Below are 454,427 nucleotides of genomic sequence, written 5' to 3' on the forward strand. Positions count from 1 at the left end.
GCCTTCAGCTTTTCAGCTTCAGCCTGCACGTCTCCGGTCAGAGAGGTCCGCACCTGCTCGACTTCGGCGCGCGCCGCATCGCGGTCGGCCTCCAGAGCGGCGAGACGCTGAGCCGCCTCGTCCTGAGCCGCCTTCAGAGCGGCTTCGGCTTCGGCGCGCGTCTGGGTCAAAGCGGCCTCGGAGGCGGTCGCTTCTCCTTCGACGCGGGCGATCAGCTCGGAGAGCTGGCGGCGCATGTCGGCCTCGGAGGCCTTGAGCTCGTTGAAGCTCTGCAGCACGTCCCGATCTTCGCCGACCTCCGCCTTCAGCGCGGCGTAGCTTTGGGCGACGTCGGTGAGGGCGGCGGCTTGTTCGGCGGCTTCGGCGGCTGCGGCGTCGGCCTGTTCGGCGCGGCCTTCGGCGGCGCGGAGCGCCTCCTGAGCCCCGGCGATCTCATCCTCTTTGGCGGCGAGTTCGGCGGCGCGGGCCTGAGCCTCCTCCGCGGCGCGGGAGGTCAGATCGGCGGCTTCGGCCTGAGCGGCCTGAAGCTGGGCGCTCAGTTCGTCGACCCGGCCCTGAAAGGTGGTCTGGATCGTGGTCTTGTCCTGCTGCGCCTCTTCGCGGATCTGCGCGAGGGTGGCGGCGGCTTCCTCGGCTTTGGCTTCGGCGGCCAGCCGCGCCTGCTCGGCGGCGGCGAGGGCGTCGGCGGTCTTCCGGCGCTCTTCTTCGGCCAGAGCCTCCGCCTGAGCGGCGGCCTGAGCGCGCTGAGCTTCAAGCTCGGCGGCCGCGGCGGCCGCAGCTTCTTGGGCCGCGGTCGCGTCGGCGGCGATCTGCGCGCGGGCCGCTTCGAGATCCTTCGCGAGGGTCTCGGCGGTGGCGGCGCTGGCGGCGGCCTCGGCGCGGAGTCCTTCGGTTTGGGTTTCGAGCGCCTTCAGCCGCGCCCCGACGTCTTCGCCTCCGGCGAGGGCGCTGAGATCGGCGAATTTCTGCGTTTCGGCGGAGAGGGTCTGATTCTCGCCGCGCAGCTGGGTCAGATCGGCGGCGAGGGCCTCCAGCCGGGGCGCGACGGCGCCATGTCCGCCGAAGAGGTCGTTGAACTGCAGCTGCAGCGCGCGGGCCTGCTCGACGTCGGTTTTTTGAGCCTCGGCCTCGGCGAGCAGCCGCTCGACTTCGGCGGCGGCGGCTTGTTGGGCGGCGGCGGCTTCGTCGCGCGCCTGAGAGAGGCTCTGAAGCTGGGTCTGAAGCTCCGCCTGAGCGGCCTCCAGATCGGCGGCCTTTTTGGTCTGCTCGTCCAGAGCCGCGCCACGCTCTTGGGCGGCGGCGAGCTGGGCGTTGAGCGCCTCGAACTGGGCTTGCAGCTCGTCGCGGTTCTCGCTCAGAGCCTGCAGCTCAAGCTTCTGAGCCTCGGAATCGCCCTGAGCGGCGACCCGGGCGGCCTCGACGTCCTGTCCGGCCTGAGCGACCTGAGCTTCAAGCTCGGCGATGCGGGCCTGAGCGGCTTCGGCGGCCTGCTGAGCGGCCTCGGCGGCTTCAGCCTGCCGGGTCTGCGCGGCGGTCGCGGCGGCCTCGAATTCGGCGATGCGCGCCCGCAGGGCGTCGATCTCCGCATTGGCCCCGACTTCGGTCTGAGAGGCGGCTTCGCCGGCTTGGGCGAGCTGGCCCTCCAGCTCGACGATGCGGGCTTGGGCGGCTTCGGCGGCGGTCGCGGCTTCGGCCTTCAGCGGCTCGATCTGTCCGGCGAGGGGCTCGAGTTCGGCGACGCGGGCCTGCAGCGCCTCCAGATTCGCGGCGGTTTCGGCTTCGGTCCGCGCGGCGGCCTCGCCGGCTTGGGCGAGCTGGCCCTCCAGCTCGACGATGCGGGCTTGGGCGGCTTCGGCGGCCGAGGCGGCTTGGGCTTTCAGCGGCTCGACCTGTCCGGCGAGGGGCTCAAGCTGGGCGAGCCGCGCCTGAGCGGCCTCGGCGAGCTCCGTGGCGGCGCGCTTTTGCTCTTCGTTCTCCTGACCGGCGGCGACCAGCTCGGCGATTCGCGCCCTCAGGGCCTCGAATTGCGCTTCGGTTCCGGTGGCGGCTGCGACGGCTTGTCCGGCCTGTCCTTCGAGCTCGGCGATGCGGGCCTGAGCGGCTTCGAAGACCTGCAGATTCGTTCCGGAGCGGTCTTCGGCCTCGGCGAGCGCGGCCTCCAGCTCTCCGATTCGGGCGGCGGCCTGCGCCGCGGCTTCGCCGGTCGAGGCTTCGGCCTCGGCGAATTTGACGCGCAGGCCCTCAAGCTCGGCCTGAGCGGCGGCGTCGGCGGCGAGTCTCGCCTCCAGTTCGGCGCGTTGGGCTTCGCTGGCGCTGAGCAGGGCGCGGGCTTCTCCGGCCTCGGTTTCGATCCTCTGGAGATCGGCGAGCCGGGTCTGCAGCAGCTGGAGGGATTGGCTGGGATCGGCGCCTTCGGTCTGGAAGGATCCGAGCAGCCCCCGGACCTGCTGCAGATCGACTCCCTGCAGCTCGCCGGTTTCGGCGTCGAGGGCGGCGATTCGGGTCTGCGCCTGCTCCAGATCCGCGGTCAGCTGAGCGTTGACCGTCTGGAGCTGGCCGACCCGGCCTTCAAGCTCGCCCTGAGCCATCCGCACGGCGTCGCCTTCGCGCTGCCCGCAGCTGGAGAGTCCGGCGGCGCCCACTCCGATAAGGAGCACTCCGAGAAGGGCCCCAAGCAACGGCCGACATAAAAACAATTGCCTCATCCCGATCTCCCGCTTGCGCGACAACGCCGAGCGCATGAAAACTGCGCGAACCCTACGGACCCCCGCTGAACGCCACCGACCATAAAACGGCCAGATGTTTTGCACAAGAAAACGACTGTGCCATAACGGTTCGAAATTCCTTCTTCATGGTTTTCGCACCATGTTTACGCCTCTCGGGCGCAGTCCCGATCCTCCGAACGCGCATGACGGGCGTTCTCCGCCGAATCGTTTTCCTCTGCGCGCCTCGCTGGGACTCGCGGGGCTTCTCGTCGCGAGCTTTTTTCTGAGCCTGATTCTGGCTCCCGGCTTCGAGCGGGCTTTGTCCTTTCTGCCGCGCCGGATTTTGAATCCGGGCGACTTCTGGGACTTCGCCTTAGGCGGCCTGACCTTGGTCAGCCATGCGCTGGTTCATGCGGATTCGTCTCATTTGATTTTGAATCTCTGCATGGTCCTGCCTTTCGCGGCGGTTCTGGAGACGCGCTTCGGCCCGGCCGCGACTCTGCGGATTTTCTGGGGTTCGGTCGCGGCGGGCGTTTTGACGCATCTGGCGGTTTACGGCGGCTCGCATGGCCTGATGGGGGCCTCCGCGGGCGCCTCCGGTCTTTTGGGCGCTTGGATGCGCGGCAAGGTGCGCAACGGCTGGGCCTTCTTCGCTTTGGCGGCTTTATGGATCGCGGCGAATCATCCGCGCGGACTCGGCGTGGCGGAGAGCGTTTCCTGGCAGGCGCATTTAGGCGGCTTTCTCGCGGGCATGGCCCTGCTTCCGGCGTCTCCCGCGCCCGAGCCCTCGCGGCCTTCCGAGGCTTCCGGCTCTCAGAAGGATTCGTCCTCCGGCAGATGATATTTACGGAAGACTCCGTCCTTCGCGCGTTTTTTCCGCCATCTTCGGGTCATGGCGAGGGCCGTCCAGAACAGCAGCCCCAGCCCGACGACTCCGCTGGCGAACCAGATCTCCAGATTTTGCAGTTCGGCCACGCGCGGCAGAGGCGGGGTTTCCAGCAGGTGTGGGAAACTCATGCGGGTCTCCGACGGAAGATTAGGACGGTTTTTGAAGTCTTCCTCGCTTTTCAAGATGAAGGTCTTGTTGACGCGAGGGCCGGACGCCTTGCGGAAATCGCCTCGTCGCGCCTCGGCCTTCCGCCGTCTCCGCGCTTCATGGACTGGTCGGCGCGCGCTGCTTTCGTCATAAAGCGCAGACTGGCCTCTTCAGGGATTCTTCAGTCTGCGGGCGATCTGCGGGCGGCCCGCGGTCTTTCCGCGCCGCGCCGGAGGCCCTCCGCTCCCTTGTTTTCGTGGAATGGCCCCCGGACGCTCTTATCGTCATAAAGCGCAGACTGGCCGATTTGGGCGCTTCCGCCCGCTTCTCCGCCTTCCTTCGCCGAGCCTCCTCCGCGTCCCCGCTTTTCCGAGCGGCGGGCGCGTTTTTCGGATCTTCGAGACCTTCAGACCTATGCCCTCATCCTTCGATCTTCCGACGCGCTGGCGCGCCGGGGAGCCCGTGGCCGTTCTGGCGCGTTTGGCGGGAGTCCATCCCGACACGCTGCGCCGCCGCGCCCGACGGGAAGGGTGGGGGGCGCGTCCCGCCTTCTCCTCCCCAGAGGCGCCGCGCCCCCCCTCCGATCCGGCTCCCGTCCTTCTGACCCGCCTCGCCTCCGCGCTGAGCGCCGCCGCCGATTCCCTTGAATCCGGCGCGCCCCAGAGCTCCGCCGACCTTCGCGCCTTGACGGATCTGATCCGCGCCCATCGCCGGGCGGCTTTGACGGCCCTTGAATCGTCCCGCCGCCTGACGCCCCTTTCGGGAGCCGCCTCCGCCCATGGACCTCCTCTCGACCTCTCCGCCGCCCGGAGCGACGTCCTGGGCCGATTGGCTCGCCTCGCTGCCTCCCGAGGCACAGGCGCGCTTTCTGGACTCTCTCCCGCCTGAGAGCCTTTCGGCTCTGCCTTGGCTCTTCGAGCTTTGGCGCCGCCCTTCGCAAAGCCCCCCGCCGGGATCTTGGCGGACCTGGGTTTTTCTGGGCGGACGCGGCGCCGGCAAGACCCGCGCCGGCGCCGAATGGGTGCGCGGCCTCGTCGAGGGTCCGACTCCTTTATCCTCCGGCGCGCGCCGCCGCGTGGCCTTGATGGCCGAAACGGCGGATCAGGCCCGCGAGGTGATGGTGCAGGGCGAATCCGGCCTGATGTCCGCGACTCCCCCCGACCGCCGCCCGACTTATCTGGCGGCCCGTCGCGCTCTGATCTGGCCCAACGGCGCCGAGGCGCGTCTCTTCTCCGCCGCCGATCCTGAATCCCTGCGGGGCCCTCAATTCGACGCCGCTTGGTGCGACGAGTTGGGCAAATGGCGCCGCGCCGAAGCCGCTTGGGACATGCTGCAATTCGGCTTGCGTCTGGGGGACGCCCCTCAGGCTCTGGTGACGACGACCCCGCGCCGCAATCCTGTCCTTGAAACCCTTTTGGCCGATTCCTCCACCGCCGTGACCCGCGCCCCGACCTCCGAGAACGCGGCCCATCTCGCCCCCGCCTTTTTGAGCTACGTCCGCCGCCGTTACGGCGGCACGTCGTTAGGGCGTCAGGAACTCGAAGGCGAACTCCTGACCGAAGCCCCCGGCGCCCTCTGGAGCGCCGCGCTTTTGGACGCCTCCCGCGCCGCCGAGGCTCCTCCTTTAGATCGTGTGGTGGTGGCCGTGGATCCTCCGATTCTCGGCGGCCCCCAATCCGACGCCTGCGGCATCGTGGTGGCGGGCGCCGTGATGGAGGGCGAGCCCTCCGACTGGACGGCTTATGTGCTGGCGGATTGGTCCGCGCGGGGCAAGAGTCCGGCCGTTTGGGCCGAACGCGCCGCGACGGCCTTCGCGCAGTTCCGCGCGGATCGCCTTGTGGCCGAGATCAATCAGGGCGGCGACATGGTGGAGACGATCCTCCGCCAGAGCGCCCCGAACATTCCTTTTCGCGGCGTCTACGCGACTCGCGGCAAGCGCCTGCGGGCCGAGCCTGTGGCGGCTTTGTATGAGCAGGGCCGCATCCGCCATGTCGGGCTTTTCCCGGAGCTTGAAGACCAGATGCGGAGCTTCGGCGCTTCGGGCTTAGGCCCCGGCATGGGCCGCAGCCCCGACCGCCTCGACGCCCTCGTCTGGGCGATCACCGATCTTCTCCTGAGCGCCCCGCCGCCCGCTCCTCGGGTGCGCGGCCTCTGACGCCTACTCCCTTAGCAGGGGAGCCCCTTCCGCCGCCAAGGTTCGAATCCCTTTGGGTGCGCCATTTCTCAATCCCGCCTCCTTCTCCCATAGGAGTCCCCTTGTCCTTCTCCTCTTTCCTCTCCCGCGCCTTTCGGGGCGCTCCGCCGCAAGCCAAGGCGAGCGCCGCCGGACCTCTGGTCGCCTTTCAGACTTCCGGCCGCGCCGTCTGGACTCCCCGCGATCACGGCTCCTTGACCCGCCGGGCTTATGTGGAGAACGCGGTGGCGCATCGATGCTTGCGCCTGATCGCGGAATCCGCGGCTTCGGTTCCCTGGCTCCTGACGCGCGGCGCGCGCCCGATGGAGCGCCATCCGCTTCTGGATCTTCTCCTTCGCCCGAATCCCTCCCAGAGCGGCCCTGAGTTTCTGGAGCATCTGTACGGGCATCTCGTGGGGGCCGGAAACGCCTATGTCGAGGCCGCAGGCCCGCCCGAGGCTCCTCCGCGCGAACTCTATATTCTGCGCCCCGACCGGATGCGCCTGATCCCCGGCCCGGACGGCTGGCCGGAGTCCTATGAATATCGCGTGGAGGGCCGTTTCCACCGCTTTCCAATGCGGGGCCTCGATCCTCCGATCCTGCATCTGAAGACCTTCCATCCTCTGGACGACCATTACGGCCTTTCCGCTCTGGAGGCGGCTGCGGTGGCGGTGGATCTCCACGGGGCTGCGGCGGTCTGGAACAAGGCTCTTCTGGACAACGCCGCCCGCCCTTCCGGCGCCATCGTCTATAGCGGCGCGGACGGCGCCGGCCGCCTGACCGATCCGCAATACGACCGCCTCAAGGAGGAGCTGGAGAGCCACCACCAAGGCCCCCGCAACGCCGGCCGCCCGATGCTCCTTGAGGGCGGCCTCGACTGGAAGCCGATGGGCTTCAGCCCCGCCGACATGGAGTTTCTGCGCTCCAAGGAGAACGCCGCCCGCGAGATCGCTTTGGCTTTGGGCGTGCCGCCGATGCTGCTCGGCCTTCCGGGCGACAACACCTATGCGAATTATCAGGAGGCCAACCGCGCCTTTCACCGCCAGACGATTTTGCCGCTTCTGCACAAATCCGCTTCGGCCCTGACGAGCTGGCTCGCCCCGCGCTTCGGCCCGGATCTGACCCTGACCCCCGATCTTGACGAGGTTCCCGCCCTGTCTCTGGAGCGCGACGCCTATTGGGCGCGCGTGGCGGGTGCGGATTTTCTGAGCCTTGCGGAGAAACGGAGCCTTCTCGGCTTCGGCCCGCCTCCTCCTGATCTTGACCCGCCTTCCGACCCCTGACCGCGAGTCCCCATGTTTCACACGCCTGTTCACGCTCCCCTTCTTGAGACGAAATTCTGCGCGGCCCCGCCTTTGCGCGAGAGCGCTTCGGCCTCCTCCGGAGTCTTCTCCGGCTATGCGGCCCTCTTCGACGATCCCGACCAGAGCGGCGACCGGATCGCTCCGGGCGCCTTCGCCGCGAGCCTCGCGCGCCGTTCGGCCTTCGGCCCTTCGGTGAAATTGCTCTGGCAGCATGACCCTTCGACGCCCATCGGCGTCTGGGACGAGATCCGCGAGGATTCCCGGGGCCTTTACGTCTCGGGCCGCCTCGCTCTGGAGACGCAGGCGGGCCGCGAGGCTGCGGCTCTTCTGAGCTTGGGCGCTCTGGACGGCCTCTCCATCGGCTATCGCGCCACCAGCGCCGAGAGCCTTGCGGACGGCGGCCGCCGCCTCTCCGAGATCGACCTTTGGGAGATCTCCCTCGTGACTTTCCCGATGGCTCCCGGCGCCCGCGCTGCGCCCGTCGGCCCCGCGCCTGACCCTGACGAGCAGGCCGTGGCCGCCGCCTTGGCCGAGGCCGCCCGCGCTTTGGCGCTCTGACCTCCTCTTTTTCAAGGATATGCGATGACTCCCGATCTGAAGACCGCCGCCCTCGCCCTCGCCGCCGAGGCCAAATCCCTGCGCCGCGCTCTGGACCGCCGCGCCTCCGAAAGCTCCCGCCCCTCCCTCGCGACCAGCGCCGAGGCCCGCCCTCAGGCGAAGGCTTTCGCGGCCTATGTGCGTCAGGGCGACGAGAGCCAGCTCCGCGCCTTGGGCTATCAGGAGAAGGGCATGACGACCGCCGTGGCCGCCGACGGCGGCGTCTTGGTGGATTCCCAGACCTCCGCCCGCATCGAGACGGTGCTGCGCGGCGCTTCCCCGATGCGCGTTCTGGCGAACGTGGTTCAGGTGGAATCCGGAACCTACGACGCCCTGATCGACCACAGCGAGATGACCGCGAGCTGGATCGCCGAGAGCGGAGCCGTGACCGAGACCACGGCTCCGGCTCTGGCGCGGATTTCGATCCGCCTCCACGACCTGACCGCCAATCCGAAGGCTTCGCAGCGCCTCCTCGACGATTCCGCCTTCGACGTCGAAAGCTGGCTGGCCGAGCGCATCGCGGCCCGCTTCGCCCGCGCCGAGACCGCCGCCGCCGTGACGGGCGACGGCGCGGATAAGCCGCGCGGCTTCCTGAACCACACGGCGGTTGCGAACGCCTCCTGGGCCTGGGGTTCTCTGGGCTATGTGGCGACGGGCGCGGCGGGCGCCTTCGCGGCGAGCCATCCCGGCGACGCCCTGTCGGATCTGGTCTACGCCCTGCCCGCGGGCTACCGCTCGAACGCCTCCTTCGTGATGAACTCGAAGACGGCGGGCCTGATCCGCAAGATGAAGGATGTGGACGGCCGCTATCTCTGGAGCGACGGGCTCGCGGCCGGGCAACCCGCCACCCTCTTGGGCCATGCGGTGGCCATCGTGGAGGAGATGCCGGACGTGGCGGCCAACGCCTATGCGGTGGCCTTCGGCGATTTCCGCGCCGGCTACACCCTCGCCGAGCGCCCCGAGCTGCGCATTCTGCGCGACCCCTATAGCGCCAAGCCTCACGTCCTCTTCTACGCGACCAAACGCGTGGGCGGCGACGTGACGGATTTCGCGGCGATCAAGCTGCTGAAATTCGCGGCTTCCTGATCCGGGCGGGGCGGGGGGCGGCTCAGCCGCCCTTCGCCTTCAGCGCGCGGAAATGGGCGTAGTTCTGATTGATGCGCATTCTGTCGGCGAAGGGCATGTTGAGGATCTGCGCCAATTCATGGGCTTCGCGGAAGAGGTTCTCCGCCTTGACGCAATCGCCTGTGTGAAACAGCGCGACGGCGAGATTATTGGCGCTATAGGCCGCCGCCCGCGAGCGGGCTCCGAATTGGTCGATCATGGTCGGCCGATCGGTGGTTTCATAATAGCTCCGCGCTTCGGCGGCGCGGCTGTTGTCGAATTCGGCCCAGAACATTTCAGGCGCCGCGCCTGCGGCTCCCGCGACGGCCTCCGAGCGGATGAAGAAGCGGGCCGCCCCGACAGGCAGGGGCTTTCCGCCGCAGCTTGGCGCTGCGGCCTCTCCGGCGAAGACCTTCCGGACTTTCGGCGGGAGCGTCGCCGCCTGCTCCGGAGGGCTGGTTTCGATCACCCGATGCGAGGCGGGCTGGATGGGCCTCGGCTTCTCCCATGGCTGCTCCATCCAGAGGGTCTGCGCGGCGGGCGGCGCATAGGGCGCCGCATAGACGGAATCCGCATAGACGGGGCCCGCATAGACCGGTCCGGGATCGTAATAAGCGGCTTTGGAGGGGCCTCCGAACTGCCGATGCGCCAGCACGCCCATCAGCGCGACGACCCCCGCCAGCAGGAAGAGATTCCTCCAGAGCGGCCTGTCGCTTCCATGCCTCGGATCGGGCAGGGAGTTGTCTCCGAGCGGCGCGAGCTTCAGTCCGTTTCTTTCGGCGGCCTGCGCCCTCACCTGATGGGCGCGCCGCTCCATATCGAGCACCTTCGCGCGATGGGAGAGCACGACCACCCAGAACAGCAGGAAGCCGATCAGCGCGAGCACGGCGATCTTGAAAGAGGCCGGGGCGTTTCCGCCGATTTTGTCGAAGGCGTTCAGAGCAGCCGTTTTGACTGCGAACCAGAGGTTCTGCAGCGCGCCCCAGACCGTTCCCTGCGATTGCGTCATATCCGATCCCGTCCATCCATCGCGCGATGTTCTCACGTCGCGCGACGTCCATCAACCCGCCCTCCGGCTCCTGCCCTTAAGGTTGGGCCTCAGCTTTCCGAGGTTAACATATGGCGACGCTTGACGTCTCGCCTCTCACGTCCTCTCCGGTCCCCCGGAGCGCCTTCGCGCGCCGTCTCGGCCTCGCGGAGGGTTTCGGCGCGGGAGCTTCCCCTTCTGAGGATTCCGCCCTTGAGTCCTGGCTTTTCTCCGCTGCGGCCCATCTGGAGCGCCGCCTCGGGCTTCTCCTGACTCCCCGCGCCTGCCTGTGGACTCTCGATTCCTGGCCCCTCGATTCCTCCGGCGCCCTTCGCCTGCCGAGAGGGCCTTTGTCCGGCCTCCCGGAGATCCGCCTGATCTCCCCGGCGGGCGACGAGAGCCTCTGGACGGATTGGTGCCTGGATTCCGCCGCTTCGTCTCCCCGTCTGCGTCCTCTCCCCGGCGCCTCATGGCCGAGGATCCTCCCGGGCGGGGCGGCTCAGGCGAGCTTCACGGCCGGCCTCGACCCTCTCCCTCCGGATTTGTCAGAGGCTCTGCTGATGCTGGCGGCCCATTGGTTCGAGAATCGCGAGGCTTCGGCTTCGGGGCTTTCCGAAACGCCTTTCGGGTTGGCCTCCCTGCTCGCGCCTTACGCCGAGATTCGTCTTTGAAGAAAGGAGGCTCCTCATGCCTCGCGCCTCCGTTCCCCGCTGGCGCCTCGCTCTGGAGGCCCGCGCCGATCTCCCCGACGAGGGCGGCGGCTATCTGCCCGGCTGGGTGAAGATCGGCGAGGTCTTCGCCTCCATCGAGGCGGCCAGCGGGCTCGAAAGCCTGCTGGAGAGCCGTCAGGCCCAGCGCGTGACTCACCGCGTGACTTTGCGTTCATCGGCTCCGGGCGCTTCGGCCCGTCCTCGCGCGGATCAGCGTTTCCGGGCGGGCGAAGCGATCCTCGACATCCGCGCCGTCTTCGACATGGACGGCCGGGGCCGCCGCCTCGTCTGCCTCTGCGAGGAGGGTTCGCCTTCATGACCGCCGCTTTGAGCTGGCCGCTTCACCGGGCGATCTTCGCGCGGCTTTCGAGCTTTCCGGCCCTGACCTCCGCCTTAGGCGGCCCGGGCCGCATCTTCGACGCGCCGCCTCACGCCGACCGCCCCGGCGCTCCTCGCCCCCCTTATCTGGTGATGGGCGACGAAACGACCGAGGTCTGGGACGCTCAGGGCCATTCCGGGGCCCTCCACCGCCTGAGCTTCGAGATCTGGTCTCGCGGACGCGGCTTTTCGGAGGCCAAGTCCATTCTCTCCGCCCTCTGCGACGCCCTCGACGATCCGCCCCTGATTCTCGCACGCGGCCGCCTGATTCATCTGCGCTTTGAGAGCTCCGAAACCCAGCGCGAGGAGCAGGGCGAGACCCGCCGCATCCGCGCGGTCTTTTCGGCCCGCGTCGAAGATGACGAATCTTGATTTGGCCGCGCGATGTCATCCGAAAACCGGTTCCCGCTTTTCGGATCGCGCTCCCGCCCCTCCCGCAATCTCTTGAGATGAAGGCGTTTCCTCATGGCCGCCCAAAAAGGCAAAGACCTTCTGTTGAAACTCGACGCCTCCGGCTCCGGCTCCTTCACGAGCGTCGCGGGCCTTCGCTCCGCCCGCCTGAGCTTCAACGCCCAGACCGTCGACTCCACCCATTCCGAGAGCGCGGGCCGCTGGCGCGAGCTTCTGGCCGGAGCCGGGGCTCGATCCGCTTTGGTCTCCGGTTCGGGGATCTTCAAGGACGCCGCCTCCGACGCCTCCGTCCGCAGCCTGTTCTTCGCGGATTCCATCGCCTCATGGCGGATCGTGATCCCGGATTTCGGAACCGTGGAGGGCCCTTTTCAGATCACCGCTCTGGAATATCGCGGCGAGCATGACGACGCCGCGAGCTACGACCTCGCCCTCGCTTCGGCTGGCGCTTTGTCCTTCACCCCGCTCTGAGGCCCCTATGCCCTTCAATCCCCATCGCGGCGAGATCGAGGCCCTCCTCGACGGTTCTCCCCGCCGCCTTCGCCTGACTCTGGGCGCCTTGGCCGAGCTTGAGCAAACCCTCGGCGCCGAGGATTTGCCCGCCCTTGCGGCCCGCTTCGAATCCGGGAGCCTCCGGGCTGCCGATCTGACGGCGGTGATCGGCGCGGGCCTGCGCGGCGCGGGCGCCGAAACCACCGACGCCGAGGTCTCCCGCATGGAGATCCCCGGCGGCGCTTCGGGCGCCGCCCGTCTGGCGGCGGATCTCCTCAAAGCGGCCTTTGGAGCCTGAGATGGATTGGCCTCGCCTGACCGCTTTAGGCTTAGGCGTGCTGCGCCTTTCCCCTGAAAGCTTCTGGAGTTTGAGCCCCCGCGAATTCGCGGCGGCTTTACGCGGCGCCTTCGGCCTGACCGAAACCCCCGACCCGATGAGCCGCGCCGATCTTGAATCCTTGCTCTCCCGCCATCCTGACGAAGGCCCTTCATGACCAGTTCCGAGGATTTCCGCGCTTTAAGCTCCGCCGCTTCCGACTGGCGCGCCACGAGCGCCCGAACCTCCGCCGCCGTGACGAGCGACCTGCGCGACGTGGGCGCCCAATTACGGGCGGTCTCCGAGGAATCGCGCCAACTCTCGCGCAGCTTCGCGGGCGATCTTGGCCGCGCCTTCGATTCCATGCTCTTCAAGGGAACGAAGCTCTCCGACGCCCTGCGCGGCCTCGCTCTGGACGTCTCCCGGACCGCCCTTTCCGCCGCCCTGAAGCCCGTTCAGAGCGCCTTCGCCTCCATCCTGAGCAACGCGATTCCCGGCTTCGCCCAAGGCGCGGCCTTCGAGGGCGGCCGCATCCGCGCCTTCGCTTCGGGGGGAGTTCTGGGGGGCGGCGTGGTCGGCTCCCCGACGCTTTTCCCGATGCGGAGCGGCCTCGGCCTGATGGGCGAGGCCGGTCCTGAAGCGATCATGCCCTTGCAGCGCGGCGCGGACGGCCGCCTCGGCGTGGCTGCGGATGGAGGAGGCCGCGCCCGCTCCCCGAACGTGACGATCAACATCAGCACGCCGGACGTGGAGGGCTTTCGGCGTTCTGAAACCCAGATCGCCGCGGCGATGCGCCGTCTGGCGGCGCGCGGCGGCCGCAACCTTTAACCCTTTCTGCGCGAGCGCTTCATGACCGCCTTTCACGAAATCCGCTTCCCGACCGATTTATCCTTCGGCTCCGTCGGCGGTCCCGAGCGGCGCACCCGCGTCGTGACTCTGGCGAGCGGCCGCGAGGAGCGCCAGACTCCTTGGCGTCATTCGCGCCGCCGCTATGATGCGGGCCTCGGCCTGCGCCGCCTCGACGATCTTCACGAGCTGGTGGCTTTTTTCGAGGCCCGCCGAGGCCGCCTGCACGGCTTCCGCTGGAAAGACTGGCTGGACTTCAAATCCTGCCCGCCTTCGCAAAACCCAAGCCCGACGGATCAGCTTCTGGGCTTCGGCGACGGCTCCCGCCGCGAATTCCAGCTTCAGAAGGCCTATCTCTCGGGCGGGGCTTCTTACGAGCGCCCCATCTTCAAACCCGTGGAGGACAGCCTCCTCGCCGCCGTGGAGGGCGCGCCCGCCTCGCCTTCCCTCGACCCGACCACCGGCCTCCTGACCTTCCCGAGCCCTCCGCCCGCGGGCGCCCGCGTGACGGCCGGCTTTCTCTTCGACACCCCCGTCCGCTTCGACACGGACCGCTTGGAGATCGACCTTGCGGGCTTCGAAGCCGGGGCCGCGCCCTCCATTCCGATCATCGAGATCCGCCCATGAGCCGCCTTCTTCCGCCCGCCCTGCAAGCCGCTCTGGATTCGGGGGCGGCCTCCCTCTGCCGCTGCTGGCGTCTGGACCGCCGCGACGGCTCCGCTCTGGGCCTGACCGATCATGACGAGCCCCTGATCTTCGACGGCCTGACCTTCCAGCCCGCCGCCCTGAACGAGGCCGGCGCTCTGGACATGGGCCTCGGCCTCGCCCCGACCTCGACCGAGCTTCAGGGCGCGCTGTCTTCGGAGAGCCTGACCGAATCCGACCTCAGCGCGGGGCTTTACGACGAATCCGAGGTCCGCTTATGGCTGGTGGACTGGTCCAACCCCGAGGAGGCGCGGGCTTTGATCTTCCGGGGCTCTCTGGGCGAGGTCTCGCGCGGCTCTCTGGGCTTTCAGGCCGAGCTGCGCGGCCTGAGCCATAAGCTCAACCAGCCTTTCGGGCGGGCCTATCTCCTGCAATGCGACGCCGAATTCTGCGATTCCCGCTGCGGCCTGAATCCGGCGAGCCATCGCCGCGCCGCCGTCCTCGCCAAACTGGAGTCCGACGGCTCCTTCCGCGCCGAGGCTCTGGATTCCGAAGCTGCGGGCCTTTTCGCGGGCGGCCTTCTGGAATGGACCTCCGGAGCCAATGCGGGCCGCCTTCAGCGTTTGCGGGCCCATAGCCGCGATTCCCTCGGCGCCCGTCTGGAGTTCTGGACCGAGCCGCCCGCCGCGCCTTCTCCCGGCGATTCCTTCACGATCCTCCCCGGCTGCGACAAGGCCTTTTCGACCTGTCGCGACCGCTTCGCCAATCAGAAGAATTTCCGGGGCTTTCCGCATATGCCCGGCGACGACTGGCTGACCTCCTATCCCCGCTCCGGCGAGCCCCATGACGGCGGCTCGCGCCTCAACTCCTAAGAGGCTCGCCGCTTCACGGCTCCTTGCGCCATTCGAGGATATGGAACCAGGGCGCCCGGGCGTAGCGCGCGCCGATCTCCGGATCTCCGCCATAGGGCTTCGGCTCGGCGAAATGGGTCAGCTTCAGCCCAAGGTCGAGGAAGACCCGCATGTAACTCTCCAAGGGCCTATGCCAGTTGAGGATGCGGATTCCCTTCCACTCGACCCATTCGGCCCGCTCTTCGAGATAATGATCCATGAGGAATCCCTTGAGCGCCCCGTCCCGATCCCGGAGCCATCTTCCGGCGATGGTCCCCGCCGAGGAGAAGGAGGTGAGATTCGCGACGAGCAGCCTTCCGCCGGGCTCCAGCGCCTCGACCATTTTGGCTGCGGCCTGCTCCAGCCCCGGAATGTCGATGAGCGAGAGATAGGAGACCACGAGATCGAATCCGCCCGCCTCGACCCGCATGTCTTCGGCCTTGGCGATGAGATATCCGCCCTGCGGATCGCGCTCCTTCGCCTTGCGGATGAGCGTCTCCGTCGGATCGACGCCGAGCGTCCTCGTTCCCTGAGCCTGCATCATGCGGCAGAAACGACCCTCTCCGCATCCGACGTCCAACGCCCGCCTCGCGCCTTGAGCGCGTTCGAGCATGGGCTTGTCGAGCACCCATTTTCGCCCGAAATCTCCCTCTTCTCCGAGGGAATCGATCCAGGCCTGCGCGGAATCGCGCCATCCGTCGGTCGCGCTCATCTGATCCTCCCCAGATTTTCCGGTTCTCCGGCGAGTTCTCACCCCTTGCGCGGCTCCGTCAAGCGGAGCCTCCGCGCCATGGCCTCCCCGACGGCTCTGGCGAGGAGCGGCGGCGTGGCGTTGCCGATTCCGGTGCGGATCGTTCCGAGCTTGCCGAAGAACCGGAAGGAATCCGGGAAGCTTTGCAATCTGGCGGCCTCGCGGATGGTGAGCGCCCTTGTGGCGATGGGATGGACGTTCCGCGATCCTGAGATCATGCCGAAGGTGGTCTGCACCGTGGCGGCGGGCTGGTCCCAGACTTGGCGCTTATAGGTGGTGTTGTATCCCGAGGGCGGCCTTTGCGCCGGATCGGCGTTGTCATGGGCGCTCGCGCCTTCCGGAACCTCCCAGAGCCAACCCAGCACATGATCCGGGTGGTCCACGGCGACGTGCAGCGGATCCGCGCCGCGCTCTCCCGCCTCCAGATAATCGAGATCCGAGCAGGCGTCTCCAAAACTCCGCCTCGCCGCGAGTCCTGCGCCATGACTGGGCTCGGGCGGCTCCGGCGCCCGCCCGAGCCTCCTGTCGACGGCGAGGAAGAAGACCCTCTCCCGATGCTGCGGAACGCCGAAATCCTGCGCGTCGAGCAGAGCGGTCCGCAGGTCGTATCCCGCTTCCCGAAACCCTTGGGCGATCTCCCGCCCGACCATCCCGCCCGAGGCCCCGCGCATGGAGGTGAGCTTCGCGACGTTCTCCATCACCGCGATTTTAGGCCGGACCCGCCTGAGGATTCGCAGATATTCCCGAAAGAGCGCGTTGCGCGGATCGTCGCTTCTGCGTTTTCCGGTGAGGCTGAAGCCTTGGCAGGGCGGCCCTCCGATCAGCGCGTCGAGAGGCCCATGGGCCTCCAGAAACCCCGCCAGCTCTTTTTCCCCGAGGCTCCGCACGTCCCCCCCGAGGCGGGCCGCTTCGGGAAAATTCGCGGCGTAGAGGGCGGCGAGGCCGTCGTCCTTCTCGACGAAGCCTGCGACGCGGAATCCGGCGCCGCGGAATCCAAGGCTCATGCCCCCGCATCCGGCGAAGAGGCTGAGCGCGGAGAACTCCGCCGGGGCTCCGGCCTCCAGCCGCGCCAATTCCTGCAGATAGGCGGAGTTTCCCGGCGTCGGCTTCTGCCGCGCCTCGCGTCGGGGATCATGGCCGCGGGCCGAGCGCAGATGAATCCGATAACGCTTCGGCCTTGGGCGCGCGGCTTCGGGGTCTTGCAGAGCCTTGGCGAGGCTTGCGGCTTCTTCGGGGCGCAAGAGTTTCGCGCCGCGCTCATATCCTGAGAGCCGATGCTGCGCGACCCCGCTGACGTCGGCGAGCCGCGCCTGAGAGAGTCCCGCTGCGATCCGGATCGCCTTGAGCTTCGCGCCTTCCGTCACGCGCCGCCCCCAATCTGCGGAGGGCTTGGCGGAAGAGGTGGGATTCGAACCCACGAACGGGTTTCCCCGTCGCTGGTTTTCAAGACCAGTGCCATCAACCGCTCGGCCACTCTTCCCCTGCGGCCTCGCCGCATGAGGGGCGTTTATAGGGGCGGAGCCTCGGCGGCGCAACGCCGCCCTTTCAGGTTTTGGCGCAACGCCGCCCTTCATCCTTCCCGGAGACCCTGCATGAGAACCTCCGACCTCGTTTTATCCGAGGCCCGGCTTTGGCTGGGCACGCCCTATCTGCATCAGCAATCGACTCGCGGCGCGGGCGTGGATTGCCTTGGTCTGGTGCGCGGAGTCTGGCGCGCGCTTTACGGCGAGGAGCCCGAGCCCACGCCCCCTTACGCGCCGGATTGGGGCGAGTCCGACGGCGCCGAGCCTTTGCAGGCGGCTGCGCGCCGCTGGCTTGACGAGCTTCCGCTCTCCGCGCGCCTTCCCGGCGACGTCCTGCTTTTCCGGATGCGCCGCAGCGGCCCCGCGAAGCATGTCGGGATCCTCAGCGCCCCCGACCGCATGATTCACGCCTGGAGCGGCCACGCCGTGGCGGAGACCCTCCTGGACCATCCATGGCGCCGACGCCTCGTCGGCGCCTTTCGCTTTCCCGCTCATCCTCCGGAGTTCTGACTTATGGCGACTCTCGCCCTCATGGCGGCCGGCTCGGCCATCGGCTCGGCGCTTTTGCCCTCCGGCGTGGGCCTTTTGGGCGCGGCTTTGACGGGCGCTCAGATCGGTTCGGCCCTCGGCGGCGCTTTGGGCGGGATGCTGGATCAGCGCCTTCTCGGCTCCGGCTCGACGGCCGTTCAGGGGCCCCGCCTTCAGGATCTGCGCCTGACCGCCTCGACCGAGGGGGCTTCCGTTCCGCGTCTTTTCGGAACTCTGCGCCTTGGCGGCCAAGTCCTCTGGGCCTCCCGCTTTTCAGAGCGTCGGACGACCCGCAAGGCGGGAGGCGGCAAGGGCGCGCCGAGCGCCCGCGTGACGGAATACAGCTATGCGATCAGTCTGGCGGTGGGGCTCTGCGAGGGGCCGATCTCCAGCGTGGGGCGCATCTGGGCCGACGGCCAGCCTATGGACCTGAGCGGCGTGACTTGGCGCCTCCATCGCGGGACGGAGGATCAGGAGCCCGATCCCCTGATCCTCGCTTTGGAGGGCGCTTCGAACGCGCCCGCCTATCGGGGGCTGGCCTATCTGGTCTTCGAGGATCTCCCTCTGGCGGCCTTCGGCGACCGCGTCCCGCAGATTTCCGTCGAGACCCGCCGCGCCCCCGAGGAGGCGGAATCCCCGACCAGCCTGATTCGCGGCGTGACCCTGATTCCCGGCGCGGGCGAATGGGTTCTGAACGCCGATCCGGTGATTCTGGAGGGCGCGGCTCCGGGCGCCTCGGCGGCTGAGCAAGCCGCCTCCGAGGGCCTCTCCTGGACGCCCAACCTCAACGCCTCCGCCGAGGTCTCGGATCTGGTCCTGTCTCTGGACCAGCTTCAGGATCAGGCCCCGAATCTGGAGAGCGCGGCTTTGGTCGTCTCTTGGTTCGGCGACGATCTGCGCTGCGGCTCCTGCCAGATCCGCCCCGGCGTGGAGCATGCTTCCGCCGCGGAGACCCGCGCGCCCTGGATGTCCGGCGGCGTGGGGCGTCTGGGCGGACGGCTTTTAGCTCAGGACGGCTCCGGCCATGCGGTTTACGGCGGCACGCCCGCCGACGCCGGAGTCGTCTCGGCCATCCGCGACTTGCGCCGCCGAGGTCTGCGGGTGGTCTTTTATCCCTTCCTGATGATGGAGGTTCTCCCGACCAACGCGCTTCCCGACCCGTGGACCGGCGCTTCCGCGCAACCCGCCTTTCCGTGGCGCGGGCGGATCACCCTTTCGAAGGCTCCGAGCCGCCCCGGCTCGCCGGATCAGACCCCCGCCGCCGCCGCCGAAGTCGCGAGCTTCTTCGGCTCCGCCGCTCCGGGAGACTTCGGCCCCTGGAACGGCCTGAGCATCCCTTATTACGGCCCGGCGGAATGGTCCTTCCGCCGCCAGATCCTCCATTACGCCCATCTCTGCAAGGCGGCGGGCGGCGTGGAGGCTTTCCTCATCGGCTCCGAGATGCGCGGCCTGACTCAGATCCGCTCCGGCCCCGCGAACTATCCCGCCGTGGCGGCCTTCAAAGCCTTGGCGGCGGATGTGCGGGCCATCCTCGGCCCTGCGACGCAGATCAGCTATGCGGCGGATTGGTCGGAATATTTCGGCCATCACCCGCAGGACGGCTCCGGCGACGTCTTCTTTCATCTGGATCCGTTGTGGTCGGATCCGAATATCGATTTCGTGGGGATCGACAATTACCTCCCCCTCTCCGACTGGCGCGAGGGCTCGACCCATCTCGACGCTGCTGCGGGCTCCATCCAGAACCTCGACTACCTGCGCGCCAACGTCGAAGGCGGCGAGGGCTATGATTGGTTCTACGCCTCCGCCTCCGACCGCTCCGCCCAGATCCGCACGCCGATCACGGACGGCGCCCATGGCGAGCCTTGGGTCTTCCGCCCGAAGGACATCCGCAATTGGTGGAGCCGCCCCCATCACGACCGCCCCGGCGGCATCCGCAGCCCCGCGCCGACGGCTTGGACTCCCGGCTCCAAGCCCATCTGGTTCACGGAATGCGGCTGTCCTGCGGTGGACAAGGGCGCGAACCAGCCCAACGTCTTCCACGACCCCAAAAGCTCGGAGAGCGCCCTCCCTTATTTCTCGACCGGCGCGCGCGACGACGCCATGCAGAGCGCCTATCTTCAGGCTTTGCTCGGCTATTGGTCCGATCCGTCGAGGAACCCGCCCGGCTTCCTCGACGCCTCCAACATCCACGTCTGGACTTGGGACGCCCGCCCCTATCCGCAATTCCCCCTGCGGACGGATCTCTGGTCCGACGGCCCGAACTGGGCTTTAGGCCATTGGCTGACGGGCCGGCTGGGCTCGGCTTCTCTGGCTGCGGCGGTCCGCGAGATCTGCGCGGCGGCGGGCGAGCCCGAGGCCGACGCCTCCCGCCTTGAAGGCTCCGTGGCGGGCTATGCTCTGGACCGCTCCATGTCCGCCCGCGAGGCTCTGACGCCCTTGTCTCTGGTCCATGGCTTCGACGCCGTGGAGAGCGCGGGCCGCCTGATCTTCGTTCCGCGCGGGGCGCCGCCTGCGGCCGAATTGACGGAGGATGATCTCGTCCTTGCGGAGGCCCCGGATTCCGAAGTCTGGAGCCTGACCCGCGCGCAGGAGTCGGATCTTCCCGCCGTGGTGCGGGTGGTCCACCTCCGCCCCGAATCCGAGGACCGGCGCGGCGCCGCCGAGGCCGCCGCTCCGGGCGCTTCGGGCCGCCGCGTGGAGATTCTGGAGGCCCCCATGGCTCTGGATTCCGCCGCCGCCCGCTTCGTGGCGGAGCGCTGGCTCGCCGAAGCTTGGGCGGGCCGCGAGAAGGCGCGCTTCGCTTTGCCGCCTTCGCGTTCGGGGCTTCAGCCCGGCGACGTGATCCGCTTCGCGCCGGAGGGCGCGGTCCCGGCCTTCCATCGCATCGACCGTCTGGAGGATTCCCTCGCCCTGACGGTGGAGGCGACCCGCGTCGAGCCGCCTTTGCATCGCCCCGCCTCCCTGAGCGCCCCGCTTCCCTCCTCGCCGAGAAGCGTCGTCCCCGGGCCTCTGATCGGCGAATTGGCGGATCTTCCCATGGGGCCCTCTCAGGACGCGGGCGGCGGCGAGGCCCCGCTTTGGGCCGCCGCCTTCGCCTCGCCTTGGACCGGTCCGGCCCTGCTCTGGCGCGAGGCTGCGCCGGACGAATGGGTCTTGGCCGCCCGTCTGGAGACTCCCGCCGTCATGGGCCGCCTTCTGGAGCCCTTGCCGCCGTCTTCGCCGCATCTCTGGACGCGCGGAGCGGGCCTTTTGGCGGGTCTGGCGGGCGGGGGCTCCGCGCCGCCGCTTTTGGGCCGACCTCCGGGCGCGGTCTATAACGGCGCCAATGCGGCGGCGATCCGGACTCCTTCGGGCGCCTGGGAGATCGTCCAATTCTCCGCCGCGCGTCTGGAGGCCCCCGGCGTCTGGCGTCTCGGTCCCTTGCTGCGGGGCAGGGCGGGGACCGAGCATCTTTGCGCGGAGGCTCTCCCCGCCGGTTCGCGCTTTCTCTTGCTGGACGAAGCCGTGGTTCCGGTCCCCGAGGCTCCTTTAGGTCTGACGCGGCGCTGGCGCTTCGCCCCGGCCTCCCTGAGCTGGGCCGATTCCCGCGCTTCGGCTCAAGAGGCCGCTTCCGGAGGAGCCGCCTTCCGCCCCTATTCCCCGGCGCGGCTCCGCGCCGATCTGGAGCCCTCCGGCGATCTCTCCCTGAGCTGGTCCCGCCGCTCCCGGGGCTCCGCCGACGGCTGGTCCGAACCGGAGGACCCGCCTTTGAACGAAACCCGCGAGGCTTATCGCCTTGAGATCCGTTCGGGCGGCCTTTTGCGCCGCGCCGAGACTCTGACGGCGCCGTCCTTCCTTTATTCCGCCGCCGCCCGCGCCTCCGACGGCGCGAGCCTCCCGCTTGACGTCTCCGTGGCCCAGCTCTCCGCGAGCTTCGGCCCCGGCGTCTTCACGAGGACCATCGTCGACGCCCCTTCCTGATCTTCCCTTCTGAAAGCCCCTCCATGCCTTTGAAGACCGATCTTCCCGCCGAGGCTCTGGCGCCTTTGACCGAGGCGGCGGCCGCGCTCGGCTGCGAGACCGCGATCCTCGCGGCGCTCCTCCACCGCGAGAGCGGTCATTTGCGCGGCTCCGCGCGTCTGGCCGCCCGCCGTTTCGAACCTCACGTTTTCCGCCGTCTGGGCGGCGGCCTCGCCGCCTCCCACGCCGGAGCCGCTCGGCTCGACCCCGAACGCGCCGAACAGGCCAGCAGCCACGGCGCGCCTCAGATCATGGGCCATCACGCGCGGATGCTGGGCTACGCCTCGGCTTCGGCGATGCGGGCGGCCTTTTTGGAAGGCGGCTGGCCCGAGCAGATCCGCGCCTTGCGCCTTTACGCCGAGCGGACGGGCCTCGCCTCTCCGCTCCGGGCTCTGAACATGGCCGAGATCGCCCGGATCTATAACGGCCCCGCCTACGCCCGCGCCGGCTACGACCTGAAGCTCGCCGCCGATCACGCGCGGATTTCGGGCGCCTCCCCGCCGCGCGCTCTGAGGCTCGGCGATCAGGGCGAGGCGGTGGCCCGGCTTCAGCGCGCTTTGAGCGCGGCGGGCCGTCCGGTCGGGCAAGACGGCGTCTTCGGCCCCCAAACGGAGGCGGCCTTGCGCGCCTTCCAGCAGGCGCGCGGCCTGACTCCCGATGGTCTGGCCGGAGCCCTGACGCAAGCCGCTCTGGAATCCTCCGGCCTCCTTGAGCCCTCCGGAGATCCCGCGCCCTCCCGCCTCGACGTGGAGGCCGACCGCCTCGTCCGCCATCGCGGCAAGCTCGTCGGGCTTTTGGGAGCGCTCTTCGCCCTCCGCGAGGATCTCGCCTTTTGGCTCGACCGCTTCGGCTTCGATCCCGGAGTTCTGTCCGAGCTTTGGGCGCGTCTGGCGGCGGCGCCTCTGGAGCGCTGGGCTTTGGCGGCTCTGGCTGCGGCCGTCCTTTGGCCGCGCCTCGCGCCTTTCGCGCGCCGCCTTGCGGAGCGCGCCTGATGACCCCCCAATTCGGAGTCCGGATGGATTGGCTTGAACGTTTCAGCTCCGCCCTGACGACCAAGAGTCTGGCGACGACCTCCGCCCTTTCGGCTGCGGGGGGCGTGGCGGCGGAGCAGGCGCCGCGCCTTTCCGAGGCGGTTCTGTTCCATGCGGGCGGCTATGGCGTGACCCTCCCCGCGCTCTCTCTTCTCGTCGCGATCGCGGCGGGGACGCTGAGCATCTTCAAACCCTTGATCGCGGCCTGCCTGCGCGGCCGCTCCCGCTGATCCTCCCCCGGAGATGTCATGAAGCTTCCTTCGCTCCTCCTCGCGGTTCTGGCCGCGAGCCTTCTGGCTGTGGGCGTCGCCGCCCCGCGGCTGAATTTTTCGCCCTCCGCGCCCTCCTCCTCCTCCTCCTCCGATCTGCGCCTTTCCCAGCGCCTGGAGGACGCGGGCTGGCGCCTCGTCGAGGGACTTGATCCAGGCCCCGCCCGCCGCCTTTCTCCGCCTGCGAGTCTGATCGGCGGGGGCGCGGCCCTTCCCGAATCCCCGAGCTGGTTCGCGCTGATCCGCGCGATTCATCCGCCTTCCGCCCGTTTGCCGATGGAGTCCCGCAGCGAATGCGGCGGGACGCTCTATCGCGGCGGGATCGTCGTGACGGCGGCCCATTGTCTGGCGGAGGACTGGACCCGCGTCGAGGTTCTGATCCAGCCTGAGGGCCGCGAGCATGGCCGCGCGCTCTGGAGTCTGGGCCTCGCCGCCCTCGACGCCGAATTTGAACCCGACGGCGCGGGCCTCCACCGCCATGACCGGGCGGTCCTCCAGCTTCCCGAGGATCCCGGCGGCGGCCTTGAGCTTCCTCAGAGCGCCCGCGCCCAGATCTCCGTCGGCGAGACCCTGACGATCTTCGGCATGGGTCTGGATGAGGAGGGCCGGCTCGCGGAGAGCGTCCGGACCTGCCGTCAGCGGGTGACGGACGTCCGCCTCGGCGTCTTCGAGGCTTTGGGCGATCTTTGCCGCTTCCGCGACGCCGACAGCGGCGGCCTCGCCGCGCGGCTTCTCCCGCAAGGCGAGGCGGTTCCCGTCGGAATCGTCTCGCATCGCCTTCAGGGGGCCGAGGAGCGGCAATTCTACGCCCCTCTGCATCCGACGCGGATTCGCGCGGCCTCGGCGGCCTTCGCCGACCCCCCTCCTCCGGAGCCCCTTGCGGATTTCCGGCGGCGGCCCTAAACCCCCGCGGCCATTCGCCCGAGGGTTCCCCCATGACGCTCTCTTCGCCCTATGTTCTGCCGATTCTGCTGCTGATCTGCTCGAACGTCTTCATGACCATCGCCTGGTACGGCCACCTGAAATTCCCTCAGGCCTCCCTGACGACGGCGGTCATGGCCTCATGGGGGGTGGCCTTCGTGGAATATTGGCTTGCGGTGCCCGCCAACCGCATCGGCTATGCGGTTTATTCCGGCGCCGAGCTGAAGACGATGCAGGAAGTGATCTCCCTGACGGTCTTCGTGGGCTTCGCCGTAACGGTCCTCGGCGAGCGCCTGACGTGGAATCACGCCTTCGGCTTCGCCTTCATCGCCTTAGGGGCCTTCTTCATCTTCAAAGGCCCCTTTTCCTGAGCTTTTTCAGGAATGGTCCCGCAGCACCACGCCCGCCAGATGCAGCGAGCCGCAGATGAGCACCCGCCCGGCGGGCGAGGCCTCCCGCCCGATTGCGCGCATGGCCTCCTCCAGCGAGGGCGCGGGCTCGGCGTCGAGTCCGGCGCGCCGCGCGGCCTCGGCGAGATTCTCGGCTGAGACGGCGCGGGCTTCGTCGGGAATGGCCACCGTCCAGATTTTGCGCAGCCTGCGGCGGAGCGGCCGGAAGAATCCTTCCGCGTCCTTGGTGTCGAGCATGCCGCAGATGGCGTCCACCGGCAGAGGCCAGCCCCGGAGCGCCTCCTCGTCGAGATGATCGGCGAGGGCCTGCCCTGCGGCGGGATTATGCCCGCCGTCGAGCCAGACGGCGGCGTCGCGCGGCGCGAGCCCCAGCAGCGGCCCGAAGCGCAGCTTTTGCAGCCGCCCCGGCCATTCGACTTCGGTCATGGCTTGGGCGAGATGTTCGGGATCGGTCACGCCCATCGCCTGCAGCGCGATGACCGCGCCTCCGGCGTTGGCGATCTGATGCGGCCCCTTCAGCGCCGGAAGCGGCAGATCGAAGAGGCCGAAGCGATGCTCGACGATCAGCCTTCCGGCTTCGGCTTTGGCCTCCCAGTCGCGTTCATAGAGCCTGAGCGGCGCCCCGACCCTCATGGCCTGCGCCTCTATGGCGCGGAGCGCTTCGGATTCCTGCGGCCCGACGATTCCGGGGGCCCCTTTTTTGAGGATGCCCGCCTTTTCATGGGCGATGGCCCCGAGCGTCTCGCCCAAGTAAGCCTGATGATCCAGCGAGACCGGGGTGACGATGGTCAGCGCGGGGCGCTCGACCACATTGGTGGCGTCGAGCCTTCCGCCGAGCCCGACCTCCAGAATCACCTGATCCGCCGGTTCTCTGGAGAAGGCGAGGAAGGCGGCGGCGGTGGTGATTTCGAAGAAGGTGATGGGTTCGCCGCCATTGGCGCGCTCGCATTCTTCGAGCAGCGCGGCGAGCTTCTCTTCTTCGATCAGCTCGCCCGCCAGCCGGATGCGCTCATGAAAGCGCGTCAGATGCGGCGAGATATAGACATGGACTCTCCGCCCTGCGGCCTCCAGCCCGGCGCGCAGATAAGCGCAGGTGGAGCCCTTGCCGTTGGTCCCCGCCACATGAATGACGGGCGGGAGCTTCCTCTCCGGATTCCCGAGCTTCGCGAGCAGCCTTTCGATTCGCCCCAGCGAGAGGTCGATGGATTTCGGATGCAGCGCGAGCAGCCGCTCCAGAATGGCGTCGCTGGGCGCCTTATGAGCGGAGGGCTCGCTCACGCCTGAGGCGCCTGAGGTTGCGAAGGCGCAGCCTGCTGCGCTCCGCCGGAAGCCTCGGGGAGAGGCTCGGCCGGGATGTCGTCGACCGGAGGCGCGGCTTCGAGCAGAGGCGGCTTCTCCTTCGGCGCTTCTTCTTCTTTCGGCGCTTCGGGCGGCTGATCCATGAGCAGCCTCAGCAGCCGCGCGAGGGTGGGGCGATGCTCGCGGCGATCCGTCACCATGTCGAGCATGCCGTGGTCGAGCAGATATTCCGAGCGCTGGAATCCTTCCGGCAGCTTTTCCCGGATGGTCTGCTCGATGACGCGCGGCCCCGCGAAGCAGATAAGCGCCTTCGGCTCGGCGATCTGCACGTCTCCGAGCATGGCGTAGCTGGCGGTGACGCCTCCGGTGGTGGGATGGGTCAGCACGACGACATAGGGGAGTCCGGCCTCCTTGACCATCTGCACGGCGATGGTGGCGCGGGGCATCTGCATGAGCGAGAGGATGCCTTCCTGCATGCGGGCTCCGCCTGCGGCTGAAAACAGCACGAAGGGCGCTTGTTCGGCGACGGCGGTTCTCGCGGCGGTGAGGATGGCGTCTCCGACGGCCATGCCCATGGATCCGGCCATGAAGGCGAAGTTCTGCGCGGCGACGACGGTTTTGACTCCGCCTATGGCGCCTTTGGCGGCGGCCATGGCGTCTTGCCGGTTCAGCTTTTTGCGGGCTTCGCGGAGCCGGTCGACATAGCGCTTTTCATCGCGGAACTTCAGCGGATCCAGCAGCGGATCGGGCAGGGGGATGAGGTCCCATCTCCCTTCGTCGAAGAGCGCGTCGAATCGCGCGTCCGGCGAGATGGGCATGTGATGGCCGCAATGAGGGCAGACCTGAAGGCTTTCGGCCAGCGCGCGATGAAAGATCATCTCGCCGCATTCCGGGCATTTGATCCAGAGATTATCCGGCGACTCGCGGCGGTTGAGCAGCGTGTCGAGCTTGGGGCGGACGAAAGAGGTGATCCAGTTCATGCGGGTGCGGGCTCGCTACAGGGCGGCTGATCGGGGGAGCTTCGAAGAGGCGGCGGTCCTGCGCCGCGCGGCCGCCTCTTCGCTATGTAGCCATCCCCTCCGCGCGGCGCAATCTCCGCGCCCGGGGCAGGCGGAGAGGGGCGGGCGCGGCTTTAGTCCTTCTTCGGCTCTTCCTTGGGGGTCTCGCCGGTCTCGATCTTCCCTTCCGGGGCGGGGCGCTGGACGATGGGCGAGGCGAGGGTGACCAGTTTGACCTGAGGCTTGTCCTTGTCTCCGCCGAGTCCGCCGTCATGGAGATTGGCGACGAGCAGCGTGTTGAGCGCCAGCACGGCCACGCCTTCGATTCGCGGCGGCAGCTTTCCGGGCGCCCACGCCGAATCGAAGACGAGCGTCTTCTTGAGCGGCGCGAGCCGGGCTTTGCGCAGGCCCGCCTCGTCGAGGTTCTCATAGGCCGCGTTCCCGGAGGCCGAGGCCACGGCGTCGGAGAGCTTGGCCCCTTCCTCGAAGGTGACGGCGAAGACGAGCAGCCTGCGCCCGTCGCTTTCGGCCATAAGCGTGAGGGTTTCGCCCGCGAGCGCGTCCATATCGACGAGCCGGACCTGATCCTGCGTGGTCGCGGCGCCGAAGGCGATGGCGGGCTCGAGCTGATAGGCCCAGACCCCTTCCGGCTGCCGGTCGGGCAGATTGAAGCGATAGATCCGAAGGGCGCGGGCGTCGGCTTTCCCGCCGAGCGGCGCGGCGGCGGCGAAATAGGCGTATCCTCCGTCCGGCGAGGCGCCGACGGCGGTGATTCCGCCGTCCGCTCCGGCCCGGGCGAGTTCGGCGGGCAGCACGGCGCGCACGGGATAATCGGCCCCTTTGAAGCGGGCTGCGGATCCGCGCGGGGCGTAGCGGTCGATGATTTCGCCGTCTATGGCGACATGCAGCAGCGAGGGCCCGTTGGAATCGCCGATGAGGAAGCTCTGATCCGGCAGCCGCGCGATGGAGGCGGGCGCGATCCCCGAGGGACCGGGCGCGAGCTTCTCCCCGAGCGTGTCATAGGGCGTTTCGGAGGCGAATCCGGTCAGGGGCAGATTGGGCAGGGCGTCCACCGGCCCCGAGGCCCCGCGCAGCGGCAGCGAGAACTCATATTTGAAGCCGCCCGCATTGGTCAGCGAAAATTCGTGGATCATGGGCGTGAAGCCGGGCAGAGCATAGGCCCGCCCCGTCTTATCGCCGGCGCAAAGGGCGTCGACGTCGGCCTCGAAGGCCTCCGCTTCGGCGCAGGGAATGGTCGGCCCGCGCCCCGAGAGCAGGAACAGCCGCCTTTCGCGGAAGGAGAAATGCGCCCCCGCTCCGACAGGCGAGGTCAGGCTCCGCACCTTCCCGTTGAAGACGGCGTCCTCCAGAGAAATGGCGGGGATCTTCACGTCGGAGACTTCAGCCAGAGCTTCGGGCAGGAATTCGGCTTCCTCCTCCGCTGCGGCTTTCGGCTTGGCCTCTTCGGCCCATGCGTTCGGCGCAGTCGCCGCGCCCGCCAAAGCCGCGAGGGCCAAGCCCGTCGCCGCGCCCATCGCCCAAGCCCGAATCATATCGCCTCTCCTCAGGATCTCTAACGGATCTCTCATGATGCTTTCGTTTCCGCTCGCAGCCTCCGGCGGCCCTTTGCGTGGGGCCGCGACGCGTCAGTCTTCTGCGGGCCTCAGCAACAAACGGTTAAAGAAGCTCAATACGGCCTCCAGATCCCGTCCGCGTTTGAGGATGCGCCCATCCGCGCCCAGCAGGGCGTAGGCCCCTTGCTTTTGGGCGTCGGCGGGGGTTTTCCTGACGGCGTAGAGCGGACGCTCCGACGTGCGGCGGAAGATGGAGAAGAAGGCGGCGTCCTGCAAGCTGTCGATGGCGTAATCGCGCCATTCTCCCTCCGCGACCATCCTTCCGTAGATCCTCAGGATGAGCCCCAGCTCATGGCGGTTGAAATGCACCTGCGGAGGGCGCGCTCCACGCTGCGGAAAAGGGATGACGTTGTCGGCCTCGCTCATGGCCTCACCATGCCCCTCCCATCCGCGAAGCGCAAGACCTGCGGGCTTCCGGCGGATGGGACAGCGGCTCCGGGAGCGGCTATGCTCAAGGCGAGGCCGACGAATCGGAACGCCGCCGCCTTTCCCCCATCCCCCTGAAACGCCGCCCTTTTCGGAGCGGCGCTGATCTCTGGCCGAGGAGTTGCGGATTTGGTCCTGCGCTTGGACGACGGAGCCGCTCTTGAGGATTTCGTGCGGCGCAACGCCGCCGTGACGAGCCCCGCGCTTTTGCCCGAGCTGCGCCATTACGCGGCCACGGAGATCACGCCTCTCTGGGAGATGGCGGAGGCCGAGCTTGAGCGCGAGGGCCTGCCGCCGCCTTTCTGGGCTTTCGCCTGGGCGGGCGGTCAGGCTTTGGCGCGCTACGCTCTGGATCATCCCGAGATCGTGAAGGGCAAGCGCGTGCTGTCCTTCGCTTCGGGCGCCGGTCTGGAGGCCATAGCCGCGGCTTTGTCGGGAGCTTCGCGGGTCTGGGCGAACGACGTGGATCCTCTGGCCTTGGCGGCCTCCCGGCTCAACGCGGCTTTGAACGGCGCGTCTTTGGAGACCATCGGCGCGAATTTGCTGGAGCCGGGCGCCGAGGCCCCTGACGCCGAGGTGATCTTCGCGGGCGATATTTGTTATGAGAAGCCTCTGGCCGCGCAGGTCGAGGCGCGTCTGCGGGGCTGGAGCGCCGAGGGGCGCCTCGTGTTGCTCGGCGATCCGGGCCGAACCTACCTCCCGCGCTCCGGTCTGGAGAGGGTGGCGGGCTATGCGGTGAAGACCACCAAGGCCATCGAGGATTCGGATCTGCGCAATGCTGTGGTCTGGCGCCTGCCCGGCCCCGCCTGAGCGGCCCCCGCCTGAGCGGCCCCCGCCTGAGCGGCCCCCGCCTGAGCGGCCATCGACGTTCAGGCGAGTTTGGACGCAAGATTCCGTCATGATCTCGTCTTGATTTTTGAGATCGCGCCGTCTTCCTCCCTTGCGCGCGACTTTTCCGAAACATCGCCGCCTTGCGCGGCTTCGATCCAGATGCGCGCCGAAGTCAAGCGGGATATTTCCCGCATTGATCTTCAGAACTAGAACAAATTTCGAACAATGCCCCTTGCATCCTCAAAAAAGGACGCTATCTTCGAAATCAGGTGTGATCGAGCGTCGAAACGGCCTCCTACGGGCGGGCCGTTTGCTTTTTTTGAAACTTTCTGAAACGCCGGGCGCTGATAGTCCGGTCGTCGGGAGGCGAAGCCATGGAAAAGATCCCCATGACGGCGGTGGGCTATGCGCGGCTGGAGGAAGAGCTGAAACAGCTCAAATCCACCGACCGTCCCGGCGTCATCAAGGCGATCGCCGAGGCGCGCGAGCATGGCGATTTGTCGGAGAACGCCGAATATCACGCCGCGCGCGAGCGTCAAAGCTTCATCGAGGGGCGCATCCTCGAACTTGAGGCCACGATTTCGCGCGCCGAGATCATCGACCCGGCCAAGCTTGGCGGCTCGACGGTGAAGTTCGGCGCCACGGTCCGCCTCGTGGACGAGGACACCGAGGAGGAGAAGACCTATCAGATCGTCGGCGAGGTCGAGGCCGACATCGCTTTGGGGAAGCTGAACGTCAACTCGCCTTTGGCGCGAGCCCTCATCGGCAAGGAGAGCGGCGACAGCGTCGAGGTGATGACCCCGAACGGCGGTCGCGGCTACGAAATCCTCGAAGTATCTTATCAGTAAAAACAACGGCTCAGAGGCATAAGGCGTAAATTTGGGTTTTCTCGGGCGGGCGGTTCGGCCTATGCTGCGGCGAAGTCGATGGACCACACCCCCGCGCGTCTCCGAGAGACGGCCAACGAGAAGCCGAAGCCCACGCCATGAGCGACATCGCCACCTCCGACTCCATCACCGGCGCCGCGCGGAATTCGCGCGGCGTTCCCGTCGAATCGCGCGACGCCGCGACGCCTCCGGCCTCCGAGGGAGGCGGGTTCTGGTGGCGGGTGGCGGGGGTCGCTTGGGTCGGCGCCGTTCTGGCTTACGTCTGGGGGCGCTACGACCTGCCTTTTTCGCAAGAGGCTTGGACGGTCGCGCGGGAGCGCATTTCGCAAGCCGACTGGATGCTGATCCTCGCGGCTGTCCTTGGGCCTTTGGTTCTGCTCTGGGTTTTAGCTTCGGCTCTGCGGGGCTCCCGCCGCCTGAGCGACGAATCGCGCTCCATGGCCGAGGCGGCCCGCCGCATGGCCGACGAGGCCGCCCGCTCGCCCTCCGCGCATCAGGTTCAGCCTGACGAGTGGCGCGCCGCGGCTTTGATGGGCGACGTTCAGGGCGCGAGCCCGGCCCATATCCGCCGCGAGGTGGAGCGGGCGACTCACGCCATCGGCGCCCTGCATCAGCAGATGAAGGGCATCGAGGAGGCTCTGGCCTCGCAATCCGCCGCTTTGGACGACGCCGCCGAGCGCGCCGAGGCCCGGGCCAAGACCATCGCCGAATCCCTGCGCGTCGAGCGCGAGGCGCTTCAGGAACTGGTCTCGGTGATCGAGGCGGACGGCGGCCGGGCGATGAATCTGGTCTCCATGCGCCCCGGCGACATGGAGAAGACCCAGCGCACCCTCGACGCTCTGAAATCGCAATCCGACGCCATCGAGCGGACCGTGGAGGCGGCGGGACAACGCCTGAACGCCATCGCCGCCGAGATTCAACAGGCTTTGCGCAAGGCCGGCCCCGCCGACGCCCGCAGCCTCGCCGACGACGCCCGCGCCTCGGTGCGCGAGGCGGCTCACGACGCCATCGGCGCCATCGGCGACACCGAAGCCGCGACCCGCGCCCGTCTCTTCGACGGCGACGCGGCGAAGAACGCGGAATTCGGCGAGCATCCCGCCCAGTCTCTGGCCGACGACGAGGCCGCCGAACTGCGCCGCCGCAATCTTGCGGATCTGCGTCGCCAGATGGACCGTCTGCGCAAGGGCGAGGAGGAGTCCGCTCCCGCCGAGGCCGTCGCTTCTCCGGATCGGCCTCAGCCCTCGCCGCAGCCGGGCCAAGGTCTCGCCGCTCGTTTGGCGGGCGCGGGCGCCGTCGCGCTGACGTCGAAGGGGGCCGCCCAGACGGAGGCCGCCGCCGAATCCCTGAGCGAATCCTTGGGCGCGCGCGTCGCGGAGGCCGGGGAGGCTTCCGCCGAAACCATTTCCGGGGCGGCTTCCGCCGTCAAAGGCTCCGCCTCCGACACGCTGAGCCGCGTCGCTCAGGCCTTCCGGGAGACGGAGGCCGATCTTCCGCGCACCGAGCCCATCGCGCCGCCGCTCGCCTCTGCGGCCTCTCCTTCGGCCGAGGCTCCTTTCGAATCGGCCTTTTCGGGTCTGACCCGCCCCCCCGAGGGCGCCGAACAGCCCGCCGCGCCTTGGGACATGATCGGCGATTTCGACGCCTCCATGGTGGAGAGCGAGCCTTTGGACCGCGACGCCGCCGCGCTGGCCGCTCAGGCCGCCCGGAGCGCGGCGTCCGCGCCTGAGGCCGTCGTCGCTCCTTCCTCCCTCGCCGGCTTCGCGCCGGAAGCGCCGCCGGTCGTCTCGGAGCCTGCTCCGCTGTTCCGCGATCCGACTCCGCCCCGCGCCATGAGCTTCGATCTGGAGCGCCTCGCGCCTTTGGCGGATCTGAACATCCCTTCGCCTCTTTCAGCCTCCGGCTCCGCGCCCGCCGAGACTCCGGCGCCCGCCTCGCCTCCGCGCGAGATTCCAACCGAGACCCTGGTCGCCGAATCTGCGCCTGCTGCGCCGCTTTTTCAGCCCGTCAGCTCCTTGAGCGAGGGCGGTTCTCCGGGCGAGGGCGGCGGCGAACCCGCCGCGCGCGGCTGGCTGGGCGCCGCCGCGATCCCGGTCGAGCTTCCGGCGGGCGGTCTCGATTCCTTCGGCGAGCGTCGCGAGATCGAGGCGGCTCCGGCCCCCGCGGCTCCGCCGCGTCCCGCCATCGTCTGGCGTCAGCCGGAGGCCCCGATGTTCGGCGCGCGCGGCATGCCGCGCCCCAAGCCTCTGGATTGGGAGAAGGTGGCGCTCGGCCTGAACTTCCCGGTCAGCGAGGAGGACGCCGAGGCCGAGGAGGCGCTTTACGAGGTCTCCATCGACCATCAGATCGGCGCCCTGATTCAGGCGAGCGAGGACATGCTGGCGGCTCTGGTGGATCTGCGCCTCTATATGGAGGACCACGCGCCGCGCATCGCGCCGCCCGAGGTCTGGCGCGCTTGGCTGGACGGCCGGGTGAGCGTCGACGCTCCTCCGGTGATCGAGATCGGTCCTGAGGAGGCCCTGAGCCGCGTCCGCGGCCTGATCGACCGCGACCCCGCCGTCGAGCGTCTGGCGGTCTCCTTCGCGGGCCGCTTCGAGGATCTGGTGCGCCGCGCTCTGGACGAATCTCCGGATTCCGACATCGTGACCCGCCTTGCGGACACGCGCACGGGCCGCGCCTATGCGATGGTGGCCTGCGCCGGCGGACGGGTGGACTGAGAGCATGGCCGACATCCTCGACCGCATCCGCGATTATAAGCTGGAGGAGATCCGCCAGCGCAAGGCGGCGCGCTCCTTGAGCGATATGGAGGCTGCGGCCCGCGCGGCCTCTCCTTTGCGCGATTTCGCGGCGGCTCTGACGGCCAAGGCCGTGACGGGCTGGGCGCTCATCGCCGAGATCAAGAAGGCGAGCCCTTCGAAGGGCCTGATCCGCGCGGATTTCGATCCTCCCGCTTTGGCCAAGGCTTATGAGGCGGGCGGGGCGGCCTGCCTCTCGGTGCTGACCGACGGCCCCAGCTTTCAGGGCGAGGATTCCTTTCTCGCCGCCGCCCGTGGCGCCTGCTCGCTTCCGGCCCTGCGCAAGGAGTTCCTTTACGACCCTTGGCAGGTGGTCGAGGCGCGGGCCTTGGGTGCGGATTGCATCCTGATCATCATGGCCGCCGTCTCCGACGCTCAGGCTCAGGAGCTGGAATCCGCCGCCGAGGCTTGGGGCATGTCCGTGCTTCTGGAGACCCATGACGAGGCCGAGATGGAGCGCGCCTTGCGCCTGCGCTCGCCTCTGGTGGGGGTGAACAACCGCAATCTCCAGACCTTCGAGGTCTCTCTGACCGTCACCGAGCGCCTCGCGCCGATGGTTCCCCCGGATCGGGTTCTGGTGGCGGAGAGCGGCCTTTTCGTTCCGGCGGATCTGGCGCGGATGGAGAAGACCGGCGCCCGCCGCTTCCTCGTCGGCGAGAGCCTCATGCGTCAGCCCGACGTCGCCGCCGCCACCCGCGCCCTTTTGACGGCCTGATCCTCATGAGCGAGCTCACTCATTTCGACCAAGGCGGCGCGGCCCGCATGGTGGACGTCTCCGCCAAGCCCGAGACTTCGCGCTTAGCCGTGGCGCGCGGCGCGGTGGAGGCTTCTCCTGAGACGATCCGCCTGATCGAATCGGGCGGCGCGGCCAAGGGCGACGTTCTGGGCGTGGCGCGTCTGGCGGGGATCATGGCGGCGAAGAAGACCGCCGACCTGATTCCGCTTTGCCATCCTCTGCCGCTTTCGGAGGCTTCGGTGAGCTTCACGCTGGACGCCGCCCGCGGCCGCGTGGAGATCGAAGCCCGCGTGAAGACCGCCGGACGCACCGGCGTCGAGATGGAGGCCCTGACGGCGGTTTCGGTCGCGGCCCTGACCATTTACGACATGGTGAAGGCGGCGGATAAGGGCATGAGGATCACGGAGATCCGCCTGATCGCCAAGGAGGGCGGCCGCAGCGGCTCTTGGCGTCGCCCGGACGAGCCGGAATCCGCATCGCCCGTCTGAGCCCTTCCCCCCGTCTCGGGCGGCGGCTATCCTGCGCCGATGACGATCGCGACTCCCCATCCAGAAGATCCCCCTTACCTCAATGTGAGCGGCTCCGTCTTGGGGCGGCGCTGGCTCGGCCCGACTCCGGACGTGGAGCGGCGCGGCCTAGGGCTGGCGCAGCGCTGCGGCCTGCCCGAGCTTCTGGGGCGTCTTCTGGCGGCGCGCGGCGTCTCGGTGGAGGAGGCGCCGCTTTGGCTGGAGCCGACTCTCAAGCATTACATGCCCGATCCTTCGAGCCTGCGGGATATGGAGGCGGCTTCCGCGCGTTTGGCCGAGGCGGCTTTGCGCGGCGAGCGGGTGGCGCTCTTCGGCGATTACGACGTGGACGGCGCCTGCTCGACGGCCCTGATGTCGCGTTGGCTGGCGCATTTCGGGGTTTCGGCGACGGTCTACATCCCCGACCGCCTGCGGGAGGGCTACGGCCCGAACGTCCCGGCCATGACGCGGCTCGGCGCGACGCATGATCTGGTGATCACGCTGGATTGCGGAACCTTGGCTTTCGAGCCCATCGCGGCGGCCCGCGAGGCGGGGGCCGAGGTGATGATCGTGGATCATCATCTGGCTTTGGAGACTCTGCCGGATTGCGTGGCGGTGGTGAATCCGAATCGTCAGGACGACGATTCGGAGCAAGGCCATCTCTGCGCGGCGGGGGTGGCCTTCCTGCTTCTGGCGGCGACGAATCGCCGTCTGCGCGCTCAGGGCGCCTTCGCCTCCCGCCCGGAGCCCAATCTCTTGGAGGAGCTGGACCTCGTGGCCCTCGCCACCGTGGCCGACGTGGCGCAATTGAGGGGCGTGAACCGGGCCTTCGTGCGCCAAGGGCTGAAGGTTCTGGGGCGTCGCGGGAATCTCGGACTTGCGGCCCTCTCCGACGCCTCGCGCCTGAGCGGCGCGCCGAGCGCCTATCATCTGGGTTATCTTTTAGGGCCTCGGGTGAACGCGGGCGGGCGCGTCGGCGATTCCGGGGCGGGGGCGCGGCTGATGACCTGCGCGGATCCCGCGCTTGCGGCGAAGCTCGCCGCCGACCTCGACCGCTGGAACCGCGAGCGTCAGGCCATCGAGGCGGACGTCCTGTCTCAGGCCATGGCTCAGGCCGAGGCGCGTTGGGAGCGCGAGGGCCCGGGCGGCCTCGTCTGGGCGGCGGGCGAGGGCTGGCACCCCGGCGTGATCGGCGTGGTGGCCGGGCGGCTGAAGGAGAAATTCGACCGCCCTTCTCTGGTGGTGGCTCTGGAGGGAGCCTTAGGCAAGGGCTCGGCGCGTTCGGTCCATGGGGTGGATTTAGGAAGCGCGGTCCACGCGGCGGCGGAGAAGGGGCTTTTGGTTCAGGGCGGCGGCCACGCCATGGCGGCGGGCCTGACCGTCGCGGCGGAGCGCCTCGCGGAGGCGACGAGCTGGATGGAGGCGGAGTTGAGCCGTCAGGGCGCGAACCGCCTCGGCCCGCGCGAATTGCGGATCGACGGCGCCGTGACGCCTTCGGGCGCGACTCTGGAGCTGTGCGAATCTCTGGAGAGGGCCGGACCTTTCGGCGCGGGGGCTCCGTCTCCGCGTCTGGCGGTGACGGCGGCGCGGGTGAGCTGGCCGAAGCCTGTGGGCGAGACCCATATGCGCTGCGTCCTGACCGATTCGCGCGGCGGGCGTCTGGAGGCGGTGGCCTTCCGGGCTCAGGAGACGGCTTTAGGCGGCTTCATGGCGGCCCGGAGCGACGGGGCCTTAGTCCACGCCGTGGGCCGTTTATCGGCGGATGAATGGAACGGTCGGCGTCGGGTTCAGCTTCAGATCGAGGACATGGCGCCTCTGGCGTGACCCCCGTTCATCCCCCCGGAGCCCTCCTTGCGTTTTTCCTGACGGATCAGGGCGCGGAAGGCGGAAAAGCCGCTTGAAACCTGCTTCCGACCCCCGTATAAGGCCCCCCGAAGCGCCCTTCGTCTAGTGGACTAGGACACCACCCTTTCACGGTGGGTACACGGGTTCGAATCCCGTAGGGCGCGCCATTCCCCCCCATCGAGGTTCGGATTTCGTCGCCGCGTTTTTCAGCGTCGGCGTCCTGCGCTTATCCGGGGCGAACGGCCCGGGGCGATCTTCGGCGGAGCATGATGACCCGACTGGATTCTCTCGCCGCGCGTCTGCGCGCCGCCGATCTTGAACGCTGGCGCGCCGTCATGATCGCTCCCGCCGAGGCGCAGGAGGCTTTGGCGGCGCTGCATCTCTGGACGCTGGACGTGGCGCAGATCCCCTGGAGCCTCTCGGAGCCCGCTCTTGCGGCCATGCGGCTGCAATGGCACCGGGACCGCCTCTCGGAGCTGGCCGCCGGAGAGCCCCCGCCGCGCCATGAGCTGTTCGAGCCTCTGGCCCCTCGGCTGAAGGATAAAAGCGCGCCTCTGGAGCTTTTCCTGAACCACCTCGCCGCGCGGGAGCGCGACCTCGACCCGACGCCGCCGAAGGATCTCGACGAATTGCGGCTCTATCTGGAGGATTCGGGCGGGGCGCCTTTTCGTCTGGCGGCGCGGATGCTCGCGCCGGGGCTTTCCCCTGAGGTCGAGGCGGCGGCGGGCGAGGCGGGCTTCGCCAAAGGCGCGGCGCGCTGGATCTCGGCTTTGCCCAATCTGTCGGCGCGCGGCAGAGTGGCGGCCCCCAACGCGGGCGAGGCGGCGCGGATTCTGCGCGGCGAGACGACGCCCGAACTCAGCCTGACCTTGAAAGCCGTGGCGGAGGAGGCTCTGGCGCGTCTGGAGGCGGCGCGTCGCGTGAAGCCGGGGGCGGCCTTGCCCGCCTTTCTCCCGGCCGTGACGGCTCAGGACGCTTTGCGGGCGGCGGCGCGTCCGGGCTTCGACCCTTTCAGGGAGGCCCTCGGCCCGAGCGAATTCCGCAGCCGCCTTTTAAATCTCAAGGCGGTTCTGCTCGGGCGCTGGTGAGATCGGGGAGGCTTCAGCCCTTCGCGGCGCGGGCGGCTTTGCGCCGCTCCAGAATGCTGGCGACGCCCGGCGCGCGCTCCTCCATCTGATAGGCGGCGGAGATGCTCCGCGCGGCCGTCAGCCAGTCTTCGAGGGGCTGGCGCGCGAAGAGGTCTTCCGGGATGCGGGCGCTGTCGAAGCCGACCGCCCGCAGATAGGCGAGCTGATCCGCGATGACGCGCCCGTCCGCCCAAAGCTCGCCGCGCCATCCGAGGCTCCGCAGCCTTTTGGCGATGGAGAAGCCGCGTCCGTCGCCGAAGCCGGGGAACTCCACCGTGATCAGCGAGAGGCGGTTGAACAAAGGCTGCAACGCCTCCGCCTCGATGGTGTTGGGCAGAGCCACGCCGGTGCGCCCCGTGCGCGGAGCGGCCAGAGCCTCCTCCAGCCGGGCTTGCGGCACGATCACGTCGCCTTCGAGGGGGATGGGCTCGTGATCCTCCAGCTCGCGCCAGATCTCTTCCTGAAGGCCCTTCTCGTTCAGCAGCGGCATGGCGTCCTCCTCAACCGGCTTCGGCGTAAAGCGCGTCCTTAAAGGACTCGGCGCCCGTCCGGCGATAGGTCTGGAGGAAGGTCTCGCTCGGCTCGCGGATCTCCAGATAGCGATCCACCAGCCGCTCGATGGCGTCCACCACGCCCTCCGCCGAGAATCCCGCGCCCGCGCGCTCGCCGATGGCGGCGGTTTCGGTGGGATCTCCGCCCAGAGTGAGCTGGTAGAATTCGGCGCCGGCCTTGTCGAGCCCCAGAATGCCGATATGGCCGATATGGTGATGTCCGCAGGCGTTGATGCAGCCCGAGATCTTGATCGACAAAGGCCCGATGTCGCGCTGACGCTTCGGATCGGCGAAACGCTCGGTCAGGCGCTGGGCGATGGGGATGCTGCGCGCCGTCGCGAGAGCGCAATAATCGAGGCCGGGGCAGGCGATGATGTCCGTCACGAGGCCCCGATTAGCCGAATCCAGCCCCGCCCCCGCCAGCTTGCGATAGAGCGGATAGAGATCGTCCTTCTTCACATGAGCGAGGACGAGATTCTGCTCATGGGTCACGCGGAGTTCGCCGAAAGCCCAGAGATCGGCGGCTTCGGCGGCGACGCGCATTTGCTCGGCGGTGGCGTCTCCCGGCGCGCCGCCCACCGGCTTGAGCGAGATCACGACCGACGTGTAACCCGGCGCCCGATGCGGATGCAGATTGGTCTCGGCCCAGATTCTGAAATCCGGATCGGCGGTCTTAGCGCGCTCGAAAGCCTTCGACTCCTCCGGCAGATTCTCCAGAGCGGGCGGCGCGAAATAGGCTTGGATGCGCTCGACCTCTTCGGCGGGGGCGGCGAGGCTCTCGACGTCGAGCCGGGCGTATTCGCGCTCGACCTCTTTGCGGAAGGGCTCCTCGCCCATCTCATGCACGAGGATCTTGATGCGGGCTTTATATTTATTATCGCGGCGGCCATGCAGGTTATAGACCCGCATGACGGCCTCCAGATAAGGCAGCAGCTCGGCCTTGGGCAGGAAGTCGCGGATCACCTTGCCGATCATCGGCGTGCGGCCCAGCCCGCCGCCCACGATCACCTCATAGCCGAGATCCCCGGCCTCGTTCTTGATCATCCGCAAGCCGATGTCATGGGCCTTCACGGCGGCGCGGTCGTTGGGCGAGCCCGTGACCGCGATCTTGAACTTGCGGGGCAGGAAGCTGAATTCCGGATGCAGGCTCGACCATTGGCGGATGAGCTCGCCGGTGGGGCGCGGATCTTCGAATTCATCGGCGGCGGCGCCCGCGAAGGGATCCGAGGTGACGTTGCGGATGCAATTGCCGCTGGTCTGGATGGCGTGCATCTGCACGCTGGCCAAATCCGCGAGGATGTCTGCGGTCTCCTCCAGCTTGATCCAGTTATACTGGATGTTCTGGCGGGTGGTGAAATGCCCATATCCGCGATCATAGCGCTCGGAGATGTCGGCCAGCTTGCGCATCTGGTCGGAGGAGAGCGTGCCATAGGGGATGGCCACGCGCAGCATATAGGCATGCAGCTGAAGATAGAGGCCGTTCATCAGCCGCAGCGGCCGGAACTCTTCTTCGGTCAGCGCGCCCGAGAGCCTGCGGCGGGCCTGATCCCGGAATTGCGCGACGCGCTCCTCGACGAAGCGTTGATCGAATTCGTCATAGCGATACATGGCTGGTCCCTTGGGGCGCGTGAGCCCTCGGCGTCCGGCTGGCGAGAGGCTTCAGGCCGCTTCGGAAAGAGCGTCGGCGCGACGCAGATCGGCGCGATGGGTCGGCCCTTCGGCGCGGATGCGCTCGCGGCGGAGCTTGGCGCGGCCTTCGGCGTCGATTTCGACGAGATAGGCCCCGACCACGCGGCGGGCGGCTTCTTCGGCGGCTCCGAGAGCGGAGAGTTCGGCGCCTTCTTCGGCGCTGGCGGCCACGCGGAGATCCGCCCAGTCGCGCGACCATCGACCGTCGCGGGTGAGGAAGACGGACCAGCCCTCCCGCAGATCATTGGCGGTGAGGATGGACGAAACGAAGGCTTTGGCCATGAAGCGCCTCTCCCGAATTGCGCGTCCCGAGGATTCTGGAGATTTTAGGTGCGGCGCAAAATCCGCGCCAATGCGCATCCTCGATAAACCCATGCGCATTTCGGATAAGCCCTCCGCGCCGCAAGCGGACGCGGCGTCAATCTTTACAGCGCCCTGAGACAAGCGGAGGATGTCCGGAGAATAAAAACTTCGGGAGGATTCGCGATGAAATCGCGTCTTTCGGCCGCTTTCGCGGCTGTCTTGGGGCTTTCCGCGCCCGCCGCGGCTCTGGCTCAGAACGCCGAGGCCGCTTTCGGCACCTGGCTGGTCGAGAACCGCAACGCCATCGTGCGGATTTCGCCCTGCGGCGACAAGGCTTGCGGCAACATCGTCTGGCTGGCCGAGCCGCGCGACGCCTCGGGCGCCGCGAAGCTCGACTTCCGCAATGAGGATCCCGCGCTTCAATCGCGCCCGATCTGCGGCATGGCGATGATCGGCGACTTCACCCGCGGCTCGGACGGGCGCTGGAGCGACGGGTTCATCTATAATCCGGAGGAAGGCAAGACCTATAAGTCCAACATGCATGTCCGCGAGGACGGCGCGCTTTACGTGCGCGGCTATGTCGGGGTCTCGCTCTTCGGCAAATCCCAGACTTGGACCCGCGTCCCCGACGATCAGGGCGGCTGCTGAGTTTCAGATCCAGCGGATCGGCGCCGCCCCCTGAGCCTTCAGGAAGGCGTCGATCTGCGAGAAGGGCTTCGAGCCGAAAAATCCCGTCCGCGCCGAAAGCGGCGAGGGATGGGCCGATTCGATCACGAGATTGCCTTGGCGGCTGATCTTCGCGCCGAGGTTTTGGGCGTGTTTGCCCCAAAGCAGGAAGGCGCGGCCCGAATCCGGACGACCAAGATGCGCGAGGATCTGATCGACCAGCGCCCCCCAGCCATATTTGGCGTGAGCGCCCGCCTCGCCCGCGCGCACGGTCAGGGCGGAGTTCAGCAGCAGCGCGCCGGATTCAGCCCAATGGGTGAGGTCTCCGTTCTGCGGCGCCCGGACGCCGAGGTCGGCTTCGATCTCTTTGAAGATGTTGCTCAGCGAGCGCGGCGTCTTCACGCCCGGCGCGACCGAGAAGGCCAGCCCCATGGCGTCGCCGGGGGTGGGATAGGGATCCTGCCCGAGAATCACGACCCGCGCTTTGTCGGGCGGCGTCAGGCGCAGCGCCTTGAAGAGATCCTGCGGCGCAGGCAGCACCTGCGCGCCGCTTTCGGCCTCCGCCTCGATCCGCGCGAGCAACTCGCCGCAGGGCGATCTTCCGGAGGCGTCCTTGCGGAAGAAGGGCAGGATCGCGCCCCATGCTCCCGGACCGCTCTGCGGATTCGTCTCCTGATCGCGCCAGCTTCCCATCACGTCATCCTTGTCTGAGGCCGCCCGCCTCAGAGGTCGAGCAGCAGGGCCGCCAAAGCGAGGCTCGCCGGCGCCGTTTGAATATAGAGGATCTTCGTCTTGCGCGTGGTGGCCGCGCCATAGAGCCCCGCCACGATCACGCAGAGCAGAAAGAAGACCTTGAATTCGAAGCTCGGGGCGAAGAGCCCCCACAGCAGCCCCGCCGCGAGGAAGCCGTTATAAAGGCCCTGATTGGCCGCCAGACTCTTGGTGGCGCGGGCGAAGTCCGGCGTCAGGCCGAAGGCCTTATGACCTTGGGGCGTGTCCCAGGCGGCCGTCTCCAGATAGAGGATATAGAGATGGATCAGCGCGACCAGCGCGATCAGGACGTTCGCCAGCATCGGATCCTCCGCTTCGTCTGAACGGCTCCAGCTTTAAAACGACAAGGCGCCCCCGATCAAGGGAGCGCCTCAAAACCCGCCGCCGGAGGGATCAATCTTCAGGCGGGCGCCAGAAGGGATCGTTCTCGATATGCGTGATCTCCAGATCGCGGGCGTCTTCGTCGCGTTTGGCGCGCCCCAGACGTCCGATCATGGCGGGCGGCGTGGCGGCGCTGGCCTCCTCCGGCGCGACATAGGTGAAGAGCCTCGGATCTTCGCCGCCGACCAGCCAGCCCCCGCCATTGGGCAGAGCGGTGACTTCGGGCTCCGGCGCGAGGCCGGGGCGGGGGGCGATCTGGGCCTTGAGCAGCGTCTTGGCTTCGGCTTCGGCGTTGCGGGGCTTGACCTCGAAGAGCACGACGGTGCCGTGTTTGAACAGCGCCCAAGCGCCTTCAGGCCCCTGCATCCGCGAGAGCGCCGCCCGCCAGCGCGCCACGAGCATGTCGAGCGGCGGCGCGGCGAGGAGCGGTCTGGACCGGGTGAGCGTGCGGGCGTCGAGCGCCTCCATATCCTCGTCGACGAGGGAGAGATCGACGAGATCCTCCTGATCCTCCTCGAAATCGAGGGGGAGGGCGGAGGGGACGTAAGGCGCGACGCCGGGGGCGAGATCCATCTTCATCATGCCTTCAGGTTGCGCCTCGCCTCCTAACTGATCGTTAAGGGCGAGCCTATCCTGAGGGTCAGGCGCAGGGGAGGGGGTTCGCGGTTCGGCGGGCGGCGGCGCCAGCAGCGAGATCGGCGGCAGAATGGGCGGCGGCGCGGGCGCCGCAGGCTCCGCGGCCGCGCCCATGGCGGCGGGGGAGGCGGGCGCGGGCGGCGCGGCGGCGGGAGGCTCCGCAGGGGAGGAGGCCGCAGGCTCGGGAATGTCGAGCGCGGCGGCCTCGGCCTTCACGAAGCGCCTCGCCTCGTCGATCTTCAGAGAGGCGGGCCGTTCGGGCTTCTCCGGGGTTTCGACGGGCTCCGGAGCGGAAGGCGGCTCTATAGAGGGCTCGGAGGGGGGCGCAGGAACGGGGGCGGGAGGAGACGCCTCCTTTTGAGGGGCGGGCGTCGGGATCGGCGCAGGCGGCGCAGGGACGCCTCCGCGCGGATAGGGGGTCGGCTCCGTCTTGAGCGACGGAGCGGCGGTCTTCGGCCCGGCGCCGGTCGGGCGATGGCGGGCGAGCTCTTCGCGCAGCGCTTGAGTGGGATCGGGGCGACGGCCGAAGAGGCGGCCCACCCAACTCCAGAGATTTGAGAAGAAGCTCATTCGGATCGGGAACCCTGCGGCGGAGGATGCGTCAAGTCGATGAGCGGCCTTGTCGCAAAAACCGCGCCGCCGGGCCAGTGAAAATCACGCCGAAGGGAGGGGGAGGGCGATTCGCGGCGCCCTCCCGCCTCCGGTTCACTCCACGCCGAGCTTGCGCTTGACCAATTCGTTCAGCGCCTGAGGATTGGCTTTTCCGCCCATGGCCTTCATGGCCTGTCCGACGAACCATCCGGCGAGGCTGGGCTTGGCCTTGGCCTGCTCGACCTTTTCGGGATTGGCGGCGATCACGGCGTCGACGGCGGCCTCGATGGCGCCTTCGTCGGTCACCTGACGCATGCCGCGCGCCTCGACCAGAGCGGCGGGGTCTCCGCCTTCGGTCCAGAGGATTTCAAAGAGATCCTTGGCGATCTTGCCCGAGATGTCGCCTTTGGCGACCAGATCGACCACGCCGCCGATCTGCGCCGTCGAAATCGGCGAGGCGGCGAGATCCAGCCCTTCTTTGTTCAGGCGGCCGAAGAGCTCGTTGATGATCCAGTTCGCGACGGATTTGCCGTCGCGGCCTTGGGCGGCCTCCTCGAAGAAATCGGCGGAGGCGCGTTCGGCGGCCAGCACGGAGGCGTCGTAATCGGTCACGCCATATTGCGCGACGAGCCGGGCGGTCTTGGCGTCCGGCAGCTCGGGCAGCCCGGCGCGGATTCCCTCGACGAAGGCCTCGGTCAGCACGAGCGGCGGCAGATCGGGATCCGGGAAATAGCGGTAATCCTGCGCTTCTTCCTTCGAGCGCATGGCGCGGGTCTCAAGCTTGCGGGGATCGAAGAGCCGGGTCTCCTGATCGATCTCGCCGCCGTCTTCGAGGATGGCGATCTGACGCCGGGCCTCGGTCTCCACCGCCTGCATGACGAAGCGGATGGAGTTGACGTTTTTGATCTCGCAGCGCGTGCCGAGCGGCCCGCCGGGGCGGCGCACCGAGACGTTGACGTCGGCGCGGAGATTGCCTTTCTCCATATCGCCGTCGGAAGTCCCGAGATAGCGCAGGATGGTCCGCAGCTTGCGCAGATAGGCGCCCGCCTCCTCGGCGGAGCGCATGTCCGGCTTGGACACGATCTCCATCAGCGCCACGCCCGAGCGGTTCAGATCCACGAAGGAGGACTCCGGATCGAGGTCGTGGATGGATTTTCCGGCGTCCTGCTCCAGATGGATGCGCTCGACGCCCACCTTGCGCGCGACGCCCGGCTCAAGCTCCACCAGCACCTCGCCCTCGCCGACGACCGGCGTCTTGAACTGGCTGATCTGATAGCCCTGCGGCAGATCGGGATAGAAATAGTTTTTGCGGTCGAAGCCCGAGCGCAGATTGATCCGCGCGGCGATTCCAAGCCCCGTCCGCACCGCCTGCTCGACGCAGAAGGCGTTGACCACCGGCAGCATGCCGGGCATGGCGGCGTCCACGAGGCTGACGTTGGCGTTGGGCTCGGCGCCGAAGCTGGTCGAGGCGCCGGAGAAGAGCTTCGCTTCGGAGGCCACTTGCGCATGGACCTCCATGCCGATCACGACCTCCCATTCGCCCTCGGCGCCGGAGATGTATTTAGGTTCGGGTTCGCGAAGGGCGGCGGACATGCTGAAGGACTCCTCGAAGACTGCGCCTCCCTCCCTAGCGCTTTTCGCGGCGCGGCGGAAGCTCTTGCGCGTCAGGCGTCCGCAGGCTCCGTCTTTCGGCTTCTCTCCCTCCGCGCGGCCTCGGACCGCGATTCCGCCTTGACGGACAAGGGCTTTCCATGGCGTCTCCTGACCCTTCGGCGGGATCGGCGGAGCGCGGCGGGACGGGCGGGAGATCATGAGGATTATGAGAAAAGCGAGGATGGGCGCGGAGTCTTTCCGCGTCGCGGTCATGCTGGCGGCCTGTTGGGCGGCCGGAGGCGCCGCCGCTCAGGAGGCCGCCCCGCTTTCGGAGCCTGCGCCCGCTCTCTCCGCCGCCGATCCGCAATTGGCCGCCGAGGCCCGCCTCGGCGCCGAGATCGATCTGGAGGCCGCCCTGCGCGCTCTGGAGGCCGGACGCCGCCTTGAGGCGGTCGGCTTTTACGACATGGCGCTCGCCAAGCTTGAGGGGCGGGGCTCCGCCCATGACGTCGCTTTGCGCGACCGGGCCGTCTTCGGGCGGGCTCTGACTCAGGCGGCCCTCGACCGCGCGGCGGGGCGCTCCCCCGCCGAGAGCCGCGCCCTCGCGCAATTGCCGCCGCGCAACCGACAAATGGAGGAGACCGCCGAGACGGCTCTGGCGCGGGCGGCGGTCCATCTCGCGCTCGGCTCTTCGCCGGAGGAGGCGCAGATGGCCCTCGACGCCGCCGCCTCCCGGGGCCTGCGCGCCGACGGCTGGCGTCTGGAGATGCTGCGCGGCGAGACGGCTTATCGTCTGGCGGGCTATGAGGCGGCGCTGACTCATTTCAAGGCGGCCGGACAAATGGGCGCGCCTTCGGGCGCGGCGGAGCAGGCGGTGGGCGATTCGCTCATGGCCCTGCGCCGCTGGCCGGAGGCCGAGGAGTCTTATCGTCTGGCCGCCGAGGCGCGGCCCAACGATCCTGAGGCCTTGCTCCGCCGCATCCGCGCCCGCGAGGCGCAGCGCCGTCCGCCGGGCGGCGATTTCGATCCTCTGGCGGCCATGGAGCTCGCCGGAGCGCGGGGCGCTTCGGGCTACGCCTTTCTGGCCGAGCGCGGAGCCCTGCGCCGCTCGGCGGGGCTGACGAAGGAGGCTCTGGAGGATCTGCGCGAGGCCGTGGAGCTGGCGCCGCAGGAGCGCAAGGCCATGGCCCGCTACGCCTATGGCGCGGCCCTCGGCGACGCCCGGCGCTGGCAGGAGGCGGATCTGGTCTTCCAGAGCATCGAGAATCAGCCGGAGATGCGGGCGCTGCTGGATTTCCAGCGCGGACGCATGATGCTGGACGCGGGCGAGCCGGCGCGGGCTCTGACTCTCTTCGAGCGCGTGCTGGAGCTGCGTCCGGGGGATCCTTCGGCGCTGTATAACCGGGGCGTGACGCGTCTGCGGCTTGGCCAGACCTCCGCCGCCGAGGCGGATTTCGCCGCCGCCGCCGCCCGGGATCCGACCGCCTCCGATCTGCGCGACGCGCTGGGGCGGATCAAATTCCAGTCCAGCGTGATGCAGGGCGCGGCCTTCTACGACGCGGCGGTTCTGGCCCATCCCAACGATCCGGAGAGTTGGACTCAGCGCGCCGGGCTTTTGCTGGCGATGGGCCAGCCCGCCGCCGCCGTTCAGGACGCCGCCGCCGCTCTGCGCCTTTCGGACCGCCATCCTCAGGCGACGCTCTATATGGCCGAGGCGCAATTGGCTCTCGGCGACGTGGCGGCGGCTTACGATTACGCCGAGCGTCTGCGGCGGTCTCCGACTCAGGCGGGGCCTGCGGCTCTGGTGCGGGCGCGGGCGCGTCTGGCGCAGGATCAGGCCAACGCCGCCATGCGCGAGCTGGACGCCGCCGAGGTGGCGGGCGCGCCTCTGGATCAGGTGGCTCTGGCGCGCGGAGAGGCGGCCATGGCCCTGAACCTCTCCGATCATGAGATCGGCGGCTATTACGATCTGGCGGTGGAGCTTTCAGGAGGTTCGGCGGCGGCTTTGTCGGGTCGGGCGCGCTTTCTCGCCGCGCGGGGCATGACCAACGGCGCCCTCGCCGATCTGACTCAGGCTTTGAGCCTTTCGCCGGGCGATCCGGTTCTGCTGGCGCGGCGCGGCGAGCTGCTGCGGCTGCTCGGCGAATGCGCGCGGGCTCAGGAGGATCTGGACCGGGCTTTTGAAATGGGCCTGAAAGATTCGGAGGCGCGTCGCGCCCGCGCGGCCTGTCGCGCCAAAGACGGACGGATTTTCGGCGCTATCGGCGATTTTTTCCGCGCAATGTTCTGATGTGGGGCGATATGCGTCGTTTCGACGGTTGTCCCTGAAGGGTTTTATGTCCATTTTGGGGCCGCGCCGGATTTATCTCCGGCGGGGATCCTGAGCGGGCGGGCAGGGGGCCGGCTCCGGGGCAAGGCGAGTTCGAACCGTGAGGCGTTTTTTCGGCTTTTTCTTTCTGATCCTCGGGATCGCGGCGGCTTTTTTCGACTACGCCGCCACCGAGGGGCCGCCGACGGCGGTGGATCTGCGGCCTTTCGGCCAATATTGGGAGCGGCTGCATCCGGCGAGTCTGCGAGGCTTCGCGGGCTTCGCGGCCGAAGAATTCTCGCAGGGCTTCTGGAATTCGGCGGTGCGTCCTCTGCTGGAGGCGCCGGGCGCTCTGATCGCGACGGGCTTGGGCCTCTTTCTGTTGCTGTGGTCCTGGTTCTCCGAGCGGCCGCGGCGGCGTTTCGGCTAGATCGCCTCCTCCCTTCGGGGGTCGGCGCCTGGATTGACGCCGCCTGCGCCGCATCGCAATATGCGGCGCGCGACAAGCGCGGGCGAAGGGGGATTCCATGACGAACGCCGCCGACAAAGGCAAGAAGGCCGCGGCCGAGCAGGCTGTGGCTCTGGTGGAGCCGGGGATGCGTCTGGGCTTGGGCACCGGCTCGACCGCCGAGATCTTCGTGAAGCTGCTGGGCGCGCGCGCCAAGCGCGAGAAGCTGGAGCTGGTCTGCGCGCCGACCTCGATCCGCACGGGCGAGCTGGCGGAATCCGTCGGGCTGAAGCTGGCGACGCTCAACGAACTGGGCTGGCTGGATCTCACGGTGGACGGCGCCGACGAGATCGACCCTGAGCTTCGCCTGATCAAAGGCGGCGGCGGCGCGCTTCTGGTGGAGAAGATCGTGGCGGCGGCCTCCAACGAGATGGTGGTGATCGCCGATTCCTCCAAGAAGGTGGAGCGCCTCGGCGCCTTTCCGCTGCCCATCGAGGTGGTGAAGTTCGGATGGCGCAACACCGCCGCCCTGATCGAGCAAACCTTCGAAGAATTCGGTTGCCGTCCCGTCGAGGGCCAGCTGCGCATGGCGCGCGGCGCGCCCTTCCTGACCGACGAAGGCCATTACATCCTCGATTATCCGCTTGAATCCATTCCGGATCCGGATGAGCTGGCCATTTTCCTGCCGACCATTCCCGGCGTGGTGGATTCCGGCCTCTTCATCGATTACGCCACCCGCGCCCTGATCGGCGCGCCGGACGGCTCGGTGGAGCTTCTCGTCCTCGACGAGGAAGACGAGGACTGACCCTCCCCCTTTGAGGAAGGCGGGACGTCTTCCGGCGCGCTTTTGGCGCATGTCGTCTTCAGAGCCGGCGGGATAGCTTCCCGCAGCCGGAGGATTCGCGCGGACGCGTCCTCCCGCCAGACGCCTTCGCAGGAGATTCCCATGACCCAGAGCCCTTACGACCTCGTGGTGATCGGCGGAGGCTCCGGCGGCGTGCGGGCGGCGCGCATGGCCGCTCAGACGGGCGCGAAGGTGGCTCTGGCCGAGGAAAGCCGCGTCGGCGGCACCTGCGTGATTCGCGGCTGCGTGCCGAAAAAGCTCTATGTCTACGCCTCCGGCTTCTCCGAGAGCTTCCACGACGCCGAGGGCTTCGGCTGGAGCCTGCCCGCCGCGCCGGTCTTCGACTGGGGCAAGCTGGTGGCGGCGAAGAACCGCGAGATCGACCGTCTGGAGGGGATTTACGGCGCGAATCTCAAGGCGGCGGGCGTGGAGACGATTCCTCAGCGCGCCACGGTCGCCGATCCGCATCGGGTGCGCCTCGCCGACGGGAGCCTGCTGGAGACCCGCCACATCCTGATCGCCACGGGCGCCCGCCCGAGCCTGCCCCCGGTTCCGGGCGCGGAGCATTGCCTGATCAGCGACGACGTCTTCGATCTGTCGGAGTTTCCGAAACGTTTGCTGATTTTGGGCGCGGGCTATATCGCGGTGGAGTTCGCGGGAGTCTTCAACGGGCTCGGCGCGGAGGTGGCTTTAGCCCATCGCGGACCGAATCTGCTGCGCACCTTCGACTCGGATCTTCAGACCCATCTCGCCGAGGAGATGACCAAGAAAGGCGTGGATCTGCGCCTGAACGCCGCCCTTGAGCGCATCGAGAAGACGTCCTCCGGCCTGCGGGCGCATTTCGCGGGCGGAGAGGTTCTTGAGGTCGACGCGATCCTTGCGGCCATCGGGCGCGCGCCGAACACGGCGGGGCTTGGGCTGGAGGCGGCGGGCGTCGAGCTGAACGCCAAGGGGGCCGTGCAGACGGATGAATATTTCCAGACCCGCATTCCCTCCATCTTCGCGGTGGGCGACGTGATCGGCGGCGTGGCTCTGACGCCTCTGGCGATTCGTCAGGGCGCGGCCTTCGCGCGGACGGTCTTCGAGGGGGTGCGGACCAAAGTCGAGCTTTCCGCTCTGCCGACCGCGGTTTTCTCTCAGCCTGAGATTGGAACCGTCGGCCTGACCGAGGCGCAGGCCCGCGCCCTGGGGGAGACGGAGATTTATCGGGCGAAGTTCCGCGCGATGTTTCATACGCTCGGCGGCCGCGACGAGCGGACCCTGATGAAGCTGGTGGTCTCCAAGTCGGATCAGAAGGTTCTGGGCGCGCATCTCTGCGGCCATGGCGCCGCCGAGATGATCCAGACTCTGGCCGTGGCGGTGGGAATGGGCGCGCGCAAGGAGGATCTCGACCGGGTTCTGGCCGTGCATCCCTCCTCCGCCGAGGAGCTTGTGCTGATGAGCAAGCCCGTCTGACGCGCAGGCCGAAAAAAAGGGCGCGTCCCCGTCAGGGAGACGCGCCCGCCTTCAGGCGAGGATCATCCGCTTAGGGCAGGATGATCACTTCATTCGTCTTGAGATAGCCGAGCGTGGCGCGCAGCCGCTCCTCCAGCAGGTCGGGGTCGAGGTCGTCTTCTCCGAGCCCCTTCACCCGTCCCTCCAGCGCCGCGATCTCCCGATCCAGCTCGGTGCGCTGGGCGTCGAGCCGCTCGATCAGAGCCAGCTGCTCGTCGCGCGCGACGAGGCCGTATTTGCCCTGAAAGGCGTGGAAGGTGAAATAGGCCACCCCCGCCAGCAGAGCCGCAGGCAGCAGCCATAATCCGATCCGATCCGCCCAAAACCCGGCGCGCTCCATAAGATCAGCCTTTCAGCACGTCGCGTCCGGCGTAGATCGCCGCCGCGCCCAGCTCCTGCTCGATGCGCAGGAGCTGATTATATTTCGCCACCCGGTCGGAGCGGGCGAGCGATCCGGTCTTGATCTGCCCGCAATTCGTGGCCACGGCAAGATCTGCAATAGTGGAGTCTTCGGTCTCGCCGGAGCGATGGGACATCACCGCGCGATAACCCGCCTTATGCGCCATCTCGACGGCTTCGAGGGTCTCGGTGAGGGTGCCGATCTGGTTGACCTTCACGAGGATGGCGTTGCCGACGCCCGATTTGATCCCCTGCGCGAGGCGCTTCGGATTGGTCACGAAGAGATCGTCGCCGACGAGCTGGACCTTGCCGCCGATCTGGTCGGTGAGGATCTTCCAGCCTTCCCAATCGTCTTCGGACATGCCGTCCTCGATGGAGAGGATGGGATAATCCCCGGCGAGCTTCGCCCAGTAAGCGGCCATTTCGGCGGGCTTGAGCTTCAGGCCCTCGCCGTCGAGGTGGTAAAGGCCGTCCTTGAAGAATTCGGTGGCGGCGGCGTCCAGCGCCAGCATGACGTCTTCGCCGGGCTTGAAGCCGGCGGTCTGGATGGCCTTGACCACGAAATCCAGCGCGGCGCGGGTCGAGGCGAGATTCGGCGCGAAGCCGCCTTCGTCGCCGACGTTGGTGTTATGTCCGGCGGCCTTCAGCTCTTTCTTGAGCGTATGGAAGATCTCGGCGCCCCAGCGCAGGCCCTCGGAGAAGCTCGCGGCCCCGACCGGCATGATCATGAATTCCTGCACGTCGATGGGATTGTCGGCGTGGGCGCCGCCATTGACGATGTTCATCATGGGGGTGGGCAGACGGCGCGCCGAGACTCCGCCGACATAGCGGTAAAGCGGCAGTCCGACGCTTTCGGCGGCGGCGCGGGCCACGGCCAGCGAAGCGCCGAGAATGGCGTTGGCGCCGATGCGGCCTTTGTTTTCGGTGCCGTCGAGATCGAGCAAAGCCTGATCGACCTCGATCTGATCCGTGGCGCGCAGCCCGACGAGGGCGCTGAAGATTTCGCCGTTCACGGCCTCGACGGCCTGAGTCACGCCCTTGCCGAGATAGCGGTTCTTGTCGCCGTCGCGCAGTTCGACGGCCTCATGCGCGCCCGTCGAGGCGCCCGAGGGCACGGCGGCCCTTCCGAAAGACCCATCCTCCAGAGCCACGTCCACCTCGACGGTGGGGTTTCCTCGGCTGTCGAGAATTTCGCGGCCAGTCACGTCGATGATGGCGACCATGGAATGCGCTCCCTGATGCTCCGATGGGCGATTGAAGGCTCGTCGGCTGTCTAACGCAGCGCAGCAGGAAAAGAAAGCGGCGGAGCATGGGGCGCAGAGACCGGGGATATGTCTCTGGAGTTCTCTTCCTCAAAAGAGCATATTCATGCTCGCGCATCTTTTAGGAGGGGGAGAGGCCGATGGAATTGATCCTGTTCCTTGGGATTTGCCTGCTGATCATCTGGCGGACGACCCTGTTTTTCGAGCGGAACGCGGAGGAGCGCAAGCGGCGCGGCGAAGGCTCCGGGGCCGAGGGCGGCGGGATAGGGGAGTATGACGGGGGCTTCGGAGACGGCGGCGGAGGAGACGGCGGCGGGGAATGAAATTTTCAGAACGGAGGAGAAAACGACGTTTTTCCGCCTCTGGGCTCTTGCCAAGCCTGAAACCGGAGATTATAAGCCCCCTATTCGCCGCCGAGCCAAGCTGTTCGAAGGGCGTAAGGGTGTGTAGCTCAGTTGGTAGAGCAGCTGACTCTTAATCAGCGGGCCCACGGTTCGAGTCCGTGCACACCCACCAAACTCTCTCAAAAATCTAAAGCGAAAAGCGCCCCGAAGGGCGCGAAAACGCTTGTCAGCGTTTCGTCGCATGAAATTCATATTGTGAATCAAGTGATCAAGCGGGTTTCGCCCGCTTTTTTCGTGCAAGCCGCATAGGTCCTCCGCTCCGCGCTCCCTTTCCGCCGGGCGGCGAGGCTTCCCGCCGAACGCCGGAGGCGCCTCTTCGCGATCCTTCGGGCTCGGCGCCTGAGGCCATGCGGCCCTGATTGGAGGAGGCGCGCCATGTTCAACCGGCGGGATCTTGTCGTCACGGCTCTTGGTTATGGCGGCGCGGGGGCGGCCTTCTCTTCCTCCCACGCTCAAACGCAAGTCTCCGTCCCGCTTTTGCCGGTCGGCGAGAGCGCGCAGTTGAACGCGGTGGTTCTGGCTCATGGTCTGGCCGTGGCCGACGAGCGCGGGCGTCTGCGCGTCGGCGACGGCGCGACGCGCGGCGGCGTCCTCATGGCGCTGGCGGGGGATCTGGAGCCCTTGGCGGCGCATCGCCTCATCGCGGCCGACGCGCCCGACGACGGCGCAGCCCTCGCCTCCGCCGCCTCCGCCGCTCTTGCGGCCGGGGCGCCGCTGCGGCTGGAGGGCGGGCGCTTGCGGACGACCTCGGTTTGGTCTCCGGCGGCGGCGGCCCGGCGCGTGGGCGGCGGCTCCATTCTACTGAAGGACGGGCGCGAAATCCCTTGGGAGCCTCCGGCGCGCGTGGCGGATTGGCGCGCGGCGGAAGCCGTCGGCGGAGGATTCTCCTCCGTCGTCTCCGCTGCGGGAGGGAAATACGAAGCCTTCCCTGTCGGGCGCCGTCTGCCCAACGGACGCCTCGTGGCGCTCTGGTGGTCCGGCTACGGCCATAGCCCCAGCCAAGCCGCCGCGACCTTCTCGGACGTCATGTCCTCCGTCAGCGACGACGGCGGCGCGAGCTGGAGCCCGCCCCGGACGATCTACGGCACCGATCCCGTCACCGGGACCAATCCCGGCGAAGCGGCCTGGGGCTATTACGTCTCCTGCGGCGTGGATCGTCATGGGCGGGCGGTGGCGCTCTATCTGCGCCCTGTGAAGACGGGGGGGCATGAGCTGGTCATGCAGCTCTCGGCGGAGGGCGAGTTGTGGTCTCCGCCGCAGGTCGTGACGGGTTGGCGGGATTCGGCTCCGCGTCCGCTTCCCTTCGGCAACGGCGTGCTGACGCCGAGCGGAAGGCTGCTCTTCTGCGGCTATCGCGGCGACAGGAATTACGCGCTGGAGATCGACACGGAGACGGCGACGGAGACGGCCCGCCTCGTCGTCGCGAGCGCCCGTCCGAATTATTCGGAGGCGGCGCTGTGCGTGGTCACGGAACGCCGTTGGCTCATGGCGCTGCGGCGGGACGGAGAAATCGGCGCGCCCGAAATCTACGAGACGCGGGACGGCGGCGCGGTCTGGGCCTCTCTGGGCGCGATGGACGTTCCCGCCAGCGGGGGCTACGCGCCGCAGGATCTGTTCCTCGCCGAGAGCGGCGGGCGGACCTGGATCTGCGCGTTGATCGGCATCCGCGCCAGCGCCTCCGCGCCGCCCTATGGAGCGCCCGGCCTTGCTCTCTTCGCCGCGCCGCTGGAGGGCGTGCTGAAGGGCTCCGGCGGCTGGCGCAGAATCCATGTCTGGCCGTTGCCCGACGACGGCGCCGACCGCGACGGCTACGGCTTCGCGAGCTATGACCAAGCCTCCGGCACGCTGGCGGTGGCGGCGCATGAGGAGACGGGCGTCGCGACCTCTCTGATTCGCGCCGGAGGGCTGCGCCTGCATGACGCCTTGCGGAGCGCCCGTCCTCCGCCGGGCCTCGTCACCCTCTACGTCAAATGGGCGGGGGGCGACGACGATAATCCGGGAACGCTGGAGCAGCCTCTCAAGACCCTTGAAGCCGCCGCCGCCAAAGCGCCGCCCTCCGGCGTGCTGAGGATCCGGCTGCTGGACAACGCCGCCATGCGGGCGCAGACGCCTTGGCGCTGGTCCTCGGCGCTCATCCTCGAGGGCTGGGACGCGGCGTCGAACGCGCCCGCGGAGAGGCAATTGCGCTCTCTCGATCTCGCGACGGAGGGAGGCCGCCGCTATAGCGGCTTCTGGTTCGCCGGGCCGAGCCCATGGACGACGGTCGTCCTCAACAACGTCGTGCTTTACGTCGAAGACCCCTCCGGCGCCGAACCGCGCGCCGCGCCGAACCTCGACGCCGTTTTCGCGGCCCCCGTCGGGGCGCAGATCGGCGGCTTCACGCTTCAGCTCAATCTTTCGCGGATCGTCCTGCAGAGCGCGGCGGCCCCCTGCCATGTGATCGGCGCGATGGCCTGCGCCGTCTCGCTTTGTCTTTACTCCAGCAGCTACAGCGCGGCGCTTCCCGGCAAATGGATCGCCGGAATCCCGGCGGGCTCTCCTCCTCCGCCCCGCGTCATGACGACTCTCGCCGCATTATGAGGCCCCCGATGATCGAATATGACGGAATGATCCACACCGACGCCGAAGCCGCCCGCCGCGCCGGGGTTCCTGAGGCGGTCGTCGCGTCCGGGGATCTGGGCGCGGCCAAAGCCGCCGCCCGGGCGCGCCTGATCGCGCATGTCGCCGCCGCGCGCGCCGCCCTGATCACGAATCTGCCCGGTCAGGAGATGGTGTATCTCGCCAAGGAAGCCGAGGCGGAGGCTTGGCTCGCCGCGCGCGATCCGGATGCGGCCGATTATCCGCTGCTCGCCGCCGAGGTCGGGACGACCGCCGAGACTCCCGATCAACTGGCGCAGATTTGGCTGAACAAAGGGGCTTTATGGCGCGAGGCCGTCGCGCGGCTGGAGGCGCTGCGCCTGAGGCGCGGCGCGGCCCTCGACGCGGCGCGGACGCCCAAGGACGTGGAGGCCGCGATGGAGGGGCTGGCGTGAGGCCCATGGCCCTCCTCCTCTTCGCCGCCTCCGGCTGAGATCCGGAATCAAACTTGCGGTTGGCCGCAACGCCGCGCTTCACCCAGCCGCGCGAAAGCGTTAACCTTTCCGAAAAATTCGGAAAGGGGCCGTCATGCAGGCTTGGTGGGAGAGTTTCTGGACGTGGTTCGGGGCCTTGGAGCCGCCCGCGCAGATCGCCGCCGTGGTCGCCGCCGTGGCCACGCTGGGCGGCGCGTTGAAGTGGCTCAAGGATAATTTCGGGAGCAAGCCCGCCAAGCCGCCGCCTGCTCTGCCGATCTCCTCCAGAATCATCGACGAATCCCCCGGCGCCGTCATGGTGGGCGGAGACGTCTCGGGCGGCTCCATCCACGTCCATCCGCCGGCGGTTCCGCCGCCCGCCACGGCGGGGGCGGTGATCGGCCGCTACGTCGATCTCGCGCCCGACGAGCGCGCTTTGGTCGAGCAGGCCGTGGACGCCTTCCGCCGCCGGGTCGGGCGCGGAGAGCCGGGACTCGCCGCCGCCGTGGCCGCCGCCGAAGAGGGGAACGGCGCGAAGCTGATCGCCAAAGCCGAATCGGAATATGCTCAGGCCAGAGGCCCGCAGGCGCGCGCCGAAGCGGCGTGGCGTCTGGCCGGCCTCGTCTATCCCGAGGATAAGCGGCGCGCTCTCGCCCTTTATCGCGAGGCGACTCAGGCGGCGCCGCATCAGGCGGCGGCCTGGCTGGGGCTCTCGCGGGCTCTGGCGGAGACCGGCGCGCAGGATCAGGCCGCCGAGGCCCTGTCCTGGGCCGAAGCGCGGGCGCGCGAGCCCAAGCTGAAGGCGGCGGTCCTCGCCGAGCGCGCCCGGCGGGCTCTGACGGCGGGCGAAGCCTCCGTCGCGCTCAAGGCCGCCGGGGAGAGCGTGGCGCTCTGGCGGCCCTTCTCCGTGGAGCCCGGCCCCTCCGGCGAAGAGGCTCAGGCGGCTTTGGCTTCGGCGCTCGGGACTCAGGGGCGGGCGGCGACGGATCTGGGCGATCTGGCTCAGGCGCGCGCCCGGCTTGAGGAGGCGGTCAGCCTCACGACCTATCTCGCGACGCGTCGTCCGAGCGACGCCGAGCGGGCTTGGGCGGCGGGCGCGGCGGCGGATCTGCTCGCCGATCTGGAGGAGGCGGAGGGCGCCGCCTCCGCGGAGGCCGAAGCGCGCGAGGCGGCCTTGCTCAGGCTGAAGGCGGAGGCCTCCGCCGCATCCGCCGCGCGGCGCGAGACGGCGGTGACGGCGGTGAAGATCGGCGATTCCCTGCGGGGGCGGGGCGACGCGGAGGGCGCGCGCGGCCAATACGCCGAGGCTCTGGAGATCTTCGACGAGATCGCGCTGAAGGATCCCGCCAGCGCCACCGCAAAGCGAGATCGCGCCGTGGCTCTGGAGCGTCTGGGCGACGCGGCTTTCGCCTTGGGCGACTGGGGCGAGGCGCGGGCGCGCTATGAGGCGAATCTCCAGATCCGCGAGGCGCGCGCCGCCGCCGACCCCTCCGACGCCGAAGCGCGGCGGGATCTCGCCCTCTCGCTGATCAAACTGGCGGATCTCGGGCGGGCGCAGGGCGAGCCGGGCGCCGAACGCCGTTATGCGCGGGCGCTGGATCTGGCGCGCGGACTCTCGGCGCTCGATCCGCGCAACGTCTCGGCGGCGCATGTGCTGGTTCTGGCGCTGGACCGGGCCGCCACCGTCGCCCCGGAGCCGGAGGCGAAGGCGCTTTACGCGGAGATTCTGACCATCCTGCGCCCGCTCGCCGAAGCGGATCGCCTCTCCGCCGACCAGAAGGCGGCGCTGAACGCCGTGGAGGCCCATGTGGCGGGTCTGAACGCCGCGTGATGAAGAGAGGGGCCTTGCGGCCCCTCTCCGGTCGTTCTTTTGACGATGAGAGAAAGGCTTCAGGCCTTGTCGCGGGATTTCTGCATCCCCACCGGGCCGAGGTTCCCCCCGCCGAGAATATGCATATGGAGATGCGGAACCTCCTGATGCGCGGCGGGTCCGGCGTTGGCGATGAGGCGGAAGCCTTGGCCGCCCTCGGCCTGAGTCAGCCCGGCCTTCTTCGCGGTCTCGGCGATGGCGCGCACGAATCCGACGATCTCCGCCTCGCTGGCCTTGGCGGCGAAATCCTCGAAGGAGACGTATTTCCCTTTGGGGATCACGAGGATATGCGTCGGGCCGAGCGGATTGATGTCCGGGAAGGCGAGCGCATGCTCGTCCTCATGGACGGGCTTGGACGGAATCTCGCCGCGCAGGATCTTGGCGAAGACGTTGGACTCGTCATAGGCGGTCATGCCGTTCTCCCAAAAAGCTTAGAGCGCTTTCCAGCGAAGCTGACCAAGCTTCGCGTCGCGAAAGCGCGACAGAATAAAACTTAGAGCGTTTGAGCGACCCAACTGGGTCGGAAAACGCTCTAATGAGCGCGCGAAGCCTTCTCGACGAGGCCCGAAACGCCTTCGCGCCGATCCAGCTCGGCGTAGACTTCGGCAGGCGTCACGCCTTTGGCGGCGAGCAGCACCATCCAGTGATAGAGCAGATCCGCCGATTCCGAGACCAAGGCTTTCGGATCCTCCTGCAAAGCGGCGATGACGGTCTCCACCGCCTCCTCGCCGAGCTTTTGCGCGCAGGCGGCGGGGCCTTTGGCGAGCAGGCTGGCGGTGTAGGATTTTTCAGCCTCGCCCGCCGCCGCGCGCGCGCGAATCCGCGCCTCCAGACGATCCAGCGCAGATTCGCTCACTTTTTCTGTCTCCCGCGAAAGCCTTAAATTTCGCCCGTTTCTTTCACATGCCGATGAAGCTCGTCCAGAGTCTTGAGCGCCTTGGCGGCCATTTCGTCGATCTCGGCTTTCGTGATGCTGAGCGGCGGCGAGATGATCATGGAATCGCGCACCGCCCGCATGACCAGACCATTGGCGATGGAGCGATTGCGCGTCCAGCCGCCGATGCGGCCCGGCTTGGCGAAACGGGCGCGGGTCTTCTTGTTCGGCGTCAGCTCCAGCTTGCCGAGCATGCCGAAGGTCGAGGCGTCGCCGACCAGAGGATGATCCGCGAGGGCGCCCCATTTCTCCTTGAGGTAAGGCGCGAGATCGCGCTTGGCTTTGCCCACGAGATCCTCGCCTTCGAGAATCGCGATATTCGCCAGAGCCGCCGCGCAGGCCGCCGGATGGCCCGAATAGGTGTAGCCGTGGGTGAACTCCCCGGCCTTTTCATACATGACTTCCGAGACGCGATCCGCCACGGCCACCGCGCCCATCGGCAGATAGCCGGAGGTCAGGCCCTTGGCCATGCAGAGGACGTCCGGCTGAAGGTCGAAGCTGGTCGAGCCCCACCATTCGCCCGTCCGCCCGAAGCCGCAGATGACTTCATCGGCGATGAAGAGGATCTCGCGCTCCTTGAGGATGCGCTTGACCTCCGGCCAATAGGTCGAGGGCGGGATGATGACGCCGCCCGCGCCCTGAATGGGCTCGGCGATGAAGGCGGCCACGCGATTCTCGCCCACGCGGTCGATTTCGGCTTCGAGCGCCCGCGCGGCCTTGAGGCCGAATTCCTCCGGCGAGAGATCGCCGCCTTCGTCATACCAATAAGGCTGGTCGATATGGGTGATGTCGGGCACGAGCGGCCCGCCTTGCTCATGCATGGCCTTCATGCCGCCGAGGGTCACGCCCGCCAGAGTCGAGCCGTGATAGCCGTTGCGGCGGCCGATGACGATGGTCTTCTCCGGTTTGCCCTGCACGGCCCAATAGGTGCGCACGAGGCGCAGCGCCGTATCATTCGACTCGGAGCCGGAGCCGGTGAAGAAGATCTTGTTCATCCCCGGCGGCGTCAGGCTGGCGATCTTCTCGGCGAGCTGAGTGGCGGGCGGATGGGAGCATTGGAAGAAGAGATTGTAATAGGGCAGTTCGTCCATTTGCCGGGCGACGGCCGCGCCGATCTCCTTGCGGCCGTAGCCGACCATCACGCACCAGAGCCCCGCCATGCCGTCGAGGATCTTATTCCCGTCGGAATCATGGATATAGACGCCTTCCGCCCGCGTGATGATCCGCGAGCCATGGGCGTTCACCTCCTTCATGTCGCTTTGCGGATGCCAGTGATGGGCGGCGTCGCGCTCGCGCCATTGGGCGGTCGTTTGATTGGTGAGCATTGAGCTTCCTCCCGAGGCTCGAAACGACCCTTGGGCCACGGCCCGAAGGCCGCGGCGAAGGCCGGATCTCTCCAGCGCAAGGTCGATTGGTTAGGCGGCGCGGCCTGTAGGATTCACAGGCGGCGCGCGTCGAAAAAAGCAGGTTTCAGAGCCGCCCCACAGGACGGGGCTTCGCGCCCTTGGCCAGAGCCTGAAGGCAAAGCCATTCATAGGCCATATGCGCCCCCGCCAGAGCGGTGATTTCGGCGTGGTCGTAAGGCGGCGAAACCTCCACCAGATCCATGCCGATCAAATTCAATCCGCGCAAGCCCCGCATCAGCTCTAAAGCCTGCCAGCTCGCGAGGCCGCCGGGCACGGGCGTGCCGGTGCCGGGCGCGAAGGCGGGATCCAGCACGTCGATGTCGAAGGAGACGTAGACGGGTTTCTCGCCCACCCGGGCGCGGACGGCCTCGATGGTCTTGGCGACGCCCTCGCGGTGGATCCAAGGGCTGCTCAGGATCTCAAAGCCGAAATCGGACTCGTTATAGGTCCGCAAGCCCACCTGAACCGAATGGGCGGCGTCCACGATTCCCTCGCGCACCGCCCGCAGGAACATGGTCCCGTGATCGAGGCGGCCCGGATCATCGGCCCAAGTGTCGCAATGGGCGTCGAATTGGATCAAAGCCACCGGGCCGTATTTTTCGGCGTGGGCCTTGATCAGCGGATAGGCCACGAAGTGATCCCCGCCGAAGGTCAGCATCTTCGCGCCTGAAGCCAGAATCTCCGCCGCATGGGCTTCGATGCGGGCGGGAACCTCGGTCGGGTGATGCGGATCGACGAAATGATCGCCCCAATCCGCCACGGCCAAGGTCTCGAAGGGATCGAAGCCGTAGGGAAAGGATTTCAGCTCCGCCAATTGCGTCGAGGCTTCGCGGATCGCGCGCGGCCCGAAACGGCAGCCCGGACGATTCGTCACCGAGGAATCGAAGGGAACGCCGCTGACCGCCACGTCGGCGCCGGTCAGGTCGCGCGTATAGCGGCGGCGCAGAAAGGACAGCGCGCCGCCATAAGTCATTTCGGGGACCGAGCCGAGCAGCGGCCCGGCTCGGAAGGCGCGGTCGCCAGAGCTTTCGGAAGTCACGACGCCGCTCCTGATGCGAAAGACATGAAGGCTCCTGAGTTATTTGCCCGTGAGGGCTTTTTGTTCGTCGCGCCGCCTCTGACGCTCGGCGCGGATCATCATCAGGCTGGCGATGAGGAAGCCCGCCGCCACCACCACGATGATCAAGGTGGCCAGAGCGTTGATCACCGGACTCACGCCGCGCCGCACGCGGGACAGGATCTCGACAGGCAGAGTGGTCGAGCCGGGGCCGGAGACGAAGCTCGCGATCACCGCGTCGTCGAGCGACAGGGTGAAGGCCAGCAGCCAGCCCGAGATCAGCGCCGGAGCGATGATCGGCAAAGTCACCGAGAAGAAGACCTTCAGCGGCCGCGCCCCGAGATCCATCGCCGCCTCTTCGAGCGAGCGGTCGAAGCCCGCCAGCCGCGACTGCACCACCACCGCCACATAAGCGAGGCAGAAGGTGGTGTGGGCGATGACGATGGTGGTGGCGCTGCGGCCCGCGGGCCAGCCGGTCGCCTGCTCCAGCCCCACGAAGAGCAGCAGCAGCGAGAGTCCGGTGATGACCTCGGGCATGACGAGCGGCGCCGTGACCATGCCCGTGAAGAGCAGCCGTCCTCTGAAGCGCCCGAAGCGCGAGAGCACGAAGCCCGCGATGGTGCCGAGGATGGTCGCCAGAGTGGCGGCGATCAGCGCGACCCTCAGGCTCACGAGGGCGGCGTTGACCAGAGCCGTGTCCTTGAAGACCTCGCCGTACCATTTGGTGGTGAAGCCGCCCCAGACCGTCACCAGCCTCGAATCGTTGAAGCTGTAGACCACCAGCGAGAGAATGGGCGCGTAAAGGAATAAAAAGCCCAGACTTGCGGCGATGAGCAGGAAACTTCCGCTTCGCATCAGCGTCCCTCCTCGGTTTGGCCCTGCGCGTTGCGGAACAACATGATGGGCGCCACCAGAAACAGCAGCATGGCGATGGCGACCGCCGAAGCGATGGGCCAGGCGCGCCCGGTGAAGAATTCGTCCCAGAGCACGCGGCCGATCATGAGCGTGTCGCTCGGGCCGAGCAGAGCCGGGATGACGTATTCGCCCACCGCCGGAATGAAGACCAGCAGACAGCCCGCCAGAATCCCCGGCAGCGAAAGCGGCAGGGTGATGCTCAGGAAGCTGCGGATGGGCCCCGCGCCGAGATCAGCGGAAGCCTCGAGCAAGGTGCCGTCGAGCTTCTCCAGCGTGGTGTAGAGCGGCAGGATCATCAGCGGCAGATAGGAATAGACGATGCCCACATAGACCGCGAAATTGGTCTGCATCATCACGATGGGCTGGTCGATCACGCCGAGCCACATCAGGAAGTTATTGATCACGCCGTTATTGCTCAGGATGCCGATCCAAGCGTAGACGCGCAGCAGAAAGCTCGTCCAGAAAGGCAGAATCACCAGCATCAATAAGGTGTTGCGCCAGGCGGGCGAAGAACGCGCGATGGCGTAGGCCATGGGATAGGCCACGAGCAGACACAGAAAGGTCGAGATCGCCGCGATCTTGATCGAGGTCCAATAGGCGTCGATGTAGAAGCGGTCTTCGAGGAGGAACTGGTAATTCTCCAGATGGGCCGTGATCTGAAGCTTGCCCTCCGCCCAAGTGAAGAGCGGCGAATAAGGCGGCTGAGCGATGAGCTGCTCCGCCACCGAGACCTTGAACACCACCAGAAAGGGCGCGAGGAAGAACAGCAGCAGCCAGATCATCGGCAGAGCGATGACGAAGCGCCGCCCGTCGGTGAGGACGCGCAGCATCCAGAGCGCCAGCCCCAGACCGAAAAGGGCGTAGATGATGGTGCCGAAACCCACGCCCTTATTTGAAAACAGCATGACGGCGAAGACCAGCCAAGCCAGACTCAGGCCGATCAGAGAGATCCCGCCGCGCGTTTCGGCGCCCTTCGAGACGCCCAGCCGATGCAAAGTCGGCGCGAGGCGCTGGACCCAAGGATCGAGAGCCGCCGCTCCCGCTCCGGGCCCCGTGAGATCCCCCGCGCTCATGACGACAACGCGACGCCGCTCGGCGTCTCCCAAGAGAGGAACACGGATTCCTCCCAAGTGATGGGGTCTTCATGGCGGTCGCGATTGGTCTGGGTGATGCGCACCCGCTTTCCGCTGGCGAGCTTGATCCGGTAATGCGAGACGCCGCCCAGATAAGAGATGTCTTCGACCACCCCGGAGAGCACGTTCTCCGCTTCGGCGGGCGGCTGACGCCCCATCGTGATCTTCTCGGGACGGACGGCCACCGCGATGGGATCCCCCTCGCGACCGGGCACGGCGTAGCCGATGCGGATCTGGGCGCCCGCCTCCTCGGAGGCGATCACCGCGTGATCCACGCCGTCCACGAGGATGCGGCCCTCGAACATGTTCACGTCGCCGATGAAATTCGCGACGAAGCGGCTGCGCGGATATTCATAGATCTCGCGCGGCTCGCCGACCTGCGTGATCTGGCCCTGATTCATGACGCCGATGCGCGTCGCGAGGGTCATGGCCTCTTCCTGATCATGGGTGACCACCATGAAGGTGGTGCCGAGCTTCTCCTGAATCCCGACCAATTCGAATTGGGTCTCTTCGCGGAGCTTCTTATCCAAAGCGCCCAGCGGCTCGTCGAGGAGCAGCAGCTTGGGCCTTTTGGCGAGGGCGCGGGCCAGCGCCACGCGCTGCCTCTGGCCGCCGGAGAGCTGATGCGGCTTGCGTTTGCCGTAGGGCTCCAGCTTGACCATGCGCAGCATCTCGGCGACGCGCTCGTCGCGTTCGGCGCGCGCGACGCCGTCCTGTTTGAGGCCATAGGCGACGTTCTCGGCCACGGTCATATGCGGAAACAGGGCGTAGGACTGGAACATCATGTTCACGGGGCGGTCGTAGGGCGGCGCCCCCGCCATGTCCTGCCCCTCGATCTCGATGGCGCCGGAGGTGGGCTGTTCGAAGCCCGCCAGCATGCGCAGCAAGGTGGATTTGCCCGAACCCGAACCACCGAGCAGACAAAAAAGCTCCGAACGATAAATATCCAGAGACACGTCGTTCACCGCGACGAAATCGCCGAATTTCTTCGTGACGTTTCGGATGCGGATGAAGGGTTTGGCGTCAGGATCGGTCCATGGCGCGCGCGCGGCGGCCCCCGGAACCTTAGGTTTCTGGGCGAGGCTCATGCTCCGCGTTCTCCCCTCTGTGGCGCTCTGGGCCGGAGCGCCGCCCCGCCTGCGGAGCGGGGAGGCGCGAGGCCCCGCCCGGTCCCTCGGCCGGGCGGAGCGAAGTTTGAAGGATCGGCGGCTCCAAAAGCCCCGATCTCAGCGGCCCGCGCTCAACGGCCCGTGCGGATCTCGGTCCACAGGCGATTGAGGATCCGGTCCACGTTCGGCGGATAGATCGGCGAGCTGAAGGTCTTCTCCATCACCTCTTGCGGCGGATAGACGCCTTGATCCGCGCGGACGCTCTCGTCGATCAGCTCTTCGGAGGCCGGGACGGCGTTGGCGTAATGCACGTAATTGGAGATTTCGGCGATGACGTCGGGCCGCAGGATGAAGTCGATGAACTTCTGAGCGTTCTGCGGATGGGCGGCGTCCTTGGTGATCGTCATCAGATCGAACCAGAGGATCGAGCCCTCCTTCGGGATCACATAGCCGATCTCCACGCCGCGTCCGGCTTCTTCGGCGCGGTCGCGGGCCTGAAGGATGTCGCCCGACCAGCCGTAGGCCACGCAGATCTCGCCGTTGGCCAGATCGTTGATGTATTGCGAGCTGTGGAAATATTTAATATGCGGCTGGACGCTCTTGAGCAGAGCGGCGGCCTTGTCGAGGTCGGCGCGCTCGAAGCTGTCATGAGGCAGGCCCAGATAATTCAGCGCCACCGGGAAGGTGTCCGGCGCGGCGTCGAGCAGGGTCACGCCGCAGGCGGAGAGCTTGCTCACCACCTCGGGATTGAACAAAAGGTCGAAGGTGTTCAGCTCGTAATCCTCGCCGAGGATCTCCTTGACCTTCTGGACGTTGTAGCCGATGCCGTTGGTGCCCCAGAGATAGATCGCGGAATATTTATTGTCCGGATCATATTTGGCCACGCGCGCCGCGAGGGTCGGATCGACGCCTGCGAGGCTCGGCATTTTGTCTTTTTCGAATTCGCGGAAGACGCCGGCCTGAATCTGGCGCGCGAGGAAGTTGCCCGTCGGCACGACGATGTCGTAGCCGGAGGAGCCGGCGAGGAGCTTGGCCTCCAGAACGTCGTTCGAGTCGAAGACGTCGTAGGTGACTTCGATCCCGGTCTCGTCGGTGAATTTCTTGATCGTGTCCTCGGCGATGTAGTCGGACCAGTTATAGACGTTGAGACGCTTCGGCTCTTCCTGGGCGGCGGCCGGAAAGGCGACCAAAGCCGTCAGGGCGGCGACGCTGAGCGAAGAAAGACGCATATGCGGGCATCTCCTCAAAGAGAACCATGGTCCCGACCCGGAGGCCGGAGGGCGCTGCGGCGAGCCTCGCCGCGACGTTCAGGGAACGCGCAAATCGCGCCGCACGCAAGAGCCAACTGCGAAAATCTCACAAGGTCATGAGCGGCCGCGCTTTCGAAGGGCGCTCCTCTGACGAAAATGTGAACATGAGCGCGCAGCCGCGTCAAGCCTCGCCGGGGGGAGGGGGCGGGGAGGCGGCCGGGGAGGGGAGGGCGCCCGGAAGAACCTGTTTGAGAACCTCCGCAGGCGACAGGCGCCCGGATTGACAGCCTGCGAAAACTCCCGCTAGGCTTGCTCTTGGAGAAGATCATGACCAAAACGCAGAAAGACGACCGCGCCGCATGGGCGGCGCGAGCCGAGGCTTTGCGGCCTCAGGGACAGGCTTTGATCGGCGGCCGCTTCGTGGAGGCGGCTTCCGGACGCAGCTTCGCCGCCCTGAGCCCCATCGACGGAAGAGTTCTGACGCAAGTCGCCGCAGGCGACGCCGAGGACGCCGACCGGGCCGTGAAATCCGCCCGCGCCGCCTTTGAATCGGGGGTCTGGGCGAAGCGCCCGCCCCGCGCCCGCAAGCGGACCCTCATCCGCTTCGCCGAGCTGATCCGCGCCCATCGCGAGGAGCTGGCGCTGCTGGAGACGCTCGACATGGGCAAGCCCATCGCCATGAGTCTGGCGGTGGACGTGCGGGCGGCCGCCGACGCGATCCAATGGTCCGCCGAGGCTATAGACAAGCTTTACGACGAAATCGCGCCCACCGAGCCCAATGTGCTGGCTCTGATCCGGCGCGAGCCTCTGGGGGTGGTCGCGGCGGTGACGCCGTGGAATTTCCCCATGATCATGGCCGCTTGGAAGATCGGCCCCGCTCTGGCGCTGGGCAACAGCGTGATCCTCAAGCCCGCCGAACAATCCTCCCTGACGGCGATCCGTCTGGGCGGGCTGGCTCTGGAGGCGGGGATTCCCGAAGGCGTCTTCAACGTGCTGCCGGGCTTCGGCCATGAGGCGGGCAAGGCGCTCGGGCTGCATATGGATGTGGACGGCGCCTTCTTCACCGGCTCCACCGAGGTCGGGCGCATGTTCGCGCGCTATTCGGCGGATTCGAACCTCAAGAAGATCGGACTCGAATTAGGCGGCAAATCGCCTTTCGTGGTTCTGGCGAGCAGCCGCCATCTCGACGCGGCGGCGCAAAGCGTCGTGGACGGGATCTTCTTCAATCAGGGCGAAATGTGCACGGCCTCTTCGCGGCTGATCGCCGAGGACTCCATCCGCGAGGAGCTGATGGAGAAGGTTCTGGAGAAGGCCCGCGCCTATAAGCCGGGCGATCCGCTGGATCCGGAGACCAATCTCGGAACTCTGGTGGACGCCGCCCATACGCGCCGCGTTCTCGACTACATCGCCTCCGGCGAGGCGGAGGGCGCGCGTCTGGCGCTCGGCGGCGGACGCCCCGCCGGGCTCTCCGGCGAATGCTACGTCGAGCCGACGGTCTTCGATCAGGCCCGGCCCGAGATGAAGATCGCCCGCGAGGAGATCTTCGGCCCCGTGCTGACCGTCCTTGCGGCGAAGGATCCGGAAGAGGCGCTTCGCCTCGCCAATGATTCCAGCTATGGGCTGGGGGCGGCGGTCTGGTCGGACGATCTGACGACGGCGCATCGCTTCGCGGCGGGGCTGAGGGCGGGGGTCGTCTCGGTCAACGCCTATGACGAAGACGACATGACCACGCCCTTCGGCGGCTACAAACAATCGGGCTGGGGCCGGGACAAATCCCTGCACGCCTTTGAAAAATACGCCGAACTCAAGACCATCTGGATGCGGCTGCGCTGAAGCCCGGCTCCCGGAAGACATCGAAAAGGAGAAAGACATGAGCTTCGCCGATGAGGTGGAGGCCTTCGCTGCGGCGAATCCCGGGGTCGACGTGGTGGAGGTGCTGTTCTCCGACATCGGCGGCGTTTGGCGGGGCAAGCAATATCCCTTCAAATCGCTCGCGAAGATGGGCGAATCGGGCGCGAATTTCCCGCTCTCGGCCCTGCTGCTCAACGCCCATGGCGAGACTCCGCGCGAGGTGCTGGAGGATCCGCTCGGGGGCGATCCGGACGGCGTCTTCTTTCCGGTGCCGGGCAGTCTGCGCATCATCCCTTGGGAGAAGCGTCCGACGGCTCAGGTGATCGTGCGCGCCCATGGTCCCGACGGCAAGCCCTGGCTCGGAGATCCGGCGCGGGTGCTGCATCAGGCGCTGGAGCCCTTCCGGCTGATGGAGCTGAAGCCCGTCGTGGCGCTGGAATATGAATTCTACCTCGTGGACGCCAGCCAAGACCCGCCGCGCCCTCTGACTCCGCCGCGCGGCGGCGTGCCCTTCGAGGGCGCGCAATGCTATAATATGGACGTGCTTTACGACGCCGCCGACTTCCTCGACGAGCTGGAGGACGTCTGCGAGATCCAGAACATCCCCATCACCACCATCCTCTGCGAATATGGCGACGGCCAGTTCGAGGCCAATCTCCAGCATGTCGACGATCCGGTGAAGGCCTGCGACGACGCCATGTATCTGAAGCGGGCGGTGAAGGCTCTGGCGCGCAAGCGCGGGCTCGTGGCCAGCTATATGGCCAAGCCCTTCTCGGAGGGCACCGGCTCGGGCATGCACATCCATATGAGCGTGCTCGACCGCAAAGGCCGCAACATCTTCTCGGGCATCGAGGGCGAGGTGGCGCTCAAACACGCCATCGGCGGCATGCTGGAGACCATGTCCGAGGCCATGGCCTTCTTCGCGCCCAACGCCAACAGCTACCGCCGCCTTCAGCCGGGCGCCTTCGCGCCTTGGGGGCCGAACTGGGGCGTGAATCATCGTTCGGTGGCGGTGCGCGTGCCTTTGTCCGGAGATTCCGACGCCCGCTTCGAGCATCGCGTCTCCGGCGCCGACGCCTGCCCCTATCTGGCTCTGGCGGCGGTTCTGGCGGGGGCGCATCATGGCTTGTCGCAGCGCCTCGACCCCGGCCCGGCCATCGCGACGGGACGCCGGGGCGGGGCTCCGCCGCCCATGCCGCTGCGCTGGCGCGAGGCGCTCAACGCCCTCGACGACGCGCAGATCATCCCCGATTATCTCGGCGAGGACTTCATCAACCTCTATCTGCGGGCCAAGCGCATCGAGGAGCAATTATTCCACGCCGAGGTCTCAGACCGGGATCTCGGATGGTATCTGCGCGTGATTTGATCGTCGCGTCTCCTCGTTTATGTGAAGAAGACCCGTCCTGAGCAGTCCGGACGGGCTGAGGAATTCGAAGGAGGCCCTATGTCCGAGCCGCACGCCCCGTCCTTTTACGCCGCCACGGTCGCGCCGGTTCCGGAGCGCCCCGTCTTCTCCGGCGAGGCCGCGGCCGACGTCTGCGTGATCGGCGCGGGCTTCTCGGGCCTGAACGTCGCGATTGAAATGGCCGAACGCGGCCGCAGCGTGATCCTGCTGGAGGCGCAGCGCGTCGGCTGGGGCGCCTCGGGGCGCAACGGCGGACAGGTGCAGGGCGGCTTCCTCAAAGAGCCGGGCATGGCGAAGATCCTCGGCCAAGAGACCCTCGACGCCCTGCGCTATCGCGGTCAGGAGATCATCGCCGCCCGCCGCGCCAAATACGCCATCGACTGCGATTGGCGCGACGGCCATATCGAATGCGCCGCCAAGCCCGCCCATGCGCGGAGCATGGAGCGCGACGCCGAATCCTCCGGCCTGCGCTTCGTGGCGAAAAAGGACATGCCCGCCGAAATCGGCTCCGAGCGCTTCCATGGCGGCGTCGTGGACATGCGCAACGGCTATCTGAATCCGCTGAAGCTGGCACTCGGCGAGGCGGCGGCGGCGGAATCCCTCGGCGTGAAGATCTATGAAGGCTCCGAGGCGCTGGACATCCTCCCCGGCGACGCCAAAGCCGGACGCAAGCCCGTCGTGGTCACGGCTGAAGGCCGCGTGACGGCGGGCGCCGTGGTTCTGGCGGGCGACGCCCTGCATCATCTGCTGCCGCGCAAGCTGGACGGCGCGATCATTCCGGCGGGCAGCTACATCATCGCCACCGAGCCGCTGGATCCCGAGGTGCTCGCCTGGACCGCCCCCCAAGGGCTCTCGGCCCATGACACCCTGACCATCCTCGATTACTGGCGGCCCTCGGCGGATGGGCGGATGCTCTACGGCGGGCGCTGCGATTACGCCAACATGCCGCTGAAGAACGTGGCGGAGAAGATCCGTCCGCGCATGATCGCGACCTATCCCCAATTGGCGGCGCTGAAGATCGACTATGCTTGGGGCGGGGCCATCGGAGTCACCTTCACCCGCGCGCCGCAATTCGGGCGGGTCGAGGGCGAGGTCTATTATCTGCAGGGCTATTCGGGCCATGGGCTGAACGTCAGCCATATCGGCGCCGAGATCGTGGCTCAGGCCATCGCCGGATCAGGCGAGCGGCTGGATCTCTTTGAGAAGCTGCCGCTGTGGCGTCTGCCGGGCGGATCGCGATTCGCGAATCCGGCTTTGGCGCTCGGGATGCTCTGGCATCGGCTGTTGGACGCGTTTTAGGCTTGGCGGCCGGGCGGCGGAAGACGGCTTAATCGTCTCCGTCCCCCCAATCGCCGCCGTCTCCGCCGCCGCCGAACAGCGCCGCGCAGAGGAGCATGAAGCCCGCCACATACAGCTTCTCCAGAATCGAGGCGCCCGCGCTCTCCGTCTCGGCGGCGCCGGAGAGCAGCATCCAGCCTCCCGAGAGCAAGGCGGCGCGCAGAATGAGCATGATCCCTCCCGCCTGACGATCAGACCTAAGCCGGCCCGAGGACAGGAGGAGGCTGGAGGGCGATCATGAGGATTTCGCTAATCCCGCGGCCTTCCCGGTCAGAGAAACTCCGGAAGGGGCCGGAGCGCGCTCCGGCCCCCCGGAATCTCTTCGGCGGCTTGCGTCAGAAATCCGGGCGCTGCTCGATCAGGCTGAGATGGCGCGGCTCCAGACGCAGGTCGTATTTCGTGCCGTCGTCCATATAGGCGTCGTCCACGGTCCATTCGGAGCCGTCGGCCTTGAGCACGATGTCGCGCCAGGAGACGAAGGCCAGCTCGCGCAGACGGCCCTCGATCTTGTCGCGCTCGGCGCCGTCGGGGAAGCGCTGGGCGGCGGCGGGCGCAGAGAGGAAAGCCGGAGCCGCGACGCCGAGCGCGGCGGCGAAGAGGACCGGAAGGCGGAGACGGGCGGTCATGGGGTCGTCCTTTCGTCGGAGGGCGGGGCTAGAGCATTTTCCAGCGCAGCCGAACGGCTTCGCGTCGTGAAAACGCGACCACAAAAGAAGTCAGAGCGTTTGAACGATCCCATGGGATCGGAAGGCGCTCTCAGCGACGCAAAAAGGGCGCCGCCGCCGCGCATTTAGCCGCGAAGGCCGAAGCTCTTCAAGCTTTTGAGCCGGTTGAACGCGAAAGCGGTTTTCGCGCTCCGGCGCTTGCAGAGACCCCTTCCCTAAACGTCAGGATTGCATGTCCTGAAGATATGTGCCTGAATGGGGATCGTATTCACAGGTCATTTCTCCACAAGAGCCTTTTCAGAGACCAAGGAGGCGCGCCGTCCCACGACGACGCGCCTCTATTCATGCGGAGGACGGGCGCGGGATCAGTCGCGCAGCAGGTCGTTCACGGCGGTTTTGGCGCGGGTCTGGGCGTCCACGCGCTTGACGATCACCGCGCAGGAGAGGCTCGGGCCGGGCGAGCCGTCCGGCAGGGGCTTGCCGGGCAGAGCGCCGGGCACCACCACCGAATAAGCCGGAACCTCGCCGATGAAGATTTCGCCCGTCGCCCGGTCGACGATCTTCGTCGAGGCGCTGATGAAGACGCCCATCGACAACACCGAGCCCTTGCGCACCACCACGCCCTCGACCACCTCGGAGCGGGCGCCGATGAAGCAATCGTCCTCGATCACCACGGGCGCGGCCTGAAGCGGCTCCAGCACGCCGCCGATTCCGACGCCGCCCGAGAGATGCACGTTGGCGCCGATCTGCGCGCAGGAGCCCACCGTGGCCCAAGTGTCGACCATGGTGTTTTCGCCGACCCGCGCGCCGACGTTCACGAAGCTCGGCATGAGCACCGCCCCCGGCGCGATATAGGCCGAGCGCCGCACCACCGCGCCCGGAACCGCGCGGAAGCCCGCCGCGCGGAAGCGGTTCTCGCTCCATCCGGCGAATTTCGAGGGCACCTTATCCCACCAGACCGCGCCGCCGGGGCCGCCGGGGATCAGCTCCATGTCGTTGAGGCGGAAGGAGAGCAGAACCGCCTTCTTCACCCATTCGTTGGCGTTCCATTTTCCCGCCGCGTCCTGTTCGGCGGCGCGGAGGCTTCCCGCGTCGAGGGCTTCGAGGGTCTCCTCGACGGCGGCGCGGAGCTCGGCCTCCGGCGCCGAGATTTGAATCTCCGCGCGGCGCTCCCAAGCGGCTTCGATCAGGCTGCGCAGGGTCTGAAGGCGGTCGGCCATGGGGTGTCTTCCTCAGGAATCGGGAATCAGCGACGCGCCAGCAGCGCGGCCAATTCGGGTTCTGGATAGGCGTCGCGGGCGAGGGCGGCGTCGATGACCTCCCGCGCCTCGCCGAGATTCACGCTGCGGATGGCCCGCTTGATCGGCGCGATGGAGGCGGGGCGCATGGATAAGGTCTCCACGCCCAGCGCCGCAAGCGCCACGGCGGCGACCGGCTTGGCGGCGGCCTCGCCGCAAAAGGACAAAGGCAGGTCGAAAGCGGAGCATCTGCCGCAGATCTCGCGGATGAAGCGCAGGAAGCTCGGTTTGAGCGCGCCGTAGCGCCAGGCCACGCGGTCGTTGCCCCGGTCGGCGGCGAAGAAGAACTGCGCCAGATCATTGCCGCCGATGGAGAGGAAATCCGCCTCGCGGAGGAAATCGTCATGGGCGTAGGCGAGGGAAGGCGTCTCCAGCATGGCGCCGACCTCCAGCTTCGAGGGACGAGGCGTCCCGCTTTCGGCCAGCCGTTCGATCTCGCGCATCAGAAGGGCCTTGGCGCGCTGAAACTCCTCGCGCTCGGCGACCATGGGGAACATCACCGTGAGCGGCCCGCCCTCGGCGGCGCGCACCAGAGACTGAAGCTGCATCTTCAGCAGGGCGGGGCGGTCCAGCCCCACCCGCAGCGCCCGCCAGCCCAGCGCCGGATTCTCCTCGCGGCGGGTCTGGAGGTTCAGATAGGGCAGGACCTTGTCCGAGCCCACGTCCAGCGTGCGGAAGACGACGCGCTTGCCCGCCGAGGATTTCAGAATGGCGCGGTAAAAGGCCTCCTGATCGGAGCGGCGGGGCAGACGGGCGCGGATGAAGAATTGCAGCTCGGTGCGCAGAAGCCCGACGCCCTCGGCGCCGGAATCGCGCAGGCTCGGCAGATCCGCGAGGATGCCCGCGTTCATGAAGAGCCGGATCCGCCGCCCGTCGAGGCTGACGGCGGGCAGCCGCCGCCAAGGCGCGAAGGCGGCGCGCTCCTGCTCCTTGAGGGCGATCTTGTCGCGGAAGGCGGCGAGCACGTCGGGATGCGGCCGCAGATGGACTTGTCCCTGATCGCCGCTGATGATGATCGGATCGCCCTGTTCGACGCTCTCCAGAGCGCCCCGCGCCTGCACGACCATCGGAATCCCGAGGGATTTCGCCACGATGGCCGCATGGGCGCCGGAAGAACCCTCCTCCAGCACCACGCCTTTCAGCCGCTCGCGGCCGTAATCGAGCAATTCCCCCGGCCCGAGCGCCCGGGCGATGAGGATGGCGTTCTCCGGCAGATCCTCGGGGTCGATCTCGCGCACGCCCAGCAGCTTGCGGATGAGGCGCTCCGCCAGATCGTCGAGATCGTCGAAGCGCGCCCGGATATAGGGATCCGAGACCCGCGCCAGCTTGGCCCGGGTGTCGGCGCGGGCCTGATCCACGGCGGCCTCGGCGGTGAGGCCGGAGGAGACGCCCTGCTCGATGCGGCGCATCCAGCTTTTATCCTGCGCGAAAAGCCGGAAGGCCTCCAGCACGTCGCGGGGGGCGTCGTGGGATTGGGCGGCCTCGCTCTCCAGCAGGCGGTCGAGATCGCCGCGCAGCGACTCCATGGCCTCGCGCAGACGGGATTGCTCGGCTTCGGCGTCCTGAGCCACCGGATTGGGCAGGCTGTAAGGCGGCTCGCGCAGAGCGGCGACCCCGATGGCCACGCCCTCGGCGGCGGCGGTTCCATGCAGATGGGCCGGCGCCCTCTGGCCGCCGCGCGGCAGAAGCCCCGCCGGTCCGGCGGTTTCGGCCAGAACGGCGGCGAAGGTCTCCAGAGCGGCGATCTCATCCTCGGTGTAGCGCCGCGCCACGCGGTTCTGCACCACCAGAACGCCCCTGAGGCGCGTGCCGCTTTTGACCGGCACGCCGAGAAAGGAGCTGAATTCCTCCTCGCGGGTTTCGGGCAGATAGCGGAAGGCGGGATGCTCGCGGGCTTCGGGGGCGTTGACGATCACCCGGTCGCGGGCGATCAGCCCCACCAGCCCCTCGCCGACGCGCAATTGCGCCCGACGCACCGAATCGGCGTTCAGCCCCTGCGAGGCGTAAAGCTCCAGAATCTCCGAGCCGCGCAGGGCGTAGAAAGAACAGACCTCGGCCACGAAATGCCCGGCGATCCGCGCGACGAAGGCGTCCAGACGCTCCTGCGCCGGAGCGCCGGAGGTCAGAGCCTCGCGCAACTGGCGCAGAAACAGGAAGGCCGCCCCCTCGCGGCGGAGGGACTCGCCGCCCGCCGCCCCGCTCCCGGCCGTATCCGCCGCCTCGCCCGCCGTCTTGGGGGAGCCGCGGCTCTCCGGTTCGCGGGCTGGGTCCGGGCCCGTCATGCGCCTGTCCTTTCGTGAGCGCCCTCAGGCGGATTCGAGGTTGAAGGCCTTGTGGAGCGTCCGCACGGCCAGCTCCAGATATTTGCGGTCGATCAGCACGGAGATCTTGATCTCCGAGGTGGTGACCACCTGAATGTTGACGCCCTCTTTCGCCAGAGCGGCGAACATGGTCTTGGCGACTCCGGCGTGGCTGCGCATGCCCACGCCCACGATGGAGACCTTGGCCACCTCGCGGTCGGTGAGGATCTCCTGATAATCGATCAGGGGGCGGGCCTTCTGCAAGGCGGCCAGAGCGCGGTCCACCTCGACGAGGCCGACGGTGAAGGTCATGTCCGTGCGGCCCTGGGCCGAAACGTCCTGAACGATCATGTCGACGTTGACGCCCGCGTCGGCGATGGCGGCGAAGATCGCGGCGGCGACCCCCGGCTTGTCAGGGATGCCGTGCAGCGTGAGCTTGGCTTCGTCGCGCGAGAAGGCGACGCCGGTGACCGGTTTATTCTCCATGACTTCCTCCTCGGCGCAGACGAGCGTGCCCGGAGTGGCCGCGTCGGCGGGTTCGAAGGTCGAGCGCACATGCAGCCGGACCTTGTTGCGCATGGCCAGTTCGACCGAGCGCGTTTGAAGCACTTTGGCGCCGAGCGAAGCCATCTCCAGCATCTCCTCGAAGGAGATGCGTTCGATCTTGCGGGCGGCGGGCTCGATGCGGGGATCGGTGGTGTAGACGCCGTCCACGTCGGTGTAGATGTCGCAGCGCTCGGCGCCGATGGCCGCGGCCACGGCCACGGCGCTGGTGTCGGAGCCGCCGCGCCCGAGGGTCGAGATGCGGTTGTCGGGGCCGATTCCCTGAAAGCCCGAAACCACGGCGTGCAGGCCCTCGTCGAATTTCTTGAGGAGATTCGCCGAGTCGATGGATTCGATGCGCGCCACGCCATGGGCGCCGGTGGTGCGGATGGGGATCTGCCAGCCCTGCCAGCTGCGGGCGGGCACGCCCAGCTCCTGAAGGGTCAGAGCCATGAGGCCGGAGGTGACCTGCTCGCCCGCCGCGACCACGGCGTCATATTCGCGGGCGTCGTAGAGCGGCGAGATCCCGCGCACGTAATCGACCAGCTTATTCGTCTCGCCCGCCATGGCCGAGACCACCACCGCCACCTGATGTCCGGCGTCCACTTCGCGTTTCACATGGAGCGCGGCCTGACGGATGCGGTCGGGGGTGGCGACGGAGGTGCCGCCGAACTTCAGCACGAGCCGGGACATAAGGGCCTCTCGATCTTCAGACGATCTTTTGCACGGATTTCAGTGAGCGGGCCGCCTTGCGGCGGCGGCGCTCTTGTAGACTCGGGCGCGAGGCGGCGCAAGCGGCCCCTCGCCTTTCGGGGAGGGCGTTTCGTCTCGGTTCTCGACGGGAGAGGGCGGGGGGATTATCCTTGCGCCATGACCCAAGCCCGCCCCCTCTCCCGCGAAGCTCTGAAGGCCGCCCTCGCATGGATGGTTGAGCTGGGCGCGGACGAGATTCTGGCCGAGGCGCCGCAGGACCGCTACGCCGAGGCTCTGCGGGCTCCGCCGCGCCTGAAGACCGGCGCTCCTCCTCCGGCGGCGCAGCCTCCGGCCCGCCCCATGGCGAGGCCCGCCCCGGCGCCCGCTCCGGCCGCGCCCGTTCAGCCGGATCCTCAGGCGGTCGCGGCGGCCTCCTTGGCCGCGGCGGCCCGCGCGGCCCCGGATCTCGACGCGCTCAAGGCTTTGCTCGAAGATTTTCAGCATCCCCTGCGCGCCAACGCCCGCCGCTCGGTCTTCGAGGACGGCCTGCGCGGCGCGCGGCTGATGGTGGTCGGCGAGGCCCCCGGCGCCGATGAAGACCGCCTCGGCAAGCCTTTCGTCGGGCGCTCAGGGCAATTGCTGGACAAGATGCTGGCCGCCATCGGGCTGGACCGGAGCAAAAGCGACCCCAAGGAGGCCTTTTATCTCGGCAACATCCTGCCTTTCCGGCCTCCGGGGAACCGCACGCCGAGTCTGGCGGAAGTCGAGGTCTTTCGTCCGGCGCTTGAGCGTCAGATCGCGCTGGCCAAGCCGGAGATCCTGCTTTTAGCGGGGGGCACCCCGACCAAGGCTTTGCTCCGCACCGAGACGGGAATCATGCGTCTGCGCGGGACATGGAGCCTCGTGCGGGTCGAGGGCCGCGAGATTCCGGCTTTGCCTTTGTTCCATCCGGCCTTTCTGCTGCGGGCTCCGGCGATGAAGGCTTTGGCTTGGCGCGACCTCCTCAGCCTGAGGCGGCGTCTGGACGGAGGCTGAGCCGCGTTCCTCGGCCTCCGCCCCGAAAGCCTCTTGGCGGAGGGGCGGCCTCGGCTATGCTTTCCCCAAGCATAAACTCAGGGGAGGAAGCCATGGCCGTTCTGGCGGTGGATCAGGGCACCACGTCGAGCCGCGCGATTCTCTTCGACGAGAAGCTGCGTCCCGTCAAAACGGGCCAATATGAATTCGCGCAGCATTTCCCGCGCTCCGGCTGGGTGGAGCATGACGCCGAAGAAATCTGGACCACCACGCTTCAGGCGATCCGCGACGCTCTGAAGGATTCTCCCGCTCCCGCCGCCCTCGGCGTGACCAATCAGCGCGAGACGGTCGTGATCTGGGAGCGCGCCACGGGAAAGCCCATCCATCGGGCGCTCGTCTGGCAGGATCGCCGCGTGGCCGAGCGTTGCGCCGCTCTGCGGGCCGAAGGCGCCGAAGACATGATCTCCGCCCGGACGGGGCTTGTGCTCGATCCCTATTTCTCGGCGCTCAAGGCGGCTTGGATTCTCGATCACGTCGAGGGCGCCCGCACGCGGGCCGAAAAGGGCGAATTGCTCTTCGGCACGGTGGATAGCTGGATCATCTGGAAGCTGACCGGCGGGCGGGCCCACGCCACCGACGCGACCAACGCCTCAAGAACCATGCTTTACGACATCCGCCGCAATCTCTGGGACGAAGATCTCTGTAGCCTGCTCGGGGTTCCCATAGGGATGCTGCCCGAGGTCAAGGATTGCGCCGATGATTACGGCTCTGCGGATCCGGCCTTGTTCGGCTCGGCGATTCCGATCCTCGGCGCGGCGGGAGACCAGCAGGCCGCCGCCATAGGCCAAGCCTGTTTTCAACCGGGGATGATGAAATCCACCTATGGCACCGGCTGCTTCGCGCTGCTGAACACCGGCGAGACTCCCGTAATCTCGCGCAATCGGCTGCTGACCGCCATCGCCTCGCGCCTGGAGGGCCGCACGACTTATGCGCTGGAGGGCTCGATCTTCGTGGCGGGCGCCGTGGCGCAATGGCTGCGCGACGGGCTGAAGATCATCCGCTCCGCCTCCGAGACCCAGAGCCTCGCCGAAGCCGCCGATCCGGAGCAACGCCTTTACCTCGTGCCCGCCTTCACGGGGCTCGGGGCGCCTTGGTGGGACGCCGAAGCGCGCGGCGCGGTCTTCGGCCTGACCCGCAATTCCGGCCCGGCCGAGTTCGCCCGCGCGGCTTTGGAATCGGTGGGCTATCAGACGCGCGACCTCTGGGAGGCCATGCGCGCCGATTGGCCCGAAGCCCCCGAATCTGAGACCAAGTCCGTCCTGCGGGTGGACGGCGGCATGGCGGCCAACGACTGGGCGATGCAGTTTCTCTCCGATATTCTCGACGCCCCCGTCGACCGCCCCCATGTGCTGGAGACCACGGCGCTCGGGGCGGCTTGGCTGGCGGGCCATAAGGCGGGAGTCGCGCCGGATCAGGAGTCCTTCGCGCGGGAATGGGCTCTGGAGCGCCGCTTCGAGCCGCGCATGGAGGCCCCGACCCGAGACCGCGCATACGCCGGATGGCGCGACGCCGTCCGGCGCACCCTCACGAAGCCTGAGCGTTAAGCGCCTGCGCGGCCTTCGCGCGCCCAAAGCAGCCCCGCGACGGCCAATCCCGCGAAGCCTAGCCCCATGCTCGTCAGATAGCTTTCGGCTCCGAAGCGCGGATAAAGCCAGGCGGCGGCGAAGCTCGCGGCGCCCATGCAGGCGGCGATGAAGAAAGCCGCGTAAAAGCCTTGCAGCGTCCCGGCCATCCGCACCGGGGCGTGTCCGGCGATGAAGCGCATCACCGCGATATGGACCGCGCCGAAGCTGAAGCCGTGCAGCATCTGCAAAGGCGCGAGCACGGCGAAGGGCGGATTCGACGCCGTGAGCCCCCAGCGCAAAGCCGCCGCCGCGCCCGCCAGAGCCAGAAGCGCCGTCGGGGAGCTGCGCGGCGAAAAGCGGTCGATCAGCAGGAAGAACAGGATCTCTCCGGCCACGCCCAAGGCCCAGAGCGTTCCAATCACGCCCTCGCTATAGCCGATGGAGCGCCAATGGATCGAGCCATAGGCGTAATAAAGCGCGTGGCTGGACTGCACCAGCGCCGCGCCTAAGGCGAAGAGCGGGAAGGGCGGGCGCCTCAGCAGCGCGAAGGCCTCTTTGAGGAAGCCCTTGGGCTTCTCCGGAGCGGGGGGCGGCTTGGGAAAAGCCGTGATCGCCGCCGCCGAAGCCAGCCCTAACAGCGTGAGGCTCCAGACATAGAGCGCCCAAGGCCCCCAAGCCTCCATCATGAAGCCGCACAGCAGATTGGCGAGGAGGAAGGCCGCCGAGCCGACGCTCCGCGCCGCGCCGTAGGGGAAGCCCTCGCGCCGGGCCGCCGCATGAGCCAGAGACTCGCAGAGCGGATAAATCCCCGCCAGCATGCCCGCCGCGATCACGTAAGCCGTCATGAGGGCGCCGCCGCTCAAAAGCCCCTGCGCGAAAATCGCGAGGGCCAGACAGAAGATCGCGAAGCTCAGCGTGCGGCGCGGCGCGTCGAAGCGGTCGGCGAGCATGGGCGTCCCCAGAGCGAAGACCGGGCGCGCGAAGAAGCTCACCGCGATCAGCGCGCCGACGGCGGCTTCGCTCAGCCCCCGCGACTGAAGCCAGAGCGGCCAAAAGGCCGTCTGGGCCGAAACGCCCATGAAGAGGACGGCGTAAAAACCCGACACGCGATGAAAAGGCGTCAGCATGGTTCGGCCTCGGAGGCCCGGAGACCGGGGCGGAAGCGGGGGAGGAGCGCGCGCGGCCTCCGCCGCGCGCCTTCGAGCTATAGGACCGAAGCGCATAAGGCGGCAATCTCGCCTCCGGAGAGGAGCGCGCCCTTGATCCGCGGCGCGGCTTCGGGCGAGGATCGGGCCATGGAGCTCGCGGATTTGGGAAAATTGATTCCGGTTCTGGCCGCCCTGGCGATCCTCGCCGGGGGAATCCGGCGCTGGATCGCGCAGACGCGCCTCCCGCCGGAGGCGCGTCCGGCGCGCGGGCCCTTTCCCTGGGGCGCCTTCCTGCGGGCGACGCTCCGCCATATCCTGCTCGGCGTGGGGCTGGCTCTGGCGGCGCTTCTCCTCTTCGCGCTCCTGGGCGCAGAGGGAGGCTGACGCCGACTCGCGGAGAGATGCGCAATCGCCTCTTTGCCTGACGAGGCGAAACCCCTAAATAAGGACATCAAGGGAGTTTCTGGGGGAGTTCTGGGAGCCTCCGGGCCGAACCTCCAAAGGAGCAAGATATGAACGCCGTCCTTCTGGCCAATTTCAGCGTCTGGCAGCTGCTGATCGTGGCCATTCTCGTGGTCGTGCTTTTCGGGCGCGGCAAGATCTCGGATGTCATGTCGGAGTTCGGCAAGGGCATCAAAGGCTTCAAAAAGGGCCTGAACGAAGGCGAGGAGAGCGCCGACGTCGCCGCCCGCAAGATCGACCCCGTCGACGCGTCGGCCTCCGGCGCGAACGCCACCATCATCGAGGGCGAGCGTTCCAAGGATCGCGCCTGACGCCGAAGGCGCGGCCGCCCTCGCGCGGCCTCCGCGCGGTCGCGGCCTGAGAGGAGCCCGGGATGTTCGAAATCGGCTGGAGCGAGATGCTTCTCTGCGCCATCGTCGCCTTGGTGGTGGTGGGGCCGAAGGATCTGCCGCATATGATGCGCGCCTTCGGGCGATGGGTGGCGCAATTGCGGGCTCTGGCCGCGCAGTTCCAGCGCTCCATGGAGGAGGCCGCCCGCGAGATGGACAGCGAGGATCTGCGCGACGCTCAAAAGAGCTTTCGCGATCTGAAGTCCATCCGCAATCCCTTCGAGGCGGCCATGCGCGGCGTGACCGACGCGATGAACGCGCCGGCGAAAAAGCCGCCGGCCGCCGGCTCCGCCGCCGAGGGGGCGGCTGCTGCGGGCGTCCCGCCGCCCGCGACGCCTTCGCTTCCCGCTCAGGCCGCTCCTGCGCCGCTTCCGAGCGGCGAGGGCGACGCCGCGCCTCCGCCTGCGGCCGCCGCGCCTCTCCCGACTTCTCCGGCCTCCGCCGTTTCCGACTCCTCCCGCTGAGGCCCGATCTCCAATGAGAGACGAAGACGACATCGAAGCTTCGCGCGCGCCGTTGATCGAGCATCTGGCCGAATTGCGCAAAAGGCTGATCTGGGCGCTGCTGGCGCTGATCGCCGGCTCCATCCTCTGCTACATCTTCAACCGCGAGCTCTATAATCTTCTCGCGCAGCCTTTGCTGAACGTGAATCCCAAGGCCGAGATGATCGCCACCTCGCCGCAGGAGGCCTTCTTCGCCAAACTGAACCTCTCGATCTGGGGCGGCTTCTTCCTCTCCTTTCCGGTGATGGCGGCGCAGATCTGGGGCTTCGTGGCGCCGGGGCTTTATCGCGAGGAGAAAGGCGCCTTCGGGCCTTTCCTCATCGCGACGCCCTTCCTCTTCGCGCTGGGCGCGCTGCTGGCTTATTTCGTGGTCGTGCCCATGGCGCTGGACTTCCTGATCGGCTTCGCCGAGCAGGAGGGGGAGGACGGCTGGATTCCCATCCGCAACGTCAACCGGGTGAGCGAATATCTCGGCTTCATCAAGGCGATGCTCTTCGCCTTCGGCATCTGCTTCCAGCTGCCGGTGATCCTGCTGCTGCTGGGGCGGATCGGGGTGATTTCGGCGGATCAGCTGGCGAGCGGACGCCGCTACGCCGTGGTCGGCATCTTCTTCATGGCCATGATGCTGACGCCGCCCGATCCGATGAGCCAGACCATCCTCGCGATTCCGGTTTATCTGCTGTACGAATTGTCGATCCGTCTGCTGCGGATCTTCGAGCGCAGGCGCGCCGAGGAGGAGGCCCGCGAGGCCGCCGAGGCCGCCGAAGAAGAAAAGACCCCATCATGACGACCGACTTCGATCAGGGCGAGTCTCTGCGGCGCATCGCGGAGGCTCTGGAGCGCATCAGTCCGCCGCCCGCCCAAGCGCCGGATTTCGCTCAGGCGACGGTCTGGGTCTGGCGCGGCGCGGGCGAAAGGCTCGACCCGGTGACGCGCGTCAGCCGGGTTCCTCTGGCGCGTCTGGTGGGGATCGACCGCGCCCGCGACACGCTGCTGGCCAACACCCGGCGCTTCGCCGAGGGGCTGCCCGCCAACAACGCCCTGCTCTGGGGCGCGCGGGGCATGGGCAAGAGCGCCCTCGTCAAGGCGATTCAGGCCGAGATCGAGGGCGAAAAGCCCGGAAGCCTGCATCTCATCGAGATTCTGCGCGAGGATCTGCCGACGCTCGGGCGTCTGCTCTCCATTCTGCGCGAGGCGCCGGAGCGCCGCTTCGTGATGTTCTGCGACGATCTCTCCTTCGATAAGGACGACGCCCATTATAAGGCGCTGAAGGCGGCGCTCGACGGCGGCGTGGAGGGGCGTCCGCCCAACGCCCTGCTCTATGCGACCTCGAACCGCCGCCATCTCATGCCGCGCGACATGATCGACAACGAGCGTCAGACCGCCATCCATCCCGGCGAGGCGGTGGAGGAGAAGGTTTCGCTGTCGGACCGCTTCGGGCTCTGGCTGGGCTTCCATCCCTGCGGCCAAGACGAATATTTCGCCATGATCGAGGGCTATGTCGCGGCCTATGGCGTTCCGGTCTCGCCCGAAGAGCTGCGCGCCGAGGCCGTGGAATGGCGCCAGACCCGAGGCTCGATGTCGGGCCGCGTGGCCTGGCAGTTCATTCAGGATCTGGCCGGGCGCAAGGGCGTGCGCATCGAGTCCTCCGCGCCGGTCGCGCCGCCTCTCGCTTCGGCGGCCTCATGATGAGCGCCCCGCCGGTCTTCGTCATCAACCTCGACCGCGCCGAAGGGCGCTGGTCGCGGATCTCCGGGCAGGCGGAGGCTCTGGGCGTGGAGCTGCGCCGCGTGTCGGCGGTGGACGGGCGGGAGATTCCGCCTGAGGACTGGATCGACGTGGATTTCGCGGCTTTCCGCTCCCGTCATGGCCGCGGACGCATCCTGCCGGGCGAATACGGCTGTCACCGCAGCCACCTCATGGCGCTGGAGGCGATGGAGGACTCCGGCGCGCCCTATGGCCTGATCCTCGAAGACGATCTGATTCTCAGCGCCGAAGGTCTGGCCGAGACCCGCGCCATAGCCGAAGCGGGCGCGGCCTTCGACGCGGTGAAGCTCATGAATCATCGCGTGCGGGGCTTTCTGCCGAAATTCAGCACGCCCTCCGGGCTGGAGGTCGGCCTTGCGATGCATGGGCCTTTGGGCTCTTCGGCGGCCTATCTCGTCTCGCGGGAGGGCGCGCGGAATTTGCGTCGCCGCCTCGCGCGGATGACGCTGCCGGTCGACGTGGAGCTGGAGCGCTATTGGAGCGGCGGCGGCGTGGTCTATACGACCCGGCGCAATCTCTTCGCCTTCTCCGACCCCGCCCAAGAGGGGGGAATCGGAGGCAGCGACGTCTATAAGACTACGAAGCTCCCCGCTTGGCGGCGTTTGCCGACCTTGGGCTTTCGCGCGCGGGATTATCTGAAGCGCGTCGCGGGCGCCGTGCGCGGCGGCTGACCGGGGGCTTCTAAGCCCCGGACGCCGCGAGCCTGCGCTCCAGATCCTCCAGAGAGGCGAGGAACCAGACGCTTTCTCCGGCGTTGGATTCGCGGATGAAGTCGCGCAGGGCGCGGCTGCGCGCGCTCTGCTCGGCGAGATCGCCCAGAATGACGATCCGCATGTGGTAGTTCGCGAATTTTTGCAGGATCGCCCCGGCGAGCCCGGTCTCCAACTGGAAGAAGGCGGCGCTCAGCCTCTCGGCCGGAATGAGCGTCAGATCCGCGTCGCGGCCCCAAGCCTCGCTGAGGATCTCGTCGGCCTCCGCCTCGCGGAGGATGGGCGGCCCCTCTGAGGGCAGCGCCAGAAGGCGCAGGCCATGCGCCTCTCGAATCTCGCAGGTCGGTCGAGTCACGCCGCGCCCTCCCTCGCTCAAGCTTCGCTTCGAAGATGGAGGGCGGAAGGCCCGCGCGCAAGACGGCGATTGCGCGCGGCGGGCGAAAGATCTGCGCCATCCGCGTCTAAAATTTTTGTGGGGGGGCGGAATTGAACCGCCCTAGCGGCACTCTCGGCTGAACGCTGATCTCCGCCCTTTTCGCGTCGATGGGGTGTCTGCTCTCCCTACCAAGGCCCCACATAGCGCCGCTAGAGCATTCAAACCAGTTTTGAGTGTGGCTTTCATGTTGACCTCCTTAACAGCGTCACGGTTGCATAACCAATCAGCGCAGAGCCAGAGGGCGAACAGACACACCCCGACACCCCCAAGAGGGATACCCAGAGTAACAAAAGCCGAAACCTTTAAGCGATTATTAGCATTTTATAGGAACGAAAACAACCCCCTATGCGTGTACAAGATAAGATGGACTGATTTGACGATGACCTTGCCACAGATCAATTATCGAGGAAGCTGCGCAGCTTGCGCGAGCGGCTCGGATGCTTGAGCTTGCGCAGGGCCTTGGCTTCGATCTGACGAATGCGCTCGCGGGTGACGCTGAACTGCTGGCCGACCTCTTCAAGGGTGTGGTCGGTGTTCATGCCGATGCCGAAGCGCATGCGCAGCACGCGCTCTTCGCGGGGCGTCAGAGAGGCCAGAACGCGGGTGGTGGTCTCGCGGAGATTCTGCTGAATGGCCGAATCCAGCGGCAGCACCGCGTTCTTATCCTCGATGAAGTCGCCGAGCTGGGTGTCCTCTTCGTCGCCCACCGGGGTTTCGAGGCTGATCGGCTCCTTGGCGATCTTCATCACCTTGCGCACCTTCTCCAGAGGCATCTGGAGACGGCCCGCCAATTCCTCCGGAGTGGCCTCGCGGCCGATCTCATGGAGGATCTGGCGCCCCGTGCGCACGAGCTTGTTGATGGTCTCGATCATATGCACCGGAATGCGGATGGTGCGGGCCTGATCGGCGATGCTGCGGGTGATCGCCTGACGAATCCACCACGTGGCGTAGGTGCTGAACTTATAGCCGCGGCGATATTCGAATTTATCCACCGCCTTCATCAGGCCGATGTTGCCTTCCTGAATCAGGTCGAGGAACTGAAGGCCGCGGTTGGTGTATTTCTTCGCGATGGAGATCACGAGCCGAAGGTTGGCCTCAACCATCTCCTTCTTGGCGATGCGGGCTTCGCGTTCGCCCTTCTGCACGCTCTGCACGAGGCGGCGGAATTCGGCGATGTCCACGCCCACGGCGTGGCTGATCTCGGCGACGTCGTCGCGCAGCTTCTCGACGCGGGCGCCGTCGCGCTCGATGAACCTCGTCCAGGTCTTGCCGAGCTTGCCGACGCGGCCGGTCCAGCCGGGCTCCAGCTCATGGCCGTAATATTCGCGCAGGAAGTCCTCGCGCTTGACCTTATGGCCGTCGGCGAGCCGCGCGATCTGGCTCTCCAGCGAGATCAGCCGCTTATTATAGCCGTAAAGCTGGCTCATCAGCGTTTCGATGCGGTGCGGATTGAGATGAAGCTGATTCACCAGCTCGACCATCTCGGCGCGCACGCGCTGATAAGCCCGCTCCTGATCCTGCGTCAGGCGGTCTCCGGCGGCGAGGGCCGCCTGAATGCGCGAATGCTGCATGGCGCGCAGCTCTTCGTAAAGCTCCGCGACGCGCCCGAGCGCCTCCAGAGCCTGAGGCCGCAATTGGGCCTCCATGACCGAAAGCGAAACGCTGGCCTCGTCTTCGTCTTCGGGATCGGCCTCGCCTTCGCCCTCGGCGGAGGCCTCTTCCTCCTCCTCTTCCTCCTCGGGCAGCTCCTCCTCCTCCTCGTCCTCCTCCTCGTCGTCGTCCTTGCGGGCTTTGACGGGTTTGGCGGGCTTTTCGGGCTTGGCCGGCTTTTCGGGTTTTTCGGCCTTCTCCGCCTTCACGGCCTCAGGCTGAGCCTTGAGCGGGGCCGCCGCGGGCTGAGCCGCCTTAGGCGGCGCGGCGGGACGAGGCGGAGCCTCCGGAGCTTCTCCGGCTTTGCCCTCGGCTTCGGCCTCGGCGAAGTCCGGACCTTCCTCGCCTTCGAATTCGCGGCCGCCGAAGGTGGCGTCGAGGTCGATCACGTCGCGCAGGAGGATTTGCTCTTCGAGCAGCTCCTTGCGCCAGATGGTGAGGGCCTGAAAGGTCAGCGGGCTCTCGCAGAGCCCGGCGATCATGGCGTTGCGGCCCGCCTCGATGCGCTTGGCGATGGCGATTTCGCCCTCGCGGGACAGCAGCTCGACCGAACCCATCTCGCGCAGATACATGCGCACCGGATCGTCGGTGCGGTCCATTTCGCCGGCGTTGCCCGTGGCGGCGGCGGGGAGGCGGGCTTCGTCGGCCTCGGGGGCTTCGGCCTCTTCTTCGGCTTCCTCGGCGGCGGCGGCGCGGGCCTCGGTGGCCTCGGCCTCCTCCTCCTCGATGACGTTCACGCCCATGTCGTTGAGCATGGACATGATGTCTTCGATCTGGTCCGGCGAGACCCGGTCCGAGGGCAAAGCCCGGTTCAATTCGTCATAGGTGATCCAGCCGCGCGCCTTGGATTGGGCGATCAGCTTCTTCAGCTCCGCCTGAGTGGCTTCGCCGACGGGCGTCGTCGTCTCCGTCGCGCCGTCCATGTCTTTGTCCGCCATCGCCGTCCCCTATGGTCCCGAACCTCCCGCCGCCGTCGCGGGAGTTCTGTAGAAATTTCAGCCGACGCGCCGTCACCGGCGCCGTTTCGCCGCCTTCGCCGCGCGAGCGCTGGCGATGGCCGCATCAAGATCCGCGCAGGCGCGGTCGGTCTCCGAGCCGTCCGCCCGCCCGCCGACGGCCGCCAGAGCGGCGGCGTGTCCGCGGGCTATGCGCGCTTCGAAATCAGGATCCTCCTGAGGCGGCGCCGAAGGCGCCCGCGCCTGCAAGAAGGAAGCCAGAGCGGAGAAGGCCTTCTCCATCTCCGCCTCCGCCTCCGCCTCCGGGGCTTCGGCGCGCAAAGCGCCGCTCGGCGCCTGCGCGGTCAGGCGCGCGCCGAGCAGAGGCTCCGGGTCTTCTCCGAATCGATGCCGCAGATCCGCGCGCAGATCGCCCTCCGTCGGCGTTTCGCCACGGGCGATTCGCGCGGCGGCGGACGATAGGAGCGCGTCGCGAATCAAGTCAAGCCGCTCCGAATCGAAAGCCCAGTTCCAGAGATCCGATTCGAATCGCTCGATCAGCGCCGGACGACGCAGGCAGCACAACAGGATGAAGGCTTCGAGCGCGCCGCGCGCGAAGGAGCCGACGTCTTGCTGCAGGCGCGATTCGCGCGTTGAATTCACTGTCTGAATCGGCGCCTCCCATCCTCCGCCCCGCTTGAAGCCTCCGAAGCCCCCGGCGCCGGAAGCCGCCCGGCGTCCGCCGAAATCCGTCCTTCGGGCGCCGCCCGCGAAGCCGCCGCCCTGAGTCTCGGCGCGGCCCGCCGGAGCGAAGAGCGCGGCCCGGCGCTCGCGAATCGCCGCCGTGTAATGGGCCCGCACGTCTGATTCGCGAATCAGTCCCAAAAGCTCCCGCAGCCGCGAATCGAAGGCCGCGCGCCGCTCCGGCGTGTCGAGCGGACGCGCCTCGGTCTCGCGCCGCCAGAGCCGCGAGATCAGAGGCTCCGCCGTCCTCAGCACGGCCTGAACCGCCGCCGCTCCGCCTTCGCGGGCGAGGTCGTCGGGGTCGCGGCCCGCCGGAGGCGAGGCGAAGCGCAGGGATTTCCCCGCCGTCAGCAGAGGCAAAGCCAGATCCGCCGCGCGGTCGGCGGCGCGCTGGCCCGCCGCGTCGCCGTCGAGCAGGAGAATCGGCTCGTCGGCGATTCGCCAGAGGGTCTTCAGATGGGATTCGGTCAGGGCCGTGCCAAGGGGGGCCACGATTTTCGGCAAACCCGCCTGATGCAGGCTGATGGCGTCCATATAGCCCTCGACCACCACCAGATCCGCCTCGCGCGGGGCGGCGCGGGCGCGGGCGAGGTTGAATAAAACCTCGCCTTTATGGAAAAGCGGCGTCTCCGGCGAATTGAGGTATTTCGCCTTGGCCTCCGCCGAGAGCGCCCGCCCCCCGAAGGCGATGGCGCGGCCCCGGGCGTCGCGGATGGGGAAGATCACCCGGTCGCGCATCCGGTCGTAGAGCGATCCGTCCTCGCGCGCCGCGCAGAGGCCCGCCGTCTCCAGATCCTTCGCCGAGGCTCCGCCTTGCCGCAGATGCTGCGCCAGAGCCGAGCCCGCCGCCGGGGCGTAGCCGAGTTCGAAGGTCTCGATGGTCTGGGGCGTCAGCCCGCGCCGCCGGAGATAATCCAGAGCCGCGCGGCCCGCCGCGCCATGGAGCTGGCTGCGGTGGAAGCGGATCGCCGCCTCGTTCAGCTCGACCAGCCCGCTTTGCGCCTCGCGCTGAGCCTCGGCGCGCGGATCGCGGGCGGGCAGGGGCATGCCCGCATGAGTCGCCAGACGCTCCACCGCTTCGGGAAAGCTGAGATTCTCCGTCTTCATGACGAACTCCAGCGCCCCGCCCTTGGCCTGACAGCCGAAGCAATAAAAGATCCCCTTGCCCTCAAGCACATGAAAGCTCGAAGATTTCTCCTGATGAAAGGGGCAGCGCGCCCAGAAGTCGCCTCGGGCGGGCTGGGATTTCTTCCGGTCCCACAGGAGCTTCGCCCCGACGATCTCGGAGATCGAGATTCGGGCGCGCAGCTCGTCGAGAAAGGCGTTGGAGAATCGCATAGGCAGGATATTGGCCGGGAGAGCCCCGAACGCAAGCGGGGGCGCCTCTGCTCTTAAGGATCGCCCGCAGGCGCGGCTCCTTCGACACGCCGGGCGCCGCGCTGGGCGTCTTTCCCTCGTCGCCGCGAGCGGCTAGACAGGGCGCCGACCTCACCAAAAGGAGACGGATATGGGACTCCGCTATCTGCATACGATGGTGCGCGTGCGCGACATCGAGGACTCCAAACGCTTCTATTGCGATCTGCTGGGGCTGACGGAGATCCGCCGCGTCGAGAATGAGAAGGGGAAGTTCACGCTGGTCTTCCTCGCGCCGCCCGATCAGCCGGAGGCGCAGGTGGAGCTGACCTATAACTGGGGCTCCGAGGAGGAATATCAGGGCGGCCGCAATTTCGGCCATCTCGCCTATGAGGTGGACGACATCTACGCCGCCTGCGCCAAGCTTCAGGCGGGGGGCGTGACCGTCAATCGTCCGCCGCGCGACGGGAACATGGCTTTCGTGCGCTCGCCGGAAGGGATCTCCGTGGAGCTTCTCCAGCGCGGCGCGCCTTTGCCCCCGCAGGAGCCTTGGGCCTCCATGCCGAACAGCGGCGAATGGTGACCTGAAAACCCCCGGCGTCGGATCCCTCCGGCGCCGGGAGCCTGAACGCAGGGCCTCAGCCCTGAGCGCGGGCGGCCTTGGTCGCGGCGCCCCACCACGCGAGTTCGTCGAGCATGGATTTGGCCGAAGCGCCGACGCCGCCTTCGATCTCGCTCATCTCCTTGCCGCCCTGCCAGACGGCGAAGAAATCGCCGCCCGCGATATGCACCGCCGAGCGCACCGGGACCATGTGAAGCTCCACGGCGATGTTGCGGGCGTGCTCGATGGCGCGAGCCGCGCCCACGCCGCCATAGCCCACGAAGCCGATGGGCTTGCGCGCCCATTCGACGTAAGCCTGATCGAAGGCGTTCTTCAGAGAGCCGGTGATCGAGTGGTTATATTCGGCGGTCGAGACGACATAGGCGTCGAATTCGCCGATCTTCTTCTGCCAGGCCACGGCGCGGGGGTCTTTGCTCGGCGCCCAGGCGTTGGAGGCCGCTTCATTGAACAGCGGCAGATCGAAATCCTTGAGATCCACGATCTCGACGTCGAACTCGGGGCGCTGCGCCGCGAGATCGGCGATCCATTTCGCGGGCTTGGGGCCGAAGCGCGCATCGCGGGTGCTGCCGACGATCACGGCGAGTTTCAACTTGCTCATGCTTGAAAGAACCTCATGAATCCGAGCCCGAACCGGGGGGCGGATCGGAGCTTCACGCCGCAATCTAACCCAATTTCGCGCCGCGCAAAGACGAAAGCCGGAAACAGACCGTTTCGCTCAGGAAACAAGGGGCGCGGATTCCTTGCGCTTTATGGCGGCCAAAAGGCTCTTCGCCGCCCGCAGGGAAGGCGGCTCCTCGCCCGGCCCGCCGCCTAAAGCTTTGAGGGCCGCCTCCGCCGCCCGCTCCTGACGCGCCCTTTCGGGACCGGAGCGCAACAGCGGCTCCAAAGCGGCCGCGAGGGGCTCGGGGGCGCAATCCTCCTGAAAATATTCCGGGATCGCCTTTTCGCCGCTGAGCAGGTTGGGCAAGGTGGCCGTGTCGATCTTCAGCAGCCGCCGGGCTATGGCCGCGCTGAGCGGATGGGCCTTATAGCCGACGACCATCGGCGTTCCGCAGGCGGCCAGCTCCAGCGAGACCGAGCCGGAAGCCGCCAGAGCCGCGCCGCCTCTTCCCGCCTCCTCCCGCGCCGCCAGCCGGAAAGCCGCGAATTTCCGCGCCTCGGCTTCGGCGAAGGGCTTTCCGCGCGGATCGAGCAGATGCGCCTGCGCGGGCCAGCGCGCGGCGGCCTCGGCGGCGAGGGCGGCGGAGCCCTCCGCCATGGGCAGCAGAATCTGAAGATCCGGATGGCGGGCCTTCAGCAATCCCAGAGCCGCGCCGAAAGGCTCGGCCAGACGCGAAATCTCGCCGCGACGGCTTCCCGGCAGAGCGACCAGAACCGGCGCCTGCGGCGAGAGCCCCAATTCCCGCGCCAGAGCCTCCGCCGCCTGAGGATCCGCCGCGCGGACGCGCTCGGCCGCCGGATGCCCGACGAAATCGCAGCTCAGGCCGTGGACCGTGAAATAAGGCGGCTCGAAGGGGAAAAGCGCCATGAGATGGTCGATCAGCCCGGCGAGCTTCTGCGCCCGCCCCGGCTTCCAGGCCCAGACCGTCGGCGCGACGTAATGGACGCGGGCCGTCTGCGGGGAAACCTCGCGGGTCCGAACCTGAAGCCGCTTTGAAAATCCTTGGGCGTCGATGGTGACCAGCGCGGCGGGCTTGAGCCTGTCGATCTCCGCCGTCGCCTGCTTCAGCCGCCGCAGAATGCGGGGCAGACTCGGCAGAACCTCGGCGAAGCCCATCACCGCCAGATCCTGCATGGGAAAGAGGCTGCGCAGCCCCTCGGCCTCCATGGCCTCCCCCCCGACGCCGTAAAGCGGACGCTCCGGGGCGATCTCGCGCAGACGCCGCATCAGAGCGCCGCCGAGCCGGTCGCCGGAGGCCTCGCCCGCCAGCAGGAAGATTCCGCCCTCCGTCACAGCAAAGCCCCCAGACCCCAAAAGACCGCCGCGCCCACGCCGATGGTCGCCAGCATGCTGCGCGTCAGAGCCCCCGCCGCCAAAGCCGCCAAAGCCGCGACGATCCGCAAAGGATCGACCTCGCCGCCGCCCGAAGTCGGAAAGACCACCATAGGCGCCAGAATCGCCGGGAGAATCGTGAAGGGCGCGAAGCGCAAAGCTCGGATCAGCCCCGGAGGCGGCGCGTGTCGGCGCATCAGGGCCATGAAGGAGATCCGCATGGCGTAGGTGATCGCGCCCAAGCCCAGAGCCAGAAGCCAGAAGCGGGTCGGGTCGATGGCGGCCATAGGGGCGGCGCTCATGAACGGGACTCCTTCCCAGAGAGACGGTTTTCGCTCCAGATCCCCGCCGCCACGCCGACGCCCGCCGCGACGAGAGGCCCCAGCCCATAGGGCAGGCCCCGCAGCAGCAGCGCCGCGCCCGACGCCACGATTAAAGCGAACCAGCTCGGCTTATCCCGCAGCGCCGGAGCGAAGATCGCGAGGAAGCTCAGCGGCACGATGAAGTCCACGCCCCAATCCATCGGGATGCGCGCCCCGACCGCCCAGCCCAAAGCAGAAGCGACATGCCAGACCAGCGTGAAGGCCGCGCCCGTTCCGAGGAAATAGGACAGCCGCTCGACGGGCGTCTCCTGCGGCTGGCGCGGATAGCGCACGGCGCAAAGCCCGTAAGGCTGATCGAAGAGCATATAGGCCGCCGTCGCCTGAAGCCCGAAGGGCGCGCCGCGCCAAGAGGGCGCCATGGAGGCCGAATAGAGCAAAAACCGCAGATTCACCGCCGCCCCCGCGATGATCGCCACGAGAATCGGCGCGTCGGATTTCAGAATCTCCACCGAGGCCAATTGCGAGGCCCCCGCCAGCACCGTCACGGACATCATGACCGTCTGGAGGAGATTCAGCCCCGCCGCCGCCGCCACCGCGCCCCAGATGATCCCGAAAGGGATGATGGCGAACATCAGCGGCAGGCTGTCGAAGGCGCCGAGACGAAACAACGCCGGTGAAATCCGCGACGCGCGCAAGATGCCTCTCCCCGCCTGAAGATTGCGATGCGACGCCCTCAGGAGGGCCGACCGGGGAGGATCTAGCGCCTCAACGGCCCCTTTGTCACCTGCTGCGGCGGGAGGAGGAGCCGAAAGCGCGAGAAAGCCGGAACGCGGCGCGTCCCGGCTTCCAGAAGCTTCAGACGAAGCGCCTTATTGCGGCTGAGTCGCGGCCGGAGCCTCTTCCCCGACCGGGGCGACGTCCTCGATGATGATCTCTTCTTCGAGGAGGACGGGCGCGGGCGCCTCTTCCGAAGCGGGCGCGGCCGGCTCGGGGGTCGCCGGAGCGGGCTCGGCGGGGGCGGCGGCGGGCGCCGGAGCGACCTGAACCGGCGCCGGAGCGGGCTCGGGCGTGGGCGCGACGTCCACAGGGGCGGGCGCGGCGGGGGCCGCAGCCGGGGCGGAGGCCGCCGGAGCCGGAGCGGGGGCCGCAGGGGCCGGGGTCGCGGGCGCGCTCGCTGCGGGAGTCTCAGGGGCCGAGGTGGTGGTCGTCGTGGTCCCCGAGTCGCAGCCCGCGAGGGCCACGCCAGCCAGAAGGACGGCGGCGATGCTGATCTTCATGAACGCTCACTCCAAGGGCGCGTCGGTCGGCGGTTCGGCCGGGATCTGCGGCGCGCCGTTGCTCGATTCGTGCCTACGCCTTAAGACGTAGTGCCTCCGCGCGCGGAAGCCAGAGATTTCACGCATGATGAACAAGGTTTAACGCAATCGGCTTCTCCGACCCTCTGCGGAGCCGAAACGGGGCGCCGAAAGGGGCGCGAAATTCAGGGGGCGGGGTTTCCTCGCCGCACGAAAGGCCTCAGGATAGGGCGGCCCGGCGGGATTTTCCGCGAACTTCGCCTCAAAACGGCGATCTGAAAAGGCGAAAGGAGATTCTCCATGTCCTCCCCGCAGCCCGCTTTGTTCATTCCCGGCCTGCTCTGCGATTCGGAGCTTTACGCGGCTCAGATCCGCGATCTCTCCGATCTGCTGGAGATTCAGGTGGCCGATCAGGGCGCCGGAGAAAGCGTCTCGGAGACCGCCGCCGCGATCCTTGCGAAGGCGCCGCCGAGCTTCGTTCTGGCGGGGCTGTCGATGGGCGGCTATCTCGCCTTCGAGATCCTGCGCCAAGCTCCGGAGCGCGTGACGCGCCTCGCGATTCTCGACAGCGCCGCCCGCGCCGATTCGCCCGAGCGGCGCGCGGATCGCGAGCGTCAGATCGAACTGGCGGCTTCGGGCGGCTTCGGCAAGCTGGTCGCGGCCATGGCGCCCAAGCTCATCGCGCCGGAGAACCGCGCCGAGGTCGAGCCCGTCTTTCGGAGCATGGCCGGGCGCGTCGGGCCGGAGGGCTTCATCCGCCAGACCCGGACCATCCTCAGCCGCCCCGACAGCCGCCCGAATCTCGCGGAGATCAGGGTTCCGGCCCTCGTGCTCGTCGGGACCGAGGACGAGCTGACGCCCCCCGACCTCGCGCGGGAGATGGCCTTCGCCATTCCCGGCGCCCGCCTCGCGCTGATCGAGGGAGCGGGGCATCTCGCGACTCTGGAGCGTCCGGCGGCGGTTTCGGCGGCGCTCCGCGACTGGCTGGCCGTCTGAGCGCGGAGGCTCTTGACGCTCCGGGCTCCCGGCCTTTAGCATAAGGCGCGCGCCGCCCCCCGAGGGGGCGGCTTTTTGCTTTGGAGTTCGGCCATGATCTCGCCCGTTCTGCCCACCTACGCCCGCGCCCCTCTGGCTTTCGAGCGCGGCGAAGGCTCCTGGCTCATCGAGCGTTCCGGCGAGCGATATTTGGATCTGGCGGCGGGAATCGCGGTCTGCGCGCTGGGGCACGCCCATCCGAAGCTGGTCAAGGCGCTGAGCGATCAGGCGGCGAAGCTGTGGCATGTGTCGAATCTCTATGAGATTCCCGGTCAGGAGGCTCTGGCGCGGCGGCTGGTCGAGACGACCTTCGCCGACACCGTCTTCTTCACCAATTCCGGCACCGAAGCCATCGAATGCGCGGTGAAGATGGTCCGGCGCTATTTTTATAGCCTCGGCCAGCCGGAGAAGAGCGGGATCATCGCCTTTCAGGGCTCCTTCCACGGACGCAGCAGCGCGGGAATCGCGGCGGCGGGCAGCGAGAAGCTCGCCAAGGGCTTCGGGCCTCTGCTGCCGGGCTTCACGCAAGTCCCCTTCGGCGATCTGGAGGCCGTGAGGGCCGCCGTCACGCCCGAGACCGCCGCCGTGATCCTCGAACCCGTGCAGGGCGAAGGCGGCATCAAGCCCTTCGGCGTGGAGAAGTTGAAAGAACTGCGCCGCATCTGCGACGAGAACGGCCTGTTGCTGATCCTCGACGAGATCCAATGCGGCATGGGCCGCACCGGCAAGCTCTTCGCCTATGAATGGGCCGGGATCGAGCCCGACGTCATGGCCGTGGCCAAGGGCATCGGCGGGGGCTTTCCGCTCGGCGCCTGCCTCGCCACCGAGAAGGCGGCCTCCGGCATGGTGGTCGGGACGCATGGCAGCACCTATGGCGGCAATCCTCTGGCCATGGCCGTCGGTCTGGCGATCATGGAGGAATTGGCGGCGCCGGAGTTCCTCGCGCAGGTTTCGCGCGCGGGCGGGCGTCTGCGGCAGGGCCTCGAAGGGCTGATCGCCAGCCATCCCGAGGTCTTCGTCGAGGTGCGCGGCGAGGGGCTGATGCTCGGCCTCGTCTGCCGCAAATCCAACGCCGAATATGTGACGGCGGGCCGCGCGGCGGGCGTTCTGCTCGCGCCGGGCGCCGAGAACGTGGCGCGCGTGCTGCCGCCGCTCAACATCTCCGACGCGGAGATCGACGAGGCGCTCCGGCGGCTCGACAAGGCGGCGCTAGCCGTCAGCGCCGCTCCGGCGGCGTGATCTAGAGCGCTTTTCAGCGAAGCCGATCAGGCTTCGCGTCGCGAAAGCGCGACCACCCAAGAAGGGGGAGCGTTCGAACGACCCGGTTTGGTCGGAGAACGCTCCGACGACCAGCAGAGGGAGAGCGGGATGAACGCTCAGGAGGACGCCGCGGGTTTGGCGGCGGGACGTCGGCATTTTCTGGATCTCAACGAGGCTTCAAGCGCCGATCTGCGCGCGATCCTCACCGATTCCGCCCGACGCAAGGCCGCCCGAGCCGGATGGGGCGCCGCCGCGGCCCCCGACGAAGACGCCCCGCTCAAGGGCAAGATGCTGGCGATGATCTTCGAGAAATCATCCACGCGCACCCGCGTCTCCTTCGACCTCGCCATGCGTCAGCTCGGCGGGGCGACCATGGTGCTCAACGGGGCTGAAATGCAGTTCGGCCGCGGCGAGACCATCGCCGACACGGCCCGCGTGCTCTCGCGCTACGTCGACGCGATCATGATCCGCACCTTCGAGCACGACAAGCTTCTGGAGCTGGCCGAGGCGGCGACGGTTCCGGTCATCAACGGCCTGACCGACAAGACCCATCCCTGCCAGATCCTCGCCGACGTGCTGACCTTCGAGGAGAAGCGCGGTCCGATCCGGGGCAAGAAGGTGGCTTGGCTCGGCGACGGCAACAACGTCTGCGCGAGCTTCATCCATGCGGCGGGCCAGCTCGATTTCGAGCTGGCGGTGGCTTGCCCCGCCTCGCTCTCGCCGGAGCGCGACGTGCTGGACTGGGCCGAGAAGACTCAAGCCCGCGTGAGCGTCACCCGCGATCCGGCCGAGGCTCTGATGGGGGCGGATCTCGTGGTCACCGACAGCTGGATGTCGATGCATGATCCCGAGCATACGCGCATCCGCCGCCATAACCTGCTCTCGCCCTATCAGGTGGACGAGAAGGCGATGCAGGTGGCCAATCCCGACGCGCTCTTCATGCATTGCCTGCCCGCCCATCGCGGCGAGGAGGTCGTCAACGCCGTCATGGACGGGCCGAACTCCGCGGTCTTCGACGAGGCGGAGAATCGGCTCCACGCGCAAAAGGGCGTGCTGACCTGGTGCCTCGGGGCCATCTGAGGCTCAGGCGAATCCTGCGGACGGGGGCGATTTGCGAAGCCGTCCCCGTCTTTTCGTCTGAAGCGCAATCATCTTTCGTCGCGCTGCGAAAGAAGCTAATCCTCTTGCGTTGCAAAACTCCTGAGGATTCGCTGAAAGATCTCGCCATGGCTCAAGCTTCCCTTCGCCCCCGTCGCTCCGTCCTCTATATGCCCGGTTCGCGCGAGCGGGCTTTGGAGAAGGCCCGGAGCCTCAAGGCCGATTCGCTGATTCTCGATCTGGAGGACGCCGTGGCGCCCTCGGAGAAGATCGTGGCCCGCGAGCTGGTCGCCGGAGCGGTGAAGGCGGGCGGATTCGGCGGCCGCGAGATCCTCGTGCGCATCAACGGCTTCGACACCGAATGGGGCGAGGAGGATCTCGTCTCCGCCGCCAAGGCCGGGCCGGACGCCGTGCTTTTGCCTAAAGTCGAGACGCCCGAACTCGTCCGCGAGGTGGCCGCGAAGCTCGACCAGCTCGGCGCGCCCGAGAAGACCAAGATCTGGATCATGATGGAGACGCCGCTGGGCGCGCTGAACATCGCCGCGATTTCGGCCTCTTCGCCGCGTCTGGCGGGGATCGTGGTGGGCTCCAACGACCTCGTGAAGGATCTCCACGCCGAACATACGCCTCTGCGCGAACCCATCGTCACGGCGCTGGGCCTGACCATGCTGGCCGCCCGCGCCTATGGGCTGGCGGTGGTGGACGGCGTGTACAACGCCTTCAAGGACGTCGAGGGCTTTCGCGACTCCTGCCGTCAGGGGCGGGCCTTCGGCTTCGACGGCAAGACCTTGATCCACCCCGATCAGATCGCGACGGCCAACGAGGTCTTCGCCCCCGCCGAGGCGGATCTTGAGCTGGCGCGGCGTCAGGTGGCGGCCTATGAGGAGGCGACCGCGCGCGGCGAAGGCGTGGCGGTGGTGGACGGCAGGATCGTCGAGAATCTGCATGTCGTCACGGCGCGGCGGCTTCTGGCCCTCGGCGAGGAGATCGCCCGGCTGGAGAGCGCGGCCTGATGCGCGGGCGCGGCGGCTTTCTCGCGCGGATGGGGGCCGTGGCGGCCGGAGCCTTCGGGCTGCTCGGGGGCTGCGACGCCTATACGGTCACCCGCGTGGAGTCTCTGCCGCTGATGAGCAAGGGGACGCTCTATACGATCGCGGCCCGGGGCGGAATCCCGACCGAGATCCATGGCGCGCCCTTTCCCGGCGCGACGCCCGACGAGGTCGCGGCCCATCTGAGGCTTCCGGCGGGTCTGCCCGCCGGGATCCGCTTTCGGCCCGTCGCGCCGGGCGGCTTCGAGGACGAACATGAAAAGGCGCGGCTGGTGCTGATCTTCAACGGCGCCTCGCCGCCGGGCTCGGGTCCGGCTTGTCGGCTGCGGGAGATCGCCCCGGCGAATCCGCCTCAGGCGGGCGGCTTCACGCTCTACGCCGTCTTTTGCGACGGGCGGAGCTGGTTCGGACAGGGCTTCCTCGAAGCCCGCAAGACCGAGCCTGGCGACTGGACGCGCTTCGGGCGTCTGACGGCCAATCTCTTTCAAGAGATCCTCGTCCACGCCGAGGGCGCGCGGCGCTAAATCAGGGGATCAGGAGAGATGCGGGCGGTCAGCACATGGTCCCGCCAGCGGCCCGCGATCTTCAGATAATCCCGCGCGTAGCCCTCCCGCTCGAAGCCGAGCCGCGTCAGCAATTTGGCGCTGCGGTGGTTTTCCGGGAGATGGCTCGCCATGATCCGGTGCAGGCCGTAATTCTGAAAGACATGGGGAATCAAGGCGGAGAGGATTTCGAACATCAGGCCGCGTCCCTGATGGGCGCCGTCGAGGGAATAACCAAGATGGCAGGCGAGGAAGGCCCCGCGCACCACGTTGCTGAAATTGCAGATCGCTAGAATCTCCTCGCGCCCGTGAAGGCCGGCGAGGAAGTGATAGGCGAGGCCCCGACGGATGCTTTCGGCTTGCAGCGCGGCGCGCGCGCGCCACGCCTCCGGATCATGAAAGCCTGCGGGACGCTCCGGCTCCCAAGGCGCCAGATGCGCCTGATTGGCCAGATGATAGGCCCGCAGCCTCTGCGCGTCCGCCTCGGAGACGAGGCGGATCCATGTGCGTTCGGCGGCGAGCATCAGGCTTCGGCTTGCGTCTTGGCGGCGTCCCATTCGGGCGCCGGGAAGATCCGGTCATAGGCCCAGTTGAAGACGAAGGCGTAGACCACGTAGAAAATCGCCATGCCGACGTCCATAAGCAGCGCCTCCCAGAGGCTGATCCCCAGCCACCAGGCGATGAAAGGCAGCAACAGCAGCAAAATCCCGACTTCGAAGAGAATCGCATGGCCGACGCGGATCAGCGGCGTCTTCCGCGTGGTTCCGCGCCAGCGCGCCATGAGATGGTCGAAGCCCCAGTTATAGACGTAATTCCAGAGCGTCGCGATGGTCGCGCCGCCCACGGCGATCACGCCCATGTCCTTCATCTCCAGCCCGAAGAGCAGCATGCCGCCGGGCACGGCGATGAGCAGCGCGAAAATCTCGAAGAGCAGGGCGTGGCGGATGCGGTCGGCGGGGCTGCGCATGGAGGTTCGATCCTGACAAATCTCCGGGTCGTCCCGGGAGAATCGCCGCTCAAGCGCGGCCCATGATGGGGAGGTCGTCCTCGGCGAGCCATATGGGGCCCCGGCGCGCGGAAGGCAAGGGCTCGCGGAGCTGCGGGCTGGGAGGATTCTCCCGGGAATTCCCGAAAGGGCGGGGCTTCATTGGAGGCGCAGGCGGAGAGGCGGGTTGACAGATCTCCGAAACCTCGCCCATCTTCGCGCCGCGTATAGCAGGAGATGCAAGGCTTATGGCCGTCGTCGTCGTGGAATCCCCCGCCAAAGCCAAAACCATCGAGAAATATCTCGGGAGCGGCTTCAAGGTTCTGGCCTCATACGGCCATGTTCGCGATCTGCCAGCGAAGGACGGCTCGGTGCGCCCGGCCGAGGATTTCGCTATGGATTGGGAGGTGGACTCCAAATCCTCCAAGCGGCTCTCGGAGATCGCGCAGGCGGTCAAGGACGACGGAACGCTCATCCTCGCCACCGACCCCGACCGCGAAGGCGAAGCCATCTCCTGGCATCTCGTGGAGGCCCTGCGCGCCCGACGGGCCTTGAAGAAGGACTCGAAGATCTCGCGGGTGGTCTTCAACGCCATCACCAAACCGGCGGTTCTGGCGGCCATGCAGGCCCCGCGTCAGATCGACATGGCGCTGGTCGAAGCCTATCTGGCGCGGCGGGCTCTGGATTATCTGGTGGGCTTCACGCTCTCGCCGGTGCTTTGGCGCAAGCTGCCCGGCGCGAAATCCGCCGGACGCGTGCAGTCGGTGGCTTTGCGGCTCCTCGTCGAGCGCGAAATGGAGATCGAGGCTTTCAAAAGCCGCGAATACTGGACCATCTCCGGCGCCTTCGGGGCGGCGAAGGGCGGATTCGAGGCCCGGCTCGTCAAGAGCGAGGGGAAGAAGCTCGAAAAATTCGATCTGGCGACCGAAGAAGACGCCAAACGCGCCGTGGCTTTCGCCGCCGCGCGGGACTATCGCGTCGAGGCGGTGGAGCAAAAGCCCGCTCAGCGCCATCCGGCGCCGCCCTTCATGACCTCGACCCTCCAGCAGGAGGCCAGCCGCAAGCTCGGATTCGGCGCGCAAAACACCATGCGCGTGGCCCAGAAGCTCTATGAAGCGGGCTGGATCACCTATATGCGCACCGACGGCGTGGATCTCGCGCCGGAGGCGGTGCAGGCTCTGCGGTCGGAGATCTCTTCGCGCTATGGGGCGCAATATCTGCCCGCCGCGCCGAGGGTCTATAAGACCAAGGCCAAGAACGCCCAAGAAGCCCATGAGGCCATCCGCCCCACCGAGGCCTCGCGCCATCCGGATAAGGCCGATCTCTCGGGCGAGGAGGCGAAGCTCTATGATCTGATCTGGCGGCGCGCCGTGGCCTCGCAGATGGAATCCGCCCGCTTCGAGCGCACCGTGGCCGAGATCCTCAGCGCCGATTCTCAGGCGGCCTTCCGCGCCACGGGGCAGGTTCTGCTCTTCGACGGCTTCCTGACGCTCTATCAGGAGGGTCAGGACGACGCCGAGGACGAGGATTCCCGCCGTCTGCCCGCTCTGACCCAAGGCGAGGCGCTCAAACGCGGCGCGATCACGCCCGAGCAGCATTTCACTCAGCCCCCGCCGCGCTTCACTGAGGCCAGCCTCGTGCGGCGCATGGAGGAATTGGGCATCGGGCGCCCCTCGACCTACGCCTCGATCATCACGGTGGTGCAGGATCGCGGCTACGCCCGCAAAGACAAGGGCCGTCTGATCCCTGAAGACAAGGGCCGCCTCGTCACGGCTTTTCTGGAGAATTACTTCGCCCGCCTCGTGCAATACGACTTCACGGCGGGACTTGAGGAAAAACTCGACGACGTGACCTCCGGCCAAGCCGACTGGAAAAGGCTCCTCGCGGATTTCTGGACCGACTTCAACGGCGAAGTCGAAGCCACCAAGGAATTGCGCGTCGGCGACGTGCTGGAGCGCATCAACGAAGCCCTTGAACCCCATGTCTTCCCGCCGAAGGAGGATGGTTCGGATCCGCGCCTCTGCCCGACCTGCGGCAAGGGGCGGCTGTCGATCCGCACCGGCAAATTCGGCGCCTTCATCGGCTGCTCGAATTATCCGGAATGCCGCTATACGCGCCCCTTCGGCGTCGAGGAGGGCGAGAACGGCGAAAGCTCCGAGGCTCTGCCGCCGGAGGGCAAGCTCCTCGGCCAAGCGCCCGACGGCGAAGCCGTGACGCTCCGCGTGGGCCGCTTCGGGCCTTACGTCCAGAAAGGCGAGGGCGAGAAGCCGCCGCGGGCCTCTCCGCCGCGCGGCGTCTCCATCGACGAGGTGGATCTGGACTTCGCCTTGCAGCTTCTTTCGCTGCCGCGTCTGGTCGGCGAGCATCCCGAAGGCGGCGAGATCCGCGCCAGCCTCGGGCGCTTCGGACCTTATGTGCAGCATGAAAAGACCTACGCCAATCTCCCCGACTGGCGCGAGGTCTTCAGCATCGGGCTGAACCGGGCGGTGGATCTTCTGGCGCAAAAGCGCGCCAAAGGCCCCGGACGAGGCGCCGCCGTCGCTCCGCTCAAGGAATTGGGGCCTCACCCCGAGGACGGCGCGCCGGTCAACGTCATGGCCGGGCGTTATGGGCCTTATGTGAAATGGGGCGCCGTCAACGCGACCCTCCCTAAAGAGGTCAAGCCCGAAGACCTGACCATGGAGCAGGCTCTGCCCTTGCTGGCGGCGCGCGCCGCCGCCTCGCCGAAGAAGAAGCCCGCCGCGAAGAAGGCCCCCGCCAAGGCGCAGGCCGCGGAGGGGGGCGAGGCCCCGAAGACGAAAGCCGCCGCCAAGCCTAAAGCGGCCAAAGCCAAAACCACGAAGTCCAAAGCGGTCGTGAAAACCCAGACGGCGGAATCCTGATCATGGCCCAGCCTGCCGAAGCCGCCCCGACGCGGCTCTATCTCGTCGCGCCCGCCGAGGTCTCCGACGCCGGAGCTTTCGCCGCCCAATGCGCCGAGGTCTTCGCGGCGGCGGACGTCGCCTGTCTGAGGGTTCCTTTGGCGGAAGGAGTCTCCGACCGCGCGGCGGCGGCTCTGCTCGACGCGCTGAAGGCGCCTTGCCACGCCCATGACGTGGCGCTGCTGATCGAGGACCGCTTCGAATTGGTCCGCCCCTATGGGCTGGACGGCGTCCACCTCAGCGGCCCCCATGCGCTGAAGGCCATGGTCGAGGCGCGGGCCGCCATCGGGCGCAACGCCATTCTCGGCGTGGATTGCGGCGATTCGCGCCATAAGGGCCTCACCGCCGGCGAGCGCGAGGCCGATTATGTCGCTTTCGGCCCGCTGGAAACTCTTGACGCGGACCCGGATTTGCGCGAACTCATCTTCTGGTGGCAGGCGATGATCGAGATTCCCTGCGTGGCTGAAATCGCGCCGGATCCGGCTCTGGCGGCGGCGCTTTGGGGGAAAGCGGATTTCCTCGCGCCCTCCGCGACGCTCTGGACGGCCCCGGAAGGCGCGGCTGCGATTGTGAAGAGCCTCGCCTCCGGCGCGGGAGGCTGAGGGAATCAGGCCGCCTCTTCGGGCGGGCGGTAAGGATCGGAGGACGGCGCGGTAAGGGTTTTTTCAGCATGAACGGCGCGTTATTGAAATAATTTTATGAATTCCTTTGATTCTTTTCTCAGGGGGTTTGAGTTTTTATTACGTAATACAAACCGTAATTTAAAATAAAACTATCTATTTCTGGCGATCATCAATCCTGCTTCAGTGGAGGAGCGATGATGCGCAACAAGAAGATCTCAAGCTTTCTGAAGAGCCGGCGCGGATCGATCGCGACCGCCGGCGGCTTGTCGGTTGGCGTCGCGGTCGCGGCGGTCGCTCTCTCGGCGACGGTGGCCCACACCTACGAAACTCGCGCCGACGTCCAGCGCGCGCTGGACGCCGCTCTGCTGAGCGCCGCGAGATCCGACGATTTCACCGAACCTCAGGCCATCGTCGAGGCTTACGTCCGCTCTTATGTCCGGGATGCGGGCATCTCGGCCAAAAACATGATCGTGGAGGCCTCCTACGACGAGCTGGAGGGCGTGCTGAGGGGCAATGTGAAGTTCCGGGTGGACGCGATCTTCCCGGTGCCCTCCTCCGTCAAGGATCATATGCGTCCGCGCGTGGAGGCTCAGGTGACGCCGCCGGGCGCCCATCGCATGGAGATCGCCCTCGCCTTGGACATGAGCGGCTCCATGTCGATGGATCTGGCCGGCAACGAGGGCCGCGCCGCGCCGGGCCAGTCGCGTCTGGACGCCCTGCGCACCGCGCTGAACGGCATGTTCGATCAGATCGAGGCTCAGGGGACCGAGCACGGCAGCAACATCTACGTGTCCATCGTCCCCTATGCGGGCAGCGTCAACATCGGCAATCTGTATAAAGGCGTGAGCCCCGCGCGCTCGGTCCAGAACAAAACGCCCCAGAACGGCGGGCCGGAGCCGCATAACTTCTTCAGCAATCTCGGCGACAGCGAGCAGCGCCTGCTGCGTTATTACGATCTCGGAAGCTGGACTTACGAGAATTATTGCGTCTCCTATAATCGCTGGGGCTCCTGCACCCGCTGGGAGAGGTATGAGTTCTGGAGCAAGGCCGATGATCAGAGCGCGGCCTATCTCAAGCGCGGAGCCTGGGCGACCGAGCGCTTCGGCGCGAATCTCGCGAAGGATCAGGCGCCCGACGTGGTGAAGAATCCCTTCGCCACCTTCGAGGACCTGCGGGACTTCCAGCGGATCCGGCGCGATAATTCGACGGCTTTCGATAAAAGCTGGGCGACGCCCGCCATGCATGTTCTGCCTTTGACGAACAACGTGGCGGAGATGCGCGCCTACGCCGACAACCTCGTCGCTTACGGCGGCACGGCGGGACATTTGGGCATGGAATGGGCTTGGCGCTCGATCTCGCCCAACTGGGGCGGCGCCTGGGCCTTCAAGCCGACGGATTCCGCAGGGCGCTTCACCGCGGTGACGACGGTTCTGCCGCTGTCTCAGGTTCAGGGTCTTCTGGATGGCCTGCTGACCGGCGTCGGAGATTTGCTGAACGAGACCGTCGGCGGTCTGCTGGGCATTCTGGGCCTCGGCGGCGGGGGCGGCGGAGGGGGCGGCGGCGGCGGCAACTACGTCACGGCCGACCGCCTGCCCACCACCTACGACGCCCGCAACGTCAGCAAGGCCATCGTCATGATGACCGACGGCGTCTTCTCGCCGGCGGTCGACAACGCCGCGGCCAACGACGCCACGCTGAGAAGCGCCTCCATCAATTCGACGGTCATTGAGGAATGCCTCAAAGCCGGCAACCTGCAGAATCTGACCGGCACGCTGCGCAGCAACGCTCAGGCGGCCTGCAAAGCCTCCTTCGCCTATTTCGAGCAGATCTGCACGGCGGCGAAGCAGCAGGGCGTGAAGGTCTACACCATCGCCTTCACGGAAGGCGCGGACGGATCTCTGGATTCGCTGCGTCGCTGCGCCTCCGATCCGGGCAAGATCTTCGCGGTGAACACGGGCGTCCAGCTCAACACCGCCTTCACGAAGATCTTCCACGACACGGGCGAGCTGCGCGTGAGCCGCTGATCCTTCTCTCTCTCCGCCACGGAAGGGAAAGCTCCGGAGCCGAAAGGCCTCCGGAGCTTTTCGCGCCTCAGGGCGGGCGGGCGCGGGCGGGGGGCGCCCTTGACTTTTCGGCGCAAGCCGGAGTAAGTCCCGCATCCGCCGTCCGTTAGGGCGGCGTTTTTTCGCGTCCGCGAGGCCCTCCGGGGCTTCTGTCGTCTTCCGGAAGGAAGAGCCGAGGAGGGCGCGCTCATATTCGACGAATTGGACCCGACATGACCAAACGCGCCAACGCGAAATACAAGATCGACCGCCGTCTCGGCGAAAACCTCTGGGGCCGCGGCAAGTCGCCGGTGAACCGCCGCGAATACGGCCCCGGCCAGCACGGCCAGCGCCGCAAGGGCAAGATGTCCGACTTCGGCCAGCAGCTCCGCGCCAAGCAGAAGCTCAAGGGCTATTACGGCGACATCTCCGAGCGTCAGTTCCGCCGGATCTACGCCGAGGCCGACCGTCGCCGCGGCGACACCTCGGAGCATCTGATCGGCCTGCTTGAGAGCCGTCTGGACGCCATCGTCTACCGCTCGAAATTCGTGCCGACCGTCTTCGCCGCCCGCCAGTTCGTGAACCACGGCCATGTGACCGTGAACGGCAAGCGCGTCAACATCGGCTCCTACGTCTGCCGCGTCGGCGACGTGATCGCCATCAAGGAAAAGTCGCGTCAGCTGGCGCTGGTGCTGGAGGCGGCCCAGTCGGGCGAGCGCTCCATTCCGGATTATCTCTCGGTCGACTCCGCCAAAGGCGTTGCGACTTATGTCCGGATGCCCACCATCACCGACGTGCCTTATCCTGTGCAGATGGAGCCTAATCTCGTCATCGAGTATTACGCGAAGAACTGACGTTTTTCCCGATTCAGACTTCAGGGCCGCGCTTCGCAAGGAGCGCGGTCTTTTTCATCGGGAAGCCTGAAGCCAAGGCCCGAAAAGAGGCCGAAAGCTTCATGGATTCGGCTTATGCTGTCCGAGATACGCCCACCCGACCGCGCCCCCCGACTGCGACCGGAGAGAGTCATGAGCCGCTGGCTGGCCCCCCTCGATAATTACTGCGAACGCACCGGACCGGAGTTTTGGTCGGAGCCGATCAACGCCGCGACGAACGCCGCCTTCGTGATCGCGGCTTGGCTGGCCTGGCGCGAGGCGCGGCGACTGGGGAAGGACGATCCGCTGATTCTCGGCCTCTGCGCCTTGGTGGCGGCGATCGGCGTGGGCTCCTTCCTCTTTCATAGCGTCGCGCAATTCTGGTCGATGCTGGCCGACGTCATCCCCATCCAGATCTTCATTCTGGCGGCTCTGGCGGCCACGCTGAACCGCGTCTTCGGGCTGAGCTGGCTCGTCGCGGGGGCGGCGACCGCCGCTTTCGCGGTCTTCGTCGTGCTGGCGGGGGGCTTCATGCGCCGTCTGACGGGCGGGGCGCTCAATGGTTCGGAGGGCTATTTGCCGCCGCTGATCGCGCTGATCGTCACTTCGGCGATCCTCGTCGCCAAGGGGAATCCGGCGGGGCGGCTGCTGGGCGCGGCGGCTCTGGTCTTCACGGCCTCGCTGACCTTCCGCACGCTGGACCGCTCGATCTGCGAGGCCCTGCCGCTCGGGACGCATTGGCTCTGGCATTCGCTGAACGCCGTGACGCTCTGGCTGGTGCTCGTCACCATCATCCGCTATGGCCGGAGGCCCGCCGCGTTATGACCGGATTGATCAGCGGCGCCGACCTCATGGCGGCGCTCTGGACCGTGGCTTGCTGGCTCGGGGTGGGCTGGTGGATCGAGCGCGGCCCTTATTCCGAAAGCACCATGGCCGCCCTCATGACGCGGCGGCGCTATGAATGGGCGCTGCGCATCGCCGAGCGCGAACAGCGCATCGTGGACGCCGCCCTGCTCAACAGCCTGCAGAGCGGCGCGGCCTTCTTCGCCTCGGCCTGCATGTTCGCCATCGGCGGCGCGGCGGCTCTGCTCGGACAGGCGGAGGCTCTGGCGGCGCTCTCCAATGATCTGCCCTTCGCCGATCATGTGGCCGCGGGCGACTGGCGGCGGCGTCTGCTGGCGCCGCTCGGGCTGCTGGTCTACGCCTTCTTCAAATTCGCCTGGTCGCATCGGCTCTTCAACTACAACGCCATCATGCTCGGCTCGATTCCGATGCCGCATCCCGGCCAGACGGAGATCCCGCCGGAGGCCGAAGACGCCGCCTTGCGCGCCGCGCGGCTCAACGAGCAGGCCGCGCTGAACTTCAATCGCGGCCTGAGGGGGCTTTACTTCGCGCTCGGGACGCTCGGCTGGCTGCTGGGGCCTTGGGGCGCCGTGGCGGGGGCGGCTTTAGTGGCTTGGGCCATGTGGCGGCGCGAATTCATCTCGCATTCCCGCGCCGCCCTGACCTCGGAGAAGCCGCCCGAGCCTAAAATCTGAGCCTGAAATCTGAGCCTCATTCGGGGCGCGGCGGATAGGTCGTGAATTCGGGCAAAGCCTCGAAGCCGCGCGTCCAGCTGACGCGCTGCGAGGCCATGACGTGGATTTGAGGCGGCGCCGCCTCCGGATCGTCCAGCGTGCCGCTCTGCACGTCGATCAGACCGGGCAGAGTCTCGGCGTTGGCGTAGAAGAGGCTCGCGCCGCAGGTTCCGCAAAAGGAGCGCCGCCCATGCGCCGAAGAGGCGTAGACCTTGGGCTCTCCCGTGATGGTCAAGGCCGCGCGCGGGAGCATCAGCCAGCCCGTCAGAGGCGCGCCGGTGGATTTCCGGCAGTCTCTGCAATGGCAAATCGCCGAGGCGACCGCCTCGCCGTCGATCTCATAGCGCAGCGCGCCGCAATGGCATCCGCCTGAAAGCTTCATCCCGGCCTCCCTGAATCGAGATTGCGTCGGGAGAGCCTAAGCTTTTCTCAGAAAAACCACCAACGAAATAGGATCAAAAAGCGATCTTTCAGGCTACGAGCGCCGTTTCAGCGCCTCGCCCTGCGCGTCGAAGACATGGCAGAGCGCCGGATCCAAAGCCAGAGCCAGCCGCTCGCCGGGCTGGATCGGGGCGTCGCCGGAGGTCTGAAGGCGGAGCTGCTCGCCATGGGCGGCGAGGCCGTAGGCGACGCTCGCCGCGCCGAGGCGCTCCACGACTTCGGCCTGCATCGTCAGGCTTCCCGCCGGATCGATCCGCAGATGCTCGGGGCGGACGCCGAGAATCAGCGGCGAACCCGCCGCCGCCTCGCCTTCGACGGGGACCACAAGCTCGGCGCCGTCGAAGAGCCGGACCCGCAGGCCGCCTTCCGCGCGGCCCAGAGATTCGGCGGGCAGGAAATTCATTTTCGGATTGCCGATGAAGCCCGCCACGAAGAGATTGCGCGGATGGTGGTAAAGCTCCAGAGGCCCGCCCACCTGCTCGACGCGTCCGGCGTTGAGCACCACGATGCGGTCGGCCATGGTCATGGCCTCGACCTGATCATGGGTGACGTAGATCATGGTGGCGCCGAGCTCTTTATGCAGCCGCGTCAGCTCCAGCCGCATTTCGCCGCGCAGGGCGGCGTCGAGATTGGACAAGGGCTCGTCGAAGAGGAAGACCTGAGGCTGGCGCACGATGGCCCGGCCTATCGCCACGCGCTGGCGCTGTCCGCCCGACAAAGCCGCCGGACGATGCCCGAGCCGCGCCGTCAATTGCAGCGTCTCGGCGGCGGATTTCACGCGGCGGTCGATTTCGGCCTCCGCCATGCGGGCCACCCGCAGCGGAAAGGCGATGTTTTCATAGACGCTCATATGCGGATAAAGCGCGTAGCTCTGAAAGACCATGGCCACGCCGCGCTCCACGGGGGGCAGGTCGTCGACCTTCCTGCCGCCGATCTCGATCCGCCCGGAGCTTGCGCTCTCCAGCCCGGCGATCATGCGCAGCAGAGTCGATTTTCCGCAGCCCGAAGGACCGACGAAAACCGCGAAATCTCCGTCGGGGATCTCCAGATCCACGCCCTTGACGACATGGGCGCTCCCAAAGCTCTTCGCGACTTCGACGAGACGAACCTCTCCCAAGGGGGGCCTCCGGATGTTCACAGGCGCGGCCCCGGGGCTCCGGCGGGGCCGGGGCGAGGCGCGGGAAAGAAAAGACGGAGCGCCGCCGACGCAGCAGGGTCGAGACGCCGCAGGCGGCGGCGCTCCGCAAGGTGGAGAGCGCGCCTGAGAATCAGGGTTGGGCGCGCTCTCAAGGCGACGTCAGTCGGCGATCTCTTCAAGGCGGCTCTGAGCCTCGGCCACGGCCTCGGCGGGCTCGACCTCGCCCATGACCACGCCCTGAATGGCTTCGATGAGAATATCCTGCATGGCGCGATAATCGGTCATGACAGGCTCCGGGCCGCCGATGGCGATGCCGTCAAGGAAGACCTTCCAATTGGGGTCGTCGGCGAGGAGCGTCTCTTCGGCGCCCTCGACGAGGCGCACGGGGGTCCAGCCGCCTTGTTTGTCCACCTCGAACTGGCGCTCGGGGGCGGTGAGGTATTTCACCAGATTCAGCGCGGGCTCTTCGACGCCCGTGCCTTTGAAGACCACGAGGCTGTCGGTGATGAGCAGCGTGGATTGCGCGCCATGGGGGCCGGCCGGGATCAGCTCAAGGCCGTAATCCACGTTGGAGAAGCCTTTGCGGCCGAATCCGCCATGGACGATCATGCCGATGCGGCCCTCGTTGAAGAGGGGCTCCAGCTTGCCGCGGTCATAGGCGAGGGGGCCGGGCTCGGCGTATTGCGCCAGCTCCTTATAGAACTCCATGGTCTCGACGTTCTGGGGCGAATTGAAGACCACCTTCCCCTCGGCGTCGACCACCTGGCCGCCGTTCGAATACATCCATTTCAGGAATTGATGCATCGTGTTGTCGAAGGAGGCGGCGGGAATGCCGATGCCGTCGGCGGAGGTCTTTTCGTCGATGGCCTTGGCGGCGGCCAGAGTCTCGGCCCAAGTCTGGGGGCCTTTGTCGGTGGGCAGGCCCGCCTCGGCGAAGAGGGTCTTGTTCCAGAAGAGGCCCTTGGTCGAGAAGGCGCGCGGCAGGCCCCAGACCTGACCGTCGAACTGCACGGTGGCGAGGACGCTCGGCTCATAGCCGGCCTTCTCCTCGTCGCTCAGCGCGATGGGCTGGATGAGGTCGTTGTCGGCGAGCATCTTCAGCGTGCGCGAGCCCATATAGGCCGAAGCCGGAGCGTCGCCCGCGCGGGCGAGGCTGATGGCCTTCTCCTCGCACTGGCCCCAGGGCACATATTCGAGATTGACCTTATAGGCGGGATTCTCGGCCTCCCAGGCGGCGATATGCTCGTTCTGCACGGGCAGGTCGCCGTCGGCGCCGCAGTTGATCACATGCAGCGTGGTGACGTTCTGCGCCTGAGCGGCCGAGGCCAGCAGGCCCAAGGCCGCCGCGCTCATCAGAAGTCGTTTCATCGCGTCTCTCCCTGACATCGTTTTGTCATTCCTTCACCGCGCCGGAGGTCAGCCCGGCGACGATATGCTTTTGCATGAAGGCGTAGACCAGCAGCACGGGGGCCACGCCCACCAGACTGGCCGCCATCAATTCGTTCCAGAGCACGCGCTCATGGCCGAAGAACTGGTAAAGCCCCATGGGAAGGGGGTTGTAGGCGTCGCGCGAATTGAAGGTCAGCGCGAAGAGGAATTGCTGGGCGTAGGCCGCGATGAAGGTCGCGATGGCCACCACCACGATTCCCGGCGTCGCCACCGGCAGGATCACCCGCCGCAACGTGTAGAGCCGCGAGGCGCCGTCCATCAGCGCGGCCTCCTCCAGCTCGCGGGGGATGCGCAGGAAATAGCTGCGCATGAGGAAGATCCCGGCGGGCGTGGCGAAGGCCGCGCCCGGAACGATCATCGCGCCGTAGCTGTTGAGCAGCCCGAAGCTCTGCATGATGCGGTAAAGCGGGATGATCAGCACCGCCGCCCCCACCATGTTCACCACGAGGAAGACGCCGAGCAGCGCGTCCCGGCCCCGATAGCTGAAGCGGGCGAAGGAATAGGCCGCCGGAACGATGCAGATCAGCGCGAGGATCGTCGCGCCCGAGGCGATCAGGAAGCTGTTGAGCATATAGCGCCAGAGCATGGGCACGCTGCTCCACATGTCCTTATAGGCCTGAAAGCTCATATCCTCGGTGAAGAAGCGGTAGGGCGCGCGGAAGACCTGAGTCAGCGGACGAAGGCTGACCATGAAGGCCTCGACGAAAGGCGACAGCAGAAAGAGCAGGAAGACCGCGATCCCCGCGTAAATCAGAACCAGCTCCCACCAGCGATAGCGGTCGATCATGCCGAAGCCTCCTCAAGACGCCGCGCGCGTCGCGCCATGCGGTTCAGAAGCAGCAGATAGATTCCGGTCAGGAGCATCAGCAGGATCAGCAGAGTCGCCGAGCGCGCCGCGCCCGCGCCATACTGAAAGCGGCTGATGGCGGTCTTATAGGTGTCGATGATCATGGTGGTGGTGGCGTTGCGCGGGCCGCCCTCGGTGAGGATCCAGATGATCTCGAAGCTGTTGAAGGTCCAGATCGCCGAGAGCAGCGCCATGGTCGCCAGAGAAGGCGCGATCAGAGGCAGAGTCACGCGGCGGAAGCGGTAGAAGCGGCTGGCGCCGTCCACCCATGCGGCTTCATGCAGCTCGCGCGGCACGGTCTGCATGGCCGCCAGCAGATAGAGCGTCACCAGAGGCGTGCCGATCCAGACGTCGGTGACCACCGTGGCGAGGAAGGCCGAGTTCCGGTAGCCGAGGAATTCGAAAGGCCCCGCGAGGAAGCCCCAGCGCTGGAGCAGCCCCGAGATCATCCCGAACTGGCCGTTGTACATCCAGCTCCACATGAAGACGCCGATGGCGATGGGCACGATCCAAGGCGGCATGACCAGCACCCGGAAGATCGTCCGTCCCGGCACCGCCGCGTTGAGCAGCACCGCCCCGAAGAGCCCCATCGCCAGCTTCAGCACGACCGAAAGCGTCACCCAGAGCAGAGTCCGCCAGATGATCGCGACGAAGCCGCCCGAAAACAGGCGCTCGTAATTCTGAAAGCCGACGTAATCCTCGGTCGCGCGGATCGAGGCGTTGGTGAAGGAGAGCCGGAAGGTCTCCATCACCGGCCAGGCCACGATGGCCAGAGTCAGCAAAGCCGCAGGCAGCAGAAGCAGATAGGGAAAGGCGTCGAAACGGCGCGTCATCCGGCGTCTCCGACGGCTGGAGGGGAGCGGCCGAGCGCCGCGTCGAATTCGGCCCAGAAAGGCCCGAGATCGACCACGCGGCCCTCATGGCGGGCTTCGTCCATGGCGAGGGCGGTCGCGCCCGCCTCCAGAGCGTCGATCACGGAGACGGGCAGAGCCTCGAGCTCGCCGCGCAGATGGGCGAGCAGATCGCGGATCATGGCTTCGTCGGCGCCGTAATGCTGACCAAGCTCGCCGGGCGGCTGGACTTCGCGCGTCTCGGAAAGGCGCGCGCCGGTTTCGGCGTCGGTGGTCTGGAAGTAATTGCGGATGAAGTCGCCTTCCGCCATGCCCTTGCGCCCGATCACGCAGAAGCGGCGGAATTCGTCGGGCGCGTTGAGGTTCGTGTGAAAGGCCAGAGTCGCGCCGGAGCCGTATTCCACCAGCGCCGTCTGATAATCCACGAGGTCGCCCTCGCCGCTGAAGGCGTCCTCCGAGCCGTTCCAGCGCGGCGACATCCGCGCGAGATAGGCGGGCTTTCCGGCGGGGGCGTGTTCGGGCAGATAGCGCTTGCGTCCGCCGAAGCTCGCCACGCGCCGCGCCCGAGATCCCGCGACGCTCTGATAAAGATCGAGGTCGTGGCAGCATTTCTCCAGCATGAAGCCGCCGGAGAGGCTCGCGAAGCGCCGCCAGTCGCGCATGAAGAAAGAGCCGTGATAAGGCGCGATCTGCTCGCTGGCCTCGATGGACATCACCTCGCCGATCCAGCCCTTGGCCTGAGCCTCGCGCAAAAGCCGGTAAAGCGGCGAATAGCGCAGGACCAGCCCCGCCAGCAGGCGGCTTTCGCCTTGGGTCCGGGCCATGAGCCGGGCCAGCGCCAGAGTCTCCTCGCGCGAGACCGCCACGGGCTTTTCAATGAAGATCTTCGGCGCGCCGCTTTCGAGCGCGGCCTCGACATGGCGCAGATGCAGATGATTGGGCGAGCAGATCAGCAGAAGATCCGGCTTCTCCGCCTTCACGAGATCCGGGATGGAGTCGTAAGGCTCGGGCGCGAAGCCGAGGCGCTCCAGAGCCTCCAGCCGCGCGGGAAAGGGATCGACGTAGCCCGCGACCTGAAGGCCCGGCTCTAGCTTGCGGAGCTGCCGGACCAAAACCGCGGAGCGGGCGCCGAGCCCCACGATCCCGATCTTCATGCGGAAGCCTCCTCGGCCGCCCGGCGGCGCAGAGCCGCGAGCATGCGGTCGAGGATCTGCGGCGAGGTCACGCGCAGGCCGGGCTCGCCGAGCACGCCCTTGCGCGGCGGCGCGGAGAAGGAGCCGTGCAGCGCCCGCGCGCCGGTCTTGAAGAGCAGGGTCCGCGCGGTTTCAGGCGTCACGCCGCCGCCGGGCATGATCTGGATGCGCTCGCCCGCCGCCCGCACCAGCCGCGCGAGGAGATCGGCGCCCTGAAGGGCCGTCGCCGCGCCGCCGGAGGTGAGGATGCGCGCGAAGCCGAGATCCGCGGCCTGCTCCAGAGCGGCCAGAGGATCGGGCGTCAGATCGAAGGCGCGATGCAATGTCAGCTCCAGAGGGCCCGCCGCGCGCTTCAGCCGCGCCAAAGCCGCGAGGTCGAGGCTTCCGTCCGGCCGCGAGGCCCCGAGGACCGCGCCCTCGGCGCCCGCCTCCCATGCGGCGGCGAGATCCGCCTCCGCCGCGGCGAGATCCGCCTCGCTGTAAACGAAGTCGCCCGGCCGCGGGCGGATCATCACGAAGACGCGGGGCCGGTCGGAAAGAGAAAAAAAGGAGGCGGCCGTTTTCAGCAGGCCGGGGGAGGGGGTGACGCCCCCCAGCCCGAGGGCCGAACAAAGTTCGATCCTGTCGACCCCCGGTCGTCGCGCCGCCGCGAAGCCCTCCGCCGAATCGACGCAAACCTCGAGTTCGATGCGGTCAGGGGGTGCGGTCATCGGCGTCCCGTCGGGGATCATGCGGCGTCGCCTCCAGAGTGATTTAGGTCGTTCGCGTTTCCTCGAATTAAGCTTTGACTTTAGGAATAGTCAAGCGGATTTCAGCATTGCTAAAATTTTTGCGGCGGATATGCTCGTCTCCGAATGGAAAGGCGCCTGAGCCTGCGCGAAGGCGAAATCAGGAAGACCGGGAGATCGGGAGATCGGGGGGGCGAAGGCGTCATGATCGGAAAAACGGACATGGCGGCGCGGCGAAATCCTTCCGAAGGAGGCGGCGGCCTGCGCGGACGCATCCTCGCCGCGCTGGAGACCATGACGCCCAAGCTGCGCGGCATCGGCGAATTGGCGCTGCGCGATCCCGAAGCCTTCATCCGCAAGACCTCGCGCGAGCTTTGCCTTGAGCTCGGGGCCAGCGAGCCGACTCTGATTCGCTTCTGCAAGGAGATGGGCTACGCCGGACTGGCCGCCTTCCGCATCGATCTGGCTCTGGAGGGCTCGGGGCCTTTGTCGGCGCTGGTCGAGCCCGCCGTGCATGAGCGCCGCAGCATGAACCGCGCCGCCAAAAGGCGCATCGCCGCGCGGGCCGCGCCGCTGGTCGCGGGGGATTCGGCGATTCTGCTCGACAATGGTTCGAGCGTCGAGTCCTTCGCCGAGCATCTGCGCGACGCCGCGCCGCTGACCGTCATGACCACCAGCCTGCCCATCGCCTCCATGCTGATGATGCAGGGCCGCCATGAGGTCATGCTGACCGGCGGCCGGGTGCGGCCCGATTCCCTCGCTTTGGTGGGGGGGCTGGCGGAGCAGGCGCTCAAGGGGCTGCGCTTCGACAGCTTCGTGATGGGCGTCTACGGGATCGGCAAGGGCAGGATCGGCGGCTCGCGCGAGGACGAGGCCCGGCAGACCCGCGCCATGGCTGAGGCCGCCGACCGCGTGATCCTGCTGGCCGACGCCTCGAAATTCTCACAGCCGGCGCTCTATAAGGTCTGCGACCTCGGGCGGGCGGCCATTCTCGTGACCGATCTCGCGCCCGACCATCCTGCGGCCCTTGAGGCCGTTCAGGCGGGGGTCGAGGTGATTTCGGTCCATGGACAATATGAAGACGAACAGGAGACGACGTGACGGACAGCAGCAATCTGGAGCGCTGGGCCACTTGGCGCGAGATCCACAGACAGCCGGAGCTTTGGCGGTCCTGGGCCGTCGATCTGGCCCGCGAGGCCTCCGCGCTGCGCCGCTGGATCGCCGAGCGCGGCGTGGAGGAGGTCTGGCTTTGCGGCGCGGGCAGCAGCGGCTTCATCGGCGAAATCCTTTCGACGGGCGCCGGGCGTTCGGGTCCGCGTCTGCGGGCCGTGCCGACCACCGACTACGTCGCCGCGCCGCAGGACTTCCCGGCGCCGAAGGGGCGGCTTCTGGTCGTGCAGTTCAGCCGCAGCGGCGACAGCTCCGAATCCGTCGGGATGCTGGATCTGCTGGACCAGCTTCTGCCCGAAGCCGACCGGCTGCACGTCACCTGCAATCCTGAGGGGACTCTGGCGACGCGCGCCCATCCGGGGCCGGGCGAATTGCGGCTGCTTCTGCCGCCCGAGGCCGCCCATGACCAAGGCTTCGCCATGACCTCGAGCGTCAGCTGCATGCTGCTGGGGGCTCTGGCGGTCTTCGATCCCGAGACCGATCCGGCGCGCGCCTTGCCGCTGCTGGCCGCGGGCGCCGAGGATCTTCTGGAGCGGCTGCGGAGCTGGGCGCCGCCGCGCGCCGGACGCGCCTTTTTCCTCGGCTCGGGGGCGCTGAAGTTCGCGGCGCGGGAATCCGCGCTGAAGGTGTTGGAATTGACCTCCGGCCGCGCCAACGCCGCTTGGGATAGCCCGCTCGGCTTCCGCCATGGTCCGAAATCCGCCGTGGAGGCCGATGCTCAGATCTATGTGATGCTCCATCCCGACCATCGCACCGCCCGTTACGACGCCGATCTCGCCGAGGAGGTGGCCCGCCAATATCCCGACGCCGAGGTCAGGACCATCGGCCCCGGCGGCGATCTTCCGTTGCAGGGAATCGGCAAGGCCCGCTGGGACGCGCCGCTTTACGTCATCCCGGCGCAGATTCTCTCCGCGCGCTGGTCCGACGGGCTGGGGCTGAACGTGGACGACCCCTTCAAGGGCCAAGGCTCGCTGACGCGGGTGGTGGCGGGGGTGAAGCTCTACCGCTTCGAACCATGACGGGGGCCATGACGGGGGCCATGACGGGGGCCATGACGGGGGCCATGACGGGGGCCATGACGGGGGCCTTGATCAAATCGGGCGGCGCCCTCTGCGGCGGAATCGACGTCGGCGGCACCAAGATCGAGGCTCAGCTCTTCGGAGCGGGCTTCGCGCCGCTGACGCAAAGGCGGCTGCCGACCTCGCGGGGGGATTTCCGCGACTTCATGACGGTCCTCGCCGAACAGGTCGAATGGATTCTGGAGGCCACGGGGAGGAGCGCCCCCGTCGGGGTGGCTTTGCCGGGGATCGTCGATCCGCAGACGGGGGCCTCGACGGCGGCGAATCTGCCCATCGGCGGGCGCGACGTGGCGGCGGCTCTGCGGGCGCGCTTCGGGCGGGATTTCGTCTTCCTCAACGATTGCTCGGCCTTCGCGCTCTCCGAGGCGCGGGGCGGGGCGGGCGAGGGCTTCGAGACGGTGCTGGGCCTGATCCTCGGAACGGGCGTCGCGGCGGGATTTTGTCAGCAGGGGGCGGAGGCTCCGGGCCGGCTGAACCGCCTCGCGGTGGAGATCGGCCATGTGGGGATCTCCGCCCGCGCTCTGGCGGGCCTGAATCTGCCGCTGATCCGCTGCGGCTGCGGGCGGATCGGCTGTTACGAGACCTATGTGGCGGGGCCGGGGCTGGCGCGTCTGGCCGAGGCCAAGTTAGGGCGGCGCGTCTCGGCGGAGGAGTTGTCCGCCCATGCCGAAGGCGAGGCCGTGCTCGATCTTTGGGCGCATCTGGCCGCCGAAGCTCTGGATCAGGCGCGGCTGCTGCTCGATCCGCAATGCGTGGCGCTGGGCGGCGGCTTGTCGCGTCTGCCGGGCGTGGCGGAGCGTCTGACGGCGGCTTTGGCGCGGCGGCCTCTGGGAGATCTGCGGCCTCCGGCTCTGCGGGTCGCGAAATTCGGCGACGCCTCCGGCGGACGCGGCGCCGCCATTCAGGCATGGAGCCTCTCAACATGAGTCGGGATGTTTTCACCGAGGTCGTCCGCGCCAATCGCGCCGGACGCGCCGTCGCTTTGGCTTCGGTCTGCACCGCCCATCCGGACGCTCTGGCGGCTTCGCTGCGTCTGGCCGAAGCGCGGGACAAGACCTTGCTCATCGAAGCGACGAGCAATCAGGTGGATCAGTTCGGCGGCTACACCGGAATGCGTCCGCCGGATTTCATCGCCATGGTTCAGGCGATCTGCGCCCGCGAGGGCGTGGACCCTGCGCGCGCAGTCTTCGGCGGCGATCATCTGGGGCCGCAGGGCTGGCGCTCGGAGCCCGCCGAATCGGCCATGGCCAAGGCGGCGGATCTCATGCGCGCCTATCTGCGGGCGGGATTCGCCAAGATCCACCTCGATTGCTCCGAGGGCTGCGCGGGCGAACCCGCTCAAGTCGGCGACGCCTTGGCGGCGAGCCGGGCGGCGGCTCTGGCGGCGGTCTGCGAGGACGAAGCCCCCGGACGCGCGCTTTACGTCGTCGGCACCGAGGTTCCGCCTCCGGGCGGCGCCCGCAAGGACGAGGCGGGCGTCGCCCCGACGCCGCCGGAGCGCGCCCTCGCCACGCTGGAGGCTCATCGGGCGGCCTTCGCGGCGGCGGGCGCCTCGGCGGCTTTCGAACGGGTGCGGGGGCTGGTGGTTCAGCCCGGCGTGGAGTTCGCGCCGGATCATGTGGATCGCCTCGACCTGAACGCCCCTGATCGGCTCTCGGCGGCGCTGAAGGATCATCCGGATCTCGCCTTCGAAGCCCATTCCACCGATTACCAATATCCCGAGGTCTATCCGGCTTTGGCGCGGCGCGGCTTCGTGGTGCTGAAGGTCGGCCCGGCGCTGACCTTCGCATGGCGTCAGGCGCTTTACGGCCTGAGCCATGTTCAGGGCTGGCTCGACGGCCGCGCCCATGTCTCCGAGGTCATGGAGCGGCTGATGCTGGCCGAGCCGAAATTCTGGCGCGGCCATTACCCGGATGATCGGGTCTTGCGGCATTTCGGCTATGCGGACCGCATCCGCTATTACTGGGCCAAACCCGAGGCTCAGGCCGCCGTGAGCGCCCTTGAAGCCGCTTTCGACGCCGCTCGTCCGCCCGCGCCGCTCATGGAGCAATATTTTTCGCAGGAGATCCTGACCCGCGCCGAGGCTCTGCGCGGCGAGGGCGTGACGCCTGCGAAATCCCTGCTTTACGCGCAGGTTCAGGCGGCGCTGGATCCCTATCTCTTCCCGGAGGGCGCCGCATGACGCGCCTGATCGCGCCGGAATGGGTTTGGTCCGAGGGCGTCTTGCGCAGGGGCCTCGCTCTGGAGATCGGGGGCGGAGCGCTGAAGCGCCTCCGGCCGCTCGGCCCGGAGGAGCGCCCCGACGCCGCGCCCTATCTCGTCTCCCCCGGCTTCATCGACCTTCAGGTCAATGGCGGCGGGGGCGTGATGGTCAATTCCGAGCCCACCGAAGGGGGGATTCTCGCCGTGGCGGCGGCGCATCGGGCGGTGGGGACGGCGGGGATTCTGCCCACCCTCATCACCGACGCGCCGGAGCGCCTCGACCAGACCGTCGAGGCCATGCTGGGCCTCTGGGGCGAGCGCGGCGTCTTGGGGCTGCATGTCGAGGGGCCGCATATCTCGCCGGAGCGGCGCGGGACGCATGATCCGCGCTTCATCCGGCCTCTGGACGCGCGGACGCTGTCGGCTTTGCGGCGGCTGAGGGCGGCGGGGATTCCCGTGCTGCTGACCCTCGCGCCGGAGCAGGCCCAGCCCGATCAGATCCGCGAGGCGCGCGAGATGGGCGTGGTCCTCTCCATGGGCCACACCGCCGCGACGAAGGATCAGGCGCTGGCGGCGCTGGAGGCGGGCTTCTCCATGGGGACGCATCTCTATAACGCGATGACGCCCATGTCCTCGCGGGATCCCGGCGTGGTCGGGACGCTCATCGATTCGGGGGCCTATTGCGGCCTGATCTGCGACGGAATCCATGTGAGCTGGCCCATGGCGCGCATCGCTGTCCGCGGGCGTCCGCGCAAGGGCCGGAGCTTCATCGTCTCGGACGCCATGGCCACGGTGAACGGGCCGGATCATTTCGAGCTTTACGGCCAGAAGATCTTCGTCCGCGACGGGGCTTTGGTGAATGCGGCGGGCTCTCTGGCGGGGGCGCATATCGACATGGCCCAGAGCTTCGCCCATGCGGTTCGGCGTCTCGGGCTTCCGTTGGGGGAGGCTCTGAGCATGTGCTTAGAGACGCCCTTGGAGGCCATGGACCTGCCCGCGCGGGGCCTCGCCGAAGGGACGCCCCTCGACGAGATCCTCGTTTTCGACCGCGATTTGAAGCGGATCGAGGTTTGAACGGACCCCGATCCGCGCCGCGCAGGCTGACGGGAGCTTAGCTTCTCAGCCATTTATAGAGGCCATAGGCGGCGGCGGCGCCAGCCAGAGGCGCCGCGGCGGTCACGAGGATCCCCGCCGCCATGCCTCCGCCGACCACGCCCCCGACGGTGGCCAGACCCGCCGTCATTCCGGCGGCGGAGGAGCCGGCCGCCGCCGCTCCGATGGCGGCCGTCGTGGCGCCGGCGCCGATCACGCCCGCCACTTTCGCATCAGAATCATCGCTCATGTCATACCTCAAGTTGATGTCTCCGGGAACTTCACCTGAGAATTCATGCCGAATGATGAATCCGGACGGCGCTCCCGTGTCTTTATGCGGCGATTTTTAGGCGATTCAGCATTGATGAAGGCGATGAAGTCCGATAGCGGGATTCATCGAATCAAGATCGGAAACCCCGCGCTTTGCTGGCGCGAGCGGCTCCAAGCCTTCAGCTCGGATCGCGGAAGCGGTTGACGATGGGATAGCGCCGATCCAGCCAGAGCGCCTTGCGGGTGAGCTTGGCGCCGGGCGCGGCCTGAAAGCGCTTATATTCCGCCAGATAGATCAGCCGCTCCACCTTGCGGACGGTCTCGCGCTCGAAGCCCGCCGCGACCAGCTCCGCGACGCTCTGATCGCCCTCGATCAGGCCCTCAAGGATGGCGTCGAGGACCGGATATTCCGGCAGGCTGTCGCTGTCCTTCTGGTTTTCGCGGAGTTCGGCGGTCGGCGGCTTGGAGATCACCCGCTCCGGGATCACCAGACCCGCCGCGCCCTTCATCCATGGGCGGTGATTGGCGTTGCGCCAGCGGCAGATCTCGAAGACCCGCGTCTTATAGAGGTCGATCAGCGGATTATAGCCGCCCGCCATATCGCCGTAGAGGGTCGAATAGCCCACCGAGACCTCGGATTTATTCCCGGTGGTCAGCAGCAGATGGCCGAATTTATTCGACAAGGCCATGAGATAGAGCGCCCGCAGACGCGGCTGCACGTTTTCTTCTGTCAGGCCCGCTTCGATTCCGGCGAAGAAAGGCGCCAATTCATCGCCCACGGCGGAGACCGCTCCGGCGATGGAGATGGAATCCAGCTTCGCCCCGATCAGCCGCGCGATTTCGGCGGCGTCTTCGAGGCTGGTCTTGCTGGTGAAGCGCGAGGGCAGCATCACGCACCAGACGTTTTCCGGCCCGAGGACGTCGGCGGCGACGGCCGCCACGATGGCCGAATCGATTCCGCCCGAGAGCCCTAAAACCGCCTGTTTGAAGCCGGTCTTGCGCATGTAGTCGCCCAGACCGAGGCAGATCGCCTGATAATCGGCTTCATAATCGGAGGGCGTCGACGCCATGGGGCCGGGCGCGCAACGCCAGCCGCTCCCCTCGCGGGTCCAGAGCGTGAGCAGATCGCAGCTCTCGAAGAAAGGCGCCTGAACCGCCCGCTCGCCATCGGCGCCGGGATCCGCGTTGAGGACGAAGCTTCCGCCGTCGAAGATCTGGTCGTCCTGACCCCCGACCATGTTCACATAGAGGAGAGGGAGCCCCGTCTCCGCGACCCGCGCCCGCATGTCGGCCATGCGCGCGCCCTCATGTTTGCCGCGCTCGTAAGGCGATCCGTTGGCGACGATCAGGATCTCCGCGCCCGCCGCCGCCAGAGCCTTGGCCGCGGGCTCCTCCCATGCGTCTTCGCAGATCAGCAGCCCGAGCCGGACGCCGCGAAACAGGACAGGTTCCGGGAGAGGCCCTTGATCCAGCGTGCGTTTCTCATCGAAGACGCCGTAATTGGGGCGCTCGTATTTGCGCGAGACGGCCTGAACCGCCCCATCCGCGCAAAGGAACAGAGCGTTATGCACCCGCCCCTCCTCATGCAGCGGCCCGCCGATCAGCAAACCGGGGCCTCCGGGGCGGGTCTCGGCGGCGATCTCCGCCAGAGCCTCGGCGCAGGCCCGTCCGAAAGCGGGCTTGCGCACGAGATCCTGAAGCTGATAACCGCTCAGGAACATCTCGGGCAGCGCGACGAGATCGGCGCCTTGGGTCTCGGCGGCGGCGAGCGCCGCCTTGGCTTCGCCCAGATTTCCGCGCAGATCTCCGGTCGTGGGGTCGCGTTGGGCGATGAGGATCTGAAGACGGTCGGCCATGGCTCGGCTCCTGTGCTTGGGCGGCCAAGTCCTAGCCCGCTCCCCTCCGAGGCGCAAGAAGGCCCTCCGGAGAGGCGCGGAGGGGGAGAGAGGGCCTTCGCGGCGGGTTGCGCGCGACGGGCGCCCTTGGCTATGGTCGCCCGCAAGGGGACGGCGTGGGAGAAGGCCGGCGTTCGTCGCGTCCGGACATGCGGATAAGGCGTGGATGATGATGTTGTTTCCGAGAATTCTTCTGGCGCTCGGCGTCGCGGCTTCGGCCGGATCGGCGGCGGTCTCGACCGCGGGGGCCGAGCCCTCCGGCGTGGCGGCCCCTGAGCGTCTGGCTCAGGCCGAGCAGGCCCCGGCTCCGACGCCGCGTCCGGCGCGCGGCGCGGCCGAGGAGGCGCCTTTGTCGCAGCCTCTGGCGCCGGTGCGGCCCTCCGAGGGCGGCGTGGTCAGCGAGCGGCGCGGCGCGGGCGGCGGCACGGTGGTGACCTATCCCGACGGCGGCGAATACGTCGGCGATTTCGAGGGCGGCCGCCAGCACGGCAAAGGCACCTTCCGTCTGCCCGACGGCTATGAATACGTCGGCGAATGGCGGGAGGGCCGGATCGAAGGCGAAGGGATCGCGAAATATCCCAACGGCTCGACCTACGTCGGCCAGTTCCGCGACGGCGCGCCGCATGGTCAGGGCCGCATCACCTTCGAGGACGGCGGCGAATATGAAGGCGCCTGGAAGGACGGGCGCATCGACGGTCAGGGAATCGCCAAATATCCCAACGGCGTGATCTACGAAGGCCAGTTCCGCGACGCCGCCCATCACGGGCGCGGCAAGATGACCATCCCCGATTCCGGCTATGAATATGACGGCGATTGGGTCGAGGGGCTTCAGGACGGGCAGGGCGTGGCGCGCTACTCCAACGGCACCGTCTACGAGGGCGGCTTCTCCAAGGGGCAGCGCAGCGGGCGCGGCAAGATCCTCATCGAGAACGAGGGCTTCGAATTCGAAGGCGACTGGAGCGCCGGACAAATGAACGGCCGCGGCGTCGCGCGTTATCGCAGCGGCGAGGCCTTCAACGTCTATGAGGGCGAATTCCGCGCCGGGCGCCGCCATGGCCATGGCGTCATGACCTACGCCACCGGCGAGGTCTATGACGGCTATTGGGCGCGGGGCAGCCGCTCGACGCAGGAAGAAGCCGAGCAGCAGAACCAGTAAGGCGCGGATGGAATCACCCGGCTCCCGGGTGATTCCCGAGCCTTCAGGACCGGCGGGCGCGGCGGCGCGTCACCATGAGCAGTCCTTCAGGCATTGTTCCCGCGCCTTGGCGTAGCTCAGGGCGCAGCCCGACGGAAGTTTGCTCTGTCGGCACAGCCTGAGCTCCTCCAGCGCCTTCTCCTCGCAATCCAGAATCAGACAGGATTTCTCCTGCTCCTCGTCCTCTTCGGAGTCGGGCGTCTGCGCGAGGCCTGCGCCTGTCAAGGCGAGCAGCATGAGGGCTGAAGCGAGGGCGGCGGAAATCCGGCTCATGATCTTCCTCCATGGAAAGTTGTCTTTCCTGAGGATTTATCCTTTTAGTATTTTGTTCAATGAAAAACGCATCGGAGGAGGTCGCGGCGCCGGAGCGGCGAAAGAAGCGCGCGGGATTCGCCGGGGCGGGGATCACGGGAGACTGGGAGCGGATCATGTTCTCGGCGCGGGAGATGAGCATAAGAATCTATGATAGGTTGACTGGAGGCAGGTGGAGCGCGATTTAGGGAGTCTCGCCGATCCATGCTTCTGAGTGCGGGAGGGAGACGGAATATGCAAAAGACATTGATCGCTCTGAGCGCCTTTGCGGTCGTCCTGTCGTCGGGTCCGCCGGGACAGGCTCAGGACGGGCTCCTCGCGCGCCAACTGGAGCTCGAAAGGAAGCTGGAAAGCCTTCAGCAGGAGGTTGGAGAACTCCAGCAAGGGCTTAAGCCGATCATTTTATATCAATGCCCTTCTAATCTTCACACGCTTGAAGGTCATGATAGCGGCGATGTTTGGTTGTCGGTCGGTTGTTTGGGGCAGATCTCCTCAATCAGCACCTGTGCGATTTATTGGCGGGACGCCGCCGCTGTCCGTACGCGTGTTGCTGAATGCGCGCCCGTGACCTTCTACCAAAAGCCCTGAAATCGTCCTTCGCGCCTGCGAAACCGCAGGACGCCCCGGCTTTCCTCGCCTTTCGCCTTGCGGGCGGGCGGGGCTTCTGCTACCAGAATCCCATGTTCGCCAGCAGCGCCATTTTTGAGGATGCGAAGACGGTCGGCCCGATGGGGCTTGCGGCCGCGCTTCTTCTTATGCGCCCCTGAGCGCGGCCGCGGCCAGCGGCGCGCCCGCTCAGGGGATGTCGACTCCTTCGCGCCGCGCCCGACCTTCATTTCCAGACGAAAACTCAGGTTCCTCAGATCATGACCGATTCCGCCTCCTCCCATGATTCCATGGGCGTCGCTTCCGCGATTCCCGCCGGCCGCGTTTTGATTTTCGACACCACCCTGCGCGACGGCGAGCAGTCGCCCGGCGCCTCCATGACCCATGAGGATAAATGCGAGATCGCCGCGCTCCTCGACGAAATGGGCGTGGACGTCATCGAGGCGGGCTTCCCCATCGCCTCCGAAGGCGATTTCGAGGCGGTGAAGGCCATCGCCGGATTGGTCAAGCGGGCTTCGGTCTGCGGTCTGGCGCGGGCCTCGAAGAAAGACATCCTGCGGGCCTGGGAGGCTCTGGAGGGCGCGCGGAACCCGCGCATCCACACCTTCCTCAGCACCTCGCCGCTGCATATGAAGCATAAGCTGAATCTGGAGCCCGAACAGGTTCTGGCCAAGATCCACGAGAGCGTCAGCTACGCCCGCAGCCTCTGCGACAACGTGCAATGGTCGCCCGAGGACGGCACCCGCACCGAGCGCGAATTCCTCGCCAAGGCCGTGCGGACCGCTCTGGAGGCGGGCGCCAACACCATCAACATCCCCGACACCGTCGGCTACACCATCCCCAACGAATCGGCGCAGATCATCCGCCAGCTCCGCGAGGACGTGCCCGAGATCGACGAAAAGGCGATCATCGCCACTCATTGCCATAACGACCTCGGCATGGCGGTGGCCAATTCTCTGGCGGCGGTCTCGGCGGGCGCGCGTCAGATCGAATGCACCATCAACGGCTTGGGCGAGCGCGCGGGCAACGCCGCCCTCGAAGAGGCGGTCATGGCCTTGCGCGTGCGCCGCGACGTGCTGCCCTACGAATCCGGGGTGGATCCGGTCTATCTGGCCCGCGCCTCGCGGATGGTGGCCAACGCCACCGGATTTCCGGTGCAATATAACAAGGCCATCGTCGGCAAGAACGCCTTCGCCCATGAATCGGGCATCCATCAGGACGGCATGCTCAAACACGCCGGAACCTATGAGATCATGACTCCCGAGACGGTGGGCGTCAGCAAGACGAACCTCGTGCTGGGCAAGCATTCGGGCCGTCATGCGCTGAAGGAGCGCCTGAAGGAATTGGGCTATGATCTCGGCGACAACGCCCTGCAGGACGCCTTCGTGCGCTTCAAGGCTCTGGGCGACGCCAAGCGCGAGATCTTCGACGAAGACCTGATCGCTCTGGTGGACGACGCCGCCTCCGAGGTCGAGGGCGGCGAGGGCCGGGTGAAGCTGATCGATCTTCAGGTCGAGAGCCGCATGGGCCAGAGGGCGAAATCCCGCGTCGTGCTGGAGATCGACGGCCAGCGTCAGGAGGCCGAAGGCGAAGGCGACGGCCCGGTGGACGCCGCTTATAAGGCCGTGAAGGCTCTGGTGAAGCATCAGGGCAAGCTGCAGCTCTTTCAGGTGACCTCCGTCACCGGCGGCACCGACGCCCAGGCCGAGGTCTCGGTGCGGCTGGAGGAGGGCGGATATATCGCCGCTTCTCAGGCCGCCGACACCGACACCGTGGTCGCCGCGGCCAAGGCCTACGTCAACGCGCTGAACAAGCTCTTCCTGCGCCGCCAGAAGACCGCGCCGGAAAGCTCTGCTTTGGCGGGCTGATTCGAAAAGCCGCGTCGCGGCGTCATTCTCCGCATGCGCCGCCGAATCTCTCGGATTCGGCGGCGTTTTCGCGCCTGAAAGCCCTTTGCGCCCCTTTCTTCGGACGATATAAGGAAGCCCGACGGGATGCGGCGCCGCCGCAAGCAAGACGGATTCAAGGACGGGGCGATGCTGGGATTTTTCAACTTGTTCTCCTCGGACATCGCCATAGATCTCGGCACGGCCAATACGCTGATCTACATCAAGGGCCGGGGCATCGTCCTCAACGAGCCCTCGGTGGTGGCGATTTCGCGCAAGGGGGAGCGCAAGGAGATCCTCGCCATCGGCCATGAGGCCAAGGCCATGATCGGCCGCACGCCGGGCCGCATCGAGGCCATCCGCCCCCTCCGCGACGGCGTGATCGCCGATTTCGACGTGGCCAAAGCCATGATCAAGGAGATGATTCGCAAGGTGCAGCGGCGCGGCTTCTTTTCGCGGCCCTTCATCCTCGTCTGCGTGCCCTCGGGCGCGACGCCCGTCGAGCAGCGCGCCATCCGCGATTCGGCTCTTGAGGCGGGCGCCCGCGCCGTGCGGCTGATTCCCGAGCCCATCGCCGCCGCCATCGGCGCCGGAATTCAGGTGACGGAGCCGGTCGGCTCCATGGTGGTCGACATCGGCGGCGGCACGACGGAGGTCGCGATCATCTCCATGGCCGACATCGTTTACGCGCGCTCGGTGCGGGTGGGCGGCGATAAGATGGACGAGGCGATCATCGCCTATCTGCGCCGCAACCACAGCCTGCTCGTCGGCGAGACCACCGCCGAGCGCATCAAAATGCAGATCGGCGCCGCCTGCCTGCCCGAAACGGGCGTCGGCCAGATCATCCAAGTGCGCGGCCGCGACCTCATGAACGGCGTGCCCAAGGAGATCTCGGTCAATCAGGCCCAGATCGCCGAGGCCCTCGCCGAGCCCACCGCTCAGATCGTCGAGGCGGTGAAGGTGGCTCTGGAGCAGATGCCCGCCGAGCTTTCCGCCGACATCGTGGATCGGGGAATCATGCTCACCGGAGGCGGGGCGCTCTTGGGCGATCTCGACCGGGTGCTGCGCGACGAGACGGGCCTTCCGGTCACCATCGCGGACGAGCCGCTGAACTGCGTGGCCCTCGGAACGGGACGGGCGCTTGAACATATGGCCGCCCTGAGCCATGTGTTGATCGAAGAGGTCTGATCCTCCTGCGCTTTGATTCCCTTACGCGACGCGCCTTGGCCGCCGCCATTCCCGGAGGATGACCCGCCATGGCCGCCGGCCGCGAGAAAAGCCTGAGAAGGACGCTCGCTCAGCTCGGCCTCGGCGCCTTGGTCGTCGGGGGGGCGGCGATGATGCTGCTCGACGCCTCGGGGGATCCCCGCGTGGAGCGCGCCAAGCAGGCCGCCGCCGAAAAAGCCGCGCCCGCTCTGGAGGTCGCCGCGGGACCGGTGCGCTTCTTCAGCGGGCTCTTCGCCCGCTCGCGCACCGCCTTCAGCATCACCGCCGAGAACGCCCGTCTGCGCGCCGAGGTCGAGACTCTGCGCAGCTGGCGCGATTACGCCATGCGGGTTCAGCAGGAGAACGAGCGTCTGCGCGGGCTGAACAACGTGCGTCCGCCTTTGCGAGTGCTGAGCGTGGTGGGGCAGGTCATCGCCGATTCGGCGGATCAGGCCACCCAGACGGCCCTCGTCAGCGTGGGCTCCGCCGACGGCGTGCATGAGGGCTCGGCGGCGCTCAGCGGAGACGGCCTGATCGGGCGGGTGCTGGCCGTGGGCGAACGCTCCTCGCGGCTGCTGCTGCTCACCGACACGCGCAGCCGCATTCCGGTGCGCGTCGAGCCCGCCGGACATCGCGCCCTCCTCGCCGGAGACGGCGGCGATCAGCCCAAACTCGTCTTCATGCAGCAGAACGTCCGTCTGAATCACGGCGACCGCGTGGTGACCTCCGGAGACGGCGGCGTCTTGCCGCGCGGCGTGGAGGTGGGCGTCGTGGCGGCGGGCGCGGGCGGAGAGCCCCGCGTGCAGCTCAAGGCCGCCACCAGCGGCATGGAGTTCGTGCGCATTCTGCGTCAGCACGCCGATCTGGAGATCAATCCCACGGCGGGCGTCATCTTCGGCGCGCCGGGCGGCGGCGGCCTGAGCTTCGGCGGGCGCCGGGAGCAGGATTCCGACGCGCCCGTGGCGCCGCCTCTGCCTCAGGCCGCCGCGCCCGCGCCGGCTCCGCCCGCCGCGAATCGTCCGCCGCAATCGGCGGCCGCCGCGTCGCCGCGCCCGCCCGCCCCGGCCTCCTCCCCGACGGGCGCCGTCCCCGCGCCGATCCTCCAGCAGGCGCCTTTGATTCAGCAGGCCCCGGTTCCGGCTCAGCCGACTTCGCCGCCGCCCGTCTATTCCGTGGCGCAGCCGCCCGCCGTTCCGCCGCCTGCGGCTCCGCCGCCCGCCCCGCCGCCGATCTACGCCCCGGCGCTCCCGGCGAGGAGCGGCCCCCCGATCTACGATCCCGGCGGGCCTCTGATCTTTCCGCCGCCTGCGGCGGGCGAGCCCACGCCGGGCGTCCGGCTCGATCCCCCGACGGTCTGGCCGTGAGGCTCGGCGGCGCCCGCTCCGGCGCGCCCCGGACGACGCTCGGCGCGGCGGCGGGGCTGCTCGTCACGATGCTTCTGGCCGTGCTGCTCGACGCGGCGCCGGGCTCGGGGCCGATGGTCGCGCCGCTGCCGGCGGTGGTCTTGTTCTTCTGGATCACCCATCGCCCGGAGGCGACGCCGCTCTGGATCTCCTTTTTATTCGGCGCCTTGCTCGACGTGCTGACGGGCGGCGTCCTCGGGGTGAACGCTCTGGCGCTGATGGGGGCGCATTTTCTGGCGGGGCGTCTGGTCTCGGGCTATGCGCTGTTTTGGATGCGCTGGGCGATCTGCGCGCTTTATCTGGCGGTTTATCTGGGGCTCGGCTGGCTTTTGGCCTCCATGGCGCAATTCGGCGCCGCGCCTTTGGGGAACGCGCCGCAGCGCTGGATCTTCGGCGTTTTATGGCATCCTCTGCTGGAGGCTCCCTTGCGCCGTCTTTTCGGGGGCCGCATGGCGGCGACGGAGCGGCGCTGAAGCCGCGTTGACGGGGATATGATCTTCGGGAGCGTTGCAAGCGGCGGGTTTTCGGGCGATCTGAAGAACTTGGGACATCCCACGGGAGGCGCGCCATGAGAGACGAGGAACTGCGCGGGCAGGAGATGGGGCGCAAGCGCTTCACCCGTCGGGTTTTGCTGCTGGGCGGCGTTCAGGGCCTCGTCGGGGCGGGGCTGGCGGCGCGGATGTATCACCTTCAGGTGGTCGAATCGCCGCAGCACCGGGCCGCCGCCGACCGCAACCGCTTCGACGACAGCATGATCGCGCCGCCGCGCGGCCAGATCGTCGACCGCTTCGGGCGCCCTCTGGCGGTGAATAAGCAGAATTACCGCCTCTTCGTCTCGCGCGACGGCTCGCCGGACGTGGAGGAGACCCTCGCGCAATTGGCGCGGCTCATCGATCTGCCGGAGCATCGCCGTCAAAAGGCTCTGCGCGAATTGCGCACCGGCAGCCGCTTCGCGCCGGTGATGGTCGCCGAGAATCTCACTTGGGACGAATTCGCCCTCGTCAACGCCAACGCCCCCGCCTTGCCGGGCGTCACGCCGGACGTGGGCTGGATGCGCGATTATCCGCAGAAGGATTCCTGCGCCCATGTGGTGGGCTACGTCGCCACGCCCTCGCAGCAGGATCAGGAGGCCGATCCCGAGAACCGCCGCCTGCTGCTGCTGCCGAGCATGAAGATCGGCAAGAACGGCGTCGAGCGCACCGAAGACCCCATTCTGCGCGGCAAGGCGGGCGCCCGCCGCGCCGAGGTCAACGTGCGCGGACAGGTCATCCGCGAGATCAGCCGCGACGACGGCGAACGCGGCGCCGAGCTCACTTTGACCCTCGACGCCGATCTGCAGAAATACGCCATGGAGCGCATGGGCGACTATAGCGGCTCGGTGGTGGTGATGGACGTGCGCACGGGCGATCTGATCGTGCTGGCCTCCATGCCGGGCTACGACCCCAATCCCTTCGTGGGCGGCATCAGCCACGCCGCATGGCGCGCGCTCAACGAGGATCCTCTGCGCCCGCTCAACAACAAGGCCGTGGCGGGCTCTTACGCGCCGGGCTCGACCTTCAAGATGATCGTGGCTCTGGCGGGTCTCGATTCGGGGATGATCTCGCCGCAGCATACGGTCTTCTGCAATGGGCGAATGCCTTTGGGCGACCATATCTTCCATTGCTGGAAGCGCGGCGGCCACGGGGCGGTCGACATGAACCGCGCCATCAAGGAATCCTGCGACGTCTATTTCTACGACGTCGCCCGCCGCATGGGCGTCGACCGCATCGCCGAGGTCGGGCGCAAATTCGGCGTGGGCGAGGCGCCGGACGTCGCCTTGCCCTATGTGCGGCCGGGCGTCATGCCGGACCGCGCCTGGCATCTGGCGAAATACGGCTACGGCTGGCCGCAGGGCCAGACGCTCAACGTGAGCATCGGGCAGGGCTACGTCGAGATGACGCCGCTGCAATTGGCGCTGATGACCGCCTCTTTCGCCAATGGCGGCTATGGCGTGACGCCGCGTCTGGTCAAGGCGATCAACGGCGAGGAGGTCAAGCTGGAGCCTCTGGTGGATCTCGGCTTCCGCCGCGCCCATATCGAGGCCATGCAGCGCTCCATGGACGCCGTCTGCAACGAGCAGCGCGGCACCGGCTATAACGCCCGCATCAAGCTGGCGGGCTATGAGATGGCGGGCAAGACCGGCACGGCTCAGGTGCGGCGCATCACCGCCGCCGAGCGCGCCCGGCGCGTGCGGGCCAATGAGGAGCTTCCGCGCCATCTGCGCGACCACGCCTTGTTCGTGGCCTACGCGCCGCGCCATGATCCGCGCTACGCCTGCTCGATCATCGTGGAGCATGGCGGCGGCGGTTCGGCGGTGGCGGCGCCCATGGTCCGCGACATTCTGACCCGGCTGATGACGCGTCCGCCGCCCTCCGAGGCCGCCGGAGCCTCCGAGGAAGTCGGCCAAGGGAGAGCCGGATGAGCTTTTTCGACGAAGCCCCCCGCCAGAGGCTGAGCCTGCCCGCGCGGTTCCTCAGGCTGCACTGGCCCTTGATCGCGCTGATCGCCGCCGTGGCGACGGTGGGATTCTTCATGATGCATTCCGTGGGGCGCGGACAAGCGCCTTGGGCGCAGCAGCAGATGACGCGCTTCATCGTCGGCGGGGGGCTGATGGTGGCCATCGCCCTCGTGGACGTGCGCTTCTGGCGCAAGATCGCTTATCTGGCCTATGCGGCGGGAGTCGCGGGGCTGGTGGCGGTGGACGTCATGGGCGTGGTGGGCATGGGCGCCCAGCGCTGGATCGACTTCGGATTCGTCCGCTTCCAGCCTTCCGAGCTGATGAAGGTGGCTTTGGTTCTGGCTCTGGCGCGCTATTACCACGACATCGGCCCTGTGCGGGCGGGCAAGCTGCTCTGGCTGATCCCGGCTCTGCTGATGATCGCGGCGCCCTGCGCTCTGGTGCTGATTCAGCCGGATCTCGGCACGGCGGTGCTGCTGGGCTTAGGCGGATTCTCGGCCATGTTCCTCGCCGGGGCGAGCTGGTGGTTCTTCATCCTGATGGCTTTAGGGCTGGGCGGCGCGATCTGGGCGGTCTTCGCCTCTCAGGGGACCGACTGGCAATTGCTGCGCGATTACCAATATCGCCGCATCGAGGTCTTCCTCGATCCCACGCAGGATCCTCAGGGCGCGGGCTACCACATCAATCAGTCGATGATCGCCTTCGGCTCGGGGGGCGTGGAGGGCAAGGGCTATATGGCGGGTTCTCAGACGCAGCTCGATTTTCTGCCCGAAAAGCGCACGGACTTCATCTTCACCACCTTCGCCGAGGAATTCGGCATGATCGGCGCGGTGAGCCTTCTGGCGCTCTATACGCTGCTGGTCTGGATGTGCCTCGCGAGCGCCCTGCGCATCCGCCATAGCTTCGGGCGGATTCTGGCGGGCTCTCTGGCCATGGCCTTCTTCTGCTATTACGGAATCAACATGGCCATGGTGATGGGGCTGGCGCCGGTGGTGGGCGTGCCTTTGCCGCTGATCTCCTATGGCGGCACCTCGATGATCGCGCTGATGTGCGCCTTCGGGCTGATGCTCAGCGCCTTCGTCTATCGCGACGCGCCTTTCGACACGCGCAGGGGATAGAGGGGGGAGCCGAAGCGTCTCCCGCCCATGTTTGGCCGTTCGGACGCTTCAAGTTTTTGTTCGGCCGCGTTTTCGCGACGCGAAGCCGTTTCGGCCTCGCTGGAAAACGCTCAGGCCCCCTTCAGCCGCGCCTCTAAAGCCTGAAGCGCCGTGGCCGCCCGCACGCCGATGGGGCGGGTCGTGGCGTAGAGACAGGCCTCGCTGGCCAGCATCGGCGGATGGGTGACGATCTTCAGATGATTGTCGCGCAGGGTCTCGCCGGTGGAGGTGATGTCCACGATCACATCCGCCGAGCCCGCCCCCGGAGCCGCCTCCGTCGCGCCGAGGCTCTCCACGATGACGTAGTTCACCACGCCGCGCTCCTCGAAGAATTCGCGCGTGAGGTTGACGTATTTCGTCGCCACCCGCAGAGGCGCGCCCGTCGCGGCGAAGAGATGCGAAGCCACGTCGTCGAGGTCGCTCATATCCGAGACGTCGGCCCAGCATTGCGGCGCCGCCGCCACCAGATCCGCCCGTCCGAAGCCGAGCGCCGCCGCCTTGCGCAGCCGCGAACGCCAGTCCGCCACCTCCTCATTGACGAGATCCTCGCCGGTGACGCCCGCGTCGATCTCTCCGGCGGCGAGCCGATGGGCGATCTCGCCCGCCGACATCAGCCGCAGCTCGATTCCCTTCATGCCTTCGAGCCGCGCGGCGTATTCGCGGGCGCGGCCCACGTCGGTCACGGTCAGCCCGACCTTGGCGAAACGCTCCTGAAGCTGCTCGCGCAGCCGCCCCTTCGAGGGCAGCCCGAGCCGCAAAGGCGCATGATCGTCCGGCGCTTCGGCCAAGGGCGCGGCGGAGACGCTCGGGCGCGGATCGGGCGGCGCGATGAGATTGGCGAAGATGGTCGCGCCGATGGCGGGGATCCGCTGGGGGGCGCCCATGGCCTGAAGCAGCTCGCCGTAGCGCCCGCCGGAAGCGAGGATCTTCTCGCCGCTCCGCATGCGGATGCGGAAGAGGAAGCCGGAGTAATATTCCATCTTGGAGCGGAAGATCCCCCGGAAGCGCAGCTTATCCGCCGCGCCGATCAGGCGGTTCATGGCCTGGGCGCGCTTGCGCAGGGTCTCGACGGCGGCTTCCGCCTTGACGCCGGTCTCTTTGGCGAGGGCCTCCAGCCGGTCGGGGGCCTCCACGGCGGGACAATCGATGTCGAGCAGCCCCTCCATGAAGGCGAGCGAGGCCTGCGACAGCGCCGGAGCGAAGGCGTCCTCCGCCTCCTCGCGCAGCCGCCCGACGATTTCGTCTAAGGGCCGCTGTCCGATGAGCGGCCCGCCCGCCTCCTCGATGACGTCGGCGAGCACGGCGCGGGCTTCGGCGTCGGGCTCGCGGCCGGAAAGGGCGGTCAGAGCCGCGAAGCGCGCCACGCGGGGCAGGGAATCGATGAAGGCGAGGCGGCCCTCGCCGGGCCGGGAATAGCCCTCCATCAGGGCGCGGAACTGCGCGGGGCGCCAGTAATGCCGCCGCAGGCGCTGACGCCGGGCGCGGGGCAGGGCGGCGCCGTCGGTCAGGCGCAGGGCGTCGAGGGCGGCGTCGATGAGGGCGGTGTCGCCCATCTCCACCAGAGGCGCCGCCACGCCCGCCATGCGCAAAGCCTGAAGCGTGAGGGTCAGAGCCTCGACGTCGCCCTCGATTCCCTCGCTTCCGCCGAAGATCTCGAAGCCGACCTGACGCACCTCGCCGCGCTCGCGGCTCCAGGCGGGGCCGGAATAGGAATAGCGCCCCGCCGGAGCGGCGCCCCGCGCCATGCGCTCCAGATGATGCGTGGCGATGGGCACGGTGAAGTCCGGGCGCATGCAAAGCTCGCCCCCTTGCCCGTCGGCGAAGATATAGGCGTCGCCCCGGGTGCGCTCGCCATAGAGCCGCAGCATGGCCGAGGCGTCGAGCAGCGCCGGAGGGGCCACCACCGGGCAGCCCTGAGTCTGGAGCCAGTCGCGCATGGCCTTCTCGACGGCGTTCAGCCTTCCGAGCGCCGCGCCCGCGTAGAAATCGGCGGGGGCGGCGAGGGAGGGCGCGAGGGCGCGGGGGCTCATTTCGCGTCTCCCTTCACGCGGGCGATGATCTCGCGCACCGTGGCGACCACCTCGCTGAAAGGAACCTCGCGCTGGGCGGGCTGAGCCTTCCATTCGTCGTTGGACGTGATCTGCGCCGCGAGCTGCGTCCCGAGCGCCAGATCCTTGATCTGCGCCACGCCGCGCGCCCGCTCGTCGGAGCCGACGATCACCGCCGCCGGAGCCGCGCGCTTATCGGCGTATTTGAGCTGCTTGCCCATATTGGTCCCGGAGCCGAGGAAGGTCTCGGCCCGGATTCCCGCCGCCCGGAGTTCGCCGCAAAGGGCCATGGTCTCGGCGATATGGGCGGGATCGAGGTTCAGCACCACCACCGGGCCGATGGTCTCCGCCCCGAGGGCGCCTTTGGCCTCCAGAGCCGCGAGCAGGCGATCCACGCCGATGGAGGCGCCCGTGGCCGGAGTCTTCTGCCCCGTGAAGCGCATGACGAGATCGTCGTAGCGTCCGCCGCCCGCCACCGAGCCGAAGCGCCGGAGCGCGCCTTTCTCGTCGCGGATTTCAAAGGTGAGTTCGGCCTCATAGACGGGTCCGGTGTAATAGCCGAGGCCGCGCACCACCGAGGGGTCGATCTTCAGCCGCTCCGGCCCATAGCCGAGCTTATCGAGGATCTCGGCGATGGTCTCCAGCTCCTGAACGCCTTCGAGCCCCGTCGCCGAGCCGCCCACCAATTCGCGCAAGCGCGCGCAGGTGGCGGCTCCGGTTTCGCGCTCCGCCGAAACGAAGCCGAGGATCAGATCCGCCTGTTCCTTCGCCAGCTTGGCGCCGGGGGTGAAATCGCCGGATTCGTCCTTGCGGCCCTCGCCGAGGAGCGCCCGCACGCCCTCTTCGCCGAGGCGGTCCATCTTGTCGACGGCGCGCAAGGTGATTCCGCGGCGGTTCTCTTGGGCCGCGTCCTCGCCCGCGAGCCCCGCCGCCTCCATCACGCCGGACAGCACTTTGCGGTTATTCACCCGCAGAACGTAATCCCCGCGCGAGACTCCCGCCGCCTCCAACGCGTCGGCGAGCATGGCGCAGATCTCGGCGTCCGCCGCGACGCTCGGGGCGCCCACGCTGTCGGCGTCGCATTGCCAGAATTCGCGGAAGCGCCCCGGCCCCGGCTTCTCATTGCGCCAGACCGGACCCATGGCGTAGCGCCGGTAGGGCGTCGGCAATTCGAGGCGATGCTGAGCCGCCACGCGCGCCAGAGGCGCCGTCATGTCGTAGCGCAGCGCCAGCCATTGGTCGTCCTCGTCGCGGAAGGCGAAGACGCCGCCTTCGGGACGATCCACGTCGGGCAGGAACTTGCCGAGGCTCTCGACGAATTCGAAGGCGGGGGTCTCCAGAGGATCGAAGCCGTAGCGATGATAGACCTCCGCGATGCGCCCGAGCATCGCCCGGCGCGCCGAAGCCAAAGGTCCGAAGGAATCGCGCAAGCCTCGCGGCGCCTGCGCCTTCGGGCGCGGCGCGGGTTTCTGGGAAGCCGTCATTGGTTGATCCGCCCTCTTGTGGTTCGGCGGCGCTTATAGCGCATAGGCCCCGCTCCGCCAAGGCGGGCGGGCCTCGGAAGGGCCGGGAAAGCCGCCCGCCTTGCTCCGAATCGGGAAAGGCGCCAGAATCCTTAACGATCCTTTTCCTCACTCCGGAGCCCCGCCATGAAGCTGAGCCGGTCGCAAATGGTCCTCTACGGGCTTTGGGGGCTTCTGGGAGTCTCGGCGCTGCTGGCGATCTATGAGCGGACATGGAGTCTGCTCTTCATCTCGGTGGTCACTTTTCTGCTAACCCTCGGGCCGCGCGTGGTGGAGACTTGGGCGGACATCCGCATTCCGCCGAGCTTCGTGGCGGCCATCGCGCTGTTCGTGCTGGGGACGATCTTCCTCGGCGAGGTCTTCGACTTCTACAACCGCTTCTGGTGGTGGGACGTCGTGATGCATTTCGGTTCGGCCATCGGCTTCGGCCTGATCGGCTTCGTGATCGTGCTGATGATGTTCAAGGGCGACGTCTACGCCGCGCCGCCTTCGCTGATCGCCATGTTCGCCTTCACCTTCGCGGTGAGCATCGGCGCCATCTGGGAGATCTTCGAATATTTCATGGATCAGACCTTCGGCACGAATATGCAGAAATCCGGTCTGGTGGACACCATGAACGACCTCATCGTGGATTGCTGCGGCGCTTTTCTGGGAGCTTTGTCGGGCTATCTCTATCTGCGTCAGGAGCGCGCGGGCGGCTTCGCCTGGGTGATCCATGAATTCATCGAGGATAATCCGAAATTCTTCCCCAAGCGCGTGAAGCGCATCGCCGAGGAAAAGGCCGCCAAAGCTCAGAGCCTGCGCGGCGGGGCGCCTGCGAAAGATGCGGAGGGCGCGTAAGGCGGCTCTGGCGCGCGTTCCATCTTCGTGCTAGTCCGGGGCATGGATAAGATCATTCGCGTCATGGGCGTAGATCCGGGCCTTCGCCGCACGGGCTGGGGCGTGGTGGAGGCGCGGGGCGTGCGTCTGCGCCACTTAGGCAACGGCTTTTGCGCCGCCGAGGGCGAGACTCTGGCCGAGCGTCTGGCCGATCTGCATCGCCGCCTCACCGAAGTCATGGAGCTTTGGAGGCCCGAAGAGGCCGCCGTGGAGCAGATCTTCGTCAGCGTGGATGCGGTGGGCAGCCTGAAGCTGGCCCATGCGCGGGCGGTGGCTCTGCTGGTTCCGGCTCAGGCGGGAATTCCGGTGGCCGAATACGCCCCGAACCAGATCAAGAAGACCGTGGTGGGCGTGGGCAAGGCCGATAAGATTCAGGTGCAGCATATGGTCAGGGCGCTGCTGCCGGGGGTGCAGCTGGCGAGTCCGGACGCCGCCGACGCTCTGGCCATCGCCATTTGCCACGTCTATCAGGGCGGCGGCGCCGCGAGATACGAAGACCTCGCCGCGCGGGAGATCCGGCGATGATTGGAAGACTGACGGGCGTGGTGGGCTATCTGGCCGAGGATCATGCGCTGATCGACGTGGGGGGCGTGGGCTATCTGGTTCATTGCTCGAACCGGACTTTAAGCGCCCTTCCGGCGGCGGGCGGCCGCGTCAGCCTCTACACCGAGCTTGAAGTCCGCGAGGACGGTTGGAAGCTCATGGGCTTTCCCAGCCTGTTGGAGCGCGAATGGCATAAACTGCTCACCAGCGTTCAGGGCGTGGGGGCGAAGGTTTCGCTGGGGATTTTGGGCGCGCTCGGGCCGGAGGGCGTGGCTCACGCCATCGCCTTGCAGGATCCCGCGCCGCTGCGCCGGGCGCCGGGAGTCGGGCCGAAGCTGGCGCAAAGGCTTTTGTTGGACCTCAAGGGCAAATCTCCGGGCGTGGTCTCTCTCGGCGCCCCCGTGGAGGCCGAATCCCCCGAGCCCGTGACGGACGCCGCTCCGCCTGAAGCGGCCGCCCGCAAGAAATCCGCGAAATCCGCCAAGCCCGACGAGGAGGCCGAGGCTCGCCGCCGCGCCGAAACCGAGGCGCTTTCGGCTTTGTCCAATCTCGGCTACGCCCCCGCCGAGGCCGCCGCCGCCATCCGCAAGGCCTCGGCCGAAGGCGTGGCGGGGACTTCCGATCTGATCCGCGCGGCGCTCAAGGCGCTGGCGCCGCAAAATTAGCAGGTAAGCCATGGCCGCCCCGCCGCGTCTGCTCGATTCCAACCCCCGCGAGGAGGATCATGATCCGGCCCTCCGGCCTCAGCGGCTGGAGGAGTTCGTGGGTCAGGAGGCCGCGCGGGCGAATCTGCGGGTCTTCATCGAATCGGCGCGCTCGCGGAGCGCGGCGATGGATCATGTGCTGTTTCATGGGCCTCCGGGTTTGGGCAAGACGACCCTCGCGCAGATCATGTCCCGCGAATTGGGCGTGAACTTCCGCATGACCTCTGGCCCGGTGATCGCCAAGGCCGGAGACCTCGCGGCGATTCTGACCAATCTCGAAGCCCGCGACGTGCTCTTCATCGACGAGATCCACCGCATGAATCCGGCGGTCGAGGAGATCCTTTATCCAGCCATGGAGGATTTCGAGCTTGACCTCATGATCGGCGAAGGCCCCGCCGCGCGCAGCGTGCGGATCGGCTTGCAGCCCTTCACCTTGGTCGGCGCGACGACCCGGCTCGGCCTGCTGACGACGCCTCTGCGCGACCGCTTCGGCATTCCCGTCCGGCTGAATTTCTACACCGTGCCGGAGCTTGAGATCATCGTGACTCGCGGCGCGCGCATGCTGGGGGCGCAGATCGACCCCGAGGGCGCCCTTGAGATCGCCCGGCGCTCGCGCGGCACGCCCCGCATCGCCGGACGCCTGCTGCGCCGGGTCCGCGACTTCGCCCATGTCGAGAACGACGGCAAGATCACCCGGGAGCTTGCGGATCGGGCGCTTTTGCGTCTGGAGGTGGATCAGCGGGGCCTCGATCTTCTCGACCGGCGTTATCTCTCCTGCCTCGCCGAGCATTACGGCGGCGGCCCGGCGGGCGTGGAGACCCTCGCCGCCGCGCTCTCCGAGGCCCGCGACGCCCTGGAGGAGGTCATCGAGCCTTACCTGATGCAACAGGGCTTCATCGCCCGCACGCCTCGGGGTAGGGTGCTCACGGGAACCGCCTGGGAGCATCTGGGCCTTCCGAAGCCCCGCGCCGCCGCCCAGAGCGGCCTTTTCGATCAGGACGCCCCATGAGCCGCCGCCCAGAATTCGAGAACGACCGCCCCGACCGCCGCCATGGCCCTTACCGCCACGCCGAATCTTACGAAGAGGAGGGCGGCGCTGAGCATGAAGGCTCCGATGGGCCTTCCGAAGGCGGTTATTGGCTCTTCGGCATCCATTCGGTGCGCGACGCGCTGCTGAATCCGGCGCGGGTCAAGCGGCGTCTGATTCTCACCCGCAACGCGGCCATGCGCCTCGAAGACGCGCTTGAGGTCGCGAAGATCGAGCCGGAGATTTCGGATCCTCGCCGCTTCCGGGCGCCTCTGGATCCGCAGTCGGTGCATCAGGGCGCGGCTTTGCTGACCGATCCTCTGGACTGGGGCGGGCTGAAGGTCTGCGCGCCGCGCGGGCCGAACGACAATCCGCGCGTGCTGGTGCTGGACCGCGTGACCGATCCGCATAACGTGGGCGCGATCCTGCGCTCTTCGGAGGTCTTCGGCGCGCGGGCGGTGATCGCCCCTTGGCGCCATAGCGCCACCGAGGGCGGCGCCTTGGCCAAGGCGGCTTCGGGCGCTCTGGAGCGCCAGCCCTATGTGCGGATCGGCAATCTCGCCCGCGCCATGGAGGACCTGCGCAAGATGGGCTATGCGCTGGTGGGCCTCGACGGCGAGGCCGAGAAGCCGCTTTCGGAGGCCCTCGCGCCTTTCAAGGATCGGCCTCTGGCGCTGGTTCTGGGCGCCGAAGGTCCGGGTCTGCGGCATCTGACCAAAGAGACCTGCGATTCTCTGGCGCGGATCTCGGCGGCGGCGGATTTCGCCTCGCTCAACGTCTCCAACGCGGCGGCGGTGGCGCTTTACGCGGCCACGGCCTGAGCCGGTCGGCGGGTTCGGCTTCGCCGCGGAGGCGGCGAAGCGAGATCCGAGCGAGTCGAGACGGAGGAGGTTTCCATGCAGACGTCCGGGATGTTCGAACAGATCAAACGCGCCCTCGAGACCGCCCCGCCGAACGGATATGTCGCCGAACTCCATCTTCAGATCCTCAAGCACGCCGACTTGCTGGAGGGGATGTCCGGCCGGGAGTTTTGCGAAAAGCTCGATCTGAACCGGTCATGGGGAGCGGAGTTCGCCAAGATGAAGAAGATCTCCCGGCGCCTGCGGGATGCGGGACTGCGGCCGGAGCTGATCTGAGGAGGGCCTGATCTGAGGAGGGCCTGATCTGAGGAGGGCCTGATCGCTGCGCCGATCGTCTTGCGGGCGCCGTCCGGGTCGATTCCGGGCCCTTCTGCGTCTCTGAAGCCCCCGCGGCGTGAAAAAACGCGGGCTGCGGCCTCTTCGCGGGTGCGAAATCGCGAAAAACCCGATAGAAGCCGCTCCGAAACAGACACCGTATCGGGATCTTCATGGATATCCGCAATATCGCCATCATCGCGCACGTCGATCATGGCAAGACCACGCTGGTCGATCAGCTTCTGAAGCAGTCCGGCTCCTTCCGCGAACATCAGGCCGTCGCCGAGCGGGTGATGGACAGCAACGACATCGAACGCGAACGCGGCATCACCATCCTCGCCAAGGCGACCTCGGTCGAGTGGAAGGGCGTGCGCGTCAACATCGTCGACACCCCCGGCCACGCCGATTTCGGCGGCGAAGTCGAGCGCATCCTCGGCATGGTGGACAGCGTGGTCCTTCTGGTCGACGCCGCCGAAGGGCCGATGCCTCAGACGAAATTCGTCACCGCCAAGGCTCTGCGCCTCGGGCTGCGGCCCATGGTGGTGCTGAACAAGGTCGATAAGCCCGAAGCCGAGCCCGACCGCGTCCATAATGAGATCTTCGACATGTTCGCGGCCCTCGACGCCACCGAGGAGCAGCTTGATTTCCCGATGCTTTACGCTTCGGGCCGCGCGGGCTGGGCCGCCGAGAGCCTCGACGCCCCGCGCAAGGATCTCACGCCGCTCTTCGACCTCATCGTCAAGCACACGCCCGCCCCCAAGCAGGCCGCCCATAAGGACGAACCCTTCTCCATGCTGGCGACCACGCTGGAGTCGGATCCCTATCTGGGCCGCATCCTGACCGGGCGCATCGAGACCGGCGTGATCGAGCCGAACCGCTTCCTCAAGGCGATGAACGCCGTGGACGGCGAATTCGAGCGCTTCCGCGTCTCGAAGATTCTGGCTTTCCGCGGCGTGCAGCGTCAGCCGGTCGAGCGCGCCGAGGCGGGCGACATCGTCGCCATCGCGGGCATGGCCGAGGCCACCGTGGCCGACACCCTCGCGGATCTCTCCATCGAGCAGCCGCTTCCGGCGCAGCCCATCGATCCGCCGACCATCTCCGTGACCTTCGGCGTGAATGATTCGCCTCTGGCGGGCCGCGACGGCGACAAGGTGCAGTCCCGCGTGATCCGCGACCGCCTCATGCGCGAGGTGGAGAGCAACGTGGCCATCCGCGTGACCGATTCCCCGGACGACGGCTCTTATGAAGTCGCCGGGCGCGGCGAGCTTCAGATGGGCGTGCTCATCGAGAACATGCGCCGCGAGGGCTTCGAGCTCTCGATCTCGCGCCCGCGCGTGATCTATCGCGAGATCGACGGCGTGCGGCACGAGCCCATCGAAGAAGCCACCATCGACGTCGACGAGGCTTATTCGGGCGTGGTCGTGGACAAGCTCAGCCAGCGCAAGGGCGATCTCGTCGAGATGCGGCCTTCAGGCGGCGGCAAGACGCGCATCGTGGCCCATGTGCCTTCGCGCGGCCTGATCGGCTATCACGGCGAATTCCTGACCGACACGCGCGGCACGGGCGTTCTGAACCGCGTCTTCCACAGCTGGGCGCCGCATAAGGGGCCGATTCAGGGGCGCCGCGTGGGCGTGCTGCTCTCCATGGAGGACGGCGAGGCCGTGGCCTACGCGCTCTGGAATCTGGAGGATCGCGGCAAGCTCTTCACCATCCCCGGAGAACCGGTCTACGTCGGCCTGATCATCGGCGAGAACAGCCGCGACAACGACCTTGAGGTCAATCCGATCAAGGGCAAGAAGCTCACCAACATCCGCGCCGCCGGCAAGGACGACGCGGTGACCCTCACGCCCCCGATCCGCATGAGCCTTGAGCAGGCCATCGCCTATATCGCCGACGACGAGCTGGTGGAGGTGACTCCCAAGGCGGTGCGTCTGCGCAAGCGCTGGCTGGATCCCCATGAGCGCAAGCGCCGCGCGCGCTCCGAAAAGGACTAAGCGCAAGCGCCGTGCGCGCTCCGAAAGGACGAAGCGCAAGCGCCGTGCGCGCTCCGAAAGGACGAAGCGCAAGCGCCGTGCGCGCTCCGAAAGGACGAAGCGCAAGCGCCGCGCGCACTGAGAAAGAGGCGGCGCAAGCGCCGCGCTTTGGGAGACCGATATGCGGACGCCTTCCGATCCGGCCGGATCGGAAGGCGTTTCTTCTTTTCTGAAGCGCTCCCCCATCGCCTTTTGAGGGAGGGGCAGGCGCGAATATCGCGCGCAGACCGGCGGGAAATCGAAACCCCTCCTCTCTGCCGGAGAAAGCCCGGAGAGCTTTCCCTTTCAAGGCGAGTCGCAGATTGCGACTCGAAATCGCTTAACTGCGATCCTCATGCGCGTTTTTGCGGCGGCTGATCCCGCTTTTCAACTAAAGAATACGTTGTAAATTGGACGTTCATGGGCGAATTGTCCGGATTTTCCCTGAGACGACCGCATCTTAACTTTTGGCGCCCCTTTTGCTTAACCTCTTTTCAACCGGGCCCTTTCGCGGCCTGCGATCAAATCATATGAGGACGTCACCGCTATGAAGCACCCTATCGATGTCCATGTCGGCAAGCGGCTGCGTCATCGTCGCTGGATGGCGGGGATGACCCAGCAGCAGCTCGGCGACGCCGTCGGAATCAAGTTCCAGCAGATCCAGAAATACGAGACCGGCATGAACCGCATTTCGGCCAGCCGTCTCTGGGAGCTGGCCGGAGCCTTGGGCGTGCCCGTCTCCTTCTTCTTCGACGGCATGGACGAAGCCGTCGGCGCGGAGGGCGCCGCCCTTGACGCGATCAAGGCTCCCGAGGCGCCCAACGGCGCCCCCTCGGCGGATTTCTTCGCCGATAAGGAGGCTCTGGATCTCGTGCGCGCCTATTACGCCATCCCCGAGAATCAGCGCCGCCGCATCTTCGACCTGACGCGCGCGCTCGGCGTGGCCGCCTGAGCCCGGCTTCCTGAGCCCGGCTTCTCGAAATTCGACCGATCCCCGACGGGCCTCCCGACCGAGGCCCGTCGTGATTTTCTCCGGCGCGGGAAAGCGGCTGAGCGAATAAGCCTCCCCGTTTTCCGCATAAGCTCTGGAGCTTGCGGCGTCTTGCTCCTCGCGGTTCCGGCGTCTAGCTTGAGCGCGGCTTTCCGCCGCCCTCCTCCCTGACGCCCCCTAACCGCCGAGGTCCCTCCATGCGCGTCTCCGCCGATCTTCCGCATATGATCGGGCGCACGCCCTTGATCCTTTTGCGCAAAGTCTCCGAGGCCACCGGCTGCGAGATCTACGGCAAGGCCGAATTCCTCAATCCGGGCGGCTCGGTGAAGGATCGCGCGGCGCTCTACATCATCCGCGACGCCGAGCGTCGGGGGCTGCTCAAGCCGGGCGGCGTGATCGTCGAGGGCACGGCGGGCAACACGGGCATAGGTCTGGCTCTGGTGGGCGCCTCGCTCGGCTATCGCACGGTGATCGTCATTCCCGAGACTCAATCTCAGGAGAAGAAGGACATGCTGCGCCTCGCCGGGGCGCGTCTGGTCGAGGTGCCCGCGGCGCCCTATAAGAATCCGAACAACTACGTGCGCTATTCGGGCCGCCTCGCCGAGGCGTTGGCGAAAACCGAGCCCAAAGGCGCGATCTGGGCCAATCAATTCGACAATGTGGCCAATCGTCAGGCCCATCTGGAGACCACCGGCCCCGAGATCTGGGAGCAGCTCGACGGCCGCGTCGACGGCTTCGTCTGCGCGGTGGGCTCGGGCGGCAGTCTGGCGGGCGTGGCCATGGCGCTTCAGCCGAAGGGGGTCAAGATCGGCCTCGCGGATCCCGAGGGCGCGGCGCTCCACAGCTATTACACGACCGGCGAGCTGAAATCCGAAGGCTCCTCCGTCACCGAGGGGATCGGACAGGGCCGGATCACGAAGAATTTGGAGGGCGTGAGGCCGGATCTCTCCTGGCTCATTCCCGATTCCGAATCCTTGCCTTATGTCTTCGACCTTCTGGCGGAGGAGGGGCTTTGCCTCGGCGGCTCCTCCGGGGTGAACGTGGCGGGAGCGGCGCGCATGGCGCGCGAACTCGGGCCGGGCAAGCGCATCGTGACGCTGCTCTGCGATTCGGGGACGCGCTATCAGTCCAAGCTCTTCAATCCCGCCTTCCTGCGCGGCAAGGGCCTGCCCGCTCCGGAATGGCTGGAGGCTCGGCCGGAGGCCTCCCCCTTGCCCGATGTGGCGCAGAGCGTCTAGACCGGGCGCTCTCTGATGCAGCCGCGCGCTCCGAAGGGTCCGAACCCTCCGGAGTCCGCGCGTTTTGGCGGAGGCTCCATGCGCGGCCTGATTCTTCGGCTTCTTCTCCTGACGGCTCTGATCTTCGGCGCGGGTCTGACGGCGCAGCTCTGGCGGGCGCCCGCCACGGCGGCGCAGACCGAGATGGTCGGCCCCCCCGCCCCCGACCCGCCCGAGGTGCGGCTGCAAAGATGGGAGGACGCCGACCGGACCCGTCGCGAGGAGATCGCCGGCAGCGAATCGGTGTCCTCCGAACAGGCGCTGGACTGGCGTCAGAAGCTGGATCAGCAGCGCGCCGAGGCCCGCGCGCTCGCCGACCGGGCGCGGGCGGCTCTGACTCCGCTTCAGGCGCAGCTCGACGCCCTCGGCCCCGCCCCGGACGAAGCCGCCGGACAAACCGAAGACGCCGCCGTGGCGGCGCGGCGTCTGGAGCTGCGCGAGCAGGCGACGGCTCAAGAGGCTTTGCTGCGGCGGGCGGAGCTGGCGGTCACGCGGGCGGATTCCCTCATCGCGCAGATCTCCGAGCGCCAGCGCGAGCAATTCAACAATCGGGTTCTGACGCGGGGCTCTTCGCCGACCAATCCGGAGGTCTGGCTCTCCGGGGGGCGCGAAATCGTCTCCACGCTGCACGGCTACGCCGCCGACGTGATGGCGGCGGCGCTCTCCGCCGAGACGCGGGAGCGTCTGGCGGCGGCGGCGCCTTTGCTGCTGGCGGCGCTGGTGGGCGGGATCTTCTTCGGCGTGAGCTTCAAGCGCCGGGCTCTGCGGGGGCTGCACCGGCTGATGGCCGAGAGCGGGCGCAGCCGCTTCATGCGTCTGATTTTGGCTCTGGCGGCGGCTTTGGTGCGTCTGGCGGCGCCGATCTTCGCGGCGGTTCTGGCCTTCTGGGCGCTGATGGAGAGCCGGATCCTCGGCGAGGCGGGCGTGGCCGTCGCGGCCGCCGCGACGGCCGCCGTGATGATTCTGGCGGGCGCGCACGCTTTGTCCAAGGCGGTCTTCGCGCCGACGAATTCGGCGGCGCGGCTGATGGAGATGACCGACGCCTCGGCCCGCGCGGCGACGGCGGCGAGCATCGGGCTCGGGCTTGCGGCGGCTCTGGATCTGGTGGCGCAGGGCGTGGCGGAGGCGGGGGGCTTGGGCGTGAACGCCCGGGCGATCTGGGATCTGTTCTACGTCTTCTTCGCCTCGGCCTTCTTCGCGCGTCTGGCCAAGGCGACGGCGGCGCCTCCGACGGCCGCGCCGGCGCCCGACCCCAACGCGCCGCCTCCCGAACCCGGCTCCGAGGAGGAGGAGGCTCAGCAGGCGGCTTCCGGCTTCGGCCTGCGCGACGCCTTGCGCATCGCCTGTTATCTGGCGGCGGTGGCGGCGCCGATTCTGGCTCTGGCGGGCTATTACGTGCTGGCGCGCTACGTGCTGACGCGCATGGCGGGCAGCGCGGCGCTGATCGCGGTGGGGATGCTGATCTACCACATCGCTCTGGAGGGCGCGGCGCGTCTGACCTCTTCAGGGACTTCGGGGGGCTCGGCCGCCGAGGAGCGCGCGCCCTGGTGGGCGAGCCTGAGCGTGGGCCTGATCCTGTTTTTGGGGCTCGGCTCTTTGCTGGCTTTGATCTGGGGCGCTTCGGCGCAGGATCTCTGGGATTGGGTCAAGCGCCTGCGGGACGGCTTCTCCATCGGCGAGACGCGGATTTCTCTGGGAGATCTGTTGTCGGGCGTGCTGGTCTTCGCGGTGGTGCTGGGGATCAGCCGCTTCCTTCAGCGGCAATTGCGCAACCGCATCCTCGTCCGCGCCAAGGTGGATCCGGGTCTGAGGGATTCCGTCACGGCGGGCGTGGGCTATCTCGGCGTGCTGATCGCGCTTTTGGTGGCGGTGGGCGCGGCGGGTCTGGATCTCTCGAAGCTGGCCATCGTGGCGGGCGCCTTGTCGGTGGGCGTGGGCTTCGGCCTTCAGAACGTGGTGAACAACTTCGTTTCGGGCATCATCCTGCTCATCGAGCGCCCGGTGCGGGCGGGCGACGTGGTGGAGGTCGAGAACCGCCTCGGCGCGGTGAAGCGGATCAACGTGCGCTCGACCGAGATCGAACTTTTCGACCGCACCATTCTGATCGTGCCGAACTCGACGCTGATCTCGAACAGCGTGCTGAACTGGACGCGCCAGAACACGATTCTGCGTCTGTCGGTTCCGGTGGGGGTGGTGGCGGGCTCCGACACGGAGCGCGTCCGCGACGTGTTGTTGTCGGCGGCGCGGTCTCATGCGCGGGTGATGCGCTATCCGGCGCCTCAGGCGATCTTCATGGGCTTCAGCCCGCTGTCGCTGGATTTCGAGCTGCGCGTCTTCCTCTACCACATCGACGACATGATGAACGTGCGCTCGGATCTCTGCTTCGCCATCGACAAGCGATTCCGGGAGCTGGGGATTCAGCTGCCCTCCGGCCGCGAGGAGCGCAAGATGGTCCAGATGGATTCGCTGGTGCGCGGCGTGGAGGCGATGGGGCGCCCTCCGGCGCCCCCCGAGCCGCCGCCCGCCGCCGCGCCCGCCGCTTCAGCCTCCTGAGGCGGCCAGCCGCTCCAGCTCCGCGAGGGCGCCGCGCCGGGCCTCTTCGCCGCCGCGATATTCGGCCTCGGCGGGCGTCAGCTTGCCGAGGGCGGCCTTCAGCGCGGTGGCGGTCTCCGGGCTGAGGCTGGCGAAGGGCCGCCTGTGGATCCGGATGCCGAAGACCACCGCCCGCGTCTGCGGCAGGCGCCGCAGGGTCTGACGCTCCACCCTCAGCCAGAAGGGGCCTTGCGCGGCCTCCTTGCGCCTCAGGACGGGATCCGGGAGCAGCCGCAGAGCCCCCGTCGGCGCCGCCGACCAATTCGCCCGCCAGACGGGCCGCTCGACGGGCAGGGCGGCGAAGACCCGGTTCACCCGCCGCGCGAGATCCGCGTCGTAATCGGGGACGGGCGCGTGGATCGGGGTGAGCGGACGCCCGATCTTCTCGCTCAGCAGCCAGCGCGAGGGAAAGCAGAGGCTGGCGGCGCTCAGGAGATATTCCGCTTCAGGCGCCGGATCGGGCGGAAGCTGCAACAGACAAAGATCCTCCTGAACCAGCCTGCCCGCCACGGCGAGAGGCCGGTCCGCATCGAGATCGAGCGTCAGGCCGTCCGGGCGGGTCATCCTCCGCCCCTCCCGCGCGAAGCCGGGCCGCCCGGCCAGATGCCCGGCGAGATTCTCCAGAAGCTCGGCCTGCGCGGCCTCCGAACCGGGGGTCTCGGCGAAGACCGCCGCGCGCTCTTCGGCGAGCAGCCGATCCCTCTGCGCGACTTCTTCGGCGTAAAGCCCGTCGATCTGCATCCATTCGGCGGGGTCCAGCGGAAACAACCCCGGATGGCGCGAAGCGCGCGGGTCGGCGAAAGGCGCGAGATCCGAAGAGTGCATAACCGGAGATTCCTAAGCTTGGGAAAGACTTGCCGCGATAATTTGTCTTTATTCAAGAATATCGGATGACATTGCCTTCTGAATATCCCATTTTGATACAAGTTAGGGTCGGGCCGCAAGACGCTCCGACGTTTGCAGCTTAAAGGGGAATTCACATGGCGATCAATGGCGTGGGCGGCGGTCAGGCGGGCCCCGCAGGTCAGGCTGGAGGCGCTCAGGGCGGCGGCTTCGCTCAGGCCGCCCAAAACGCGCAAGGCGGCGCGCAAGGCGCTCAGGGCGGCGCCCGGGGCGGCGCTCCTCAGCAGGGCGGCGCGCAGGGGCTGCAGCCCGAGCGTCGGGGCGGCGGCGATCTTCTGGGCTCCGAAGGCGGCTGGGGCGATCTTGAGGGCGACCTCGAAGGCGGCTGGGGCGGCGATTCCGGCCTCGGAGACGATCTGTTCGGGGACGACCTCGGGGATGATCTCGGCGGGGATCTGGACGACGGCTTCGCGGCTCTGGTCCGCGGCGGCGAGGGCGGCGGCGACCTCGGCGGCGATCTGGGCGACGATCTCGGGGATGATCTGGACGGCGGCTTCGAGGCTCTGGTCCGCGGCGGCGAGGGCGACGACCTCGGCGGCGATCTGGGCGACGATCTCGGCGGGGATCTGGACGGCGGCTTCGAGGCTCTGGTCCGCGGCGGCGAGGGCGGGGACGACCTCGGCGGCGATCTGGGCGACGACCTCGGCGATGATTTGGGCGGGGATCTCGGCGGCGACGACTTGGGCGGCGGCGACCTGCGCTGATCTGCGCGGATGCGTTTTCGGGGCGGCGCGGGGGAAGATCTCCGCGTCGCCCTTTTCTTTTGGGCCCGGATGGGTTATGAGGCGTTTCTGAAAACATTCCAAGAACGAATTTAAAGGATTCAGGGCGCGCATGGCTGAGAATCTCTTCGCCGATTCCGCCTCCGGGAGCTATTCGGCTCAGGACATCGAGGTGCTGGAGGGTCTGGAGCCTGTCCGCAAACGCCCGGGCATGTATGTCGGCGGCACGGACGAGCGGGCTCTGCATCATCTGGCCGCCGAGGTGCTGGACAACGCCATGGACGAAGCCGTGGCGGGCCACGCCTCGCGGATCGAGGTGTCGCTCCGCGCCGACGGCTTTCTGACCATCCGCGACAACGGACGCGGCATTCCCGTCGATCCGCACCCGAAATTCCCCGATAAATCCGCGCTGGAGGTGATCCTCACCACGCTGCATTCGGGCGGCAAATTCTCGAATAAAGCCTATCAGACGGCGGGCGGCCTGCATGGCGTGGGCAGCTCGGTGGTCAACGCCCTTTCGGAGCGGCTGGAGGTCGAGGTGGCCCGCGACCGCAAGCTCTATGGTCAGGATTTCGCGCGGGGCCTGCCGCTCGGGCCTCTGGTCGAGAAGGGCGCGGCGCCCAATCGCCGGGGCACGACGGTGACCTTCCGCCCCGATCCCGAGATCTTCGGCGCGCGGGCGGGGTTCAAGCCGGCGCGGCTCTTCAAGATGGCGCGGGCCAAGGCTTACCTTCATCGGGGCGTCGAAATCCGCTGGGCCTGCGCCCCGGAGCTGCTCAACGAAGGCGACGCCACGCCGCCGGAGGCGGTGCTGCATTTCCCCGGCGGCCTTGAGGAGTTCCTGCGCGCCGAATTAGGCGATCAGCAGCCGGTGGAAAGCGCGATCTTCTGCGGCAAGGCGGCCTTCAGCGAGAAATTCGGCGCGGAGGCGGTGGGCTCGGTGGAATGGGCGCTCGCCTGGACGGAGGACGGCGAAGGCTTCGTGCAGAGCTTCTGCAACGCCATTCCGACGCCGCTCGGCGGCACCCATGAGGCGGGCTTCCGCGCGGCGATTCTGAAGGGCCTGCGGGCCTATGGCGATCTGACCAGCAACCGCAAGGCCGCCCAGATCACGCCGGAGGACGTCTTCGTGGGGGCGGGGGCGGTGATGTCGGCCTTCATCCGCGATCCGGAGTTTCAGGGCCAGACCAAGGAGAAGCTGTCCAGCTCCGAGGCGACGCGCTTCGTCGAGGGCGCCTTGCGCGATCCCTTCGACCACTGGCTCGCCGCCGATCCGCGTCGGGCGGGCGCTCTGCTGGAGCTGTTCATCGCGCGCGCCGAGGATCGTCTGAAGCGCCGCGCCGAGAAGGACGTGGCGCGCAAAAGCGCCACCAAGCGTCTGCGTCTGCCGGGCAAGCTGGCCGATTGCGCCGACGCCTCCAAGGCGGGCTCGGAGCTCTTCATCGTGGAGGGCGATTCCGCGGGCGGCTCGGCCAAGCAGGCCCGCGACCGCAAGACTCAGGCGATTCTGCCGCTCAAGGGCAAGATCCTGAACGTGGCCAGCGCCAGCCTTGAGAAGCTCGCGCAGAATCAGGAGCTTCAGGATCTGATGCAGGCTCTGGGCGTGGGCCTCGGCAAGAATTACCGCGACGAGGAATTGCGCTACGAGCGCGTCATCATCATGACCGACGCCGACGTCGACGGCGCCCATATCGCTTCGCTGCTGCTGACCTTCTTCTTCACCCAGACGCCGAAGATGATCGAGGCCGGAAAGCTTTATCTGGCGGCGCCGCCGCTTTACCGCCTGACTCAGGGCGGCAAATCGGTCTACGCCCGCGACGACGTCCATCGCGAGAAGCTCATGGCGAGCGTCTTCCGCAATAAGGGCAAGGTGGAGGTGAGCCGCTTCAAGGGCCTCGGCGAGATGACCCCGCGCCAGCTCAAGGAGACCACCATGGATCCCGAGCTGCGTCAGCTGATCCGGGTGCGCCTCGCCGACGAGGAGCCGGGCGAGACCTCGGATCTGGTCGAGCGGCTGATGGGCAAGCGCCCCGAGATGCGCTTCGAATTCCTGCGCGAGAACGCCGCCTTCGCCGAAGCCGACATCTGAACGACGCGGAGGAGCGGCTTACAAAAGCCGCTCCAGATAGCGCACCGTCTTGCCGCGATCCTCCAGCCGGGCGCTTCCGACTTCGCGGAAGCCGAGCGCCGCATGAAAGGCGTCCGAGGCGGGGTTGGGCGGATCGGAGTTCACTTCGCAGACGACGCGCTTCAGCCCCGTTTCCTTCGCAACTGCGAAAAGATCGGCGTAAAGCCGCCGCGCCAGCCCCGCGCCGCGCGCCTTGGCGGAGACGATCACCCGATCCACATAGGCGAAATCCGCGCCGCGCGCCCGGAACCAGAGGAAATTCGGACTATCGTAATCCGCCGTGGCGTCCAGCGCGACGAGCAGCGCCTCAGGCGCCCCCTCCGGACCCGCCGCGCGGGCGAGGAGGGCCTCGCCAAGCAGCTTGGCGAAGGCTTCAGGGCTCATCGAGGAGGTTTCGCGGGCGTGGGCCTCGTTCAAAGCATGAAGCCCCGCCAGATCCTGAGGCAGGATCGGACGGGGCTGATGGTTTTCAAAGACTTCCGTCACTTCAGACGGCGCGCGTTGGCGCTGGCCTTGCGGGCGATGGGCTTCAGCGCCGCGCTGGCGATCTGGGGGGCGCCCTTGCCGTTCACCGCCGCGAGGGCGGCGCTTTGCGCGGCGTGGGCGAAGGCCACGGGCTTCTCCATGGTCATGCGCACGGCTTCGGTGGGGCGCATTTTGCCCTCGGCCATCATCATGGTGCGGCGCCAGATGACGAATCCCGCGTTCTGGGCCATGGCCTGCGCGGCGGCCGCGAAGGTCCACCAGGCCTGAAAGGCGCGGAACTGGGCCGAAGGGTCGAAAAACCAGTCTTGGCGACTCATGACGTCCACTCCGGATACATGGGTTATGTTGCAGTGCAATATAAATGGGGAAGGGGGCGAAAACAAGGCCGTCTCCGCGGAGTTCTGCGCGCGACGCGGGAATTTCAGGAAAAAAGGGGGGGAAACGACAGGGCCGCCGGGAGGATTTCCCGACGGCCCGTCGTTCAAGGCGATCTCCGGCAAGGCGATCTCAGGAGGGCGTCGCGCCTTTGGGGGGCGCGGCGCGGTTCGCGATCAGACCGAGTAGGAGGTCGCGAATTCGATGGGGTGCGGGGTGGTCTCATAGGCCAGAACCTCGTCCCACTTGATTTCGGCGTAGGATTCGATCTGGTCCTTGGTGAAGACGTTGCCCTTGAGGAGGAATTCGTGATCCGCCTCGACCGCCAGCAGAGCCTCGCGCAGCGAGCCGCAGACGGTCGGGATCTCTTTGAGCTCCTCCGGCGGCAGGTCGTAGAGGTTCTTGTCCATCGCCTCGCCGGGATTGATCTTGTTCATGATGCCGTCCATGCCGGCCATGAAGATCGCGGTGTAGGCGAGGTAGGGGTTGGCGGTCGGGTCCGGGAAGCGGATCTCGACGCGCTTGGCCTTGGGGTTGGAGGTGTAGGGAATGCGGCAGCTGGCCGAGCGGTTGCGGGCCGAATAGGCCAGCAGCACCGGCGCCTCATAGCCCGGCACAAGGCGCTTATAGCTGTTGGTCGAGGGATTGGTGAAGGCGTTCAGAGCCTTGGCGTGCTTGAGGATGCCGCCGATGAAGTGAAGGCAGGTGTCGGAGAGATCGGCGTAGCGGTTGCCCGCGAAGACCGGCTTGCCCGCCTTCCAGATCGACTGATGGACGTGCATGCCCGAACCATTGTCGCCCTTGATGGGCTTGGGCATGAAGGTCGCCGAGAGGCCGTAGGCCTGAGCGACGTTGTGGATCACGTATTTATAGGTCTGCATCAGATCGCCGCACTGCGAGAGCGGCGAATATTTGAAGCCCAGCTCATGCTGGTTGGTGGCGACCTCATGGTGGTGCTTCTCGACCGGCACGCCCATCTTCTTCATGGTCGAGAGCATTTCGCTGCGGAAATCCTGCCCGGAATCGAGCGGGTTGACCGGGAAATAGCCGCCCTTGGGGCCGGGACGATGGGCGAGGTTGCCGCCTTCGATCTCTTTCCAGGTGTTGGCGGGCGACTCGGGGCCCGAGATCTCATAGGCGACGCGATGCGAGGAGACGTCGTAACGCACGTCGTCGAAGATGAAGAATTCGGCTTCGGGGCCGCAATAGATGGTGTCGCCGATTCCGGTCTGCTTCAGATAGGCCTCGGCCTTTTTGGCGGTGCCGCGCGGATCGCGGGAATAGGGCTCGCCGGTGCCGGGCTCGAGGATGTCGCAGATGATGTTGACGGTCTTCTGCGCGTAGAAGGGATCGATGGCGGCGGTGGAGGCGTCCGGCGCCATGATCATGTCGGATTCGTTGATGGCCTTCCAACCCGCGATCGAGGAGCCGTCGAACATGATGCCTTCGGTGAGCAGCTCTTCAGTGACCTCGGAGATGTCATAGGTGATGTGCTGCCATTTTCCGCGCGGATCGGTGAAGCGGAAATCGACATATTCCGCGTTCTCCGCGGCGATGAGGTCGAGAACGGATTTGGCGTCGCTCATGACTCGTCCTTATGGGATTTGAAAGGCTCGAAACGAAAACGGAGGAGGTTTCGGAAGGGGGAGGGGTCAGACGGCGTCCGGGCCGTCTTCGCCGGTGCGGATGCGGATGACCTGCTCCACGGGGGTGACGAAGATTTTTCCGTCGCCGATCTTGCCGGTCTTGGCGGCCTTGACGACGGCCTCCACCGCCTGATCCAGCAGATCGTCGTTGACGACCACCTCGATCTTGATCTTGGGCAGAAAGTCCACGACGTATTCGGCCCCGCGATAGAGTTCGGTGTGGCCTCTCTGGCGTCCGAATCCCTTGGCCTCCAGCACCGTCAAGCCTTGCACGCCGATCTCCTGAAGGGCCTCCTTCACGTCGTCGAGCTTGAAGGGTTTGATGACGGCTTCGATCTTCTTCATGTTCAAGGGTCCTCGGCTTTCGTCTCGGGCCGCCGCGCCGGAAGGGCGCGCGCCGCATAAGCTTAGCAAATGCGGCGCCATCTCGGATTTTCACGGAATATCAAAGAGAAATGAGATTAATCTCCGCAGAGGGCCGCATTTCCGGGCTTTCAAACGCCTAAAAATTAGGCGATGAGCCCAAATTTTAAGCTTTTGTGAAGATTCCGCCGCCCGCGCCGAGGGCGCCGCAGCGAAGGCGGATCCGCCGCCTTCCGCCGGAGCCCTCCTGAAGGCAGGGGGCGCGAGCAAGGGGCGAAGGAGCGCGAGAAAGGCGCTTTTTTGTGATGCGCGCCCTTGAGCCTGTGCTATAGAGGCCCCGGTCCCGCCGGGCTTCCCGGCTGGGGTCGCATGGTTTTGCGGGCGTGGTGAAACTGGCAGACACGCAGGATTTAGGTTCCTGTGCTGAAAGGCGTGTGGGTTCAAGTCCCTCCGTCCGCACCAAATCTCGATCGCCGCGCGACGAAAGACACGCATCCGGCGCGCCTCCGGCCGCCCACGACAGGACGACGACGAACATGCAGGTGACGGAGACCAAATCCGAAGGTCTGAGGCGCGAATACGCCGTGGTGATCGGCGCGGCGGAGATCGACGCGAAGGTCGTCGACAAGCTCCAGAACAACCGCGAGACCTTCGCCATGAAGGGATTCCGCAAGGGCAAAGCGCCCCTCGCGGTGATGCGCAAGATGTTCGGCAAATCGCTGCTCGGCGAGACCGTGCAGGAGCTGGTGGACGGCGCCGTCAAGGATCTGGTCGCGCGCCATGAGATGCGCCCGGCCATGCAGCCGGACGTGCGCATCACCACCGCCAACTTCCAGGAAGGCGACGACCTGACGCTGGAGGTGGCCATGGAGCTGCTGCCCGAGATCCCCGAGGTCGATTACGCCGACGTGGCGCTGGAGCGCCTCGTGGTGGAGGCGCCGGAATCCGAAGTGGAGGAGGCGCTGAACAAGATCGCCGAATCCAGCGCGACCTACGCGCCCCGCGAGGAAGGCGCCGTCTCCGAAACGAAGGATCAGCTCTCCATCGACTTCGCCGGCAAGATCGACGGCGTGGCCTTCGAGGGCGGAACCGCCGAGGACTTCCCGCTGGTTCTGGGCTCCGGCCAGTTCATCCCCGGCTTCGAGGATCAGCTCCTCGGCAAGAAGGCCGGCGAGGAAGTCGCGGTGAAGGTGACCTTCCCCGAGAATTACGGCGCGCAGAACCTCGCGGGCAAAGAAGCCGTCTTCGACGTGGTCGTCAAAGAGGTCCGGGCTCCGGCCAAGGCCGAGCTGAACGACGAGCTCGCCAAGAAGTTCGGCGCCGCCGACCTCGCCGAGCTGCGCGCCCGCGTGGCCGAGCGCGTCAAGGCGGAATACGACTCCGCTTCGCGCGCCCATGTGAAGCGCCGCCTGCTCGACGCTCTGGACGAGAAGGTGTCCTTCGAGCTGCCGCCGACCATGGTGCGCGTCGAAGCCGACTCCATCGCCCATCAGCTCTGGCACGAAGAGCACCCCGAGGAGCACGGCCATAACCACGGCTCCATCGAGCCGACCGACGAGCATAAGAAGATCGCCGAGCGCCGCGTGCGCCTCGGGCTGCTTCTGGCGCAGATCGGCACCGTGAACCAGATCGCCGTGAGCGAGCAGGAGCTGAATCAGGCCATCTTCCAGCAGGCCCGCCAGTATCCCGGCCAAGAGCGCGAGTTCTTCCAGTGGGTGCGCGGCAATCAGAACGCTCTGAATCAGGTTCAGGCGCCGATCTTCGAGGATAAGGTCGTCGACTTCATCCTCGGCAAGGCGAAGATCACGGATAAGACGGTCTCCAAGGAAGAGCTGGAGAAGGCCCTCGCCGAACTTGAGGAAGCCGAACTCTGACCCTATGCGCCGGGCGGGGCCCTTGGCCTCGCCCGGAATTTACGCGTAAGCTCCGCATGTTTGATCCGCGAAGCTTGGGAGCCCCCTGCCAAAAGCGGATTCGGCGCCTATATTCAAGACGGGATCGCGACGCCTTCCCCAACGCCCCTAATCGCGAGCGAACATGAGAGATCCGATCGACACCTTCACGAACACCCTCGTCCCCATGGTGGTCGAGCAGACCAGCCGCGGCGAACGGGCTTTCGACATCTACTCCCGTCTTCTGAAAGAGCGCATCATCTTCCTCGCCGGCCCGGTGCATGACGGCATGGCCACTCTGGCCGTGGCGCAGCTCATGTTTCTGGAGTCCGAGAATCCGAAGAAGGAGATCTCGCTCTACATCAACAGCCCCGGCGGAATCGTGACCTCGGGCCTGTCCATCTACGACACGATGCAATATATCCGCTGCCCCGTGGCGACGCTCTGCGTCGGACAGGCGGCCTCGATGGGATCGCTCCTGCTGACGGCGGGCGAGAAGGGCATGCGCTATTCTCTGCCGAACAGCCGGATCATGATCCATCAGCCCTCGGGCGGCTTCAGCGGACAGGTCAGCGACATTCAGATCCACGCCCGCGAGGCCCTTGAACTGCGCGAGCGCCTGAACAAGATCTATGTGAAGCATACGGGCCAGAATCTCGAGGCCGTCGAGGCCGCCATGGAGCGCGACAACTTCATGACGCCGGAGCAGGCCAAGGACTGGGGTCTGATCGACCAGATCTTCGAGAAGCGCCCGGAGGCTCCGGCCGCCTGATTTCAGGATTGAATCGCGCGGCGGCGAGGCTTACCGTCGTCGCGCGCTTGGTCTTGGCGCGGGAATTGCTCTGAAAAGCCTGAAGTCAGGCTGTGCGACAGGCTTCGGAGCGCCGCCCCCCGACCCGCGGACGGCGCGCGAGCGAGGCGATGAGGCGAGTTTCCGCCGGGAGGATGCGATGACCACGAAACCGACGGGCGACTCCAAGGGCGCGCTCTACTGCTCCTTCTGCGGAAAGAGCCAGCATGAGGTGCGCAAGCTCATCGCGGGCCCCACGGTCTTCATCTGCGACGAATGCGTCGAGCTCTGCATGGACATCATCCGCGAGGAGAATAAAACCTCGCTGGTGAAGCAGCGCGAGGGCGTGCCCACGCCTCAGGACATCGCGCAGGTGCTCGATGATTACGTCATCGGCCAGCGCCGCGCCAAGCGCGTGCTCGCGGTGGCGGTGCATAATCATTACAAGCGCCTCGCCAACGCCGCCAAGGCGGGCGACGTCGAGCTGGCGAAGTCCAACATCCTGCTGATCGGCCCGACCGGCAGCGGCAAGACCCTGCTCGCGCAGACTCTCGCCCGCATTCTGGACGTGCCCTTCACCATGGCCGACGCCACCACCCTCACCGAGGCGGGTTATGTCGGCGAGGACGTCGAGAACATCATTCTGAAGCTGCTCCAAGCCGCCGACTACAACGTCGAGAAGGCCCAGCGCGGCATCGTCTACATCGACGAAATCGACAAGATCAGCCGCAAGTCGGATAATCCCTCGATCACCCGCGACGTCTCGGGCGAGGGCGTCCAGCAGGCGCTGCTCAAGATCATGGAGGGCACGGTGGCCAGCGTTCCGCCTCAGGGCGGCCGCAAGCATCCGCAGCAGGAGTTCCTGCAGGTGGACACCACCAACATCCTCTTCATCTGCGGCGGCGCCTTCGCGGGGCTGGAGCGGATCATCGCGCAGCGTCAGAAGGGCGCGGCCATCGGCTTCGGCGCCGACGTCCGGCCGCCGGACGACCGCCGCGCGGGCGCCATCCTTCAGGATCTCGAATCCGAGGATCTTCTGAAATTCGGTCTCATTCCGGAATTCATCGGCCGTCTGCCGGTCACGGCGACGCTGGAGGATCTGGACGAAGACGCGCTGATCAAGATCCTCGCCGAGCCGAAGAACGCTCTGGTGAAGCAATATCAGCGGCTCTTCGACATGGAGGGCGTGAAGCTCAACTTCACCGAGGAGGCTCTGCGCGCCATCGCCCGCAAAGCCATCGAGCGCAAGACCGGCGCGCGCGGCCTGCGCTCCATCCTTGAGGACGTGCTGCTCGACACCATGTACGACGTGCCCGCCGCCCGCGGCCTTGAGAGCGTCACCGTCGGCGCCGAGGCCATCGAGGGCAAGGGCCAGCCGCTCATGAGCTACGCCAAGGATAAGGACGCCGCCTCCGCCTCCTGAGGCTGAAGGTCGGTGTCGGAAATTCGGAAGGCCGGGCCGCAAAGCCCGGCCTTTTTCTTGCGCGGCTTTGGGGTTTCTTCAGGCTCGCGCGCTAGGAAGGGAGTCCGGCGGGGCGCGGGGGCGTTCCGCGCCTTCCGAAGGAGGCCCGCATGGCCTATGGCAGCGGCCTGCCGCGCATCATGCCCAATCTCACGCGCCATTGCCGCCCCGGCCTCGCCGAGGCCGTCGTGGCGCGGCATCCGGCTCCGGCCGTGGTTCTCGACATGGGCGCGGGCGGACGCAAGATCGCGCCGCATGTGACGGCGGTGGATTTCGTCGCCTTGCCCGGCACCGACGTCGTTTCCGACGTCTGCGCCACGCCCTTTCCAGACGATCACGCCGATTGCATCATCGCCACGGGGCTGATCGAGCATCTGGAGGACGACCTCGCCTTCCTGCGCGAGGCGCGGCGCATCCTCAAGCCGGGCGGCGAGATCCATGTGGAGATCCCCTTCCTCCAGCAATATCACGACGATCCCATCGACGTGCGCCGCTACACCGTCGACGGCCTCGCGCGGGTGATGCGCGCCCAAGGCTTCGAGCCTGTCGACAGCGGCTTTCATATCGGGCCGGGCGTGGCCATCGCCACGCTCAACGCCTATTACTGGGGGACGGTCTTCGAGGGGGAGAGCCGCGCCGCGAAGATCCTCTCCAACGGGGCGTTTTTTCTGGCTTCCGTCGTGGGCTGGCCGCTGACGCGGCTCGACCGCTGGCTGATGCGCAAACGCTCGGCGCATCGTCTGGCCTTCGGAGTCTATTGCGTGGCCCGCAAGCCGCCGGCCTGAACGAAGAAAGGGCGCCGGAGAGAACCCCCGACGCCCTGAGAGCGTTTTCCGACCAAGTTGGGGCGTTCAAACGCTCTAAATTTTTGTTCTGTCGCGCTTTCACGACGCGAAACCTGATCGGTTTCGCCGGAAAGCGCTCTAAAGCCTACAGCGTCACGACCGCATGACGCTTCTTGCCCGCCGAGAGCTTCAACGGGCCCGCAGCGAGATCCGCCGCGCCGATCAGACGGGCCGGATCGCTGGCGGGCTCGTCGTTCACGCGGGCGCCGCCCTCGGAGAAGAGCCGCCGCGCCTCCTTGCCGGAGGAGGCCAGCCCCGCCCGCTGGAAGAGCTGCCCCAGAGAAACCCCCGCCGCCGCCTCTTCGGCGCTGAGCGCCACGCTGGGCAGATCGGCGCCCAGAGCCCCCGCCTCGAAGGTCGCCTGAGCGGTGGCTCTGGCGGCTTCGGCGGCCGCGCGGCCATGGGCGAGGGCGGTCACCTCATCGGCGAGGATCTTCTTGACCTCGTTGATCTCCGAGCCGCCCAAAGCCCCAAGCCGCGCGATCTCGTCCAGCGGAAGCTCGGTGTAGAGCTTGAGGAAGCGCTCGACGTCGGCGTCGGGGATGTTGCGCCAGAACTGCCAGAAATCATAAGGCGAGAGCATGTCCGCATTGATCCAGACCGCCCCGCCGAGGCTTTTGCCCATCTTGCGGCCGTCCGACATGGTGAGCAGCGGCGAGATCAGCGCGAAGAGATCCGGCGTCCCCATGCGCCGCCCGAGATCCACGCCCGTGACGATGTTGCCCCATTGATCCGAGCCGCCCATCTGGAGCCGCGCGCCATAGCGCCGGTTGATCTCCACGAAGTCGTAGGACTGGAGCAGCATGTAGTTGAATTCAAGGAAGCTGAAGGCCTGCTCGCGCTCCAGACGCAGTTTCACGCTCTCCATCGACAACATGCGGTTGATGGAGAAATGGCGTCCGTAATCGCGCAGGAAGTCGAGGTAGTTGATCTTGTCGAGCCATTCGGCGTTGTCGATCATGATCGCGTCGGTCGGGGCCTCGCCGAAGGTCAGGTAGTTCACGAAGACCTTGCGGATGCCCGCCTTGTTCTCCTCGATCTTCTCGGGGGTGAGCAAGGGGCGGGCTTCGTCGCGGCCCGTGGGGTCGCCGACGCGCGTGGTGCCGCCGCCCATCAGCACGATGGGCTTATGGCCGGTCTTCTGAAGCCAGCGCAGCATCATGATCTGCATCAGGCCGCCGACGTGAAGGCTGGTCGCCGTCGCGTCGAAGCCGATATAGCCCGGAACGATCTGAGACTTCAGCAGCGCGTCGAGACCCTCGTAATCGCTGCAATCCTGAATGAAGCCGCGGGCTGAAAGCTCCGCCAGAAACTCGCTCTTGAACCGGGACATGATGAAAGTCCTTAGGGATGGTCGGGAACAGCGGCTTATAGCCCCCGCCTTCCGCCCCTTACAAGCTTCACGCGTAGCCGAGCCGCCGCAGGATCTCCCGAAGGCTCGCCTCGGGGCTGGTGAGGACATGCGAAAGCCCCTCAGCCGCCGGGGCCATGGAGGCTTGCGCCAGAGCGACGCTTGCGAAGCCCTCGGCGAAACCGGCCTTGACCGCCGCGCGGATCGCCGCCCGATAGGTCTCGGCCTCGCCCGCGAGGAAGCGGTCCCATGCGCCTTCGACGAGGCGCAAAGGCGGCGCCTCGACGCCTTTCGCCCCGGCCAGAGCGCGCAGACGCGCCCCCGTCGGCTCCAGCGTGGTCGGGGCGGCGCAGAGGATCAGGACCGGGCCGGGCCCGTCCAGAGCCTCGCGGAGCAAGGCCGCCTCGGCGCCGACCACCGGAATCCCGAAGGGCCCTTCGGCCTTTTCGGCGGCCTCGCCGAGCGTGGAGCAGGTGAGCGCCAGCCCGTCGCAGCCATGGGCGAGGGCCTCCAGAGCCCGCCGCGTCTCCAGCAGAATCGCCTGAGTCGCGCCGCCCGCCGCCTGAGCCGCCGCCAGAAGATCGGGGCGGACTTCATGACGGAGGATTCCCTCCGGCGCGCCGAGATTCCGCAAAGCCGCCTCGAAGAGGGGCGCGTTGCTCGCCGCCGTATGCAGCAGGCCGATCTTCATCGCGCGCCCCGGTCGACGAGTTCGCCCTCGATGATCACCGAGCCGGGGCCGAAAAGCCGGATCTGCTCGACCGCCCGCGCGGCGGCGTAACATTCCTCGACGTGCTTGTTCAGAATCCAGGTCATGACGCGATAGCTGATCGCGGCGGCGGCGGCCTGCCCGAGGATGGGGGCGAATCGCGCCGCCTGCCGGATCCCGAGCGCCCGCGTCAAAGTAAGCGCGATCATCTTGCGCGTGACCGCCCGCGCGATGAAGCTGTTGGAGAATCCCTTGATCGTGCCGTAAAGCGCGACGCGCTCGGCTTCTTCGAGCTTCTCGATCTGCTCGGGCGCGAGGCCGAAGTCGCGCGAGATCTGCGGCAGGGCGTTCATGAGCATGGCCATGTCGGCGGCGACGTCCACGCCGGGCAGAGGCGCGGCGGCCAAAACCGCCGAAGTCGCCGCGCGCCGCCGGATCATGGCGCGGCATTCATGGCGAATCGCTTCGATTTCTTCCACTCTGGGCATGGACGACGCTCCCTCTCAGGGCGTTCCGCGGCGCGGAGGCTCGCCCGCGGATGGAGTTCGGCTGAGCCTCGGATATGGCCTTCCGGCGGCGCCCTCGCAAGAGCGGACGGGTCTTTCTGGATATTTCGTAAATAATCCTCGCTTGGATTTCCGCTTCGCGCGATCCTGCGTATAAGGCTCTTGGCGAAAGCGGCGGGAGGATTTACTCTCGCTTGCGAGAAACATCAGAAACTTCGCAGGGATTGTTGAAGCGATCCCGCAGAAATCGAGCCATCAAGCGAGGAGGGCGACTCAATGGGAAGGTTCCTCAAAGTCCTTGGCGTATGCCTGATGGCGGGAGCCTCCGCAGGCTGCGCCGCAGGGGTCAACGCCGATTGGGGCGGAAGGCTGGCGGGCGGCGGTCCCGGCGTCAGCGCGGGGCTGGGCGGCCATATCAAGGTCGTCGACGTTCCTTATCACGGGCCGCATCGCGGAGGCGGGAGCTATGCGGGCGCCCCCGTCTATAATCCGGGCCCGATCTACTCGACCCCGACTTATTCGGGGCCGACTTATTCGGGGCCGAGCGTCAGCCTCGGCCCGGTCTACGCGCCGAGCGCGTCGAGCTATCTGCCGTCGAGCTATCCGACCACGAGCTATGCGCCGCCCATCGTGGCGCCGCCGTCTTTCACGCAGGTGGTCAGGCCGCCGCCGGAGGTGCGTTACGAGCCCCCTGAGATTCAGGTGATCAAGCCGCCGCCCATCGTGAAATACGCGCCGCCCGACGTGCAGGTGGTGAAGCCGCCCCCGGTGGTGCAATATGCGCCGCCTGAGGTGCAGGTGATCAAGCCGCCGCCCATCGTGAAGCATGAGCCGCCCGACGTTCAGGTGGTCAAGCCGCCTCCGGTGGTGCGCTATGAGCGGCCCGAGGTGCAGGTGGTGAAGTCGCCGCCCATCGTGAAATACGCGCCGCCCGAGGTGAAGATCGTTCAGCCGCCCCCGGTGGTGCAATACGCCCCGCCCGCCTATCAGGCGGCGAGCGCGCGCTGCTGCGCGCCTCCGCCTCCGCCGCCCGCCCCCGTCTGCTGCGACCGGCCCGCTTGGGGCGGAGGGGCTTGGGGCGGCGGACATCAGCCTTGGGCGCCGCGCCGCTACACCGAGTGGCTCGACTGACGAAACGCGCGGAGGGACCCGCGAAGAAACGCCGCCGGAGGGCTCCCTCCGGCGGCGTTTTCATCTGCGGGAGGAGCCTGCGCTCATTCGCCTTCGGCGGAGAGGAAGCGTTCGGCCTCCAGAGCGGCCATGCAGCCCATGCCCGCCGAAGTCACCGCCTGACGATAAATATGATCCGTCACGTCGCCCGCCGCGAAGACGCCCGGAACCGAGGTTTCGGTGGAGAAGGGCTTCACCACCACATAGCCGCCGAGATGGGTCTCCAGCTGCCCCTCGACGAGCTGCGAGGCGGGGGCGTGGCCGATGGCCACGAAAGCGCCCTGCACGGCGAGATCGCGCGTCTCTCCGGTCTTGACCTGACGGAGCTTCAGGCCGGTCACGCCCTGCTCGCCGGGCTCGCCGAGGATCTCGACGGCCTCATGATCCCAGATCACCTCGACGTTGGGATGTTTGAAGAGGCGGTCCTGCATGATCTTTTCGGCGCGCAGGGAATCGCGGCGATGGATGAGCGTCACTTTCTTAGCGAAGCGCGTCAGAAACAGCGCCTCCTCGACGGCGGTGTTGCCGCCGCCGATCACCGCCACCTCCTTGTCGCGGAAGAAGAAGCCGTCGCAGGTGGCGCAGGCCGAGACGCCGAAGCCCTTCAGCTTCTCCTCAGAAGGGAGGCCCAGCCAGCGCGCCTGAGCGCCCGTCGCGAGGATCACCGTCTCGGCGTGGTAAACCGCGCCGGAATCGCAGACCGCCGTGAAGGGGCGCTTGGAGAGATCCAGCGAAGTCGCCACGTCATATTCGATCTTGGCGCCCATGGCGGCGGCGTGTTCGCTCATGCGCTCCATGAGGGCGGGGCCTTCGACCTTCGAATCTCCCGGCCAGTTCTCGACGTCGCTGGTGATGGTGAGCTGTCCGCCCGGCTGCATCCCGGCGAGTAGCACCGGCTCCAGCATGGCGCGGGCGGCGTAGACGGCGGCGGTGTAGCCGGCCGGGCCCGACCCGACGATCAGGGTTTTCACGGCGATGGGCGAGGACATGGAGATTTCCCGATCAAGGCGCGCTCCGGGCTTGCGGCTCCGGGAGGGCGCGGGACGTAGGACGCTCTGAGGCGAGGATGTTCCGCGAAAACATATAGGGGAGCCCGCGAAAGGCTCAAGCGGGAAGCGCGCGGCGGCGGGGATTTCGGCCGCAGGGCCTCTCCGGCGCGCAGGGCGTGGTGGGCGGTGAGGGGATCGAACCCCCGACCCTCTCGGTGTAAACGAGACGCTCTTCCGCTGAGCTAACCGCCCCTCCAGATCGGCGCATCCGCCGAAGCTCGGCCGGATCTAGAGCGCCGCCCGGAGGCTTTGCAAGATGTTTCCGCGCCCGCCTTCCGTAAGGGCCTCCGCCGCCGGACATGCGAAAGCCGCCGCGAAGACCTCCGCGACGGCGTTGCTTGCGCTTCGGAGGCGCGGCCCGCGGAGCTTCGCCGCGATCCTCTGCGGATCCGCGGCGGCCTCGGGCGCGGCCCTGAGACTCAGGCGTTGAGCGTGTCTTTGAGGCTCTTGCCGGGTTTGAAGCGGGCCTGTTTGGAGGCCTTGATCTCGATGGTTTCGCCGGTGGAGGGGTTGCGGCCCGAGCTGGCGGCCCGCTCGGCCACCACGAAGGAGCCGAAGCCCAGCAGCCGGACCTCCTCTCCTTTCTGGAGCGCCTCGGAGATGAGGGCGAGGGTCGCGTCCAGGACCTCGGCGGCTTGCGCGTTCGTGACGCCGGCGCGCTCGGCGACTCCGGCGACGAGTTCTTTCTTATTCACGCTTTCAGGCCTCTTGCTGATGCAAACGACGAATATGGTAACGAATCGAGCTTGAAGGTCAAAGCAAAAGCGGCCCTTTCGGGCCGCCTCCACGTCTTTTGAACGAGCTTTAGGCGTTGAAATTGCGCGGAGCGCCGCCTTCCTCGCCTCCGGAGCGACCATAGGCGGCGCGCTCGGCGGCCTCCTGATCGGCTTCGCTCCATTCGATGGGCTCCGGGCGACGGGTGAGCGCCGCGTCCAGAACCTCCGTCATGGTGGAGACCGGGATGATGGTCATCCCTTCCTTCACATTGGCGGGGATCTCGATGAGATCCTTTTCGTTCTCCTTGGGGATGAGGACGGTTTTGATTCCGCCCCGCAAAGCCGCGAGGAGCTTCTCCTTGAGTCCGCCGATGGCCAGCACGTTGCCGCGCAGAGTCACCTCGCCGGTCATGGCCACGTCCTTGCGGACGGGCACGCCGCTCAGCACCGAGACGATGGCCGTGGTCATGCCGACGCCCGCCGAAGGGCCGTCCTTGGGGGTCGCGCCCTCAGGAACATGGACGTGGATGTCCACCTTCTCGAAGAGCGGCGGCCGGATGCCGTATTTCGGCGCCTGAGCCCGCACGTAGCTGGCGGCGGCCTCGATGGATTCCTTCATGACCTCGCCGAGCTTGCCGGTGGTCTTCATGCGGCCCCGGCCCGGCAGGCGCAGCGCCTCGATGGAGAGCAATTCGCCGCCCACCTCGGTCCAGGCCAGACCCGTGACCACGCCCACCTGATCCTCCTGCTCGGCGACGCCGTAGCGGAAGCGCGCCGGGCCGAGCAGCCCTTCGAGATCCTTGGGCTCGACCTTCACCTCTTTGATCTTCTCGCGGAGGATGCGGGTCACGGCCTTGCGGCAGAGCCGCGCCATCTCGCGCTCGAGGTTGCGCACGCCGGATTCCCGGGTGTAGAGCCGGATCACGTCGCGCAGGGCTTCGTCCGAAAGATGGAACTCCTTCGGCTTCAGGCCATTGGCCTCGACCTGCTTGGGCAGCAGATGCTTGCGGGCGATCTCGACCTTTTCGTCCTCGGTGTAGCCCGAGAGCGAAATCACCTCCATGCGGTCCAGCAGAGGCCGGGGCATGTTATAGGTGTTGGCCGTGGTCACGAACATCACGTTCGACAGGTCGTAATCGACTTCGAGGTAGTGGTCGTTGAAGGTCGAATTCTGCTCAGGATCCAGCACCTCGAGCATGGCCGAGGCGGGGTCTCCGCGGAAGTCCTGACCCATCTTGTCGATCTCGTCGAGCAGGATGAGCGGATTGCTGGTCTTGGCCTTGCGCAGGGCTTGGATGATCTTGCCCGGCATGGAGCCGATATAGGTGCGTCGATGGCCGCGGATTTCGGCCTCGTCGCGCACGCCGCCCAGCGAGATGCGGATGAACTCGCGGTTGGTCGCCTTGGCCAGCGACTTGCCCAGCGAGGTCTTGCCCACGCCCGGAGGGCCGACGAGGCAGAGGATCGGCCCCTTCAGCTTGGTCTTGCGCTGCTGCACGGCCAGATATTCGAGGATGCGCTCCTTGACCTTCTCAAGCCCATGGTGGTCGGCGTCGAGGATCTTCTCGGCGGCTCCGAGGTCTTTCTTGACCTTGGAGTTCTTGCTCCACGGAATCCCGAGCAGCCAGTCGAGATAGTTGCGCACCACGGTCGCCTCGGCGGCCATGGGGGGCATCTGACGGAGCTTCTTGACCTCGGCGAGCGCCTTTTCGCGGGCCTCTTTGGAGAGGGCCGTGGCTTCGATGCGCTTTTCGAATTCGCCCGCTTCGTCGCGGCCGTCCTCGCCCTCGCCGAGCTCGCGCTGAATCGCCTTCATCTGCTCGTTGAGGTAATATTCGCGCTGGGTCTTCTCCATCTGCCGCTTCACGCGCGACTTGATCTTTTTGTCCATCTGAAGGACGCCGATCTCATTGGCCATGAGGCCGTAGATGCGCTCCATGCGCTCCGAGACCACGAGGGTCTCCAGCAGGGACTGCTTTTCCGAGATCTTGACCACGAGATGGGCCGCCACCGCGTCGGAGAGCCGGCCCGGATCCTCGATCTGAAGGATTCCGGCCGCCGCCTCCTGAGGGATGTTGCGGTTCAGCTTGGCGTATTTGTCGAATTCCTCGGCGAGGGTGCGCGTGAAGGCCGAAGCGATCTGAGGATCGCCCACGCTTTCCTCCAGCGCCTCGATCTCGGCCTCGTAAAAGGCTTCGTTCTCGACGAAGCGGCGGATGCGCGCGCGGCTCTTGCCCTCGACCAGCACCTTCACGGTGCCGTCGGGCAGCTTCAGCAGCTGAAGCACCGAGGCGATCACGCCGGTTTGATAAATATCCTCAGGCGCAGGATCGTCCTCGCCCGCTTCGCGCTGGGTGGCGAGCAGGATCTGGCGATTGTCGCGCATGACGCTTTCGAGCGCCCGCACCGATTTCTCGCGGCCCACATAAAGCGGCGCCGCCATATGCGGGAAGACCACGATGTCGCGCAGAGGCAGGACGGGATGACGGGAGACCGTCGGAGAGGTGCTGTCGGTCATGTCTTTTCCTGATGGGCGAACCGGCGAGGCCCCGAAATCGGCGGCCGCGGCGGCTCCCGCGATGCGATAAGTCATAAATGGCTTGGGCGGAGGGGATTTTCAAGCCGGGAGGAGGCCGGGAGAGGAAGGGGGGAGCGGAAGAAGGATCCGGGGGTCGTGACCGGGGAATCTGGGCGGAGGCGGGGGATGTTTCAACCTTTCCGGCTTAGAAAGCTCAGGATCTCGGGCGAATCAGGCTTGATAAATAATGAACGAAGTTCATGATTATTGAGTTTCAGCCGGAGATCGCTTATATCCCGATATGGGGCGCCGAAGTTCGGCGAGGATGCGCCCTGTCTGCGAAGCCGTGGAGTTGAGGAGCCTCATAGATGAAACGCTCGAAGGCCGTCCATCTTCTGTATTTAGGGATCGCCGCCACGGCGCTTCAAGGCTGCGGCGAGGACGAACGGCCCCGGGGCTACGTCGAGCCGCCGACGATTCAAAGCGTGGCGACGGGCGAGGGCGCTTATTTCTCCATGCAGGAATGTCAGAGCCGCTTCGATCAGGCCCTCTGCGACCAGTCCGCCGCCGAGGCCCGCGCCGAGCATGCGGAGAACGCGCCGAAATTCGCCAGTCAGGAATCCTGCGAAGACTTCTCCGGCCCCGGCATGTGCGAGCCCGCGCCTCAGACGGCGGGCGCCTCTTCGGGCGGCTCCTCCTTCATGCCGATGATGATGGGCTTCATGGTGGGCCGCGCCATCGGCAATATGAGCGGCGCGGGACGCGGCTATTACGCCGGACCTCCGCAGGGCTGCGACCGCTACGGCGCCGCGCCGACCACGCCCGGCGCGAATTGCGCGCGTCCGGCGCGCGGCGGGGCGGGCGTCGCCGCCGGAATCTTCTCGACCAGCCGTGCGGGCCGCGACGCCCCCTTCAGCGGCTCTTCGGCGATGACGGCGGCGCGGGCGCCGGTGGGCGCCGTCGCGGATTCCCGCGTGATGGGCGCGAATCCGGCGGCGGTGCGTTCTCCGACGATCGCGCGCGTCGCCGCGCCGGCCGCCAGCCGCCCCGGCGCGACCGTCGGCGGCGGAACCACCACGCGCGGCGGATTCGGCTCGACCGGTCAGAGCCGGGGATGGTTCTCCGGCTCCTGAGCGCCCGCCTCCTCTCCAAGACCGCCCCCCAGAAAGCTAAGGAGCGCGCCCATGCGCCGCGTCCGTCTCCCCGCCCGTCCCGACTGGATGGAGAAGGCCGAAGCCGTCGGCTTCACCTATCACACCGAGGGTCTGCCGCCTGAATTGCGCAATCCCAACGGCTCCTATTGGTTCGAGGACGCCGCATGGGAGTTCACGGCCGATGAGATCGACGTTCTGGAGGAGGCCGCCGAGGAGCTGCACCGGCTTTGTCTCTCGGCGGTCTCGCGGGTGGTGCATGACGACGAGCTTATGGCCCGCTTCGCCATTCCCGAGCCCTTCCGGCCTTGGATCCGGCGCTCATGGGAGCGCGACGATCCTTATCTGATCGGGCGGATGGACCTCGCCTTCGCGCCGGGCGCTCCCGGCCTCGACGCGCCGAAGCTCATCGAATATAACGCCGACACCCCCACCACCACCATCGAGACCGCCGTGATCCAATGGCGGTGGCTTCAGGACATGAAGCCCGAGATGGATCAGTTCAATTCGCTGCATGAGAAGATCATCGAGCGCTTCGAATGGATCTCCGGCTTCATGAGCCGCGGAGAGATCATGTATTTCTCCGGCATGCTCGAAGAGGAGGAGGAGGCGCGCCACATCATGTATTACATGGATCTCGCCGAACAGGCCGGGATCAAGACGCGCAACGCCTCGATCACCTCCATCGGCTGGGATTCCGCCCGCAAACGCTTCACGGATCTCAACGACGAACCCATCTGGCGCTGGTTCAAGCTCTATCCTTGGGAATGGCTCATGGAGGAGGATTTCGGCGCGCATCTCCTTGAGGATAAGCTCCGGGCCATAGAGCCGCCCTGGAAGGCGATCTTATCCAATAAGAATCTGCTGCCGCTGCTCTGGGACACATTCCCGGACCACCCGAACCTTTTGCCCTCCTTCTGGACGCAGGATCCGCGGCTCGGCCAGTCCTACGTCAAGAAGCCGGTCTTCGCCCGCGAAGGCGCGAACGTCCGCATCATCCGCGACGGCCGCGTGCTGGAGGAGACGGCGGGGCTTTACGGCGACGGCGCTTATATCTGGCAGGCTCTGGCCGACATCCCCGAATTCGACGGCGTGCGGCCGATCCTCGGGGCTTGGCTGGTGGGCGACAAGGCGGCGGGCATGATCGTCCGCGAGACGGACCGGCGCATCGTCAAGGGCGGCGACCGCGTGGCGCCCCATTGGTTCGCGCCTCGCCCGGAAGATCAGGACGGCGTCGCCTGAACGGTCAATGATGCGCGGCGGGGGCCGCGCCGCGGCCGCGCATCTCGCGCGGCGAGAGGATCGGCGCCTCCGCCTCCAGCCTCGCGCCGGATTCGAAGATCAGCGTGAAGCGGGCGGTCTCGCCCGCCTCCAGAGGCCCCGTCAGATCGAAGAGCATCAGATGCGCGCCGCCCGGCGCGAGGATCGCCGCCTCGCCCGCCGGGAGCGGCAGCCCTCCCGCCAATTCGCGCATGCTCAGGATTCCGGCGGCGTCCTCGCGGGTTTCATGGATCTCGACGCGGCCCGCCTGAGGGCTGGAGACGGAGATCAGACGATCGTCCTCGGCGCCGCCCTGAAGCGTCAGGAAGGCCGCCGCCGTGCGGGCGCCGGGCGGCGTGGAGCGGGCGTAGGCGTCATGGGCGGAGACGCCTTCGGCCAGAGCGGGCCCGCCGCCGATGAGGGCGAGGATGAGGGCGAGAATCTTGCGGATCATGCGGAGACGCTCCTGAAAAGCCCGTCAGGGCCGCGCGGCGGGAAGGGGGCCGGGGTCCGGATGGGGATCCATATGCAGGATCACATCCGCGTCGGGCCAGAGGCCGAGCATTCCGGCGCGCAGCCTGCGGGCGCGTTCATGGGCCTCGAAAAGGCTCTGGGCGCCGTCCAGCTCGATATGAAGCTGGATGAAGCGCCGCCCGCCGGAACGCCGCGTCTTGAGGTCGTGCCAGCCGAGCAATTCGGGATCGGAGTCGCAAAGCGCCCGGATGCGGACGAGCTCCTCTTCAGGCAATTCGCGGTCCATCAGCCCGCTGAGCGCCTCGCCGCCCACGCCCCAGACGCTGCGCAGCAGAATCCCCGCCGCCAGCAGCCCCACCGCCGGATCCGCCCAGCCCGGCCCGCCGAGCCCGATGATCCCCAAAGCGAGGATCGCGCCGAGGGCGGGCAGCAGATCCGAGACGTAATGCAGCGAATCCGCCGCCACCACCAGCGAGCCGGTCTTCTTCACCACGTGGCGCTGAAACAGCACCAGCGCGCCGGTGACCGCGATGGCGAGGATCATGGCCGCCAGCCCCTCGGGGGCGGCCTGCAAAGGCGCGGGCTCCAGCAGGCGCTGAAGAGAGCGTCCGCCGATCAGCACCGCCGAGATCAAAATCAGCGCCGATTGCGCCAGAGCCGCCAGATCCTCCGCCGAGGCGTGGCCGAAGCGGTGATCCTCGTCGGGGGGGCGCTGGGCGTAGAGGATGGCGGCGAAATTCGCGCCCGAACTCACCACGTCGAGGGCCGAATCCGCCAGCGAAGCGGCCACCCCGAGCGAATCGGTTTTGACCCAGGCCCAGGCCTTCAGAGCCGTCAGGCCCAGCGCCACCGCCACCGAGACCGCCCCCGCGATCCGAACGAGTCGCCCATGCCGAACATCGGTCGGGGAGGGATTCGGAGAATTTACGCGCTCTGACATTCGCGGGCTCCAGCGGGACGGAAAGGCTTCTTCGGAAGGTTAGCTATATGTTTGCAGGGCTCCCGCGCAAGGAAGTCGAAAGGAAACTTGCCGCAAGATGATCCGAAATTCCTGCTGAGACCGACGGGCGCCGACGGGCGTTTATCTGGTTGGGAGGCCGCCCCATGACCCTTGCGACGACTCATTCCTTCGCTGCTTTCGCGCTGCTCGACGCGCCGAAGCCGCTCGATCTCGCCGCTCTGGCCGAGGCTCTGAAGCTGCGTCGGCCCGCGCTGGCCGAAGGGATCTCCGCGCAGCCGGATCCCGCCTGGCATCTGCGCCTCGGAGGCGGCTCGGTGGCCGTCACGCCGGTGTCGGCGCCGGTCGCGGGGCTGAAGCTCGGGAAGGGCGCTCCGGCGAAGCTCATCCGTCATCAGGCCCATGTGGTCGCCGCCACGCTGCAAAGCAGCGGCGATTCCCGTCAGGACGCCTTGCTGCTCAGCTACGTCATGGCCGAGCTTTGCCGCCAGCAGGGCGCGCGGGGCGTCTATTGGCCGACCTCCGGGGCCTTCGCGCCTGCGGATCACTTCGTGGCCAAGACCGAGGCCGAAGATTCCTGGCCCACCGACATCTGGCTGCGCATCAGCGTTCTGGCCCAGCCCATGCGCGAGGATCCGCGCCGCACGGGATACGGCGTGCGCACGCAGGGTCTGCTGCCCTTCTTCGGCTATGAGCTGGACATGCCCGCCTGGGCGGAATCGGCGGGCGTCGACCGCGCGGCGCGCCGGGCGGCGCAGGTGGCCTCCTATCTGCTCGCCAAGGGCGGCGGCGTTCAGGACGGCGACACTCTGGATTTCGGCGAACCCGCCTGGCGTCTGCGGGCGCGTTTGGTGCGTCAGGGTTCGGCGGCTTCTCTGCGGCTGCTGCCCGAGGCGCGGCCCGCCGCCTGAGCTTTCTCTTTTCCCTCCCCCTGAAGCCGGGCCGCGGCGCGCAAGCGCCGCGGCCTTTCTCATGCCGGGCGTTCAGAGCTCGGCGGTGCGGACCGGGCCGGAGCCGCTGGAGGGGGCGAAGCGGTAATGGCCCACCGGCGGCGAGAGGAAGAGCATGTTCTCCTCCTTCACGCCCGCGCCGATGTTGTGGATGACGTAAGGGACGCCGGTGCGCTCGTCGCGCTTGTCCGAGACGATGCCCATATGCGGCTGAGTCCCGCTGATGCGCCAGCTGACGATGTCGCCGGGCTGATAATCCTGCGGATTGCGGGTCGGGTTCAGGCGCTGGGCGTGGCGCTCCAGAAAGGCCTCCATGTTCACCACGCGGCGATGGTCGATGTTGGGATCCGGCTCCTTCAGGCCGTAGATCTCGGCGCTGGGGTAATAGGAGAAGGCCTGACGCATGTCCTCATGCATCATCTGCTGGAAGTCGAAGCCGAGCTGACGATAGGCCCGCACGATCACGTCCGTGCAGACGCCCGTGTCGCCGGGGACGTCGCCCCAAGGATAGGAGAGCTTCACATAAGCGCCGTCATAGCGGACGGGGCTGCGCGTCTGCGCCCGGGCGGCCTCCACGAGGCGCGGGCCCGCGCCCGGATCGAAGCCGAAGCCGCGCGCCGGAGCCACCGGGCCGAGGCTCGCGACGCGGCGCAATTCCTCGGGAGCGGGGGCGGAGAGATCGCCGTCGGCGGTGCGGTAGCGTCCGGCGCGGCGCGGCGCGGCGGAGCCCGTCGCCCCTCCGCTTGAGACATGGCCGTCGGCGCGGTCGCGGACCGGGGCCATCCCGCCGCCGACGCGCGGGGCCGCCTCGGCCAGAGCGTATTGCGGCGCCTGAGGCGCATAGGCCGCGGCGTCGTAAGTGGGGATGCGCGGCGGCGCGGGCTGATGGACGGGCGTCAGGGGCTGCGGCGCGTAAAGCGGCGCGGGCGCGCGAGGCGCCGGAGCGTCGTAGGTGGGAATGCGCGGCGCGGCGGCGACCTGATGGAAGGGCGGCCGGGCCGCGGGGGCGGGGGCCTCGGCGCGGGCCTCCGGGGCTCTGGCGACGGGCGCGTCGTAGAGGGGCGTCCGAGCCGCGGCGCGCGGCGGCGCCGGGCGCGCCGCCGGATCATAGACCGGAGGCTGAGGCGCGGCGGCCTCGGCGGGCGGCTGCGTCTCGGCGCTCAGGCCGGCGGGCGGCGTCGCAGGGGCGGAGGCCCGCCCAGACGGGCCATGCGCGCAGCCGGCGAGGCTCAGAGCGGCGGCGGCGAGCGCCGCATAGCGCGGAAGCGTCATGAATGAGGTCCCTCGTCATCCGAATGCCGTTGGCGAGGCTTCGCCCGGAATGCTCCGGCGAGCGAGGCCCCAAAGGTGAAACAGGGTCGCGCGCGCGGGCCGAAGGGCGATTCTCTCCGCCTGATCCGGGCCGCGCTCTAGGCTTTACACGGGCTTATTCTGGATTTCATGCCCAAACTTACCGTTACCGGGCGGCCTCTCCCATCGCGCGGAGGGCGCGTCGGATCTTGCATCGCGGCTTTCGCCTGTCCGCGGATTGTCGCATGATGGGACGGAATAGCCTTAAGGAGCCTTAGCCATGCCGCCCCCTCCGCCCTGTTCCCCCCTCGCCCGCGCCGCCGGAGCCTTGGTTTTCGCCGCGCCGGGAGAGGGAAGGGGCGGGCCTGCGCCTTTGGGGCGTCCGGCGGGGCCGGGCGCAGAAGGGGGCGGCGGCGGAAGGAATCCCGAAATGATCCGGACGCGCCATCGCGCGCCGAACGGCGCTCCCCTCTTCGTGAACAGGCTGATCGAATCGGCTTCGCCCTATCTGCGCCAGCATGCGCATAATCCGGTGGATTGGCGCCCCTGGTCGGAGGCCGCCTTCGCCGAGGCCAAAGCGCGCGGCGTGATGGTCTTCCTCTCCATCGGCTACGCGAGCTGTCATTGGTGCCACGTCATGGAGGAGGAATCCTTCGACGACGAGGCCGTGGCGGGGCTGCTCAACCGCGATTTCCTGCCGGTGAAGCTCGACCGCGAGGAATCCCCCGACATCGACGCGCAATACGCCTCGGCGGCTTTGTTGTTTTCGGGGCGGACGGGCTGGCCGAATAATCTGCTGCTCGTGCCGGACGGGGCATGGCCCGCCATGACCTTCTCCTATCTGCGCAAGGACATGCTGCTGCGGGCGCTTCAGGCCGCCTTGCAGGAATGGGGGCGTCCCGAGCGGCGCAAGATCATCCTGCAACAGGCGCAGCAGCTCGGGGAAGCCGCGCGGGATCTGACTCTGAAGCGTCCGCCGCCCGCGCCTCTGAGCGGCGAGACCTTCGACGCGGCGGCGGACGGAATCGCGCGTCAGTCCGATCCTCTGCATGGCGGCTTCGGACAGGGCGAGAAATTCCCCAATGAGGTGGTGAGCCGCTTCCTCCTCGATTCGGCGGCGCGGCGGGCGGGGCGGACTCCGGCGCTCGACGCGGCGACGACCCTGCTCAAGGCGGTTCTCACAGGCGGCGTGCATGACCAGATCGGCGGCGGCTTCCATCGCTACGCCGTGGACCGCGACTGGCGCACGCCGCATTTCGAAAAAATGCTCCCGACTCAGGCTCTGATGATCCGCTCCTTGCTGGCGGCGCAGTCGCTGGAGCCCGATCCCGTTTATGAGCGCGCGATGAAGCGGACGCTGGCCTTCGTGGCGCGCGAGATGACTTCCCCCGAGGGGCTCTTCCATACGGCGCTCGACGCCGATTCGCGCGACGCCTCCGGCAAGATGGAGGAGGGCGCTTATTACCTCTGGCGCCCGCAGGAGGCCGAGGCGGCGCTCGGCTCCATGCCGGAGTCGGAAAGACGTCATGTCCTCTCGACGCTCGGGCTGCTGACCCAGCCGCGTCTGGCCGGAGGCGTGACGCCGCATCTCGACCCGCGCGCGCGGATCGACTTCCCCCGGCTCGACCCGGCGCTGGATCGTCTGCTGGCCGCGCGCCGGGGGCGTCCCTCGCCCTTCGTGGACGATAAGGCGCTGATCGGCTGGAACGGCCTGATGATCCGCGCTCTGGCGGAATATTCCATGGCCATGGATTCGCCCGCCGAGGCCGCTTTGGCCGACCGCGCGGCGCAGATCCTCTGGGCGCGCGGGCGCAATCCCGACGGCTCTCTGGCGCGGGGGCTGATGAACGGCCGCCCCTTCGGCCTCGGCACGGTGGAGGATTACGCCTATCTCGGGCTGGGCTTCGTGGCCCTGCACGACGCTCTGCGCGACGCCCGCATCCTCTCGGCGGCGGAGAGCCTCGGGGATATGATGTGGAAAGGCGCCTTCCATCCGGATTACGGGCTTCTGGCGGCGCCCGCGCCGCTCGGGCCGCATATCGACGCCCGCGACATGGCCGCGCCTTCGGGCAACGCCGCCGCCCTTGAGCTTTACGCGCTGTTGTCGCGCCGGACCTCGAAGCCCGAGAATCACAAGCGCGCCGAGACCTTGTCCCGCGCCTTGTCGGGCTCCATCGGCCAGGAGGCCGGCGCCCACACCGAAGCCATGACCGCGACGCGCATTCTGCATCAGGGCGAGACCGGCGCCATGCGGGCCTTGGCTCAGGGGCGGCTGACGCTCTGGGCGCGGCGCGACGGGAATCTGCTCAAGATCGACCTCGAAGCCTCGCCGGGCTGGGTCTGGAACGATCCGCCTCCGACGCTGATCGGGCGGGGGGTCGGCCCGCTCCGCATCGAGAAGCACGGGATTTCGGCGCCGGTGATCGGGCCGGGCGTGGCGACGCTGAGTCTGCGGCTCTGCGGCGAGGGGCGCTGTCTGCCCGCCGAGACGACCAGCTTCCGGCTCGGCTGAGGCTCAGAAAACGGCGGCGTTCAGCGCCGCCTTGAGCTTCGGACCATGGCCCGCGGGCGCCTCCAGAGCCTCGGCGAGGATCTCCGCCTCAAGGGCGGCGATCTCGGCGCGGGGCGGCGCCGCCTCGACCAGCCCGAGCGCCAGAGCCTCCAGCCCGCTGAGCCGCCTGCCGCCGAGCAGCAGCCATTTCGCGCGCCCCGGCCCCACGAGCCGCGTCAGCCGCGCGAGGTCGGAGGCGGGCGGAATCACGCCGCGCCTCAGGGCGGGATAGAAGACGGCGGCCTCGGCGGCGAGAATCCGCAGATCGCAGGCCAAAGCCAGAGCCACGCCCCCCCCGGCCACGGAGCGGTCCATGCGGGCGATGGTCAGCTGCGGCAAGGCGGCGAGGGCGTCGGTGGTGACGGTCCAATCCTCGATGAAGGCGCGCATGGCGTCTTCGTCTCCGGCCATGGCCTTGACCTCCTCCAGATCGGCGCCGGAGCAGAAAGCCTTCTCGCCCGCGCCCTGAAGCACCACCGCCCGCAGCTCCGCGCGCCCCGCGAGTTCGGCGCAGCGGGCGCGGATCAGCGCGCGCTCATGCGGCCCGACGGCGTTGGCTTTGTCGGGGCGGTTGATCGTGAGGCGGGCGACTCCCCCCTCGACGGCGCAGAGCAGATTTCCGGACATGAGCGGCTCCTGAATGAGGCGGATCCCCTATGCCCCAAAATCCGCCCATGAAAAAGCCCCCCGCCTTGCGGCGGAGGGCCTGATCTCGCGTTCCGCGCCGGAAAGGCGGGGCTCTTTACGGTCGCGCAATTCACCCGAAAAGTCTTTCAAACTTTTCGGATTGCGCTCAATGCCCCATGATCTGGCTGAGGAAGAGCTTGGTGCGCTCGTTCTGCGGATTGTTGAAGAACTCCTCAGGCTCGTTCTGCTCGACGATCTGGCCGCGGTCCATGAAGATCACGCGGTTGGCCACTTTGCGGGCGAAGCCCATCTCATGGGTCACGCAGAGCATGGTCATGCCCTCTTCGGCGAGGTCGACCATGGTGTCGAGCACCTCCTTGATCATCTCCGGGTCGAGCGCCGAAGTGGGCTCGTCGAAGAGCATGATCTGAGGATTCATGCAGAGCGAGCGCGCGATGGCCACGCGCTGCTGCTGGCCGCCCGAAAGCTGGCCCGGATATTTATGGGCCTGATCGGGGATCTTCACGCGGCTGAGGAAGTGCATCGCGCGCTCCTCGGCTTCGCGTTTGGGCATCTTGCGGACCCAGATGGGGGCCAGCGTGCAGTTCTCCAGAATGGTCAGATGGGGGAAGAGGTTGAAATGCTGGAAGCACATGCCGACCTCGCGGCGGATCTCGTCGATCCGCTTAAGGTCGCCGGTCAACTCCACCCCATTGACCACGATGGAGCCCGACTGATGCTCCTCAAGGCGGTTGATGCAGCGGATCATCGTCGATTTCCCCGAGCCCGAAGGCCCGGCGATGACGATGCGTTCGCCGCGGTTCACGGTCAGATTGATGTCGCGCAGAACATGGAACTGTCCATACCACTTGTTCATGTCGGTGATCTGGATCGCCACGTCGTCGGAGACCTTCATCTGCGAACGGTCGACGTCGATTTCTTCGGCGGAGACGGTCATCTGGTTCTCCTGAGATTAGCGCGCATGCCCACGCCGCAGCTTCTTCTCCATGGACATGGAGTAGCGCGACATGAGGAAGCAGAAGACGAAGAAGATGGCGGCCACCACCAGATAGCCGGTCGGGCGCGTCACGGGCGTGGCCCATGAGCTGTCGGCGAAGGTCGAGCTGACCTGTCCGAGCAGATCGAACATGCCGATGATCGAGACCAGCGTCGTGTCTTTGAACAGGCCGATGAAGGTGTTCACGATGCCCGGGATCACCAGAGTCAGCGCCTGAGGCAGCACGATCAGCCGCGTGGTCTCCCAGAAGCTCAGGCCGAGCGACTGAGCGCCCTCGGTCTGGCCTTTCGGGATGGCCTGAAGCCCGCCGCGCACCACCTCGGCCATATAGGCCGAAGCGAAGAGCGTCACGCCGATCAGCGCCCGCAGGAGATCGTTGAAGCTCGTGCCCGGCGGCAGAAACAGCGGCAGCATCACCGAAGACATGAACAGAACGGTGATCAGCGGCACGCCGCGCCAGAACTCGATGAAGGCCACCGAGAGGATCTTCACCGCCGGAAGCGTCGAGCGCCGCCCGAGGGCGAGCAGGATGCCCAGAGGCAAAGAGGCCGTGATGCCCGTCAGAGCCACCACCAGCGTCACCAGCAGGCCGCCCCAGTCGCGGGTCGTGACGCTGTTCAGCCCCCAATTCATCGTCGCGGCGAGCGCGAAGACCAGAATATAGGCGAAGAAGAGCCCCAATCCCCAGAAGGCGCCGCTGAAGGCCTTGACCGCCTCGCCGCCCATGCCTTTGCCGCCCGCCCAGCCGAGCCCCAGCAGGATCGCCGTCGCCAGAGGCCAGACATACCAGAAAGCCTTGGGGGCCGAGAGGTCGGCGCCCGTCAGCAGCACGAAGGCCACCATCGGGAAGACCACCAGCATCAGGGCCGCGCCGATCTTGCGATAGGGCATTCTGGACCACAGCGTCCAGACCAGCCCCAGCGCCAGCAGCAGGAAGACGAGATTGGGCCGCCAAAGCTCCGCCATGGGATAGCGCCCATAGATGAAGAGCTTGGCGTTGGCGGCCACATAGGGCCAGCAGGCGCCGACCGTCTGGTCGTTGGGCAGCAAGCCGCCCTGCGCCTGCGTGAGGCAGGCTTCGCGCCGCGCGCCGGTCGGGTTGGACCAAATCCCGTCGATGAAGACGAATTTGATCAGGCCCCAAATCTGCGAGATTCCGAACCAGAGCAAAAACGCCGTCAGCAGGATCATCAGAACCGAACGGACGCTGGATCCGACGTCCGAGAAATCGGTCATCGAATCGAGGAAGTTGCGCCGCGCCCAGCCGTAAAGTCCGGTGGTGTTCGCCGGAGGCGGCAGGATGGGCGCGTCTTCGGTGCGCACGTAAGCGACGCTCTGCGGAGCGTGAGGAGAAGAAGTCATGTCATGTCCTCCTTACCGCTCGACCAGCTTCATCCGCGAATTCACGTAATTCATGATCGCAGAGGTGATGAGGCTGAAGGTGAGATAGACGAGCATCGCGATCACAATCAGCTCGATGGCGCGTCCGGTCTGGTTCAGAGAGATCTGAACCTGAGAGAAGAAGTCCGGATAGGCGATGGCCACGGCCAGCGAGGAGTTTTTCGTGATGTTCAGATATTGCGAGGTCAGCGGGGGGATGATCACCCGCAGAGCCTGAGGAATCACCACGAGACGGAGATTCTTCGATTGGCTGATCCCCAAGGCGTGCGCCGCTTCGGTCTGGCCTTTGTTCACGGCCAGAATCCCCGCGCGCACGATCTCGGCGATGAAGGCCGCCGTATAGAGCGACAAAGCCAGCCAGAGCGCGATGAGCTCCGGGATGATCAGCATGCCCTCGCCCTTCTGGAAGCCGCGGCGCAGGACCGGGCCCTCTTGGACGAAATTCGCCGCCTCCCAGCGCAGAGGCGCGCCCGTCAGCAGGAAGACCAGCAGCGGAAGCCCCAGAATCAGGCCGACCGCGCCCCAGAAGATCGGGAATTGCTTGCCCGTGGCGTCCTGCCGCTTCTTCGCCCACCAGCGCATGACGAAGGTGAGGATCAGGCCGATCACGAGAGCCCACAGCGTCGCGCCGAAGCCCGTTTGCGGCAGAGGATAGGGGCCGTAAAGCCCGGTGATGTTGAAGTGGAAGTTGTCCCAGAAGAAAGAGACCTTCCCGCGCGCGTCCGGCACCCAAGGGGCGCGCAGCGCGGCGAAATACCAAAAGAAGATCTGCAGCAGCAACGGGGTGTTGCGCAGCAATTCGACGTAGACCGTCGAGAAGCCGTAGAGCACCGCGTTGTTGGAGAGCCGGAACACGCCGATGACGAAGCCGAGGATCGTCGCCGTGACGATGCCGAGAACGGCCACCAGAAGCGTGTTGATCAGCCCGACTTTGAGAACGTCGAGATAGGTGATGGCCCGGCCGGACACGTCCATCAGATAAGTGCCGAGCGTGGTGACGGTCTGAAAGCCGGGCGTGTTGCCGAGGAAGTCGAAGCCCGAACTGATGTTGCGGGCGCGCAGGTTCGCCATGGTGTTGAGGACGATCCAGCCGAAAAAAAGCAAGACGGCGAGGATCAGGGCGACCTGAAAGAAGATGGATCGGACCTTGGGATCATAAAGCAGCGAGCCCGAAGAGCGCGACGATCCTGAAGACGGAGTCTCAGCGGAGGCGGTCATGAAAACCTCCTTATGTCGGTGAAGTTGTCCCTCTGATGCGAAGACCGCGCCCTTCGGTCAGGAAGGGCGCGGATCCCGGAGGCTTAGCGGACGGGCATGCCGTATTGCAGGCCCCCGTTCGTCCACAGCGCGTTGGCGCCGCGGGCCAGCTTCAGCGGCGTGTCGGGGCCGACGTTGGCCTCGTAGACCTCGCCGTAATTGCCGACCTGCTTGATGACCTGATAGGCCCAATCCTTGGGCAGGCCGAGGACGGCGCCGAAATCGTCGCCGAGGCCGAGGAGACGCTGAATCTCCTGATTGCCCTGACCCTGCGAGACCAGACCGGCCTGCTCGTCGCGGATCTGGTCGACGTTCTCGGAGGAGATGCCGAGCTCTTCGGCGTTGAGCATGGCGTAATGGGTCCACTTCACCACGTTCAGCCACTGCTCGTCGCCCTGACGCACCGCCGGCCCGAGCGGCTCTTTGGAGATGATCTCCGGCAGAACCACATGACCCTCGGGGTCGGCGAACTTCAGGCGCTCGGCGGCGAGGCCGGAGCGGTCGGTGGTGTAGACGTCGCAGCGGCCGGCCTCATAGGCGGCGCCCACTTCGTCGGTCTTCTCGAAGGCGATCAGCTCGAAGCTCATGCCGTGGGAGCGGAAGTAATCCGTCACGTTGAGCTCGGTGGTCGTGCCGGTGTTGGTGCAGATGCGCGCGCCGTCGAGTTCGGCGGCGGTGCTCACGCCCAGCGAGGCGGGGACCATCAGGCCCTGGCCGTCGTAATAATTCACCCCGGCGAAGATGATGCCGAGCTGGGTGTCGCGGGTCATGGTCCAGGTGCTGTTGCGCGACAGGACGTCGATCTCGCCGGATTTCAGCGCCTCGAAACGCTCCTTGGCCGAGAGGGTGCGGAAACGCACCTTGCTCGGGTCGCCGAAGACGGCCGCCGCCACGCCGCGGCAGAGATCCACGTCGATGCCGGTGAAGTTGCCGGCGGAATCGGAGTTGGAGAAGCCGGGCAGACCCTGCGACACGCCGCAGTCCAGACGGCCCTTGCTCTTGACGGCGGAGAGGGTGGAGCCGGAGGTCTGGGCGGAGGCGGGGGTCGAGACGGCGGCGAAGCCGAAGCCGACGGCCATGACGCCGCAGAGAAGATGACGAAGAGCCATTCTGAGGAGACCTTTCCTGACGTTCTTTATGCTGCGCCGGTGTTTCGCAACCGCTTTGAAAAGCCTTTTCGCGGCGAGGTCGCTCCGGCGTCAGAGATCAGGATGCCTCACTTCGTCGCGGGGAAGCAAGACTTGGCGTAAGAGATTCGTCATTTTTATCACCCTGCGCGAGATCCTTCGTCCGTCTTGCGCAGGGCGCCCTCAGGTCAGCTTCCGGTCGCCTCCCAGTTCAGCGGACCGGGATTCCATATTGCAGGCCGCCGTTCGTCCAAAGCGCGTTGAGGCCGCGCTCAAGACCCAGAGCGCCGCCGGGGCCGCGCGGGGCGTCGTAGATCTCGCCGTAATTCCCGACCTGCTTGACGATCTGATAGGCCCAATCCTTCGGCAGGCCGAAGGCGGCGCCGAAATCGTCGCCGAGGCCGAGGAAGCGCTGAATCTCCTGATTCCCGGTGCTTCCGGCGGCGAGGGCGCGCTGCTCCTCAAGGATCTGGTCGACGTTCCCGGAGGCGATCCCGAGCTCCTCGGCGTTGAGCATGGCGAAATGGGTCCAGCGGGCCACGTTCAGCCATTGCTCGTCGCCCTGACGCACCGCCGGGGCCAGAGGCTCCTTGGAGATGATTTCAGGGAGGAGGACATGCTCCGAGGGATTGGCGAAGGTCAGGCGTTTGGCCGCGAGGCCCGAGGCGTCGCTGGTGTAGACGTCGCAGCGCCCGGCTTCGTAGGCGGAGGCCGCTTCATCCGACTTCTCGAAGGCGATCAGCTCGAAGCTGAGGCCGTTGCTGCGGAAATAATCGGTGATGTTCAGCTCGGTGGTGGTGCCGGTGTTGGTGCAGAGCCGCGCGCCGTCCAGCTCGGCCGCCGAGGTCACGCCGAGCGAGGTCGGCACGAGCATGCCCTGTCCGTCGTAGAAATTCGTCGCGGCGAAGATCACGCCGAGCTGGGTGTCGCGCGAGAGGCTCCAGGTGGTCACGCGGGCGAGGACGTCCACTTCGCCGGACTTCAGCGCCTCGAAGCGCTCCTTGGAGGAGAGCGGACGGAAGCGCACCTTGGAGGCGTCGCCGAAGACCGCCGCCGCCACGGCGCGGCAATAATCCACGTCGAGGCCGCCGTAATTCCCCTCGGAATCCTGAAGCGAAAAGCCGTCCAGACCCTGCGTGACGCCGCAGACCAGCTCGCCGCGCGCCTTGACCTCCCGCAGCGTGTCGCCGGGCGCCGCCTGCGCCGCCGTCGCGCCGAAAGCCAGACCGAAAACCAGCGCCGAGACCGCGCCGCCGAGAAGCGATTTCATCTTAAACCTCGAGATTCCGCGCGTCGGCGCCTTCCGCGAGAGGAAGGCCGGACGCTCATGCCGCGACCAGAACCCAAAGCCTCCGAAGAGGCAACCCCGAAGAACGGGATGAGCTTATTTGGAGCGCGCATTCGAACGGCGCATGAAGGCGCGCCAGCCTCCGCGCCTCTTGCGGCGGGGCGGGATTTCTGAAACCCATGGCCGGCCCCTTCGGAGGGGCCGCAGAGGAAAGCGGCTGAAGTGACGAAGATCTCCGCCATCGTTTTCGACGCCTTCGGCACGCTGATCGAGCCGCCTCCCCGGCGGATTCCGCCTTATGAGGCGCTCGCCCGGCGAATCGGCCGCCGCGAGCTCATGAAGCGGAATCAGCCCTATGGCGCGCTGGCCGCCGAGCTGGGCCTGCCGCCCCTCGCGCCGGAGATCCGGGCGGAATGGGCCGCCGACCTCACGCGCTACAGGCTTTTCCCTGAGGTCGCGCCTCTGCTGGAGGCTCTGCGCGCCAGAGGGCTGAAGATCGGGCTGTGCAGCAATCTCGCTTTCGAATACGGCCGGGTCGTCCGGCGGCTTCCGCCGGATCTGGACGCCCGCCTGCTGAGCTATGAAGTCGGGGCGGTCAAGCCCGAACCCGAGATCTATCAGGCGGTTTGCGCGGCTTTGCGGATTCGGCCTGAAGAGGCGCTCTTCATCGGCGACAGCCTCAAGGCCGACGTCGAGGGCCCGCGCGCCTTCGGCATGTCCGCCGCCCGGATCCAGCGCGCGGGCGGACGCAGGCTCTTCGACGTCCTCGCGGAGGCGGGGATTCCGCCGGAGCGGCCATGAAACGCATCAAGGTCTTGGGACGCCGGGCGAATCCCGCGCCGCAAGGCCGCCCATTCAGGAGAAAGACATGAAGGACGCGACCAAAGCCCTGCGGGGAGGACGGGATTCGAAAGCGCAGTTCGGAGCGGTGAATCCTCCGGTGGTGCGCGCCTCGACTTATCTCTTCGAAGGCTACGACGGCCTTCAGGAGGCCGAGCGCGCCTTGCCCGGCGAGGCGCTGACCTACGGCACCCACGCCACCCCCACGAGCCTCGCGCTGGAGAGGGCTTTGCGCGATCTCGAGGGCGGCTTCCGTACGCGGCTTCAGCCTTCGGGGCTGATGGCTATGACGGCGCCTTTGCTGTCGTTCCTTTCGGCGGGGGATCATCTTCTGATGACCGATTCCGCCTATGGCCCGACGCGGGCCTTTTGTCAGGGGACGCTGAAGCGTTTCGGCGTGGAGACCACCTTCTATGATCCGTTGATCGGCGGCGGAATCCGCGATCTGATCCGCCCGAACACCAAGGTCGTCTTCTGCGAATCCCCCGGCTCATGGACCTTCGAGGTTCAGGACGTCCCCGCCATCGCCGAGGAGGCGCATAAAGCCGGCGCGGTGGTCATGCTCGACAACACTTGGGCCTCGCCCTTGTTCTTCAAGCCCTTCGCGCATGGCGTGGATCTTTGCCTCGCGGCTCTGACGAAATATGTCGGCGGCCATGCGGATCTGCTCATGGGCTCGGTGAGCTGCGTCGAGTCGGTTTATCCGACCTATCGGCGCGGACAGCGCGAATTGGGCCTCGCCGTCTCGCCGGACGATTGCGCCCTCGCGCTGCGCGGGCTGCGGACTCTGTCTGTGCGGATGAAGGCCCATGAGGCGGCGGGGCTGGCTCTGGCGGATTGGCTCATGGGCCGCCCGGAGATCGCGCAGATCCTGCATCCGGGGATGCCCCATGATCCGGGACATCGGATCTGGAGGCGCGACTTCCTCGGCGCTTCAGGGCTTTTCGGCGCGATCCTCCGGGAGGATCTGTCTTCGGAGGCGCATATCCGGGCGCTGCTCGACGGGCTGGAGCTCTTCGGGGTCGGCTATTCCTGGGGCGGCTTCGAGAGCCTGATTCTGCCGGTGGACCCGGTCGGCGCCCGCAGCGCGACGGTCTGGCCGCGCGAGGGCCGCGCCAAGGGGCGGCTGCTGCGCCTCCACGCCGGGCTTGAGGATCTGGAGGATCTCAAGGCCGATCTCGCCGCCGGATTCGCCCGCATGGCGCGGATCTGATCGGGACGGGCTTTCGCGCCGCCGCCCTCTCCGGTTAAGAATCAGGCGGAGGGCGGAGTTCGATTCAAGCATCAGGAGCGCGACTTATGTCCGTGCATTCCCCTTTCTCCAATGATCGGGAGAGGCTGATCCTCCCTTTTCTGGGCGGATTCTACGAGCGTTTCGCCCAGCCCTTCGCCTGGACGGCGCTGCGGTTGGCGGTCGGGATCATGCTGATCGTCGAAGGCTGGCCGAAGATCATGGCGCCCATGGCGCAAGTCGGCTTCGTGGAGAGCGTCGGCTTTCATCCCGGCTGGTTCTGGTCTCCGGCTTTGGCCGTGATTCAGGTTCTCGGCGGGGCTTTGATCGCTCTGGGGCTCTTCACGCGGCCCGCGGCTCTGGCTTGCGGCGTCATGCTGCTGCTGACGCTGCGCTATCATATGGGGCATCCCTACGACGTCGAGGCCCTGCTGACTCCGGCGGGCGTCCAAGCCTTCGCCGCAAGCCCCGAGCTCGCCGCCAATCTCAGCGCCAACGGCCGCGCGCTGCTCGCCTCCGACGGAGGCGCCGCCTTCCTCTCGGCGGCGCAGGGCAAAGCCGTGACCAATTCGCTCTTCTGGGCGGGCGGCGCCTTCCTCTATGCGGCTTTCGGCGGCGGCTATTGGTCGCTCGACGGCTTCAGGCGGAAGCGGCTCTGAAGCCTGAGCCGCGCCTCACATGCTGCGGCGGCGCGCGGCGGCGCGGACGGCCTTGTCCAGAGCCTCCAGCAGCGAGGCCCGGCTGAGCGGCTTGCAGACATAGGCGTTCATCCCCGCCGCGAGGCATTGGCGTTCGATGGCGGGGTCGTCATGGGCGCTGAGGCCGATGATGGGGATGTCGCGGGCGGGAGGCGGCGCGGCGCGGATGCGGCGCGTGGCCTCCAGCCCGTCGAAAACCGGCATCTCCAAATCCATGAGGATCAGGTCGAACCAATGGCGCGTGGCGAGCAAAACCGCTTTTTCGCCGTCGGCGGCGACCATGGCCTCATGCCCGGAGGATTCCAGAATGGCCGAGGCGAGGATGGCGTTGGTCTTGTCGTCTTCGGCCAGCAGGATCTTCAGGCGGGAGGTCGTCATCATTTTCCCCGATATGCCGGCGCATGCCTCGCCGCGCGGCGAGTCTGCGGAGGACTCCTGAAGGAAAAATTAAGCCGAACTCGTAAGCCCGGCCTATGACGCTTTCGGTTCCTAGTCTTTCGCTCCTCCTCAACTCGCCTGAGAGGCGAGGCTGACGTCGAGCAGGGCCGCCACATGCAGCGCGGTGGTGTCGTAAAGCGGCGCGCGGGTCTCGCCCGGCTTGAGCGCCATGCAGATCTCGGTGCAGCCGAGGATGAGCGAATCCGCGCCTTCGGCTTCAAGATCGGCGGCGAAGCCCTGAAAAGCCTTGCGGGTTTCGGGCGTCACGATCCCCTGACAGAGCTCCTCGAAGATCGCGCGCTGAATGGCGGCGCGGGCGGGCGCCTCGGGAACCAGAGGCTCCAGCCCCGCCGCGCGCAGCCGGTCGAGGTAAAAGCTCTGCTCCATGGTGTAGGCGGTGGCCAGAAGCCCCGGACGGCGCCGTCCGTCGCGTTTGAGCGCCGCCGCCGTGGCGTCGCCGATATGGAGGAAGGGGACCGTCAGAGCCTCCTGAATGGGCTCGGCGACCTTATGCATGGTGTTGGTGGCGAGGGCGACCACCTCGGCGCCGGCGCCCTCCAGACGGCGGGCGATCTCGGCGAGGCGGCGAGCCGCCTCCGCCCAGTCTCCGGCCTTCTGCAAGGCGACGATCTCGGCGAAATTCACCGACCAGAGCAGAACCGGCGCGCTGTTCAGGCCGCCGAGCCGCGCCCGCACGCCTTTATTGAGTTGGTCGTAATAGAGCGCGGTGGATTCGCAGCTCATGCCGCCGATCAGGCCGATGGTCTTCATGGGAGACTCGCTTATGCGTTTTTCGGAAGATGAAATTCGGTCTGAGCATAAGCAGGAGTCAAGAGCGATTCCGCCTCGGCGGCCGCGCGGAGGCTCCTTCAGGCGCCGCATGAAGGCCGAAGCCGCCGCGCGGAGGGCGGGGCGGCTTCTGGAATTCCTCGCATAAGGCGGCGAATCCCCTTCATATTCCGGCGCGGCGGCGCCGCGCGGCGGGCATGGAGTCCTCGGCGCGGAAGAGCTCGGCGAGCTTTTCGGTCAGGGCGCCGCCCAATTGCTCGGCGTCGGTGATGGTGACCGCGCGGCGATAATAGCGCGTCACGTCATGATTGATGCCGATGGCCACCAGCTCCACGACGTTCTCGCGCTCGATCTGGCGGATCACGCCGCGCAGATGCTGCTCCAGATAATTCTGGGAATTGGCGGAGAGCGTGGCGTCGTCCACCGGCGCGCCGTCGGAGATCACCATGAGGATGCGGCGCTGCTCGGGGCGGCGGCGCAGCCGCTGGGAGGCCCATTCCAGAGCCTCGCCGTCGATGTTCTCCTTGAGCAGCCCCTCGCGGAGCATCAGCCCGAGATTGCGCCTTGCGCGCCGCCAAGGCTCGTCCGCGCTTTTATAGACGATGTGCCGCAGATCGTTCAGGCGCCCCGGATTGCGCGCCGGGAGCTTGCCCTCCTCGACCCATTTCTCTTTCGAGCGCCCGCCCTTCCACGCGACGGTCGTGAAGCCGAGGATCTCGACCTTGACCTTGCAGCGCTCCAGCGTGCGGGCCAGCACGTCGGCGGAGATGGCGGCGATGGTGATCGGGCGTCCGCGCATGGAGCCGGAATTGTCGATCAGCAGCGTGACCACGGTGTCGCGGAATTTGGTGTCCTTCTCCACCTTGAAGGAGAGGGGCGTGGTGGGCGTGGCCACGATGCGCGCCAGACGCCCCGCGTCGAGCATGCCCTCTTCGCGGTCGAACTCCCAAGCGCGGTTCTGCTGCGCCATGAGGAAGCGTTGCAGGCGGTTCGCCAGACGCCCCACGGCGCCTTTCAGCGGCTCCAGCTGCTTGTCGAGGAAGGCGCGCAGGCGCTCCAGCTCGTCGGGCTCGCAGAGTTCGGCGGCGGGCTTGTCCACTTCGTCGAATTCGCGGGTGAAGATCTTATAATCCGGCCCGCCCGAGCCTTGGGCCTCGGTCGGCGGCTGACGCGGCGGCGCGCCTTCGCGGGGCGGGGCGTCCCGACGCTCGTCGCCGCCGTCGGGCTCGACCTCCGCCGAGAGGGTGGCGGTGGAATCCTCGGGGGCGTTCGGATCGGTGAGGACGTCGTCGAAGCTCTCCTCCTCGGTCCAGTCGGATTCGCCGCCGCGCTCTTGGGCTTCGGGATCCTGATCGGATTCGGGGGGCGGCTCCTGATCCTCGGGCTCCGGATCGGGATCGGGGCCGAGTTGGTCCTCCAGCCCCAGATCCTTGAGCAGGCTCCAGCTTTCGCGGGCGAAGGCCTCCTGATCGCCGAGCTTGGAGATCAGCCGGTCCAGACTCGCGGCGGCGGGGCCTTCGAGGGTCTCGCGCCAGAGGTCGAAGACCTGCTGCGCCCCCTGCGGCAGAGGCCGCCCCGTGGCCTTGGCCCGCAAAGCCAGAGCGGCGGCGCGCTCCAGAGGCGCTTCGCTTTGATGGACGAATTCGCTCCAGCCCTTGCGGCGGGCGTCGTCGGCCAGCAGAGCGTCGAGATTGTCGGCCACGCCGGGCAGAGCCCGCCCGCCGAGCGCCTCGACGCGGGCGGATTCGAGCGCGTCGTAGATCTCGCGGGCCTTCTCGCCCTGCGGCAGCCGATGATGGTGCTTGAGCTCGTCATGAAAGCGCAGACGCAGGGCCGCCGCGTCGGCCCGGCCGCGCGCGAGGGTCACGTCCTCCGGCTTGAGCGTCCGTCCGATGGCGCCCACGCCGACTTTCGCGCCGCCGTCGAAGGCGCCTTCGACGCCGCCGAAGTTCAGCTCAAGCTCCGATTCCAAAGCCAGAGCGCGCGTCGCCGATTGCAGGGCTTCGCGGAAAGGCTTGGTCGGGTCGCGCGCGCGGATCGAGGCCATGGCGCGGCCTCAGCCGAGATTGCGCGAGCGGGCCGCCGATTCCGGCAGATCCACCCCGAAGGCGCGCTGATAGAACTCGGCGACCACCGGGCGCTCCAGCTCGTCGCATTTATTGAGGAAGCTCAGACGGAAGGCCAAAGCCGGATCGCCGAAGATCAGGGCGTTCTCGGCCCAGGTCAGCACGGTGCGGGGGCTCATGACGGTGGAGATCTCGCCTTTGACGAAGGCGTCGCGCGACATCACCGCCACCGAAACCATCTGCGAGATGGTCTTGCGGCCCTTTTCGTCCTTGTCGTAGTCCGGCAGCTTGGCGCGGACGATCTTCGCCTCGACGTCGTGCTCCAGATAATTCAGCGCGGCCACGATGCTCCAGCGGTCCATCTGGCCTTGGTTGATCTGCTGGGTGCCGTGATAAAGGCCGGTGGTGTCGCCGAGGCCGATGGTGTTGGCGGTGGCGAAGAGCCGGAAATAGGGATTGGGCCGAATCACTTCATTGGTGTCGAGCAGCGTCAGGCGGCCCTCGGCCTCCAGCACGCGCTGGATCACGAACATCACGTCGGGGCGGCCCGCGTCATATTCGTCGAAGACCAGAGCCACCGGATTGCGCAAGGCCCAAGGCAGAACGCCCTCGCGGAAGGTGGTCACCTGCTTGCCGTCCACGAGCTGGATGGCGTCCTTGCCGATGAGGTCGATGCGGCTGACGTGGCTGTCGAGGTTGACGCGCACGCAGGCCCAGTTCAGCCGGGCGGCCACCTGCTCGATATGGCTGGATTTGCCCGTGCCGTGATAGCCTTGGATCATCACGCGGCGATTATGCGCGAAGCCCGCCAGAATGGCGCGGGTGGTCTCCGGATCGAACTGATAGGAGGAATCGCGGTCGGGCGTGTAGCGGTTCGGACGCGAGAAGGCCGGAACGCGCCAATCAAGATCGATCCCGAAGACCTCGCGGGCTTCGACGGTCGTATCCGGACTCTGGATCAAATCTGCGGCTCCATCGGCCATGGCGCTCGGTCTCCTTCGCAACGTTCTGGGCGTCTTTCGGCGCATCTTACGGCGGCGGACCTTCGCGCAGATTCGCCGCCGCCGCAAGAGGGGCGCGCAAGGGGGCGCGGGGGAGGGCGTCTGAAAGCCGCAAAAGGCTCGCGCGGGGCGGGGGGCTCATGATATGCCGCAGATCAGGAGCAGTCGCAGGAGAGGCGCGCCCATGTCCAAGCTATACGCCGAGATCGCCGAGCCTCTGCGGCGGTTGATCGAGCGTCAGAAGATCTTCTTCACGGCCACGGCGGCGGCGGGAACGCGCGTCAACATCTCGCCGCGCCCGACGGATCTTCTGCGGGTGATCGGGCCGAACCGCGTGATCTATCTGGATCTGACCGGCAGCGGCAACGAGACCATGGCCCATCTGCGCGAGGACGGGCGGCTCACCTTCATGTTCTGCACCTTCGAAGGCCCGCCGATGATCCTGCGGCTTTACGGCAAGGGCCGCTCGCATCAGCTAGGCTCCCCGGAGTTCGAAGCCCTGCTCGCCGAGCATTACGAGGGGCGCCGCCCCACGGGCGCGCGGCAGATCGTCGAGCTTGAGGCGGATCTCGTGCAGACCTCCTGCGGCTACGGCGTGCCGCTCTTCGATTACGAGGGCGAGAGGCCGGTCCTCAACGATTGGGCCGAGCGCAAGGGCGAGGCGGGAGTCCGGGAATATCAGCTCCAGAAGAACCAGATCAGCCTCGACGGACGTCCGACCGGGCTGGCCGCCGCAAGCTGAGCAGAGCTAGGGAGACGCGCGTGCGGGAGGAAGCCGCCATTCTGGAGAAATGCGCCGAGCACGGCCTGCGCCTGACGGGACAGCGCCGGGTGGTCGCGCGGGTGATCGCCGAGACCGAAGGCCATCCCGACGCCGCAGGCATCCACGCCCGCGCGAGCAAGCTCGATCCGCGGATTTCTCTAGCGACGGTCTACCGGACTCTGAAGCTCTTCGAGGACGTCGGCGCGATCGAGAAGCTGGCCTTTCAGGACGGCCGCGCCCGCTATGAGAACGCCGAGCGCGCCCATCACGACCATCTCATCGATCTGAACGACGGGCGGGTGATCGAATTCCTGGAGCCGGAAATCGAGCGGCTTCAGGCCCGGATCGCCCGGAAGCTGGGCTATCGGCTGATCGGCCATCGTCTGGAGCTTTACGGCGTGCCGCTGGAGCCGGAGCCCGCCAAGGACGAGGCGGCGCGGCCTGTGGGAAAAGCGTCGCGCGAAAGCCTCTCCTGAAATCATGAGCCGCGTCCGGCTTCGGCGCCTCTTCACAAGGGGGGCGGCGCGCGCTATATCTCGTCTCGTCCCGCAAGGGACTATGGCGATAAACGCGCACGGAATAAGCGGATCGGACCCGGGGGCGGAACCCGGCGGCTCCACCATTCATCCCCTTGTTGGAGGGGCGGAGGGGGCCGAATTAGGATCGACGGACGTGTAAAGGTGTTTGCTTTCGCCCGGCATGGCTCCACCGTCATCGGGCTATTCGCACAGTTGCCAACAACAATCGTGCTCCGGTGGCGCTCGCCGCGTAATGCGGTCGAGTAAAACCGAAATTAAGCCCTAGGGGTTAGCCCCTCTAGGCGGGGCCCGGAGGAGCCTGGCAACAGAATCCTCCACTTCTCCCCAGCCTTCCGAGACGAAAAAAGCGCCCCGCAGGGCGCTTTCGTCGTTTTGAGAGGGGGAGGGAGCCCTCAGGCTTTCAGCAGCTCCAGCCCTTCGATCTCCACGCCGAAGCCCGCCAGCCCGACATATTGCCGCTCGCGCGAGGTGAGCAGCCGGATGCGCTTCAGCCCGAGATCGCGCAGGATCTGCGCCCCGAGTCCGACTTCCTTCCAATTGTCTTCACGCTCGGCCTCGGCGCCCGCCCCGCGCGGCGAGAGCGCCGCCGGACGCACGCCCGTGGCGCGGTCGCGCAAATAGACGATCACGCCCCGGCCCTCGGCCTTGATCCGCGCCATGGCGAGCCCAAGGCTGCGGCTCTGGCCGCCGAAGACGTCCTCCAGCGGATTCTCGCGATGCAGCCGCACCAGAGGCGCAGGCCCCGCCGCGCAGACGTCGCCCACCACCAGCGCCAGATGCTCCGCCGAATCGAAGGGCGTGCCGTAAACGGAGGCTTTGGCCGGACCCGCTTCGGTCATGATCTCGAATTGCGCGAGGCGCCGCACGAGGGTCTCGCGCCGCTGGCGATAGGCGATGAGATCGGCGATGGAGACCAGCTTCAACCCATGGGTCCGCGCGAAATCGGCCAGCTGCGGCCCGCGCATCATGGATCCGTCGTCATTGACCAATTCGCTGATCACGCCCACCGGCGGCAGCCCCGCGAGCCGCGCCAGATCCACCGCCGCCTCGGTGTGGCCCGAACGCATGAGCACGCCGCCGTCGCGCGCCACCAGCGGGAAGATATGGCCGGGGCGCACGAAATCCTGAGCCTGCACGTTGCCGTTGGTCAGAGCCCGCACCGTGGCGCAGCGCTCGGCGGCGGAGATGCCCGTGGTCAGGCCCTCGCGATAATCGATGGTGACGGTGAAGGCCGTCGAGAGCGGAGCGTCGTTCACCGCCACCATGGGGTCGAGCTTCAGCCGACGGGCCTCCGTGGTGGTGATCGGCGCGCAGACCACGCCGCCCGTATGGCGCACGATGAAGGCCATCTTCTCCGGCGTGGCCAGAGAGGCCGCCATGATCAGGTCGCCTTCGTTTTCACGGTCTTCGTCGTCCACGACGATCACGCATTCGCCTGCGGCGACGGCCGTCAGGGCGTCTTCGATGGAATCGAGCTTCATCGTGGAAGTCATTCGGGGGAGCCTCACAGAACGGCGTCGAGCGCCTTCATCAGGGAATCGACCTCGGCGGGCGAGGTGTAATGCACGAAGGACAGCCGCAGGACGCCCCTTTCAGGATCGAGCCCCAGAGCCTCCAGCAGCCGGTAAGCGTAGAAATGCCCCGCTCCGGCCATGATGGAGCGTTTCGCCAATTCCGCCGCGAGTTCGGCGGGGGCGCGCTCCGTGGCGAGCGAGATCGTCGGGGCGCGGCGGGCGTCGGCCTCCGTCGAGCCGAGGACCCGCGCCCGCGGATGACGCGCGAGCCAGTCCAGCAAAGGCGCGAGCAGGGCGGTCTCATGGGCGCGCCAGAGCGCCGAGACTCCCGCCGCGCGGGCGCGCGGAGAATCGGCGCGCAGGGCGTGGCGGGCGGCCAGATCGTCGATGTAGTCCACCACCGCGCCCGCCGCCGCGACTTGAGCGTGATCCGGCCCGGCCGGAACCAGCCTTTTGGCGTTGAGGCCCGCGTTGAAGAAATGGCCCTGATTGGGCAGGCGCTCGAAAAGCGGACGGCGCACCGCCATCAGCCCCTGATGGACGCCGAAGACCTTATAGAGGCTGAAGAGATAGACGTCCGCGCCCAAAGCCCCGACGTCCGGAATGGCGTGAGGCGCCCAGCTCACGCCGTCGATCACCGCGAGGGCCCCGGCCTCATGCGCCAGCCGGACGATCTCCGCCACGGGATTCTCGCGCCCGAGGATGTTGGAGCAATGGGGCGCCGTCACCAGCTTCACGCGCGGGGACAGCAGCTCCGCGAGATGCTCAAGGAGCAGCCGCCCGCTTTGCGGCTCGACGCGCCATTCCTTGAGCTTGGCGCCGCGCGCCTCGGCCAGACGCCGCCATGCGCCGCTATTGGCCTCGTGATCCTGATTGGTGACGACGATCTCGTCGCCCGGCCCGATGAGATCCGCGAAGGCGCGCTCCAGCACATAGGCGTTCTGCGAGGTGGAGGGGCCGAAATGCACTTCGTCCGGCTCAAGCCCCAGAGCCCCCGCCCAGAGGACGCGGCTTTCGTCCATGCGCTCGCCGAGCCGCCGCGCCGCCGGATGGGCGTGATAGGGCTGGACCTTCATCTGCGTATAGACGTCGTTCAGGGCCGCGATGGTCCGGGCGCAGGCGTAGGAGCCTCCGGCGTTCTCGAAGAAGCCCCAGCCTTTGAGCGCGGGCGCGGAGAAGGCGGGAAATTGGCTGCGCGCGAAATCGAGATCGAACATGGGAGGAGGGTCCGGGAGCGGGAGAAGGAATCGGGCCGCCTGACCATAAGAGGGGCGCCCCGGATTGAAAAGCCCGGCGGCGACGCAGGCTCTTCAGAGAGGCGGCGCGGCTTCCGGCGCGGGGCGGGCGTGGAGCGCGCTTTTCCCCTTGACTTCCCCCTGAGGGCGCGGCCATAACTCGCCCCTGAATTCTGCGGCCCCGATCTGGAGTTCACACGATCGCCCGGGCGCATCGTCGTTGACTTAAGAGGATCCCATGGCCAAACCGACCACCATCAAGATTCGCCTGAACTCTTCCGCCGGCACGGGCTATTTCTACGTGGCGAAGAAGAATTCCCGCACCATGACCGACAAGATGACCGTCCGGAAATATGATCCGGTCGCGCGCAAGCATGTCGAGTTCAAGGAAGGCAAGATCAAATAAGATCGGCCTTTCGAGCTCAGTTTCAGAAACGGCGTCCGAAAGGGCGCCGTTTTCGTTTTAAGAGAACATTTTTATCAATGAGCTAATTAATATGCATGTGACATAAATAGATATTATAATTGATGCAGTAAAAATCAATGTACAATTCCAGCAGTGGTGATCTTCTTCTTTATTGTAATTCTCTTCACGAATTTTATCACTTGGAGAGCAGATTTTTCTAATATTTTTGAAATTAGGTATTTTAATGATTCTTGTTTCCCAAACAGCACGATCCCAATCGTGCTTTAAGAGTCTGGATATTTCACCAAGGAATTCTTCAGGTGTGTTGATATTGAATGGTGGTGGAGTTTTTAATTCATTTTCTATTTTATCTTTTTTAGGACATTTTTTTTCACATAAGCATTTTTTAAGGTAGCTTATGATCGCTTTGTCTCTTAAGTCGTGTGGATTTAGTCTCGTGGAGAATTCCACGTAGATTTTTCGACATTCTATTGGAGAAATTTCTGTATTTAATTCAGATGTATCTTTGTTTGTTGTAGAATTTTCTCTATTTTTAAGCGCTTCAAAAGCTTCCATAGCTAATGTTCTAATGCGTTCGCGCCATAATTTGCGTTCTTCAGTGACATTTTTTGAATATCCTGCAGCGCGGGCGGCTAAATATGCGACGATAATTGGTATGAAAATGGAAGAGATAATTGTTTTGATATCCATGGCCTCTTATCGCTCACGTAATTGCTTGCGTAATTTAAGAAGCGGCCCCGCCTCACACCGCCGCCTGCTTCCCATAAAGCTCCGCCGCGCGCGCTTCGAAACCCCTGATGACGCGCTTCATGGCTTCGCCGAAGAAGCCGCCCGCCACCTTCTGCAAGAGCTTGTTGCGGAAGGCGAAATCCACCTCGAAAGAGAGATCGCACGTCCCTTCCGGCGTCTCGTGAAAGCGGTAATTCATCACGAGCCGCTCGAAAGGCCCCCCCGGCGCGGCCTTGGCCAGAACCTGCGCGACCTCATAGCTCTCCGGCGGACGCAGCTCCACGAAGGAGAGGTAGCTCTCGCGGAAGACCTTGAAGGAGACTATCATATCCGCCTCCATCCGCTCGCCCGCCTCGTCTCCGGCCAAGGGCCGCCGGTCGCGGATGCGCGTCCCGGCGATCCAAGGCAGAAACTGCGGATAAGAAGCCACGTCGGCCACCAGATCATACATCTGGCGCACGGTGTAGGGCGTGCGGCGGGTCTCGGCGTAATGCGTGGCCATGCTCAGCCGAGCGCCGCCAGACGCGCCGCGCGCAGCCGTTCGAAATCGGCGCCCGCGTGATAGCTCGACCGGGTGAGGGGCGAGGCGGAGACCATCAGAAATCCTTTCGCATAGGCCGCCTTTTCATAGGAGGCGAATTCTTCCGGCGTCACATAACGCTCGACGGCGTGATGCTTCGGCGAAGGCTGGAGATATTGTCCGATGGTCAGAAAATCCACCCCTGCGGCGCGCATGTCGTCCATGACCTGCAGGATTTGCGGACGAGTCTCGCCGAGGCCGACCATCAATCCGGATTTCGTGAAGACCTCCGGCGAAAGTTCCTTGGCGCGTTGCAGAATCCGCAGCGAATGGAAATAGCGCGCGCCGGGGCGCACCTCCAGATAAAGGCCGGGCACCGTCTCCAGATTATGGTTGAAGACGTCGGGCCGGGCCTCGATCACGGTCTCCAGAGCTTCGGGGCCGCATTTGAGGAAGTCGGGCGTCAGAACCTCGATGGTGGCCTCGGGCCGCCGACGGCGCACCGCGCGGATGGTCTGGGCGAAATGCGCCGCGCCGCCGTCGCCGAGGTCGTCGCGGTCCACCGAAGTGATGACCACATGCGAAAGCCCCAGCTTCTCCACCGCCTGAGCCACGCGGGCGGGCTCGAAGGGGTCGAGTTTGTCGGGGCGTCCGGTGGCCACGTTGCAGAAGGTGCAGCCGCGGGTGCAGATCTCGCCCATGATCATCATGGTGGCGTGGCCCTGCGCCCAGCATTCGGCGGCGTTGGGACATCCGGCCTCCTCGCAGACCGTCGAGAGCTTATGCTCCTTGATGGTCGCGCGGGTGTCGAAATAGCCTTTGGAGCTGGGGGCTTTGATCCGGATCCACGGCGGCTTGCGCGGCGAGGGGTTATCCGGGCGATGAGCCTTCTCCGGGTGGCGCTCGGCGGGATTGGCGAGGTCTCTGACTTCGGACATTCGGCGCTGTTCCTTGGGCGTTTCCGCCGCAAGGATAGGGCATAGGGCGATGATTGCAAGACCCCAGCGGGGGCTTCGCGGGCGGGAGGCGAGAGGAGGTTTCGCGCCGCCGTCGCAATTTTATCGCGCAGAGGGAGATGAAAATTCCCCATCGCGCCAAAGCTTTCGTCTCAGAATCGCAAAAAATATACGCTGATCTTATCATTTTTGTGAATATTCTTTGCAATCATTCCATATGGCGCCTTGACGAGGGAACAAAACCGCGACCAGTCTTGACGTCGTAAAGGACGCGGGAACGCTTGACGCAACGTCATCCTGCCGGCGCCCGAAGAGTTGAAGGAGAGGCCTGAATGGATCCCATGACCTTCTGGAGCGATCTTTGCCTACGCTCCGCGCGCGTTTCGGCTCTGGCCGGAGAAGTGATCGCGCGCCGCGTGGCTTATCTCGCTCCCGGCGCGGCCGATCCATTCGACCAGATGGCCGAGGCTTTTCAGATGACGATGGAGAAGCCCGCCGCCTTCCTCGAAAGCTGCGCCCGCATGAGCTTCGCCCCCACCGAAATGGCGGTGGCCGAGGCCTTCGCGCCCATCGAGCGCTGCGTGCAGGCCAACGCCCATCGTCTGCGCGGCGGCGGCTTCCCCGGCTTCTGAGGATCGCCTCAGGGCCGCGCCGCCTCGTCCGCCGATCCCCAATCCGAGCGCCTTCGCCTGCGTGAGGGCGCTCTTCTCATGCGGCGAGGCGCAAGCCGCGCCCCGCCGGAGAGGCAGGCCCAAGAGTCAGGGAAGAGGAGCCGTCACGCTCGCGGCGCGCGACCAGCGGATCCGCGGCGCCGCGCCGATCCCCGCCTTCGCCGCCAGAGCCCCAATCGTCTCATAATTTCCGCTTTTGGGCAGAACGAAGGGCGTCGCGCCGCTCATGAGGTTGAAGACGTCGCCCTCGGCGATCTCGACGACGGCCCCGGCGATTTCCGCGCCGTCATAGCTTCTCGGCGTGGAGAGCCCGCCGCCCTCGCGCGCGAAGCTCAGGCTGAACTGAGCCTCTCCTCTCCGGTTCTTCTCCAGCTTCCAGACGCCGGAGCGGATCGTCTCCGCGCCCGCTCTCCAGATCCGCAAAGCGCCGTCGGCGCCGTGATAGGCGATCTGGGTCTCTCTGTCGAAATCGCCGAAGCTCGCCACGGTGGCGTTCGCGAACATGGCGGCGAGCCGTTCGGGGCTCGCGCCGAGGTCTCCGGCGGCGAGGGCGCTCCCCTGAGCGGCGGCCATGTCCTGCGCGACGAGGGCGGCGAGCATGGGATCAAGGCCGGAGAGCTGCGCCTCGGCGGCGCCGGAGGCGAGATCCGCCCCCGAGATCCGGACGGAGTCGGAGGAGCGGCCGCCGCCGCATCCCGAAAGGGCGGGGGCCGCGAGGGCGAGGAGAAGAAAGCCGGAGAAACGAGCGGCGAAACGGGTCATGGGACGAACTCATGAGCGGGAAGGCGGAAGGCCCGACGCCTTCCGCCTGCGCTTTGTGAGGCTGCGCGCATAAGTCGTCAAGGCGACCTCCGCGGGGGCCGAGGAGGTCCGTTCGCTCTGAGGGCGGCCCGCAGCGAAAACGCCCGCCGCGAGATCGCGACGAGCGTTTTGGAGATCTTCGGAGGCCCGATCTCCGAGAAGAGCCCTGAAGCTCTTCCGGAAGGGGATCAGTTCACCGCGACGCCGAGGCTGTCGAGGAACTCCATGGTGATCTGGCCCTGAGCGAGGCCCTTGTCGCGCTGATACTGGCGGACCATCTGCATGGTGCCCGGCCCGAGCTGGCCGTCGATCTGACGCAGCTTATAGCCGCCGCTGTCCAGCGCGCGCTGGATGCGCATCACGAGATCCGGGGTGGTGTTGGTGGCGCAGAGGATCGGGCGCCATTCCATCTTGCCCGCGGTCTCCTTGACGGTCTCGCGGAGGGTCTCGTATTCGGCCGGGATCGCGACCTTGACCACCTGAGTCGGGGCCGTGAGCTTCTGGACCTTCACGGTCTCGAAGCGCGCGGGGATCTCGATCTCGCGGGTCGAGGGCGGGGCGATCATGACGCGGGTTTCGAGCGTCTGGGTCTTGGCGGCGACCGGCTTGGTCACCACGCGGGCCGGGGTGCGCACGACCTGCTTCTGGATGGTCACATACTCGGCCGGAATGGTCACGAGGCACATGATTTCGCCGGTGGCTTCGTCATAGCGCTGGATCGGGCCTTCGCCCTTCTGCCAGGTCGTGTAGGCCGCGCGGACGAGCACCTGCTCCTCGACGGTCTCGTAGATCGGGGCTTCGGCGGTCTGGTCCTCGCGCTCGGGCTCGACGGTCACGACCTTCTCGCGGGTCTCGAACTGGGCGGGGATCACCTCCAGCTCGACCGAGGCGCTCTGAATCTCGATGGTCTCGTCGATCCACTCGTATTTCGCGGCGACGATGTCGAGGCGCTCGGATTCCTCTTTGACGAGGACGCGGCGCTCGACCTGCTTCTCGGTGGCGGGAATGAACACGCGGGCGTAGCATTCGCCGGGCTTGGCGTTGGGCGGCAGCAGGTAAGCGGCGTCCTCATAGACCGAATCCAGCGCGGTCAGCGCCGCCGACGGCGTTTCCTCCTGCGCCTGCGCCGCCAGACCAAAGGCCGCGAGAGCCCCGCCGGCCAGAAGCGCGGAGGCGCATTTGCGTGTGAACGTCATTGCCATATTCCTCATCCGACAGGATCCGCGGGGGGCGGAGGGGCGAAACTTCAGGAAGCCGGGCCGATCATCGGCATGGGTTTCATGCGAGGTCAAGGCCGAAAGGGGGCGGCCGGAGGCTCTTGCGTATTGGGTTCCCCTCTTGCGAGGCCGAGGGGCTCCCTGACGCATCGCTATCAAAGCCGCGGCGTCGGCGTCAACACTCCCTCTGATGGGGGGAGGCGCTCCAGCAGCGAAGAATCGCCGTAAGAGTAAAAGCGATAGCCCGCGCGCATGGCGTGGGCGTAGGCCGCCCTCATGCGCGATTCGCCCGCGAAAGCGCAGACCAGCATGAAAAGCGTCGATTTCGGCAGGTGGAAATTGGTCAGCAAAAGATCTGCGGATTGAAAGCGCCAGCCGGGCGCGATGAAAATCCGCGTGAAGCCCGACCAAGGGCCGAGCGCGCCATTGTGAAGAGACGCGACCGTTTCGAGAAGGCGCAGCACCGTGGTGCCCACCGCCACGAGGCGGCCGCCCGCCGCGCGGGCTTCTTCGATGGCCGCGACCGTCTCGGCGGAGATCTCGCCCCATTCGGCGTGCATCTCGTGATCGGAGAGGGCGGCCGCCTTGACCGGCAGAAAAGTGCCCGCGCCCACATGCAGCGTCACGCGGGCGCTGCGCAGGCCGCGCGCCGCCAGAGCCTCCATCAGAGGCGGATCGAAATGCAGCGCCGCCGTGGGCGCCGCCACCGCGCCGGGACGGGTCGCGAAGAGGGTCTGATAATCCGCGTCGTCGGCGGAATCGGCGGGGCGCTTGCCCGCGATATAGGGGGGCAGGGGCATCACCCCCGCCTGAGCGATCGCCGCGTCGAGGGCCTCGCCCGCGCGGTCGAAGGCCAGACGCGCCGCGCCGCCGCCTTCATGGGCTTGCAGGCGGGCCTCCAGCAGAGGGGCGCCCTCCTCGGGGCCGAAGACGAGGCGGTCGCCCTCCTTCAGCCTTTTGGCCGGGCGGATCAAAGCCCGCCAGACTCCCGGCTCGGCGAGAGGCTCCAGCAGGAGCGCCTCCATCTTCGCCGCGCCGCCGTCCGGGCGCAGCCTGCGTCCGAAGAGCCGGGCGGGAATCACTTTCGTGTCGTTGAAGATCAGAATGTCGTTCGGGCGCAGGAGCTCGGGCAGATCGGAGACATGGCGGTCGGCCGTCCCTCCGCCCGAGAGATCCAAAAGCCGCGCCGCCCGACGCGGACGCGCCGGGCGGAGGGCTATGAGCTCTTCCGGAAGATCGAAATCGAAGTCTTCCGGCTTGAGGTCGGGATTCAGACTCAATTCGCCGCCTGAGGACGCAGGCTGATCATCTTGTCGGGATCGGAGACGGTTCCGCCGCCGCCCGCGCCCTTTTTGATCTTATCCACGAACTCCATGCCCGAGATCACTTCGCCCCAGACGGTGTATTGGCCGTTGAGGTGGGGAGCGTCGTCGAAGCAGATGAAGAACTGGCTGTCGCCGCTGTCCGGCGAGGCGCTGCGGGCCATGCCCAGAGTGCCGCGCTTGAAGGGGGCCGAAGAGAATTCGGCCCGCAGCTTGCGGCCCGAGCCGCCGGTGCCGGTGCCGGTGGGGTCGCCGGTCTGGGCCATGAAGCCGGGGATCACGCGGTGGAAGACGATCCCGTCGTAAAAGCCCTGAGAGGCCAGTTCGGTGATGCGCGCGACGTGGTTCGGCGCGAGGTCCGGGCGGGTGCGGATCACCACGTCGCCGTCTTTGAGCTTCAGAACGAGGATGTTTTCGGATTGAGCTTCGGACACGACGGTCTCCTGGGATTGGGCGCTGAGGGGGGCCGCAGCCCAAGGCGCGACGGTGAAGGCCAGCGCCAGAGCGGCGAACGCGAAAGAGCGTTTGAACATGGGCTGTGCGTTCCTTGATGCGCGAAAAACGACGCGCGGGCCGTGATGCGCGAAAAACGACGCGCGGAAGATGGCCGCATATCTCGCGCGGCCCAAGCTGTCAACGCGGGCGCGGCGGCGAAGACGGAGGGTCCGCGCCGCCGCGGATCCGAGGGGAGGGCCGATATGAGGAGGAGTCAGCGGGCGGCGGTCTCCAGAGCGCGCCTGCGCTCCTCCAGCCGCCGTTTGAGCGCCTCGGCCACGCGGGCGGGCACGAATTTCGAAATGTCGCCGTCATAGCGCGCCACCTCCTTGACCAGAGTCGAGGAGATCGCCTGACGATGGGCGTCGGCCATGAGGAAGACCGTCTCGATCTTCTGATTCATGGCGCGGTTCATGCTGACCATCTGGAATTCATATTCGAAATCCGCCACCGCCCGCAGCCCGCGCACGATGAGGTCGGCGTCGAGGCTTTCGGCGAAATGGATCAGCAGATTGTCGAAAGGGCGCACCTCCAGCGTCTTGCCGGCGGTCTCGGCCAGAGGCGCGCATTCCGTCTCGATGAGCGCGACGCGCTCCGCGAGGCTGAAGATCGGCTGTTTCGAACTCGAGCCCGCCGCCACCCCGACCACCAGATGATCCACCAGCGACATCGCCCGACGAATGATGTCGAGATGCCCGAGGGTCACCGGGTCGAAGGTGCCCGGATAGAGTCCGATGCGCGGCCGCCCGCCCGCCGGATGCGCCATAGGCCGCACTCCTGATAGGTCCAAGATGAAGCGTTCCGTCGCCGGGGTCAGGCCGAAGCCGAACGAATCAGATCGGCGAGGGCTTCGTTCTCCAGCTGCAGCGCTTCGATGCGCGCGATCACCGCGTCGCCGATGGAGACCAGCCCGACCAGCTCGCCGCCTTCGATGACGGGCATGTGGCGGAAACGTCCCTTGGTCATGCGCGAGAGCACCTGAATGGCGTCGTCGTTGAAGGCGCAGCTTTGCACCTTGGCGGTCATGGCCGTGGAGACCGGATCCTTCAGGCGGTCGGCGCCTTCGCGGCCGACGAGCCGCACGATGTCGCGCTCCGAGAGGATGCCGACCATGGCGCCTTTCTCGTCGAGGACGAGCAGACAGCCGATCTTGCGCTCCGAGAGCCGCGCGGCGGCCTCGGCCAGAGTGTTCGTCGGGCGGATGGACTCCACCTCTTGCGAGCCTTTGCGGTCCAGAATCTGGCGAACCTTGGTCATGGCGGAATCCTCCCTCGCCTTATGCGCCGTCCGGGCGGGAGTCTCGCGCGGCTCAGGGCGGCGCGTCAAGGCTTGTGCTCGGGAGAGGGTCAGAAAATTGCGCGTTTCGGGCGATATTTTCGCCGAAATCGTCGCGGATGCTCGGCGCGGCCGCGCGGATCCTCGAGTCCGGCCGCCTCTGGGCCCCCTCCGGACCGCCCCTGTGCGAAAGGCGCCCTTTCCTTGGGGCGCGCGACGCAAGAAAAAAGGGACGCCTTGCGGCGTCCCTGAAGTCGGATTGAGGCAGGTTTCATGCAGGCAAGAAACCTATCGAGCAGTGCATTCGTTTTACTTAATGTGGCGGCAGTTTGGCAAGGCTGAAATGCAAGGGGCATGAAGATTCAAGCCGATCAGCCCCTTGAACTGTCTCCTTCAAGCCGCATGAAGGGGCCTGTGAGGTCGGCGGCGCGGCGCTCGTCCGCCGAATTCTGAACGCATGAGGAGGAAGACCGCTATGGAATTCCCGTCGAAATCGACTCAGGCTCAGGGCTCCCGTATAGGGGGCGTGCTGCGCATTTGGGGTCAAGGATGTGAAATGAAGAGCCTTTTCAAAGCGGTGTCGCTTCTGTCCTGCGGACTCGCCTATCTGGCGAGCCCCGCTTTCCCGCAAGCCTCCGCGCAAGAGGCTCCCGTCCATGGACTCGCGATGCATGGCGCGCCCGCTCTGCCGCCCGAGGCGCCGCATTTGCCTTACGCCGATCCGGAAGCCGTCAAAGGCGGCTCCATCGTCTATGGTTTGACGGGAAGCTTCGACAGCGTTCAACCTTTCATCATCCGCGGCTCTTCGCCTTTTTGGGTGATCCGGGATCTCGCCTTCGAATCGCTTTTGACGCGCAATCACGATGAACCATTTACGCTGTATGGTTTGTTGGCGGAGAGCGTCGAGACCCCGGAAGATCGTTCATGGGCGCTCTTCACGATCCGCGAGGAGGCCCGTTTCAGCGACGGATCGCCCGTCACGCCGGAGGACGTGATCTTCTCCATGGAGGTTCTGCGCGATCAGGGCCGCCCGAATTACGGCTCCTCCTACCGCAAGGTCTCAAGCGTCGAGAAAGTCGGCGAGCGGGGGGTGAGGTTCGTCTTCGGCGAGGGCGACCGCGAGCTGCCTCTGATTCTGGGGCTCATGCCGATCCTCTCGAAAGCCGATTGGGAGGGGAAGGACTTCTCGGTCAGCACGATCCGTCCGGCTTTGGGCTCCGGGCCTTACGTGATCTCTCAGGTGGACCCCGGCGCCTCCCTGACCTTCCGCCGCAACCCCGATTACTGGGGGCGGGATCTGCCGATCAATCGCGGGCTGCATAATTTCGACGAGGTGAAATATCTCTATTTCCGCGATTCCAACGCGCTCTGGGAGGCCTTCACGAGCGGCCTCGTGACATTCCGCCATGAGCAGAGCGCCGAACGCTGGGCGCAGGGCTATGATTTCCCCGCCTTCCGCTCCGGCGCGGTCGAGCGCGGCGAGGTCGTCCATGGCCGTCCCACCGGCATGAGGGGCCTCGTCTTCAACACGCGACGTCCTTTGTTTCAGGATCGCCGCGTGCGCGAAGCCGTCTCGCTCGCGCTGGATTTCGAATGGCTGAACCGCACGCTCTATTACGGGGCCTATGCGCGGATTCAGAGCTATTTCGGCAATAGCGCGCTGGGCTGCGATTCCGGCCCCGCCGACGAAGCCGAGCGGGCTTTGCTCGCGCCTTATCTCGGGGAGTTGCCTGAGGGCGCGCTGGAGGCGGCCTGCGCGCAGCCGGTCTCCGACGGCTCGGGCCGCGACCGGACGCGGCTGCGTCGGGCGGCGGCCCTGCTGCGCGAGGCGGGATGGGTTTCGCAGGGGGGCGTGTTGAAGAACGCCGCCGGAGAGCCCTTCGCCTTTGAGATCCTCACCTCCGGCGTGGAGGAGGAGCGCGTGGCGGGGGCTTTCGCTCAGGCGCTGAAGAGCCTCGGGATTCAAATGCGCGCCCGCACCGTCGACGCCGCTCAGATGGCCGCCCGCAAAAACGACTATGATTACGACATGGTCTTTAATTTCTGGGCTTTGTCGCTCTCTCCGGGCAACGAGCAGACGCTCTACTGGGGCTCGGCGGGGCGCGAGATCCCCGGCACGCGCAATTACATGGGCGTCGCCAGCCCCGGCGTGGACGCTATGATCCAAGCTCTGCTGGAGGCCCGCGACCGCGCGCCCTTCGAAGCCGCCGCGCGGGCGCTCGACCGGCTGCTGACTGCGAATCAATATGTCGTGCCGCTCTGGTGGGAGCCCACCGACAAGCTGGCCTGGCGCAAAGGGATGCGCCGCCCGGAGAAAGATCCGCTTTACGGCTATCGGCCGGAAGTCTGGTGGAGCGAGGCGCCCTAAGCGTTTTCCAGCGAAGCCGAAAGGCTTCGCGTCGTGAAAACGCGACCACAAGACGCCTAAATCCTTAGGAAGCCGCGCCGTCTCCTCCGGAGCGGTCGGCGAGGCCCTTCAGCCCCTCGGCGGCGATCCCGCGCGCTGAGGGTTTGGACAAGACGTGGAAAGGCAGGGGCCGGCAAACCTCCATGGCCGCCACGCCGACGCGGGCGGTCAGGGCGCCGTTGAGCAGCCCCTCGCCGAAGCGCCGCGAAAGCTTGGCCACCGCTCCGCCGCCCAGAGCCGGGCCGATGAGGTCGTCGGCCAGAGCCACCGCTCCTGTGGCCGCCAGATGGGCCGCCACCTGCTTCATCAGCCGCCAGCCCCCGAGCCAGCCGCCGCGTCCGCCGTAGCTCTGGGCGATGCGGCGGATCATCCTGAGGTTGATGTAGAGGATCGCCATCGCGTCGAGGATTCCCGCCGGAATCAACGCCGTGGCCACGGCGGCGCTGCGCGCGCCCTCGGCGGCGGCCTGACGCGCCGAGGCGTCGGGGCCCGCGAGATAGCTCCGTTCCGCCAGAGCGATCAGGCCGGAGGCGTCGGGCTGGTCGCCTTTGAGCGCCTTGACCCGCTCGCGGGCCTCGGCGAGTTCGGGGCGGCCAGCAGCGAGGGCCTCCAGATCCTTCAGGGCGGCCTCGGCGGCGGGGCGGTCCTCATGGCGCAGCGCCCGGACCGCGAGGATCTGAGTCTCCTCCGCCTTCCTGAGCCGCGAGAGGGCCGCCAGCTCCCGCGCCGCCATGAGCAGCAGCGCCAGAACCGCCAGCCCCAGCAGGACCATGGCGGTCCTTCCGAGCCAGAGGTTGCGCGTCAGCAGCCCGGCGATGGTCTCATAAGCGGCCAGAGACAAGGCCAAAGTCAGGAATCCGCCGAAAGCCCACCAGAAGAGCCGGCTCAGCGCCGAGCCCCGGACCATGCGCGCCGCGCTGGCCGCCGCCGCCGCGGGTTCGGTCTGGGGCGTGAGGGAATCGGGCTGCGGGGCGTCCTGCGCGGAGAAGACCGGCGCCGGAGGGGCCTCCTCGCCTTTGAGCAGGAAGGGCGCCGGTTTGGCCGCAACCTCCGCGCGGGAGGAGGCGCGGGAGGAGGCCACGTCCCGGAAGACCTCGGGCGGCGGCTCGAAGCGCGGAGGAGGCTCGACCACGGGCGGCGGCGGAGCCGCAGGGGGCGGGGAGGGCGGCGCGGTCCGCCCGGCCGCCCGCTCGATGATCGGAGAGGCGGGGGGAGGAGGCGCCGGAGGCGGATCGACGGGGAAGATCTCCGGACGCCGCGCGCCGCGGTCGGAAGGGCCGTTCGGGTCGGAGGGAGGCGGGGGAGTCATGAACTTCGGCCTTGCTGCATATCCGGAATGCGGGATATGCCCCTCAGAGCCGCAGGGCGCAAGATCAGGGGTTCAGAGAACCCGTTTCGGCGGGGGGAGCCGGGAGGCGAGAGCGAGGAGGCGTCGATGGTCTCGATCTATCTGCCCATCGCGGAGACTTCCGTGGATCTCGGCCTGTTGCTGGGAATCGGCGGCGGGGTGGGCTTCATGTCGGGGCTTTTCGGCGTGGGCGGCGGATTTCTGCTGACGCCGCTGCTCATCTTCGCCAACGTGCCCCCCACCGTCGCCGTGGCCACGGGCGGCAATCATGTGGCGGGCTCCTCCTTTTCGGCTTTGCTGACTCATTGGCGGCGCGGCGGCGTGGATCCGCGCATGGGGACCGTGCTGCTGCTCGCGGGCGTGCTGGGCTCGGCGACGGGCGTGCGGATCTTCCGCTGGCTGGTCGAGACGGGTCAGGTGGATCTGGTGGTGGCGCTCTCCTATGTGACGCTGCTCGGAGTCGTCGGCGCGCTGATGCTGGCGGAATCGGCCCGCGACTGGCTCCGGCGAGGGGCGCCGCCTCCGCCGCCGGGACCGCCCTCGCGGCTGGAGAAATTCATCCGGCGTCTGCCCTTCAAACGACATTTCCCGCGCTCGGCTCTGACGATCAGTCTGATTCCGCCTGTGGTCATCGGCTTCGCGGTGGGGGTGCTTTCGGCGGTGATGGGCGTCGGCGGCGGCTTCGTGATGGTCCCGGCCATGCTCTACATCCTCAAGATGCCCGCGCGGGTGGTGGTCGGCACCTCGCTGATGCAGATCACGGTCGTCGCCGCCGCATCGACGCTCATGCACGCCTACGTCAATCAGACGGTGGACGTGGTGCTGGCTCTGGTGCTGCTGGTGGGCGGCGTGGTGGGGGCGCAGATCGGCGCGATCTTCGGCGCCAAGCTGCGGGCCGAGCGCTTTCAATTCCTGCTGGCGGCGCTGGTTCTGGTCACGGCGGGGCGGCTCGCCTACGACCTCGTGGCGCGGCCGGGGCCTGAAGATCTCTACGTCGTCCGCCATGAGGAGGGGTCGGGCGCATGGCGGAGGGGCGGAGGATGAGGCGCTGTCTCGCGGCGGCTTTGGGCGCGGCGCTTTGGGCCTCCGGCGCTCCGGCTCAGGAGGCGGCGGCTCCGCCGCGTCAGAAGCTGGAGGAGCGGTTGATCTCGGCGCTTTCGGACGAAGAGATCACCATTCAGACGCTCTACGCCGGATCTGAGCTTCTGGTCTTCGGCGCCGTGGAGCGCAACCGCTTCATCACCGAACGCGACGGCGAACTGGACATCGCCATCCGCATTCGCGGCCCGACCGAGCCTTTGGTGGTCTGGCGCAAGGAGCGGCGCTTTGGAATCTGGGTCAACGGCGAGCGCGCCCGCTTCCCCGACGCGCCGCGCTATTACGCCGTGGCCAGCACCCGGCCCCTCTCGGAGATGCTGTCGGCGGCTCAGAGGATGGGCGTGCAGCTCACCGATCTGGAGCCCGTCAAGCTGGTCGACGCGCGCGGCGAGCCCGCCGATCCTCAGAGCTTCCAGCGCGCCGCTCTGCGCTGGATGGAGCAGAGGCGGATCTATCGTCTGGAGCCCGAGGGCGTGAATCTGCGCGGCGAGACGCTCTTCAGCGCCCGCTTCGCTCTGCCGCCCAACATCGTCAGCGGCGAATACGACGTGCATATCGTCATGGCCCGCAACGGGCGCTATCTGGAGGCCTCGCGCCATCTGATGCCGGTGCGGCTTAGCGGCTTCGAGCAGGCTCTGGCGCGGGCGGCGCGCGAAAGGCCCTTGCTCTATGGGATCGGCTGCGTGTTGGCGGCCATCGCCATGGGCTGGACGGCCTCGGAGATCTTCCGGAGGATCCGGCGCTAGAGCGTTTTTCAGCGAAGCCGTTTCAGCTTCGCGTCGTGAAAACGCGACCAATAAGAAGCTGAGCGTCTCCCAGCGAAGCCGTTTCGGCTGCGCGTCGTGAAAAGGCGACCAATACAGCGGCGAGAGCCTTTGAAGGATCTCATCAGATCGGAAAACGCTCTCAATCGCGCGGCCAGCGGAACCCGGAGCTTCCCCGGAGGCCTTATGCGCTTTTCGCAGGCGCCATATTCGGCCTGCGGGCTTTCCTCCGGCGCGCGTCTCCCCCATATGGAGAATCCGCGCGCATCAGGGCGCCGGAGTTCGGAGATCTCAATGACTGGCGTTTTTTCGTCCCTCGCCGCGGCCGCGGCCGGGCGCGCGCCGGGCGGCCTGCCGGGCCGCGCCGAGCCGATCCCCACCGCGGAGCGTCATTTCGTCAACGGCGCGCCTTTGAAAGGGCCTTATCCGGAGGGCGCGCGCAGCGTGCTTCTGGGGCTGGGCTGCTTCTGGGGCGTGGAGCGGAAATTCTGGAATCTGCCGGGGGTTCTGGTCACGGCGGCGGGCTACGCCGGGGGCGCGACGCCCAATCCGACTTATAAAGAGGTTTGTTCGGGTCTGACCGGCCACGCCGAAGTGGTCAAGGTGGTCTATGATCCGCGCCTCCTGACGGACGAGGCTCTGCTCAAAGTCTTCTGGGAGAGCCACGACCCGACCCAGGGCATGCGCCAGGGCGCCGACGTGGGGTCGCAATATCGCTCCGCGATCTACGCCGAGGATCCGGCCTTCCTTGAAGCGGCGCATCGGACGCGCCAGAGCTATGAGGCGCGGCTGAAGGCGGCGGGCTATGGGCCGATCACCACCGAGATCGCCGGAGCCCGGCCTTTCTTCTTCGCCGAAGATTACCATCAGCAATATCTGGCGAAGAATCCGGAGGGCTATTGCGGCCTCAAGGGAACCGGCGTGGCCTGCCTCGCGGAGGCGACCGCCTCCTAAAGCGCCGTCCAGCGAAGCCGCTTCGGCTTCGCGCCCTGACGGGGCGTCTCTTCGGAAGCGGGCGGGGGCCATGGCCTCCGCCCGTTTCATTCGTTCGCGGCGCGCCTCAATAGGCCCGGAAGATCCCCGCGAGCTTGCCTTGGATGGCGACCTGTTCGGGGCGGTAGATCTGGGTTTCATAGGCGGGATTGGCGGGCTCCAGCGCGATGGAGCCGCTGCCCCGGCGCCGGAAGCGCTTCAGAGTCGCCTCCTCCTCGCCGACGAGGGCCACCACCACGTCGCCGGTCTCGGCGGTGTCGCTGGAGGAGATCAGCGCCACGTCGCCGTCGCGGATGCCCATGTCGATCATCGAATCGCCCTTCACCCGCAGCGCGTAATAGGGGCCGCCCTTGCGGACCATCACGGCGGGGAAGGCCAGATGCGCCTCGATGTTCGATTCGGCGAGAATCGGCACTCCCGCCGCCACGCGGCCGATCAGCGGCGCTTCGATCATCCCGGCGAGCGGAGCCCGCTCGGCGGGCTTGCGGCCCTCGACCACGCTCGGACGGAAGGCCGGAGCGGCGGCGGGCGCGGCGCTCGGCGCGGCGTATTTGTCGCGCTCCATGCGGTCGGGGCGCTTGAGCACCTCCAGAGCGCGGGCGCGATGCGGAAGACGGCGGATGAAGCCGCGCTCCTCCAGCGCCATGATCAGGCGGTGGATGCCTGATTTCGACTTCAGCGACAGCGCGACCTTCATTTCATCGAAGGAGGGCGAGATGCCCGTCTCCTGAATGCGCGCGTCGATGAAGACCAACAGCTGATACTGTTTGCGCGTGAGCATCCTCGTCTCCCGATCCGGCTGGGACGCGATCCGGCGAGGCGGGCGGCCGCCTTCAGGAGATTCGCGTCGTTTGTTGAACGGATCCGGCCATTCCTCCGACCGCGGAAGGATCGGCTGAGGCGCCGGATCAAGCGGCGTCTTCTTCCCATATTGTTCTATGAAAGTTCGGAAGTCTCGTCAAGACGTTCCCCGCATGTATCCGGCCCGTATCGGCGCCCTGATCGGCGCTTCCTCGGGCTTTCGCCGAAACCTATCCCAAAGCGCCTTGAGGGGCCGAATTCAGGACCAAGGCGCCTCCAAAGGCAGGATTTCGACCCATGCGCCCGCCTCGGCGGCGGGGGCGCGGGCCGCGCGGCGGATCAGAGCCTGAGCCTCCGTCAGAAGCCGGGCGCGGCTGCTGTCCTGATCGGCGAAGGGGCGGACGAGATCGCCTTCCGGGCCATGTCGGAGCGTGGCGCGCAGGTAATGCTCGCGGGGGCCGTTGGCGGGCAGGGCCTCCGCCAGACGCGCCGCGCGGAGCGCCCGCGCCGTCCCTTCGCCGCCCATCAGCCGCTCCAAAGCCGGACGCAGGAACAGCTCGCCGCAGACCTGCGCCGAGACCGGATTGCCCGGCAGGCCGAGAACCGCCAGACCTCCGAGCTGCGCCGCCGTCAGAGGCTTGCCGGGGCGCAGCGCCAGACGATGAAAGACCAGCTCCGCCCCCTCCGCCGCCAGAGCCGGGCGCAGATGGTCGTGGTCGCCCACCGAGGCGCCGCCGATGGTCACGAGCAGGTCGAACTCCTCCGCCGCTCCGCGCAGGATCGCGCGCAAGGCGTCGAGGTCGTCGGGGGCGATGGGCAGCAGCCGCGCCGCAGCCCCCGCCTGACGGGCCAGTCCTAAAAGCCCGTATTGCGCCGAGGCGACGACGCCGCCCGGTCCCGGATCGGCGCCGGGCGAAACCAATTCGTCGCCCATGGGCAGAATCCCCAAGCGCGGGGCGCGGCCCACCCAGACCTCCGGCAGATTCATCGAGGCCAGAAGGCCCAATTCGCGCGGGCCGATGCGGCGTCCGGCGGGAATGAGGATCTCGCCCGCGCGGAAGTCGCGCCCGGCGGCCCGGATGTTGGCGGCGGGGTCGAGGGAATCGAGCAGCCGGATCTCGTCGCCCTCGCGGGCGGCGTCCTCCTGCATGGCCACATGACCGGCGCCTTCAGGGAGCGCCGCGCCGGTGAAGATGCGGACCGCCTCGCCCGGCCCGAGCCTGCCGGCCCAAGGCCTGCCCGCCGCCGCCTCGCCGACCACCCTCAGGCGGGCGCCGGGTTTGGCCTCGTCGGCGCGCAGGGCGTAGCCGTCCATGGCCGAGGCGTCGAAAGGCGGCTGGGTCAGCCGCGCGGCGGCGTCCTCCGCGAGGATGCGGCCCAGAGCCGCCTCCAGAGGCAGGCGCTCGGGCGGCAGGGGCGGAACCAGAGCCCGCAGGCGATCCAAAGCTTCAGAGACGGGCAGCATCGGCCGGGACTCCATGGGCGGCTCAATCCTCCAGATAATAGCGCACGCGGGCGACCACGCGGATTTTCTTCTCGGGCTCGGCGCGTTCGGAATATTCGCCGCCGTCGCGGGCGAGGATCTGCACCACGCCTTGCTCAGCGCTGGCGATGGCGCCCAGACGCGAGCCGGAATCCTCGGCGAATTGCTGCGCGGAGGCGCGGGCGGCGCGGGTGGCCTCGGCGATCATCTCGGGCTTGACGGCGTTGACCTCGGTGAAGGCGTATTCCGGGGCGTCGCCGGAGCTGTAATCGCTGTCGCCGAGCCAGACGTCCTGATCCAGAAGCGCGCCCGTCTCGCCGGAGGCCTTGCGCAGGGCCGCGATCTGAGGGCTGCGCACCCGCCATGCGCCCACGGCGAAATAACGGGCGGTTTCGGTCCCGTCCTCTTGGACTCTGCGCTCGACGCGCAGGGCGGCGGGCTCAAGGGTCAATTCGGCTTCGGAGAAGCCCGCCTGCTTCAGAAAGGCCTCGACCGCCTTTTGCGCCTGAGCGTGATCGGCCAGAGCGACGGCGCGGCTTTCGCCTTCGCCGCGGAAGGAGAGCCGCCATGTCCCCATCGTCGCTTGGACGTCGCGCTCGGAGAGCCCCAGCACATAGACCGTGCGGCCCGCCTGACGCATCTTCACCAGCGAACTCCCGACGGCCCAGCCCGCGAAGGCCACGCCCGCCCCGATCAGCAATCCGCCTAAAACCGCGCTCCAGCCGCCGAAGCGCCGCGCGCCGATCCTCTCCGAATCCATGGCGTCCTCCTCAGGAGCCGGAGGCCTCGCCCGAAAAGCGGGCGATCACGATTCGGCTCTCTCCATAGGCGCGGTCATCAAGCCGCGAGAATTCGGGCGGGAGCAAGGCTTCTTCGTCGGCGGCGAACTCGACTGCGATCAGAGCCCCCGGCGCGAGCCAGCCCCCTTCCGCCGCCGCCTTCAGAGCCTTCGCCGCCAGACCCTTGCGGTAAGGCGGATCGGCGAAGACCAGATCGAAGGGCGTCTCGCGGCAAGGGCCGATGGTGGTGGCGTCGCGGCGGTAGATCTTGCTCTCGCCGATGGCCTGAAGCGCCTCGACGTTATCGCGGATCAGGCTGCGGGCGTAAGCGTCGTCCTCGACGAAAAGCGCCCGGATCGCGCCGCGCGACAAGGCTTCAAGCCCGAGCGCCCCCGTCCCGGCGAAGAGATCCAGCACGCGGCGGCCCTCGGGCAGGGCGGGGCCCTCTTCAGGTCCATATCCCCCATGCGCGAGGATGTTGAAAAGCGCCTCCCGCAGCCGGTCCGAAGTGGGGCGCGGCTGTTCGCGGCCCGCCTCGGGGCCTTTCAGAGATCTTCCGCGCCAACGTCCCGCCACGATCCGCATCAGCCGTCCTTTCGCGTCTCGCCGGATAAGGGAATCCGCCCGGCGCGGCTTGCGCCTGCGGCGGGGGCGTGGCATGTCCGACGAGCGCCGGGATGCGGCGAAAGATCACGGAGACCCATGATGAGCGACGCCACGCCCGGCCTGCATACTCTCGCCGTCCACGCCGGACTCGCGCCCGATCCGGCCACGGGCGCTTTGCAGACGCCCATCTATCAAACCACCTCCTTCGTCTTCAAGGACGCCGATCACGCCGCGCGGCTCTTCAACCTCGAAGAAGTCGGCTACATCTATTCGCGCCTGACCAATCCGACCGTTTCGGCGCTTCAGACCCGCCTCGCGGCTCTGGAGGGCGGCGCGGGCGCCGTGGCGACCTCCTCGGGCCACGCCGCGCAGCTTCTGGCGCTGTTTCCGCTGCTGGAGCCGGGCCTCAACTTCGTCGTCTCCAATAAGCTTTACGGCGGTTCGGCGAATCAATTCTCGCAGGCCTTCAAGCGCTTCGGCTGGGAGGCCCGCTTCGTCGATTTCGAGCAGCCCGGCGCCATCGAAGCCGCGCTCGACGATAAGAGCCGCGCCATCTTCTGCGAATCGCTGGCCAATCCGGGCGGCGTGGTCACCGACCTCAAGGCCGTGGCGAAGATCGCCGAGGCCCATCGGATCCCGCTGGTGGTGGATAACACTCTGGCGACGCCGGTCCTCTGCCGCCCCATCGAGCATGGCGCGACCATCGTCGTGCATTCGACCACCAAATTCATCACCGGCAACGGCACGACCATCGGCGGAATCGTGGTGGATTCCGGCAAATTCGACTGGGCCGGATCGGGCAAGTTCCCGGCGCTCTCGGAGCCCTCGCCCTCTTATCACGGGCTGACCTTCCACCCGACGCTCGGGGCCATGGCCTACACCTTCTACGGCATCGCCATCGGCCTGCGCGATCTCGGGGTCTCGCTCTCGCCGCAGAACGCCTTCCTGACGATGCTCGGCTCCGAGACCCTGCCTCTGCGCGTCGCGAAGCATTCCTCCAACGCTCTGGCCGTGGCCGAATGGCTGGAGAAGCGCCCCGAAGTCGAATGGGTCTCCTACGCCGGGCTGGAATCCTCGCCCTATCGCGCGCGCTCAGAGGAATATCTCAAGGGCTCGGGCGGCTCGGTCTTCACCTTCGGGCTGAAGGGCGGATATGAGGCGGGCAAGAAATTCGTCAATTCGCTGAAGCTCTTCAGCCTCGTGGCCAATCTGGGCGATTCCCGCTCTCTGGTGGCGCATCCGGCTTCGACCACCCATCGCCAGATGACCCCCGAGGCCCGCGCCGCCGCCGGCGCCGGGGATGAAGTGATCCGCCTCTCCATCGGCCTTGAGGACGTCGCCGACGTCTTCGCCGATCTGGAGCAGGCCCTGAAGGCCGCGACGGCCTGAAGATGGGCGAAAAAGAGGGCGCGAGCGGGGGGGCGATCGGGGGCGAATCGCCGCTCGCCCGGCTGGCGGCCGGAGATCCGCCCGTGATCGACCACGGGCTTCTCGCCGCCTGGCGCTTCGACGCCGAAGGCCGGGCGCGGCGTCTGAACTGGGGGGCGGAGCTGAAAGAGGCTCCGGCGCCCGGCGAGGGCTGGGTCTGGGTCCATCTGCGGCTGAAGTCGCCGAGGGCGCGGGATTGGCTGATGGAATCCGCGGGCCTGCCCGAGGCGGCCATGTGGGCCATGCTGGAGGAGGACGTGGCGCCGCGCGTCTCGCGCTTCGACGAGGGCACGCTGATCGTCCTGCGGGCGGTGAACCTCAATCCCGGCTCCGAGCCTGAGGATATGGTCTCCATGCGCCTCTTCGTCACGCCGACCCGGGCGGTCAGCGTGGTGACGCAGCGCATCTGGGCGGTGGGCGGCGTCATCAATGATTGCGAGGGCGGACGCGGACCCGCCACGGTCGGGGATTTCGTCGTGCGGCTGGTCGAGGATCTGCGCGCCAACGCCGAGCCGGTGCTCGACGATCTCGAAAGCGACATCGAGGCCTTCGAGCTGGACATCCTCGCGGGGCGCGATCCGCGCCCGGCCCGCCATCACGCGACCTTCAACGACGCCCGTCAGGACATGATCATCCTGCGGCGTCATTTCGCGCCTCAGGCGGAGGCTCTGCGCAAGCTGATCCAGCAGCCGCCGGAATGGCTCACCGATCCCGAGGCCATCCGCGAGGAGGCGGTGGGATTCCAGCGCATCGTCGAGGATCTCGACGCTTTGCGCGAAAGGGCCTCCCTCGTCCGCGACGACATGTATATGCGGCTCAACGAGCGGCAGAACCGCACGATCCTGCTTCTGTCGCTGGTTTCGGCGGTGTTTCTGCCGATCACCTTCGTGACGGGGCTGCTCGGCGCCAACGTCGGGGGGATTCCGCTGGCGGGGAGCCGCTGGGGCTTCTGGATCATCTGCGGGATGATCGTCGCGCTGGTCGGGCTGGAGGTCTGGCTGATCAAAAGGCTGAAGCTGCTTTAGAGCGTTCAAACGCTCTAACTTCCTTCATGGTCGCGTTTTCACGGCGCGAAGCCTTTTCGGCTTCTCTGGAAAACGTTCTGGTTTCTTGGTCGCGTTTTCACGACGCGAAGCCTTTCGGCTTCTCTGGAAAACATTCTGGTTTCATGGTCGCGTTTTCACGACGCGAAGCCTTTCGGCTTCGCTGGAAAACGCTCCGGATCACCGCCTGTCCAGCTTGGTCGAGAGCAGGATGACCGATTCGGTGTCCTGCACGCCCTCCACGTCGGCGAGCCGGTCCAGCACGCGGTCGAGCGCCGCCGCCCCCGGAGCCGCCACCCGCGCCAGAAGATCATAGCGTCCGCTGGCGGCGTAAAGCGCCTCCGTCTCGGGCAGAGCCTTCAGAGCCGCCGCCACCGAGGCGTAGGCGCGGGGCTCGGCCGCCACGAGGACCACCGCCCGCAGCATCCCGCGCTCCGCCGCCTCGCCGAGCCGCACCCCATAGCCTTGGATGACGCCCGTGTCCTCCAGACGGCTGAGCCGCGTCTGAGCCGTGGTCCGCGCCACCCCCAGACGCCGCGCGATCTCGGCGATGGGCGTGCGGGCGTTCTCGCGCAGGATGGCCAGAAGCTCCCGGTCTTTGGCGCTGATCTCCACATCTTCCGGCATAGGTTCCTCATATAGGCGATCCGACGAAAACCGACGTCTGATCTTATGAAGATTCCGTCCTAGCGCGCAATGCGCTGATCGATTCGCACAGAAGCTTTGGGCATATTTTGCGCGTCAGGCTCGCAGCGGCCTTCGCTCTCAGGTTTCGGGAACGCCACGGATGTTTCAGGCTCCTTTCGTCTATGACGCCCCCGCGCAATTCGCCGTCTCGGCGCAGCCCGAGGCCCCCGTCTTCTGCCTGTCGCATGGCGTGCTGGCGGCCACCGCCGCGCGGTTCCTCGAAGGCTTCCCCGGCCTGACCACCTACGCCGTGAAGGCCAATCCGGAGCCCGCCGTGGTGCGCGCTCTGCTCCATGCGGGCGTGACGGCTTTCGACGTCGCTTCGCCGGAGGAGATCCGTCTCGTGCGCGCCTTCGCGCCGGAGGCCCCGCTGCATTACCACAACCCGGTCAAGAGCCGCGCCGAGATCCGCTTCGCGCTCTCGGAGGGCGTGCGCGTCTTCGCCGCCGATTGCCCGCAGGAGCTGGCCAAGATCCTTGAAGAGGCGCGCGGCCTTGTCGGCGAGCTTGAGCTTTCGGTGCGCTTCCGTCTGCCCATCGCGGGGGCGGCCTATGATTTCGGCTCGAAATTCGGCGCCGATCCCGAGCAGGCCGTCGAGCTGCTGCGCGCCGTGGCGGCGGTGGGGGCTCTGCCGAGCCTGACCTTCCACCCCGGTTCGCAATGCCTCGTCGCGACGGCCCACGCCGCCTATATCCGCAAAGCCGCCGAGATCGCCCGCGAGGCGGGCGTGAGCCTGCATCGTCTGAACGTGGGCGGCGGCTTTCCGGTCTCCTATGGCGAGCCGGGCGAAGTCGCGCCGCTGGAGGCCTATTTCGCCTCCATCCGCGCGGCCGCTCAGGAGGCTTTCGGCGCGGCGGTTCCGCCGCTGGTCTGCGAGCCGGGCCGCGCCATGGTCGCCGAGGCCTGCGCGCTGGTGACCCGCGTGAAGCTGGTGCGCGGCGAGACGGTCTTCCTCAACGACGGCGTTTACGGCGGGCTCGCCGAGGCGCCGATCCTCAAGATCCTGCCGCGTCGCCGGGTGATCTCGGCGGAGGGCGTCGAGCGCTCCGGCGCGCCGCAGCCCTTCACCGTCTTCGGCCCGACCTGCGATTCGCTCGACCGGATGCCGGGGGCGCCTCTGCTGCCTGCGGACGTCGAAGAGGGCGATTTCGTGATCTTCGAGGGCTTGGGCGCTTACGGCTCGGCCACCACCACCCGCTTCAACGGCTATGAGGCTGCGGGCTACGCGCTGGTCTCGACCGCCGCCGCCCGCTGAAGCCCCCGCTTCGCGCAAAAAAAGCCCGGCCCTCCGAAAGGAGGGCCGGGTTTTCTCATTTCACGACGATCGGGACCAAAGCCGTGACCGGGCGGCCCTCCAAGAGGACCGGCTGATGATGGTCGTCGGCGAGCAGCACCCCGATCACATGCGGGCCTTTGGGCTCGGCGCAGGCACCGAGATTGGCTTTGATGAGATCGCCGCCGAAGTCGCTGTTCATGCTGTTATAGGACCGCCCCGGCAGATTGCAGGAATCTCCGTCGGGGTCGATCCTCATATGGACATGGCCGCAGCGGGCGTCCTCGCCGCAGGAGCCCGCAGGCATGAGGCGGAAATTGCTCCGCACGACCACGCCCACGACGCCTAAAGGATCGGAGCCGATTTCGACGGTCGAGCCGGCGGGCGGCCAAACGACTTCCAGAATGGGCGGCTCTTCGGCCTGAGCGGGCGCGGCGGCGGTCAGAGCGAGGAGCAGAAGCGGGAGCAGGCGCGGCATAAGAGGTTCCTCCGGGAATCATGTAATCAATGATTACATTATCTCGCCTCCCTCCGGCAAGCGCCTCTTGCGCGGCGGCGCCCGAACAGGCGATATGCGCGGCCATGACTTCAAAGACCCATGCGGAGGACGCCCCGCCAAGGCGCTATCATCACGGCGATCTCGCCGAGGCGCTGGTCGCGGCGGCGGTGGAGATCATCGAGGAGAAGGGCGTCGAGCAATTGTCGATGCGAGAGGCCGCGCGGCGGGCGGGAGTCTCGCCGGGGGCGCCTTTCCGGCATTTCCGCTCAAAAACGGCCTTGCTCACCGCTCTGGCGGAGCAGGCGGGGGGGCGGCTGACGGAGGCCGTCGCGGCGGCTCTGGCCGAAGCGGGAGAGGCGGATCCGCTCGCGGCCTTCGAGGCCATCGGCGTGGGCTATCTGCGCTGGGCGCTGAAGAATCCGACGCATTTCCAGATCGTCAGTTCGCGCGCTCTGGTGGATTTCGAAGGCTCGGAGATTCTGCGCGGCCAGAACGCCGCCATTCGTCGCCGCATGGTCGGATTGCTGGAGGCGGCGCGGCGTCAGGGGCGGCTGGCCGAGGATCTGAAGCTCGAAGAGGCGATGCTCTCCGCTCGGGCGCTGGTCTATGGGCTGGCGCGCATGGCCGCGGACGGGCATTTGCCGGAATGGTCGCCCGCCGCCCCGATGGAGACGGCGGGCCCCGAAGAGCGGTTGCGGGGGGCCTTGCGGCTGTTCATGGGGGCGCTGGCCCCTAAAGGATGAGCGGGGGAATGAGCAGGGGCTCAGCGTCCGCCGCCCTGCTCCTGAAACAGATGATAGATCGACAGCCCATGCACGAGGTCCACCGCATAGGCGAGCTGGTGATCCTCCTCGCGGAGCTTCTGAGCCTCCTCGCGGCGCTTGCGCTCCTCCTCGACGCGGGCCTTGGCCGCGTCTTCGTCTTCGCCGTTGTCGTTGCGCAAAGAGCCGCGCAGGCCAGCCTCAGAACGCGCATGGGCGGCCGAGGCCGGAGCGGCGGGGGGCTCGACGGCCTCCTCGCCGATGAGGATGTCCGGCTCGATGCCGAGCGCCTGAATCGAGCGGCCCGAAGGCGTGTAATAGCGCGCCGTGGTCAGGCGCAGGGCGCCGTAGCCCGGCAGAGGCATGATGGTTTGGACCGAGCCCTTGCCGTAAGTCTTCTCGCCGACGATCACCGCCCGGCGATGATCCTGCAAGGCCCCCGCCACGATCTCCGAGGCTGAGGCGGAGCCGCCGTTGACCAGCACCACCAGAGGCAGGCCGCCGGTGATGTCGCCGGGATGGGCGTTGTAGCGGTCGGCCATGCGCGGATCGCGGCCGCGGGTCGAGACGATTTCGCCCTGTTCGAGGAAGGCGTCGGAGACCTCCACCGCCTGACTCAGCAGACCGCCCGGATTGCCGCGCAGATCCAGAACGAAGCCGCGCAGCTTCTCGCCGAGCTGCTCCTGAAGGGCGATCACCCCGGTCTGGAGATTTTCAAAGGTCTGTTCGGTGAAGCCGCTCATTTGCAGATACCCGACGTCGCCCTTGGCGGACCAGCGCACGGCTTTGATGCGGATCACGTCGCGCACGATCTCCACGTCGAAGATCCGGTCTTCGGCCTCGCCGCTTTCGGAGGCGGGGCGTTTGATCGTCAGAATGATCTTGGAGCGCACCGGCCCGCGCATCCGCGCCACGGAATCGTCCAGCGAGACGCCTTCGAGGGAATCGCCGTCGATATGGGTGATGAGGTCGCCGCTTTTGAGTCCGGCGCGTTCGGCGGGGGTGTCCTCGATGGGCGAGGTGACGCGCACCACGCCCTTCTCCATGCCGACGTTCAGCCCAAGCCCGCCGAATTCGCCGCGGATCTGGGTCTGGGCGTCGGTGAAGTCCTTGGCGCCCATGTAGCTCGAATGGGGATCCAGCGAATAGGCCATCCAGTTCAGCGCGGCCTCGACGGTCTCCTGTTCGTCGATGGGCTCGACGTAATGGGCGCGGGCCAGATCGAAGACCTCGCCGACGAGCTGAAGCTGATCGTAAACCGCGTCCTGCTCCGCCGCCGCCTTGAGTCCGGCGGGCGGAACGCCCTCCGCCGAGCTGGGCGAAGAGAAATGCGCGCTCAGGGCGAAGCCGGCGACGGCCCCGAAAAGGGCGGCCATAAGGGGAGCTTTGGTCTGAGCTTTGGTCACGGGGAGCGCCTTTCAGGGAGCGGTCGAAGCTGGCGCGGGGCCTCCGCGCGGGGAATGGACTCCGCCCCGCCGGAGGACCGGCGGGGCGGGTGGGAGAAAGCTTACTCGGCGGCTTGTTTGAAATCTCGGTAAACCGCGAGCCCGTGGAGCAGATCCACCGCATAGGAGAGCTGATAATCCTCCTCGCGGAGCTTGGCGGCGGCTTCGCGGGCCTCATGCTCGGCCTTGATCCGCGCGCGCTCCTCCTCGGTGAGATCCTTGTTCGCGAGGGAGTTGCGCAGGCTGGATTCCGAGCGCGAAGCGGCGGTCGCGGCTTCGGGGGTCTGGATCTTCAGATTGCCGACCACGATGTCCGGCTCGATGCCGAGGCCCTGAATCGAGCGGCCCGAAGGCGTGTAGTAGCGCGCCGTGGTCAGGCGGATGGCGCCGCGCGCCGCCAGAGGCATGATCGTCTGCACGGAGCCCTTGCCGAAGGTCTTCTGACCCACGACGACGCCGCGCCGGTGATCCTGAAGCGCGCCCGCCACGATCTCCGCCGCCGAGGCCGAGGAGCCGTTGACCAGCACCACGATGGGCAGGCCGCCGGTCAGATCGCCCGGCTGAGCGTTGTAGCGGTCGGCGTCGCGGGGCTCGCGGCCGCGGGTGGAGACGATTTCGCCGCGCTCAAGGAAGGCGTCGGAGACCGCCACGGCCTGACTCAGCAAACCGCCCGGATTATTGCGCAGATCCAGCACGTAGCCGCGCAGCTTATCCTCGCCGATCTCCTCCTTCAGCGCCTTGATCCCGGCTTCGAGATTGTCATAGGTCTGTTCGCTGAAGCGGGTCATGCGCAGATAGCCGATGTCGCCTTTGGCCTCCCAGCGCACGGCCCGCACGCGGATCACGTCGCGCTCGAGCTCAAGGTCGAAGGTCTCCGGCGAGGCGGCGGAGACGTCGTCCTCGGAGGGCGCGCGGTAGATGCTCAGGGTGACCTTGGACTTGATCGGGCCGCGCATCTTCTCGACCGCTTGGTTCAGCGTCAGCCCGTCGACGGATTCGCCGTCGATATGGGTGATGACGTCGCGGCCCTGAATTCCGGCGCGGGCGGCGGGAGTCTCGTCGATGGGCGACACGACGGTCAGGATGCCGTTCTCCATCGTGACCTCCATGCCGAGGCCGCCGAATTCGCCGCGGGTTTCGGTCTGCATGTCCTTATAGGCCTCGGGCGGCATATAGCCCGAATGCGGATCCAGAGAGGCGAGCATGCCGTTGATCGCGGCTTCGAGAACCTTCTGATCGTCGATGGGCTCGACGTAATCCTTGCGCATGCGCTCGAAGACGTCGCCGAAGAGGTTCAGATAATCATAGGTGTCGGAGGCCGGCGCCGCAGGCTGGACGGCGGCCGCGGTCTCCTGGGCGACGCTCGGGGCGATGAAGGGGGCGCCGAACCCAAGGCCCACGGCGAGGCCGAGCACGGCGGCCATTGCGGTTTTATTCATCACGAGAGTCACCTTTCGTTGAGATCGCCGAACCAGGGGGAGGGATCGGCGATGGCGTCGCCGCGGCGAAGTTCGAGATAGAAGCCGGCCAGAGTCCGGCCTTCGTGGGGCGCGGAGAGGCGGCCGAGGCTTTCGCCCGCCGCCAGCTGCACGCCTTTGCGTCCGAGAATCTTGGGGTCGAGGTCGCCGAGCCCGGCGAGCAGAACGTGATGGTCGCGGTCCACGCGCAGCATCACCACGTTGGAGAGATTCTTCATCGGGCCTGCGAACTCCACCACGCCCGCGAAGGGCGCGTAGACCAGAGAGCCCGCTTCGGCCTCGAAATGCAGGCCGTCGCTGCGATGTCCGTTGGAGAGGCGGTCCCCGTAGCGCGCCATGAGCCGCGCGCCCATGACCGGCGTGCGGGCGCGCTGGGCGCCGAGATTCTGCGGCGGCGCCTCGTAGATCTGGCGGACCGTCTCGCGCGGCGGAGAGGCGTAAGCCGTTTCGACCGCTGGTCCCGCCAGAGGCGCGGGGCCGGGCGGAGGCGGCGAAAAGCCGAGCCCGAGATCCGCGCCCAAACCTGAACCCGAACCGGGCGCGGGCTCCGCGGAGGGCAGGCGGCGGGGATTCCCCGAAGGCTGCGGCGCCAGAGCCATGGCCGCCTGAGCCTGCGCCATGGCCGCGCGCTGGGCGGCGGCCTGAGCCTCGGCCAGAGCGGCGGCTTGAATGCGGGCCTGCTCCTGAGCGGCCTGAGCCATGGCGGCCTGAAGATCCGCCGCGCGGCGGTTCAGATCCTCGGATTCCTGACGGAGCTTTTCGGCCCGTTCTCCGGCGAGGGCGCCCCGGCCCCGGCTTTCGCGCAGGGCCTCCTTGAGCGCGCCGTCCTCCAGACGCACGGCCTCGATGCGCTCCAGAGCCTCGGCGCGGGCGGCTTGGGTCTCGCGGCGGAGGGCGCCGATCTCGCCGATTTCGTCGCGCATCTGGCGGGCGTCGCGCTCCAGAGCCTCGGCGAGGCCCGAGAGCGCCGAAGCCGCCCGCGCGGCCTGCGCCGGGCGGTCGCTATAGGCGGCGAGGGCGGGGGCGGGCGCCTTGGCGAGGCTGATCATCGCGCCGAAGGCGGCGGCGTGCTCGGCCTTGCGGCGATGCAATTGGTCCTCCGCCTCATATTGGCGGCGGGTGAGGTCGGTCAGGCGCTCGCGGGCGTCCTCGGCGGAATCCTGAGAAGCGCGGAGCGCCGCCTCCAGAGCGTCGATGCGCGCTTGATCGGCGAGGGCCTGTCCGGCGGCGGCCTCGGCCTCGGCGGCGAGCTGCGCGGCCTGCGCGGCCTGAGCCTGAGCCTGAGCCGCCAGATCGGCGGGAGTCGTCTGGGCTCCGGCGAAGGCGGGCCAGAGCAGAAAGGGCAAAGCGAGGGCGGAGGTCAGGCGGGTCATGGCGCCTCCTTCCCCGGGCGGATCAGCAGCGAACGCCCGGTCATGGCGGCGGGCTGATCGAGGCCCAGCATGTCGAGCAGGGTCGGGGCCACGTCGCCCAAGCGGCCGCCCGGCGCGAGCTTCGCGCCGCCCAGCCGATCCGCGCCCAGCAGGATCACGGGGACTTCGTTCAGGGTGTGGGCGGTGTGGGGCTCGCCGGTCTCGGGATCGGTCATCACCTCGGCGTTGCCGTGGTCGGCCACCACGAGCATCGCGCCCCCGACCTCCCCGATGGCCGCGACGGCCTCGCCAAGCTCATGATCCACCGCTTCGCAAGCCGCCATGGCCGCCGCGAGGATCCCGGTATGGCCCACCATGTCGGGATTGGCGAAATTCACCACGATCAGATCCTGCTCGCCCGAACGAATGGCAGAGGCCAGAGCCGCGCCCACCTCGGGCGCCGACATCTCCGGCTGAAGATCGTAAGTCCGCACTTTGGGGCTCGGGGCCATGAACCGCGTCTCGCCCGGATAGGGGCTTTCCACCCCGCCGTTGAAGAAGAAGGTCACATGGGGATATTTCTCGGTCTCGGCAAGGCGGAGCTGCGTCAGCCCGAGCTTCGAAATCGTCTCGCCGAGGCCCTCCGCGATGGATTGCGGCGGGAAGATCGCCGACATAAAGGCGTCGTGGGCGGAGGAATAGGAGACCATCCCGCAGAGATCCGCGAAGGCGGGCGCGGGGCGCTCGAAGGCGGCGAATTCCGGATCCGCCAAAGCCGACAGGATCTCGCGCGCGCGGTCGGAGCGGAAATTCGCCATGAGCAGGCCGTCGCCCGCCTTCGCGCCGAGATAATCGCCGATGACCGAAGGCGCGACGAATTCGTCGGTTTCGCCGCGGGCGTAAGCGGCCTCCACGGCCTCGCGGGCCGAGCCGAAGCGCTGGCCCTCGCCGCGGGCGACGGCGGCGTAAGCGAGAGACACGCGCTCCCAGCGTTTGTCTCTGTCCATGGCGTAGAAGCGGCCCGAGACGGTGGCGATCCGCGCGCCCGAGCCTTTCAGCTTGGCCTCGAAATCCGCCAGATAGCCCAGAGCGCTCGAAGGCGGCGTGTCGCGTCCGTCGAGGAAGACGTGGACGAGGACCGGAATCCCCTCCGCGCCGAGGATCTGCGCTAAAGCCGCCATATGGTCTTGATGGGCGTGGACGCCGCCCGGCGACATCAGCCCGAGGAGATGGCTCGCGCCGCCCGAAGCCTTGAGCGCCGCGATATGGCGCTTCAGGGCGGGGGCCTGCGCGAGGGTTCCCTCGCGGATGGCCTTGTCGATGCGCGGCAGATCCATCCAGACCACGCGTCCGGCGCCGAGATTGGTGTGGCCCACCTCGGAATTGCCCATCTGGCCGTCGGGCAAGCCGACGTCCTCCCCGGAGGCGCGCAAGGTCGCATGCGGGCAAGAGGCCATGAGGGAGTCGTAAGCGGGGGTCTCGGCCAGCGCCACGGCGTTGGCCTCCAGCCGGGGGCTGAGGCCCCAGCCGTCGAGGATGCAAAGCACGACCGGCCTGATCTGCGGGCGCGCCGGGGCGGAGTTGGTCGAAGTCATGGAGGCCATTTCGGATGCGAACGCCGGAAACCCGCGCAGAGTAAGGCGTTCCCCGCCCGACGTCCAGCATGGCGGCGTCGAGGTTAACGCCATGTGAATGAGAAGACGCATAGGGCGTGAAAGACCGGGCGCCGCCTCATTTTCAGAGGCGACGCCCGGTTTTTTCATCCGTTTCCGGTTTTCCGAAAGGGCTTATTCCGCCGCCTGACGGATGGCGTAGGCGTCCAGCTCCTCGGGGGTGGGGGCGGCGGGCAGGGGCTCGGTCAGAGGCTTCCTGCCTCCGCCGAGGCCTTTGCGCTTGCGCGCCCCGCCCCAGAGCATCCGTCCCGAAGCCTTCAGCGAGAGGCTCAGATCCTGCTGGATCGCCAGAACCGCGGGCACCACCACCAGAACCAGAGTCGAGCCCAGACCCAGACCATAGACCAGCGAAATCACCGTCGGCTTGAGGAACTGCGCCTGAACGCTGGTCTCCAGCAGGAGGGGCGCCGTGCCGAGAACCGTGGTGATGGTGGTCAGAAACACCGCGCGCAGACGGTCGCAGGCGCCTTGGACGATCGAAGGGAGCAAGCCGCGTTTCGGGGAATATTCGTCCACCGTGGTCACCAGCACGATGGAGTCGTTGACGATGATGCCCGCCACGCCGATCACGCCGATGATCGAATACATGCTCAGGGCCTCGTTATGGAGGTGATGGCCCCAGATCACCCCGATCATGCCCAGAGGAATCACGGACATGATGATCACGGGCCGCGTCCAGGAGCCGAGGATCCAGGCCAGAGTCAGATAAATCCCCACCATGGCCATGACGAAGCCGTTGACGGCGTCGCCGAGGAATTGCCGCTCATTGGCCAGAGCGCCGCCCTGTTCGGAGCTGACGCCGTGACGGGCCGTCACCTCGGGGAGGATCTCCTCCGCGAGGATGCGGCGGGCCTCGTTCTGGAGGGCGGGGTCTTCGGCGAGGTCGCCCGTCACCGTGGCCACCCGCAGGCCGCCCTCGCGCCGCACCGAGGCGAAGCCTTGCCGCGTCGTGAGGTCGGCGATCTCCGAGAGCGCCATATAGGTTCCCGAAGGCGAGCGCAGACGCACGTTGGTCAGATAATCGGCGCGGATCTCCGCGTCGGGCGGCTCGACGACCACTTTGACCGTCCGGCCGTCGCGGACGAACTCCGCCGCCTCGATTCCGGTGAGCTTGCGGCGCATTTCGGCGGCGAGGGTCGCCTCCGTGAAGCCCGCCGCGCGGCCTTGGGCGTTCAGCGCGACGACGTATTCCACCTTATCATAGGAGAGGGTGTCCTCCAGCGCGCTGACGCCCGAGACCTGCCCGAGCCGCAGCTTGAGATCCTCCGCCGCCGCCTTGAGGACTTCGGCGTTCGCGCCGCTGAGCCGCACGTTGATTCCGTCGCCGCCGCCGAAGCTGCGGGCGCCGGTCAGGGATAATTGCTCCATGCGCGGATGAGGTTCGATCTCGGCGGTCCAGGCGCGGATGATCTCCTGCTGGGCGTAGGGGCGCAGATCGGGGTCGATCAGCTCGACCTCGAAGGCGCCCAAGAGATCCGCGTCCTTGGCCTCGACGTTGCTCAGGCCGCGCCCCGCCGAGCCCACCCGCCCGAGGGCCGTCGCCACCGGAGCCCGGCCGTATTCCGCCTCGAAGCGGCGGTTCACGGCTTCGAGGGCGCGGTCCATCTCGGCGGACATGGCGATGCTGTCGGCGCGGGTCGAGCCGTCGAGCATGGCGAAATAGGCGGTGATCTCGCCTTGCTCCGGAGAGGAGAAGAAGCGCCAGCGCAGCTTGCCCTCCACGAAGATCGAGGCGCTGATCATCAGCAGCATCACCATCGCCGCCACGACCACATAACGGATCCGCAGGATGAAGGCGATGAAGGGCCGGAAGAGAACCTCCACGAACCAGGTGAAGCCCTTGTCCACGAAGCGGCTCGGGGCGTCATACCAGGGATTCGCCTTTTTCGGCTTGGACATGGCGTGGCGCATATGGGCGGGCAGGATCACGAAGCTCTCGAACAGGCTCGCGATCAGCACCGCCGCGATGGTCATCGGGATGTCTTTGATCATGTCGCCGAAGCGTCCGCCGATCAGCAGCAGGGCGCCGAAGGCGAGGATGGTCGTCGCCGAGGCCGCGATCACCGGGCCGAGCATCCGGCGCGCCGCGCGTTCGGCCGCCGCGCCGGGGCCGAAGCCGCGACGGCGCATCCAATCGGCGTAATCGCCGACCACGATGGCGTCGTCCACCGCCACGCCCAGACAGATGATCAGCGCGAAGAGCGACATGGAGTTCAGCGTCATGCCCATGAAATACATGACCGCCAAAGTCGCCGCCGTGGCCGTGGCGATGCCCGCCGCCACCCAAAAGGCCATGCTCGCGTTCAGAAAGAGAAAGAGCGAGACCAGCACCAGAACCAGACCCATCACGCCGTTGGAGATCAGGATCTGAAGCCGCCCGCTGATGCTTTCGGCGCGGTCGCGGATGAGGGTCATCTCGACGCCCGCGGGCAGAGTGGGGGCGATGGCCTCCACGGTCTCGCGCACGGCGGCGCGGAGCTTCAGGGCGTCGCCCGTCGGGCCGCGCGAGACGCTCACCAGAACCGCGGGCTGATCGCCCCGGAAATAGGCCACGCCGGAATCGAGCCCGTCCTCGCGGACCTCCGCCACGTCGCGCACGAGGATCCGGGCGCCGTCGGGACGCACGGCCACCGGAGTCTCCGCGATCTCGTAAGCGGTGGTGCGGTCGGCGCCGACGCGGATGCGCGCCTGAGCCGCCTCAAGCTCGCCCGCCGGAGAGGCTTTGTAAGCCCCCGTGATCGCTCCGGCGACGTCGTTCAGCGTCAGGCCCTCGCGCTCCAGAGCGCCGTTCGGGGCCTCGACGCGGATGTTCGGATTGGTCACGCCGGAGATGGTCGCCTGCTGCACGCCCGCCCGAAAAAGCGCCGCTTTCAGCTCGTCGGCGTAGCGGGCCAGAAGCTCGATTCCCACCGGGCCGGAGATGGAGACGTCCACCACCCGATCCGACCAGCCGCCCCGGCGAATCGTCGGGACTTCGGATTCGGCGGGCAGAGAGCGGCGCAGGCCGTCCACGGCGGCCTGAACGTCCTCGGCGGCCTGCATCATATTCGCGCCGGGGTCGAACTCCAGCGTGATGCTGGCCGAGCCCTCGCGGGAGTTGGAGCGCACCGAAGCCACGTTCTCGACCGCGATCAGGCTCGGCTCCAGCACCTCGACCACGCCGTGGTCCATGTCCTCGGCGCCCGCCCCGGTCCAGGAGACCGAGACGATCATGGTCTCCTGAACCACGTCGGGGAAGAACTGCGCCCGCAGATTGAAGGCCGACCAGAGGCCGCCGACCAGCATCAGCGCCATCAGCAGATTGGCGGCGGTCGGATGGGCGACGAAATAGCCCAAAATCCCGCGCGGACGATATTTTTCATGGGCGCTCATGAGGCGTCTCCGGGGCGGGGGGCTTCGGCTGCGGAGGCGGAGGGGGGAGCAGAGGGGCGGCCCTCAGGACGACCTTCGGGGCGACCTTCTCCGCGCGGGGGGCGGCCTTCGCCGCTCCAGCCGCCTTCAGGACGCTGCGGACGGCCTTCGCCCCCCGGAGCGCCCTGAGCGGCGCCCTGCGGACGCTCGCCTTGCGGGCGCTGGCCCTGAGCGCCTTCGGCTTGAGGCGCGCCCTGGCCGCGCTGCCCGCCAAAACCGCCCCCGAAACCTCCGGGTCCGGCGGCGGGCGTTTCGGGCGTGGCGGGATCGCGGAAGCGCACGCCCGGTCCAAGCTGGCGGGTGCGCTGAGTCACATATTCCGATCCGATGGGCGCGCCCGCCACATAAACCCAATCGCCGGAGCGGCGGCGGATCTCCAGAGTCATTTCCTCAAGCCGCCCCGCCTGACGATTGAAGACCAGCACGCGGCCGTCCTCGGTCAAGGCGGAGGCCGGGAGGCGGGCGAGGGCGTCAAGGACGGGCTCGGTGATCTCGATCCGCACGAAATCGCCCGGACGCAGCCCGCCCGCCTCGCCGAGAGTCGCGTAAAGCGTGCGGCCGCCCTGTCCCTGCGCCACCGCCGCCCCGATGCGGGTCAGACGGGCGGGCAGGCTCTGGGCGCCGTCGCTCATGGTCAGCGAGACGCGGGCCGTCAGGGGTTTGAGGTTCCCGGCCTCGTCGGTCAGGCGGGCGTATTCCGCGCCTGAGACCTGAAACCGGACCTCCAGAACGCCGAGATCCACCAGAGTTCCGAGAGTCTCATTGGCTGAAACATTGCGGCCCACCACGGCGGCGGCGCTCACGGCGTCCAGCGCGCCGGAGAAAGGCGCCCGCAGCAGAGTCTCGGCGGAGGCGCGTTCGGCGTCGGAGAGGGTCAGGCGGGCGCGCTCCACGGCGAGCTGCGCCTGACGGATTTCGTTCTGCAAGGAGGCGAGGGACTGGCGGCGCGTCTCGACCTCCTGACGGGCGGAGTTGGCCGCGATCTGGGCCGTCTCGACGGCGGTGCGGGCCGCGAAGCCCCGCGAGGCCAATTGCTGCTGGCGCGACAAGGCGTCTTCGCGGATGGCCTGTTGCTGCAAGGCTGAGTCGAGTTCGGCTTGGCGCAGCCCCTGATTGCCGGAGGTGGTCGCCAGCCGCGCCTGAGAATCGGCGAGGGCGGCGCGGGCGTCGGCGGCGCGCGTGTCGGTGGCGGCGGGGTCGATGCGGGCGAGGATCTCGCCTTCCCGAACCAGAGCGCCGTCGCGGAATTCGCCGCCTAAAGCCACGATGCGGCCCGCCGCTCCCGCCCGCAGCTCAAGGCTGCGCGGCGCCTCGATCTGGCCGAAGACCGTGGTCGTCAGCGCCGAGGAATCCAGAGCGAAGGTCTCGATGGGGGCGGTGAAGCTCCGTTCCGGCGCAGGCCGGGCCGGGGGCCTCTGAGCGGCGATCCGCTGCGCCTCGACCATCCGCCAGCCGCCGTAAGCCAGCAGGGCGAAGCAAGCCAGCAAGATCGCCGAACCGCGCAGCGCGCGCGCCAGAAAGCGCATGACCGGTCTCCTTCGTCCGAAATCCAACAGGCGCTATACGCGCGACGGACTGAAGACGGTCGCAGGAAAATCCGTTTTGTGAGAATAAAAAACGCGCGATTCCGTATTGGGTTCTCAATCCTCTTGTGCGGTCAGGGTCTGTAAAAATCTCGTCAAATCTGGGGCGACATGGGCGATTTGAGGGCCGTCCGCGCCTTTCTGCGCCCAAGGCGAGGGCGAAGGCACGTAAATCGTGCGCATGCCCATCTCATGCGGGATGAGCAGATTGCGGGCGGCGTCCTCGAACATGGCGGCGCGGCGCGGATCATAGCCGCCGCGCTCGGCGGCGAGCTCGAAGGCGCGGCGATTGGGCTTGGGCTCATGATCGAGATCGGCCACGGTGAAGACCCGCGCGAAAAGGCCGTCTATGCCGACGCGCTTCAGCAGGCGCTCGGCGTGGGTGGGATGGGCGTTGGTGTGGACGAAGAGCCGCCCCGGCAGAGCCGCCAGCGCCTCGGCGAGGGCCGGATCCGGCGCGACGGTCTCGATGGGCACATGGTCGTGGGTCTCGGCCATGAAGGCGACGGGATCGACGCCGTGATGGATCGCCAGCCCCCGCGCGGTGAGGCCGTATTCCTCCAGATAATCATGCTGGAGCTGGCGGGCGGCCTCCAGATCAAGGCCGAGGAGATCGCCGATATAGCGGGTCATATTGGCTTCGGCCTCGGTCCAGAGGCCGGGGGTGTAGGGGTAAAGCGTGTTGTCGAGATCGAAGACCCAAGCCTCGACCTGAGCGAAATCCTCGCGGAGCGCGCGGCGGGCGGCGGGATCGGAAAGATCGGGCGGGGCGATCCGGGTCGGGGGGAGCATGGCGGGTTCTCCTGCAAAGGGCCTTGCGGGAGCCATGCCTCAACTCGCCGGAGAAGGCGAGGAAATTTCCGGAGGAGGGGCCGCCTCCGCAAGGCTTCGGAGGCGGCCGGTCGTCAGGACAGGCTTTCGGAGCGGGCTTAAGCCAAAACCCCCTCGGCGGTCAGGACCGTCGCGCCGCCGAGATAAGGCGCGAGCGCCGCAGGCAGATTCACCGAGCCGTCCGCTTGCTGGCCGTTCTCCAGAACCGCGATGAGCGTCCGGCCCACCGCCAGACCCGAGCCGTTCAGCGTATGCACGAATTCAGGCCGCCCCTCCGCTTCGCGGCGGAAGCGCGCGTTCATCCGGCGCGCCTGAAAGGCGCCGCAGACCGAAACGCTCGAAATCTCGCGGAACATGTCCTGACCCGGAAGCCAGACCTCCAGATCATAGGTCCGCTGGGCGCCGAATCCCGTGTCGCCCGCGCTCAGCTCCATCACGCGATAGGGCAGTTCAAGCTTTTTCAGAATGTTCTCGGCGCAATCGGTCATGCGGGCCTGTTCAGCCAGCGAGTCCTCCGGCGCGGTGACCGAAACCATCTCCACCTTCTCGAACTGATGCTGGCGCAGGATGCCCCGCACGTCGCGCCCCGCCGAACCCGCCTCCGAACGGAAGCATTGCGTCAGAGCGCAAAAGCGCAAAGGCAAAAGGCCCGGCTCCAGAATCTGGCCCGCCACGAGATTCGTCAAAGTCACCTCGGCGGTCGGGACGAGCCAGTGGCCGGTGGTGGTCTCGAAAGAATCCTCGGCGAATTTCGGCAGCTGGCCCGTGCCGTAAAGCGTTTCAGGCTTCACCAGAACCGGCGACCAGATTTCCTGAAGGCCATGCTCGTTCAGATGCGTGTCCAGCATGAACTGGCCCAAGGCGCGCTGAACCCGCGCGATCCCGCCCTTCAGAATCGTGAAGCGCGCGCCGCTCAGACGTCCCGCCGTCTCGAAATCCAGCCCGCGCGCGGCGGGGATCTCGAAATGCTCCAGAGGCTTGAAGTCGAAGGCGCGCGGAGTCCCCCAGCGGCGGGCCTCGCGGTTGGCGGTCTCGTCGGGGCCGTCGGGCACGCTGTCGAGCAGCGTGTTCGGCAGAGTCTCCAGACGCGCCTTGAGTTTGGCCTCCGCCTCCTTGGCGGCGGCCTCCAGAGCGGCGATCTCGTCCTTTTTGGCGTTGACCAGATCCCGCAGGCGCGTGAATTCGGCTTCGTCGCCTTTGCCCTTGGCCGCGCCCGCCGCCTTCGAGGCCGCGTTGCGCTCGGCGAGGGCGGTCTCCGCCGCCGCGATGGCCGCCCGACGCTCGGAATCCAGAGCCAAAAGCTCCGAGGACTGCGCCGAGGCTCCGCGCCGCAGAAGAGCGCGGTCGAAGGCTTCGGGGTCGTCGCGGAGGGCTTTCAGATCCTGCATGGCGGGGGCTCCTGGAGCGTTTTCCAGCGAAGCCGCTTCGGCTTCGCGTCGTGAAGAACGCGACAAAACGAAAAGCTGGAGAGAAACGGCCCGCGCATGAGCGCAGGCCGCCGTTTTCTCCGGCGAAACGGCGCGGGCGTCAAGCGCACAAAGGAGACGCTGCGCAGGATCTTCGCCGCAACTGCGAGATGGGCGTTGGACTCCATGCGGTTTTCGGCGATTCTCACGCGTCCCGAGGCTTCAGGAGACCGCGATGACCCAAACGGCCGACAGCGCGCGTCTGCGCGACCTCACTTACGCCGTGGCTCTGGCCATCATGGTGGGCTGGCTGCTCTATATCGGGCGCGGGATTCTGATGCCGGTGGCCATGGGGGTGATCTCGGCCTATCTGCTGACCGGGGCTTCGGATCTGCTCGGACGCCTGCCGCTGCTCGACAAGACCCCCGCATGGCTGAGGCAGATGCTGGCGCTCTGCGTCTTCGCCTTCGTGGTCTGGGTTCTGGCCAAGCTGATCATCGGCGGGGCCTCGACGGTGGCGGCCTCGCTGCCGACCTATGAGAAGAACCTCGCGGCGGCCTTCGCCGCTCTGGCCGACCGCTTCGGCGTGGACGGCTTCAACGATTGGGCCGCCCTGCGCGAAATGACTCTCGCGCGCGTCAATCTCCAGCAGACGCTGACCAGCATTCTGGCCTCGACGGCGGGATTCGGCTCGCAGCTCTTCCTCGTGATCATGTACGCCGCCTTCATCCTGCTGGAGCGGGGCGGATTCGCCGCCAAAATGGCCCGCGTCATGGGCGGGACGGCTCAGGCTCAGGCGCCGCTCGGCATGCTCGCCGAGATCAACGCGCAGGTGGGGCGCTATCTGGCGGTCAAGACGATCATCAACGTGATCCTCGCGCTGATCTCCTGGGGCGTGATGATCAGCATGGGCGTGGAGCTGGCGTCTTTCTGGGCGGTGCTGATCGGGGTGGTGAACTACATCCCCTATTTCGGCGCTCTGGCGGCGGTGGTCTGCCCGGCCTTGCTGCATCTGGCTCAGACGGGATCGCCCGAATACGCGCTTTTGCTGCTGCTGCTGCTGAGCGTGCCGCATGTGCTCTTCGGCTATGTCTTCGAGCCGCGCATGATCGGGCGTTCGGTGAATCTCAGTCCGCTGGTGGTGGTGCTGGCTCTGGCGGTCTGGGGGGCGCTCTGGGGCGTGGCGGGGGCGGTGCTGGCCATTCCGCTCACCTCGGTGCTGATGATTCTGCTCTCGGTCTTCGTGGGCGGCAGGCGGGTGGCGGCGCTCATGACCGCCGACGGGCGCGTCAGCGGCGTGGGAGAGCGGCGGCGCGAGGAGTTCTGAATCAGCGAAGGGCGGGCGCCTGCGCGACGCCCGCCCTCTCCGTCGGATCCGCTCAGCGGAGAGACCGAAGCCTCAGCGATGGGCTTCCTTCTGGTTCACCAGCTTCTGGCTGATGGGCTGGCCGTCGATGGCCCAGCCGCGGCCGACCTGCTGCGCGGTGAAGGCGCCGTCCGGCGTCACGCTGTCCAGCCAGCGGCCGGCGGTGCGCGACTGCTCGATCTGGAGGTTGTTCGCGCCGTCGTATTTATCGCCGAGGCCCGTCACCGAAATGGCGTTGCGGCCGCGGGTGATGGCGAGCGAAGAGGACATGGTCTGGTCGCCGCTGCCGAAAGGCACGGTGCCCACGGAGATCTTCGTGCCGTCTTCGAGGCGGAAGGTCGAATCCTTCTTGAAGTCGAAGTCGGTCTTGCCGTCGTTGCCCACGTCGACATGCGGGTCGCCCCAGACGCGGGTCTGAGCGTCGTATTTATTGTCGGTGAGGGTCCAGACGGAATTTTTCTCGTTCAGGGCGATGGAGTAGCGGTCGCCCAGATTGATGGTGCCCTTGCCGTCTTTGACGTCGGAGACCGACCAGTTGGAGGCCGGCTGACGGCCGCCGTAGCCGCCCTGACCGTAACCGCCCTGACCATAGCCGCCATGGCCGTAGCCCTGGCCGCCGCCGAACCCGAAGCCGCCGCGTCCGCCGCCGAAGCCGTATCCGGAGCCGCCGCGTCCGCCGCCGAAGCCGTTGACGTTCACGCCCACGTTGACGTTCTGGCCATAGCCGCCGCGTCCGCCGCCGTATCCGCCGCCGAAGCCGTTGACGTTCACGCCCACATTGACGTTCTGGCCATAGCCGCCGCGTCCGCCGCCGAAGCCGTTGACGTTCACGCCCACATTGACGTTCTGGCCGTAGCCGCCGCGTCCGCCGACGCTCTGACCATGGCCGCCGAAGCCGTAGCCGCCCTTAGACGCGCTGAAGCCGGAACCATATCCGGAGCCGTAGCCGCCCTTGAAGGCGGAGGCGTGGCTGAAGGAGCTGAAGGAGGCGCTCGATTTGCCGCCGAACCCGAAACCGCGGCCGAAGCCGGAATTGAGAGCGTTCATGCCCATGATGATTTCCCCTTGACGTGTCTTGCGCAGGCGCCGCCGCGGCGCGGCGCGCCTTGAAATTTCGAATTCCTGAGAATCGAGAGAAGAAAATCTCGTCGCTATCTCAAGATGAATCGATTCCAGAGTCTATTTCATCTCTAACTCAGACAATAAACTCGGAATAAAAACAGTTCAACCTAAGTAAAACCATCTGAGATTTTAATTTTGGTTGATTTATTGAAAAGAATGACCGACGCGAGCGCAGGAGAGAACTCCGATTTTGTGAGAAGATGATCTTGCGACGCAGGATGTTCATCTTCAATTCCCTCCGGCGATCAGCCGTGACAAGGCGCGCCGACAGGCCGGAGAAACCCGGCCTGCGGCTGAGAAGCCAGCCCTCGCGCGCCGCCTTTCAGATCTCCGGCGCCAAGGCGCGGATTCCTCAGGCGGTGGGTCGGGCCATGGACGCGCGTCGTCCCGGCGGATCCGTGCGATCCGTGCGATCCGTCAGAGACGGAATCAGCCCCAAGGGCCGCGGCGGCCCTTGTTCTTGTCGACGTGCAGAATCACGTCGTTGAAATCGCGGTCGCCGCCGTTGGTCAGATCCTCGAAGGCGATGGTCCCCGACTGGCCGTTCCAGTTCTGCTTGACGTGATTGATCCCGTCGGGATTCAGATTCGAGCCCCAATTATGGAACACGGTCTGGCTCGAAGGCTTGCCGTTCACGGTCAGAGCGAGGCCGTTGGAGCCGACGGTCGCGCGGCCGCCGTTCGCGCCCACGAAGCCCAGCTGCGCGTTGGAGCCCAGATTCTGAGCCCAGTCGGAGCCGTTCTGAACGAGGAAGAAGCCGAGCTGATTGCCGGGACGCACGCCGTTGATCTTCGTCGAGCCGCCGAGCGAATCATGGGCGCTGTCGGAGATCAGGCGCGGATTGGAGATGTTGCCGCGGCGGTCGACTTCATAAACGCCCACGGCGTTGTCGTAGCCGGCCGAGGCGCGGGGGTCGAAGGCGACGTTGTAGCTCTGGGCGGGGCGGGGGCCGGAGGAGCCGTAGCCGCCGCCGTGATTGGAGCCGCCGCCGTAGCCGCCATGGTTATAGCCGCCGCGTCCGCCGCCGAAGGAGCCGTAGCCTCCCCCGAAGCCGCCGCCATAGCCGCCGAAGCCGCCGCGTCCGCCGCCGTAGCCGCCCCCGTAGCCGTTGACGTTCACGCCCACGTTGACGTTGAGGTTCTGGCCGTAGCCGCCCCCAAATCCCCCGCCGAAGCCCCCGCGTCCGCCGCCGAGGCCGTTGACGTTGACGCCCAGGTTGACGTTCTGGCCGGAGCCGCCGCGTCCGCCGAAGAGATTGACGTTCTGAGAGACGTTGCGCGGGCCGCCTGACCCGTAGCCGCGGCCGAAGCCGGAATGAAGAGCGTTCACGCCCATGATGATCTTTCCCCTGTCGATGCGGACGGAGCTGCGCGACGGCCCGTCCGGATGATTTCGTCGCCCGGGAGATGCGGATGGAGAGGCTCCATCGGAATCTTAACGACAACCCGAGCATCGCGCATCTCAGAGGATAATATGTCTTGAAAGAAAACAGATCAACCTAAGCGATTCAATATAACGCTCCATAATGGATCGTTTGGCGAAAAATGAAAATTGACATACGCGTTAGACCGCGCCGTCTTGGGAGGCGCGGTCTGAAATGGGGCGGTTTTCGGGCCGCGGCCCCTCGGGCCTGTCGGAGGGAAGGGGGCCTCAGGCCCGCAGATCCACCACCACGCGGCCGCGCACGCCGCCTTTGAGGATCTCGGCGCCGAGGCGCGGCAGATCCTCCAGCGTGGCGGGCTGGATCATGGCTTCGAGCTTCTCCATGGGCAGATCCCGCGCCAGACGCGCCCAATAGACTTCGCGCTCGGCCCGCGAGCGCATCACGGATTCGATCCCCAGAAGATTCACCCCGCGCAGCAGAAAAGGCGTCACGCTGGCGCCGGTCATCTCGGCGCCCGCCGCGAGGCCCACCGCCGCCACCGAAGCGTCATAGCGCATCTGCTTGAGGATCCGCCCGAGCATGGCCCCGCCCACGGCGTCGACGCAGCCCGCCCAGCGCTCGGATTCCAGCGGCTTGTCGTTGGGCTCGGAAAGCTCGCCGCGCGGAATCAGCGTCTGGGCGCCGAGGTCGCGGAGATAAGCCTCCGTCTCGGGCCGCCCCGAGACCGCCGCCACCCGGTAGCCGAGATTCGCCAGCACCGCCACCGCCACCGAGCCCACGCCGCCCGCCGCCCCGGTCACCAGCACTTCGCCTTCCTTATCGGGGGTCAGGCCGTGGGCCTCCAGCGCCAGCACCGACTGCATGGCGCTGGTGCCCGCCGAGCCCACCGCCATGGCCTGCCGCGTCGAGATCGCTTCGGGCAGCTTCACCAGCCATTCCCCCGGCAGACGCGCCTTTTCGGCGTAGCCGCCCCAGCGGATCTCCCCGACGCGCCAGCCGGTCGAGACCACGCGGTCGCCGGGCTTGAGGCGGGGGTCCGTGGTCTCCAGCACCGTCCCCGCGAGATCCACGCCGGGGATATGCGGATAATCCCGCACGATGCGTCCGCGTCCGTTCAGCGCGAGGCCGTCCTTATAATTCAGCGTCGAGAACTCCACCGCCACCACGGTGTCCCCCTCGGGGAGGAGGGATTCCTCCACCTGCTCTATGGCGGCGACGGGGGCGGCCTTGGGGTTCGTCGGGTCGGTCTGGCGCAGCATGAGGGCGCGGAAGGCCATGGGCTTAACTCTCTCGCAAAGGGAGGCGACGGACGGAGCGGGCGAATCTTAACGGAGTCCTGCGGGGGCGAAAAGCGTCGGAGGAACTCTTGAAGCAATTTTCTTCGCATCGGATCGACGCTTTTTTGCAAATCTGTTGACAAGAGCCGGGCGCCATGCGAGCGAAATCGGATTGTTGCGCTGCACATGACGCCAAATCCAAGGGGGACGGACCGGGGATGTTCGGAAAGATTCTGATCGCCAATCGCGGCGAAATCGCCTGTCGCGTGATCCGCTCGGCGCGGAAGATGGGGATCAAGACCGTGGCGGTCTATTCCAGCGCCGACGCCGGAGCGCAGCATGTGCGCATGGCCGACGAAGCGGTGTTTCTCGGGCCGCCGCCCGCCGCCGAATCCTATCTGCGCGTCGATAAGATCCTTGAGGCGATCAAGGCCACCGGCGCCGAGGCCGTGCATCCGGGCTACGGCTTCCTCTCCGAGCGCGCCAGCTTCGCCAAGGCCCTCGCGGACGAAGGCGTGGCCTTCATCGGGCCGCCCGTCCGCGCCATCGAGGCCATGGGCGACAAGATCGAATCGAAGAAGCTCGCCGCCGAGGCGGGGGTCAGCACCGTGCCGGGCATGTTCGACCTGATCGAAGGCCCCGACCACGCCGCGAAGATCGCCTCTGAAATCGGCTATCCGGTGATGATCAAGGCCAGCGCCGGCGGCGGCGGCAAGGGCATGCGCATCGCATGGAACGACGCCGAGGCCCGCGAAGGCTTCGAGCTGAGCCGCAAAGAGGCGCAATCCAGCTTCGGCGACGACCGCATCTTCATTGAGAAATTCGTCCAGCGTCCGCGCCATATCGAGATCCAGCTGCTCGGCGACCAGCATGGCAACATCGTCTATCTGAATGAGCGCGAATGCTCGATTCAGCGCCGCAATCAGAAGGTCGTGGAGGAGGCGCCTTCGCCCTTCCTCGATCCTGAGACCCGCAAGGCCATGGGCGAGCAGGCCGTGGCTCTGGCGCGGGCCGTGGGCTATTACTCGGCGGGCACGGTCGAGTGCATCGTCGATCCCGATAAGAATTTCTACTTCCTCGAAATGAACACCCGTCTTCAGGTCGAGCATCCGGTGACGGAGCTGATCACCGGCGTCGATCTCGTCGAGGAGATGATCCGCGTGGCGGCGGGCGAGAAGCTCCGCTTCGAGCAAAAAGACGTGAAGCTCAACGGCTGGGCCGTCGAAAGCCGCCTTTACGCCGAAGATCCTTACCGCAACTTCCTGCCCTCGGTGGGGCGCCTCAAGCGCTATCGTCCGCCGCAGGAGGGCAAGAGCGTCGACGGCTCGCTGGTCCGCAACGACACGGGCGTCGAAGAGGGCGGCGAGGTCTCGATCTATTACGATCCGATGATCGCCAAGCTCTGCACTTGGGCGCCGACCCGCCTGAAGGCCGTCGACGCCATGCAGACCGCCCTCGACAGCTTCGAGCTGGAGGGCCTCGGGCATAACATCCCCTTCCTTCAGGCGGTGATGCTCAACGGGAAATTCCGCTCCGGCGACCTCTCCACGGCCTTCATCGCCGAGGAGTTCCCCGAGGGCTTCCACGGCGTGACCCCCGCCCCTGAGGAGCTGCGCGCCCTCGCCGAGGCGGCGGCGGCCATGCATCTCATCCGCGAGCGCCGGGCGGTGAAGATCGAGGGCGGCCTGCGCGGCCATGAGCGCCATCTGCCGGAGGATTGGGTGGTCGCCATCGGCGGCCAGCGCTTCCCGCTGAAGCTCACGGGCGGGGCGGACGGCCATTTCCGCGTCCGCCACGCCGACGGCCAGGAGAGCGGCTTCGCCCTCGACTGGCTGCCCGGCCGGAGTCTGGCCCATCTGCGCCCCGATTCGGGCGCCGAGGCGATCATCAAGGTCGAGCCGAAAGGCGAGGGCTTCCGTCTGCGCCGCCGGGGCGCCGATCTCCTCGCGGCGACGCGCAGCCTGCGGGCGGATCAGCTCGCCGCGCTGATGATCGAGAAGCCCGCGCCGGATTTCTCGCGCTTCCTGCTCTGCCCCATGCCGGGCCTGCTGACCTCTCTGCGGGTGGCCGAGGGCGAGGAAGTGCAGGAAGGCCAAGCCCTCGCCAGCGTCGAGGCCATGAAGATGGAGAACGTGCTGCGCGCCGAGAAGAAGGCCGTGGTGAAATCCGTCAAGGCCAAGGTCGGCGAGTCTCTGGCGGTGGATCAGATCATCCTCGAATTCGAATGAGCCGTCGCAAGGCCGTCTGAAGCGCGATTCGCCGGAATCCGCCAGAGTCCGCCTGAAGCTGAAATCAAGCCCCGCGCCCCTTTCGCAGGCGCGGGGCTTCGCTTATCTGTGAAGCGGGAGAGGGGGCGCGCGGCGCTTTTCGGCTCCCGCGTCTCGCGCCGGGCCTTGCTTTGAGGGTTGGGCGCCCGCTATTCAGGGTCGGCCCGCCTTTCGTTCCGGCGCCTCAGGCTCGTTCTCAGAGGATCATCATGCTCAGCAATTCCGGCGCTCCGGTCGCGGGTCTCGTCAAGGACGGGACCGAAGCCAGCTTCATGCAGGATGTGGTCGAGGCTTCGCGCCGCACGCCGGTGATCGTCGATTTCTGGGCCGAATGGTGCGGACCCTGCAAGACTCTCGGCCCCGCGCTGGAGAAGGCCGTGCAGAGCTACGGCGGCAAAATCCGCATGGTCAAGATCGACGTGGATAAGAACCGCGCCATCGCCGCCCAGATGCGCATTCAGTCGATTCCGGCGGTCTTCGCCTTCGCGGGCGGACGCCCCGTGGACGGCTTCGTCGGGGCTCTGCCGCCGAGCGAGCTGAAGACCTTCCTCGACGGCGTGCTGGCGAAAGCCGCCGCCGCGCCCGGCGGAGAAGCCGGAGCCCTCGAAGGAGAGGACGAAGGCCCCAGCCCCGAGGAGATCGCCGAGGTGCTCGCCGCCGCCGACGAGGCTCTGGCCCATGGCGCCATTGGTCAGGCGGCGCAGGTCTACGCGCAGGTCCTTCAGATCGACCCGGAGAACCTCACCGCTCTGGTGGGGCTCTCCAAGGCCTACGCCAAGGGCGGCGAGATCGGCCGCGCCCGCGAGATTCTGGCTCAGGCCCCCGAGGGCGAGGCCGCGAATCCCCTGATCCTTCAGGCTTTGGCGGCTCTGGACCTCGCCGAGGAGGCGCAGGCCCTCGCGCGGCGCATGAGCGAATTCGAGGAGCGGCTCGCCAAAGACCCCAACGACCATGAGGCCCGCTTCGACCGCGCCATGGCCTTTCTGGGTCAGGAGAAGCGTCAGGAGGCCGTGGACGATCTGCTGGAGCTCTTCCGCCGCGACCGCGAATGGAACGAGCAGGCCGCCCGCACCCAGCTTCTGAAGCTCTTCGACGCCTTCGGCGCGAAAGACCCGATCACGCTGGCGGGCCGTCGTCGTTTGTCCTCTCTGGTCTTCTCCTGAGGGGACGCCGCCTCATGACCTTCCGCTTCTCGCTGCGCGACGCTCCGGAGGTGCTTCCGGTCTTCCCCTTGCCGGGGGCGATCCTTTTGCCGCGGGCGCGTCTGCCGCTGAACATCTTCGAACCGCGTTATCTGGCGATGTTCGACGACGTGCTGCGCTCGCCCCATCGGATGATCGGCATGATCCAGCCCAAGGAGGCCGCCGATTCCGAAGAGGGTTCGGTCTCCGATCTCTATGAAGTGGGCTGCGCGGGGCGTCTGACGCAGTTCAACGAATTGCCGGACGGGCGCTATGTGGTGGCGCTCACGGGGATCTCGCGCTTCCGGGCGCTCCGCGAGGAGACGAGCTTCACGCCCTACCGGCGGCTGAGGGTGGCTTGGGACGAGTTCCGGCCCGATTCCCAGCCCACCCCGCCCAGCACGGAGAGCGAAGAAGATCGCCGCGATCTGCTGAAGCTGGTGCGCAGCTATTTCGACGCGCGGGGGCTCGAAGGCGATTGGGACGTCTTCGAGGCCGCCGACGAGGAGACGCTGGTGACGGCGCTCTGCATGCTCTGCCCCTTCGAGCCGAGCGAGAAGCAAGCCTTGCTGGAGGCCGCCAACGGGCTTCAGCGCCGTCAGGCTCTGGCGGCCCTGCTGGAGATGGGCGCCGCCGGAGACGCGGGCGGCCCCGAATCCGGCGGACATCTGCAATGAGCCTCAGGCAAGGAGCCGCCTTATGAGCCGCGAAGAAACCGCCGCCTCTCTCCACGCCGTCCCGGCCTCGCGCGAGATCTCGCCGAAGCTTTTAGAGGCTCTGGTCTGTCCGCTGACCAAGGGGCCGCTCGAATATCGCCCCGAGGCTCAGGAATTGGTCAGCCGCAACGCGAGCCTCGCCTATCCCATCCGCGACGGCCTGCCGATCATGCTGCCCTCCGAAGCGCGCAAGCTCGACGTCTGACGAGAAGGACGGCCCGAAAGCCGCCCTCTCCGCCTCAGCGATAGCCCGCCGCCTGAAGCTCGAAGAGCTCGGCGTAGCGGCCTTTGCGGCTGAGAAGCTCTTCATGAGTCCCGACGTCCTCGACGCGGCCCCCGGCCAGAACCAGAATCCGGTCGGCCATGCGCACCGAGGAGAAGCGATGCGAGATCAGCACCGAGGTCTTGCCCGCGCTCAGTTCCTTGAACCGCTTGAAGACCTCATATTCCGACCGGGCGTCGAGCGCCGCCGTCGGCTCGTCGAGGATCAGCACTTCGGCCTCGCGCATATAGGCGCGGGAGATGGCGATCTTCTGCCATTCGCCGCCTGACAGCTCGACGCCGTTGCGGAAGCGCTTGCCGACCATCTGGCCGTAGCCCTTGGGCAGACGCCTGATCACTTCATCCGCGCCGCTGCGGGCGGCGGCCTGCTCGATGCGGGCCTGATCCGCGCGCGCCTCGATGCGGCCCACGGCGATGTTCTCGCCGGCGGTCAGGTTATAGCGGACGAAATCCTGAAAGATCACGCCCATGGAGCCGCGCAGCGCGTCGAGGTCGTAGTCGCGCAAATCCCGCCCGTCGAGCAGGATGCGGCCTTCGTCCGGGTCGTAGAGCCGCGCGAGGAGCTTCACGAGCGTGGTCTTGCCCGCGCCGTTCTCGCCGACGAGGGCCATGGTCTCGCCCGCCTTCAGCGTGAAGTCGAGGCCGCGCACGGCCCAGCGCTCGGAGCCGGGATAGTGAAAGCCCACGTTTTCGAAGACGAAGCCCTCGCGGATGGGTTTGGGCGGCGCGACGGCTTGGGCGGGAGAATTGATCTCCGGCTGAATGCGGAAGAAGCTGAAGAGATCCTCCAGATACATCGCCTGCGAAGCCGTGGCCGAAAAGCTGGTCAGCATGGTTTCGAGCTGGCTTTTCATGCGCTGGAAGGCGCCGGAGAGAAAGGTCAGATCGCCGAGAGTCAGGGTTCCGGTCATCGCGCCGAAGATGATCCAGGCGTAGGCGAGATAATAGCCCATGGCGCCGAAGCTCTCGAAGAGCGCGCCCCAGGCGGCTCTCTGGCGGGCGATGCGGCGGTTCGCGGCGTAGAAATTCAGCGCGAGCTCGCGGTAGCGGTCGATGAGGAAGTCGTTGAGGCCGAAGATCTTGACCTCTTTGGCCGTCTCCGCGCTGGAGCCGGTCTGACGCACGTAATTCATCTCGCGGCGCTCTTGGGTGCGCTGATAATCGAGATCATATTTGCGGGCGTTGAAATAGGCCTCGCCGAGGAAGGCCGGGACCAGCGAAAGCCCCATCAGCACCATCAGCCATGGATTATAGGCGATCAGGGCGCCTGAAAAAGCCGTGATGCTCAGCAGATTCTGAAGCTGCCCGAAGACCTGCCAGATGAGGCCGGTGCTTCCGGCCTGTTGCCGGGCGCGTTCGAGCTTGTCCTGAAAGGCGGCGTCCTCGAAATCTTCGAGGTCGAGCTTGGCGGCGTGCTCCATCAGCCGCAGCGAGGTGGCCATGCTCATGCGCTCGGAGAGGAGGCTCTCGACCAGCCCGCCGAGGCGGCTGAGCAGGTCGGAGAGCACGCCCAATCCGAATTCGGCCAGCACCAGCCAGAAGAGCCAATGGGCTTCTCCGGAAGCGCGCCATGAGGCGAAATCGGCGGGATGCGGCTGAAGGCCGATCAGCCGGACGATCTCGTCGATGATGAGCTTGCCGATCCAGAGCATGGCCACGGGGATCAGCGCCCGCAGGAGCCTCAGAGCCAGCGAGGCGGCCATGAGTCCGGGGCTGGCGTCCCAAGCCATCTTCAGGAAGGGCGGGATGTTGCGCATCGCGATCCAGCGGTCGCGGAAGGTCTTGGGGGGCTCCTTATCGAGCCGGGCGGGCATAGGGCGTTCGGTCAAGGCGTGGTTCGGTCTCCGTTATCATTGCGGAGATCTATACGCGGGAATGAAGGAAAACGGTCGGGGGAATTGGTCAAATCATTTTGAAAGAGCTTTTTTCAACAAAGCAGAGACGATAGCGAAGGAGAGGGCGGCCGGAGGACTGAAACATCCGACGGCGGCGGTGATGACGGCTTCATGTTTGACAAGCACTCTCGCAATTCCCCGCGCCGCTGGTTTTCCAGCCTCAATCGCCTGATTGACCGCCGCTCCCGTCGCTGCGACGGCCTTCAGCAAGTTCAAGGCGACCAGACGCCCATATTCCGAGCCGAGGTTATTAAGAGTTTCGTGCGATGGCCGCCGCTCTTTCGGTGATGAAATCCGCCTGACGGCCCTTCTGAAGAAAATCTTCGAGAGGTTGCGGCGGCGCTTCCGCGATGTGCCGGCCATGAGCTATGTCGTCGCTGGCGCGCATGAAGTCGTCGCGCCGCACTAAAAGCCGTAGGGCGCGCACAGCGGCTTCAAGATCGGCCAGCTCCTCGGTGGGGAGGGGCGGATGACGCTTATCCCGAGGGTTTCGAGGGGTGCGGCGGCGCTCGTCGGTTTCTAAGGCGAGTTCTAAAAAATTGAACTGAAGCACCGTCAAGGAGGGGGAGATATCCTGAATCGTGGCGCCAAGAGCGTCGAGCGCCTCTTGCGCCGTGGCGGCGGCGCCCAAAATCTCCGAGTCGTTGCTCCGGGAGAAGCGGTCCTTCATTTTCTGCACGGCGCGGCGTGCGGCGGCGTGGACCTGCGTCGCTTCGCGGTCGATATGGATAAGATCCGGCGCAGGGCTGTCATCCACGTCGATGACGTCGATGGATTCGCCATCGGTGACAAAACTGGGGACGCGCGAGTCTTGTGGAAAATCCTCGGGGCGGGGCGGCGAACTATGCTCCGCGATGATCTGTTTGATCCGCGCATTGACCACGGTTGGGCCTTGATCCCAGAGATCTTCCTCATAGGGGATCATCACGCGCTTGCGCTGCAAATCCCAGTCGATGGGACGGCCTTCGAGGCGTGCTTCATACCAATCGGTCCAGACTTCCCAATGCTCTTCAGGGAATTGGGCGAGATAGGCTTTCAGGTCGCGCCAAGCTTCGGAGGCCCATCTTGGAGCGTCCTCCAGCCAGAGAGGCGACTTCATTAAGGATTTTGGTGAAAAATCCGCCTCCAAGGTCGAAGCATCATGGCTAAGCATGCTCCATATATCGTGATGAGCAGCATCGACCGCGCTTTCGACGGTAATTGTGGCGTCGGCTTCATTACTGAAGGCAGCGGCATCAGCAGCATGACCAATTGCGAAAGCGGCGCTGAAAATAGAATATTCTTTGGTAGAATCGGCGGCGAAGTAGGCAGCCTTGCTAGCCTCGCTGTCAGAGGTGAATTTTTTAGAATTCGTGGTGGCAGCGTTAGCAGGCGCCCTCTCTTGCGAATTTATAAAAAACATAGCACTATCTATTGCGCGCGCTCCTGTATGCAGAGACCGTAGGTAAAATGCTTTGTCAGGACGCGCTCGTCCCAAAAGCGGCGTCACGCGCAAAGCAGCCCGCACCGCAATGGCGACGGCCTCTTCGCGGCTGCGGCCTTGAAGCCATTGCTCTAAATCCTCTTGATTCCGAATCTCGACCACGCCGCATTCTCCGTCCGATCCGGGGACGGAGTTTAACGCTCAACCCAAAGCGCGCAATCTCTTCCGGCTTCGCCTTTATGGAATCCGGTTGTTCTTCGGCCGATAGCCGCGCAGGAAATTCGGATCATCCGGCGAAAGCCCCGCAGAGGGCATCTTCGAATGCCGCGCATGATGCGAAGCCTGACGCGCCTTCGTCCGGGCGTCGGCCTCGGCGCGACGCTGAGCCGCCCGCTCGTCGCGGTTCTGGTGAGAAGCCGTTTGGGCGCGCCCGGCGCTCCGCGTGGAGGGAATTCCGGAAGATCCGCCGTCGGGCCGCGTCCGCGAAGCCTTCTCCAGAGCCTCTTGCAGCTCTTTCTCTTTGCCCGCCAGACGCGCCGCGCCTCCGAACAGCCCCCCTAAAGCCCCTTCGGGGTCCGCGCCGGATTTCCGCGCCTCCTCCCGGTCGCGCACGCGCTGAAGCAGGGCCTGAATCCGCTGACGCTCGTTCAGATTGGACTCTGAGCCGCGTGTCTGAGGCGTCGCCCGGGTCACGGCGTCGGATCGCTCGGCGGCGCCCCCCTTCATGATTTTGCTGAAGATGAAGCCGCCGATCAGCAAGACGAAGGCGACAGGCCCGAAGATCAGGCCCAAAACGAAGAACAACGCGCGGCTCAAGCCCAGAAAACTCGCCGCGACGGCGCAAAGGACCGCCGGTCCGATATTCTCGACGCCCAGGTTGATGAAATCCATGGCCTTCCTCCTGAGCCGCTTCGTCGCGCAAGCGCAGTCTGCCCGCGATTCCTGAATAAGCCTTCACAAAGACCGCGTCAAAAATCCATGCGCGTCGCGCGGGATGAGCCTATCCTGCCCGCTCCTTCCTCCCTCGGCGAGAGACGTTCATGCCCGAAGCCCCTGAAATCGAAACCATCCGGCTGGGGCTCGCGCCTGAACTCACGGGGCGGCGTCTCGAAAAGGCTCTGACCCGCAGGCCGGATCTGCGCAAGCCCTTCCCGAAGGATTTCGCCGCGCGGCTCGCGGGGCGGCGCGTCGAGGAGATCGGGCGGCGCTCGAAATATCTGCTGCTCGGGCTTTCGGGCGGCGAGACTTTGCTGATTCATCTCGGCATGTCGGGGCGGCTGATCCTCAAGCGGAGCAATGGTCCGGAGCCGCTCGGCGCATTCCATCATGAGGCCGGCCAAGGGGCTGGAGGGGCTTCGGCGCATGATCATGTGGTCTTCTGGTTCGAGGGCGGCCTTGAACTGACCTATAACGACGCCCGGCGCTTCGGCATGATGGATCTGCATCCCACCGCCTCGCTCGGAGAACACGCCGCGCTGAAGTCCCTCGGGCCGGAGCCCATGACGCCGGGATTCTCCGGCGCGGAGCTGCTCAGGCGGGTGGGCGGCGCGCGGGGGCCGATCAAAACGCTGATCCTCGACCAAAGCCGCCTCGCGGGCGTGGGCAACATCTACGCTTGCGAGGCGCTCTGGCGGGCGGGGATCGCTCCGGAGCGGCGCGGCGTCGACCTCAAGCCTGCGGAGGCGGAGGCTCTGGCGCGGGATCTCGGCGAGGTCATGCGGGAATCGGTGCGGGCGGGAGGCTCCACTTTGCGCGATTATCGGCGCGCCGACGGCGAAATCGGCGGTTTTCAGGACCGCTTCGCCGTTTACGACCGCGCAGGCGAGGCTTGTCCGCGCTGCGGCGGGCGGATCGCGAGGCTGGTTCAGGCGGGGCGCTCGACCTTCTGGTGTCCGGGCTGCCAGAGCTGAAGGCGCTTCAGCCCTCCAGCAGCTCCGGGGCGAGGCCCTCCGCCGCCCGCATGGTCGCGGCCAGAGCCCCGCGCGACTCCATGGCGGCCTCTTTGGCGGCGGCGCCCATGCGCTTCGCTTCGGCGGCGCCCTCGGCCAGCAGCAGCGAGACCGCGAACGTCAGCTTCTCGGCGCTTTCGATCTGCATGGCCCCGCCCGCCGCCGTCAGGCGCGCGTAATCGGCCTCCGCGTTATGGGTCAGAGGGCCGGTCACCACCGCCGCGCCCAGAGAAGCGGGCTCCATGGGATTATGTCCGCCGCCGGGCAGCGCGAAGCTGCCGCCCATCACCGCCACCGGCGCAAGGCGCATCCAGAGCCCCATTTCGCCGAGCGTGTCGGCGAGGTAGATCCCCGGACGATCAGGAAGATCGCCTAAGCTGCGGCGGCCATAGGCGCCGGAATCCCGCGCCGCCGCCTCGCCGCGCTCCGGATGGCGGGGCGCGAGGATCAAGGTGAGGTCGGGCGCCGTCTCGGCGAGGCGCTTCTGCACGGCGGCCATCATGGCCTCTTCGCCCGCATGGGTGCTCGCCGCCAGCCAGACGGGGCGCCCCGCGAGGGCCTTGCGCATTTTCTTGAGCTCGGCGGGGTCATGGGGCGGAGGCCCCGCCTCGGATTTCAGATTCCCCGCCGTCGAGACCGTCCGCGGCGTCGCGCCGAGCCCCACGAAGCGGGCGGCGACCTCCGGCGTCTGGGCGAGGATCGCGCCGAAGCGCCCCAGCAGAGACTCGGCCGCGCCGGGCGCGAAGCGTCGCCAGCGCGAGGCCGAACGCGCCGAAATCCGGGCGTTGGCGAGGATCAGCGGAATCCCCCGGTCGGAGGCTTCGAGGATCAGAGTCGGCCAAAGCTCGGATTCGATCCAGATTCCCAGAACCGGCCGCCAATGATCGAGGAAGCGCCGCGCCGCGCCGGGCAGATCCAAAGGCGCGTATTGATGGCTCACGCCGGGGACGGCCCGCGTCTCCAGCATGGCGGCCGCCGTCGTGGTGACGGTGGTGATCAGCACCTGAATATCCGGGTTCCGCTCGCGCAGGGCCTCGGCGAGGACGAGGCCGGTCAGGCTCTCGCCGACGCTGGCCGCGTGGATCCAGACCAAAGGCCCCTCGGGCCGCGCGAGGCTCGCCGCTCCGAAGCGCTCTTCGAGCCGGGCCGGATCCTCTTTGCCCTGTCTGACCCGGCGCTTCAGCCAAAGCCGCGCCGCCGGGCCGCCGACATGGCCGAGGCCGCGCCAGAATTTCAAGCCGAAGGAGGCGGCGGGAAGGATCATGGCCGGGGCCTCCGGGAAGGGGCGGGCGGCAGAGGCTCGGGGCGTCCCGCGAGCAGATCCGCCCGGGCGGTGGCCTCGCGCAGGACGTCCTCGATCCTCAGACGATGGGCCTCCAGCGCGGCGCGGTCGGAGGCGCCCGGCGCCGCCAGAGGCGGAGCCGCCACCAAAGCCGCCCGCGCGAAGGGCAAAGGCAGCAAAAGCCCGTCCCAGCTTTTCAGCCGGATCGCCGGACGACAAGACCAGGCCGCCGCCGTGACGGGGGCTCCGCTGAGGGCGCTGAGCGCCGCGGCGCCGCCCTGAGCCTCTTCGGTGGGGCCGCGGGGGCCGTCGGGGGTGATGGCGACCGAGGCGCCTTGCTGCAAGACGTCGAGCAGGCTCCGCGCCGCCGCCGAGCCGCCTTTATCCTCGCCCGTGACGCGGTTGCGGCTGGAGCCGTGGATCACGCCCAGACCGAAGCGCCCGGCCACGGCGGCGATGGCCGCGCCGTCGCGGCTGCGCGAGATCAAGACGAAGGTTCGGCGATCCAGAGCGGCGGCGGCGGGCGCCATCATCAAAAGCCGCCCATGCCAGAAGGCGAAGATCGTCGGGCCCTCGGGCAGGCCCTCCAGCCCCTCGCGCCGCCAGCGCATCAGACGGAAAGCCAGACGCAGATACCCCGCCGTCGCGGCGGCGGCCAGAGACCGAACCCAAGGGGCGCGCGTCAATCGCCGCATCCGCTTCTCCTCATTCCGGCGCCTCGGCGGCCCCGGAGAGCCTTGCGCCTGTGTTGCGGCTCCGGTTCGGGCCTGTCACTTGTCGTCGGCGGTGGGCTTCTCGCGCAGGCGGCTCAGATCGGCGATGAAATAACGGGTCTGGGCGTGATCCACGGTTTTTTGCGCTGCGGATTTCCACGCGTCATAGGCGCTCGGATAATCGGGAAAAACCCCCACCACGTCGATTTTCGAGGGGTCTTTGAAGTCATGGGAGGTGGTGGAGATCAGTTCTCCGCCGAAGACGAGATGCAGGCGCGTTTGAGGCATGAAGGTTCTCCCTGAGGATTCCGCCGGGCGCCGGAGCGCCCTTCAGGCTTTCTCGCCAGATTTTCGCTGCGATGCAAGAAGACCGCGCGGTCAGCTGCGCGTGTTCTCGTCCACATAAGGGTTGTCTCCGCCGCGCATCTGCATGCGGATGGGGGTGCCGGGCATGTTGAAATCCGCGCGGAGGTTATTGATGAGATAACGGATATAGGAATCCGGGATCTCGTCGGGCCGCGAGGAGAAGAGCACGAAGGTCGGCGGACGGCTGCGGATCTGCGTCGCGTAGCGGATCTTCAGACGGCGCCCCGAAACCGCGGGCGGCGGATGATGGTCGATCACCGAGCGGAGCCAGCGGTTGAGCTTGCCGGTGGAGATGCGCGTGGCCCAGACGTCGCGGGCGCGGAAGATCGCCTCGCGCAGACGCCCGATTCCCTGCCCCGTCTCGGCGGAGAGGGTGATCAGCGGCACGCCGCGAATCTGCGGGAGCAGCCGGTCCAGCTCCTCCTTGAGCGTCCGGAGGGTCTCCTGACGATCCTCGACGAGATCCCATTTATTCACCGCCACCACCACGGCGCGGCCCTCGCGGGCGGCGAGGTCGATCAGGCGCAGATCCTGTTGTTCGAAGGGCGCGCCCGCGTCGAGCAGCGCCACGATGACCTCCGCGAAGCGCACGGCCCGCAGGCCGTCGGCCACGGACATCTTCTCGACGCGGTCGTCGATGCGGGCTTTCCTGCGCATGCCCGCCGTGTCGAAGATCTTGACCTTGCGTCCGCCCCAGTCGAGCGTGAAGCCGATGGCGTCGCGGGTGACGCCCGCCTCCGGCCCGGTGAGCTGGCGCTCCTCGCCGAGGATGGCGTTGACCAGCGTCGATTTTCCGGCGTTGGGGCGCCCGATCACCGCGATCTGCAGCGGGCGGCGCGTGGCCTCGGGCGGCTCGGGCTGGTCGGGGTCGAAGTTCTCTTCTTCGAGATCGGGGAGGAATTCCGAATCCATCTCGGCGGCTTCGGCTTCGGCCTCCGCCTGCTCCGCCTCATAGGCTTCGATCCAGGGCGCGAGGGCGTCGCGCAATTCGCGCATGCCCAGAGCGTGTTCGCCCGAGATCGGAATGGGCTCGCCCAGACCCAGAGCATAAGCCTCCGAGGCCCCAAGCTCCGCCGCGACGCTCTCGGCCTTATTGGCCGCGAGGATCACCTTGCGCGCCCGCTTGCGGAGGATCTCGGCGAAGATATGGTCCGCCGGAGCCAGACCAGACCGCGCGTCCACCACGAAAAGGCAGGCGTCGGCCATGTCCACGGCCTTCTCGGTCTGACGGCGCATGCGGCCTTGAATCGAGGCGTCGTCCGCCTCTTCGAGGCCCGGCGTGTCCATGGCGACGAAGCGCAGATCCATCAGGCGCGCTTCGCCTTCGCGCAGATCGCGCGTGACTCCGGGCTGGTCGTCCACCAGCGCGAGGCGCTTGCCGACGAGCCGGTTGAACAGGGTGGATTTGCCGACGTTGGGTCGGCCGACGATCGCGAGCGTGAACATGCCCCGCTTCTATCCGATTTCAGCCCGTCGAACAGGAGGAAAATACGCGAAAGGAGAGGGCCGCCCTCAGGTTTCCGTTTCCGGCGGCCCCTTCCGGGATCGTCAGGGGTTCAGCGCCTGAAGCGCTCCGGCCACGCTTTGCAGCGAAAGGATGATCTCCTGCGTCCGGCGCGCGGCGGCGGCGCATTCCGCGTCGCGATACATGCCGCGTCCGCATTCGACGGCGCGGAGGGCGTCGGCGCGCTGGGCGGCGGTCTGGGTCTTGAAGGCGTTGAAGCGGCCGCTGGCCTGTCCGGCCTCCATGGCCTCCGAGATCTGGGCGCAGGTGACGCTCTGGCCGCGCAGAGCCTCGGCGAGGCCGTCGCCGCCCGCAGGCGCGCCGCACATCTTCCAGAGCACGTCCGCCTGAACCAGCGGATAAAGCCGGAGCAGATCGCGGTCCACGTCGCTCAGCCCCTCATATCCGGCCTCGACGGCGGCGGGCTCCCAGAATTCATAGCCCCCGAGAAAGGCCGCGGGCGAAATCTTCTCGCCCCGTCGCGGCGGCGCCTGACGCGGCGCGCCGGGCAGCTCCACGCCGCGCCGCACGAAGGCGAAGCTCTGAGTCCCCGCGCGGTCGGGCTCGCCTTGGGCGTTGAGCGGCGCCCAGACCAGAACCACCCCCGGACCCCGGGGCGTGACGCGCATCACGCCGGAGCCGCCGCGCCAGTCCACGGCGCCCTCGGCGGCCCCCGAGGCGAGGCGCTCGGCCTCGATGTTGTAGACTTGGCCGTTCGGCGTCGCGCGGAAGACGAAGGCGTAGCTCCCCGCTTCCCGCGGATGAACCGCAAGAACCATGGACTGCGCCCCGTCCAGCCCGACATAATCGCCGAGAATCGGGTCGGCGGCGGCCTGAGAGGCGGCGGGAGCGGTTTGCGGCTGCGCTTGGGACGTCGGCGGGGCGAGGGGCTGCGCGGCGGCCGCGATCAATCCGATCCAGACGAACCTGCGCCATAGTTTGACCATAAGCTCTTGCTCCTTCGCGGCTCTCGCCTTGCGAAAAGGCGGTAGCGGGCTCTTATCTCCGGTTCGTGTCATGAATATGGTGGCGCGGCGTCTCAGGCAAGCGGAGGGGGCTGAAAAGCCTCATTTCGGGACAGGGCCTGAAGCGGAGCGGGCGCAAGAGGCGATTCCGGAGAAGCCGGGGCGAAAGGGATGGAGATGGATTGGGATAAGCTGCGCGTCTTTCATGCGGTGGCCGCGGCGGGCAGTCTGACGCAGGCGGGCGAAAAGCTGCATCTGAGCCAGTCGGCGGTGAGCCGCCAGATTCGCGATCTGGAGGATTCGCTCGGCGCGACGCTCTTTCATCGCCATGCGCGGGGCCTGCTCCTGACTCAGGAAGGCGAGGCGCTTTACGAATCCACGCAGAACATCTCGGCGGATCTGGCGCGGGCGCGGGCGCGCATCCGGGCCGCGCGCGAGGAATCCGGCGGAGAGCTGGCGGTCTCGACCACGGTGGGCTTCGGCTCGCTCTGGCTGGCGCCGCGTCTGGGGAGGCTGCGCGCGGCCGCTCCGGAGCTGACGCTGGATCTGAGGCTCTCGGACGAAGTGGTGGATCTGGCCATGCGCGAGGCCGACGTGGGCATTCGGATGCGGCCTTCGCCGCAGACCGATCTGATTCAGAAGCCTCTGCTGAGCGTGCGGCTGCGGCTTTACGCGACCGAAGCCTATCTGAAGGGGCGTTCGCGCCCGCGCACGCTGGACGACCTCGCCGACCACGACGTCCTGACCTACAGCCGCAACGCGGCTCAGCCGCTGGAGAACCTCGACTGGATTTATCGGGGGCGCCGGCGAATCAGGCCGGTGCTGACGGTGAACAACCATCTCGGGCTGCTGCAGGCGGCGCGCGAGGGCGTGGGGGTGGCGGCTCTGCCGGATTATCTGGCGGCGCTCGCGCCCGAGCTGATTCCGGTCGGCGAGGAGGCGCCGGGGCCGAAATACGAGATCTATCTGGCCTGGCCCCAGGAGCTTCGGGGCTCGCAGAGGGTGGCGCTCTTCCGCGACTTCCTGCTGGAGGAGCTGGCCGCTCATCGCAAGACCTATCCGCCTGATCCATTCTGATACGGATTCCGGAGATTTTCAGAAAGGGGATGCGTTTTTTCAGGAAGAGCGCGGATTTTTCCTCTGAAAACCTCTGAAGGAGCCGCCCTGCGGACATGGCTCGGCTTTTGCAGCCCTTCGGCGCAAAGGCTCGACATCACGTTCGGAGAGGCCATCCATGACCCATTTCAAAACCCCCATCCGCGCCGCCCTTGGGGCCGCCGTCGCGGCGGCGGCTCTGGCGACGGCCTTTCCGGTCTCCGCCGGGCCGATCCGGCCCGAAGACGACGGCGCGCTCTTCCGGCTGCGCCACGGCGTGCAGATGAGCGCGGCGCTGGACGCCCGCACCAGCGCCGTCGTGTTCCGTCCCGCTTCGGCGGAGAACGAATTCACCCTGGACGACGCCGCTTACGTCGAGGATCTGGCGGCGCTGCGCCGCGCGGATCTGGCGGTGGCCGCGCCGCCTCCGGCGCCTCTGCCCGAGCCGCCGCGCCGTCTGCCGCCGCAGACGCTCTATGCTCAGGCCGCGCCGATGCTCGCTTATAGCGCGCCGACCGCGCCTGTGGCCGCGCCCGCCTGGCTGGAGACCTCATCCACCGCGACGGAGGCCTATGCGCCCGCTCCGATCTATACGGCGGCGGAGAGCTACAGCGAGATCCTGCCTGTGGCGGCGTCCTCGGCCGCTCCGGCGATCTACGACGCGCCCGTTTCGGTTCAGAGCGTCGCGGTTCAGGCTCAGGCCCCGGCCGTCGCGGCGGCTTCGCCCTGCGCGGGCGGTCTGGCGGGCGGTTTGACGGCCGCTTCTCTGGCGCCGGGCGGCGCCTTCGGTCCGCAGAGCCTCGGCGCGGGCGGCAGCCTCTCTCAGACCTTCGTGAACGGCGAACTGGTCTCCGAAGCGGGTCTTGGCGGCTGCGCCGAGGGCGCGGGCGGGCCGGTGGTGATCGTGCATGAAGTGACGACCTCGCCGGTGGCCTACGCCTCTTCGGCGATGGAATCGGCGGCGCTCGGCCTGAGCTACGGCGCGGCGGGCGGCTACGGCATGAGCTACGGCGCGATGGGCGGCGGCGGGATCGCCGTCGGCGGCGGCGCGGCCTCGGCGGCGGGCGGCGCGGGCTTCGCGGTTTCGGCGCCTTCGGTGATCATCGCCGGCGGCGGCGGAGGCGGCGGCCGCACGGTGATCGTCGAGGGCTCGACGACTAACATCGACCGCTCCACGACCAATGTGGATCGTTCGACGACCAACGTGGACCACTCCACGACGAACGTCGACCGTCGCAGCTACGACAACCGCAGCTACGACAATCGCCATATCGGCGACCGTTACGTCTCGATCAGCAATTCCCAGAGCGGCGGCGCCTCCTCCAGCAGCTCCTCCGGCGGCTGGAGCAGCAGCGGCGGCCACGGCTCGTCTTCGGGCGGCGGCTCCTCGTCGAGCAGCTCCTCCTCTTCCTCCAGCTCCTCGTCCTCTTCGGGCGGCGGCTGGAGCAGCAGCGGCGGTCATGGCTCCTCTTCGGGCGGCCACGGCTCTTCCAGCGGCGGTCATGGCTCGTCTTCGGGCGGACATGGTTCGTCTTCGGGCGGCGGCTCCTCTTCGTCGAGCAGCTCCTCTTCTTCCTCCAGCTCCTCGTCCTCCTCGGGCGGCGGCGGAAGCAGCGGCGGCGGCCATGGTTCTTCCTCTGGCGGCCACGGCTCGTCCTCGGGCGGCGGCTCCTCGTCGAGCAGCTCGTCTTCCTCCTCCAGCTCCTCCTCGTCCTCTTCGGGCGGCGGCTGGAGCAGCAGCGGCGGTCATGGCTCCTCCTCGGGCGGCCACGGTTCTTCCAGCGGCGGTCATGGCTCGTCTTCGGGCGGACATGGTTCGTCTTCGGGTGGTCACGGCTCGTCCTCGGGCGGCGGCTCCTCGTCGAGCAGCTCGTCTTCCTCCTCCAGCTCCTCCTCGTCCTCTTCGGGCGGCGGACATGCGAGCGGCTCCTCGTCCTCCTCGTCGAGCAGCAGCTCTTCCTCCTCCTCGTCTTCGGGCGGCTGGCAGGTGGCTTCCTCCTCGGGCGGACACGGCTCTTCGGGCGGCGGACATGGCTCGTCCTCGGGCGGCCACGGCTCCACCTCGGGCGGCGGCTCCTCCTCGTCGAGCAGCAGCTCCAGCTCCTCGTCGAGCAGCTCGTCTTCCTCGGGCGGCGTGCCTCTGCCGACCAGCTCGACCTCTTCGGGCGGCTGGGGAACCTCCACCTCCTCTTCGTCCTCCTCGGGCGGACATGGCTCCACTTCGGGCGGCGGCGGCTGCTGCAAGCCTCCTTCGTCCTCTTCGGGCGGCTCCTCAGGCGGGCAGGTGCCTGAGCCCGGTCCGCTCGGCCTGCTGGCCATGGCGGGGATCGCGGCCTTCCTGCGCCGCCGCTTCGGCCGCTGAGGCTTGAGTTTTCACAGGGGAGCGATCAGGGCGCGTCCGGGAGACCGGGCGCGCCTTTTCCGATTCAGCCCAAGGCCGTCCCGGCGGAGAGGGGGAAGCCGCGTAAAAGCTCCTCCGCCGCCATGGGGCTCTTGCCGGGACGCTGAAGAACCAGCGCGCGCAGGGCCTTGGAGCTTCCCGCCGCGCAGGAGATTAAAAGCCGGTCGTCGAGCGAAATCCCCGGCGCGGCCTGCGGATCGGGCGAATCCTCCAGCCGGGCGCGCAAAATCTTCACCCGCTCGCCTGAGATCTCGGTCCATGCGCCGGGCGCGGGGGAAAGCCCGTGGAGATGGGCGAGAACCGCCTCCGGGGAGCGGTCCCAAGAGATCCGCGCCTCCTCCTTGAGGATCTTGGCGGCGTAGACCACGCCTTCCTCCGGCTGCGGGAGGGCCTCCGCCGCGCCGCCCGCCTCCAGATCGGCGAGGGCTTCGAGCATCAGCCCCGCGCCGAGCTTCGCCAGACGGTCATGCAGATCGCCGGAGGTCTCCAGAGGCGAAAGCGGCGTCTCGACGCGCTTCAGAACCGGGCCTTCGTCCAGGCCCTCGCTCATGCGCATGACGCAGACCCCCGTGACCGGATCCCCCGCCATGACCGCCCTTTGCAGCGGCGCGGCGCCTCGCCAGCGCGGCAAAAGCGAAGGATGGATGTTGAGGCAGCCGAATTCCGGCGCCTCCAGCACGGGAGCCGGCAGGATCAGCCCATAGGCCGCCACCACCGCGACTTGCGCGCCATAGCTCGCGAAACGGGCTTGGGCCTCCGGATCGCGGAGGCTGCGGGGCGTCTCGACCGTCAGGCCGAGTTCGCGCGCCCGGACCTCGACGGGGGTGGGGCGCAGGGCGCCGCCGCGTCCGGCGGGCTTGGGGGCGCGGCAATAAACGGCGAGGATCTCATGCCCGGCGGCGGCCAGAGCGTCGAGGGCGGGCAGGGCGAAGCCGGGGCTGCCCATGAAGATCAGGCGCATGAGGCCTCCAGAAGCGGGATCGGGAGGCCAAGCTCTAAACCGGGTTTCGGCGGCTTGGAAGCCTTTAAGCGACCGCCCGCGCGGCTTCCGCCTCGGCGCGCCAGATGCCCCAGACGCCTTCGCGGAGCTTGCGCCTCTGAGGCGCCGGAGCCCCCGAGAGCTGCGAGGCCGCCAGAGCCAGAGCCTCGCCGCTTTGGAAGAAGGGCCGGGGATCCTGTCCGCGGGCCAGCCACCAAGCCGCGGCGGCCATGAGCGCCAGATGCCGCGCGAAGGCCGCGCCCGCGTCGTGGAACTCCGGGCTGAGGGCGTAGGCCGAGCCATGGGCCTTGCTCAAGGCGGCGTGGGCTTGGTTCAGAGCGGCGAAGTCGCCCATGCTTTTGCGCAGGGCGCCGATCAGCGTGGCGCGCGGTTCGGCGCTGAGGCGGGGATCCTCCTGAGCGGCGGAGATCAGCGCGGCGGCGGATTCGGTCAGGACGTCGCCCGCGACGGGCCGCAGCGCCAGAGCCGACCAACGCGCCTCGGCGGGAGCGCCGCCTGAAAAGGCCTCGCGCAGCTTGGTCCAGCAGATCTGCGGATCCACCGAGCCCGAAGCCGCCGCCAGAGGCGTCAGATGGGCCGCGAGCCCCGCCAGAGCCTGCGGGCCTTCGGGGTCGAGGAAGCGCACGGCCTCGGCGTCGCGGCGGAGCTTGCCGAAGAGCGCCCCCGCCGGATCGTCGGCCAGAGCCCCCCGCGCGCCCAGAGAAGCCGCCGCCGCCGAGAAGATCGGCCCCGTGGCCTCCAAAGCGCGGGCGTGCAGCGCGTCGGCCCAGAGCCCCGCATGGACCGGCGAGGCGCTGAAGGCGCGCAATCCGGCTTCGGAGAAGGAGTCCAGCGCCCAGAAGGCCGCCAGAGCCTCGGAGAGCAAGGCGCGTTCGGAGGCGCGGCCTTGCGGATTCTGGGCGTTCTCCAGACGCGCCGCCAGACTTAGGGCGGTCTCCATGGGGCCGAAGAGCGTGGCGAGGTTGAAGCTTTTCGCCAGAGCCAGCGCCCGCCGCGCCAGATCGAGCCCTTCGCCCGCCGCTCCGACGCGCTCGGGAGCTTCGGCGGCGTCGAAGCGGATTTCGGCGAAATCCATCCCCGAAAGCCCGAGCAGCCGACGGCGCGGGCCGATCTTCACTCGGGCGCTCTGGCCCTCGCGGGGGGCGAGGAAGATCGAGATCTTGGATTCGGGGGATTCGGGCTCGCCCGGCTCGCGGGCCAGAGCCGCCACGCCCAGAGCCTCGGCGGCGCCGGGAGTCAGGCCCTTGCGGCCCGAGAGGCGCCAGAAGCTCGCCTCCTCCGAGGCGGCGGCGCGGACCTCCGCAAGCGGGCGTCCGGATTCGGCGAAGGCCAGAGCCAGACCTCCGCCGCGCGCCACGCCGGAGAGAATCGCCTTCTGGCGCGGCGTTCCGGCCAGTTCGCCGAGCGCCAGAGTCCCGATCTTGACCGCCAGAGGCGGAGTCAGGGCGGCGTCTCTGCCGGCCAGCCCCCGCGCCAGAGCGAAAGGCCGCGCGAGATCGGTCAGGCGTCCGCCGGTGGGCCAATGGGCGGGAATCAGCTCTTCGTCGAATCCCGAGGCCGCCAGCCGCTCGCGGGCCTCTTCGGGGGGCTCGCCCGCGGATTCGCGCCGCAGGGCCTGCGGCCAGCCGAAGGGGTTCACGGGATCCGCCGGATCGCCCAGCAGAGAGGCGAGGAAGGCGGAGGCGGGCGGCGGGGCGGACATGCAAGCTTCTCCTGAGGAAAAAACCGCGCGGACGACGCGAGTCTATCGTCCGGAGGTTTCGGACGGGTTTCGGCCCCGGCCGGATTCAGCCTCTGAAGACGAGACCCCGAAAATCAGGCGGGCGGCCGCCAGGAGGGGCGCGGCGGCGTGAGCGGCGGCATGGGCGCGCCGCTCAGGGCCAGCCAGGAGAGCCGCGCCTCGAAGGCGGCGGCGCGCAGCAGACGGCCCAAAGCCTCCTGAGGCGGGCCGCCGAGATCCAGCCCGACCGAATCGCTCCATCCCCGGAACTCCTCGGCGGTTTCGTCCAGCCCATGCAGGAAGGCGCCGCCGCCGAGCCTCTGGGTCTTCTCCAGAACCAGCGCGGCCTCGTCGAGCGCGAGATGATCGGCGCCCATGGCGAAGAGCGCCGCCAAAGCCTGAGGCGAGCCCGCGCCGCCCGCCGCGCCGACCAGAGGCCAATCCTGCGGGCCGCAGAGCGTCTCGCGCAGGCGCAGAACCCGCGCGAGCAGGGGCAGGGTGGGCCAGGCGCCGGAGCCTCCGGCGGCGATCACCGCGTCGGCCATGGGCAGCCTGAGGGCCAAGTCGCGCCTTTCGGCGTCGATCTGGCCGCGCGCCAGAAGCTGGTCGAGCAAATGGCGCGGCGCGGGCCTTAAAAAGGCTTCGGCGGAGGCCGGATCGGAGACCCGCGCGATCAGCCGACGCGGCGAAACCGCCGTTCCCTCAGCGTCGCGGGAGAGGGTTTCGGCCCGCCAGAGCGTCAGGGCGAGGCTGGGGGCCTCGAAGCCCTCGGCCTCCAGCAGGCGGCCGCCGCGCCGCGCCCAAAGCTCCGCCATGGCCTCGGCGGCCTCGGGACGGGCGGAGTCGCGCCGCACCCTCAGCGCGAAGAGGCGCCCGCCGAAGGCTCTTTGCGCGCGGGCGAGGGTCATCTCCGCTTCTTGCGGGCGGGTCGGGGGGATCACCGAGGCCAAAGCGCCGAAATCGCCGAAGGCTTGCGCCAAAGCCAGATCCGAGGCGGGCGCCGTCACCGCGAAGCGCGCGCCGAATTCGCGGCGGAAGCCGGGAGCGCCCAGCCTTTCGGGCGGCAGAGGCGGATAATAACAGAGCACCCTCTGGCCCTCGGGCGGGGCGAGGGGATTGGGCGCGAGGCCCAGACGCCCTTGCGCGTCGGCCACCAGAGCCCCCGCCGAATCGAGATCGCGCAGACGGTCGGCGATGGCCTCCGATCCGCGCAGGGCCTGTCCTCCGGGCCTCAGGAATGCGATTTCACCGCTCACGTCAGATCCTCCGCCGCCCATTTGCGCATCCAGCCTTCCGCCTGAGGGCCGAAGCGCGGCCCCTCCTTCTCGACCCCGAGCCCAAGGCTCAGGGCCTGGCGCGTCCGCTCGAAGAACGCATGCGCCGCCTCCGCCTCGGCCAGAGCCGGAGCCCAGATCCGACGCGCCGTCCGTCGGGCGGCGGCCCGCCGCGCCTCGGTGGGCGCGCGGCGCGGCTCCGGCCCGAAGGCGAGCGCGGGCAGGCCCGGCCCGAAGGCGCGGGGCGCGGTCTGAGGCCCCTCGGCGAGGGCCGCCGGATCGAGCCGGATCCCTTCGGCCATGAGCCGCGCCATGGCGCTCCAGAAGGCCCGCTCCGGCGCGAGGCCGGGGGTCTGGAGCGCCACGGCGGCGTGAGGCAGGCCGTCGAGGGTTTCGGAGATCCAGCCCGCCGCGCCGATCCCCGGCCCGCATTCGACGAAGATCCGCGCGCCCGCCTCATGGGCGGCCTTGGTCAGGCTGCGGAAATCGGCCGGAGCGCAGAGGATCTCCGCCAAAGCCCAAGAGAGCCCCGCCGGACTCCAATCGCGGATCGGGCGGAAATCCCGCGCCGAAAGCCGCGTCGCGCCGTCCGAGGGCGCGCGCGAGGATTGGCGGAAGAGCGCCGCCGCCTCCGAAAACCCCATGCGGGCCAATTCGCAATGCAGGATGCGCGCGGCGGAGTCCGGCGCGGGGCGCGCCTCCGCGCCGAGATCGGCGGCGAAGCGCGCCAGCGCCTCCGGAGCCCCCGCCGCCACGACCGAATTCGGCGAATCCAGCGAGAGCATGAAGACGTCGTCGCGTCGGGCGGCGGCCTCCAGCGCGGCCCCGGCCTCGACGGTCAGGCGGGCGGCGGCCCAGATTTCCGATTCGGGAGTCTCTTCGTCATGGCCGAAATAGCGCCGGGCCATGAGTTTGGGGCCGGAGAGTCCGCGCGCCACCAGATCCGAAGCCCGCAGCGCCGCGCCCGGATCGGCCTGAGGCCCCCAGACTCCCGCCGCCGCCAGCATCCCGACCTCGCCCAACCCATGGCCGAAGGCGAAGTTCGGCGCGATCCCCAGACCCTCGGTCAGCAGCCGCGCCAGACGCGCCGAGATCTTCAGCCCGTCGAGCGATTCCTCCCGCGCGCGGCGGGCGGGCGGCAGAGGCGCGGAGATGCGGGCGCCGTGGAGCGTCTCCTCCTCCAGCCCTCCGGCGTGGACGAAGGCGACGGGCGCCCGAGGCCCCAGAGGCCGCGCGACATAGGCGCTTCCGCCTTCGCCGCTCCAGAAGGCCGGAGGCGTCTCCCCGGCGAGGGCGCGGCGCAGGGCGCGGGCCTCGGCGCGGATCTCCGCGCGGCTGCGTCCGAGCAGGGCCGCCGTCGGCAGACGCGCGGCGGGCGTCCAGGCCGCGAGCCGGGCGCGATGGGCGCGCGCCAGATCGGCGCCGCTTTCGAGCTCGCGCTCCAGATTCTCCAGCGCCTCGCGCATTCCGGCGCGGTCGGGCGCCTGAATCGGCCAGAGCCTCAGCGCGCCGAGATCGTCCAGACGAAAGGGCGGGCGGCGCGGCGGACGGGCCTGATCGGGCTCCAGAAGCCCTAAGGCGCGGTCGCCGTCGCGCAGAGAGAGGTCGAAAAGCTTGAACAGGGCGATTCCGGCGGCGTCCTCTCCGGCGGCGGGGCCGCCCGCCAGCATGGCCGAAGCCTGACCCGCCCGCAGACAAGCGGCCGCCAGCCCGCAGATCTCGGCGTCGTCGGCCTCGGGCAGGCAAATCGTCGGGCCGCCGAGCCCGAGGGCGCGGCGGATCTGGGCCGCAGCGTCTTCAGGGTCTTTATCGGCGCCGATCTTCAGAATGAGCCCCGTCCGGGCCAGAGCCTCGCGGCGCAGGCCCGCCAGACGCAGGATCTCGCGCAGCGCGGGCGAACCATGGTCGAAGGCGGCGGCCTCGGGCGTGAAGTCGAAGACTCCGAGGATGGCGACGGGGGAATCCGGGCGCGCGGAGGAGGCGGCGAGAGGCGGACGGGCGGAGATCATGCGCGGCTCCTTCAGGCGCTTTGAGCGGAGACGGCGGATCCGGCTTCGGCCTCATGGGGCGCGAGGCGGATGGCCGGAGGCGCCCCGAGGATCACCGCGGCGTCGCAGGCCATGAGCGCCGCGCCCGCCGCCGTGCGGGCCGTCAGGCGCCAGACCGCCGCCCGGGCCGAATCGCGCCTGAGCCGCGCCTCGACGAGCAAAGGCCCCGCGTCCGAATCTCCGTCGCGGACGAAGAGCGCCTCCAGCCGCACGAGCGCGCCGCTTTTGCCGGCGCGCCGCCGCGTGGCCGCGAGGGCGCTCTGGACCATGGCCTCGGCCAGAACCGGATCGAGCAGGGCGGCCCGCTCGGTTCCCGAAACCTCGACTTCGGCGCTGAGGACGAAGAGCCCCTCCTCTGCGCCCTCCTCCATGCGGAAGGCCTCCAGAAGCCGCAGATCGGATCCTCGGGCGGGCGCGCCGGTCAGGGAGCCCTCTGCGTAAAGGGCGGCGGCGCAATCCTGAGGCGGCGCGACGGGAGGCTGGATTTCGGCGGCGGCGGGCGGATGGGTCGAGAAGCGCGCGCCCTCGATCTTCAGCCGCGCCGAGCCCGAGGCGTCGAAGATTTCGAGATCCGCGCGCAGGGCGGTCGCGTCGATCCACTCCGCCGAACGCAGCCCGAGCAGGGTCCATCCCGATTCGCCGCCGCCCAGCGCCACGCCGTTGGCGAGCGAAACGCCGTCGCAGCCTTGGGCGCGCCAGCCGGGCGCGAAGCGCTCGACCGCCGCGAAGGCCGCCGCCAGAGCGAAGGCCGCCGAAAGGGCGGGAGGCTCGCCGGAGGCCTCCGGCGCGGCGGCGCGCGGCGCGGCGGCCGAAGCGAAGAGCGCGCTCCAGTCGGCTTTGAGGAAGGCGCCTCCGGCGGTGAGGGCGCCGGGGTCGATGCGGCGCAGCGAGAGGGCGGTCTCGCCGCCGCCGATCAGCGTCAGCCCGAGCCCCAGAGCGGGACGGCGCAGCTCCTCGGCGAGGGCCGCCACCACGCCGGGCTCCACCTCTTCGGCCAGCGCCCAGAGCAGCGCCCGCACGTCGATGCCCATGGCGCGGGCGCCCATGGCGAAGCGGCGCACGGCCTCGTCGGCCATGGCCTCGGAGAGGCTTTCATTCGCGTCCAGCGCGGTGGGCAGGAACCAGATCCGCCGCAGATCCGCGCCGGAGAAGGCGTCCATCAGCGTCTCGACGCGGCGCTGGCGGCGGCGATAGGCCGAAGAGAAATCCGCGCCCGCCTCGGAGGTCGGGGCGTAGAAGACGCTGACCGGGCCGTCTCCGGCCTCCTCCAGATAGGAGGCGATCTGATCGGCGGCGCCGGAGGCGTCGAAATCGACGGTGGCGTAGGCGGCTTCCGAGCCGAGCCGGCGCAATTCGGCGAGGCAGGCGCGGGTCTCGCGGTCGGCGACCACCGCCTCGCTGAGCGCCACCGCGCCCACGGCGGCGCGCTCTTCGTCGGCGCCCTCGGCCTCCAGAGCCTGAAAGGCGGCCCAGCGCAGGGATTCCTCGCTTTTGATTCCGATGGCCCATGCGGGTTCGTCGGGCAGCAGGCGATGGGTTCCGAGCAGCAGGAAGCGGCGAGGCGCGCGGGCGGCGGCCTCCTCCATCCAGAGCGTGGCCACGCCGCGGGCGTCGCCGAGCAGCACGAAGATCTCTCCGCCCTCCTCCGGCTTGGCCGAGGGGACAGGCTCAAGGAAGGGCAGGGCCTCGAAGCGGCCTTCTGCGGAGACGGCGACCTCCACGCGGCCGCGGTCGGCGTCGTAAAGCTCGGCGGCGAGCAGATCGGCGGCCTGCTCCTGCGGCAGATCCGCCGCGAGATCCACGGCGCGGCAGAAGAAATTCGGCTCGGCGGCGGCCAGCGCCTTGGCCAGCCCGAAGGCCGAGGCCCCCAGACCATCCACGGGCTCGGATCCGTAGCCGAGCGCGCCGTCCAGCCGCGCCATGGCGGCGAAGACGCGGCGTTCGCCGCGGGCGGCGGCCTCATGGAAGGCCTCCTGAGCGGCCTCGGCCAGAGAGCGGGCGATCTCCAGCCGCCCCAGAGCGATGCGCTCCTCCTCGCCGGAGGCGTGGAGATAGACGACGCCCGTCCAGGGCCCGCCTTGACCGAAAAGCTCCAGCGCGCCGACGTCGGCGGCGGCGGTCACGGCGGCGCAGGGGGCGTCTCCGGCCTCGCGCCTGAGGCTCCCGACGAGATCGGCGGCGAAATCCGCGTCGCCGACGATCAGCCAGCGGGCTTCGCCCGGATTGGCCTGACGCAGCGGCGGCGCCGAGATCGGCGCGAGATGGAAGGCGAGGCGCGTCAGAGCGGATTCCTCTGCGAAATCCGCAGGCCCGACCACGGCGAGGCCGGAAGCGGCCTCCTGAGCCTCGGGTCCGGGGATCACCGCCAATTCCTGAGGCGCGCGCAGGGCCGGAAGATTATCCGAAGGAGCCTCGGGGAGCGCGGCGGCCCGAGGCTCGGGTTCGGCCGCGAGGAGGAGCGGAGCGGCCGCGGCCTCCGCCGCAGGTCCGGCCTCCGGTTCGGGTTCCGCTTCCGGTTCGGGTTCCGGTTCTGGGGCGGCCTCAGGCTCCGCCTCCGCCGCGAGGGGGAGCGGTTCGGGCTGAGGCGCGGCTTCGGGCTCAGGCTCCGGCCCGGCGGGCGCGGCGAGGAGGACGGGCGCGGGCTCTTCGGGCTCTTCGGACTCGGGGGCCTCCTGCGCGGTCTCCGCCTGAAGCAGCTCGGGGGCGGCGTCCTCGAAACGGAGGTCGGGGAGCGGCTCGGGCCGAGGGGCGGCGCGGAAGGCGGCGAAACGCTCCGGCGGATCGACGTAAGGCTCTTCCTCCGCCGGTTCGGGGGCGGGGGGATGCTCGGCCTCCAGCGCCGCGAGCGCGGCGAGGGCGGGCGCCGCGACGGTCGCCGACCCCATGGCGAGCGCGGGCCTCACGCCGCCCAGAGCCGCGATTCCCTCCAGATAAAGCCGGTGGGATTCGGCGGCCTCACGGCGGGCCTCCTCGATGGCGAAGAGCGCCTCAGGATCGGTGGCGGCCTCCAGCAGAGCGCGGAGGGCGGCGGTTTGGTTCTCCAGAAAGCGGGCGTGGGCCGTCGTGACCTGCTCGGCCAGACGCAGCGCCAGAGCCGCCCCCGTCAGAGGCGCCGGGGGCGCGGGAGGCTCTGGGGCGGGAGGTTCGGGCGTGGGGGGCGGAGCGGCGGCCTCCTCCGCGACCGCCTCAGGCTCTTCCGCCTCTTCGGATTTCGCGGCTTCCGGGGCCTCCTCCGCCTCGGCCTCCGGTTCAGGCTCGGGCTCGGGTTCGGGCGCGGGGGGAGCTTCGTCCTGCGCCGTCGCTTCGGCCTCCTCCGCCGGAGCCTCCGCCGTTTCGACGGCGCTTTCGGCCTGAGGCTCGGGCTGCGCCTCCTCGATCTTCGCCTCTTCCGGCGCTTCTTCCGGAGCGGCGGCGGTCGGCGAGGCTTCGGGCGGCTTCTCCTCCCCGGCGACCGGCTCCTCTATGGCCTGCTCCTCGGCCATCTCGGCCTGAAGCAGGGCGGCGCGCGGCGGCGGCTCTTCGGCGTCGGGCTCATCCTCGGCGACGGGCGCCGCGATCAGCTCGGAGGCGGGCGCCGCGACAGGTTCAAGGACAGGCTCGGGCGCGGGCGCGGGCGGCGGCGCGGCCTCGACGCGGCGGACCTCCTCCTCCGGCTCCTTCTGAACGACGGGCTGAACGACGGGTTGAACGACGGGAGGCTGCGGTTTGGGCTGGGGCTGGGGCGGGCGCTCGCCTTTGAAGGGCGCGCCTGCGGCGGCCAGAATCGCCGCCGCCTCCATGACGCGGCGGGCGGACAGCTCCGGCTCGCCGGAATCCAGCGCCACGGCCAGATGCGGACGGCCTTCGAGAATCGCTTTGACGCGGCGGGTCAGCGCGTCTCCGGGGCCGAATTCGACGAAGATCCGCGCGCCGTCGGCGTGCATGCGCTCGACGGTCTCCTGAAAGCGCAGAGGCCGGAGCAATTGCCGGGACAGCCGCTCGACGATCTCGCCCGGCCCATAGGGCGCGGCCAGCTCGGCGCCGTAGACGGGGAGCCTCGGCTCGCCGAGCCGCGCCCGGCTGAGGGCTCCGGCGAAGGTGGCGGCGGCCAGTTCGGCGCGGGCGCTGTGATAGGCGAGGGCGCCGGGCAGAGCCTCATGCGCGATCCCTCGTCCAAGCAGCCGGGCGGAGAAGGCTTCGAGCTCCTCGACTTCGCCCCCGACCACGTGGCTTTTGGGCGCCTCATGGCGCGCGACGAAGACCCGCAGCCCGGATTCTCCGATCAGATCCAGCGAGCCCTCGATGGGGGCGAAGACGCGCAGATTCGCCGAAGGCCGCCGCAGATCGGGGGCGGTCATGGCGCTGGCGCGGGCGTAGAGCAGGGCGCCGAAGGTCTCCTCCTCCATGGCGCCGGCCGCCCAGAGCGCGGCGAGCTCGCCCGAGCCGTATCCGGCGAACATGTCGGGCGCGAATCCTCCGGCGCGCAGCACGGCGTATTGCCCCGCCGCCAGAGCCGCCGCCCCAAGCTGCCCGTAGACGGGCGAGCGCAGCCGCGCCGAGATCCGGGGATCCGCTCCAAGCACGACCTCGGTCAGAGAGGGGTCGCCGAGCGCCTCGAACATGCGGTCGAAATTGCGGGCCACGCCCGCCGAGCGGGGAAATCCGGCCATCAGGGCGGCGCCCATGCCCGGATGCGCCTCCTCCTCGCAGCCGAAGAGCGCGGCGATCTTGCCCGGCCCCGCCGCGCGTCGCCGGAAGGAGACGCCATGCTGATGAAAGGCTTCGAGATCCGGCCTCTTCTCCAGAAGCTGGACGGCGGCCTCCAGCACCGAGCGCCTTTCGGCCTCGCTTTGCGCCGCGAAGCCGATCCGCGCCCAATCCGCGGGCGCCTGAGTTTCGAAGGGGAAGGCTTCGGCGCGGCGGGCCAGCTCCTCCATCCGCGCGATCAGCGTCCGAGTCTCAGGAGCCGCCGCCAGAAAAGGACGGGGCGGAGCTTTGGGGCTCGGATCATGGGTCATGGCGGCATCCTTCATTGGCGGACCGCTTCGCGCGCCCGTCCGCCCCGCCGTCTTCGGCGCGGATTCCGCGCCCATATGCGCCATCCGCCGCCGGACGGGGCGTTCAGCCCGATCCCCAGCCCATGGCGTTCACATGTTCCTTAAATTGGTGTAGATTGGCTTACCGATCCCGAGAAAGCGGCCGTGTAAGCCTTTCAGACCGAGCCTCTGAAATGAAAGACGCGCCGCCTGAGCCGGGGCGGCGAAGGCGGCGCGGGATCCTCGGGAATCTCGACGGGGGCTTGCGCGCTCAGGGCGCCTTGAGCATGGCCTCGAATTCGCGCCATTCGCCGGGGGACATGCCGGATTCGGCCTGAGCCACCGTCTCGCCCGCGAGCATCCGCCGCAGAACCGCCATGGCCGGGCCCGAGAAGCTGCGCGCGTTGAGCCGGTAATCCTCGAAGGCTTGGGCGGCCACGGGCGTCCAGAGCCGGACCAGCCCGAGGATCGCCTCGGCGTAGGCGCGGATCTCATATTGAGCGTGGGGATCGGCGCGCAGGCTCAGGAAGTGCAGAAGGTTATAAAGGTCGGTTTTCCAATACCATTGCGTATAGGCGTTGAGCGGCAGATTCATCCGCGCCAGCTCGCGCGCGAGTCCCTGACGGCTCTCGTCCCCTTCGGCGAGGAGATGTTCGTAATTCGAGAAATTGCGTTCGGCGTCCTCGCGCAGGACGCGCAGAGCCTCGGCGGCCTCGGCGCCCTCCAGCACGTCGCCGCGCCCTTGGCGGTTCTTGCGCGACTGCGCCGCCAGATGCTCCGGGGCGGGGAGGTAATATTCCTTGTCGAGGACGGAGTAGCGCGCCGAGATCTCGTTGACGTTGGCGGTGCGGTGGCGGATCCATTGCCGCGCCACGAAGATCGGCAGCTTCACGTGGAGTTTGATCTCGCACATCTCGAAGGGCGTGCTGTGGCGATGGCGCATGAGATAGCGGATGAGCCCCGCGTCGTCGCGGAGGGTTTTCGTCCCGGCGCCGTAGCTGACCCGCGCCGCCTGCACCACGGCCGCGTCGTCGCCCATATAATCGACCACCCGCACGAATCCGTGGTCGAGCACCGGAATCGCTTCGCCGAGCCGGGCTTCGAGCGCCGGGACCAAGGGGCGGGCGGAGGGCTGGACAGGGGAATCGGACATGGCGAAGGGCTCCGCGCGGCGGGATGAGGAGGAAAAAGAGCGGCGAGGCGCTCTTCTATCCCACCTAATCGGCCAAAGGGAGGGATAATCTCCGGCGAAGCGTCCCTGAGCCGGGATTAGCAACTAATATATTGAAAAATATAAAATAAATGGAGGCTCTGAAGAGCCTCCGCATGAGTGGTCCTTGCCGTGAATATGGACGCTCGGGCGAGAGGCGAAGATGTCGCACTCTGCGGTGGAGTCTATTCGGTTCTCAGTCCCGGAGCGCCACATAGGGCTCCGCGGCCACCATCAGCAGCCGGAGACGCGCCTGATTCTCGGCGAAGAGCGGGAAGAGCCCCCGGATCTGCATGCGGAAGGCGCGCTCCCGCGTCGGAGTCGCCCCGCGCGAGAACATCGGCTGACGCAGCACCGAGGCGGCGATCATCTCGTGATACCGGGCCTCGACGAATTCGGCGTCGATGGTTTCGCTCATCCAGGCGTCGCGCATCGAATTGCCGCCCCGGCGGACGACCTTCTCGCCCTGCCCGAGGATGGTGAAGTCGACGAAGCCCTGCATGTCCACCGGCTCGACATGCTCGGCGTACATCAGCGCGGCCTGAAGCCGGGGATTTTCGATGATCTCGTTCTCATGGGGCAGCAGATGTCCCCGGCGGAGCTCTTCATAGGCCCGCGCGATCATCTCGGTCGGATGCCCGACCGGAAGATCTCCCCGGCTGAGGGGCGTGAGGCTGTACAGATTCGCTGGAGAGCCTGCGGCGCTGAGCGATGCGGCGTCGGTCATTGGGATCAGGCTCCCCGGTCAGGACTAAGGGCGAGATGGAGAAAGTTTCATCCTTATCCCTCACATGTCTTGACAATTTCTTGAGGCCCCGGCGCTTTCCCGCTCTTCGCCGCAATTTGGGCCGCAATTTAGGCCGGAGACTCCGCCAAAGCTTCTTGACGCCTCCGCGCGGATGGCGCATCCGGCGCGGGCGCCTGTAAAGCGGCTGCGGGGCGGCTTCGGGGCGGAGCGCGCCGCGCATGAAGTTTGCTTGCAACCCGCCGCGGCCCGAGAGGCCGGGGCGCCTTCCTGCGTCCCGACGCGGGCGGGCAGGATGAGGATGGATCTATGCGGATCGGAATTTGGGCGGCTGCGGCCGCTTTCGCGGCTTTGGCCGTGAGCTTCGCCCCCGGCCCGGGAGCCCCCCCCGGCTCAGGCCTTCTGGCCGGCCTGAGCGGCGCGGCGCAGGCTCAGGGCTTCGCGCAGAGCGGGACGATCCATCCTCTGCCCGACGGCCAGCGGATGCTCGTGACGCCGGATGGGCGGCGCTATCTTCTGCCGCCCGCCGCTCAGGCTCAGCCGGGCGGCTGGCCCCCGGCGCCGACGCCGGTCACGGTCGCGCCGCCCGCCTATCAGGCGCCCCTTTATCAGCCTCCCGTTTATCAGCAGCCGACCTATCAGCAGCCTGCTCCGGCGCCCGCGCCGCGCCCGGCTTACGCCGCGCCCGCGCCGACTCAGAATTTTTCTCCCATCCCCGGTCAGACGGGCGTTTCGGGGCAGACGGGCGTTGCGGGCCGGGGCCCCTATACGACCTCGACCCACGTCAGCCGTCGCGAATCGGATCAGGCCATCGGCTATCGCGCAGGGGATCCGCGCATGTACGTCCACACGCAGGACGGCCGCACGCCGGTTCCGCCGACCATCGAGCTGAACATCGCGCCCTCGATTCAAGAGGAATCGCTGTGGTGCTGGGCGGCGGCGGCGCAACAGGCCGTGGGCTGGGCGAATCGGGGGCGGGCTCCGGCGCAATGCGAGATCGTGGCGATGGTCCACGGGCTCGACGCGGCGGCCTGCTGCGCCGATCCGAAGGGCGTCTGCAACGTCACCGGCGAGATCCCGGAGATCATCCAGCTCGTGCGCCGCTTCGGCGGACAGGCGGCGAACGCGCCGGTACCCAAAACGCCCAAAGACATTCAGGACGTGGTCGCGCAGAACAAGACTCTGCTGATCCGCCTGCGGCCTCAGCCGCGCGAGGAGGCGGTGGGCATCCGTCATATGATCGTGGTGCGCGGCGTGGAGTGGTTCCGCATGCCCAACGGACGGATTCAAGCCAAGCTGCTCTATAACGATCCTCTGGGCGAGGGTCAGCGCGCGGTGAATTTCGACGAGATCGTCGGATTCTTCGAGCAAGCCATGGTGGTTTCGCCTTAAGCCGCCTATTTCCGCAGAGCGGCCGCCTCTTATCGGGAGGCGTCCGCCTTGCGGAAGGGTGCCCCCGAATCCATGACCGCCGAGAACGGATCTCTCGCGGCTTCGCCGCCTCCGGCTTCGACCTCCTCCCGCGCCGCGCCGCTCGGGGAGGGGAAGGCTTTGGGCGAGGCTTGGTCCTGGGGCGGAGATCTGGCGGCCTGTCCTTCCTGCGATCTGCTGCACCGGGTTCCGGATCTGGCGGTGGGCGAGAAGGCGCTTTGCGCGCGCTGCGGCGCTTTGACGGCGGCGCGGCGGCCTCAGGTCTTCGAGCGGCTTTTGGCGGTGGCTCTGGCGAACATGGTCCTGATGGGGGCGGCGCTCTGGTTTCCCTTCGTCATGATGAGCCGCTCGGGCTTCGGCCGCGAGATCCGCATCCTCGACGCGCCTTTCGCCCTCGCCGAGGGGCCGACGGCCTTCATCGCTCTGACGGTGATGGCGAACATCGCCCTGATCCCCTTCCTGCGCAGTCTGGCGGTGGCCTATGTGGCGGCGCCGATGGTCTTCGGCTCTGCGCCGCCCGCCCGTTCGGCGGAGGCCCTGCGGCTTTGGAGCTTCCTGCGGCCTTGGTCCATGGCGGAGATCTTCATGCTGGGGGTGGCGGTTTCGGCGATCAAGCTGGGCAGCATGGCGCGGGTGTCTTTAGGGCCGGGCTTCTGGGCCTTCGCGGCGCTTCTGCCGACCTTGGCTTTTGAGAACATGATCTTCCACAGCCCTTCGATCTGGCGCGAGATCCGGCTGCGCCGTCGCCGGGTCGAGGCGGCTGCGCGTCTGGCGCGGCGGCGCGGGCGAGGCCGCCCGGCTCAGAAGGGCTCGGCATGACCACGGCGCGCGAAGCCGGCCTGATCGCCTGCCTGAGCTGCGGCGCTCTGGAGCCCATGGCCTCCGACGGGGGGCTTTGCTCGCGTTGCGGCGGTCGGCTGCGGAGCCGCCGTCCTTACAGCCTGCAACGCTCGGCGGCTTGGCTGGCTTTGGGCCTGATGGCCTATGTTCCGGCCAATCTCTGGCCGATCATGCGCACGACCACCCTCGGGCGCGGCGAGGACAACACCATTCTCGGGGGCGTCTGGGTTCTGGCGCATCACGGGTCTTGGGATCTGGCGGCGGTGGTCTTTCTGGCGAGCGTGGCGGTGCCTATGGCGAAATTCTGCGTGGTGGGGCTTTTGCTCTGGGGGCTGGCCTTCGGGCGGGGCTTCGAGCCGCATAAACGCCACAGACTCCATGAGATCGTCGAATATATCGGAAGGTGGTCTATGCTGGACGTCTTCGTGGTGGCCATTCTCGCGGCCCTCGTGCAGGTGGGGCCCCTCGCTTCGATCACGCCCGGACCGGCGGCGGGAGCCTTCGGGCTGAGCGTCGCCTTCACGATGCTCTCCGCGCAGGCCCTCGACCCGCGCCTGCTCTGGGACGCCGGGAAGGACCACGCATGACGGAACGGACGCCCTCTTCAGAGCCCTCCGCGCGAAATCCGTCCTCCTCCGATCCGGCTCCTCCCGTCGAGACGACGCGCCCGCGCATCCGCGAGACTCGTCTGGACCGGCGGATTTCGCTGATCTGGCTGGCGCCTTTGGGGGCGGTGGCCATGGCGGGCTTTCTGGCCTGGCGCGATTATCAGAGCCGGGGCGTGATGGTCACGGTGTCTTTCGAGACGGCTTCGGGCGTCGAGGCGGGCCAGACCCGCGTGAAGCATCGCGACGTGGAGGTGGGGCTTGTGGAGCGCGTGGGCTTCACCGAGGATCTGCGTTCGGTGGCGCTGCATCTGCGGATGAAGCCTGAGATCGAGCCCTATCTCAACGAGACGACGCAATTCTGGATCGTGCGCCCCCGGATCAGCGCGGCGGGGATCTCGGGTCTGGAGACGGTGCTCTCGGGCGCCTTCCTCGAAATGGACTGGGGCCGCCGCGACGGCGAGGATAAGCGCGCCTTCGCCGGGCTCGCCGATCCGCCTTTGACTCCGACCGGCACGCCGGGCATGCGCATTCTGCTGCGCGCGGGCGAGGGCGGGGCGGGGGTCGGAGCGCCCATCTTGTTCAGGCGGATCCCCGTGGGCCGCGTCGAGACTCAGGCCCTCACCGCCGACGGAACCGCCGTGGAGATGCAGGCCTTCATCAACGCCCCCCATCATCTGCGGCTCTCCCGCGCGACGCGCTTCTGGAACGCCTCGGGCTTCGAGCTTCAGTTGGGCGCCGACGGAATCAAGGCGCGGATGGAATCCCTCGCTTCGCTGCTGGAGGGCGGGGTGGCCTTCGACACGCTGCCTTTGCCTTCGGCCTCGCAATCCGCCCGCGAGGGCGACAGCTACATCCTCTACGCCTCGGAGCAGGCGGCCCGCGAGAGCATGTTCGAGGACGCCACCGGCTCGGAGATCCGCCTCGCGGCGATCTTCGACGAATCCGTGCGCGGCCTGACGGTGGGGGCGCCGGTGGAGTATCGCGGCGTGCGGGTGGGCGAGGTGACGGCGATCAGCGCGCGGCTGAACCCGAGCACCCAGCGCATCGACATTCTGACCACCATGGTGATTCAGCCCAACCGCCTCGGTCTGGAGGATCCGGACCCCACGACCACCTTCCACATCCTCGGGGCTGCGGTGGAGAACGGCCTTCGGGCGCGTCTGGCGAGCGGCAGCCTGCTGACCGGCGCGCTCTTCGTGGAGCTGGCCGAGATCCCCGAGGCGCCTTTGGCCGCGATGGATCCGGAGGCCGATCCCTATCCGATGATTCCCACGGCGCCCTCCAGCCTTCAGGCTCTGACCGAGGCCGCCGCCGAGATCATGGCGACCATCAACAGCCTGCCTCTGGCCGAAACCGTGGAGACGGCGCGCGGCGCGATTCAGGACGTGCGCGACCTCATCGCCAGCGAGGGGGTTCAGGGCGTGCCGGGTCAGCTGGCGCAGACTCTGGCCTCGGCTCAGGCGGCGGCGGACGGCGCGGCGCGGCTTCTCGCCGATCCGCGATTGGCGGGCCTGCCGACGCGGCTCGACGCCATAGGCGCCAACGCCGAACGCATTTCGGAGCGCGTGGCGGCTCTGACCGAGGATCCGGGCTTCGCGGCGCTTCCGGGCCGTCTCGACGCCATAGGCGCCAACGCCGAGCGCGTTTCGGCGGATCTCGCGGCTCTGACCGCCTCGCCGGAGTTCGCCGCTCTGCCGGGGCGGATCGGCGCCGTGGCCTCTCAGGCCGAGCAGGTCGCGGCGAACGTGGCGGCCTTCACCGCGAGTCCCGGATTCGCGGGGCTTTCCGGGCGCCTCGACTCCATCGGCGCCGACGTGGCGCGCGCGGCGGCCAACGTCGCGGGATTGACCTCGGATCCGGCCCTGCTCTCGCTCCCGAGGCGGCTTGAGGCGACTTTGGCCAAGATCGAGGCTCTGGCCATCGAGGACATGATCTTCACCGCCCGCAGCGCGCTGGACGAAGCCCGCCGCCTGCTCGCCGACCTCGGAACGCAGCAGATTCCCGCCCGCGCCGCCGCGACTCTCGATTCCGCCCGCGCCCTGCTCGCGGAGCCCGCCTTCCGCCAGACGGCGCATGAAGCCTCCGCCGCCCTCGCCGAGGCGCGGACGCTCATTAACGAATTGCGCGCGGCGGGGACCAGCCAGAACTTGAACGCGGCTCTGGCCAGCGTGCAGGGAGCGGGACGCTCCATCGACGCGGCTGCGGCGGCCCTTCCCGCGACTCTGGCGCAGATCACGGCGGCGGCTGCCCGCGCCGAGAACATGCTCGGCGATTTCGGCCCCGGCGCTCCGGGGAATTACGAATTGATTCTGACTCTGCGCGAGCTGCGCGCGGCCTCGGGCAAGCTTTATGAATTGATGGACACCTTGCAGCGTCAGCCCAATTCGATCATTTTCGGCAAATGATCAGACGCGCCTTCCTCCTCTCCGCGACGGCCTGCCTTCTGACGGCGGGATGCGTCGGCGGCTCTTCGGCTCCTCAGGGGCCTTTCTTCCATCTTCTGCCGCCCGCTCCGGCGCCTGCGCCTTTGAGCGCGCCTTTGAGCGGGATGGAGGTGGGCCTCCGCGAAGTCCGGCTGCCGCGCTATGCGGTGGACGAGCGGCTTTCGATCCTCCAGCCCGATGGCGTGGCTCTGCGCGAGGAGTATCAGCGCTGGGCCGAGGATCCGACCCGCGCGGTCAGCCAGAACCTCGCCGAGGCCCTGCGCGCGGCGAGCGGCGCGGCGGTGGCTCTGGAGCCTTGGGCCAGCGGCTTCGAGCCGGATCGGCGGGTGGAGGTGGAGTTCACGCGGCTGATCGGCGCTCCGGGCGGGACTCTGGAGGCTTCGGGCGTCTGGCGGGTGCTGGAGGGGCGGCGCGGCCGCGAGCTCCTGTCCGAGCCCTTCCGCCTCGATCTCGCCGTGGGGCCGGGCTACGAAGGGCTGATGCGGGCCCATGCGGCCAGCCTCGGCGCTCTGGCCGAGCTGCTCGCTCAGGCTCTGGCGCGCAGCGGCCCCTTGGAGCCTGCGGGCTTTTGAAGACCCGGAAGCCGCAAGCGGCTTCCGGAGATCGCGCCTCAGGCGGGCTTATAGCCCTGACGGGCGGCGTTGGATTCGCAATCGCCCTGCGCCTTATAGCCCTCGCTGGAGGAGCCGACGATCTGGCCGTTGCTGGCCTTGCGCCGCCAGCGCCATTCCTGACGCTTATCCTGATAGAACTCCCATTTATCGGAGTCCTTATAGCCGCGATTGGCGTTGGCCTCGCAATCGGCTTTGGCCTTATAGCCCTCGCTGGCCGCGCCGACGATCTTGCCGTTGGAGGCTTTGCGCCGCCACCGCCATTCGCCGCGTTTATCCTGATAAACTTCGATCTTGTCCTTTTCGGACATGCGCCCGCCTCCTGAATGTCTTTCGTCGTATGAGCTTGGCCCGCGCGGGACGCGGACGCAAGCCGTCTCTCGGTCAGGTCTCAGCGCCGCAGGGGGCTGGCCGGATAGACTCCGAGGATTTTCAGGTGCGTGGTGAAGAAGCGGATCTCCTCGAGGGCGCGCTTCATGTTCTCATCCTCGACATGGCCTTCGGCTTCGGCCCAGAACTCGGTGGCCTCGAAGGCGCCGCCGACCATGCGGCTCTCCAGCCGCACGAGGTTCACGCCGTTGGTCGCGAAACCGCCGAGCGACTTATACAGCGCCGCCGGAAGGTTGCGCACGCGGAACACGAAGCTGGTGACGGTGCGCGTTCCAGGCTCGGCCTCCAGCTTGCGCCGCGAGACCACGAGAAAGCGCGTGGTGTTATGGTCGGCGTCCTCGATTCCCTTGGCGAGGCTCTCCAGCCCGTAAAGCTCGCCCGCGAGCGTCGAGGCGATGGCGGCGCGCTCGCGCTTGCCCTCGCGGGCGACGATGGCGGCGGAGCCCGCCGTGTCGTAGCCGGTGACGGGCTTGATGCCGTGGCGGCGGAGGAAGCCGTTGCATTGCCCAAGCGCGACGAGATGGCTTTGCGCCTCCTTCACCTCGTCGAGCGTCACGCCGGGCAGAACCAGAAGATCCAGCGCGATGCGCACGAAATGCTCGCCGATGATGTAGAGCCCGGCGTCCGGCAGGATCTGATGCACGTCCGCGACGCGCCCATAGGTCGAGTTCTCGACCGGCAGCATGGCGAGCCGCGCGCGGCCCTCCTTCACGGCGCTCACGGCCTCTTCGAAGGTGGCGCAGGGCAGGGGGGTCATCTCCGGAAACACCTCGACGCAGGCCTGATGCGAATAGGCGCCGAGATCGCCCTGAAAGGAGATCGCGAGATCCGGATTCACCGGAATCTGGGGCGCGGCGGGCCGCAGGGCGAGCGTGGAGGCGGAGTCCGAAGCGGTCACGGAGAAAGCTCCTGAAAATGCGAGGATAAGGGCCGGAAGCGGCCGCGCCGCCCTTATACGCCTCCGCGCGCCCCGAGGATAGCTTCGCGCGAGGCGGCGGCCCGCCGGAGAGCGGCCTTCAGGGCGTTTTTTCGGCGAATTCGCCGCATGGCTCCTCACCCTTCCCCCTTGCGGGGGCGCGGAGGATGCGGCTACAAGTCCGGAGGACGCCGCCTCCCGGAGCTTCGCGCCGGGTGGAGGGAACGGCGCCGTCCCCGCCACTAAAGACGGAATGACGATCATGGACAGCGTGGAGTTCAGCAAGATCCTTGGCGCCGGCTGCGTCGCGCTTTTGGTTTACGTGGGCATGTCGGAGATCGCGGGCGCGATGTACGCCGGCCACAAGCTGGAGACGCCCGCCTACGCCGTCGAGGAGGCCGAAGCCGAAGCCTCCGGCCCCGCCGAAGAGGTGGTCCCCATCGCCGTCCGGCTCCAGACCGCCGACGTCGCGGCGGGCGAGAAGGCCTTCGGCGCCTGCAAATCCTGCCATTCCGTCGCCACCGACGGCAAGAACGGCACCGGCCCCGGCCTTTGGGAGCTGGTCAACCGCGAGATCGGAACCCACGCCGGATTCTCCTATTCCTCCGCCATCGCCGAGAAGGCCGGGCAGCATTGGGACTGGGAGCATCTCGACGCCTTCCTGACCAATCCGAAGGCTTATGCGCCGGGCACCAAGATGGCCTACGCCGGTCTGCGCAATCCCCAGACCCGCGCGAATCTCATCGCCTGGCTGAACACGCAAAGCCCCTCGCCGGCTCCTCTGCCCGAGGCTTCCGCCGCCGGAGAGGCTCCCGCCGCTCCTTCGGAGCATTGAGGGGCGTTAACCGTCCATTCAAATACGGCGCATAAGTTTGAACCGCCCGGAGAGGCTCCGCGGCGGTTCTTTCGTGACTCCACGTTTCGTGATCTTGCGCGCTCGCCTCTGGTCGCCTATCGCCATGATTTATGGAATACGATGTGCGGCTTGTCAGCCGCTCCGAAGATTCTCCGGGCCTCTTAAGGGGATACGCCGCCATGTCGCTTCGCCTCACTCGCCGCGCCGCCGCCCTTCTCCTCGCCGGGGGGGGAGCGAGTCTGATCCTGCCGCCGCGATTACGGGCTGAGACGGCCGCCGCCCCAGCGCGCGAGGCGGGGGGAATTCCTGAGGGCTGGATCCGGAGCCACGGCTCCACTTTGGTCGGCGATCTGAAATATCCGCCGGATTTCCCGCATTTCGATTTTCTGAACCCCGAAGCCCCCAAGGGCGGCCGGGTCCGTCTGGGCGGCTTCGGCAGTTTCGACAGCTTCAACCCCTTCATCGTGAAGGGCATCTCGGCCTCCGGTCTGGGGCTGCTCTTCGACACCCTGACCTCCTCGCCTTACGACGAGATTTCAGCGGGCTACGGGCTTCTGGCGGAGTGGATGGAATATCCGCGCGATTTCTCCTCCGTGGCCTTCAAGATCCGCGAAGAGGCCCGCTGGGCCGACGGCCGCCCCGTGACGGCGGCGGACGTGGTCTTCTCCTTCAAAGCCCTGACCGAGAAGGGCGCGCCTTTCTACCGGGCCTATTACCACAACGTGACCGGCGCCGAGGATCTCGGCGGCGGCGTGGCGCGCTTCGCCTTCGACGAGGCGAATAATCGCGAATTGCCGCATATCATGGGGCAATTGATGATCCTGCCTCAGCATTGGTGGGAGGCCGAGGGCCGCGATTTCGCCCGCAGCGGCTTTGAGAAGCTCATGGGCTCGGGGCCTTATGAGCTTGGAAATTACGAGGCGGGCCGTTTCGTGGAATATCGCCGCCGCCCCGATTACTGGGCCGCGGATCTGCCGATCAACCGCGGCCAGAATAATTTCGACCTCATCCGCTATGAATATTTCCTCGACGACGGCGCCGCCTTCGAGGCCTTCAAGACCGGCCAGATCGAATTCCGCTCCGAGAATTCGGCGAACAACTGGGCGACGATGTACGACTTCCCCGCCCTTCAGCGCGGCGACGTGATCCGCGAGAACGTGGATCTGGAAGGCCCCAAGACCACGCAGACCTTCGTCATGAACACGCGCCGTCCGCAGTTCGCAGACCGCCGCGTGCGCGAGGCGATCAGCCTCGCCTTTGATTTCGAATGGACCAACAAGACCCTCTTCCACAGCCAATACGCCCGTCCGAGCAGCTATTTCCAAGGCTCGAAGGAGCTCATGGCCGCCGGTCTGCCGGAGGGGGCGGAGCTGGCTTTGCTCGAACCCTTCCGCGACCAGCTTCCGCCTGAGCTGTTCACGGAGCCCTTCACGCTGCCCGTCACGGCGGGCGACGGGCGCGACCGGACCAATCTGCGCCGGGCGACCGCTCTGCTCAAAGAAGCGGGCTGGGAGACCAAGGGCGGCAAGCTGGTGAACGCCTCCGGGGCGCCGCTTCAGATCGAATTCCTCTTCCGCCAGAGCAATCTGGAGCGGATCGTCGCGCCCTTCGTCGCCAATCTGAAGCGGCTGGGGATCGACGCGTCTCTGCGCTTCATCGACGGCCCGCAATACATCAACCGCGTTCAGGTTCTCGATTTCGACATGATGGTCGGGGGGGTCTCCAATTCGGAATCGCCCGGCAACGAGCAGCGCGACATGTGGGGCTCCGAGACCGCCGACACGGAGGGCACGCGCAATCTCAGCGGCGTGAAGAATCCCGTCGTGGACGCCCTGATCGACAAGATCGTCTTCGCCGCCGACCGCGAAGATCTGGAGGCCGCCGCCCGCGCCCTCGACCGCGTTTTGCTCTTCGAACATTACAACGTCCTTCAGCTTTATACGCCCTACGAGCGCATCGCCTATTGGAAGCGCCTGCGGTCTCCCGCGGACTTGCCCTCTGTCGGGAGATTGCCGCCCTACAGCATCGGTTTTCCGTCGATCTGGTGGAGCGGCTCCTGATGAGGGGGCGAGGAAGGAGAATGACGATGTCGCATGAATCTGTTCGCGCGCTCAGGACGGCGGTCGTTTTAACGGCGCTCTCGCTGGGCGCGGCCTTCTCCGCCGCCCGGGCCGAAGTCTTGGTCGGCTATGGGCTTTCGTCTTTCGGCGATCTCAAATATCCCACTGATTTCCCGCATTTCGACTATGTGAATCCCGAAGCCCCCAAGGGCGGCCAGATGCGGACCACGCCGCAATCGGCGCTGAACGCCTTCGACAGCCTGAACGCCTTCATCTTGCAGGGCGATCCGGCGGAGGGCTCGGGCAGCCTGCCTTTCGACTCGCTCATGGTCTCCGCCGACGACGAGCCGGACGCCATGTACGGGCTGGTGGCCGAGCATGCGGAATATATCCCGACCCGCTGGGTGACCTTTCAGCTTCGTCCTGAGGCGCGCTTCTCCGACGGAACGCCGGTCACCGCCGAGGATGTGAAATTCTCCTTCGACATTCTGCGGGAGAAGGGATCTCCGCGCATCAAGCCGCAGCTCGAAGGCATCGCCAGCGTCGAGGTTCTGGCGCCTTTGCGGGTGCAATATGTCTTCGCCGAGGGCGTCCCGACGCGCGATTTGCCGCTGGTGGCGGCGGGCCTGCCGATCTTCTCGAAGGCTTCTTGGGAGGGGCGCGACTTCGCCAAATCCAGCCTTGAGCCGATTTTGGGCTCAGGGCCTTACGTCGTGGAGTCCACGGCGGCGGGCCGACGCATCGTCTGGAAGCGCCGCGAGGATTATTGGGCGAAGGATCTGCCGGTCAATAAGGGCCGCTGGAACTTCGACCGGATCGTCTTCGAATATTTCGCCGATTCCGCGGCGGGGCGTCAGGCGCTTTTCTCGGGCGAGCTGGATCTGCGCGAGGAGATGAGCGCCAGCGATTGGGCCACCGCCTATGACGCGCCGCCCATCCGCGACGGCCGCGTGATCCGCGAGGCGATCCCGGACGGGCGTCCGGCGGGCACGCAGGGCTATTGGCTGAACATGCGCCGTCCGCATCTGGCGGACGCGCGGGTGCGCGAGGCTCTCGATCTGGCCTTCGACTTCGAATGGTCGAATAAGACGCTCTTCCATGAGCTGTATCAGCGCACGACGAGCTTTTTCCAGAACTCCGGGCTTGAGGCCGAAGGCTTGCCTTCGCCGGGCGAACTGGCGCTGCTGGAGCCCTTCCGCGATCAGCTGCCCGCCGCCGTCTTCGACGAACCGGCTTATGTCCCGCCCGTCACCGACGGTTCGGGCCGCAACCGCGAGGCCATGCGCCGCGCGGGCCAATTGCTGGACGAAGCGGGCTGGAAGGTGGTGAACGGCAAGCGGCTCAACGCCGCCGGAGAGCCCCTGAAGATCGAATTCCTTGAAGATAATCCGGCCTTCGAGCGGATCACCAATCCCTATATCCAGAATCTGCGCCGCCTTGGGATCGACGCGACTTTGCGTCAGATCGATTCTCCGCAGATGCAGTTGCGGCTGAAGAGCTACGACTACGACATTGTGACGGCGCGTTTCGTCATGGCGCCGACGCCCGGCGTCGAGATGAAGGTCTTCTTCAGCTCCGAGGCCGCGGCTCAGGACGGCGGATATAATTTATCCGGCTTCTCCAGCCCGGCGGCGGATGCTCTGATCAAGGCCATAGCCGAGGCCGAGACCCGCGAGGCCAACGCCGAAGCGGTGCGGGCTCTGGATCGGATCCTCCGCGCCGAACATATCTGGGTTCCTCATTGGAACAAGGGGTCGCACACCCTCGCCTGGTGGGACCGCTACGACCGGCCGGAGATCAAGCCGCCCTATGACCGCGGCGTCCTGACCACCTGGTGGGCCCGGCCCGCTCCCTGATCTCCGCCCCTCCTGATCCGCCGAAGCTCTCCGCTCCGCGTCAAGAAAGGCCCCTCCCATGGGCGCTTACATCCTCCGTCGCCTTCTGCTGATGATTCCGACGCTCTTCGGGATTCTCGCCATCAATTTCGCGGTGATCCAATTCGCGCCGGGCGGTCCGGTCGAGCAGGTCATCGCCGAATTGAGCGGGCAGGGGCAGAGCTCCACCAGCCGCTTCACGGGCGGCGGCGGCGATATGGCGGGCGGCCCGGCGGCCATGCCGGGCGCCATGGGCGGCGCGGAGGCGGCGCTGACCAGCAAATATCGCGGCGCTCAGGGGCTTGATCCTGAGTTCATCAAAGATCTCGAGCGGCAATTCGGCTTCGACAAGCCCGCGCTCGAACGCTTTTGGCTGATGATCAAGAATTACATGACCTTCAACCTCGGAGAGAGCTACTTCCGCTCCATCTCCGTGACGGAGCTGGTCTTAGAGAAAATGCCGGTCTCGATTTCGCTCGGGCTCTGGACGACGCTGATCGTCTATCTGGTGTCGATTCCTTTAGGCGTGCGCAAGGCGGTGAAGGCGGGCGGGCGCTTCGACGTCTGGACGAGCGGCGTGATCATCGCGGCCTACGCCATTCCGAGCTTTCTCTTCGCGGTGCTGCTGCGCGTCCTCTTCGCGGGCGGCTCCTACTGGAACGTCTTTCCTTTGCGCGGCATCGAATCCGAGCAATACGCCAATCAGCCTTTCTTCTGGGAGAAGGCGCTCGATTTGGCTTGGTGGGGCGATTACTTCTGGCATCTGACCTTGCCGGTGACGGCCATGGTGATCGGCGGCTTCGCGACTTTGACCTTGCTGACGAAGAACTCCTTCCTTGAGGAGATTTCGCGTCAATATGTGCTGACCGCCCGCGCGAAGGGGCTCTCCGAGAGAAAAGTCCTTTACGGCCATGTCTTCCGCAATGCGATGCTGATCGTGGTGGCGGGCTTTCCGGCGGCCTTCGTCGGCATCTTCTTCACCGGATCTTTGCTGATCGAGACCATCTTCTCGCTCGACGGCCTCGGCTACCTTGGCTACGACGCGGCGATCAAGCGCGATTATCCGGTGTTGTTCGGCACGTTATTCGTCTTTTCGCTGATCGGTCTGGTGATCGGGCTCTTGTCCGATCTCGTCTATACGTGGATCGATCCGCGCATCGACTTCAGCAAGAGAGGCGGCTGATCATGGCGCTTTTCGACCTCAGCCCGATCAACCAGCGCCGCTGGTCCAACTTCCAAGCCAACCGGCGGGCGATCTGGTCTTTGCGGCTTTTTCTGGCGATCTTCGTGGTCTCGCTCTTCGCGGAGTTCATCGCCAACGACAAGCCGCTTCTGGTGAAATATCAGGGCGAATATTACACGCCGATCCTGAAGTTCTATCCGGAGACCGCCTTCGGCGGCGATTTCGAGACCGAAGCCGATTATCATGACGAATTTCTGTTAGATCTGATTAAAGAAGGCGACGGATGGGTGGTCTGGCCGCTCATTCCCTATTCCTACGACACGATCTCCTACGGCGTCGGCCGCGCCCCCGCGCCTCCAAGCGCGCAGCATGTCCTCGGCGTGGACGACCAGGCCCGCGACGTGACGGCGCGCTTGATCTACGGCTTTCGGATTTCGGTGCTCTTCGGCCTGACTCTGGCGATCTTCTCCAGCGTGGTGGGGATCATGGCGGGGGCGGTCCAGGGCTATTTCGGCGGCTGGCTGGATCTGGTCTTTCAGCGGGTCATCGAGATCTGGAGCAGCACGCCGCAGCTTTACCTGATCATGATCGTCTCGGCGATCATCGCCCCGAGCTTCTGGATGCTGCTCGGGCTGATGCTGCTCTTTTCATGGACTTCCCTTGTCGGCGTGGTTCGGGCTGAATTCCTGAGAGCCCGGAATTTCGAATATGTGCGGGCGGCTCAGGCGCTCGGGGTGTCGAACTTCACGATCATGTGGCGGCATCTTCTGCCCAACGCCATGGTGGCCACCGTGACCATGGCGCCTTTCGTGGTCACCAGCTCCATCGCGACTCTGACCAGCCTCGACTTCCTCGGCTTCGGGCTTCCGCCCGGCTCGCCTTCGCTCGGCGAGATGACCTTGCAGGGCCAGAATAATCTTCAGGCGCCTTGGCTCGGGTTCACGGCCTTCTTCGCCATGGCGATCATGATGTCGCTGCTGGTGTTCATCTTCGAGGGCGTGCGCGACGCTTTCGACCCGCGCAAGACCTTCGTCTGAGGAGCCTCCATGACTCACGAACAGGCCCCAGAACAGGCCCCGGGCGATCCGATCCTCAAGATTTCGGATCTGCGTCTGAGCTTCCGCTCCGCCGGAGGCGGAAGCGTGGAGGCCCTGCGCGGCGTCTCCTTCGAGATCCGCAAAGGCGAGACTTTGGCTCTGGTGGGGGAATCCGGCTCGGGCAAGTCGATCACGGCTCTGGCGGCGATGGGGCTTCAGCCCGCCTCCGCCGAGCGCAGCGGCTCGATCCGCTGGCGCGGAGAGGAGACCATCGACCTCAAGGAGAAGCAGCTCCAGAGGCTGCGCGGCTCCGAGATGGCCATGATCTTTCAGGAGCCCATGACGGCCCTGAATCCGCTCCATACGATCCGCCGTCAGATCGTCGAGAGCCTGAGCCTCCATCGGGGCCTGCGCGGCGCGGCGGCGACCGAGGCCACGCTGAAGCTTCTGGATGAGGTGGGCATCCCCGACGCCGCCCGGCGCCTCGACGCCTATCCGCATCAGCTCTCCGGCGGACAGCGCCAGCGCGTGATGATCGCCATGGCTCTGGCCAACGACCCGGATCTGCTCATCGCCGACGAGCCCACCACCGCCCTCGACGTGACGGTGCAGGCGCAGATTCTGGCCTTGCTCAAGCGGCTTCAGGCCGAGCGGGGCATGGCGATGCTCTTCATCACCCATGATCTCGGCGTGGTGCGGCGCATGGCGGACCGCGTCTGCGTGATGACCAAAGGCGAGATCGTCGAGCAGGGGCCGACAGAGGAGATCTTCCTCGCGCCCAAACACGACTACACCCGCAAGCTGCTCGGCTCCGAGCCGCGCGGCCGCCCCTCGCCTTTGCCGGAAGGCGCGCCTCTGGCGGCCGAAGCGCGAGAGGCGCGAGTCTGGTTTCCCATCCATACGGGCTTCTTCCGCCGCGTGACGGGCCATGTGAAGGCGGTGGACGGCGTCTCCTTCGATCTGCGCGCGGGCGAGACTCTCGGCGTGGTGGGAGAATCGGGCTCGGGCAAAAGCACGCTCGGCTTCGCGACTCTGCGCCTGCTGCCCCATGAGGCGGAGCGCAGCGGCGAGATCATGGTGTTAGGCCATGACATGCAGAAGCTGACCTCCCGCGAGATCCGGCCTTTCCGGCGCGACATGCAGGCGGTGTTTCAGGATCCGTTCGGCTCGCTTTCGCCCCGGCTTTCGGTGGTCGAGATCATCGCCGAGGGCCTGAAGGCCCATGGGCTCACGCCCGATCCCCAAGAGCGCCGCGCCCGCGTGGCGGAGGCTATGGTCGAGGTGGGGCTGGATCCCGTCGCCATGGATCGTTATCCGCATGAATTTTCAGGCGGCCAGAGACAAAGAATCTCCATCGCGCGGGCCATGGCGCTCAAGCCGAAGCTGGTGATCCTCGACGAGCCGACTTCCGCGCTGGACGTGACGGTGCAGGCCCAGATCGTGGATCTGCTGCGCGATCTGCAACAGAAATACGGGCTGGCCTATATGTTCATCAGCCATGATCTGCGGGTGGTGCGGGCTCTGGCGCATCGGATCATCGTGATGAAGGACGGACAGGTCGTGGAGGCCGGCCCCGCCGAGGAGATTTTCGAGCGCCCCAAGACCGATTACGCCCGCGCTCTGATCGCGGCGGCGCTGCATAACGAGGCGCCGCCCGCCGTCGCGGCTTCTCCTGCGGCGGAGGCGAGCTGAGCTTCCGCAGGCCCGTCCTGGCGTCGATCTTTGATATTTAAGGTTGCATTTTCAGGAAATATTGTCCGATCAGGAGATTTAGATTATGGATGAACCCATCTTAAGATGGGGGATTCGACCATGAGTCGGTTTGAGGGAAATCTTCGAGCTCCTGTCCGCGCCGCTGTTTTTCTGGGGTTGGGCCTTTGGGCGGGCGCCGTCTTGGCGAGCGAGGCCGCAAGGGCGCAGGACGCCGGGGCGGGCCTCGTTCAGCGTTTATCCGAGTTGGAGAAGGAAGTCGCCGCCCTGAAGGAGCGGCGCTTCGAGAGCGGAGACCTGACGCTCTCCTCTAGGGATATTCCGGAGCTGACGAAGAGGACGGAGTGCCCTGAGACTCCCGGGCGGGGAATCCGGGGGATCGTGAAGGGGAAGGTGGCCTTCTCAAAACCCTTCGCGAGGCCGCCGAAAGTCGTCGTGGGTCTGCGTCGTGTGGATAGCGGCACGGACGACACTCTGATCCGGCTGCATCTCGAAGCGACCGACATAACCGCCGAGGGATTTGAATATTCATTCTTCACATGGTGCCGCAGCAGCGTTCTGGTCTCCTATGGAACTTGGTTCGCCTTCCTTGAGGATGAGGCGGCCCCGGCCAATCCATAGGATCGGCCCAAGAGCCGCGGGAGATGCGGAGAAGCGTCGGAGCGGGCTCTCATCTTCCGGAGCCTCGTCGGTCGCAGGCCGCAGCCTTGGGCGCGCTGAGAAGATTTTTTGATTGAGCGAATGCGTTCAATCCCTTTCGCCGCTTATAGGGTCGCGCGGAAATCCTGATGGATTGCTTTTAGATAAGATGATCTCATTTTTAATGAGATTGTCTGATTTGATTCTCTTATCCGGATCAATCAATTTCACCGCTCGCTTTGATTGCAATTCGGGGGATTTTCAGGTTAATATTCATTAACCACGCAAGGCTTCATCCGCGAATGAGGGGCGATCATGCGGCGAACACACAAAACTCCTCTCCGATTTTCGCAGGCCGCCGTCTTATCAGCGGCCGCTTTCCTGACCTCCTCCGCTCTGGAGAGCGGGGCGGCGAAGGCTCAAGAAGTCGGCGCGGGCCTCATCCAGCGTCAGGCGGCGTTCGAGGAGGTTTTGGGGCGGGTCGAAGAGGTTTTAGGGCGGGTCGAAGCCGCCCTGATCTGGACGCCTGTGGCCCCGGACCTCAAAGCCTTCGACGCATGGCTGAGGGAAGGCGACAATCGGCGATACGCCTATGAATTCGGGATCCGGCGCAATAGCGGCTTCCGCATTCTGACCATTTCAGACTGGAATGGAGGCTATCGCTATACGACCGAGCCTTTTATGACCGGAGATTTCCAATCCGGCTCCATCGGCGGCGGCTTTCATCTGGGCGGCAGCTTCTGGGTGGTCGGCACGAAGGACCCCGCAGACGCAGCTTGTCTGGGCGATAAACCAGACGGAGCGGGAAGGGTCGTGCCGGGGGGCGTCAAGCATTACTATTATTTCTACGGCCCGGATGGCGTGAAGCCTGCGAGCGGCAACGGCTGCGTTCTAGAGGGCCCAATCTACGCCCGGGCGCGCCTTTTTGCAGAATGACCCCCTGAGGGGCTGGCGGCCTGAGGCGCGCGGCGAACTCCATTTTATCGCGAGGGGGCGGCGTCGCGTCGACGGAGAAATTCATCCCAAGGGAGAGGCGATCATGCATCGGACGAAAAGCAAGGCTTTGAAATTCCTGCGGGCCGCGATCTTATCGGGTGCGGCTGTCCTGACCTCCTCCGCTCTGGAGAGCGGGGCGGCGAGGGCGCAAGAGGCCGGGGCGGGCCTCATCCAGCGTCAGGCGGCGTTCGAAGAGGTTTTGGGGCGGATCGAAGCCGCCCTGACCTGGGCGCCCGTGGCTCCGAACGTCAAAGCCTTCGACGCATGGCTGAAGCAAGATCCCGCGCGGCGAGAAGCCTATGAATTCGGGATCTCGCGCAATAGCGGCTTCCGCATTCTGCATGTCTCGTCTTGGAATCAAGGTTTTCGCTATATGACCGAGCCTTACATGACTGGAGATCTGACATCCGGCTCCCCCGGCGGCGGCGGTTTTTATCTGGGCGGCAGCTTGTGGCTGGTCGGCACGCGGGATCCCGCAGACGCAGCTTGTCTGGAGAATAAACCAGACCCAGAAAGAAAGAATCCAGATGGAACGGGAAGGGTCGTGCCGGGGGGCGTCAAGCATTACTATTATTTCTACGGCCCGGATGGCGTGAAGCCTGCGAGCGGCAACGGCTGCACAGTGGAGGGTCCGGTCTACGCCCGGGCGCGCCTCTTCAAGCCGTGACCGGGCCGCGCCGCCGCTTCGGCTTCGCGTCGTGAACGCGCGACCATAAAAGAAGTTGGAGCTTTTGAACGATCCCGCAGGATCGGAAAACGCTCAATATCCCCGGCCCCGGTCCACGAGATGCAGCGGCCGCTCGCCCCGCGCGAGGCGCCGCATCTGCGCGGCGACCACCTGAGCGGCGGTCTCGGGGCGGGTGGCGCTGGCCACATGGGGCGTGACGAGAATCCTCGGATGACGCCAGAAGGGATGTCCGGGCGGCAGGGGTTCGACCGCGAAGACGTCCAGCGTCGCGCCGCCGAGCGCGCCCGACTCCAGCGCCGCTAAAAGCGCCTCCTCCTCAAGGATCGGGCCGCGCGCCGCATTGACGATCTGCGCCCCACGCGGAAGCAGCGCCAGAGTCCGGGCGTTCAGCAATCCCCGCGTTTCAGGGGTCAGCGGCAGCAGGACCATGAGGATCTCGGAGCTTTTCAGAATCTCCTCCAGCCCCTCCGGGCCGGAGAGCGCCCGGATCTCCGCCCCGATCCCCGGTTTCGGCGAGCGGCTCCAGCCCGAGACGGGAAACCCGACTCCCGCCAGCGCCCGCGCGACCGCCGCGCCGAGTTCTCCGAGCCCCAGCACCCCCACGGGCCGCCCGCTCGCCAGAGGCGGCGCCTGAGGCGCCCAAAGCTCCCGCGCCTGAGCCTCGCGGAAACGCTCCGTCTCCAGATGGATCCGCAGCCCATGGCCGAGCATATATTCGACCATCCCCCGCTCCAGCCCCGGCTCGACCATCCGCGCGAGGGGAACGCCCGCCGGAAGCCGCCCTTCGCCGAGGATGCGCTCCACCCCCGCCCAAAGCGATTGAATGAAGCGCAGATTCCGATAAGGCGCGACATCGCGCAAAGGGCCGCTCGGCGCGTAAAGAAGCGCCTCCACCGAGGCCGGATCGGCCTGTCCGGGCTCCATGATCAGATCCATCTGCGGATCCGCCGCGCGCAAGGCGCCTTCCCAGAGGGCTTTCTCCTCAGGATCTCCGGCGTAAAGAACGCGCATCGGCGTCTCCCCTGATGGCCCTCGCCGCAAGAACCTCCGAAGACGATTGGCGAAGATGGGCCGCTTGAGTAGCATGGAGCCGGAGCGCCGGGATTTCCTTCAGGCGTTTCGGCCGATCTGGCTGCGGCTCCCGACGGGAAACCCTGCGCGGGTTTTCGGAGGGAGAGGGCGGGGCGTGCATAACATGGAGCATTCGATGAATCGAGCGACAGCGACGGCCTTCGCGCTGGTCTTGGCGGCGAGCGCCTCAGGCGCCGGCGCGCAGACCGTCCTTTGGGGAGGCGGCTCCTCCGCGTCCGGAGCGCCCGCTTCGGGCTCGCCGCCGATCTACAACCCCTCCGCGCCTGCGGCGTCTCCCGGCTTCGGCTCCGCTGCGCCCGGAGTCATGACCGGAACGGTTCAGGGCTTCCCGGCTTCGCCGCCCCCCTCCGGCGTCCAGCCGATTCCGAGCGCGCCGCCCCCTTCCTCGATGGGCTCCGGCGGTCAGCCGGGTTTCGGCGGCGCCGGACATGGCGGCTTCGGGCGCTGGTCCTCTTCGGAATCCGAGCCGACTTACTCCCCTTGGCGCGGCGACGAAGCCGAGCGCGCCCGCGAATTGGTGGAGCAGCTGAATCGTCTGGTGCGCGCCGCCGAGCGCCAGCGCGCCGCCGATCCCGATTTCCTGCGCGATCTGCGCCGCGTGATCGAGCGCTACGACGACCGCGACGACCGCCGCCCTGACGGGCGTCCGGGCCTGCGCCCCACGCCGCGCCCCGAGGTGACGGTGGTTCAGCCGCCGCGTCCGCCTGTGGTGGTCGCTCCCGTCGCTCCGGCGCGGGTCTTCATGAGCGATGCGTTCGCCGACGGCGATTATACGCGCGGCACGGTCTGGACGGCGCGTCAGGGGCAATGGGGCGTGGATCCGGCCAATGGTCTGCGCTCGCTGCGCCCGACCGCCCCGCCGACGGTCACGCGCCGTCAGGTTTCGCCGCAGGAGCTGCTTCAGGCGCTGCTGGTGGGGCCGCAATCGCTCGGCCTCGGCCCGCAGGAGGCGCCGCCCAACGCCGCGCTCATCGAATACGCTCAGCCCATCGGCAACGCCTTCACGCTCAAGACCCGCATCACGGATCTCGGCGGCGACGGCGCGGCGCATCTGATCATGCATCAGGGCGGCTCGAACTGGAACGGCTATCGGCTGGAGCTGCGCGGCGGCCCCGAAGGACGCGCCGTGCTGACGCGCCGGGGCGCTTCGGGCTACACCGATCTCGCCAATGCGCCGCTGCGCCGCTTCGCGGCCAACGTCCCGCATGACGTGGAGTGGGTCCGCGCCGCCAACGGCGCCATGAGCGTGCGCGTGGACGGCGAATTGCTGTTCAGCGTTTCGGACGTGGCCTTCCGCGACGATTGGCGCGGCTTCGCCTTCTTCAACGCGGGGGGCGATTACGCGATGCGCTCCATCTCCATCGAAGAGACCCGCTGAAGACTGAACCAGCGCCGCCCGGAAAGCTTCGGGCGGCGCGCCTCCTCTCAGGCCATGCGGCTGAGGATCTCGCCCGCCAGAGGCTCGGGCGCGGCCACCAGATTGGGCCGCACCGGAGAAGGCTGATTATAGACGCCTTCCTTCCCGTCGAAGCCGACCACCCGCACGCCCGCTTCGGCGGCGAAGATCTCCGCCGCCGCCAGATCCCATTCATGGAAGGGATTGACGATCATCGCGGCGTCGAAACGTCCGGTCCCGACCATGCAGACCCGCAGCGCCAGAGAGCCGACGTAGACGGGCTTGGCGTTCAGCTTCTTGCCGTCGCGCCAGAGCCGCCAATCCGTCATGGCGTTGTTGCCGACGAAGCGCACGGAGGAGAGATCCGGGGCGAAATCCGGCCCGGCGGCCCGCCGGACCCGCGCCCCGTTGAGGAAGGCCCCGCCGCCGAGCCGGGCGGCGTAGAACTCCCCGCGCGCCGGAGCCCCCACCGCGCCCAGCACCACGCGCCCATCCTCGACCAAGGCCGCGCAGACTCCGAAATCCTTATGCGCCGAGATGTAGTTGCGCGTTCCGTCGATGGGATCGACGATCCAGACCCGCCGCGCCTTGAGCCGGCTTTGCGGATCGTCGCTCTCCTCGGACATCCAGCCGTAATCCGGACGCGCGCCGCGCAGGCGCTCGCGCAAGGCGGCGTCGGCGGCGAAATCGCCCTCCGAGACCGGGCTGCCGCCCTTGTCCCAGACCTGCGGCTGACGCCCGAAATGGCGCATGGCGGCCTCGCTCGCCGCCTCGACGGCTTCGGTCAGCAGAGCGAAATCCGCGTCGAGATCTTCTTGGCCCTGCGGATCAAACGGCGACATGGCAGCCCTCCACGCGGATGGTGGGGGCGTCGATGCGCCGGTCTCCGCGCAGATCGTTCGCCAGCGTGAGGTTCATGAACATCTCCGGCAGAGCGCCCGCCACGGTGGCCTCGTCCACCGGATAGGCGATTTCGCCGTCCTCGATCCAAAAGCCCGCGGCCCCGCGGCTATAGGCGCCGGTGGTGGGATTGACGCTCGCGCCGAGGAATTCGGTCACGAGGAAGCCCGACTTCACGTCGCGGATCAGCGCCTCCGGCGAGAGGCTCCCCGGCGCCATCCGGACGTTGGAGGGGCCGGGCGAAGGCGTGGAGCCCGCGCCGCCCCAAGCGCAGGCGTTGCTCTCCGTCTCCAGCCGCCGGGCGGTCTGGGAATCGAGGAGCCAAGTCTTGAGGATTCCGTCTTCGACCAGCTTGCGCGGCGCGGTGCGTCGGCCTTCGCCGTCGGCCAGCCGCGAGCCGAGGCCGCGCTTGAGCCAAGGATCGTCCTCGATCTCGATTCCGGCGCAGAAGACGCGCTCGCCGAGCTTCTCGCGCAGGAAGCTGGAGCCCCGCGCCACGGATTCCCCGTTGATGGCGTTGAGCAGGTGGGCCAGCAGCGAAGACGAGACCCGCCGCTCGAAGATCACCGGCGCGGGGCCTCCGGGGGGCTTGCGCGCGCCGACCCGCCGCGCGGCGCGTTCTCCGGCGCTGCGGGCGATCGCCTCCGGAGCGCGCAGATCCGAGCGCCAGCGCTTATGGTCGAAGTCGTAATCGCCCTTCATGCCGAGCCCTTCGCCCGCGATGGCCTGACAGCTCAGCCAAAAGGAGCTGTCGCGGCGGGCGCTTTCATAGCCGTCGCTGAAGGCGGAGGCTTGGCTCCCGACGGCCCAACCCGCCGAAGAGCCCTCGCCGTTGGTCACGCCCGGAACCGCGCGCATGACCTGATCCATCTCCTCGGCGGCGCGGCGATATTCGGCGGCCGGGCCGGGATCGGCGGAGTCGAAGAGTTCGAGATCAGGGCCTTTGAGGGGCGTCTGGGTTTCGGCGAAGGCGCACCAAGGGTCTTCGGTGGCCTCTTTGGCCATGGCGACGGTCTTCTCCGCGAGATCCTCCATGGCTTGAGGGTCGAGGCTGGAGACGCTGGCGCAGGCTTGCCGCCGCCCGATCTGCACGCGCAGGCTCAGATCCAGAGTTTCGGCTCTTTCGATGGAGTCGAGACGGCCCATGCGGAAATTCGCTTCGAAATGGTCGCTGCGCGAGGCGGAGGCCGAGGCGGCCCCGGCTCCGGCGCGCAGGGCGAGGCGAATCAGCTGACGAGCGGTCTCGAGCGACATGCTTCTGTCTCCTTGAAGAGCCGGGGGCGGGAGGTCAGGGCCTCACATGCGCTCTTCGGGCTCTGGAATCAAGCGCGCGAAGGCGGGAGGCGGCGGCTCATCGGGGCTGCGCCATGGCCTGCGCCAGATCCCCGGCCTCCTGCGGCGTGAAGAGCAGGCCGAGCTTGCTGCGCCGCCAAAGGACGTCCTCGGCGGTCATGGCCCATTCGCGGGCGATCATCCAGCGGAGCTCCGCCTCATGGAGATCCGCGCCGAAGCGCCGTCCGAGCCCCTCCGCCGCATAGATTCCCTCCAACATCTTATAGGCTTCGAGCCCGTAAAGCCGCATGAGCCGCGCCGCCAGCGCCTCGCCGAGGAAGGGTTTGGCGCGCGCCAGCTTCGCCGTCTCCTCCGCGAGGCCCTCGACCGGGAAATCTCCGCCGGGCAGATGGGACCATGCGGTCCATGGCCCGGCTTTGGAGCCTATGGCGCCGCCGATCTTCTCCAGAGCGTTCTCGGCGAGGCGGCGATAGGTGGTCAGCTTGCCGCCGAAGACGTCGAGCAAAGGCGCTTCTCCGGCGGGGGCTTCGAGATTCAGCACGTAATCGCGGGTGGCCTCTTGGGCCTTGCTCGCGCCGTCGTCATAGAGCGGACGCACGGCGGCGTAGCTCCAGACGACGTCCTCCCGCCGGATGGGCTCGCGCAGATAGGCCCCGGCCATCTCGATGAGATAAGCCTCCTCCTCCGGCGTGATCTTCGCGCGGGCGGGATCTCCGGTGAAATCCTGATCGGTGGTGCCGAAGAGCGTGAACTCCCGCTCATAGGGGATGGCGAAGAGAATCCGTCCGTCGGGATTCTGAAAGAAGAAGGCGCGCTCTCCGGGGAAGCGCCGCCGCGTGACGATATGCGAGCCCTGCACCAGCCGCACATGACGCGCCTCGCGGCGGCCCAGAGCCTCGCGCAGCAGGATGTCGGCCCAAGGCCCCGCCGCATTGACGAGCATCCGCGCCCGCCGGATCAGCCTTTCGCCGCCGCGTTCGATCTCGATCCGCCAGAGCCCGCCCTCCGGGGAGTTTTCGCGCCGCGCCGCCGCGACCTTGGCCCGGACGAGGATCTCGGCGCCCTTATCGGCGGCGTCGCGGGCGTTGAGCAGGGTGAGGCGGGCGTCGTCGACCCAGCCGTCGGAATATTCATAGGCCCGCCCGAATTTCGGCTTGAGCGCCGCCCCGAGCGGATCGCTGCGCAGATCCAGCGCGCGGGTGGGCGGCAGGAGCTTGCGCCCGCCGAGATTGTCATAGAGGAAAAGCCCGGCGCGGATCATCCAGGCGGGTCGGGCGCCGCCTTTCTCCATGGGCAGCACGAAGCGCAAAGGCCGGATGAGGTTCGGCGCCATGGCCCAGAGGGTTTCGCGCTCCCTCAGAGCCTCGCGCACGAGCCGGAACTCATAATGCTCCAGATAGCGCAAGCCGCCGTGAATCAGCTTGGTCGCGCCTGAGGAGGTTCCGGAAGCCAAATCCCCCATTTCGGCCAGCCCGACGCGATAGCCGCGCCCTGCGGCGTCGCGGGCGATTCCGCAGCCGTTGATTCCGCCGCCGACGACGAAAAGGTCGAGAGGGGGCTCCTGAGTCACGTTCATCCTCCTCTGCGGATCTCCGGAGGGAGATCCAAGCCCGAAAGCTCTTTCAAAATGAAGTCAATCGCGAGGGCCTGTCAAACCCGGCCCTGCGGCCCTGTCCTTTTCGGCGCCGGGTCCGGTTGGGGCGGCTTCGGGCCGCTTGCGCCGGGGCGGCGAAAGGCTTATTTCTGAGCCATGACCGCCTTGCGCCTCATTTCGTCGAATTCCGCCGTCCGGAGCTATCTCCGGCGCGGCTACGCCTATGCGCGTTTCGACGACCGGGCGCGCGTTCCATGGCGGTTCTTCGGGCCTTTCGCGGCTTCGGACCGACTTCCGGCCCCCTTCTGACGGTTCGCCAACGAGCGCGAGCCGAAAAGTTGCAAGACTTTTCGAAAGTTTCGCGCGCTCTCCCAAAAGTCAGCCTCGGCGCTCTTGCGCCGCCCGTCTTTCAGGAACTCCTCCATGTCCGACACCCCCAAGGCCCAAGGCCCCCGCACGCTTTACGATAAGATTTGGGACGATCACGTCATCCACCAGCAGGAGGACGGCACCTGCCTGCTCTACATCGACCGCCATCTGGTCCATGAAGTGACCAGCCCGCAGGCCTTCGAGGGCCTGCGCGCCGCCGGACGCAAGGTGCGTCGCCCGGAGGCGACCCTCGCGGTGCCCGACCATAACGTCCCCACCGCCGACCGCCGTTTGGGCATCGCCGATCCGGAATCGCGGGTGCAGGTCGAGACCCTCCGCCAGAACGCCGCCGAATTCGGCGTCGAGATCTTCGACGTTCTGGATAAGCGTCAGGGCATCGTGCATGTGATCGGCCCTGAGCAGGGCTTCACCCAGCCCGGCATGACCATCGTCTGCGGCGACAGCCACACCGCCACCCATGGGGCTTTCGGCGCTTTGGCCCATGGCATCGGCACCTCCGAGGTGGAGCACGTCCTCGCCACCCAGACGCTGATCCAGAAGAAATCCAAGAACATGCTCGTGCGCGTCGACGGGACGCTCGGCGCGGGCGTGACGGCGAAAGACGTCACCTTGTCCATCATCGGCCAGACCGGCACGGCGGGCGGCACCGGCCATGTCATCGAATACGCCGGCGAGGCCATCCGGAGCCTGTCGCTCGAAGGGCGCATGACGGTCTGCAACATGGCCATCGAGGGTGGCGCGCGGGCGGGCCTCGTGGCGCCGGACGAAAAGACCTTCGCTTATGTGGAGGGCCGCCGCATGGCCCCTCAGGGCGAGGCTTGGGAGCGCGCCGTGGCCTATTGGCGGACCCTCTTCACCGACGAGGGCGCCCATTACGACCGCACCGTGATCCTCGACGGCTCCGCCATCGCTCCGGTGGTGACTTGGGGCACCAGCCCTGAGGACGTCCTGCCGATCACGGCCCTGGTGCCCAATCCCGAGGATTTCGAAGACGAGCATAAGCGCGCCGCCGCGCGCCGCTCGCTGGAATATATGGGCCTGACGCCGGGCGTGCGTCTGGAGGACGTGGCCATCGACGCGGTCTTCATCGGCAGCTGCACCAACAGCCGCATCGAGGATCTGCGCGAGGTGGCGCGCATCGTCGGCGACCGCAAGATCAAGGCGGGCCTGCGGGCGATGATCGTTCCGGGCTCCGGCCTCGTGAGCGAGCAGGCCGAGCGCGAGGGCGTCGCCGACGTCCTGCGCGCGGCGGGCTTCGACTGGCGCGAGCCGGGCTGCTCCATGTGCCTCGCGATGAACGCCGACAAGCTCCAGCCGGGCGAGCGCTGCGCCTCGACCTCGAACCGCAATTTCGAGGGCCGTCAGGGCCGCGGCGGCCGCACCCATCTGATGAGCCCCGCCATGGCGGCGGCGGCGGCCCTGACCGGCCGCCTCACCGACGTGCGTCAGATCGCCTGACCCCGAGGCGGCCCCTTCCGAGCCTTCCCAGAACGCCGCGCCCTTGAAAGCGCGGCGTTTGGCATGGCGCGCGGCGGAAATCCTATCCTTTAGCATTAAATGATTCGTAGGGTGCATTTTTTAGTCGACGTGCTTTAATTTCGCAGCTTGTAAGACATATCCTGATCGGACATCTCAACCGCCGCGAACCCAAATGGGGAGGGGGCGCGGCCTCTCGGGGGCACACCCATGAAATTCCTGAATCAGCTTGATTTCGCATCTCCCCAGATTCTGCTTGCGCCTCCTCGCGAGGTCGGCGGCGAACCGCCCGACGACGGAGAAGGCGAAGGAAAAAAGAAGAAAGGCGAGGATGAACACGACAAAGAGGATCGCCTCAACGACGGCGGCTCCGGGGAGACCCCCCCCGATCCCTTCCCGTCCGGCGATCCTCGTCGCCGGGCTTTTCGCTTCATGTCGATGATCGGTTTTTGGGCGACCGCCCTCAAGATCATGGACCTGCCGTTGCCCGGCAGCGAAGCGCGTCGCCGCGTCGACGGGAAATATCTGAAGGATGCGGACATGATGGCCATGATGCACATCCTTTATATGGCCTGGACGCCCGGAAGCGATTTCGAGAAACCGCCCGAGCGCTGTTGCGTCAGCCTCAACCGGCTTGCTCAGGCTCTGGACCGGGACCGCATTCAGGCCATCTCCAACCGTCTGCGCAACAACATGCTGCCCATCGCTCAAAGCTCCGGCCTGATCGGCGGCTTCGAATCCTGCGCGGATGGAACGGGCGAGGATCTGGAGAAAACTTCGATCCTGCGGCATAAGATTCACATCAGCGAAAAGGGGCATCTGCTGGTGGAGACGTTCCTCGACCTCGTTTTCAAGTCTAAAGGAGACTGACATGAGCAAGTTCACGAAGCTTTTCGGGTGTTGCGGCGCGGCTCTTCTGCTCGCCGTCTCATCTCCGGCGGCTTGGGCGCCCGCGGCGCCGACCCTTCCGAGCGCGACGCCTGAACTGAAGCTGGCCCTCGACACGGAAAGCCTTCAGCTCTTCCTTCAGCAGATCGCCGCCGAGGCCGCCGCCGCCACAGAGCAGGCCTGACGGGGGAGGCGTTCAGATTCCTTCCGTCGTCGAACGCTTCGCGCCGAGCCCGACGGGCCCGGCGCATCTCGGACACGCCTATTCGGCGCTGCGGGGCTTCGAAGCCGCGCGCGCGTCGAATGGGCGTTTTTTATTGCGCATGGAGGATCTCGACGCCACCCGCGCCCGGCCGCTCTGGGAGGCGGCGATCTGCGCGGATCTGGCTTGGCTCGGCCTGAGCTGGGAGACGCCGGTTCTGCGGCAATCGACCCGCTCGGCGGCCTATGGGGCGGCGCTGGCCGATCTGCGGCGGCGCGGCCTGATCTATCCCTGCCTCTGCACGCGCAAAGACGTGGCGGCGGCCCTCTCGGCGCCGCAAGAGATCGCCGGAGCCGCCTTCGAGGCCAAGGCTCCGATGGGGCCGGACGGCCCCGCCTATCCCGGAACCTGCCGCCTGCATCCGCCCGATCCGGCGCGTCTGGCGCGCGAGCCCTATGCGTGGCGGCTCGACATGCGCCGCGCCGTGGCGGCGCTGGAGGGCGAGGCTCTGGAGTTCGTCGAGCTTGAGGAAGGGCCGCAAGGCGAGACGGGCCGCATCAAGATCGATCCCGCTTGGTTGGTCGAGGGCTGCGGCGACGTGGTCCTCGCGCGCAAGGACGCGCCTGCGAGCTATCATCTGGCGGTGGTCGTCGACGACGCCTTTCAGGGGACGACCCACGTCACGCGCGGACGCGATCTTTTCGCGGCCACGGCGGTTCACCGGCTTCTTCAGGCGCTGCTCGGCGCGCCGACGCCGCTCTATCGCCACCATCGGCTGATCCGCGACGAGAAGGGTCGCCGTCTCGCCAAGCGGGACGGCGACCGGAGCCTGGCGGCTCTGCGCGCGGAGGGCTGGTCTCCCGGGGACGTGCGCCGGGCGTTGGGGATGGCCTGAGGGAAAGGCCCGCCAAGGGCGAGGGGAGGGCCTCCGCGCCTTTCGGAGCGCCCGAGGGAGGAGCGCTGCGAATTCGGAGAAATTCCTGATCTGACAGAGAGGATCGTCCAGACGGCCGAACTTCTTGTGTGGTCGCCTTTTCACGACGCGAAGCCGTTTCGGCTGCGCTGGACAACGCTCTAGCGCGCCATGCGGCAGATGCTCACCGCTTGCCAAACCGGGATGTTGTAGCGCTGGAGATCCTCGACGCAGCGCACCGGGCGGTCGCTCCAGGGATTCTGCTGACAGAGCTGCTGCGCCTCGTTCCACTGGAAGACGACGCGCGTGCGCTGCGCCGCCGCCTGACATCCGCCGCCGCCGGGCGGCACGATGATGCGCGGCTGGGCGCCGCCGGGGCCGGGGAAGCCGCCGCCCGGAAATCCGGGGCCGGGGCCGCCCCAAGGCTGAGCCGCCGCCGGAGAGGCCATGGCGGCCGCGGCGAGGCCGAAAGCGCAGAGGGCGGATTTCAAAATCTGTCGCATGGGGGCTCCTCCTCGTTGTTTTTCGCTCTTGAGGCGGCCGTCCGCGTCGGGGCGGGGCTTCAAGGTTGCGGCGTTCCGATGAAGATTAAACTGGCGGGCGAGTAAGCCCGCATCTGGGCTCAATCAAGAAATTTTCGGACCAAGTAAGGTTTTTAAGGGGCGATTAAGGCCGCAAGGCCGCAATTCCTCCGCGCGCTGAAAGCTCAGGGCTGAAATTCAGGAGGCGGCTCCAGTCTCCTCCTCGCGCCCCATCTCTTCCTCGCGCCAAGCCAGAAAGCGCCGCAAAGCCACGCCCGGCCCCACGCAGATCAAAGCGGGCGGCTCGATTCCCGCTTGGGCGGCCTCTTGGGCGGCGCGGGCGAGGGTGGTCTCCAGCACTTTCTGATGGGGCAAAGTGGCGTTGGAGACGATGGCCGTCGGCTCCTCCGGCGAGCGTCCGGCCCGGATCAGCGCGGCGGAGATCTCCGGCAGATGGCCGAGCCCCATATAGATCGCCAGCATGGGCGCGCCGCGCGACAGGGCCTCCCAATCTATGGCGGGGGTCTCGCCGTTCTGGTCATGGCCGGTGAGGAAGGCCAGAGAAGCGTTGATTCCCCGATGGGTGGCGGGAATCCCGGCGTAGGCCAGCCCCGCCACCGCCGCCGTGATCCCCGGCGTCACGCGGAAAGGAATCCCCTCCGCCGCCAGAACCAGAGCCTCCTCGCCGCCGCGCCCGAAGACGAAGGGATCTCCGCCCTTGAGCCGCAGCACCCGCAAGCCTCTCCGCGCCAGCTCCACCAGCTTCAGCGAGATGTCGGCCTGCTTCGCCGAGGGCCTGCCGCCGCGTTTGCCCGCCTCGACCAATTCGGCCTCGGGCCGCCGCAGCGCGAGGATGCGCGGATCGACGAGGGCGTCGTAGACCACGGCGTCCGCCTGACGGAGCGCGTTCAGCGCATGGAGCGTGAGCAGGCCGGGGTCTCCCGGCCCCGCGCCCACCAGCCAGACCGAACCCGGCTTGAACTCCGGCCAAGGCGCGCCCTCGATTTCGGGAAGCGGGATCACGGAGCGGGGACTTCGGGCGGAATCAGCCTTTGCGGATTCATCTCGCCGTCATAAGAGGCGTCGAGCTGATATTCCGTCAGTTCGTAACCGCCGTCGAAAGGGGTCTCCGGGTCGTCCACATAGCGCCAGACGGAGGCGCTGGAGGCGTCGGAGATTCCGCGCCAGCGCGAGAATTCCGAGATCTCGGCGGTCTCCGGGTCGAAGGAGGCGTTGACGATCTCGCGCTTGAGCCGCAGCCCCACGATCCTCACGCCGAGGACCGCGCCTTCGAAATCGTCGTTTTCATAATCCACGTCGACGAGGGGCGTCGGGAATTGCAGCAGGGCGAAGCGCGAGCCGTCGGGCTTGGCCGTGATGAAGACATGGGTCTCGTTATAGGCCGCCCGGTTGCAGAGGAACTGAAAGAGCAGATCCCGCGCGCCGGTTTCGGGATGAGGCGGCAAGGCGTAGATGCGGGGCGCCATGTCCTCCTCGTCGAGCCAGTCGAGCGCGCGGATGCAATGGGAATCTCCGACGGCGGTCTCGAAGAACTCCACCGCCTTGAGCGTCACGGCCGGATCGGCCTCGGCCTGAGGCGGGAGGACGGGCGCCGCCTCTTCCTCGTCTTCGGCGGAGACTTCGGCCCGCCCGGCCTCCTGCGCCGCGAGCGGCGCGGTCCAGAGGAGCGCGAAGGCGCAGAAAACGCCGCCAAGACGGGCGGCGCGGCGAGAGGCGAGGGCGGTCATGCGGAATCTCCCGAGCGGATAAGTCGCCTGCGCAGATTAGGCTGTTCACGCGCGGGCGAAAAGCCTCCGTCGCCGGGCGCGGGGGATCAGCCGCCAGAGCAAAAGCAGGATCAGCGCCAGAAGATAGAGCGCCTCCTCCAGACGCAGGGTCTTGGCCGCGAGCAGCAGATGAATCGCGGCGCAGAAAGCCGCCGGATAGATCAGCTTATGCAGTTTGCCCCAAGCCGAGCCCAGACGCCGGATCGCCCATGAGCCGGAGGTCACGGCCAAAGGAATCAGCATCAGGAAGGCCGCGAAGCCGAGCAGCAGAAAGGGCCTCTTGGCGATGTCGGCGAGGACCGGGCCGAGGTTCCGAAGCTGAAGCGCCTGCAAATCCAGCAGCAGATAAGCCGCGAAGTGAAACAGCGCGAACCAGAAGCAGAGCAGCCCCAAGGCTCTGCGCCAGCGGATGAGGTTGATCCCCGTCGTCTCGCGCAAGGGCGTCACGGCCAGAGTCAGGATGAGAAACCGCACCGACCAAAGCCCAAGCAGATGCTCGAAGCTTTTGACCGGATCGGCCCCGAGCTGGTTCGTCGCGCCTAAGTAGAAGCCCCAGAGCGCAGGAAGCAGCCCGACCACGTAAAGCGGCCAGACGGGCAGGCGGCGCGGGCGCCGCGCGGAGATCCCGGAAGAGGCGGGGCGAGAGGAGGGGGCGCTCAATATTTCGCCCGCAGATCCATGCCCGCATAGAGGCTCGCCACCTCTTCGGCGTAGCCGTTGAAGGGCAGGGTGGGGCGGCGGTCCGAGCCGAAGAAGCCTCCGGCGCCGATGCGCCTTTCGGAGGCTTGGCTCCAGCGGGGATGGTCCACCTCGGGATTCACATTGGCGTAGAAGCCGTATTCATGCGGCGCGAGAAGATTCCACGTCGAAGGCGGCTCCTTCTCGGTCAAGGTGATCTTCACAAGGGATTTCGCGCCCTTGAAGCCGTATTTCCACGGGACCACCAGCCGCACCGGCGCGCCGTTCTGATTGGGCAGGGTCTCGCCGTAGAGCCCCATCGCGAGGATCGCCAGCGGATGCCGCGCCTCGTCCAGACGCAGGCCCTCGACATAGGGCCAATCCAGCGGCTGGAAGGCGCCGCGCTGGCCGGACATCTCCTCGGGGCGGACCACGGTTTCAAAGGCGACGTATTTCGCCGAGGCCAGAGGCTCCACCTGATCCAGCAGCGCCGAGATGGGCAAGCCGATCCAAGGGATCACCATGGACCAAGCCTCGACGCAGCGCATGCGGTAAACCCGCTCCTCAAGGCCGAGGCCGCGCAGGGCGTCGAGATCGAAGCTCTTGGGCTTGGCGACCAGCCCCCCGACCTCCAAAGCCCAAGGCTCGGGCTTGAAATCGCCGGAGTTGCGGGCGGGATCGCTCTTGCCGCTGCCGAATTCATAGAAGTTATTGTAGCTCGTCACGTCCTTCTGCGGCGTGAGCGGCTCGCCGGGATCATATCCGCCTTTCGCGGCCTCCAGAGGCGCCGCCAGAGCTTTGCCGGAGGCGATGGCCGGAGCCACCAGACCCGCCGCGACGGCCCCCGCCAGAAGTCTGCGCCGGTCCAGCCAGATTTCTTGCGGCGTGATCTCCGAGGGCGGGAGGACGGGCGGGCGGTAAGCGGCCATGGCGAGGACTCCGAGCGAGGCGGGACTCTGAAAAGATAGAGGCGGCGACGCCTTCCGCAAAGGCCGGAAGCTTCACGGATCGGAGACGAGAAAAGGCCGCCCCGAAAGGCGGCCCCATCCTGCGCGGCGCCGAGGGCTCAGAGGCCCAGAGAGCGATAAGACAAACCGATCCGCTGAATGGCCAGAATGAAGGCCGCCGTGCGCAGATCCACGCCTTCGTCGCGTTTGGCGCGCCAGATCTCGGCGATGTTGGAATAGGCCGAGCGCATGGTGTCGTCGAGGCCGGAGCGCACGAGATCCAGCTCGTCGGTGCCTTTGACGAAGGCCTCGCGCATTTCGACGGGGAAGGGCTTGCCGGTCATCTCCTCCAGCGCGGAGATGAGCTTTTCATGGCGCGCCTCCTCTTGGCGGCGCTGCATCCGTCCGAAGCGGATATGCTGAAGGTTCTTCACCCATTCGAAATAAGAGACCGTCACGCCGCCGCCGTTGGCGTACATGTCGGGGATGATGACCACGCCCTTCTCGCGCAGAATGCGGTCGGCGCCCGCCGTGACCGGGCCGTTCGCCGCCTCGATGATCAGAGGCGCCTTGATCCGCTCGGCGTTGGAGAGGTTGATCACGCCCTCCATGGCGGCGGGGATCAGGATGTCGCATTCGGCTTCGAGCAGAGAGGCGGCGTCGGCGACATAGGAGCCGCCTTCGAAGCCCTTCACCCCGCCCGCGGCCTTGAGATGCTCTTTCAGATCCTCGATGTTCAGGCCCTTGGGATTGATCACGGCGCCGTCGCGCTCCAGCACCGCCACGACCGGCGCGTCGTCCTCCTCGGAGAGGAACTTCGCCGCGTGATAGCCCACGTTGCCGAGGCCCTGCACGATCACGCGCTTGCCCTTCAGCCCGCCCTTGAGGCCCGTCAGCGCGACGTCCTGCTTATGGCGGAAGAACTCGCGCAGGGCGTATTGCACGCCGCGCCCCGTGGCCTCGACGCGCCCGGCGATGCCGCCGAGATTGCGCGGCTTGCCCGTGACGCAGGCGGCGGCGTTGATGTCGTCGGTGCGGGTGCGGCGATATTGATCGACGATCCACGCCATTTCGCGCTCGCCGGTGCCCATGTCGGGGGCGGGGACGTTGGTCGCGGGGTTGATGAGGTCGCGCTTGATGAGCTCGGAGGCGAAGCGGCGGGTGATGCGCTCCAGCTCCTCCTCGGTCCAGGCGCGGGGGTCGATGCAGAGCCCGCCCTTGGAGCCGCCGTAAGGCACCTCCATCACCGCGCATTTATAGGTCATGAGCGCGGCCAGAGCCTCGACCTCGTCCTGATCGACGTTCGGCGCATAGCGGATGCCGCCTTTGACCGGCTCCAGATGCTCTTTATGCACCGAGCGATAGCCGACGAAGGTCTGCATCTCGCCGCGCAGGCGCACGCCGAAACGCACCGTATAGGTGGAGTTGCAGACGCGGATTTTTTCCGCCAGACCCGGCGGAAGATCCACGTATTTGACCGCGCGGCGATACATCGCGTCGACGCTGTCCCGAAAGCTCGGCTCCGCAGCCTGATGGGCGTCCATTTTCTTCCTCCGTGATCGCCGTCGTTCGCGGCGTTTGGGAATTATGCGGGGAGTTTCGGCGCCTGAAACGGCGTATGAAGACTCCCAGCCTCCTTGTCGCACGCGCATCGGCCTAGGGCGAGGAAAGTTTTAGACCCCCCTCCATGAAGCTGGGGCGAAACCGGCGCGACGAAACGAAGAAGGGCGGCCCGAAGGCCGCCCTGAATGCTTGAGGTCCCGGATGCGGAAGGCTCAGTTGGCCGGAGCCGGAATTCCGAGCGCGGAGTCCACGGCGGTCTGAACCGGCGCGAAAAGACGTCCGGCGGCGGCTTCGACCGGAGCGGCCACAGCCTCGACGGCGTGCTCGACGGGTTTGGCGACCGCCTCCACGGCGTGCTCCACCGGCGCGGCGACGGCCTCGAAGGCGCGCTCGACCGCGTTGGGAGCCGGAGCCGGGGCGGGCGCCGCGACCAGCGGAGTCACCGGAGTCGGGGCGCCGGTGGCCACGCCCGAAAAGGCGTCGGCGGGGGCGGGCGTCGGGATGGCGACCGGAGCCGCCGCGACGGGCGCGGGGACCGGGACCGGCAGGAAGGTCGGAGCCGGGGCCGCGACGGCTTCGACCGGAGCGGCCGCAGGCGCGGGCTGGGCGATGATCGCCTCAAGCTCGGCGGGGCTCAGGACGTTGGAGGCCGGAGCAGGGGAGGCCGGAGCGGGCGCCGCGACAGCCTCGACCGGCGCGGGAACGACAAGCGCCTCGAACTGGACCGGGGCGGGGGCCGCGACGGCCTCGACCGGCGCGGGGACCGGGGCCGCAGCGACCGGCGCGGAGCCGAGATTGAAGGTGACGTCCGGGAGCGAGGAGACGAAGGGCGCCGGGGCGGGCGCCGGGGCCTGAACCGCGACGACCGGAGCCGCGACAGGCGCAGGAGCCGGAACGGGGGCGGCGACGGTCTCGACCGGCGCGGCCGCAGGCGCAGGGGCCGGGGCGGCGACGGGCGCGGGCTGGGCGATGATCGCCTCAAGCTCGGCGGGGCTCAGGACGTTGGAGGCCGGGGCGACCGGCGCGGGCGCGGCGGCCTGCTCGACGACCGGCGCGGGCGCCGGAGCCGCGGCGACGACGGGCGCGGCGGGCTGAAGCAGGCTCTCGACGGCCGCCGTGAAGGGGTCGGCGACGACGGGAGCGACGACTGGGGCCGCGACCGGAGCGGCGGCGAACGGCAGGCCCACGGCCTCGGCGCCGCTGGAGACGACGCCCGAAACCGCATTCGAGGCCGCATCGACGGCGGCGGTCTTGGCGGCGTCGACGACGAGGCCCGTCAGCGAGCCGTCCTGAGCTTTCGCAGGCGCGGCGCCGATCAGCAGGGCGCCGCACATCAGAGCGGTCAGAGAAGTCTTGTGCCTCATGACGAATCCTTCGGTCGGGAAGATGAACCGGATGAAAACTTACCTGCAAGGGATGCCCCGGCGGGCCGCATAGGGCAATCCCGAAAATCAAACGCGAAATATTTGTAATGTTCGGGCGCGGCGCAACCGCAAGCCTCGGCGGGCGCGGTTTCGCCGCAGCGCGGCGCCGAAGCGCTCCCGGGGCCGAATCCGGAGCGCCTCCCGGTCAGGGGGCGCTCCGTCTTCCGAAAAGCCCGGACGACGAGGCCCGGGCCGAAGCGCCTCAGGAGGCGTTGGCGCGCAGACGGGCGGCCACGTCGTAGCGGCGGAAATCCTCAAGATCCCAATCGCTGGAGCCGACCTGACAAGCCGGACGGGCGTCGCCGGCCTGATAGATCAGCGAGCCGACCACCGTGCCGCCCGCCTCGACGCAATAAGCGGCGGCGGCGGTGACCGCCGGAGGCGGCTGGACGACCGGCGCCGGAGCCGGAGCGACGGCCACGGGCGGCGGGGGCGGCGGCGGAGGAACGGGCGCGGGAGCCGCCGGAGCGGGCGGCGGAGCCAGCACCGCGGCGGCGGGGGCCGGACGCGGAGCGGGCTTGTCGTCGGCCCACCAGCCGCGGATGGTCGAGCAGCCCGCCACGGAGGTCGCCAGCAGGACGACCACGGCCGGAGCCATAAGCTTCTTCATCTCTTCATCTCCCAAGATCGACGGTCGGCGAGACCGCGCCGGGAAGGGCGCGCGGCCCTTTCCCCCCAGAAAAAGCCCGTAGGGCTTCTGCTTAACAGTTTTGGAAGAATTCCGGCGGGGATGCAACGGCGCTTGAACGTAAATCGTCCATTTTTCCCCATGTTGCGCGCGAGAGACGCGATTCGCAAGGCGCGCCGGCTCTCCGAAGCGGAGAAAATCCGCGAGCCGCGCGGCCCGAGGGGCCTCTTGTCAGAGCGGGGCGGGCGTCTTCAGGCCGGGGGCGGCGGGAGATTCGCCGCGCGCCGCCTTGAGGGCCCGGCGCCGACGGCGCAGACGCGCCCAGGCGTAGCCGTCGGGGTCGGAGCGGGCTTCGCGGATCGTCTCCAGAGCGGCCTCGCGGGCGGGCGCGAGCCCGCCGTCCTGCGGGAGGCTCCGGGGCGGGAGGACGCGGCGCAGACGAGCCTCGGCCTGATCCAGCGCCGCCTGAAGATCCGCCTCCGAGATCAGGCCGTGGGCCAGCCAATTCGCCAGATGCAGCGCGCAGAGCCGCTGCACGGCGAGATCCTCGAAGCATTCCTCATGATCCGCCGTGGCGCGCAGCGCGAAGGCGGTCCCTTCGCGGAGCCAGCCGTCGAGATAGGAGAGCAGCGTGAAGGCGTTGTCTTCGGCCTCCGCGCGGATCTCCTCGGGGCTCGGCGCGTCCTCCGGGGCCAGCAGCGGCGGCTGGAGCATCTCCCCGAGCAGGGCGCGGCGCCCGAGCACGCCGAGGGTCGTTTGGCGCGCGCGGGAATCGACCCGGTGATATTGCGTCGCCATGAGCGTGGCGGTGCGCGGGGAAAAGCAGGTCATGGCGGTGGCGCCGCCGCCTCCGGCCTCGGCGATGCGCCAGAAGAGCAGCTGAGTCATGCGTCGCGGCCGCGACCAGCCGGAGCGCTCGACTTTGGCGCGCCCGTTGAATCCGACCTCCACGGCCATGTCGACGATATGCCGCTCATAGGCCCGCCGCCAGCCGAGGGTCTTCAGCCTGGCCAGCCGCGCGACCGGCCCCGCCTCGGTGGAGGCGCGGATCTCGGCGGCGCAGCGGTCCATCAGCCCGGAGCTCATGAAGGCCAGCCGCCGCCGCAAGGGCCGCAGCGCCGATTTCAGATTCAGGCTCAGCCGCCGCTCCTCGACCATCAGCCCGGCCTTCAGCGTCAGAGGCGGCAGGCGCAGGCATTCCTCCACGCGCTCGAAGATCTCGGCGGCGAGGGCGCATTCCTCGGGGGCGTGGAGCTTGGGCAGGCCGAGATAGATCGAGCCCGTTTCGCTGTTGCGGACGTCCCGCTCTCCGCGCAGATGCGGCAGGTCATGGGCGCCGCAGAGCGCGACGATCATCGCGTCGAGCATGATCTCGGGGATCTCGGCCCCGCCGGACAAGAGGACGGCGGGCGAAGTCGGGTTGAGGCCCGAGAGCCGCGCCATGGCCAGACTCCGCCCCTTCAGCCGCAGCCGCGCGCCGCCGGGGAGGCTCCAAAAGCGGTCCGGGGCCAGAGTCAGGCGCTCGCCGGAGGGCGTCGCCGCCTCCAGCCGTCCCTGCGAGAGCGCCAGCCAATTGCGATAGGCCTTGAGCTTGTCTTTGGCGTCCACGGCGCAGCAATGGTCCTCCAGATCGCCGAAGGCCGTCAGCGCGCTTTCCAGAACGAGATCCGAGAGCCCGGCGGGGTCTCCGGCGGCCATGGGGGATTCGGCGTCGAAGCGCATCTCCACATGCAGGCCGTTGTTCTTCAGGAGCAGCGCCTCCGGGTTCTCGGGCGGGCCGATCCAGCCGAGCCCCCGGCCCGGATCGGCGAGCCCCGTCTCGCGGCCGTCGGCCAGAGCGACGCGCAACTCCTCCTCCGGGCCGATCCAGTAGCGCCGGGCTTCGGCGTGGCTCCCGAGCGTCAGAGGCGCGATTTCGTCGAGGAAGCCGCGCAGCCAGCTCCGCGCCCGCGCCAGACGCTCAGGATCGAGGGGGGCCTCGGAAGGAGCCTCGCCGGATAGGGCGGGGGAGGGGGCGGGCGAGACGGCGTCCGTGTCGTGGAGGAGGCGCAGGATTCCGCCCCAGCGGGCGTTGGCCCCGCGCAGCAGATTCGCGGCGTCGTCGAGGGGGCCGATGAAATGGGGCGCCGCGATTTTGGCCATTTCGGGATCCACCCCGGCGGGCGAGATTTCGAAATGCGGCTCTTCGGGCTCCAGATAGCCGATGGAGACGAGGAAGGCCGCATGCTCCGCCTCGTCGAGCGGCGCGTCCCGATGGGCGCGCATCCAGAGATCCAGCTTCTCCTGAAGCTCGGCGCGGCGCTCCAGCAGCCGGAGGCGTCTCGGGCCGAAGTCGCGCGCCAGCCGCGCCAATCCGAGCCAGAAGTCCCGCGAGGAGGCGCCGGAGCCGGGCAGGGCTTCGCGTTCGACGAAGGCGTGCAGCTCCGGATCGATGCGAAGGCCCTGAACGGAGATGCGATGCGGCACGAGATTCTCCCCGGCCCGCGTTGGTTGCGGGTCTGGTCCCCGAGATTAGGAGGGGAGTCTTGAACAGGAGGTGAAGTCAGGCCGAATTTCCGTCGACGGATCTTCTGGCGGAGCTTCTGGCGGAGATTCTGGGGGGAGCTTCTGGGCGGAGCTTCTTTCGGAAGGCGTCCGCCGAAGACCGTCAGTTGCTGCGGCGGATGGCGCCCCAGGCGTCGGGCTGATCCACGAGGCTGCGGTAGAAGGCGAGGGTCCGGTCCGCGTCGGCGCGGGGCAGGTCGCGGCGCAAAAGCCGCTCGGCGCCGGCGGAATCGCCCTGAAGGCTCAGCACCAGCGCCAGATTCTGCCGCACCCGCGTGTCGGCGTCCGGGGCGCCGAGGGCGGTCCGCAAGGTCTTCTCGGCCCCGGCGAGATCCCCGTTCATGGCTTGCGAGAGCCCGGCGTTGTTCAGAACCGCCGCGTCATGGGGCGCGAGGGCCATGGCGCGCTCATGATGGCGGCGGGCCTCCTCATGGCGTCCGGCGTAGTCATAGGCCGCGCCGAGGGCCGAGCGCAGATCCGGGCCGTCTTGTCCCTGAGCGAGGGCCTGCTCCAGAATGGCCACGGCCTCCTCGGGGCGCCCGTCGGCGGCGAGGGTCTTGCCCAGCTCCTGCGCGAAGCGGGGATCTTGCGGGCTGGATCTCAGGCCGACGCGCAAGGCGCGCTCCGCTTCTTCGTTGCGTCCGAGAAGCCGCAGATGGCGTCCGAGCTGATAGGTCGCCTCCATGTTCTCGGGCTGGGCCCGCGTGATGGAGGACCAATGAGTCGCCGCCGCGAGGGATTGTTTGGCCTTGGTCGCCTCCTCGGCGGCCTCCTGAAGATAGACCAGAGGGTCGTTCGGCGCGGCGGGATTGAGCTGCGAGGCGACGTCCTGATCGAAATTCGGACGCGGGGTCGAACTCATGAATCCGAGGCTCGGGGGCTTGTTGGCCACCGGCGAACTCGCCGAGCCGCCGCCGAAGGCGCGCTCCATCGAGGAGCAGCCGCCCAGCGACAGCGCCGCGCCGAGAACCGACGCGAGGGCGCGGGCGGCGACGAAGGACGCGGCGGAGGCGGCGCGGGTCATATGAAGACTCCTCAAGACGGCGCGAAGGCTGACAGCGCCTCCCGACGCGCGCAGCATCCCGCAAGCGGGTCAACAGAGTTTTAACGTCCGCTTCCCAAAGGGCGCCCCGCCGCGAAGAGGCCGCGCGATTCCGGTCAGGATCCTGCGCGGAGGGGCCTTCCCCTCCTTCTGCCGCGGAAGCAAAGCTGGCGCTCGCAGTCCGTCCCGCGTATGGGTTGGAGGCGCGCCGCAGGAGGCTTTGACGATGCGATCCCCCGATATTCCTCTGAATCCCGTTCCTCCCGAGTCCTTGAGGGCTCAGGTCGATTTCGCTCCGGAATCCGAAGCTCAGGCCGCCCGGCCTCTGCGCGCGCTGACTCCTGCGGGGATTTTGGAGTGGATCGAGGGGCGTCCGCGCGGAGGCGCATGGGCGGCGGCTTCGGGCTTCACGGCGCGCGAGGGCGCGATCCTGACTTTGCCCGACGCGCAAGGCGGTCTGGAGGGCGCGCTCTTCGGCTTGGGCGCAGGGGCGCGGCTCGCCGAGCCTCTGGCCTTCGGCGCGGCGCCTTGGGGCTTGCCGGAAGGGGTCTGGCGCCTTGAAGGGCTGGAGAAGCCCGAGGATCTGGAGGCGGCGGCTTTGGGCTGGCTGCTGGGCTCCTATAAATTCACGCGCTACCGGCCTTCGGACCGGGCTCCGGCGCGGCTGCTCGCGCCTGCGGGGATCGACGCGGCGAAGATCCGCCGCCTGGCCGAAAGCGCCTTCCTCGCCCGCGACCTGATCAACCGCCCGGCCAACGACCTCGGCCCCGAGGCTCTGGAGGCCGAGGCCCGCGCCGTCGCCCAAGCCGCCGGAGCGGAGATCTCCATCCTCCTCGGCGACGACCTGCTGACCGCGAATTATCCCCTGATCCACGCCGTGGGCCGGGCGGGGCCTCAGGCGCCGCGCCTCGTCGACATCCGTTGGGGCGATCCCGGCGCGCCGAAGGTCACGCTGGTCGGGAAGGGCGTCTGCTTCGACACCGGCGGTTTGGACGTCAAGCCCTCCTCGAACATGCTCCTGATGAAGAAGGACATGGGCGGCGCGGCGGCGGCGCTCAGCCTCGCGCAGAGCCTCATGGAGGCGAAGGCGCCCATCCGGCTGCGGGTTCTGCTGCCCATCGTCGAGAACAGCATCAGCGCTTCGGCCTTCCGTCCCGGCGACGTGCTGAACTCGCGCGCGGGCCTGACGGTGGAGATCGGCAACACCGACGCCGAAGGCCGCCTGATCCTCGCCGACGCCCTGACCGAAGCCGATTCCGAAGCGCCGCAGATCCTCGTCGACTTCGCGACCCTCACCGGCGCGGCGCGGGTGGCGCTCGGGCCGCAGCTGCCGCCGCTCTTCACCGACGACGAGGCTCTGGCTTCGGAGCTTCTGGCGGCGGGTTCGGCTCTGGCGGATCCGCTGTGGCGGATGCCGCTCTGGCCGGGCTATGAGACGGATCTCGTCTCGCCGGTGGCCGACCTCAACAACGCGCCCGGCGGCGGCTTCGCCGGAGCGGTCACGGCGGCCTTGTTCCTCAAGCGCTTCGTCAAGCGCGCCGAGGCTTGGGCGCATCTCGACATTTACGGCTGGACCCCCAAGGCCCGTCCGGGCCGCCCGATGGGCGGCGAGCAGCAGGGAGCGCGCGCCGTTTACGGCGCGTTGGCGAAACGCTATGGCTTCTAGGAGCGCCGCCTTGGTCAAGACCACGCCGAAATTCGATCCCCGGCTCACGCCCGCCCGCCCTGATCTGGCGGCGTCGTGGCTCAAAGGGAAAGTCGAGGCCGCGCGCTTCGCCGAGGGCGAGAAGCGGATTCTGCTCGGGCCTTTCGCGGCTCTGACGCGGGTTCCCGACGCCTCGGCGCCGCTGGACAGCATGGTGCTCTACGGCGAGCCCTTCGAGGTCTACGAGGATAAGAACGGTTGGGTCTGGGGCCGCTCCGGCGTGGACGGCTACGTCGGCTACGCGCCCGCAGCGGGGTTTCTCTCGGCCGCCGAGGTTCCGGAGCCGACCCATAAGGTGACCGCCGCCACCACCCATCTTTATCCTCTGCCCAAGGCGAGATGCTATCCGGTCGGAGCCTTGCCGCGTCTGGCGCGGGTGGCGCTGACGGGGCGGGTCGAGAACGCCTTCGCCGAACTCGCGGACGGATTGTGGATTCCGCAGGTCCATCTGGCCGCGCTTGACGCCTATGAGCCCGATTACGTGCTCTCGGCTTATGGATTTCTGGGCGCGCCCTATCTTTGGGGCGGCCGCACGGCGGCGGGCGTCGATTGCTCCGGGCTGGCGCAGATGGCGCTGGCCATGGCGGGCATGGACGCTCCCCGCGATTCCGACCTTCAGGAGGCCGCCCTCGGGCGGGCTCTGGAATCCGGCGAGAAGCTGAGACGGGGGGATCTCGTCTTCTGGCCGGGCCATGTGGGGATTCTGACCAGCCCGCGCGGGCTGATCCACGCCAACGGCCATCATATGGCCGTGGCCGCCGAGCCGCTGCGCGACGCCATAGACCGGATCGGAACGCCCCGCAGCTATCGGCGCCTGCCTTTGCGGCGGCGCTCCGCGCTAGACTGATGACCGAAATTCCAAGGAGAGGCGTTATGAGCAGACGCGCCCACCCCCTGATGAGCGGCCTTGCGGCCCTCGCCCTCTTGACCGGAGGCGCCGCCTTGGCGCCCTCCGAGGCCGCCGCTCAGGCGACCGCGACGACTCCGCCCGTGACGCCGCAGAAACAGGCCGAATTCGCGGTCTGGGTCGCGAATTTCAAACGCGAGGCGGTGGCGGCGGGAATCCCGCCGCAGATCGTCGAGCGCGCCTTTCAGGGCGTGACGCTCAACGCCCGCGTGATCGAGCTGGACGGCCGCCAAGCCGAATTCACCACGCCGATCTGGACCTATCTCGGCAATATGGTCACCGACGCCCGCGTCACGAAGGGCCGCGAGAACTACGCCGCCCTCGACCTGACCCTGCGCCGGATCAACCAGACCTATGGCGTGGACCCTGCGGTGGCCGTCGCCATCTGGGGCGTGGAGTCCAATTTCGGCTCGAATTACGGCAATTACTCCGTGATCGAATCTCTGGCGACTCTGGCCTTCGACGGGCGCCGCGCCGATTGGGCGCGCGGACAGCTCATGGAGGCGCTGAAGATCCTCGCCAGCGGCGACATCACCCCGGAGCGCATGAAAGGCTCCTGGGCGGGGGCCATGGGCCACACCCAGTTCATCCCGACCAGCTTCACCGCCTACGCCGTGGACTTCACCGGCGACGGCAAGCGCGACCTCTGGGGCGCCGATCCGAGCGACGCCGTGGCCTCCACGGCGAATTACCTCGCGAAGAGCAAATGGCGCACCGGCGAGCCGGTCTTCATGGAAGTCTCGGTCCCGCCGAATCTCGACCCCTCCGAATTGCGCGATTCCGTGAAGAAAAGCACCGTGGACTGGGCGCGTCTGGGCGTGCGTCCGCTGAGCGGCGCGCCTTTGCCGAATATCTCCGAGGCCTCGGTGATCCAGCCTGCGGGGGCGCGCGGCCCGGCCTTCATGATCTTCCCGAATTTCGGCGTGATCCGCCGCTACAACAACGCCACGAGCTACGCCCTCGCGGTGGCGCATCTGGCCGACCGCATCAAAGGCGGCGGGCCTTTGCGGGCCGTCTGGCCGGAGGGCGACAAGCCGCTCTCGCGCGCCGAGATCGAAGAATTCCAGCGCCTGCTTCTGGCTCTGGGCCATGACCCCAAGGGCGTGGACGGACGCCTCGGCTCCGGCACGCAGGAGGCTCTGCGCGCCTTCCAGCGGGCTCAGAACCTGCCCGCCGACGGCTACGCCACGGCGGATCTGCTGAACCGCCTGCGGCGCGTCGCGGGCGTGGCGGCCCCCGTTTCAGCTCCCGTTCCGGCCGCGCCGATCCTGACCGCCGGCCCCATGACTTCGCCGCCGCCTCTGGCGCCCGCGCCCGTCTGGACGCCGCAGCCTCAGCCCTATCCGCAGCCGCCCGCCCTCAGCGGCGACCGCTGGCTGACCGCGCCGGTTCCTCAGCCGACGCCCGGAGCCCCCGTCTACGCCCCGCAACCCGGCTACGCCCCCCAGCCTTACGCGCCCCAGCCGGGCTATGCGCCCGCCCATCCGGGCGGCGGCATGGCGCCGGTGCGTTCGCCGGGCGACCATGGGGCCTTGCGCGGCGCAGCCCAAGAAGAAACCCGTTGGGTGAGGGCGCCGCTTCCGGCCGCCGCCCCTGCGGCCGCCGTCGATCCTCAGCTTCAGCGCGTTCAGAGCCGCCTCGCGCAGCTCGGCTACGACGTCGGCCCCGCCGACGGCCGCATGGGCCAGCGCACGGCGACGGCCATCGCGGCGGCTTCGGCTTCGGCGGGTCTGCCGCCGCGCGGCGATCTCACGCCGGAGTTTCTGAGGGCGCTCGGACTCTGAGCCTCGCCTCAGGCGCGGATTCGGCCTTACCCGGTCTTTCAGGATCGGGTAAGGCTTTTTCGTTTAGACGTTCAGCGTAAATCTCATTGAGGAGACCGCCCCCTATGTCCGAGCTGATGCGCGCCGCCGAGATCCGCATTCCGGGAGGCCCGGAGGCGCTGGTGGTCAGCGGTCGTCCGCAGCCCATGGTCGGACCGCATGAGGTGCTGATCGCCGTGGAGGCGGCGGGGGTCAACCGCGCCGACGTGCTTCAGCGCGAAGGCCGTTATCCGCCGCCGCCGGGCGTGACGGACATTCCGGGCCTCGAAGTGGCCGGACGCGTCTTCGAGGTCGGGCCTCTGGTGACGAAGGTGCGGCAAGGCGAGCGGGTCTGCGCTCTGGTCTCGGGCGGCGGCTACGCCGATTACGCGGCGGTCCATGAAGGCGCCGTTCTGCCTCTGCCGCGCGGGCTGAGCATGGTTCAGGCCGCCGCTCTGCCGGAGGCCTGCTTCACGGTCTGGACCAACGTCTTCGAGCGGGGTCAGCTCGCCGAGGGCGAGACTCTGCTCGTGCATGGCGGAACCAGCGGAATCGGCGTGACGGCCATTCAGATGGCGAAAGCCTTCGGGGCTCAGGTGATCGCCACCGCCGGAACCGCGGAGAAATGCGCCGCCTGCCTTCAGCTCGGGGCGGATCTGGCGATCAATTACAACGAGCGGGATTTCGTGGAGGAGGTCAAAGCCTTCACCGGCGGACGCGGCGCGCATGTGATCCTCGACATGGTGGGCGGCGATTATCTGCCGCGCAACGTCAAGGCGGCGGCCCGCGACGGACGCATCGTCAACATCGCCTATCAGGCGGGCTCGCGCATGGAGTTCGACTTCCTGCCGGTGATGCTCAAGCGCCTGACCATCACCGGCTCGACTCTGCGCATCCGCAGCGACGAGGATAAGGCCGGGATCGCCGAGGCTCTGCGGGAATATGTCTGGCCTCTGGTGGAGTCGGGGCATTTGCGGCCCGTGGTGGATTCCGTCTTCCCGCTGGAGCGCGCCGCCGACGCCCATCGGCGCATGGAGAGCTCGCAGCACGTCGGCAAGATCGTGCTGGAGATCTGACAGGCCCGCTCGCGGGCTTGCGACCATGGGCGCAGGGCGGCGGCCTTGCCCCTTGCGGCGCGAATCTCTAGCTTCCCCCTGCACATTCGCGATCCGGGGGAAAACGCTCGTGAGCTTCTGGCTTCCCGCCTTGATTTTGACCGCTCTGGCTTTGGCCTGGCCTTTGGCGGCCCTGCTGCGCGCCCGGAGCGCCCCGCCGCCGCGCGCCGCTCATGAGGCTCAGGCGCTCAAGGCGCAGATCGCCGAAATCGCCCGCGATCAGACGCGCGGGATCGTCGCGCCGGAGGACGCCGCCGCCGCTCGGACGGAGTTGTCCCGACGCCTTTTGAAGGCCGACGCCGTCGCCTCTCAGGCGCCCGAGGCCGCGCCGCGTCGAGGCGCGCCTTGGCTCGCGCTTCTGCTCGGGGCGGGAATTCTTGCGACGGCGGGCGGAGTCTACGCCAAGATCGGCGCGCCGGGCCTGCCCGATCAGCCCTTGGCCGGACGCGGGCCGGAAGGCGCCCTGTTGGCGGCTTTAGGCGCGGCGGGCGGCAGGCTGAGCCAAGTGCAGGCCGAGAGCCTCGCCGAGGCGCGGGGCGCGCGGCTTCGGGTTCCGGCCCCGCCTGCGCCGCCCGCAGGCGAGCCCTCTCTCCCTGAGCTTTACGCCCAATTGCGCGCGGCCGTGGCGAAGAATCCGAAAGATCCGCAGGGCTTGCGGCTTTTGGCTGGCTTCGGATCGCGGCTCGGCCATTTTCAGGAGAGCTGGCCCGCCTATCTGGCTTTGGCCGATCTGACCGGGGAGCCCGCCGAAGCCGCCGCCTTGAGGGCGCAGGCGGCGGGCGCCATGGTTCTGGCGGCGGGGGGCTATCTCTCGCCGGAGGCCGATTCCGCCATGGCCGCCGCTCTGCGCGAGGCTCCCGCCGAGGCCGCTTTCGCGCGGGGCCTGCGGCTTCTGGCTCTGGAGGGGGCGGAGGATCCGCGCCGCGCCCAAGAGATCGCCATGGGGCTGCTGGAGGGCGTCGATTTCGCGCCCGCGCCTTCGGCTCAGGAGGTCGCCGCCGCCGAGGCCATGAGCGCCGAGGACCGCGCCGCCATGATCGAGGGCATGGTGGAGGGCCTCGCCGCGCGGCTGGAGGAGGAGCCCCGGAATCTCGAAGGCTGGATCCGCCTGATCTCCGCTTGGGGCGTCCTCGGCCGCGAAGAGGAGCGCCGCGCCGCTTTGACCTCGGCCCGCGCCGTCTTCGCGGGAGATTCAACCGCCCTCGCGCGCCTCGCCGCCGCCGACCGGGAGTCCGCCCGATGAGCGACGCGCCCAAATCCCCGGCTCCGCGCCTCATGGCCATGCCCATGACCATGCCCATGACCATGGAGGAGCTCGCCGAGCTTCTGCCGCCGCGCGGGCCTCTGCTCGGGCTGGACCCCGGCACCAAGACCATCGGCGTGGCGATCTCCGACGATTCGCGCCGCGCCTCCGCCGCCGTCGAGACCATCCGGCGGGGGAAATTCTCGGAGGACGCGGCGCGTCTGGCGGAGTTCGCCAAGGCGCGGGGCGTCTGCGGGATCGTGCTGGGCCTGCCGCTGAACATGGACGGAACCGAGGGGCCGCGCGTGCAGTCGGTGCGGGCCTTCGCGCGGAATCTGGCGGCGATTCTGCCTCTGCCCATGGCCTTTTGGGACGAACGCCTCTCCACCGCCGCCGTGGAGCGCGCCATGCTGGAGGCCGACCTCACGCGCGGCAAACGCGCCGCCGTGGTGGATCGGCTGGCGGCGGCCTATATCCTGCAAGGCGCTCTGGACCGGCTGGAGGTTCTGGAGCGCTTCGCCGCCGCAGACTCGGAGGAAGACCCCGACGAGGAGGACTTATGGCGCTGAATCCGGAAAGCCCCTGCGTGAACATCTGCGTGATGGACGCGGATTCGGGGCTTTGCGTCGGCTGCCTGAGGAGCATCGACGAGATCGTCGCCTGGGGAGGGCTTGCGTCGGAGGCCCGGCGCGCCTTGATGAAGGCTCTGCCCGAGCGCAAGGCGCGGCTCGGCGCGCAGGCGCTGAAGCGGCTGGAGATTCTGAACCGCGCCCGCCCGAACCGCCTCTGAGGAGCCTTCATGACCGCCAACCGCGTCTTTTTGCTCGTGATCTTCGGGCTGGTTCTCTTTTGGCTGTCGCGGCGCGATCCTGCGGTCCTGTCGAATCCGGACAACATCGTGCGGATGGTCGCGCTTCTGGGCTTTTTGGGGCTCTTCGTCTTCGCTTGGGGGCGCAATCGTCGTTCGCGCGGCGAGGGCGGGAGAAGCACGGCCCTCATGGCGCTGATTTGGGTGGGGATCTTCGGGGCGCTCATGCTGGGCTATAATCTCGTGACCGGCAGCCGCGCCGCCCGCGACGCGGCGGAGTTCGCCAGAATCTCGGGCATGGAGGATCCCGGCTCGGGCGCCCGTCAGGTGACGCTGATCAAAGAGCGCGACGGTCATTTCCATGTGGAGGCCCGCGTCAACGGCATGCCGCTGCGCATGATGGTCGACACGGGCGCGACCAGCGTCGCCATTCCCTATGAGGATGCGGAGGCGCTCGGGATCTCCACCAGCCGCCTCGCCTACGTCATCGACATCCGCACCGCCAACGGCGTGACCAAAGCCGCGCCCGTGGTGCTCGAATCTCTGACCCTCGGGCCGATCTCCATGCGCGATCTGCGGGCGACGGTCGCGCAGCCGGGGGCTCTGGAGACGCCTTTGCTGGGTCAGAGCGTGCTGAACCGCCTTCAGGGCTATCACGTTCAGGGCGACCGCATGATTCTGACCGGGCGCTGAGCCTCCCCTGCAGGAGGGGCGCTTGAAAAGCGGCGCTCCGGGGCCTAGCTTCAGGCGATGGACGCCGCGCGAGGAGGGAATCATGGCGATGCAGGCCGCTGACATCGAAGCTTTGCTTCGGGAGGCTTTTCCGACGGCCCGGATCGAGATTCAGGATCTCGCCGGAGACGGAGATCATTACGCCGCCACCATCGAGGCCGAGGAGTTCCGCGGCCTGAACCGCGTGCAGCAGCATCAGCTGGTCTATGCGGCGCTCAAGGGCAAGATGGGCGGCGAGCTTCACGCGCTCGCGCTGCAGACCAGCGCGCCCCCCGCCGCCGCCTCGTAAGGGCGCGGCCGAGACATCCCCGCGGACGCCCGAAGGCGCCGCCAGATCAAGGAATTCCGGCATGTCGGAGAATCCCGCCCTCGCCCAGATCGAGGAAATCGTGAAGGGCAACGACGTCGTTCTGTTCATGAAGGGCGTCAAGACCATGCCGCAATGCGGCTTTTCGGCGAAGGTCGCCCAGATCCTGCAATATCTCGGGGTGGAGTTTAAGGACGTGAACGTCCTTCAGAGCAACGAGATGCGTCAGGGGATCAAGGATTACGCCGATTGGCCGACCATCCCCCAGCTTTACGTGAAGGGCGAGTTCGTCGGCGGCGCCGACATCGTGACTGAGATGACCCTCTCCGGCGAGCTGGACCAGCTGCTCGAAGCCAAAGGCGTGGCCTATGACAAGGCCCGCGCCGAGGAGATCCGCGCCCATAACAAGGCCGCCTCCTGAGGCTTTCCGCTTCGGACGAGGAAGATCGGCCGGGCCTCCGCGAGGAGGTCCGGCTTTTTCATTTCGGCTTCATGACCGGATCAATCTCCGGCGGCGGCTTCTATGGCCTCCATGTCGTCGTCGGAGAAGCCGAGGTGATGGCCGATCTCATGGATCAGCACATGGGCGATGACGTCGCCTAAGGTTTCGTCATGCTCGGCCCAGTAATCGAGGATGGGCCGCCGATAGAGCCAGATCAGATTAGGCGAGGCTCCCGTATGCGGCGCCGCCCCGCCCTGAGGCAGCCCGACGCCGTGGAAAAGCCCGAGAAGATCGAATTCGCTTTCGGCCTCCATGGTCTCCAGCGTTTCGTCGTCGGGGAAATCGGCGATGCGCGAGACCACGCCCGCCTTGCGGCAAGCCTCGCGGAAGATCTCCGGCAATTCCGCGAAAACCCGGTCGGCGATGGCCTGAAAGGCCGCCAGATCCGGGGCTTTGGCGGAGGCCCAATCCTGATGTGAAAGCTCGCCCATCGCCTGCTCCCTGAAGCCTGCGCCAGACAAGGAAAAGGCGCGAGGGGCATCCTGCCCGCCCGCGCCTTCCTGATCAAGCCGGAGAAGCTTAAACCGCCTCGCCCCGGATCACGGCCATCTGCCGCACGATCACCTGAGCCTGACGCGCGGAAGCGATGTCGATCAGCTTGCCGTCGAGGGTGGCGGCGCCTTGGCCTTGGCGGGCGGCCTCCTCCATGGCGGCGAGGATGCGCTTCGCCTGATTATGGATCGCCTCCGAGGGGGTGAAGACTTCGTTGGCGATGGCCACCTGTTTCGGATGGATCGCCCATTTGCCCACGCAGCCGAGCGTCGCCGAGCGGGTCGCCTGAGCGCGATAGCCGTCGGAATCCGAGAAATCGCCGAAGGGGCCGTCCACGGGGAGAAGGCCGTAGGTCCGGCAGGCGGCGACCATGCGCGTGATGGGGTCGTGCCAGGGATCGGCGAAGAAGAAGCCGCGCGCGCCTTCCGTCTCGGCGGGGGCGAGCATGCCGTAGCCGCTCTGGGTGCCGCCGATGCCGGTGATCTGCATCCCCATCGAGGCCGCGTAATCGGCCACGCCGAAATGCAGCGCCTTCAGGCGGGGGCTTGCGCCCGCGATCTCCAGCACGTTGGCGGATCCGGCGGCGGTCTCGATGATGGCTTCGAGCTCCACGCGGCGCTTGCGGCCGATCTCGGCTTCGACGCCCGAGACCACCGCGTCCAGCGCGTAGATGTCCTTGGCGTTGCCCGCCTTGGGCAGCATGATCATGTCGAGGCGCTCGCCCGCGCGGGCGATCAGCTCCACGGCGTCGCGGTGCCAGAAAGGCGTGTCCAGACCATTGATGCGCACCGAGAGCGTCTTGGTCCCCCAGTCGATTTCGGAGACCGCCTTGATGATCGCCTCGCGGGCGGCGGGCTTGTCGTTGGGCGCGACGGAATCCTCAAGATCGAGGGTGATCACGTCGGCGGCGCTCTGGGCGGCTTTGGCGAAAAGCTCGGGCCGCGAGCCGGGCGCGAAAAGCTGACAGCGATTCGGGCGCGCGGGCGAGGGGGGCTGAACGAGAAAGCTCATGAATATCCTCAGGAGTCTGGGGGAGTCTGGGGAAGCTCGGGCGAAGGGGCTGCGATGGGGCGCCGCTTCGGCGCTGCGAAAGCAACATGTCCCCTGAGGCGCAGGAAGTGAAGAAAGATTCTTTCGCAGATATGGAGAAAGCCGCGTCGACTTTCGTCGCAGGAGGAGAGTTTCGGGGCCGCAAGGCCACGGAAATCAGCGACTTGAGATCAAATCTCCCCTGCGCGTCTTGCATATGCGCCGTAAGTAAGGTTTAGCTGCGTTCAGCACGCGAGGCTCCGGAGAATAAGGTTTGACGATGAAGAACGTTCGATTGCTGGCGCTCGCCGCCGCCACGATTCTCAGCGGCTGCGCGCAAGGCGGCGTCGATCCTTTCGCGGGAGCCTCCGCGCCGCCGCCCGCCGACGAACCGCAATATTTCGTGCGCTATCCCGACGGGACCATCGCGCCGGTCGCGCCCTCCGTGGTGGCGGGCTTCGGGACGCCTCCGGGGGCGGGGGTGGTCTATGCGCCGCCTTTGCAGATTCCGAATCCCGGCGCGCAGCCCCTCTATCACGCGACGCCGCCCGCTCAGCCCCAGCTTCAGGCCCCCGTTCAGACCGCCGCGCCTTTCCCGGTCGCGCCCGTCGCGCCTCAGCCCATGGTTCAGGCGCCCGCGTCCTCGCCTCCGCCGGCGCAGACCGCGACGCCGCAGCCTCGTCCCCGGTTGTCGGGCCCGCCGCAGGTCGCCTATGTCGGGCCGCGTCCTCCCGAGGCCGCGCCGACGCCCTCGCCGATGAACTTCCCGCCCGCCGCTCCGGCCCCGGCGCTTTCGGCCGCGCCGCAAATGGGCGGCGGCGCGCCGCAGATGGATCCGGCTCTGGCCGAGGCTCTACGCCGTCAGGGCATCGATCCGAGCGAGGTGGTCGGGCTGGAGTACGACGGCGGCCTCGCGGCGGTTTCTCCGGGCGCCGCTCCGGCTCCCGCGCCCGGCCCCATGGCCGCTTTGACGCCGCCCGTCTCGCGGGGCATGGCGCCTGTGGCCTCGCCCCGCGACGCCGCTCCCGGCGGCGCCCGCGCTCCTCAGACGCCGCCCGCGCCGCGTCCTGCGGCGCCGCCGCAGATGGGCGGCGCGCCGCAGATGGATCCGGCTCTGGCCGAGGCTCTGCGCCGTCAGGGCATCGATCCGAGCGAGGTGGTCGGGCTGGAGTATAGCGGCGGCCTCGCGGCGGTCTCGCCCGGCGCGGCCCCGGCGCCCGCTCCCGCGCGCAGCGCCGGCCCCGTCTCGCGCGAAGGCGCCACGGGCGCGCCCTCCGCCTCTCCCACGCCCCGCCAGAGCCCCGTCCGGCGTCCGACCCCCGCCGCCCGGCCCGCCGCGCCCGCTCCTGCGCCCGCCGCCCGGACGGCGGCCGCGACGCCTCAGCAGCCCGCCGCCGCGCCGCGCGCCCCGGCCATGCCGAGCGCGACGGGAATCGCGGGCAGCTCCTGGCGTCTGGCCATGCTGCGCGGCCAGCCGGTCGCGCCGGGCGTGGAGCTGCATTTCGACGGCGCCGAGAATTTCGCAGGCGGCTCCGGCCCCTGCAGCCCCTATAGCTTCGACTTCACGGAGGGCGCGGGCGGCGCTCTGACCGTGGACGGCGTGGGCGCCGATCCGCGCGCCTGCGGCCGCTCCGAAGAGGAAGAGCGCTATTTCACGGCTCTGAACCTGACCAGCGGCTATCGCATCTCTCCTCAGGGCGAGATGGACCTGCTCGGAGCGGGCGGGGTGCTTCTGGCGCGCTTCCAGCCGCTCTGAGGCGTCTTCTGACGAGCAGCGAAGATCGGGCGGGGGCTTCGGCCTCCGCCTTTTTCATGGGCGGGCTTCAGGGGGGGCGGGCTTCAGACGGGCGGGGCGCGGATCTTTAACGCCTTTCAGGCAGGATGCGGCTTCAACGCGGCTTTCAGAGCGCTTTCCGATCCTCTCGGATCGTTCAAAACGCTCCGAGCTTTGATGTGGTCGCATTTTCACGATGCGAAGTCTGGTCGGCTTCGCTGGAAAATGCTCTAGGGGGAGCTTTCAGCTCAGGGGCGGATGTGGAGCAGGCTCAGCCTTTTCGTCAGGACCATGTTTCGGATCGCGCTTTTGGGCCTGATCTGCGCCCTCGCCGCGAGCATGGCGCGGGGGCGGGGCCTCGGTCCTGACGCTCTGTGGCTCGGTCTGAGCCTCCTCGGCATGGCGGCGGCGGCTCTGAGTCCGCTTTGGGCTTGGCTCTGGGGGCGGCGCGGACGCCGCGAGTCTCTGGAGGCCCGCAAAAGCGCCGAGCGCGCGCGCCTCCTCGCCGAGGCCGACCGCCATCGCGCCGCTCTGACGCGCAATCTGGCGCGGGCGGTCAAACGCAACGACTATGGCGCCGTGACCTCCGACAAGACCCCCGAGGCGTTGGAGGAGTTCTTCGCCAGCGTGAAGCTCGATTTCGCGCTCATCGACCGCGCCGAGGCTTCGGCTCTGGTCTCCGGGCGGCTGTCGGCGCGCAAAAAAGAGCCGCGCAGGCCCTCTTTCGACCCCGAGGCCCTGCCGGGCGACGGCCACGCCTTCGAGGCTTGGGTGGCGGAGGCTTTATCCGGCTTCGGCTGGAAGGCGCAGACCACGCCCGGCTCCGGGGATCAGGGGCTGGACGTCATCGCCCGCCGCAACGGCAAGACGCTCGGCGTGCAATGCAAGCTCTATAAATCGCCCATCGGCAATAAGGCGGTTCAGGAGGCCCATGCGGGCAAGGCCTTCCATGGCGTGGACGCGGCGGCGGTCATGTCCAACGCCGCCTTCACGCCGAGCGCGCGGGCTCTGGCCGAGGCCACGGGGGTGAAGCTCTTCTCCCCGCACGACATTCCCGAGCTTTATGAAAAGACCTTCGGCGCGCGGCGACGCTCGGCCTGATCCGCGATGAAAACCCCCGCCTTCCTGCGAAGGCGGGGGTTTTCGGATTCGGCCGCTCAGAAGACGGGCGGGATCAGGCCGCTTTGGCCAGATTGCGCAGCACGTAATGCAGCACGCCGCCGTTCTTGAGGTAATCGATCTCGACCTCGGTGTCGATCCGGCAAAGCAGATCGATCTCGCGGGTCGAGCCGTCGGGCGCGGTCAGGGTCGCCTTGACGATCTGGCGCGGGCGCACGTTCCCGAGATCGGGGATGCTCACCAATTCCTGTCCGGTCAGGCCGAGGGACTTGCGGTCCTGACCTTCGACGAACTGGAAGGGGATGACGCCCATGCCCACCAGATTCGAGCGGTGGATGCGCTCGAAGGTCTCGGCGATCACCGCCTTGACGCCCAGCAGCAGGGTGCCCTTGGCCGCCCAGTCGCGCGAGGAGCCGGTGCCGTATTCCTTGCCCGCGATGACGACGAGCGGCGTGCCCTCGGCGGCGTATTTCATCGCCGCGTCATAGATGGGCATCTGCTCGCCGGTGGGGATGTGGATCGTCACGCCGCCCTCGACGCCCGGCACCATCTCGTTCTTGATGCGGATGTTGGCGAAGGTGCCGCGCATCATGACTTCGTGGTTGCCGCGCCGCGAGCCGTAGGAGTTGAAGTCCCGGCGCTCGACGCCATGCTCGGCCAGATAGACGCCGGCGGGGCTGTTGGCCTTGATGTCGCCGGCGGGCGAGATGTGGTCGGTGGTGATCGAATCGCCGAAGATCGCCATGACGCGGGCGTCCTTCACGTCGGAGATTTCTCCGGCGCTCATGCCCATGCCCTCGAAATAGGGCGGATGCTGCACGTAGGTCGAGGACGTCTGCCACTCATAGGTCTCGCCCTCGCCGGTGGCGATGGCCTTCCACTGAGGATCCCCCGCGAAGACGTCGCTGTATTTCGCGATGAAGGCTTCGCGCGTGACGTTGCGCTCGACCATCTCGGCGACTTCGGCGGCCGTCGGCCAGATCTCGCGCAAGTAGACCGGCTGGCCCTGCGCGTCGGTGGCGATGGGGTCGTTCGCGAGGTCGATGTTCATCGTGCCCGCGATGGCGTAGGCGACGACCAGCGGCGGCGAGGCGAGGTAGTTCGCCCGGACCTCGGCGTGGACGCGGCCTTCGAAATTGCGGTTGCCCGAGAGCACCGAGGCGACGATGAGGTCGCCTTCCTTGATCGCGGCCGAAATCTCCTCCGGCAGCGGACCGGAATTGCCGATGCAGGTGGTGCAGCCGTAGCCCACGAGGTTGAAGCCGAGCGCGTCGAGATCGGTTTGCAGGCCCGCGCGCTCCAGATAATCCGAAACCACCTGAGAGCCCGGCGCGAGCGAGGTCTTGACCCAAGGCTTGCGCGTGACGCCGCGCGCCGCCGCCTTGCGCGCCACGAGGCCCGCCGCGATCATCACATAGGGATTCGAGGTGTTGGTGCAGCTGGTGATGGCCGCGATGACCACCGAGCCGTCGCCGACCACATAATCGGTTCCGGGCGCGGCCGCCACGCGGGGCTCTCCGGCCTCGCCGCCCTTCATGCCGCGCAGCTCGACGCGGGCTTTCTCGAAGCTCTCGGCGGCGGCGGTCAGCGCGACGCGATCCTGCGGGCGCTTGGGTCCGGCGAGCGAGGGCTCCACGGTTCCCATGTCCAGTTCGAGCGCGTCGGTGAAGATCGGGTCGGGATCGCCCGCCTTGCGCCAGAGGCCCTGAATCTTGGCGTAGGCCTCGACCAGCTTGATGCGCTTCTCATCGCGGCCGGTGGCGCGCAGATAACGCAGAGTCTCGGAATCCACCGGGAAGAATCCGCAGGTCGCGCCATATTCCGGGGCCATGTTGGCGATGGTCGCGCGGTTGGCCAGCGGCAGATCGTCGAGGCCGTCGCCGTAGAATTCGACGAATTTATTGACCACGCCTTTTTTACGCAGCATCTGCGTGACGGTCAGCACGAGGTCGGTCGCCGTGACGCCCTCGCGCAGCTTGCCCGTCAGACGGAAGCCGACCACCTCGGGGATGAGCATCGAGACCGGCTGACCCAGCATGGCCGCCTCGGCTTCGATGCCGCCCACGCCCCAGCCGAGAATCGCGAGGCCGTTGACCATGGTGGTGTGGCTGTCGGTGCCGACGAGCGTGTCGGGATAGGCCACCTGATCGCCGCGCTGGTCGCGGTCGAGCCAGATGGTCTGGCCGAGATATTCGAGGTTCACCTGATGGCAGATGCCGGTTCCCGGCGGCACGACGCGGAAATTGGCGAAAGCGTTCTGTCCCCATTTCAGGAACTGATAACGCTCGAGATTGCGCTCATATTCGCGGTCGACGTTGCTCTGGAAGGAGCGGGGCTGACCGAATTCGTCCACCATCACCGAATGGTCGATGACCAGATCCACCGGCGAGAGCGGATTGATCTTCTCGGGATCTCCGCCGAGCGCGACCATGGCGTCGCGCATGGCCGCGAGATCCACCACGCCCGGAACGCCGGTGAAGTCCTGCATCAGCACGCGGGCGGGCTGATAGGCGATTTCACGATCCGACTTGCCGCCCTCTTCGGCCCAGAGGCCGAAGGCGCCGATGTCCTCGACCGTGACGTTGCGGCCGTCTTCGTTGCGGAGCAGATTCTCCAGCACCACCTTGAGCGACCGCGGCAGACGCGCGAAACGCCCGTCTCCGGTCGGCGTCTTATCCGCCGCCTCGATGGAGTAGAGCCAATAGACGTCTTCTCCGATGACGAGCTTTCGGCGCGTCTGGAGCGTGTCTTTCCCGACAGTGATGGTCATTGCGTCCCCCGGCTGGGTGCGGGCCCGGCGGCCCTGTGGGCGGCCCGACGCCCTCCTGCGGCGATCAGGGGACGTTGCGCGGCGGCTGGGCGCTTTGTTTTCCTGCGACGAAAGAATGAGGAAAAAAGGCGCGGCCGCGCTTCGGAACCTGCGGCCTCTATCGCGCATTTCCTATTGCCGCGCAATAGGATTCGGGGAAGCGGCGACCTCGCGCAAGATTGATGTGCGACGGATTTCGTCAGGAATTTCAAGGGAGAAATGAAAAAGGCCCTTGCCCGGAACGCTCTCCGGAGAGGGGCCTTTCAAGCGAAGCGGATGGTCGGAGTAGCGTGATTCGAACACGCGGCCTCTACTTCCCGAAAGTAGCGCTCTACCAGGCTGAGCTATACTCCGTCTCGCTTGGCGGCGGCTTATATCGGGGCTTTCGGCGCAGCGCAAGGGCTTTTCGATCTTGTCGCGGCGCGATGTGGCGGGAAAGCTGCGCGGCGCGTCCCCGGCCCCCGGCTTGATGGCGGGATATGGGGGATTTGAAGCGGACGCCGGCTCCGGCGCGCCGCCGCCGAATTTCTCTGAAAACTCTGCGCGCGCCTCAGGAGAGGGCTTGTCAGCCTGCGATGATCCGACTAGGTTGCGCGCGCCTTGGGGCGTAGCCAAGCGGTAAGGCAGCGGATTTTGATTCCGCCATGCGGAGGTTCGAATCCTCCCGCCCCAGCCAAAATTCCAGATGAGCGTCGGGATCTTGTTCGGGAGGCGGCGAAAGCCTCCGCTTTCCCGATTCGCCGCTGGTCGCGCGCGGCGCCTTCTTCTCCTCCCAGCGCAAGGCGAGAATCCTCCGGATGTTGATCCTTGAAAACGTCATCAGCGACCGCGGATCCAAATACGCGGTCTCCGGCGCGCCCTGCGCCTCCGAGGAGGAGGCGAAAGCCCTGCTGAAGGATCTGAAGCGCCACAAGAAATTCGCCAAAGCCACGCATAACTCATGGGCGCTTCTGCTCGACGAGGCGCAGATCAAAAACGACGACGGCGAAGCCGGGGCCGGACTCGTCATCCTGCGCATGCTCGACAGAGCCCAATTGCGCGGACATCTCGTCGTCGTGACCCGCTGGTTCGGCGGCAAGCATCTCGGCGGGGACCGCTTCCGCCATGTGCAGGAGGCGGTGCGGATCTATCTGGAGGCGCGGGCCGGAGGCGCTTGACTGGAGGCGCTTGAACGGCCCCGGTCCTCAGAGGAATCCGGATATGAAAAAGCCCCCGGCGGAGGCCGGAGGCGATCAGGACGCGGTCTGGCGCGTCGATTTCAAGCTTGAAAGCTTACGCCGCGCCTTCGCGCTGCGCTTTCTTGCGCGCCAGCTTGCGCGCGCGACGGATGGCCTCCGCCTGCTCACGCGCCCGCTTTTCGGAGGGCTTTTCGAAATGCTGCCGAAGCTTCATCTCACGGAAAATACCCTCGCGCTGCATCTTCTTCTTAAGAGCCTTCAGCGCCTGATCGACGTTATTGTCGCGAACCAGAACCTGCACCTAACTTCACCGTCCTTCCAGGCTGATCTCGAATTTTCAGAATAGGGGCGCTATATATCAACGGTCTTGAGAAATTCCAACCCCCGTGAGGCCCGCATGTCCGAAATCGAGCTTTTGCGGCGCCTCGCCGAGGCGGCCGCGCGTCACGCCCCCTTCGACGGCTGGTCTGAGAAGGCTTTCGCCGCCGCCGCGCGCGATTGCGGGATCTCCGAAGCCGAGGCGCGTCTGGCCGCGCCGCGCGGAGCTCCGGATCTGGCGGCGGCCTTCCATCGCGCCGCCGACGCCGAGATGCTGCGGCGCTTGGGCGGGGCGGATCTCTCGCGGCTGAAGTTCCGCGAGCGCGTGGCTTGGGCGGTGCGGCTGCGTCTGGAGATCGTCGCGCGCGACCGCGAGGCCGTGCGTCGGGCCGCCGCCTTCTACGCCCTGCCGACCCACGCCGCCGAAGGCGCCAAGCTGGTCTGGGAGACCTGCGACGCCATCTGGACCGCGCTCGGCGACGCTTCGCGCGATTACAACTGGCATACGAAGCGCCTGACCCTCATGGGAGTCTACGGCGCGACGCTGCTGGTCTGGCTCAACGACGAATCGGAGGATCAGGCCGAAACCTGGGCCTTCCTCGACCGCCGCATCGAAGAGGTGATGCAGGTGGAGAAGCTCAAAGCTTCGGCGCGCAGGAATCCTGCGGCCCGTCTGCTGCTGACGGGGCCGCGTCTGGCGCTTTCCTTTCTGAAGGCGCCAAGCGGACGCGCGGCGCCGCCGGCCGGAAGCTGGCCGGGCGCCTGATCTCGCCGCTCAAGCCCGACCGGCCGATCCCGGCCGCCGGGTTTCGACCGGACGACGTCAATTTCCTGTGGCCGGATGCCGCGGCCAAGGCCGATTGCGCTGCAATCCGGGGCGTGTGAAATCGACCGGCCCCTCAAGTCCGGGGGCCGACCGCGGGGGGAGGATTCGGGGCTCCAGCCCCCCCACGACATGAGGCGCGAGCTGCGCGAGGCGCAGGTCGTCGCGAGACGCCGCGCCGGAAGGCGCGGCGAGACAGAAGGCTATGGCCAAGACGCACAGCATTGAAGATGCTCCGCTTCAGAGCGCCGCCCCCTGATTGACGGCAACACAAAGTTGAAAACGATATTCTTGGTTATTTTTCAGAGTAAAAATTTCCGATTCGTTAACCCCTTGGTCAAGTCGAAATCTTTTCAAGCCATGAGACAAAATGACGCATATGCGGAATTTGATCCTTTGTGAAGAATTTTCACCCCCCGATTCCGTCCTGAATCATTTGTGATTCGCTTTCCGCGAGTTTCTGGAGAATGAAAACTCTTATGACGTGAGGTTGCGGTGCGGGATATTCACTCTTAAAAGGGGTTGATTTCAGGTCGCTATTCTATAGGTAGAGGGGGCGTCCCCGCGCGCTTCTCCGAAGCTCCGCAGCAGATTCGCGCTTGAGGGGGCGTTTCGCCGCGCTGCGGGAACTTGGCGAATCTTCACTGGAATTCGGCCTTGGGCCGCGTTGCGGAACAGGGTAGAAGGTGGCGTATGCGTTTCATCAAGACCAAGACGGATCTTCAGGCGCTCTGCGACGAGTATCGCGCGGCGCCCTATGTGACCCTCGACACCGAATTCATGCGCGAACGGACCTATTGGCCCATCCTCTGCCTCGTGCAGATCGCGCGCCCGCCCCTGCCGGGAGAAACCCCCGAGGCCCATGAGGCTCAGGGCGCGGCTCTGATCGACCCTATGGTCGCGGAGATGGATCTCGCGCCGCTCTTCGAGCTGATGCGCGATCCTCAGGTGATCAAGGTCTTCCACGCCGCCCGTCAGGATCTGGAGATCTTCAGCCTGCTCGGCGGGCTGGTGCCCGCGCCGCTGATGGACACGCAGGTCGCGGCCATGGTCTGCGGCTTCGGCGAGCAGGCGAGCTACGAGACCCTCGCCCGCGACCTCGCGGGGGCGCAGGTGGACAAATCCCTGCGCGGCTCCGACTGGAGCGCCCGCCCGCTCTCGCAGCGGCAATTGATCTACGCCGTCTCCGACGTGACCCATCTGCGGGTGATCTACGAGAAGCTGACGGCCCGAATCGCCAAGGCCGACCGGCTGGAATGGATCTCCGAGGAGATGGCCGCTCTGGCCGATCCGGCGCAGCATCGGGCCGATCCTGAAGAGGCGTGGCGGCGGATCCGTCTGCGCAATCCGAACGGCCCGGCGCTCTCGGCGCTGCGCGAGCTGGCCCGCTGGCGCGAGGAGGAGGCGCAAAAGCGCAATCTGCCCCGCGGACGCGTCCTCAAGGACGAGACCCTCGCCGAATTGGCCCAGCTCAAGCCGAAGACCATCGAGGATCTCGGCCGCAGCCGCGCCTTCCAGCGCGACAACCGCTCCTCGGAGACGACTCAGGCCGTGCTCAAGGCGATCAAGGTCGGCCTCGCCCTCCCCAAGGCCGATTGGCCGGTTCAGGAGGAGACCCTCAAGCTCGACGCCAAAGCCTCCGCGCTCGCGGAGCTGCTCCGGGTGCTGCTGCGCGCCCGCGCGGCGGATCTTGACGTGGCGGCCAAGCTTATGGCCCAATCCGCCGACATCGACCGGCTCGCTCTGGAGGAGGAGCCGGACGTGCCCGCCTTGCGCGGATGGCGCCGCGAGGTCTTCGGAGAAGAGGCCCTGAGGCTCAAACGCGGCGAAATCGCGCTGACCGCCGGTCCGCAGGGAATCGTGGTGGCGGAGCTTAAGCCCCCGACCGGGGCCTGAGGACGCGCAAGAATGAGGATGAGGCCGTCATGCGCGTCTTGATGCGCCGCGCGCTTTGGGCGCTGCTGGCCGCCTGCGGGCTTTTGGCGCCGCTGGGCGGCGCGACGCGTCTCGCCGTCGAGGTGGAGAGCGGCCGAATCCTGCTGGAGGAGGCCGCCGACGCGCCGCGTTATCCGGCCTCGCTCACCAAGATGATGACCGTCTACCTCGCCTTCGAGGCGATGGAGAAGGGCGAGATCGCGCCGGACGACAAGATCAAGATCTCGCGCCGCGCCGCCGGACAGACTCCGGTGAAGATCGGCTTCCGGACCGGCGCGGAGCTGCGCTTCGGCGACGTGCTGGCCGCCGCCGCCGTGGCCTCGGCCAACGACGCCGCCGTGGCGGTGGCCGAAGCGGTGGCGGGCTCCGAAGAGGCCTTCGTGGCGCGGATGAACGCCGCCGCCGTTCGGCTCGGGCTGACGAACACCCGATTCGTCAACGCCTCCGGCCTGCCGGGCGCGGGGCAGAGCACCACCGCCCGCGACATGGCTTTGCTCGGGGCGGCGCTGCTGCGCGACCATCCCAAGCGTTCGGAGCTGTTCAATCAGCGCTCGGGGCGTCTGGCGGGCAAGAGCTATCAGACCACCAACACCATCCTCGGCTTTCCGGGGGGCTTCGGGCTCAAGACCGGATTCACCTGCGCGGCGGGCTATAACGTGGTGGGCGCGGTGGAGCGCGGCGGGCGCAAGGTGATTCTCGTCACGCTCGGCAATCCGAGCCGTCCGGCGCGCACCCGCGACGCGCAGGACATCATCCGCAAGGCCCTCGCCGCGACGCCCGGCGCGCTTTTGACGCCCGCCGTCGGCCGCGCGGGCGCTCCGGCGGATCTCAACGTCTGCGTCGGGGCGAAAGACCCCGAGATTCGCCGCGGCACCCGCGAATGGGGCGTCGGAGTCAGCGCCGACACTCTGGAGATCGTGTCCGAAGAGGTTTATCGCGCGCCCGGAGGCGGCTATCAGCCTTCGGCCGCCGCGCCGGAATACATGCTCTCCGCGCCGCCGCAGGGCTCCTACGAGCCGGCGCGCCCGCCGGCGCCGCCGCCTTTGGGCGGCTGGGCGCTGCATCTGGGCAGCGAGGCCAACGAGACCGCCGCCCGGATGCTCGTCCAGCAGGTGACGGCCAGTTTCGGTGCGGGAATCCCGCATATCGAGGCCCGCGCGCGGGATGGGCGCTGGAATATGGTCGTCCATAGCCTGCCCGACCAGAAGACCGCTCTTCAGATCGGCCAGAGGCTCCAGACTCAGGGGCGCTACGCCCTCGTGCTGACCCCCGACACCCTGACCAACGCCGCGGCCCGCTGGCGGCGCTGAAGGCCCTCTCCCCCTGTTTGAAGCTGGAAAGGCTCCCTCCGCGCGGCGCGGGCGGGGCCTTTTCGTCTGAGGCGCGGCGCTTGAGCGTGTTTTCACGACGCGAAGCCGCTTCGGCTGCGCTGGAAAACGCTCTCCGTTTTCGCCGGGCCGCGTTTTCACGACGCGAAGCCGCTTCGGCTGCGCTGGAAAACGCTCTCGGTTTTCGCCGGGCCGCGTTTTCACGACGCGAAGCCCTTCGGCTTCGCTGGAAAACGCTCTATGCCTGCGGACCCGACGACCCGTGAAGGAGATTCGCCATGACGACCGCCCGCTTTGAGGAATTGGCGGAGGATTTCGCCCTGTTCGACGATTGGGAGGATCGGTATTCGGCGGTGATCGATCTGGGCAAGGCCATGCCGCCTTTGCCCGAGGCCGCCAAGACCGAAGCCGCCAAGGTGCGCGGCTGCGCGAGTCAGGTCTGGCTCGTCATGGGCGCGCGGCCCGGCCCGGACGGCGCGGCGCGTCTGACCATCGAAGGCGACAGCGACGCCCATATCGTGCGCGGGCTGGTGGCGGTGATGCGCGCGCTTTACGAGGGCCTGACCCCTGAAGAGGCCCTCGCCGTGGATCCTCAGGCGGCTTTGCGGCGGCTGGGGCTGGCCGATCATCTCAGCAGCCAGCGCAGCAACGGCGTGCGGGCCATGGCGGAGCGCATTCGGGCTCAGGCCGCCGCTTTGCAGAGCGCCTCCGCCCCGGGCGGCGGCGGCGCAGGCGGATAGGGCGAAGCGGGTCAGAAGGGCGGCGGCGCGCGCAAAATCGTCTCGGCGAGGGCCAAAGCGGAATCAAGCGTCAGGCCGATCTGGATAGCGATAAGACGAATTAAAAACCGTTCCATGTTTTTCTCTTTATGAGACATAATGAACTGTTAATTTGTTCTGTCATGGAACTTTTAACCGGTCAATAACTATCTATGTAAACTTTCGTATGCAGACTGTTTTTTCTTGCCCCAATTTCGCCCCGCTGATGTAATGTTCGCGACATCGGGAAAAGGCCCCGATCCCGCCGCGACGCGCCTTCGCGCGCAGCGGTCCAGACAAGACGGGTGGAGCAGTGTGGCGGGCGTCGTCGGATCCCAAGACTGAACGCGGCGAAGCCCGCGGAGGACGGTCATGACGGCTGCGTCTTCAGGCGCCGGATTGCGCCGCATTTCAGCCTTCGAATTCGTCCGTCGCCTGCGGCGGGCGCTGGAGAGGCGCGAGGGTCGTTTCGCGTGGTTCCTCGGCGCGGGCTGCTCGACCGGCTCGGGCGTGCCGGACGCCGCCGCCGCCGCGCGGCTTTGGCTGCGCGAGCTGAAGCATCTGGAGACGGGATCCGGCGAGGGCGTGGAGGCTTGGGCCTCGGAGCGTTTTTACGGCTTCGATCCGGCCGATCCGGCCGCCGTCTACGGCAAAGTCCTCGACGATCTTTTCCACACCGAACAGGACCGCGCCCGCGAGATCGAGCGGCTGGCGGCCCTCGGCGAGCCCGGCTTCGCCTACGCCACCCTCGCGCAGCTCATGACTCACGAGGTCTGGGGCGAGGCCTGCAATTTCGCGCTCACCGCCAATTTCGACGATCTCGCCGCCGACGCTCTTTATCTTTACGGCGCGCGCAAGCCCCGCGTGCTGACGCATGAATCCTTCGGCCCCCGGATGCGGCTCTCCAGCCTGCGCCCGACGGTGGTGAAGCTGGCCGGAGACGCCCATTTCGGCGCCGGTCTGGATGCGAATCGCCTGCGCTTCGCGCCGGATCTGCGCGAGCGGGTGGGGGCCAACCTCGCCGACCGCACTTTGGTCTTCCTCGGCTATGGCGGACGCGATTCCGCCGTGGCCGACCTCATGCGCGGCCTGCCCGACGGCGCTCCGAGCGGCGGCGTGTATTGGGTGAACGCCGCGCCGCCGGGCGAGGCTCTGGCGGAATGGCTGGCCGAGCGCAAGGCGCTCTGGGTGACCCAGGGCGATTTCGAGGAATGGGCCTGGCTGGTCCGCCGCGAATTCGACTTGCCCGAGCCGCGGCCTCTGCGGCTGGAGGCGGCTTTGCGCGCCTACGCCCGCCAGAACGCCGAACTCGCCGACCGCGCGGAGCTGCGCCGCAAGGTGGCCGAGGGCGAAGCCGCCGCCGCCCGGGCCGTCGCGCCCGCGCCGCCGCCGCCCGCGCCTCCTCCTTCTTCGGAGCCTTCGGCGGCGGAGGGCGGCGAGGAGGCGGGCAGGGGGCCGCGTCTGATCGCCCCCGCCACGCGCTTTCGGCCCGCCATGCGGCCCGAGCCTGAAATCCGCGATCCCGAGCCCTCCGCCGCGCCGGAGTCGTCTCCGGCGTCTTTCGAGCCGGAGGCCGCCGCGCCGCCTCCGCCCCCGGAGGAGCCGCTCTTCGCCTTCCCGACGGAGGACGCCCTCTCGCCGGAGGAGGAGGAGGCCGCCGATCTGGCGCGTCTGAATCTGCCGCCCGCTCCGCGCCGCCTTCTGGCGCGCGAGGCCGCCTTAGAGGGCGAACGCCGCTTTCAGGAGGCTCTGCGCGCCCATCCGCGCGACGCGGGGCTGATGGCGCGCTACGCCGAATTCCTCGCGGTGGGCCGCCGCGACGACAACGCCGCCGAGCATTATTTCAACCGCGCCCTCGACGCGGATCCCAACGACGCCGATTCCCTGCGGCTCTTCGCGGAATTCCTCTGGCGCCGCCGCGGCGACCGGACGCGGGCCGAGGATTGCTTCCGGCTGGCGCTCAACGCCGATCTCTCTTCTCCCGAGACGCTTTGCGCCTATGGCGAATTCCTCGCCGAGGCTCAGGCCGCGCTCGACGCCGCCGAGGACTGCTTCCGCCTCGCGGGCGAGATCGATCCGCGCCGCGCCGACACGCTCCGCCGCACCGCCGCCTTCCTCGCGCTGCGGCGCGGAGAGGAGGAGGCCGCGCTCTCGCTGCTCAAGCTGGCGGCGGCGACCGGAGATCCGGCCTCGCTGGTCGCTCTGGCGCGGCATCTGGCCGAGCGCCGGGGCGACGTGGAGGGCGCCGACCGCGCCTTGCTGGAGGCTCTGGAGGCCGCGCCGCAGGATCCGGCGGTCTGGCGGGCGCGGGGCGAATTCCTCGCCGCCCGGCGCGGCGACGCCGACGGCGCCCGCGAGGCTTTCGAGCGCTCCATCGCGCTGGATCCGCGCGATCCGGCGGCTCAAATCGCCTGCGGGCGCTTCCTGCGGACGCAAGGCGCGCTCGACGCCGCCGAGGAGCGCTTGTCCCGCGCCGTGGCGCAGGATCCCGGCGCCGCCGAATCTCTGGCCGCCCTCGCCGAATTTCAGGAGGAGGCCCGGGGCGATCTCGACGCCGCCGAGGATCTGTATCGCCGCGCCTCCCGCAGCGCCCCCCGCGACGGGCTCGCCCGCGCCAATTACGCCGATTTCCTCGCCCGCGCCCGCAACGCCCTCGACGCCGCCGAGGCGGGCTTCCGCAAGGCTCTGGCCGCCGATCCGCATAATCTGGCGGCGCAGCGCATGTACGGCGCCTTCCTCGCCCAGAGGCGCGGCGAATGGGGGCGGGGTCTGGAGATTCTGCGCGCCGCCGTCGACTCCGCTCCGGGCGACGCCGCTTTGCGGCGCGATCTGGCGCGGGCTCTGGCGCTGGTCCCCGCCGAGCGCGAGGCCGCCCGCGCCGCCTTCGAGGCGGCTTTGGCCCTCGCGCCTTTCGACGCGCGTCTGGCGGCTTCGGCGGCGGCCTTCCACGCCGCGACGGGCGACCGCTCCGCCGCCGAGGCGCTGTATCGCCGGGCTCTGGAGGGCGACGGGCTCGAATCGGAGATCTTCGCCGAGGCCGCCGCCGCCTTCTTCGCCCAAGGCCGCCGCGCCGACGGGCTGCGCACGCTGGACCGCGGCTTCGAGGCCATGGCTCTGGGGCCGGAGGGCGGGCGGCGGCGTCCGGCTTCGGCGATGCTGGCGCTTTGGCATCTGCGCTACGCCTTCGACGCGCCGCGCCGGGGCGAGGCTCTGAAGGCTTCGTTGGCGCTGATCCGCACCGGGGCGCGTCTGGAGGCGGGCTTCCTCGACGCGGCTCTGGCTCAGGCCCTGTCGGGCGGCCATCCCGAGCCTGAGACCCTGCGCGCCCTCGCCCGCGCCGCCGAGGGCGATCCGCCGCCGCCCGGCCTGCTCTCCGCCGGATTATGAGCCGCCTCGCCGAATTTCTGGCGGAAGGCGCCGTGCTGGCCGACGCGGCCATGGCGACGGCGGCTTTCTCCATGGGGCTCCAGCCGGGGGAATCTCCGGATCTCTGGGCCTTCGCCCATCCTGAGAGGGCGGCGGAGATTCATCGCGCCCATCGGGCGGCGGGGGCGCGGATCCTCCTCACCCAGAGCTTTGGAGCCAATCGCCGGCGTCTGAAGCCCTTCGGCGCGGAGGATCGCTGCGCGGAGGTCAACCGCGCGGCGGCGGCGCGCGCCAAGGTCGTCGCGCAAGAGGGCGCGGGCGCGGGCGTCCTCGTGGCGGGCTGCCTCGGGCCGAGCGGAGTCTTCGCGCTCTCCGCCGATTGGGAGGCGGGATTTTACGAACAAGGCCGCGCTTTGCTGGAAGGCGGGGCGGATCTGCTCTGGGCGGAGACTCTGGGCGATCTGGCGGAATGGCGGGCGGCGGCTTCGGCGGCGGCGCGTCTGGGGGCGCCTTTCTGCTCCACGCTGAGCTTCGAGGCGCCCGGCGGCCTGACCCGAAACGGCGTCTCGCCGGAGGAGTTCGTCCGCGCGGCCATGAGCCTGCCCGAGCCGCCTGCGGCTCTGGGCGTGAATTGCGGCGGCGGGCCGGATCAGGTTCTGGAGAGCCTCGGGCGTCTGGCGCGGACGGCGCCTAAGGCGATCCTCATCGCCAAGCCCTCGGCGGGGCTTCCCCGTCTGGAGGGCGCAGCCGTCGTCTATGACTGGACGCCGGAGGCGGCGGGGCTCTGGGCGCAAGAGGCCCGGCGGCTCGGCGCGCGGATCCTCGGCGGCTGCTGCGGAACAGAGGCGGCGCATCTCGCCGCCATGGGCGCGGCGCTGAAGATAAATTAAGGCGCGGCGGCCACGAGCTTGATCTCGCCGCGGGCTTCGGCGGCGAAGGGGCCTTCGAGCAGCGTCACCGAGATGGGCGCGCCCTCCCAATCGCGTTTGCCGAAGGCCATGGCCTGCGCCCGCAGGACCATCCCGCCCTCTTCATGCGAGACCTCCACCGGCCCCACCACCAGCGAGGGCGGCCCGGCGAAGATCGCCTCCGGCGCCTCGAAGGAGCCGGATTCCGCCAGTTCGATCACGAGGCTGCGCCGGACGCCCTCGCCGATCAGCCGCGCCTCGCCGAGAGTCACGCCCGCCGCCGCGCCGTCGGGCGGCACGAGGGTTTCGGCCTCGGCGATGCGGCGGCTCTCCTCGACGGAGGCTTGTTCGCCGGTCAGGCTGCGCTTCAGCTCCAGATCCAGCGGCGTGCAGATGTCGCGGCAGACGCCGAAATAAATCTGCACGTCCAGCTCCACCGGCTTCTCCGGATCTTCGGGCGTCACGCGGATGGGCAGGGCCACATGCGAATCATAGCCCCAGAATTCGGCGCCCGCGCTCTCCAGCCGCTTGGGGCGCGGCCAGAGCACTTCGGCGCTCTTCAGATTGGCCGAGGCCGACCAGTCGAATTCCGGCGCCACCCCCGTCGAGCCCGGCGCGCGCCAGTAGGTCTTCCAGCCGTCTTTCAGCTCAATGTCCAGAGCGGCGCGCAATTCTCCGGTCTCGCGGGCCTCGCCGGCGAGCAGCCTCACCCGCGCCACATCCGCCTCGACCCAGCCTCCGGCGAGGGCGGCGCCCCCTGTCGCGGAAGTCGGGATGAGCAGGGCGGCGAGCGCGGAGCGGGCGAAATTCATGGGCGGAGATCCTTGCGGGGAGGCTTGGGCGCGGCTTTCGGAGCGTTTCACGATTCTCCGGAGCCTCCGCGCTTTGGCGCATGAAGCCGCACCATAAGCCCCGGAACCGTTCACGCAGGCTTCAAATTTCGCGGAGCCGGAATTTCCGGCCTCTTCTGTCGCATCCGCGCCGCGCCCTCCCGGATCTCCCTGAGCCCCTTGCTCCCTGAGGACGAATCCGTTAGCTCTCATGCGGCGCGACGCCGGGCGGCCCATGGCCCCGGCGTTTTTTGTTTTTCCGGCGCGAAAAAGGCGAGCGAAATGACCCGATATGTGTTCGTGACTGGCGGCGTGGTCTCTTCTTTGGGGAAGGGGCTCGCGGCGGCGGCTCTGGGGGCTTTGCTTCAGGCGCGGGGCTATCGGGTGCGCCTGCGCAAGCTCGACCCCTATCTGAACGTGGATCCCGGCACCATGAGCCCCCATGAGCACGGCGAGGTCTTCGTCACCGACGACGGGGCTGAAACCGATCTCGACCTTGGCCATTACGAGCGCTTCACGGGCGTCGCGGCGCGGCGGACGGATTCCATCTCGGCGGGGCGCATCTATCAGAACGTGCTGGATAAAGAGCGCCAAGGCGCCTATCTCGGCAAGACGATTCAGGTGATTCCCCACGTCACCGACGAGATCAAGTCCTTCCTCTCCATCGGCGGGGACGAAGTGGACTTCATGCTCTGCGAGATCGGCGGCACGGTCGGCGACATCGAGGGCCTGCCCTTCTACGAGGCCATCCGCCAATTCGCCAATGAGCAGCCGCGCGGACGCTGCGTCTTCATGCATCTGACGCTCCTGCCCTGGCTGGCGGCCTCGGGCGAGCTGAAGACCAAGCCCACCCAGCATAGCGTGAAGGAGCTGCGCGCCATCGGCCTGCGCCCCGACGTCCTCGTCTGCCGCTCCGAGGTGCCGATCCCCGAGCGCGAGCGCGAGAAGATCGCCTTGTTCTGCGACGTCCGCCCTGACAGCGTGATTCCCGCCTATGACCTCGCGAGCATCTACGAGGCGCCGCTCGCCTATCACGCGGCTGGCCTCGACCGCGCGATTCTCGACGCCTTCAAGATCGACCTCGCGCCGGAGCCCGATCTCTCGCGCTGGCGCGACGTCATGGATCGTCTGAGCAATCCGGACGGCGAAGTGCGCATCGCCGTGGTCGGCAAATACATGCAGCTGGAGGACGCTTATAAGTCGCTCAAGGAGGCCCTGACCCATGGCGGGCTTCAGCATCGCGTGAAGGTCAAGGCCGAATGGCTCGACGCCGAGGTCTTCGAGCGCGAGGGCGCGGCGGCCCATCTCTCGGGCTTCGACGCCGTGCTGGTGCCCGGCGGCTTCGGCGAGCGCGGCACGGAAGGCAAAGTCGCCGCCGCCCGCTTCGCCCGCGAGCGCAAGATCCCCTATCTCGGCATTTGCCTCGGCATGCAGATGGCGGTCGTCGAGGCGGCGCGGAATCTGGCGGGGGTGGAGAAGGCGGGCTCCGAGGAGTTCGAGAGCGGCAAGGGGCCGGACCGCTTCGAACATGTGATCTATCACATGAAGGAATGGTCTCAGGGCAATGAGCTGGTCACCCGCGAGCGCGACGGCGCCAAGGGCGGCACTTTGCGGCTCGGGGCCTATCCGGCCAATCTGGAGGAGGGTTCGCTCATCGCCGGGATCTACGGCAAGACGCGGATCTCAGAGCGCCATCGCCACCGCTATGAAGTGGATGCGGCCTATCGTCCGCGTCTGGAGGCGGCGGGGATGAAATTCTCCGGCATGTCGCCGGATGGGAGCTTGCCGGAGACCGTGGAGATCCCGGATCATCCGTGGTTCGTGGGCGTGCAGTTCCATCCGGAGCTGAAATCGCGTCCCTTCGCGCCGCATCCGCTCTTCGCGAGCTTCGTGAAGGCGGCTCTGGAGCAATCGCGGCTCGTCTGAGCCCCATCCGAACAAGAGGCCGCCCCATGAGCTTCGATCCCGCCGATCTTCCGCCCGCGCCGGAGCTTGCGGCTTTGCTCGGCCTCGCCGAGCGCCTCGCCGAGGCGGCGGGGGCGGCCGTCCTCCCCTCTTTCCGCGCCGAGGCGCTGGAGGTGGAGGATAAGCGCCTGCGCGGGGTCTTCGATCCGGTGACCGAGGCCGATAAGGCGGGCGAGCGGGCCATTCGCGCCCTCCTCGAAGCCGAACGCCCCGAGGATTCCATCTGGGGCGAGGAATACGGCCGCAAAGCCGGGACCAGCGGCTATGAATGGATTCTCGACCCCATCGACGGCACGCGGGCCTTCATCTGCGGCTTGGCCCATTGGGGGATCCTCATCGGGCTGTACTGGAGGGGGCGGCCCGTGGCGGGCGTGATCGGCCAGCCCTATCTGGGCGAGGTCTTTTCGGCGCGTCTGGGCGGCGGGGCCTTCCTGAGTCGGGGCGGCGAGGGGCGCGCCCTGCGGACCCGGCCCTGCGCGGCCTTGGGCGAGGCGGTCATGTTCACGACCGATCCCCGCATCTTCGACGCCGTGGCCGGAGAGCGCGCCGCCTATGACGCGCTGGAGCGCTCCGTGCGTCTGGCGCGCTACGGCGCCGATTGCTACGGCTACGCCATGGTCGCGGCGGGGCAGGCGGATCTCGTGGTGGAGAGCGGGCTCTCGACCTATGACGTGGCGGCGCTGATCCCCATCCTGACCGAGGCGGGCGGCGTGATCACCGACTGGCGCGGCGGCGATTGCTCTCAGGGCGGACGCGTGGTCGCGGCGGGAGACGCGCGGCTTCATGCTCTGGCCGTGGCGGAGCTGTCGCGGCTGGCTTTTTAGGCGCGGAGGACGCCTTTCGCCTCAGGCGGGCGGCGGAGGCGAGGCGAGGGCGCGCACGGTCTCGTTATTGGCGATCTCGAAACGCGGGAAACGCGCCGGCTTGAGCCGGTTCTCCGCCACGGCCTGCTCCAGAATGTCCAGCGCCTGCAAGGGCTCGGAATAGCGCAGCCCCGGAAGCGCGCGCCGGTCCAGATCGTAAAGCCACCATTGGAGCTTGAGAAACCGCGCGACGGTCTCCTCGTCGAAACGCATCCGAATGACTTTGGCGGGCGTCCCGCCCAGCACCGCATAGGGCGGCGCGTCGGCGACGACCACCGCCCCCGCCGCCACCACCGCGCCGTCTCCGATGGTCACGCCGCGCCGGATATAGGCGCCATGTCCGATCCAGACGTCATGCCCGATCCGGGTGCGCTGATGATTGGTCTCGAAACGCTCCTCGCCGAGGATTTTTTCATAGCCCGGCGCGTTTCTGAACACGCCGAGATCGCCGAAGGCGAATCCATGGGTGCTCATCCAGTCGGTCGGATGCTCCGGCGGACCTATGGTCACGCGATGGGCGAGAGAGCAGAAACGCCCGATGTCGGCGCTGTAGATCAGCGTTTCGGCGTTGCCGTAGCTGAAGGCGCCGATGCGGTTGGAGCCGCGGAAGATCGTGTTGCGCAAAGAGGCGGGGCGCTCGAAGATCAGCTTCCCCTTGCCCATCCAAAAGGGCCTTTCGCGCTCGGGCAGATCATGCAGACTCAAGGCGTCGGGCGGCGGCGCGTCGGCGGACATCGGAGGACGGGCTCCTGCTGGAAGAGGCGCGGACGGGGAACGCCTGTCGGCATCCTCCGTAAAGCCGTAAACTTAAAGCGGAACTCAAAAGCCGCAAGCCGCTTTCGGACCGCGCTTGCGGTCAGGCTGGGCGGGAGGCCGAAAAAAAACAGCCCCCGAACCATGGATGAATCCCGGATCCGGGGGCCTCGTCTTCAGAGGAGAGGCGCCTCAGGCGGCCTTGCTCTTCTTGTTTTTGCCAAGGCCGCGCTCATTGAGCAATTCGGCGATCTGCACCGCGTTCAGAGCCGCGCCCTTGAGCAGATTGTCCGAGACGCACCAGAACATCAGGCCGTTGTCGACCGTCGGGTCGACGCGGATGCGGCTGACGTAGGTGGCGTAATCGCCCGCCGCCTCGACCGGGGTGGCGTAACCGCCCGCCTCGCGCTTGTCGATCACGAGGATCCCCGGCGCCTCCTCGAAGACCTCGCGGGCCTCGTCGTCGGTGATGGGATGCTCGAACTCGACCGAAACCGCCTCGGAATGGCCCACGAAGACCGGAACCCGCACGCAGGTCGCCACCAGATCGATGGAGGGATCGAGAATCTTGCGGGTCTCCGCCGTCATCTTCCATTCTTCTTTGGTGAAGCCGTCCTTCATGAAGACGTCGATATGGGGGATGACGTTGAAGGCGATCTGCTTGGTGAACTTGGAGGGCTCGACGTCCTTGCCGGGCACGTATTTGGCCTTGGTCTGATCCCAAAGCTCCTCCATCGCCTCCTTGCCCGCGCCCGAGACCGACTGATAGGTCGAGACGACCACGCGCTTGATGGTGGCGCGGTCGTGCAGGGGCTTGAGCGCCACGACGAGCTGCGCCGTCGAGCAATTGGGATTGGCGATGATGTTGCGCTTGAAGGCCAGCTCCACCGCGTCGGGATTGACCTCCGGCACGATCAGCGGAACGTCGGGCTCATAGCGGTAATAGGAGGAGTTGTCGATCACGAGGCAGCCCGCCGCCGCGATCTTGGGGCCGTATTCCTTCGCCACGCCGGAACCCGCCGACATGAGGGCGATGTCCCATCCCGTGAAGTCGAAATCGTCGATGTCCTGAATCTTGAGCGTTTTATCGCCGAAGCTGACTTCCGCGCCTTTCGAGCGCCGGGAGGCGAGCACCGCGATCTCGTCGATCGGGAATTCGCGCTCAGAGAGAACGTTCAGCATTTCGCGGCCCACATTGCCGGTGGCGCCCACGACGGCGACTCGATAACCCATCTCCTCAGACTCCTGAAAGGGGAATGTCGCCGTTTCTCTACAGGAGAGCCTCGCGCAAGGGAACCGGAATCCGCCGCCCCGTCCTCCCGCTCCCGCGCCGGAAGGTCGCAAGCCCGCCTGCGAGACGCCGCTTGTCTTCCTCGCGTCATGGCCTAGAAGGAAGAAGCATGGACGCGCCTTGTCTCGGCCCGCCCCGCTTTCAGGATTCCAGACATGTTCACTCCGGCCTCCAAGGGCCGCGCAAGCGTCGACACGGTCACGCTTGGCGTCGGCCTCGCCATTTGCGCCTCGCTGCTCTTCGCGGGCCAAGACAGCATCTCCAAGCATCTGGCCGATCGCTATGCGCCGGAGTTCTTTCTGGCGATCCGCTTTTGGGCCTTCGCGGGCTTCGCTCTGGTCTTTGCGGCCTTTCGGGCGCCGGGCGGAATCCGGGGGGCTTTGAAGGCGCCGCGCTCCATCCGGCTGCAAATGGCGCGCGGCGTGCTGATCATCACCGAGATCTGGATCTTCACTTATGCGCTGACCTACATCCAGCTCGCCGACCTCATGGCGATCTTCTCCTCCAGCCCGCTGCTGACGACCGCTCTGGCGGCGATCTTCCTCGGCGAGCAGGTGGGCTGGCGGCGCTGGCTGGCGGTCGGGACGGCGGTGCTGGGCGTGGCGATCATCCTGCAGCCGGGGGCGGGGATTTTCGGCTTCGGCGCTTTGCTCGGGCTGCTCTCGGCTTTTCTCTACTCCTGCTACACGCTGCTGACCCGCATGACGGGGCGCACGGATTCCATCGAAAGCTCTTTGCTCTACTTCGCCTTGGTGGGCGCGGTGGCGATGACTCCGGCGGGCTTGTCGGTTTGGGGGGATCAGAACGTCGCGCCGCTGGATTGGTTCTGGATCTTCGTGCTCTGCTGCACGGGGATCGGGGCGCATTGGGCTTTGACCAAAGCCCTGAGCTGGGCGCCCGCCTCCACTTTGCAGCCTTTCTCCTACATCGGCGTGGCGGGGAGCATCCTCGTGGCGGTGATCGTGCTCGGCGAGCGGCTGGAGGCCACCACCCTGATCGGCGTGACGCTCATCGTGGCGGCGGGGCTCTACGCGCTCCATCGCGAGCGGATCCGCGCCAAAGAGGCCAAAGCCGCGGCTCTGGCGGCGGCCCGCGCGGCGGTCTGATCGGGGGGAAGATTGACGGAGAGGTCGGCCCGCGCTATAAAATGATCATCATTCATTTTATTAAAGCGAGTCGACCCCATGAGCGGCCCCTTTCGCGATCCCGCCTCCGGCCCGCCCGCCGACGACCCGTCTTCGGAGCGCCCCGACCCTTGGGCGGCGCCTGCGGGCCCCGCCAAGCCGAGCTTCTGGCGCTCGCGGGCGGCGCGCTTTCTGATGCTCGGCCTGATCACGCTGCTGCTCGGCGCGCCCTTGCTGATGGTGGGGATGATCGGCTCCGAGCGCGAATATCTCCATCGCCAGACGGCGCGCGAGATCGGCGCGGTCTGGGGCGGCCAGCAAACTCTGATCGGCCCGGCTTTGGTCGTCCCCTTCGACCAGAGAGAGGAGCGGAGCCTCAATTCCGGCGAAGGGCGCCGCACGGAGATCGTCACCACGCGCCGCGCCGCCGTCTTTCTGCCGCGCGAATTGAGCGTGACGGCCGAGACCGAGGCGGAGATCCGCCGTCGGGGCATTTATGAGACTCCGGTCTATGCGGCTCAGGCGGCGCTTTCGGGCGAATTCGACGCCGCCCCTTGGGAGGGCTTCTTCGACGACCGCCAGACTCCGCTTTGGGATCGGGCCTTCGTCTCCATCCAGATCTCCGATCCGCGCGCCTTCCGCGAGAATATGAGCCTGAACTGGGGCGGGCGGAGCCTGAAGCTTCTGCCGGGAGCTTCTCTGAACGGCGCCTCCGGGCTTCATGCGCCGGTGGGCGATCCCCGGGAGGGCGGCGCCAAGCGCTTCTCGGCGGATCTGGCCTTCAACGGCAGCGACTCGCTGTTCTTCGCGCCGCTCGGCGAGACCAGCCGCGTGACGCTCAAAGGCGACTGGCCGCATCCGGGCTTCGGGGGCGCCTTCCTGCCCGTCGAGCGCGAGGTCTCGCCCACGGGCTTCTCGGCCTCCTGGAGCGTGCCTTATGTGGCGCGCAGCCTGCCGCAAAGCTTCGTCGAAGGCGAAGCCGCGAGCCTCAGCGCCTATGGCGCGGATCATATCTCGGCTTTCGGACTGAATTTCGCGCAGCCGGCCAGCCCCTATCAGCAGGTCGAGCGGGCGCTGAAATACGGCCTGCTCTTCGTGGCCATGACCCTCGTGACGGTCTTCCTCATCGAAACCCAAGGAAAGCGCCCGGCCCATGCGGTGCATTATCTGCTGATCGGGCTGGCGCAATGCGTCTTCTTCCTGCTGCTGCTGGCCTTCTCGGAGCATATGGGCTTTTCGGCCGCCTATGGGATCGCGGCGGCGGCGACCATCGCGCTGATCACGCTTTACGTCTTCACGGGGCTGAAGCTCGGGCGGGCGGGCTGGACGGTCTTCGGCCTGCTCACGGTGATCTACGCCTTCCTCTATCTGCTGCTGCGCAATCAGGATTACGCCTTGCTGATCGGAGCGGCGGCGGCCTTCGCGGCTCTGGCGGGGACCATGTGGGCCACCCGCGACGTCGATTGGCGCGCCGCAGCCGGAGAGGAATGAGCCTGAAACGAAAAAAGCCCCGCGCGAGCGGGGCTTTCCATTCGGGTCGGGAGGCCCTGATCAGGCTTTGGCGATCTCGCCGTCGATCCACTGCTTGAGCGCGCCTTTCGGGGCCGCGCCGACCTTGGTCGAAACGAGCTGGCCCTTGTTGAAGAGCATCAGCGTGGGAATGCCGCGCACGCCGTATTTCGCGGAAAGCTCGGGATTATCGTCCACGTTGAGCTTGGCGATGGTGACCTTGCCTTCGAGATCGGCGGCGATCTCTTCGAGCGCCGGAGCGATCTGACGGCAAGGGCCGCACCATTCCGCCCAGAAATCCACGACGACGGGGCCGTCGCTGTTGAGGACGTTGGTCTCGAAATTCTCGTTGGTGACGGTGACGGTCGCCATGGGTCTGACCTCGCGCAGGGCCGCGCCGGAGCGCGCCGCAGGAGATGAATGTTGCGCAAGAGGTAGGCGCTCGCGGGGCGGGGGTCAAGGTCAAGGGGCGGGAGCGAGGGGCTCGCCGGGCTGCGCGCGCTCTTTCGCGACGATCTCGGCGATCTTGCGCGTGGCGCGCTTCACCGATTCCGCGCCGCCGACGCCATAAGGGCGCCCGTAGCGATAAGTGTTTGGGAAATAAACGTCGCGGCCTTCGTAGCCGTAGCCGTTGCGGTTCCGCCATCTTCCGTCGACGTCGACGGCGAAGACCGGCGCTCCCGAGATCGAGGCGAATTCCGTGCCCGTCAGGCCGGGGCCGAGAGTGGCGGAGCATTGCGCGACCAGAGCATAGAGATTGAACAGATTCTCATAGACGCTCAGCCGGTCCTCGGCGATCACGACGTTTTTGCCATGTTGTTCGAGATATTTGCGCTCATGTGGGGAAAGCCCGTGCTGAAAGCAGATTTTGGGAAAGCGGTCGTCGGCGAGAAAACCGCGCAGCTCGGTCGGATGCAGACAACGGCTCATGCGTCGGGCGTTCATCATATTGGTCCGCCAGTGAAAGGCGCAGGCGCCTTCCCGCAATTCGGGGAAGGCGGCGCGGATTCTTTCGGCGGCCTCTTGAATCTCCGGCGCCTTCCAGAGCCGCGCCGCGAAGGGAGGAATGCGCTTGCCGACGTGGTTCAGGCAGAAATCAAGCGCATATGGGATGGAGACGAGGTTTTCCGACGGATCTTTGAGGTCGGTCGATTCCAGAAACTGCGCTTGCGGCAGGACGGCTCGGACGAAAGGCCAAAGGCGCGGCTGACAAACGACCCGAAGGCTCTCCGCGGCCTCCAATTGGGGAAACAGACCGGCGAGAGTCCTGAGCACGTCCCCCGGTCCGCTGGAGGTCGTGACGACCAGCCTCCGTCCGGCGAGGGGCTTTTCTTCTCCGCCCCAATTCTCCATCGCGAGTTGGGCGAGGTCCATGCGTCCCATCTGCACGGCGCATTGGAATTGCAGGAAAAAATAATAAGGATGTTGGGAGATCCGATGCCCCTCCCGCTTCAGATCCCGCAACAGTTCAAAGGCGCGCTCAAGATTCCCCAAGCCGTATTGGGCGTCGGCGATGGCGAAGAGCGCCGTCGGAGAAGGCTGGATCCGCAGCGCCTCCTCAAGATGCGCAAGGGCCTCCTTGAGGCCGCTCTCTCCGTCGCGCGCGGCGTAGAGCCTGTAAAGGCCGTATTCCGTGAGGGCGTGGTCCCGGCGTCCGCCCTCCTGCGTCAGAAGCTGGAAGAGCCGCGCGATGGGTTCGGCGTAGCGCGGCGCGAGAAAAGGCTCCTCATAAGCCTTGACGTCGATCATCTGCTTCATCGCGGCCAGCAGGCTGCGCGTCACGGCCGTCTCCGAGAAGGAGAACGGCGCGGCGGCGGTCGGAGACGGAGAAGCGGGGGACATGAATTCAGCTTTCAGGAAATGGAGAGGACTTCCTCATCCAAAAGCGATTTCCGCCGAATGTCCATGCGCATGGGAGCCTCAGGCTCTAAAAGACCCAGCCTCCCAGAGCCACCAGCCCGCCGCCCAGAGCCGCCGCCGCCAGCCATTCCAGCGCCGGACGCCGGGGCGGGGCGGGTTTGGCGGGCGGCTCGGCGGCTTCGCGGGCGAAGCGCTCGGCGATCTCCGGCAGGCGCGGCCCGAGCAGCGAGAGCGCCCGCAAAGTCCCCGCGAGATCCCGCGCCACGGCGGGCGGAGAAAACTGCTCGCGCATCCAGTTCTCGGCGACGGGCTGGGCCGCCTGCCACATGTTCATATGAGGGTCGAAGCTGCGGGCGACGCCCTCGACCATGATCATGGTCTTTTGCAGCAGGATGAGCTGCGGCTGAGTCTCCATGCCGAATTGCTGCGTGACCTCGAAGAGCTGGTTCAGCAGCCGCCCCATGGAGATGTTTTCCGCCCCGAGGCCGAAGATGGGCTCGCCCACCGCCCGCAAAGCCTGAGCGAAGGCGCCGAGATCCGCGTCTTCGGAGATATAGCCCGCTTCCCGATGGACCCGCGCCGCGCGGTGATAATCGCGCTTCAGAAAGGAGATGAGGATCTCGGCGTAGAAGCGGCGGGTCATCTGATCGAGACGCCCCATGATGCCGAAATCCAGCGCCACCAGCCGCCCTTGCGGATCCACCCGCAGATTGCCCTGATGCATGTCGGCGTGGAAGAAGCCGTCATGCAGGGCCTGACGCAGAAAGCTCTGAATGACGGCCTCGGCGAGATAGGCCATATCCACGCCCCGCGCCCGCAAAGCCGCCAGATCGCGCGCCGGAGTCCCCTCGATCCACTCCATGGTCAGCACGCGCCGGGAGGTGCGGCTCCAATGGATCGCCGGAGCCCGCATCTTGCCTTCGGCGGCGGCGTTCTCGGCGAATTCCGAGGCCGAAGCCGCCTCGATGCGCAGATCCAGCTCAAGACGGGTGGTTTCGTCGAAATTGGCCACCGCCGCCAGCGGCCTCAGCCGCCGCGAGTCGGGCGAAATCCGCTCCAGCCAGCGGGCGCCGAAGGTGAAGGCGTCGATGTCGCGGCGGAACAGCGCCTCGATGCCGGGACGCAGCACCTTCACCGCCACCGGGCGTCCGTCGGGAAGGCGCGCCTGATGCACCTGCGCGATGGAGGCCGCCGCCAGAGCCGGGCCGAATTCCGAGAAGATTTCGCCGATGGGGCGGCCGAACTCCGCTTCGATCACCGCCACGGCCTCCTCCTGCGGGAAGGGCGGGAGGCTGTCCTGAAGCGGCGCGAGAGAGGCGGCGGTCTCGGGGCCGACGATGTCCGGCCGCGTGGCGAGCATCTGGCCGAATTTGATCGCCGGAGGCCCCAGCGAGGTCAGCGCCCGCACGAGCGGCGCCTCTTCGGGATCTCCCTTGGGGCCGAAAGGCGTCGTCGCCTTCAGCGCGAGATCGGCGGCCTTGCGGCGCTTGCCCTTGAAGCCCGCCTCGTCGAGGACGGGGCCGAAGGCCTCGGCGCGCGCCATGGCGCCGAGGATCTGCAAAAGCCGCCAGGCGTGACGAGGCGCGGAGAGCCAGCTCACAAACGCCAGCCTCCGTGCAGCGCCACCACTCCGGCGGACATGTCCATCCACTCGACGCGGGAGAATCCGGCGGCCTCGATCATCCGCGCGAAGCGGCGGCGATCCGGGAATTTGCGGATGCTCTCGACGAGATATTGATAGGACTCGCGGTCGCCGGTCACGACCTCGCCGATGCGGGGGATGACGTTGAAGCTGTACCAGTCGTAAACCTTGTCGAAGACCGGGGTCTCGACGGGCGAGAATTCAAGGCAGAAGAAGCGTCCGCCCGGCTTGAGCACGCGATAGGCTTCGGAAAGCGCCTGCTCGATGCGGGTGACGTTGCGGATGCCGAAGGAGATCGTATAGGCGTCGAAGCTCTTATCCGGGAAGGGCAGGGCCATGGCGTCGCCGCAGACCCAGTCCAGCCCGGCGCGCTCCTGAGCCTCGGCGCGGCGGCGGCCTTCGTTGAGCATCCCGGCGGTCATGTCGCAGACGGTGGCCGAGGCGCCGCCCTCCTTGCCCTTGAGGCGGTCGAGGAAGCGGAAGGAGATGTCTCCGGTGCCGCCCGCCACGTCGAGGAGCTTCATGCCGGGGCGCGGCGCGAGCTTATGAATCAGGGTGTTCTTCCACATCCGATGGACGCCGCCGGACATGAAGTCGTTCATGAGGTCGTAGCGCCGGGCCACGCTCTCGAAGACGCCCCGCACCAGCGGCGCCTTTTCGGCTTCGGGCACCTCGCGATAGCCGAAGCTGGCGGTGGATTCGGGATGCGGGTTGGATTGCGTTTCAGACTTGGGGGTCATGACGGCTCCTCCGGGCTTTAGAGCCTTCCCTTAGCCTATGCGGAGGGCTTCGCCCAGAGGGCGCGGCGACGCGCCCGATCAAAAGAGGCCGGGCGCGAAGACGCGCCTCTCAGGCTTTCTTCGTCGGAAACTCGATCGGGCCGCCCTGCTTCTTCCAATCCCCAAAACCTTCCTTCAGATGGGCGGCTTCGAAGCCCATGTCCTGAAGGGTCGCCGCCGAAAGCGCCGAGCGCCAGCCGCCCGCGCAATGCAGGATGAAGCGCCGGTCCTCGCCGAAGATGGGCTTGAAATAAGGGCTTTCGGGGTCCACCCAGAACTCCAGCATCCCGCGCGGACAATGGAAGCTGCCCGGAATATAGCCCTCGCGCTCGCGTTCGCGGGGGTCGCGCAGATCCACGAAGAGCGTCTTCGGATCCGCCAGCAGAGCCACGGCCTCCGGCGTGTCGATCTCCTCGATCCGGGCTTTCGCCGCCGTCACCATCGCCTTGACGCCCATTTTCAACGGCTTCATGCGGAACATCCTTTCAGCTTCTCAAACAAGGGCCGCGCTCAGGCCGAAGCCGTCGCCGCGCCGCCTTTGGCGCGGGATCCCTTCGGCTTTTTCGCGGGAGGCGACGGCGCAGGCGTGGGCTCCGGCGGCGGAGCGGCTCCGACCTCGGGCGGCTCGCCCGCCGCGGCGCCCACGCGCCGCAAAAGAGCCCGCAGCCGCGCCGGAGGCGTCGGTTTCGGCAGATGCCGCACGCCCATGCGCGCCGCCTCGGCGATCACGCCGGGCGAGCGGTCGGCGGTGGCGAGGATGGCGGGAATCTCCACGCCCGCCGCCGCGCGCAGCGCCGCCACGGCCTTGAGTCCGGTGTCTTCGCCGTCAAGGTGGTAATCGGCGAGGATCACGTCCGGCGCCATGCCGAGATCCTGCAAAGCCTCCAGCGCCTCGGCGGTGGAGCCGACCGCCAGCACGTCCATGCTCCAGCCCGCCAGCAGCGCGGTGAGGGCGTGGCGGATTTGGGCGTCGTTCTCGACCACCAGCGCGATGAGCCCATCCTCGCGGCCTTCGGGCTCGGCGCCCTCCGAGGATTCGACGAGCGGCGGCGCGGCGAGGGGCGCCTCGACCAGCGGCGCCGAGACCGAAAACACCGAGCCCTCGCCGGGCTTGGAGCGCACCTCCAGCGGATGCCCGAGCAGCCGCGCCGCGCGCTCCACGATGGCCAGCCCGAGGCCCGCGCCGCGCTCTCCGGCGGCGGCGGGATCTTCGATGCGGCGGAACTCCTCGAAGATGGTCTTCAGATGCTCCGGCGCGACGCCCACGCCGCTGTCCCAGACTTCGATGCGCAATTGCCCGCCCCGGCGCCGGCAGCCGATCACCACGCCGCCCCGCTTGGTGTAGCGGATGGCGTTGGAGACGAGATTCTGCACGATCCGCCGCAATTGCCCCGGATCGCTCATCACCATGGCGGCGGAGGGCCGCACCTTCAGCTTGAGTCCCCGCGCCAGAGCCAGAGCGCGGAATTCGTTCTCCAGCGGCGTGAGGATGGCCGCGATGGACATGGGGCGCGGCTCGGCCTCCACGGCGCGGGCGTCGAGCTTGGAGATGTCGAGCAGGGCGCCCAGAAGATGCTCCACCGAGCGCAGGGCGCTGTCGAGCCGCCGCACCAGCCCCTCCTGAGCGGGCGGCAGCCGCGCCTCCGAAAGCGAGGCGATGAAGAGCCGCGCCGCGTTCAGAGGCTGCAAAAGATCATGGCTCGCCGCCGCGAGGAAGCGCGTCTTGGAGAGATTGGCCAGTTCGGCCGCCTCCTTGGCCTTGAGGATCTCCTGAGCCAGCAAGGCGCGCTCCTCGATCTCGCGGCGCAGGGCGGCGTTGAGCTGCGAGAGCTCCGCCGTGCGCTCGGCGACGCGCTGCTCGAGGGTTTCATTGGCGAGGGCCAACTCGTGGGCGCTGGCGCGTTCGGCGGTGACGTCGGTGAAGCTGATGACGAAGCCCCCGTCCGGCGACTGGCGGCATTCGGCGATGAGGGCGCGTCCGGCGCGATGGGTCAGCTCCACGGTCAGCGGCGGCGAGGAGCCGCGCGAGCGCACCCATTGCATCAGCTCGAAAGCGGGCTTGCGCGAGGAGATCAGCCCATGGTCTCCGATATAGCCGATGACCCGCAGGAAGCTCGCGCCGCGCTTGAGCAGATCGAAAGGCAGATCCAGCAATTCGCGGTAACGGTCGTTCCAGGCCGCCAGCCTATCCGAGGAATCGAAGACGCAGACGCCCTGATTCAACTGATCCAGCGTGGCGCGCACCAGCCGGGCCTGTTCGTCGAGCCGCTTGTCGCGCTCCAGCCGCTCCCAGCGGACCATGTCGGTGATGTCGGTCTGGATCACCGCCAGACCGCCGCCGGGGGTGCGCTGCTCCGAGACCTGAATCCAGCGGTCGCCGCGCAATTCCTGAATATAGGAGGCGTGGTTGCGCTCATGGCGGCTGAGCGCCTGCCCGACCCAATCCTCCGGCGTCACGCCGCGATTGAAGACCAGACGCCCCGAGCGCGCCAGAAGCGCGGCGTAGGCCGCGAAGCTCAGGCCCGCGGCGATCTGATGGGCGATCTCGGGCGCCATGACCCGGAACCAGCGATTGCACATCACCAGCCGGTCTTCGGAATCGAAGAGCGCGAAGCCCTCGCGCAGGGATTCCACGGCGCCTTGCAGATTGGCGCGGGCGCGTTCGGCCTCCTCCTTGGCCTCGGCGAGATCGGCGAGGGTCGCCTGAAGATCCAGCGTGCGGGCGCGCACCTGGCTCTCCAGCGCGATGGCGGTCTGGAAGATCGAATAGGCGCCGCCCGAGAATTCGGTCGAGCGTTCGGCCCGGCCGATCAGAGAGGCGTTGATCTTGCGCAGCCGCGCGTTCTCCTCCCGCAGAGCGCGGGCCTCGGCGCGCAGGGCTTGGGCTTCAGGGGTCATGCCTCGCCTCGTCCGGCCTTCCCCCATCTTCCTGACGGGCGCCCTCCAGCCTTCCGAAGCGCGGCGGAGGCTCGGAGAAGGCGATGGCGGTGAAGGTTTGGTTCGCATGGACCGAGCCGAATTGCTCGCCATAGGTGTTGAAGCCGACCACCCCGAAGCGCTTCAGCACGTCGGAGAGGCCGCCGCTTTGCTGAGTCTGCTCGGCCTCGATCCGGCGCAGCACGCAGTCGAAGGCGAGGACGCCCCGGCGGCGGGTTTCGTCGGAGGCGGCGAGACGGCGCTCCAGCTGTTCGGCCATGGGCAGGCCGCGGGCCATGGTCAGCACGAGGCCCTCGTCGATGGCGCAGTAGAATTTCAGATAACGCCCCTCCACGACTCTTTGCACGGCCCGCACATGATGCGTCCCCCCCACGCGCACCACCAGAGGATGCGCCGCGAAGATGAAGGGCGAGAGATCCTGCGTCGCCACGCCCACCGCCCGGGCGTATTCCTCGGCGGCGGGGACGGCGTTCAGCTCATGGACGATCCGGCGCTCGGGATCGGCCTCGGTGACGACGAATTTCACGTCGGTGGGCTCCAGATGGTCGAACTGGACGCCCTCCACTTCGAGATCCGTCTCGACCACGCAGATCAGCCCGGCCTCGGCGTGGACGCGCCCTTCGGCCAGCAGCCATGTGCGCCCGAAGCTCATGCCGTCGGCGGCGGCTCCGCCGAACAGCGGCGTGCCGCCCAGCGCCGTGCCCGCCACCGAGACGAAGGCCTCGACCTGAGTCGACAGCCCGTCCACCAGACAAAGCCCGAAGCGGCGGCCTCCCGGCGGCGGCGCTCCGGCGTAGGGCGCCAGTTCGCGCCGCAGAAAGGCCTCGCTCTCGCGCATGGTGAAGTCGACGAGGGGAATAAGGCGGCTCGCCGCCAGCCGGAAGCGCCGGGCGTCGAAGGCCACGGCGAGGATCCCCCCCTCCGAATAGCCCTGAGGCCCGATTTCGCCCGCCGTGGTGCAGCCGAAGATCGGCGGCGCCCCCGGCAGACGCCCCGCCGCCTCGGCCACCGCCTGAAAATCATGATGCGAGGAGACGAAGAGCAGCAGAAAAGCCGCCTCGAAGCCGGATTTCGGGCCGAGGACGCCCCAGATCTCCGCCAGAGCCTGATCGGGGTTCGGATGCTCCGAGGCCGCCGAACGCAGCGCGTTCCCGCCTCCGCCGAGCCTCGCCCCCAGACGCGCGGCGGCGCCCGGCCTTCCCCAGCCCCCGGCTCCGGCTCCTCCGGCCCTGATCCGGACGGGCAAGGCGGTCATGGCGCGGTCCTCCCCGAGGGGCGGGCGCGCGGGCTTCTTGCGAATCCTGCGGACGCGCCGCCGGGCTCCGGCGAGCGGTCGGTGTGCGGCTGCGCCTTCATCGGCTTTCCTCCCTGAAGCCCCGGAACTTCGCCCGGGCGCCTTGCTTATGATTTTGGATATAGGGCTTTCTGGCAAGAGCTTTGGCGCCGAAGGCGGCCAGAAGCGGCGAATCCGGCTTGAGGAGCGCCCGAAACCCCTCGCGCGGCGGAGACGGAGGCGGGCGCGCCCCTCCGAAAGGAGGCGTTCGGGAAGAGGATCAACTCCCCGTTTACACTGCCAGCGTTAAACTCCGTCAGGACGGCAGGGAGGCCTTGGAGACCAGATGAGCGGCGGAACGGTCTATCAACGTGCGGCGAAACGCCATGCCGTGCTCATCGAGCATCTCAGCGGCGACGCCACGGAGGGGTTTCTGCTCGTGCCCATCGGCGTGGCGCTGGAGCAATACATCCATCAGATCGAGCATGTCTTCCCGCTGGAGGCTCTGGACGGCCGCCGCCTTTACGTCGCGATGAGCGGCGTGAAGTTCATCGCGCCCCGCGAAGACGAAGGCGCGCCGCCTCCGCCTCCGCCCTCCGCCCGCGAGGCCATGCGCGATCCGCCGCCGCCCAAGCCCTCCGCCGCCTCCCGCTCGCCCGAGGAGAACGCCGCCGTCGCCCGCCGCTTCCAGAGCGTCGACGCCGAGGCCGTCCGCCGCCGCGAGCAGGCCGCCCGCGAATTGGTCGAGCGCCAGCGCCGCGAGCGTCAGAAGCGCGTCGCCGACGAGCGCCGCCGCCGCCGCGAAGAGGATCCCGACGCCGTGGCCGCGGTGAATCTGCTCAGCGTTCCCATAGACGCGCCCATCGAGGAAGTGCAGTCGGCTTACCGGCGCGAGGTGAAGATCTATCATCCCGACCGTCTGCGCGGCTTCGGGGCGCCTGAGGAGGACATCGCCCGCGCCCATGAGCGCCTGACGGTGCTCAACCGCGCCTATCAGGTGCTGGCCGCTCTGGAGACCGAAGGCGCCGAGGAAGGCGAGCCCTCCGCCGCGCCTTCCTGAGGCCCCGCGCGGAGAGCTAAGGCCCGAAAAGGCCCGGCCGCATGATCAGAGGGACGATATGAAAAGGCCCGGCTCGCCGCCGGGCCTTTCCGCATCTGAAGTCAGCTTGGGCCTTGGGCTCAATCGTCCCGATAGACCTTCTCCCGGCGCTCATGCGCCTCCTGAGCGGCCAGCGAGAGGGTGGCGGTGGGGCGGGCGATCAGCCGGCGGATGCCGATGGGCTCGCCGGTGGCTTCGCAATAGCCGTATTCGCCTTCGTCCAGCCTGCGCAGGGCCGAGTCGATCTTGGAGATCAGCTTGCGCTGACGGTCGCGCGTGCGCAGCTCCAGCGCCCGGTCGGTCTCCTCCGAGGCGCGGTCGGTCAGATCCGGCACGTTATGCGTGTCGCTCTGGAGCGTCTCGACGGTGGACTGGCTTTCCTTGAGGATGTCGCGTCTCCACGCGAGCAGGCGCCGCCGGAAATAAACCTGCTGGCGCGGGTTCATGAACGGCTCTCCTTCGGAGGGCGAATAGGAATCGTCGATGTCGATGATCTCGTTCATCGCGGCTGTCATCTCCTCCCGCAGCGAGACGCCGGAGCGGGCTCCGGGCGAGTCGCCGTTAAGCTTTTGGCGCCCCCATAGCGCATCATGGGGCGGAAGTCATCTCCGCCGTCTGAAGCGCCGATGAAACGCCGATGACGTTCGCGTGAGGGTGAAAATCCCACGCGACGTTGCCTCGTCTCGACGGAGCCCCAAACCTGGCGGCTTGGGAGCCCGTCAAAGGCCGGTCGAAAGCCCTGAAGCAAGATTCGGGCGAACTTCGGACCGCAGGGTTTAGGGTTCAGCCCTCCTCAGACAGAGAAGCTTTCGCTTCGTCGAGGCAGCGCGACATCTGGGCGCGAATCTCGCTTTCGGACAATCCGGCGCCTTTGGCGTCAAGATCGGCCTTCAGCTTGCGGAACAGATCGTCGTCGCCCTTCTCGCGCATGTCGGCGAGAATGAGGTCTCCGGCGTAGCTGTCGATCTTCTCCTCGCCCTCGATGCCCAGAGGACCGGCGGCCCAGCGCGCCAGAAGGCGCGTGCGGCGCGCCTCGGCCTTGAATTGCAGTTCGGCGTCATGGGCGAACTTCGCTTCGAAGGCGTTCTTGCGATCTTCGAGATTCGTCATGCTTACGTTCCCCGGTTGAGCCGCCCCCACGGGAGACGGCTGGAAGATTCGCGCTTCATATACTCTTTTCCGTCGCGGACGCAAACGCATGGGGCCGCGGGAGCGCGCGCGGATGCAGGATGGACAGGCGCGGCGCGGGCGCGTAGCTTGCCGCGAAGGCGAGAGCAGGGCGCTGAAACTTCACGCATATTCTTAGGGATGGCTTTGTGATCTCCAGCTTTTCCGGCCGGTTCCGGCCTTCCGCCGCCGTTCTGGCCGCTCTGCTGTCCGTCCTCGCGGGAGAGGCGGCCGCGGCCGGTCTGGTTCTGGAGACGAACGCCCGCCGCACGGACGGCGGAGCGCTTTCGCAGCTGGAGGGCGGCGCGCGGCTGGAGGTGGAGGCGCTGTTGCGCAATCCCGGCCCCGAGCCCGTCCGGCTCATCGAGGCCCGCCTGACCGCCGAAGGCCCCGCCGCCGCGACCGGCGCCGAGGGGCCGGGCGCTCAGGCCGCTGGGCGGGGCGGGCTGAACTGGGGCGCCGAGGGGGTTTCTCTGGCGCCCGGCGCGAATCTGCCGCTGATCTTCGCGGTGGAGATTCCGCCCGAGGCCGCGCCGGAATCCGACGTGGTGCTGAATTTCTCGGCTCAGGGGCTCGCGGGCGCCGAGGCGGCGGGCGCGAGCGGGAGCGGCGAGCGCGGGGCCTTGCGGGCCGAAACCGCCATGAGGCTGCGTCTGGCCCCGGTGCGTCTGGTTCTGGAGCGGGCCTTGCCGCCGGAAAGCTCCAATCCTCTGGTCCATGGCGACGCCCTGCGCGTGATCCTCGGGGCGGAGTTCCCGGCGGGCCGGGCGCGCGGCGTGACGCTCACCGCCGAGATTCCGCCCTCCGCCCGCGCCGACCAGCCGCCGACCCTCGCCTCGACCATCGGCGCGGATCTGCGCTGCGCGGGCGGCTCGCCGCCGGAGGCCACCGAGACGGAATTGATCTGGCGTTTGGGCGATTGCCGGCTCGCGCCGGGAGTCTCGGCCGCGGGGCGTCGGGTGGAGCTGTCCGGGCGCTTCCGGCTGCGCGACGCCGATCCTTTTCAATCGGCGGCGGCCATAGCCGCGCATCGGGCGGGCTTCTTCAGCGCGCGTCTGGAGGCCGAAGGGCGGGTCATGGGCGAATCGAGCGTCACGGCGCAGATGGGCGGCCCGCTCGTCGCGGGCGAATTGCTGGATCCTCCGCCGCCCTCGGCGCGGCTTTACGAGGCGGGCGACGTCTTCACGGCGCGTTATGAGCTGCGCAATCTCGGCGACGCTCCGGCGCGGGATCTCGAGATTTGGGTCCGCCCCGACGCCGCTCTGGACTGCGCCGCGGCCGACGTGGCTCTGGACCCGGCGAAGGACGCCGAATCCGGGGTCGGCCCCTGCGGGCGCTCGGCGGGGCCGCCGAAGGGCCTTCTGCCCCCCGGCGGAAGCGCGACGGCGGTGCTGACGGCGCGGGTCCGGGCGGAGGCTTCTTTAGAGGCGCCTTTGCGGATCGGGCTCGACGCCGCCGCTCTCGGAGATTCGGGCAAGCCGCCGCGCATCCGCATCCATAGTCTGGAGATGGCGCCGCGTCCGCCCGGCGCGCCGCGTCTGAGCGTCCTCGACGCGGAGGAATGGACCGAGGCGGGGCCCGGCTTCTTCTTCGCCCGCCCCGGAGACGGCGCCGTTCTGGAGGCCTCCTTCCGGCCGCCCAAAGGCGTGACGCGCGCCGCGCTGGTTCTGAAGGCGCGGCTGATGGACGAGGGAGACGGCGCCTCCGAGCCCCGGCCGCTCGGGCCTGCGCCTTTGCTCATCGGCGCGCCGGAGCTGACGGCGGATTCCGTCTTCTGGGAGGAGGAGCCGCCCGGCCCCTCCGCGCCTTTCTCGACGGAGGGCTGGCGGGCTCTGCGGATTCCGCTCGGGGCGCTGCGGACTCCGCCCGAGGCCGAGGTGCCCGTGGTGCGGGTGCGGATTCCTCTGCGGATCGACTCCGCCGACGAGGCGATTCGCGCGGATCGGCTGATCGATCTGCGCTTATCCTTGATTCCCGGCGATTCCGCAGGCGAGGCCTCCGGCGGCGTGGAGGCGGAGGAGGGGGTCTTCGTCGAATTGCGCGAGCCCTATCTCGCGCTGACCGCCGCCACCGGCGATTCGGATCGGGTGATCCGCGCGGGCGAGAGCGCCGAATTCTCAGGCGACCTTTGCAATCTCGGCGAGGCCGAGGCGCGGCGCGTGGCCATGACGGTCGATTTCGGCCCCGGCTGGACGCCCGAGGGCCCGCAGGGCGTCCGGCTGCGGCGCAGCGATTCCGACTGGCCGATCCTCGAAGACGCGCCGGTGCTGCGCGCCGAAGCCGGTTATGATCCGCAGACGCGGCGTCTGACCTTAAGTCCGGGCGAGGACTGGACGGGGAATCTCGGCGCGGCGGAATGCCTGCGCCTGAGCTTCCTGCTCACCGCGGCCGCCACCGAGGAGGCCATGGACCGCGCGACGCTGTTTCGTCTGCGGCCCTATGAGGCGGGCGGGGCGGCGCGGAGCTATGATCCGCCGCCGCCGGTGCGCATCGCTTTGAGCGAGGCGCGTCTGGGGCTGGGGCCGGGCGGCGAGATTCAAGCCTCGCGCGGCGGCGCGCTCATGCTGCAAGGCGAGTTCCGCGCGCCGGATTCCGGCGGACCCTATGAAATCTCATGGCGCGCGAGTTCGGCGGCGGGGCTGAGATGGCGCGCCTTCGACGGGACGGGACGGGTGGCTCTGCCGCCGAAATTCCGTCTGGAGGCGGGCGAGCGCCGCGCCTTCCGTCTGGAGAGCCTGACCCCCGCCGAGGCGAAAGCGGGCTGGACCGAGACTCTGGCCCTGCGCGCCGAGGCGAAGGATTCCTCCGGCCTTTATCCGGCGGGGGCGCGCTGGGTGATCCGTCTGGAGCGCGACGCCGAGGCCGCCGAGGCTCTGAAGCCGGTCAAGACCATGGCTCTGGACCGCGATTGCGACGGGGATCTGGCCGACGAAACCCCTCAGGACGCCCTCTTCGAGCGCTTCAAGGATCTGCGGGCGGGGGAATGCCTGATCTTCCGCATCCACCTGCGCAACAACGGCGCGACGCCGCTGGAGGACGTGGTGGTGACCGAGACTCCGCAATCGGGCCTGCGCTTCATGCCCGGCTCGGCGACCATCGGCCCGACGGCGGAAGGCTTCCTGCTGGAATCGGTGCAGGAGCCGACGCCTCAGGCGCCGCAGATCGTCTGGAGGTTTCAGGGCTTCCTGCCCTCCGGCGCCGAGGCGGAAGCCCGCTATGAGGCTCAGGCCCCGGGCGCTCAGTGAGGGGCGCCCAATGACGGGCGCCCAGTGACGGGCGAGGGGAGGAGGGGCCGCTTCAGATGGTCACGGCGATCTGCGCGGCGTCGGCCTCGATGAGGCAGCGGATCTGCGCGTCGAATTTCTGCGCCAGCAGATAGGCGAGCCGGCAATTGGCCATGCGCGGCTCCAGAAGATTGGGGTCGCCGCCGGTCTCCAGAATCTTGACGGCCTCGGGCATGAGCCGGGCGCGCGGGCCTTCGGCGGAGATCATCAGATTGATCGCCCCCTCTTTGCGCACGCCCACCCGCAGCACCCCGCCGCGCGGCAGAGCCTCATAGCCGATGAGGATGAAGTTCATCAGCAGCCGCACCAGATCCTTGTCGAGCGTCGCCTCCGAGCCGACCCAATGCAGCACGACGCCGGAATCGGCCAAGAGGCCCTCGGTCAGACGGCGCGGCTCCTCCAGCGAGACGCTTTCCGCGAGGGAGCTGGCGGCGCCGAAGGCCACCCGCATGAATTGCAGCTTGGCCGAGGCGTGGCGGGCGCTCTTGCGGACGAGGTCTTGCGCTTCGCGGCGGGTCTCTTCGTCGGGATCGTCGTCGAGCAGCTCAAGCCCGTTGTTGACCGCGCCGATGGGGCTGACCAAATCATGGCAAAGACGCGAACACAGCAAAGTCGCCAGAGCGAGAGCGGTCATCGGAGATCCTGAACGCGGTGAAGAGCTGACAAAAAGGGCGCGGCTTCCGTCGACCGCGACCCGCCCCTATGATAGGCGCCGCAACATGAAAGGGGAAGGGCGGATGCGACATCTTCTGGAGCCGGGCGCGCTGGTGAGGCATCCGCGCCATCCCGAATGGGGATTGGGTCAGATTCAATCCGTCGCGAGGGACCGGGTGGTGGTCAATTTCGAACAGGCGGGAAAACAGGCTCTGGATCTGAGGAGGGTGGATCTGGAGTTCGTGGAAAGTGACGCTTAAATTTATGATTTGTTCTTGATCGGCGCGAACGGATGGGATACGTCCTTTATGTCCCTCGATCCATGGGGCGGAGCGCCTCCCCCTCTGCGCTCCGCCCCTCCTCAGCTCCGCCTTGCGGCGTCTTCAGGGACGGACGCCGATTAAGGCTTTGCATTTAGGAACGGGCCATGTCTCAATCCGCCGCGCAAACTCCGCTCCGCCTCGTCGACAGGGACGTCATGGACAAAGAAAAAGCGTTGGAATCCGCTCTGGCCCAGATCGAGCGCGCCTTCGGCAAAGGCTCGATCATGAAGCTCGGCCAGAAGGGCGCGGTTCTGGAGATCGAGGCCATCCCGACGGGCTCCATCGGCCTCGACATCGCCCTCGGCATCGGCGGCGTGCCCAAGGGGCGCATCATCGAGATCTACGGCCCGGAAAGCTCGGGCAAGACCACCCTCGCGCTGCACATCATCGCCGAAGAGCAGAAACGCGGCGGAATCTGCGCCTTCGTGGACGCCGAGCACGCCCTTGATCCCTCCTACGCCCGCAAGCTGGGCGCGGACGTCGCCAATCTCCTCATCGCCCAGCCCGACGCGGGCGAGCAGGCGCTGGAGATCGCCGACACTCTGGTGCGTTCGGGCGCGGTGAGCGTGGTCGTGGTCGATTCGGTGGCGGCCCTCGTGCCCAAAGCCGAGCTCGAAGGCGACATGGGCGACGCGCAGATGGGCCTTCAGGCCCGCCTGATGAGCCAAGCCATGCGCAAGCTGACCGCCTCGATCAGCCGCTCGAAATGCACCGTGATCTTCATCAACCAGATCCGCATGAAGATCGGCGTGATGTTCGGCAATCCCGAGACCACCACCGGCGGCCACGCCCTGAAGTTCTACGCCTCGGTGCGCATGGACATCCGCCGCACCGGCGCCATCAAGGACCGCGATCAGACCATCGGCAACACCACCCGCGTGCGCGTGGTGAAGAACAAGGTCGCGCCGCCTTTCCGCGAAGTCGAATTCGACATCATGTATGGCGAGGGCATTTCGAAGATCGGCGAATTGATCGACTTGGGCGTCAAGGCCGGAATCGTCGAGAAATCGGGCTCTTGGTTCTCTTACGACGGCCAGCGCATCGGGCAGGGCCGCGAGAACGTGAAGAACTTCCTCAAGGAAAACGCCTCCATCGCCGAGGCCATCGAGGGCAAGCTGCGCCAGTCGCACGGCTTGAGCCTCGCCGCGGTCATTCCGGAGGACGAGCGCCCCGTCGACTCCGACGACGAGGGTTGAGCGGCCGCCGTCGCGCCGGGCGGAGAGCCTCGCGACCTCACGGCTTTGTGATCTTCATGCGCCGCCCCAAAGCCTGCTTTGGGGCGGTTCTTTCGCCATGGCCCGGCTTTTCGCGTTAAGGAGGGCGCGCAGGTCCGGCGCTCCGCGCCTGCGCGCAGAGCGCTCCGGCCTTGGCCGCGACCTTGATCGCGGCGGGCGCTGAGCGCGCGGCCGGCTCCGGTCGTCTTTTTCGGGAGGATTTCGTCCATGGGCTCACGTTCCGAGCTTCCGCTCTCCGAAGCCTCGACCCTCGTCGCCTTCTGGCGCGCGGCGGGCCGCGAGAAATGGTTCACCAAGGACGCCGGATTCGACGCCGAATTCCGCACCCGCTTCTGGGACGCCCATATGGCCGCCGCCGCCCGTCGCTGCGACGACTGGATGCGGACCTCCGAGGGCGCCTTGGCGCTGCTGCTTCTGCTGGATCAATATCCGCGCAACAGCTTCCGCGGCACGGCCCATATGTACGCGACCGATCCGCTCGGCGTCTTCTTCGCGCGTCAGGCTCTGGAGGCGGGGCTGGATCGTCAGGCGGAGCCGGATTTGCGCGCCTTCTTCTACATGCCCTTCATGCATTCCGAGGCTCTGGCCGATCAGGAGCTTTGCGTGAAGCTTTTTGAGGAGATGGGCGGCCCTTCGGTCGCGCACGCCGTGGAGCATCGCGACGTGGTGGCGCGCTTCGGACGCTTCCCGCACCGCAATTCCATGTTCGGCCGCGAGACCACCCCGCAAGAGGCCGAATTCCTCGCCGAGGGCGGATTTTCCGGCTGAATCCGGCGCGCGCGCGCCGCAGAGCGTCATGGCTCCGCGGCGAAGCGCGCGTAAACTGGCCTCCCGAATCGATTCGGTCAGGGAGGACATAACATGGCGAAGATCCTGCTGCTCGCGGGCGACTTCACCGAAGATTACGAGACCATGGTGCCGTTTCAGACCCTGCTCGCCTGCGGACATACGGTCCACGCCGTTTGTCCGGGCAAGAAGGCGGGCGACAAGGTCGCCACGGCCATTCATGACTTCGAGGGCGATCAGACCTACACCGAGAAGCCCGGCCATAAATTCACGCTCAACGCCAATTTCGACGAGGCCAAGCCCGAGAGCTACGACGCCCTCGTGATCCCCGGCGGACGCGCGCCGGAATATCTGCGGCTGGATCCGAAGGTTCTGGCGATGGTGCGGCATTTCTTCGAGGCGAATAAGCCCGTGGCCTCGGTCTGCCATGGCGCGCAGATCCTCGCGGCGGCGGGCGTCCTCAAGGGCCGGACCTGCTCCGCCTATCCGGCCTGCCGCCCCGAGGTGGAGCTTTCGGGCGGAGATTACGCCGAGATCGCCGTCGACGACGCCGTGACCGACGGCAATCTGGTGACCGCTCCGGCTTGGCCCGCCCATCCGGCTTGGCTCAAGCAGTTCATGGCGATTTTGCCCGCCTGAATGAAAAAGGGCCGCCCTTTCGGGGCGGCCCTCCGCAGGAGCGCGCGGCCTCAGCCGCAGGCGTAGACGCCGCCCGATTTGGTCAGCACGCCGTTGTAATCCTTGAAGGTCTTCACGACCTTCGCGGTGGTTTCATTGTCTTCGGCGACCTCGTCCCAGAAGACCATGGCCGCTTTTTCGATTTCGGCCCATTCGTCGGCGGGCACGGTGGTCAGCTCCAGCTTCTCGCCCTGAGCGCGCAGCTTGGCCTCGCCGCCCCAATACCATTGATCGCGGTAGTTATGGCCCGCCTGCACGCAGGTCAGCCAGAGATCCTTCAGATGCTGCGGCAGATCGGCCCAACGCTTCTCATTGACGAACCAGGAGCCGATCCAGGCGCCCGAGATGTTGTTGGTCAGGAAGTATTTCGTCACGTCGGCCCAACCCACCGTGTAGTCCTCGGTGATGCCGGACCAGGCCATGCCGCTGATCTCGCCGGTCTGGGCCGCGACCTGCACGTCCTCATAGGGAATCGAGACCGGAACCACGCCGAATTGCGTCAGGAAGCGCCCGGCGGTCGGGAAAGTGTAGAGCCGCAGGCCCTTGAGATCCGCCACCGAGCGGATGGGCGTGCGGGTGTTGAAGTGGCAGGCGTCCTGACCCGCCGCCGAAAGCCAGACCACGCCGCCCGCTTTGGCGTAGGCGTCGCGCCAAATATCAGCGAGGCCGTATTGGTTGAACAGCACCGGCACGTCGAGGATGCTCTTGGTGGCGAAGGGGAAATAGCCGCCGAAGATCGAGACCGGAACCGGCGCCGCCATGGAATCGTCGTCGGAATGCACCGCGTCGATGGTGCCGTTTTGCAGAGCCCGGAAGAGCTCGCCCGTCGGAACCAGCTGATCGGCGTAATAGAGCTCGATCTCCATTTCGCCCTTGGCCGAGCGGTTGAAAAGGTCGATGGCGGGCTTGGTCACATGGGGGCCGAGCGCCGCCCCGGCGTAGGTCTGAAAGCGCCAGCGGATCGGGGCCTGAGCCAGCACGGCGGGCGCGGCGAGGGCGCTCGCGGCGACGCCGAGTCCGGCGGTTTTGATGAAATTGCGGCGATTGGCGGTCATGAGCCGTCTCCCGGGTTCTATGAATATACGTAATTGGGCAGCCATGTGGCGATGGGCGGATAGAGCGCGATGATGAGCAAGGTCAGCAGCATGATCGCCACGAAGGGCCAGATGGAGCGGTAGATGTCGGGGAGCGTGATCTCAGGCGGCGCCATGGCCCGCATGAGGAAGAGGTTATAGCCGAAAGGCGGCGTCACATAGGCCACCTGACAGGTGATGGTGTAGAGCACGCCATACCAGATCAGATCGAAGCCGAGGGCTCCGGCCAGCGGAATGAAGAGCGGCGCCACGATCACCAGCATGGCGGTGTCGTCGAGGAAGACGCCGAGGATCAGGAAGGCGGCCTGCATCATGAGCAGCACCTGCCAAGGCTCCAGTCCCCAGTCGTTGAGAAACAGCCGCTCGACGGACTTCACCGCGCCCAGCCCGTCGAAGACCGCGCCGAAGCAGAGCGCCGCCATGATCAGCCACATGAACATGCAGCTCACGCCGAGCGTCTTGCGGGCGGTCTGATAGAGCACGTCCCAAGTCAGGCGCCGTCGGATCAGAGCCACGAAGGTCGAGGCCGCCGCGCCCACCGCCGCGCTCTCCACGAGGCTGGTGACGCCGGTGAGGAAAAGCCCGGTCATCGAAAAGAAGATGACGAAAGGCCAGATCCCCGCCTGAAGCGCATGGAGCTTATCGGCGCGGGTGATCTTGGCGCGCTCCTCCTCGGGCATGGGCGGCCCGAGCTCCGGATTCAGCCGGCAGCGCACCATGATGTAGAGCAGGAAGAGCGACGCCATGAGCAGGCCGGGAAAGACGCCCGCCATCCAGAGATGGCCCACCGGCTGACGCGCGATCATGCCGTAAAGCACCAGCACCACGCTCGGCGGCAGCAGGATTCCCAGCGTCGAGCCGCCTTGAATCACGCCTGTGACCATGATCTTGTCATAGCCGCGCCGGAGCAACTCCGGCAAAGCGATGGTCGCCCCGACCGCCATGCCCGCCACGCTCAATCCGTTAATCGCCGAGATGACGATCATCAGCAGCATGGTGCCTATGGCGAGGCCGCCCCGGATCGACCCCATCCAGACATGAAACATCCGGTAGAGATCATCCGCGATCCGCGATTCCGCGAGCATATAGCCCATGAAGACGAAAAGCGGCAGCGTCAGCATGGGATACCAGCGCATCAGCTTCATCGCCGAGGAGAAGGCCATGTTGAAGCTGCCCGTGCCGCCCCAGAGAAACAGCGCCGCCGCCGCTCCCACGAAGCCGATCACGGCGAAGACGCGTTGTCCCGTCAGGAGCATGAGCATCATGCTCGAAAACATCAGGGCGGCGATGAGTTCATAGCTCATTCGATGGAGGCTCCGCGCAGGGTCGCCCAATCGCGGAAGAAGATCGCCGCCGCCTGAAGGAGCGTCAGGAAGATTCCGAAGGTCATGATCAGCTTGACCGGCAACATGGGCGGACGCCAGGCCGAGAAGCTATGTTCGTTGGTCTGCCAGGCGTAATAGGAGCTGGCCACGCCGCCCGCGAAGAGCAGCCCGAGGAAGAAGATCATCGCCAGCCCGGTGACGAGATCCACGCCCGCCTTTTTGCGCGGCGTCCAGCGGCTGTAGAGCAGATCCATCCGCACATGCTCGCCTTCCTTCAGCGTCCACGCCCCGCCGAGCAGGTAATAGGAGACCATGACGAATTGCGCCGCCTCCACCGTCCAGAGCGAGGGGAGGAACCAAGTCTTCATGATCGTGGAGTAGAGCAGAATCCCCAGCAAGGCGAAGAGCAGGAACATCGCGAAGATTCCCGTCCAGCGGCTGAGGGAATCCACCCATTTGACGTAAAGCCGGATCGCCTTGGGCATGGGCGGCCTTTCGGCGGACGGTCGTTGCGACGCGGCTGTCTGCATGCGTGCTCCCCCGGCGTCGCCCGTCCCGTCTGGATGGGGAGGATCCGCGCCCGGCCTCCTTTGTCCCAAAGAGGAAGAAGGGCTGTCAACGCCGCAGCCTTCACCTATGCGGATAAAGCAAAAGCCATGACGAATTTTATGGTTGATTCGGCATCTGCGCGTTGCGTCGCGCGGGGATGGGTTTATGATCCGCCGCCCTGAATTCTCGCTGATTCTCCCCGCTTCGCAGCCCTCCTGACCGGAGTTCCCGGATGAGCCTCGCGCCCGCCGATTCTGTCTCTTCCTCCGCGCGTCCCCGGATCCGCTTCCGGGAGAAGCGCGGAGGACGCTTCCTGCGCGAGGGCGCGCCTTGGGCTTATCTCGACGAAATCGCCTTCGACCGCCGGACCAAAGCCCTCCCGCCGGGCTCGGTGGCCGTGCTGGAGGACGAGGAGCGCCGCCCCGTCGCGACCGTGGCGCTGAACGCCGGGACTCAGGTGGCCTTGCGGATGCTCGATCCCGATCCCGAGGCCCAAATCGACGGCGCATGGTTCGCGGCGCGCTTTTCGGCGGCGCGGGATCTGCGGGCGCGTCTGATCGGCGGCGAACATTATCGCCTCATCCACGCCGAGGGCGACGGATTGCCCGGCGTGATCGTGGACCGCTTCGGCCCGGCCTGCGTGGTGCAGGCCAACGCCGCTTGGGCGGAGGCCCATCTCTCCGCCTTGCTGGAGGGGCTCGACGCGGCGCTGGCGCCGGAGGTGGTGGTCCTCAACGACGATTCCCGCCTGCGCGCTCTGGAGGGCCTGCCGCCGGGGCGCCGCCTCGTCAAAGGGACGCTCGACGGCCCCGTGGAGGTGCCGCAGAACGGCGCGATCTATCTGGCGGATCTGCTCAAGGGGCAAAAGACCGGCTGGTATTTCGACCAGCGTCCCAATCACGCCACCGCCGCGCTTTTGGCCAAGGGCGGGCGGATGCTCGACGTCTTCGCCCATTCCGGAGGCTTTTCTCTGGCGGCTCTGGCGGCGGGCGCCTCTTCGGCTCTGGCGGTGGATAGTTCGGAATTGGCGCTGGATCTCGCCCGCGCGGCCGCCGTCCGCAACGGCTTCGGCGAACGCTTCGCCGCCGCCCGCGCCGACGCCTTCGGCGCGATGACGCGTCTGGCGGAGGAGGGCGCCCGCTTCGAGGTCGTGGTCTGCGATCCTCCGGCCTTCGCGCCCAATCGGGCGGCGCTTGAGGCGGGCCTGCGGGCCTATCGCCGCACGGCGCGTCTGGGGGCGGCCTTGGTGGAGCCGGGCGGCTTTCTGATGCTCTGCTCCTGTTCTCAGGCGGTGGAGCCGGAGGCTCTGCGCGAAGAGGCTTGGGCGGGCATGCGCGTCGCGGGGCGGCGGGGGCGTCTGGTCTATTCGGGCCGCGCCGGAGCGGATCACCCGATTCATCCGGCCTTGCCTGAAACGGGCTATCTCAAGACGCTCGCCTTTCAGCTGGATTGAAAAAACGCCGCCCTTCCGAGAGAAAGGCGGCGTAAGGCGAGCGATCAGGAGACGCTGGACCCGAGGGCGCGGCGGCTCTTGTTCGTTCAAGGTAAAGAACGGCCTTTAACGGAGCGTGAAGCCGTTTTTCCTTGCGACGGACCTCAGCGCGCTTATATCGCCTTGGAAAGCTTGTTTTCCGCATGTCCTCCGCCTCTTCAGGGGCCTTTTTCCGTAGACGGAGCCGCGCCATGACCTTTCGCCTCAGCCCCTCCGCTTTCGCGCCGCCTGCGGGTTTGGTCGCGCCCGGCCTGATTCTGGCTTTGGGGCTGGCTCTGGCCGCGCCCGCGCCGGGCTGGGCTCAGGAGGCCGGAGCGGGGGCGACGATCTCCGATCCCCTCGCGGAGGATCCGGCCATGCGCCGCCTCTACGGCGAGCTCCGCGAAGTGCTGGAGCGCGCCGCCGACGCGCGTCGGCGTGCGGCGGAAGGCGGCTCGCAGGTGGTGCGGCGGCAATTCGGACTCGATTCCGACAGCCGCGCGCGGGAGCTTCTCGGCTCGGCCTTCGGGCTGGTCTCGGAGCTGCCGGTGGTCGAGACCCAAGAGGAGATCGCCCGCCGCCGCAAGAACGTCGAGGCCCTGCGCGAGGAGATCGCCCGGCTGCGCGAGCGGCGCATGGCCGCTCCTGAAGACGGCGGCGTGATGAGCAGCCTCGGGCTGAGCCACGACCGCCAGAGCATCGACGCCGCCATCGCCGAGCTTCAGAACCGCATCCTTGAGAACGAATCCTCGGTGGTGGAGGCTAAGGAGAAGTTCCGCGCCGCCATGGAGGGCGCCGGGGTGGCGCTCACGCCGGAGGAGGCGGATCTCCTGCTCGACAGCGTGTCGGGCGGAGATCTGACGCGCATCGCGGCGGCCTATCAGGCGGCGCGCGGGGTGAGCGGACAACTCCGCGCCCTGCTCGACGAATCCGGCGAGGATCTGACTCAGGCCCGCCGCTATTACGGCATGCACGCCGCGACCATCGCGCTTCTGGCCGAAGCTCAGACGCAATTCGTCGAGACGGTGGACGAGGGCTATCTGCCCAAGCTCGATCAGATCGAGCAGGATCTGCGGGCCGCCCGCGCCGAAACCATGCGGCTGTTGCAGGGCGATCCCTCGCCGGAGCAGAAGCGCGCCCTCGAAGCCAATCTGGAGAGCCAGCGCCTCGCTTTGGAGGCGGCTTCGGTCTATCGGCGGCATCTCTCGGCCCAGCGCGACGAGATCCGCGCCGAACGCGAGAAGACGCTGCAGGAATTGCGCGTCGCCGACAACACCCTGCGCACGGTGGACGCCAGCTTTCAGCTGCGCCGCCTGATGGAGAGCGCCGACCTCTCCTTTGAAGCTCTGCGCAGCATGAAGAGCCCCGGCCTTGAGCGCATCTTTGAAAATCAGGAGCTGCGCCGCGAATTCGAGGCTCTGACCCGCCGCCTCGCGCCGGGGAGCTGAGGGCTCAGGCTTTTGGAATCGGAAGCCCGAGATCCCGCATGACCTCGACCAGATCCGCATAGCGGTCGGGCGGGCATGGATGCATGCGCGCGCCGTCCGGGCTGCGGTTGGGCGCGCGCCTGAGCGTCAAGCCGTGCTGGGCCTTCACATCCGCGATCCAGCAGGTCTTAGGCTTGGCCTTCTCAGGGAAGCGCGCCTTCACGGCTTCTTGAATCTGCTTATAGGTCGCCATCGCATCCTCTCTTCGCTTTGCGTCTTGCGCCGCCTGAGGAGCCTTTCCCGAACGGATCGGATCCTGCGGAGTCTATCCGAGACCCGTCTTGTCGGGCGAGTCTCTAACGCCCCCAAGGATCCGCGCGGGTCCAGATTCTCCCCGCGCGGCGGGCGGGCGTGAAGAGCGGCCCCTCCGGCTCGAAGCTCACGGCCTGCGCGCCCTCGCGGCGCAGACGCCATGCGGGCAGATGCAGGCAATCCCCCGCGACCCGATCCCAGACCTCGCCCGTCACGAGCAGGGTCTTGGCCGCGCAAAAAGGCGCGAGAGCCTCCGGCTCCGCCTTCCGAAGCCAGAGGACCACGCGCCAGCCCTCCGGCGCCTCAGCCGCGCAGCTTTCGCCGTCGCAGAGCCAGCCCGGACGCCCCGCCGCCTCTTCGGGCGTCGCGCCGTCGCCCTCGCGCCGCAGCCAGGCCGAGGCCTCATAGCCCTTGCGCGCGCCATGGCTCAGCGCCAGAAGCCCGTCGCCGCCGCGCAGGCCCGAAAGCCGCCCTTCGGCGTCGATGAGCAGATCCGGCTTAGGCGCCGCGCTCCAGAGGGCCAGCCCCAGCCCTAAAGGCGCCAGACCCATGAGCCTCAGCCTGCGGTCGCGCCAGAGGCAGAGCCAGAGCCCGCCGACCGTCGCCAGCCCCAAAGCCCAAGGCGCGGGCGAGGGCAGGACGGGCGCCGCGCCGGGCAATCCGGCGAAGAACTCCGCCAGCCGGTTCAGCGCCTCCAGACTCCGGCCCAGAGCCCAAAGCGCCGGGGCTTCGAGGCCGAAAGGCGCGAGAATCGCCGAAGCCGCCAAAGCGGGCATGACGGCGAGGCTCGACAAAGGCGCCGCCGCCAGATTGGCGGGCAGATTATAGAGCTGAACCCGGTTGAAATAGGCCGCGCCGTAAATCCCCGAGGCCAGCCCCGCCGCCAGACTCATCGTCACAGAGCCGAGCAAAGCGAGAGCCAGCCGCCGCGCCCATCGGCGGGCCGGGGCCTCGTCCGGCGAGCCCGCGAAGATCCGGCCGATGGGGATGGCCTCGAAGGCCGCGACCAGCGCCGCCGTGGCCGCGAAGGACATCTGAAATCCCGGCTCCAGCAGGCTTTCCGGCCGCAAGAGCAGAATGACCAAGGAGGCCGCCGCCAGAGAACGGAAGCTGATCGCCCTTCGGTTCAGCAGAATGGCGATCATCGCCGTCCCCGACATGACATAGGCTCTTTGGGCGGGGGCGTCCGCGCCGGAGGCCCCGAGATAGAGCGTCGCCGCCGCCAGAGCCGCCCAAGCCGCCCAAGCCTTGATCGGCCTGCGGGCCGCCAATCCGGGGATCGCCGCGAGGAAGGCCCGCGCCGCGCCGAAGATCAGAGCGGTCATCACCGCCATATGCGCCCCCGAGATCGAGAGCAGATGCGCGAGGCCGGAATCCCGCAAGGCGATCTCGACGTTCTCCGGCGCGAGCCCCCGCACGCCCACCGAAAGCGCCGCCGCCACGCCGCCCGTGCGGGGGCCGAGGCGCTCGACGAGGGCCTGAGCGACCTGCGTCCGCCAGCGCGAGAGCCGCGCCCCCGCGTCGAGGTCGCCGGGCCGGGAGGGGAGAATTTCGAGGCTCGCCGCCCGCGCCGCGCCCACGCCGCCGATTCCCTGAAACCAGACTCTCCGGCCATAATCATAGCCGCCCGGCAGAGGCGGGCCTCCGGGGGGCGTGAGCCAGGCCGTCAGCTTCAGGCGCTCGCCCGCCTGAACCGCCAGATCGGGCGGGACGCTGACTTGAATCCGCCGGGGCGTCTTGTCGGGAGAGAGCTTTTCAAAGCTCAGGCGGTCCAGAATCAGCCGACGCCCGCCCTCGGCGCGGAAAAGCGTCGATTCCACGCGGCCCTCCAGCGCGAAGCTCCCTTGATGCACGAGGATCGGCGCGGCGACCAGCCGCGCGCGGACGGCCGCCGCGCTCCAGCCGAGACAGATCGTCAGCAGCGCCCCCGCGAGGATCGCCAGCGGGAGGCTTCCGCGCGCCCGCGCCAGAATCCAGAGGCCGAAGGCGAAATAAGCCGCCCCCGTGGTCCAGAGCGGCGGCTCGAAGGGCGCGGCGAACCAGAGCAGGATTCCGATCCCCACGCCCACCGGAGTCCAGAGCGTCAGCCTGCGCCGCTCCGCCGCCCAAAGCGGCGCCCTTCGCGGCGCCTCATAGGCGAAGGCCCCGACGAGGGCGCGCGGTTCGGAGCTTTCGGAAGACGCGGCGGACATGGGCGCGGCTCCCTCCCGCCGGATTCAGGGGAGGGGCAGCATTCACGCCCGCGCCGCGCGCGTCAAGCGGCGGCGGGACGACCGGAGGGCGAAAGGGCTGGAGCGTTTTGCGGCCAAACTGGAGGCTGAAACGCTCCGACTTCTTTCGCGGCCGCGCTTTCGCGACGCGAGGCCCTTCGGATTCGCTAGGAAACGCTTTAGAGCGTTTTCCGACCAAATCGGGTCGTTCAAACGCTCTAACTTGTTATTCTGTCGCGCTTTCGCGACGCGAAACCTGTCGGTTTCGCTGGAAAGCGCTTTAGCGCGCGGCCTGAAGCTCCGCGGGCGATGCGCTCCGCGCCAGAAGCGGCGTCGCGGGAGGAACGGGCGCGGTCAGCTGCGGCGGCGGCTCGACCAGCTCGGCGTGACGCTCGGCCAATTCCTGCGCCTCGAAGCCGACGAGCACGATTCGCTCCTCGCCCTCGGCGTTGCGCAGGAAGGCGCGGCGCGCGACGCGTCCGCGGCGGAAGCCCTCGGCCTGATGGCGGCCGATCCATTTCGGATCCCGGATCGGCCCCTCCGACAAGAAGGCGAGGGCGGCCACGCCGTCGGGCTCCAGATGCAGCGCGCCTTTCGGGCCGTCGAAGCCGAGCAGCCAGACCACCGAGGCGTCCGGCCGATTGGCCACGGCGCGCTCTTCGGCCACGAGGGTCATCTCCTGACGCGCCGCCGGATCGACCAAGGTCGCCGAAACCCCGAGCGCATAGGAGAAATGCGAGGCCGTCGCCAGAAGCCGGTCGTTCTCCGCGAGGAGGCGGCAGCCGCAATCCTCGCGCCCTTGCAGCGCGGCGAAGCAGCCTTGCAGCGCCGTGCGGGCGGCGGAGGGATCGTCCGGCCCGCGCCCGAGCGCCAAGGCGGGGCATTGGTCGGCGGGCTCGCCTTGGGCCAAAGCGCGCGGACCGAGGGTCTCGACGAAGGCGCGGCCCTGAGGATCGCCGTAGAGCAGCCCGATTTGCGCGGCCTCCAGCCGGGTGGGGCGATAAGCGGCGTCGCTGCGGGCCAGAGTGGCGGCGTGGCTGACGGCGGCCTCGATTCCGGCGGGGGTCTCGGCGACCACGTCCAGCCGCCGGATGGGGTTGAGGAAGCTCTGACGCGCGGCGGGCGTGCGAATCGTCTCCGTAAGGAGAGCCTCGCCGCGCAGAGCCTCCGGAGGCGCCTTCGCGCGCGCCGCGCCGCTCCCTAAGACGCCGGAGGCGCCGCCATGCGCGCATCCGGCGGAGAGAATCGCCAGAAACAGCCAGCCGGACCAGCGAGAAAGGCGCGCGAAAGGAAAGGGCGGGGCCATGAAACCAACTCCGGATGCGAAAAAGGACTTGCGACGTGCGCGGCGGCGATGATCGTACGGAAGAAAGATTAACCTCAAGGCAACATCTGAAAAGTTAACGCGCTTGTGCGTCGAAAGGCGTTTTGCGGGGGCGAGCACTTGAACTAAGGTTCATATGGGGCTGCGTATGGGGAGGATCTCCCTCCGGCGCGCGGGTGGATCTGGCGGTTTTGGTGTGGACGGTTGGCTGAAGGCATGAATGACGACGACGCGAAATCCGCCATGGCGGCGGAACCAGGCGGCACGATCGTCGAAGGCTGGATCAAATGGTATGATCCGGGCAAGGGATATGGATTCATGGTGCCCAAAGACGGCGGGTCGGACGTGCTGCTGCACGCCTCCACGCTGAGGGCCGCCGGCGTGCAGACGCTCGTCGAGGGCGAAGCCGTTTCGGTGGAGGCGGCGCGCAGCGAGCGCGGGCTGCAGGCTCTGCGCATCGTCAAGCTGGACGAGAAGATCCTTCCGCCGCGCGAGCGGCCTCCGCAGGAAGAGGGCGCGCGTCCCTCCGATTTCGCCGCCGCCGCCGCCGCCGAAGGGCCTTTGATCCCCGCCCGGGTGAAATGGTTCGACAAGACCAAAGGCTTCGGCTTCGTGAATCTGCTGGGGCGTCGGGACGACGTCTTCGTGCATATGGAGACTCTGCGGCGCTTCGGCATGCCCGAATTGATCGCGGGAGAGGCCGTTTTGGTGCGCACCGGCCAAGGGCCGCGCGGGCGCATCACCGTCGAGGTGCGGCCCTGGGAGCATGCTTGTGAGCCGCAATGAGATCCTGCGGCGGTCCCTGACGATCGTCGCGACCGCCTTCCTCTGCGCTTCGGAAGCTTTCGTTTCGGGCGGCGCCTCGGCTGAAGCGGCCTCCATCGCCGCCGCGCCGGATCCTGAGCCGAATTCCGAACTGGCCGCGCGCGAGGCTCTGGATTGCGCCGCCTCTCAGGGGCGGATCGGCTTCGCCGGGCGCGAGGAGGCGGTCTTCGCGGTGGAGATCGCCGCCGACGCCGAGACGCAGCGTCAGGGGCTGATGTGGCGCGAGGCTCTGGAGCCGGACGCCGGGATGCTCTTCATCTTCACGCCGCCGCGGCCCTCGCAATTTTGGATGAAGAACACGCTGATCCCTCTGGACATGATCTTCATCGATCCGCTGGGGCGCATCCAGCATATCGAGCGCGAGGCGGTTCCGGGCGATCTGGCGCCGAGGGGCCCGGCGCGGGCGGCTTCGGGCGCGGTTCTGGAGATCGCGGGGGGCCGCGCCGCCGAGGTCGGGCTGGAGCTGGGCGACGTGGCGCTCTGCCTCGTGGAGGAGCCGAAAAGCCTCTGAGAGGCCGTCCGGCGGGCCTTGCGGCGGCTGCGATTCATGAAATCGCGACGAAGCAAAGGCTTAAAGCCTCGTCTTGATCTGAATCGCTCGGAAAACGCTCTCAAGACGCAGGGCGGCTTCTCCCTCGGATCTCATCCGAAGATCGCGCTGCGACTCTTTCTGCGATCATGAAAAAGCCTCCCCGCCTTGCGACGGGGAGGCTTTCGCGTTTCGCCTCGGATCTCAGCTCGCGGCGGCGAGCCGGGCGCGGCTGCGCTCGGCTTTGGCGGCCTGAGCGATCTCCTCGAACTCCTCGGCGAGGAGGAAGGCCAACTCCAGCGACTGGCTGGCGTTCAGACGCGGATCGCAGGCCGTATGATAGCGGTCGGAGAGATTCGCCGCCTTGAGGTCCTGCAAGCCGCCGAGGCATTCCGTCACGTCGGCGCCGGTCATCTCGATATGGGCGCCGCCGGGCTGAGCGTTCTCGGCGCGGCAGATGTCGAAGAACTCGCGCACTTCCTGCAGGATCCGCTCGAAGGGGCGGGTCTTATAGCCGTTTTCAGCCTTGATGGTGTTGCCGTGCATGGGGTCGCAGCACCAGACCACCGCCCGGCCCTCGGCCTGCACGCGGCGCACGAGGCTCGGGAGATGCTCTTGCGTCTTGCCCGCGCCGAAGCGGCCGATCAGCGTAAGGCGTCCCGGCTCGTTTTCGGGGTTCAGCTTGTCGATGAGCTGGATCAACTCGTCGGGCTTGAGGCTCGGGCCGCATTTCAGGCCGATGGGATTGATCACGCCGCGGCAATATTCGACATGCGCCCCGTCGAGCTGACGGGTGCGGTCGCCGATCCAGAGCATATGCGCCGAACCCGCAAGGGTCTGGCCGGTGGTGGAGTCCACACGGGTCAGAGCCTGCTCGTAATCGAGCAAAAGCGCCTCATGAGAGGTGAAGAAATCCACCTCATGCAGAGCCGGCGCCTCTGTGGTCCCCACGCCGCAAGCCTGCATGAAGTCCAGCGCGTCCGAAACCCGCTCGGCGATGCGGCGATAATCCTCGGCGCCTTCGCCGGCGGCGAAGTCGAGGTTCCACTCCGAGACGCGGCGCATGTCGGCGTAGCCGCCCTTCGAGAAGGCGCGCAGCAGGTTCAGCGTCGCGGCGCTTTGGGTGTAGGCCTCAAGCATCTTCTCGGGCTTGGGCCGACGGGCCTCGGCGGTGAAGGGCAGATCGTTGATGATGTCGCCGCGATAGCTCGGCAGCTCCACGCCGCCGATGGTCTCGGTGGGGGCGCTGCGCGGCTTGGCGAATTGCCCCGCCATGCGCCCGACCTTGATCACCGGCTTTTTCGCGCCCCAAGTCAGCACCACGGCCATCTGCAGCAGCACTCGGAAGGTGTCGCGGACGGCGTTGGCGCGGAAATCGGCGAAGGCTTCGGCGCAATCGCCGCCCTGAAGCAAGAAGGCCTCGCCTTTCGAGGCGGCGGCCAGGCGCTGTTTGAGGGTGCGCGCCTCTCCCGCAAAAACAAGCGGCGGAAAGCTGGCGAGCTTGTCGGTGACGCCCGCCAGAGCCGCCGCGTCCTCATAGACGGGGCTCTGGTGGACGGTGAAATTGCGCCAGCTTTCTTTGCTCCAAGAGGCGGTCATGATGGGGTCTCCTGATATCGATCCGAAGGAGATAAGCGTTTTTCAACGATAAAGAAACCCCGCCTTTCCCGAAACGGCTCAGAGGAGAGGAGGCCCCAGCCCCGGCAGATGCTCCACCTCGAAGCCCGCCGCGCGCAAGGCGGGGGGCTCGGGCGCCTCGCGGGCTTCTCCGGCGCGGAGCCGGACGACGCGGCGGCCCGCTTCGGCGGCGGCGCGCATGAGTCCGGAGGCGTCGTCCGCGCAGGCGCGGCGCTCGGAATCGCGGCGGGCGATCTCCAGAAAGCCCGGATCCAGCGCGGGATCATGGAGGATCAGATCCGCTTCCTGAAGTCTTTGGGCGGCGCGCAGGCTGAGGAGGTCCGGCGCCCCCGGCCCCGCTCCGATCACCGCAAGCGCCCCCGGTTCGGCCTCCGGCGCGCGGCCCTCGGCCATGGCGCGGCGCATCAGGGCTTCGGCCTCCGCGAGACGCCCTTGCGCCGCCAGACGCCTCGGCTCTCCGGCGAAGGCCCAGAGCCAGAAGCCCCGCCGCGCCTCATGCGGCAGGCTCTCGGCGAGGGGCGCGCGCAGCTCGGCGGCGAGGGCGACCAAAGCCCCAAGATCAGGCTCCAGAAGGCTTTCGAGGCGCGTCTTGATCCGCCGCGCGAGGACCGGCGCCGCGCCCTCGGTGCCGATGGCCGCCACCAGAGGCGCGCGGTCCACGAGGGCGGGGGTGAAGAAATCGCAGAGCTCCGGGCGGTCCACCACATTGACGAGGGCGCCGCCCGCCCGCGCCAGAGCCGCCAGCCTCGCGTCTTCGGAATCGTCTCCCGTGGCGACGAAGGCGATGCGCGCGCCCTGAAATTCGGCCTCGGAGCAGAGGCGCGCGGCCCGGCCCGAAGCGACCAGATCGGCGAGTTCTTCATTGAGATCAGCGGCGAAGACCTCGATCTTCACGCAGGATTTCAGCAAAAGCCGCGCCTTGCGGGCGGCCTCCTCTCCGCCGCCGAGGATCAGGGCGCGCTCGCCCTCCACCTTCACGAACAGCGGGAAGGCTTTCATTTTATTCATCGGCGGTTCGCCCAAAGCGCTTCGGCGCGGGCCTGAGCCGCCGCCAGATCCGGCGCCGCGCCCGCCGCCAGCAGCGCCAGAGCCGCCGTCCCGACCGCCACCGACGCCGAGAACTCATCCTCAAGCCGCCCCTCCCAGAGCGCGGCCAGATCCGCCGGATCGCCGCCCTTCTCAGCCGCGAGCCGTCGTTTCTCGCTCCAGACGGGCGGGGCGGCTTCATCGAGGATCGCGCCCTGTTCGAGGCGGTAAAGCTCGACGGCTTTGGCCGGATGGCGCTCGAATTCGCCGCCGCCGCCCTTCAGCGCCATGAAGCGGGGTTGTTCGAGCAAAAGCGCGGCGTCGCGCTGCAAGTCTCTGTAAGGCGGATGAAACACGCCCTGAAGGCTGGTCTCGGCCCCCGAGGGATTCAGCGCCCGCAGACAGGAGTTCACCGGAGAGCGCAGCCCGAAGACCTCGCGCAGCTTCATCAACTCCTGAAATCGGGGATTCAGCGCCGCCAGAGGCGCGAAGGCGATCCCCTCCGCCGCGAGCGCCGCCTGAGCGGCCTCGGGAGTTTCGGCCACGGCGATTCCCAGCGCCCGCGATCCGGCCTCCGGCGTGGGGCCGAGCAGCGGCGTCCAGCCATGGAGCAGCACCGGAAGCTCCGCCCGCGCCAGAAGCTTCGCCGAGAGCAGGAACAGCGGCAAGCCCCGGCTGGCGCCCGCGGCGTAGGCGGGCCAGTCCACCACGGCGCCGATCTCGCGCCAGCCCGGCGCCAGAGTCTCGCGCATGGCCTCGACGATCCCCGTCGCCTCGGCCGCGTCCTCGCTGCGATAGCGCAGCAGCATGAGCATCGCGCCGAGGGCTTCGGGCTGGGCCTCGCCCGCCAGAGCCAGACGAAAAGCCTCGCGGATCTCCTCGCGGGTCAGGTGCCGCGATTTCGACGGCCCGCGGCCCAGAGCCGCCACGAAAGGCGCCAGAGCCTTGCGCCGGGGCGCGCCGAGCGCAGGCGCGAAGGGCCGCCAGAGCTGCGCAGGCTCCAGCCCCCGCGCGCGGCAGAAGGCGCGGGCCTCGGGCGAATCGAGAAGCTGCAAGGCTTCGGGCTCGATCTGCGCCGCCAGCCCCGCCGCTCCCGCGCCATAGGCCAATTCCGCCAGAGCCGCGCCTTGCGCCGAAATCTCCAAGATCTGCTCTTCGGCGGCCAGAATCTCCACGCCGCGTCCGTCCTCCAGCTCCAGCAGGTCGCCGGGGAGGGCCTCAAGCGGGGGATCGAAGGCGTAGGAGACCGCTTCCTCGTGAACCGTGAGCAGGCTTCCCGTCCCGAGCCGCCGCGCCTGATGCGGCAGCGCAGCCACGTCCCAAGCGGTCGGCGGCTTCTCGGCGGCGCGGATCAGGCGGCGGGCGACGAGGTTCATGGCGGGCTCCTCACAGAACGGGGGAGCGGCTAAAATACCGCCCGCGCGATCAAAAGCCAGATGGGGATGGTCAGCGCGCCCATGAGCGTGCCCACCAGCAGCGTGGCGGCGGCGACGTCCTGTCCGCGTTTGAAGAGCGTGGCGAAGAGATAGATGTTCAGCCCTCCCGGCGAGGCCGCCACCACCACCGCGATCTTGGCCAGATCCGGCGGCGCGCGAAAGGCCAGCGTCAGCCCGAGCACGAGCAGGGGATGGAGCATGGTCTTGGTCAGAGCCGCCGAGAAGGCGGGCTTGAGCGAGCCCATGAGGCGGCTTTGCGCCAAGGCGCCGCCCACGCCGAAGAGCCCCACGGCGGGCGATGCCTCGCCGAGCATGCGCGCGCCCTCCATGATCGGCGAGGGGACGGGCAGATTCAGCAGATTGACGATCAGTCCGAGCGCCACGCCCCAGATCAGCGGATTGCGCCACAGCCCTATCCCGACCTCCCTGACGGCGGCGAGGGCGCCGCGTCCGTCGCGGCGCGAGGTCTCCATCACCAGCGTGCCCACCAGATAGAGCAAAGGCGCGTGAAGTCCGATGATGGCGAAGGCGGGGCCTTCGGCTTCGGGGCCGAAGGCGCGCACCGAAACCGGATAGCCGATGAAGAGCGAATTGGAGAAGGTGCAGGCGAAGGCGAAGGCGGCGGCCTCGCCGGGCGTCATGCCGAAGGCTTTGCGGCCCATGGTCATGCCGAAGGCGAAGCTCAGGACGGCGCCGATGTAGAAGGCGCCCACCACGCGCGGATCGAAGGCGACGCCGAATTCAAGATTCGCCGCGCCGGTGAAGAGCAGACAGGGGCTCGCCACCCGGTTCACGAAGGAGAGCAGGAAATCCAGCCCCGAGGCGGGAAAAAGCCCGGTCTTCACCGCCAGCCAGCCCCCGGCGAGCAGCGCGAAGATCGGCGCGACGACGATCAGCACCTCGGTCATGAGGCTTCTCTCCTTGCGCCGCGAGGGCTAGGGCTCCGGCTTTCAGGCGGCGCCGCCGCTGAAGCGCGCCTCGAGGGCCTCGCGCTCGGAATCCTCCATCTTGCGGAAGAGGTTCTCCGGCACGGCGAAGGCGTGGCCCGCCGCAAGGGCGGTCAGCGCCGAGGCGGCGTCCTTGGGCCAAGCCTTCAGCGTCTCCTCGGGCAGGTTCAGCGCCGCGAGGATCTTGCCGGAGGCCTCCGGGATGAAGGGCGCCGAGAGGATCGCGTAGAGCCGCGCGAGATTCACCCCCACGCGCACCGTCTGAGCGGCGGCGGCGGGATCGGTCTTGAAGCTCGACCAAGGGGCGGCGCGCTGGAGATAATCATTGCCCAGAGACCAGATCGCCCGCAATTCCGAGGCGGCCTTGCGGATCTCCAGAGCCTCCCAATGGGCGGCGTAGGCGGTGAGGGCCTTGTCGAGGTTCTCGGTCAATTCGGCTTCGAGCGGGCCGGGGGCGCCGCCTTCAGGCAGGGCCGCGCTTGGAGCGCCTGAAGTAGAGGGGAATTTCGCGGCGGCGAATTTCGTCACCCGCGAGACGAAATTCCCCAAGACGTCCGCGAGATCCTTATTCAGCGCCGTCTGGAGGACGCCCCAAGTGAAATCGGCGTCGCTGCCCTCCGGCGCGTTGGAGAGCAGAGTCCAGCGCCAGACGTCGGAATTGGGCAGCACCTCAAGGGCCTGGTCCATGAAGACGCCGCGCCCCTGGCTGGTCGAGAATTTCCCGCCGTCGTAATTCAGCCAGTTGAAGCCCTTGATGAGATCCACGAGCTTCCAGGGCTCGCCCGAGCCCATGATGGTGGCGGGGAAGTTGATGGTGTGGAAGGGCACGTTGTCCTTGCCCATGACCTGAACATAACGCACGTCCTCGGCGCCTTCGTCCAGACGCCACCAGCGCCGCCAAGCGGAATCCGGCAGGCCCTTGGCCTCGGCCCATTCCGCCGCCGAGGCGATATATTCGATGGGCGCGTCGAACCAGACGTAGAAAACCTTGCCCTCCATGCCCGGCCAAGGCTGATCGCCCTTGCGCACCGGCACGCCCCATTTGAGGTCTCGGGTGATGCTGCGGTCCTGAAGCCCCTCGCCGTCGTCGAGCCATTTATAGGCGATGGAGGAGACCAGATTCGACCAATCCTGTTTGGCCCCGATCCATTCCCGCAGCCGCTCGCGCATGGCGGATTGGCGCAGGTAAAGATGCTTCGTCGCGCGGATCTCCAGATCCTTCGCGCCGGAGATGGCCGAACGCGGATCGAGGAGGTCGGTGGGGTCGAGCAGCTTGGTGCAGTTCTCGCATTGATCGCCGCGGGCGCGCGCATAGCCGCAATTGGGGCAAGTGCCCTCGACATAGCGGTCGGGCAGGAAGCGGCCGTCGGTCGGGGAGTAGAATTGCCGCTCCTCCACCTCGGAGATCAGCCCCGCCTCGTCGAGCTTTCCGGCGAGATGCTGCGTCAAGGCGCGATTCTGCGCGCTGGAGCTGCGGCCGAACCAATCCCACGAAACGCCGAAGCCTTCGCAGAGCCCTTTCTGAACCTCGAACATCTCGGCGCAATAGGTCTCGACCGGAACGCCCGCCTTATCGGCGGCGATCTCGGCGGGGGTGCCGTGCTCGTCGGTGGCGCAGAGGAACATCACCTCATGTCCGCGCTGACGCATGAAGCGGGCGTAGGCGCAGGAAGGCAGAATCGAGCCGACCAGATTGCCCAGATGCTTCACGCCGTTGATGTAGGGCAGAGCGGAGGTGATGAGGATGCGCGCCATAAGATCGTAGACTCCCTGCGAATCGCCTCCTTCTTAAACCTTTCGCGCTGCGGCGCAAAGCGGCGCGAAGAGAGTCGCGGCTGAGGCTCGTTCTTTCGGCTGCGGAAGGTTTCAGGGACGGGGGGCGGAAGGCTTCGGGAGAGGCGCGGGGGGCGCGGCCTCTGGGGCTTCGTCTTCCTGCGCGGCGAGGGCGGCCACCATCGGCCCGAGCGGCCGGGCGCGGTCGTCGCGGCGCAGTTCGGGGCTGAAGAGGCTGGAGAGCGAGCCGTCGAGGAAGAGGGCGTTGGGCGTCTTCAGCCCGTCGCGGAAGAAGCGCCCGAAGGCGTGGAAGGTCACGGGCAGATCCGAAATGACGAAGATCGCCTCGCCCTCGGCGGTGACGCCCACGCCGTTGCGGAATTTCCGCGAGGCGCTGTCCGCCATGAAGGCCGGATGAATCTTCCCGTCGACGACCAGCATCGGCCCCGATTGCGTGGCGTATTCGGGGAGCTTGGCGTCTTCGCGCTCGAATTTGCGGGCGTAGGCCTCGGTCTCCAGCACGGCGGGGCGGCCGTCTTTGATATAGAAGACGCCGTTGGGCTTGAGGTGGAAATTGCCGTAGCCCGCCCGGCGGTTCAGAGACTTCAGCTTGCGTCCGGATTCGATATAGAGCCCGATGGGCTTCAGCGCCTCGTCGAACATGCCCGCGTTGAAGGCGAAGACGATCCGCTCGCCCTGCGCGGCCAGATGATCCCGCAGAGCCCCGAAGGCGCCGAAGGGCTCGCCCGCCGGATCGAGGTTGAACAGCGCCAGACGCATCTTCGCCGGATCGAAGCGGCAGACCTTGTAAAATCCGCCCTCGTAGATCTGGGCGCGGCAGGCGGCGGCTTCGGCGTTTTGTTGGGCGGCGGCGCCCGGCGCCAGCGCCGCCAGAGCCCCGAAGGCCAGCGAGGCGTAGGCCCCCCAGAGCCTCATCCACAGCGGCGCCCGCCAGCGCCAATTCCCACGAGAGGCCGGACGGCGAATCACGGAGCCTCCGCCCGCAGGCGCTTGGCGGCCTCGACGGCGAAATAGGTCAGCACGCCGTCGCATCCCGCGCGTTTGAAGGACGTCAGGGTCTCCATCATGGCGCGCTCTCCGTCGATCCAGCCGTTGCGGGCGGCGGCCTGAATCATCGCGTATTCCCCGCTCACCTGATAGGCGAAGGTGGGCGCGCCGAAGGCGTCCTTCAAGCGGCGGCAGAGGTCCAGATAGGGGAGGCCCGGCTTGACCATCAGCATGTCGGCGCCCTCCGAGAGGTCGAGAGCGGCCTCCTTCAGGGCTTCGTCGCCGTTGGCGGGGTTCATCTGATAGGTCTTCTTATCCTTCGGAACATCCTCGCCCTTGCCGAAATTCGCGCCTGAGCCCACCGCGTCGCGGAAGGGGCCGTAGAAGGCCGAGGCGTATTTCGCCGTATAGGACATGATCAGCGCGTCCTGAAAGCCGCCCGCCTCCAGAGCCGCCCGCAAGGCGCCGATGCGCCCGTCCATCATGTCGGAGGGGCCGATGACGTCGGCGCCCGCCTCGGCCTGCGCCATGGCCTGCCTCACCAGAGCCTCGACGCTGGCGTCGTTGGCGATTCTCCCGTCGCGGAGGATTCCGTCATGGCCGTGGAGGCTATAGGGATCCAGCGCCACGTCGGTCATGACGCCGATCTCGGGGATCTCGCGCTTCAGAGCCCGGATGACCCGGCAGATGAGATTATCCGGATTCCAAGCCTCGGCGCAGTCATGGGTCTTCAGAGAGGAATCCACATAGGGAAAGAGCGTCACGCAGGGAATTCCGAGCTTCGCCGCCTCCTCCACCCGGACCAGCGCCCGGTCGAGGGTCAGGCGCGAAACCCCCGGCAGAGACTCCACCGGATCCTCTCGGCCTTCGCCCTCCATGACGAAGATCGGCCAAATGAGGTCGCTCGGCGCGAGCCGCGTCTCGGCGACCAGCGCCCGCCGCCAGGGCGAGGCCCGCAGGCGCCGCGGGCGCGAGAGCGGAAAAGGCGCCCAAGGCGCGCGGGCGGCGGATGAGGTCATGGCTTCTTCTCCCCTAAGCGCCCGCAGGGAGGCACGCCCGCGCGGTTCTGTCAATGCGGCGCAAGGAGCCTCTTCCGAAGCTTTCGGGGCGCCTCCTCATGCCCGGCCCATCCTCATGCACCGATTGTCAATATAAGCGTTTTACCTTGGCCCCCAGAACGCAAGCATACGCAAGCACACGTAGACGCAAACGCAAGCAGTCGACAGGCAGCAGGGGACAACGCATGCGCCGGAGCTTTATTTTCATCGTCGCGGCCGCGTCGACGGCGCTTCTCGCCGCGCTTCCGGCTCGGGCCGAAGGTTCGGGCTGGGGCGGTCAGGTGCGCTTCACCGCCTCCTTAGACGCCGGAATCGGCCAGACCAGAGCGGGCCGCTACGTCGACGTCATGTATGACGAGGCGGGCGAGGCGACCGGCGAGTGGGTGCAGGGAGGGCGCGGCAAGGGGCTGGCTCTGGGCGCGAACATCGGCGTCGAGGTCGGGCGGGACTGGGCCTTTCAGCTGGAGGCGCAATATCTGACCCTCAATCGCCGGGTGACCCATCATCTCGGCTCCGACCCCTCCGAGACCTATGCGGATCAGGAGGACCATGTCTTCGCCGGCTTCGTCACGGGGCAATACCGCATTCCGCTGGAGGGCTATTTCCGGCCTTACGTCGGCGCGGGCCTCGGCTTCCTGACCCATGACTTCGGCTCGGACGGCGACGATTACCTCTGGGCGACGAAATTCCAGCTCGGCGGAGATTTCGCCGTGGGCGAAACCATCTCGCTCTATGGTCAATATGATCTGATCGCGGCGGAGGGGAAGTTCGATCAGACCAACTCCCTCCTCCATGTGGGCCGCGTGGGCGTGAAGAAGCGCTTCTGAGCTTTTCGTCCCGCTCCATCCCGATCTTCGCCGCCGCCCCGAAAAGGGCGGCGGTTTTGTTTTATTCTGGGATTTCTCCGCTCGCCGATCCGGATCAGGCGCAGATTTCCCCGCCTTCGCTCAGGTGGTTTTAACGTAGCTCCTCAGTAATTCCGCATTTGGAACGAACCTTGCTGATGTTTCCGCAGTCGATGACCTTAACGGGAATTTTTGCGGAGACTCGCAATGAAGCGCCATCTTCTTCTTTATACGGCTCTGTTTGCGGGGGTCGCCGGATCCGCGCTGGCGGGGGGCTATTCGGCCGCGCCTTATGGCGGCGGAGTCCATCAAGGCGCCGTCATGGGCGCCGGGCAAGTCGGCCAGCCCGTCGCGGCGCCGGGTCAGCCGGTCTTCGTGAACGGCCGCCAAGTTTACGACGACCGCGGCGCGGTTCAGACCGGCGGCGCGATCTGGGGCGGCGATTTCGCGGGCGCGGCCTATGGCGCGCCGGTGGTCGAGCGGCAGGTCGTGAGCGAGGAGTATCTCCTCCAGCAGCAGGCCGCCTACGGCGCCGTTCAGGCTCCGGCTCAGGCGGGCTACGGCGTCGCGCGTCAGGGCGTCGCGGCCGGAGCGCCGATCTACGAGCAGACCACCACCACCCAGGACATCGTCGCCGTGACGAGCGTTCAGCCGACCCTCGCGCAGACGCGCGGCGGCTGGGGCCCCCGGGTCTTCGTGGGCGTGCAGGGCGGGGCCTCGCTGGGCGGAGCCTTCTCCAGCGCGGATCAGACGCTGAAGATCGACCGGGGATATAATTTCGGCGTCCATGCGGGCGTGGCCTTCGGCGGCGGCTGGCGCGCCAAGGTCGAATATCTGCGTCTGGCGGGCAAGATCGAGGTCGCCGGCTATGAAGGCGGCGATTGCGGCCCGCAGAAGCCCGATTGCGGCGGCGGCAAGTCCTGGGGCGGCAAAAGCGGCCACGGCGGCGGCGGACATGGCGGCGGGAGCGGCGGCGGCTATTACGAGGAGACCCTCGACTACACCGCCAACGCGGGCTTCGTGACGGTGGAGAAGGCCTTCGAGGTCTCCAAGACCTTCCAGCCCTATGTCGGGCTCGGCGTGGGCTATGTGAATCCGAAGATCGACGGCGGCGATCCCCTGAAGGGCTCCATCGGCGTGAAGGCCTCGGTGGGCGCGAGCGTCGCGCTGAGCGATCAGATCGAGGCTTTCGGCGAATACGCTTATGTCGTGGCGCCGGACGTGGAGTGCGATTGCGGCTCCGACGGGCTGATCAAGGTGGATTACGACACGCATCTGCTCTCCGCGGGCCTGCGGATCTCCTTCAACTGACCGAATTTCCGGCGGCGGGGCCTTTCCGCCGCCGGATCTCGCCGGAAATCCTCCTTACGCCCATGAGTTTTCATCATGCGGCGCGCGCGCCGAGGGTCTCGACGCGGCGGAGACGGGAGGGATTTCAGGGCGAAGAGAGTCGAATTCGGCTGAAATCCTCACAAAATCGCCGCCTGTCTCGTTTTGGGGCTTTTGTCTGAGAATGGGACGGATGAAGTTCATGATATATCTTCATGAACCTCAGGAAATCGGCGAGAATGCCACGTATTTCGGCGAATTTTCCGAAAACTAGAAACGGGATTGAGAAATTTGCGATTCACGCGCAATATATCCCACAGGTCAATGTAGCGTTTCGAGGCAAACATGAAACTCCTCACCCTCTCAGGAGTGGCGTCCGGCGTGGCGACGTTGCTCGCTGGAACGGCGGCGGCGCAGGCGTACGGCGCCTATACCCCCCGCGATGTGTTCGTGTCGGCCGACGTGCTGCGCGGCTCGCTGAACGCCTCCGCGGGCGCGGCCTCCGGGGCCTATTATCAGGCGGCTTCCGGGTCGGTCTCCTCGACGGGCGTCCTCCCCGCCTCCTATGCGACGACGAGCGTCTCGCCCGGCTCCTACACGTCCGGCACGATCTCGGCGCCGATCACGGCCAGCATCTCCGGGCCGATGTCGGGCACCTTCTCGGGCCAGATCACCGGCACCATCACCGGCACGATCACGCTGAATCAGGCCGCGCCGGTCGTCTCCACGACCTACGCCGCGCCCGCGACCTACGTCGCTCCGGCGCCCGCGCCGATCTACACGCCCGCCCCCGCGCCGATCTACGTCCCGGCGCCGGTCGTGGTCTCCGAGCCGGTTTATGCGGAGCCGGTCTACGTGGCGCCGCCCGCGCCCGCTTATATTCCGCCGCCGCCTCCTCCGCCGGTGGTGGTCCCGCCGCCCGTGGTGGTCGAGCCGGTCGTGGATTCCTGCGCCCCTTGGGGCGGAAGCCGGAACTTCTACGGCCAGATCGGCGGCGGCTACGCCTATGCGGGCGACAACATCGACGGTCTGCGTCTGGCCAGCCGCGGCCTCGATAAGAATTATCACATCTCCGGCGGCCTCGGCATGCGGCTGAGCGGGCAGGGGATCGGCTGCGACGATCAGGTCCGCGTCTCGGTTCAGAACCACTACATCCGGCATGAGCTGCCGCGCGGCGGCCAGATCATCAACGGCCGCCGGATGCTGAACAAGGACGCGATCAACGGCGAGGCGGTCTTCGCTCAGGTCGAATATGCGCCGGACCTCGGGCTTGGCGGCGTTCGTCCTTACATCGGCGCGGGAATCGGCGCGGCCGGAATCAACGTCGGCGACGGCCATGACGGCTACGACAATGATTGGGGCTTCGCCTATAAGGGAATCGCGGGCGTGACCTTCGAGGTCAATCCCAAGCTCGACCTCTACGCCGAATATAACTACATCGGCGTCCCCGGCGTGGAGCTGAAGACCGGCGGCGGCCGCAAGGACGGCGAGATCGATTACGACGCGCATCTCGTCAACGTCGGCCTGCGCTACAACTTCTGACGCTCGCCCGTCGCAGGAATTTCTAAAAGACGCCGCCGGATGGCTCATCCGGCGGCGTTTTCCTATGAAACCCGGAGCAAAGCCGCGCTTGTCAGCCGCAAGCCGGAATGTTAGCTCCGAAGCATCATGAGCAAGATCCCCCCGCGCCAAACCCAGCCCCTCACGCCCGCCCTGACGCCGGGGCGCATCGCCGTGGGCGGGGCGCCCGAAGGCTACGACGCCCTTCTGCTGATCCGGCTCGTCGAGCGGGCCAAAGGGCCTGTTCTGCATGTCGCGCGGGACGACGCCCGCATGGCCGCCATGGAGACCGCCCTTGGGGTGGTCGCGCCGGGAACCCCGGTCTTCAAGCTGCCCGCGTGGGATTGCCTGCCCTATGACCGGCTCTCGCCCAATCCGGGGGTGGCGGCGGAGCGTCTGGCGACGCTCGCCCAGCTCGCCGAGGGCTTCGACCGGCCTTGCGTGATTCTGACCACGGTGAATTCGGCGGTTCAGCGCGTGCCGCCCCGCGAGAGCCTGCGCCGCGCGCGCTTCGCGGCGGATGTGGGCTCGCGGATCGACCTCGACCGGCTTCAGGCCTTCTTCGCGGAGAACGGCTATGTGCGGGCGAGCTCGGTGGCCGAGCCCGGCGATTACGCCGTCCGGGGCGGCGTGATCGACGCCTTCCCGCCCGGATTTGAAAAGCCGGTGCGGCTCGACCTCTTCGGCGACGTGCTGGAGAGCCTGAAAAGCTTCGATCCCGAGACCCAGCGCAGCGAAGGCAAATTGCAGCGTCTGGAATTGGCGCCGATCTCCGAGACGCCTTTGACTCCGGCTTCGATCAAGCTTTTCCGTCAGCGCTACCGCGAGACCTTCGGCGCGGCGGGCGACGATCCGCTTTACGAAGCCGTCTCCGAGGGCCGCCGCCATCAGGGCATGGAGCATTGGCTCGCCTTCTTCCATGAGGGCCTTGAGACGCTCTTCGATTATCTGCCCGAAGGCGCCCCCGTCTCGCTCGACCATCAGGCCGAGGAGGCGCGGGAATCGCGCATGGAGGTGGTGCGCGATCATTATGAAAACCGCCGTCAGGCCCTCGACAAGCCGAGCATCGGCGGCTCGCCCTATCGCCCCGCGACGCCTTCCTCGCTCTATCTGACCGATACGGACTGGACCGCCGCTCTGGCGGATCGGGCGGTGCGCGGCTTCTCGCCTTTTCCTCTGGGCGCGGGGCCGAACCTCACGGATGCGGGCGGGCGTCTGGGCCGCGACTTCGCCCCGGAGCGGCTTCAGGAGAAGATCAACCTCTTCGACGCCCTCGTCGCCCACGCCCGCGAGCGGATGAAGTCGGGACGCCGGGTGGTGCTGGCGGCCTATTCCGAGGGCTCGCGCGAGCGCATGGGCGGCTTGCTGGAGGATCACGGACTCAAAACCGCGATTCTGCCGCGCTGGGGCGATCTCCCGGCGGCGAAGGAGGCGGGCGAGACGGCGCGTCTGCTGGTCTGGCCGCTGGAGCATGGCTTTGAAACCGACGATCTCGCGGTGATCTCGGAGCAGGACATCCTCGGCGACCGCCTCGTGCGGGCGGCGCGCAAGAAGCGCCGGGCGGATAACTTCATCTCCGAGGCGGCGAGCATCTCGCCGGGGGATCTGGTGGTGCATGTCGAGCATGGCGTGGGGCGCTATCTCGGCTTGCAGACGCTGAAGACCGACGGCGCCGAACGCGATTATCTCGCGCTGGAATATGCGGGCGAGGGCAATTCCAAGCTTTACGTCCCGGTCGAGAACATCGAACTGCTCTCGCGCTTCGGCTCCGCCACGGAGGGCGTGCAACTCGACCGCCTCGGCGGCGGCGCCTGGCAGGCCCGCAAGGCGCGGCTCAAGAAACAGGTGCTGGAGATCGCCGAGCGCCTGATCCGCGTGGCGGCGGAGCGTCGCTTGCGGACGGCGGAGGCCTATCATCCGGCTTCGGGGCTGTTTGAGGAATTCTGCGCCCGCTTCCCCTATCAGGAGACCGACGACCAGCTTGCGGCCATCTCCGACGTGCTGGGCGATATGTCCTCGGGCCGCCCGATGGACCGGCTCGTCTGCGGCGACGTGGGATTCGGCAAGACCGAAGTCGCCTTGCGGGCGGCTTTCGTGGCGGCCATGGAGGGGGCTCAGGTGGCGGTGATCGCCCCGACGACCCTGCTCGCGCGCCAGCATGCGAAGAACTTCGAAAACCGCTTCCGGGGCTTTCCGCTTCAGGTGCGCGATCTCTCGCGCTTCACCTCGGCGAAATCGGCCTCCGACACGAAATCCGGCCTGCGCGAGGGGACGGTGGACGTGGTGGTCGGCACTCATGCGCTTTTGGCCAAAGACATCAGCTTCAAACGGCTCGGCCTGCTCATCATCGACGAGGAGCAGCATTTCGGCGTGAAGCATAAGGAGCGGCTCAAAGAGCTGAAATCCGACGTCCATGTGCTGACCATGACCGCCACGCCCATTCCGCGCACTTTGCAGATGGCCATGACGGGGGTGCGCGAGCTTTCGCTCATCGCGACGCCGCCGGTGGATCGTCTGGCGATCCGAACCTATGTCGGGCCTTATGATCCGGTCACCGCGCGCGAGGCTCTGCTCCGCGAGAAATATCGCGGCGGCCAGAGTTTTTACGTCGCGCCGCGCATCGCGGATCTGGCGGCCATCGAGGAATTCCTCCGCGAGCATGTGCCGGAGGTGAAATTAGCGGTGGCTCATGGCCAGATGGCCGCCGGGGCGCTCGACGAGATCATGAACGCCTTCTATGACGGCGCTTACGACGTTCTGCTCGCGACGACCATCGTGGAATCCGGCCTCGACATCCCGACGGCCAATACTTTGATCGTCCATCGGGCCGACATGTTCGGCCTCGCGCAGCTCTATCAGATCCGGGGGCGCGTCGGACGGGCCAAAACCCGCGCCTACGCCTATCTCACCACCCAGCCGCGCAAGGCTCTGACGCCTGCGGCGGAGAAGCGGCTCAAGGCTCTGGCTTCGCTGGATTCGCTGGGAGCGGGCTTCACGCTGGCGAGCCACGACCTCGACATTCGCGGCGCGGGCAATCTGCTCGGCGAGGAGCAATCCGGCCATATCCGCGAGGTCGGCTTCGAGCTGTATCAGGACATGCTGCAAGAGGCTCTGGAGCGCATGCGCTCGGGCGAGACGGATCTCCCCGAATCCGCCGAAGTCTGGTCGCCGCAGATCAATCTGGGCGTGGCGGCGCTCATCCCGGAGAGCTATGCGGCGGATCTCGACGTGCGTCTGGGGCTTTACCGCCGCCTCGCCTCTCTGGAGGAGGGCGCGGAGCTGGAGGGCTTCGCCGCCGAGCTGCATGACCGCTTCGGCCCGCCGCCGCCGGAGGTCGAGGGGCTGATGAAGCTCATCCGGCTGAAGGGGCTTTGTCGGCGGGCGGGAATCGCCAAGCTGGACGGCGGCCCCAAGGGGGCCTCGATCTCCTTCCGCGAGGGCGCGGTGAAGAATCCGGCGGGCGTGGCCTCATGGGCGATGCGTCAGGGGGCTCTGGCGCGGCTGAAGCCGGATTCCTCTCTGGTGGTCCTGCGCGATTGGGAGACGCCGGAAGCCCGGCTCAAGGGCGCGCTGACTTTGGCGCGGGAGCTGGTCAAGGCCGCCGAATCCACGGAGACCGACGTGCTCAAGGCGCCGCCTCCGCCGCCGAAAGCGCCGCCGCCCAAGCATCTGGCGCCGCCGAAATCCCCGACGCCGCCCGCCCCTCAGCGGAATTCGCTCGGCGTGACGCGGGTGGTTCCGCGCGGCTCATGGCGGGGCGGGCCGCGTTCGGGACGCTGAAGGACGAAGCGCCTCCGCCAAGGCGGAGGCGTCTTCCGAAGCTCAGACGCAATCGATGGAGCGGATCGCATTGGTGGTTTTGTTGAAGATCACCGTCTGACGGTCCAGCCGGAAATCCATGGTCATGGGGTCTCCCTCGCCGACGACGCGCCGCGCGACGCCCTCCGGCGCGGCGGGCAGGGCGGAGAGCGGCCCGCCGACGTAGCTCTGAAGGGCGGCGGCCTGACAGAGATCCTCGGAGGGCTGCGCGAGCTCGGTCGGCGGCGCCGGGACGGGGCGCGGCGTCGGCGCCTGAGCGCTCTGCCGGTTGCAGGCGGGGAGCGCGAGGAGCGCGACGCCGAGCGCGGCGAAGACGAAGGGTTTCATCATGGGGGGCCTCCTGAGGCTTGAATGGGGAACTTCGACCCGCCAAGCATAAGGCCCGCGTTCTTCTCCGCCCAAGAGGTTTCCCCTCGGCCGTCAGAGATTAAGTCCTATCTGAGAATCGGCTCGTTCGCCGTCTCCGGCGCGTCGCCGCTTGGGATGGACTTGGGCGGCGGCGGGCGCGGCGAAACCGGGACTCCGAATTCAGGCGCGCTATAGGCCGGGGGCGGGTTCGTCGGGTTCTTAAGGGGCTTCTGGTCGTTCCCGGATTGAGGAAAACCGTCCAGGACGGATTGAGCGGCCGCAGGTTGCGCGGATAAAAGCGCGCCGAAGGCGAGGAGAAGCGGAAACTTCATCGCGACAGTCCTTTCAATGCGTTCGGATCGACGAGGCGGGCGGAGGAGCGCAAAGGCCCCGCGCCCGATCTTCGTTCTATGTAAGAGCAATTCGTTGCGCGTAAAGGGCGTGGAGACGCATGGGCTCCACCATGAATTAAGGAGGTCCGGAGAGCGAGGAGCCGCCTCAGGCCTCCGGGCGGAGCCATTCCCCCGACCAGCGCCCCCGGAAGCCCTCGACCGCCAGACGCGGCGTCAGCCATTCGAGCAGCGTCGCGGCCTCCTGCGCGAATCCATAGGGCGGATTCACCACCGTCATCCCGGTGCCGGTCAGGCCCGGAGCCTCCGGCGGCGCGAAATCCAGACGCAGATCCAGAACCGGCGCCGAGACCTCCTGAAGCGCCTCCAGAAATCCGGCGTCGGCGCCGCCCGTCTTGATGGGCCGCCAGAGCAGCCAGACCCCCGAGGAGAAGCGCTTCAGCCCCGCCTTCAGTCCTTTGACCATGCGTTCATATTCGTCTTTGCGCTCGAAGGGCGGATCCACGAGGATCAGCCCGCGCCGCGAGGTCGGCGGCAGAAAGGCGCTCAGAGCGTCGTAGCCGTCCATGTGATAGGCCCGCGCGCGGGCGAAAGGCTTCAAAGCCTCCTCCAGAAGCGGAATCTCCTCAGGATGCAGCTCGCAGGCCATGACCCGGTCTCCGGGGCGCGTCAGCCGCGCCAAGAGCCAGGGCGAACCCGGATAAAACCGCCGCTCGGGCTGGCCGGCGTTGAGTTCGTCCAGCGCGTCGAGATAGGGATCGAGCAGCGGATGGGGCGCCGGATCCTCCAGAACCTTCTGGATTCCGCCGCGCCATTCGCCGCCGCGCAGGGCGCGCTCGTCCATCACGAGATCGAAGAGGCCCGCGCCCGCATGGCTGTCCAGCGCGAGGAAGGGCTTGTCCTTGCGCGTCATGGCCAGCAAAGCCCGGCAGAGCAGAGCGTGCTTCACCACGTCGGCGGCGTTGCCCGCATGATAGGCGTGGCGGTAATTCACGGCGCGAGTCCCTGTAAGGCGTCCGGCGAAGCCGCGGGCGAGGCCAGAAGGCGAGCGCCTTGGCTATGATGCGTCTGGATAGGGATCATCTTTAACTCTCGGTAACCACAAGCGTTCAAATCTGCGGGGAACCCGCGCGGAGACGCCGCGCTTTACGCCGCAGGCTCGTCCCCTCGCAAGCCGCGCGGCGTGTTTTCGGAGCCGCCCGATGCGCATTTCTCCTGTTCTTCTCCGCTTTCTGGGCGGCGTGGTCCTGACTCTCGCCGCCGCTCAGGCTCAGGCCCAGACTGCTTACATCGTCGCCGGGGGTCTGCCGACCATCCGCAGCGGCGATCCGTCGATCTATAAGCCTATCGACCTCGCGTCCACCGGTTCGCTCGCGGTCTCCTCCCTCGACCGCAGCATGGCGCCGGGCGACGGGATTTACCGGCCCATCGTGCCCGCCTCCTCCACGCCGCAGATGGCGGGGGACGTGCGCGGGCCTTGGGGCGTCTCTTCGAACCGCTTCGCCACGGATCTCTGTCTGGCGGTGTTTCAGGAGGCGAACGCCGAGCGCCGCAAGCGGGGCCTGCGTCCTCTGACGCCGGATTTCGCGCTCGCCAAGGCCGCCGGCGCCCATGCCGCGGATATGATCTCCGGCGATTTCTTCGGCCATTTCGCGCCCGACGGCCGCGCTCTGAAAGAGCGCCTCCAGCAGAACGCCGTCCCCGCCTATGAGGAGGTGGCTGAAAATCTCTGGGAGGCTCAGGGCCGCATCAACTGGACCATTCCCGATAATCAGCGCCGCGCGATTCAGGATTGGCTCAACAGCGACAAAGGCCATCGCGAGGCCCTTCTGGACGCCAATCTCTTCACGGCGGGCGTGGGCGTGGCCATCCGCGACGGACGCATCGCCGTGGCGATGATGCTCGCGCGGCCCTGAGCCTCGCCTGATCTCCGAAACAGACGCCGCGCGGAGCCCTCCGCGCGGCGTTTGCTTTCGTTCAGCGGGAATCGGAGCCCGCGAAAGGATCGGTGACGAGAATCGTGTCCTCGCGCTCGGGGCTGGTGGAGAGCAGCGCCACCGGGCAGTCGATCAGCTCCTCCAGCCGCTTGACGTATTTGATCGCGGCGGCGGGCAGATCCGCCCAGCGCCGCGCGCCCTGCGTGCTTTCCGACCAGCCGGGGAGAGTCTCGTAGATCGGCTTGGCTTTGGCCTGAAGCGCGGCGGCGGTCGGGAGATGATCGTGGCGGACGCCGTCGATCTCATAGCCCACGCCGATCCTGATTTCGTCCAGACCATCCAGAACGTCGAGCTTGGTCAGGGCGATCCCATGGATTCCGGCGGTGGCGATGGTCTGACGGACCAGAGCCGCGTCGAACCAGCCGCAGCGGCGCTTGCGCCCCGTGACGGTGCCGAATTCATGGCCCCGCTCGCCGAGCCGCTCGCCGATGGCGTCGAAAAGCTCGGTGGGGAAGGGGCCAGCGCCGACGCGCGTGGTGTAGGCTTTGGCGATGCCGAGCACGTAGCCCACGGCGCCCGGACCCATGCCCGAGCCGCTGGCGGCTTGTCCGGCCATGGTGTTGGAGGAGGTCACATAGGGGTAAGTGCCGAAATCCACGTCGAGCAAGGCGCCCTGCGCGCCCTCGAAGAGCACTTTCGCGCCCTGTTTGCGCAATTCCGAAAGCCGCAGCCAGACCGGCGCCGCGAAAGGCAGCACCTGCGGCGCGATCTCCTCCAGCGCGGCCTTGAGCGCGGCCCGGTCGATGGGCGCGGCGCCGAGGCCTTTGCGGAGGGCGTCGTGATGGGCGAGGAAGCGGTCGAGCCGCGCCTCCAGCGTCTCGGGATCGGCGAGATCCGCCAGACGAATCGCGCGGCGGCCCGCCTTATCCTCATAGGCCGGGCCGATGCCGCGTCCGGTGGTGCCGATGCGGCTGGCGCCGGCGGCTTCTTCGCGCATCTGGTCCAGCTCGCGATGCGGCGGCAGAATCAGCGGCGTGTTCTCGGCGATGAAGAGCTTGTCCGGCCCGATATGCACGCCCTGAGCGCCCAGCTTCGCGATCTCCGCGAGCAGCGCCCAAGGATCCAGCACCACGCCGTTGCCGATGAAGGAGAGCTTGCCGCCCCGCACCACGCCCGAAGGCAGAAGCGACAGCTTATAGGTCTGGTTGCCGATGACGAGCGTATGGCCCGCATTATGGCCGCCCTGAAAGCGCACGACGGCGTCGGCGCGCTCTGAGAGCCAGTCCACGATCTTCCCCTTGCCCTCGTCGCCCCATTGGGCGCCGATGACCGCCACATTCGACATGCGCCGTCCCTTTCCTGAGGAGTTTTTGCGCCGGATTCATAACGGCCTTCCGCGGAAAGGCGAAGGATATTTCGCGACGGGGCGCGGAAGGGCGACGTTCCGTCCCATTTTGCGCGGAAAAAGCGAAGTCCGGCGGAATTCCCGCTTGCCAAGGCGCCCGCCTCCGCCTTCCATGGCGCGAGCAAGCGGGGAGGGGTCATGCTGGCTCGGATCATGACGGCGGCCTTTTGGGGAATCGAGGCGCGGGCGGTGGAGGCGCAATGTCAGCTCTCCTCCGGCTTGCCCGCCTTCAACCTCGTGGGGCTGGCGGATAAGGCCGTGGCCGAATCGAAGGAACGCGTGCGCGCGGCTCTGACCTCGCTGGGGATCGGGCTTCCGGCCAAAAGGATCACGGTGAACCTCGCGCCCGCCGATCTGCCCAAAGAGGGCTCGCATTACGATCTCCCCATAGCTCTGGCGCTGCTCGGCGCCATGGAGGCCGCCCCCGCCGAGAAGCTTTCGGAATGGCTGGCCATGGGAGAGCTGTCCTTGGACGGCGGCTTGAATCCCTCGCTCGGCGTTTTGCCCGCCGCGCTTCTGGCCGCCGAACAGGGCAGGGGGATGATTTGTCCCGCCGCTTCGGCCTCGGAGGCGGCTTGGGTGGGCGCGACCAAGGTTCTCGGAGCGCCGAGCCTGCTCAGCCTGCTGAATCATTTCAACGGACGGGCGCGGCTGACTCTCGCCAAGCCGGGGGGCGCGGCGGGCGTGGAGGCGGAGGCCGCAGGAGCCCCCGATCTGCGCGAGGTGCGCGGTCAGGAGGGCGCGAAACGCGCTTTGGAGGTCGCGGCGGCGGGCGGACATAACCTCCTGATGGTGGGGCCTCCGGGAGCGGGGAAATCCATGCTGGCGGCGCGGGCGCCGGGGCTGCTGCCGCCTCTGGAGCCGCAGGAGGCTTTAGAGGTCAGTTTGGTCCATTCGGCGGCGGGGCTGCTCAAGGAGGGGAAGGTCTCCATGCGGCGGCCTTTCCGCGCGCCGCACCACTCCGCGAGCATGGCGGCTCTGGTCGGGGGGGGACGTCGGGCGGGGCCGGGCGAGGCGAGCCTCGCGCATCGCGGGGTCTTGTTCCTCGACGAGACGCCGGAGTTTCAGCCGCAGGTTCTGGAGGCCCTGCGTCAGCCTCTGGAGACCGGGGAGATTCTGGTTTCGCGGGCTGAAGCCCATGTGCGCTATCCGGCGCGGTTTCAGCTCATCGCGGCGATGAATCCCTGTCGCTGCGGCTATCTGACCGATCCGACGCGGGCTTGCTCGCGGGCGCCGCGCTGCGGCATGGCCTATCAGGAGCGGCTTTCCGGGCCTTTCCTCGACCGCATCGACCTTCAGATCGAGGTTCCGGCCTTGCCGCTTTCCGATCTGGCGGCGCCCGCGCCCAAGGAGGGCTCGCGCGAGGCGGCGGCCCGCGTCGCCAAGGCGCGGCGCATGCAGGCCGCGCGCTTCAGGGCTCAGGGGATCAAGGCGCGGCTCAACGCCGAAGTGGGCGCGGAGGCTCTGGAGGAAGCCGTGGAGCCCGCCGCCAAGGCTCTGGCGCTGAAGGCGGCGGAGGCTCTGAGGCTCTCGGCGCGGGGCCATCTGCGCTTGCTGCGTCTGGCGCGGACATTGGCCGATCTGGAGGAGAGCGAAAGCCTCCGCCCCGGCCATGTGGCCGAGGCGGCGAGCTTCCGGCGGGCTTCCGTCGGCGGTTAGGCCCATTCGCCCTTGCGGAAGACGGGCGTGGCCGCGCCCTTCTCGTCGAGGCCGTCGATGTCGATCTCGCCGGAGCCGATCATCCAATCCACATGGATCAGGCTGGAGTTGCCGCCTTGGGCCGCGATCTGCTCCTCGCTGAGCTTGGCGCCGCCGACGAAGCATTCGGAATAGCATTGTCCGAGCGCGATATGGCAGGCGGCGTTCTCGTCGAAGAGGGTGTTATAGAACAACAGCCCGCTGGCCGAGATCGGCGAGCCATGGGGCACCAGCGCCACTTCTCCAAGACGACGCGCGCCCTCGTCGGTGTCGATGAGCTTCTGAAGCACGGCTTCGCCTCTGGAGGCGTGGGCCTCGACGATGCGGCCTTCCCTGAAGGTCACGCGGATGTCCTCCAGCAAGGCGCCCTGATGCGAGAGCGGCTTGGTCGAGCTGACATGTCCTTCCACGCGCAGTCTGTGCGGCGTGGTGAAGACCTCCTCGGTCGGGATGTTCGGGTTGCAGGTGATTCCATTGCGGGCGGAATTGGCGCCGCCATGCCATTCATGGCCGTCGGCGAGGCCCACCGTCAGATCCGTGCCCGGACCCCGAAAGCGCAGAGCCGAGAAGCGCTTCTCGTTCAGCCATTTGGAGCGCGTCTTCAACGCCGCGTTATGGGCCGCCCAAGCCGCCACCGGATCGGGGCCGTCCACGCGCGAGGCGGCGAAGATCGCCTCGGCGAGGCGGCGCACGGCCTCCTCCTCGGGCAGATCGGGGAAGACGCGCTTGGCCCAGGTCGCGCCCGGCCAGGCGGCGATGCTCCAGTTGATCTTGAAATTGCTGATATGCTCCAGCGCGGGCTTATAGGCTTGGGAATTGGCGCGATTGGCCCGGCCCACCTTGTCGGGATCCTGCTCCGCGAGCAGCATGGGGTCGTCGCCGACCAGAGCCAGACGCGCCGTCCCCTCCGAGAAGGCTTCCGCCACGCCCTTATAGAGCCAGCCCGGCGCGCGGTCGAAGCTCTGGTCCTGTCCATGGACGAAGCGCGCGAGGGTCAGCTTCTCATCGCCATAGAGCGGCGTGACCAACCCGGCGCCCGCCTTATAAGCCTCCTCGACGACCAGCCGCACGAGAGGCGCCGCCGAAATCGGAGCGGTGAGGAAGAGATCCTGTCCGGGCTTCAGCCCCAGCCCCACCTTGACGATGGTTTCGGCCAGACGCGCGAGCTTGACGGGATCGATGGGGGAGACTTGAGACATCGGGGGGACTCTGAACAAATGCGGATGAGCCTTCAAGCTAGACCCCGCCCCGCGCCAAGGTCAACGCCGAGGTCGACGGCGGGGCGCCCTCCGAGCCTTGAGCAGACGCATGATCCTTTCCGCCGACTTCCCCCGGACTCTGGAGATTCTGGCGCATCGCTTGCGCGACGCGGCGGCGCCCGTCGAAATCTGGAGCTTCGACGGCCCGCAGGCGCGTCGGGAATATGAGGCGCGGCTCAAGGCCCAAGGCGTCGAGGCCCGGATGCGCAGCGCCTATAAGCCCTTGCTCCACGCCTTCCTTGAGGAGATCCCCGCCGAGGGCCTGATCCGCGCCGAGATCCTCCACCCGGTCCATCCCGCAGCGACGAAGCGGCGGTTTCAGCTGGAGGCCTATCCGCTGATCGGGCTTTTCCCGGAGGTCGAATTCCTCTTCCGCCCCGCGCCTTCCGGCGAAGGTTTGACTTATCGGCTGCGGCTGCTCCAGCGCGACGGCTCCATGCGGGAGATGGAGGTCTTCGCGCCCAACCGCCTCCATCCCGATCCGACTGGCGCGCTGGTCCTCTCGCCGACGGGCTGGCTGAAGATCGGCGGCGGCGCTGGCGAAAGGATCGAAACCGAGCTTGAGGCGCTTTTCGCGGCGGCTCTGGCGGCGGCTCCCAAGGCGGGCTTCGCGCAATTGCGTCTGAGCGCCCGGATTCCCATGCCCGATCAGCCGCTGCATTTCGGCGAGGAGGCCCTCAGCCTTCAGGAGGCGCTGCATGAAGACCTCTATTTCGCCCTGTTGGAGCGGCTCGGCGAGCGCCCCGGCCAGATCCTCCCGGAGGTGGGCTTAGGGCCTCCCGAGGCCGCCAGCCTGACCATCGAGGCGCGGCCTCTCGACGCGAATGATCCCCAAGGCGCCGCCAAGGATTCCGCGCCCCTCGCCGAGCTTCAGGCGTCGCCCTCGCCGGAGCGGATCGCGCGGGAATTGGCGGCTTTGGGCGGAGTTCCCTTCGAGGCCCGCAGCCGCGCGGGGCGTCTCTTGCGCGGGGCTTATCTCAAGGGCTCTGAGGCCCCCATGCTGCTCACCGCCGGACAGCACGCCAATGAGACCACCGGAATCGTCGGGGCTTTGCGGGCGGCTCAGAGGATCGCGGCGCGGCCGGGGGCGCATCTGGCGGTGACGCCCCTCGATAATCCCGACGGCTACGCCCTGCATCGACGCCTCACGCAGGAGAATCCGCGCCATATGCACCACGCCGCCCGCTTCACCGCCTGGGGCGAGGATCTGGAGCGCGGCCCGCCCGAGGCCGAAGCCGCCATCCGCAGCGAAGCTTTGAAGCTGTGTCCGGCGCGGCTGCATGTGAATCTCCATGGCTATCCGGCCCATGAATGGACGCGGCCTTTCAGCGGCTATCTTCCGCGCGGCTATGAGACGTGGACTCTGCCTAAGGGCTTTTTCCTGATCCTGCGCCATAGGCCGGGCTCGGCCGATTTCGCCGAGGCGCTGCTGGCCCGCATCGCGCGGGATCTGGCCGAGGCGCCCGGCTTGCTGGAGTTCACCCGCGCCCAGATGCGCCTCGCCGAGGCCCATGCGGGGCCGCTCGGATTCCGAGTGGTCGAGGGCTTTCCTTGCCTTGTCGCCGCCCGATCCGATTTGCGCACGGAGGTCGAGCTCGTCACGGAATATCCGGATGAAACGATTCTCGGCCCGGCCTTCGTCCAAGGCCATGAGGCCCAGACCCGCGCCGCCTTGGCGGCCTATGAGGCTTTACAGGCGCTGACCGCCTCCGGAGTCTGAGCCGCCGCGAGCAGCGGCTCGAAGATATGCCGCGCCAGATGCCGCACCACCGGCGCCGCCACGCCGTCGCCGGTCAGATGATAGGCCGCCCCCGGAAGCTTGGGCAGGCGATAGCCCTCTCCCAGCCCCATGAGCCGCGCCGTCTCCCTCGGCGAGAGCAGCCTTGAACGCAGGCTTTCGCCTTCGACCACGAGGATCGTCTGTCGGCTGGAGCCTCCGGCGGGGGTGCGCAGACATCCGGCCAACCCGTCGAAGCGGATCTCCGCGCGCTGGATCTTGCCGCCGAGGCCGTCGCGGCGGGTGCGCTTGTAAAGCGTCCCGACCCGCCGCAGCCCTGAAGCCTGAGCCGCCGCGACCTTGGCCCGATGGGGCTCGGCCATCATGCTGAGGAGTTTTCCGGTCTCCTCTGGGGAATCCCAAGGGAGGCCCGGCGCCTCCTCGATCAGATCCGCGAGGGTCTCGCGCCGCATGGGCGGCGGCGGCGGACGCCACCAGAGCAGCTTGCGCCGCGTCTGGAGCGGCAGGGCCGCGACGGCCCGCGTCAGGGCGGGCGTATGGAAAGGCGCCTGAGGCCCCGCGCCGAGCAGAGCCTCGGGGATGGCCATCTCCTCCCGCACGCCGATGAGAAAGAGCCTCGGCCGCGATTGCGGCAGAAACAGCGCCGCGTCCATCGCCAGAGCCCCGAAGCGATAGCCGCCCCGCGCCAAGGCGCCGCAGAGAAAGGCGAAATCCGCGCCGTCATGAGAGCGCAGCGTCCCGAGCACGTTCTCCAGCGCCACGAGGCGCGGCCCCCGGCCCTCGGCCCCCAGCGCCTCGATCAGCCGCCAGAAGGGATGGAAGCTGCCCGAGCGCGCGCCCTTGAGGCCCCCGCCCGCGCCCGCCACCGAAAGATCCTGACAGGGAAAGGAGGCCCAGGCGAGATCCGCCCGCCCCGGCGCGTCGGCGGGCGTGAGGGCGGCCACGTCGCCCAAGCGGAATTCTCCGCCCGCGCCCCAGTTCTCCCGATAGGAGGCGGCTTTGCGCGGATCGAAGTCATTGGCCAGCAGACAGCGCCAGCCCGGCCCGAGCCCCGCCCGCGCCATGCCTCCGCCTGCGAAGAATTCGTAGAAATCCGCCATGGGCTCCGTCCCGCTCCGAATTCGGGCGCGGATCATGGCGCGGGGCGAGGCGGCTGTCCATGGCTGCGTCTTTCGCGCCGCAACTCCGCGAGAGGCGAAAAGGCGCCCGCGAAGGTTCTTGACAAAATCCATCGGAATTTGAATGCAGAGGGCGAGCGACGGCGTGCGGCGTTCGGGGGAGCGCCTTCCGCAAAGGAAGGACGCCTCAGGGGAACGGCGTCGCGCGCAAGGCTCCGGACGCGTTCCGGACCACGCCGCCATGTCAGCCAGAGCCGAACGGCGCGCCGCATGTCGGGCCCCGCTCCCGACTCAAGCCAGCGATGAAAACGACGGCTTGACAGCCTTTCGGGAGATTTTGGCGATGCGAAGGACTTGGCGCGCGACGGGCACAGCCGTCGGTTTGGCGCTTGCGGCGCTGCAGGGGGCGGCGCAGGCGCAGGTTTACGATGCGGCGACGCCTCAGCCCTATGTCTTCGACGCGGCTCCGGCCGTTGCGGTCCCGGCCCCGCTTCCGGCCGCGCCTGCGGTTTCGGCTCCGGCGCCGATCTATGATCCTTCGCCGGCCTCCTCCGCCGCGGTCTTTGACCCGGCGCCTTTGGCGGCTCCGGCGCCCAGCTCTTACGCGACGGCGCCTGTCGCGGCCGAGCCCCTCCGCGCGCCGCTGCCGAGCTATTACGCAGCGCCTCCGGCGGCGCCCGTCGTTCAGACGCCCGCCCCCGCCCCCGCGGCGGTCGCGGCGGCTCAGCCCGCCGTGGTCTATCTGGACCCCATCGACCTCTCCGGCCTTTCGGAGGTCCGGCCGACCGGAACCGGCGTCGCCGAGATCTCCGGCGAGGCCATGCAGATCGAGGGCGGCGTCCGCAAGCTCGACGACGTTCTGCGCGAAGTCCCCGGCGTCTTCACCCGCGTGAACTCCGGACAGCCCGGCGTGGCGGCGAACATCCGCGGCTTCGAGGGCTCGGGCCGCGTGAACATGATGGTGGACGGCGTTCGTCAGAACTTCCGCTTCACCGGCCATGAGGCGCAAGGCTACGGCTATGTGGATCCCAACCTCCTCGCCGGAATCGACGTGGTCCGCGGCGCCGAGACGGGCGTGGGCGGCGGCGGTCTGGCGGGCTCGGTGAATTTCCGCACGCTCGGCGTGTCGGACATCGTGCGCCCCGGTCAGGATTACGGCGCTCTGGGCCGCGTCTCCTGGAGCGACAACGGCGGCGGCTGGAGCGGCATGGCCGGCGCCGGCGCGCGCTTTGAGAATTTCGGTCTGGCGGGCGCTTTCGGCTTCCGCGATTCCGATGATTACAAGAACGGCGACGGCGCGACGGTCGCCAATTCCGGTCAGGAGCTGACCTCCGGCCTGATCAAGGCCGAAGCGGGATTCGGCGACCACAGCCTGAACCTCGGCGGCGTCTTCTATGAGAACGACTTCGCCGCCAACAGCTATCATCAGACCGTGACCAACCGCACCCTGACGGGCGGCTATCGTTATAATCCCGAAAACGAATTGGTCGATCTGCGGGCGAATCTCCGGTTCAACGAAACCAAGATGGAATATGGCGCGGCCATCACGCCCTCGCCTTTCGCCACCAGCTCGGGCCGCGTGGTCACGGACAAGGGCTTCGGCGGCGACCTCTCGAACCGCTCCGTGGCGCGTCTGGGTCCGGTGGATCTGGTGAGCGTCAACGGCGTGGAGTATTTCCGCGACGACGTGAGCGCCACGAAAGGCGGCGTGAACCCCGGCGACGGCGAAGCGACCTATATGGCCGCCTTCACCGACAACACCCTGCGCCATGGGATCTTCGACCTGAACGTCGGCCTGCGCTACGATCATTATAAGCTGGAGGGCTCGGGCTTCGCCTTCGCGGGCGTGCCCTATGACGTGGACAACTCCGACGGCGTGTTCAATCCGAGCGTGACCCTCGGCGTGGAGCCCGTCGAGGGCGTCCGGCCTTACGCCAAGTGGTCGCGTTCGCTGCGCGCGCCGACCCTTCAGGAGACCATGCTCGGCGGCACCCATCCGCCCGGCGGCGGCACCACCGGCAGCTTCGGCCCCAACCCGAACCTCAAGCCCGAGCGTCAGCAGACCTTCGAGCTGGGCGCCACGGTGGACCGCGACGACGCCTTCCAGCCGGGCGACCGCCTGACCGGACGCGCCAATTATTATTGGATGGACGTGGACGACTACATCGTCGGCACCTTCGCGGCGCCGGGCACGGGTCGCCCGAGCTTCATCAACCTCGACGGCGAATCGAAGCTTCAGGGCTTCGAGCTGGAAGCGGGCTACGACGCCGGTCCTTGGTTCCTGCGGGCGAATTACGCCCATATGGACGCCTCCAAGCTGCCGAGCCAATTGCCCGGCCTCGGCGCGAGCCAATATCAGCCGGACGACGTCTTCTCCGCGACGGCGGGCGTGCGGCTGCTGGACCGCAAGCTGACCCTCGGCGGAAGCTACAGCTACGTGTCGAGCGGCATGACCGCCGACGGCGCGGGCGGCTCGATGCAGAGCGCGGCCCCCTCCTATGGGCTGGTGGATCTCTTCGCCGATTATCAGTTCAACGAGAATTTCCGCGTGGGCGCCAAGGCCGCCAACGTCGGAGACAAGCAATACACCCCTTGGCTCGCCACGAGCGGCACGGGGCCGGGGCGCACCTTCACCCTCACCGGAGAAATGCGCTTCTGATCCTCGGGGGCCTGTTTCGCTCAGGGAAACCGATAAAAACCGATGAAAACCGATTCGGGCGCCGGAGTCTTCCGGCGCCCGTTTTCATCTCCGGCGCGGGGGCGGCGGGGCGCGGGGCGCAAGCCTCGACAAGGCCTGTTCGTTTCTGAACAGAACTCCGCCCATCAAGAGGCCTTTTCAGCCGGATTGCGACGATTCGCGCCATATATGACGGAAAATCACCGGGTTTCTGTTCGAAATCATATTGGCTCGCGCCTTGTCCTGCGCCATGGTCAGGCTGCGGGCGGACGCGGCGGCTTCTGAAGAAAGCGAGTCTGAACGGCGTCCGGGACCGACGATGATTCAGGGAGGATTCGGGATGGCTCAAGGCCAGACGACGCGTCTTTTACGCCATTACATCCACGGCCAGTCCGTCGAGGGCGAGGGGACTCGCCGCGGCGACGTCCTCAACCCCGCCACCGGCGAGGTTCAGGCTCAAGTGGTCCTCGGGACGGCGGGCGATCTGGAGAAGGCCGTGGCCTCGGCGGAGAAGGCCTTCGCCAAATGGTCGAACACCTCTCCGATGGCCCGCGCGCGGGTGATGTTCAAATTCCGCGAATTGGTGCTGAACGAGCTGGACAGCCTCGCGGAAGTTCTCTCCAGCGAGCACGGCAAGACCTTCTCCGACGCCAAGGGCGACATTCAGCGCGGCCTCGACGTGGTGGACTTCGCCTGCGGCATTCCGCATCTGCTCAAGGGCGAGAACAGCGACGTCGACGGCTCCGGCATCGACATCCGCAGCTATCGTCAGCCTCTGGGCGTCGTCTCGGGGATCACGCCCTTCAACTTCCCGGCGATGATTCCGCTTTGGATGGGCGCCGTGGCCATCGCCTGCGGCAACGCCTTCATCCTCAAGCCCTCGGAGCGCGATCCGAGCGTGCCGATCCGCCTCGGCGAGCTGATGCTCGAAGCGGGCGCTCCGGAAGGCGTGATGAACGTCGTCCACGGCGATAAGGAGATGGTGGACGCCATCCTCGCGCATCCGGCGATCAAGGCGGTGAGCTTCGTCGGCTCGACCCCCATCGCGCGCTACGTCTATGCGACCGGCGCGGCCAACGGCAAGCGCGTGCAGGCCATGGGCGGCGCGAAGAACCACGCCCTCATCCTCCCCGACGCCGATATGGACGTGGTGGTCAACGGGCTGATCGGCGCGGGCTACGGCTCGGCGGGCGAGCGCTGCATGGCCATCGCGGCGGCGGTTCCGGTGGGCGAGAAGACCGCCGACCGGCTCATCGAGGCTCTGGCGCCGAAGGTGCGCGCTTTGCGCATCGCGCCGCCGATGGAGGATCTCGACATGGGCCCGCTGGTCACGGCGGCCCATCGCGACAAGGTGCGCGGCTACATCGACCTCGGCGTCGAGGAGGGCGCGGAGCTGGTCGTGGACGGCCGCGGCTTCAAGATGGACCGTCAGGGCTATGAAAACGGCTATTACCTCGGCGGCAGCCTCTTCGACCGCGTGACGCCCGACATGCGCATCTATAAGGACGAGATCTTCGGCCCGGTTCTGAGCGTCATCCGCGCCCAGAGCTATGAGGAGGCTCTGAAGCTCCCCTCCGAGCATGAATTCGGCAACGGCGTGGCGATCTTCACCCAGAACGGCCGCCTCGCGCAGCATTTCGCGACCCATGTCAACGTCGGCATGGTGGGCGTGAACGTGCCGATTCCGGTGCCGCTCGGCTTCCACACCTTCGGCGGCTGGAAGGCTTCGGCCTTCGGCGGCGTGAACCAGCATGGCCCCGAGGGCGTGCGCTTCTACACGCAGGTCAAGACCGTGACCTCGCGCTGGCCGCTGGACGGCAGCGCCGGGCCGGAGTTCACCATCCCGACCCAGAAGACCTGAGGTCTTTTGAAAGGGGCGGCGGAGCGATCCGCCGCCTGTTTCGTCATAGCCGGTGAAACCGCGAAGTCCGGGCGCTCACGGCCTCCTTGAGGAAGCCGGAGACCGCCCGGATGCGCGAGGAATCCCGCAGATCGCGGTGATGCACCATCCAGTAGCTGCGCGAGAGCATGATCTCCTCGCCGAGCACGCAGACCAGCTCCGGATCGTCTCCGGCGATGAAGTCGGGCAGCACGCAGAGCCCGATTCCGCAGCGCGCGGCGGCGAGCTGCGCCGAAAGGCTGGAGCTTTGAAACCGGGCCTTCAGCCCCTTATGCACGTCGCCGAGGTAATCCAGCCCCGGCGAGAAGATCATATCCTCGATATAGCCCACGAAGGGCTGATCCAGCAGCGCGGCGCGGTCGGCGATGGGCGGCCCCTCGGCCAGCCTCCGCCGCGAGCCGTAGACGCGCAGGCTATAGTCGCAGAGCTTCTCCGCGAGGTAAGGCCCGCCCTTGGGCGGCTCCAGACCCACGGCGAGATCCGCCTCCTTGCGCGACAGCGACAGGATCTGCTGGATCGTCACCAGTTCGAGCGTCACATGGGGCAGACGGGCGGCGAATTCCGGCAGAAGCTCGACGAAGAAATGATTGGCGAAGCCCTCGGGCGCGCTGAAGCGCACGACTCCGCGCTGAGCGCTGCGGCCTTCGGCGATCTCGTCCTGAAGGCGGCCGGTCTCGGCCTCGACGCTTTCGGCGGTTTCGAGGAAGCGCCGTCCCATGGGCGTGAGGGCGTAGCCGCGCGGGCTGCGCTCGAAGAGCCGGACTTTCAATCCGAACTCCAGCCGGTCGATGCGCCGCAGCACCGTGGCGTGGCTGGTGCGCAGACGCCTTGCGGCGGCGGAAAGCTGGCCCGTCCGCGCCACCGCGAGGAAATAGCGGAGGTTGTCCCAGTCGAAGGCCTCGGCGTAGGTCATGGCTCTTTCGGCCTCTCCAAATTCGCACAGAGCTTGTGCGAAAATATAAATGATGCGATCTTGCGTCAACCGGGGCTCCAAGGCCAGTCTTGAACCCAGCGAGGACGTCGCGCATTCCGGAAATGATCCGAAACGCGGCGACCCAAAAGCCAGACCGAAAATCCGGTCGGAAATCCGACGGGGAGAAACCCCGACATATTCTCTTGGGAGGAGAATTCCATGAACCGCATTCTCGCCGCCTCTCTGGCGGCTCTCGTCATGGGCGCCGGTCCGGCTTTGGCGCAGGTTTCGGACGGAGTCGTCAAGATCGGCATCCTCAACGACCAGTCGGGCGTCTACGCCGATTTCGGCGGGCGCTGGTCCTATGAGGCCGCTCTGATGGCGGTGGAGGATTTCGGCGGCGAAGTCGCCGGAGCCAAGATCGAGGTGGTCACCGCCGACCACCAGAATAAGCCGGACGTGGCTTCGAACATCGCCCGCCAATGGTATGACGTCGACAAGGTCGACAGCATCATGGAGCTGACGTCCTCTTCGGTGGGTCTGGCGGTTCAGGGGCTCAGCCGCGACCTGAAGAAGATCACCATCAACACCGGCGCCGCCACCACCGAGCTGACCGGCGCGCAATGCTCGCCTTACGGCTTCCACTGGGCCTATGACACCCACGCCCTCGCGGTGGGCACCGGCGGCGCTCTGGTGGAGCAGGGCGGCGATAAATGGTTCTTCGTCACCGCCGATTACGCCTTCGGCTATTCGCTGGAGGAGAACACCGCGAATTTCGTCAAGGAGAAGGGCGGCGAGGTGGTGGGCTCGGTGCGTCATCCGCTGGCGACGACCGATTTCTCCTCCTTCCTGCTTCAGGCTCAGGCCTCGGGCGCCAATGTGGTGGGCTTCGCCAACGCCGGACTCGACACCGCCAATTCGATCAAACAGGCGGCGGAGTTCGGAATCGTCGAGGGCGGACAGAAGATCGCGGCGCTGCTCTTCACCTTGGCGGAGGTCCACGGCCTCGGGCTTGAGGCGGCTCAGGGAACCACCCTGACGGAATCCTTCTACTGGAAGCGCGACGAGGAGAGCGAGAAATTCGGCCGCCGCTATTTCGAGCGCACCGGCCGCATGCCGAACATGGTGCATGCGGGCGTCTATTCGGCGGTGACGCAATATCTCAAGGCCATCCGGCAGGCCGGGACCGACGACGGAGACGCCGTCTCCAAGGCGCTGCATGAGATGCCGGTGAACGACGTCTTCGCCCGCGAAGGCCGCGTGGCCGCCAACGGCCGCATGATCACCGACGTTTATCTGATGCAGGTCAAGGCTCCCGCCGAAAGCGCGGAGCCTTGGGATTACTACAACGTCCTCGCGACCATCCCCGGCGATCAGGCCTTCATGGACCCCGCCAAGAGCGGCTGTCCTCTGGTTCAGTGAATCCGCGCTCTGCGCCTTTTGCGACGGGAGCGGGCATGACGTCCATCGACCTCCTTTCCGGAGGGACGGGAGAGCCTCGGGCGGTGCTGACCGCCCGGGGCCTCACCAAAAGCTTCGGAGATTTCAAAGCCGTCTCCAACGTCGATCTCGACGTCCGGCATGCGCGGATCCATGCGCTGATCGGGCCGAACGGCGCCGGCAAGACGACCGTCTTCAATCTGCTGACGAAGTTCCATCAGCCGAGCTCGGGCGAGATCCGGCTGCTGGGCGAGGACGTCACGCGCGCCAAGCCCGACCGGGTGGCGCGCATGGGCCTCGTGCGCAGCTTTCAGATCTCGGCGGTGTTTCCGCATCTGAGCGTGCTGGATAATCTGCGCGTGGCTCTGCAAAGGCCGCAGGGGCTGGCGACGCAGTTCTGGCGCTCCACCGGGGCGCTCGACGTGCTGACGCCCCGCGCCATGGAGCTTCTGAATCTGGTGGGGCTGGAGCGCGAAGCGGGAAGCCTCGCAGCGGATCTCTCCTATGGCCGCAAGCGTCTGCTGGAGATCGCCACGACCTTGGCGCTCGAGCCGACGGTCCTGCTCCTCGACGAGCCTCTGGCGGGCATGGGTCAGGAGGACATCCGCCGCGTGGCCGGAGTCATCCGCGACGCCGCCCGCACGCGCGCCGTGCTGATGGTGGAGCATAATCTCTCGGTGGTGGCCGACCTCTGCCATGAGGTGACGGTGCTGCAGCGCGGCGAGGTTCTGGCTCACGGCGATTACGCCGAAGTGAGCCGCAATCCGCAGGTGCGCGCCGCCTATATGGGTTCGGAGGAGGCCTGACATGAGCAGCCGGGTTCTTGAACTCGAAAATCTTCAGGCTTGGTATGGCGAGAGCCATATCCTGCATGGCGTGGATCTGCATGTGGATCGCGGCGAGACCGTGACCATCCTCGGCCGCAACGGCATGGGCAAGACGACCACTCTGCGCAGCATCATGGGCGTCGTGCGCAAACGCACGGGGGCGATCCGCTTCAAAGGCGAGGATCTCATCCGCACGCCGCTGCATCGGGTGGCGCATAAGGGCCTCGGCTTCGTGCCGGAGGAGCGGGGGATCTTCGCCACGCTCACGGTGACGGAGAATCTGATGTTGCCGCCCAAAGTGGCGGCGGGCGGCATGAGCCTCGACGAGATCTTCGCGCTTTTTCCGAATCTCCATGAGCGGCGCAATAGTCCCGGAACCAAGCTTTCGGGCGGCGAGCAGCAGATGCTCGCCATCGCGCGGATTCTGCGCACCGGCGCCGACGTCCTGCTGCTCGACGAGCCGACCGAGGGCCTCGCGCCGGTGATCGTGCAGAAGATCGGCGAGGCGCTCGGGACTCTGCGCGCGCGCGGCATGACCATCGTGCTGGTGGAGCAGAATTTCCGCTTCGCCGCCAAGGTCTCGGATCGGTTCTATGTGATGGACCATGGCCGGATCGCTCTGGGCTTTCCCGCCTCCGAGTTGTCCGCGCGGATGGATGATCTTCACGAGATGCTGGGAGTCTGAACATGGAGACCATCTTCGGAGTCCCCGTCGTCGCGCTTTACGGGCAATTGGTGCTCGGGCTGATCAACGGCTCCTTCTACGCGCTGCTGAGCCTCGGCCTCGCGGTCATCTTCGGACTTTTGCGGGTGATCAACTTCGCCCATGGCGCGCAATTCATGCTCGGCGCCTTCGCGGCATGGCTGCTGCTGAATCACTTCGGCGTCGGCTATTGGTGGGCCTTGCTCCTCACGCCGCTGATCGTCGGACTGCTCGGCGCGGCGATCGAAAGGACCATGCTGCGGCGGCTCTATACGGCCGATCCGCTTTATGGCCTGCTCTTCACCTTTGGTCTGGCGCTGGTGCTGGAGGGCGTCTTCCGCTGGTATTTCGGCGCGGCGGGCAAGCCCTATACGCCCCCTTCGGATCTTCAGGGCGCGGCCAACCTCGGATTCATGCGCCTGCCGAAATACCGCATCTGGGTGATCGTCGCCTCGCTGATCATGTGTCTGAGCGTCTGGGCTCTGATCGAAAAGACGCGGCTCGGCGCGACGCTCCGCGCGGCCACGGAGAACCCGACCCTCGTGCAGGCCTTCGGCGTCAACGTGCCTTTGCTCTTGACCTTCACCTATGCGCTGGGCGTGGGGCTGGCGGCCTTCGCCGGAGTCCTCGCGGCGCCGATTCAGCAGGTCTCGCCGCTGATGGGGTCTCAGATCATCATCGTGGTCTTCGCGGTGGTGGTGGTGGGCGGCATGGGCTCGATCATGGGCGCCATCGTGACGGGCTATATGCTCGGCCTCGCGGAGGCTCTGACCAAGGTCTATTACTCCGAGGCCTCCAACATCGTGATCTTCGTGATCATGGCCGTGGTGCTGTTGGTCAAGCCCGCCGGACTCTTCGGAAAGGACGCCTGAGATGACGATCTCCCCGCCTCTGGAGGCTCCTGAGACGCCCGGCGTGAATCCGGTCCTGAAAATCGGGCTTTTGGGCCTTGGGCTGCTCGGATTGATCGCGGCGCCTTATCTCGGGGCCTATCCGATCTTTCTGATGAAGTTCCTGTGCTTCGCCCTCTTCGCCTGCGCCTTCAATCTGCTGCTCGGCTATACGGGGCTTTTATCCTTCGGTCATGCGGCCTTCTTCGGAGGCGCCGCCTATTTCACCGGCCACGCCGCCAAGGAATGGGGCCTGACGCCCGAGCTTGCGATTCTGGTCGGCGCGGCGGGGGCGGCGGGCTTGGGGCTGATCATCGGCTTTCTGGCGATCCGGCGTCAGGGCATTTACTTCGCCATGATCACCTTGGCCCTCTCGCAGATGTTTTACTTCATCTGCCTGCGCTCGCCCTTCACCAAAGGCGAGGACGGCTTGCAGGGCGTGCCGCGCGGCAAGCTCTTCGGGGTCTTCGACCTCGCGCCTTCGCTGAACATGTATTATTTCGTGCTGGCGGTCTTCGTGCTGGGGCTGCTGATCATCTGGCGCTTCGTGAATTCGCCTTTCGGCATGATCCTGCGCGCCATCCGCGAGAACGAGCCGCGCGCCGTCTCGCTCGGCTATGACGTGGCGCGCTATAAGCTCATCGCCTTCGTGATGTCGGCGGCGCTGACGGGTCTGGCGGGGGGCGTCAAGGCTTTGGTCTTTCAGTTCGCCACTCTGACGGACGTGACCTGGCAGATGTCGGGCGAGGTGATCCTCATGACCTTGCTCGGCGGCATCGGCACCTTGATCGGGCCGATCCTCGGGGCGGGGGTGGTGGTGACGCTGCAAAATTACTTCGCCACCTCGCAATTCCCCGTGACGATCATCACGGGCGCGGTCTTCATGATCTGCGTGCTGCTCTTCCGGCGCGGGATCGTCGGCGAGTTCTACGCCTCGCGTCTGGGGGCGCGTCTGGGCTTCGATCTGCGGCGCTAATGAGAAAGGGGAGGGGGCGGCCATGTCCGAGGCTTACGACTTCATCATCGTCGGAGCGGGCAGCGCGGGCTGCCTCCTCGCCAACCGGCTTTCGGCGGATCCGAGCCATCGGGTGCTTTTGCTGGAGGCGGGCGGCAGCGACGCCTATCACTGGGTCTATATCCCGGTGGGCTATCTCTATTGCATCGGCAATCCGCGCACCGACTGGCTGTTTAAAACCGAAGCCGAGCCGGGGTTGAACGGCCGTGCGCTGAATTATCCGCGCGGGAAGGTGCTGGGCGGCTGCTCCTCGATCAACGGCATGATCTACATGCGCGGTCAGGCGCAGGATTACGACCTCTGGCGGCAACTCGGCTGCGAGGGTTGGGCTTGGGAGGACGTCCTCCCCTATTTCCGCAAATCCGAAGACAATTGGCGCGGCGCCGACGAGCTGCATGGTTCGGGCGGCGAATGGCGCGTGGAGAAATCCCGCGTGCGCTGGGCGGTTCTCGACGCCTTTCAGCAGGCCGCCGAAGAGGCGGGCATCCCCCGCAGTCCGGATTTCAATCGCGGCGACAATGAAGGCTCCGGCTATTTCGACGTGAATCAGCGTTCGGGAATTCGGGTGAATTCGGCGCGGGCCTTCCTCAAGCCCGCCCGCAAACGGTCCAATCTGACAGTGCTGACCAAGGCTCAGGCCCGCCGCGTGCTCTTCGCGGAGGGCCGCGCCGTCGGCGTCGAGATCGAGCATGAGGGCGCGGTCAAAAGCGTCACGGCCCGCAAAGAGGTGATCCTCAGCGCGGGAGCGGTGGGCTCGCCGCATCTGCTGGAGCTTTCGGGGATCGGGCGCGGCGAGGTTTTGCAGGCGGCGGGGATTCCGCTGCTGCGCGAAGTCCCCGGCCTCGGCGAGAATCTTCAGGATCATCTTCAGCTTCGGATGATCTATAAGGTCTCCGGCGTGCCGACGCTGAACGAGAAAGCCAATTCCCTGTGGGGCAAAGCCTCCATCGGGCTGGAATACGCCTTGAAGCGCAGCGGCCCCATGTCCATGGCGCCGAGCCAGCTCGGAATCTTCACCCGCTCCGATCCTTCCAAGGCCACGGCGGATCTCGAATATCATGTGCAGCCGGTCTCGCTGGATAAATTCGGCGAGCCGGTCCACGCCTTCCCGGCCATGACCGCCAGCGTCTGCAATCTGCGGCCCGAAAGCCGGGGCTCGATCCACCTCAAAAGCCCCGATTTCCGCGAGGCTCCGGCGATCCGCCCCAATTACCTCTCCACCCCCGGCGACCGCGAGACGGCGGCGCGCGCGATCCGTCTGACGCGGCGCATCGCGGCTCAGCCCTCCTTCGCAAAGTTCAGACCCGAGGAATATAAGCCCGGCCCCGCCTATGAAACCGACGCCGACTTGGAGCGCGCGGCGGGCGACATCGGCACGACGATCTTTCATCCGGTGGGCACGGCGCGCATGGGCTCGGATCCGGAGAGCGTGGTGGATCCGCGCCTGCGTCTGCGGGGCTGCGCGGGGCTGCGCGTGATCGACGCCTCGGTGATGCCGCGCATTCCCTCGGGCAACACCAATTCCCCGACCATCATGATCGCCGAGAAAGGCGCCGAGATGATCCTTCAGGACTGGAAAGGCTAGAGCGCTTTCCAGCGAAGCCTTTTCGGCTTCGCGTCGTGAAAGCGCGACCACAAAGAACATGAGAGCTTTTCCGCGATTGGAAAGGCTCTCGAAGCTTCAGCGCCGCCCGATCTCCTGAATCAGCCGCAGCCCGAAGCCGAGCATGACCAGACCTAAGGCGCCGTCCAGCCCGCGCGCGACCGCGGGCTTGCGGAGAATCCGCGCCAGAGGCCGCGTCGCCAGCGTGAGGGCTGCGAACCAGACCAGCCCCATCAGCCCATGCGTTCCGGCCAGCAGAGCGCCGAAGGCTCCGGGCGAGACGCCCGGCGGCAGGAACTGCGGCAGAAAGCTGATGTAGAACACGCCGATCTTCGGATTGAGCAGATTGGTCGTCAGCCCGCGCAGGAGCCATTCCCGGCCTCCGCGCGCCGGATGGGCCTGCTCCGGCGCGGCCTGCCCGCCGCCGCCGAGGAGCGCGCTCCGGAGCATCTTCAGCCCGAGATAAAAAAGATAGCCCGCTCCCGCGATCTGGAGCGCCCGAAAGGCGGTCTCCGAGACGGTCAGCAAAGCGCTCAGCCCGAGCGCCGCCGCGATCCCCCAGAACAACACCCCGAGCGAAATCCCGAGCCCCGCCATCATGGCCGGACGCGGCCCCTCGACGGCGGCGGTCCGCAGCACGAGGGCGGTGTCCAGCCCCGGCGTGAGCGTCATGAGAAAGGCGGCGGCGGAGAAGGCGAGAAAGGCGGTCATGGGCTCCATGGCGCCGGACCTTTCGAAAGAGAGAGGGAAGCCGCGCTCTGATGAGCCGGGCCGCGACGGCGCGCAAGCGGAATCTGAGGGCGGCGGTTCGGACCCTCTCGCGGGAGAGGGCGCGTCAAGAGCTTCGGGCTATTCTGCGCCGCAGAATCGCGCGGCGGAGGGAATCGACATGGCGAGGGCGGTGGTTCTCGGAGCTTACGGATTGATCGGCGCGGCCTGTCTGCGGGCTTTGCGCGAGGCGGGATTCTCCGTGACGGGCGTCGGGCGCTCGGAGGCGGCGGCGCGACGCGCGGATCCCCTCGGCGCGCAGGCCGGAAGCTGGGTCTTTCTGGACATCGCCAAGACCTCCGCCGCGCGCTGGCGCGAGGTCTTGGCGGAGGCGGACGTGGCGGTGAACGCCGCCGGCGCCCTTCAGGACGGCGCCCGCGACGATCTGACGGCGATCCATGAGACGGCGGTGGGCGAGATCCTCAAGGCTCTGGAGGGGACGCGGACGCGCTTCATTCAGATTTCGGCGGCGGGCGTCTCCGAAACCGCCCCGACGGAGTTTTTTCGCTCCAAGGCGCGCGGCGACCGGCTGGTGGCGGGCTCCGGCGCGGATTGGGTGATTTTGCGCCCGACTCTGGTGATCGGGGCTCAGGCCTATGGCGGCACGGCGCTTTTGCGGGCGGCGGCGGCTTTTCCTTTGGGTTATCCCCGGGTTCTGCCCGAGGCTCGGATTCAGACCGTCTGGGTGGAGGATCTGGCGCAGGCCATGGTTCAGGCGGCGCGCGGCGAGATTCCCGTCTGGACCATCGCCGAGATCACCGAGCCCGAGGCCCGCAGCTTCGCCGAAACCACGCGGATCTTTCGGCGCTGGCTGGGTCTGCCGGACTGGCGGCGGGAGCTTCCCGTCCCCCGCCCTTTGCTGCGTCTGGCGAGCCGGGGCGCGGATCTGCTCGGCTGGCTGGGCTGGCGCTCGCCTTTGCGGCGCAACGCGCTGCTCAGCCTCGAACAGGGCGTCACGGGCTCGCCTCAGGCTTGGGAGAAGGCGGGGGGCGCGCCCTGCCGCTCTCTGGAGGCGACTCTGGCGCGCATGCCCGCCACCCTTCAAGAGGTCTGGTTCGCGCGACTCTACGGGTTGTTTCCGGTCGTCGTCGGGGTTCTGGCGGGATTTTGGATTTTCTCCGGAGCCATGGGGATCCTCAGCTTCGGAGCCGCCCGCGAGGTGCTGACCTCCCGGGGCATGGGCGCGGGTTGGGCGGGTTTGGCCGTGGGCGCGGGATCTCTGGCGGATCTGGCTCTGGGGCTGGCGATTTTGCGGCGGCCATGGGCGCGGGCGGCTTGTTTCGGCATGATCGCGGTTTCGCTGGCTTATCTGCTTGGCGCGACGCTCTTCGCGCCGGGCCTTTGGGCGGATCCTCTGGGGCCGCTGACGAAAGTGTTTCCCTCGATGATTCTGGCGCTGATCGCCGCCGCGCTTCTGGAGGAGCGATGACTTACGAGATTCTGCTCTTCGCCCATCTGCTCGGAGCCTGCGTTTTGCTCGGGACGGGAGCGGGCATCGCCTTTTTCATGGTGGTCTCCAACCAGAGCCGCGATCCGGCGCTGATCGCCCATGTGGCGGGGATCGTGGTGCTGGCGGACACGCTCTTCACCGCGACGGCGGCGATTCTCCAGCCGATCACGGGCTGGCTTCTGGCGCGGGAGGTCGGATGGCCGCTGACGGAAGGCTGGATTCTGGCCTCTTTGGGGCTTTACGTCTTCGTCGGGATGTTCTGGCTGCCGGTGGTCTGGATTCAGATGCGCCTGCGGCGTCTGGCGGAGGCGGCCCGCGATTCCGGGACGCAGCTTCCGGAGGAATATCGACGGCTGTATCGGGTGTGGTTCGCCTTTGGATTTCCGGCTTTCGGGGCGGTTCTGGCGATCATCTGGCTGATGCTGACGAAACCCTCCTTTTGAGGGCGAAAAAGAGGCGAGAGGAGCCTTGCGCTTCTGCGCGACGCGGCATATGGTGCGCGCGCTTCGCCCGGCTCGCCGGAGATGAAGATGGAGAGATGGCCGAGTGGTCGAAGGCGCACGCCTGGAAAGTGTGTATACGTCAAAAGCGTATCAAGGGTTCGAATCCCTTTCTCTCCGCCACCCCCCCTGCCGGTGGATCGATTCCAGAGAAGAATCGCAATTCTGAAAATCATTCTCCGAATTCGGCTCCACGCCTGACGCGGGGTTGGCTTCAGACGCCGGAATTCTCATGCAAGCGCGGCGGATATGGACGAGATGTCAGAGAATATGAATCATCGCCTCTGCGTCGCGCCGATGCTCGATTGGACGGACCGTCATTGCCGATTCCTCCATCGCCAGCTCTCCCGCCGGACCCGGCTTTATACGGAAATGGTCGTCGCCGAAGCCATGATCCGCGGAGATCGCGACAAGCTCCTCGGCCATGATCCCATCGAGCGCCCCTTGGCTTTGCAGATCGGCGGCTCCGATCCGATCCGCCTCGCCGAAGCCGCCCGCATCGGCGCGGAATTCGGCTATGACGAGATCAATCTCAACGTCGGCTGTCCCTCGGACCGCGTGCAGTCCGGGACTTTCGGCGCCTGCCTCATGCGCAGCCCCGATCTCGTGGCGGAGGGCGTCGCCGCCATGATTCAGGCCGTCGGCGGGGCGGCGGCGGTCACCGTGAAATGCCGCATCGGCGTGGACGACCAGGAGCCGCGCGAGGTCCTGCCGGATTTCATCGAACGCGTTTCGGCGGCGGGCTGCGGAATCTTCATCATCCACGCCCGCAAAGCCTGGCTGAAAGGGCTCTCGCCCAAAGAAAACCGCGAGATCCCGCCGCTGGATTACGCCCTCGTCCATGAGGTCAAGGCCGCGCGGCCTGATCTGCGGATCATTCTCAACGGCGGAATCGCCAGCCTCGCCGAGGCCGAGGCCCAGCTTGCGCAAGGGCTCGACGGCGTGATGATCGGGCGGGCCGCATGGCGCGATCCGGTCTCGGTTCTGGCCTCGGCGGATCGGCGGATCTACGGCGAGGAAGCCCCCGACGCCGATCCCTTCGCCGCCGCCGAGGCCATGCGGCCTTATCTGGCGGCGCGTCTGGCCGAGGGCTGGAAGCTCAACACGCTCTGCCGCGCCATGATCGGCCTGTTCCATGGCCGCCCCGGCGCGCGGCTCTGGCGACAGAGGCTTTCGGAGGGCGCCGCCATCCGGCCCGGCGCGGGGCTGGAGGTCTTCGACGAGGCCCTCGCCGCCATGCGGGCCGAAGTCCTCCGGGCGCAGGACGCCGCCTGAAGAGCGAGACCGAAAAAGACCGGGGCCGCCTCTCAAACCGAGAGGCGGCCCCTTGTCGTTTCAGCCGGACGGAGGGCGGATCAGAGCGCTTTCCGATCAATCCTGATCGTTCAAACGCTCTGATTCTTTGCTTTGTCGCGCTTTCACGACGCGAAGCCGAAGCGGCTTCGCTGGAAAGCGCTTTAGTAATCCATCTTCCAGTTGATGCCGGCCTTGGTCTCCTCGGCGCCGATTTCGGCGTCGATGACGATGTTGCTGAAGGTTTCGATCTCGACGAGGGCGGTGGTGCCGCCCGTGCCCAGATCCTGACGCGCGCCCACGAAAACCCCGTCGGCGATATATTTGCCGGTCGAGATGGCCGTGCCGCCGTTCGCGCCCTCCTCGATGCGCAGAGTGTCCACGCCCGCCACGTCGCGGAGCATGTCCATGGCGCCGGGGCGCCCGCTCATGAGCGTGGCCACGCCCGCCGCCAATTGCGCCGCCTCAATCGCGGAGAGCGATTGCTTGGAGCGTCCGAAGAGCAGGCGCGGCAGCACCTCCTCCTCCGGCAGGCCCTGATCCGAGCCGAAGGAGATCTTCGGATCCGAGGAATAGCCCGCCACCTGCAGCCAGCCGCGAATGTCGTTGGCTTCGGCGGTGAGGCGCACCGTGACGTAGGGATCGAGATCGCCGGAGAAGCGCACCTCGCCGATCTCCAGATCGAACTGACGCCCGAGGAGATCCAGCCAGCCGCGCCGCTTCTCGATCATGCCGCTCACGCGGGGCGCGCCCGCATGGCCGGTGACCTGAAGCTGGCCGCCCCATTCGGATTCCAACCCGCGTCCGCGCACATAGGCTTGGCCGGGGATGTTCACCACGAGGTTGAGGTTGATCCTCTGGTTCCCCGCCGCGGCTCCCGCGGCGCGGCGCGGCGTGCGCGGCGCCGAGAGCCCCACCGGAGTCGCCTCGATCACCACGAGATTCGGAGCCCCGCCGCCGATCAGACGGAATTCCAGAAAATCATTGTCGATGCGCCCGTTCACGTTGATCGAGGCGGCGTCGCCCCGGGCCGTGACCTCGCCCGAGACGATGGCCGTCAGATCGTCGCGCCGGGCGGCGGCCATGCGGTTGACCCGAACGGTCGCGTCCAAAGCCCGGCTCGACAGCACATAGGAGCCCATGGCCGAGATCTGGCCGCCATAGCCGTCGTTCCCCTGAGCCGTGAGCGTCAGGCGTCCGTCGGCGGAGAAGGTCGCGTCGGCGCCGAGGTTTTGAACCACCGTGCCATATTCGAGATTCTCATAGCGTCCGCCTTGGATCTGGAGGCCGCCCGCCGTGCGCGGCGCCGCCAGAGAGCCTTCCAGCGTGGCCGAAAGCGTGGCCGAGCCTGAGAGCAGATGATCCGGCAGAGGCAGAAGCGGCCAGACTTCGCCGAGGTCGCCCGCCCAAGAGGCTTGCGCGGAAATCGGGCCGTTGCGGTCGGGCATGGGGATGCCGCCGCCCGGCAGCAGAGTCAGTCGGGCGTTGGCCTGAAGCGGCTGGCGGAAGCTGGCGCTGGTCATGGTCAGCGCGGCGGTGAGCTGCGCGCCCGACCATGAGCCTTGGGCGTCGGCCTGAATCGGCGAGTTGAGGCCCGCCTCGATCATGGTCATGCCCTCGGTGCGCAGATTGAAGCTGCCCGAGTTCTGGCGCGAATCCATCTGCGCCTCGCCGAAGAGATGGCCCTCGGCGGGGGGCAGCCCCGCGAGGCTCAGCAGCCGCAAAGGCAGGTTATGCAGCACCAGATGGCCGAAGGAGCCGCTCGGGGCGTAGGTCAGATAGCCGCCCAGCATCCCCGAAGCGCCGAGGCGCAGATCGAGGTTCTGGAAGCCGAAGCCGCCGTCCGCCGTGGGACGCAGCTCCACCGCCTGCGCCAGCATGAGGTCTTCGCCGCTGATCCGCCCGTTGAAGCGGTGCAGCGTGACGCCCTTGAAGCCGCCCGCCGCGTTCACCCGCGCCTGAAGGCTGAAGCTGTCGAGTTCGCGCAGGCCCTCGTCGAGCAGGTCGCCCGTGCCGTCGAAGGCCACGTCGAGATCGGAGAGCGGCCCTTGCAGGGTCGAACGCACGTCGGTGAGCAGAATCCCCGCCGCCTCCAGACGCTGGCCGTCGAGGTCGGCCCGAACATAGGGATCCGCGCCGAAGGCGTCGTCGATCTGAGCGTTGAAGTTCAGGCTGGTGATCCCCGCGAGGAAATCGCCGTTCTGCGCGATCCGCAGATTCGAGGCCGCGCCGCGCGCCAGAATCGTCTGACGTCCGGTCTGGCCGCTGAAGCTGAGATTCGCGTCCAGAGCGCCCGAGGCTTCATAGCCGAGCAAGGCGCCGATGGGCCCGAGGCTGGCCGAACTCAGCAGAGCCGAGCCCTCCATGAGTCCGCCTGAAGCCATGTTCAGGCGGCCTTCTCCGAAGAGCCCCAGACCTTCGAGGCGGAAATGATCCAGCTGGATCTGTCCGTTCTGCGAGGCGAAGCGCGCCGAGGCCGTCAGAGGCCCCTGCGGAGTCTGAGCGCTCAGGCTGGCCTCGCCCTGAGGCGCCGAGACGAGGCGCGTCAGATTGAATTGCGCTTGGGCGTCGCCGATGGGGCGGCCGTCATAGGCCAAAGCCCGCAGGCTCGCCGAGCCCCGCGCCGAGGGATCGGCGAAGGGGCCTTCGATCCGGGCGTCGAGCTTGCCCGCGCCGGAGATCTGCGCCCCCGCGAAGCCCGAAAGCGGCGCGAGATTCGGCAGATCCGCCGTCACGTCGAGGGCCATGGCCTGATTGGCGAGGTCCACTTGTCCGGCGGCGCGCAGAGACCCCGCCGCCATCTGAACCTCGGCGGGGTTCAGCAGAAGCTGACGCGTCGAGGGATTATAGGCGCCTTGCGCCGAAAGATTCGCCTCGCCGAGCAGCTGCTCAATGCGCGGATCGCCCATGCGCGGACCCGAAAGCCGCGCTTGGGCGCTGAAGGGAATCGAGCCGTCGGGCTGGGGCGAGCTGGAGAGGTTCAGATTCAGCCCCGCCAGACCATATTGGCCATATTGCAGGCTCTGGCCTTGAGCGGTCGCGTTGAGGCGCGGCGCGGAAATCGTCCCGTCGATGCGGCCCGAGGCCGAGAAGGCCCCGCCCAGCGTCTCGCCCGCAAGCTGCGAGAAAGGCGCGAGATTGCCGATATTGGCGCTGAAATCGAGGCCGAGGCTCTGGTCTTTGGTTCCGAAGAAGCCCGAGACCCGCGCCGAGCCAAGGCCCGCCGTCGCCTCGCCGGGCTCCAGACGGAGCAGGCCGGTCGTCGGGTTGAAGGAGCCGTTGGCGCTGAGGTTCACGTCGCCGATCAGGGCGTCGAGCTGCGGATCTCCCATGCGGGGGCCGCGCGCCTGAGCCGAAACCGTGAAGGGGATGGTCCCGTCCGGCTGAGGCGCGCCGGAGAGATTCAGATTCAGCCCCGCGATCCCGTATTTCCCATATTGCAGGTTCTGGCCCTGCGCCGCGAGGCTCACGCTGGGGGCCTTGAGGCTCCCCTCCACGCGGCCCGAAGCGGAAAGCGATCCGCCGAGCGTCTCGCCCGCCAGAGCCGAGAAGGGCGCGAGATTCCCCAGATTGGCGCTGAAATCCAGCCCGAGCGTCTGGTCTTTGGTTCCGAAGAAGCCCGAGACCCGCGCCGCGCCCGCGCCCGTCGAGACCTCGCCGGGCTCCAGCCGCAGAAGGCCGGTGGTCGGGTTGAAGCTTCCCTGAGCATTGAGGCTCACGTTCCCAAGCAAGGCCTCAAGCTGCGGATCGCCGAAGCGGGGTCCGGCCGCCTGAGCCTCCACCGAGAAGGGAATGGTCCCATCCGGCTGGGGCGCGCTGGAGGCCTTCAGATTCAGGCCCGCCAAGGCGTATTGGCCGTATTGCAGGCTCTGGCCTTGGGCCGTCAGGCTGACGCGCGGCGCCTTGAGGCCGCCGTCCACGCGGCCGGAAGCCGAAATCGCGCCGCCGAGAGTCTCGCCCGCGAGGCTGGAGAAAGGCGCCAGATTGGCGAGGTTCGCGCTGAAATCGAGGCCGAGCGTCTGGTCTTTGGTTCCGAAGAAGCCCGAGACCCGCGCCGAACCCACCGCCGAAGTCGTGACTTCGCCGGGCTCCAGACGGAGCATGCCGCTTTCAGGATTGAAGCTTCCCTGAGCGTTCAGCGTCACGTTCCCGAGCAGCGCTTCAAGCTGAGGATCGCCCAGACGCGGCGAAACCGCTTGCGCCTCGACGCTGAAGGGAATGGTCCCATCGGCGCCGGGGGCGCTGGTCAGCTTCAGATTCAGCCCCGCGAGGCCGTATTTCCCATATTGCAGGCTTTGCGCCTCAGCCGTGGCGTTGACGCGGGGCGCTTTGAGGCCGCCCTCGACGCGGCCCGAGGCTTTCAAAGCTCCGCCCAGAGCCTCGCCCGCCAGACCGGACAAGGGCCCGAGGTCGCGGGCGTCCAGGTTGAAGTCGAGGCCGATGGTCTGGTCCTTGGTCCCGAAGAAGCCCGAGGCCCGCGCCGAGCCGAGGCCCGTCGAGATCTCGCCGGGCTCCAGCTTGAGCAGGCCCGTCGTTTGGTTGAAGGAGCCTTTGGCGTTCAGCGTCACGTCGCCGATGGCGGCGTCGAGCTGCGGATCGCCGATGCGCGGCGAACGAACATCGCCCGCCACGGAGAAGCCCATGGTTCCATCCGCCACAGGCGAACTGGAGACGTCGAGGTTCAGCGAGGCCGCGCCGTATTGCCCATATTGCAGGCTCTGGCCTTGGGCGGTCGCATTGATCTTGGGCGCCGTGAAGCTCCCTTCCACGCGGCCCGCGGCCTTGAGCGAACCGCCGAGCGTCTCGCCCGCGAAGCGGGAGAAGGGCGCGAGATTCCGCGCGTCCACGTCGAAATCCAGCGCGAGGGTCTGGGCTTTGGTCCCGACCTGACCGGAAAGCTTCGCCACGCCGAGGCCGGTCGTGATCTCGCCGGGCTCCAGACGCAGGAGGCCCGTCTTCTGGTTGAAGCTGCCGCGCGCGTTGAGCTTCACGTCGCCGATCAGCGCGTCAAGCTCCGGATCGCCGATGCGCGGCGAACGAACATCGCCCGTCGCGGTGAAGCTCAGGGCGCCGTTCGCATTGGGCGCAGCGGAGAGATTCACGTCCAAAGCGGCCGCGCCGTAAGCGCCGTAGCGCAGGCCCTCGCCTTGAGCCGCGAGGCTCGCCTTCGGCGCGGAGATCTCGCCCTCCACGCGGCCCTCGGCCTTGAGGGAGCCCGCCAGAGTCTCGCCCGCCAGCCCCGAGAAAGGCGCCAGATTGCGGATGTCGGCGTCGAAATCCAGCGCGAGGCTCTGGTCCTTGGTCCCGTAGCGGCCAGAGACCTTGGCCGAGCCCGCGCCCGTGACCGCCTCGGCGGTTTCGAGGCGCAGAAGACCCGAGGAGGGATTGAAGCTGCCGACCGTCTTCAAAGCCACGTCGCCGAGCAAAGCCTCAAGCTGCGGATCGCCGAGCAGGGGGCCGCGCGCCTCGACCTCGGCTTCGAAGGAGACCACGCCGCCGGAGCCGGGCGTGGTGCGGGCCGAGATCGTCAGATCCTGGGCGCCATAGCGGTCGAAGACGAGGTTTTCGCCCGTGGCGTCGAAGAGCAGACGCGGCGCGGAGACCTCGCCCGTCAGACGGCCCTCGGCCTTGAGCGCCCCGCCGAGCCGCTGGCCCGCCTTGGCGGAAAGCGGCGCGATGTCGTCGAGATCGGCGGCGAAGCGCAGATCCAGAGCCATGGTCTTGGCGTTGACCGTCCCCGAGAGGTCGGCCCCGCCCATGGCGGTCTCCAGATGCGTGGAGGTCAGGCGCAGAAGGCCGCTCTCCGGATCGAAGGAGCCCTTCGTGGTCACGGAGGGATCGCCGAGCAGGGCTTCAAGCGCCTCGTCGCCGAGGTTCGGCCCGGCGATTTTCAGATCCGCTTCGAAATTCAGCGCGCCGTTCGCTTGCGGCGCGGCTGTGGCGGTCAGGGTCGCGCGATCCGCGCCGCGCCCGTCGAAGGCGAATTTCGTCGCCTCGCCTTTCAGCGCGACGCTCGGCTGCGTGAAGGAGCCCTTGGCCGAGCCTGAGCCTTTGAAGGCGCCGCTGAGATCGCCGCCCGCATAGCCCGAGAGCAAGGCGAGGTTCTTGACGTCGGCGTCGAAGGTCACGTCGAGGGTCTGGGCCTTGGTCTCGATGCGGCCCTTGAGGTCGATCTGCCCGACGGCGGCGGTGACGCGGGCGGAATCCAGCGCCACCCGGCCCGTCTCCGGATTGAAGGAGCCCGTCGCCCGGATGCGCGGCTTGCCGCCGAGCACGCGCCGCAGATTGGGGTCGTCCAGCGGCGCGCCGTCGAGCGCGGCGGTGGCGGTGAAGGGGAATCCGCCGTCGGCGCGGGGCGTGGGGCCATATTCGACCTCAAGCTCGGAAAGGCGGTATTGCTCATAAAAGATGTCGACGCCGCCGCCCTTCACGCCGATCATCGGCTTGTCGAAGGCGCCCGCGAGGCTGATCGAGGCGCGGATTTCGCCGCCCATCTCCGCGCCGCCCGCCAAGGGGGAGAGGCTCGCGAGGTTCAGCCCCTCGGTGTCGAGTTCGAGGTCCATTTCGCGCCCGGCGAGGTCCACCTCGCCCTTGACGAGGATTTCGCCCGGCGCCGCCGTCAGATGCGAGGAGGCGAAATTCAGCTTCTGCGCCGCCGGATCGAAAGAGCCCTCCAGCGAGAAGGTGGGATTGGGGCCGATGGTTTCTTCGAGGGCCTCGTCGCCGAGGCTCGGGCGGTTCAGCGCCAGATTCAGGTCGAAGGGCAGGGCGCCCGAAGGCCGCAAAGTCGCCGATCCCTTCAGCGAGGCTTCATCCGCGCCATATTTCCCGTAGCGGGGGGCCTGAGCCGCGAGGTCGAGGTTGATCCTCGGGGCGTCGAGCGAGCCGCGCGCCTCGACGGTCAGGCGGCCCGAGCCCGAAACGGGCTCCGGCGCCAGAGCCGAGAAGACCGCCAGATCCGGCAGATCCGCCGTCAGATCCATATTGACGGCGCGCTCGGTGAGGTTCGCCTCGCCCGAGATGGTCGCTTCGCCTGCGGCGAGGGCGGCCTTGATCTCATCCACCGTGAGAAGGCCCGTCGCCATGTCATGGATTCCGCGCCCTTCTAGACGCGGCGTCTCGCCCGCCAGAGAGGTCAGGTTAGGGTCGCCGAGGTCGGGCTGACGGATCTCGGCGGTGAAGCTGAAAGGCGCGCGCCTATCCTTGCGGGTCTGGCCCTCGGCCTCCAGCGCTACGGAGAGGGCGCCGTATTGCTGGAATTTCGGATCGTCCACCTGCGCGGTGGTGCGGAATTGCGGCTCGGAGAGCGTTCCCGTCACCGCCGCCTGACCCGCCGCCGCCGCGAAGCTCAGGCCGGGCGCGAAGCCCGCCAAAGCCTGAGGATCGGTCACGCGCCAGTCGATGGCGAGGTCCACGCGGTCCTGCGCCGGAGAAATCTCGCCGGAGAAATCCGCCGCCAGAGAGGCCGAGGAGATGCCGCCCTTCGCGACGCGCATCACCCCCGGAGAGGATTCCGCCACGTCCAGCGTGATGGTCGCCTCTTCGCCGAGCGCCGCCTTAATATTGGGATCGCTGGAATCCAGCCCGCGCAGGCCCGTTTCGAGCTGAAGCGCATGGACGCCCTCGGCGCCCGCCTTCTCCACGGTCAGATTGAAGTCGGCGGCGCCGCTCAGATCGATCCCCGCCAGACGCGCGAAAGGCGCGATCTGCTGCGAAACGCCGGTCAGGCTTCCGTCGAAAAGCTTGGTCCCGACGTCGAAGGCGCCTTGGCCGTCCATCTGGAGGCCCTCGGCGCGCAGAGTCAGGGCCTCGATGGCCGCGACGGACTGCGCCGCGCGCCATTGGCCTCGCAGATCAAGGGTCGGCTCGGCGCCGAGGGCCTCCAGCAAGGCGGGGTCTTTGGGCGCGAAGCCCGTCGCGCCGATCTGCGCCGTGAAGCGGGAATCCGCGATCCCGCCTCCGGCGGGCGCCGAGGCTCCGGCGGGCGGGGCGGCGTCGATCTTCAGCCCGATGCGGCCCACCGCGCCGAAATCGCCTTGCAGCCCCTCGACCACCGCGTCGATATGGGCCGTCGGGGCTTTGAGGTCGCCGGTGATCTCGGCTTCGCCCTGCATGGCGGTGAAGCGGGTGGGGGCGATCACCGCGTTGAAGGCGGCCACGTCGCGGGCGCGCCAAGAGATCTTCAGCGCCGAATCGCTGGAGCCCGGCGAGAGGACGCCCGCGCCTTCGGCCTCCAGAATGGGGCTCTCGACGCGGAAGGCGTTCAGCTCATAGCCGCCATTGGCGGTCTGGCGGCCGTCGAAGGTCAGGGTGGAGCGCTCGCCCAGAGCGCGCCGCCAAGTGGCGGAGGCGCGTTCGTCCGGGGCGATGGCGCCCGAGAAGGTCACGGCGGGCGGACCCCGGAAAGCCACCGAGCCCTCGCCCGTGGCCGCGCCCATCTCGCCGATGCGGCCGCCGATCTGGAAGGGCAGGCTTTCGAATCCGCCGTCGGCGGTGAAGGTCAGCTCCACGTCCTGTCCGGCGGGCAGCCCCGCCGCCGTGGCCACCAGCCCCCCCGCCTGCTCCGAGGCCGCAAGCGAGAGCTTGGCCTTCCCCTCGTCGAAATCGAGATCGCCGGAGAATTTGAATTCGCCGCGCCGCCCGTCGGTGCGGGTGACGGTCAGGCTGGCGGTCTGGTCGTCGCCGACGTCCGAAAAGGAGCCCTCCACCTTGGCCTGAAGCGCCTGAGGCGCCAGCTTGTCGCTGACGGTCAGCTTGTCGATGCGCAGCTTGTCGATGGTCAGGCTGGTCGGAGGCCGCGGCCATGCGAAGGAGACCTGAGCCTCTTCGCCCGGCGGATCGCCGCGCCCGATGGGCGCGCGCAGGACGTTGATTTCCTCGGCGCTGAGGGTCTGGAAGTTGAAGCGCGCCCGCAGGAGCGAGCGCACCCGCCAGTCGATGACGATGCCCTTGGCCGTGACCCATTCGCCGTCGCCGTCTTTGAGGCTCAGAGTCTCGATGCGGGCGAATCCGTCCTCGGGCCGCGTGACGCGCCCAAGCTCGATCTCGAATTCGCCCGGCGCGTTGATCTGGCGCACGGCGAATTGCAGCACGTCGTTCCAGGCGCCTTCCGTGTCGAGGAAGGCGGAGGCGGGAGTGGTCCAGCCGAGGCTCAGGCTGAGCGCGAGGCCGGCGGCGCCTGAGCGCAGGATCGTCTGTCGCTGGGTCATCAGAAGGCCTGCCCGATGCTGAAGTAAAGTTGATACCGGTCGTCCTGCGGACGCGGGTCGAGCGGCACGGCGACGTCGAGGCGGATCGGCCCGATGGCCGTGTAATAGCGAAGCCCGAGGCCCGCCGAGAATCGGATGTCGTCGAAATCGCTGAAGAGGTCGCGCCCGACGATTCCCGCCTCCACGAAGGGCACCACGCCGATGTTCTCCGTGACCTTGGCGCGCAGCTCCAGAGCCGCCTCGCCGAGGGTCAGGCCGCCGACGGGATCGCCGTTTGCGTCCAGCGGATTGGCGAATTTCAGCGAATAGCCGCGCAGAGAGCCGCCGCCGCCCATATAGAGCTGACGGGTCGGCGGGACTTTATCCGGGCCTCCGGCGAAGATGGCCGCGCCGCGCAGACGCCCGGCGAGGACGAAGCGCCCGTCCGAATCCACGGCGTAATAGGCCGAGGCCGTGGCGTCGGTGGAGAGGAAGGCGGTGGCGTCGCCTTTATAGACGCCGCCCCAAGGCGTCGCGGCCACCCCGAGGCGGAAGCCGCGGGTCGGATCCAGCAGATCATTAGTGTCGTCGAAGCTCAGCGAGACCGGGGCGCCGAGCAGATAGCTCCATTCATGGGGCGCGTTGGGGGGCTCGACGCGGGCCACCTCGAAGGCGAGCCCCGCCGAGCCGCGCCAATGCTCGGTGAGGATCTGAGAGATTCCGACGCCGCCTTCCGCCGCGAAGGCTTCATAGGCGTCGGTGTCCTCGTGATAGATCTCCAGCTCGGCCGCGAGGTCGCGGTTGCGGTGGTAAAAGCGCGGCTTGCGGAAGGTCAGATCGAGGCTCTGCTTCTTGAGCGAGCCGTCGAGCGTGACGCCGAATTGCTCGCCGCGCCCCAGAAGATTGCGGTGCTGCCAGAAGACCCGCGCGCCCGGCCCGTCGACGGTGGAGTATTTCACGCCGCCGCCGATGGTGCGATGCGGCGCCTCCTCCACTTCGATGCTCACCGGCGCGACGACGTATTGCGCTTCGGGCGGATCCTCGGCGATGCGCAGGCTCACCGCCTTGAACAGCCGCGAGGCGGTCAGCTCGCGCCCGACCTCGGCGATTTCGGCCCGCGAAACCGGATGGCCCTCGGCCCATGTGGGGAATTGCAGCACGTAATCCGGCTCGACGCTGGTCAGGCCCGAGACGGTGGTCTCGCCATAGACGGCGTAGGGGCCGGGCGAGACGTCGGTGGTCACGCGCAGACGGTCGTCGTCCCAATCGGCTTCGGCCTCGCGGCCCGACTGCTTCGCCCAAGGATTGCCGGAGTTCTGGAAAGTCCCGACGAGGCGGCTCTCCGCGCCCGCCACTTCGGCGCCGCGCGCGGGGCCGCCCACATGGCGCTGCGCCTCGGCCTCCTCCATCGCCCAGAGGATTTCAGCCTCCGAAGGGGGGGGCGTGAAGACGAAGTCATGTTTCTCGATGAGGAAAAGCGGGCCTTTCTCGACCTCGATCACCGCCAGAGGGCGAAGATCGGGCTGAGGCTGTTCGGCTTCGGCTCTTTCGCGTTCGCGCTCCAGCAGAAGGTCGTAGCCGGTTTGCGGCGCGGCCTCTTCGTCGGGCGCGCGGCCGTCGGCGTAGATCCGCACCTCGGCGAGGCCCTTGTAATAGCCCTCCGACTTCAGGATGCGTTCGATGATCTCCTTATCCGCCTCCGCGCGCCGACGCAGCAGCGGAAGGCTGGCCGGAGGCCGGTCCTGCATGCGGTAAAGCCGGGTGGCGGCCTCGATCAGTCCTTTGATTCGCGCGTTTTCGGCGGCGTCGCCCTCTTCGAGCCCCTTGACCTCGATTTCATAGAGCACGCCCTCGACCGAGCTGAGCCGGGGCAGATTCATCACCGGGCGCTCTTCTTCTCCGGTGAACCAGCTCGTCACCCGCCCGAGAATCGAGCGGAAGCCCTGAGGCTGTTCGGGCGCGGAGGCGTCCACCAGCGGCGAGGCGGCGGCGGCCTCCGCGGCGCTGAGGGAGGCCGCGACCAGAGCCGGGTCCGCGGCGGAATCGGTCGTCGCGGCTTCGGCGGCCGGAGCGGGCCCGCCCGGATCCATGAAGCTGGCGCAACCCGCCGTCAGAGCGCCGAGCGCGCAGGCGAGTCCGGCTTGGCGGAAGGTGCGGCGGAAGGTCATGCGGCGGGCTCCGTCTGGGAGGGCGGGATGCGGCGAGGCCGTCGCGCCTCTGCGAGGGCTCGATTTTATGTGCATGACACGGCTGAAAAACAAGGTAAATGGGCGCGACGATGTTCGCGGCCGCCCGAGCGTGGCCGCCATGGCGCCTTGGGGCGAGCCCCCTGCGGCCCGCTGAGATCCCGGAGCGGAGCGAATCATGACGGCTCAGATCATTGACGGAAAATCCTTCGCGGAGAGTGTACGCGCGCGGGTGGAGAAGGCTGTGGCGCGGCTCAAGGCGGAGCGGGGCCCGACGCCTGCTCTGGCGGTGGTTCTGGTCGGCGAGGACCCGGCGAGCCAGGTCTACGTGGCCAGCAAAGGCAAGACGGCCAAGGCGCTCGGGGTGGTCTCCATCGAGCGCATCCTTCCGGCGACGGCCTCTCAGGCCGAGGTCGCCGCCGTGGTGGACGAGCTCAACGCCGATCCGAACGTTCACGGGATTCTGATCCAGCTTCCGTTGCCCAAGGGCCTCGACGAGGACGCGATCCTCGCCCGCGTCGACCCCGCCAAGGACGTGGACGGCTTTCATCCGCAAAACGTGGCGGCTCTGGCGCTGGGGGGCGCTGGAGGGCGGGCGGGGCTGATTCCCTGCACGCCGCTCGGCTCTCTGATGCTGCTTAAGGCGCATCTGGGCGATTTGTCCGGCAAGGAGGCGGTGGTTCTGGGGCGTTCGCGGATCGTGGGGGCGCCGATGGCGCAGCTTCTGCTGCGCGAGAACGCCACCGTGACCATCGCCCATTCCCGCACGAAGGATCTGCCCGAGGTTCTGCGCCGCGCCGAGATCCTCGTGGCGGCGGTGGGGCGTCCCGAGATGGTCAAGGGCGATTGGCTGCGTCCCGGCGCGACGGTGATCGACGTGGGCATCAACCGCCTGCCGCCAGAGGCTTCAGGGGGCGTCTCCGGCAAGACGCGGCTCGTCGGCGACGTGGATTTCGCCTCGGCCGCGCAGGTCGCGGGGGCGATCACGCCGGTGCCGGGCGGCGTGGGGCCGATGACCATCGCCTGTCTGATGCATAATGCGGTCGTGGCGGCCTGCCGTCAGGCGGGGCTCGCCGATCCCGAGGAATTCGCCGGGCTGATCGGCTGATCAGGTCAGCTTGTCGGCGATCCGGCGCTGTTCGATCTCGCCTTCGAGCCTCAGACGCTCGGAGGCGGTTTCGACCACGGCCTCGATGCGCGCGAGAAGCTCGGAGGGAGTCCCTTCCGGCTGGATGCGCTCGGGCAAAAACTCCAGCACCGCCACGCCCGGACGCTTCGGTCCGCGCTTGGGCCAGCAGAGCCCGACGTTGGTCGCCGCCGGAACGCAGGGCAGATTGAAGCGGCTCGTCAGCACCGCCGCCCCGATCTTATAGGGCGCCTTGACTCCCGGAGGCACGCGGGTGCCCTGCGGAAAGATCACGATCTGGCCTTTTTCGCCCCGCTGATCGCCGAGGCGGTCGTTCATCTTCTCAAGGGCCTCCCGGCCTTTGGAGCGGTCCACCGGAACGGCGCCGGTGCGATAGGCGTAGAAGCCGAAGATCGGCGTCCACATGATCTCCTTCTTCATCACGTATTTGCCGCGCGGCAGAGCCTCCATCAGCATCATGATGTCGAGGAGGGACTGATGCTTGCTGGCCACCACCACCTCCTCGCCGGGCGAGGGCGGCGTCCCGCGAAACTCCACCCGCACGCCGCAGATGACCCGCAGCAGAAAGAAGCTGTGGCGCGAGAAGCTCTTCATCACCCAATAAGTGCCGTCGCGCGAGACCGCCGCCAGCGGCGACATGATCACGCCGAAGATCAGCATCCAGCCGTAAAAGAGAATGTCGAAGACGATCGAACGGATCCGCAGCATGTCAGCTCTCCCGGCGCAAGGCGGCGAAGGCGGCGGCTCGGGCGGCGAGCATGGCGGCCAGCGCCGCCGCCAGCACCACGCCTGCGGCGGCGAAGGGCCACCAGCTTGGAATCTCGAGTCCCGGCGCGAGTCCGCGCAGATGGGCCGCCCGCGCGAAGGCGACGACCACCCCCACGCCCAGCCCCACCCCGATCAAAGCCCCGAGCCCGCCTAAAATCAAAAAGCGCCTCTGATAAATGGCCGCCACGAAACGATCCTCGGCGCCCGACAGCCTCAGCGCGGCGATCACATGGCGCTGAGCGCCCATGCCCCCCCGCACCGAGGAGACGATGGCCGCCAGCATGGCCGCCAGAACCGCCGCCAGCATGCAGATCGCCGTGACGCGCACCGCGCGGGCGGCGGCGGCGGCGCGTCCGCGCCAGACGTCGTGGCCGTCATAGGTCGCCTGAAGCTGGGCGCCGTCGAGCCGGGCCTGCATCACGCCGGGATCCGGCGGAGAGGAAGGGTCCAAAGTCACTTCGATCACGCGCGGAGCGGGCAGAATGTCGATGTCGCCGCCCTCGCCGAACCAAGGCTTGAGCAGATCCGCCACCTCCTCGCGCGTGAGCGCCCGCGCCCTCTGGACGCCCGGCGTCTCGCCGAGCAGCCGCAAGGCGGTCTGGACGCGGGAATCGGCGCCCTCGTCGAGGGCCGAGACGCGCACCGTCGCGGCGGTGGCCAGCCCGTCCGACCAGAGATCCGCCGCCCGCGAAGCCCCCACCGCCGCCGCCAGAGACAGGCAGGCCACGAAGGCCAAAGCCCCCACGATGGCGGCCATCAGCCAGCCTCCTCCCGCGTCGGGCGGGATGAGCGCGCTGCGGCGTGGCTTCGTGAGGGCTCCCATAGGCGGCTCCTGAGGCGGTTCCGGGAAGATCCCCGGAAGGAGGTCAGACGGCGAAGGCGCCGTCCACCAGCTTGAGGATGGGCGCGCCGTAGCGCGCGGCGAGGCTCACGTCGTGGGTGGCGATGAGCACGGTTTTGCCGATGCGGTTCATCTCCAGAAACAGCCGCATGATGCGCTCGGCCATCTCCGGATCGACGCTGCCCGTGGGCTCGTCGGCGAGGATCAGATCCGGCGAGGCCACCACCGCCCGCGCGATGGCCAGACGCTGCTTCTCGCCGCCCGAAAGCTCCGGCGGGCGGGCGTAGATCTTATGGCCGAGCCCCACCCATTCGAGCATCTCGGTCACGTTGTCGCGGTAGCCGCTGGGCCGCGCGCCCTGCACCCGCAGCGGCAAAGCCACGTTTTCGGCGGCCGTGAGATGGTCGAGCAGGCGGAAATCCTGAAACACCACCCCGATGCGGCGGCGGAACCAAGCCGATTCGTCGCGCGAGAGGGTGGAGGCGTCGCGGTTGAAAATGGTGAAGCGGCCGCGGGTCGGTCCTGATTCGAGATAGAGCATCCGCAAGAGCGAGCTTTTGCCCGCTCCGGAGGCTCCGGTGAGGAAATGCAGCGAGCCCGATCCTAACCTGAAGTTCAGATCCCGCAGGATCTCCGCGCCCCGTCCATAGCGAAAACCGACATTTTCAAACTGAATCAAGGCGGGACTCCACTTTCGCGCGCGGCGGCGCGCTTGGCGCGGCGTGCGGCGGACGCTATTTAAAATTCTCCGTCCGGGCAAGCGGTCGCGCTGCGGAATCCGGATGGACTCCCGAGCGCGAAAGGGGTTTCGCCTATGATCGTCTCCTGTCCGGAATGCCGCGCGCGCTTCATGGTGGATGATTCCCTCTTCCCGCCGCGCGGAAGACGGGTGCGCTGCTCCTCTTGCGGCAAGGCCTGGTTTCAGCCCGGGGCCGTCGCCGCGAGCGCCGCCGCCGCGAATCTTGAGGCGGCGCCCGCGCCGCCCGGCGCCGCCCGCGCCGGAGGCGACGGCAAGCTGACGGGCTGGCTCTTCGCGGGATTGGGGGCTCTGGTGGCGGTTCTGGCCGGGGCCTACGCCTTCGCGCCGCAATTGGCCGCGCGGGCGCCGGCTTTGGCGCCGGCGCTCGAATCCTATCGGGCGGCGGTGGGCTTGGGCGCGGGGGCGCTCGGCGGCGGAGGCTCCGGCGGCTTCGAGGGCCGCCATTTCAGCGTGGTCGACGCGATGTATTCCTATGAGGATCCCGCCGAGGAGGAGATCGCGGCGGCGGGCGCGCCGCGCTTCGTGATCATTTCGGCCAGTCTGGCGAATCTCGACGTCAAGCCCCATCGGACGCCCCGGATCAAGGCGACTCTGCGCGACGCGCAAGGCGCCTTGGCGGCGGAGGTCTATATGGGGCCGCTGGAGGAGAAGCCTCAGATCGGCCCGCGCGAGACGGCGCATTATTTCTTCCGCGCGCCTCTGCGCGAGAAGCGCGAGGTCGAGGTGACGCTGAAGGCCGTGGAGTCGGCGCGGCCCTAGAGCGCGATCCGAAAATTTTGAAAGACTTTTCGGAGAAATCGCGCGACCGGCGAAGAGGCCCTAGGGCGATCCTGTAAAATTCTCCGTAAATTCCGCGCGGGTCTTCAGAATCCGCGAGGAGGCGCCGCCCTATCCTGTCCGAAAGATGGAGGACGGGGGATGATCCGTTTCATAAGATTCCTCCCGAAGAGCCTGCGGCGGCTAGGCGTCGCGGCGGCCCTCGGGAGCCTCATGGGGGGAGCCTGCCACGCCGAAGGCGCGGCGGGACGTCAGGAGGCGGCGGGGCGCGATTCGCGGCTCGCCATGCGCGCGCCGCTCTCGAAGGAGACGGCCGCGCGGCCTCCGGCCTCGGCCCTCCACGCCGCCCAGACCGCGCATGAAGCGGCGGAGGCGGCGGCTCTGGGGGCTTTGGAGGCCGACCGCCTGCGTCAGGCCGAAGCGGCCCGCAAAGGCGTTCTGGCGCTGCTGGTCGCTCTGGCGCAGGGCGGACCGGAATCCGCCCTCTGGGCCGAGTCGGGGCGCGGGCTCAGACCGCGTCGGACTTCACGAGCCGCAGATGGCCGCGATCCCGCAGCGCGGAGTCCTTCGCGGCGCCGTCGCCCTCTTCGAGGCGGAAAGGCCTGAGGCCGCCCGGCTTGCGTCCGCCGTCGATGGCGGTCAGCACCGGGGCGCTCTGGAGCGCGCGGAAAGGCGGCGAGCCCCGGAAAGGATCGCGCGCGGGATCGCGCGGCGGGGGCGCGCGGAAGGGGTCGCGTCTGGCTTGCTCGGGCGCGGCGGCGGGGCCGGGGCGCGTGAAGAGCCGCTGCGCCGGGAGATCCTCGGCGGCCTCGTCCGAATCGATGGGATAGAGATTCACCGCGTCGACCCAGTGATGGATGGGGTCGTAGACGTTGGCGAAGGCGCGCTCCTCGCCCATGTAATAGCCGCAGCCGAGGATGCGCGTCAGTTCGTCGCGGTCGGAGCGGAGCGGCATATAGAGGAATTCGGCGCTGTAGACGAAGCCGCCGCGATTCTCCACCGTGCAGGCCACATGGCCGATGGTCGGGCCGCTGACCACCCGCAGGATGAGGTCGCGCACCTTGGCGCGGTCCTCGCCATGCCAGAGCGCCAGAGCGCTCATGCCGCGCAGCTCCATCCCGAAGGCTTCGCAGAGCCGCGTCCCCGCGAGGCGGAAACGGATGTTGTCGGCGTTCTGCACTTCGAGGATAAACGTGCTGTCGAGCAGCGGGGCGATCTCTCGTGGATCGACCTCGTTGCGTCCAGGGGCCAGACGGCCGTCGCGGAGGGCGTTCCAATAATCATAGAGCGCGCGCGTTTTCGGGTGTCTCATGCTCGTTCTGCCCCAAGATCAGACGTTTTCCGATGCTTTTACGAGAAGCCTTTCCCGAGCCTTCGCAAGCTTTGTGCCGAAAAACGCCGTGATCTTGCCATGATCGGGCGGGAATGGAAAGATCTTCCCGTGGCCTCCCCCCAAAATGAAACGCTTCAGATGATGATTTGTAAACGTCATATCTGAACGACGCGGCTGCAAGCCTTTGAATTTCCCAAATGAGGAATGGAACTCATGAATTTGTGCGAGCCTACCGAGGATTTCCTCTCCGCCGCGAAAAGCCTGCTCGGCGATGCGGGGTGGCGCGCCGGAGCCGAGGCCGCAGGCTATCTGACCGAGCCGCGCGGATTGTATCAAGGCAAGGCGGCGCTGGTCGCGCGTCCCAACTCGACGCAACAGGCGGCCGATCTGGTGCGGCTCTGCGCCGGGGCGCGAGTCGGGATCGTGCCGTGGGGCGGCGGCACGGGTCTGGTGGGCGGGCAGGTCAAACCTGCGGGCCCGACGCCGGTCCTCCTGTCTCTGGAGCGCCTGAACCGCCTGCGCTCCGTCTCGCGGGCCGACGAGGCCATGACGCTGGAGGCGGGGGCGACTCTCGCCGCCGCTCAGGCCGCCGCCGAGGCCGAGGACCGGCTTTTTCCGCTCAGCCTCGCCTCGGAGGGCAGCTGCACGGTGGGCGGGATCCTCTCGACCAACGCCGGGGGCGTGCAAGTCCTGCGCTACGGCAATGCGCGGGATCTCTGCCTCGGGCTGGAGGTGGTCACCGCCCAAGGCGAGATCTGGGACGGGCTCTCGCCTTTGCGCAAGAACAACACGGGCTATGATCTGCGCCATCTCTTCATCGGCGCCGAGGGGACTTTGGGGATCGTCACGGCGGCGACGCTGAAGCTCTTTCCGCGTCCGAGGGCTTGGGCGACGGGATTCGCGGCTCTGGCTTCTCCGGCGGCGGGTCTGGCGCTTCTGGCGCGGGCTCAGGCGGCCAGCGACGGCGCGGTCTCGGCTTTCGAACTCATGCCCGCTTTCGGTCTGGATCTCTCTTTGCGATTCAATCCGGGAACGACTTCGCCTTTGGAGGCTCCGGCGCCTTGGATGGCGCTGGTGGAGATCTCCGGCGCGCGGCCCGAGCCTGTGGCCGAGGCGCTCGAAGCGGCTTTCGGCGCCGCTTGGGAGGCCGGAGAGATCACGGACGCCGCCGTCGCCGCCAGCGAGGCCCAGCGTCAGGCCCTCTGGCGCTTGCGCGAAAGCCTCTCCGAGGCTCAGAAGCTGGAGGGCGGCGGAATCAAACATGACGTCTCTTTGCCGCCGCGCCGCATCCCGGAGTTTCTGGAGCAGGCCGCCGCGCTGATCGAGCGCCTCGCGCCGGGCGCCCGGCCTTGCCCCTTCGGGCATATGGGCGACGGCAATCTGCATTATAACGTGCTGCCGCCGAGCCTCGCGGAGAAAGCCCCCTTCCTCGCCCGCTGGAGGGAGATCAGCGAGGCGGTGCATGATCTCGTCCTGAGCTATGGCGGCTCGATCAGCGCGGAGCATGGAATCGGGCGGCTCAAGGCGCAGGAATTGGCCCGCACCGCCGATCCGGCGAAGATGGCGATGATCCGTCGGATCAAGGGGGCTCTGGATCCTCTGGGGATTCTGAATCCCGGCGTCATCCTGCCGGAAGCGCTCTGATCCCGCCCGCGGAGCCTCGGCCGCCCTCTTTACGCGCCCGCCCTGCGGCGATAAGACCCCCGGACCAACCCTTGAGGAAATTCCGTCATGACCGCCGCTTCTTCGCCGCTCGTCTGCCGTTTCGCGCCTTCGCCTACGGGCTATCTGCATATCGGCGGCGCCCGGACGGCCCTCTTCAACTGGCTCTACGCGCGAGGGCGGGGCGGCAAATTCCTCCTGCGCATCGAAGACACCGACCGCGCCCGCTCCACGCCCGAGGCCACGGAGGCCATCTTCAACGGTCTGAAATGGCTCGGTCTGGACTGGGACGGCGAGGCGGTTTCGCAATATTCCCGCGTCGAGCGCCATCGGGCGGCGGCCCGCGAGCTTCTGGAGAAAGGCGCGGCCTATCGCTGCTATTCTCCGCCTGAGGAGATCGACGCCGCCCGCGAGGCCGCCAAAGCCGAGGGCCGTCCTCAGCGCTTCGACAGCCCCTGGCGCGACGCCAAGCCTGCGGATTGGCCCGCCGACAAGCCTTGGGCGGTGCGCATCCGGGCTCCCCGCGAGGGCGCGACCGTGATTCAGGACCATGTTCAGGGCGAGGTCGTGATTCAGAACGAGCAGCTGGACGACATGATCATCCTGCGCTCGGACGGCGACCCGACTTATAACTTCGCCGTGGTGGTCGACGACCACGACATGGGCGTGAACCTCGTCATGCGCGGGGTGGATCATCTGACCAACACCGCCCGCCAGAGCCTCGTGTATAAGGCGATGGGCTGGGATCTGCCGGAATTCGCCCATGTGCCGCTGATCCATGGGCCGGACGGCGCGAAATTCTCCAAGCGCCACGGCGCCCCGGCGGTCGAGAATTACCGCGACATGGGCTATCTGCCCGAGGCCATGCGCAATTACCTCGCGCGGCTCGGCTGGAGCCACGGCGACGACGAATTCTTCTCCACCGCGCAGGCGATGGAGTGGTTCAATCTCGAGTCGCTCGGCAAATCTCCGGCGCGCTTCGACTTCGCCAAGCTGGAGGATCTGAACGCCCGCCATATCCGCGCCGCCGAGGACGAGCGGCTGGTTCAGGCCGTCGAGGAGCTGCGCGCCCTGCGCGGCGAAGCGCCGATTCCCGCCGGGAAACGCGAACTCCTCCTGCGCTCCATGTCGGGGCTCAAAGAGCGGGCCCGCACGCTGGCGGATCTGGAGGATTCAGCCGGATATGTCTTGAAAGACAGGCCCTTGGACCTAGACGAAAAAGCCGCGGCCCTGCTCTCCCCCGAGGCGAAAGCGCGCATCGCCCGTTTGACTTCGCTTTTGCAGCATGTTAGCGAATGGACAGCGGAGAATTTGGAAAGCGCCGTGAAAGATTATGCCGAGGCGGAGGGGATGAAGCTCGGCAAAATTGCGCAACCTCTGCGCGCCGCCCTGACGGGACGCAGCGTCTCTCCGGGCGTTTTCGAGGTCATGGAAGTTTTGGGCCGTGCGGAAAGCCTCGCGCGGCTGGAGGCGCAGGCTTCTTGAAGCTCCGGCGAGGCCGCAGGGCTGGGGAAGATGCGTCGGTTGAAGATCCGCGCCGGATTCGTCCGGCGCGCGAGACTGCGGCGCCGCGCGACTTCATGGCGCGCGCCGGGGGAGCGCCCGCATCTGCTAGGGAGAAGCCTTGATGCCTGACTCGAAAGCCGCCATCTCCTATGGCGAAACCAAGACTGAAGCTCCGGTTCTGTCCGGCTCCATCGGTCCTTCCGTCATCGACATCCGATCTCTCTACGCCCAAACGGGCTGCTTCACTTACGATCCGGGCTTCACTTCGACCGCCGCCTGCAAATCCACCATCACCTACATCGACGGCGACAAGGGCGAACTTCTGTATCGCGGCTATCCCATCGATCAGCTCGCCGATAAGAGCAATTATCTCGAAGTCTGCTATCTGCTGCTCTACGGAGAGCTGCCGACCCAAGCCCAGCTGAAGGATTTCGAGCAGCGCGTGACGCGCCACACGATGATCCATGATCAGATGCAGTATTTCTTCCGCGGCTTCCGTCGCGACGCGCATCCGATGGCGGTCATGTGCGGCGTGGTGGGCGCGCTTTCGGCCTTCTATCACGATTCGACCGACATCAACGACCCGGTTCAGCGCGAGATCGCTTCGATCCGGCTCATCGCCAAGATGCCGACCATCGCGGCGATGGCCTATAAATACTCCATCGGCCAGCCCTTCATCTATCCGAAGAACGAACTGAGCTACGCCGAAAACTTCCTGCATATGTGCTTCGCCACGCCCTGCGAGGAATATAAGGTCAATCCGATCTTCGCTCACGCCATGGACGTGATCTTCACGCTCCACGCCGATCATGAGCAGAACGCCTCCACCTCGACGGTGCGTCTGTCGGGCTCTTCGGGCGCCAATCCCTTCGCCTGCATCGCGGCGGGCGTGGCCTGTCTCTGGGGCCCGGCCCATGGCGGCGCCAACGAGGCGGCGCTCAACATGCTCCGCGAGATCGGCACCCCCGACCGCGTGCCGGAATACGTCGCCAAGGCCAAGGACAAGAATTCGGGCTTCCGCCTGATGGGCTTCGGCCATCGCGTCTATAAGAATTACGACCCCCGCGCCAAGGTCATGCAGCAGGTCGCCAAGGACGTGCTCGCGCAGCTCGGCGCTTCGGATAATCCGATCCTTCAGGTCGCGCAGGATCTGGAGAAGGTCGCGCTCTCCGATCCTTACTTCATCGAGAAGAAGCTCTATCCGAACGTTGATTTCTATTCGGGCATCATCCTGAACGCGATCGGCTTCCCGACCTCCATGTTCACGGCGATCTTCGCTCTGGCGCGCACGGTCGGCTGGATCGCCCAGTGGAAGGAGATGATCGAGGACAAGGACCAGAAGATCGGCCGTCCGCGTCAGCTCTACATCGGCGCCCCGCAGCGCGATTACGTCGACCTCAAAGCGCGCGGCTGAGCCTCGCAAGGCTTCATGAACGAAATCGAAGCCCCGCGCCTGTCCGGCGCGGGGTTTTTCATGCCGGAGGCTCTCAGCCCTTCGCCAATCCTTCGAGCCGCGGCGGCTCTTCGCCGAGGCCCGCGCGCGGCGAGCGGCGGTCCATGATCGCCACGTCGCGCCAGCGCCGGTAAGCCGGATGTTCGTGATAGCCCATGCGCTCGCGGATTCCGAACAGCCTGAATCCGAGGCCCTCATGCAGCCGGATGCTGGCGCGGTTCTCGGCGAAGATCAGCCCCGTGACCAGCCATGCGCCCGCCGCGTCGGCCTCCTCCAGCGCGGCCCCGAGCAGCGCCTTGCCGAGCCCGCGCCCTTTGGCCTGAGGCGCGACGTAAATCGTATCCTCCAGCACGCCCGCATAAAAGGGGCGGGAGCTGGTCGGGCTGAAGCCCGCATAGCCGAGGATCTCGCCGTCGTCTTCGGCCACCAGCCGTCCGAAGGGCGGGCGGGCGGCGAACCAATCGGGCCACCAGCTTTCGCGCTCCGGGATTTGGGTGAAGAAGGTGGCGTCGCCGCCGAGGATTCCGGCGGCGTAGACGGCGTGCACGCCGTCGCGGTCGTCAAACGTCATCGGGCGGAGGCGGGGCCGCAGGCGCATGGTTGGATCTCCTGATCCGTCTTGGCTTCGTCATGAGCGGGGCGGAGACTGAATCTCAGGCGCAAGATGCGGGCTGCGCCGAATCGTGGCTCCTTCGCAGCAGGAACAACAAGAAAACACTCCTGCGTCCATGCGTGATTTGACCGCAGCGAAGGGGCGCGGTAAAAAGAGTTCGGGGACGCTTGTCCCGATCAGGGATGGCGCTCCGGTTTTTCGCCCGGAACGGTCCGGGCTTCTTGTTGCTCAGAGGCTCCCAGAAATGTCCCTTTCCGCCGCCGCCGCCGCTCTGGCCTTCGCCCGAAGTCCGGCCGCGCTGCGCGATCATCCGGCTCTTGTGCTCAACGCCGATTACCGGCCGCTGTCCTATTTTCCTTTATCGCTCTGGTCCTGGCAGGAGGCGGTGAAGGCGGTGTTTCTGGATCGCGTCTTCACCGTGTCGGAATACGACTTCGAGATCCGCAGCCCCAGCTTCGCGATGAAGCTGCCGAGCGTGGTTTGTCTGCGCGATTACGTGAAGCCGGCCAAGCATCCGGCCTTCACGCGGTTCAACCTCTTCCTCCGCGACGAGTTCCATTGCCAATATTGCGGCGCGGTCGGCGAAATGACCTTCGACCATGTGACGCCCCGCGCCCGCGGCGGCAAGACCACATGGGAGAACGTCGTGGCGGCCTGCCCCTCCTGCAATCTGCGCAAGGCGGACAAGGCGCCGGACGCGGTGGGCCTGCGGCTTCAGCGCAAGCCCGTGCGGCCTTCGGCCTCTCAATTGCAGAACATCGGGCGCAAGTTTCCGCCCAATCATCTGCATGAGAGTTGGATGGACTATCTTTATTGGGATGTGGAGCTTGAAGCCGAATGACGGCCCGCCCTCACCCGGCGGGCCTTATTTTTCTCAGGGTCGAAAAGGCGAGAAAAGCCAGAACCAGAGAAGCGAGCCCATTCCAATTGGCCATGCTCAGGCCGAGATAGGGGTCTTTCCACGCGATTTCGTCGCAGCGAGGGGCGACGTTCGCGCCGGAGAGCAGCGCAGCCGGATCGAAAGTCCCGGGCAAGCCGCCCGAGCAGGCCGATCCCCAGTATTTCAGCTCCACGCCGGAGTGAAACCCGGCGATCCCGGCGTTCACCAGAAAGGCGAAGCCCGCCAGAAAGGCCAAAGCCACGCCGACCCGCCGCCCCACCGACCGGCTGGCGAGGAAGCTCAGAACCGCCGCCGCGCCCAGAGCGTAACGCTGCTGGATGCAGAGCGGGCAGGGGTGCAGCCCCCAGAGATATTGCGAGGCCAAAGCCCCGCCGAGCATCGCCGCCGCGATCAGCGCGGCGAGGGTGAGAATCGGTTTGGCCATCTTCAGGCGCTCCCCGCCAGATATTTCAGGGCGACGAAACCGCCGACCACCAGAATCGTGAAGATCGTGGCGACCAGAGTCAGGCGCTTTTCGATAAAGGCGCGCACCGGCTCTCCGAACCACCAGATCAGGGCGCAGGGAATATAGAACCTCGTGGCGCGGGCGAGAAGGCTCGCCCAGATGAAATCGAAGAGATTCATGCTCATGGCGCCCGAGGCCACCGTCACCACCTTGAAGGGGATGGGCGTGAAGCCGCCCGCCAGAATCACCGCCCAGATTCCATTGCGGTCGTAGAAGGCCCGGAACTCCTCGAATTTCGCGCCCGCTCCGTAAAAATCGAGGATCTTCATGCCCCATGTGTCGAAGAGCGCCGCCCCGATCCAATAGCCGAAGAGCCCCCCCAGCACCGAGGCCAGAACCGCCACCGTCCCGATCCGCCAAATGCGTTTGGGCTGAGCCAGCGCCATGGGAATCAGCAGCACGTCGGGCGGGATGGGAAAGAAGGAGCTCTCCGCGAAGGAGACTCCCGCCAGAGCAGGCAGGGCGCGGGGCCCTTCGGCCTGCTTCATGGTCCAGTCGTAAAGGCGACGCAGCATTCAGGATTCCGCGAGATCGGCGCGAAGGACGACCGGCTCGCCAAGGACGCGTTCGCCCTGAACGCTCAGGCGACCGGAGGCGAAGCGCCTCAGAACCTCCGGATAGAGCCGATGCTCCTGCGCCAGCACCCGCGCGCCGAGGCTCTCGGCCGTGTCGCCGGGCAGAGCCGGAACGGCGGCCTGTCCGAGGATCGGCCCCTCGTCCATGGCGGGGCGCACAAGATGCACCGTGCAGCCATGCCATAAAACCCCCGCCTCAAGCGCCCGCTCATGCGTATGGAGGCCCTTGAAGCTCGGCAGAAGCGCGGGGTGGATGTTGAGGATCGCGTCCGGCCAAGCCTCGACGAACCAAGGCGTCAGCAGGCGCATATAGCCCGCGAAGGCGAGGATCTCCGCCCCCGCTTCGCGCAGCTTGGCGTCGAGCGCGCGCTCATGGGCCTCACGGTCGCCTTTGAAGGGGCGATGATCCACGGACTCGGCGCGCAGCCCCGCCGCGCGGGCCTTCTCCAGCCCCCCGGCCTCGGGATTATTGGCGAGGACGAGGGCGATCTCGAAAGGAGCTTCGGGCTCGGCGGCGGCGCGGATCAGCGCCTCCATGTTCGAGCCGCGCCCCGAAATCAGGATTCCGATCCGCCGTTTCACGCTTCGGCCTCGCGATAGACCACGCCCGCCGCGCCCGCCGGACGGGGAATCATGCGGCCGATCTCGAAGACCGTCTCGCCTTCGGCGGTCAGCAGCGCCCGCAGAGCTTCGGCGCGGGCCGGATCGACGATCAGCGTCAGCCCGATCCCCGAATTGAAGACGCGCAGCATCTCCTCCGGATCGACGTCGCCGGTCTGCTGAAGCCAGTCGAAGACGGGCGGACGGCTCCAGCTTCCAAGTCGGATCTCGGCGCTCAGCGCCTCGCCGTAGACGCGGGGGACGTTCTCCGTCAGGCCGCCGCCGGTGATATGGGCCACGGCCTTCACGCCGCCCGCCTTGATCGCCGCGAGGGTCGATTTGACGTAGATGCGGGTGGGGGTCAGCAGAGCCTCGCCGAGGCTCCGGCCCGGAGCGAAGGGGGCGGGCGCCTCCCAGCCGAGGCCCGAGCGCTCGACGATCTTGCGCGCCAGCGAAAAGCCGTTGGAATGGACGCCCGAAGAGCCCAGCCCAAGGATCACGTCCCCGGCGCGGAGCTCGACGGGCAGCAGAGCGTCGCGGGCCACGGCGCCCACGGTGAAGCCCGCGAGGTCGTAGTCGCCTTTCTGATAAAGCCCCGGCATTTCGGCGGTCTCGCCGCCGATCAGAGCGCATCCGGCTTCGGCGCAGCCTTTGGCGATCCCCTCGACCACGGCGCGGGCGGCGGCCACGTCGAGCTTGCCGGTCGCGTAATAATCTAGGAAGAACAAAGGCGTCGCGCCCTGAGCCACCAGATCGTTGACGCACATGGCCACGAGGTCGATTCCGACGCCGTCATGAATCCCGGTGTCGATGGCGATCTTGAGCTTGGTGCCCACGCCGTCGGTGGAGGCGACGAGGATCGGATCCTCGAAGCCCGCCGCCTTGAGGTCGAAGAGCGCGCCGAAGCCGCCGAGGCCGCCCATCACGCCGGGCCGCTTCGAGGCGGCGGCGGCGGGGGCGATGGCCTTCACCAGAGCGTCGCCCGCGTCGATGTCCACGCCGGAATCGCGGTAGCTGAGGCCCTTGCGGGTTTGGGGATCGGCGGTCATGCGGAGGCTCCCGGGCGGTCTGAAGCAGGATAAGGCCCCCAAAGGGGCGCGCGGTGGGCGCGCCGGAGAGCTATCCGATTCCAAGCCCTCCGCCAAGACCGGAGGCGCGCGGGCCGGACCATGGGGCGATCCGCCACGCCGCCGCGCCATGGTAGGGGCGGCTCACTGCGGCGTTTCGAGGCCCATGCCCAAAAGCCGCAGCTCGAAGGGCGGAGCCGCCCCCGCGCCCGCGCCAAGATCCACCGGAATCAACGTGACCTCCGCCGTTTCGGGCGTCACGGGCCCGATGCGCCCCAGAGTCTCGCGCAGAGGCAGCCGGAAGCGCGAGCCCTCGGCCTCCGGCGAGATGGGGAAGAAGCTGACGACGCCCACGTAATGCGGATCCTCCGTGGAGGTCGCGGGCGTGGCGTCGGGTTTGTTCAGAAAGACGCGCACCGCCGGAGCCGTCGCGGCGGCGGCTTCGAGATCGGCGAAATGCAGCTCCAGAACCGGATCGGCGGGCGCTTCGGGAGAGGCCGCAGGCGGCGCGGCGGCCGGAGCCTGCGAAGCGGCGGCGGAAAGCCGACCGGGCGCCGTCGCCTCCGGCGCGAGGCGGAAGGTCGCGGGGGCTCCGGCGCGCAGGCGCGTCGGATCGGCCGCCGCCGAGGCGGGGGCGGCGAAAGAGGAGGCCGCCGCAGCCTCCGGCGCCGGGCTCGCGGCCGGGCTCGCGAGGGAGGCGGGCGGCTCCGCCGAGGGCGCGCGGCTGTCCATCGCCCAAGCGTTCGAGGCGGCGCCCAGACCCAAAATCAAGGCCGCCGCTCCAGAAATCCGACCATTCATCAGAATCTTCCTCCCTGAAAGCCCGTCGAAGCTTCAGATGTGGGACGCGCGGCTCAGAGCGCAAGCACCTCCGCCTGACGGGCGTAGAACTCCGTTCCGGCGAGCGGACGGCCCTGCACGTCCACCGGCATGAGCTGGATGTCCGCTTCGGCGCCGCCCCCAGCCCCTCCCAACGCCCCGCCGACCCGGCGCAGGACTTCGGCGGCGTCGAGCAGATAGGAGGCCTTGAGCCCGTTGGTCGAGCAGACTTCGGCGGCGAAGCGCGTCTGGAAGAAGCCGAAGGAGCCCACGTAATGCGGATCGCTGACCGGAGTTTCGGCGGTGAGGTTCGGGTGGTTCACGAAGACGCGCACGATCACGTTCTCATTGACCGGCGGCGCGTCGATCTGCGCGATGCGGATCAGGGCGCGCTCGGGATTGGTCAGCGCCGCCTCGGCCGCGACCACGGGAGGCGCCGCCGCGAGGAATCCCGCAGGCGCGGCGAAGGTCGCGGCGCGGGCCAGAGGCGCCGCCGCGACGGGAGCGGCGATCTGGGCGCGCAGGCTATGGGGGCGGCCCGCCGTGACGGGCGCGTCGTTGAGCGCGGAGGCCGCGACCACCGGCAAAGGCGCCTCGGGCGCGAGGCTGGAGAGGTTTTGCGCCGTGGCGCGCCGTCCCGCGAGGCTCGGGGCTTCGGCGGTGGCGGTCTGGTCGTAGCGATAGCCCAGACCGGCGATGGAGGAGACGCCGCCCGAAGTGTCGGTCACGCGGTTTCCGGAGCGGTCGAAGAAATCGCGGAAGGGCAGATCGCGCCAGGCGGCGTCCGTCGGGTTCTGGCCGCCGCGCTGGCTCCAGACCTCCCAGAGGCGGTCCACATTGGCGTGATGCAGCCAGAACAGCGGATCGACCGGCGCGATGAAATTGGCCATCTCGCCGCCGACGAAGACATGGATGTGGTTATGGGGCGCGGCCTCCAGAGGGCCTTGCGAGGCTTGGTCGCGTTGTCCGCCCGCGCGGCCGCTGCCGAAGACCTCGAAATTGCGCTCGCCGAGGATGCGCTCCACCACGGCGGAGGAGACCATTTCCGCAGCGGCCGAGGAGGTGGGGCCGGCGGCGCGGCCCGCGAGGAAGAGCGGGCTGGCGGCGTCGAAGAATCCTGCGGGAATCCGCGGATCGCGCGACCAGTTCCAGTAAGGCAGGGCGAAGCCCTCGTCCTGAATCATCTCGCGGCAAATCTGCTCGAAGCGCTGCACATAGGCGCGATGCCAAGGCAGGAACCACCAATTCCCATGCGGGCAAGCCTGAAGATGGATCGTCGCCTGAGCGTTCCAGTTGCGCGGATCCGAGGAGGGCAGGGCCTTCATGCGCCGCACGGCTTCGGCGTAGGCCAGCATGATGGGATGGTTCGCGCCGAGCGCTCCGGCGTCCTGACGGGTGCGGTTCGCGCCGGAAACCGGATTAGCCGGGGTGGGCGTCGGCGTGGGGGTCGGCGTCGGCGTGGGAGTCGGCGTCGGGGTGGGAGTCGGCGTCGGGGTGGGAGTCGGCGTCGGGGTGGGGGTCGGCGTCGGGGTCGGCGTCGGGGTCGGCGTCGGGGTCGGAGTCGGGGTCGGCGTCGGGGTCGGCGTCGGGGTCGGCGTCGGGGTCGGAGTCGGGGTCGGAGTCGGAGTCGGGGTCGGAGTCGGCGTCGGAGTCGGAGTCGGAGGAACGCCGGGCTGGCAGGCGGCCAGACCCAAGGCCGCGCCGCCGCCGCCGATCTTCAGGATTTCGCGTCGGGAAAGCCGCGCCATGATCTCGCCCTCTTGTGGTTCGCCCTATTCCAAAGGTCAGGGCAAGCTAGGCGATGTCGCTTTCTGGGTCAATTTTCGCTTTACGCCATAAGCCGAGACCGGAGGAACCGAATCCGTCCCGACGCCCTGCGTCCTTCGCCCGTCTCGCGGAGGAATCCGCTTCACAGGCCGCGGCCGGAGGTCTATGCCCTCCCGGACGCGAGCCCGAAGCCGAAAGACGGGTCTTCGGCTCGCCTGCCGGAAAGCCCGCTCCATGAATTTCGACCTTTACGCGCCGCTGGTCGGCTACGCCGTGGCGGCCTCCTTCACGCCAGGCCCGAACAACACGATGCTCGCCGCTTCGGGCGCGCAATTCGGCTTCGCCCGCACGAGGCCCCATCTCTTCGGGGTGGGGCTCGGCTTCGGCTTCATGATCTTTCTGGTGGCGCTGGGTTTGGGCGGCTCCGTCGCGCGGCTGCCTTGGCTGAATCTCGGCATGACCCTGATCGGAGCGGCCTTGCTGCTCTGGATGTCCTGGCGCATCGCGAGCGCCCCCGTCGACGCGGAGGAGGAGGCCCGCGCCCGCGCGCCTCTGACCTTCCTGCAGGCGGCGGGCTTTCAGTGGATCAATCCGAAAGGCTGGACCATGGCGCTCGCGGTGGCGGGCGGCTACGTCAGCGGCGCGGCGCCTCTGCGCGAGGCGGCGATCTGCGCCGCGATCTTCGCGCTGGTGGGAATCCTCTCGGCGGGGAGCTGGGCCGCTTTCGGCGTGAGTCTGCGCCGCTGGCTGGTCAATCCGCTGCGGCGCAGGATCTTCAACGTCTCGATGGGCGCGCTTCTGGCGGGCTTCGTGATCTATGGGACGATCAAGGCCCTCGCTTAGGCCAGCCCTTCGGCCTTGAGCGCCGCCTGCACCGCCGGACGCGCTCCGACCCGCGCCCGATAGGCTTGGATCTTCGGATAGGAGGAGAGGTCGATCTTCAGCGGAATCGACCAGTTCAGCACCACGAAGAGATAGGCGTCGGCCACGGTGAAGCGCTCGCCGAGCAGATAGGGCCGCCCGTCGCCCAATTGGCCCTCGACGCTCTCCAGCCGCCGGTTGAGCGTCGCGAGGGCCTTGTCGCGGGCCTCCGGCGCCATGGGGCGAAAGAGCGAGCCGAAAGACTTATGCAGCTCCGAATTGATGAAGCTCAGAGCCTCGGTCAGCCGCGCCCGGGGCAGAGGCGCGTTCTCGGCGCCGATCCCCGCCTTGGGGTGGCTCTCGGCGAGATATTGCAGGATCGCGACGTTCTCGGTGAGGATCTCGCCGTCGTCCAGCGCGAGGGCGGGCACATAGCCGTTTTCATTGATCTCGGCGTAATCGGCGCCGGTTTCGTCGCGGCCGGAGGCGGTGTCCACCTTCACGGCCTCATAGGGCAGGCCGATCTCATGCAGCGTGATGCGGCTCGCGAGCGAGCAGGCGCCGGTCTTGTAATAGAGCTTCATGGCGGGTCGGGTCCTCAAAATGGGAGAGCCGCCCCGGATCGCTCCGGAGCGGCTCTTATCTAGGCTCTGAACGGACAGGCTCAAGCCTTCTTTTTCTTCGGCGGGATGAGATCGGTGATGGTGCCCTCGAACATCTCGGCGGCCATGGCGAGGGTCTCCGAGAGGGTCGGATGCGGATGCACCGTCAGACCGATGTCGCGGGCGTCGGCGCCCATCTCGATGGCGAGGGCCGCCTCCGCGATGAGGTCGCCCGCGTTGGGGCCGACGATTCCCGCGCCGAGGATTCTTTGCGTCTCCTCGTCGAAGAGGACTTTCGTGATCCCCTCGTCGCGGCCCAAGCTCAGAGCGCGCCCCGAAGCCGCCCAAGGGAAGACGCCCTTGCCATAGGCGATTCCCTTGGCCTTGGCCTCGGTCTCGGTGAGCCCCGCCCAAGCGATCTCCGGATCGGTGTAGGCCACCGAGGGAATGGTCTTGGCGTCGAAGGCCGCCTTATGCCCCGCCGCCACTTCCGCCGCCACCTTGGCCTCATGAGTGGCCTTATGCGCCAGCATGGGCTGGCCCACGATGTCGCCGATGGCGAAGATATGCGGGACGTTGGTCCGCTGGTCGCGCCCGACGGAGATGAATCCGCGCTCGTCCACAGCCACGCCCGCCGCCTCGGCCTTGATGAGCTTGCCGTTGGGCTTGCGGCCCACCGCCACGAGAATGCGGTCGAAGACGTCGCGCTCGGGCGCGCCGCCGCCCTCGAACTTCACCACGAGGCCCTCGGGAGTCGCCTCGATTCCGGCGACCTTGGCCTTGAGGAAGATGTTCTCGAACTTCTTGGCCATGCGCTTGCGCAGAGGCTCGACGAGATCGCGGTCGGCGCCGGGGATGAGCTGATCCATCAATTCGACGATGGTGATCTGCGTCCCGAGCGCGGCGTAGACCGTCGCCATCTCCAGACCGATGATCCCGCCGCCGATGACGAGCATCCGTTTCGGCGCGCTCTCCAGAGCCAAAGCTCCGGTGGAGTCGAGGATGCGCGGATCCTCCGGCGCGAAGGGCAGACGCACCGGCTCGGAGCCCGCCGCGATGATCGCCTGCTCGAAGACGATGGTCTGCGTCGAGCCGTCTTCGGCGGTGACGGTCAGCCGATGGGGATCGGCGAAGGCGCCGGAGCCCGCGACCACCTGAACCTTGCGCCCTTTGGCGAGGCCCGCGAGTCCGCCCGTCAGGCGCGAGACGACGCTTTCCTTCCAGCCGCGCAGCTTATCGACGTCCACGGCGGGCGCCCCGAAGCTGACGCCATGAGCGGCCATCTCCTCGGCCTCCGAAACCACCTTGGCGGCGTGGAGCAGAGCCTTGGAGGGAATGCAGCCCACGTTCAGGCAGACGCCGCCGAGGGTCGGCCAGCGCTCGACCATCACGACCTTCTTGCCCAGATCCGCCGCGCGGAAGGCGGCGGTGTAGCCGCCGGGGCCCGCGCCGAGGACCAGCACTTCGGCGGAGATCTCCCCCGCCTTGGCCGCCGGAGCCTGAGAAGGCGCGGCGACGGGCGCAGGCGCCGGAGCGGGGGCCGCTTTCGGCGCTTCGGCTTTAGGGGCCTCCGCTTTCGGCGCGGGAGCCGCGCCCGCCGCCTCGCCCTTGAAGAGGGCGATGACGGAGCCTTGCGCCACCTTGTCGCCGAGCTTCACCGTCACGCTCTCGACCACGCCCGCCTGAGGGGCGGGAACGTCCATGGTGGCCTTATCCGATTCCAGCGTGATCAGCGGGGCGTCGGCGGCGACTTCGTCGCCGGGCTTCACATGAATCTCGATGACCGGGACGCCGGAGAAGTCGCCGATGTCGGGAACCTTGATTTCAATCGACATGAAGAATGCTCCCGATGTGTCAGAGAACCAGACGACGCACGTCCTCGACCGTCACGGCCAGCGCCCGCGTGAAGCGAGCCGCCGCCGCGCCGTCGATGACGCGATGGTCGTAGGAGAGGCAGAGCGGCAGCATCAGGCGCGGAACGAATTGCTCGCCGTCCCAGACCGGGGCCATCTTCGAGCGCACCACGCCGAGGATCGCCACTTCCGGGGCGTTGACGATGGGGGTGAAGTTCGTTCCGCCGATGCCGCCGAGGCTGGAGATGGTGAAGCTGGCGCCCTGCATCTCCTCGGGCTTGAGCTTGCCTTCGCGGGCGCGGGCGGAGATGTCGCCCAGCTCCTTGCTGATCTCGACGATTCCCTTGCGGTCCACGTCGCGGACCACCGGAACCACGAGCCCGTCCGGCGTGTCCACGGCCACGCCGATATTGTAATATTTCTTATAGATGAGCGACGCCTTATCCGGCGCGAGCGAAGAATTGAAGTCCGGGAACTCCTTGAGGACCTTCACCGAAGCCTTCATCAGGAAAGGCAGCAGCGAGATGCGGTAAGGCGATTTCTTATCGGTCTTGGCCGCGTCGTCCAGCTCCTTGCGATAGGCGTCGATCCCGGTGATGTCGGCTTCGTCCGTATGGGTGACATGCGGGATGTTGAGCCAGGCCCGATGCAGGTAGGGCCCGGAGATCTTCTTGATCCGGCCCAGAGGTTTGGTCTCGACGGGGCCGAATTTGCTGAAGTCCACGGCCGGGATCTCGGGGATGCCCGAGCCGCCCTGAACCGGCGCCGCCGCAGGAGCCGCAGCTCCGGAGCCGACGAGGAAGCCTTTCACGTCGGCGGCGACGATGCGGCCTTTCTCGCCGGTGCCTTTGACCTTGGTGAGGTCGACCTCAAGCTCGCGCGCCAGACGCCGCACGCTCGGCGAGGCGTGGACGCCGGAGAAATCCGCCAGAGCGGGCATGGGCAGGCCGCCCCGGATGGCGGGCAGAGCGTCGGAAGCGGGAGCGGGGGCCGCCGCAGCCGGAGCGGGCGCCGGGGCGCTCGCCACAGGGGCCGGAGCCGCCTTGGGAGCTTCGGCCTTGGGAGCGGGGGCCGCCTTGGGAGCTTCGGCCTTGGGAGCGGGGGCCGCGGCGGCGGCGCCCGAGGCTTTGAGGCGCACGAGGGGCGCGCCCTCGCTGACCTTGTCGCCCACCTTGACGAGGATCTCGGCGATCTCTCCGGCGGCGCTGGAGGGCGCCTCCATGGTGGCCTTGTCGGATTCCAGCGTGACGAGGGGGGTGTCGATCTCCACCTTCTCGCCGACGCTCACCAGAATCTCGATGACGGGGACGTTCTTGAAATCGCCGATGTTCGGGACTTTGACTTCGATGTCGGACATGAAACGGGTCCTCTGCGCGAATGAATGTTCAGGCGGATTCGGACGTCACGTCCGGGCCGGATTGGCCTTCTCGGGGTCGATCTCATATTTGCGGATGGCCTCGGCCGCGAGCTTGGAGGCTACGCGGTTGTCCTCGGCCAGAGCCTTCAGCGCCGCCACCGCGATGAAGCGGCGGTCCACCTCGAAGAAGGCGCGCAGCTTGCGGCGATAATCGGAGCGGCCGAAGCCGTCGGTGCCGAGCACTTTATAGCGCCCCGGCACCGCCGGACGGATCTGATCGGCGAAGAGCTTCATGTAATCCGTGGAGGCCACCACCGGCCAGTCGCCGCGCGTGGCGAGCTGCTGGGTCACGAAGGGGATGCGGGGCTCCTCCAGCGGATGGAGCAGATTCCAGCGCTCGCAGTCGAGGAAGTCGCGGCGCAGTTCGGTGAAGCTGGTGACGCTCCAGACGTCGGCGGAGACGCCGAAATCCTTTTCGAGCATCTCGGCGGCCTCCAGAGATTCCCGCAGGATCGAGCCCGAGCCCAGAAGCTGCACCTTCTTCGCGCCGCGCTTCTTGGCGCCCTCGCGGATGAGATGCATGCCGCGCCGGATGCCTTCCTCGGCGCCTTCGGGCATGGCGGGATGCGGATAATTCTCGTTGAGCAGGGTGAGGTAGTAAAACACGTCCTCCTGCTCGCCGATCATGCGGCGCAGGCCGTCCTGCACGATCACCGCCACCTCATAGGCGAAGGTCGGATCATAAGAGACGCAATTGGGGATGGTCGCCGAAATCAGGTGGCTGTGGCCGTCCTCATGCTGGAGGCCCTCGCCGTTGAGCGTGGTGCGCCCCGAGGTGCCGCCGAGCAGGAAGCCGCGCGCGCGCATGTCGCCCGCCGCCCAGGCGAGGTCTCCGACCCGCTGGAAGCCGAACATCGAATAATAGATGTAGAAGGGGATCATCGGCTCGTTGGAGGTGGAGTAGCTCGTGGCGGCCGCGATCCAGCTCGCCATGGCGCCCGCCTCGTTGATGCCCTCCTGAAGCATCTGACCCTGAGGCGTCTCCTTGTAGTAGTTCATCTGATCGGCGTCTTGCGGCTTATATTTCTGCCCGACCTGACTGAAGATGCCGTATTGGCGGAACATGCCCTCCATGCCGAAGGTGCGGCTTTCATCGGGCACGATGGGCACGACCCGCTTGCCCAGCGACTTATCGCGCAGCAGCGTGTTGAGGATGCGCACGAAGGCCATGGTCGTCGAGATCTCGCGCTCGCCGGTGCTGGCGAGCTGGGTCTCGAAGGCCGAGAGCGGCGGAATCTCCAGTTGAACGTCGGTCTTCTCGCGGCGCCCGATGGGGCCGCCGAGCGCCTCGCGCTGGGCGAGGTAATATTTCATCTCCGGGGAGGCGGGATCCGGCTTGATGAATTTCAGGTCTTTGACCTCCTGATCCGTGAGCGGAATCTGGAAGCGGTCGCGGAATTGCAGCAAAGCCTCGTCGCCCATCTTCTTCTGCTGATGGGTGATCATCTGGGCCTCGCCCGCCGAGCCCATGCCGTAGCCCTTGACGGTCTTGGTGAGGATCAGCGTCGGCTGGCCCTTATGCTCGGTGGCGGCCTTGAAGGCCGAGAAGACCTTCAGCGGATCATGGCCGCCGCGCGTGAGCTTCCAGATCCGATCATCCGTCCAGTCGGCGACCATGGCGGCGGTTTCGGGATAGCGGCCGAAGAAATGCTCGCGGATATAGGCGCCGTTCTTGGATTTGAAATCCTGATATTCGCCGTCGACGCATTCCTCCATGAGCTGGCGCAGACGCCCGGTGACGTCTTTGGCGAGGAGTTCGTCCCATCCCGAGCCCCAGATCACCTTGATCACGTTCCAGCCCGAGCCGCGGAATTCGGATTCAAGCTCCTGAATGATCTTGCCGTTGCCGCGCACCGGGCCGTCGAGGCGCTGGAGGTTGCAGTTGATGACGAAGATCAGATTATCGAGCTTCTCGCGCCCCGCGAGGCTGATGGCGCCGAGCGATTCCGGCTCGTCCATCTCGCCGTCGCCCATGAAGGCCCAGACCTTGCGATTGGCGGTCTGCGCGAGGCCCCGGCCCTCCAGATAGCGCAGGAAGCGCGCCTGATAGATCGCCATCAAAGGCCCGAGGCCCATGGAGACGGTCGGGAATTGCCAGAAATTCGGCATGAGCCAAGGATGCGGATAGGAGGAGAGGCCCTTGCCGTCCACCTCCTGACGGAAGTTCAGCATCTGCTCGTCGGTGAGGCGGCCCTCGATATAGGCGCGGGCGTAGATGCCCGGCGAGCTATGGCCTTGGATGAAGAGCAGATCGCCGCCATGGCCCTCATGAGGGGCGTTCCAGAAATGCGAGAATCCGGTGTCGTAGAGCGTCGCGGCGGATTGGAAGCTGGCGATATGGCCGCCCAGCTCCGAGGATTCCTTATTGGCCTTCAGCACCAGAGCCGCCGCGTTCCAGCGGACGATGGAGCGGATGCGATGCTCAAGCTCGCGGTCGCCGGGGTGATGCGGCTGATCTTCGGGGTCGATGGTGTTGATATAGGCGGTGTCTGCGGCGAAGGGGATGCGCGCCCCGTTGCGCCGGGCCACCTGCACGGCGGCGGCGAGCAATTCGTCGGCGCGGTCGGGGCCTTCGAAGGCGATGACCGATTCGACCGCCTCCTCCCATTCCCGGATCTCGGCCGGATTCGTCGTCTCGCGGTCAGTGGTCATGGTCGAACCTCCTCCAGCCGCCCTTGGGGGCGATCTTCGATCAGGATGACGTGCAGAAAACGCGGGCCATGGGCGCCGCGCACATAGGAACCTTCGATATCCGAAGTGCCGCTGGCGCCGGTCATCAAAATGGCGTTGCGCGGCGGGGCTTCGGTCGCGGCGGCCTCGGCGTAATCCTCAAGCCGGGCGAGGACCGTCGAGGCGCGGAGCGCCAAAATCAGATGAAAGGGCAGGAACAGATTCAGGATCCGCGCATCCGGCCCCGAATTCAGCGCCACCGAACCCGTCTCCGAGATCCCCCAGCGCCCGAGCGCCAAGGTTATGGCCTCGTCGGGGGCGGCGTGGTGATGGATGTCGAAGCCCGCCCAGCTCAGAGCGCGCAGCTCCGCCTGAGGCTGAAGGCAGAGCCGGAAGCCCAGCTTATTCGCCGCCATATAATCGCGGAGCGCGGCGGGCAGATCCCGCATGTTCTCGATCCGCTGGATGGTCGCGGCGGCGGCGAAGGCCGGGCTCCGGATCTTGGCGATGAAGGCCGCCGCCGGATCCCCGGGAGGCGGCGGACGCGCCGGATCGAGATTCTCCAAGAGCGCGGCGGCCTCCGCCGCAATGAGGGAGGGCGCGGCGGGCGGCGCCTTCAGAGCCCGACGAACCGCGCCGAGGATGTCTGCGCGGGCGCTCATGAGCGCTTCCCCGCCTTATATTGCGCCATGAAGCTTCCGCCGCGCGGAGGCAAGGGGAAATCGCGCTGATCCGTCCATGCGCCGAGCAAAGGCGCCTTTTCGATCCAGCCCTTTTTCCCAAAGACCCGCAGCACGGGCAGAGCCATCTTCACCCCCAGCCGATAGAGCCAAGGCCGCTTGGCGGCGAAGGCCCAAAGCCCGATTCCGGCCCGCACGGTGGTCGGCTCCAGACCCTCGCGCCAGCTGCGGATCCGCCAGCCGCGCAGCAGAGTCGGGAGCGGAATCTTGACCGGGCAGACCTCGGCGCATTTGCCGTTGAGCGTGCAGGCGTGGGGCAGGGCGCGGGATTCCTTCAGCCCTTGCAGGACGGGAGTCAGCACGGCGCCCATCGGCCCCGGATAGACTCCGCCATAGGCGTGGCCGCCGATCTGGCGATAGACCACGCAATGATTCATGCAGGCGCCGCAGCGGATGCAGCGGAGCATCTCCTCAAGCCCTTCTCCGAGCATCTTCGTGCGCCCGTTGTCCACGAGGACGACATGCATTTCTTCGGGGCCGTCGAGATCGCCGGGGCGCTTCGGCCCGGCGTGGAAGGTGGTGTATTGGGTGATCTCCGCCCCGGTGGCCGAGCGCGCCAGCAGACGAATGAGCGTCATGGCGTGGGCCAGCGAGGGGACGAGCTTCTCAATCCCCGCCGTGACGATATGGACGCGCGGCGGCGTGGTGGTGAGTTCGGCGTTGCCTTCATTGGTCACGGTGCAGACCGCGCCCGTATCGGCGATGAGGAAATTCGCGCCGGAGATTCCCACATCCGCCCCGAGGAACTTTCCGCGCAAAACCCGCCGCGCGCTTTCGACCATCGAAGGCACGTCGTTAGGGTCTTGCGGCGCCTGATGATGCTCGGCGAAGAGTTCGGCCACCTGCTCGCGGGCGATGTGCATCGCGGGCCAGACGATATGCGAGGGCGGGTCTCCCGCGAGTTGCACGATATGCTCCGCGAGATCGGTCTCCACCCGCTCGATTCCGGCCTCGGCCAGAGCATGCGGGAGGCCGATCTCCTCGCCGAGCATGGACTTCGAGCGCGTGACCGAGCGCGCCCCCGCCTGACGACAAATCTCGATGGCGATTCGACAGGCTTCGTCGGCGTTGCGCGCCCAATGGACCTTGGTCCCCAAAGCCTCCGCCTGAGCGGCGAAGCTTTCGAGATAATGATCCAGATGTTTGAGGGTGTGGTCTTTGATGGCGGCGCCCTTGACGCGGGCGGCCTCGAAGCCGGGGAAGCCCGCCACCGCCGCGCCGCGTTTGGCTTCGGCGTTGCCCGCCGTGCGGTCGAGGGCCAGTTTCAGCCGGGGCGCGGCCAGAGCCTCCGCCGCCTGAGCCTTGAACAGCGCCGGACGGCGCGTGTCGTGATGGAGCTCGGGCGCGGCGCTCATGCGGCGCCCTCTTCGCCGAGGGCCAGAGATTTTTCGCCCTCTGCGAGCAGTTCGGCGGCGTGCATCACGCGGATTTTCGCGCCGCGCCGCCGCAATTTGCCCGCCATGTTCATCAGACAGCCGAGATCGCCGCCGAGCAGCAGATCCGCCCCGGTGCTTTCGACCTTGGCGGCTTTCTCGGTCGCCACGGCGTTGGAGATGGCGGGATATTTCACGCAAAAGGTCCCGCCGAAGCCGCAGCAGACCTCCGAGCCGGGCAGAGGCCGCATCTCCAGCCCCTCCACCGCCGAGAGCAGCTTGCGGGGCTGCGCCTTCACATCCAGATGCCGCAGCCCGGAGCAGGAATCGTGATAGGTCGCCGAGCCATGGAAGGCGACGCCCTCCGGCCGCCATTTGCGGACGTCCGTGAGATAGCTGAAGAGCTCCCAGGTCTTGGCGGCCATGGCCTCGGCTTGGGCGCGGCGGGGCGTTCCCGGCGCGAAAAGCTCGGGATAATCGCGGATCGTCGCCGCGCAGGAGCCCGAAGGCGCCACGACATGCTCATAAGGCGCGAAGGCGTCGATCACCCGCTCGGCCATGTCGCGCGCGGATTTCTCGTCGCCGGAGTTCCATCCGGGCTGTCCGCAGCAGGTCTGCGCCATGGGGACCTCGACGACGCAGCCCGCGCGCTCCAGCAGCGCGACGGCCGCGAAGCCCGTCCGCGGACTCATGGCGTCCACAAGGCAAGTGACGAACAGGCCGATCCGGGGCCGTTCTGCGCTGGTCATGCCGTCCTCTCCCCAGAACGACGCGCCTCGGCGCGTCGAAATGCGCGGCGCCTGCTTTGGGCGCGCTTTGTCGTTCTTGGCCCAAGACAAGCCTAATCCGCGGTTCGGCGCAAGCGCCTTGGGCGGGAGAATCGCATCCGGGCTTGGGTTGATGGATAAATTTTTTGACCAAGATTTTCAACTGGTCGTTTTTATTTTCCTCCAAAAATATGACGCCATTTGAAAAACCGCTGCTTTGCATTTGGGAAAATCGGGATTAGCCTCCCCCTCGGCGGCGTCATTGCGCCGCAGCGGAAAGGGAGCCCCGAGCCATGGCCATCAGGCCTTCCGTGAAGCCCGTGAAGCTCGCCGAGGCGGTGGCCTCGAAGCTGGAGGATCTGATCCGCGACGGCGCCCTGCGGCCCGGCGACCGGCTCGCCCCCGAACGGGATCTGGCGGAGAAGCTCGGAGTCTCAAGACCTTCTCTGCGCGAGGGCATCCGCATTCTCGAACGCGCGGGCCTTCTGGCGCCGACGCCCAAAGGCGAGGGCGCGCGCGTGGCGGCCATCGGCGCGACGCTGGCGGATCCTCTGGTGAATTTGCTGCGCAGCCGTCCTGAATCCGCCTTCGATTATCTGGAGTTCCGCGGCGCCGTCGAGCCCATGGCCGCCGCCCACGCCGCCCAGCGCGCCGCCGAGCCCGACCGCATCGCCGTCGCCCGCGCTCTGGAGCGCATCGAGGCGGCCCATCTCGCGGCCAATCCCTCCGAGGAGGCCGACGCCGACGCCGCTTTGCATCTGGCGATCTACGAAGCCAGCCATAACGCGGTCCTGCTCCATGTCATGCGGGCTCTGGCCGAGATGCTCCGCGACAAGGCGCTCTATAGCCGCGACGAATTCTTCGCCCGCTCCGGGATGCGCGAGACTCTGCTGCGGCAGCATCGCGAGATCGTGGCCGCCCTGCTGGCCCGCGACGCCGAAGCCGCGCGCCTCGCCGCGCAACGCCATATCGCCTTCACCGTCGAGGCTCTGGGCGAGATCCGGGCCGCCGAGGCGCGGCTTGAGGCCTCGCTGCGGCGTCTGGGCCGGGCGGGGCTCGCCGTCGAGGAGGCGCCTGAGCCCGAACTCCGGGGGCTCCGGCGCGGCGACTGAGATTCACGATCCCCCAAGCGGGGAGGGGAGGCGCGGAAGGGCTCGTCCGGCCCGCGTCAGGTTCAGTTTCCGGCGCCGCGCGCGCCAAGATGGGGGCCAGCCATGCGCCAGTTTCAGAAGATCCTCGTCGCCAACCGCGGCGAAATCGCCATCCGCGTCATGCGCGCGGCGACGGAGTTGGGCAAACGCACCGTGGCGGTCTACGCCGAGGAGGATAAGCTCAGCCTGCATCGCTTCAAGGCCGACGAGGCTTATCTGATCGGGCAGGGGCTTTCGCCGGTGGGGGCCTATCTCTCCATTCCGGAGATCATCCGCGTGGCGCGGGCCTGCGGCGCCGACGCGATCCATCCGGGTTACGGCATGCTCTCCGAGAATCCCGAATTCGCCGAAGCCTGCTTTCAGGCGGGGATCGTCTTCATCGGCCCGAGCGCCGAGACCATGCGTCTGCTGGGCGACAAGGCCAGCGCCCGCCGCGCCGCCGAGGCGGCGAAAGTGGCCGTCGCGCCCGCCACCGGGGTTCTGCCCGACGATATGGACGAAGTCCGCCGCATGGCCGCCGAAATCGGTTATCCGCTGATGCTCAAGGCGAGCTGGGGCGGCGGCGGACGCGGCATGCGTCCGATCTTCAACGAGGCCGAGCTTGAGAAACAGGTGCTTTCGGGCCGCCGCGAGGCCGAAGCGGCCTTCGGCAACGGCGAGGGCTATCTTGAAAAGCTGATCCTGCGCGCGCGTCATGTCGAGGTGCAGATCCTCGGCGATTCCCATGGGACCATCGTGCATCTCTATGAGCGCGACTGCTCGATTCAGCGCCGCAATCAGAAGGTCGTCGAGCGGGCGCCGGCGCCCTATCTGACCGCCGCCCAGCGCGCCGAAGTCTGCGACATGGCTCTGCGCATCGCGCGCTATGCGGGCTATGTGAACGCGGGCACGGTCGAGTTCCTCATGGACGCCGACACGGACGCCTTTTACTTCATCGAGGTGAACCCCCGCATTCAGGTCGAGCACACCGTGACCGAGGAGGTCACGGGGGTCGACATCGTCAAGGCCCAGATCCGCATCGCGGCGGGCGGACATATCGGCGTGCTGGAGGAGACCGGCGTCCCGATTCAGGAGAACATCCGCCTGAACGGCCACGCCATGCAGTCGCGCATCACCACCGAAGACCCGATGAACAACTTCATCCCCGATTACGGGCGGATCACCGCCTATCGCGGGGCCATGGGCTTCGGCGTGCGCCTCGACGGCGGAACGGCCTATGCGGGCGCGGTGATCACGCGGCATTATGATTCGCTGCTGGAGAAGGTCACCGTCTGGGCGCCCTCGCCCGGCGAGGCCATCCGGCGCATGGACCGCGCCTTGCGCGAATTCCGCATCCGGGGCGTGGCGACGAATCTCGCCTATGTGCAGAACCTCATCAACCACCCGGATTTCATCGCGGCGAACTACACGACGAAATTCATCGAAGAGCATCCGGAGCTCTTCCAGTTCACGGCCCGTCAGGACCGCGCGACCAAGCTTCTGACCTATATCGCAGACATCGCCGTCAACGGACATCCCGAAGTCGCGGGACGCCCCAAGCCTCCGGCCACGGCGCGCAAGCCCGTCGCGCCCAAGGCCCCCGAGGGCGTCGCGCCGCCTCCGGGCTTCAAGCAGATCCTCGACGCCGAGGGGCCGAAAGCCGTGGCGGATCGGATGCTGGCCGAAAAGCGCCTTCTGCTCACCGACACCACCATGCGCGACGGCCATCAGTCGCTGCTCGCCACGCGCATGCGCACCTATGACATCGTGCGGGCGGTTCCGGCCTATGCGCATCGGGCTTCGGGGCTCTTCAGCCTCGAATGCTGGGGCGGCGCGACCTTCGACGTCTCCATGCGCTTTTTGCAGGAGGATCCTTGGGAGCGCCTGCATGAGATCCGCGCGGCGGCGCCGAACCTTCTCTTGCAGATGCTGCTGCGCGCCTCCAACGGCGTGGGCTACACCAATTACCCCGACAACGTGGTCCGGCGCTTCACGCTTCAGGCCGCCGAAAGCGGCGTGGACGTCTTCCGCGTCTTCGATTCGCTGAACTGGGTCGAGAACATGCGCGTCGCCATGGACGCCGTGCTGGAGGCGGGCAAGATCTGCGAGGCCGCCATCTGCTACACCGGCGACATCCTCGACCCCTCCCGCGCGAAATACGACCTCGCTTATTATCGCCGCATGGCCAAGGATCTGGCGGCGGCGGGCGCCCATGTCGTCGGCCTGAAGGATATGGCGGGCCTGCTGCGCCCGGCGGCGGCGAAGATCCTCGTCAAGGCGATCAAGGAGGAGACGGGCCTCCCGGTTCATTTCCACACCCATGACACCAGCGGAATCTCCGCCGCGAGCGTCCTCGCCGCCGCCGAGGCGGGCGTCGACGCCGTGGACGCCGCCATGGACAGCTTCTCCGGCCTGACCTCTCAGCCTTGCCTCGGCTCCATCGCGGCGGCTCTGGAGCACACCGAGCGCGCCACCGGTCTGGACCCCGCCTTCATCCGCGAGATGTCCGATTATTGGGAGGCCGTGCGCGCGCAATACGCCGCCTTCGAATCCAATCTGCTCGGCCCCGCCTCCGAGGTTTATCTGCATGAGATGCCCGGCGGGCAATTCACCAACCTCAAGGAGCAGGCGCGCAGCCTTGGTCTGGCGGATCGCTGGCATGAGGTCGCCGCCGCCTACGCCGAGGTCAATCAGATGTTCGGCGACGTGGTGAAGGTCACGCCCTCCTCCAAGGTGGTCGGCGACATGGCGCTGATGATGGTGGCGGGCGGCCTCTCCCGCGCCGACGTCGAGAACCCGGAGAAAGAGATCTCCTTCCCGGAATCGGTGGTGGATTTCTTCCGGGGCGGCGTCGGGCGTCCGGAGGGCGGCTTCCCCGAGGCTTTGCAGCGCAAGATCCTCAAAGGCGAGGCGCCGCTGGCGGATCGTCCCGGCGCGCTGATGCCGCCCGCCGATCTGGAGGCTTTGCGCAAAAAGGCCGCCGAGGCCATCGGCGTCGAGACCATCGGCGAGGAGGAGCTTTGCTCCTATCTCATGTATCCGAAAGTTTTCGTGGATTACGCCAAGCGCGCGCAGGAGTACGGCCCGGTCTCGGCTCTGCCGACGCCGAATTTCTTCTACGGCATGAAGCCGGGAGATGAGATCGGCGTGGAGCTGGAGCGCGGCAAGACCCTCGTGGTCTCCTGCGTGGCGGAGGGCGAATCCGACGACGAAGGATTCCGCCGCATCTTCTTCGAGCTGAACGGCCAGCCGCGCACCGCCCGCGCTCCCGACCGCCATGCGCAAAAGAGCGTCGTGCGGCGGCCTAAGGCGACCGAGGGCGATCCGCGCCATGTGGCGGCGCCCATGCCGGGCGTGATCGCTTCGGTGGCGGTGCAGCCCGGTCAGAAGGTCAGGGCCGGAGACGCTCTGCTCTCCATCGAGGCGATGAAGATGCAGACCTCGCTCCACGCCGAGCGCGAGGGGGTGGTCAAAGCGGTTCATGCGGCGCCGGGCGCGGCGGTGGAGGCGAAAGACCTGCTGGTCGAATTCGAGGCCTGAGCCTGAGCGAAACTTGAGGCGGGGCGCGGCCTGACCGGGGCCGCGCCTCTTTTTAAATCTCCCGGAAATTTCTGCGGAAAATTCTGCGGAAAATTCTGCGGGCGCCCATTGAAACCCCGCGCCTCCGCGACCTAATTGAAGCGCGTGCATCGCATAGAGCGGATTCCCCCCAGACGCCTCGCAGGCGTTCAGGCCGCGTTCCGGCGAGATCCTCGCTTTTAATCCGCTCTCATCCATGACCCCCTCGGCGGGCGCCGCCCGCTCCGGATCCCGGCTTCTCCGTCCGCTTCGGCGCGCGGGGGCCGCGCCATCCGTCCGGCGGCTCCGCGGATCGCGAAGGACAAGACAGATGAGCAAGCTGGCCGTGAAACCGCAGAAGGAAGCCGAACTCAAGGCGCGTCAGGCCGCGCCTTTGCGCGCGCCGAGCGCCTTGGGCGAAGAGGCCGTGAAAAACGCCTCCGCCGCGCTGAACGGCGTCCTCGCCGACGTCTTCGCGCTTTATCTCAAGACGAAGAATTTCCACTGGCATATGTCGGGGCCGCATTTCCGCGACTACCACCTGCTGCTCGACGAGCAG

At 67.6% G+C, this 454,427-nt stretch carries 394 protein-coding genes, 8 tRNA genes and 1 other RNA gene (1 of these 403 only partly in view); 204 read left to right on the forward strand and 199 right to left on the reverse strand.

Annotated elements, in window-relative coordinates; translation table 11 throughout:
• Positions 1-2,657 (reverse strand): coiled-coil domain-containing protein (locus B161_RS16650; protein WP_169338266.1); only part of this gene is annotated, 2,657 nt, incomplete at its 3' end.
• Between the two features lie 208 nt (positions 2,658-2,865).
• Between B161_RS16650 and B161_RS0104095 the strand changes: the two genes are divergently transcribed.
• The gene (locus B161_RS0104095; RefSeq protein WP_018632102.1) at positions 2,866-3,546 is read left to right on the forward strand and encodes a rhomboid family intramembrane serine protease; all 681 of its coding nucleotides are present in this window, start codon (positions 2,866-2,868) and stop codon (positions 3,544-3,546) included.
• On the opposite strand, the gene B161_RS0104100 is transcribed toward B161_RS0104095, so the two are convergent.
• Positions 3,519-3,722: a hypothetical protein gene (locus B161_RS0104100; protein ID WP_157755522.1), complete on the reverse strand. Its 204-nt coding sequence runs from the start codon at positions 3,720-3,722 to the stop codon at positions 3,519-3,521. The two genes, B161_RS0104095 and B161_RS0104100, sit on opposite strands and share 28 nt — an antisense overlap.
• 797 nt (positions 3,723-4,519) lie before the next feature.
• On the opposite strand from B161_RS0104100, the gene B161_RS0104110 reads away from it, so the two are divergent.
• The 4 genes from B161_RS0104110 (at position 4,520) to B161_RS0104125 (ending at position 8,901) form a co-directional block, all read left to right on the forward strand.
• On the forward strand, positions 4,520-5,896 hold the full coding sequence (locus B161_RS0104110) for a DNA-packaging protein (protein WP_018632105.1): 1,377 nt from the start codon (positions 4,520-4,522) through the stop codon (positions 5,894-5,896).
• A 101-nt stretch (positions 5,897-5,997) separates the two neighbouring features.
• Entirely contained in the window at positions 5,998-7,197 is a 1,200-nt protein-coding gene (locus B161_RS0104115) for a phage portal protein (RefSeq protein ID WP_018632106.1), read from the forward strand.
• A 12-nt stretch (positions 7,198-7,209) separates the two neighbouring features.
• Positions 7,210-7,776, forward strand: a complete 567-nt coding sequence (locus B161_RS0104120; protein ID WP_018632107.1) for an HK97 family phage prohead protease — start codon at positions 7,210-7,212, stop codon at positions 7,774-7,776.
• A 24-nt stretch (positions 7,777-7,800) separates the two neighbouring features.
• On the forward strand, positions 7,801-8,901 hold the full coding sequence (locus B161_RS0104125; protein WP_018632108.1) for a phage major capsid protein: 1,101 nt from the start codon (positions 7,801-7,803) through the stop codon (positions 8,899-8,901).
• 22 nt (positions 8,902-8,923) lie between these two features.
• On the opposite strand, the gene B161_RS0104130 is transcribed toward B161_RS0104125, so the two are convergent.
• Positions 8,924-9,928, reverse strand: a complete 1,005-nt coding sequence (locus B161_RS0104130; protein ID WP_018632109.1) for a hypothetical protein — start codon at positions 9,926-9,928, stop codon at positions 8,924-8,926.
• 110 nt (positions 9,929-10,038) lie between these two features.
• Between B161_RS0104130 and B161_RS16655 the strand changes: the two genes are divergently transcribed.
• The 9 genes from B161_RS16655 (at position 10,039) to B161_RS0104175 (ending at position 14,613) form a co-directional block, all read left to right on the forward strand.
• Entirely contained in the window at positions 10,039-10,617 is a 579-nt protein-coding gene (locus tag B161_RS16655) for a head-tail connector protein (protein WP_018632110.1), read from the forward strand.
• A 16-nt stretch (positions 10,618-10,633) separates the two neighbouring features.
• A complete protein-coding gene (locus B161_RS0104140) occupies positions 10,634-10,975 on the forward strand; it encodes a phage head closure protein (protein WP_018632111.1) in 342 nt (113 codons plus the stop codon).
• Positions 10,972-11,406 carry a DUF3168 domain-containing protein gene (locus B161_RS0104145; RefSeq protein WP_018632112.1) on the forward strand — a complete coding sequence of 145 codons (435 nt, stop codon included), beginning with the start codon at positions 10,972-10,974 and terminating at the stop codon, positions 11,404-11,406. Before B161_RS0104140 ends, B161_RS0104145 begins: the two co-directional genes overlap by 4 nt.
• Before the next feature lie 93 nt (positions 11,407-11,499).
• Positions 11,500-11,913 (forward strand): phage major tail protein, TP901-1 family, encoded by a 414-nt coding sequence (locus B161_RS0104150; RefSeq protein ID WP_018632113.1) that lies wholly within the window; start codon positions 11,500-11,502, stop codon positions 11,911-11,913.
• A gap of 7 nt (positions 11,914-11,920) precedes the next feature.
• Positions 11,921-12,232 (forward strand): gene transfer agent family protein, encoded by a 312-nt coding sequence (locus tag B161_RS0104155; protein WP_018632114.1) that lies wholly within the window; start codon positions 11,921-11,923, stop codon positions 12,230-12,232.
• Position 12,233: 1 nt separating this feature from the next.
• On the forward strand, positions 12,234-12,428 hold the full coding sequence (locus tag B161_RS0104160) for a rcc01693 family protein (protein ID WP_018632115.1): 195 nt from the start codon (positions 12,234-12,236) through the stop codon (positions 12,426-12,428).
• A complete protein-coding gene (locus tag B161_RS0104165) occupies positions 12,425-13,078 on the forward strand; it encodes a phage tail tape measure protein (protein ID WP_018632116.1) in 654 nt (217 codons plus the stop codon). The genes B161_RS0104160 and B161_RS0104165 overlap by 4 nt, the downstream gene beginning before the upstream one ends.
• 21 nt (positions 13,079-13,099) lie before the next feature.
• On the forward strand, positions 13,100-13,723 hold the full coding sequence (locus B161_RS0104170) for a DUF2460 domain-containing protein (protein WP_018632117.1): 624 nt from the start codon (positions 13,100-13,102) through the stop codon (positions 13,721-13,723).
• The gene (locus tag B161_RS0104175; protein WP_018632118.1) at positions 13,720-14,613 is read left to right on the forward strand and encodes a DUF2163 domain-containing protein; all 894 of its coding nucleotides are present in this window, start codon (positions 13,720-13,722) and stop codon (positions 14,611-14,613) included. Before B161_RS0104170 ends, B161_RS0104175 begins: the two co-directional genes overlap by 4 nt.
• 13 nt (positions 14,614-14,626) lie before the next feature.
• On the opposite strand, the gene B161_RS0104180 is transcribed toward B161_RS0104175, so the two are convergent.
• From B161_RS0104180 to B161_RS0104190, 3 genes are all read right to left on the reverse strand, one after another.
• The gene (locus B161_RS0104180) at positions 14,627-15,343 is read right to left on the reverse strand and encodes a class I SAM-dependent methyltransferase (RefSeq protein WP_018632119.1); all 717 of its coding nucleotides are present in this window, start codon (positions 15,341-15,343) and stop codon (positions 14,627-14,629) included.
• A 38-nt stretch (positions 15,344-15,381) separates the two neighbouring features.
• Positions 15,382-16,800 carry a DNA (cytosine-5-)-methyltransferase gene (gene dcm / locus B161_RS16660; RefSeq protein ID WP_205619213.1) on the reverse strand — a complete coding sequence of 473 codons (1,419 nt, stop codon included), beginning with the start codon at positions 16,798-16,800 and terminating at the stop codon, positions 15,382-15,384.
• Positions 16,773-16,862: transfer RNA gene (locus tag B161_RS0104190), tRNA-Ser, on the reverse strand. The genes dcm and B161_RS0104190 overlap by 28 nt, the downstream gene beginning before the upstream one ends.
• A gap of 112 nt (positions 16,863-16,974) precedes the next feature.
• Between B161_RS0104190 and B161_RS0104195 the strand changes: the two genes are divergently transcribed.
• From B161_RS0104195 to B161_RS0104220, 6 genes are read left to right on the forward strand one after another with little or no spacing between them, the layout of a single operon-like run.
• The gene (locus B161_RS0104195) at positions 16,975-17,415 is read left to right on the forward strand and encodes an NlpC/P60 family protein (RefSeq protein WP_018632120.1); all 441 of its coding nucleotides are present in this window, start codon (positions 16,975-16,977) and stop codon (positions 17,413-17,415) included.
• 3 nt (positions 17,416-17,418) lie between these two features.
• The gene (locus B161_RS0104200; protein WP_018632121.1) at positions 17,419-21,393 is read left to right on the forward strand and encodes a baseplate multidomain protein megatron; all 3,975 of its coding nucleotides are present in this window, start codon (positions 17,419-17,421) and stop codon (positions 21,391-21,393) included.
• A 23-nt stretch (positions 21,394-21,416) separates the two neighbouring features.
• Positions 21,417-22,424 (forward strand): N-acetylmuramidase domain-containing protein, encoded by a 1,008-nt coding sequence (locus B161_RS19955; protein WP_018632122.1) that lies wholly within the window; start codon positions 21,417-21,419, stop codon positions 22,422-22,424.
• On the forward strand, positions 22,424-22,693 hold the full coding sequence (locus tag B161_RS0104210; RefSeq protein ID WP_018632123.1) for a hypothetical protein: 270 nt from the start codon (positions 22,424-22,426) through the stop codon (positions 22,691-22,693). The genes B161_RS19955 and B161_RS0104210 overlap by 1 nt, the downstream gene beginning before the upstream one ends.
• A gap of 18 nt (positions 22,694-22,711) precedes the next feature.
• Positions 22,712-23,635 carry a trypsin-like serine protease gene (locus B161_RS16670; RefSeq protein ID WP_018632124.1) on the forward strand — a complete coding sequence of 308 codons (924 nt, stop codon included), beginning with the start codon at positions 22,712-22,714 and terminating at the stop codon, positions 23,633-23,635.
• Positions 23,636-23,667: 32 nt separating this feature from the next.
• On the forward strand, positions 23,668-24,024 hold the full coding sequence (locus tag B161_RS0104220; protein ID WP_018632125.1) for a DMT family protein: 357 nt from the start codon (positions 23,668-23,670) through the stop codon (positions 24,022-24,024).
• Between the two features lie 6 nt (positions 24,025-24,030).
• Here the strand turns inward: B161_RS0104220 and B161_RS0104225 are convergent, their stop codons facing one another.
• The 4 genes from B161_RS0104225 to B161_RS0104240 all read right to left on the reverse strand — a co-directional run bounded on the left by B161_RS0104225 (position 24,031) and on the right by B161_RS0104240 (position 28,360).
• A complete protein-coding gene (locus B161_RS0104225) occupies positions 24,031-25,341 on the reverse strand; it encodes a bifunctional folylpolyglutamate synthase/dihydrofolate synthase (RefSeq protein ID WP_018632126.1) in 1,311 nt (436 codons plus the stop codon).
• Positions 25,338-26,342, reverse strand: a complete 1,005-nt coding sequence (accD, locus tag B161_RS0104230) for an acetyl-CoA carboxylase, carboxyltransferase subunit beta (protein WP_018632127.1) — start codon at positions 26,340-26,342, stop codon at positions 25,338-25,340. Before accD ends, B161_RS0104225 begins: the two co-directional genes overlap by 4 nt.
• 152 nt (positions 26,343-26,494) lie before the next feature.
• Positions 26,495-27,913, reverse strand: coding sequence for an esterase-like activity of phytase family protein (locus tag B161_RS0104235; protein WP_018632128.1), 1,419 nt, complete (start codon positions 27,911-27,913; stop codon positions 26,495-26,497).
• Positions 27,914-28,006: 93 nt separating this feature from the next.
• Entirely contained in the window at positions 28,007-28,360 is a 354-nt protein-coding gene (locus B161_RS0104240) for a DUF2794 domain-containing protein (RefSeq protein ID WP_018632129.1), read from the reverse strand.
• 189 nt (positions 28,361-28,549) lie between these two features.
• Here B161_RS0104240 and B161_RS0104245 point away from each other — a divergent pair, with 189 nt between their 5' ends.
• From B161_RS0104245 to B161_RS18580, 8 genes are all read left to right on the forward strand, one after another.
• Positions 28,550-29,230, forward strand: coding sequence for a class I SAM-dependent methyltransferase (locus tag B161_RS0104245; protein WP_018632130.1), 681 nt, complete (start codon positions 28,550-28,552; stop codon positions 29,228-29,230).
• A gap of 395 nt (positions 29,231-29,625) precedes the next feature.
• On the forward strand, positions 29,626-30,099 hold the full coding sequence (gene greA, locus B161_RS0104255) for a transcription elongation factor GreA (RefSeq protein ID WP_018632132.1): 474 nt from the start codon (positions 29,626-29,628) through the stop codon (positions 30,097-30,099).
• Between the two features lie 137 nt (positions 30,100-30,236).
• Complete coding sequence (locus tag B161_RS0104260; RefSeq protein ID WP_018632133.1) at positions 30,237-32,852, forward strand: hypothetical protein; 2,616 nt, start codon at positions 30,237-30,239, stop codon at positions 32,850-32,852.
• 4 nt (positions 32,853-32,856) lie between these two features.
• Positions 32,857-33,645, forward strand: coding sequence for an indole-3-glycerol phosphate synthase TrpC (trpC, locus tag B161_RS0104265; RefSeq protein ID WP_018632134.1), 789 nt, complete (start codon positions 32,857-32,859; stop codon positions 33,643-33,645).
• Between the two features lie 5 nt (positions 33,646-33,650).
• On the forward strand, positions 33,651-34,154 hold the full coding sequence (moaC, locus tag B161_RS0104270; protein WP_018632135.1) for a cyclic pyranopterin monophosphate synthase MoaC: 504 nt from the start codon (positions 33,651-33,653) through the stop codon (positions 34,152-34,154).
• A gap of 39 nt (positions 34,155-34,193) precedes the next feature.
• Positions 34,194-35,996, forward strand: coding sequence for a single-stranded-DNA-specific exonuclease RecJ (gene recJ / locus B161_RS0104275; RefSeq protein WP_018632136.1), 1,803 nt, complete (start codon positions 34,194-34,196; stop codon positions 35,994-35,996).
• Between the two features lie 112 nt (positions 35,997-36,108).
• Positions 36,109-36,184, forward strand: a tRNA-Glu gene (locus tag B161_RS0104280).
• 99 nt (positions 36,185-36,283) lie between these two features.
• Complete coding sequence (locus B161_RS18580; RefSeq protein WP_018632137.1) at positions 36,284-37,105, forward strand: squalene/phytoene synthase family protein; 822 nt, start codon at positions 36,284-36,286, stop codon at positions 37,103-37,105.
• Between the two features lie 13 nt (positions 37,106-37,118).
• On the opposite strand, the gene B161_RS0104290 is transcribed toward B161_RS18580, so the two are convergent.
• Genes B161_RS0104290 through B161_RS0104300 form a run of 3 tightly spaced genes read right to left on the reverse strand, consistent with a single transcriptional unit; the run spans position 37,119 to position 39,666 of the window.
• Positions 37,119-37,634 (reverse strand): DUF934 domain-containing protein, encoded by a 516-nt coding sequence (locus B161_RS0104290; RefSeq protein ID WP_018632138.1) that lies wholly within the window; start codon positions 37,632-37,634, stop codon positions 37,119-37,121.
• 10 nt (positions 37,635-37,644) lie between these two features.
• Positions 37,645-39,303 carry a nitrite/sulfite reductase gene (locus tag B161_RS0104295; protein WP_018632139.1) on the reverse strand — a complete coding sequence of 553 codons (1,659 nt, stop codon included), beginning with the start codon at positions 39,301-39,303 and terminating at the stop codon, positions 37,645-37,647.
• 51 nt (positions 39,304-39,354) lie between these two features.
• Positions 39,355-39,666: a DUF2849 domain-containing protein gene (locus B161_RS0104300; RefSeq protein WP_018632140.1), complete on the reverse strand. Its 312-nt coding sequence runs from the start codon at positions 39,664-39,666 to the stop codon at positions 39,355-39,357.
• Between the two features lie 204 nt (positions 39,667-39,870).
• Here B161_RS0104300 and B161_RS0104305 point away from each other — a divergent pair, with 204 nt between their 5' ends.
• Positions 39,871-40,335: a DUF2147 domain-containing protein gene (locus B161_RS0104305; RefSeq protein WP_018632141.1), complete on the forward strand. Its 465-nt coding sequence runs from the start codon at positions 39,871-39,873 to the stop codon at positions 40,333-40,335.
• Positions 40,336-40,338: 3 nt separating this feature from the next.
• Here B161_RS0104305 and B161_RS16680 read toward each other — a convergent pair whose 3' ends face one another.
• The 4 genes from B161_RS16680 to gatB all read right to left on the reverse strand — a co-directional run bounded on the left by B161_RS16680 (position 40,339) and on the right by gatB (position 44,325).
• Positions 40,339-41,046, reverse strand: a complete 708-nt coding sequence (locus B161_RS16680; protein ID WP_018632142.1) for a uracil-DNA glycosylase — start codon at positions 41,044-41,046, stop codon at positions 40,339-40,341.
• Positions 41,047-41,075: 29 nt separating this feature from the next.
• Entirely contained in the window at positions 41,076-41,426 is a 351-nt protein-coding gene (locus B161_RS0104315; RefSeq protein WP_018632143.1) for a DUF1304 domain-containing protein, read from the reverse strand.
• A gap of 91 nt (positions 41,427-41,517) precedes the next feature.
• Positions 41,518-42,711 (reverse strand): hypothetical protein, encoded by a 1,194-nt coding sequence (locus B161_RS18585; protein WP_051085716.1) that lies wholly within the window; start codon positions 42,709-42,711, stop codon positions 41,518-41,520.
• A 135-nt stretch (positions 42,712-42,846) separates the two neighbouring features.
• Complete coding sequence (gatB, locus tag B161_RS0104325; protein WP_026310186.1) at positions 42,847-44,325, reverse strand: Asp-tRNA(Asn)/Glu-tRNA(Gln) amidotransferase subunit GatB; 1,479 nt, start codon at positions 44,323-44,325, stop codon at positions 42,847-42,849.
• A gap of 241 nt (positions 44,326-44,566) precedes the next feature.
• Here gatB and B161_RS0104330 point away from each other — a divergent pair, with 241 nt between their 5' ends.
• The 4 genes from B161_RS0104330 (at position 44,567) to gorA (ending at position 49,380) form a co-directional block, all read left to right on the forward strand.
• A complete protein-coding gene (locus B161_RS0104330) occupies positions 44,567-46,615 on the forward strand; it encodes a tetratricopeptide repeat protein (protein WP_018632145.1) in 2,049 nt (682 codons plus the stop codon).
• A 139-nt stretch (positions 46,616-46,754) separates the two neighbouring features.
• Entirely contained in the window at positions 46,755-47,063 is a 309-nt protein-coding gene (locus tag B161_RS0104335) for a hypothetical protein (protein WP_018632146.1), read from the forward strand.
• Positions 47,064-47,160: 97 nt separating this feature from the next.
• A complete protein-coding gene (rpiA, locus tag B161_RS0104340; protein ID WP_018632147.1) occupies positions 47,161-47,886 on the forward strand; it encodes a ribose-5-phosphate isomerase RpiA in 726 nt (241 codons plus the stop codon).
• Positions 47,887-48,027: 141 nt separating this feature from the next.
• The gene (gorA, locus tag B161_RS0104345) at positions 48,028-49,380 is read left to right on the forward strand and encodes a glutathione-disulfide reductase (protein ID WP_018632148.1); all 1,353 of its coding nucleotides are present in this window, start codon (positions 48,028-48,030) and stop codon (positions 49,378-49,380) included.
• Between the two features lie 70 nt (positions 49,381-49,450).
• Here gorA and B161_RS0104350 read toward each other — a convergent pair whose 3' ends face one another.
• Both B161_RS0104350 and eno read right to left on the reverse strand, forming a co-directional pair.
• A complete protein-coding gene (locus B161_RS0104350) occupies positions 49,451-49,759 on the reverse strand; it encodes an FtsB family cell division protein (RefSeq protein WP_018632149.1) in 309 nt (102 codons plus the stop codon).
• A gap of 4 nt (positions 49,760-49,763) precedes the next feature.
• Positions 49,764-51,041, reverse strand: a complete 1,278-nt coding sequence (eno, locus tag B161_RS0104355; protein WP_018632150.1) for a phosphopyruvate hydratase — start codon at positions 51,039-51,041, stop codon at positions 49,764-49,766.
• A 179-nt stretch (positions 51,042-51,220) separates the two neighbouring features.
• Here eno and B161_RS0104360 point away from each other — a divergent pair, with 179 nt between their 5' ends.
• The 5 genes from B161_RS0104360 (at position 51,221) to B161_RS0104380 (ending at position 56,365) form a co-directional block, all read left to right on the forward strand.
• Entirely contained in the window at positions 51,221-51,403 is a 183-nt protein-coding gene (locus B161_RS0104360) for a hypothetical protein (protein WP_018632151.1), read from the forward strand.
• Between the two features lie 117 nt (positions 51,404-51,520).
• Positions 51,521-51,596: transfer RNA gene (locus tag B161_RS0104365), tRNA-Lys, on the forward strand.
• A gap of 263 nt (positions 51,597-51,859) precedes the next feature.
• Entirely contained in the window at positions 51,860-54,064 is a 2,205-nt protein-coding gene (locus B161_RS0104370; protein ID WP_018632152.1) for a sialidase family protein, read from the forward strand.
• An 8-nt stretch (positions 54,065-54,072) separates the two neighbouring features.
• A complete protein-coding gene (locus tag B161_RS18590) occupies positions 54,073-54,516 on the forward strand; it encodes a hypothetical protein (RefSeq protein WP_018632153.1) in 444 nt (147 codons plus the stop codon).
• A 133-nt stretch (positions 54,517-54,649) separates the two neighbouring features.
• Positions 54,650-56,365, forward strand: a complete 1,716-nt coding sequence (locus B161_RS0104380; protein WP_026310188.1) for a tetratricopeptide repeat protein — start codon at positions 54,650-54,652, stop codon at positions 56,363-56,365.
• Between the two features lie 59 nt (positions 56,366-56,424).
• Here B161_RS0104380 and B161_RS0104385 read toward each other — a convergent pair whose 3' ends face one another.
• The 8 genes from B161_RS0104385 to B161_RS0104420 form a co-directional block, all read right to left on the reverse strand.
• The gene (locus B161_RS0104385) at positions 56,425-56,817 is read right to left on the reverse strand and encodes an HIT domain-containing protein (RefSeq protein ID WP_018632154.1); all 393 of its coding nucleotides are present in this window, start codon (positions 56,815-56,817) and stop codon (positions 56,425-56,427) included.
• 119 nt (positions 56,818-56,936) lie between these two features.
• Positions 56,937-57,260: a phosphoribosyl-ATP diphosphatase gene (locus B161_RS0104390; RefSeq protein WP_018632155.1), complete on the reverse strand. Its 324-nt coding sequence runs from the start codon at positions 57,258-57,260 to the stop codon at positions 56,937-56,939.
• Between the two features lie 23 nt (positions 57,261-57,283).
• The gene (locus B161_RS0104395) at positions 57,284-58,663 is read right to left on the reverse strand and encodes an aspartate aminotransferase family protein (RefSeq protein ID WP_018632156.1); all 1,380 of its coding nucleotides are present in this window, start codon (positions 58,661-58,663) and stop codon (positions 57,284-57,286) included.
• A 145-nt stretch (positions 58,664-58,808) separates the two neighbouring features.
• On the reverse strand, positions 58,809-59,717 hold the full coding sequence (speB, locus tag B161_RS0104400) for an agmatinase (RefSeq protein ID WP_083922910.1): 909 nt from the start codon (positions 59,715-59,717) through the stop codon (positions 58,809-58,811).
• Positions 59,718-59,822: 105 nt separating this feature from the next.
• Positions 59,823-60,659 (reverse strand): ABC transporter permease subunit, encoded by an 837-nt coding sequence (locus tag B161_RS0104405; protein ID WP_407635460.1) that lies wholly within the window; start codon positions 60,657-60,659, stop codon positions 59,823-59,825.
• Entirely contained in the window at positions 60,656-61,546 is an 891-nt protein-coding gene (locus B161_RS16695) for an ABC transporter permease subunit (RefSeq protein WP_051085734.1), read from the reverse strand. Before B161_RS16695 ends, B161_RS0104405 begins: the two co-directional genes overlap by 4 nt.
• A gap of 239 nt (positions 61,547-61,785) precedes the next feature.
• Positions 61,786-62,937 (reverse strand): ABC transporter ATP-binding protein, encoded by a 1,152-nt coding sequence (locus B161_RS0104415; RefSeq protein ID WP_018632160.1) that lies wholly within the window; start codon positions 62,935-62,937, stop codon positions 61,786-61,788.
• A gap of 152 nt (positions 62,938-63,089) precedes the next feature.
• Positions 63,090-64,187: a polyamine ABC transporter substrate-binding protein gene (locus B161_RS0104420; protein ID WP_018632161.1), complete on the reverse strand. Its 1,098-nt coding sequence runs from the start codon at positions 64,185-64,187 to the stop codon at positions 63,090-63,092.
• A 348-nt stretch (positions 64,188-64,535) separates the two neighbouring features.
• On the opposite strand from B161_RS0104420, the gene B161_RS0104425 reads away from it, so the two are divergent.
• The 3 genes from B161_RS0104425 to B161_RS0104435 all read left to right on the forward strand — a co-directional run bounded on the left by B161_RS0104425 (position 64,536) and on the right by B161_RS0104435 (position 68,763).
• Positions 64,536-66,041, forward strand: coding sequence for an aldehyde dehydrogenase (locus B161_RS0104425; protein WP_026310189.1), 1,506 nt, complete (start codon positions 64,536-64,538; stop codon positions 66,039-66,041).
• 37 nt (positions 66,042-66,078) lie between these two features.
• The gene (locus tag B161_RS0104430) at positions 66,079-67,425 is read left to right on the forward strand and encodes a glutamine synthetase family protein (RefSeq protein WP_018632163.1); all 1,347 of its coding nucleotides are present in this window, start codon (positions 66,079-66,081) and stop codon (positions 67,423-67,425) included.
• Positions 67,426-67,503: 78 nt separating this feature from the next.
• On the forward strand, positions 67,504-68,763 hold the full coding sequence (locus tag B161_RS0104435; RefSeq protein ID WP_018632164.1) for an NAD(P)/FAD-dependent oxidoreductase: 1,260 nt from the start codon (positions 67,504-67,506) through the stop codon (positions 68,761-68,763).
• A 28-nt stretch (positions 68,764-68,791) separates the two neighbouring features.
• Here B161_RS0104435 and B161_RS0104440 read toward each other — a convergent pair whose 3' ends face one another.
• From B161_RS0104440 to B161_RS0104460, 5 genes are all read right to left on the reverse strand, one after another.
• Entirely contained in the window at positions 68,792-68,974 is a 183-nt protein-coding gene (locus B161_RS0104440; protein WP_018632165.1) for a hypothetical protein, read from the reverse strand.
• 163 nt (positions 68,975-69,137) lie between these two features.
• Positions 69,138-69,428, reverse strand: a complete 291-nt coding sequence (locus B161_RS16700) for a PepSY domain-containing protein (protein ID WP_018632166.1) — start codon at positions 69,426-69,428, stop codon at positions 69,138-69,140.
• Between the two features lie 404 nt (positions 69,429-69,832).
• Positions 69,833-70,687, reverse strand: coding sequence for a 2,3,4,5-tetrahydropyridine-2,6-dicarboxylate N-succinyltransferase (gene dapD, locus B161_RS0104450; RefSeq protein WP_018632167.1), 855 nt, complete (start codon positions 70,685-70,687; stop codon positions 69,833-69,835).
• A gap of 26 nt (positions 70,688-70,713) precedes the next feature.
• On the reverse strand, positions 70,714-73,047 hold the full coding sequence (gene ptsP / locus B161_RS0104455; RefSeq protein ID WP_018632168.1) for a phosphoenolpyruvate--protein phosphotransferase: 2,334 nt from the start codon (positions 73,045-73,047) through the stop codon (positions 70,714-70,716).
• Between the two features lie 24 nt (positions 73,048-73,071).
• Complete coding sequence (locus B161_RS0104460) at positions 73,072-74,301, reverse strand: aspartate kinase (protein WP_018632169.1); 1,230 nt, start codon at positions 74,299-74,301, stop codon at positions 73,072-73,074.
• Positions 74,302-74,478: 177 nt separating this feature from the next.
• Between B161_RS0104460 and B161_RS0104465 the strand changes: the two genes are divergently transcribed.
• Positions 74,479-75,336 carry a uracil-DNA glycosylase gene (locus tag B161_RS0104465; RefSeq protein WP_018632170.1) on the forward strand — a complete coding sequence of 286 codons (858 nt, stop codon included), beginning with the start codon at positions 74,479-74,481 and terminating at the stop codon, positions 75,334-75,336.
• Positions 75,337-75,428: 92 nt separating this feature from the next.
• Positions 75,429-76,919, forward strand: coding sequence for a glycerol kinase GlpK (gene glpK, locus B161_RS0104470; RefSeq protein ID WP_018632171.1), 1,491 nt, complete (start codon positions 75,429-75,431; stop codon positions 76,917-76,919).
• On the opposite strand, the gene B161_RS0104475 is transcribed toward glpK, so the two are convergent.
• Complete coding sequence (locus B161_RS0104475; protein WP_018632172.1) at positions 76,916-78,067, reverse strand: MFS transporter; 1,152 nt, start codon at positions 78,065-78,067, stop codon at positions 76,916-76,918. The genes glpK and B161_RS0104475 overlap by 4 nt on opposite strands.
• 132 nt (positions 78,068-78,199) lie before the next feature.
• Between B161_RS0104475 and B161_RS19525 the strand changes: the two genes are divergently transcribed.
• From B161_RS19525 to B161_RS0104505, 6 genes are all read left to right on the forward strand, one after another.
• Positions 78,200-78,472: a hypothetical protein gene (locus B161_RS19525; protein ID WP_018632173.1), complete on the forward strand. Its 273-nt coding sequence runs from the start codon at positions 78,200-78,202 to the stop codon at positions 78,470-78,472.
• A 128-nt stretch (positions 78,473-78,600) separates the two neighbouring features.
• Complete coding sequence (gene tatA / locus B161_RS16710; protein ID WP_018632174.1) at positions 78,601-78,861, forward strand: twin-arginine translocase TatA/TatE family subunit; 261 nt, start codon at positions 78,601-78,603, stop codon at positions 78,859-78,861.
• A gap of 62 nt (positions 78,862-78,923) precedes the next feature.
• Positions 78,924-79,403, forward strand: a complete 480-nt coding sequence (gene tatB / locus B161_RS18595) for a Sec-independent protein translocase protein TatB (RefSeq protein WP_018632175.1) — start codon at positions 78,924-78,926, stop codon at positions 79,401-79,403.
• A 13-nt stretch (positions 79,404-79,416) separates the two neighbouring features.
• Entirely contained in the window at positions 79,417-80,229 is an 813-nt protein-coding gene (tatC, locus tag B161_RS0104495) for a twin-arginine translocase subunit TatC (protein WP_018632176.1), read from the forward strand.
• Positions 80,226-81,131, forward strand: coding sequence for an ATP-binding protein (locus B161_RS0104500; protein ID WP_018632177.1), 906 nt, complete (start codon positions 80,226-80,228; stop codon positions 81,129-81,131). Before tatC ends, B161_RS0104500 begins: the two co-directional genes overlap by 4 nt.
• On the forward strand, positions 81,131-81,880 hold the full coding sequence (locus B161_RS0104505) for a glycosyltransferase family 25 protein (RefSeq protein ID WP_018632178.1): 750 nt from the start codon (positions 81,131-81,133) through the stop codon (positions 81,878-81,880). Before B161_RS0104500 ends, B161_RS0104505 begins: the two co-directional genes overlap by 1 nt.
• Before the next feature lie 10 nt (positions 81,881-81,890).
• Here the strand turns inward: B161_RS0104505 and B161_RS0104510 are convergent, their stop codons facing one another.
• The 3 genes from B161_RS0104510 to dnaG all read right to left on the reverse strand — a co-directional run bounded on the left by B161_RS0104510 (position 81,891) and on the right by dnaG (position 87,022).
• Positions 81,891-82,274, reverse strand: coding sequence for a DUF4180 domain-containing protein (locus B161_RS0104510; RefSeq protein WP_018632179.1), 384 nt, complete (start codon positions 82,272-82,274; stop codon positions 81,891-81,893).
• A gap of 476 nt (positions 82,275-82,750) precedes the next feature.
• The gene (gene rpoD, locus B161_RS0104515) at positions 82,751-84,943 is read right to left on the reverse strand and encodes an RNA polymerase sigma factor RpoD (protein ID WP_018632180.1); all 2,193 of its coding nucleotides are present in this window, start codon (positions 84,941-84,943) and stop codon (positions 82,751-82,753) included.
• 72 nt (positions 84,944-85,015) lie between these two features.
• On the reverse strand, positions 85,016-87,022 hold the full coding sequence (gene dnaG / locus B161_RS16720; RefSeq protein WP_018632181.1) for a DNA primase: 2,007 nt from the start codon (positions 87,020-87,022) through the stop codon (positions 85,016-85,018).
• Between the two features lie 169 nt (positions 87,023-87,191).
• Between dnaG and B161_RS0104525 the strand changes: the two genes are divergently transcribed.
• Positions 87,192-87,620, forward strand: a complete 429-nt coding sequence (locus B161_RS0104525) for a VOC family protein (protein WP_018632182.1) — start codon at positions 87,192-87,194, stop codon at positions 87,618-87,620.
• 55 nt (positions 87,621-87,675) lie between these two features.
• Here the strand turns inward: B161_RS0104525 and B161_RS0104530 are convergent, their stop codons facing one another.
• From B161_RS0104530 to B161_RS19785, 5 genes are all read right to left on the reverse strand, one after another.
• Entirely contained in the window at positions 87,676-88,257 is a 582-nt protein-coding gene (locus B161_RS0104530; protein ID WP_018632183.1) for an NADPH-dependent FMN reductase, read from the reverse strand.
• Positions 88,258-88,374: 117 nt separating this feature from the next.
• Positions 88,375-89,613 (reverse strand): lipid-A-disaccharide synthase, encoded by a 1,239-nt coding sequence (gene lpxB, locus B161_RS0104535; RefSeq protein WP_018632184.1) that lies wholly within the window; start codon positions 89,611-89,613, stop codon positions 88,375-88,377.
• Complete coding sequence (locus B161_RS0104540) at positions 89,610-89,954, reverse strand: AzlD domain-containing protein (protein ID WP_083922874.1); 345 nt, start codon at positions 89,952-89,954, stop codon at positions 89,610-89,612. The genes lpxB and B161_RS0104540 overlap by 4 nt, the downstream gene beginning before the upstream one ends.
• The gene (locus B161_RS0104545) at positions 89,951-90,643 is read right to left on the reverse strand and encodes an AzlC family ABC transporter permease (RefSeq protein WP_018632186.1); all 693 of its coding nucleotides are present in this window, start codon (positions 90,641-90,643) and stop codon (positions 89,951-89,953) included. Before B161_RS0104545 ends, B161_RS0104540 begins: the two co-directional genes overlap by 4 nt.
• 201 nt (positions 90,644-90,844) lie before the next feature.
• Positions 90,845-91,252 (reverse strand): hypothetical protein, encoded by a 408-nt coding sequence (locus B161_RS19785; RefSeq protein WP_018632187.1) that lies wholly within the window; start codon positions 91,250-91,252, stop codon positions 90,845-90,847.
• Positions 91,253-91,570: 318 nt separating this feature from the next.
• Between B161_RS19785 and B161_RS0104555 the strand changes: the two genes are divergently transcribed.
• The 5 genes from B161_RS0104555 to B161_RS0104575 all read left to right on the forward strand — a co-directional run bounded on the left by B161_RS0104555 (position 91,571) and on the right by B161_RS0104575 (position 96,236).
• Positions 91,571-92,266, forward strand: coding sequence for an alpha/beta fold hydrolase (locus B161_RS0104555; protein ID WP_018632188.1), 696 nt, complete (start codon positions 91,571-91,573; stop codon positions 92,264-92,266).
• 93 nt (positions 92,267-92,359) lie between these two features.
• Positions 92,360-93,544, forward strand: coding sequence for an aspartate aminotransferase family protein (locus B161_RS0104560; protein WP_018632189.1), 1,185 nt, complete (start codon positions 92,360-92,362; stop codon positions 93,542-93,544).
• 129 nt (positions 93,545-93,673) lie between these two features.
• A complete protein-coding gene (gene argF, locus B161_RS0104565; protein ID WP_018632190.1) occupies positions 93,674-94,645 on the forward strand; it encodes an ornithine carbamoyltransferase in 972 nt (323 codons plus the stop codon).
• 146 nt (positions 94,646-94,791) lie between these two features.
• Positions 94,792-95,676: an HpcH/HpaI aldolase/citrate lyase family protein gene (locus tag B161_RS0104570; protein WP_040789295.1), complete on the forward strand. Its 885-nt coding sequence runs from the start codon at positions 94,792-94,794 to the stop codon at positions 95,674-95,676.
• Positions 95,676-96,236 (forward strand): hypothetical protein, encoded by a 561-nt coding sequence (locus B161_RS0104575; protein WP_018632192.1) that lies wholly within the window; start codon positions 95,676-95,678, stop codon positions 96,234-96,236. The genes B161_RS0104570 and B161_RS0104575 overlap by 1 nt, the downstream gene beginning before the upstream one ends.
• Here the strand turns inward: B161_RS0104575 and rimJ are convergent.
• Both rimJ and B161_RS0104585 read right to left on the reverse strand, forming a co-directional pair.
• Positions 96,233-96,778: a ribosomal protein S5-alanine N-acetyltransferase gene (gene rimJ / locus B161_RS0104580; protein ID WP_018632193.1), complete on the reverse strand. Its 546-nt coding sequence runs from the start codon at positions 96,776-96,778 to the stop codon at positions 96,233-96,235. The two genes, B161_RS0104575 and rimJ, sit on opposite strands and share 4 nt — an antisense overlap.
• Positions 96,778-97,221, reverse strand: a complete 444-nt coding sequence (locus tag B161_RS0104585; RefSeq protein ID WP_018632194.1) for a PACE efflux transporter — start codon at positions 97,219-97,221, stop codon at positions 96,778-96,780. The genes rimJ and B161_RS0104585 overlap by 1 nt, the downstream gene beginning before the upstream one ends.
• 266 nt (positions 97,222-97,487) lie before the next feature.
• Between B161_RS0104585 and topA the strand changes: the two genes are divergently transcribed.
• From topA to B161_RS16725, 6 genes are all read left to right on the forward strand, one after another.
• Positions 97,488-100,121, forward strand: a complete 2,634-nt coding sequence (gene topA / locus B161_RS0104595; RefSeq protein ID WP_018632196.1) for a type I DNA topoisomerase — start codon at positions 97,488-97,490, stop codon at positions 100,119-100,121.
• Positions 100,122-100,123: 2 nt separating this feature from the next.
• Positions 100,124-100,762, forward strand: a complete 639-nt coding sequence (locus B161_RS0104600) for a thiamine phosphate synthase (protein WP_018632197.1) — start codon at positions 100,124-100,126, stop codon at positions 100,760-100,762.
• Between the two features lie 284 nt (positions 100,763-101,046).
• Positions 101,047-102,807, forward strand: coding sequence for a vWA domain-containing protein (locus B161_RS0104605; RefSeq protein ID WP_157755525.1), 1,761 nt, complete (start codon positions 101,047-101,049; stop codon positions 102,805-102,807).
• 251 nt (positions 102,808-103,058) lie between these two features.
• Positions 103,059-103,679 carry a 30S ribosomal protein S4 gene (gene rpsD, locus B161_RS0104610; RefSeq protein WP_018632199.1) on the forward strand — a complete coding sequence of 207 codons (621 nt, stop codon included), beginning with the start codon at positions 103,059-103,061 and terminating at the stop codon, positions 103,677-103,679.
• A gap of 171 nt (positions 103,680-103,850) precedes the next feature.
• Positions 103,851-104,522, forward strand: coding sequence for a ceramidase domain-containing protein (locus tag B161_RS0104615; RefSeq protein ID WP_018632200.1), 672 nt, complete (start codon positions 103,851-103,853; stop codon positions 104,520-104,522).
• Positions 104,519-105,235, forward strand: a complete 717-nt coding sequence (locus tag B161_RS16725; RefSeq protein WP_018632202.1) for a DUF599 domain-containing protein — start codon at positions 104,519-104,521, stop codon at positions 105,233-105,235. Before B161_RS0104615 ends, B161_RS16725 begins: the two co-directional genes overlap by 4 nt.
• A 16-nt stretch (positions 105,236-105,251) precedes the next feature.
• Here the strand turns inward: B161_RS16725 and B161_RS0104625 are convergent, their stop codons facing one another.
• The 7 genes from B161_RS0104625 to B161_RS0104655 form a co-directional block, all read right to left on the reverse strand.
• Complete coding sequence (locus tag B161_RS0104625; protein WP_018632204.1) at positions 105,252-105,656, reverse strand: GFA family protein; 405 nt, start codon at positions 105,654-105,656, stop codon at positions 105,252-105,254.
• Between the two features lie 93 nt (positions 105,657-105,749).
• Entirely contained in the window at positions 105,750-106,832 is a 1,083-nt protein-coding gene (locus tag B161_RS0104630; RefSeq protein WP_018632205.1) for an ABC transporter ATP-binding protein, read from the reverse strand.
• Between the two features lie 180 nt (positions 106,833-107,012).
• Positions 107,013-108,221, reverse strand: a complete 1,209-nt coding sequence (locus B161_RS0104635) for an extracellular solute-binding protein (RefSeq protein ID WP_018632206.1) — start codon at positions 108,219-108,221, stop codon at positions 107,013-107,015.
• 25 nt (positions 108,222-108,246) lie between these two features.
• Positions 108,247-109,089: a carbohydrate ABC transporter permease gene (locus B161_RS0104640; protein ID WP_018632207.1), complete on the reverse strand. Its 843-nt coding sequence runs from the start codon at positions 109,087-109,089 to the stop codon at positions 108,247-108,249.
• Positions 109,086-109,982: a carbohydrate ABC transporter permease gene (locus B161_RS0104645; RefSeq protein WP_018632208.1), complete on the reverse strand. Its 897-nt coding sequence runs from the start codon at positions 109,980-109,982 to the stop codon at positions 109,086-109,088. Before B161_RS0104645 ends, B161_RS0104640 begins: the two co-directional genes overlap by 4 nt.
• Positions 109,979-111,154: a Gfo/Idh/MocA family protein gene (locus B161_RS0104650; protein ID WP_018632209.1), complete on the reverse strand. Its 1,176-nt coding sequence runs from the start codon at positions 111,152-111,154 to the stop codon at positions 109,979-109,981. The genes B161_RS0104645 and B161_RS0104650 overlap by 4 nt, the downstream gene beginning before the upstream one ends.
• On the reverse strand, positions 111,151-111,903 hold the full coding sequence (locus tag B161_RS0104655; protein WP_040789299.1) for a copper homeostasis protein CutC: 753 nt from the start codon (positions 111,901-111,903) through the stop codon (positions 111,151-111,153). Before B161_RS0104655 ends, B161_RS0104650 begins: the two co-directional genes overlap by 4 nt.
• 222 nt (positions 111,904-112,125) lie before the next feature.
• On the opposite strand from B161_RS0104655, the gene B161_RS16730 reads away from it, so the two are divergent.
• The 5 genes from B161_RS16730 to B161_RS0104680 are packed head-to-tail and all read left to right on the forward strand — an operon-like array spanning position 112,126 to position 117,446.
• Positions 112,126-113,022: a DeoR/GlpR family DNA-binding transcription regulator gene (locus tag B161_RS16730; protein ID WP_169338267.1), complete on the forward strand. Its 897-nt coding sequence runs from the start codon at positions 112,126-112,128 to the stop codon at positions 113,020-113,022.
• Positions 113,019-114,110, forward strand: coding sequence for a hypothetical protein (locus B161_RS0104665; RefSeq protein ID WP_018632212.1), 1,092 nt, complete (start codon positions 113,019-113,021; stop codon positions 114,108-114,110). Before B161_RS16730 ends, B161_RS0104665 begins: the two co-directional genes overlap by 4 nt.
• An 8-nt stretch (positions 114,111-114,118) precedes the next feature.
• Entirely contained in the window at positions 114,119-115,096 is a 978-nt protein-coding gene (locus tag B161_RS0104670; protein ID WP_240471580.1) for an ROK family protein, read from the forward strand.
• Positions 115,093-116,352 carry a class II D-tagatose-bisphosphate aldolase non-catalytic subunit gene (locus B161_RS0104675; RefSeq protein ID WP_018632214.1) on the forward strand — a complete coding sequence of 420 codons (1,260 nt, stop codon included), beginning with the start codon at positions 115,093-115,095 and terminating at the stop codon, positions 116,350-116,352. The genes B161_RS0104670 and B161_RS0104675 overlap by 4 nt, the downstream gene beginning before the upstream one ends.
• A complete protein-coding gene (locus tag B161_RS0104680; RefSeq protein ID WP_018632215.1) occupies positions 116,349-117,446 on the forward strand; it encodes an N-acetylglucosamine-6-phosphate deacetylase in 1,098 nt (365 codons plus the stop codon). Before B161_RS0104675 ends, B161_RS0104680 begins: the two co-directional genes overlap by 4 nt.
• A gap of 37 nt (positions 117,447-117,483) precedes the next feature.
• Here the strand turns inward: B161_RS0104680 and B161_RS0104685 are convergent, their stop codons facing one another.
• Both B161_RS0104685 and B161_RS0104690 read right to left on the reverse strand, forming a co-directional pair.
• Positions 117,484-117,714, reverse strand: coding sequence for a hypothetical protein (locus tag B161_RS0104685; RefSeq protein WP_018632216.1), 231 nt, complete (start codon positions 117,712-117,714; stop codon positions 117,484-117,486).
• Positions 117,715-117,913: 199 nt separating this feature from the next.
• Positions 117,914-119,590 (reverse strand): NAD+ synthase, encoded by a 1,677-nt coding sequence (locus tag B161_RS0104690; protein ID WP_018632217.1) that lies wholly within the window; start codon positions 119,588-119,590, stop codon positions 117,914-117,916.
• Between the two features lie 205 nt (positions 119,591-119,795).
• Here B161_RS0104690 and B161_RS16735 point away from each other — a divergent pair, with 205 nt between their 5' ends.
• The gene (locus B161_RS16735; RefSeq protein ID WP_051085717.1) at positions 119,796-120,785 is read left to right on the forward strand and encodes a hypothetical protein; all 990 of its coding nucleotides are present in this window, start codon (positions 119,796-119,798) and stop codon (positions 120,783-120,785) included.
• Positions 120,786-120,854: 69 nt separating this feature from the next.
• Here the strand turns inward: B161_RS16735 and B161_RS0104700 are convergent, their stop codons facing one another.
• Positions 120,855-121,097, reverse strand: coding sequence for a hypothetical protein (locus B161_RS0104700; protein WP_018632218.1), 243 nt, complete (start codon positions 121,095-121,097; stop codon positions 120,855-120,857).
• A gap of 273 nt (positions 121,098-121,370) precedes the next feature.
• Between B161_RS0104700 and B161_RS0104710 the strand changes: the two genes are divergently transcribed.
• The 7 genes from B161_RS0104710 (at position 121,371) to rodA (ending at position 129,852) form a co-directional block, all read left to right on the forward strand.
• Positions 121,371-121,724: a hypothetical protein gene (locus B161_RS0104710; RefSeq protein ID WP_018632220.1), complete on the forward strand. Its 354-nt coding sequence runs from the start codon at positions 121,371-121,373 to the stop codon at positions 121,722-121,724.
• A gap of 278 nt (positions 121,725-122,002) precedes the next feature.
• Complete coding sequence (locus B161_RS0104720) at positions 122,003-123,610, forward strand: 2-isopropylmalate synthase (RefSeq protein WP_018632221.1); 1,608 nt, start codon at positions 122,003-122,005, stop codon at positions 123,608-123,610.
• Between the two features lie 168 nt (positions 123,611-123,778).
• A complete protein-coding gene (locus B161_RS0104725; protein ID WP_026310196.1) occupies positions 123,779-124,816 on the forward strand; it encodes a rod shape-determining protein in 1,038 nt (345 codons plus the stop codon).
• 68 nt (positions 124,817-124,884) lie between these two features.
• Positions 124,885-126,198, forward strand: a complete 1,314-nt coding sequence (mreC, locus tag B161_RS18600) for a rod shape-determining protein MreC (RefSeq protein ID WP_018632223.1) — start codon at positions 124,885-124,887, stop codon at positions 126,196-126,198.
• Complete coding sequence (gene mreD / locus B161_RS0104735) at positions 126,195-126,710, forward strand: rod shape-determining protein MreD (protein ID WP_018632224.1); 516 nt, start codon at positions 126,195-126,197, stop codon at positions 126,708-126,710. The genes mreC and mreD overlap by 4 nt, the downstream gene beginning before the upstream one ends.
• Positions 126,711-126,805: 95 nt before the next feature.
• A complete protein-coding gene (gene mrdA / locus B161_RS0104740) occupies positions 126,806-128,698 on the forward strand; it encodes a penicillin-binding protein 2 (RefSeq protein WP_018632225.1) in 1,893 nt (630 codons plus the stop codon).
• A complete protein-coding gene (gene rodA, locus B161_RS0104745; protein ID WP_018632226.1) occupies positions 128,695-129,852 on the forward strand; it encodes a rod shape-determining protein RodA in 1,158 nt (385 codons plus the stop codon). The genes mrdA and rodA overlap by 4 nt, the downstream gene beginning before the upstream one ends.
• Positions 129,853-129,962: 110 nt before the next feature.
• On the opposite strand, the gene hisG is transcribed toward rodA, so the two are convergent.
• Together hisG and hisS are read right to left on the reverse strand one after the other, a co-directional pair.
• Positions 129,963-131,921 (reverse strand): ATP phosphoribosyltransferase, encoded by a 1,959-nt coding sequence (gene hisG / locus B161_RS19130; RefSeq protein ID WP_018632227.1) that lies wholly within the window; start codon positions 131,919-131,921, stop codon positions 129,963-129,965.
• Positions 131,918-133,423 carry a histidine--tRNA ligase gene (hisS, locus tag B161_RS0104755; protein WP_018632228.1) on the reverse strand — a complete coding sequence of 502 codons (1,506 nt, stop codon included), beginning with the start codon at positions 133,421-133,423 and terminating at the stop codon, positions 131,918-131,920. Before hisS ends, hisG begins: the two co-directional genes overlap by 4 nt.
• 165 nt (positions 133,424-133,588) lie before the next feature.
• Here hisS and B161_RS0104760 point away from each other — a divergent pair, with 165 nt between their 5' ends.
• The 10 genes from B161_RS0104760 (at position 133,589) to B161_RS0104805 (ending at position 144,623) form a co-directional block, all read left to right on the forward strand.
• Positions 133,589-134,302, forward strand: coding sequence for a hypothetical protein (locus B161_RS0104760; protein ID WP_018632229.1), 714 nt, complete (start codon positions 133,589-133,591; stop codon positions 134,300-134,302).
• Between the two features lie 42 nt (positions 134,303-134,344).
• Entirely contained in the window at positions 134,345-134,866 is a 522-nt protein-coding gene (gene ruvC, locus B161_RS0104765; RefSeq protein ID WP_018632230.1) for a crossover junction endodeoxyribonuclease RuvC, read from the forward strand.
• Positions 134,863-135,549 (forward strand): Holliday junction branch migration protein RuvA, encoded by a 687-nt coding sequence (gene ruvA, locus B161_RS0104770; RefSeq protein WP_018632231.1) that lies wholly within the window; start codon positions 134,863-134,865, stop codon positions 135,547-135,549. Before ruvC ends, ruvA begins: the two co-directional genes overlap by 4 nt.
• Before the next feature lie 10 nt (positions 135,550-135,559).
• Positions 135,560-136,597, forward strand: a complete 1,038-nt coding sequence (ruvB, locus tag B161_RS0104775; protein WP_018632232.1) for a Holliday junction branch migration DNA helicase RuvB — start codon at positions 135,560-135,562, stop codon at positions 136,595-136,597.
• A complete protein-coding gene (locus tag B161_RS0104780) occupies positions 136,594-137,436 on the forward strand; it encodes a TrmH family RNA methyltransferase (RefSeq protein WP_018632233.1) in 843 nt (280 codons plus the stop codon). The genes ruvB and B161_RS0104780 overlap by 4 nt, the downstream gene beginning before the upstream one ends.
• A 75-nt stretch (positions 137,437-137,511) precedes the next feature.
• Positions 137,512-137,751 (forward strand): HTH-like domain-containing protein, encoded by a 240-nt coding sequence (locus B161_RS0104785; protein ID WP_026310199.1) that lies wholly within the window; start codon positions 137,512-137,514, stop codon positions 137,749-137,751.
• Positions 137,752-137,963: 212 nt separating this feature from the next.
• A complete protein-coding gene (gene typA, locus B161_RS0104790) occupies positions 137,964-139,784 on the forward strand; it encodes a translational GTPase TypA (RefSeq protein ID WP_018632235.1) in 1,821 nt (606 codons plus the stop codon).
• Positions 139,785-140,349: 565 nt separating this feature from the next.
• Positions 140,350-140,754 carry a helix-turn-helix domain-containing protein gene (locus tag B161_RS0104795; RefSeq protein ID WP_018632236.1) on the forward strand — a complete coding sequence of 135 codons (405 nt, stop codon included), beginning with the start codon at positions 140,350-140,352 and terminating at the stop codon, positions 140,752-140,754.
• Positions 140,755-140,990: 236 nt separating this feature from the next.
• Positions 140,991-142,031, forward strand: a complete 1,041-nt coding sequence (locus B161_RS0104800) for a cysteine synthase A (protein WP_018632237.1) — start codon at positions 140,991-140,993, stop codon at positions 142,029-142,031.
• A gap of 78 nt (positions 142,032-142,109) precedes the next feature.
• The gene (locus B161_RS0104805; protein ID WP_018632238.1) at positions 142,110-144,623 is read left to right on the forward strand and encodes a DUF3772 domain-containing protein; all 2,514 of its coding nucleotides are present in this window, start codon (positions 142,110-142,112) and stop codon (positions 144,621-144,623) included.
• Here B161_RS0104805 and B161_RS16745 read toward each other — a convergent pair.
• A complete protein-coding gene (locus B161_RS16745; protein ID WP_018632239.1) occupies positions 144,612-145,487 on the reverse strand; it encodes a heme-dependent oxidative N-demethylase family protein in 876 nt (291 codons plus the stop codon). The two genes, B161_RS0104805 and B161_RS16745, sit on opposite strands and share 12 nt — an antisense overlap.
• Before the next feature lie 155 nt (positions 145,488-145,642).
• Between B161_RS16745 and B161_RS0104815 the strand changes: the two genes are divergently transcribed.
• Positions 145,643-146,269: a hypothetical protein gene (locus B161_RS0104815; RefSeq protein ID WP_018632240.1), complete on the forward strand. Its 627-nt coding sequence runs from the start codon at positions 145,643-145,645 to the stop codon at positions 146,267-146,269.
• 130 nt (positions 146,270-146,399) lie between these two features.
• Positions 146,400-148,376, forward strand: a complete 1,977-nt coding sequence (gene parE, locus B161_RS0104820) for a DNA topoisomerase IV subunit B (protein ID WP_018632241.1) — start codon at positions 146,400-146,402, stop codon at positions 148,374-148,376.
• An 18-nt stretch (positions 148,377-148,394) separates the two neighbouring features.
• Here the strand turns inward: parE and B161_RS0104825 are convergent, their stop codons facing one another.
• The 4 genes from B161_RS0104825 to B161_RS0104840 form a co-directional block, all read right to left on the reverse strand.
• On the reverse strand, positions 148,395-148,901 hold the full coding sequence (locus B161_RS0104825; RefSeq protein ID WP_018632242.1) for a GNAT family N-acetyltransferase: 507 nt from the start codon (positions 148,899-148,901) through the stop codon (positions 148,395-148,397).
• The gene (locus B161_RS16750) at positions 148,898-149,218 is read right to left on the reverse strand and encodes a hypothetical protein (RefSeq protein WP_018632243.1); all 321 of its coding nucleotides are present in this window, start codon (positions 149,216-149,218) and stop codon (positions 148,898-148,900) included. The genes B161_RS0104825 and B161_RS16750 overlap by 4 nt, the downstream gene beginning before the upstream one ends.
• A gap of 234 nt (positions 149,219-149,452) precedes the next feature.
• Positions 149,453-150,862: a type I glutamate--ammonia ligase gene (glnA, locus tag B161_RS0104835; RefSeq protein ID WP_018632244.1), complete on the reverse strand. Its 1,410-nt coding sequence runs from the start codon at positions 150,860-150,862 to the stop codon at positions 149,453-149,455.
• Positions 150,863-150,928: 66 nt separating this feature from the next.
• Entirely contained in the window at positions 150,929-151,267 is a 339-nt protein-coding gene (locus B161_RS0104840; RefSeq protein WP_018632245.1) for a P-II family nitrogen regulator, read from the reverse strand.
• Between the two features lie 395 nt (positions 151,268-151,662).
• Between B161_RS0104840 and B161_RS0104845 the strand changes: the two genes are divergently transcribed.
• The 5 genes from B161_RS0104845 to B161_RS0104865 all read left to right on the forward strand — a co-directional run bounded on the left by B161_RS0104845 (position 151,663) and on the right by B161_RS0104865 (position 156,214).
• Positions 151,663-151,747: transfer RNA gene (locus tag B161_RS0104845), tRNA-Leu, on the forward strand.
• A 74-nt stretch (positions 151,748-151,821) separates the two neighbouring features.
• Positions 151,822-153,159, forward strand: a complete 1,338-nt coding sequence (tig, locus tag B161_RS0104850; RefSeq protein WP_018632246.1) for a trigger factor — start codon at positions 151,822-151,824, stop codon at positions 153,157-153,159.
• 163 nt (positions 153,160-153,322) lie between these two features.
• Positions 153,323-153,949, forward strand: a complete 627-nt coding sequence (locus B161_RS0104855; protein WP_018632247.1) for an ATP-dependent Clp protease proteolytic subunit — start codon at positions 153,323-153,325, stop codon at positions 153,947-153,949.
• A gap of 178 nt (positions 153,950-154,127) precedes the next feature.
• On the forward strand, positions 154,128-155,390 hold the full coding sequence (clpX, locus tag B161_RS0104860; protein ID WP_018632248.1) for an ATP-dependent Clp protease ATP-binding subunit ClpX: 1,263 nt from the start codon (positions 154,128-154,130) through the stop codon (positions 155,388-155,390).
• A 149-nt stretch (positions 155,391-155,539) separates the two neighbouring features.
• Complete coding sequence (locus tag B161_RS0104865; RefSeq protein ID WP_018632249.1) at positions 155,540-156,214, forward strand: methyltransferase domain-containing protein; 675 nt, start codon at positions 155,540-155,542, stop codon at positions 156,212-156,214.
• Positions 156,215-156,359: 145 nt separating this feature from the next.
• Here B161_RS0104865 and tyrS read toward each other — a convergent pair whose 3' ends face one another.
• The 3 genes from tyrS to B161_RS16755 form a co-directional block, all read right to left on the reverse strand.
• On the reverse strand, positions 156,360-157,607 hold the full coding sequence (gene tyrS, locus B161_RS0104870; RefSeq protein ID WP_018632250.1) for a tyrosine--tRNA ligase: 1,248 nt from the start codon (positions 157,605-157,607) through the stop codon (positions 156,360-156,362).
• 67 nt (positions 157,608-157,674) lie between these two features.
• Positions 157,675-158,316 (reverse strand): aspartate/glutamate racemase family protein, encoded by a 642-nt coding sequence (locus B161_RS0104875; RefSeq protein WP_018632251.1) that lies wholly within the window; start codon positions 158,314-158,316, stop codon positions 157,675-157,677.
• Positions 158,313-158,822, reverse strand: a complete 510-nt coding sequence (locus B161_RS16755; RefSeq protein WP_018632252.1) for a hypothetical protein — start codon at positions 158,820-158,822, stop codon at positions 158,313-158,315. Before B161_RS16755 ends, B161_RS0104875 begins: the two co-directional genes overlap by 4 nt.
• A gap of 330 nt (positions 158,823-159,152) precedes the next feature.
• Between B161_RS16755 and B161_RS0104885 the strand changes: the two genes are divergently transcribed.
• Positions 159,153-159,971 carry a hypothetical protein gene (locus tag B161_RS0104885; RefSeq protein WP_018632253.1) on the forward strand — a complete coding sequence of 273 codons (819 nt, stop codon included), beginning with the start codon at positions 159,153-159,155 and terminating at the stop codon, positions 159,969-159,971.
• Positions 159,972-160,054: 83 nt separating this feature from the next.
• Here B161_RS0104885 and trxB read toward each other — a convergent pair whose 3' ends face one another.
• From trxB to lon, 4 genes are all read right to left on the reverse strand, one after another.
• Positions 160,055-160,999 (reverse strand): thioredoxin-disulfide reductase, encoded by a 945-nt coding sequence (trxB, locus tag B161_RS0104890; RefSeq protein ID WP_018632254.1) that lies wholly within the window; start codon positions 160,997-160,999, stop codon positions 160,055-160,057.
• A 177-nt stretch (positions 161,000-161,176) separates the two neighbouring features.
• Positions 161,177-161,251 (reverse strand) — tRNA-Val (locus tag B161_RS0104895).
• 227 nt (positions 161,252-161,478) lie between these two features.
• Positions 161,479-161,754, reverse strand: a complete 276-nt coding sequence (locus B161_RS0104900) for an HU family DNA-binding protein (RefSeq protein ID WP_018632255.1) — start codon at positions 161,752-161,754, stop codon at positions 161,479-161,481.
• A gap of 109 nt (positions 161,755-161,863) precedes the next feature.
• Positions 161,864-164,293, reverse strand: a complete 2,430-nt coding sequence (lon, locus tag B161_RS0104905) for an endopeptidase La (protein WP_018632256.1) — start codon at positions 164,291-164,293, stop codon at positions 161,864-161,866.
• Between the two features lie 368 nt (positions 164,294-164,661).
• Here lon and B161_RS18605 point away from each other — a divergent pair, with 368 nt between their 5' ends.
• Both B161_RS18605 and B161_RS16765 read left to right on the forward strand, forming a co-directional pair.
• Positions 164,662-165,426: a DUF1190 domain-containing protein gene (locus B161_RS18605; protein WP_018632257.1), complete on the forward strand. Its 765-nt coding sequence runs from the start codon at positions 164,662-164,664 to the stop codon at positions 165,424-165,426.
• Between the two features lie 51 nt (positions 165,427-165,477).
• Entirely contained in the window at positions 165,478-166,686 is a 1,209-nt protein-coding gene (locus B161_RS16765; RefSeq protein WP_018632258.1) for a glutathionylspermidine synthase family protein, read from the forward strand.
• A gap of 4 nt (positions 166,687-166,690) precedes the next feature.
• Here the strand turns inward: B161_RS16765 and B161_RS16770 are convergent, their stop codons facing one another.
• Positions 166,691-167,158: a copper chaperone PCu(A)C gene (locus B161_RS16770; protein ID WP_018632259.1), complete on the reverse strand. Its 468-nt coding sequence runs from the start codon at positions 167,156-167,158 to the stop codon at positions 166,691-166,693.
• Positions 167,159-167,182: 24 nt separating this feature from the next.
• Positions 167,183-168,118 carry a cation diffusion facilitator family transporter gene (locus B161_RS0104925; protein WP_026310201.1) on the reverse strand — a complete coding sequence of 312 codons (936 nt, stop codon included), beginning with the start codon at positions 168,116-168,118 and terminating at the stop codon, positions 167,183-167,185.
• 164 nt (positions 168,119-168,282) lie between these two features.
• On the opposite strand from B161_RS0104925, the gene B161_RS0104930 reads away from it, so the two are divergent.
• Positions 168,283-169,047 carry a hypothetical protein gene (locus tag B161_RS0104930; protein ID WP_018632261.1) on the forward strand — a complete coding sequence of 255 codons (765 nt, stop codon included), beginning with the start codon at positions 168,283-168,285 and terminating at the stop codon, positions 169,045-169,047.
• A 72-nt stretch (positions 169,048-169,119) separates the two neighbouring features.
• On the opposite strand, the gene B161_RS19790 is transcribed toward B161_RS0104930, so the two are convergent.
• Positions 169,120-170,358: a DUF1287 domain-containing protein gene (locus B161_RS19790; protein WP_018632262.1), complete on the reverse strand. Its 1,239-nt coding sequence runs from the start codon at positions 170,356-170,358 to the stop codon at positions 169,120-169,122.
• A 448-nt stretch (positions 170,359-170,806) separates the two neighbouring features.
• Here B161_RS19790 and B161_RS18610 point away from each other — a divergent pair, with 448 nt between their 5' ends.
• Positions 170,807-172,888 carry a thioredoxin domain-containing protein gene (locus B161_RS18610; protein ID WP_018632263.1) on the forward strand — a complete coding sequence of 694 codons (2,082 nt, stop codon included), beginning with the start codon at positions 170,807-170,809 and terminating at the stop codon, positions 172,886-172,888.
• Positions 172,889-172,891: 3 nt separating this feature from the next.
• Here B161_RS18610 and B161_RS0104945 read toward each other — a convergent pair whose 3' ends face one another.
• From B161_RS0104945 to B161_RS0104970, 6 genes are all read right to left on the reverse strand, one after another.
• On the reverse strand, positions 172,892-173,554 hold the full coding sequence (locus tag B161_RS0104945) for an enoyl-CoA hydratase/isomerase family protein (RefSeq protein ID WP_018632264.1): 663 nt from the start codon (positions 173,552-173,554) through the stop codon (positions 172,892-172,894).
• A gap of 166 nt (positions 173,555-173,720) precedes the next feature.
• Positions 173,721-174,512 (reverse strand): amino acid ABC transporter ATP-binding protein, encoded by a 792-nt coding sequence (locus B161_RS0104950; RefSeq protein ID WP_018632265.1) that lies wholly within the window; start codon positions 174,510-174,512, stop codon positions 173,721-173,723.
• A gap of 15 nt (positions 174,513-174,527) precedes the next feature.
• Positions 174,528-175,934, reverse strand: a complete 1,407-nt coding sequence (locus B161_RS0104955) for an amino acid ABC transporter permease (RefSeq protein ID WP_018632266.1) — start codon at positions 175,932-175,934, stop codon at positions 174,528-174,530.
• Between the two features lie 12 nt (positions 175,935-175,946).
• Positions 175,947-177,191 carry an amino acid ABC transporter permease gene (locus B161_RS0104960; protein ID WP_018632267.1) on the reverse strand — a complete coding sequence of 415 codons (1,245 nt, stop codon included), beginning with the start codon at positions 177,189-177,191 and terminating at the stop codon, positions 175,947-175,949.
• A gap of 83 nt (positions 177,192-177,274) precedes the next feature.
• Positions 177,275-178,339: an amino acid ABC transporter substrate-binding protein gene (locus B161_RS0104965; RefSeq protein WP_018632268.1), complete on the reverse strand. Its 1,065-nt coding sequence runs from the start codon at positions 178,337-178,339 to the stop codon at positions 177,275-177,277.
• 229 nt (positions 178,340-178,568) lie between these two features.
• Positions 178,569-179,627, reverse strand: a complete 1,059-nt coding sequence (locus B161_RS0104970; protein ID WP_018632269.1) for an amino acid ABC transporter substrate-binding protein — start codon at positions 179,625-179,627, stop codon at positions 178,569-178,571.
• Positions 179,628-179,867: 240 nt separating this feature from the next.
• Between B161_RS0104970 and B161_RS0104975 the strand changes: the two genes are divergently transcribed.
• The 3 genes from B161_RS0104975 (at position 179,868) to B161_RS0104985 (ending at position 182,375) form a co-directional block, all read left to right on the forward strand.
• Positions 179,868-180,446 carry an HAD family hydrolase gene (locus B161_RS0104975; protein ID WP_018632270.1) on the forward strand — a complete coding sequence of 193 codons (579 nt, stop codon included), beginning with the start codon at positions 179,868-179,870 and terminating at the stop codon, positions 180,444-180,446.
• Positions 180,447-180,513: 67 nt separating this feature from the next.
• Positions 180,514-181,698 (forward strand): cystathionine beta-lyase, encoded by a 1,185-nt coding sequence (gene metC / locus B161_RS0104980; protein WP_020607768.1) that lies wholly within the window; start codon positions 180,514-180,516, stop codon positions 181,696-181,698.
• Positions 181,699-181,784: 86 nt separating this feature from the next.
• Positions 181,785-182,375, forward strand: a complete 591-nt coding sequence (locus B161_RS0104985) for a DoxX family protein (protein ID WP_018632273.1) — start codon at positions 181,785-181,787, stop codon at positions 182,373-182,375.
• A gap of 15 nt (positions 182,376-182,390) precedes the next feature.
• Here B161_RS0104985 and B161_RS16785 read toward each other — a convergent pair whose 3' ends face one another.
• From B161_RS16785 to cobS, 4 genes are all read right to left on the reverse strand, one after another.
• Complete coding sequence (locus B161_RS16785; protein WP_157755526.1) at positions 182,391-182,792, reverse strand: response regulator; 402 nt, start codon at positions 182,790-182,792, stop codon at positions 182,391-182,393.
• 129 nt (positions 182,793-182,921) lie between these two features.
• Positions 182,922-183,623, reverse strand: coding sequence for an aspartate/glutamate racemase family protein (locus B161_RS0104995; RefSeq protein WP_018632275.1), 702 nt, complete (start codon positions 183,621-183,623; stop codon positions 182,922-182,924).
• A gap of 181 nt (positions 183,624-183,804) precedes the next feature.
• A complete protein-coding gene (locus tag B161_RS0105000) occupies positions 183,805-185,688 on the reverse strand; it encodes a cobaltochelatase CobT-related protein (protein ID WP_018632276.1) in 1,884 nt (627 codons plus the stop codon).
• Positions 185,689-185,697: 9 nt separating this feature from the next.
• Positions 185,698-186,690 (reverse strand): cobaltochelatase subunit CobS, encoded by a 993-nt coding sequence (cobS, locus tag B161_RS0105005; RefSeq protein WP_018632277.1) that lies wholly within the window; start codon positions 186,688-186,690, stop codon positions 185,698-185,700.
• 202 nt (positions 186,691-186,892) lie between these two features.
• Between cobS and B161_RS0105015 the strand changes: the two genes are divergently transcribed.
• The 3 genes from B161_RS0105015 to ssrA all read left to right on the forward strand — a co-directional run bounded on the left by B161_RS0105015 (position 186,893) and on the right by ssrA (position 188,329).
• Positions 186,893-187,450 carry a pyridoxamine 5'-phosphate oxidase family protein gene (locus B161_RS0105015; RefSeq protein WP_018632279.1) on the forward strand — a complete coding sequence of 186 codons (558 nt, stop codon included), beginning with the start codon at positions 186,893-186,895 and terminating at the stop codon, positions 187,448-187,450.
• Between the two features lie 20 nt (positions 187,451-187,470).
• Positions 187,471-187,947: a Fur family transcriptional regulator gene (locus tag B161_RS16790; RefSeq protein ID WP_018632280.1), complete on the forward strand. Its 477-nt coding sequence runs from the start codon at positions 187,471-187,473 to the stop codon at positions 187,945-187,947.
• A gap of 27 nt (positions 187,948-187,974) precedes the next feature.
• Positions 187,975-188,329: a transfer-messenger RNA gene (gene ssrA, locus B161_RS19135) on the forward strand.
• 73 nt (positions 188,330-188,402) lie between these two features.
• On the opposite strand, the gene ribB is transcribed toward ssrA, so the two are convergent.
• Positions 188,403-189,503: a 3,4-dihydroxy-2-butanone-4-phosphate synthase gene (gene ribB, locus B161_RS0105025; RefSeq protein WP_018632281.1), complete on the reverse strand. Its 1,101-nt coding sequence runs from the start codon at positions 189,501-189,503 to the stop codon at positions 188,403-188,405.
• Between the two features lie 11 nt (positions 189,504-189,514).
• A complete protein-coding gene (locus B161_RS0105030; protein WP_018632282.1) occupies positions 189,515-190,741 on the reverse strand; it encodes an aminotransferase class V-fold PLP-dependent enzyme in 1,227 nt (408 codons plus the stop codon).
• A gap of 256 nt (positions 190,742-190,997) precedes the next feature.
• On the opposite strand from B161_RS0105030, the gene rpmG reads away from it, so the two are divergent.
• Positions 190,998-191,165, forward strand: coding sequence for a 50S ribosomal protein L33 (rpmG, locus tag B161_RS0105035; RefSeq protein ID WP_018632283.1), 168 nt, complete (start codon positions 190,998-191,000; stop codon positions 191,163-191,165).
• A gap of 57 nt (positions 191,166-191,222) precedes the next feature.
• On the opposite strand, the gene B161_RS19530 is transcribed toward rpmG, so the two are convergent.
• The 3 genes from B161_RS19530 to lipA are packed head-to-tail and all read right to left on the reverse strand — an operon-like array spanning position 191,223 to position 193,373.
• Positions 191,223-191,876, reverse strand: a complete 654-nt coding sequence (locus B161_RS19530; RefSeq protein ID WP_157755527.1) for a hypothetical protein — start codon at positions 191,874-191,876, stop codon at positions 191,223-191,225.
• A 52-nt stretch (positions 191,877-191,928) separates the two neighbouring features.
• On the reverse strand, positions 191,929-192,417 hold the full coding sequence (locus tag B161_RS0105040) for a type II toxin-antitoxin system RatA family toxin (protein WP_018632284.1): 489 nt from the start codon (positions 192,415-192,417) through the stop codon (positions 191,929-191,931).
• Between the two features lie 2 nt (positions 192,418-192,419).
• Positions 192,420-193,373: a lipoyl synthase gene (gene lipA / locus B161_RS0105045; RefSeq protein WP_018632285.1), complete on the reverse strand. Its 954-nt coding sequence runs from the start codon at positions 193,371-193,373 to the stop codon at positions 192,420-192,422.
• Positions 193,374-193,723: 350 nt separating this feature from the next.
• Between lipA and B161_RS0105050 the strand changes: the two genes are divergently transcribed.
• Positions 193,724-194,023, forward strand: coding sequence for a hypothetical protein (locus B161_RS0105050; RefSeq protein ID WP_018632286.1), 300 nt, complete (start codon positions 193,724-193,726; stop codon positions 194,021-194,023).
• A 126-nt stretch (positions 194,024-194,149) separates the two neighbouring features.
• On the opposite strand, the gene B161_RS0105055 is transcribed toward B161_RS0105050, so the two are convergent.
• From B161_RS0105055 to B161_RS0105080, 6 genes are all read right to left on the reverse strand, one after another.
• Positions 194,150-194,824: a hypothetical protein gene (locus B161_RS0105055; RefSeq protein ID WP_018632287.1), complete on the reverse strand. Its 675-nt coding sequence runs from the start codon at positions 194,822-194,824 to the stop codon at positions 194,150-194,152.
• A 227-nt stretch (positions 194,825-195,051) separates the two neighbouring features.
• A complete protein-coding gene (locus B161_RS0105060) occupies positions 195,052-196,059 on the reverse strand; it encodes a peptidoglycan-binding domain-containing protein (protein WP_018632288.1) in 1,008 nt (335 codons plus the stop codon).
• A 176-nt stretch (positions 196,060-196,235) separates the two neighbouring features.
• A complete protein-coding gene (gene queA / locus B161_RS0105065; protein ID WP_018632289.1) occupies positions 196,236-197,360 on the reverse strand; it encodes a tRNA preQ1(34) S-adenosylmethionine ribosyltransferase-isomerase QueA in 1,125 nt (374 codons plus the stop codon).
• Positions 197,357-197,935, reverse strand: a complete 579-nt coding sequence (locus tag B161_RS0105070) for a peptidylprolyl isomerase (RefSeq protein WP_018632290.1) — start codon at positions 197,933-197,935, stop codon at positions 197,357-197,359. The genes queA and B161_RS0105070 overlap by 4 nt, the downstream gene beginning before the upstream one ends.
• Positions 197,936-198,111: 176 nt before the next feature.
• On the reverse strand, positions 198,112-198,663 hold the full coding sequence (gene coaD / locus B161_RS0105075) for a pantetheine-phosphate adenylyltransferase (RefSeq protein ID WP_018632291.1): 552 nt from the start codon (positions 198,661-198,663) through the stop codon (positions 198,112-198,114).
• Positions 198,664-198,710: 47 nt separating this feature from the next.
• Complete coding sequence (locus B161_RS0105080) at positions 198,711-199,154, reverse strand: CBS domain-containing protein (RefSeq protein WP_018632292.1); 444 nt, start codon at positions 199,152-199,154, stop codon at positions 198,711-198,713.
• Between the two features lie 574 nt (positions 199,155-199,728).
• Between B161_RS0105080 and B161_RS0105085 the strand changes: the two genes are divergently transcribed.
• Positions 199,729-201,540: an extracellular solute-binding protein gene (locus B161_RS0105085; RefSeq protein ID WP_018632293.1), complete on the forward strand. Its 1,812-nt coding sequence runs from the start codon at positions 199,729-199,731 to the stop codon at positions 201,538-201,540.
• Positions 201,541-201,604: 64 nt separating this feature from the next.
• Here B161_RS0105085 and B161_RS16795 read toward each other — a convergent pair whose 3' ends face one another.
• Positions 201,605-202,888 carry a TIGR01620 family protein gene (locus tag B161_RS16795; protein WP_018632294.1) on the reverse strand — a complete coding sequence of 428 codons (1,284 nt, stop codon included), beginning with the start codon at positions 202,886-202,888 and terminating at the stop codon, positions 201,605-201,607.
• A gap of 126 nt (positions 202,889-203,014) precedes the next feature.
• Here B161_RS16795 and B161_RS0105095 point away from each other — a divergent pair, with 126 nt between their 5' ends.
• From B161_RS0105095 to msrA, 3 genes are all read left to right on the forward strand, one after another.
• Positions 203,015-203,971, forward strand: coding sequence for a sulfite exporter TauE/SafE family protein (locus tag B161_RS0105095; protein ID WP_018632295.1), 957 nt, complete (start codon positions 203,015-203,017; stop codon positions 203,969-203,971).
• The gene (locus B161_RS0105100; RefSeq protein WP_157755528.1) at positions 203,968-204,771 is read left to right on the forward strand and encodes a TIGR02186 family protein; all 804 of its coding nucleotides are present in this window, start codon (positions 203,968-203,970) and stop codon (positions 204,769-204,771) included. The genes B161_RS0105095 and B161_RS0105100 overlap by 4 nt, the downstream gene beginning before the upstream one ends.
• A gap of 312 nt (positions 204,772-205,083) precedes the next feature.
• On the forward strand, positions 205,084-205,743 hold the full coding sequence (gene msrA, locus B161_RS0105105) for a peptide-methionine (S)-S-oxide reductase MsrA (protein WP_026310205.1): 660 nt from the start codon (positions 205,084-205,086) through the stop codon (positions 205,741-205,743).
• A 106-nt stretch (positions 205,744-205,849) separates the two neighbouring features.
• Here msrA and lexA read toward each other — a convergent pair whose 3' ends face one another.
• The 4 genes from lexA to rsmD all read right to left on the reverse strand — a co-directional run bounded on the left by lexA (position 205,850) and on the right by rsmD (position 209,430).
• On the reverse strand, positions 205,850-206,563 hold the full coding sequence (gene lexA / locus B161_RS0105110) for a transcriptional repressor LexA (protein WP_018632298.1): 714 nt from the start codon (positions 206,561-206,563) through the stop codon (positions 205,850-205,852).
• Positions 206,564-206,842: 279 nt separating this feature from the next.
• Positions 206,843-208,063 carry a molybdopterin molybdotransferase MoeA gene (locus tag B161_RS0105115; RefSeq protein ID WP_018632299.1) on the reverse strand — a complete coding sequence of 407 codons (1,221 nt, stop codon included), beginning with the start codon at positions 208,061-208,063 and terminating at the stop codon, positions 206,843-206,845.
• A gap of 7 nt (positions 208,064-208,070) precedes the next feature.
• Entirely contained in the window at positions 208,071-208,826 is a 756-nt protein-coding gene (locus B161_RS0105120; protein ID WP_018632300.1) for an SIMPL domain-containing protein, read from the reverse strand.
• 10 nt (positions 208,827-208,836) lie between these two features.
• On the reverse strand, positions 208,837-209,430 hold the full coding sequence (rsmD, locus tag B161_RS0105125; protein ID WP_018632301.1) for a 16S rRNA (guanine(966)-N(2))-methyltransferase RsmD: 594 nt from the start codon (positions 209,428-209,430) through the stop codon (positions 208,837-208,839).
• Between the two features lie 117 nt (positions 209,431-209,547).
• Between rsmD and B161_RS0105130 the strand changes: the two genes are divergently transcribed.
• Both B161_RS0105130 and B161_RS0105135 read left to right on the forward strand, forming a co-directional pair.
• Positions 209,548-210,840: an O-acetylhomoserine aminocarboxypropyltransferase/cysteine synthase family protein gene (locus tag B161_RS0105130; protein WP_018632302.1), complete on the forward strand. Its 1,293-nt coding sequence runs from the start codon at positions 209,548-209,550 to the stop codon at positions 210,838-210,840.
• 2 nt (positions 210,841-210,842) lie between these two features.
• Positions 210,843-211,904, forward strand: a complete 1,062-nt coding sequence (locus B161_RS0105135; RefSeq protein WP_018632303.1) for a CorA family divalent cation transporter — start codon at positions 210,843-210,845, stop codon at positions 211,902-211,904.
• A 198-nt stretch (positions 211,905-212,102) separates the two neighbouring features.
• On the opposite strand, the gene B161_RS0105140 is transcribed toward B161_RS0105135, so the two are convergent.
• Positions 212,103-212,549 carry an Lrp/AsnC family transcriptional regulator gene (locus B161_RS0105140; RefSeq protein WP_018632304.1) on the reverse strand — a complete coding sequence of 149 codons (447 nt, stop codon included), beginning with the start codon at positions 212,547-212,549 and terminating at the stop codon, positions 212,103-212,105.
• Between the two features lie 160 nt (positions 212,550-212,709).
• Here B161_RS0105140 and B161_RS0105145 point away from each other — a divergent pair, with 160 nt between their 5' ends.
• Entirely contained in the window at positions 212,710-213,864 is a 1,155-nt protein-coding gene (locus tag B161_RS0105145) for a type III PLP-dependent enzyme (protein ID WP_018632305.1), read from the forward strand.
• Positions 213,865-213,919: 55 nt separating this feature from the next.
• Here B161_RS0105145 and B161_RS0105150 read toward each other — a convergent pair whose 3' ends face one another.
• Positions 213,920-214,360, reverse strand: coding sequence for a hypothetical protein (locus B161_RS0105150; RefSeq protein ID WP_018632306.1), 441 nt, complete (start codon positions 214,358-214,360; stop codon positions 213,920-213,922).
• A gap of 104 nt (positions 214,361-214,464) precedes the next feature.
• Here B161_RS0105150 and B161_RS0105155 point away from each other — a divergent pair, with 104 nt between their 5' ends.
• The gene (locus tag B161_RS0105155; protein WP_018632307.1) at positions 214,465-215,124 is read left to right on the forward strand and encodes a TetR/AcrR family transcriptional regulator; all 660 of its coding nucleotides are present in this window, start codon (positions 214,465-214,467) and stop codon (positions 215,122-215,124) included.
• Between the two features lie 20 nt (positions 215,125-215,144).
• Here B161_RS0105155 and B161_RS0105160 read toward each other — a convergent pair whose 3' ends face one another.
• From B161_RS0105160 to serS, 8 genes are all read right to left on the reverse strand, one after another.
• Entirely contained in the window at positions 215,145-216,518 is a 1,374-nt protein-coding gene (locus tag B161_RS0105160) for a S41 family peptidase (protein WP_018632308.1), read from the reverse strand.
• 131 nt (positions 216,519-216,649) lie between these two features.
• Complete coding sequence (locus B161_RS0105165; RefSeq protein ID WP_040788920.1) at positions 216,650-218,026, reverse strand: S41 family peptidase; 1,377 nt, start codon at positions 218,024-218,026, stop codon at positions 216,650-216,652.
• 8 nt (positions 218,027-218,034) lie between these two features.
• Positions 218,035-219,438, reverse strand: coding sequence for a murein hydrolase activator EnvC family protein (locus B161_RS16800; RefSeq protein WP_018632310.1), 1,404 nt, complete (start codon positions 219,436-219,438; stop codon positions 218,035-218,037).
• Positions 219,435-221,021, reverse strand: a complete 1,587-nt coding sequence (gpmI, locus tag B161_RS0105175; RefSeq protein ID WP_018632311.1) for a 2,3-bisphosphoglycerate-independent phosphoglycerate mutase — start codon at positions 221,019-221,021, stop codon at positions 219,435-219,437. Before gpmI ends, B161_RS16800 begins: the two co-directional genes overlap by 4 nt.
• A 183-nt stretch (positions 221,022-221,204) precedes the next feature.
• The gene (locus tag B161_RS0105180) at positions 221,205-224,462 is read right to left on the reverse strand and encodes an efflux RND transporter permease subunit (protein ID WP_018632312.1); all 3,258 of its coding nucleotides are present in this window, start codon (positions 224,460-224,462) and stop codon (positions 221,205-221,207) included.
• On the reverse strand, positions 224,459-226,027 hold the full coding sequence (locus B161_RS16805) for an HlyD family efflux transporter periplasmic adaptor subunit (protein ID WP_018632313.1): 1,569 nt from the start codon (positions 226,025-226,027) through the stop codon (positions 224,459-224,461). Before B161_RS16805 ends, B161_RS0105180 begins: the two co-directional genes overlap by 4 nt.
• 114 nt (positions 226,028-226,141) lie before the next feature.
• The gene (locus B161_RS16810; protein WP_018632314.1) at positions 226,142-226,876 is read right to left on the reverse strand and encodes a pyrimidine 5'-nucleotidase; all 735 of its coding nucleotides are present in this window, start codon (positions 226,874-226,876) and stop codon (positions 226,142-226,144) included.
• Between the two features lie 137 nt (positions 226,877-227,013).
• Positions 227,014-228,303 carry a serine--tRNA ligase gene (gene serS / locus B161_RS0105195; RefSeq protein WP_018632315.1) on the reverse strand — a complete coding sequence of 430 codons (1,290 nt, stop codon included), beginning with the start codon at positions 228,301-228,303 and terminating at the stop codon, positions 227,014-227,016.
• A gap of 253 nt (positions 228,304-228,556) precedes the next feature.
• On the opposite strand from serS, the gene B161_RS16815 reads away from it, so the two are divergent.
• The gene (locus B161_RS16815; RefSeq protein WP_018632316.1) at positions 228,557-229,648 is read left to right on the forward strand and encodes an AI-2E family transporter; all 1,092 of its coding nucleotides are present in this window, start codon (positions 228,557-228,559) and stop codon (positions 229,646-229,648) included.
• A 72-nt stretch (positions 229,649-229,720) separates the two neighbouring features.
• Here the strand turns inward: B161_RS16815 and B161_RS18615 are convergent, their stop codons facing one another.
• From B161_RS18615 to B161_RS0105215, 3 genes are all read right to left on the reverse strand, one after another.
• A complete protein-coding gene (locus tag B161_RS18615; RefSeq protein WP_018632317.1) occupies positions 229,721-230,740 on the reverse strand; it encodes a DUF1521 domain-containing protein in 1,020 nt (339 codons plus the stop codon).
• Between the two features lie 498 nt (positions 230,741-231,238).
• The gene (locus B161_RS20160; RefSeq protein WP_018632318.1) at positions 231,239-232,144 is read right to left on the reverse strand and encodes a DUF4114 domain-containing protein; all 906 of its coding nucleotides are present in this window, start codon (positions 232,142-232,144) and stop codon (positions 231,239-231,241) included.
• 315 nt (positions 232,145-232,459) lie between these two features.
• The gene (locus tag B161_RS0105215) at positions 232,460-233,470 is read right to left on the reverse strand and encodes an MDR family oxidoreductase (RefSeq protein ID WP_018632319.1); all 1,011 of its coding nucleotides are present in this window, start codon (positions 233,468-233,470) and stop codon (positions 232,460-232,462) included.
• Positions 233,471-233,688: 218 nt separating this feature from the next.
• On the opposite strand from B161_RS0105215, the gene B161_RS0105220 reads away from it, so the two are divergent.
• From B161_RS0105220 to B161_RS16830, 4 genes are all read left to right on the forward strand, one after another.
• Entirely contained in the window at positions 233,689-235,698 is a 2,010-nt protein-coding gene (locus B161_RS0105220; RefSeq protein ID WP_018632320.1) for an acetyl-CoA carboxylase biotin carboxylase subunit, read from the forward strand.
• Between the two features lie 248 nt (positions 235,699-235,946).
• Positions 235,947-236,900 carry a thioredoxin gene (gene trxA / locus B161_RS0105225; protein WP_018632321.1) on the forward strand — a complete coding sequence of 318 codons (954 nt, stop codon included), beginning with the start codon at positions 235,947-235,949 and terminating at the stop codon, positions 236,898-236,900.
• A gap of 14 nt (positions 236,901-236,914) precedes the next feature.
• Positions 236,915-237,595, forward strand: a complete 681-nt coding sequence (locus B161_RS0105230; RefSeq protein ID WP_018632322.1) for an LON peptidase substrate-binding domain-containing protein — start codon at positions 236,915-236,917, stop codon at positions 237,593-237,595.
• A 22-nt stretch (positions 237,596-237,617) separates the two neighbouring features.
• Positions 237,618-237,839, forward strand: coding sequence for a Trm112 family protein (locus B161_RS16830; RefSeq protein WP_018632323.1), 222 nt, complete (start codon positions 237,618-237,620; stop codon positions 237,837-237,839).
• A 34-nt stretch (positions 237,840-237,873) separates the two neighbouring features.
• Here the strand turns inward: B161_RS16830 and B161_RS0105240 are convergent, their stop codons facing one another.
• From B161_RS0105240 to B161_RS0105250, 4 genes are all read right to left on the reverse strand, one after another.
• A complete protein-coding gene (locus B161_RS0105240) occupies positions 237,874-239,730 on the reverse strand; it encodes an ABC transporter ATP-binding protein (RefSeq protein WP_018632324.1) in 1,857 nt (618 codons plus the stop codon).
• Positions 239,731-239,823: 93 nt separating this feature from the next.
• Positions 239,824-240,027: a hypothetical protein gene (locus B161_RS19535; RefSeq protein WP_157755530.1), complete on the reverse strand. Its 204-nt coding sequence runs from the start codon at positions 240,025-240,027 to the stop codon at positions 239,824-239,826.
• Positions 240,028-240,061: 34 nt separating this feature from the next.
• Complete coding sequence (locus tag B161_RS19540; RefSeq protein ID WP_157755531.1) at positions 240,062-241,396, reverse strand: hypothetical protein; 1,335 nt, start codon at positions 241,394-241,396, stop codon at positions 240,062-240,064.
• A gap of 75 nt (positions 241,397-241,471) precedes the next feature.
• On the reverse strand, positions 241,472-242,125 hold the full coding sequence (locus B161_RS0105250; protein ID WP_018632326.1) for a hypothetical protein: 654 nt from the start codon (positions 242,123-242,125) through the stop codon (positions 241,472-241,474).
• Between the two features lie 149 nt (positions 242,126-242,274).
• Between B161_RS0105250 and mutM the strand changes: the two genes are divergently transcribed.
• A complete protein-coding gene (gene mutM, locus B161_RS0105255; RefSeq protein ID WP_018632327.1) occupies positions 242,275-243,144 on the forward strand; it encodes a bifunctional DNA-formamidopyrimidine glycosylase/DNA-(apurinic or apyrimidinic site) lyase in 870 nt (289 codons plus the stop codon).
• A 7-nt stretch (positions 243,145-243,151) separates the two neighbouring features.
• Here mutM and B161_RS16835 read toward each other — a convergent pair whose 3' ends face one another.
• From B161_RS16835 to B161_RS0105280, 5 genes are all read right to left on the reverse strand, one after another.
• Positions 243,152-244,447, reverse strand: a complete 1,296-nt coding sequence (locus B161_RS16835; protein ID WP_018632328.1) for a 3-deoxy-D-manno-octulosonic acid transferase — start codon at positions 244,445-244,447, stop codon at positions 243,152-243,154.
• The gene (locus B161_RS16840; RefSeq protein WP_018632329.1) at positions 244,444-245,160 is read right to left on the reverse strand and encodes a lysophospholipid acyltransferase family protein; all 717 of its coding nucleotides are present in this window, start codon (positions 245,158-245,160) and stop codon (positions 244,444-244,446) included. The genes B161_RS16835 and B161_RS16840 overlap by 4 nt, the downstream gene beginning before the upstream one ends.
• A gap of 75 nt (positions 245,161-245,235) precedes the next feature.
• The gene (locus B161_RS0105270; protein WP_018632330.1) at positions 245,236-245,466 is read right to left on the reverse strand and encodes a DUF4170 domain-containing protein; all 231 of its coding nucleotides are present in this window, start codon (positions 245,464-245,466) and stop codon (positions 245,236-245,238) included.
• A 90-nt stretch (positions 245,467-245,556) separates the two neighbouring features.
• Entirely contained in the window at positions 245,557-246,990 is a 1,434-nt protein-coding gene (gene der / locus B161_RS16845) for a ribosome biogenesis GTPase Der (RefSeq protein WP_018632331.1), read from the reverse strand.
• Between the two features lie 102 nt (positions 246,991-247,092).
• On the reverse strand, positions 247,093-247,995 hold the full coding sequence (locus tag B161_RS0105280; RefSeq protein ID WP_018632332.1) for a hypothetical protein: 903 nt from the start codon (positions 247,993-247,995) through the stop codon (positions 247,093-247,095).
• Between the two features lie 195 nt (positions 247,996-248,190).
• Between B161_RS0105280 and B161_RS0105285 the strand changes: the two genes are divergently transcribed.
• Complete coding sequence (locus B161_RS0105285) at positions 248,191-249,090, forward strand: LysR family transcriptional regulator (protein WP_026310208.1); 900 nt, start codon at positions 248,191-248,193, stop codon at positions 249,088-249,090.
• A gap of 157 nt (positions 249,091-249,247) precedes the next feature.
• Complete coding sequence (locus tag B161_RS18625) at positions 249,248-251,470, forward strand: PEP-CTERM sorting domain-containing protein (protein WP_018632334.1); 2,223 nt, start codon at positions 249,248-249,250, stop codon at positions 251,468-251,470.
• 64 nt (positions 251,471-251,534) lie between these two features.
• Here B161_RS18625 and fmt read toward each other — a convergent pair whose 3' ends face one another.
• From fmt to B161_RS0105325, 7 genes are all read right to left on the reverse strand, one after another.
• Entirely contained in the window at positions 251,535-252,470 is a 936-nt protein-coding gene (gene fmt / locus B161_RS0105295; protein ID WP_018632335.1) for a methionyl-tRNA formyltransferase, read from the reverse strand.
• A 64-nt stretch (positions 252,471-252,534) separates the two neighbouring features.
• Entirely contained in the window at positions 252,535-254,211 is a 1,677-nt protein-coding gene (locus B161_RS0105300; protein WP_018632336.1) for an acyl-CoA dehydrogenase family protein, read from the reverse strand.
• A 113-nt stretch (positions 254,212-254,324) separates the two neighbouring features.
• The gene (locus B161_RS0105305; protein WP_157755532.1) at positions 254,325-255,485 is read right to left on the reverse strand and encodes a beta/alpha barrel domain-containing protein; all 1,161 of its coding nucleotides are present in this window, start codon (positions 255,483-255,485) and stop codon (positions 254,325-254,327) included.
• The gene (locus B161_RS0105310; RefSeq protein WP_018632337.1) at positions 255,482-257,512 is read right to left on the reverse strand and encodes a hypothetical protein; all 2,031 of its coding nucleotides are present in this window, start codon (positions 257,510-257,512) and stop codon (positions 255,482-255,484) included. The genes B161_RS0105305 and B161_RS0105310 overlap by 4 nt, the downstream gene beginning before the upstream one ends.
• An 11-nt stretch (positions 257,513-257,523) precedes the next feature.
• Positions 257,524-262,548 (reverse strand): acyltransferase domain-containing protein, encoded by a 5,025-nt coding sequence (locus B161_RS16855; protein WP_169338268.1) that lies wholly within the window; start codon positions 262,546-262,548, stop codon positions 257,524-257,526.
• A gap of 289 nt (positions 262,549-262,837) precedes the next feature.
• Positions 262,838-263,719 carry an FAD-dependent thymidylate synthase gene (thyX, locus tag B161_RS0105320; protein ID WP_018632339.1) on the reverse strand — a complete coding sequence of 294 codons (882 nt, stop codon included), beginning with the start codon at positions 263,717-263,719 and terminating at the stop codon, positions 262,838-262,840.
• Between the two features lie 253 nt (positions 263,720-263,972).
• Positions 263,973-264,503 carry a hypothetical protein gene (locus B161_RS0105325; RefSeq protein WP_018632340.1) on the reverse strand — a complete coding sequence of 177 codons (531 nt, stop codon included), beginning with the start codon at positions 264,501-264,503 and terminating at the stop codon, positions 263,973-263,975.
• A 327-nt stretch (positions 264,504-264,830) separates the two neighbouring features.
• Between B161_RS0105325 and B161_RS18630 the strand changes: the two genes are divergently transcribed.
• From B161_RS18630 to B161_RS0105350, 5 genes are read left to right on the forward strand one after another with little or no spacing between them, the layout of a single operon-like run.
• Positions 264,831-265,913, forward strand: coding sequence for a papain-like cysteine protease family protein (locus tag B161_RS18630; RefSeq protein WP_018632341.1), 1,083 nt, complete (start codon positions 264,831-264,833; stop codon positions 265,911-265,913).
• A 48-nt stretch (positions 265,914-265,961) separates the two neighbouring features.
• Positions 265,962-266,771: a paraquat-inducible protein A gene (locus B161_RS16865; RefSeq protein ID WP_157755533.1), complete on the forward strand. Its 810-nt coding sequence runs from the start codon at positions 265,962-265,964 to the stop codon at positions 266,769-266,771.
• A complete protein-coding gene (locus tag B161_RS0105340) occupies positions 266,768-267,379 on the forward strand; it encodes a paraquat-inducible protein A (protein ID WP_018632343.1) in 612 nt (203 codons plus the stop codon). The genes B161_RS16865 and B161_RS0105340 overlap by 4 nt, the downstream gene beginning before the upstream one ends.
• Complete coding sequence (locus B161_RS0105345) at positions 267,376-269,805, forward strand: PqiB family protein (RefSeq protein WP_018632344.1); 2,430 nt, start codon at positions 267,376-267,378, stop codon at positions 269,803-269,805. The genes B161_RS0105340 and B161_RS0105345 overlap by 4 nt, the downstream gene beginning before the upstream one ends.
• Entirely contained in the window at positions 269,802-270,416 is a 615-nt protein-coding gene (locus B161_RS0105350; protein ID WP_018632345.1) for a PqiC family protein, read from the forward strand. The genes B161_RS0105345 and B161_RS0105350 overlap by 4 nt, the downstream gene beginning before the upstream one ends.
• Before the next feature lie 38 nt (positions 270,417-270,454).
• Here B161_RS0105350 and B161_RS0105355 read toward each other — a convergent pair whose 3' ends face one another.
• Together B161_RS0105355 and B161_RS0105360 are read right to left on the reverse strand one after the other, a co-directional pair.
• The gene (locus tag B161_RS0105355; RefSeq protein ID WP_018632346.1) at positions 270,455-270,766 is read right to left on the reverse strand and encodes a YegP family protein; all 312 of its coding nucleotides are present in this window, start codon (positions 270,764-270,766) and stop codon (positions 270,455-270,457) included.
• 80 nt (positions 270,767-270,846) lie between these two features.
• Entirely contained in the window at positions 270,847-271,743 is an 897-nt protein-coding gene (locus tag B161_RS0105360; protein ID WP_018632347.1) for a prephenate dehydratase, read from the reverse strand.
• 271 nt (positions 271,744-272,014) lie between these two features.
• Here B161_RS0105360 and B161_RS16870 point away from each other — a divergent pair, with 271 nt between their 5' ends.
• The 9 genes from B161_RS16870 to B161_RS0105405 all read left to right on the forward strand — a co-directional run bounded on the left by B161_RS16870 (position 272,015) and on the right by B161_RS0105405 (position 282,783).
• Entirely contained in the window at positions 272,015-272,596 is a 582-nt protein-coding gene (locus tag B161_RS16870; RefSeq protein WP_018632348.1) for a c-type cytochrome, read from the forward strand.
• A gap of 200 nt (positions 272,597-272,796) precedes the next feature.
• Positions 272,797-274,677 carry an extracellular solute-binding protein gene (locus B161_RS0105370; protein WP_018632349.1) on the forward strand — a complete coding sequence of 627 codons (1,881 nt, stop codon included), beginning with the start codon at positions 272,797-272,799 and terminating at the stop codon, positions 274,675-274,677.
• Positions 274,678-274,703: 26 nt separating this feature from the next.
• Positions 274,704-276,533 (forward strand): extracellular solute-binding protein, encoded by a 1,830-nt coding sequence (locus B161_RS0105375; RefSeq protein WP_018632350.1) that lies wholly within the window; start codon positions 274,704-274,706, stop codon positions 276,531-276,533.
• 58 nt (positions 276,534-276,591) lie between these two features.
• Positions 276,592-277,734, forward strand: a complete 1,143-nt coding sequence (locus B161_RS0105380) for a microcin C ABC transporter permease YejB (RefSeq protein WP_018632351.1) — start codon at positions 276,592-276,594, stop codon at positions 277,732-277,734.
• Between the two features lie 2 nt (positions 277,735-277,736).
• The gene (locus tag B161_RS0105385) at positions 277,737-278,771 is read left to right on the forward strand and encodes an ABC transporter permease (protein WP_018632352.1); all 1,035 of its coding nucleotides are present in this window, start codon (positions 277,737-277,739) and stop codon (positions 278,769-278,771) included.
• Positions 278,772-278,780: 9 nt separating this feature from the next.
• Complete coding sequence (locus B161_RS0105390) at positions 278,781-280,463, forward strand: ABC transporter ATP-binding protein (RefSeq protein ID WP_018632353.1); 1,683 nt, start codon at positions 278,781-278,783, stop codon at positions 280,461-280,463.
• A 120-nt stretch (positions 280,464-280,583) separates the two neighbouring features.
• Entirely contained in the window at positions 280,584-281,102 is a 519-nt protein-coding gene (locus B161_RS20165; protein WP_276202280.1) for an H-type lectin domain-containing protein, read from the forward strand.
• Positions 281,103-281,435: 333 nt separating this feature from the next.
• The gene (locus tag B161_RS0105400) at positions 281,436-282,056 is read left to right on the forward strand and encodes a hypothetical protein (protein WP_018632355.1); all 621 of its coding nucleotides are present in this window, start codon (positions 281,436-281,438) and stop codon (positions 282,054-282,056) included.
• Between the two features lie 103 nt (positions 282,057-282,159).
• A complete protein-coding gene (locus tag B161_RS0105405) occupies positions 282,160-282,783 on the forward strand; it encodes a hypothetical protein (protein ID WP_018632356.1) in 624 nt (207 codons plus the stop codon).
• A 93-nt stretch (positions 282,784-282,876) separates the two neighbouring features.
• Here B161_RS0105405 and B161_RS0105410 read toward each other — a convergent pair whose 3' ends face one another.
• Complete coding sequence (locus tag B161_RS0105410) at positions 282,877-283,815, reverse strand: 2-hydroxyacid dehydrogenase (protein ID WP_018632357.1); 939 nt, start codon at positions 283,813-283,815, stop codon at positions 282,877-282,879.
• Positions 283,816-284,011: 196 nt separating this feature from the next.
• Between B161_RS0105410 and B161_RS18635 the strand changes: the two genes are divergently transcribed.
• Positions 284,012-285,274, forward strand: coding sequence for a hypothetical protein (locus tag B161_RS18635; protein WP_157755537.1), 1,263 nt, complete (start codon positions 284,012-284,014; stop codon positions 285,272-285,274).
• Positions 285,275-285,321: 47 nt separating this feature from the next.
• On the opposite strand, the gene B161_RS16880 is transcribed toward B161_RS18635, so the two are convergent.
• The 3 genes from B161_RS16880 to glpD all read right to left on the reverse strand — a co-directional run bounded on the left by B161_RS16880 (position 285,322) and on the right by glpD (position 289,061).
• Entirely contained in the window at positions 285,322-286,134 is an 813-nt protein-coding gene (locus B161_RS16880) for a 3'(2'),5'-bisphosphate nucleotidase CysQ (protein WP_018632358.1), read from the reverse strand.
• Positions 286,121-287,446 carry a TldD/PmbA family protein gene (locus tag B161_RS0105425; RefSeq protein WP_018632359.1) on the reverse strand — a complete coding sequence of 442 codons (1,326 nt, stop codon included), beginning with the start codon at positions 287,444-287,446 and terminating at the stop codon, positions 286,121-286,123. Before B161_RS0105425 ends, B161_RS16880 begins: the two co-directional genes overlap by 14 nt.
• A gap of 97 nt (positions 287,447-287,543) precedes the next feature.
• Positions 287,544-289,061, reverse strand: a complete 1,518-nt coding sequence (gene glpD, locus B161_RS0105430) for a glycerol-3-phosphate dehydrogenase (RefSeq protein WP_018632360.1) — start codon at positions 289,059-289,061, stop codon at positions 287,544-287,546.
• Between the two features lie 174 nt (positions 289,062-289,235).
• Here glpD and B161_RS19550 point away from each other — a divergent pair, with 174 nt between their 5' ends.
• The 5 genes from B161_RS19550 to gluQRS all read left to right on the forward strand — a co-directional run bounded on the left by B161_RS19550 (position 289,236) and on the right by gluQRS (position 292,930).
• Entirely contained in the window at positions 289,236-289,388 is a 153-nt protein-coding gene (locus tag B161_RS19550) for a hypothetical protein (RefSeq protein WP_018632361.1), read from the forward strand.
• A 114-nt stretch (positions 289,389-289,502) separates the two neighbouring features.
• Complete coding sequence (gene leuC, locus B161_RS0105440) at positions 289,503-290,927, forward strand: 3-isopropylmalate dehydratase large subunit (RefSeq protein ID WP_018632362.1); 1,425 nt, start codon at positions 289,503-289,505, stop codon at positions 290,925-290,927.
• Positions 290,928-291,377: 450 nt separating this feature from the next.
• On the forward strand, positions 291,378-291,815 hold the full coding sequence (locus B161_RS0105445) for a hypothetical protein (protein ID WP_157755538.1): 438 nt from the start codon (positions 291,378-291,380) through the stop codon (positions 291,813-291,815).
• A gap of 1 nt (position 291,816) precedes the next feature.
• Complete coding sequence (locus tag B161_RS0105450) at positions 291,817-292,017, forward strand: hypothetical protein (RefSeq protein ID WP_018632364.1); 201 nt, start codon at positions 291,817-291,819, stop codon at positions 292,015-292,017.
• 16 nt (positions 292,018-292,033) lie between these two features.
• The gene (gene gluQRS / locus B161_RS0105455) at positions 292,034-292,930 is read left to right on the forward strand and encodes a tRNA glutamyl-Q(34) synthetase GluQRS (protein ID WP_026310213.1); all 897 of its coding nucleotides are present in this window, start codon (positions 292,034-292,036) and stop codon (positions 292,928-292,930) included.
• Between the two features lie 179 nt (positions 292,931-293,109).
• Here gluQRS and B161_RS0105460 read toward each other — a convergent pair whose 3' ends face one another.
• From B161_RS0105460 to B161_RS18650, 10 genes are all read right to left on the reverse strand, one after another.
• Positions 293,110-293,451, reverse strand: a complete 342-nt coding sequence (locus tag B161_RS0105460) for a hypothetical protein (protein WP_018632366.1) — start codon at positions 293,449-293,451, stop codon at positions 293,110-293,112.
• 216 nt (positions 293,452-293,667) lie between these two features.
• On the reverse strand, positions 293,668-294,492 hold the full coding sequence (gene cobA, locus B161_RS0105465; RefSeq protein ID WP_018632367.1) for a uroporphyrinogen-III C-methyltransferase: 825 nt from the start codon (positions 294,490-294,492) through the stop codon (positions 293,668-293,670).
• The gene (locus B161_RS18640; protein ID WP_018632368.1) at positions 294,489-295,217 is read right to left on the reverse strand and encodes a DUF1176 domain-containing protein; all 729 of its coding nucleotides are present in this window, start codon (positions 295,215-295,217) and stop codon (positions 294,489-294,491) included. The genes cobA and B161_RS18640 overlap by 4 nt, the downstream gene beginning before the upstream one ends.
• A gap of 45 nt (positions 295,218-295,262) precedes the next feature.
• Positions 295,263-295,916 (reverse strand): protein-methionine-sulfoxide reductase heme-binding subunit MsrQ, encoded by a 654-nt coding sequence (gene msrQ, locus B161_RS0105475; protein ID WP_018632369.1) that lies wholly within the window; start codon positions 295,914-295,916, stop codon positions 295,263-295,265.
• Positions 295,913-296,863, reverse strand: a complete 951-nt coding sequence (msrP, locus tag B161_RS0105480) for a protein-methionine-sulfoxide reductase catalytic subunit MsrP (RefSeq protein ID WP_018632370.1) — start codon at positions 296,861-296,863, stop codon at positions 295,913-295,915. The genes msrQ and msrP overlap by 4 nt, the downstream gene beginning before the upstream one ends.
• 137 nt (positions 296,864-297,000) lie before the next feature.
• The gene (locus tag B161_RS0105485) at positions 297,001-298,425 is read right to left on the reverse strand and encodes a Glu/Leu/Phe/Val family dehydrogenase (RefSeq protein ID WP_018632371.1); all 1,425 of its coding nucleotides are present in this window, start codon (positions 298,423-298,425) and stop codon (positions 297,001-297,003) included.
• A 231-nt stretch (positions 298,426-298,656) separates the two neighbouring features.
• On the reverse strand, positions 298,657-299,808 hold the full coding sequence (locus B161_RS18645; protein WP_018632372.1) for a hypothetical protein: 1,152 nt from the start codon (positions 299,806-299,808) through the stop codon (positions 298,657-298,659).
• Positions 299,809-300,070: 262 nt separating this feature from the next.
• On the reverse strand, positions 300,071-300,478 hold the full coding sequence (locus B161_RS0105495) for a hypothetical protein (protein WP_157755539.1): 408 nt from the start codon (positions 300,476-300,478) through the stop codon (positions 300,071-300,073).
• Positions 300,479-300,727: 249 nt separating this feature from the next.
• Positions 300,728-302,962 (reverse strand): aldolase/citrate lyase/malate synthase family protein, encoded by a 2,235-nt coding sequence (locus tag B161_RS0105500; protein WP_018632373.1) that lies wholly within the window; start codon positions 302,960-302,962, stop codon positions 300,728-300,730.
• 181 nt (positions 302,963-303,143) lie between these two features.
• A complete protein-coding gene (locus B161_RS18650) occupies positions 303,144-304,064 on the reverse strand; it encodes a tetratricopeptide repeat protein (RefSeq protein WP_018632374.1) in 921 nt (306 codons plus the stop codon).
• A 244-nt stretch (positions 304,065-304,308) separates the two neighbouring features.
• Between B161_RS18650 and B161_RS0105510 the strand changes: the two genes are divergently transcribed.
• The 10 genes from B161_RS0105510 (at position 304,309) to grxD (ending at position 313,122) form a co-directional block, all read left to right on the forward strand.
• Positions 304,309-305,748: a leucyl aminopeptidase family protein gene (locus tag B161_RS0105510; protein WP_018632375.1), complete on the forward strand. Its 1,440-nt coding sequence runs from the start codon at positions 304,309-304,311 to the stop codon at positions 305,746-305,748.
• 10 nt (positions 305,749-305,758) lie between these two features.
• Positions 305,759-306,634, forward strand: a complete 876-nt coding sequence (locus B161_RS0105515; RefSeq protein WP_018632376.1) for a C40 family peptidase — start codon at positions 305,759-305,761, stop codon at positions 306,632-306,634.
• Positions 306,635-306,660: 26 nt separating this feature from the next.
• Positions 306,661-308,478, forward strand: a complete 1,818-nt coding sequence (locus B161_RS16900) for a lytic murein transglycosylase (RefSeq protein ID WP_169338269.1) — start codon at positions 306,661-306,663, stop codon at positions 308,476-308,478.
• Positions 308,479-308,582: 104 nt separating this feature from the next.
• Positions 308,583-309,572, forward strand: a complete 990-nt coding sequence (locus B161_RS0105525; protein ID WP_018632378.1) for an NAD(P)H-quinone oxidoreductase — start codon at positions 308,583-308,585, stop codon at positions 309,570-309,572.
• A gap of 109 nt (positions 309,573-309,681) precedes the next feature.
• Positions 309,682-310,854 carry a c-type cytochrome biogenesis protein CcmI gene (gene ccmI, locus B161_RS0105530; protein WP_018632379.1) on the forward strand — a complete coding sequence of 391 codons (1,173 nt, stop codon included), beginning with the start codon at positions 309,682-309,684 and terminating at the stop codon, positions 310,852-310,854.
• 50 nt (positions 310,855-310,904) lie between these two features.
• Complete coding sequence (gene ruvX / locus B161_RS16905) at positions 310,905-311,423, forward strand: Holliday junction resolvase RuvX (RefSeq protein ID WP_040789381.1); 519 nt, start codon at positions 310,905-310,907, stop codon at positions 311,421-311,423.
• Positions 311,414-311,644 carry a DUF1289 domain-containing protein gene (locus tag B161_RS0105540; RefSeq protein WP_018632381.1) on the forward strand — a complete coding sequence of 77 codons (231 nt, stop codon included), beginning with the start codon at positions 311,414-311,416 and terminating at the stop codon, positions 311,642-311,644. Before ruvX ends, B161_RS0105540 begins: the two co-directional genes overlap by 10 nt.
• Before the next feature lie 9 nt (positions 311,645-311,653).
• Positions 311,654-312,355, forward strand: coding sequence for a retropepsin-like aspartic protease family protein (locus B161_RS16910; RefSeq protein ID WP_018632382.1), 702 nt, complete (start codon positions 311,654-311,656; stop codon positions 312,353-312,355).
• Positions 312,356-312,437: 82 nt separating this feature from the next.
• Positions 312,438-312,683 carry a BolA/IbaG family iron-sulfur metabolism protein gene (locus B161_RS0105550; protein ID WP_018632383.1) on the forward strand — a complete coding sequence of 82 codons (246 nt, stop codon included), beginning with the start codon at positions 312,438-312,440 and terminating at the stop codon, positions 312,681-312,683.
• A gap of 61 nt (positions 312,684-312,744) precedes the next feature.
• On the forward strand, positions 312,745-313,122 hold the full coding sequence (grxD, locus tag B161_RS0105555; RefSeq protein ID WP_018632384.1) for a Grx4 family monothiol glutaredoxin: 378 nt from the start codon (positions 312,745-312,747) through the stop codon (positions 313,120-313,122).
• Between the two features lie 80 nt (positions 313,123-313,202).
• On the opposite strand, the gene B161_RS0105560 is transcribed toward grxD, so the two are convergent.
• Both B161_RS0105560 and B161_RS0105565 read right to left on the reverse strand, forming a co-directional pair.
• Entirely contained in the window at positions 313,203-313,634 is a 432-nt protein-coding gene (locus B161_RS0105560; protein WP_018632385.1) for a metallopeptidase family protein, read from the reverse strand.
• An 88-nt stretch (positions 313,635-313,722) separates the two neighbouring features.
• The gene (locus tag B161_RS0105565) at positions 313,723-314,706 is read right to left on the reverse strand and encodes an HpcH/HpaI aldolase/citrate lyase family protein (protein ID WP_018632386.1); all 984 of its coding nucleotides are present in this window, start codon (positions 314,704-314,706) and stop codon (positions 313,723-313,725) included.
• A gap of 298 nt (positions 314,707-315,004) precedes the next feature.
• On the opposite strand from B161_RS0105565, the gene B161_RS0105570 reads away from it, so the two are divergent.
• Both B161_RS0105570 and B161_RS18655 read left to right on the forward strand, forming a co-directional pair.
• Complete coding sequence (locus tag B161_RS0105570) at positions 315,005-316,480, forward strand: META domain-containing protein (protein ID WP_157755540.1); 1,476 nt, start codon at positions 315,005-315,007, stop codon at positions 316,478-316,480.
• A gap of 309 nt (positions 316,481-316,789) precedes the next feature.
• Positions 316,790-317,599, forward strand: a complete 810-nt coding sequence (locus B161_RS18655; protein ID WP_157755541.1) for a restriction endonuclease — start codon at positions 316,790-316,792, stop codon at positions 317,597-317,599.
• Positions 317,600-317,672: 73 nt separating this feature from the next.
• Here the strand turns inward: B161_RS18655 and acnA are convergent, their stop codons facing one another.
• A complete protein-coding gene (gene acnA, locus B161_RS0105585; protein ID WP_018632388.1) occupies positions 317,673-320,387 on the reverse strand; it encodes an aconitate hydratase AcnA in 2,715 nt (904 codons plus the stop codon).
• Positions 320,388-320,703: 316 nt separating this feature from the next.
• Positions 320,704-320,780: transfer RNA gene (locus tag B161_RS0105590), tRNA-Pro, on the reverse strand.
• 247 nt (positions 320,781-321,027) lie between these two features.
• Here B161_RS0105590 and B161_RS0105595 point away from each other — a divergent pair.
• Positions 321,028-321,102: transfer RNA gene (locus B161_RS0105595), tRNA-Gln, on the forward strand.
• A 121-nt stretch (positions 321,103-321,223) separates the two neighbouring features.
• Positions 321,224-321,583: a YigZ family protein gene (locus B161_RS0105600; protein ID WP_018632389.1), complete on the forward strand. Its 360-nt coding sequence runs from the start codon at positions 321,224-321,226 to the stop codon at positions 321,581-321,583.
• A 115-nt stretch (positions 321,584-321,698) separates the two neighbouring features.
• Here B161_RS0105600 and rpsU read toward each other — a convergent pair whose 3' ends face one another.
• The gene (gene rpsU, locus B161_RS19140; protein ID WP_083922885.1) at positions 321,699-321,905 is read right to left on the reverse strand and encodes a 30S ribosomal protein S21; all 207 of its coding nucleotides are present in this window, start codon (positions 321,903-321,905) and stop codon (positions 321,699-321,701) included.
• A gap of 96 nt (positions 321,906-322,001) precedes the next feature.
• Here rpsU and B161_RS0105610 point away from each other — a divergent pair, with 96 nt between their 5' ends.
• The 6 genes from B161_RS0105610 to B161_RS16935 all read left to right on the forward strand — a co-directional run bounded on the left by B161_RS0105610 (position 322,002) and on the right by B161_RS16935 (position 331,022).
• Entirely contained in the window at positions 322,002-322,688 is a 687-nt protein-coding gene (locus B161_RS0105610; protein ID WP_018632391.1) for a COQ9 family protein, read from the forward strand.
• 750 nt (positions 322,689-323,438) lie between these two features.
• Entirely contained in the window at positions 323,439-324,641 is a 1,203-nt protein-coding gene (gene rnd, locus B161_RS0105615; protein ID WP_018632392.1) for a ribonuclease D, read from the forward strand.
• Between the two features lie 29 nt (positions 324,642-324,670).
• Entirely contained in the window at positions 324,671-325,990 is a 1,320-nt protein-coding gene (locus B161_RS16925) for a D-alanyl-D-alanine carboxypeptidase family protein (RefSeq protein WP_018632393.1), read from the forward strand.
• 296 nt (positions 325,991-326,286) lie between these two features.
• Positions 326,287-326,748, forward strand: a complete 462-nt coding sequence (locus B161_RS0105625) for a SufE family protein (RefSeq protein ID WP_018632394.1) — start codon at positions 326,287-326,289, stop codon at positions 326,746-326,748.
• Between the two features lie 390 nt (positions 326,749-327,138).
• Positions 327,139-330,153 carry a tetratricopeptide repeat protein gene (locus B161_RS18660; RefSeq protein ID WP_083922886.1) on the forward strand — a complete coding sequence of 1,005 codons (3,015 nt, stop codon included), beginning with the start codon at positions 327,139-327,141 and terminating at the stop codon, positions 330,151-330,153.
• Positions 330,150-331,022: a homocysteine S-methyltransferase family protein gene (locus tag B161_RS16935; protein ID WP_018632396.1), complete on the forward strand. Its 873-nt coding sequence runs from the start codon at positions 330,150-330,152 to the stop codon at positions 331,020-331,022. The genes B161_RS18660 and B161_RS16935 overlap by 4 nt, the downstream gene beginning before the upstream one ends.
• Here the strand turns inward: B161_RS16935 and B161_RS18665 are convergent.
• Positions 331,019-331,852, reverse strand: a complete 834-nt coding sequence (locus B161_RS18665; RefSeq protein WP_018632397.1) for a protein-disulfide reductase DsbD domain-containing protein — start codon at positions 331,850-331,852, stop codon at positions 331,019-331,021. The genes B161_RS16935 and B161_RS18665 overlap by 4 nt on opposite strands.
• Before the next feature lie 300 nt (positions 331,853-332,152).
• Between B161_RS18665 and B161_RS0105650 the strand changes: the two genes are divergently transcribed.
• Positions 332,153-333,796: a CTP synthase gene (locus B161_RS0105650; protein WP_018632398.1), complete on the forward strand. Its 1,644-nt coding sequence runs from the start codon at positions 332,153-332,155 to the stop codon at positions 333,794-333,796.
• Positions 333,797-333,822: 26 nt separating this feature from the next.
• Positions 333,823-334,659, forward strand: a complete 837-nt coding sequence (gene hisN / locus B161_RS0105655; RefSeq protein WP_018632399.1) for a histidinol-phosphatase — start codon at positions 333,823-333,825, stop codon at positions 334,657-334,659.
• Positions 334,660-334,680: 21 nt separating this feature from the next.
• Here the strand turns inward: hisN and B161_RS20170 are convergent, their stop codons facing one another.
• A complete protein-coding gene (locus tag B161_RS20170; protein WP_018632400.1) occupies positions 334,681-335,433 on the reverse strand; it encodes a CatB-related O-acetyltransferase in 753 nt (250 codons plus the stop codon).
• Positions 335,434-335,643: 210 nt separating this feature from the next.
• Positions 335,644-336,684, reverse strand: a complete 1,041-nt coding sequence (locus B161_RS0105665) for an aspartate-semialdehyde dehydrogenase (protein ID WP_018632401.1) — start codon at positions 336,682-336,684, stop codon at positions 335,644-335,646.
• A 213-nt stretch (positions 336,685-336,897) separates the two neighbouring features.
• Here B161_RS0105665 and B161_RS16950 point away from each other — a divergent pair, with 213 nt between their 5' ends.
• Both B161_RS16950 and creD read left to right on the forward strand, forming a co-directional pair.
• Positions 336,898-337,848 carry a DMT family transporter gene (locus B161_RS16950; protein ID WP_018632402.1) on the forward strand — a complete coding sequence of 317 codons (951 nt, stop codon included), beginning with the start codon at positions 336,898-336,900 and terminating at the stop codon, positions 337,846-337,848.
• A 78-nt stretch (positions 337,849-337,926) separates the two neighbouring features.
• A complete protein-coding gene (creD, locus tag B161_RS0105675; protein ID WP_018632403.1) occupies positions 337,927-339,357 on the forward strand; it encodes a cell envelope integrity protein CreD in 1,431 nt (476 codons plus the stop codon).
• 60 nt (positions 339,358-339,417) lie between these two features.
• Here creD and trxA (B161_RS0105680) read toward each other — a convergent pair whose 3' ends face one another.
• From trxA (B161_RS0105680) to B161_RS16960, 7 genes are all read right to left on the reverse strand, one after another.
• Entirely contained in the window at positions 339,418-339,747 is a 330-nt protein-coding gene (gene trxA, locus B161_RS0105680; RefSeq protein ID WP_018632404.1) for a thioredoxin TrxA, read from the reverse strand.
• A gap of 90 nt (positions 339,748-339,837) precedes the next feature.
• Positions 339,838-341,157 carry a tetratricopeptide repeat protein gene (locus B161_RS0105685; RefSeq protein WP_157755542.1) on the reverse strand — a complete coding sequence of 440 codons (1,320 nt, stop codon included), beginning with the start codon at positions 341,155-341,157 and terminating at the stop codon, positions 339,838-339,840.
• A gap of 145 nt (positions 341,158-341,302) precedes the next feature.
• Positions 341,303-342,835 carry a 2-polyprenylphenol 6-hydroxylase gene (ubiB, locus tag B161_RS0105690; protein ID WP_018632406.1) on the reverse strand — a complete coding sequence of 511 codons (1,533 nt, stop codon included), beginning with the start codon at positions 342,833-342,835 and terminating at the stop codon, positions 341,303-341,305.
• Complete coding sequence (gene ubiE / locus B161_RS0105695; protein ID WP_018632407.1) at positions 342,832-343,617, reverse strand: bifunctional demethylmenaquinone methyltransferase/2-methoxy-6-polyprenyl-1,4-benzoquinol methylase UbiE; 786 nt, start codon at positions 343,615-343,617, stop codon at positions 342,832-342,834. The genes ubiB and ubiE overlap by 4 nt, the downstream gene beginning before the upstream one ends.
• Before the next feature lie 109 nt (positions 343,618-343,726).
• Positions 343,727-344,128, reverse strand: a complete 402-nt coding sequence (locus B161_RS0105700; RefSeq protein ID WP_026310218.1) for a rhodanese-like domain-containing protein — start codon at positions 344,126-344,128, stop codon at positions 343,727-343,729.
• Positions 344,129-344,166: 38 nt separating this feature from the next.
• The gene (locus B161_RS16955) at positions 344,167-346,554 is read right to left on the reverse strand and encodes a hybrid sensor histidine kinase/response regulator (RefSeq protein WP_018632409.1); all 2,388 of its coding nucleotides are present in this window, start codon (positions 346,552-346,554) and stop codon (positions 344,167-344,169) included.
• Complete coding sequence (locus tag B161_RS16960) at positions 346,544-347,848, reverse strand: FIST N-terminal domain-containing protein (protein WP_018632410.1); 1,305 nt, start codon at positions 347,846-347,848, stop codon at positions 346,544-346,546. Before B161_RS16960 ends, B161_RS16955 begins: the two co-directional genes overlap by 11 nt.
• Positions 347,849-348,212: 364 nt before the next feature.
• Between B161_RS16960 and B161_RS18670 the strand changes: the two genes are divergently transcribed.
• Positions 348,213-348,926 carry a J domain-containing protein gene (locus tag B161_RS18670; RefSeq protein ID WP_018632411.1) on the forward strand — a complete coding sequence of 238 codons (714 nt, stop codon included), beginning with the start codon at positions 348,213-348,215 and terminating at the stop codon, positions 348,924-348,926.
• A 119-nt stretch (positions 348,927-349,045) separates the two neighbouring features.
• On the opposite strand, the gene dksA is transcribed toward B161_RS18670, so the two are convergent.
• Together dksA and B161_RS0105725 are read right to left on the reverse strand one after the other, a co-directional pair.
• Positions 349,046-349,468, reverse strand: a complete 423-nt coding sequence (gene dksA, locus B161_RS0105720; RefSeq protein ID WP_018632412.1) for an RNA polymerase-binding protein DksA — start codon at positions 349,466-349,468, stop codon at positions 349,046-349,048.
• Positions 349,469-349,748: 280 nt separating this feature from the next.
• Positions 349,749-350,075, reverse strand: coding sequence for a DUF1476 domain-containing protein (locus B161_RS0105725; protein ID WP_018632413.1), 327 nt, complete (start codon positions 350,073-350,075; stop codon positions 349,749-349,751).
• A 206-nt stretch (positions 350,076-350,281) separates the two neighbouring features.
• Between B161_RS0105725 and B161_RS0105730 the strand changes: the two genes are divergently transcribed.
• Positions 350,282-353,377, forward strand: a complete 3,096-nt coding sequence (locus B161_RS0105730; RefSeq protein WP_018632414.1) for a DUF11 domain-containing protein — start codon at positions 350,282-350,284, stop codon at positions 353,375-353,377.
• 52 nt (positions 353,378-353,429) lie between these two features.
• Here the strand turns inward: B161_RS0105730 and B161_RS0105735 are convergent, their stop codons facing one another.
• The gene (locus B161_RS0105735; RefSeq protein WP_018632415.1) at positions 353,430-354,050 is read right to left on the reverse strand and encodes a histidine phosphotransferase family protein; all 621 of its coding nucleotides are present in this window, start codon (positions 354,048-354,050) and stop codon (positions 353,430-353,432) included.
• Between the two features lie 103 nt (positions 354,051-354,153).
• Between B161_RS0105735 and B161_RS19145 the strand changes: the two genes are divergently transcribed.
• From B161_RS19145 to B161_RS0105755, 4 genes are all read left to right on the forward strand, one after another.
• The gene (locus tag B161_RS19145; RefSeq protein WP_018632416.1) at positions 354,154-354,330 is read left to right on the forward strand and encodes a DUF3553 domain-containing protein; all 177 of its coding nucleotides are present in this window, start codon (positions 354,154-354,156) and stop codon (positions 354,328-354,330) included.
• Positions 354,331-354,497: 167 nt separating this feature from the next.
• Positions 354,498-355,589: a recombinase RecA gene (gene recA, locus B161_RS0105745; protein WP_018632417.1), complete on the forward strand. Its 1,092-nt coding sequence runs from the start codon at positions 354,498-354,500 to the stop codon at positions 355,587-355,589.
• 246 nt (positions 355,590-355,835) lie between these two features.
• On the forward strand, positions 355,836-356,396 hold the full coding sequence (locus B161_RS0105750; RefSeq protein WP_018632418.1) for a DUF924 family protein: 561 nt from the start codon (positions 355,836-355,838) through the stop codon (positions 356,394-356,396).
• A 93-nt stretch (positions 356,397-356,489) separates the two neighbouring features.
• On the forward strand, positions 356,490-357,053 hold the full coding sequence (locus B161_RS0105755; RefSeq protein WP_018632419.1) for a DJ-1/PfpI family protein: 564 nt from the start codon (positions 356,490-356,492) through the stop codon (positions 357,051-357,053).
• A 50-nt stretch (positions 357,054-357,103) separates the two neighbouring features.
• Here B161_RS0105755 and B161_RS0105760 read toward each other — a convergent pair whose 3' ends face one another.
• The 3 genes from B161_RS0105760 to B161_RS0105770 are packed head-to-tail and all read right to left on the reverse strand — an operon-like array spanning position 357,104 to position 359,996.
• Positions 357,104-358,147: a TRAP transporter substrate-binding protein gene (locus tag B161_RS0105760; protein WP_018632420.1), complete on the reverse strand. Its 1,044-nt coding sequence runs from the start codon at positions 358,145-358,147 to the stop codon at positions 357,104-357,106.
• Between the two features lie 17 nt (positions 358,148-358,164).
• Positions 358,165-359,490 carry a TRAP transporter large permease gene (locus tag B161_RS0105765; RefSeq protein ID WP_018632421.1) on the reverse strand — a complete coding sequence of 442 codons (1,326 nt, stop codon included), beginning with the start codon at positions 359,488-359,490 and terminating at the stop codon, positions 358,165-358,167.
• Positions 359,487-359,996 (reverse strand): TRAP transporter small permease subunit, encoded by a 510-nt coding sequence (locus tag B161_RS0105770; RefSeq protein WP_018632422.1) that lies wholly within the window; start codon positions 359,994-359,996, stop codon positions 359,487-359,489. The genes B161_RS0105765 and B161_RS0105770 overlap by 4 nt, the downstream gene beginning before the upstream one ends.
• Before the next feature lie 296 nt (positions 359,997-360,292).
• Here B161_RS0105770 and B161_RS0105775 point away from each other — a divergent pair, with 296 nt between their 5' ends.
• Together B161_RS0105775 and B161_RS16970 are read left to right on the forward strand one after the other, a co-directional pair.
• Entirely contained in the window at positions 360,293-361,513 is a 1,221-nt protein-coding gene (locus tag B161_RS0105775; protein WP_018632423.1) for a class I SAM-dependent rRNA methyltransferase, read from the forward strand.
• Positions 361,514-361,743: 230 nt separating this feature from the next.
• On the forward strand, positions 361,744-362,979 hold the full coding sequence (locus tag B161_RS16970) for a hypothetical protein (protein ID WP_018632424.1): 1,236 nt from the start codon (positions 361,744-361,746) through the stop codon (positions 362,977-362,979).
• 4 nt (positions 362,980-362,983) lie between these two features.
• Here B161_RS16970 and B161_RS0105785 read toward each other — a convergent pair whose 3' ends face one another.
• The 3 genes from B161_RS0105785 to B161_RS16980 all read right to left on the reverse strand — a co-directional run bounded on the left by B161_RS0105785 (position 362,984) and on the right by B161_RS16980 (position 366,786).
• The gene (locus tag B161_RS0105785) at positions 362,984-363,211 is read right to left on the reverse strand and encodes a hypothetical protein (RefSeq protein WP_018632425.1); all 228 of its coding nucleotides are present in this window, start codon (positions 363,209-363,211) and stop codon (positions 362,984-362,986) included.
• Positions 363,212-363,314: 103 nt separating this feature from the next.
• Positions 363,315-365,462 (reverse strand): ComEC/Rec2 family competence protein, encoded by a 2,148-nt coding sequence (locus B161_RS16975; RefSeq protein ID WP_018632426.1) that lies wholly within the window; start codon positions 365,460-365,462, stop codon positions 363,315-363,317.
• 298 nt (positions 365,463-365,760) lie between these two features.
• Entirely contained in the window at positions 365,761-366,786 is a 1,026-nt protein-coding gene (locus tag B161_RS16980; RefSeq protein ID WP_018632427.1) for a hypothetical protein, read from the reverse strand.
• 234 nt (positions 366,787-367,020) lie between these two features.
• Between B161_RS16980 and B161_RS0105805 the strand changes: the two genes are divergently transcribed.
• Both B161_RS0105805 and B161_RS18675 read left to right on the forward strand, forming a co-directional pair.
• Positions 367,021-367,590: a cold-shock protein gene (locus tag B161_RS0105805; RefSeq protein WP_018632428.1), complete on the forward strand. Its 570-nt coding sequence runs from the start codon at positions 367,021-367,023 to the stop codon at positions 367,588-367,590.
• Positions 367,577-368,140 carry a DUF192 domain-containing protein gene (locus B161_RS18675; RefSeq protein ID WP_018632429.1) on the forward strand — a complete coding sequence of 188 codons (564 nt, stop codon included), beginning with the start codon at positions 367,577-367,579 and terminating at the stop codon, positions 368,138-368,140. Before B161_RS0105805 ends, B161_RS18675 begins: the two co-directional genes overlap by 14 nt.
• Before the next feature lie 222 nt (positions 368,141-368,362).
• On the opposite strand, the gene B161_RS0105820 is transcribed toward B161_RS18675, so the two are convergent.
• From B161_RS0105820 to hemB, 7 genes are all read right to left on the reverse strand, one after another.
• Positions 368,363-369,757 (reverse strand): class II 3-deoxy-7-phosphoheptulonate synthase, encoded by a 1,395-nt coding sequence (locus B161_RS0105820; protein ID WP_018632431.1) that lies wholly within the window; start codon positions 369,755-369,757, stop codon positions 368,363-368,365.
• A 78-nt stretch (positions 369,758-369,835) separates the two neighbouring features.
• Positions 369,836-370,804, reverse strand: coding sequence for an NAD(P)-dependent oxidoreductase (locus tag B161_RS16995; RefSeq protein ID WP_018632432.1), 969 nt, complete (start codon positions 370,802-370,804; stop codon positions 369,836-369,838).
• Positions 370,801-372,198 carry a glycosyl transferase family protein gene (locus B161_RS0105830; RefSeq protein ID WP_018632433.1) on the reverse strand — a complete coding sequence of 466 codons (1,398 nt, stop codon included), beginning with the start codon at positions 372,196-372,198 and terminating at the stop codon, positions 370,801-370,803. Before B161_RS0105830 ends, B161_RS16995 begins: the two co-directional genes overlap by 4 nt.
• A 29-nt stretch (positions 372,199-372,227) precedes the next feature.
• A complete protein-coding gene (locus B161_RS0105835) occupies positions 372,228-373,166 on the reverse strand; it encodes an AEC family transporter (RefSeq protein WP_018632434.1) in 939 nt (312 codons plus the stop codon).
• A 42-nt stretch (positions 373,167-373,208) separates the two neighbouring features.
• Complete coding sequence (metG, locus tag B161_RS0105840; protein ID WP_018632435.1) at positions 373,209-374,960, reverse strand: methionine--tRNA ligase; 1,752 nt, start codon at positions 374,958-374,960, stop codon at positions 373,209-373,211.
• A gap of 111 nt (positions 374,961-375,071) precedes the next feature.
• A complete protein-coding gene (locus B161_RS0105845; RefSeq protein ID WP_240471584.1) occupies positions 375,072-375,968 on the reverse strand; it encodes a phosphodiester glycosidase family protein in 897 nt (298 codons plus the stop codon).
• Positions 375,965-377,005 (reverse strand): porphobilinogen synthase, encoded by a 1,041-nt coding sequence (hemB, locus tag B161_RS0105850; protein ID WP_018632437.1) that lies wholly within the window; start codon positions 377,003-377,005, stop codon positions 375,965-375,967. Before hemB ends, B161_RS0105845 begins: the two co-directional genes overlap by 4 nt.
• A 224-nt stretch (positions 377,006-377,229) precedes the next feature.
• On the opposite strand from hemB, the gene B161_RS0105855 reads away from it, so the two are divergent.
• The 4 genes from B161_RS0105855 (at position 377,230) to mfd (ending at position 384,558) form a co-directional block, all read left to right on the forward strand.
• Entirely contained in the window at positions 377,230-377,871 is a 642-nt protein-coding gene (locus B161_RS0105855) for a porin family protein (RefSeq protein WP_018632438.1), read from the forward strand.
• A gap of 225 nt (positions 377,872-378,096) precedes the next feature.
• Positions 378,097-379,200 carry an outer membrane protein gene (locus tag B161_RS0105860; RefSeq protein ID WP_026310221.1) on the forward strand — a complete coding sequence of 368 codons (1,104 nt, stop codon included), beginning with the start codon at positions 378,097-378,099 and terminating at the stop codon, positions 379,198-379,200.
• A 399-nt stretch (positions 379,201-379,599) separates the two neighbouring features.
• On the forward strand, positions 379,600-380,760 hold the full coding sequence (locus B161_RS0105870; protein ID WP_157755543.1) for an outer membrane beta-barrel protein: 1,161 nt from the start codon (positions 379,600-379,602) through the stop codon (positions 380,758-380,760).
• A 126-nt stretch (positions 380,761-380,886) separates the two neighbouring features.
• Positions 380,887-384,558 (forward strand): transcription-repair coupling factor, encoded by a 3,672-nt coding sequence (gene mfd / locus B161_RS0105875; RefSeq protein ID WP_018632439.1) that lies wholly within the window; start codon positions 380,887-380,889, stop codon positions 384,556-384,558.
• 42 nt (positions 384,559-384,600) lie between these two features.
• Here the strand turns inward: mfd and B161_RS0105880 are convergent, their stop codons facing one another.
• A complete protein-coding gene (locus tag B161_RS0105880) occupies positions 384,601-384,927 on the reverse strand; it encodes a hypothetical protein (protein ID WP_018632440.1) in 327 nt (108 codons plus the stop codon).
• 516 nt (positions 384,928-385,443) lie between these two features.
• Entirely contained in the window at positions 385,444-386,289 is an 846-nt protein-coding gene (locus B161_RS0105890) for a 23S rRNA (adenine(2030)-N(6))-methyltransferase RlmJ (protein ID WP_018632442.1), read from the reverse strand.
• A 208-nt stretch (positions 386,290-386,497) separates the two neighbouring features.
• On the opposite strand from B161_RS0105890, the gene B161_RS18680 reads away from it, so the two are divergent.
• Complete coding sequence (locus B161_RS18680) at positions 386,498-387,211, forward strand: CAP domain-containing protein (protein WP_051085721.1); 714 nt, start codon at positions 386,498-386,500, stop codon at positions 387,209-387,211.
• 61 nt (positions 387,212-387,272) lie between these two features.
• Here the strand turns inward: B161_RS18680 and B161_RS0105900 are convergent, their stop codons facing one another.
• On the reverse strand, positions 387,273-388,577 hold the full coding sequence (locus B161_RS0105900; RefSeq protein ID WP_018632443.1) for an adenylosuccinate synthase: 1,305 nt from the start codon (positions 388,575-388,577) through the stop codon (positions 387,273-387,275).
• 198 nt (positions 388,578-388,775) lie between these two features.
• On the opposite strand from B161_RS0105900, the gene B161_RS0105905 reads away from it, so the two are divergent.
• The gene (locus tag B161_RS0105905) at positions 388,776-390,296 is read left to right on the forward strand and encodes a YifB family Mg chelatase-like AAA ATPase (protein WP_018632444.1); all 1,521 of its coding nucleotides are present in this window, start codon (positions 388,776-388,778) and stop codon (positions 390,294-390,296) included.
• Here the strand turns inward: B161_RS0105905 and B161_RS0105910 are convergent.
• Positions 390,293-391,534, reverse strand: coding sequence for an aminopeptidase (locus B161_RS0105910; RefSeq protein ID WP_018632445.1), 1,242 nt, complete (start codon positions 391,532-391,534; stop codon positions 390,293-390,295). The genes B161_RS0105905 and B161_RS0105910 overlap by 4 nt on opposite strands.
• A gap of 109 nt (positions 391,535-391,643) precedes the next feature.
• Here B161_RS0105910 and B161_RS0105915 point away from each other — a divergent pair, with 109 nt between their 5' ends.
• Positions 391,644-393,314 (forward strand): M14 family metallopeptidase, encoded by a 1,671-nt coding sequence (locus B161_RS0105915; RefSeq protein ID WP_018632446.1) that lies wholly within the window; start codon positions 391,644-391,646, stop codon positions 393,312-393,314.
• On the opposite strand, the gene B161_RS0105920 is transcribed toward B161_RS0105915, so the two are convergent.
• Positions 393,275-394,432 carry a DNA cytosine methyltransferase gene (locus tag B161_RS0105920; RefSeq protein WP_018632447.1) on the reverse strand — a complete coding sequence of 386 codons (1,158 nt, stop codon included), beginning with the start codon at positions 394,430-394,432 and terminating at the stop codon, positions 393,275-393,277. The genes B161_RS0105915 and B161_RS0105920 overlap by 40 nt on opposite strands.
• Before the next feature lie 361 nt (positions 394,433-394,793).
• On the opposite strand from B161_RS0105920, the gene B161_RS0105925 reads away from it, so the two are divergent.
• Both B161_RS0105925 and B161_RS0105930 read left to right on the forward strand, forming a co-directional pair.
• The gene (locus B161_RS0105925; RefSeq protein ID WP_018632448.1) at positions 394,794-397,109 is read left to right on the forward strand and encodes a TonB-dependent receptor domain-containing protein; all 2,316 of its coding nucleotides are present in this window, start codon (positions 394,794-394,796) and stop codon (positions 397,107-397,109) included.
• A 358-nt stretch (positions 397,110-397,467) separates the two neighbouring features.
• Entirely contained in the window at positions 397,468-398,988 is a 1,521-nt protein-coding gene (locus B161_RS0105930) for a CoA-acylating methylmalonate-semialdehyde dehydrogenase (protein ID WP_018632449.1), read from the forward strand.
• A 43-nt stretch (positions 398,989-399,031) separates the two neighbouring features.
• On the opposite strand, the gene B161_RS17005 is transcribed toward B161_RS0105930, so the two are convergent.
• Positions 399,032-399,940: a LysR family transcriptional regulator gene (locus tag B161_RS17005; protein ID WP_018632450.1), complete on the reverse strand. Its 909-nt coding sequence runs from the start codon at positions 399,938-399,940 to the stop codon at positions 399,032-399,034.
• A 219-nt stretch (positions 399,941-400,159) separates the two neighbouring features.
• Here B161_RS17005 and B161_RS0105940 point away from each other — a divergent pair, with 219 nt between their 5' ends.
• From B161_RS0105940 to B161_RS0105965, 6 genes are read left to right on the forward strand one after another with little or no spacing between them, the layout of a single operon-like run.
• A complete protein-coding gene (locus B161_RS0105940) occupies positions 400,160-401,362 on the forward strand; it encodes an ABC transporter substrate-binding protein (protein ID WP_018632451.1) in 1,203 nt (400 codons plus the stop codon).
• Between the two features lie 35 nt (positions 401,363-401,397).
• A complete protein-coding gene (locus B161_RS0105945) occupies positions 401,398-402,186 on the forward strand; it encodes an ABC transporter ATP-binding protein (protein WP_018632452.1) in 789 nt (262 codons plus the stop codon).
• Between the two features lies 1 nt (position 402,187).
• Positions 402,188-402,892 (forward strand): ABC transporter ATP-binding protein, encoded by a 705-nt coding sequence (locus tag B161_RS0105950; protein ID WP_018632453.1) that lies wholly within the window; start codon positions 402,188-402,190, stop codon positions 402,890-402,892.
• A gap of 2 nt (positions 402,893-402,894) precedes the next feature.
• Positions 402,895-403,782: a branched-chain amino acid ABC transporter permease gene (locus B161_RS0105955; protein WP_018632454.1), complete on the forward strand. Its 888-nt coding sequence runs from the start codon at positions 402,895-402,897 to the stop codon at positions 403,780-403,782.
• A gap of 1 nt (position 403,783) precedes the next feature.
• Positions 403,784-404,776, forward strand: a complete 993-nt coding sequence (locus B161_RS0105960) for a branched-chain amino acid ABC transporter permease (RefSeq protein ID WP_018632455.1) — start codon at positions 403,784-403,786, stop codon at positions 404,774-404,776.
• Between the two features lie 22 nt (positions 404,777-404,798).
• The gene (locus tag B161_RS0105965) at positions 404,799-406,400 is read left to right on the forward strand and encodes a GMC family oxidoreductase (protein WP_018632456.1); all 1,602 of its coding nucleotides are present in this window, start codon (positions 404,799-404,801) and stop codon (positions 406,398-406,400) included.
• 96 nt (positions 406,401-406,496) lie between these two features.
• On the opposite strand, the gene B161_RS0105970 is transcribed toward B161_RS0105965, so the two are convergent.
• Positions 406,497-407,129, reverse strand: coding sequence for a LysE family translocator (locus tag B161_RS0105970; RefSeq protein ID WP_018632457.1), 633 nt, complete (start codon positions 407,127-407,129; stop codon positions 406,497-406,499).
• A 178-nt stretch (positions 407,130-407,307) separates the two neighbouring features.
• Between B161_RS0105970 and B161_RS0105975 the strand changes: the two genes are divergently transcribed.
• The 4 genes from B161_RS0105975 (at position 407,308) to dusA (ending at position 410,411) form a co-directional block, all read left to right on the forward strand.
• Complete coding sequence (locus B161_RS0105975; protein ID WP_026310225.1) at positions 407,308-408,615, forward strand: SDR family oxidoreductase; 1,308 nt, start codon at positions 407,308-407,310, stop codon at positions 408,613-408,615.
• Positions 408,612-409,079 carry a DUF2269 family protein gene (locus B161_RS0105980; RefSeq protein WP_018632459.1) on the forward strand — a complete coding sequence of 156 codons (468 nt, stop codon included), beginning with the start codon at positions 408,612-408,614 and terminating at the stop codon, positions 409,077-409,079. Before B161_RS0105975 ends, B161_RS0105980 begins: the two co-directional genes overlap by 4 nt.
• Positions 409,080-409,168: 89 nt before the next feature.
• Positions 409,169-409,259: transfer RNA gene (locus tag B161_RS0105985), tRNA-Ser, on the forward strand.
• A 126-nt stretch (positions 409,260-409,385) separates the two neighbouring features.
• Positions 409,386-410,411: a tRNA dihydrouridine(20/20a) synthase DusA gene (gene dusA / locus B161_RS0105990; RefSeq protein WP_018632460.1), complete on the forward strand. Its 1,026-nt coding sequence runs from the start codon at positions 409,386-409,388 to the stop codon at positions 410,409-410,411.
• A gap of 182 nt (positions 410,412-410,593) precedes the next feature.
• Here dusA and B161_RS0105995 read toward each other — a convergent pair whose 3' ends face one another.
• Positions 410,594-419,638: a translocation/assembly module TamB domain-containing protein gene (locus tag B161_RS0105995; protein ID WP_018632461.1), complete on the reverse strand. Its 9,045-nt coding sequence runs from the start codon at positions 419,636-419,638 to the stop codon at positions 410,594-410,596.
• Positions 419,638-421,785 (reverse strand): autotransporter assembly complex protein TamA, encoded by a 2,148-nt coding sequence (locus B161_RS0106000; protein WP_018632462.1) that lies wholly within the window; start codon positions 421,783-421,785, stop codon positions 419,638-419,640. The genes B161_RS0105995 and B161_RS0106000 overlap by 1 nt, the downstream gene beginning before the upstream one ends.
• A gap of 196 nt (positions 421,786-421,981) precedes the next feature.
• Between B161_RS0106000 and folD the strand changes: the two genes are divergently transcribed.
• A complete protein-coding gene (gene folD / locus B161_RS0106005; RefSeq protein WP_018632463.1) occupies positions 421,982-422,911 on the forward strand; it encodes a bifunctional methylenetetrahydrofolate dehydrogenase/methenyltetrahydrofolate cyclohydrolase FolD in 930 nt (309 codons plus the stop codon).
• Here the strand turns inward: folD and B161_RS0106010 are convergent, their stop codons facing one another.
• Genes B161_RS0106010 through B161_RS0106020 form a run of 3 tightly spaced genes read right to left on the reverse strand, consistent with a single transcriptional unit; the run spans position 422,912 to position 425,238 of the window.
• Positions 422,912-423,658 carry a lysophospholipid acyltransferase family protein gene (locus B161_RS0106010; protein ID WP_018632464.1) on the reverse strand — a complete coding sequence of 249 codons (747 nt, stop codon included), beginning with the start codon at positions 423,656-423,658 and terminating at the stop codon, positions 422,912-422,914. It abuts the gene before it with no gap.
• Position 423,659: 1 nt separating this feature from the next.
• Positions 423,660-424,541, reverse strand: coding sequence for a cell division protein FtsX (locus tag B161_RS17010; RefSeq protein WP_018632465.1), 882 nt, complete (start codon positions 424,539-424,541; stop codon positions 423,660-423,662).
• 43 nt (positions 424,542-424,584) lie between these two features.
• Entirely contained in the window at positions 424,585-425,238 is a 654-nt protein-coding gene (locus B161_RS0106020) for a cell division ATP-binding protein FtsE (RefSeq protein ID WP_018632466.1), read from the reverse strand.
• A gap of 135 nt (positions 425,239-425,373) precedes the next feature.
• Between B161_RS0106020 and B161_RS0106025 the strand changes: the two genes are divergently transcribed.
• Positions 425,374-426,078 carry a zinc-ribbon domain-containing protein gene (locus B161_RS0106025; protein WP_018632467.1) on the forward strand — a complete coding sequence of 235 codons (705 nt, stop codon included), beginning with the start codon at positions 425,374-425,376 and terminating at the stop codon, positions 426,076-426,078.
• A 159-nt stretch (positions 426,079-426,237) separates the two neighbouring features.
• Complete coding sequence (locus B161_RS19150; protein ID WP_026310226.1) at positions 426,238-426,702, forward strand: hypothetical protein; 465 nt, start codon at positions 426,238-426,240, stop codon at positions 426,700-426,702.
• Here B161_RS19150 and B161_RS18685 read toward each other — a convergent pair.
• The gene (locus tag B161_RS18685) at positions 426,605-427,408 is read right to left on the reverse strand and encodes a PAS domain-containing protein (protein WP_018632469.1); all 804 of its coding nucleotides are present in this window, start codon (positions 427,406-427,408) and stop codon (positions 426,605-426,607) included. The genes B161_RS19150 and B161_RS18685 overlap by 98 nt on opposite strands.
• Before the next feature lie 234 nt (positions 427,409-427,642).
• Here B161_RS18685 and B161_RS0106040 point away from each other — a divergent pair, with 234 nt between their 5' ends.
• The 3 genes from B161_RS0106040 (at position 427,643) to gltA (ending at position 432,011) form a co-directional block, all read left to right on the forward strand.
• Positions 427,643-429,073 (forward strand): FAD-binding oxidoreductase, encoded by a 1,431-nt coding sequence (locus B161_RS0106040; protein WP_018632470.1) that lies wholly within the window; start codon positions 427,643-427,645, stop codon positions 429,071-429,073.
• Between the two features lie 87 nt (positions 429,074-429,160).
• Positions 429,161-430,576: a glutamate--tRNA ligase gene (gene gltX / locus B161_RS0106045; RefSeq protein WP_018632471.1), complete on the forward strand. Its 1,416-nt coding sequence runs from the start codon at positions 429,161-429,163 to the stop codon at positions 430,574-430,576.
• 142 nt (positions 430,577-430,718) lie between these two features.
• Positions 430,719-432,011: a citrate synthase gene (gene gltA / locus B161_RS0106050; protein ID WP_018632472.1), complete on the forward strand. Its 1,293-nt coding sequence runs from the start codon at positions 430,719-430,721 to the stop codon at positions 432,009-432,011.
• A gap of 73 nt (positions 432,012-432,084) precedes the next feature.
• Here the strand turns inward: gltA and B161_RS17020 are convergent, their stop codons facing one another.
• Positions 432,085-432,648 carry a GNAT family N-acetyltransferase gene (locus B161_RS17020; RefSeq protein ID WP_018632473.1) on the reverse strand — a complete coding sequence of 188 codons (564 nt, stop codon included), beginning with the start codon at positions 432,646-432,648 and terminating at the stop codon, positions 432,085-432,087.
• 259 nt (positions 432,649-432,907) lie between these two features.
• On the opposite strand from B161_RS17020, the gene B161_RS0106060 reads away from it, so the two are divergent.
• A complete protein-coding gene (locus B161_RS0106060) occupies positions 432,908-433,504 on the forward strand; it encodes an HNH endonuclease (RefSeq protein ID WP_018632474.1) in 597 nt (198 codons plus the stop codon).
• Between the two features lie 10 nt (positions 433,505-433,514).
• Here the strand turns inward: B161_RS0106060 and B161_RS17025 are convergent, their stop codons facing one another.
• From B161_RS17025 to B161_RS0106090, 6 genes are all read right to left on the reverse strand, one after another.
• Positions 433,515-433,988: a disulfide bond formation protein B gene (locus tag B161_RS17025; RefSeq protein WP_018632475.1), complete on the reverse strand. Its 474-nt coding sequence runs from the start codon at positions 433,986-433,988 to the stop codon at positions 433,515-433,517.
• Positions 433,989-433,990: 2 nt separating this feature from the next.
• Positions 433,991-434,584, reverse strand: coding sequence for a YqaA family protein (locus tag B161_RS0106070; protein ID WP_018632476.1), 594 nt, complete (start codon positions 434,582-434,584; stop codon positions 433,991-433,993).
• Positions 434,585-435,226, reverse strand: a complete 642-nt coding sequence (gene purN / locus B161_RS0106075; RefSeq protein WP_018632477.1) for a phosphoribosylglycinamide formyltransferase — start codon at positions 435,224-435,226, stop codon at positions 434,585-434,587. It abuts the gene before it with no gap.
• A complete protein-coding gene (purM, locus tag B161_RS0106080) occupies positions 435,223-436,293 on the reverse strand; it encodes a phosphoribosylformylglycinamidine cyclo-ligase (protein WP_018632478.1) in 1,071 nt (356 codons plus the stop codon). Before purM ends, purN begins: the two co-directional genes overlap by 4 nt.
• Before the next feature lie 162 nt (positions 436,294-436,455).
• Positions 436,456-437,112, reverse strand: coding sequence for a hypothetical protein (locus B161_RS18690; protein ID WP_018632479.1), 657 nt, complete (start codon positions 437,110-437,112; stop codon positions 436,456-436,458).
• Between the two features lie 53 nt (positions 437,113-437,165).
• Positions 437,166-438,878 carry a tyrosinase family protein gene (locus B161_RS0106090; protein WP_083922892.1) on the reverse strand — a complete coding sequence of 571 codons (1,713 nt, stop codon included), beginning with the start codon at positions 438,876-438,878 and terminating at the stop codon, positions 437,166-437,168.
• A 253-nt stretch (positions 438,879-439,131) separates the two neighbouring features.
• Here B161_RS0106090 and B161_RS0106100 point away from each other — a divergent pair, with 253 nt between their 5' ends.
• The gene (locus tag B161_RS0106100) at positions 439,132-439,740 is read left to right on the forward strand and encodes a LysE family translocator (RefSeq protein ID WP_018632482.1); all 609 of its coding nucleotides are present in this window, start codon (positions 439,132-439,134) and stop codon (positions 439,738-439,740) included.
• Here the strand turns inward: B161_RS0106100 and gstA are convergent.
• From gstA to B161_RS0106135, 7 genes are all read right to left on the reverse strand, one after another.
• Positions 439,737-440,342, reverse strand: a complete 606-nt coding sequence (gene gstA / locus B161_RS0106105) for a glutathione transferase GstA (protein WP_018632483.1) — start codon at positions 440,340-440,342, stop codon at positions 439,737-439,739. The two genes, B161_RS0106100 and gstA, sit on opposite strands and share 4 nt — an antisense overlap.
• 80 nt (positions 440,343-440,422) lie before the next feature.
• Positions 440,423-442,195: a dihydrolipoyl dehydrogenase gene (gene lpdA / locus B161_RS0106110; RefSeq protein ID WP_018632484.1), complete on the reverse strand. Its 1,773-nt coding sequence runs from the start codon at positions 442,193-442,195 to the stop codon at positions 440,423-440,425.
• Positions 442,196-442,214: 19 nt separating this feature from the next.
• Positions 442,215-443,570, reverse strand: coding sequence for a dihydrolipoyllysine-residue acetyltransferase (gene aceF / locus B161_RS0106115; RefSeq protein ID WP_018632485.1), 1,356 nt, complete (start codon positions 443,568-443,570; stop codon positions 442,215-442,217).
• 45 nt (positions 443,571-443,615) lie between these two features.
• Positions 443,616-446,282 (reverse strand): pyruvate dehydrogenase (acetyl-transferring), homodimeric type, encoded by a 2,667-nt coding sequence (aceE, locus tag B161_RS0106120; RefSeq protein ID WP_018632486.1) that lies wholly within the window; start codon positions 446,280-446,282, stop codon positions 443,616-443,618.
• Positions 446,279-446,962, reverse strand: a complete 684-nt coding sequence (locus tag B161_RS0106125; RefSeq protein ID WP_018632487.1) for a LutC/YkgG family protein — start codon at positions 446,960-446,962, stop codon at positions 446,279-446,281. The genes aceE and B161_RS0106125 overlap by 4 nt, the downstream gene beginning before the upstream one ends.
• Positions 446,959-448,395 (reverse strand): LutB/LldF family L-lactate oxidation iron-sulfur protein, encoded by a 1,437-nt coding sequence (locus tag B161_RS0106130; protein WP_018632488.1) that lies wholly within the window; start codon positions 448,393-448,395, stop codon positions 446,959-446,961. The genes B161_RS0106125 and B161_RS0106130 overlap by 4 nt, the downstream gene beginning before the upstream one ends.
• Entirely contained in the window at positions 448,392-449,162 is a 771-nt protein-coding gene (locus tag B161_RS0106135) for a (Fe-S)-binding protein (protein ID WP_018632489.1), read from the reverse strand. The genes B161_RS0106130 and B161_RS0106135 overlap by 4 nt, the downstream gene beginning before the upstream one ends.
• 311 nt (positions 449,163-449,473) lie before the next feature.
• Between B161_RS0106135 and B161_RS0106140 the strand changes: the two genes are divergently transcribed.
• The 3 genes from B161_RS0106140 to B161_RS0106150 all read left to right on the forward strand — a co-directional run.
• A complete protein-coding gene (locus B161_RS0106140; RefSeq protein ID WP_018632490.1) occupies positions 449,474-450,292 on the forward strand; it encodes an FCD domain-containing protein in 819 nt (272 codons plus the stop codon).
• Positions 450,293-450,394: 102 nt separating this feature from the next.
• Complete coding sequence (locus B161_RS0106145) at positions 450,395-453,850, forward strand: pyruvate carboxylase (protein WP_018632491.1); 3,456 nt, start codon at positions 450,395-450,397, stop codon at positions 453,848-453,850.
• 349 nt (positions 453,851-454,199) lie between these two features.
• Positions 454,200-454,427: the start of a Dps family protein gene (locus B161_RS0106150; RefSeq protein ID WP_018632492.1), read on the forward strand. The gene runs 318 nt beyond the window's last position; 228 of the gene's 546 nt are visible here — the first part of the coding sequence; the start codon lies at positions 454,200-454,202; its stop codon lies beyond the right edge, outside the window.

Origin of the sequence: Neomegalonema perideroedes DSM 15528, assembly GCF_000374145.1 — a bacterium.
Lineage (GTDB): Bacteria > Pseudomonadota > Alphaproteobacteria > Rhodobacterales > Rhodobacteraceae > Neomegalonema > Neomegalonema perideroedes.

Coding starts and splice junctions, on each gene's coding strand:
- B161_RS0104575 (WP_018632192.1), top strand. CDS start 95,676: ATGCGCGGGCGCGGCGGCTTTCTCGCGCGGATGGGGGCCGTGGCGGCC.
- B161_RS0104140 (WP_018632111.1), top strand. CDS start 10,634: ATGCCTCGCGCCTCCGTTCCCCGCTGGCGCCTCGCTCTGGAGGCCCGC.
- B161_RS0105550 (WP_018632383.1), top strand. CDS start 312,438: ATGGCGATGCAGGCCGCTGACATCGAAGCTTTGCTTCGGGAGGCTTTT.
- B161_RS0105400 (WP_018632355.1), top strand. CDS start 281,436: ATGCGGCGAACACACAAAACTCCTCTCCGATTTTCGCAGGCCGCCGTC.
- B161_RS18610 (WP_018632263.1), top strand. CDS start 170,807: ATGATCCGGACGCGCCATCGCGCGCCGAACGGCGCTCCCCTCTTCGTG.
- B161_RS0104240 (WP_018632129.1), bottom strand. CDS start 28,360: ATGAGCGAGGCCGACAACGTCATCCCTTTTCCGCAGCGTGGAGCGCGC.
- B161_RS0104160 (WP_018632115.1), top strand. CDS start 12,234: ATGGATTGGCCTCGCCTGACCGCTTTAGGCTTAGGCGTGCTGCGCCTT.
- B161_RS18630 (WP_018632341.1), top strand. CDS start 264,831: ATGCGGATCGGAATTTGGGCGGCTGCGGCCGCTTTCGCGGCTTTGGCC.
- B161_RS0104150 (WP_018632113.1), top strand. CDS start 11,500: ATGGCCGCCCAAAAAGGCAAAGACCTTCTGTTGAAACTCGACGCCTCC.
- B161_RS0104955 (WP_018632266.1), bottom strand. CDS start 175,934: ATGACTTCTTCTCCTCACGCTCCGCAGAGCGTCGCTTACGTGCGCACC.
- dksA (WP_018632412.1), bottom strand. CDS start 349,468: ATGAACGAGATCATCGACATCGACGATTCCTATTCGCCCTCCGAAGGA.
- B161_RS0105995 (WP_018632461.1), bottom strand. CDS start 419,638: ATGACCCAGCGACAGACGATCCTGCGCTCAGGCGCCGCCGGCCTCGCG.
- B161_RS0106130 (WP_018632488.1), bottom strand. CDS start 448,395: ATGAGCGCCGCGCCCGAGCTCCATCACGACACGCGCCGTCCGGCGCTG.
- B161_RS0105565 (WP_018632386.1), bottom strand. CDS start 314,706: ATGAGCTTTCTCGTTCAGCCCCCCTCGCCCGCGCGCCCGAATCGCTGT.
- B161_RS0104170 (WP_018632117.1), top strand. CDS start 13,100: ATGACCGCCTTTCACGAAATCCGCTTCCCGACCGATTTATCCTTCGGC.
- mrdA (WP_018632225.1), top strand. CDS start 126,806: ATGAGAGACGAGGAACTGCGCGGGCAGGAGATGGGGCGCAAGCGCTTC.
- B161_RS0105770 (WP_018632422.1), bottom strand. CDS start 359,996: ATGCCCAAGGCGATCCGGCTTTACGTCAAATGGGTGGATTCCCTCAGC.
- hemB (WP_018632437.1), bottom strand. CDS start 377,005: ATGACCTCATCCGCCGCCCGCGCGCCTTGGGCGCCTTTTCCGCTCTCG.
- B161_RS0104465 (WP_018632170.1), top strand. CDS start 74,479: ATGACCCAAGCCCGCCCCCTCTCCCGCGAAGCTCTGAAGGCCGCCCTC.
- B161_RS0104530 (WP_018632183.1), bottom strand. CDS start 88,257: ATGAGCAAGTTGAAACTCGCCGTGATCGTCGGCAGCACCCGCGATGCG.
- gatB (WP_026310186.1), bottom strand. CDS start 44,325: ATGTCCGCCGCCCTTCGCGAACCCGAACCTAAATACATCTCCGGCGCC.
- B161_RS0105385 (WP_018632352.1), top strand. CDS start 277,737: ATGGCGCTTTTCGACCTCAGCCCGATCAACCAGCGCCGCTGGTCCAAC.
- B161_RS0104120 (WP_018632107.1), top strand. CDS start 7,210: ATGTTTCACACGCCTGTTCACGCTCCCCTTCTTGAGACGAAATTCTGC.
- B161_RS0104380 (WP_026310188.1), top strand. CDS start 54,650: ATGCAGGCTTGGTGGGAGAGTTTCTGGACGTGGTTCGGGGCCTTGGAG.
- B161_RS0105325 (WP_018632340.1), bottom strand. CDS start 264,503: ATGACCGACGCCGCATCGCTCAGCGCCGCAGGCTCTCCAGCGAATCTG.
- B161_RS0104710 (WP_018632220.1), top strand. CDS start 121,371: ATGCAAAAGACATTGATCGCTCTGAGCGCCTTTGCGGTCGTCCTGTCG.
- B161_RS0104130 (WP_018632109.1), bottom strand. CDS start 9,928: ATGACGCAATCGCAGGGAACGGTCTGGGGCGCGCTGCAGAACCTCTGG.
- B161_RS0104210 (WP_018632123.1), top strand. CDS start 22,424: ATGACCCCCCAATTCGGAGTCCGGATGGATTGGCTTGAACGTTTCAGC.
- B161_RS19550 (WP_018632361.1), top strand. CDS start 289,236: ATGACCGCCTTGCGCCTCATTTCGTCGAATTCCGCCGTCCGGAGCTAT.
- B161_RS0105775 (WP_018632423.1), top strand. CDS start 360,293: ATGAGCCTCGCGCCCGCCGATTCTGTCTCTTCCTCCGCGCGTCCCCGG.
- B161_RS0105925 (WP_018632448.1), top strand. CDS start 394,794: ATGCGAAGGACTTGGCGCGCGACGGGCACAGCCGTCGGTTTGGCGCTT.
- B161_RS16960 (WP_018632410.1), bottom strand. CDS start 347,848: ATGACCGCCTTGCCCGTCCGGATCAGGGCCGGAGGAGCCGGAGCCGGG.
- B161_RS0104525 (WP_018632182.1), top strand. CDS start 87,192: ATGGGACTCCGCTATCTGCATACGATGGTGCGCGTGCGCGACATCGAG.
- B161_RS0104650 (WP_018632209.1), bottom strand. CDS start 111,154: ATGAAGATCGGGATCGTGGGGCTCGGCGCCCGCTCCGCGGTTTTGGTC.
- B161_RS0105975 (WP_026310225.1), top strand. CDS start 407,308: ATGGCGAGGGCGGTGGTTCTCGGAGCTTACGGATTGATCGGCGCGGCC.
- rsmD (WP_018632301.1), bottom strand. CDS start 209,430: ATGCGGATCGTGGCGGGACGTTGGCGCGGAAGATCTCTGAAAGGCCCC.
- B161_RS0105905 (WP_018632444.1), top strand. CDS start 388,776: ATGCTGGCTCGGATCATGACGGCGGCCTTTTGGGGAATCGAGGCGCGG.
- trxA (WP_018632404.1), bottom strand. CDS start 339,747: ATGGCGACCGTCACCGTCACCAACGAGAATTTCGAGACCAACGTCCTC.
- rpiA (WP_018632147.1), top strand. CDS start 47,161: ATGACGAACGCCGCCGACAAAGGCAAGAAGGCCGCGGCCGAGCAGGCT.
- tatB (WP_018632175.1), top strand. CDS start 78,924: ATGTTCGAAATCGGCTGGAGCGAGATGCTTCTCTGCGCCATCGTCGCC.
- B161_RS0104260 (WP_018632133.1), top strand. CDS start 30,237: ATGAGCGACATCGCCACCTCCGACTCCATCACCGGCGCCGCGCGGAAT.
- recA (WP_018632417.1), top strand. CDS start 354,498: ATGTCTCAATCCGCCGCGCAAACTCCGCTCCGCCTCGTCGACAGGGAC.
- B161_RS0104875 (WP_018632251.1), bottom strand. CDS start 158,316: ATGAAGATCGGCCTGCTGCATACGGCGGCGAGCAACGCGCCCCTCTTC.
- B161_RS19790 (WP_018632262.1), bottom strand. CDS start 170,358: ATGACGCTTCCGCGCTATGCGGCGCTCGCCGCCGCCGCTCTGAGCCTC.
- B161_RS0104930 (WP_018632261.1), top strand. CDS start 168,283: ATGACCCTTGCGACGACTCATTCCTTCGCTGCTTTCGCGCTGCTCGAC.
- B161_RS18650 (WP_018632374.1), bottom strand. CDS start 304,064: ATGACCCGCGCCGCCTCCGCCGCGTCCTTCGTCGCCGCCCGCGCCCTC.
- B161_RS19150 (WP_026310226.1), top strand. CDS start 426,238: ATGATCCGTTTCATAAGATTCCTCCCGAAGAGCCTGCGGCGGCTAGGC.
- B161_RS0105100 (WP_157755528.1), top strand. CDS start 203,968: ATGAGGCGCTGTCTCGCGGCGGCTTTGGGCGCGGCGCTTTGGGCCTCC.
- hisS (WP_018632228.1), bottom strand. CDS start 133,423: ATGACGGCTTCCCAGAAACCCGCGCCGCGCCCGAAGGCGCAGGCGCCG.
- mreC (WP_018632223.1), top strand. CDS start 124,885: ATGGCCGCCGGCCGCGAGAAAAGCCTGAGAAGGACGCTCGCTCAGCTC.
- cobS (WP_018632277.1), bottom strand. CDS start 186,690: ATGGCCGATGGAGCCGCAGATTTGATCCAGAGTCCGGATACGACCGTC.
- B161_RS0104125 (WP_018632108.1), top strand. CDS start 7,801: ATGACTCCCGATCTGAAGACCGCCGCCCTCGCCCTCGCCGCCGAGGCC.
- B161_RS16840 (WP_018632329.1), bottom strand. CDS start 245,160: ATGCGGCGATTGACGCGCGCCCCTTGGGTTCGGTCTCTGGCCGCCGCC.
- B161_RS0104095 (WP_018632102.1), top strand. CDS start 2,866: ATGTTTACGCCTCTCGGGCGCAGTCCCGATCCTCCGAACGCGCATGAC.
- B161_RS0104885 (WP_018632253.1), top strand. CDS start 159,153: ATGGCGGGAGCCTCCGCAGGCTGCGCCGCAGGGGTCAACGCCGATTGG.
- typA (WP_018632235.1), top strand. CDS start 137,964: ATGGATATCCGCAATATCGCCATCATCGCGCACGTCGATCATGGCAAG.
- gltX (WP_018632471.1), top strand. CDS start 429,161: ATGACCGCCGCTTCTTCGCCGCTCGTCTGCCGTTTCGCGCCTTCGCCT.
- B161_RS0104965 (WP_018632268.1), bottom strand. CDS start 178,339: ATGGCTCTTCGTCATCTTCTCTGCGGCGTCATGGCCGTCGGCTTCGGC.
- B161_RS0105760 (WP_018632420.1), bottom strand. CDS start 358,147: ATGACCGCCAATCGCCGCAATTTCATCAAAACCGCCGGACTCGGCGTC.
- B161_RS18660 (WP_083922886.1), top strand. CDS start 327,139: ATGACGGCTGCGTCTTCAGGCGCCGGATTGCGCCGCATTTCAGCCTTC.
- rpoD (WP_018632180.1), bottom strand. CDS start 84,943: ATGGCGGACAAAGACATGGACGGCGCGACGGAGACGACGACGCCCGTC.
- B161_RS0104175 (WP_018632118.1), top strand. CDS start 13,720: ATGAGCCGCCTTCTTCCGCCCGCCCTGCAAGCCGCTCTGGATTCGGGG.
- B161_RS0105625 (WP_018632394.1), top strand. CDS start 326,287: ATGACGACCGCCCGCTTTGAGGAATTGGCGGAGGATTTCGCCCTGTTC.
- B161_RS0104600 (WP_018632197.1), top strand. CDS start 100,124: ATGGCCCAGCCTGCCGAAGCCGCCCCGACGCGGCTCTATCTCGTCGCG.
- B161_RS18580 (WP_018632137.1), top strand. CDS start 36,284: ATGATGACCCGACTGGATTCTCTCGCCGCGCGTCTGCGCGCCGCCGAT.
- B161_RS0106040 (WP_018632470.1), top strand. CDS start 427,643: ATGAATTTGTGCGAGCCTACCGAGGATTTCCTCTCCGCCGCGAAAAGC.
- B161_RS0105040 (WP_018632284.1), bottom strand. CDS start 192,417: ATGGCCACGCATTACGCCGAGACCCGCCGCACGCCCTACACCGTGCGC.
- B161_RS0105540 (WP_018632381.1), top strand. CDS start 311,414: ATGGCGCTGAATCCGGAAAGCCCCTGCGTGAACATCTGCGTGATGGAC.
- der (WP_018632331.1), bottom strand. CDS start 246,990: ATGTTCACGCTCGCGATCGTCGGCCGACCCAACGTCGGCAAATCCACC.
- B161_RS0106140 (WP_018632490.1), top strand. CDS start 449,474: ATGGCCATCAGGCCTTCCGTGAAGCCCGTGAAGCTCGCCGAGGCGGTG.
- B161_RS17010 (WP_018632465.1), bottom strand. CDS start 424,541: ATGGGAGCCCTCACGAAGCCACGCCGCAGCGCGCTCATCCCGCCCGAC.
- folD (WP_018632463.1), top strand. CDS start 421,982: ATGACGGCTCAGATCATTGACGGAAAATCCTTCGCGGAGAGTGTACGC.
- B161_RS16835 (WP_018632328.1), bottom strand. CDS start 244,447: ATGATCCTTCCCGCCGCCTCCTTCGGCTTGAAATTCTGGCGCGGCCTC.
- B161_RS0106025 (WP_018632467.1), top strand. CDS start 425,374: ATGATCGTCTCCTGTCCGGAATGCCGCGCGCGCTTCATGGTGGATGAT.
- B161_RS0104795 (WP_018632236.1), top strand. CDS start 140,350: ATGAAGCACCCTATCGATGTCCATGTCGGCAAGCGGCTGCGTCATCGT.
- B161_RS0104690 (WP_018632217.1), bottom strand. CDS start 119,590: ATGGCCGACCGTCTTCAGATCCTCATCGCCCAACGCGACCCCACGACC.
- recJ (WP_018632136.1), top strand. CDS start 34,194: ATGACGATCGCGACTCCCCATCCAGAAGATCCCCCTTACCTCAATGTG.
- B161_RS16800 (WP_018632310.1), bottom strand. CDS start 219,438: ATGACCCGCCTGACCTCCGCCCTCGCTTTGCCCTTTCTGCTCTGGCCC.
- B161_RS0106060 (WP_018632474.1), top strand. CDS start 432,908: ATGTCCCTTTCCGCCGCCGCCGCCGCTCTGGCCTTCGCCCGAAGTCCG.
- leuC (WP_018632362.1), top strand. CDS start 289,503: ATGTCCGACACCCCCAAGGCCCAAGGCCCCCGCACGCTTTACGATAAG.
- eno (WP_018632150.1), bottom strand. CDS start 51,041: ATGGTCGCCATCATCGACGTGACTGGCCGCGAAATTCTCGACAGCCGA.
- B161_RS16900 (WP_169338269.1), top strand. CDS start 306,661: ATGAGCAGACGCGCCCACCCCCTGATGAGCGGCCTTGCGGCCCTCGCC.
- B161_RS0104805 (WP_018632238.1), top strand. CDS start 142,110: ATGCGCGGCCTGATTCTTCGGCTTCTTCTCCTGACGGCTCTGATCTTC.
- B161_RS0105805 (WP_018632428.1), top strand. CDS start 367,021: ATGAATGACGACGACGCGAAATCCGCCATGGCGGCGGAACCAGGCGGC.
- B161_RS18615 (WP_018632317.1), bottom strand. CDS start 230,740: ATGGGCATGAACGCTCTCAATTCCGGCTTCGGCCGCGGTTTCGGGTTC.
- B161_RS0105560 (WP_018632385.1), bottom strand. CDS start 313,634: ATGGGCGAGCTTTCACATCAGGATTGGGCCTCCGCCAAAGCCCCGGAT.
- rodA (WP_018632226.1), top strand. CDS start 128,695: ATGAGCTTTTTCGACGAAGCCCCCCGCCAGAGGCTGAGCCTGCCCGCG.
- B161_RS0104540 (WP_083922874.1), bottom strand. CDS start 89,954: ATGAGCGCCGCCCCTATGGCCGCCATCGACCCGACCCGCTTCTGGCTT.
- B161_RS0106125 (WP_018632487.1), bottom strand. CDS start 446,962: ATGAGCGCCCGCGCAGACATCCTCGGCGCGGTTCGTCGGGCTCTGAAG.
- gpmI (WP_018632311.1), bottom strand. CDS start 221,021: ATGGCCTCCATGACTTCGACCAACTCCGCCCCGGCGCGCCCGCAGATC.
- B161_RS0105450 (WP_018632364.1), top strand. CDS start 291,817: ATGAGCAAGTTCACGAAGCTTTTCGGGTGTTGCGGCGCGGCTCTTCTG.
- B161_RS0104760 (WP_018632229.1), top strand. CDS start 133,589: ATGAAGCTGAGCCGGTCGCAAATGGTCCTCTACGGGCTTTGGGGGCTT.
- B161_RS0105860 (WP_026310221.1), top strand. CDS start 378,097: ATGAAGCGCCATCTTCTTCTTTATACGGCTCTGTTTGCGGGGGTCGCC.
- B161_RS0105955 (WP_018632454.1), top strand. CDS start 402,895: ATGGAGACCATCTTCGGAGTCCCCGTCGTCGCGCTTTACGGGCAATTG.
- B161_RS0104780 (WP_018632233.1), top strand. CDS start 136,594: ATGAGCCGCCGCCCAGAATTCGAGAACGACCGCCCCGACCGCCGCCAT.
- B161_RS0105150 (WP_018632306.1), bottom strand. CDS start 214,360: ATGCCGCGCCTGCTCCCGCTTCTGCTCCTCGCTCTGACCGCCGCCGCG.
- B161_RS16815 (WP_018632316.1), top strand. CDS start 228,557: ATGACCCAAACGGCCGACAGCGCGCGTCTGCGCGACCTCACTTACGCC.
- B161_RS0105280 (WP_018632332.1), bottom strand. CDS start 247,995: ATGGTCAAACTATGGCGCAGGTTCGTCTGGATCGGATTGATCGCGGCC.
- B161_RS0105525 (WP_018632378.1), top strand. CDS start 308,583: ATGTCCGAGCTGATGCGCGCCGCCGAGATCCGCATTCCGGGAGGCCCG.
- B161_RS0104110 (WP_018632105.1), top strand. CDS start 4,520: ATGGACCTCCTCTCGACCTCTCCGCCGCCCGGAGCGACGTCCTGGGCC.
- hisN (WP_018632399.1), top strand. CDS start 333,823: ATGAGCTTCGATCCCGCCGATCTTCCGCCCGCGCCGGAGCTTGCGGCT.
- B161_RS16995 (WP_018632432.1), bottom strand. CDS start 370,804: ATGAATAAAATGAAAGCCTTCCCGCTGTTCGTGAAGGTGGAGGGCGAG.
- B161_RS0105920 (WP_018632447.1), bottom strand. CDS start 394,432: ATGGCGGATTTCTACGAATTCTTCGCAGGCGGAGGCATGGCGCGGGCG.
- mfd (WP_018632439.1), top strand. CDS start 380,887: ATGAGCAAGATCCCCCCGCGCCAAACCCAGCCCCTCACGCCCGCCCTG.
- ruvA (WP_018632231.1), top strand. CDS start 134,863: ATGATTGGAAGACTGACGGGCGTGGTGGGCTATCTGGCCGAGGATCAT.
- dapD (WP_018632167.1), bottom strand. CDS start 70,687: ATGGCCGACCGCCTTCAGACCCTGCGCAGCCTGATCGAAGCCGCTTGG.
- B161_RS0104995 (WP_018632275.1), bottom strand. CDS start 183,623: ATGAAGACCATCGGCCTGATCGGCGGCATGAGCTGCGAATCCACCGCG.
- B161_RS0105915 (WP_018632446.1), top strand. CDS start 391,644: ATGATCCTTTCCGCCGACTTCCCCCGGACTCTGGAGATTCTGGCGCAT.
- glpK (WP_018632171.1), top strand. CDS start 75,429: ATGGCCGTTCTGGCGGTGGATCAGGGCACCACGTCGAGCCGCGCGATT.
- B161_RS0105130 (WP_018632302.1), top strand. CDS start 209,548: ATGATGAGCGACGCCACGCCCGGCCTGCATACTCTCGCCGTCCACGCC.
- B161_RS0104970 (WP_018632269.1), bottom strand. CDS start 179,627: ATGAAATCGCTTCTCGGCGGCGCGGTCTCGGCGCTGGTTTTCGGTCTG.
- B161_RS0105900 (WP_018632443.1), bottom strand. CDS start 388,577: ATGTCGAATGTGGCGGTCATCGGCGCCCAATGGGGCGACGAGGGCAAG.
- B161_RS0105345 (WP_018632344.1), top strand. CDS start 267,376: ATGACGGAACGGACGCCCTCTTCAGAGCCCTCCGCGCGAAATCCGTCC.
- B161_RS0105085 (WP_018632293.1), top strand. CDS start 199,729: ATGAAGAGCCTTTTCAAAGCGGTGTCGCTTCTGTCCTGCGGACTCGCC.
- B161_RS0104785 (WP_026310199.1), top strand. CDS start 137,512: ATGCAGACGTCCGGGATGTTCGAACAGATCAAACGCGCCCTCGAGACC.
- B161_RS0105055 (WP_018632287.1), bottom strand. CDS start 194,824: ATGACCCGTTTCGCCGCTCGTTTCTCCGGCTTTCTTCTCCTCGCCCTC.
- B161_RS0104475 (WP_018632172.1), bottom strand. CDS start 78,067: ATGCTGACGCCTTTTCATCGCGTGTCGGGTTTTTACGCCGTCCTCTTC.
- ruvB (WP_018632232.1), top strand. CDS start 135,560: ATGGCCGCCCCGCCGCGTCTGCTCGATTCCAACCCCCGCGAGGAGGAT.
- B161_RS0105980 (WP_018632459.1), top strand. CDS start 408,612: ATGACTTACGAGATTCTGCTCTTCGCCCATCTGCTCGGAGCCTGCGTT.
- B161_RS0105145 (WP_018632305.1), top strand. CDS start 212,710: ATGTTTCAGGCTCCTTTCGTCTATGACGCCCCCGCGCAATTCGCCGTC.
- B161_RS0104235 (WP_018632128.1), bottom strand. CDS start 27,913: ATGATTCGGGCTTGGGCGATGGGCGCGGCGACGGGCTTGGCCCTCGCG.
- B161_RS0104315 (WP_018632143.1), bottom strand. CDS start 41,426: ATGCTGGCGAACGTCCTGATCGCGCTGGTCGCGCTGATCCATCTCTAT.
- B161_RS0104615 (WP_018632200.1), top strand. CDS start 103,851: ATGAGCCGCTGGCTGGCCCCCCTCGATAATTACTGCGAACGCACCGGA.
- B161_RS16750 (WP_018632243.1), bottom strand. CDS start 149,218: ATGAGTCGCCAAGACTGGTTTTTCGACCCTTCGGCCCAGTTCCGCGCC.
- B161_RS0104425 (WP_026310189.1), top strand. CDS start 64,536: ATGACCAAAACGCAGAAAGACGACCGCGCCGCATGGGCGGCGCGAGCC.
- B161_RS0105510 (WP_018632375.1), top strand. CDS start 304,309: ATGCGATCCCCCGATATTCCTCTGAATCCCGTTCCTCCCGAGTCCTTG.
- B161_RS0104720 (WP_018632221.1), top strand. CDS start 122,003: ATGACCGATTCCGCCTCCTCCCATGATTCCATGGGCGTCGCTTCCGCG.
- B161_RS17005 (WP_018632450.1), bottom strand. CDS start 399,940: ATGACCTACGCCGAGGCCTTCGACTGGGACAACCTCCGCTATTTCCTC.
- B161_RS0105910 (WP_018632445.1), bottom strand. CDS start 391,534: ATGTCTCAAGTCTCCCCCATCGATCCCGTCAAGCTCGCGCGTCTGGCC.
- B161_RS16880 (WP_018632358.1), bottom strand. CDS start 286,134: ATGTCGCCGTTTGATCCGCAGGGCCAAGAAGATCTCGACGCGGATTTC.
- B161_RS19530 (WP_157755527.1), bottom strand. CDS start 191,876: ATGGATATCAAAACAATTATCTCTTCCATTTTCATACCAATTATCGTC.
- rimJ (WP_018632193.1), bottom strand. CDS start 96,778: ATGCTCGCCGCCGAACGCACATGGATCCGCCTCGTCTCCGAGGCGGAC.
- msrA (WP_026310205.1), top strand. CDS start 205,084: ATGACTGGCGTTTTTTCGTCCCTCGCCGCGGCCGCGGCCGGGCGCGCG.
- mutM (WP_018632327.1), top strand. CDS start 242,275: ATGCCCGAAGCCCCTGAAATCGAAACCATCCGGCTGGGGCTCGCGCCT.
- B161_RS16730 (WP_169338267.1), top strand. CDS start 112,126: ATGATCGGAAAAACGGACATGGCGGCGCGGCGAAATCCTTCCGAAGGA.
- aceF (WP_018632485.1), bottom strand. CDS start 443,570: ATGTCCGACATCGAAGTCAAAGTCCCGAACATCGGCGATTTCAAGAAC.
- B161_RS16935 (WP_018632396.1), top strand. CDS start 330,150: ATGAGCCGCCTCGCCGAATTTCTGGCGGAAGGCGCCGTGCTGGCCGAC.
- B161_RS16765 (WP_018632258.1), top strand. CDS start 165,478: ATGCGCCGCGTCCGTCTCCCCGCCCGTCCCGACTGGATGGAGAAGGCC.
- B161_RS0104305 (WP_018632141.1), top strand. CDS start 39,871: ATGAAATCGCGTCTTTCGGCCGCTTTCGCGGCTGTCTTGGGGCTTTCC.
- lpdA (WP_018632484.1), bottom strand. CDS start 442,195: ATGTCGATTGAAATCAAGGTTCCCGACATCGGCGACTTCTCCGGCGTC.
- lipA (WP_018632285.1), bottom strand. CDS start 193,373: ATGTCCGAAGTCAGAGACCTCGCCAATCCCGCCGAGCGCCACCCGGAG.
- trxB (WP_018632254.1), bottom strand. CDS start 160,999: ATGTCCTCGCCCATCGCCGTGAAAACCCTGATCGTCGGGTCGGGCCCG.
- B161_RS0105285 (WP_026310208.1), top strand. CDS start 248,191: ATGGATTGGGATAAGCTGCGCGTCTTTCATGCGGTGGCCGCGGCGGGC.
- B161_RS0105650 (WP_018632398.1), top strand. CDS start 332,153: ATGACCCGATATGTGTTCGTGACTGGCGGCGTGGTCTCTTCTTTGGGG.
- thyX (WP_018632339.1), bottom strand. CDS start 263,719: ATGTCCGATTCCCCTGTCCAGCCCTCCGCCCGCCCCTTGGTCCCGGCG.
- B161_RS0104950 (WP_018632265.1), bottom strand. CDS start 174,512: ATGACCGTCTCCGCCGAAGAAATCGACGTCGACCGTTCGCAGATGAAG.
- B161_RS0104840 (WP_018632245.1), bottom strand. CDS start 151,267: ATGAAGAAGATCGAAGCCGTCATCAAACCCTTCAAGCTCGACGACGTG.
- B161_RS18670 (WP_018632411.1), top strand. CDS start 348,213: ATGAGCGGCGGAACGGTCTATCAACGTGCGGCGAAACGCCATGCCGTG.
- B161_RS0104330 (WP_018632145.1), top strand. CDS start 44,567: ATGGGCGCGGAGTCTTTCCGCGTCGCGGTCATGCTGGCGGCCTGTTGG.
- ribB (WP_018632281.1), bottom strand. CDS start 189,503: ATGACTTCCACGATGAAGCTCGATTCCATCGAAGACGCCCTGACGGCC.
- B161_RS0105485 (WP_018632371.1), bottom strand. CDS start 298,425: ATGGACGCCCATCAGGCTGCGGAGCCGAGCTTTCGGGACAGCGTCGAC.
- B161_RS0105495 (WP_157755539.1), bottom strand. CDS start 300,478: ATGAAGAAGCTTATGGCTCCGGCCGTGGTCGTCCTGCTGGCGACCTCC.
- argF (WP_018632190.1), top strand. CDS start 93,674: ATGAACGCTCAGGAGGACGCCGCGGGTTTGGCGGCGGGACGTCGGCAT.
- B161_RS0105060 (WP_018632288.1), bottom strand. CDS start 196,059: ATGACGTTCACACGCAAATGCGCCTCCGCGCTTCTGGCCGGCGGGGCT.
- B161_RS0105965 (WP_018632456.1), top strand. CDS start 404,799: ATGTCCGAGGCTTACGACTTCATCATCGTCGGAGCGGGCAGCGCGGGC.
- B161_RS0105095 (WP_018632295.1), top strand. CDS start 203,015: ATGGTCTCGATCTATCTGCCCATCGCGGAGACTTCCGTGGATCTCGGC.
- B161_RS0105300 (WP_018632336.1), bottom strand. CDS start 254,211: ATGTCCGCCCCGCCGCCCGCCTCCGCCTTCCTCGCCTCTCTGCTGGGC.
- ptsP (WP_018632168.1), bottom strand. CDS start 73,047: ATGACGGGCCCGGACCCAGCCCGCGAACCGGAGAGCCGCGGCTCCCCC.
- B161_RS0104395 (WP_018632156.1), bottom strand. CDS start 58,663: ATGCTCACCAATCAAACGACCGCCCAATGGCGCGAGCGCGACGCCGCC.
- B161_RS16725 (WP_018632202.1), top strand. CDS start 104,519: ATGACCGGATTGATCAGCGGCGCCGACCTCATGGCGGCGCTCTGGACC.
- B161_RS18590 (WP_018632153.1), top strand. CDS start 54,073: ATGATCGAATATGACGGAATGATCCACACCGACGCCGAAGCCGCCCGC.
- B161_RS18665 (WP_018632397.1), bottom strand. CDS start 331,852: ATGAATTTCGCCCGCTCCGCGCTCGCCGCCCTGCTCATCCCGACTTCC.
- B161_RS0105725 (WP_018632413.1), bottom strand. CDS start 350,075: ATGACGAATCTCGAAGATCGCAAGAACGCCTTCGAAGCGAAGTTCGCC.
- B161_RS0104165 (WP_018632116.1), top strand. CDS start 12,425: ATGACCAGTTCCGAGGATTTCCGCGCTTTAAGCTCCGCCGCTTCCGAC.
- rpsD (WP_018632199.1), top strand. CDS start 103,059: ATGACCAAACGCGCCAACGCGAAATACAAGATCGACCGCCGTCTCGGC.
- B161_RS17020 (WP_018632473.1), bottom strand. CDS start 432,648: ATGCGCCTGCGGCCCCGCCTCCGCCCGATGACGTTTGACGACCGCGAC.
- B161_RS0105600 (WP_018632389.1), top strand. CDS start 321,224: ATGTTGATCCTTGAAAACGTCATCAGCGACCGCGGATCCAAATACGCG.
- hisG (WP_018632227.1), bottom strand. CDS start 131,921: ATGAGCCCCCGCGCCCTCGCGCCCTCCCTCGCCGCCCCCGCCGATTTC.
- B161_RS0104220 (WP_018632125.1), top strand. CDS start 23,668: ATGACGCTCTCTTCGCCCTATGTTCTGCCGATTCTGCTGCTGATCTGC.
- B161_RS0105155 (WP_018632307.1), top strand. CDS start 214,465: ATGACTTCAAAGACCCATGCGGAGGACGCCCCGCCAAGGCGCTATCAT.
- B161_RS0105310 (WP_018632337.1), bottom strand. CDS start 257,512: ATGATCTCCGCCCGTCCGCCTCTCGCCGCCTCCTCCGCGCGCCCGGAT.
- B161_RS0105160 (WP_018632308.1), bottom strand. CDS start 216,518: ATGGCCGCCCTTTTCGGGGCCGTCGCCGGCTTCGCCCTGAGCGCGCAT.
- rnd (WP_018632392.1), top strand. CDS start 323,439: ATGCGTTTCATCAAGACCAAGACGGATCTTCAGGCGCTCTGCGACGAG.
- B161_RS0104440 (WP_018632165.1), bottom strand. CDS start 68,974: ATGCTCATTCTGCGCGCCGCCTTGCTCTCGGGAGGCTGGATGCTGCTC.
- greA (WP_018632132.1), top strand. CDS start 29,626: ATGGAAAAGATCCCCATGACGGCGGTGGGCTATGCGCGGCTGGAGGAA.
- B161_RS0105425 (WP_018632359.1), bottom strand. CDS start 287,446: ATGTCGCTCGAGACCGCTCGTCAGCTGATTCGCCTCGCCCTGCGCGCC.
- B161_RS0104925 (WP_026310201.1), bottom strand. CDS start 168,118: ATGTCAGAGCGCGTAAATTCTCCGAATCCCTCCCCGACCGATGTTCGG.
- B161_RS16975 (WP_018632426.1), bottom strand. CDS start 365,462: ATGTCCGCCGCGTCTTCCGAAAGCTCCGAACCGCGCGCCCTCGTCGGG.
- B161_RS18605 (WP_018632257.1), top strand. CDS start 164,662: ATGAAACGCTCGAAGGCCGTCCATCTTCTGTATTTAGGGATCGCCGCC.
- topA (WP_018632196.1), top strand. CDS start 97,488: ATGGCCGTCGTCGTCGTGGAATCCCCCGCCAAAGCCAAAACCATCGAG.
- tatA (WP_018632174.1), top strand. CDS start 78,601: ATGAACGCCGTCCTTCTGGCCAATTTCAGCGTCTGGCAGCTGCTGATC.
- B161_RS0105410 (WP_018632357.1), bottom strand. CDS start 283,815: ATGCGCGTTCTTTACGCCGGAGATCCTGAGGAGAAAGCCCTCTGGGAA.
- fmt (WP_018632335.1), bottom strand. CDS start 252,470: ATGCGCCTGATCTTCATGGGCAGCCCCGGCTTCGCCCTGCCCGCCCTC.
- B161_RS0105945 (WP_018632452.1), top strand. CDS start 401,398: ATGACGTCCATCGACCTCCTTTCCGGAGGGACGGGAGAGCCTCGGGCG.
- B161_RS0104685 (WP_018632216.1), bottom strand. CDS start 117,714: ATGAGCGATGATTCTGATGCGAAAGTGGCGGGCGTGATCGGCGCCGGC.
- B161_RS16805 (WP_018632313.1), bottom strand. CDS start 226,027: ATGCGCTTTCTGGCGCGCGCGCTGCGCGGTTCGGCGATCTTGCTGGCT.
- trxA (WP_018632321.1), top strand. CDS start 235,947: ATGCTCAGCAATTCCGGCGCTCCGGTCGCGGGTCTCGTCAAGGACGGG.
- B161_RS18585 (WP_051085716.1), bottom strand. CDS start 42,711: ATGAGCTTCTTCTCAAATCTCTGGAGTTGGGTGGGCCGCCTCTTCGGC.
- B161_RS16950 (WP_018632402.1), top strand. CDS start 336,898: ATGTTCACTCCGGCCTCCAAGGGCCGCGCAAGCGTCGACACGGTCACG.
- B161_RS18635 (WP_157755537.1), top strand. CDS start 284,012: ATGAATCGAGCGACAGCGACGGCCTTCGCGCTGGTCTTGGCGGCGAGC.
- B161_RS0105050 (WP_018632286.1), top strand. CDS start 193,724: ATGGATCCCATGACCTTCTGGAGCGATCTTTGCCTACGCTCCGCGCGC.
- B161_RS16970 (WP_018632424.1), top strand. CDS start 361,744: ATGACCTTTCGCCTCAGCCCCTCCGCTTTCGCGCCGCCTGCGGGTTTG.
- B161_RS0105115 (WP_018632299.1), bottom strand. CDS start 208,063: ATGGAGTCCCGGCCGATGCTGCCCGTCTCTGAAGCTTTGGATCGCCTG.
- B161_RS0104370 (WP_018632152.1), top strand. CDS start 51,860: ATGTTCAACCGGCGGGATCTTGTCGTCACGGCTCTTGGTTATGGCGGC.
- B161_RS0104670 (WP_240471580.1), top strand. CDS start 114,119: ATGACGGGGGCCATGACGGGGGCCATGACGGGGGCCATGACGGGGGCC.
- parE (WP_018632241.1), top strand. CDS start 146,400: ATGGCTGAGAATCTCTTCGCCGATTCCGCCTCCGGGAGCTATTCGGCT.
- B161_RS0105380 (WP_018632351.1), top strand. CDS start 276,592: ATGGGCGCTTACATCCTCCGTCGCCTTCTGCTGATGATTCCGACGCTC.
- rpmG (WP_018632283.1), top strand. CDS start 190,998: ATGGCCAAACCGACCACCATCAAGATTCGCCTGAACTCTTCCGCCGGC.
- B161_RS17025 (WP_018632475.1), bottom strand. CDS start 433,988: ATGGCCAAACCGATTCTCACCCTCGCCGCGCTGATCGCGGCGGCGATG.
- B161_RS0104655 (WP_040789299.1), bottom strand. CDS start 111,903: ATGACCGCACCCCCTGACCGCATCGAACTCGAGGTTTGCGTCGATTCG.
- B161_RS0105030 (WP_018632282.1), bottom strand. CDS start 190,741: ATGTTCGATCTCGATTTCGCGCGCAGCCAATTTCCCGCCTTCTCCGCG.
- B161_RS0105215 (WP_018632319.1), bottom strand. CDS start 233,470: ATGGCCTTCCGCGCCCTCATGCTGCGCCAGACCGACCCGACGAACCCC.
- B161_RS0105785 (WP_018632425.1), bottom strand. CDS start 363,211: ATGGCGACCTATAAGCAGATTCAAGAAGCCGTGAAGGCGCGCTTCCCT.
- B161_RS0104290 (WP_018632138.1), bottom strand. CDS start 37,634: ATGCCGCTGCTGAACGAGAAGGGCCTTCAGGAAGAGATCTGGCGCGAG.
- B161_RS0105950 (WP_018632453.1), top strand. CDS start 402,188: ATGAGCAGCCGGGTTCTTGAACTCGAAAATCTTCAGGCTTGGTATGGC.
- B161_RS0104300 (WP_018632140.1), bottom strand. CDS start 39,666: ATGGCCAAAGCCTTCGTTTCGTCCATCCTCACCGCCAATGATCTGCGG.
- B161_RS0105180 (WP_018632312.1), bottom strand. CDS start 224,462: ATGAGCGCCCATGAAAAATATCGTCCGCGCGGGATTTTGGGCTATTTC.
- B161_RS0105750 (WP_018632418.1), top strand. CDS start 355,836: ATGGGCTCACGTTCCGAGCTTCCGCTCTCCGAAGCCTCGACCCTCGTC.
- B161_RS20165 (WP_276202280.1), top strand. CDS start 280,584: ATGAGTCGGTTTGAGGGAAATCTTCGAGCTCCTGTCCGCGCCGCTGTT.
- B161_RS0104460 (WP_018632169.1), bottom strand. CDS start 74,301: ATGTCCCGGCTCGTGCTGAAGTTCGGCGGCACCTCCGTCGCCACCCCC.
- ruvX (WP_040789381.1), top strand. CDS start 310,905: ATGCCCATGACCATGGAGGAGCTCGCCGAGCTTCTGCCGCCGCGCGGG.
- B161_RS0105350 (WP_018632345.1), top strand. CDS start 269,802: ATGATCAGACGCGCCTTCCTCCTCTCCGCGACGGCCTGCCTTCTGACG.
- B161_RS0105700 (WP_026310218.1), bottom strand. CDS start 344,128: ATGAAGCCGTTGAAAATGGGCGTCAAGGCGATGGTGACGGCGGCGAAA.
- B161_RS0105015 (WP_018632279.1), top strand. CDS start 186,893: ATGTCCAAGCTATACGCCGAGATCGCCGAGCCTCTGCGGCGGTTGATC.
- B161_RS0104415 (WP_018632160.1), bottom strand. CDS start 62,937: ATGAGCCTCGCCCAGAAACCTAAGGTTCCGGGGGCCGCCGCGCGCGCG.
- B161_RS0106010 (WP_018632464.1), bottom strand. CDS start 423,658: ATGCTGCGGATCCGTTCGATCGTCTTCGACATTCTCTTTTACGGCTGG.
- B161_RS0104700 (WP_018632218.1), bottom strand. CDS start 121,097: ATGAGCCGGATTTCCGCCGCCCTCGCTTCAGCCCTCATGCTGCTCGCC.
- B161_RS0105960 (WP_018632455.1), top strand. CDS start 403,784: ATGACGATCTCCCCGCCTCTGGAGGCTCCTGAGACGCCCGGCGTGAAT.
- B161_RS0105835 (WP_018632434.1), bottom strand. CDS start 373,166: ATGACCGAGGTGCTGATCGTCGTCGCGCCGATCTTCGCGCTGCTCGCC.
- B161_RS0105445 (WP_157755538.1), top strand. CDS start 291,378: ATGTCGATGATCGGTTTTTGGGCGACCGCCCTCAAGATCATGGACCTG.
- B161_RS16855 (WP_169338268.1), bottom strand. CDS start 262,548: ATGACCCATGATCCGAGCCCCAAAGCTCCGCCCCGTCCTTTTCTGGCG.
- B161_RS0104865 (WP_018632249.1), top strand. CDS start 155,540: ATGGCCTATGGCAGCGGCCTGCCGCGCATCATGCCCAATCTCACGCGC.
- B161_RS16680 (WP_018632142.1), bottom strand. CDS start 41,046: ATGGGAAGCTGGCGCGATCAGGAGACGAATCCGCAGAGCGGTCCGGGA.
- B161_RS20160 (WP_018632318.1), bottom strand. CDS start 232,144: ATGGGCGTGAACGCTCTTCATTCCGGCTTCGGCCGCGGCTACGGGTCA.
- B161_RS16925 (WP_018632393.1), top strand. CDS start 324,671: ATGCGCGTCTTGATGCGCCGCGCGCTTTGGGCGCTGCTGGCCGCCTGC.
- B161_RS0104960 (WP_018632267.1), bottom strand. CDS start 177,191: ATGACCGCCTCCGCTGAGACTCCGTCTTCAGGATCGTCGCGCTCTTCG.
- B161_RS18685 (WP_018632469.1), bottom strand. CDS start 427,408: ATGAGACACCCGAAAACGCGCGCGCTCTATGATTATTGGAACGCCCTC.
- metG (WP_018632435.1), bottom strand. CDS start 374,960: ATGGCGCGCATCCTCATCACCTCCGCTCTGCCCTACATCAACGGCGTG.
- B161_RS16830 (WP_018632323.1), top strand. CDS start 237,618: ATGAGCCGCGAAGAAACCGCCGCCTCTCTCCACGCCGTCCCGGCCTCG.
- B161_RS0104640 (WP_018632207.1), bottom strand. CDS start 109,089: ATGATCGACCGCTATCGCTGGTGGGAGCTGGTTCTGATTTACGCGGGG.
- speB (WP_083922910.1), bottom strand. CDS start 59,717: ATGACTTATGGCGGCGCGCTGTCCTTTCTGCGCCGCCGCTATACGCGC.
- lexA (WP_018632298.1), bottom strand. CDS start 206,563: ATGCTCACGCGCAAACAGTATCAGCTGTTGGTCTTCATCGACGCGCGC.
- B161_RS0104385 (WP_018632154.1), bottom strand. CDS start 56,817: ATGACCGCCTATGACGAGTCCAACGTCTTCGCCAAGATCCTGCGCGGC.
- B161_RS0105940 (WP_018632451.1), top strand. CDS start 400,160: ATGAACCGCATTCTCGCCGCCTCTCTGGCGGCTCTCGTCATGGGCGCC.
- gorA (WP_018632148.1), top strand. CDS start 48,028: ATGACCCAGAGCCCTTACGACCTCGTGGTGATCGGCGGAGGCTCCGGC.
- B161_RS0105080 (WP_018632292.1), bottom strand. CDS start 199,154: ATGACCAAGGTTCGCCAGATTCTGGACCGCAAAGGCTCGCAAGAGGTG.
- B161_RS0106135 (WP_018632489.1), bottom strand. CDS start 449,162: ATGACCAGCGCAGAACGGCCCCGGATCGGCCTGTTCGTCACTTGCCTT.
- B161_RS16810 (WP_018632314.1), bottom strand. CDS start 226,876: ATGCTCCCCCCGACCCGGATCGCCCCGCCCGATCTTTCCGATCCCGCC.
- ubiE (WP_018632407.1), bottom strand. CDS start 343,617: ATGACCCCCAAGTCTGAAACGCAATCCAACCCGCATCCCGAATCCACC.
- B161_RS16795 (WP_018632294.1), bottom strand. CDS start 202,888: ATGACTCCCCCGCCTCCCTCCGACCCGAACGGCCCTTCCGACCGCGGC.
- B161_RS0106090 (WP_083922892.1), bottom strand. CDS start 438,878: ATGGCGCGGCTTTCCCGACGCGAAATCCTGAAGATCGGCGGCGGCGGC.
- lon (WP_018632256.1), bottom strand. CDS start 164,293: ATGACCGACAGCACCTCTCCGACGGTCTCCCGTCATCCCGTCCTGCCT.
- B161_RS16785 (WP_157755526.1), bottom strand. CDS start 182,792: ATGACGACCTCCCGCCTGAAGATCCTGCTGGCCGAAGACGACAAGACC.
- aceE (WP_018632486.1), bottom strand. CDS start 446,282: ATGACCACTGACCGCGAGACGACGAATCCGGCCGAGATCCGGGAATGG.
- B161_RS0104195 (WP_018632120.1), top strand. CDS start 16,975: ATGAGAACCTCCGACCTCGTTTTATCCGAGGCCCGGCTTTGGCTGGGC.
- tatC (WP_018632176.1), top strand. CDS start 79,417: ATGAGAGACGAAGACGACATCGAAGCTTCGCGCGCGCCGTTGATCGAG.
- purM (WP_018632478.1), bottom strand. CDS start 436,293: ATGACCGCCGATCCCCAAACCCGCAAGGGCCTCAGCTACCGCGATTCC.
- creD (WP_018632403.1), top strand. CDS start 337,927: ATGAGCGGCCCCTTTCGCGATCCCGCCTCCGGCCCGCCCGCCGACGAC.
- B161_RS0105405 (WP_018632356.1), top strand. CDS start 282,160: ATGCATCGGACGAAAAGCAAGGCTTTGAAATTCCTGCGGGCCGCGATC.
- B161_RS0105340 (WP_018632343.1), top strand. CDS start 266,768: ATGACCACGGCGCGCGAAGCCGGCCTGATCGCCTGCCTGAGCTGCGGC.
- B161_RS19955 (WP_018632122.1), top strand. CDS start 21,417: ATGCCTTTGAAGACCGATCTTCCCGCCGAGGCTCTGGCGCCTTTGACC.
- B161_RS16695 (WP_051085734.1), bottom strand. CDS start 61,546: ATGCTGCGCGTCCTCACCGACGGGCGGCGCTTCGTCATCGCTCTGCCG.
- B161_RS16955 (WP_018632409.1), bottom strand. CDS start 346,554: ATGACCCCTGAAGCCCAAGCCCTGCGCGCCGAGGCCCGCGCTCTGCGG.
- coaD (WP_018632291.1), bottom strand. CDS start 198,663: ATGGCGCATCCGGCGGGCGGGCGGCCGCGCATCGGACTCTATCCGGGC.
- B161_RS16745 (WP_018632239.1), bottom strand. CDS start 145,487: ATGCACTCTTCGGATCTCGCGCCTTTCGCCGACCCGCGCGCTTCGCGC.
- B161_RS0105930 (WP_018632449.1), top strand. CDS start 397,468: ATGGCTCAAGGCCAGACGACGCGTCTTTTACGCCATTACATCCACGGC.
- metC (WP_020607768.1), top strand. CDS start 180,514: ATGAAGGACGCGACCAAAGCCCTGCGGGGAGGACGGGATTCGAAAGCG.
- B161_RS0104635 (WP_018632206.1), bottom strand. CDS start 108,221: ATGAAACGACTTCTGATGAGCGCGGCGGCCTTGGGCCTGCTGGCCTCG.
- moaC (WP_018632135.1), top strand. CDS start 33,651: ATGAGCGAGCTCACTCATTTCGACCAAGGCGGCGCGGCCCGCATGGTG.
- B161_RS0104645 (WP_018632208.1), bottom strand. CDS start 109,982: ATGACGCGCCGTTTCGACGCCTTTCCCTATCTGCTTCTGCTGCCTGCG.
- trpC (WP_018632134.1), top strand. CDS start 32,857: ATGGCCGACATCCTCGACCGCATCCGCGATTATAAGCTGGAGGAGATC.
- B161_RS0106145 (WP_018632491.1), top strand. CDS start 450,395: ATGCGCCAGTTTCAGAAGATCCTCGTCGCCAACCGCGGCGAAATCGCC.
- B161_RS0104295 (WP_018632139.1), bottom strand. CDS start 39,303: ATGTATCGCTATGACGAATTCGATCAACGCTTCGTCGAGGAGCGCGTC.
- B161_RS0105390 (WP_018632353.1), top strand. CDS start 278,781: ATGACTCACGAACAGGCCCCAGAACAGGCCCCGGGCGATCCGATCCTC.
- B161_RS0106100 (WP_018632482.1), top strand. CDS start 439,132: ATGAATTTCGACCTTTACGCGCCGCTGGTCGGCTACGCCGTGGCGGCC.
- B161_RS0105665 (WP_018632401.1), bottom strand. CDS start 336,684: ATGGGTTATCGAGTCGCCGTCGTGGGCGCCACCGGCAATGTGGGCCGC.
- B161_RS16655 (WP_018632110.1), top strand. CDS start 10,039: ATGGCGACGCTTGACGTCTCGCCTCTCACGTCCTCTCCGGTCCCCCGG.
- B161_RS18655 (WP_157755541.1), top strand. CDS start 316,790: ATGTTTCGGATCGCGCTTTTGGGCCTGATCTGCGCCCTCGCCGCGAGC.
- B161_RS0105830 (WP_018632433.1), bottom strand. CDS start 372,198: ATGAACCTCGTCGCCCGCCGCCTGATCCGCGCCGCCGAGAAGCCGCCG.
- B161_RS0105460 (WP_018632366.1), bottom strand. CDS start 293,451: ATGCGACAGATTTTGAAATCCGCCCTCTGCGCTTTCGGCCTCGCCGCG.
- B161_RS0105220 (WP_018632320.1), top strand. CDS start 233,689: ATGTTCGGAAAGATTCTGATCGCCAATCGCGGCGAAATCGCCTGTCGC.
- B161_RS0105880 (WP_018632440.1), bottom strand. CDS start 384,927: ATGATGAAACCCTTCGTCTTCGCCGCGCTCGGCGTCGCGCTCCTCGCG.
- B161_RS18690 (WP_018632479.1), bottom strand. CDS start 437,112: ATGAATGGTCGGATTTCTGGAGCGGCGGCCTTGATTTTGGGTCTGGGC.
- B161_RS0104430 (WP_018632163.1), top strand. CDS start 66,079: ATGAGCTTCGCCGATGAGGTGGAGGCCTTCGCTGCGGCGAATCCCGGG.
- B161_RS0105120 (WP_018632300.1), bottom strand. CDS start 208,826: ATGGATTCGGAGAGGATCGGCGCGCGGCGCTTCGGCGGCTGGAGCGCG.
- B161_RS0105855 (WP_018632438.1), top strand. CDS start 377,230: ATGCGCCGGAGCTTTATTTTCATCGTCGCGGCCGCGTCGACGGCGCTT.
- B161_RS0105755 (WP_018632419.1), top strand. CDS start 356,490: ATGGCGAAGATCCTGCTGCTCGCGGGCGACTTCACCGAAGATTACGAG.
- B161_RS0105820 (WP_018632431.1), bottom strand. CDS start 369,757: ATGACCGCCTCTTGGAGCAAAGAAAGCTGGCGCAATTTCACCGTCCAC.
- B161_RS16770 (WP_018632259.1), bottom strand. CDS start 167,158: ATGATCCGCAAGATTCTCGCCCTCATCCTCGCCCTCATCGGCGGCGGG.
- B161_RS0106000 (WP_018632462.1), bottom strand. CDS start 421,785: ATGACCTTCCGCCGCACCTTCCGCCAAGCCGGACTCGCCTGCGCGCTC.
- B161_RS0105570 (WP_157755540.1), top strand. CDS start 315,005: ATGAAGAACGTTCGATTGCTGGCGCTCGCCGCCGCCACGATTCTCAGC.
- B161_RS0106070 (WP_018632476.1), bottom strand. CDS start 434,584: ATGCTGCGTCGCCTTTACGACTGGACCATGAAGCAGGCCGAAGGGCCC.
- B161_RS16980 (WP_018632427.1), bottom strand. CDS start 366,786: ATGGCCCCGCCCTTTCCTTTCGCGCGCCTTTCTCGCTGGTCCGGCTGG.
- B161_RS0105610 (WP_018632391.1), top strand. CDS start 322,002: ATGTCCGAAATCGAGCTTTTGCGGCGCCTCGCCGAGGCGGCCGCGCGT.
- B161_RS0105135 (WP_018632303.1), top strand. CDS start 210,843: ATGGGCGAAAAAGAGGGCGCGAGCGGGGGGGCGATCGGGGGCGAATCG.
- serS (WP_018632315.1), bottom strand. CDS start 228,303: ATGCAGGATCTGAAAGCCCTCCGCGACGACCCCGAAGCCTTCGACCGC.
- B161_RS16700 (WP_018632166.1), bottom strand. CDS start 69,428: ATGACCGCCCGTCTCCGCCTTCCGGTCCTCTTCGCCGCCGCGCTCGGC.
- B161_RS19145 (WP_018632416.1), top strand. CDS start 354,154: ATGCGACATCTTCTGGAGCCGGGCGCGCTGGTGAGGCATCCGCGCCAT.
- B161_RS0104585 (WP_018632194.1), bottom strand. CDS start 97,221: ATGCGCAGCCCCGCCGACCGCATCCGCCACGCCCTGCTCTTCGAGATT.
- B161_RS0104500 (WP_018632177.1), top strand. CDS start 80,226: ATGACGACCGACTTCGATCAGGGCGAGTCTCTGCGGCGCATCGCGGAG.
- gltA (WP_018632472.1), top strand. CDS start 430,719: ATGCCTGACTCGAAAGCCGCCATCTCCTATGGCGAAACCAAGACTGAA.
- B161_RS0104985 (WP_018632273.1), top strand. CDS start 181,785: ATGTCCGTGCATTCCCCTTTCTCCAATGATCGGGAGAGGCTGATCCTC.
- grxD (WP_018632384.1), top strand. CDS start 312,745: ATGTCGGAGAATCCCGCCCTCGCCCAGATCGAGGAAATCGTGAAGGGC.
- tyrS (WP_018632250.1), bottom strand. CDS start 157,607: ATGTCCCGGTTCAAGAGCGAGTTTCTGGCGGAGCTTTCAGCCCGCGGC.
- B161_RS0105250 (WP_018632326.1), bottom strand. CDS start 242,125: ATGGATTTCATCAACCTGGGCGTCGAGAATATCGGACCGGCGGTCCTT.
- B161_RS0105000 (WP_018632276.1), bottom strand. CDS start 185,688: ATGGCCTCGATCCGCGCGCGCGACCCGACCAAGCCTTTCCGCGAAGCC.
- B161_RS0104350 (WP_018632149.1), bottom strand. CDS start 49,759: ATGGAGCGCGCCGGGTTTTGGGCGGATCGGATCGGATTATGGCTGCTG.
- B161_RS0104180 (WP_018632119.1), bottom strand. CDS start 15,343: ATGAGCGCGACCGACGGATGGCGCGATTCCGCGCAGGCCTGGATCGAT.
- gstA (WP_018632483.1), bottom strand. CDS start 440,342: ATGAAGCTCTATTACAAGACCGGCGCCTGCTCGCTCGCGAGCCGCATC.
- B161_RS0104145 (WP_018632112.1), top strand. CDS start 10,972: ATGACCGCCGCTTTGAGCTGGCCGCTTCACCGGGCGATCTTCGCGCGG.
- B161_RS18645 (WP_018632372.1), bottom strand. CDS start 299,808: ATGAGGCACAAGACTTCTCTGACCGCTCTGATGTGCGGCGCCCTGCTG.
- B161_RS18640 (WP_018632368.1), bottom strand. CDS start 295,217: ATGACCGCCCTCGCCTCTCGCCGCGCCGCCCGTCTTGGCGGCGTTTTC.
- B161_RS18625 (WP_018632334.1), top strand. CDS start 249,248: ATGACCCATTTCAAAACCCCCATCCGCGCCGCCCTTGGGGCCGCCGTC.
- glnA (WP_018632244.1), bottom strand. CDS start 150,862: ATGAGCGACGCCAAATCCGTTCTCGACCTCATCGCCGCGGAGAACGCG.
- B161_RS18680 (WP_051085721.1), top strand. CDS start 386,498: ATGCGCATTTCTCCTGTTCTTCTCCGCTTTCTGGGCGGCGTGGTCCTG.
- B161_RS0105370 (WP_018632349.1), top strand. CDS start 272,797: ATGTCGCTTCGCCTCACTCGCCGCGCCGCCGCCCTTCTCCTCGCCGGG.
- B161_RS0104725 (WP_026310196.1), top strand. CDS start 123,779: ATGCTGGGATTTTTCAACTTGTTCTCCTCGGACATCGCCATAGATCTC.
- B161_RS0105230 (WP_018632322.1), top strand. CDS start 236,915: ATGACCTTCCGCTTCTCGCTGCGCGACGCTCCGGAGGTGCTTCCGGTC.
- B161_RS0105735 (WP_018632415.1), bottom strand. CDS start 354,050: ATGACCGCTCTCGCTCTGGCGACTTTGCTGTGTTCGCGTCTTTGCCAT.
- B161_RS19785 (WP_018632187.1), bottom strand. CDS start 91,252: ATGAAGATCAGCATCGCCGCCGTCCTTCTGGCTGGCGTGGCCCTCGCG.
- B161_RS16870 (WP_018632348.1), top strand. CDS start 272,015: ATGACGATCATGGACAGCGTGGAGTTCAGCAAGATCCTTGGCGCCGGC.
- B161_RS0104675 (WP_018632214.1), top strand. CDS start 115,093: ATGAGTCGGGATGTTTTCACCGAGGTCGTCCGCGCCAATCGCGCCGGA.
- B161_RS0104625 (WP_018632204.1), bottom strand. CDS start 105,656: ATGAAGCTTTCAGGCGGATGCCATTGCGGCGCGCTGCGCTATGAGATC.
- B161_RS0104505 (WP_018632178.1), top strand. CDS start 81,131: ATGAGCGCCCCGCCGGTCTTCGTCATCAACCTCGACCGCGCCGAAGGG.
- acnA (WP_018632388.1), bottom strand. CDS start 320,387: ATGACCATCACTGTCGGGAAAGACACGCTCCAGACGCGCCGAAAGCTC.
- B161_RS20170 (WP_018632400.1), bottom strand. CDS start 335,433: ATGTCCGCCGACGCGCCGCCGCCCGACGCCTTGAGTCTGCATGATCTG.
- B161_RS0105355 (WP_018632346.1), bottom strand. CDS start 270,766: ATGTCCGAAAAGGACAAGATCGAAGTTTATCAGGATAAACGCGGCGAA.
- B161_RS0104435 (WP_018632164.1), top strand. CDS start 67,504: ATGTCCGAGCCGCACGCCCCGTCCTTTTACGCCGCCACGGTCGCGCCG.
- B161_RS0104945 (WP_018632264.1), bottom strand. CDS start 173,554: ATGTCCGGAAATCTGCTCTGCGCCGTCGAGGGGGGAGTCGCCCGCCTC.
- B161_RS0104800 (WP_018632237.1), top strand. CDS start 140,991: ATGCGCGTCTCCGCCGATCTTCCGCATATGATCGGGCGCACGCCCTTG.
- B161_RS0104570 (WP_040789295.1), top strand. CDS start 94,792: ATGGCTCAAGCTTCCCTTCGCCCCCGTCGCTCCGTCCTCTATATGCCC.
- tig (WP_018632246.1), top strand. CDS start 151,822: ATGCAGGTGACGGAGACCAAATCCGAAGGTCTGAGGCGCGAATACGCC.
- B161_RS0104815 (WP_018632240.1), top strand. CDS start 145,643: ATGGCGATCAATGGCGTGGGCGGCGGTCAGGCGGGCCCCGCAGGTCAG.
- dusA (WP_018632460.1), top strand. CDS start 409,386: ATGGACGAGATGTCAGAGAATATGAATCATCGCCTCTGCGTCGCGCCG.
- B161_RS0104555 (WP_018632188.1), top strand. CDS start 91,571: ATGTCCTCCCCGCAGCCCGCTTTGTTCATTCCCGGCCTGCTCTGCGAT.
- B161_RS0105070 (WP_018632290.1), bottom strand. CDS start 197,935: ATGTTCAAACGCTCTTTCGCGTTCGCCGCTCTGGCGCTGGCCTTCACC.
- B161_RS0105140 (WP_018632304.1), bottom strand. CDS start 212,549: ATGCCGGAAGATGTGGAGATCAGCGCCAAAGACCGGGAGCTTCTGGCC.
- B161_RS0104420 (WP_018632161.1), bottom strand. CDS start 64,187: ATGCGTCTTTCTTCGCTCAGCGTCGCCGCCCTGACGGCTTTGGTCGCC.
- msrP (WP_018632370.1), bottom strand. CDS start 296,863: ATGGCCGCTTACCGCCCGCCCGTCCTCCCGCCCTCGGAGATCACGCCG.
- B161_RS0104680 (WP_018632215.1), top strand. CDS start 116,349: ATGACGCGCCTGATCGCGCCGGAATGGGTTTGGTCCGAGGGCGTCTTG.
- B161_RS16735 (WP_051085717.1), top strand. CDS start 119,796: ATGATGATGTTGTTTCCGAGAATTCTTCTGGCGCTCGGCGTCGCGGCT.
- B161_RS16755 (WP_018632252.1), bottom strand. CDS start 158,822: ATGCCCAGAGTGGAAGAAATCGAAGCGATTCGCCATGAATGCCGCGCC.
- B161_RS0104200 (WP_018632121.1), top strand. CDS start 17,419: ATGGCGACTCTCGCCCTCATGGCGGCCGGCTCGGCCATCGGCTCGGCG.
- ruvC (WP_018632230.1), top strand. CDS start 134,345: ATGGATAAGATCATTCGCGTCATGGGCGTAGATCCGGGCCTTCGCCGC.
- B161_RS0104560 (WP_018632189.1), top strand. CDS start 92,360: ATGATCTCGCCCGTTCTGCCCACCTACGCCCGCGCCCCTCTGGCTTTC.
- B161_RS0105165 (WP_040788920.1), bottom strand. CDS start 218,026: ATGAATAAAACCGCAATGGCCGCCGTGCTCGGCCTCGCCGTGGGCCTT.
- B161_RS0105970 (WP_018632457.1), bottom strand. CDS start 407,129: ATGACCGCCTTTCTCGCCTTCTCCGCCGCCGCCTTTCTCATGACGCTC.
- B161_RS0105765 (WP_018632421.1), bottom strand. CDS start 359,490: ATGAGCTATGAACTCATCGCCGCCCTGATGTTTTCGAGCATGATGCTC.
- accD (WP_018632127.1), bottom strand. CDS start 26,342: ATGAACTGGATCACCTCTTTCGTCCGCCCCAAGCTCGACACGCTGCTC.
- clpX (WP_018632248.1), top strand. CDS start 154,128: ATGACCACGAAACCGACGGGCGACTCCAAGGGCGCGCTCTACTGCTCC.
- B161_RS16910 (WP_018632382.1), top strand. CDS start 311,654: ATGACCGCCAACCGCGTCTTTTTGCTCGTGATCTTCGGGCTGGTTCTC.
- B161_RS16670 (WP_018632124.1), top strand. CDS start 22,712: ATGAAGCTTCCTTCGCTCCTCCTCGCGGTTCTGGCCGCGAGCCTTCTG.
- B161_RS0105270 (WP_018632330.1), bottom strand. CDS start 245,466: ATGCCTCAAACGCGCCTGCATCTCGTCTTCGGCGGAGAACTGATCTCC.
- B161_RS0104155 (WP_018632114.1), top strand. CDS start 11,921: ATGCCCTTCAATCCCCATCGCGGCGAGATCGAGGCCCTCCTCGACGGT.
- glpD (WP_018632360.1), bottom strand. CDS start 289,061: ATGAACGTGACTCAGGAGCCCCCTCTCGACCTTTTCGTCGTCGGCGGC.
- B161_RS0104360 (WP_018632151.1), top strand. CDS start 51,221: ATGGAATTGATCCTGTTCCTTGGGATTTGCCTGCTGATCATCTGGCGG.
- B161_RS0104100 (WP_157755522.1), bottom strand. CDS start 3,722: ATGAGTTTCCCACACCTGCTGGAAACCCCGCCTCTGCCGCGCGTGGCC.
- B161_RS0105240 (WP_018632324.1), bottom strand. CDS start 239,730: ATGCCCGCCCGGCTCGATAAGGAGCCCCCCAAGACCTTCCGCGACCGC.
- dnaG (WP_018632181.1), bottom strand. CDS start 87,022: ATGCGATTCTCCAACGCCTTTCTCGACGAGCTGCGCGCCCGAATCTCG.
- B161_RS0105375 (WP_018632350.1), top strand. CDS start 274,704: ATGTCGCATGAATCTGTTCGCGCGCTCAGGACGGCGGTCGTTTTAACG.
- B161_RS0104855 (WP_018632247.1), top strand. CDS start 153,323: ATGAGAGATCCGATCGACACCTTCACGAACACCCTCGTCCCCATGGTG.